At 48.3% G+C, this 400,522-nt stretch carries 351 protein-coding genes, 2 rRNA genes, 11 pseudogenes and 1 riboswitch (1 of these 365 running past the window's edge); of the genes and pseudogenes, 296 read left to right on the top strand and 68 right to left on the bottom strand.

Features of this window, described 5'->3' with window-relative positions:
• The 6 genes from GNP95_RS06385 to GNP95_RS06365 all read left to right on the top strand — a co-directional run.
• Positions 1-226 (top strand): 23S ribosomal RNA (locus GNP95_RS06385); the annotation flags it as partial.
• A 138-nt stretch (positions 227-364) separates the two neighbouring features.
• A 5S ribosomal RNA gene (rrf, locus tag GNP95_RS06380) occupies positions 365-481 on the top strand.
• 596 nt (positions 482-1,077) lie between these two features.
• Positions 1,078-1,212 (top strand): hypothetical protein, encoded by a 135-nt coding sequence (locus tag GNP95_RS26410; protein ID WP_269058936.1) that lies wholly within the window; start codon positions 1,078-1,080, stop codon positions 1,210-1,212.
• Positions 1,213-1,278: 66 nt separating this feature from the next.
• Entirely contained in the window at positions 1,279-3,000 is a 1,722-nt protein-coding gene (locus GNP95_RS06375; protein ID WP_155609951.1) for a cache domain-containing sensor histidine kinase, read from the top strand.
• A gap of 30 nt (positions 3,001-3,030) precedes the next feature.
• Positions 3,031-4,449, top strand: a complete 1,419-nt coding sequence (locus GNP95_RS06370; RefSeq protein ID WP_155609950.1) for an ABC transporter substrate-binding protein — start codon at positions 3,031-3,033, stop codon at positions 4,447-4,449.
• Positions 4,409-5,998 (top strand): response regulator transcription factor, encoded by a 1,590-nt coding sequence (locus tag GNP95_RS06365; protein ID WP_155609949.1) that lies wholly within the window; start codon positions 4,409-4,411, stop codon positions 5,996-5,998. The genes GNP95_RS06370 and GNP95_RS06365 overlap by 41 nt, the downstream gene beginning before the upstream one ends.
• A gap of 92 nt (positions 5,999-6,090) precedes the next feature.
• Here GNP95_RS06365 and GNP95_RS06360 read toward each other — a convergent pair whose 3' ends face one another.
• On the bottom strand, positions 6,091-6,345 hold the full coding sequence (locus GNP95_RS06360; protein WP_155609948.1) for a GlsB/YeaQ/YmgE family stress response membrane protein: 255 nt from the start codon (positions 6,343-6,345) through the stop codon (positions 6,091-6,093).
• Between the two features lie 453 nt (positions 6,346-6,798).
• Between GNP95_RS06360 and GNP95_RS06355 the strand changes: the two genes are divergently transcribed.
• Entirely contained in the window at positions 6,799-9,627 is a 2,829-nt protein-coding gene (locus GNP95_RS06355; RefSeq protein ID WP_330163276.1) for a carbohydrate binding domain-containing protein, read from the top strand.
• 114 nt (positions 9,628-9,741) lie between these two features.
• On the opposite strand, the gene GNP95_RS06350 is transcribed toward GNP95_RS06355, so the two are convergent.
• From GNP95_RS06350 to GNP95_RS06340, 3 genes are read right to left on the bottom strand one after another with little or no spacing between them, the layout of a single operon-like run.
• Entirely contained in the window at positions 9,742-11,751 is a 2,010-nt protein-coding gene (locus tag GNP95_RS06350; protein WP_155609947.1) for a CotH kinase family protein, read from the bottom strand.
• On the bottom strand, positions 11,748-12,449 hold the full coding sequence (locus GNP95_RS06345) for a DUF4956 domain-containing protein (protein WP_155609946.1): 702 nt from the start codon (positions 12,447-12,449) through the stop codon (positions 11,748-11,750). The genes GNP95_RS06350 and GNP95_RS06345 overlap by 4 nt, the downstream gene beginning before the upstream one ends.
• 5 nt (positions 12,450-12,454) lie before the next feature.
• Positions 12,455-13,168 carry a polyphosphate polymerase domain-containing protein gene (locus GNP95_RS06340; RefSeq protein WP_155609945.1) on the bottom strand — a complete coding sequence of 238 codons (714 nt, stop codon included), beginning with the start codon at positions 13,166-13,168 and terminating at the stop codon, positions 12,455-12,457.
• 205 nt (positions 13,169-13,373) lie between these two features.
• Between GNP95_RS06340 and GNP95_RS06335 the strand changes: the two genes are divergently transcribed.
• Positions 13,374-14,522, top strand: coding sequence for a hypothetical protein (locus GNP95_RS06335; RefSeq protein WP_155609944.1), 1,149 nt, complete (start codon positions 13,374-13,376; stop codon positions 14,520-14,522).
• Positions 14,523-14,578: 56 nt separating this feature from the next.
• Here GNP95_RS06335 and GNP95_RS06330 read toward each other — a convergent pair whose 3' ends face one another.
• Together GNP95_RS06330 and GNP95_RS06325 are read right to left on the bottom strand one after the other, a co-directional pair.
• On the bottom strand, positions 14,579-15,145 hold the full coding sequence (locus tag GNP95_RS06330; protein WP_155609943.1) for an HXXEE domain-containing protein: 567 nt from the start codon (positions 15,143-15,145) through the stop codon (positions 14,579-14,581).
• 124 nt (positions 15,146-15,269) lie between these two features.
• The gene (locus GNP95_RS06325; protein WP_155609942.1) at positions 15,270-15,716 is read right to left on the bottom strand and encodes an OsmC family protein; all 447 of its coding nucleotides are present in this window, start codon (positions 15,714-15,716) and stop codon (positions 15,270-15,272) included.
• Between the two features lie 158 nt (positions 15,717-15,874).
• Between GNP95_RS06325 and GNP95_RS06320 the strand changes: the two genes are divergently transcribed.
• From GNP95_RS06320 to GNP95_RS06270, 11 genes and pseudogenes are all read left to right on the top strand, one after another.
• Complete coding sequence (locus GNP95_RS06320; protein WP_155609941.1) at positions 15,875-16,621, top strand: YqcI/YcgG family protein; 747 nt, start codon at positions 15,875-15,877, stop codon at positions 16,619-16,621.
• Between the two features lie 85 nt (positions 16,622-16,706).
• Positions 16,707-17,333, top strand: coding sequence for a LysE family transporter (locus GNP95_RS06315; RefSeq protein WP_155609940.1), 627 nt, complete (start codon positions 16,707-16,709; stop codon positions 17,331-17,333).
• A gap of 146 nt (positions 17,334-17,479) precedes the next feature.
• Positions 17,480-17,725 carry a hypothetical protein gene (locus tag GNP95_RS06310; RefSeq protein WP_155609939.1) on the top strand — a complete coding sequence of 82 codons (246 nt, stop codon included), beginning with the start codon at positions 17,480-17,482 and terminating at the stop codon, positions 17,723-17,725.
• Between the two features lie 70 nt (positions 17,726-17,795).
• On the top strand, positions 17,796-17,951 hold the full coding sequence (locus GNP95_RS26715; protein WP_155610059.1) for an HAD-IA family hydrolase: 156 nt from the start codon (positions 17,796-17,798) through the stop codon (positions 17,949-17,951).
• 81 nt (positions 17,952-18,032) lie between these two features.
• Complete coding sequence (locus tag GNP95_RS06300; RefSeq protein ID WP_155609938.1) at positions 18,033-18,203, top strand: hypothetical protein; 171 nt, start codon at positions 18,033-18,035, stop codon at positions 18,201-18,203.
• Between the two features lie 669 nt (positions 18,204-18,872).
• Positions 18,873-20,714 (top strand): sensor histidine kinase, encoded by a 1,842-nt coding sequence (locus tag GNP95_RS06295; RefSeq protein WP_330163275.1) that lies wholly within the window; start codon positions 18,873-18,875, stop codon positions 20,712-20,714.
• Positions 20,715-20,857: 143 nt separating this feature from the next.
• A complete protein-coding gene (locus tag GNP95_RS06290) occupies positions 20,858-22,192 on the top strand; it encodes a response regulator (protein WP_155609937.1) in 1,335 nt (444 codons plus the stop codon).
• Positions 22,193-22,310: 118 nt separating this feature from the next.
• The gene (locus tag GNP95_RS06285; RefSeq protein WP_155610057.1) at positions 22,311-23,150 is read left to right on the top strand and encodes a carbohydrate ABC transporter permease; all 840 of its coding nucleotides are present in this window, start codon (positions 22,311-22,313) and stop codon (positions 23,148-23,150) included.
• A 1-nt stretch (position 23,151) separates the two neighbouring features.
• Complete coding sequence (locus tag GNP95_RS06280; protein ID WP_155609936.1) at positions 23,152-24,018, top strand: carbohydrate ABC transporter permease; 867 nt, start codon at positions 23,152-23,154, stop codon at positions 24,016-24,018.
• A gap of 117 nt (positions 24,019-24,135) precedes the next feature.
• Entirely contained in the window at positions 24,136-25,581 is a 1,446-nt protein-coding gene (locus GNP95_RS06275) for an ABC transporter substrate-binding protein (protein WP_155609935.1), read from the top strand.
• 128 nt (positions 25,582-25,709) lie between these two features.
• Positions 25,710-27,106, top strand: a pseudogene (locus GNP95_RS06270) (amino acid permease).
• A gap of 303 nt (positions 27,107-27,409) precedes the next feature.
• Here GNP95_RS06270 and GNP95_RS06265 read toward each other — a convergent pair.
• On the bottom strand, positions 27,410-28,147 hold the full coding sequence (locus tag GNP95_RS06265; protein WP_155609934.1) for a LuxR C-terminal-related transcriptional regulator: 738 nt from the start codon (positions 28,145-28,147) through the stop codon (positions 27,410-27,412).
• A gap of 187 nt (positions 28,148-28,334) precedes the next feature.
• Here GNP95_RS06265 and GNP95_RS06260 point away from each other — a divergent pair, with 187 nt between their 5' ends.
• Entirely contained in the window at positions 28,335-29,093 is a 759-nt protein-coding gene (locus GNP95_RS06260; protein ID WP_155609933.1) for an exodeoxyribonuclease III, read from the top strand.
• A gap of 175 nt (positions 29,094-29,268) precedes the next feature.
• Positions 29,269-30,024: a DUF1266 domain-containing protein gene (locus GNP95_RS06255; RefSeq protein WP_155609932.1), complete on the top strand. Its 756-nt coding sequence runs from the start codon at positions 29,269-29,271 to the stop codon at positions 30,022-30,024.
• 146 nt (positions 30,025-30,170) lie between these two features.
• Here the strand turns inward: GNP95_RS06255 and GNP95_RS06250 are convergent, their stop codons facing one another.
• The 5 genes from GNP95_RS06250 to GNP95_RS06230 all read right to left on the bottom strand — a co-directional run bounded on the left by GNP95_RS06250 (position 30,171) and on the right by GNP95_RS06230 (position 35,076).
• Positions 30,171-31,310: a toxic anion resistance protein gene (locus tag GNP95_RS06250; RefSeq protein WP_155609931.1), complete on the bottom strand. Its 1,140-nt coding sequence runs from the start codon at positions 31,308-31,310 to the stop codon at positions 30,171-30,173.
• 26 nt (positions 31,311-31,336) lie between these two features.
• Positions 31,337-33,025, bottom strand: a complete 1,689-nt coding sequence (locus GNP95_RS06245; RefSeq protein ID WP_155609930.1) for a vWA domain-containing protein — start codon at positions 33,023-33,025, stop codon at positions 31,337-31,339.
• Between the two features lie 15 nt (positions 33,026-33,040).
• Positions 33,041-33,802: a hypothetical protein gene (locus GNP95_RS06240; protein ID WP_230873679.1), complete on the bottom strand. Its 762-nt coding sequence runs from the start codon at positions 33,800-33,802 to the stop codon at positions 33,041-33,043.
• A gap of 455 nt (positions 33,803-34,257) precedes the next feature.
• The gene (locus tag GNP95_RS06235) at positions 34,258-34,407 is read right to left on the bottom strand and encodes a hypothetical protein (RefSeq protein ID WP_155609929.1); all 150 of its coding nucleotides are present in this window, start codon (positions 34,405-34,407) and stop codon (positions 34,258-34,260) included.
• A gap of 84 nt (positions 34,408-34,491) precedes the next feature.
• Positions 34,492-35,076 carry a DoxX family membrane protein gene (locus tag GNP95_RS06230; protein ID WP_155609928.1) on the bottom strand — a complete coding sequence of 195 codons (585 nt, stop codon included), beginning with the start codon at positions 35,074-35,076 and terminating at the stop codon, positions 34,492-34,494.
• A 346-nt stretch (positions 35,077-35,422) separates the two neighbouring features.
• Here GNP95_RS06230 and GNP95_RS06225 point away from each other — a divergent pair, with 346 nt between their 5' ends.
• The 7 genes from GNP95_RS06225 (at position 35,423) to GNP95_RS06190 (ending at position 48,492) form a co-directional block, all read left to right on the top strand.
• A complete protein-coding gene (locus tag GNP95_RS06225; RefSeq protein WP_196427087.1) occupies positions 35,423-37,138 on the top strand; it encodes an extracellular catalytic domain type 1 short-chain-length polyhydroxyalkanoate depolymerase in 1,716 nt (571 codons plus the stop codon).
• 49 nt (positions 37,139-37,187) lie between these two features.
• Positions 37,188-39,758, top strand: coding sequence for an endo-1,4-beta-xylanase (locus GNP95_RS26145; RefSeq protein ID WP_230873678.1), 2,571 nt, complete (start codon positions 37,188-37,190; stop codon positions 39,756-39,758).
• A 92-nt stretch (positions 39,759-39,850) separates the two neighbouring features.
• A complete protein-coding gene (locus tag GNP95_RS06215) occupies positions 39,851-41,953 on the top strand; it encodes a glycoside hydrolase family 44 protein (protein ID WP_155609926.1) in 2,103 nt (700 codons plus the stop codon).
• 67 nt (positions 41,954-42,020) lie between these two features.
• Positions 42,021-43,868, top strand: coding sequence for a lytic polysaccharide monooxygenase (locus GNP95_RS26135; RefSeq protein ID WP_230873677.1), 1,848 nt, complete (start codon positions 42,021-42,023; stop codon positions 43,866-43,868).
• 87 nt (positions 43,869-43,955) lie between these two features.
• Positions 43,956-45,710: a cellulase family glycosylhydrolase gene (locus tag GNP95_RS06200; RefSeq protein ID WP_155609925.1), complete on the top strand. Its 1,755-nt coding sequence runs from the start codon at positions 43,956-43,958 to the stop codon at positions 45,708-45,710.
• 829 nt (positions 45,711-46,539) lie between these two features.
• A complete protein-coding gene (locus GNP95_RS06195; RefSeq protein ID WP_155609924.1) occupies positions 46,540-47,223 on the top strand; it encodes a hypothetical protein in 684 nt (227 codons plus the stop codon).
• A 504-nt stretch (positions 47,224-47,727) separates the two neighbouring features.
• Positions 47,728-48,492, top strand: coding sequence for an SDR family oxidoreductase (locus GNP95_RS06190; RefSeq protein ID WP_155609923.1), 765 nt, complete (start codon positions 47,728-47,730; stop codon positions 48,490-48,492).
• 82 nt (positions 48,493-48,574) lie between these two features.
• Here the strand turns inward: GNP95_RS06190 and GNP95_RS06185 are convergent, their stop codons facing one another.
• The 7 genes from GNP95_RS06185 to GNP95_RS06160 form a co-directional block, all read right to left on the bottom strand.
• Positions 48,575-48,943, bottom strand: coding sequence for a VOC family protein (locus tag GNP95_RS06185; RefSeq protein ID WP_155609922.1), 369 nt, complete (start codon positions 48,941-48,943; stop codon positions 48,575-48,577).
• Positions 48,944-49,161: 218 nt separating this feature from the next.
• Positions 49,162-49,551, bottom strand: a complete 390-nt coding sequence (locus tag GNP95_RS06180; RefSeq protein WP_155609921.1) for a MarR family winged helix-turn-helix transcriptional regulator — start codon at positions 49,549-49,551, stop codon at positions 49,162-49,164.
• 294 nt (positions 49,552-49,845) lie between these two features.
• A complete protein-coding gene (locus tag GNP95_RS06175) occupies positions 49,846-50,703 on the bottom strand; it encodes an alpha/beta hydrolase (protein WP_155609920.1) in 858 nt (285 codons plus the stop codon).
• A 772-nt stretch (positions 50,704-51,475) separates the two neighbouring features.
• Complete coding sequence (locus GNP95_RS26710) at positions 51,476-51,775, bottom strand: hypothetical protein (RefSeq protein WP_413773722.1); 300 nt, start codon at positions 51,773-51,775, stop codon at positions 51,476-51,478.
• A gap of 60 nt (positions 51,776-51,835) precedes the next feature.
• Complete coding sequence (locus tag GNP95_RS06170) at positions 51,836-52,717, bottom strand: alpha/beta hydrolase (RefSeq protein WP_155609919.1); 882 nt, start codon at positions 52,715-52,717, stop codon at positions 51,836-51,838.
• Between the two features lie 507 nt (positions 52,718-53,224).
• Positions 53,225-54,076: a sulfurtransferase gene (locus GNP95_RS06165; RefSeq protein ID WP_155609918.1), complete on the bottom strand. Its 852-nt coding sequence runs from the start codon at positions 54,074-54,076 to the stop codon at positions 53,225-53,227.
• 24 nt (positions 54,077-54,100) lie between these two features.
• On the bottom strand, positions 54,101-54,313 hold the full coding sequence (locus GNP95_RS06160; protein WP_155609917.1) for a hypothetical protein: 213 nt from the start codon (positions 54,311-54,313) through the stop codon (positions 54,101-54,103).
• A gap of 186 nt (positions 54,314-54,499) precedes the next feature.
• Between GNP95_RS06160 and GNP95_RS06155 the strand changes: the two genes are divergently transcribed.
• On the top strand, positions 54,500-55,162 hold the full coding sequence (locus tag GNP95_RS06155; protein WP_196427086.1) for a hypothetical protein: 663 nt from the start codon (positions 54,500-54,502) through the stop codon (positions 55,160-55,162).
• A gap of 75 nt (positions 55,163-55,237) precedes the next feature.
• Here the strand turns inward: GNP95_RS06155 and GNP95_RS06150 are convergent, their stop codons facing one another.
• Complete coding sequence (locus GNP95_RS06150; protein ID WP_155609916.1) at positions 55,238-55,807, bottom strand: thymidine kinase; 570 nt, start codon at positions 55,805-55,807, stop codon at positions 55,238-55,240.
• 34 nt (positions 55,808-55,841) lie between these two features.
• Positions 55,842-56,840, bottom strand: a complete 999-nt coding sequence (locus GNP95_RS06145; protein ID WP_155609915.1) for a ketoacyl-ACP synthase III — start codon at positions 56,838-56,840, stop codon at positions 55,842-55,844.
• Between the two features lie 280 nt (positions 56,841-57,120).
• Here GNP95_RS06145 and GNP95_RS06140 point away from each other — a divergent pair, with 280 nt between their 5' ends.
• From GNP95_RS06140 to GNP95_RS05950, 40 genes are all read left to right on the top strand, one after another.
• Entirely contained in the window at positions 57,121-59,253 is a 2,133-nt protein-coding gene (locus GNP95_RS06140; protein ID WP_155609914.1) for a DNA topoisomerase III, read from the top strand.
• Positions 59,254-59,308: 55 nt separating this feature from the next.
• On the top strand, positions 59,309-59,440 hold the full coding sequence (locus GNP95_RS26405) for a hypothetical protein (protein WP_262362842.1): 132 nt from the start codon (positions 59,309-59,311) through the stop codon (positions 59,438-59,440).
• Positions 59,441-59,642: 202 nt separating this feature from the next.
• Entirely contained in the window at positions 59,643-59,906 is a 264-nt protein-coding gene (locus GNP95_RS06135) for a DUF1294 domain-containing protein (RefSeq protein WP_155609913.1), read from the top strand.
• Between the two features lie 82 nt (positions 59,907-59,988).
• A complete protein-coding gene (locus GNP95_RS06130; protein ID WP_155609912.1) occupies positions 59,989-60,423 on the top strand; it encodes a universal stress protein in 435 nt (144 codons plus the stop codon).
• An 887-nt stretch (positions 60,424-61,310) separates the two neighbouring features.
• A riboswitch (purine riboswitch) is annotated at positions 61,311-61,412 on the top strand.
• A 283-nt stretch (positions 61,413-61,695) separates the two neighbouring features.
• Positions 61,696-62,199 (top strand): 5-(carboxyamino)imidazole ribonucleotide mutase, encoded by a 504-nt coding sequence (gene purE / locus GNP95_RS06125; RefSeq protein ID WP_155609911.1) that lies wholly within the window; start codon positions 61,696-61,698, stop codon positions 62,197-62,199.
• Positions 62,199-63,452 carry a 5-(carboxyamino)imidazole ribonucleotide synthase gene (purK, locus tag GNP95_RS06120; protein WP_155609910.1) on the top strand — a complete coding sequence of 418 codons (1,254 nt, stop codon included), beginning with the start codon at positions 62,199-62,201 and terminating at the stop codon, positions 63,450-63,452. The genes purE and purK overlap by 1 nt, the downstream gene beginning before the upstream one ends.
• A complete protein-coding gene (gene purB / locus GNP95_RS06115; protein WP_155609909.1) occupies positions 63,449-64,747 on the top strand; it encodes an adenylosuccinate lyase in 1,299 nt (432 codons plus the stop codon). The genes purK and purB overlap by 4 nt, the downstream gene beginning before the upstream one ends.
• 26 nt (positions 64,748-64,773) lie before the next feature.
• Positions 64,774-65,673 (top strand): phosphoribosylaminoimidazolesuccinocarboxamide synthase, encoded by a 900-nt coding sequence (locus tag GNP95_RS06110; RefSeq protein WP_155609908.1) that lies wholly within the window; start codon positions 64,774-64,776, stop codon positions 65,671-65,673.
• 154 nt (positions 65,674-65,827) lie between these two features.
• Entirely contained in the window at positions 65,828-66,073 is a 246-nt protein-coding gene (purS, locus tag GNP95_RS06105) for a phosphoribosylformylglycinamidine synthase subunit PurS (RefSeq protein WP_055109705.1), read from the top strand.
• A 3-nt stretch (positions 66,074-66,076) separates the two neighbouring features.
• On the top strand, positions 66,077-66,766 hold the full coding sequence (gene purQ / locus GNP95_RS06100; protein ID WP_155609907.1) for a phosphoribosylformylglycinamidine synthase subunit PurQ: 690 nt from the start codon (positions 66,077-66,079) through the stop codon (positions 66,764-66,766).
• A complete protein-coding gene (purL, locus tag GNP95_RS06095; RefSeq protein WP_155609906.1) occupies positions 66,744-68,987 on the top strand; it encodes a phosphoribosylformylglycinamidine synthase subunit PurL in 2,244 nt (747 codons plus the stop codon). Before purQ ends, purL begins: the two co-directional genes overlap by 23 nt.
• Positions 68,972-70,450, top strand: coding sequence for an amidophosphoribosyltransferase (gene purF / locus GNP95_RS06090; RefSeq protein ID WP_155609905.1), 1,479 nt, complete (start codon positions 68,972-68,974; stop codon positions 70,448-70,450). Before purL ends, purF begins: the two co-directional genes overlap by 16 nt.
• Before the next feature lie 59 nt (positions 70,451-70,509).
• Positions 70,510-71,553 (top strand): phosphoribosylformylglycinamidine cyclo-ligase, encoded by a 1,044-nt coding sequence (gene purM / locus GNP95_RS06085; protein WP_330163274.1) that lies wholly within the window; start codon positions 70,510-70,512, stop codon positions 71,551-71,553.
• Complete coding sequence (purN, locus tag GNP95_RS06080; protein ID WP_155609904.1) at positions 71,553-72,185, top strand: phosphoribosylglycinamide formyltransferase; 633 nt, start codon at positions 71,553-71,555, stop codon at positions 72,183-72,185. The genes purM and purN overlap by 1 nt, the downstream gene beginning before the upstream one ends.
• Before the next feature lie 317 nt (positions 72,186-72,502).
• Positions 72,503-74,050: a bifunctional phosphoribosylaminoimidazolecarboxamide formyltransferase/IMP cyclohydrolase gene (purH, locus tag GNP95_RS06075; RefSeq protein WP_330163273.1), complete on the top strand. Its 1,548-nt coding sequence runs from the start codon at positions 72,503-72,505 to the stop codon at positions 74,048-74,050.
• Positions 74,051-74,364: 314 nt separating this feature from the next.
• Positions 74,365-75,630, top strand: a complete 1,266-nt coding sequence (gene purD / locus GNP95_RS06070; RefSeq protein ID WP_155609903.1) for a phosphoribosylamine--glycine ligase — start codon at positions 74,365-74,367, stop codon at positions 75,628-75,630.
• Positions 75,631-75,795: 165 nt separating this feature from the next.
• The gene (locus GNP95_RS06065) at positions 75,796-76,002 is read left to right on the top strand and encodes a hypothetical protein (RefSeq protein ID WP_155609902.1); all 207 of its coding nucleotides are present in this window, start codon (positions 75,796-75,798) and stop codon (positions 76,000-76,002) included.
• Between the two features lie 16 nt (positions 76,003-76,018).
• Positions 76,019-76,207, top strand: a complete 189-nt coding sequence (locus tag GNP95_RS06060; RefSeq protein WP_155609901.1) for a helix-turn-helix transcriptional regulator — start codon at positions 76,019-76,021, stop codon at positions 76,205-76,207.
• An 89-nt stretch (positions 76,208-76,296) separates the two neighbouring features.
• Positions 76,297-76,545: a hypothetical protein gene (locus GNP95_RS06055; protein WP_155609900.1), complete on the top strand. Its 249-nt coding sequence runs from the start codon at positions 76,297-76,299 to the stop codon at positions 76,543-76,545.
• 188 nt (positions 76,546-76,733) lie between these two features.
• The gene (locus GNP95_RS06050) at positions 76,734-77,690 is read left to right on the top strand and encodes a ring-cleaving dioxygenase (RefSeq protein WP_155609899.1); all 957 of its coding nucleotides are present in this window, start codon (positions 76,734-76,736) and stop codon (positions 77,688-77,690) included.
• Complete coding sequence (locus tag GNP95_RS06045; RefSeq protein WP_155609898.1) at positions 77,687-78,298, top strand: alpha/beta hydrolase; 612 nt, start codon at positions 77,687-77,689, stop codon at positions 78,296-78,298. Before GNP95_RS06050 ends, GNP95_RS06045 begins: the two co-directional genes overlap by 4 nt.
• Positions 78,299-78,382: 84 nt before the next feature.
• Positions 78,383-79,657, top strand: coding sequence for a threonine ammonia-lyase IlvA (gene ilvA, locus GNP95_RS06040; protein WP_155609897.1), 1,275 nt, complete (start codon positions 78,383-78,385; stop codon positions 79,655-79,657).
• 115 nt (positions 79,658-79,772) lie between these two features.
• The gene (locus tag GNP95_RS06035; protein WP_196427094.1) at positions 79,773-80,390 is read left to right on the top strand and encodes an NUDIX hydrolase; all 618 of its coding nucleotides are present in this window, start codon (positions 79,773-79,775) and stop codon (positions 80,388-80,390) included.
• A 767-nt stretch (positions 80,391-81,157) separates the two neighbouring features.
• Positions 81,158-81,313 carry a hypothetical protein gene (locus GNP95_RS06030; protein WP_155609895.1) on the top strand — a complete coding sequence of 52 codons (156 nt, stop codon included), beginning with the start codon at positions 81,158-81,160 and terminating at the stop codon, positions 81,311-81,313.
• 57 nt (positions 81,314-81,370) lie between these two features.
• A complete protein-coding gene (locus tag GNP95_RS06025; protein WP_155610052.1) occupies positions 81,371-82,258 on the top strand; it encodes a carbohydrate ABC transporter permease in 888 nt (295 codons plus the stop codon).
• An 86-nt stretch (positions 82,259-82,344) separates the two neighbouring features.
• Positions 82,345-83,241, top strand: a complete 897-nt coding sequence (locus GNP95_RS06020) for a carbohydrate ABC transporter permease (RefSeq protein ID WP_155609894.1) — start codon at positions 82,345-82,347, stop codon at positions 83,239-83,241.
• A 55-nt stretch (positions 83,242-83,296) separates the two neighbouring features.
• On the top strand, positions 83,297-84,550 hold the full coding sequence (locus tag GNP95_RS06015; RefSeq protein WP_196427085.1) for an ABC transporter substrate-binding protein: 1,254 nt from the start codon (positions 83,297-83,299) through the stop codon (positions 84,548-84,550).
• A 138-nt stretch (positions 84,551-84,688) separates the two neighbouring features.
• On the top strand, positions 84,689-85,072 hold the full coding sequence (locus GNP95_RS06010; protein WP_196427084.1) for a hypothetical protein: 384 nt from the start codon (positions 84,689-84,691) through the stop codon (positions 85,070-85,072).
• A gap of 152 nt (positions 85,073-85,224) precedes the next feature.
• Entirely contained in the window at positions 85,225-86,832 is a 1,608-nt protein-coding gene (locus GNP95_RS06005; protein WP_330163272.1) for a glycoside hydrolase family 43 protein, read from the top strand.
• Positions 86,833-86,940: 108 nt separating this feature from the next.
• A complete protein-coding gene (locus GNP95_RS06000) occupies positions 86,941-88,002 on the top strand; it encodes an NAD(P)-dependent alcohol dehydrogenase (RefSeq protein WP_155609891.1) in 1,062 nt (353 codons plus the stop codon).
• A gap of 55 nt (positions 88,003-88,057) precedes the next feature.
• Positions 88,058-89,839, top strand: a complete 1,782-nt coding sequence (locus tag GNP95_RS05995) for a cache domain-containing sensor histidine kinase (RefSeq protein WP_155609890.1) — start codon at positions 88,058-88,060, stop codon at positions 89,837-89,839.
• Complete coding sequence (locus tag GNP95_RS05990) at positions 89,811-90,644, top strand: response regulator transcription factor (protein WP_155609889.1); 834 nt, start codon at positions 89,811-89,813, stop codon at positions 90,642-90,644. The genes GNP95_RS05995 and GNP95_RS05990 overlap by 29 nt, the downstream gene beginning before the upstream one ends.
• 165 nt (positions 90,645-90,809) lie before the next feature.
• Entirely contained in the window at positions 90,810-91,331 is a 522-nt protein-coding gene (locus GNP95_RS05985; protein WP_155609888.1) for a MauE/DoxX family redox-associated membrane protein, read from the top strand.
• An 87-nt stretch (positions 91,332-91,418) separates the two neighbouring features.
• On the top strand, positions 91,419-91,964 hold the full coding sequence (locus GNP95_RS05980; RefSeq protein WP_196427083.1) for a hypothetical protein: 546 nt from the start codon (positions 91,419-91,421) through the stop codon (positions 91,962-91,964).
• A gap of 266 nt (positions 91,965-92,230) precedes the next feature.
• Positions 92,231-94,099, top strand: coding sequence for an ABC transporter ATP-binding protein (locus tag GNP95_RS05975; RefSeq protein ID WP_155609886.1), 1,869 nt, complete (start codon positions 92,231-92,233; stop codon positions 94,097-94,099).
• Positions 94,100-94,237: 138 nt separating this feature from the next.
• On the top strand, positions 94,238-95,188 hold the full coding sequence (locus GNP95_RS05970; RefSeq protein WP_155609885.1) for an ABC transporter ATP-binding protein: 951 nt from the start codon (positions 94,238-94,240) through the stop codon (positions 95,186-95,188).
• On the top strand, positions 95,181-95,939 hold the full coding sequence (locus GNP95_RS05965; protein ID WP_155609884.1) for an ABC transporter permease: 759 nt from the start codon (positions 95,181-95,183) through the stop codon (positions 95,937-95,939). Before GNP95_RS05970 ends, GNP95_RS05965 begins: the two co-directional genes overlap by 8 nt.
• A gap of 45 nt (positions 95,940-95,984) precedes the next feature.
• Entirely contained in the window at positions 95,985-96,377 is a 393-nt protein-coding gene (locus GNP95_RS05960) for a GntR family transcriptional regulator (protein ID WP_213594225.1), read from the top strand.
• 37 nt (positions 96,378-96,414) lie between these two features.
• Positions 96,415-97,131 (top strand): ABC transporter ATP-binding protein, encoded by a 717-nt coding sequence (locus GNP95_RS05955; RefSeq protein WP_155609883.1) that lies wholly within the window; start codon positions 96,415-96,417, stop codon positions 97,129-97,131.
• Positions 97,131-97,889, top strand: coding sequence for a hypothetical protein (locus GNP95_RS05950; protein WP_155609882.1), 759 nt, complete (start codon positions 97,131-97,133; stop codon positions 97,887-97,889). The genes GNP95_RS05955 and GNP95_RS05950 overlap by 1 nt, the downstream gene beginning before the upstream one ends.
• A gap of 16 nt (positions 97,890-97,905) precedes the next feature.
• Here the strand turns inward: GNP95_RS05950 and GNP95_RS05945 are convergent, their stop codons facing one another.
• Both GNP95_RS05945 and GNP95_RS05940 read right to left on the bottom strand, forming a co-directional pair.
• Complete coding sequence (locus GNP95_RS05945) at positions 97,906-98,613, bottom strand: hypothetical protein (protein ID WP_155609881.1); 708 nt, start codon at positions 98,611-98,613, stop codon at positions 97,906-97,908.
• A 171-nt stretch (positions 98,614-98,784) separates the two neighbouring features.
• Positions 98,785-99,498: a DUF1129 family protein gene (locus GNP95_RS05940; protein ID WP_155609880.1), complete on the bottom strand. Its 714-nt coding sequence runs from the start codon at positions 99,496-99,498 to the stop codon at positions 98,785-98,787.
• Positions 99,499-99,746: 248 nt separating this feature from the next.
• On the opposite strand from GNP95_RS05940, the gene GNP95_RS05935 reads away from it, so the two are divergent.
• From GNP95_RS05935 to GNP95_RS05900, 8 genes are all read left to right on the top strand, one after another.
• Positions 99,747-99,968 carry a hypothetical protein gene (locus GNP95_RS05935; RefSeq protein ID WP_155609879.1) on the top strand — a complete coding sequence of 74 codons (222 nt, stop codon included), beginning with the start codon at positions 99,747-99,749 and terminating at the stop codon, positions 99,966-99,968.
• Positions 99,969-100,081: 113 nt separating this feature from the next.
• A complete protein-coding gene (locus GNP95_RS05930) occupies positions 100,082-100,912 on the top strand; it encodes an alpha/beta hydrolase (RefSeq protein ID WP_155609878.1) in 831 nt (276 codons plus the stop codon).
• 208 nt (positions 100,913-101,120) lie between these two features.
• Positions 101,121-102,146: a DUF3048 domain-containing protein gene (locus GNP95_RS05925; protein WP_230873676.1), complete on the top strand. Its 1,026-nt coding sequence runs from the start codon at positions 101,121-101,123 to the stop codon at positions 102,144-102,146.
• A 192-nt stretch (positions 102,147-102,338) separates the two neighbouring features.
• Complete coding sequence (locus GNP95_RS05920; RefSeq protein WP_155609876.1) at positions 102,339-102,953, top strand: DUF47 domain-containing protein; 615 nt, start codon at positions 102,339-102,341, stop codon at positions 102,951-102,953.
• Positions 102,954-103,042: 89 nt separating this feature from the next.
• Complete coding sequence (locus tag GNP95_RS05915) at positions 103,043-104,032, top strand: inorganic phosphate transporter (RefSeq protein ID WP_155609875.1); 990 nt, start codon at positions 103,043-103,045, stop codon at positions 104,030-104,032.
• 121 nt (positions 104,033-104,153) lie between these two features.
• Positions 104,154-105,113 (top strand): magnesium/cobalt transporter CorA, encoded by a 960-nt coding sequence (gene corA / locus GNP95_RS05910; RefSeq protein WP_155609874.1) that lies wholly within the window; start codon positions 104,154-104,156, stop codon positions 105,111-105,113.
• A gap of 215 nt (positions 105,114-105,328) precedes the next feature.
• Positions 105,329-106,222 carry a UTP--glucose-1-phosphate uridylyltransferase GalU gene (galU, locus tag GNP95_RS05905; RefSeq protein ID WP_155609873.1) on the top strand — a complete coding sequence of 298 codons (894 nt, stop codon included), beginning with the start codon at positions 105,329-105,331 and terminating at the stop codon, positions 106,220-106,222.
• Positions 106,223-106,334: 112 nt separating this feature from the next.
• On the top strand, positions 106,335-107,585 hold the full coding sequence (locus GNP95_RS05900) for a glycosyltransferase family 8 protein (RefSeq protein WP_155609872.1): 1,251 nt from the start codon (positions 106,335-106,337) through the stop codon (positions 107,583-107,585).
• Between the two features lie 232 nt (positions 107,586-107,817).
• Here the strand turns inward: GNP95_RS05900 and GNP95_RS05895 are convergent, their stop codons facing one another.
• Positions 107,818-108,372, bottom strand: a complete 555-nt coding sequence (locus GNP95_RS05895) for a hypothetical protein (RefSeq protein ID WP_230873675.1) — start codon at positions 108,370-108,372, stop codon at positions 107,818-107,820.
• Between the two features lie 206 nt (positions 108,373-108,578).
• Here GNP95_RS05895 and GNP95_RS05890 point away from each other — a divergent pair, with 206 nt between their 5' ends.
• The 37 genes and pseudogenes from GNP95_RS05890 to GNP95_RS05710 all read left to right on the top strand — a co-directional run bounded on the left by GNP95_RS05890 (position 108,579) and on the right by GNP95_RS05710 (position 151,293).
• Positions 108,579-108,869, top strand: coding sequence for a YerC/YecD family TrpR-related protein (locus tag GNP95_RS05890; RefSeq protein WP_148456330.1), 291 nt, complete (start codon positions 108,579-108,581; stop codon positions 108,867-108,869).
• A 2-nt stretch (positions 108,870-108,871) separates the two neighbouring features.
• Positions 108,872-109,768 carry a sirohydrochlorin chelatase gene (locus GNP95_RS05885; protein WP_230873674.1) on the top strand — a complete coding sequence of 299 codons (897 nt, stop codon included), beginning with the start codon at positions 108,872-108,874 and terminating at the stop codon, positions 109,766-109,768.
• 21 nt (positions 109,769-109,789) lie between these two features.
• Positions 109,790-110,671 carry a diacylglycerol kinase gene (locus GNP95_RS05880; RefSeq protein ID WP_155609870.1) on the top strand — a complete coding sequence of 294 codons (882 nt, stop codon included), beginning with the start codon at positions 109,790-109,792 and terminating at the stop codon, positions 110,669-110,671.
• Positions 110,672-111,286: 615 nt separating this feature from the next.
• Positions 111,287-112,888, top strand: a complete 1,602-nt coding sequence (gene rlmD, locus GNP95_RS05875) for a 23S rRNA (uracil(1939)-C(5))-methyltransferase RlmD (protein ID WP_155609869.1) — start codon at positions 111,287-111,289, stop codon at positions 112,886-112,888.
• A gap of 268 nt (positions 112,889-113,156) precedes the next feature.
• Positions 113,157-113,984: a ParA family protein gene (locus GNP95_RS05870; RefSeq protein ID WP_007131635.1), complete on the top strand. Its 828-nt coding sequence runs from the start codon at positions 113,157-113,159 to the stop codon at positions 113,982-113,984.
• Positions 113,932-114,870 carry a ParB/RepB/Spo0J family partition protein gene (locus GNP95_RS05865; protein ID WP_007131636.1) on the top strand — a complete coding sequence of 313 codons (939 nt, stop codon included), beginning with the start codon at positions 113,932-113,934 and terminating at the stop codon, positions 114,868-114,870. Before GNP95_RS05870 ends, GNP95_RS05865 begins: the two co-directional genes overlap by 53 nt.
• A gap of 84 nt (positions 114,871-114,954) precedes the next feature.
• On the top strand, positions 114,955-115,125 hold the full coding sequence (locus GNP95_RS05860) for a hypothetical protein (RefSeq protein ID WP_155609868.1): 171 nt from the start codon (positions 114,955-114,957) through the stop codon (positions 115,123-115,125).
• Between the two features lie 30 nt (positions 115,126-115,155).
• Complete coding sequence (locus GNP95_RS05855) at positions 115,156-116,247, top strand: SAF domain-containing protein (RefSeq protein ID WP_155609867.1); 1,092 nt, start codon at positions 115,156-115,158, stop codon at positions 116,245-116,247.
• A 9-nt stretch (positions 116,248-116,256) separates the two neighbouring features.
• Complete coding sequence (locus GNP95_RS05850; protein WP_155609866.1) at positions 116,257-116,979, top strand: hypothetical protein; 723 nt, start codon at positions 116,257-116,259, stop codon at positions 116,977-116,979.
• 36 nt (positions 116,980-117,015) lie between these two features.
• Positions 117,016-117,864 (top strand): hypothetical protein, encoded by an 849-nt coding sequence (locus GNP95_RS05845; protein WP_244996819.1) that lies wholly within the window; start codon positions 117,016-117,018, stop codon positions 117,862-117,864.
• The gene (locus GNP95_RS05840) at positions 117,861-119,729 is read left to right on the top strand and encodes a P-loop NTPase family protein (protein ID WP_155609864.1); all 1,869 of its coding nucleotides are present in this window, start codon (positions 117,861-117,863) and stop codon (positions 119,727-119,729) included. The genes GNP95_RS05845 and GNP95_RS05840 overlap by 4 nt, the downstream gene beginning before the upstream one ends.
• Positions 119,719-121,782 carry a hypothetical protein gene (locus tag GNP95_RS05835; protein ID WP_007130993.1) on the top strand — a complete coding sequence of 688 codons (2,064 nt, stop codon included), beginning with the start codon at positions 119,719-119,721 and terminating at the stop codon, positions 121,780-121,782. The genes GNP95_RS05840 and GNP95_RS05835 overlap by 11 nt, the downstream gene beginning before the upstream one ends.
• A gap of 72 nt (positions 121,783-121,854) precedes the next feature.
• Positions 121,855-122,334 (top strand): hypothetical protein, encoded by a 480-nt coding sequence (locus GNP95_RS05830; protein WP_007130992.1) that lies wholly within the window; start codon positions 121,855-121,857, stop codon positions 122,332-122,334.
• A gap of 72 nt (positions 122,335-122,406) precedes the next feature.
• Entirely contained in the window at positions 122,407-122,796 is a 390-nt protein-coding gene (locus GNP95_RS05825; RefSeq protein WP_155609863.1) for a hypothetical protein, read from the top strand.
• Between the two features lie 10 nt (positions 122,797-122,806).
• On the top strand, positions 122,807-123,355 hold the full coding sequence (locus GNP95_RS05820; RefSeq protein WP_155609862.1) for a hypothetical protein: 549 nt from the start codon (positions 122,807-122,809) through the stop codon (positions 123,353-123,355).
• The gene (locus GNP95_RS05815; protein WP_155609861.1) at positions 123,342-124,319 is read left to right on the top strand and encodes a hypothetical protein; all 978 of its coding nucleotides are present in this window, start codon (positions 123,342-123,344) and stop codon (positions 124,317-124,319) included. Before GNP95_RS05820 ends, GNP95_RS05815 begins: the two co-directional genes overlap by 14 nt.
• A gap of 88 nt (positions 124,320-124,407) precedes the next feature.
• Positions 124,408-125,514 (top strand): copper amine oxidase N-terminal domain-containing protein, encoded by a 1,107-nt coding sequence (locus tag GNP95_RS05810; RefSeq protein WP_007130988.1) that lies wholly within the window; start codon positions 124,408-124,410, stop codon positions 125,512-125,514.
• Between the two features lie 3 nt (positions 125,515-125,517).
• Positions 125,518-129,030 (top strand): DUF5704 domain-containing protein, encoded by a 3,513-nt coding sequence (locus GNP95_RS05805; protein ID WP_007130987.1) that lies wholly within the window; start codon positions 125,518-125,520, stop codon positions 129,028-129,030.
• Between the two features lie 26 nt (positions 129,031-129,056).
• Entirely contained in the window at positions 129,057-129,530 is a 474-nt protein-coding gene (locus tag GNP95_RS05800; RefSeq protein ID WP_007130986.1) for a hypothetical protein, read from the top strand.
• A 20-nt stretch (positions 129,531-129,550) separates the two neighbouring features.
• Positions 129,551-130,030 carry a hypothetical protein gene (locus GNP95_RS05795; RefSeq protein WP_007130985.1) on the top strand — a complete coding sequence of 160 codons (480 nt, stop codon included), beginning with the start codon at positions 129,551-129,553 and terminating at the stop codon, positions 130,028-130,030.
• Positions 130,027-130,215: a hypothetical protein gene (locus GNP95_RS05790; RefSeq protein ID WP_007130984.1), complete on the top strand. Its 189-nt coding sequence runs from the start codon at positions 130,027-130,029 to the stop codon at positions 130,213-130,215. Before GNP95_RS05795 ends, GNP95_RS05790 begins: the two co-directional genes overlap by 4 nt.
• 89 nt (positions 130,216-130,304) lie before the next feature.
• Positions 130,305-137,588, top strand: a complete 7,284-nt coding sequence (locus GNP95_RS26830) for a DEAD/DEAH box helicase family protein (protein WP_155609860.1) — start codon at positions 130,305-130,307, stop codon at positions 137,586-137,588.
• 181 nt (positions 137,589-137,769) lie between these two features.
• Complete coding sequence (locus GNP95_RS05780) at positions 137,770-138,054, top strand: hypothetical protein (RefSeq protein WP_007130982.1); 285 nt, start codon at positions 137,770-137,772, stop codon at positions 138,052-138,054.
• 49 nt (positions 138,055-138,103) lie between these two features.
• Positions 138,104-139,054 (top strand): DUF3991 domain-containing protein, encoded by a 951-nt coding sequence (locus GNP95_RS05775; protein ID WP_007130981.1) that lies wholly within the window; start codon positions 138,104-138,106, stop codon positions 139,052-139,054.
• Positions 139,055-139,218: 164 nt separating this feature from the next.
• On the top strand, positions 139,219-139,509 hold the full coding sequence (locus GNP95_RS05770; protein ID WP_007130980.1) for a type II toxin-antitoxin system Phd/YefM family antitoxin: 291 nt from the start codon (positions 139,219-139,221) through the stop codon (positions 139,507-139,509).
• On the top strand, positions 139,487-139,804 hold the full coding sequence (locus tag GNP95_RS05765; protein ID WP_007130979.1) for a type II toxin-antitoxin system RelE/ParE family toxin: 318 nt from the start codon (positions 139,487-139,489) through the stop codon (positions 139,802-139,804). The genes GNP95_RS05770 and GNP95_RS05765 overlap by 23 nt, the downstream gene beginning before the upstream one ends.
• Positions 139,805-140,072: 268 nt before the next feature.
• Positions 140,073-140,429 (top strand): plasmid mobilization protein, encoded by a 357-nt coding sequence (locus GNP95_RS05760; RefSeq protein WP_155609859.1) that lies wholly within the window; start codon positions 140,073-140,075, stop codon positions 140,427-140,429.
• A 14-nt stretch (positions 140,430-140,443) separates the two neighbouring features.
• Positions 140,444-141,853 (top strand): relaxase/mobilization nuclease domain-containing protein, encoded by a 1,410-nt coding sequence (locus GNP95_RS05755; RefSeq protein ID WP_330163271.1) that lies wholly within the window; start codon positions 140,444-140,446, stop codon positions 141,851-141,853.
• Positions 141,762-142,637, top strand: a complete 876-nt coding sequence (locus GNP95_RS05750; protein WP_155609858.1) for a PcfB family protein — start codon at positions 141,762-141,764, stop codon at positions 142,635-142,637. The genes GNP95_RS05755 and GNP95_RS05750 overlap by 92 nt, the downstream gene beginning before the upstream one ends.
• Positions 142,634-143,539, top strand: coding sequence for a hypothetical protein (locus GNP95_RS05745; RefSeq protein WP_155609857.1), 906 nt, complete (start codon positions 142,634-142,636; stop codon positions 143,537-143,539). Before GNP95_RS05750 ends, GNP95_RS05745 begins: the two co-directional genes overlap by 4 nt.
• Before the next feature lie 21 nt (positions 143,540-143,560).
• Positions 143,561-143,752 (top strand): hypothetical protein, encoded by a 192-nt coding sequence (locus GNP95_RS05740; RefSeq protein ID WP_007130974.1) that lies wholly within the window; start codon positions 143,561-143,563, stop codon positions 143,750-143,752.
• On the top strand, positions 143,739-144,554 hold the full coding sequence (locus tag GNP95_RS05735; RefSeq protein ID WP_007130973.1) for a type IV secretory system conjugative DNA transfer family protein: 816 nt from the start codon (positions 143,739-143,741) through the stop codon (positions 144,552-144,554). The genes GNP95_RS05740 and GNP95_RS05735 overlap by 14 nt, the downstream gene beginning before the upstream one ends.
• A 98-nt stretch (positions 144,555-144,652) precedes the next feature.
• Positions 144,653-145,420: an ABC transporter ATP-binding protein gene (locus GNP95_RS05725; protein WP_007130972.1), complete on the top strand. Its 768-nt coding sequence runs from the start codon at positions 144,653-144,655 to the stop codon at positions 145,418-145,420.
• Positions 145,407-148,601 (top strand): FtsX-like permease family protein, encoded by a 3,195-nt coding sequence (locus GNP95_RS05720; RefSeq protein WP_155609855.1) that lies wholly within the window; start codon positions 145,407-145,409, stop codon positions 148,599-148,601. Before GNP95_RS05725 ends, GNP95_RS05720 begins: the two co-directional genes overlap by 14 nt.
• A 315-nt stretch (positions 148,602-148,916) precedes the next feature.
• A pseudogene (locus tag GNP95_RS26825) lies at positions 148,917-149,223 on the top strand (transposase); the annotation flags it as partial.
• Positions 149,224-149,740: 517 nt separating this feature from the next.
• The gene (locus GNP95_RS05715; RefSeq protein ID WP_095397594.1) at positions 149,741-150,679 is read left to right on the top strand and encodes a VanZ family protein; all 939 of its coding nucleotides are present in this window, start codon (positions 149,741-149,743) and stop codon (positions 150,677-150,679) included.
• A gap of 131 nt (positions 150,680-150,810) precedes the next feature.
• Positions 150,811-151,293, top strand: a complete 483-nt coding sequence (locus GNP95_RS05710) for a hypothetical protein (RefSeq protein WP_095397593.1) — start codon at positions 150,811-150,813, stop codon at positions 151,291-151,293.
• 132 nt (positions 151,294-151,425) lie between these two features.
• Here the strand turns inward: GNP95_RS05710 and GNP95_RS05705 are convergent, their stop codons facing one another.
• Complete coding sequence (locus GNP95_RS05705; protein ID WP_055109574.1) at positions 151,426-151,791, bottom strand: helix-turn-helix domain-containing protein; 366 nt, start codon at positions 151,789-151,791, stop codon at positions 151,426-151,428.
• Positions 151,792-151,868: 77 nt separating this feature from the next.
• Between GNP95_RS05705 and GNP95_RS05700 the strand changes: the two genes are divergently transcribed.
• The 11 genes from GNP95_RS05700 to GNP95_RS05655 all read left to right on the top strand — a co-directional run bounded on the left by GNP95_RS05700 (position 151,869) and on the right by GNP95_RS05655 (position 164,436).
• Positions 151,869-152,321 carry a site-specific integrase gene (locus tag GNP95_RS05700; protein ID WP_074048690.1) on the top strand — a complete coding sequence of 151 codons (453 nt, stop codon included), beginning with the start codon at positions 151,869-151,871 and terminating at the stop codon, positions 152,319-152,321.
• Between the two features lie 186 nt (positions 152,322-152,507).
• Entirely contained in the window at positions 152,508-153,557 is a 1,050-nt protein-coding gene (locus GNP95_RS05695) for an ABC transporter substrate-binding protein (RefSeq protein WP_230202649.1), read from the top strand.
• A 16-nt stretch (positions 153,558-153,573) separates the two neighbouring features.
• Complete coding sequence (locus GNP95_RS05690; protein WP_230873673.1) at positions 153,574-154,548, top strand: FecCD family ABC transporter permease; 975 nt, start codon at positions 153,574-153,576, stop codon at positions 154,546-154,548.
• Complete coding sequence (locus GNP95_RS05685; RefSeq protein ID WP_007130966.1) at positions 154,545-155,372, top strand: ABC transporter ATP-binding protein; 828 nt, start codon at positions 154,545-154,547, stop codon at positions 155,370-155,372. Before GNP95_RS05690 ends, GNP95_RS05685 begins: the two co-directional genes overlap by 4 nt.
• Positions 155,373-155,408: 36 nt before the next feature.
• A complete protein-coding gene (locus GNP95_RS05680) occupies positions 155,409-156,347 on the top strand; it encodes an ATP-binding protein (protein WP_095397591.1) in 939 nt (312 codons plus the stop codon).
• Positions 156,337-158,334 (top strand): VWA domain-containing protein, encoded by a 1,998-nt coding sequence (locus tag GNP95_RS05675; protein ID WP_196427081.1) that lies wholly within the window; start codon positions 156,337-156,339, stop codon positions 158,332-158,334. The genes GNP95_RS05680 and GNP95_RS05675 overlap by 11 nt, the downstream gene beginning before the upstream one ends.
• A gap of 12 nt (positions 158,335-158,346) precedes the next feature.
• Positions 158,347-162,072, top strand: coding sequence for a magnesium chelatase subunit H (gene bchH / locus GNP95_RS05670; protein ID WP_230873672.1), 3,726 nt, complete (start codon positions 158,347-158,349; stop codon positions 162,070-162,072).
• Between the two features lie 59 nt (positions 162,073-162,131).
• The gene (locus tag GNP95_RS05665; RefSeq protein WP_155609851.1) at positions 162,132-163,025 is read left to right on the top strand and encodes a class I SAM-dependent methyltransferase; all 894 of its coding nucleotides are present in this window, start codon (positions 162,132-162,134) and stop codon (positions 163,023-163,025) included.
• A gap of 2 nt (positions 163,026-163,027) precedes the next feature.
• Positions 163,028-163,210, top strand: a complete 183-nt coding sequence (locus GNP95_RS26125; RefSeq protein ID WP_230873671.1) for a hypothetical protein — start codon at positions 163,028-163,030, stop codon at positions 163,208-163,210.
• Positions 163,211-163,215: 5 nt separating this feature from the next.
• Positions 163,216-163,386, top strand: a complete 171-nt coding sequence (locus GNP95_RS26580) for a metal ABC transporter permease (RefSeq protein WP_330163270.1) — start codon at positions 163,216-163,218, stop codon at positions 163,384-163,386.
• 135 nt (positions 163,387-163,521) lie between these two features.
• Positions 163,522-164,436, top strand: coding sequence for an NAD(P)/FAD-dependent oxidoreductase (locus GNP95_RS05655; RefSeq protein WP_095397586.1), 915 nt, complete (start codon positions 163,522-163,524; stop codon positions 164,434-164,436).
• A 106-nt stretch (positions 164,437-164,542) separates the two neighbouring features.
• On the opposite strand, the gene GNP95_RS05650 is transcribed toward GNP95_RS05655, so the two are convergent.
• Positions 164,543-164,755, bottom strand: a complete 213-nt coding sequence (locus GNP95_RS05650) for a hypothetical protein (RefSeq protein WP_054819294.1) — start codon at positions 164,753-164,755, stop codon at positions 164,543-164,545.
• Between the two features lie 31 nt (positions 164,756-164,786).
• A complete protein-coding gene (locus tag GNP95_RS05645) occupies positions 164,787-165,497 on the bottom strand; it encodes a GAP family protein (RefSeq protein WP_330163269.1) in 711 nt (236 codons plus the stop codon).
• A 92-nt stretch (positions 165,498-165,589) separates the two neighbouring features.
• On the opposite strand from GNP95_RS05645, the gene GNP95_RS05640 reads away from it, so the two are divergent.
• From GNP95_RS05640 to GNP95_RS26695, 7 genes and pseudogenes are all read left to right on the top strand, one after another.
• A complete protein-coding gene (locus GNP95_RS05640; protein WP_095397584.1) occupies positions 165,590-166,183 on the top strand; it encodes a TetR/AcrR family transcriptional regulator in 594 nt (197 codons plus the stop codon).
• A 294-nt stretch (positions 166,184-166,477) separates the two neighbouring features.
• A pseudogene (locus tag GNP95_RS05635) lies at positions 166,478-166,688 on the top strand (GrpB family protein); the annotation flags it as partial.
• 832 nt (positions 166,689-167,520) lie between these two features.
• Complete coding sequence (locus tag GNP95_RS05630) at positions 167,521-168,117, top strand: TetR/AcrR family transcriptional regulator (RefSeq protein WP_196427080.1); 597 nt, start codon at positions 167,521-167,523, stop codon at positions 168,115-168,117.
• A gap of 111 nt (positions 168,118-168,228) precedes the next feature.
• Positions 168,229-170,414 (top strand): annotated as a pseudogene (locus GNP95_RS26575) (MMPL family transporter).
• Positions 170,415-170,657: 243 nt separating this feature from the next.
• Positions 170,658-172,013 (top strand): annotated as a pseudogene (locus GNP95_RS05620) (ISNCY family transposase).
• A 220-nt stretch (positions 172,014-172,233) separates the two neighbouring features.
• Positions 172,234-173,405 (top strand): annotated as a pseudogene (locus tag GNP95_RS26570) (IS1380 family transposase); the annotation flags it as partial.
• An 82-nt stretch (positions 173,406-173,487) separates the two neighbouring features.
• Positions 173,488-173,970, top strand: coding sequence for a VanZ family protein (locus GNP95_RS26695; protein ID WP_095397582.1), 483 nt, complete (start codon positions 173,488-173,490; stop codon positions 173,968-173,970).
• Between the two features lie 400 nt (positions 173,971-174,370).
• Here the strand turns inward: GNP95_RS26695 and GNP95_RS05605 are convergent, their stop codons facing one another.
• The 6 genes from GNP95_RS05605 to GNP95_RS05580 form a co-directional block, all read right to left on the bottom strand.
• The gene (locus GNP95_RS05605; RefSeq protein WP_155609849.1) at positions 174,371-174,580 is read right to left on the bottom strand and encodes a hypothetical protein; all 210 of its coding nucleotides are present in this window, start codon (positions 174,578-174,580) and stop codon (positions 174,371-174,373) included.
• Between the two features lie 23 nt (positions 174,581-174,603).
• Positions 174,604-175,221, bottom strand: a complete 618-nt coding sequence (locus GNP95_RS05600) for a DUF6431 domain-containing protein (protein WP_155609848.1) — start codon at positions 175,219-175,221, stop codon at positions 174,604-174,606.
• A gap of 1,227 nt (positions 175,222-176,448) precedes the next feature.
• Positions 176,449-176,667 (bottom strand): hypothetical protein, encoded by a 219-nt coding sequence (locus GNP95_RS05595; protein ID WP_007130946.1) that lies wholly within the window; start codon positions 176,665-176,667, stop codon positions 176,449-176,451.
• 7 nt (positions 176,668-176,674) lie between these two features.
• Positions 176,675-177,766: a GerAB/ArcD/ProY family transporter gene (locus GNP95_RS05590; RefSeq protein ID WP_155609847.1), complete on the bottom strand. Its 1,092-nt coding sequence runs from the start codon at positions 177,764-177,766 to the stop codon at positions 176,675-176,677.
• A complete protein-coding gene (locus tag GNP95_RS05585; protein WP_155609846.1) occupies positions 177,763-178,947 on the bottom strand; it encodes a Ger(x)C family spore germination protein in 1,185 nt (394 codons plus the stop codon). The genes GNP95_RS05590 and GNP95_RS05585 overlap by 4 nt, the downstream gene beginning before the upstream one ends.
• A 15-nt stretch (positions 178,948-178,962) precedes the next feature.
• Entirely contained in the window at positions 178,963-180,429 is a 1,467-nt protein-coding gene (locus tag GNP95_RS05580) for a spore germination protein (protein WP_155609845.1), read from the bottom strand.
• A 1,000-nt stretch (positions 180,430-181,429) separates the two neighbouring features.
• On the opposite strand from GNP95_RS05580, the gene GNP95_RS05575 reads away from it, so the two are divergent.
• The 13 genes and pseudogenes from GNP95_RS05575 (at position 181,430) to GNP95_RS05530 (ending at position 199,851) form a co-directional block, all read left to right on the top strand.
• Complete coding sequence (locus GNP95_RS05575) at positions 181,430-182,008, top strand: hypothetical protein (RefSeq protein WP_230873669.1); 579 nt, start codon at positions 181,430-181,432, stop codon at positions 182,006-182,008.
• A gap of 49 nt (positions 182,009-182,057) precedes the next feature.
• Positions 182,058-182,747 carry a response regulator transcription factor gene (locus tag GNP95_RS05570; protein ID WP_155609844.1) on the top strand — a complete coding sequence of 230 codons (690 nt, stop codon included), beginning with the start codon at positions 182,058-182,060 and terminating at the stop codon, positions 182,745-182,747.
• Positions 182,744-183,913 carry a sensor histidine kinase gene (locus tag GNP95_RS05565; protein WP_155609843.1) on the top strand — a complete coding sequence of 390 codons (1,170 nt, stop codon included), beginning with the start codon at positions 182,744-182,746 and terminating at the stop codon, positions 183,911-183,913. Before GNP95_RS05570 ends, GNP95_RS05565 begins: the two co-directional genes overlap by 4 nt.
• A 259-nt stretch (positions 183,914-184,172) precedes the next feature.
• On the top strand, positions 184,173-186,734 hold the full coding sequence (locus GNP95_RS05560; RefSeq protein ID WP_155609842.1) for a LuxR C-terminal-related transcriptional regulator: 2,562 nt from the start codon (positions 184,173-184,175) through the stop codon (positions 186,732-186,734).
• A gap of 174 nt (positions 186,735-186,908) precedes the next feature.
• Positions 186,909-190,478: an RCC1 domain-containing protein gene (locus GNP95_RS05555; protein WP_196427079.1), complete on the top strand. Its 3,570-nt coding sequence runs from the start codon at positions 186,909-186,911 to the stop codon at positions 190,476-190,478.
• Between the two features lie 210 nt (positions 190,479-190,688).
• Positions 190,689-193,976, top strand: a complete 3,288-nt coding sequence (locus tag GNP95_RS05550) for an S-layer homology domain-containing protein (RefSeq protein ID WP_155609840.1) — start codon at positions 190,689-190,691, stop codon at positions 193,974-193,976.
• Between the two features lie 579 nt (positions 193,977-194,555).
• Positions 194,556-194,735, top strand: a pseudogene (locus tag GNP95_RS26100) (group II intron reverse transcriptase/maturase); the annotation flags it as partial.
• A gap of 4 nt (positions 194,736-194,739) precedes the next feature.
• Positions 194,740-195,141, top strand: a complete 402-nt coding sequence (locus tag GNP95_RS05545; RefSeq protein WP_155609839.1) for a hypothetical protein — start codon at positions 194,740-194,742, stop codon at positions 195,139-195,141.
• A 154-nt stretch (positions 195,142-195,295) separates the two neighbouring features.
• Positions 195,296-195,535 (top strand): annotated as a pseudogene (locus GNP95_RS26095) (GTP cyclohydrolase); the annotation flags it as partial.
• 695 nt (positions 195,536-196,230) lie between these two features.
• A complete protein-coding gene (locus GNP95_RS25695; protein ID WP_196427078.1) occupies positions 196,231-196,368 on the top strand; it encodes a hypothetical protein in 138 nt (45 codons plus the stop codon).
• A gap of 134 nt (positions 196,369-196,502) precedes the next feature.
• Entirely contained in the window at positions 196,503-196,652 is a 150-nt protein-coding gene (locus tag GNP95_RS05540; protein WP_230873668.1) for an SHOCT domain-containing protein, read from the top strand.
• Positions 196,649-198,481, top strand: a complete 1,833-nt coding sequence (locus tag GNP95_RS05535; protein WP_230873667.1) for a recombinase family protein — start codon at positions 196,649-196,651, stop codon at positions 198,479-198,481. Before GNP95_RS05540 ends, GNP95_RS05535 begins: the two co-directional genes overlap by 4 nt.
• A gap of 848 nt (positions 198,482-199,329) precedes the next feature.
• A complete protein-coding gene (locus tag GNP95_RS05530) occupies positions 199,330-199,851 on the top strand; it encodes a DinB family protein (RefSeq protein WP_155609837.1) in 522 nt (173 codons plus the stop codon).
• 352 nt (positions 199,852-200,203) lie between these two features.
• Here GNP95_RS05530 and GNP95_RS05525 read toward each other — a convergent pair whose 3' ends face one another.
• Together GNP95_RS05525 and GNP95_RS05520 are read right to left on the bottom strand one after the other, a co-directional pair.
• Positions 200,204-200,998 (bottom strand): Cof-type HAD-IIB family hydrolase, encoded by a 795-nt coding sequence (locus GNP95_RS05525; protein ID WP_196427077.1) that lies wholly within the window; start codon positions 200,996-200,998, stop codon positions 200,204-200,206.
• A 318-nt stretch (positions 200,999-201,316) separates the two neighbouring features.
• Complete coding sequence (locus tag GNP95_RS05520; RefSeq protein WP_155609835.1) at positions 201,317-201,868, bottom strand: TetR/AcrR family transcriptional regulator; 552 nt, start codon at positions 201,866-201,868, stop codon at positions 201,317-201,319.
• A 195-nt stretch (positions 201,869-202,063) separates the two neighbouring features.
• On the opposite strand from GNP95_RS05520, the gene GNP95_RS05515 reads away from it, so the two are divergent.
• The gene (locus GNP95_RS05515; RefSeq protein ID WP_155609834.1) at positions 202,064-203,107 is read left to right on the top strand and encodes an LLM class flavin-dependent oxidoreductase; all 1,044 of its coding nucleotides are present in this window, start codon (positions 202,064-202,066) and stop codon (positions 203,105-203,107) included.
• 41 nt (positions 203,108-203,148) lie between these two features.
• Positions 203,149-203,496 carry a DoxX family protein gene (locus GNP95_RS05510; protein ID WP_330163268.1) on the top strand — a complete coding sequence of 116 codons (348 nt, stop codon included), beginning with the start codon at positions 203,149-203,151 and terminating at the stop codon, positions 203,494-203,496.
• Here GNP95_RS05510 and GNP95_RS05505 read toward each other — a convergent pair.
• Positions 203,461-204,378 carry a helix-turn-helix transcriptional regulator gene (locus GNP95_RS05505; protein ID WP_155609833.1) on the bottom strand — a complete coding sequence of 306 codons (918 nt, stop codon included), beginning with the start codon at positions 204,376-204,378 and terminating at the stop codon, positions 203,461-203,463. The genes GNP95_RS05510 and GNP95_RS05505 overlap by 36 nt on opposite strands.
• Positions 204,379-204,476: 98 nt before the next feature.
• Between GNP95_RS05505 and GNP95_RS05500 the strand changes: the two genes are divergently transcribed.
• Both GNP95_RS05500 and GNP95_RS05495 read left to right on the top strand, forming a co-directional pair.
• Positions 204,477-204,944 (top strand): VOC family protein, encoded by a 468-nt coding sequence (locus tag GNP95_RS05500; RefSeq protein ID WP_155609832.1) that lies wholly within the window; start codon positions 204,477-204,479, stop codon positions 204,942-204,944.
• A complete protein-coding gene (locus GNP95_RS05495; RefSeq protein ID WP_155609831.1) occupies positions 204,934-205,503 on the top strand; it encodes a YdeI/OmpD-associated family protein in 570 nt (189 codons plus the stop codon). Before GNP95_RS05500 ends, GNP95_RS05495 begins: the two co-directional genes overlap by 11 nt.
• 139 nt (positions 205,504-205,642) lie before the next feature.
• On the opposite strand, the gene GNP95_RS05490 is transcribed toward GNP95_RS05495, so the two are convergent.
• Positions 205,643-206,554 (bottom strand): LysR family transcriptional regulator, encoded by a 912-nt coding sequence (locus GNP95_RS05490; RefSeq protein WP_155609830.1) that lies wholly within the window; start codon positions 206,552-206,554, stop codon positions 205,643-205,645.
• 189 nt (positions 206,555-206,743) lie between these two features.
• Between GNP95_RS05490 and GNP95_RS05485 the strand changes: the two genes are divergently transcribed.
• From GNP95_RS05485 to GNP95_RS05475, 3 genes are all read left to right on the top strand, one after another.
• Positions 206,744-207,208, top strand: a complete 465-nt coding sequence (locus GNP95_RS05485) for a DinB family protein (protein WP_155609829.1) — start codon at positions 206,744-206,746, stop codon at positions 207,206-207,208.
• Between the two features lie 52 nt (positions 207,209-207,260).
• Positions 207,261-207,641 carry a nuclear transport factor 2 family protein gene (locus GNP95_RS05480; protein ID WP_155609828.1) on the top strand — a complete coding sequence of 127 codons (381 nt, stop codon included), beginning with the start codon at positions 207,261-207,263 and terminating at the stop codon, positions 207,639-207,641.
• A gap of 327 nt (positions 207,642-207,968) precedes the next feature.
• A complete protein-coding gene (locus GNP95_RS05475) occupies positions 207,969-208,766 on the top strand; it encodes a sensor domain-containing protein (protein WP_155609827.1) in 798 nt (265 codons plus the stop codon).
• Between the two features lie 198 nt (positions 208,767-208,964).
• On the opposite strand, the gene nhaC is transcribed toward GNP95_RS05475, so the two are convergent.
• Positions 208,965-210,341, bottom strand: coding sequence for a Na+/H+ antiporter NhaC (nhaC, locus tag GNP95_RS05470; RefSeq protein WP_155609826.1), 1,377 nt, complete (start codon positions 210,339-210,341; stop codon positions 208,965-208,967).
• A gap of 311 nt (positions 210,342-210,652) precedes the next feature.
• On the opposite strand from nhaC, the gene GNP95_RS05465 reads away from it, so the two are divergent.
• From GNP95_RS05465 to GNP95_RS05455, 3 genes are all read left to right on the top strand, one after another.
• Positions 210,653-211,654 carry a tRNA dihydrouridine synthase gene (locus tag GNP95_RS05465; protein WP_155609825.1) on the top strand — a complete coding sequence of 334 codons (1,002 nt, stop codon included), beginning with the start codon at positions 210,653-210,655 and terminating at the stop codon, positions 211,652-211,654.
• Between the two features lie 41 nt (positions 211,655-211,695).
• Positions 211,696-213,978: an ATP-binding cassette domain-containing protein gene (locus tag GNP95_RS05460; RefSeq protein ID WP_155609824.1), complete on the top strand. Its 2,283-nt coding sequence runs from the start codon at positions 211,696-211,698 to the stop codon at positions 213,976-213,978.
• 246 nt (positions 213,979-214,224) lie between these two features.
• Positions 214,225-214,680, top strand: coding sequence for a hypothetical protein (locus GNP95_RS05455; RefSeq protein ID WP_155609823.1), 456 nt, complete (start codon positions 214,225-214,227; stop codon positions 214,678-214,680).
• Positions 214,681-214,809: 129 nt separating this feature from the next.
• Here the strand turns inward: GNP95_RS05455 and GNP95_RS26565 are convergent, their stop codons facing one another.
• Positions 214,810-216,615, bottom strand: a complete 1,806-nt coding sequence (locus GNP95_RS26565; protein ID WP_155609822.1) for a flagellin N-terminal helical domain-containing protein — start codon at positions 216,613-216,615, stop codon at positions 214,810-214,812.
• 415 nt (positions 216,616-217,030) lie between these two features.
• Between GNP95_RS26565 and GNP95_RS05445 the strand changes: the two genes are divergently transcribed.
• Entirely contained in the window at positions 217,031-217,480 is a 450-nt protein-coding gene (locus GNP95_RS05445) for a hypothetical protein (RefSeq protein WP_155609821.1), read from the top strand.
• Between the two features lie 221 nt (positions 217,481-217,701).
• Positions 217,702-218,163 (top strand): hypothetical protein, encoded by a 462-nt coding sequence (locus GNP95_RS05440; RefSeq protein ID WP_155609820.1) that lies wholly within the window; start codon positions 217,702-217,704, stop codon positions 218,161-218,163.
• Between the two features lie 421 nt (positions 218,164-218,584).
• Here GNP95_RS05440 and GNP95_RS05435 read toward each other — a convergent pair whose 3' ends face one another.
• The gene (locus tag GNP95_RS05435; RefSeq protein WP_230873666.1) at positions 218,585-219,508 is read right to left on the bottom strand and encodes a GNAT family N-acetyltransferase; all 924 of its coding nucleotides are present in this window, start codon (positions 219,506-219,508) and stop codon (positions 218,585-218,587) included.
• A 449-nt stretch (positions 219,509-219,957) separates the two neighbouring features.
• Between GNP95_RS05435 and GNP95_RS05430 the strand changes: the two genes are divergently transcribed.
• From GNP95_RS05430 to GNP95_RS05415, 4 genes are all read left to right on the top strand, one after another.
• Entirely contained in the window at positions 219,958-220,593 is a 636-nt protein-coding gene (locus GNP95_RS05430) for a glycoside hydrolase family 11 protein (protein ID WP_155609819.1), read from the top strand.
• A gap of 203 nt (positions 220,594-220,796) precedes the next feature.
• Positions 220,797-221,657: a formylglycine-generating enzyme family protein gene (locus GNP95_RS05425; protein ID WP_155609818.1), complete on the top strand. Its 861-nt coding sequence runs from the start codon at positions 220,797-220,799 to the stop codon at positions 221,655-221,657.
• Positions 221,658-221,850: 193 nt separating this feature from the next.
• Positions 221,851-222,033, top strand: coding sequence for an aspartyl-phosphate phosphatase Spo0E family protein (locus GNP95_RS05420; protein WP_155609817.1), 183 nt, complete (start codon positions 221,851-221,853; stop codon positions 222,031-222,033).
• Positions 222,034-222,518: 485 nt separating this feature from the next.
• A complete protein-coding gene (locus GNP95_RS05415) occupies positions 222,519-223,709 on the top strand; it encodes a NupC/NupG family nucleoside CNT transporter (RefSeq protein ID WP_155609816.1) in 1,191 nt (396 codons plus the stop codon).
• Between the two features lie 1,132 nt (positions 223,710-224,841).
• On the opposite strand, the gene GNP95_RS05410 is transcribed toward GNP95_RS05415, so the two are convergent.
• Positions 224,842-225,363 (bottom strand): cupin domain-containing protein, encoded by a 522-nt coding sequence (locus tag GNP95_RS05410; RefSeq protein ID WP_155609815.1) that lies wholly within the window; start codon positions 225,361-225,363, stop codon positions 224,842-224,844.
• Between the two features lie 285 nt (positions 225,364-225,648).
• On the opposite strand from GNP95_RS05410, the gene GNP95_RS05405 reads away from it, so the two are divergent.
• A complete protein-coding gene (locus GNP95_RS05405) occupies positions 225,649-226,818 on the top strand; it encodes a DUF4317 domain-containing protein (protein ID WP_155609814.1) in 1,170 nt (389 codons plus the stop codon).
• A 117-nt stretch (positions 226,819-226,935) separates the two neighbouring features.
• On the opposite strand, the gene GNP95_RS05400 is transcribed toward GNP95_RS05405, so the two are convergent.
• Genes GNP95_RS05400 through GNP95_RS05390 form a run of 3 tightly spaced genes read right to left on the bottom strand, consistent with a single transcriptional unit; the run spans position 226,936 to position 230,164 of the window.
• Positions 226,936-227,925 carry a 2,3-diaminopropionate biosynthesis protein SbnB gene (locus tag GNP95_RS05400; RefSeq protein WP_155609813.1) on the bottom strand — a complete coding sequence of 330 codons (990 nt, stop codon included), beginning with the start codon at positions 227,923-227,925 and terminating at the stop codon, positions 226,936-226,938.
• A 32-nt stretch (positions 227,926-227,957) separates the two neighbouring features.
• The gene (gene sbnA / locus GNP95_RS05395) at positions 227,958-228,920 is read right to left on the bottom strand and encodes a 2,3-diaminopropionate biosynthesis protein SbnA (RefSeq protein ID WP_155609812.1); all 963 of its coding nucleotides are present in this window, start codon (positions 228,918-228,920) and stop codon (positions 227,958-227,960) included.
• Positions 228,921-228,937: 17 nt separating this feature from the next.
• Positions 228,938-230,164, bottom strand: a complete 1,227-nt coding sequence (locus tag GNP95_RS05390) for a phenylacetate--CoA ligase family protein (protein WP_155609811.1) — start codon at positions 230,162-230,164, stop codon at positions 228,938-228,940.
• A gap of 159 nt (positions 230,165-230,323) precedes the next feature.
• On the opposite strand from GNP95_RS05390, the gene GNP95_RS05385 reads away from it, so the two are divergent.
• On the top strand, positions 230,324-231,109 hold the full coding sequence (locus GNP95_RS05385; RefSeq protein WP_155609810.1) for a YheC/YheD family protein: 786 nt from the start codon (positions 230,324-230,326) through the stop codon (positions 231,107-231,109).
• Between the two features lie 130 nt (positions 231,110-231,239).
• On the opposite strand, the gene GNP95_RS05380 is transcribed toward GNP95_RS05385, so the two are convergent.
• Complete coding sequence (locus tag GNP95_RS05380) at positions 231,240-232,691, bottom strand: serine hydrolase (RefSeq protein ID WP_196427076.1); 1,452 nt, start codon at positions 232,689-232,691, stop codon at positions 231,240-231,242.
• Between the two features lie 124 nt (positions 232,692-232,815).
• Positions 232,816-234,180: a guanine deaminase gene (guaD, locus tag GNP95_RS05375; RefSeq protein WP_155609808.1), complete on the bottom strand. Its 1,365-nt coding sequence runs from the start codon at positions 234,178-234,180 to the stop codon at positions 232,816-232,818.
• A gap of 238 nt (positions 234,181-234,418) precedes the next feature.
• On the opposite strand from guaD, the gene GNP95_RS05370 reads away from it, so the two are divergent.
• A complete protein-coding gene (locus GNP95_RS05370; protein WP_155609807.1) occupies positions 234,419-235,588 on the top strand; it encodes an aminotransferase class I/II-fold pyridoxal phosphate-dependent enzyme in 1,170 nt (389 codons plus the stop codon).
• A gap of 220 nt (positions 235,589-235,808) precedes the next feature.
• On the opposite strand, the gene GNP95_RS05365 is transcribed toward GNP95_RS05370, so the two are convergent.
• Positions 235,809-237,512 (bottom strand): cache domain-containing sensor histidine kinase, encoded by a 1,704-nt coding sequence (locus GNP95_RS05365; RefSeq protein WP_155609806.1) that lies wholly within the window; start codon positions 237,510-237,512, stop codon positions 235,809-235,811.
• 155 nt (positions 237,513-237,667) lie between these two features.
• On the opposite strand from GNP95_RS05365, the gene GNP95_RS05360 reads away from it, so the two are divergent.
• The 9 genes from GNP95_RS05360 to GNP95_RS05320 all read left to right on the top strand — a co-directional run bounded on the left by GNP95_RS05360 (position 237,668) and on the right by GNP95_RS05320 (position 248,601).
• Complete coding sequence (locus GNP95_RS05360; RefSeq protein ID WP_155609805.1) at positions 237,668-239,092, top strand: response regulator; 1,425 nt, start codon at positions 237,668-237,670, stop codon at positions 239,090-239,092.
• Between the two features lie 208 nt (positions 239,093-239,300).
• Positions 239,301-240,569, top strand: a complete 1,269-nt coding sequence (locus GNP95_RS05355) for an extracellular solute-binding protein (RefSeq protein ID WP_330163267.1) — start codon at positions 239,301-239,303, stop codon at positions 240,567-240,569.
• Positions 240,570-240,774: 205 nt separating this feature from the next.
• Positions 240,775-241,959 (top strand): substrate-binding domain-containing protein, encoded by a 1,185-nt coding sequence (locus GNP95_RS05350; RefSeq protein ID WP_155610040.1) that lies wholly within the window; start codon positions 240,775-240,777, stop codon positions 241,957-241,959.
• A 94-nt stretch (positions 241,960-242,053) separates the two neighbouring features.
• Positions 242,054-243,532 (top strand): sugar ABC transporter ATP-binding protein, encoded by a 1,479-nt coding sequence (locus GNP95_RS05345; protein WP_230873665.1) that lies wholly within the window; start codon positions 242,054-242,056, stop codon positions 243,530-243,532.
• The gene (locus GNP95_RS05340; protein ID WP_155609802.1) at positions 243,513-244,496 is read left to right on the top strand and encodes an ABC transporter permease; all 984 of its coding nucleotides are present in this window, start codon (positions 243,513-243,515) and stop codon (positions 244,494-244,496) included. Before GNP95_RS05345 ends, GNP95_RS05340 begins: the two co-directional genes overlap by 20 nt.
• 18 nt (positions 244,497-244,514) lie before the next feature.
• On the top strand, positions 244,515-245,672 hold the full coding sequence (locus GNP95_RS05335) for a Gfo/Idh/MocA family protein (RefSeq protein WP_155609801.1): 1,158 nt from the start codon (positions 244,515-244,517) through the stop codon (positions 245,670-245,672).
• 12 nt (positions 245,673-245,684) lie between these two features.
• Complete coding sequence (locus tag GNP95_RS05330; protein ID WP_155609800.1) at positions 245,685-246,653, top strand: sugar phosphate isomerase/epimerase family protein; 969 nt, start codon at positions 245,685-245,687, stop codon at positions 246,651-246,653.
• A 26-nt stretch (positions 246,654-246,679) separates the two neighbouring features.
• The gene (locus GNP95_RS05325) at positions 246,680-247,729 is read left to right on the top strand and encodes a zinc-dependent alcohol dehydrogenase family protein (protein ID WP_230873664.1); all 1,050 of its coding nucleotides are present in this window, start codon (positions 246,680-246,682) and stop codon (positions 247,727-247,729) included.
• Between the two features lie 26 nt (positions 247,730-247,755).
• A complete protein-coding gene (locus GNP95_RS05320) occupies positions 247,756-248,601 on the top strand; it encodes a sugar phosphate isomerase/epimerase family protein (RefSeq protein ID WP_155609799.1) in 846 nt (281 codons plus the stop codon).
• 148 nt (positions 248,602-248,749) lie between these two features.
• Here GNP95_RS05320 and glf read toward each other — a convergent pair whose 3' ends face one another.
• Positions 248,750-249,853, bottom strand: coding sequence for a UDP-galactopyranose mutase (gene glf, locus GNP95_RS05315; protein WP_155609798.1), 1,104 nt, complete (start codon positions 249,851-249,853; stop codon positions 248,750-248,752).
• Between the two features lie 213 nt (positions 249,854-250,066).
• Here glf and GNP95_RS05310 point away from each other — a divergent pair, with 213 nt between their 5' ends.
• The 8 genes from GNP95_RS05310 to GNP95_RS05275 all read left to right on the top strand — a co-directional run bounded on the left by GNP95_RS05310 (position 250,067) and on the right by GNP95_RS05275 (position 263,578).
• Positions 250,067-250,948 (top strand): LysR family transcriptional regulator, encoded by an 882-nt coding sequence (locus tag GNP95_RS05310; protein WP_155609797.1) that lies wholly within the window; start codon positions 250,067-250,069, stop codon positions 250,946-250,948.
• A gap of 227 nt (positions 250,949-251,175) precedes the next feature.
• The gene (locus tag GNP95_RS05305; protein ID WP_230873715.1) at positions 251,176-254,001 is read left to right on the top strand and encodes a glycoside hydrolase family 3 N-terminal domain-containing protein; all 2,826 of its coding nucleotides are present in this window, start codon (positions 251,176-251,178) and stop codon (positions 253,999-254,001) included.
• A 73-nt stretch (positions 254,002-254,074) separates the two neighbouring features.
• On the top strand, positions 254,075-256,498 hold the full coding sequence (locus GNP95_RS05300) for a beta-glucosidase family protein (protein WP_155609795.1): 2,424 nt from the start codon (positions 254,075-254,077) through the stop codon (positions 256,496-256,498).
• A gap of 30 nt (positions 256,499-256,528) precedes the next feature.
• A complete protein-coding gene (locus GNP95_RS05295) occupies positions 256,529-257,134 on the top strand; it encodes a hypothetical protein (protein WP_155609794.1) in 606 nt (201 codons plus the stop codon).
• A 12-nt stretch (positions 257,135-257,146) separates the two neighbouring features.
• A complete protein-coding gene (locus tag GNP95_RS05290) occupies positions 257,147-258,163 on the top strand; it encodes a glycosyltransferase family 2 protein (RefSeq protein ID WP_155609793.1) in 1,017 nt (338 codons plus the stop codon).
• Between the two features lie 163 nt (positions 258,164-258,326).
• Complete coding sequence (locus tag GNP95_RS05285) at positions 258,327-260,762, top strand: beta-glucosidase family protein (RefSeq protein ID WP_155609792.1); 2,436 nt, start codon at positions 258,327-258,329, stop codon at positions 260,760-260,762.
• Between the two features lie 428 nt (positions 260,763-261,190).
• Positions 261,191-262,423 carry a GGDEF domain-containing protein gene (locus GNP95_RS05280; protein WP_196427074.1) on the top strand — a complete coding sequence of 411 codons (1,233 nt, stop codon included), beginning with the start codon at positions 261,191-261,193 and terminating at the stop codon, positions 262,421-262,423.
• Positions 262,424-262,849: 426 nt separating this feature from the next.
• Positions 262,850-263,578, top strand: a complete 729-nt coding sequence (locus GNP95_RS05275; protein WP_196427073.1) for an alpha/beta hydrolase — start codon at positions 262,850-262,852, stop codon at positions 263,576-263,578.
• 322 nt (positions 263,579-263,900) lie between these two features.
• On the opposite strand, the gene GNP95_RS05270 is transcribed toward GNP95_RS05275, so the two are convergent.
• Positions 263,901-264,713: a WYL domain-containing protein gene (locus tag GNP95_RS05270; RefSeq protein WP_155609790.1), complete on the bottom strand. Its 813-nt coding sequence runs from the start codon at positions 264,711-264,713 to the stop codon at positions 263,901-263,903.
• Positions 264,700-266,010: a helix-turn-helix transcriptional regulator gene (locus tag GNP95_RS05265; RefSeq protein ID WP_155609789.1), complete on the bottom strand. Its 1,311-nt coding sequence runs from the start codon at positions 266,008-266,010 to the stop codon at positions 264,700-264,702. Before GNP95_RS05265 ends, GNP95_RS05270 begins: the two co-directional genes overlap by 14 nt.
• 230 nt (positions 266,011-266,240) lie before the next feature.
• On the opposite strand from GNP95_RS05265, the gene GNP95_RS05260 reads away from it, so the two are divergent.
• Together GNP95_RS05260 and GNP95_RS05255 are read left to right on the top strand one after the other, a co-directional pair.
• A complete protein-coding gene (locus GNP95_RS05260; protein WP_155609788.1) occupies positions 266,241-267,023 on the top strand; it encodes a nucleotidyltransferase domain-containing protein in 783 nt (260 codons plus the stop codon).
• A 46-nt stretch (positions 267,024-267,069) separates the two neighbouring features.
• Positions 267,070-268,296 (top strand): RtcB family protein, encoded by a 1,227-nt coding sequence (locus tag GNP95_RS05255; protein ID WP_155609787.1) that lies wholly within the window; start codon positions 267,070-267,072, stop codon positions 268,294-268,296.
• A gap of 133 nt (positions 268,297-268,429) precedes the next feature.
• Here the strand turns inward: GNP95_RS05255 and GNP95_RS26690 are convergent.
• Positions 268,430-268,856, bottom strand: a pseudogene (locus GNP95_RS26690) (GNAT family N-acetyltransferase).
• Positions 268,857-269,019: 163 nt separating this feature from the next.
• On the opposite strand from GNP95_RS26690, the gene GNP95_RS05245 reads away from it, so the two are divergent.
• From GNP95_RS05245 to GNP95_RS05200, 10 genes are all read left to right on the top strand, one after another.
• Positions 269,020-271,203, top strand: coding sequence for a diguanylate cyclase domain-containing protein (locus GNP95_RS05245; protein ID WP_155609786.1), 2,184 nt, complete (start codon positions 269,020-269,022; stop codon positions 271,201-271,203).
• Positions 271,124-271,987 carry a putative bifunctional diguanylate cyclase/phosphodiesterase gene (locus tag GNP95_RS05240; RefSeq protein ID WP_230873663.1) on the top strand — a complete coding sequence of 288 codons (864 nt, stop codon included), beginning with the start codon at positions 271,124-271,126 and terminating at the stop codon, positions 271,985-271,987. The genes GNP95_RS05245 and GNP95_RS05240 overlap by 80 nt, the downstream gene beginning before the upstream one ends.
• A 2-nt stretch (positions 271,988-271,989) precedes the next feature.
• Positions 271,990-273,945 (top strand): GTP-binding protein, encoded by a 1,956-nt coding sequence (locus tag GNP95_RS05235; protein WP_155609784.1) that lies wholly within the window; start codon positions 271,990-271,992, stop codon positions 273,943-273,945.
• Positions 273,946-274,084: 139 nt separating this feature from the next.
• Positions 274,085-275,488 (top strand): MATE family efflux transporter, encoded by a 1,404-nt coding sequence (locus tag GNP95_RS05230; protein WP_155609783.1) that lies wholly within the window; start codon positions 274,085-274,087, stop codon positions 275,486-275,488.
• Between the two features lie 451 nt (positions 275,489-275,939).
• A complete protein-coding gene (locus GNP95_RS26080) occupies positions 275,940-276,833 on the top strand; it encodes a carbohydrate ABC transporter permease (RefSeq protein WP_155609782.1) in 894 nt (297 codons plus the stop codon).
• Positions 276,834-276,843: 10 nt separating this feature from the next.
• Complete coding sequence (locus GNP95_RS05220; RefSeq protein WP_155609781.1) at positions 276,844-277,704, top strand: carbohydrate ABC transporter permease; 861 nt, start codon at positions 276,844-276,846, stop codon at positions 277,702-277,704.
• Entirely contained in the window at positions 277,701-278,639 is a 939-nt protein-coding gene (locus tag GNP95_RS05215) for a carbohydrate kinase family protein (RefSeq protein ID WP_196427071.1), read from the top strand. Before GNP95_RS05220 ends, GNP95_RS05215 begins: the two co-directional genes overlap by 4 nt.
• A gap of 55 nt (positions 278,640-278,694) precedes the next feature.
• The gene (locus tag GNP95_RS05210; protein ID WP_155609779.1) at positions 278,695-279,480 is read left to right on the top strand and encodes an amidohydrolase family protein; all 786 of its coding nucleotides are present in this window, start codon (positions 278,695-278,697) and stop codon (positions 279,478-279,480) included.
• Positions 279,481-279,522: 42 nt separating this feature from the next.
• Positions 279,523-280,344: a BtpA/SgcQ family protein gene (locus tag GNP95_RS05205; protein WP_155609778.1), complete on the top strand. Its 822-nt coding sequence runs from the start codon at positions 279,523-279,525 to the stop codon at positions 280,342-280,344.
• An 89-nt stretch (positions 280,345-280,433) separates the two neighbouring features.
• Positions 280,434-281,816, top strand: a complete 1,383-nt coding sequence (locus GNP95_RS05200; RefSeq protein WP_155609777.1) for an ABC transporter substrate-binding protein — start codon at positions 280,434-280,436, stop codon at positions 281,814-281,816.
• An 843-nt stretch (positions 281,817-282,659) separates the two neighbouring features.
• Here GNP95_RS05200 and GNP95_RS05195 read toward each other — a convergent pair.
• Complete coding sequence (locus GNP95_RS05195; protein WP_155609776.1) at positions 282,660-283,436, bottom strand: DeoR/GlpR family DNA-binding transcription regulator; 777 nt, start codon at positions 283,434-283,436, stop codon at positions 282,660-282,662.
• 399 nt (positions 283,437-283,835) lie between these two features.
• On the opposite strand from GNP95_RS05195, the gene GNP95_RS05190 reads away from it, so the two are divergent.
• The 3 genes from GNP95_RS05190 to GNP95_RS05180 all read left to right on the top strand — a co-directional run bounded on the left by GNP95_RS05190 (position 283,836) and on the right by GNP95_RS05180 (position 288,078).
• The gene (locus tag GNP95_RS05190) at positions 283,836-285,179 is read left to right on the top strand and encodes an MATE family efflux transporter (RefSeq protein WP_155609775.1); all 1,344 of its coding nucleotides are present in this window, start codon (positions 283,836-283,838) and stop codon (positions 285,177-285,179) included.
• Positions 285,180-286,037: 858 nt separating this feature from the next.
• Positions 286,038-286,445: a DUF1259 domain-containing protein gene (locus tag GNP95_RS05185; RefSeq protein ID WP_155609774.1), complete on the top strand. Its 408-nt coding sequence runs from the start codon at positions 286,038-286,040 to the stop codon at positions 286,443-286,445.
• A 292-nt stretch (positions 286,446-286,737) separates the two neighbouring features.
• On the top strand, positions 286,738-288,078 hold the full coding sequence (locus GNP95_RS05180; protein ID WP_155609773.1) for a copper amine oxidase N-terminal domain-containing protein: 1,341 nt from the start codon (positions 286,738-286,740) through the stop codon (positions 288,076-288,078).
• Positions 288,079-288,152: 74 nt separating this feature from the next.
• On the opposite strand, the gene GNP95_RS05175 is transcribed toward GNP95_RS05180, so the two are convergent.
• Positions 288,153-290,174: a PTS fructose transporter subunit IIABC gene (locus GNP95_RS05175; protein WP_155609772.1), complete on the bottom strand. Its 2,022-nt coding sequence runs from the start codon at positions 290,172-290,174 to the stop codon at positions 288,153-288,155.
• Between the two features lie 104 nt (positions 290,175-290,278).
• Positions 290,279-292,219 carry a BglG family transcription antiterminator gene (locus GNP95_RS05170; protein WP_155609771.1) on the bottom strand — a complete coding sequence of 647 codons (1,941 nt, stop codon included), beginning with the start codon at positions 292,217-292,219 and terminating at the stop codon, positions 290,279-290,281.
• A gap of 219 nt (positions 292,220-292,438) precedes the next feature.
• On the opposite strand from GNP95_RS05170, the gene GNP95_RS05165 reads away from it, so the two are divergent.
• The 3 genes from GNP95_RS05165 (at position 292,439) to GNP95_RS05155 (ending at position 295,872) form a co-directional block, all read left to right on the top strand.
• Complete coding sequence (locus GNP95_RS05165; RefSeq protein WP_155609770.1) at positions 292,439-293,434, top strand: Gfo/Idh/MocA family protein; 996 nt, start codon at positions 292,439-292,441, stop codon at positions 293,432-293,434.
• A 280-nt stretch (positions 293,435-293,714) separates the two neighbouring features.
• Positions 293,715-295,586 (top strand): right-handed parallel beta-helix repeat-containing protein, encoded by a 1,872-nt coding sequence (locus tag GNP95_RS05160; protein WP_155609769.1) that lies wholly within the window; start codon positions 293,715-293,717, stop codon positions 295,584-295,586.
• A 25-nt stretch (positions 295,587-295,611) separates the two neighbouring features.
• Complete coding sequence (locus tag GNP95_RS05155; RefSeq protein ID WP_155609768.1) at positions 295,612-295,872, top strand: hypothetical protein; 261 nt, start codon at positions 295,612-295,614, stop codon at positions 295,870-295,872.
• 153 nt (positions 295,873-296,025) lie between these two features.
• On the opposite strand, the gene GNP95_RS26390 is transcribed toward GNP95_RS05155, so the two are convergent.
• Entirely contained in the window at positions 296,026-296,151 is a 126-nt protein-coding gene (locus tag GNP95_RS26390; RefSeq protein WP_269058931.1) for a hypothetical protein, read from the bottom strand.
• A 117-nt stretch (positions 296,152-296,268) separates the two neighbouring features.
• Complete coding sequence (locus GNP95_RS05150) at positions 296,269-296,703, bottom strand: prepilin peptidase (protein WP_155609767.1); 435 nt, start codon at positions 296,701-296,703, stop codon at positions 296,269-296,271.
• A gap of 266 nt (positions 296,704-296,969) precedes the next feature.
• On the opposite strand from GNP95_RS05150, the gene GNP95_RS05145 reads away from it, so the two are divergent.
• The 22 genes from GNP95_RS05145 (at position 296,970) to GNP95_RS05045 (ending at position 319,990) form a co-directional block, all read left to right on the top strand.
• Positions 296,970-298,346, top strand: a complete 1,377-nt coding sequence (locus GNP95_RS05145; RefSeq protein ID WP_196427068.1) for a hypothetical protein — start codon at positions 296,970-296,972, stop codon at positions 298,344-298,346.
• Positions 298,347-298,350: 4 nt separating this feature from the next.
• On the top strand, positions 298,351-299,223 hold the full coding sequence (locus GNP95_RS05140) for a CpaB family protein (protein WP_155609765.1): 873 nt from the start codon (positions 298,351-298,353) through the stop codon (positions 299,221-299,223).
• Positions 299,202-300,029 (top strand): ATPase, encoded by an 828-nt coding sequence (locus tag GNP95_RS05135; protein ID WP_155609764.1) that lies wholly within the window; start codon positions 299,202-299,204, stop codon positions 300,027-300,029. Before GNP95_RS05140 ends, GNP95_RS05135 begins: the two co-directional genes overlap by 22 nt.
• A gap of 17 nt (positions 300,030-300,046) precedes the next feature.
• Positions 300,047-301,516: a CpaF family protein gene (locus tag GNP95_RS05130; protein ID WP_155609763.1), complete on the top strand. Its 1,470-nt coding sequence runs from the start codon at positions 300,047-300,049 to the stop codon at positions 301,514-301,516.
• Positions 301,494-302,477 (top strand): hypothetical protein, encoded by a 984-nt coding sequence (locus GNP95_RS05125; protein ID WP_155609762.1) that lies wholly within the window; start codon positions 301,494-301,496, stop codon positions 302,475-302,477. Before GNP95_RS05130 ends, GNP95_RS05125 begins: the two co-directional genes overlap by 23 nt.
• Positions 302,474-303,355 carry a hypothetical protein gene (locus tag GNP95_RS05120; protein ID WP_155609761.1) on the top strand — a complete coding sequence of 294 codons (882 nt, stop codon included), beginning with the start codon at positions 302,474-302,476 and terminating at the stop codon, positions 303,353-303,355. The genes GNP95_RS05125 and GNP95_RS05120 overlap by 4 nt, the downstream gene beginning before the upstream one ends.
• 47 nt (positions 303,356-303,402) lie before the next feature.
• Positions 303,403-303,630 (top strand): hypothetical protein, encoded by a 228-nt coding sequence (locus tag GNP95_RS05115; protein WP_155609760.1) that lies wholly within the window; start codon positions 303,403-303,405, stop codon positions 303,628-303,630.
• Positions 303,631-303,664: 34 nt separating this feature from the next.
• Complete coding sequence (locus GNP95_RS05110) at positions 303,665-304,156, top strand: hypothetical protein (protein WP_155609759.1); 492 nt, start codon at positions 303,665-303,667, stop codon at positions 304,154-304,156.
• Between the two features lie 29 nt (positions 304,157-304,185).
• Entirely contained in the window at positions 304,186-304,668 is a 483-nt protein-coding gene (locus GNP95_RS05105; protein ID WP_196427067.1) for a hypothetical protein, read from the top strand.
• Positions 304,669-304,685: 17 nt separating this feature from the next.
• Positions 304,686-304,916, top strand: coding sequence for an EsaB/YukD family protein (locus tag GNP95_RS05100; RefSeq protein WP_155609757.1), 231 nt, complete (start codon positions 304,686-304,688; stop codon positions 304,914-304,916).
• A gap of 16 nt (positions 304,917-304,932) precedes the next feature.
• Positions 304,933-305,751: a DUF5050 domain-containing protein gene (locus tag GNP95_RS05095; RefSeq protein WP_155609756.1), complete on the top strand. Its 819-nt coding sequence runs from the start codon at positions 304,933-304,935 to the stop codon at positions 305,749-305,751.
• Positions 305,752-305,758: 7 nt separating this feature from the next.
• Positions 305,759-309,673, top strand: coding sequence for a type VII secretion protein EssC (gene essC, locus GNP95_RS05090; RefSeq protein WP_155609755.1), 3,915 nt, complete (start codon positions 305,759-305,761; stop codon positions 309,671-309,673).
• 38 nt (positions 309,674-309,711) lie between these two features.
• Positions 309,712-310,023, top strand: coding sequence for a WXG100 family type VII secretion target (locus GNP95_RS05085; RefSeq protein ID WP_155609754.1), 312 nt, complete (start codon positions 309,712-309,714; stop codon positions 310,021-310,023).
• Positions 310,024-310,060: 37 nt separating this feature from the next.
• Entirely contained in the window at positions 310,061-310,351 is a 291-nt protein-coding gene (locus GNP95_RS05080) for a WXG100 family type VII secretion target (protein WP_155609753.1), read from the top strand.
• 81 nt (positions 310,352-310,432) lie between these two features.
• Positions 310,433-310,753, top strand: coding sequence for a WXG100 family type VII secretion target (locus GNP95_RS05075; protein ID WP_155609752.1), 321 nt, complete (start codon positions 310,433-310,435; stop codon positions 310,751-310,753).
• Positions 310,754-310,768: 15 nt separating this feature from the next.
• Complete coding sequence (locus GNP95_RS05070) at positions 310,769-311,932, top strand: hypothetical protein (protein WP_155609751.1); 1,164 nt, start codon at positions 310,769-310,771, stop codon at positions 311,930-311,932.
• A gap of 96 nt (positions 311,933-312,028) precedes the next feature.
• A complete protein-coding gene (locus GNP95_RS05065; protein WP_155609750.1) occupies positions 312,029-312,697 on the top strand; it encodes a hypothetical protein in 669 nt (222 codons plus the stop codon).
• Positions 312,690-314,693: an Mbeg1-like protein gene (locus tag GNP95_RS05060; RefSeq protein WP_155609749.1), complete on the top strand. Its 2,004-nt coding sequence runs from the start codon at positions 312,690-312,692 to the stop codon at positions 314,691-314,693. Before GNP95_RS05065 ends, GNP95_RS05060 begins: the two co-directional genes overlap by 8 nt.
• A 297-nt stretch (positions 314,694-314,990) precedes the next feature.
• Entirely contained in the window at positions 314,991-315,818 is an 828-nt protein-coding gene (locus tag GNP95_RS05055) for a copper amine oxidase N-terminal domain-containing protein (protein ID WP_155609748.1), read from the top strand.
• A gap of 35 nt (positions 315,819-315,853) precedes the next feature.
• Positions 315,854-315,994 carry a hypothetical protein gene (locus GNP95_RS26070; RefSeq protein WP_230873662.1) on the top strand — a complete coding sequence of 47 codons (141 nt, stop codon included), beginning with the start codon at positions 315,854-315,856 and terminating at the stop codon, positions 315,992-315,994.
• A 406-nt stretch (positions 315,995-316,400) separates the two neighbouring features.
• Positions 316,401-318,863, top strand: a complete 2,463-nt coding sequence (locus tag GNP95_RS05050; protein WP_155609747.1) for a hypothetical protein — start codon at positions 316,401-316,403, stop codon at positions 318,861-318,863.
• Positions 318,864-319,039: 176 nt separating this feature from the next.
• Entirely contained in the window at positions 319,040-319,990 is a 951-nt protein-coding gene (locus tag GNP95_RS05045) for a serine/threonine protein kinase (RefSeq protein WP_330163266.1), read from the top strand.
• On the opposite strand, the gene GNP95_RS05040 is transcribed toward GNP95_RS05045, so the two are convergent.
• Positions 319,953-322,046 carry a vWA domain-containing protein gene (locus GNP95_RS05040; RefSeq protein ID WP_155609745.1) on the bottom strand — a complete coding sequence of 698 codons (2,094 nt, stop codon included), beginning with the start codon at positions 322,044-322,046 and terminating at the stop codon, positions 319,953-319,955. The genes GNP95_RS05045 and GNP95_RS05040 overlap by 38 nt on opposite strands.
• Positions 322,047-322,453: 407 nt before the next feature.
• Here GNP95_RS05040 and GNP95_RS05035 point away from each other — a divergent pair, with 407 nt between their 5' ends.
• From GNP95_RS05035 to GNP95_RS04920, 25 genes are all read left to right on the top strand, one after another.
• Entirely contained in the window at positions 322,454-324,622 is a 2,169-nt protein-coding gene (locus GNP95_RS05035) for a transcriptional regulator (protein WP_155609744.1), read from the top strand.
• 599 nt (positions 324,623-325,221) lie between these two features.
• Positions 325,222-325,653 (top strand): membrane-associated protease 1, encoded by a 432-nt coding sequence (locus GNP95_RS05030; protein ID WP_110934058.1) that lies wholly within the window; start codon positions 325,222-325,224, stop codon positions 325,651-325,653.
• 122 nt (positions 325,654-325,775) lie between these two features.
• A complete protein-coding gene (locus GNP95_RS26560) occupies positions 325,776-326,234 on the top strand; it encodes a DnaJ domain-containing protein (protein ID WP_330163289.1) in 459 nt (152 codons plus the stop codon).
• A 39-nt stretch (positions 326,235-326,273) separates the two neighbouring features.
• Complete coding sequence (locus GNP95_RS05020; RefSeq protein ID WP_155609742.1) at positions 326,274-326,813, top strand: FHA domain-containing protein; 540 nt, start codon at positions 326,274-326,276, stop codon at positions 326,811-326,813.
• A 43-nt stretch (positions 326,814-326,856) separates the two neighbouring features.
• Entirely contained in the window at positions 326,857-327,375 is a 519-nt protein-coding gene (locus tag GNP95_RS05015; protein ID WP_155609741.1) for an FHA domain-containing protein, read from the top strand.
• Between the two features lie 20 nt (positions 327,376-327,395).
• Entirely contained in the window at positions 327,396-328,280 is an 885-nt protein-coding gene (locus GNP95_RS05010; protein WP_155609740.1) for a PP2C family protein-serine/threonine phosphatase, read from the top strand.
• Between the two features lie 45 nt (positions 328,281-328,325).
• Positions 328,326-330,161, top strand: coding sequence for a PP2C family protein-serine/threonine phosphatase (locus GNP95_RS05005; RefSeq protein ID WP_155609739.1), 1,836 nt, complete (start codon positions 328,326-328,328; stop codon positions 330,159-330,161).
• Positions 330,158-331,444: a normocyte-binding protein gene (locus tag GNP95_RS05000; RefSeq protein ID WP_155609738.1), complete on the top strand. Its 1,287-nt coding sequence runs from the start codon at positions 330,158-330,160 to the stop codon at positions 331,442-331,444. Before GNP95_RS05005 ends, GNP95_RS05000 begins: the two co-directional genes overlap by 4 nt.
• Positions 331,435-332,133 (top strand): iron-dependent peroxidase, encoded by a 699-nt coding sequence (locus tag GNP95_RS04995; RefSeq protein WP_155610037.1) that lies wholly within the window; start codon positions 331,435-331,437, stop codon positions 332,131-332,133. Before GNP95_RS05000 ends, GNP95_RS04995 begins: the two co-directional genes overlap by 10 nt.
• Positions 332,134-332,345: 212 nt before the next feature.
• Positions 332,346-334,994, top strand: coding sequence for an acetate and sugar kinases/Hsc70/actin family protein (locus GNP95_RS04990; protein WP_155609737.1), 2,649 nt, complete (start codon positions 332,346-332,348; stop codon positions 334,992-334,994).
• A 104-nt stretch (positions 334,995-335,098) separates the two neighbouring features.
• A complete protein-coding gene (locus tag GNP95_RS04985; protein ID WP_155609736.1) occupies positions 335,099-335,575 on the top strand; it encodes an RDD family protein in 477 nt (158 codons plus the stop codon).
• Positions 335,568-336,080 (top strand): RDD family protein, encoded by a 513-nt coding sequence (locus GNP95_RS04980; protein ID WP_196427066.1) that lies wholly within the window; start codon positions 335,568-335,570, stop codon positions 336,078-336,080. Before GNP95_RS04985 ends, GNP95_RS04980 begins: the two co-directional genes overlap by 8 nt.
• A 74-nt stretch (positions 336,081-336,154) precedes the next feature.
• Complete coding sequence (locus GNP95_RS04975) at positions 336,155-336,640, top strand: RDD family protein (protein WP_155609734.1); 486 nt, start codon at positions 336,155-336,157, stop codon at positions 336,638-336,640.
• Positions 336,641-336,699: 59 nt separating this feature from the next.
• Complete coding sequence (locus GNP95_RS04970) at positions 336,700-337,215, top strand: RDD family protein (protein ID WP_155609733.1); 516 nt, start codon at positions 336,700-336,702, stop codon at positions 337,213-337,215.
• A 69-nt stretch (positions 337,216-337,284) separates the two neighbouring features.
• Entirely contained in the window at positions 337,285-338,061 is a 777-nt protein-coding gene (locus GNP95_RS04965) for a DNA and RNA helicase (RefSeq protein ID WP_155609732.1), read from the top strand.
• 58 nt (positions 338,062-338,119) lie between these two features.
• Entirely contained in the window at positions 338,120-339,667 is a 1,548-nt protein-coding gene (locus GNP95_RS04960) for a contractile injection system protein, VgrG/Pvc8 family (protein ID WP_196427065.1), read from the top strand.
• A gap of 21 nt (positions 339,668-339,688) precedes the next feature.
• Entirely contained in the window at positions 339,689-340,825 is a 1,137-nt protein-coding gene (locus GNP95_RS04955; RefSeq protein WP_155609730.1) for a pentapeptide repeat-containing protein, read from the top strand.
• A 5-nt stretch (positions 340,826-340,830) separates the two neighbouring features.
• Positions 340,831-341,349: a hypothetical protein gene (locus GNP95_RS04950; RefSeq protein WP_155609729.1), complete on the top strand. Its 519-nt coding sequence runs from the start codon at positions 340,831-340,833 to the stop codon at positions 341,347-341,349.
• Positions 341,350-341,356: 7 nt separating this feature from the next.
• On the top strand, positions 341,357-342,055 hold the full coding sequence (locus GNP95_RS04945) for a DUF4280 domain-containing protein (RefSeq protein WP_155609728.1): 699 nt from the start codon (positions 341,357-341,359) through the stop codon (positions 342,053-342,055).
• A gap of 25 nt (positions 342,056-342,080) precedes the next feature.
• The gene (locus GNP95_RS04940) at positions 342,081-345,227 is read left to right on the top strand and encodes a CdiA C-terminal domain-containing protein (protein ID WP_155609727.1); all 3,147 of its coding nucleotides are present in this window, start codon (positions 342,081-342,083) and stop codon (positions 345,225-345,227) included.
• A 1-nt stretch (position 345,228) separates the two neighbouring features.
• Complete coding sequence (locus tag GNP95_RS04935; RefSeq protein ID WP_155609726.1) at positions 345,229-346,125, top strand: hypothetical protein; 897 nt, start codon at positions 345,229-345,231, stop codon at positions 346,123-346,125.
• A gap of 368 nt (positions 346,126-346,493) precedes the next feature.
• Complete coding sequence (locus GNP95_RS04930) at positions 346,494-346,718, top strand: hypothetical protein (RefSeq protein WP_155609725.1); 225 nt, start codon at positions 346,494-346,496, stop codon at positions 346,716-346,718.
• Entirely contained in the window at positions 346,691-348,991 is a 2,301-nt protein-coding gene (locus GNP95_RS04925; RefSeq protein ID WP_155609724.1) for a hypothetical protein, read from the top strand. Before GNP95_RS04930 ends, GNP95_RS04925 begins: the two co-directional genes overlap by 28 nt.
• On the top strand, positions 348,991-349,140 hold the full coding sequence (locus GNP95_RS26685) for a hypothetical protein (protein ID WP_413773718.1): 150 nt from the start codon (positions 348,991-348,993) through the stop codon (positions 349,138-349,140). The genes GNP95_RS04925 and GNP95_RS26685 overlap by 1 nt, the downstream gene beginning before the upstream one ends.
• Positions 349,141-349,659: a hypothetical protein gene (locus tag GNP95_RS04920; protein WP_125084740.1), complete on the top strand. Its 519-nt coding sequence runs from the start codon at positions 349,141-349,143 to the stop codon at positions 349,657-349,659.
• Positions 349,660-350,186: 527 nt separating this feature from the next.
• Here GNP95_RS04920 and GNP95_RS04915 read toward each other — a convergent pair.
• A complete protein-coding gene (locus GNP95_RS04915; protein WP_155609723.1) occupies positions 350,187-350,393 on the bottom strand; it encodes a helix-turn-helix domain-containing protein in 207 nt (68 codons plus the stop codon).
• Positions 350,394-350,742: 349 nt separating this feature from the next.
• Here GNP95_RS04915 and GNP95_RS04910 point away from each other — a divergent pair, with 349 nt between their 5' ends.
• The 27 genes from GNP95_RS04910 (at position 350,743) to GNP95_RS04790 (ending at position 369,225) form a co-directional block, all read left to right on the top strand.
• Complete coding sequence (locus GNP95_RS04910) at positions 350,743-351,036, top strand: DUF6809 family protein (RefSeq protein WP_155609722.1); 294 nt, start codon at positions 350,743-350,745, stop codon at positions 351,034-351,036.
• A gap of 72 nt (positions 351,037-351,108) precedes the next feature.
• The gene (locus GNP95_RS04905) at positions 351,109-351,579 is read left to right on the top strand and encodes an RDD family protein (RefSeq protein ID WP_155609721.1); all 471 of its coding nucleotides are present in this window, start codon (positions 351,109-351,111) and stop codon (positions 351,577-351,579) included.
• A 69-nt stretch (positions 351,580-351,648) separates the two neighbouring features.
• The gene (locus tag GNP95_RS04900) at positions 351,649-352,425 is read left to right on the top strand and encodes a DNA and RNA helicase (RefSeq protein ID WP_155609720.1); all 777 of its coding nucleotides are present in this window, start codon (positions 351,649-351,651) and stop codon (positions 352,423-352,425) included.
• Positions 352,426-352,461: 36 nt separating this feature from the next.
• The gene (locus GNP95_RS04895; protein WP_155609719.1) at positions 352,462-353,061 is read left to right on the top strand and encodes a hypothetical protein; all 600 of its coding nucleotides are present in this window, start codon (positions 352,462-352,464) and stop codon (positions 353,059-353,061) included.
• Positions 353,058-354,470, top strand: coding sequence for a phage baseplate assembly protein V (locus GNP95_RS04890; RefSeq protein WP_155609718.1), 1,413 nt, complete (start codon positions 353,058-353,060; stop codon positions 354,468-354,470). The genes GNP95_RS04895 and GNP95_RS04890 overlap by 4 nt, the downstream gene beginning before the upstream one ends.
• Positions 354,467-355,096 carry a hypothetical protein gene (locus GNP95_RS04885; RefSeq protein WP_155609717.1) on the top strand — a complete coding sequence of 210 codons (630 nt, stop codon included), beginning with the start codon at positions 354,467-354,469 and terminating at the stop codon, positions 355,094-355,096. The genes GNP95_RS04890 and GNP95_RS04885 overlap by 4 nt, the downstream gene beginning before the upstream one ends.
• A gap of 16 nt (positions 355,097-355,112) precedes the next feature.
• Positions 355,113-355,637, top strand: coding sequence for an imm11 family protein (locus tag GNP95_RS04880; RefSeq protein WP_155609716.1), 525 nt, complete (start codon positions 355,113-355,115; stop codon positions 355,635-355,637).
• Positions 355,638-355,668: 31 nt separating this feature from the next.
• Positions 355,669-356,070 (top strand): DUF4280 domain-containing protein, encoded by a 402-nt coding sequence (locus tag GNP95_RS04875; protein ID WP_155609715.1) that lies wholly within the window; start codon positions 355,669-355,671, stop codon positions 356,068-356,070.
• 79 nt (positions 356,071-356,149) lie between these two features.
• On the top strand, positions 356,150-358,405 hold the full coding sequence (locus tag GNP95_RS04870) for a contractile injection system protein, VgrG/Pvc8 family (protein WP_155609714.1): 2,256 nt from the start codon (positions 356,150-356,152) through the stop codon (positions 358,403-358,405).
• A complete protein-coding gene (locus GNP95_RS04865; RefSeq protein ID WP_155609713.1) occupies positions 358,365-358,712 on the top strand; it encodes a hypothetical protein in 348 nt (115 codons plus the stop codon). The genes GNP95_RS04870 and GNP95_RS04865 overlap by 41 nt, the downstream gene beginning before the upstream one ends.
• 233 nt (positions 358,713-358,945) lie before the next feature.
• Complete coding sequence (locus GNP95_RS04860; protein WP_155609712.1) at positions 358,946-359,734, top strand: Imm49 family immunity protein; 789 nt, start codon at positions 358,946-358,948, stop codon at positions 359,732-359,734.
• A 12-nt stretch (positions 359,735-359,746) separates the two neighbouring features.
• Positions 359,747-360,259, top strand: coding sequence for a DUF6630 family protein (locus GNP95_RS04855; RefSeq protein ID WP_155609711.1), 513 nt, complete (start codon positions 359,747-359,749; stop codon positions 360,257-360,259).
• A 446-nt stretch (positions 360,260-360,705) separates the two neighbouring features.
• Positions 360,706-361,182, top strand: a complete 477-nt coding sequence (locus GNP95_RS04845; RefSeq protein ID WP_155609709.1) for a hypothetical protein — start codon at positions 360,706-360,708, stop codon at positions 361,180-361,182.
• A 242-nt stretch (positions 361,183-361,424) separates the two neighbouring features.
• Positions 361,425-361,934 (top strand): SUKH-3 domain-containing protein, encoded by a 510-nt coding sequence (locus GNP95_RS04840; RefSeq protein ID WP_155609708.1) that lies wholly within the window; start codon positions 361,425-361,427, stop codon positions 361,932-361,934.
• A gap of 339 nt (positions 361,935-362,273) precedes the next feature.
• Positions 362,274-362,408, top strand: coding sequence for a hypothetical protein (locus tag GNP95_RS26385; RefSeq protein ID WP_269058927.1), 135 nt, complete (start codon positions 362,274-362,276; stop codon positions 362,406-362,408).
• The gene (locus GNP95_RS25685; RefSeq protein ID WP_196427064.1) at positions 362,381-362,611 is read left to right on the top strand and encodes a hypothetical protein; all 231 of its coding nucleotides are present in this window, start codon (positions 362,381-362,383) and stop codon (positions 362,609-362,611) included. The genes GNP95_RS26385 and GNP95_RS25685 overlap by 28 nt, the downstream gene beginning before the upstream one ends.
• Before the next feature lie 403 nt (positions 362,612-363,014).
• Positions 363,015-363,383, top strand: coding sequence for a WG repeat-containing protein (locus tag GNP95_RS26555; RefSeq protein WP_330163288.1), 369 nt, complete (start codon positions 363,015-363,017; stop codon positions 363,381-363,383).
• A gap of 170 nt (positions 363,384-363,553) precedes the next feature.
• Positions 363,554-364,030 (top strand): hypothetical protein, encoded by a 477-nt coding sequence (locus GNP95_RS04830; RefSeq protein WP_155609706.1) that lies wholly within the window; start codon positions 363,554-363,556, stop codon positions 364,028-364,030.
• Positions 364,031-364,414: 384 nt separating this feature from the next.
• Positions 364,415-364,600: a hypothetical protein gene (locus GNP95_RS26060; RefSeq protein ID WP_230873660.1), complete on the top strand. Its 186-nt coding sequence runs from the start codon at positions 364,415-364,417 to the stop codon at positions 364,598-364,600.
• On the top strand, positions 364,597-364,881 hold the full coding sequence (locus tag GNP95_RS26055; RefSeq protein ID WP_230873659.1) for a hypothetical protein: 285 nt from the start codon (positions 364,597-364,599) through the stop codon (positions 364,879-364,881). Before GNP95_RS26060 ends, GNP95_RS26055 begins: the two co-directional genes overlap by 4 nt.
• A gap of 2 nt (positions 364,882-364,883) precedes the next feature.
• The gene (locus tag GNP95_RS04820; RefSeq protein ID WP_230873658.1) at positions 364,884-365,660 is read left to right on the top strand and encodes a DUF4261 domain-containing protein; all 777 of its coding nucleotides are present in this window, start codon (positions 364,884-364,886) and stop codon (positions 365,658-365,660) included.
• A gap of 445 nt (positions 365,661-366,105) precedes the next feature.
• On the top strand, positions 366,106-366,306 hold the full coding sequence (locus GNP95_RS04815) for a deaminase (protein WP_155609705.1): 201 nt from the start codon (positions 366,106-366,108) through the stop codon (positions 366,304-366,306).
• 21 nt (positions 366,307-366,327) lie between these two features.
• Positions 366,328-366,738, top strand: coding sequence for a KH domain-containing protein (locus GNP95_RS04810; protein WP_155609704.1), 411 nt, complete (start codon positions 366,328-366,330; stop codon positions 366,736-366,738).
• A 284-nt stretch (positions 366,739-367,022) separates the two neighbouring features.
• Positions 367,023-367,481 (top strand): SUKH-3 domain-containing protein, encoded by a 459-nt coding sequence (locus GNP95_RS04805; protein WP_155609703.1) that lies wholly within the window; start codon positions 367,023-367,025, stop codon positions 367,479-367,481.
• 147 nt (positions 367,482-367,628) lie between these two features.
• A complete protein-coding gene (locus GNP95_RS04800) occupies positions 367,629-367,892 on the top strand; it encodes a toxin-antitoxin system YwqK family antitoxin (RefSeq protein ID WP_230873657.1) in 264 nt (87 codons plus the stop codon).
• Between the two features lie 130 nt (positions 367,893-368,022).
• Positions 368,023-368,361: a hypothetical protein gene (locus tag GNP95_RS04795; protein ID WP_155609702.1), complete on the top strand. Its 339-nt coding sequence runs from the start codon at positions 368,023-368,025 to the stop codon at positions 368,359-368,361.
• 207 nt (positions 368,362-368,568) lie between these two features.
• Positions 368,569-369,225, top strand: a complete 657-nt coding sequence (locus GNP95_RS04790) for a YitT family protein (RefSeq protein ID WP_155609701.1) — start codon at positions 368,569-368,571, stop codon at positions 369,223-369,225.
• Between the two features lie 80 nt (positions 369,226-369,305).
• Here the strand turns inward: GNP95_RS04790 and GNP95_RS04785 are convergent, their stop codons facing one another.
• Positions 369,306-370,004, bottom strand: a complete 699-nt coding sequence (locus GNP95_RS04785; RefSeq protein ID WP_155609700.1) for a 2-phosphosulfolactate phosphatase — start codon at positions 370,002-370,004, stop codon at positions 369,306-369,308.
• A gap of 186 nt (positions 370,005-370,190) precedes the next feature.
• On the opposite strand from GNP95_RS04785, the gene GNP95_RS04780 reads away from it, so the two are divergent.
• The 6 genes from GNP95_RS04780 to GNP95_RS04755 all read left to right on the top strand — a co-directional run bounded on the left by GNP95_RS04780 (position 370,191) and on the right by GNP95_RS04755 (position 376,351).
• On the top strand, positions 370,191-371,486 hold the full coding sequence (locus GNP95_RS04780) for an MFS transporter (protein ID WP_155609699.1): 1,296 nt from the start codon (positions 370,191-370,193) through the stop codon (positions 371,484-371,486).
• A gap of 110 nt (positions 371,487-371,596) precedes the next feature.
• Positions 371,597-372,466 (top strand): phosphosulfolactate synthase, encoded by an 870-nt coding sequence (comA, locus tag GNP95_RS04775; RefSeq protein ID WP_230873656.1) that lies wholly within the window; start codon positions 371,597-371,599, stop codon positions 372,464-372,466.
• Positions 372,467-372,742: 276 nt separating this feature from the next.
• Positions 372,743-373,288, top strand: coding sequence for an RNA 2'-phosphotransferase (locus GNP95_RS04770; protein ID WP_155609698.1), 546 nt, complete (start codon positions 372,743-372,745; stop codon positions 373,286-373,288).
• A 36-nt stretch (positions 373,289-373,324) separates the two neighbouring features.
• Positions 373,325-374,068, top strand: a complete 744-nt coding sequence (locus GNP95_RS04765) for a spermidine synthase (RefSeq protein ID WP_155609697.1) — start codon at positions 373,325-373,327, stop codon at positions 374,066-374,068.
• A gap of 270 nt (positions 374,069-374,338) precedes the next feature.
• Complete coding sequence (locus GNP95_RS04760) at positions 374,339-375,652, top strand: tetratricopeptide repeat protein (protein WP_155609696.1); 1,314 nt, start codon at positions 374,339-374,341, stop codon at positions 375,650-375,652.
• Positions 375,653-375,673: 21 nt separating this feature from the next.
• A complete protein-coding gene (locus GNP95_RS04755) occupies positions 375,674-376,351 on the top strand; it encodes a DUF1266 domain-containing protein (protein WP_155609695.1) in 678 nt (225 codons plus the stop codon).
• Between the two features lie 61 nt (positions 376,352-376,412).
• Here GNP95_RS04755 and GNP95_RS04750 read toward each other — a convergent pair whose 3' ends face one another.
• Entirely contained in the window at positions 376,413-377,294 is an 882-nt protein-coding gene (locus GNP95_RS04750) for a LysR family transcriptional regulator (protein WP_155609694.1), read from the bottom strand.
• A 278-nt stretch (positions 377,295-377,572) separates the two neighbouring features.
• On the opposite strand from GNP95_RS04750, the gene GNP95_RS04745 reads away from it, so the two are divergent.
• From GNP95_RS04745 to GNP95_RS04725, 5 genes and pseudogenes are all read left to right on the top strand, one after another.
• The gene (locus GNP95_RS04745; RefSeq protein ID WP_155609693.1) at positions 377,573-378,115 is read left to right on the top strand and encodes an NADPH-dependent FMN reductase; all 543 of its coding nucleotides are present in this window, start codon (positions 377,573-377,575) and stop codon (positions 378,113-378,115) included.
• Between the two features lie 44 nt (positions 378,116-378,159).
• Positions 378,160-379,074 (top strand): NADP-dependent oxidoreductase, encoded by a 915-nt coding sequence (locus GNP95_RS04740; RefSeq protein ID WP_155609692.1) that lies wholly within the window; start codon positions 378,160-378,162, stop codon positions 379,072-379,074.
• Positions 379,075-379,231: 157 nt separating this feature from the next.
• Positions 379,232-380,656, top strand: coding sequence for a VanZ family protein (locus GNP95_RS04735; protein WP_155609691.1), 1,425 nt, complete (start codon positions 379,232-379,234; stop codon positions 380,654-380,656).
• A gap of 69 nt (positions 380,657-380,725) precedes the next feature.
• Positions 380,726-381,697, top strand: a complete 972-nt coding sequence (locus GNP95_RS04730) for a helix-turn-helix transcriptional regulator (RefSeq protein WP_155609690.1) — start codon at positions 380,726-380,728, stop codon at positions 381,695-381,697.
• A 106-nt stretch (positions 381,698-381,803) separates the two neighbouring features.
• Positions 381,804-382,043, top strand: a pseudogene (locus GNP95_RS04725) (DinB family protein); the annotation flags it as partial.
• Between the two features lie 169 nt (positions 382,044-382,212).
• Here GNP95_RS04725 and GNP95_RS04720 read toward each other — a convergent pair.
• Together GNP95_RS04720 and GNP95_RS04715 are read right to left on the bottom strand one after the other, a co-directional pair.
• Positions 382,213-382,704 carry a pyridoxamine 5'-phosphate oxidase family protein gene (locus tag GNP95_RS04720; protein WP_155609689.1) on the bottom strand — a complete coding sequence of 164 codons (492 nt, stop codon included), beginning with the start codon at positions 382,702-382,704 and terminating at the stop codon, positions 382,213-382,215.
• 116 nt (positions 382,705-382,820) lie between these two features.
• Positions 382,821-383,267, bottom strand: coding sequence for a DUF4352 domain-containing protein (locus GNP95_RS04715; RefSeq protein WP_155609688.1), 447 nt, complete (start codon positions 383,265-383,267; stop codon positions 382,821-382,823).
• Between the two features lie 189 nt (positions 383,268-383,456).
• On the opposite strand from GNP95_RS04715, the gene GNP95_RS04710 reads away from it, so the two are divergent.
• Entirely contained in the window at positions 383,457-384,746 is a 1,290-nt protein-coding gene (locus GNP95_RS04710; RefSeq protein ID WP_196427062.1) for a tetratricopeptide repeat protein, read from the top strand.
• A 65-nt stretch (positions 384,747-384,811) separates the two neighbouring features.
• On the opposite strand, the gene GNP95_RS04705 is transcribed toward GNP95_RS04710, so the two are convergent.
• From GNP95_RS04705 to GNP95_RS04685, 6 genes and pseudogenes are all read right to left on the bottom strand, one after another.
• Entirely contained in the window at positions 384,812-385,621 is an 810-nt protein-coding gene (locus GNP95_RS04705; protein ID WP_155609686.1) for an ABC transporter permease, read from the bottom strand.
• The gene (locus GNP95_RS26550; protein ID WP_330163265.1) at positions 385,618-386,007 is read right to left on the bottom strand and encodes an ATP-binding protein DrrA1-3 family domain-containing protein; all 390 of its coding nucleotides are present in this window, start codon (positions 386,005-386,007) and stop codon (positions 385,618-385,620) included. Before GNP95_RS26550 ends, GNP95_RS04705 begins: the two co-directional genes overlap by 4 nt.
• A 20-nt stretch (positions 386,008-386,027) precedes the next feature.
• On the bottom strand, positions 386,028-386,573 hold the full coding sequence (locus tag GNP95_RS26545; protein WP_330163264.1) for an ATP-binding cassette domain-containing protein: 546 nt from the start codon (positions 386,571-386,573) through the stop codon (positions 386,028-386,030).
• A 24-nt stretch (positions 386,574-386,597) separates the two neighbouring features.
• Positions 386,598-387,428, bottom strand: coding sequence for an NAD(P)H-binding protein (locus GNP95_RS04695; RefSeq protein ID WP_155609685.1), 831 nt, complete (start codon positions 387,426-387,428; stop codon positions 386,598-386,600).
• Positions 387,425-388,339: a helix-turn-helix transcriptional regulator gene (locus tag GNP95_RS04690; protein ID WP_155609684.1), complete on the bottom strand. Its 915-nt coding sequence runs from the start codon at positions 388,337-388,339 to the stop codon at positions 387,425-387,427. Before GNP95_RS04690 ends, GNP95_RS04695 begins: the two co-directional genes overlap by 4 nt.
• Positions 388,340-388,471: 132 nt before the next feature.
• A pseudogene (locus GNP95_RS04685) lies at positions 388,472-388,756 on the bottom strand (endonuclease V); the annotation flags it as partial.
• A gap of 136 nt (positions 388,757-388,892) precedes the next feature.
• On the opposite strand from GNP95_RS04685, the gene GNP95_RS04680 reads away from it, so the two are divergent.
• The 11 genes from GNP95_RS04680 to GNP95_RS04635 form a co-directional block, all read left to right on the top strand.
• Entirely contained in the window at positions 388,893-390,704 is a 1,812-nt protein-coding gene (locus GNP95_RS04680; protein ID WP_230873654.1) for a sensor histidine kinase, read from the top strand.
• Positions 390,679-391,737, top strand: coding sequence for a response regulator (locus GNP95_RS04675; protein ID WP_155609683.1), 1,059 nt, complete (start codon positions 390,679-390,681; stop codon positions 391,735-391,737). The genes GNP95_RS04680 and GNP95_RS04675 overlap by 26 nt, the downstream gene beginning before the upstream one ends.
• Positions 391,738-391,869: 132 nt before the next feature.
• Positions 391,870-393,177, top strand: coding sequence for an ABC transporter substrate-binding protein (locus GNP95_RS04670; protein ID WP_155609682.1), 1,308 nt, complete (start codon positions 391,870-391,872; stop codon positions 393,175-393,177).
• Positions 393,178-393,258: 81 nt separating this feature from the next.
• Positions 393,259-394,143 carry a carbohydrate ABC transporter permease gene (locus GNP95_RS04665; protein ID WP_155609681.1) on the top strand — a complete coding sequence of 295 codons (885 nt, stop codon included), beginning with the start codon at positions 393,259-393,261 and terminating at the stop codon, positions 394,141-394,143.
• Positions 394,140-394,967, top strand: coding sequence for a carbohydrate ABC transporter permease (locus GNP95_RS04660; RefSeq protein WP_155609680.1), 828 nt, complete (start codon positions 394,140-394,142; stop codon positions 394,965-394,967). Before GNP95_RS04665 ends, GNP95_RS04660 begins: the two co-directional genes overlap by 4 nt.
• A 70-nt stretch (positions 394,968-395,037) precedes the next feature.
• The gene (locus GNP95_RS04655; protein WP_155610033.1) at positions 395,038-397,041 is read left to right on the top strand and encodes a beta-galactosidase; all 2,004 of its coding nucleotides are present in this window, start codon (positions 395,038-395,040) and stop codon (positions 397,039-397,041) included.
• Positions 397,042-397,112: 71 nt separating this feature from the next.
• Positions 397,113-398,477: a glycoside hydrolase family 30 protein gene (locus tag GNP95_RS04650; RefSeq protein WP_155609679.1), complete on the top strand. Its 1,365-nt coding sequence runs from the start codon at positions 397,113-397,115 to the stop codon at positions 398,475-398,477.
• 185 nt (positions 398,478-398,662) lie between these two features.
• On the top strand, positions 398,663-398,815 hold the full coding sequence (locus GNP95_RS25680; RefSeq protein WP_196427061.1) for a hypothetical protein: 153 nt from the start codon (positions 398,663-398,665) through the stop codon (positions 398,813-398,815).
• Positions 398,784-399,227, top strand: a complete 444-nt coding sequence (locus tag GNP95_RS04645) for a phage tail terminator family protein (protein ID WP_155609678.1) — start codon at positions 398,784-398,786, stop codon at positions 399,225-399,227. The genes GNP95_RS25680 and GNP95_RS04645 overlap by 32 nt, the downstream gene beginning before the upstream one ends.
• The gene (locus GNP95_RS04640; protein ID WP_155609677.1) at positions 399,220-399,414 is read left to right on the top strand and encodes a hypothetical protein; all 195 of its coding nucleotides are present in this window, start codon (positions 399,220-399,222) and stop codon (positions 399,412-399,414) included. Before GNP95_RS04645 ends, GNP95_RS04640 begins: the two co-directional genes overlap by 8 nt.
• Positions 399,415-400,522 carry the 5' portion of a phage tail sheath family protein gene (locus GNP95_RS04635; RefSeq protein ID WP_155609676.1) on the top strand. It continues 218 nt past the right edge of the window, so the window shows 1,108 of its 1,326 coding nt (coding positions 1-1,108); its start codon is at positions 399,415-399,417; the stop codon falls past the right edge of the window.

Raw genomic sequence — 400,522 nt, 5'->3', positions numbered from 1 at the left:
CGGGATGGACGCACCGCTGGTGCACCAGTTGTTCCGCCAGGAGCATAGCTGGGTAGCTACGTGCGGATGGGATAAACGCTGAAAGCATCTAAGCGTGAAGCCCTCCTCAAGATGAGATTTCCCAATTTAGTAAGACCCCTTGAAGACGACGAGGTTGATAGGCCTGAGGTGGAAGTGCAGCAATGTATGGAGCTGACAGGTACTAATCGGTCGAGGGCTTATCCAAATTTTACCCCAAAAAGTGAAGCGGAGGCTTCGAAGAGTATACCGAATACTTTTCGGGGGCCCCGGTGAACCAAGTAAGGGCTAACACGCAAATGAAGTTTCGTATCCAGTTTTCAGGTGATCAAGTCATCTGAGCACGTTTGGTGGCAATGGCGGAGGGGTTCCACACGTACCCATCTCGAACACGACCGTTAAGCCCTCCAGCGCCGATGGTACTTGGACCGCAGGGTCCTGGGAGAGTAGGACGTCGCCAAGCAACGGAAGAAGCACTGCTGATCTTTGAATCGGCAGTGCTTCTTTGTTTTCTTTCAAGTGTTGTTTGCATGGCATCAAACGCACGTTCTTACGGACAAGAGATCCGCTATTTGTTGTTTTTATGAAAAGTCGGCATGCCAACGGACACAGAAGGCGCTATTCAGTGGAAGTGCTCGTCGGAACCATGGATTTTACATCAATAGGATCCCTTGTGTCCGTTCGGTCCAGAAAAAGCAGCATTTTTGCGAAATAGCGGAACTAAGGTCCGTAAAAGATCAGCAGAATTAGAGACAACAAAAAGACAACCTTTACTTAATGCCGTCTTTAGCTGAATAATGCTGTAACAAGGTGTATCGTATGCAGTATGTGTAACTTTATTCTATGCAAATCAGAAGAATATCAACCATAAATCGCAATATTGCTACCTCAAAATCGATTCCTGAATTCGATAGACTAACGATGTAAGCCTATACATTTAGAAAGGGGTCATACTTCTGTGTCGCCGTAGCGCTTTTTTTCAGCGTAATGTTCGCAACAACAAAGTGGTTAACGGATGTTAAACTGCATCGGGCTGAATAGCATGGCCTTCAACTCGGGATGGTGGGCGTAAGATTTCGATTTCAGAATAATGATGTCGTCGATTTTTATCACAAGCCGCTTACGCTTCAAGTCGTATTTTTGCTGTTAGATTGGATTATTACGGGACTTACTTCAGAGGCGATCAAAAGCTAGCAAGGAATATTGAATACGATGAAGAATAATACAGTTAGAAGATGTTGGAGGAGGCCACAAAAGCACATGAAGCTCCGTCGAAAAATCTTGCTGGCCATTATACTTCTCGTGTTCATTCCGGTTATACTGATGGGCGGTGTGTCGTACTACAGCTTCGCGAATGCTATGGAGAAGAAGTCCAGTCATTTCTATTGGATTTCTTTGCTGGAGAGCGACCGGAAGCTGAAATTTGCGCTGAATGAAATAACGACCATTTCGAATTCGGCAATAACTCAAGATGTGATTCAGCAAACGCTGAAGGTGCCGGGGGCAGGAGTAAGCTACGAGAACAAGCAAGAGATAAGCAAGCTATTCAATCATCCGATGATTACTTCGTTCGCATTGTATACCGAACACCAATTGCTCTATAGTTCTAATGAATCCATGGCATTTCAGGAGCTGGGTCAACAGGGCTGGTACGAGAAGATGAAATTGGCCGAAGGAAGACCGGTGTGGATTGGACCTGGGGAGAACGGTTCGGTCCCAACGGGGAAACCGGTACTCATCCAAGCCAGATTAATTAAAGATTATTATTCACTAGAGGACATTGGGGCACTCGTGATATATATCAAACCGGACATTCTGGATCAGGTGTTCTGGGAAGCAGCAACGTTGAAGCAAGGAGATATACTGCTGGTGAATACGCAGGGGAATATCGTATTTGATAAGTCTGGTGAGCATATCGGGGAACAGACTTCATTTCCTTTCCTTTCGGATGGCTATTCTAACAGCAAAGGTTATTATGTGGATAAGTATCTTGGAGAGAAATCGCTGATTACCTATCTGCCCTCTCATAATAAAGACTGGGTTTTGGTAGCGATTACACCGTTTAAGCTCATAGCCTCGGAGTCTATGTCGATCCGCAATATCGCCGTGATTCTCGTCCTGGTATCTTTGGTATCGGCGTTTTTGTTTGACCGTTTTTTTGTGCGCAGGCTGGTTAGCAGCATCATTAGCGTCGTTAACGGTATGAAGCGAGTGCAGCAAGGGATTTTCGTGCCGATTACGGCTGGACTTCCCGCGGATGACGAGCGTGATTTGCTGGTGGATGGCTTTAATCGGATGAGCACGCAGATTGACGAGCTGATTGAGCAGGTCGGGACGGAGCAGAACCGCAAGAAAGAAGCAGAGCTGCAGGCATTAGTTGCGCAGATCAACCCGCATTTCATTTACAACTCCCTGGAATCTATCAATTCCATGGCTGTACTGCAGGGGAACAAGAGCATCAGCAAAATGGTTGTTTCTCTCGGCAAGCTGCTGCGGATCAGCATCAGTGAGAATCAGGAGCTGATTCCACTGCAGATGGAAATGGAGCATGTCCGGCATTATATGGATATTCAAAAATTTCGCTTTGAAGATAAGTTTGCTTATGACATGCAACTATCGGATGAGTTGAAATACTATAAAACGCAAAAGCTAATCGTGCAGCCTATTGTCGAGAACGCGCTATACCATGCAATCGAGCCGATGGAGGGCAGCGGATTGATCACGATCCGGGCGGAGGAGCAGGGTAGTGATATTTTCATCTATGTTATGGATAACGGACTTGGATTTAATCCGGATACGCTGCAGAAGATGTGGAGCAAGGATTGGGGCAAGCTGAAAAAATACCGGGATAACGGTGTAGGCCTTAAAAATGTGCATGAACGCCTGCGCATCCGGTTTGGCGGGCATTACGGCATCATGATATGTTCTTCCTCGGGATTCGGATCTACGATTCGAATCCGGATACCTAAGATTGTTTCATAAAATAATGATAGGTAAACAGGGGGGATCATGATGAAATGGCTGTTAAATTGGGGCTGGATGCTGCTGTATGTTATCGTTCTCGCCGTATCGGTTCTCCTGATTACGGCGGGTAATCGCGATCCGATTGAGGAGAATCAGAGCGATAAGATTACGCTTACCTTTCGCCACTTCTGGACGAAGGAGCATGACCGGCCGATGCTGAGCATTTTTGAGGACGTAGTGGCGGACTATCAGAAGCACCACCCAAATGTTAAGGTGAATTTCGAAGGGATGGATCAGACTACGCATCGCGAACAGCAGTTGAAGAGCGAAATGGTCACGGGGACTCCTCCGGATATGTTCGTCTTGTTCGGTGGGGCTGAAATCGAACCGTACGTCCGGGCGAACCGGTTGATGGATTTGAGCCAGTTTGTACAGGATCGGGGACTTCAGGGACAGTTTCGCGATCTGCAGTTGTGGACCTTCGATGGCCGCGTTTACGGGCTGCCGATTGAAGGCAATGCGGAGCCTTTGTATTATAATAAGACGATTTTCGAGTTGCTTGATCTTGACGCTCCAAGCACACTGTCCGAATTGGACCATGTCATCCAGGTGCTGAGGGATAACGGCTATATTCCGTTTGCGCTAGGCAATGAAGACCGCTGGCCAGCGGCGATATTCGCCCATTACCTTATGGATCGCTACGCAGGGCCTGAACTGATTCAGGCGCTGTCGCAGGGCGAAGAGGGCTATGATTTTCGGAACGATAAATATTTGCAGGCCTATGACCATCTGGTCGATTGGGTCGAGGCAGGAGCTTTTTCTTCCTCGGCTAACGGCTATACCACCGAAGAGGCGATCGCCCAGTTTACAACAGGCCGGGCTGCCATGTATTTGAACGGGAACTGGGATATCAATCTGTTTCGCCGCAGCGGCGTGATGGACGACTCTGCATTAAGCTTTCAAGAAGAGGTTGGGGTTATCCCATTCCCAGGGATGCGGCTTGGAGCAATGAGATCGGTCGCAGGCGGGTATACAATCGGCATCGGGCTGTCTTCCAATTTGGACGATGCGAAGAAGGAAGCAGCGCTAGATTTGCTGGAGGGCTTCTATACAAAGGAAATACAGAGCCGTATCGTGTATGAGGGGCTGCGTCTGCCGTCGATCAAGCTGAGCTTTGATCCCGAGAAGACAGGTCCGGTTTTTGCACAGGTCATTACCTTGATGGAGCAGAGTACGCAAAGTTTCGTACCGTATGATAATATTTTGTCGCCAGAAGTCAAAAGGTCCTTCCTGAAGGGCGTAAAGGAAATGATTGGCAGCCAGTTGGACGCGAAGGAAGCATTGGAGGAATTGCAGCATAGCTCTACGTTTTATTGGAACCAGCGAAGAAGTTCTTTACCCTTTAAGAATTCAGGAGGTGCCACGAATGGGGTCGACGGAAGAGAAGTACAAGGTGATTCTGGTTGATGATGAGCCTATTATTCTGCGCAGTTTGAAGGCGGCCATACCTTGGGAAGAACTTCGCTTGGAAATTGCCGGGGAGGCAAGGAACGGGGAGCAGGCTCTTCAACTGGTGCGCGAGACAGCGCCGCATATGATTATTAGCGACATCCGCATGCCCGGGAAAGACGGAATCGCTCTGATGAAGGAGGTATTGGCCGAGAATCCGCAGAGATTGTTCATCTTCATCAGCGGTTACGGTGAATTTGAGTATGCAAGGGAGGCGCTGCGCGAAGGGGCTTTTGACTACTTGCTGAAGCCGATCGATCATGATGAATTGATTGAAATGATTATGCGGGCCAAGAAGCATCTTAACAAGCAGCAAGAAAACGACAAGCTCCTCCATTCGGTTCAGGTGTTATCTTTGCTTGCTAGGGAGAGGCTGTTTGCCGAGTTGATCGAAGGGAATCAAAGTCCGCTGCAGCATATGCGCTGGCTGGAGAACAGCGAGCTTGAACAGGGGTATTTCATGGCCGTCGTTCAGTTGGATCATTATGTGAAGCTTAATGAGCAGTGGAGCAGCGAAGAGAAATCCCTTTGGCTGTTCGCGATCCGCAACATCGTTAGCGAATGGTCGCTGAATCAGGGAGGACTCGCGGCATTTCCTTTTCATAGCGGTGAATGGGTTATCTTGTTCCCCAATAAGCTCAGTGAGCAAAAAACAAGCTTAGGCCATGATTTGATCCGCCAAATCAAAGTGAATACGAAGCTGTCCTGTTCTACGGGCTTCAGTCCAAGCCTGATTGGCATTAATCACTTGAACGAAGCCTATCAGATGGCGGCCAAGGCCTTGTACCAGCGCTTCTATTCCGGGGAAGAGGGAGTATACGTCTACTCGGTCAGCGACGAGACAGCCATTGCATCTGAAGTAAAGTATCCGAAGAAGCTTGAAGAATCGCTGCTGGAATGCGTCCGTAAGCTAGACCGCCAGGGGATGCAGCTGCTTTTTGATAAGATAAAAGGTGAATTCGAGGATCAGGCATTAACGAAGGGTCAGGCAGAGCGCATGATCGTTGAGCTGACAATCGTGATGTACCGGCAATTCGAAGCGATGAACCTGACGCTGGAGTGGTCGTTGGAAGGGTTACTGCAGGAGATTCACGCTGTACCAACGCTCAGCGAGATGATGGCTGTCTTGAAGAACTGCTTCGGCGAGTGGATTTTGCACGGCAAGGACAATGATTCGCGCGGGGATGTTCAGGCCGTTATTGCCAAGGCGACCTCGTATATAACTAACAATTATCATAAAGATTTAAGCATTGAAGAGGTCTGCGAAGTGGCCGAGCTGAGCATTAGTCATTTCTGCATGCTATTCAAGCAGGAGACCGGGTATACCTTCCTGGAATATTTGACGAAGTGCCGCATCGATAAGGCTAAGTTTATTTTGCAGAATACAAACGTCAAGGTATATCAGGTAGCCCCGCTGGTCGGCTATCAGGACCCCCGGTATTTTAGTCAGGTGTTCAAGAAAATAACGGGGAAAACTCCTTCTGAATATCGGGAAGAGGCCAGTTAAGATGAGTGCAGACTAGGACCTTTGAGACAAGGACGGCCGGAAAATCCGGTCGTCCTTGTAGGATTGAGCTATTTTTTTTTAGAACTGTTTCACTAGCGATTCCGCTGCATGGAGCCCATAATCAGACTGACGATGAAAACGAGGAGGATCGCTCCAATCAACGCCGGTACAAAGTAGAAATTGCCAATCACCGGCCCCCAGTTGCCAAGAATAAGGCTGCCGAGCCATGCCCCGATGAACCCGGCAATAATGTTGCCGATCACTCCCCCGGGGACATCCCTTCCCATAATCAATCCTGCGAGCCAGCCAATCACACCACCGATAATTAATGACCATAAGAAACCCATTCTTATCACCTCTATCTTTGGATTAGCTTGTCTGTCTACTATTAACCACCTCCGTCGATTTTAAACATGATGACACTCTTTTTAGCTTGAATTTGGAGTCGCCATATAATGATATTTTTGAAATATTAATTTTTTTGTTAAAAAGGGTTGTTAAACAGGCAGCTGATCTGGTAAAATCCAACACAACAACTACCAAAAACAAGCAAAACTAGCATTGATTTTAATGAAAGCACTTACAACGCGGGTTTTGTAATGGAGTTGATGTTAGGCAAAAGGAGGTAATGCATTTTGGCGTAAAATACAAACGTTTGCACCAATCAAGAAGTGATGGCTTTCGGAGCTGAAATGGGGAAGTTTTGTCTTTTGTGCAAACATTTGCACGAGAGGGTGAAAGAAATTGCTGCAGTCTGGTGCTGAAAGTTAAGTTGATGAGATTATTAAGGAGGAGAAATCGTGTATAAACCAGCTCGAAAATTTATTGCCTTATGGCTGAGCATTATTTTTGTGGCAACTTCGCTTTTTATGAATCCTTTAGCGGCGGTAAAGGCCGAGTATATCCCGGAGCTGCCGCAGCTCCAAGCTGCCAATGAGTCGCACGTGCCGCTGGAGGCTGCAAGCGCCGCCGCTCAGGCAGATGCTGCAGAGCTGCAGAGCGGGCTTTTTAGCTGGGATAATGCAAACGTTTACTTTGTACTGACGGATCGGTTCATGGACGGGGACTCGAGCAATAATAATTCCTATGGACGTCCGCAGCGGGACGCTACCGGGAAAAATATCGGTACGTTTCACGGAGGGGATTTGAAGGGCTTGACACAAAAGCTCCAGGAGGGCTATTTTACCGATTTAGGCACGAATGTGCTTTGGATTTCTGCACCTTATGAGCAAATGCACGGATGGGTCGGGGGAGGCAACGGCGGGGATTTTGCCCATTACGGCTACCATGGTTACTATGCGCTTGATTATACGATGATGGATCGCAATATGGGGACGGTCAGCGATATGCGGGAGTTTGTGGATTTGGCGCATTCGCAGGGCATTCGCGTCGTATTGGATGTCGTTCTGAATCATCCTGGTTATTCTACTCTGAAGGATATGGAGGAATACGGCTTCGGGGCAAGAAATGGCATCGGTGCCGGCTGGACGCCAGGCAGCGGCCAAACCTGGCACAGCTTTCATGATCAGATCGATTATAATAACGCTTCTGCTTGGGCGGGCTGGTGGGGCAGCTGGGTCCGGGCCGGCATCGCAGGGTATGAGAATTGCGGCGGCAGCGATTTAACCCAGTGCGTAGGGAACCTGCCTGATTTCCGAACAAATGTGAATAGCAGCGTAGGGCTTGCTCCTATTTTGAGGACGAAATGGGCCAAGGAAACAACCGGGCATGATGCTTGGATTGTGCCGTCGGCCTCAGGTTTGCGAAAGGACCTTGGTATAGCACCAGCCGATCATATCGTGAAAATGCTTGCCGCCTGGGTGGAGGAGTTTGGGATTGACGGCTTCCGGGCCGATACGGCCAAGCATGTGGAGCTCAGCCGCTGGCAGCAATTGAAGAACGAGAGCAGCGCAGCGCTGCAGAGATGGAGGCAGAACAACCCGAACAAGCCGGGAGCGGATTGGAAGGACAGCTTCTGGATGACTGGAGAGGTATGGGGGCATGGCGTCGGCAAAAGTGAATACTTTAGCTATGGCTTCGATTCAGTCATTAATTTCAGCTTCCAGGACAGCAATCTGAACGCCTTGGAGGGCACTTATGCCGAATATGCCTCCAAGATTAACAGCGACCCGAATTTCAATGTGCTGAGCTACATTTCATCGCATGATACCCGTTTATATGACCGCAGCCGGCTGATTCAGGCGGGCAGTGCTCTGCTGCTGCTGCCGGGCGGAGTCCAAACGTTCTACGGGGATGAGGCGGCCAGAGCGTTTGGCGATACCGGTTCGGACCCGCAGCAAGGTACCCGTTCCTCCATGAATTGGAGCAGCTTAAATCAGGACGTCCTGTCGCATTGGCAGAAGGTCGGGCAATTCCGAAACCGCCACATTGCGATCGGAGCTGGCAGCCATGCCAAAATCGCGGATGCTCCTTATACGTTCAAACGATCGTATTCGAAGAACGGCACTCAGGATCAAGTCGTTGTTGTGATGGGCGCTTCAGGAACGACGAAGGTAAATGTATCGTCGGCGTTCGCCGACGGCAGCACGGTACGGGATGCCTATACGGGGAATGAAGCCGTCGTATCCGGCGGGTTCGCTACATTTGCTGCACATGCAAGCGGTCTGATTCTGATTGAGCGGGCGGCGGAGTCGGATCTGCCTGCGGTGTCCGCGTCGCCTGCGGGAGGAAGCTTCAATACAGATAGCTTAACAGTTACGCTCCATGTCAAAAAAGCGGAGTCCGGAAAATACACGCTGGATGGCAGTAACCCTTCACAAGGCATTCCATATACAGATGGTACGGTAATTACGATCGGAAACGGTATGGAGTTCGGCGAATCGGTCACATTGCGGCTGTATGCTGTGAACGGGGACGGGTCTTCCCTACAGGAATACAGCTTCACGAAGAAAAATCCCGACGCCGGGTTGACGGTTTATTTCAAGAAGCCGGCGGATTGGGGCGCGCCTTCCCTGTACTACTATAACACGTCGCCTAAGGCAAACGAGCCGACATGGGCTACATCCCCGGCAATGACAAGGGTTTCGGGTGATTGGTATTCCTATAGAATCGCAGGCGTGGATAGCGCGACAGTCATTTTCAAAGATAATTCGGGCAAACAGAACCCGGGCCAGAACCAGCCGGGATTCATCCGTACTTCAGACGGCTGGTATGACGGTCAGCAGTGGCATGACACAAATCCGGATGGGACGGGTAATCCTGGAACAGGTGGGAACAAGGTCACGATCTACTATAAACATGGCTTCACAGCGCCGTATATCCATTATCGCCCTGAAGGAGGAACTTGGACGCCAGTTCCGGGCATAGCAATGGAAGCCTCCGAGGTAGCGGGCTATAGCAAATACACCGTAGATATCGGAACCGCCTCCCGTCTTGAGGCCTGTTTTACGGATGGCAAAGGCAATTGGGACAGCAACAATATGAATAACTATTTCTTTGCAGCGGGAACATGGACGTATAGCGGGAACGGACAAATTACAACGGGGGCTCCGGCAGCTGCAAGGTCTGCGGATGTAATGTATCTTGCGCCAGGGGCAGAGAGTTCTCAACCGGCAGAGGAGGAGTTCCCGCCGGAAGAAGCTCCGCAGGAAGGTGCGGAGGCTGCTTAAAATAGCAGGCAATTGCTAATAGAAAATCAAATAGAGGAACGCCCCGGGCATCTTATAATGCCGGGGCATTTTGTTGTATGGCGAGCTATGGAGTTGAGCGAAGTTACTAATATGCTATAGTCGTTTTCGCCGGAAATACAATACGAATGCACAGGCGGCGAGCAGAACCGTTAGCGATATTCCAGCCGTGATGGCCTCTGTCGTATTGTCCTGCTGCTGGCGGCTTTGCTGGCCAGCCCCCCAAAACTCACCGGGATTGCCGAAGCCTTGAGGGGGAGTAAGACCCATGCCGTCCTGGGCGCTCCTTCCGCCTTGGTCCCTCTCCAGGGGCGCTTGCCCATCCGGAGCAGCTCCCGGATTGCCGAAGGTCAGGTTTGAGCCTTGCTGTGCCTGTGTCCCCTGCTCTGATTGTTTTGGGTTAGCGTCTTGTGGAGCCGGTGCTTCCTGCTCTGACTGTACTGGGTTAGCGCCTTGGGCTGTCGGCCATTCCGCGGCTCTTTGCTCATTTGCGGCAGCGACTTGTTCTCCTGCGGAACCGGAAGCATCGACATGATTGCGGATGCCAGGAACTGCGCCAGCTCCGAGTCTGCCGCCTATGCCGCCTCCCATGCCGCCGCTGCCCGATCCGTCCCCAGAGGAAGGGATCGTTCCGGCCAGCTGCTGGGCAATATTGTCGACCTGCTTCGCATTGGTCGCCAATAACTCCGTCACGCCTTGCTCATATTCCTCATACGTGTAGAATGCCGTCGGGTCCTGCTCAACGAATTCGGAGATCATTTGCTTCAATTGTTCCACGCGAGCGGAGAAGCTGTCTTCCGACAGATAACCTTCGATCGCCTCTTTTATAATATCATGGTATTTCTCTTTATAAGCATCCACAGCAAGAAGCTTGGCGACGAGAGGCCGCTCGGCCAATGCCCCTTGAGTAGGTTCGTCGATGAGCAGCGCGGTGCTGGATTGTCCGGGCAGAGCATTTGCATTCTGATCCTGATCATTTGCAGGAGTCTGCAAAACTTCGACGTTTGGCAATTGTGGGGGAGCAGCAGCTTTATTCTCTGTATTGTCGTTAGCAATGCTGCCCGCATCGGCAGTTATATCGGCCGCCGCGTTCCCCGCTGCCCGGCTGCCCCGCTGGCCGCCGCGTCCCATGCCGCCTAATCCGCCGAAGGCCATGTTGTAGTCCCAAGGCAGGATGGAGAACACGCCGTCTTCCTCGTACAAATAGTAATTTTGCTTATTTCCGCCGATGTAGCTGTCGGTATTGTTCGTGACCACGTTCAAGGCGATATACTTCAAGGCCTCCTCGACAAAGATCACACTTTCGTAATCGGTGCCATGATTGAGCTCGTCCAGCATATCGGTCAGCACATTGCCATTATGGGATTTGGACTTCAATTCCAAACCGGTGTATAAATCGGGATCATCGCCCAGCCACATCAAATCGCTGCCGCTCCCTGTCATTACGCCTTTATACAAGGCCCCATAAGCATTATCGAAATGGCGCTCTAAGTATGCGGTTCCGATCTGCTCGACGGCCAGGTAGAAGCCCCATCGCTCGCCGTTAATATAAATGTTGACGAATGAATATTTCGGCGTCGGCAGCCCCATCGTTTCCGCCAGCTCGTAAGCGAGATATTCACGCATATAAGAGGCATCGCTGTAATTGTTGTTCAGATTGATTTTCTCCAGTCCGCCCAAGGTTTGATTGACGTATTCGTTAAAAGACAACTTGAAGCTGTACCTGTCCGAATCGCTCATTTGCACCACGCTTCGCAGAGATAAATTGCCTTTCGTACGGATGCCGATATTGTCGATCTGCTGTCCGTTGTAGTTCACGGAGGCTGGTTTGTATTCCTCGGCGCTGGCATTGTCCAGCATGTCCTGGAAATCATCCGGATCGATCGTAATTTTGACGTCGACGACCTTATCTTTGGGGAAAACAACCTCGTCGAGAAATTGGGCCGCAGCCGATCCGGAAGAAGGGTTATAAGCGCTGGTGGCAGCCGTGCCATTATTGCTGGTAGACAGGGAGGCCGGCGCATTGGCAGCGGAGCACGCAGCGAGCCCCAAGCACATCAATCCAAGGGACAGGCTCTTTAGAGCGCTCTTCAGCCTAAAGGTCATGATACATAATCCCCGTTGTAGCTGATGAGCACCGCATTTCTCACTCCGTCCAGCTCGGAGATCCGGTTGACGAACACGCCTTCGCTGTCGCGGAGGCGAACCTCCAGCGTCATCTCGATGTTGCCGGGAGATACGGTTTTTTGCTTCACATTATAGCGTTTGACAAGTCCGGAAATGGCCCGGTGAATCGCCTGCTCGCTTTCATCGCCGCTGCAGTTGATTACAAGCAGATAAGGCGTCTCCAATGTGGAGTTCTTAATGAACAGAAACAGTACCAGCCCGATAATGACGGAGCCGATGGCTGCTAGAGTGTAGAAGCCCGCTCCAGTGACGATGCCTGCGGCGGCAGCCCAGAACAGAAAGATCAGATCTGTAGGATCTTTGATTGGCGTTCTGAAGCGGACGATCGATAGGGCGCCGACCATACCGAGGGACAGGATCAGGTTGGAATTAATCGCGATGATGACCATCGCTGTTACCAAGGTCATGCCGATCAAGGAGACGTTGAAGCTTTTCGAGTACAGCACGCCGCTGAATACCCTTTTGTACAGAATAAAAATAAATAAGCCAATGATAAATGCGATGCCCAGTGTGATAAGAATTTTGGACAAGCTGATATCGGATGTAAAATTGTTTAGCACCGACTTCTTGATCATGTCGCTAAAGGTGGTAGATGATGCATTTGTCGCCGTTTCCATAGTGATTAGTAATCCTCCCATGAGTTTTCTTTAAGATATTTGCAGCAGATGACGTATTTCGATGCAGATTGGCGGCTAAGCCCTTCAAGCTGTAGAGCGGCCCGGATCGTCTCGGGGATGAACTCATCGTATTTGACCTCCAGAATGATGAGCTTATCGTCGATCGCGGATACCGACTGCAGTTGGTGATCGAAAATATCGACCGCATGCAGCCCGGTTCTTAACTCCTTGTCAAACGTAATCCGGACATTGCCGTTTGCAAATACGAACGGCTCGCGCACGTAATCCACGATAACCTTCGGCCTAAGCAGCCGGTGGTTCATCTGCTGGTAGAGCTCCATTAGAAGCGGCTTCTCCGGGACGTGAAGGACTTGGAATTCGCCGTTAAGAATGGAGCGATACATATCGCGGGTGATTGGCTCTTTCACCTTGGCGATGTAATCGTTCAGCTTTATTTTTTTCTCAAAATGGATCACGTCGTCCTGCATATTGTAGATGCGGATGCGGTATTTGCAGCGCTGGCGGATTCCTCCCAGCTTCTCGTGCAGAGCCGTGTTATCGATGTCGTCGAAATAGAGGCTGCGGATGTGGTACTCCCCGTTAGAGCCTGTATGCCGATCATGATCCATCAGGTTGACCAGACGCTGTCGCAAAAGAAAGTATTGCTGCCGGTTGATTAAAAATTTGAGTTCGTGCCGAAAGTTGAGTTTCGTATTCATGAATGCTTGTACACCTCTTTTCCTGGGGAATATGCTATTTCGTCCATAGCCGGTTCATACACTCGCTTGGTGAGCTTAAAATACATCCTAGCAGCCGTTCCTGATTTCTCACTTAATGTAAACTGAATGTCAACTGAAAGTTAAAATGTGTTTCGATATATTAAATTGGGGTAATGAATAATTTGGATATTATACATAGTCATTTATGATCAAACAGGGAAAGGAACGTAAGACGAAGATGGCATGGAATCAGACGAAGAAGAGAAGGACACACAAGCGGAAATGGAATGAAAATAAGGGTCTATGGCAGATATTGTTCATCGGCTCGATCGTCGCTGCTCTGGCCATGACCGTTGCCGGTTGCGGACAGGGAGGGGACGCCGGAAAGGCTGGGAATGTCCCGGCCGCTTCAGCGATGAATGAAGGCAATGCTTCCAGTGCTGCGCTCGAATCCAATGCAGCGGCACACGACGAAGAAGGCTCCAATGTGAATTTTGAAATCGAGACGGGCGGGAAATCCGAGGATGCTCCGGCTGACCAAGGCGATCCAAGCGTATGGATTAATGCAACAGCCAAGCTGGAAAACGAAAGAGTTGTGATTACAGGTACGACGAATCTGCTGCCGGGCGCAAAAATGAAAGCCGACCTCACCGCCGCCGGCTATAATATGTGGGGATACAACGATGAGGCGGAAGTAGGGCGCGATGGCACCTTCAAATTCGATATCAAGCAGCCAAATATCAAGGAAGGGACGCTGGACATTACGATCAGCTTCGTACCCGAGGAGCAGGCGGGTGAAATGGAGGCTTACGGCAAGGACGGCGGCAAGCTGACCGGTCCTTATATTCACCAGTATGAAGAGTCGGATCAGGTATATCAGAAGGCAGTAGCCTTTATTCACGTAAATGCAGATCCGGAGAAGGCAGGCCAGGAGTGGAGGACGGAAATTCCCGGAGAGAAGCCGGAGGATTACGGCAGCCCGGCCGTGTGGATTACCCCGGTGATTTCGTTTGACGGCAAACGCTATCTGATCAAGGGGACTAGCAATCTGCTTGAAGGGGTAAAGGTAGAGGCTGACGTGGACATTCCGGATCATTGGCATTTCGGGTACGGCGAAAGCGCCCGGGTTATGCCGGACGGGTCCTTCAGCCTGCAAATGAAGAAGCCGGATAAAGTGGATACATTCTATATCGTCTTGAAGGTCGTCCCGGATGAGGATATGCCGAAGGCGGCGAAAGAAGCTTATGGGGCTAACGGAGAGAAGTTCGATGGAGAGCTGGTCAAGGCGGAGCAGAGCGATCAAGGCTCCATATCGGTTATCCAGCTGAAAATGAAGATTAAAGAAGAACAATAACAATAGGGGAGCCTATGGTATAAATGCCAGGGCCCCCTTTTTTACCGGGTGGATGTTTAAAGTTTGGTCTGCGTGTTAGTGACATACCGCTTACGGCCCTGGAGCAGCAGGAGGAGCGCAGGCGGCAGGACGACGAGCAGAAGAATCAGTCCCCATAACAGATCACGCGGCCCTACGATGTGATCCGTAAGCAGTCGGTAGTAAGTGTAGAGCGAGTAAGGGAGTACAAGCACGATAGAAGTCAAGACACCTGGGGCGTACAGCCTGAAGTAAACGGATTGGAAGATATGGGTAAAGACATGCAGAAAGAATAAATGCAGGGCGGCGATAAAAGGCAGGTAGAAGGAGTAAAATACAGCGAGCACCGTAACGGTCACAATGACGATGAATATGGCCAGAACGTCTTTGGCAAAATTCAAGGTGTTCATTTGAAACGAAGCTTGGTACAGCTTGCGGGCAAACGGAGGCAGGGAGCTTTGAATGCGCGCTCCATGCTGCGTAACCCAGCGTTCTATCGTAAGAATTTCCTCAAAATCATGAAACATAAAAATGATAGGAAACAGCCATAACAGACTTAAAAAATGAATCTGTTCATTTAGCGAAGTCAACGATTCTATCAACATTATTCTCACCCTCCTAGAGATAAAATATCATATTAAGGGGGGGGGTTCCATTTATTATCTCTATCCTCTTAATAAAAAAAAAGATACAGCTTGCCCGCAGTGACAAGCCATACCTCTTTCAGTTCTAGTTCTCGATGACGATCCGATCGAGCTTCAGGTTAACCGGGTTGGCAATCGTATCGCCTACCGGACATTTACTCTCCAGAAAATGTACGAACTCCTCCACTTTTTCACGAGGGGAGCTGGTTTTAACATAGAACGTATACCTTATATCGGAGTACCCCGGACGAACGTCCGACCGATTGAAGAAGCCGTCCAAATCGATATCGCCTTCCACTTCCACGCGGAAATCCTCCAGCTCAACATTGAATTTCGGGGCGTATACCCGGGCGACAATTGCCTGGCATGCGCCGAGCGAGGCCAGCAGCGCCTCGACCGGATTCATTCCGGTATCCGTTCCTCCCAAGCTCTTGGGCTCATCGATGATCAGTTCGAATTGGCGGGAAGCCGTCTTGACTTGTACGCCGTTTTGCAGGTGTGCAGTTGCTTTGAAGGTTTGTACAGCAGCCATTGCTTCATCTCTCCTTTGTTTAAAACATACTTATCCGCTAGGTTTTATTGAATTATATGCCTGGATTACCCGAATGTCAATACAAAAGTAATGCGGACGGGACATTCACACATCTCAGACTCCTTCAATACTGTGTACTACAAAGGAGGATGGGGATTATGCTTTACGATCAGGCTCTTATGAACGGGCTGTCGCTTAAAGAAGACGGCTGGAAATACGATGCTTATCGGCAGTTTGCGTTGAAGCTGGCCGATAAGGAATATTTATTTCCTTGCATTCCGGCAACGATCGGCTTTAAACGGGGGCAGTTCAGGTACGGATTCGCCAGCGATCCCCGCACGGACGAGGCTGCGGCAGAGCTGGCCGGACTGCTGGGGAGCTTCGGTGAGGAATCGCGAAGCTTCGGGAAATACACATCGCTGATACTCTTTTTCGAGACGCCGCAGGAGCTGATACAGAGATGTAGCGTGGAGGAATACAGGGAAATCTTCTGGAGGCTACTGGTCAAAGCGAGGGAGCTGGACGACCGGGGCTGGCCAGAGCATATCCCTGGAGATCCCTATGATCCGCTCTGGGAATACTGCTTCGGCCAAGAGCAGTATTTTGTGTACTGCGCCACTCCGGCCCATCGCCTGCGGCAAAGCCGGCATTTTCCTTATTTTATCATGGCGATTACGCCCCGCTGGGTGCTCGTGGAATTTAACGCATCCAGCGAAGCTGCAGCCCAAATCAAGCATAAAATCAGGGAGCGGATTACAGGATACGATGCAGTTGGCATTCATCCCGATTTGAACAGCTATGGAAACGAAGATAATTTTGAGTGGAAGCAGTATTTTCTTGGGGATGATTCGGTTCCATCAGCTTCACGCTGCCCTTTTTCCGGTTTTCGCTCCAATAAAACCTGACCAGGTAGTCGTACAATCCTCCCTCCCTGAATAAAATGGTACAAGTTCAGGCGAAGATTTGCGCCATGGGAGGAGAGGATGAAGCATGAGCTTGTTTGTGAGTTATATTTTGCTGGGACTGTCGCTGGCCGCGCCGATCGGTCCCATCAATGCCGCACAAATGGACCGGGGGATTCGCGGCGGCTTTTGGAATTCCTGGGTGCTGGGACTTGGATCTTTGTGCGCCGATTTTATATTTATCGGCCTTGTTTATTTCGGTACGGTTCACTTCCTGCAGGTTCCTTTCGTTAAAACCTTTCTTTGGCTGTTCGGCAGCTTTGTGCTTCTGTACAGCGGCTGGGAGGGGCTGAGGGGAGCGAGAGAGATAGCGGAATATCGGAACGCCAGGCAGGAGTCCTTATATAAATCCTTTGGCGCGGGCTTCTTCCTGTCGATTTCCAACCCTTTGTCGATCATGTTCTGGCTGGGGATTTACGGCTCAATCTTGGCGAAGGCGGCTCAAACCTACGGCACGAAGGAGCTCGTCCTTTATACCTCTGCAGTCGTAATGGGCCTGGTAATTTGGGATTTGACCATGGCGGCCATGTCGAGCGGGTTTCGCCGGCTGCTGACTCCGCGCCTCTTAACGGGCATTTCCATGCTCTCCGGGCTGTCGCTCATCGTTTTTGGCTTTTACTTCGGCTGGCAGGCCTGTCTTGAGCTGTTCGGTTAACATCGTAAAAACGCACATAAGCTTCTTAGAGCTGGACATTTGGCGTATTCGGCTCTTTGGCTAATCTGGATATTCACGCCGATACAGGGCAAGGCCCGGCATCGGTCGCAGCGCGTACAGATTTAGTACAAAGGAGTCGGGAAAGCATGCCAAAGATCGCGGACAAATATTTGGCGGTAGATCCGTGGAAGGTCGTGGAGGAAGGTTTTGGTTTTGATGCGGGGCGGAACCGGGTGTCGGAATCGATTTTTTCACTAGGCAACGAATATATGGGGGTCAGGGGTATCCGGAAGAAGGGTACCGCGGGGATACACTACTGGGGAGTTACTTTAACGGGCTGTTCGAAGAAAGCAAAGTGGAACAAGGCCAAAGGACGGTTATGGTCAAGCTGACGGTAAATCTAGCGGGAAAAAGACGTAAGCCGCTCGGACGAGGAAATATGGAACGACGGGCAGCAAAGCGCTGGGGCTTAGGCCGTCCGAATGCGCTCTATTTGAGGATACCGGTGCAGGAGTGCAGGCGGGAAAGGCGGCTGGCTGTAAGGTGGTGGGGATCCGCAGCCCCGATATTTTGCAGCAAGCAGTTCGCGTAATTGCTGGACTATATGAACTAATTTAATCAAATCAAGCGAAACTAAATTTATTCGTTTTAGCGATCCTGCTTTTTGGGCAGGATTGTTTTTTGGCGTGAGCATGAAAAGTGGAAGAGGACAACGCTTGGATCTTTCGCAGCCAGGTAGGGCTGCGTAAAAAGCTGGCGCTCCCCGGGGGCCGGGGGGCTGCAGGATGCGTCCCGGCAGGTGCTGCAGGGTGCGCTCGGGGTGAAGTGCTGCCGGATGAGTCCATGGTGAGGGGGCAGGGTGCGCTCTAGCAGTGTAGTGCTGCCGGATGATACTCAACGTGTGCTTGCTCACAAATGGAGGGCCATTGTCTGTACAAGCTAAATGTATTTTATACATCTAGTTAAGCCCTTTTATCAAAAATCCATGCATTAAATGTAAAACATGCAGTTAGTTGGCCTGAATGGAGTTCATTCGTTGAAATCGCCTAAAACTAAATGTAGGTTTTGCAGTTAGTTCCCCCTAACAATGCAAAAACCAATGAACTAACTGTATGAAATACATTTAGTTACCTAATCATTTATAAGGTTAAAAAGCGCGCTGGTTATTTGCCGTGTATGAAATACATTTAGTTACCTAATCATGACCATCTAGCAGTTACGTTTATGGGAGGGAAAGACTTCACTTTTATTAGAGGGCGTGAGGTTGTGCAGGAATTGTTCCAGTCTAGGGCTAATTTGAAGGGAGGCAGGTGATCATTTTGCGCTTTAGCATCATTCAGGCCAATTGTATGGAGATACTCGGAGAAACTCTGCATTATTGCAGTATTTCCGCAACCAAACTTTGACCGACCGAACCGGCCGTGTGTTTTGACAGGACCGGGTAGCAGAATCGAAGAAATGCCCATGATGTGCATAGAAATGCGCATACTTGCCCGTTTTCACAATTGATATAGTTGAAATGCCGGGGGTGCATGGCAGGTGAAAATAAGACTAAAGAATCCGCTCTACAGAATGAATGTGAAGCGGCAGCTTATTTTGCTGTTTCTGGTCGCAATCATTCCGTTATTTGTCCTGAACGCTTATGGCAACTACCGGGCTGGGCAAATTTTGAAGCAGCATGTGACGAACGCCTACATCGAGCTCAATAAGCAAAATTTCAAACTGATCAGCCGTGATATCGAAGCGATCAACAAGGTGAGCTCGACCGTATTCCAGAATGCGCTGCTGCAGAAATTGAATCCGGTTTCAAGGGAGGAGACAGTGCTGGAACGGGTAAAAAACTACGAAAACCTGGAGAAAATTCTGGCCTCCTACTCTCAGGACAGTGACGAACGCGAACCGCTGTATTATTCGCTGTACGTTTACGATCCTGACAATACATACAGCTTCGCTCCCTTCTATCCGGGTCCTCGCAAATCAGGAGTATATTTTTTTGATGACGCGGAGAAGCCGGAATGGTTCGATGAGGCAATCGTGAAGAAGGGGCGCGGATATCTGCGGCTTGTGGAGCATTTGTCTCCGCCCACAAGGGGGCAGAGCAGCCAAAAAACACTGGCTTATATCCGGGCCATAAACAGTATTTACACAAATGGAACGATCGGCGTCCTGGTTGTGACGAACTTGGATGCCCGGATCGGCGAATCACTGCGGACGGTATCACTGCCGGAGGGAGAGCTCTTTTTTACCGATGGGGAGAACCGGATATTGGCGGCCAGCACACACGGGCACGAGGCCGTACTGAGCTTGCCTGCGAAGGCTGATTCCGGCGAGGCGATGATCGGGGTGACGGATGTCATTACCGACAAGTTTATTTATGTCATTAATTATAATTACGTTCTTCAGCAGAAGCTCGTATATAAGGTCCCTTTGCAGGCACTGCTCCAGCAGCAGAACGAGATCAAACAGGTAATTCAGCTGATTTCGATCGTTTATTTCGCGGTTGGACTGTTTATTTTGCTGTATTTCTGGCGTTCGCTAATGACGCCGCTGCAGCGGCTGGTGTATTTCGTAAGAAGATATGAACCGGGGAACGTCGTCCCGGAAACGCCGAGGCTGAAGAGGAACGACGAGATCAGCGTGCTGATTTATACGATATACGACATGGCGCGACGCCTAAACTCGCTAGTGCATTACAAATACGCGATGGACTTGAAGCAGAAGGAAAGCCAGCTACAGCTGCTGTATCAGCAGATCAATCCGCATTTGTTGTACAACACGCTAGAGAGCATTTATTGGAAAAGCACGCTAGAGGGCAATACGGCCTCCGCCGAAATGATCAAGGAGCTGTCCAAGCTGATGAAGATCAGCTTGAGCCGGGGCAGGGAGTTGATAACACTGGAGGAAGAGCTGGAGCATGCCTCGGCCTATATTAAGCTGCAGCAGCACCGGTACGAATATCAGTTTCACGTTGGCACCGATATTCCGGCGGAGCTGCTTCCGGCAGCCATCCCCAAAATTACGCTGCAGCCGCTAATCGAGAACGCAATCATCCACGGGGTGAGGCATATGGGAGAAGACGGCGAAATATGGATCAGCGCCTCCGGAGATGAGGAGCATCTGTTCATTCGCATTGAGGATAATGGCTATAAGTCTGTCGACTATGATAGGATCAATCGTCAGCTGCATGAAGGGAACCCTGACCCGTCGTTTGGTTACGGGATCGGCAATATTAATCAGCGCATCAAGCTGCACTTCGGAGCATCTTTCGGATTGAGCTATGCCGGACGCCCGGGAGGCGGCACCAGGGTAACGCTGCATCTTCCGAAGTCGTTCCAAGGCCGGGAGCAGCAGGAACCGGGCCAAGATGGCAAACAGAAGTAACAAGCAAACCGTAACAACGACATGACGTGCAATGTGACAAGCAGACGCCGCCAACAGACACCACCAACAGATGCAATAAGCAAACATAACAGAAATATGGCAGGCAAGCGTAACAAGGAAGATCACAGACAGGGGGAGTGCATATGTATAATATTTTGCTCGTTGACGATGAACCGTTGATTTGCAAAGGCTTGGCGGGACTGCTGCAGGAATCGGGGCTGGATTTGGGCTTGGTACATACCGCATACAGCGGCCAGGAGGCGCTTGATTGCATTCGTATGGAAGAGATTGATCTGCTCGTCACAGACATCCAAATGGGAGAAATGAACGGCATCGAGCTGATGCAGCAGGCCAAACTGATCAAGCCTTGGGTGCAGACGATCATTATATCAGCCCATGAAACGTTTCAGTATGCGCAGATGGCAATTAGGCTAGGGGCGAAGGATTATCTGATCAAGCCGCTGAACAGCGGACAATTTCTCGACGCGGTGCGGAACGCCCTGCTCAAAATGGATAAGCCGGTCCCGCTGATTCATAACTTTTTGACACCGGAGGCGGAGCATTTTCAAATGGAGGAGCTTGAGCCCGAGCAGTGCGAAGGACTGAAGCGATTGCTGGCTGCCCCTGTCCCTGCTGCGGCCGGCATCGCTTGGGATGAGGCCGTGGTGCAGCACGGCGAGCTGGAGCTCCGGGGGCCTTATTTTGCCGTGATGAAAATGAAGCTTGATTTGCCAGTCGAAGATCATGGCGCTTATACTGCCCGGGATCACCAACTGCTCGAGTATGCGGCTCTAAATGTGGCCAAGGAGCTGCTCTACCAGGAATGGAATGCGTTGTCCTGCTGCACCGCAGAACGGGAAATCTGTCTGGTGCTCCAATGGAACGAGCAGGAATACGCCGAACTGGACGTCAACAAAATCAATCTGCTTGAGATGATTGGCCGCAGCCTGCACCATCATGTTCACAAATATTTGGGCGTGGCCGCCATGATAGGTGTCAGTCAAATTCTGAAGGGAGCGGAGTTCCTGTCCTTACTGGGGCAGCAGGCCGATAAAGCGATACAGTGGGGCGAAGGACATGGGGATTATCATGTGTTCTATTACGGCGATTTTAATTGGCATAACTACGCGCAGGACCCCTCCGCCGAAGAACTGACGACGCAAAGCAACCGAATCGTTGAAAGCGCCAGACTCTACATTGAAGAGAACTACCATCAGAAAGGGCTGACCATCCATGAAGTCGCTAAGAAAAACCATGTCAGTCCCAATTATCTCAGCTATCTATTCAAAAAAAACACCGGCCACAATTTGTGGGAATACGTGATCAAGCTGCGCATGGAGGAGAGCAAATCCCTCCTTCTGAATACCGATCTGCGCCGCTACGAAATCGCGGAGCGCGTCGGCTACGAATCGCCGGAGCATTTCAGTAAAATCTTCAAAAAATACTTCGGTGTTAGCCCAAGCGAGTTGAAGAAGTAAGATCGGCTATAGTTCACATAGTTTTGCACATGTTCGGCGTTCCCTCATTTTTTTAAGATAAAAGAAAGGTTCCAAGCTAGACACTACAGAGGAATGAGGGAGTCGCGTGAAAAAATATATGTGGGGGTATTTGTTTCTCGTCCCGGCGATAGCGGTATTTATCGTTTTTTTGTGGGTGCCGATCGGGAAAGGCATCGTGTACAGCTTCTATAATATCGATTTTGTGAAAGGGAACACCTTTGTCGGCTTCGACAACTATGTCAAAATATTCAACAATCCCGATGTGCTCCTGTCGGTACGCAACACGCTTTATTTCATGTTATTAACTTTGGTAATTGGCTTCTGGGTGCCGATTGCGGCCTCGATTGCCATATCCGAGCTCCGGTTCTTCCAAGGGTTTGCACGGATCGCTGCTTATTTGCCATTCGTCGTGCCCGGTGTCGTGCTATATGGGATGTGGAGATGGATGTATGATCCGGTCGGTCCGATCAATGCGCTGCTAGGCTGGTTTGGTGCGGAGCCGATTTCGTTTATTTCCGACGGCAGCTGGTCCATGGTATCGCTGGTGGTCATGGAGACCTGGCAGCAGTTCGGGTCGGCGATGCTGATTTATTTGGCTGGGGTACTGAGCATTCCAAAGGACTGGTACGAAGCCGCGGAAATCGACGGGGCCGGCGTCTGGAGCCGGATAAAATGCATTACGCTGCCTTCAATGCGGAATTTGATCGTATTGATGCTAATTTTGCAGCTCATCGGCACCTCCCAGGCCTATCAATCGCAGCTGGCCATGCTGGACGGAGGACCGAACAAGGCTACGCTGACCTATGCGCTGCTTACAGTAAAATACGCCTTTACGCAGCTTGATTACGGGGCAGGAACCGCGCTTGGCGTACTGATGTTCCTAGTGCTGAGCGTGCTCGGCATCATGCAATATAAGCTGAACAGGGAGGATTATTAGGATGGAAGAGAGAGGTATTCTATCGGCAGCTGATTTGCGGAAGCCGCTCAATAGGGCCGTATACGGTCTGATGGTGCTGTGCATAGTGGTCATGGCGTTCACGATGCTGTATCCGATCGCTATGACGATGTTTAACGGGCTGAAGACGAATCAGGAGATCAATACGTTTCCTCCGCGCTTTTTTCCAACGGAATGGCACTGGGAAAATTTCACGAAGGGCTGGGGCTACATTAAACTGCCTGTGTTTTTGAAAAATACGCTGCTGATCTTTGGCGGCAACCTGGTGATGACCGTACTGGTGCTGGGGCTCGCGGCCTTTAGCATTTCGCGTATTCGCGTGCCCTACAGCCGGGCGGTTTATTTCTTCATCCTGATGACGCTGTTTATTCCGGCGGCCAGCTACATGATTCCGAATTTCGTGAACCTGAAAGAGCTCGGGCTATTGAATACATATTGGGCATTCTGGCTTCCGGCCGGGGCGAGCGCGTACTATTTTCTGCTCATTAAAAATTTCTTTGACGGCATTCACCCGGAAATCTTCGAAGCGGCGCGGATCGACGGCGCCTCGGAGCTGACCAGCTTTACACGGATTGCGCTGCCGCTGTCCATACCGATCTTCGCTACGTTGGCGATCTTTATTTTCTCCTCGGCCTGGAACGACTGGTTCTGGCCCTCGCTGGTCATGCATACAGAGGACAAATACACATTGGCCACCGCGATCTACAAATATGTGATTAACGCGAGATCGCTGGATAGCAGCGTTAAATTTAATATTTTGTTTATGGTCATGGTGCCGCCCATTTTCGTCTTCCTTGTCTTTCAGAAATTTATTATGCGCAGTGTCAGCCTGTCAGCGGTTAAGGGGTAGCATACGCGTTTCCGTAGCCCTGCACACGATCGCCATATGAATGCACATCGTGTTCTGGACCGGTCGTCTTCTATGATAAATATGCAACCAACAACAAATAGGAAAAGGGGAGTATCGATGCGCAAGTTCTTAGCAGTACTGATGTGCCTTCTGCTGTTTGGAACGCTTCTGGCGGCATGCAGCGGCGGCAATGCGAAGGTCAAGGAAGAGGGAGGGGCTGCCGGCAATGGGGGCGGCAGCAGTAATACCGGGCAGGCCGAAGAGCCTGCCGACGACATCACCTCGCGGAAAATTACGATTAGAATTCATTATCCGCTGCCGGACGAAACGACGCTCAGACAGCAGGAGGACGATAAAATCGCCCGGTTTCAGGCAAAATACCCGAACGTGACGATCATTAAAGACGACTGGGCTTATGACGTCAATGAAATCGGCGTGAAAATGGCTGCCAACGAGGCCCCGACATTCTACAACACTTGGGCTACCGAAGCGAACTTCCTCGTGGAGCGCGGCTGGGTCGCCGATATTACAGAGCTGTGGAACAACTGGGAATACAAGGATCAGATGAATGAGGTATTACAAAGCCAGTTTAACGTCGATGGCAAAATTTACGGCGTTACGCAGAACGGATATATTACTTCAACGGTTGTGAACAAGAAGCTGGTGGAGGATAAAGGCATTACGCTCCCTGCTCTGGACTGGACCTGGGACGATATGTACAACGTCGCCAAGGCGGCTGCCGATCCGAAGAAAGGCATTTCCGGCATTGCGCCGATGGGTAAAGGGAATGAGGCTGGCTGGAACTGGACAAATTTCCTGTTTGAAGCCGGCGGGGATATCGAGACGGTGGAGGATGGCAAGGTCAAGGCGGTGTTCAATTCTGAGGCCGGTGTGAAGGCGCTGGACTTCTACAAGAAGCTGAGATGGGAAGCAAACGCCATTCCGCAGGATTGGGCCCTGGGCTGGGGCGATGCGGTCAGCTCCTTCCAGCAGGGCCGTACGGCGATGGTCATTGCCGGGGCGTTCGACGTACTGCAGGCGGCATTAAACGAGGGCGGCATGAAGCCGGAGGATGTCGTGGCGTATCCAATGCCTGCCGCGGAGAAAGGCGGCAAGCATTACGGAATCCTGGGCGGCAATTATCTCGTCATTAATCCAAACGCGACGAAAGATGAACAGGAGATGGCTTTCCGTTACATCACATTCGACTACTTTACAGATGAAGCGCTGAAGTCCGTAGAGGATACGATCCAGGCCCGTAAAGCGGAGGGCAAGTATTTTGTTCCGACGCCGCTGGAGTATTTCAGCGACGACTCCGAGTATGCGGCCAAGGTGAAGGCGATTTACGAAAAATACGACAACGTGTACAAGTATGATCCAGAGCTGTTCAATCTGCTGGAAGGCAAACCCGAAGCGCAGTTTGGCACGCAGGACTATTATGCGACGATGTCCAATGTCGTGCAGGAATCCTTCTCGAAGAAAGGAACGGATTCCAAGAAGCAGCTTGATGCCGCCGCGAAGTTTGTGCAAGAGAACTATTTCGATCAAATCGAGCAAAAATAAGCATATGGCTGTTTAAGGCGGCTCTCTTATTGCGGAGCCGCTTTCTTGGCATACCCCCGCAGCGTCAGGCGGCGGCCTGAATATTTACGCTCCTTTGTCAGCACAATAAACGATAACTGTGTGCAAATATGTGGATAAGGGAGTCCGGTGCGTTGAACGAAACAAGCAAAGATACGAAGGATAAACTGCTGAAATGGTGGCAGTTATCTTTGATGGGAGTCGCTTGCACGATGGAACGGGCTATTTTCTCGGGACGGGCGTAGGGATCCAAATCGGCGGCCCGGCTATAATTCCGGCATTTATTCTGGCTGCGGCTGGAACATTTGTCGTATTTGACGTACTCGCCAAAATGTCCTCAAAAGATCCTCAGGAAGGCTCATTTTGCGTATATGCGCGCAATGCCTTTGGACGCTGGGCCGGCTTCAGCAGCGGCTGGGTGTATTTCTCTTCGGAGATTCTCATTATGGGAAGCCAAATGGCGGCCTTGTCCCTGTTCACCCGGCTGTGGTTCCCTGGAGTCCCGATGTGGGTATTCGCCTCGGTATATGCGGTGCTTGGTTTGTTTATTATCATTTTGGGGACAAAAGGCTTTGAACGGGCGGAGCATTTGTTTGCGGTGGTCAAGCTAGCAGCAATCATTGCTTTCCTTGGCTTGGCAGGCTCCGCGCTTATGGGCTGGCTCGGTGGAGGCAAGCATACGCCAAGCTGGCCAGTGCCTCTCTTTCCGACAGGAGCGATCGGCGGATGGTCCAGCCTTATTTATGCCTTTTACGCATTCGGCGGCATCGAGGTTATGGGGATGCTGGCAATCCGGTTAAAGAACCCGGAGGAAGCTCCAAAGGCAGGGCGCTGGATGATCGGAACATTAGCCATCCTGTACATCGCTTCGCTGGTGGCGGCTTTAAGCCTGGTGCCCTGGAAAACGATGGGGGCGAAGGAAAGTCCGTTTGTCATAGCGCTGAAAGGGTACGGCTTAAGTTTTGTGCCCCATTTTTTTAATGGGATTTTCATTATTGCCGGATTTTCCACGATGGTTGCATCACTGTTCGCCGTCATTACGATTCTGGTGACGCTGGCCAAAAACAAGGACGCTCCGCCACTGTTCGCCAAGGTAAGCCGCGGGAAGAAGAAAACCCCTTATTACGCAATCGGGGTTACCGCAGTTGCCCTGGGCGGCTCCATTTTGCTAGCCCTGCTTCTGCCAGAGAAGATGTACGAATACGTAACGACCGCTGCCGGGCTTATGCTGATGTACAATTGGATTTTCATTCTCTTCACGGCAGGCAGCCTGCTAGAGCTTGGCGGATGGGAGCAGATCAAGCGCTGGGGCAGCACGGGTATCATTCTGCTGGCGGTAAGCGGCACAATGTTTCATGACAAGAGCCGGCCGGGGCTGTGGATCAGTCTGGGGCTGGTTGCGTTAATCGGCGGGATCACGCTGCTGATGAGGCGAGTCTGGGACAGAATAAAGGCGAGACGCAGAGGCGGGGTGCGGAGAACCAGGCCCAAGGGCGAGCTGACCTAGTTCAATCCCCCACCCGCAGCCGGTTACGGGAATGCAAAAGAGGAGGCAGCGTCGATGGCTGTCTCCTCTTTTGGGTATGCGTCCGTGAAGATGCAGGCTGGACTGGCAGGATGAGCAGTGAACCCGATTTACCGATCATCTTACCGTTCCGGTGCATCATAATCCCATCGCGAAGGGATCTGGACTATGTTTTGTCGAGAATTAGGGTATTGCATTGTTCAGGTATCTGTTAAAAACTTTAACATAGTCTATGACATAGTTCACCTATAAGAAAGTATAGGTCTGAAGAATTGTAAAAATTGTCTATAAATAGGACATCCGACTGGCGATCGAAACTGCTTCCGTACTGGATTGAACACCAAGCTTCTCGAAGATGATTTTTTTATGATGATTCACAGTACATTCTTTGATGTTCAATTTGATGGCAATCGACTTCACCGTCTGTCCCTGGGAGATGAGTCTGAGCACATGGAGCTGGCGCTCGGTAAGCTGTACCGGGCGTTCTTCCGCGGGCGAAGGCTCGGGCAGGCTCTGCATGCTGCTCAGCATGTTGCCAGGGATCAGCTTGGCGATGGCGATCAGCTCGCTTTTCATATTCGCGTTAATGGTTGAGACGTCTAGGTAGCCTATCGTTTTCGAACCAAGGGTCAACGGTGTTGAGAAACAGTGCCAGGTCTTGAAAAAAGGACTTTCATGCTCTTCAGGTGGCAAATAGATCGGTCCTTGCTTGGCCATAGCTTCCGAAATAGCGTTAACCCCGCAGCTCTCCTCCGTAAAATACATGCCTACCCGGATTTCGGATTGGCGAACGACCTCCTCCAGCGTCTTGCAATAGTCCATGGCGATCAGCACACCTTCTGCGTCGGTTAATAAAAACAGATAGGTGCCTGATAGATGCTCTTTTATATGGGCGATGCAATCCTGAAATATAGATATCAGTGACTTGTTGCTCTGCAGAATTTGTTCAAAATGCGATTTCGATGTAAAGACGGCGGCTGATTTTGAGGACGGCTGCTGAGATGCAACTTTTTTTTCGGACATGATGTGTGACCCCCTTTACTGCCTATCATGCAAAAAAATATAGTTCTCTACCTATTTATCGGGTAAACATGCGTAAAATTTGAATAAACATTGTAAAATGTGAGTGTAACCTTCAAAATAAAAGAGAACTTATAATACATTATTATAATAGATTTGGCCATGAAATGGGCAAAGGGAGACGGAAGAAATGAAACTGGTGTCATGGAATGTCAACGGACTGAGAGCATGCGTCAACAAAGGGTTTTATGATTATTTCCGGGCAGCGGATGCCGATATATTTTGCGTGCAGGAAACGAAGCTTCAGGCGGGGCAAATTGATCTCGAACTGGGCGAGGAATATGAACAGTACTGGAACTACGCCGAGAAGAAGGGTTATTCGGGTACGGCCGTATTTACTAGAATCAAGCCGTTGTCCGTGCGATACGGAATCGAGGAGGATTCAGAGCCGGAAGGGCGGATCATTACGCTGGAGTTCGAGTCCTTCTATTTAGTGAATGTGTACACGCCGAATGCGAAGCGGGACTTATCCAGGCTGCCTTACAGGCTGGAGTGGGAGGAGCGGTTCCGACACTATTTGGTGGAGCTGGATCAGCATAAACCGGTAATTGCCACAGGAGATATGAACGTGGCGCACCGGGAGATTGATATCAAGAACGCCAAGTCAAATGTCGGAAATTCTGGCTTTACACTGGAGGAGCGGGAGAAAATGACGCAGCTGCTGGAGGCCGGGTTTATCGATACGTTCCGCTATTTTTATCCGGATCGGACGGATGTCTACAGCTGGTGGTCTTACATGCCGAAGGTCCGGGAGCGCAACATCGGCTGGAGAATCGATTATTTTCTGGCTTCGGCCAAGCTCGGCGAAAGCCTGGCGGGTGCGCAGATCGATTGCCATGTGATGGGGAGCGATCATTGCCCCGTGGTACTGGAGCTGACGGATATTTAAAAACTAACTTTGGGCATAGATTTACTGGCTGAGACAAGCTGCCGACAGAGGTCGGAGCTTTCTCGGCTTTTTTGTTATATTCCTAAAATTTATTTCTTAACATGCCGATATAGCTACAAGACAATTTCCACATATTTGAGTTGGAATTGGATTAAGGAGAGAGGAAAGTGACGTTTTGAAGATTTTATTGGTTGTTGTAGGCGTTATTGTAGCAATTGTAGTACTGGTTATCGTGGGTTTGCTTGTATCAAGCAAGCGGCTCGATAAGCAGAATAAGAAACTGCGGCTTGAAATGGAGCAGTCCCACCGTTTGCCTAACGAGAAGCAGCATTTATTGGCCTACGGAGCTAATCTTGCTCTGTACCGTTCTGAGTCGCCAAGAATTCTGCCGGTGAAGACCGGGTTGGACACATTGAGGCAGGGGCTTGCATCTGCCTGGGACATTAGCAATTCAGAGGAAGCAGTTGAAACCCTTGAGTGGCTTTTGACAGAAGGACATCGTGCCGATTACAATGAACTGCTGGCGGCGCTTCATGCCGGGCAGAGCTTTACCGCAGAGGAAGTGGGCAAATCACAGGATTGCTACGAGTCTGCCAAAAGAGAGTTGATTAAGAAGCTTTCTTTTACGGAATCTGATTTTGCCCGGGTGGAGACGATTGCTGCCTGGGACTATGACCGGGCTGTAAATATTGCAAGGTGGAGCTTCATCGTCGGATACATAACGGAAGAACAGGCCTGGGGGTATATCGGGAGAGCGGCCGATGCAGCAAGCCTTATCTTTGACTCCTGGAAAGACTATTTCATTTCATTCGCATTGGGCCGGGCTATTGCTTACGAAGGCGATATTTATGATATTCTCTGGAATGGCAAAGAGCTGCTGGGGGAAAAAGATTCGATTTGGCATGAGTTCAGCATTAAACGGGCCTCATAAAAGCTGGAGCCTTACATATATATTGATTCATTTACGGATATTTAGGCGGGTATACCTTCTTTGAGATTATGTTGACGGTGCAATTGATGCAAAATAGCGCATGCTTGTAGCATGCGCTATTTTATATCTGCGCCAATCACTTTATATTAAAAGCCTAATTTATGCCCCTTTTCCAAACGTTGAATTTGGACCTCGCTGTTCTCGGCAAGTTCTCTGAACTGATGAATGGTTTCCCGCATTTTAGGGAGCGCATCCTGCTTATAAGTGCTAATGGAATCCAAGGCGGACAGAACATCGGTAAACGCTTGTTTCAGCGTGTCCACCGAAATGCTCGTTTCAAGGGCTTGCTTTTGAATGGCCGCACCTTGATCTTTCAGCATTCTGGAGGTGCTGCTGATTAAGTTGTTCGTCGTTTGATTGAGGAGTTCAATCTTTTTCAGGACAATTTTTTGATTATAGAGTGCGCTTGCTACAGTAACTGATATTTTTAGAGCGGAAACCGTAACATTTCTGGCTCTGTCGACTCCTCTAATCAACTCTTTATTATTTCGCATGACGACTTCAATGGCCATGATTCCCTGCTGATTGACGACCAGCATTTGCTGCAAATCCATCACGCGCTGACGCAAAGGAAATAGCACTTCTTCGGTGATAAATCTGATTTTTTCTTCGGATTCCTGTCGAAGCTTTGCCGCACCAAGCTGGGATTCGATTTCTTCGTCCATCAGCATGCCTAATTGGATTTCCTTTTGCAGCTTTTTCGTGAGATCTCGGAGTGCCTGCTGTTCAAACTCTAATGTCGTATTGTCGTTCTTTAGCATGGACTTGCCTTTGTCGAGCGAGCTGATGATGCCGGAAATGACGGCGTCGGCTTTTTCGAATTTGGCAAAATAATGCCGCAGAGGATTGAAAAATTTGCCCAGGATGCCGGTCTTAGTGAAGTCGATCAAACTCGGGTCTAAATCTTTCAATTGGATATGCAGCTCCGTCAAGCCTTTGGCGACCTGGCCGCCGTCATCGCCCGTTTTTGATAAGTTTCCGACAGAGACATGCAGCAGGGCGTTTTTTTCGGAGGACACCCTCATGGTGCTCATGCCGAAGCTGTCAATCGACTGCAATATTGCTTTCCGTTTCTCCAGCGACTCGATATCTAGATCCAAAATCGCCGAGACATTGTTCAAGGCCAGCTCTTTGAGCTGCGACACTTCCTCGTTATCGGGCTTTACCTGCTCCTCAATGGCAGACTTTATCTCTTCCGGATTGATAACTTCCATCGAAAATGACATGTCATTCCTCCTCTTGATTAAGAAATCTACATCTGCACGTTAAGCAGGTTGCTGATCTTATACACCACATCATCGGTATCGGCATTGATGCTGGCCGCTTCATTAATGCTAGAAATGCTTTCGAGCGCCTTAATGTTGGCATTGTAGCCAATCGTGTAAATCGGGATTTTGTAGGTCTCGATCAAACCTCGGATATCTTTAAGGGAGTGCCCTTCATTGGTTTCTCCGTCGCTTAATACAAAAATCAGCGGTTTCACGTCGGGATTAGCCGCGAGCTCGTCTTGGAGCATCTTTACTGCGACCACAATGCCGTCAAATGTTGCTGTTCCTCCGCTAGCCTGAAGGCTGTTAATCGCACCGACAAACATAGACTGGTGGTTCGTATCGTATTTACCAATTGGCAGATTAATGGTTACGTCGTCGGAATAAGAAACGAAGCCGATGCTGTTATTGCGGCCCAGGTATTTCTGACCGGTTAACAGCGATTCCTTCAAGCGATTCAAAGGCTCGCCTGCCATACTGCCGGAGACATCAGCTACGAATACGGCGGCGATTGGCTTGTTGCCGTCCTTTTTTTCCTTCCATAGCTTTTGCGCTGCCGATAGAGTATTTCCATCGACCACATCCAGCTCTGCACGATAATCATCAAGGCCGTTAAATCCTTTTTTCTTAGCTAGGCTCTGGTATTTATCCTGCTGGGTAAACTCTGCAAACCTCTTGATGATCTCCATTTTCTCCTGAGGCAAGTCGCCCAGGGCATATAGCGGACTGTCATGCCGGACGCCAAAAGGCGTAAATACATAGCCGCCCTTCAGATCTTGGGAATTTGCGTAGATTTGATATTCTAGGACGAAGGCATCCAGCATGCCTGTGTTCGCAGCCTCGCGCATTTGCAGCGTAGTTGAAGCGGTAAAAGGAACGTTGGCCTGGAATTTCTCGAATCCTTGAACTGCTTTGTCACCGAGTAAATTGGAGCTGTCGAAGGTCTTGAGCGCCGTGACTAGAAAGTTGATGCCCGTGGAGCTGGCAAAAGGATCCGTGTACCCCATGGACAGCTCGTTATCGGCGATAGCCTCTGTAATCGTCTTGACGTTTAAAGCCCCGTATTTGTCTACGAGTTCATCATATTTAGCCTTACTGGATACAATGCCCGCCACGTTACCGGCAAGACGGTCGGATATCAGCTGGGTCTTAATGCCCTGCGCCTTGACCATTTCTCCCCAGAGCTCATTGGAAGGGGTAAAAGCGTCAGGGATATACTTGCCTGATCTTATGTAATCTGTAGCTGTACCTGAAGCGATGTTGCGGATCTTGACGGAAACCGCCTTGCCGTTCACGGTGACATTAGCGCTGTTGAAATCCTCAGCCACCTCATTCAGCCATCCATCGGCACCTGTACCGGACTTCTCTGTAGAGGAGAAAATCTCAACAAAGCTGTCTGTCGTGTTGTTCACGGATATCGGAAATTTAGAAATATCGGGAAGGGAGTCGCCGACGGATACGGGATCAAGATCGATTTGCCCCTTAATGGCTTCCGCGCTAGTAACTCTAATATCTTTATAGAGCTTTTCCAGGCGTTTATTTGCATCTTCCGAGGATATTTGCGTTTGGGACTTACCCAAATTAGATGTTAAGTTAATGCCAAAATAGATAAGAGCAAATACAACTACGGCAATGATCGTTAATGTTAAAAACGCTTTGCCTTTGCTGGCCATTCACATCTTCCTTTCTTACTTATAGTATTTGGTCTGATTGATTAGAGCATCTATTTCCTTCATGCAGGGCATCTCCTCAATTTCACGGTAATCCGTACTTCCAAGCAGAGATATTTCCAGCAGAAGCTTATCCAGCTTGAGCAAAATTTCTTCATTTGCTTCAAGGTACCCTGTCACATAATTTAAATATTCGTGGTAGAGCTTTGTTTTTTGTTGAACTATTTTCTCTGAAAACTGCCTGGCGGTTTGTTGACCGGTAAAAATAGGGAACTCGGAAGCGTTGAATACGCTAAGCTTGTTCAGAATGCCTTTGATATTGAGGTAGAACAGCTGCTCAACCTCATAAATTACCGAATTGAACCTTTTATAGCTAAGTTCAGCCGGATCAAATCTTTGACTAAGAACATCGGCGAAGGTGTCCCTTCTCTTCTCCATGCGATCCAGTTGATCCAAAGCGAGAAGAATATCCTTTTTAAGCGCTTTTTCATTTTTGTAATGGCTGAGAGCAATTATGTAGTCTTCGTGTGTTTGTATGTCTCTTACAGGCGTTACAACAGGAACTTTAATAACCCAGATATAGCTCCCGTAAAGCACGACAAGGATGCTAATGACTAACAGTGTAATGCCTAATGCTGTCTGGAAAGCGCTCGCTCCTCCGATCTCCACCCCTATTAATCCCGGGGACAGAATAACAATATTGAGGAATACGATTCCGACAATAAGCCCCGTGAGTTTAAAGATATTCGAACTATTCAAAATACACACCTCCTCTGCCAAAGCTAGGGGGATACGATGGATCGTTGTGATAATTTTAACAGAGTTTAATTGCAGGAGCTCCAAATATTTCTTAATCATTAAGATATTATAATGGTCCTGTTTCTGTTATTACGTTAATGCATTGGCAATTGTTTCAAAATGTATTTAGATCCTCAAAAGGGCGAACTGGAACTGCGCACGGTGCTGATCATTAAATATTGCCGCTTATTCATGGAGAAGAGGGGGGTTAGAGCCGTAGCAAGGGGAGTGTTCGGGCGGGTCATCAACTACTGTGGTTTCCGCTTAATGTCATCGGACGATTGTATATGAAAATTCATATATATTTTACTCTGAGCGAGCAAAATGGACAGATCTGCATGAAAAATCAAATAGAATTTATCATTTAGCGTTCAATTCCATAACTCTATACGAAAAATCAAACAGATTAATAGACATGCAGGCGGAATGATACGGATTTACGATGCCAGGCCAATCATGATGATGATGCTCTTCGTTAATTTACTTGGCGGAGCAATGAACACCGGCAATGGAACATATCGCTCTTCATTAATAACGGTGTCTCTAAAGGCATTTTTGAGCGATTCCATTCCATGCCGGTTGTCCATCCTCCATAATTAGGCGGTCATGTGATAGCGCCGTTCAATTTAACATGTTGTTAACGCTATTTCCTTGGCAGCCCCTGCAGTTATTTATGATGCATCGGCACGACTGCCTTTATTTCGCCCCCGGCTGCTCCATGGTGTTCCTAGCAGCGGGAGTGCCCAGCGGTCTAACCCGTACCAACCTGCGACCTTCCAGGCCAGCACAATCCACGTAGCAAGTATGAACAACAGCGGATTTGTACTCAAGGTGCCTGCAAACAGGAAGCTGGCATTCATGAAAGCGCCGAAGAAGGCGGCGATTCCCGTCAACAAACCAAGGATGAGGCCAAGCCCCACAAGCAGCTCGCCGAAAGCAACGAGGTAAGAGAACAGCGTGGCATTCGGCAGCACCATGCTTTCCAGAAATGACGCATACCATCCGGTTACGTCTTTTCCTTCCGCCGCTTTGCCGACGGCTCCTTTAACGAATCCCGTCAGTCCCGCGCCGGCATTGCTCCCAACCCACTGATCGCTGGTAACCTTATGCCAGCCCGCACTTAACCAGGCATAGCCTAGGTATAAGCGAATGATTAACCATATGGGCGCAGATCCCGTGTTGCTGAACAGGAAATTAGATACCGGATTCTCAGGAACAATGATGTTTTTACCTTTGAATTCTTCTTTGATCGCCATTTCATCATCTCCTTATTATTACAGTTTTTAATCATTCAAATTTAATCGTATCTTATTTGCAGTGAACGGAAAAGGAGAATAATGGATTCTTTGGCTCAACATAGAAGTAAATATGGATTTATTAAGTTTAAAACAGCATCGCTAGCCATTTTTCGGATTCCTGTATGCAGGATATGGATTGGAAAGCTTCAAGAGGAATCCAGAACATAATTTAGTCGTTGCCTAAAATTTGGTAAATGATGTAATATTATATGTAGGCGCTTACAAAAATAGAAAAGAAAGGAGACTTATAGTTTTGAGGGGAACGGAGGAGTATCATTCATTTAAGTTTTGAGGAGGTATGATAATGCTCCTAAATTCAAGAGTGGCTAGCCTGTTCGGCGTGTTGCTGCTGTTGATTAGCAGTTTGCTATGGCCCCCGGCAGCGCAGCAGGTCCATGCAGCTCCGGCGGGGGTAACGCCAGGGACGCTGTCGCAAGTCACGTCCTTCGGTAATAATCCGAGCGGCCTGAAAATGTACATCTACGTACCTCGCAACCTGGCCGCAAATCCCGCGTTGCTGGTGGCTGTTCATTACTGCTCGGGTTCAGCCTCGGCGTTCTACAATGGTTCGTACGACTACGTTGCGGCTGCCGAGCAATACGGTTACATCATCGTCTTCCCGGAGTCCACACACAGTGAGTACAGCAACTGCTTCGACGTGTGGAGCCCGCAAGCCCTCACCCGCGGCGGGGGCAGCGATCCGGTTGGCATCATGTCAATGGTATCGTGGACCCAGGCGAACTACAACATCGACAGCAGTCGTATCTATGCGATGGGCGTGTCCTCTGGAGCGATGATGACCAACGTCCTGCTCGCTGAGTATCCGGATGTCTTTGCAGCCGGTGCAGCGTTTATGGGCGTGCCGGCCACTTGTTTCGCGACCGGCAGCTCCACCAACTTCTGGAATAGTCAGTGCTCGAACGGTCAAATATCCAAGACCGCACAGCAGTGGGGTGACGCCGCCCGTGCCATGTATCCCGGCTACAAGGGCAGCTACCCGCGCATTCAGCTCTGGCACGGCAGTACCGACAGCGTGCTCAGCTACAACAATTTTGCTGAGGAAATCAAACAGTGGACCAACTTGCACGGCGTCTCTACCACTCCGGCCTTGACCGACAGCCCGAAGACGAACTGGACTCGTACTCGTTATGGCAGCACCACCGCCCAGCCACCGGTCGAAGCGATCAGCGTGCAGGGCGCCGGTCATGACATGTCCCTAGCCGGGATGCCCGCCTACGCAATCGCCTTCCTCGGCCTGAACAGCAGCGATGGAGGCAGCCCTGCGGTACCGCCGGCTCCGACAGGTCTGACAGCCACGGCAGGCAACGCCAGCGTATCCTTAAGCTGGGCGGCGTCGCCGGGTGCTGCCAGCTACACGGTAAAACGGGCGACGACTAGCGGCGGTCCATACACGATTGTCGCGACCGGCGTCACGGCGACGAGCTACACAAACACCGGACTGACGAACGGTACGACATACTATTATGTCGTCAGCGCTTCCAATAGCGCGGGGAACAGCTCGAACTCCGCCCAAGCGAGCGCAACACCGACTGGCGACGGCACGAGTAACGGAAATCTTGTCGTTCAATACAAAGCCGGCGACACGAATGCCACCGATAACCAGAGCAGGCCTCATTTTAATATTAAAAACAACGGTACGGCCCCCGTTAACCTGAGCGGCCTCAAGCTCCGCTATTACTTTACGAAGGACGGTACCGCGGACATGAACGCTTGGATCGACTGGGCGCAAATCGGCAGCAGCAATATCCAGATCGCTTTCGGCAGCCATAACGGCACGAACTCGGATACGTACGTAGAATTGAGCTTCTCTTCCGGCGCAGGCTCGCTTGCGGCGGGGGGGCAATCCGGCGAGATCCAGCTGAGAATGGCAAGGAGCGACTGGTCGAATCTGAATGAATCGAACGACTATTCTTACGATCCGACGAAAACGGCTTTCGCGGATTGGAATCAGGTTGTGCTGTACCAGAACGGAGTACCGGTATGGGGAACTCAACCATAAAGCAATATGCCGAGAATACGAATGCACGCAAGAGAGGAGATGATCTAGTATGAAAATGTTATCGCTCAGGTCAATGACGATACTCCTTGTCCTTTGCCTTATCGCTCCCCTGTATACCGCGGTTCCTGCAGCGGCCAATACCGTTCTCCTTCAGCATGGCTTTGAGGACGGGACAACACAGGGCTGGGCCCCGCGGGGAGAAGATGAAATGCTGTCGTCCGCGACCGGAACGGCTGCGCGAAGCGGGACCAGGGGGCTGCACGTCAGCGGCCGTACCGAATCGTGGAATGGAGCATCCTTGGATGTTACTTCCCATATGCAGGTCGGACAAACATATTTATTCGCCGGCTGGATCAAGCTGGCGTCCGGATCGGGCACGGTGTATATGTCGCTCGATACGACCAAAAACGGGACAAGATCGTACAGCCAGCTCTACTCCGCAACGGCAACGTCCGGCGGCTGGGTAGAATTCAAGGCGGAATACAAATACCGGGAACCGCTGGAGAACGTGTCCGTTTATTTTGAGGTCCCGAACAACCCGAACGTCGATTTTTATTTGGATGACTTCCGCTTGGAGCAGCTCCCGGATCGTGGACCGATTACGATAGAGCCGGATATTCCATCCTTGAAGGACGTGTTCGAAGAGGATTTCCTGTTCGGGGCAGCCTTTGAAAATTTCGAGTTGATCGAGGCAGCCGACCGTGAGTTGCTGTCAAAACACTTCAACAGTCTGACGCCGGGCAATGTGCTGAAATGGGACAGCACGCAGCCTCAGGAGGGCGAGTTTAACTTTGACCCTTCCGATGAGGCCGTACAATTCGCCCTGGACAACGGGCAGCAAGTTCGCGGCCATACTTTGGTCTGGCACAATCAAACGCCTGATTGGGTATTCCGCGACAGCAACGGCAATCTCGCCAGCAAGCAGCTGTTGTATCAGCGCATGGAAGCTCACATTAATGAGGTAGTCGGGCGATACAAAGGCAAAATTTATGCTTGGGACGTGGTGAATGAGGTAATCGACGCTTCCCAGCCTGACGGTTTGCGCCGCAGTCTATGGTATCAGATCGCAGGCGAAGAATTTATCGAGAAAGCGTTCGAATACGCCCACGCGGCGGATCCCAACGCCCTGCTGTACATCAACGACTACAATACGCACGAATCAGCCAAAAGCCAGGCGCTCTATAACCTGATCAGCCGATTGAAAGCGAAGGGCATCCCGGTCCATGGCGTCGGACACCAGACCCATCTCAAGATCAATTATCCGACGATGAGTGAGATCGATTCCTCGATAGCCAAGTTCGCGGCACTGAACATTAAGCAGGAAATAACTGAGCTGGATATCGATATTTACAGCGACGATTCCACGAAGTATGATACGTTGCCGGACAGCCTGGCCCAGACGCAAGCGACCCGATACAAGCAATTGTTCGACGTCTTGCTTAAACATAAGGACAAGATCGACAACGTGACCGTATGGGGCAAAGACGACGGAAACAGCTGGTTGCGGTCGTTCCCGGTCAATCGCAACAACTGGCCGTTGCTGTTCGATGAACGTCTTCAGTCCAAACCGGCATACTGGGCTATTGTGAACGGCAAACCGACACAGCAGCCTCCTGCCGCACCGACCGGCTTGACGGCGACAGCCGGCAACGCACAAGTATCCTTGGCCTGGAGCCCAGTCAGCGGTGCAGCCAGCTATACGGTGAAACGTGCGACGACTAGCGGCGGTCCGTACACGAACGTGGCGACCGGCCTGACGACGCCAAGCTATACGAACACCGGCCTGACGAACGGCACGACGTACTATTACGTCGTCAGCGCGTCGAACAGCGCAGGTCAAGGCCCGGACTCCGTGCAGGTGAGCGCGACACCGGCGGCCGGAACGCAGGTTCCGTCGGCACCGACCGGGCTTGCAGCGACAGCGGGCAATGCGCAGGTGTCCTTGACCTGGAACGCGGTCAGCGGCGCAACCAGCTATACGGTGAAGCGCGCGACGACGAGCGGGGGCCCGTACACGAACGTGGCGGCCGGCCTGACGACGGCAAGCTATACGAACACCGGCCTGACGAACGGCACGACGTACTATTACGTTGTCAGTGCATCGAACAGTGCAGGTCAGAGTCCGAACTCCGCGCAAGTGAGCGCAACGCCGACCGGCGGTTCAACCGCCTCGAACCTCGTACTTCAGTACAGAGCGGCCGATACAAATGCAACCGACAACCAGATCAAGCCGTCCTTCAACATCAAAAACAACGGCACTTCGGCTGTTGATCTGAGCACCCTCAAAATCCGCTACTACTTCACCAAGGACGGTTCTGCGGCGGTGAATGGCTGGATCGACTGGGCGCAGCTCGGCGGCAGCAACATTCAGATTTCGTTCGGCAATCATAATGGCGCGGATTCGGATACGTACGTGGAGCTGGGCTTCTCGTCCGGGGCAGGCTCGATTGCGGCAGGCGGCCAATCCGGCGAAATCCAGCTGCGCATGTCCAAGGCGGACTGGTCGAACTTCAACGAGGCGAACGACTACTCGTTCGACGGGACGAAGACGGCCTTTGCTGACTGGGATCGGGTCGTATTGTACCAGAATGGCCAAATAGTGTGGGGAACTGCTCCATAAACCGATACAGGGGAATGTGCCGGAACCGCTTTTTTGCAGGGCGGACTGGCGGTATCCCTTGCTAAAATGAATATTCCTGGGAGGGATCAATAATGAAGACAAGACAAAGAAAGCGGCTGTTCGTCAGTGCGGCGCTGGCAGTTTCCTTGACAATGACCGTACCGATGCCCGCTTCCGTAAATGCAGCTGCGAGCGACGTCACTTTCACGATTAATACCCAGTCGGAACGAGCACCGATCAGCCCAAATATTTACGGAACCAATCAGGATCTTAGCGGGACGGAGAACTGGTCATCCCGCAGGCTCGGAGGCAACCGGCTGACGGGTTACAACTGGGAGAACAACGCATCCAGTGCCGGAAGGGACTGGCTTCATTACAGCGATGATTTTCTCTGCGGCAACGGCGGTGTTCCAGACACCGACTGCGACAAGCCGGGAGCGGTTGTTACCGCTTTTCACGATAAATCTTTGGAGAATGGAGCTTACTCCATTGTAACGCTGCAAATGGCGGGTTATGTGTCCCGGGATAAGAACGGTCCGGTTGACGAGAGTGAGACGGCTCCGTCACCTCGTTGGGATAAGGTCGAGTTTGCCAAAAATGCGCCGTACTCCCTTCAGCCTGATCTGAACGACGGACAAGTATACATGGATGAAGAAGTCAACTTCCTGGTTAATCGGTATGGAAACGCTTCGACGCCAACGGGCATCAAAGCGTATTCGCTGGATAACGAGCCGGCGCTATGGTCCGAGACGCATCCAAGGATTCATCCGGAGCAGTTACAAGCGGCAGAACTCGTCACTAAGAGTATCGACTTGTCAAAGGCGGTGAAGAACGTCGATCCGCATGCCGAAATATTCGGTCCTGCCCTTTACGGTTTCGGAGCATTTTTATCGCTTCAGGACGCTCCGGATTGGCCGAGCCTGCAAGGCGACTACAGTTGGTTTATCGACTACTATCTGGATCAGATGAAGAATGCCCATACGCAGAATGGCAAAAGATTGCTTGATGTGCTGGATGTCCACTGGTACCCGGAAGCACAGGGCGGAGGCCAGAGAATCGTCTTTGGCGGAGCCGGCAATATCGATACGCAGAAGGCTCGCGTTCAAGCGCCAAGATCGCTATGGGATCCGACTTATCAGGAAGACAGCTGGATCGGCACATGGTTTTCGAACTACTTGCCATTAATTCCGAAGCTGCAATCTTCGATTCAGACATACTATCCGGGCACGAAGCTGGCGATCACAGAGTTCAGCTACGGCGGAGATAATCACATTTCGGGAGGCATTGCTACCGCGGATGCGCTCGGCATTTTTGGAAAATATGGCCTTTATGCTGCGAATTACTGGCAGACGGAGGACGATACCGATTATACAAGCGCTGCTTACAAGCTGTATCGCAACTACGACGGCAACAAATCGGGGTTCGGCTCGATCAAAGTGAACGCCGTTACATCCGATACGGAGAACAGTTCGGTATACGCTTCGGTTACAGACGAGGAAAATGACGAGCTTCACTTGATCGTGCTGAATAAAAATTTCGACGATCCGATCAACGCTACTTTCAAGCTGTCTGGTGATAAGACCTACACATCCGGGAGAGTATGGGGCTTCGATCAAACCGGGTCCGACATTACGGAACAAGCAGCTGTAACGAACATCAACAACAATCAATTCACGTACACGCTTCCTCCGTTGTCCGCTTACCACATTGTTCTGAAGGCGGATAGCGCGGAGCCGGTCAACTCCGATCTCGTCGTGCAGTATAAGGACGGTGACCGCAATGATGCAACCAATAACCAGATCAAGCCGCACTTCAATATTCTTAATAAAGGGACCAGCCCGGTAGATATGAGTTCTCTTACCCTGCGCTATTATTTTACCAAAGACAGCTCTGCGGCGATGAATGGCTGGATCGATTGGGCGAAGCTCGGAGGCAGCAACATTCAGATTTCGTTCGGCAATCATAATGGCGCGAATTCGGATACGTACGTGGAGCTTGGCTTCTCGTCCGGCGCAGGCTTGATTGCGGCAGGCGGCCAATCCGGCGAAATCCAGCTGCGCATGTCCAAGGCGGACTGGTCGAACTTCAACGAGGCGAACGACTACTCGTTCGATGGGGCGAAGACGGCTTTTGCTGATTGGGATCGGGTCGTATTGTACCAGAACGGAACGGTTGTATGGGGGAGTGAGCCATAAGAGACCGGAGCGCTCAATAGCGCTCCGGAATATCACTTAGATTTACAAATGAATGGAGGTTATTTATATGGCAGATCAATTATTCATGCATCATAAACCGTCAAAACTCAGATTGCTGATTATGGCTGCAGGTGCAGCGCTAATGTTCATCGTATGTTCGTTGCTATTTGTCGATCGCGCTTCTGCGCACGGTTGGATAGAGAACAGTCGTTCCGACTTGTGTTATGACGGGATCAATACAGGCTGCGGTGCAGTTATGTATGAGCCATGGAGTATTGAGGGGCGCGGCGATTTTCCGGAAATCGGCGTACCCGACGGCCAGATTGCTGGAGGAAGCAAATACCCGGAGCTTGATGTTCAGACCGAAAACCGCTGGAACAAAATCAATATGAAAGGCGGGCCTTTTACTTTCCATTGGGATATGGTAGCGAACCATAGTACCAACTATTGGGATTACTATATTACGAAAAAGGGCTGGGATCCGAATTCCCCGCTGAAGCGCTCGGATCTGGAGCTGTTCTGCAGATACGAGGATAATGGCGCGATACCGCCGATGGTCGTGGAGCATGACTGTTTCATTCCAAACGATCGGACCGGCTATTATGTCATAGTCGGGGTATGGGATATTTTTGATACTGTAAATGCTTTCTATCAAGTCATCGACGTGAATTTGACGACCGACCCTTCGCAACCGACTACGCCGGCTCCAGGACATCCTGGTGATCCGAATCGTTTTGGGGATATCCGCGATTGGAGCCCGATCCGTCCTTACAATCCAGGTGAGCAAGTCGTTTACAAAGGTTCTATTTGGCAAGCTAGATGGTGGACGCAAGGACAAGAACCCGGAGTGCACGAAGTCTGGCAGCAGATCGGTCCGGCTACGGGCAACCCGACAGCTCCTGCGGCACCGACTGGCCTGACGGCGACGGCGGGCAATGCGCAGATCAACTTGACCTGGGCGCCTTCCAGCGGCGCGACAAGCTACACGGTGAAGCGCGCGACAACAAGCGGCGGTCCGTACACGGACGTGGCGACTGGTCTGACGACCCCGAGCTACACGAACACAGGCTTGACGAATGGTACGACGTACTATTACGTCGTCAGCGCGTCGAACAGCGCGGGTCATAGCCCGAACTCGGCGCAAGTGAGCGCGACGCCGATGGCCGGCACGGAAGTTCCTGCGGCACCGGCGGCACCGGCTGGCTTGACGGCGACAGCCGGCAATGCTCAGGTATCCTTGAGCTGGAACGCGGTGAGCGGCGCGACGAGCTATACGGTGAAGCGGGCGACAACAAGCGGCGGCCCATACACGAACGTGGCGACAGGCCTGACGACCCCGAGCTACACGAATACCGGCTTAACGAACGACACGACGTATTATTACGTCGTCAGCGCGTCGAACAGCGCGGGTCATAGCCCGGACTCCGCGCCAGTGAGCGCGACGCCGGCGGGTGATCCGATCGCCTCGAACCTCGTGTTGCAGTATAAAGCAGGCGATACAAATGCAACCGACAACCAGATCAAGCCTCACTTCAACATCAAAAATAATGGCACTTCGGCTGTCGACCTAAGCACGCTTAAAATCCGCTACTACTTCACCAAAGAAGGTTCTGCGGCGATGAACGGCTCGATTGACTGGGCACAGCTCGGCGCGAGCAACCTTCAGATTTCGTTCGGCAACCATACCGGTACAGATTCGGATACGTACGTGGAGCTTGGCTTCTCGTCCGGCGCAGGCTCGATTGCGGCAGGCGGCCAATCCGGCGAAATCCAGCTGCGCATGTCCAAGGCGGACTGGTCGAACTTCAACGAGGAGAACGACTACTCGTTCGATGGGACGAAGACAGCGTTCGCGGACTGGAGCCGGGTCGTTCTGTATCAGAATGGTACGGCTGTATGGGGGAATGAGCCCTAAACTATGGATTGTTAAATAATTGTGCGAGAGATCTGTGTCTTGCGGATCTCTCGCATGACCAAAAAGTAGATATCAGGAGGTTATATCATGCGGATTCATACCATTCGGCCATCTGGCCGCTTGTTATTGACACTGGTCTTGGTGCTTGGTTTATTGCTGCCTGTGGGCTCTCCCAAAGGCTATGCCGCTCCGGCTGTTCCTTTCGGCCAATTAAAAGTTCAGGGCAATCAATTGGCAGGACAGTCCGGGCAAGCTGTTCAACTGGTTGGCATGAGCTCCCATGGATTGCAGTGGTATGGCGATTTCGTCAACAAATCGTCGTTGCAATGGATGAGAGATAACTGGGGCATCAACGTCTTCCGTGCTGCTATGTATACAGCCGAAGATGGTTACATTACGAATCCTTCCGTTAAGGACAAGGTGAAGGAAGCGGTTCAGGCATCCATCGACCTGGGCTTGTACGTTATTATTGATTGGCATATTTTGTATGATGGCAATCCGAATACGTACAAAACGCAAGCGAAAGCGTTCTTCCAAGAGATGGCCACATTGTACGGCAACACGCCAAATGTAATCTATGAAATCGCGAACGAGCCCAATGGGAATGTGTCCTGGGCAGAGGTCAAGTCGTATGCGGAAGAAGTAATTACGGCCATTCGCGCGATTGATCCGGATGGAGTGGTTATCGTCGGCAGTCCGACCTGGAGCCAGGATATTCATCTGGCGGCCGACAATCCGGTCTCACACAGCAATGTCATGTATGCGCTTCATTTCTATGCAGGCACGCATGGACAGTTTTTAAGAGACCGAATTACCTATGCGATGAACAAAGGAGCGGCAATCTTCGTTACCGAGTGGGGCACCAGTGACGCATCCGGGAACGGAGGGCCGTATTTGCCTCAGTCCAAAGAGTGGATTGACTTCTTGAATGCACGCAAGATCAGCTGGGTGAACTGGTCGCTGGCCGATAAGGCCGAGTCTTCCGCAGCCCTTCTTCCCGGCGCTTCGACGACGGGCGGCTGGACCGATGCCCAATTGTCCGAATCGGGCAAATGGGTTCGAGATCAAATCCGGCAAGCAACTGGAGGCGGCAGCGGCAATCCAGCTGCACCGGCCGCGCCGACCGGCCTCTCGGCAACAGCCGGCAACGCCCAGGTATCATTAACCTGGAACGCAGTTAGCGGGGCGACGAGCTATACTGTGAAGCGAGCAACGACCAGCGGCGGTCCGTACTCGAATGTGGCGACTGGTCTGACTGCGACGAACTACACGAACACCGGGCTGACGAATGGCACGACGTATTATTATGTCGTCAGCGCATCCAATAGCGCGGGGAACAGCGCGAACTCTGCGCAAGCGAGCGCAACGCCGGCTAGCGGCGGCGCCAGTACGGGGAACCTTGTTGTCCAATACAAAGTCGGTGACACGAGCGCCACGGATAACCAAATGAAGCCGTCCTTTAACATCAAGAACAATGGTACGACCTCCGTTAACCTGAGCGGACTCAAGCTTCGCTATTACTTCACGAAAGACGGTACCGCGGATATGAACGCATCGATCGACTGGGCGCAAATCGGCGCAAGCAATATTAGTGCGGCATTCGCGAGCCTCACCGGCAGTAATACGGACACTTACGTTGAGATAAGCTTTAGTGCAGCGGCAGGTTCGATCCCTGCAGGCGGACAAACGGGAGACATCCAGCTGCGGATGTACAAAGATGACTGGTCGAACTTCAACGAAGCAAACGACTATTCTTATGATGGGGCGAAAACCGCCTTTGCGGATTGGAATCGTGTAACGCTGCATCAAAACGGAACTTTGGTATGGGGCACGACGCCTTAAAAAGTCGATCAAAAACAGTACAGGGAGCCCACGAGGCTCCTTGTTGTCTTTCTGATAATATAAAGATGAATGATCGAGCAGCTTAGAGCAATCATTAAGATTTGCCCATCTTAATTTGACATTACTTGGGGTATTTGCGGCTCTATTGCTGATTCGATTGATTCGTCTTGCGATTGTATATGAATTTTCATATAGAATTTACGTTGAGCAGGCAAAATAGATAGATCTGTATGAAAAATCAAATAGAATTTATCATTTGGCGTTTATTTTGATAATTGTATACGAGAAATCATACAGATTGACGAAGCTCATTAGTATGTGGAAGCAAGGCATAAAAAAGTTAAAGAAGGCTGTTGCAACAGCCCGCCAACAGCCCGCCAACAGCCCGCCAAAAGGCAGTCAACAGCCTGGCCACAGGCAGTTAATCACAGTCACAAACCCGTATCAACGCGGCCTTTCGTCTCAGACCTAGAATTGAGTTCGTTGCAGTCATCCTCTTGATTTATTGGTGAACTAAGTCTTACGTAGTTCAAACTAAATAAAACATCAATATAAGGCGAAGTGAAGCAAGGTAGAACCCGGAAGGGAGATGGCCAGGATGATTATAGTTTGCAGATCGTTGAATGTTGTTCACAATCCGTCATAGCCTCTGAAGATGACCATAAATGCTGCTCGTTCCCCTTATCTTGTTGCACACCCCAAAAGTTTATGGCACACTATCATTATCATACAGCTCTTTAGCGGTAAAGAATGCCGGCTACCTTTCGATGTGAAAGGAGTCGGCTTTTTTATATTTGTTAGAAGAAAACGAGAAAAAGGGAGGCAGGAAATGAGTTTTCAAATGGAGCACGATAAATGGATAAGCGATCATCTTAGACGAAGAAGAGGGGAGCGTCTCGATGCTCTAAAACGCGGTCATGGCTACGGGAATCGGTTGTTCATAGAACAAATATGGTGGCCGCTTGCCGGACATTTTCACGGATTACATCCTGAGTATGAAGTCAAGGACTGGCGGGGGCGATCCTACTTTGTAGACTTTATGTGGGTGATAGGAGCCATACGTATTATATTTGAAGTCATGGATTTCGGCTCCCACGGTACAGACCGAACCAAGTATAGAAGAGATTTGAACCGCGGGCTTTTTCTTCAGGCACAAGATTGTTCGGTCTACTACATCTCTCTGGATGAGTTGAAAGAGAATCCTTCGTTCATTCTGTCCGCATTGCGGAACATTCTGTCTCCATATCTGGCGGCGGAGTTTGGTGTTAAAAGAAAGGTTAAAAAGCTATATTCCAAAATCGAACGAGATTTGATGCGGGCAGCCATTCGCCACAATCGCGTCATTCGCCCAACCGAGGCGGCAAGGGAGCTGGAACTGCATACGATGACGGTCATTAAATATTGCCGCTTATTAGTGGAGAAGGGAAAGTTTAGAGCCGTAGCAAGGGGCGTGTCTGGGCGGGTCATCTACTACGAATACGTCGGTTCCATCCAAAGTCCGGATTTGGTCTGAGCGATTGAAATGAAATGAATTGAATTGCTTCGGATCGGATGGATTGATTTGGTTTTTTGGTTTGTTTGGTTTGCTTGGGTTGCTTTGGTTTTCTTGGGTTGCTTTGCTTGGTTTGCTCGATCGGTTCGATCGGTTGGTTTGCCCGATTCGACTGATTCGAGAGGTATCGTGCGGTTGTATATGAAAATTCATATAGAATTTCACGTTGAGCAGGCAAAATGGACGGATATGTATGAAAAATCAAATAGAATTTATCATTTGGCGCTTACTTCGATAATTCTATACGAAAAATCATACAGAGTAACAGGTGTTCAGGTGGATAATGCGTGCTCAGAAAGACAATGCGTGTTAAGACGACAAAACGTGTGTCATATGAAGCTTGTCAGCAGCTATTGCCCGTCAACCCTCCTTTTTCACACGAGGATATGGGAATATAGGAGCAACATTTTGAAATCCCTCCTGTGCTATAACTGAAATTGAAATAAGAGGAGGAGCTGATAAAATATGAAAAAACTAAGTGGAAAGATCGCTCTCGTTACAGGTGCGAGTCGGGGGATTGGACGTGCCATCGCGCTGCGTTTGGGGCAGGAAGGCGCCTTGGTAGCCGTTCATTATGGCAAGAATCGGGGGGACGCAGAAGAAGTCGTTCGCGAGATTGAGCACAGTGGAGGGGAAGCATTTACCCTTGGTAGAGAACTTGGCCTATTAAATAGTGTGACGGCTCTTTATGAAGCAATGGATGAAGCGTTGTATAGCCGCACGGGGAACAATCATTTTGACATACTGGTAAATAACGCAGGGATCGGTCTGCCAGCATCCATTGAGGAGACGACGGAAGAAGCCTTTGATGAAATTATGCGGATCAATGTGAAAGTACCGTTTTTTCTAATACAACAAGCTCTTCAGCGTTTGCGGGACGAGGGGCGAATTATTAACCTGTCATCCGCTGTAACAAGAATTTCCCTGCCCGGAATTCCTGCTTATAGCATGAGCAAGGGAGCGATTAACACACTAACACTAGCGTTATCCAATCAATTAGGACCTCGCGGGATTACAATTAATGCTATACAACCTGGATTCGTTGCCACAGACATGAACTCTGCAATGCTGCAGGATCCGTCTGCTAATAAATTCGGTGCCGAGTATTCGATTTTCGGAAGATGGGGAGAACCGTTAGATATTGCAGATGTTGCAGCATTTCTAGCCTCCCAGGAAAGTCGGTGGATCACCGGCCAATGCATCGACACAAGTGGAGGATCACACTTATAACTACTCATGACTAAAGACGCTGCGCCAACAGTAGATAGCTCTGCTGAAAGGCAGCGTCTTTCTTTTTAATAAACCGTACCTGTTAGCTTCGGTAATAGGACAACACCCAACATACTCCGTTCCGGTCGGTCACGATGGAGAGCAATCCGTTAAACGGCGCTTCGTATGCTTCAGCAATTATCGTCCCGCCGGCAGCCAATCCGTCATAGATACGATGGAATTTCTCTTCTGTATCCATTTTTAGAAATACCCTTACGTAATCGCCTATCTGTTCCGGCTTTGACGCTTGCGTGTCGGCAAACTTTAGTCTAGCTCCTTCTACATGCAAATCCGCATTAAGCACCTCTTCTCCTTGCTTACGCAAAATCTCAATCTCACCGCCAAAAATGCTTTGATAATGCTTGATCTCGTCTTTGCAGTTATCCACTGCGATAAACGGTAATGCCAGCATGAATTACACCTCCTCAGGATTAATTGGTCGTATTTGGAGCGCGCGATTTCAATCGCATGAGCAACATCCAACTCGGTGTTCAAATACACGGATAGCCAATTGATGACCTATCTCCTTGTTATTGTACTGAAGCTCCACTCCTCCAAAACGATGAGGATGGATCGTTACCTCCGCCCAAGAAAGCAGCTCTTCGGTTAACCGCTCCCCTCTGTTAACGCTCATTCTGGCATCTCCCCCTGTTCGCTAAGATTGTAAAGCACAATCTTCAGCAGGCTTAACAACAAATCATATTTCTCGTCAGTAATGCCTTTACGGGTTTTGCTCTTGACACGTCCCAGTGCTTCCTGCACCTTCGGTACCACCTTACGCCCGGAATCTGTCAGATACAGCAGGTGGTAGCGATTGTCGGCAGGATCAACTTCTCTCCGCACATAACCCTCCACTTCCAGCTTAGCAATCGCCTTTGCAGTCGTCGTCTTGTCAATGAGCAGCTGTTCGCTAAGCGCTTTCTGCGTGACTGGCTGCCGGGACGCGATCGCCATGAGAAAAATATACTGTCCGGCCCCGATCCGGTATGGCTCCAGCTCTTTCGAGATCAACACCTGCATATGACGATAAATAGCGGAGATGTAATAACCATGCGATTCCGTGGTGTCCTTGTGATTCGAATGTGTCTCCCAATGCTCGCTCAGTGTAGCTCCTCCTTCTTCAATAGGGTGTTATTGCAACTAATAGGAATGTCTTCAATAGGATGTCATTGCAACTAATAGGTGTGTTCAATAGGATGCTATTGCAACTAATTACAGTGTATGCCCAATAGGATGTCATTGCAACTATTATTTTGCCAACTCGATCACAAATTTCACCACAACCACAACAGCCGGGTGAAAGTGTGATGGCCCCTAGTCGCGCTGCCGCGATAAAAAAGAAACCAGAGCATGGTCATACTCGGCGGAGTGCTTTCCGATCCATAAGAGATGCCCCCATGAATCTAGAAGGCATACTTCCGAATGGGGGATGAGCGCCTTTGCGTTTTCCGGGTGGCTTAGAGGCACCGAACTGTCGTTTAGACTGTGCATAATCAACGTTGGGGCTTGAATGGCTGCCAGTTCCTTAGAATAATCACATTGGGTTTGTTCCAGGTCAATAAAGAAACCCGAATAGGAGCGCTGACGGTTGTTCATTCTACGGAACGCATCAGCGTAGTGATGGTCAAGCCGTATTCGAACCTCGGAATATGGTAGTTGAGAGAAAGAAGCTGCCATCATTCTGAAGATTAGTTTCGGAAATAGGTTATTCATCGCCGCAAGGATTGCCCAGGTTCTTTTTTCCGTTTCCGGTTTGAAAAGACGGCTTGCCATTATGTACTCTTTATCCTCTGGTGCAAGCCACGGCTTCGTAACTGCACATTGTAGTGTGAAACTGGAAGCCCGTTCAGGGAACATAGAACAAAATACGATTCCGGTAGGCCCCCCTGCGGAAACCGCAATAACGTGAACTTTGTCCAGGGTTAGATGATCCAACAATGATTTATAAAGATGACAGGCTTGCCACAGATCGGAAATGGGGGAAGAATGGCCGTATCCCGCGCGGGAAGGGGTAATGATGGCATAGCCATCGTCAAGCAGCCTCTGATAGCCGAACTCCTCACGACAACTCGAATGGCCGCCATGGAACAGTAATACAGGGATACCTTTTCCGGCAACCGAATATTCTATCGTTGTTTCTCCAGATTTGAATATGCTAATTTCCCGATGCATAGGATCAGCTTCCTCTGAACATTGAATTTGTTGAAATAAAGATACATGGATTGGAATGAGAAATCAACAGAAAACAAGATTCGGAGAGTGATTGCTGCCCCGGCATACTTTTACCGGTAAAAGTACATGTGTGAAAAAATAAGCGAATATATCCTTATATACAGGTTCAGGAATAAATGAGCGCTGTATGCGTTGGTGCCGTATATTTGCGCGATCGTTCTGCGTAATATACGCGGTTGTCCAGCAAATTTACATACGGATTTCTGACAATAGACGACCCTGCCGAGATTTAATTTGACCCTTGGCTTTGTGAGATTATATATGAATTATCATATAGAATTGGCCGAGAAAGGGTAAAGTTAGGGAACCTATATGAAATATCATATATAATATGCCTTTTGCCGTTTATTTCGAAGATTTTATTCGAAAAAACATACAGATTAATTATAAAGACCAACCATACAGACCTGCCACTGAACGTAACCCTGCTTCTGTCTGATTACTATAGATTCTGGGCTCATGAAGTTACTTTCTCCGACTCCATGTAGCTTCGCCTTGTTTATGGAGCGTTACACGGAAGGGCTGGCCATTGAGCAGGCAGCGGTAGATCATTTTGTAGAAAACTGGAGGAAATGAAGCCAGTGGGGAGTGGCTTTCTGGCTGCGCCTGAGACGACTTTTCCCAAATTATCAAACCTGGAAACAAGCAATATTTGATCTTTATGACCAAACACAAATATGTCCAAAAGTTTGTACTATTGCATTGCATGAGATTAAGATAGGCGTTTAAGATATGCCTCGGATTTATACGGGATAACTCTAATAAAACGTTCGTCTTTATAATACGAGGCAAGCAGCTCTTGAATGCCTTTTGCCGTTACATTCTTTGTAATCATTCTGGGAAAGAGGGGAGTAGTGACTGCATCACATTGATAATAGTTGCCGATTATTGGAGTGAAAATTGGAGCCAAGTCTAGCCCGGAATACAGTTGCATTTCCGGAAGATGCTTGTGATTAAGGCTTAGTGCATATTGTCTTGGAACGTAAAGCTGCTCTCTATTTTGGCCGAGCAAAGCAATAACCCCAGGAATGCCGCAGCATTCCTAGGGTTATTTAATGAAGTGGTCATGACTCTACTTGAAGATACGCTGAGAGAATTGATAGAGCCCGCTGCTCCACACCTTACCTTCATGCCCGCCGACATCCAGATACCACATGTGGGGAATATTCATGGAGTCCAAGCTGTTATGAAAGTTTTGACTTACCCACAGCAGATTGTCCGACGAGCCGCAAGACAGCCATAACAGGTTTAGCTGACTGGCCGTCTGGGACGGGTTGGTAATGAGCTGCGACGCCGGCTTTGTATTAGGGGCGGATGAAAATGCGCCAATCCAGGAGAATTTGTCCAGATGCTTTAACCCGAAGTTCAGCGATTGTCCGCCGCCCATCGACAGACCAGCCAAAGCTCGATGCTGAGCATTGGCATATACCGGAAAATGAGTGTCAATGTAAGGGACGAGGTCGTTAATCAGATCAAACTCAAAGGTTTCGAAGGCAGCTACCTTGTCCGGTGCAAAAATATCGCCGATTGGACGATCATCCTGCATGGCGCGGCCGTTCGGGAAAACAACAATCATCGGCTCGAGCTTGTTATCGGCGTACAGGTTGTCCAAAATATTTCTAGGGTTCATCTGATTGAGCCATTCATATTGATCCCCGCCAATGCCGTGCAGCAAGTAAAGGACATTATAGGTTTTCGACGTTGTATAGCCCGGAGGAGTATAGACCATTGCATTCCGTGTTTTGCCTACTGTTGTAGAATAATAGGAAATTTGCTGCACATTTCCGCGAGGAATATTATGACGGTAAGCGTCGTATCCCTGGGGTGCCGGGATTACGGTTCCACCGGAAGATGCGGCGGCGGCACCGCTTGTATTTTGCGTTGGAGATTGGGCGTAGGACATCGATGGGACGAGCAGCGTAATGAGCATAACGAAAGTAAAAAGTTTTTTCATTTCACTTGTCCTCCTTGTTTTTAGATGTTCTGGCCTTGCACTATGGAGTGAGTTATAAATGCGTGGCGGCTCCCCCTTTCGAGACCTGCGGCAATGCTGCTGGAAGCAAGCCTCGCATGGTTATAATGTAAGCGCTTTAAATCAATCTTACCATAATTAGCAAATAATGTAAATATGAGTTCGAAGTCAACAAGTCGAGAGCTCGATTGGCTCCGGTGGGAAGGGGGCTCTCAGCTATATTTTTGAAGAGGGGCGTTGTTCTATCTCCCTCTCGCCGGAGGGCGGCGGATACAGCGCAAGGTGAGAGATACACCGCATCCGGTGTACCCCTTCCCTACCCTATCTTACGAGTGGCTAGTGTCAGGGGTTCGGCACACTAAGAAAGCGGTTATAGTGTCCGCATGTTGACTCCTTATAGACTTTGCGGGCATAGAAAAGTGCCGCTGGAAGCCCATTCGCTCCAAGCGGCAACCTTGCCGGGGTACACCTGTAACCTGGCGGAAGCTGTCACTCCCCGCCCGTGGCAACGGGGTTATCCGGATACGAAATCCAATCGCTCCAGCTCCCCGCATACAACCGAACATTGGAATACCCAAGCGAGTGAAGCGCTACGATGTTCGGGCAGGCGCTAACGCCGGAGCCGCAATAGACGATAACCTCGCGGCCGGCATTCAGCGCATCAATCACTTCAGATAAGCCGGCCTGGCGCTGTTCTACGGATGTCCATTTTCCTTCGGCATCCAGATTGTTCTTCCAGAAAGCGTTGAGCGCGCTAGGGATATGGCCTGCTTTGGCATCGATGGGCTCGGTCTGCCCAAGATACCGGGGGGCTTCGCGAGAATCGACCAATAGCACGTCAGGATTGCCGATCGCATTGCGGACGTCCTCCACATCGGCGATCAACTCATCACGCACCACAGGCTGGAAGGACGAAGGGATGACCACCCGCTGATCGGCGGTGACGGGGTAGCCGTCTTGCTGCCATGCCGAGAATCCCTCATCCATGACATACACCTGGTCATGGCCGAGCCAGCGCAGCAGCAGCCAAAGCCTGGAGGCGTTCATGCCTCCCTGGTCGTCATAAGCGACAACAACGCTGTCGTTGCTGATGCCTGCCCGGCCGAGGCGCTTAGCAAATGCCTCCGGTTCCGGCAGCGGATGCCGGCCGCCATGCTCGCCGAAGGGAGCGGAGAGGTCATTCTCCAAATCGAGGTAAATAGCCCCGGGGATATGGGACTCGGCGTAAGCCGTCTTGCCAGCCTCCGGTGCCCCGAGTTGAAACCGGCAATCGACGATGACCATATTAGGCTCGTACATGCGGGCAAGAAGCCACTTTTTGGACACGAGCGGATTTGACATAGTATTGCTCTCCCTTCAAACGAATTATTTTTTTAACTCAAAAAACTGGCAGCTTTCGCGGTTATGGTAAGCAAGATCGCTGACGCTGGATTGCGTAATAACAGTATCATCAGTAAGACGGATAATGACCGATCCCGATTCGATGAGATGGTTGTCGCGGAAGACGCGGATACGAAGGCCTTGCTCCATGGCCATTTGTAAATCATGCTCAGTGATGAGACGTCTAATCGTTGGCATACGGATTCCAACCTCCTTCAAGCAGTGTGATCTGCTCATTCGCTTCTACATATTTCTTCTGATTTCTATATTGTAGATACAACAGCCCAACCGTGACAAGCGGCTACTCCATATATTATAGAAAAGTTATCTGAGGGGCGAGGAACGGAGGCCATTCGAACCGTTATTTACAAAGGAGGAAGGAGTATGGGAAGGGCAAGATGGCGGGGAAGAAGCGGAGGCTGCGAGTGTGGGTGCGGGTGCGCCGGTTTCAGCAAATCTAAGGTGAATGCGGGTATATTGCAAAAGACAGCGGCCAGCATGCTGCCATTCTATAGAGCCGTCGCGACAAGCCAAAGGTTTGCGGCCATGTGGAGCAGGGCGGTCGTTACGGCAAACTTGAAATCGATGAAAAAACTGCTCGCCTTGGTAGCTCCACAAGCCGCCAGGCAGGGTCTTGGCACTAATGGAATCGGGTATTTCGTGGATTTTGTCTTTCCCAAGCTGGTGTACACGAACGGCACGACAATTCCTCCGGGGACCGTGCAATTCGTGTTTGAACCGAAGGTTCATCAAGCAATCGCGCGGGCAGTGCTGCCGTTGTACAGCAGACTTGCCTGTGACAGAGCCTTCGCTTGCAAGCTCGCTATTGCGATTCGGCGCGGCAATAAGCGGCTCGTGAATCTGCTTGTGCGCAGCAGGGTGCATACTCCAGCTTTGAAAGCGGTCCAAATCGAGGATGAGGGCATCGCATTATCCTTCAAATATCCATTCAGCAAATTTAAATACCGTAATTTGTTGTTTCGAGACAGTTTTTTTAAACGGAGAAGGCGAAGACGGAGACTGAGAAGGGAATTGGCCGAAGAATGATAACGGAGGTCTCAACGTAGAGCCTGATCATAAAAAAAAGCGCATGCTTCTGCATGCGCCTTATTTGTTAAAGGATTATAACGGAGGATTGCGGTGACATTTGCGGCACACCGGATAATACAATTCATTGCCGCCGATCTGGATCTGCTCTCCCGTATAGACGGGCTTCCCGTTCTCGACGCGCAGGTTCATCGTCGCTTTACGCTCGCAGAACCAGCAGATCGTCTTCATTTCTTCGATTTTATCCGCATAAATAAGCATGAGTCTGCTGCCCTCGAACAGCTGATTCTGAAAATCGTTCTTGAGGCCGAAGCCCATCACCGGGACATCCAGCTCATCGACGATACGGACAAGCTGCTCGATGTTGTCCTTGTTCAGAAATTGGCACTCGTCTACAAGCACGCAGTAGGGACGCGGTTCCTGGCGGCTGACCAGGCCGAAGATGTCGGTATCATCCCTGATTGGGATCGCTGGCCTGCGCAGGCCAATGCGTGAGGAAATATAGCCTGCCTCATCCCGGTCATCGAGCGCCGAAGTGAAGATCATCACCGGTTTGTTCTGTTCCTCGTAATTATGAGCCACCTTCAGAATCTCAATCGATTTGCCGCTGTTCATCGCCCCGTATTTAAAAAATAGCTGTGCCATTGCTGCGCCCCTTCTCTAGTTGTTCATCTAGCTATTATATAGCGGGCACGCCCCAGCGCACAATAAGTCCGGCATGCGTAAGGCCGCTGCCGAAGCCGTAAAGGAGCAGCCGGTCGCCGGTCTTTAGCTGGCCGGCATCGATGCCCGCCTGCAGGGCGAGCGGGATGGAGGCAGAAGAGGTGTTGCCCATAAGCTGCACGCTTTGCAGTGTTTTGCCCAGAGGGATATTTGCTTTCTCGCAGATCGATTCGATCATGCGCAAATTGGCGCTATGCGGGATGAACCAATCGATTTCTTCCCGGCTTAGGTCAGCTCGCTCCAGCAGTTCCTCAATGCCGGCGGTTACGGTGCGTACGGCCCATTTGAACACTTCTTGCCCGTTTTGGACTATCCTCCCGCGGCCTTCCAAAGGCTGGCCATTCATCGTCTCAGAAAGTCCGGAACGATATACGCTGATTCCTCCGTCTCCCTGCGTGCCCATAACGACAGCCTCAAAACCGCCAGGTTCCGTATCGTCGTGCTCAACGAGAACTGCCCCTGCGCCGTCTCCGAATAGAATGCACGTGCTGCGGTCGCTGTAATCGGTAATTTTGCTCATCGTCTCGCCTGCAACGACCAGCACCTTCCTGTGCAGTCCTGAGGTGATCAGCCCGTTGGCTAAATGCAGGGCATAAGAGAAGCCCGCGCACGTTGCATTCAAATCAATCGCGCCGGTGCTGGCCATTCCAAAGTGCTCCTGAACTCGGCACGCGACGCTGGGAAATGAGTAATCGGGCGTCGTCGTGGCGACGAGGATCAGGTCGACATCATCCAACGTTTTGTTGTAGGTATCGCGCAGCTTCTCTACGGCTCTGATACACAGGTGCGAGGTGAATTCATGGTCAGCGGTAATATGCCGTTTCTGAATTCCTGTTCGCTGGACGATCCACTCGTCGCTGGTCTCGACCATTTTTTCGAAATCTTCATTCGTTAAAATTTTCTCCGGAACATAGGTGCCAATGGCGGTAATCCGCGATTTGGATACAAGCGTCAAAGCAATCACTCCTTCATTTACGAAATAGGTTTGTAAAAAAAACAGGCTATTATACCTTTTATAAAAATAAGGAATTTGCAATGGTGTGGCCAGGTATTATTATCAGGTATTAGTACCTGGTTATAATATATATGACTTTAAGTTCGTTGTACAGTCTGTGTGTCAAATAATTCATATTCATCTATACGAAGGGGAGTGAATTCGGATCTAAACTTAATGAATAGTTACGTGCTTCTACGGATGTTATAATGAACTTTGAAAGGAGTGCATCAGTGAACTCATGAAAACATTAGTATTGGCGGAGAAGCCGTCCGTAGCGCGGGAAATCGCGCGTGTGATGGGCTGCCGCGATAAGCATAAGAGCTATTTGGAAGGGCCGAAATACGTTGTGACCTGGGCGCTGGGCCATTTGGTTGGACTCGCCGAGCCGGAGGACTATGACGCAAAGTACCGTACCTGGGCTTTGGAGGATCTGCCGATTTTGCCGGACAAAATGAAGCTGAAGGTGCTGCGGGAGAGCAGCCACCAGTTCAAAGCCGTACAGCAGTTAATGAGAAGACAGGATATCCAATCGCTCATCATTGCGACGGATGCTGCGCGTGAAGGAGAACTGCTCGCTAGATGGATTATGGACATGGCGAAATGGAACAAGCCGTTTCAGCGGCTGTGGATCTCTTCGCAGACGGATAAGGCAATCAAGGAGGGCTTTGCGTCGCTGAAGCCGGGGAACCAATACGACCGGCTCTATCAGTCGGCAAGATGCCGGGCGGAAGCGGACTGGATGATCGGTTTGAACGTAACCCGGGCGCTTACCACCAAATTCGGGTCACCGCTATCCGCGGGACGGGTGCAGACGCCGACACTGGGTATGATTATGCAACGGGAAAGGGAGATCCTCTCCTTCCGCTCGGAGGAATACAGCACGCTGCGCGCCGACTTGGGTTCGTTCGAGGCGGTATGGCGGGGGGCGAATAACGATTCGCGGATTTTTGATCCAGAGAAGGTGAAGCAGCTTCAAGGGAAGCTTGATGGCCGCAGCGGTAAAATTGTAAAACTGAAAAAGAGCGAAAAGAATGTCCCGCATCCGCTGGCCTATGATTTGACGGAGCTGCAGCGGGATGCGAACCGCCTGCTCGGCTTTTCCGCCAAGCAGACGTCCAATGTCCTGCAGCGGCTGTACGAGCAGCATAAGCTAGTGACATATCCGCGGACGGATTCGCGCTATCTGACGTCCGACATGAAGGATACGCTGAAGGAAAGATTAACCAGTGTGGCTGTTGGCCCGTATGCTCCACTGGCTAGAGCGCTGCTGCGCAAGCCGCTGCCTCTGAGCAAACGGATTATCGACGACAGCAAGGTCACCGATCATCACGCGATTATTCCGACGGAGCAGACGGTGCTGCTGAATACGCTAAGCACGGAGGAACGCAAATTGTATGATCTGATCGTCCGGCGGTTTATAAGCCTGTTCTATCCGGCAGCCCGTTTCGATCAGGTCGCCGTCACTTTGGAGGTGGCCGGGGAGACCCTGCATGCCAAAGGGACGACGATGAAGGACAGCGGCTGGCGGGCCGTCTATGATGGTCAGGCGGTTGACGAAGACGAGGAGGACGAGGATTCGCTGGAAGGCAGCGGCACGCTGCTTCCGGAGCTGAAGGAAGGCGAGAGTGTAACCGTTAAGCGCTGCCGGATTCAGGGCGGCCGTACACTGCCGCCGAAGCGTTACAGCGAAGCGGCTCTGCTCACGCAAATGGAGAAGCACGGTCTAGGTACGCCGGCGACACGTGCAGATATTATCGAGAAGCTGGTCAGCTCGGATACGATTGAGCGGCAGGGCAACCTGCTGCATCCGACTGGCAAAGGCAAGCAGCTGATCGAGCTGGCCCCGGGCGATCTGCGCTCACCGGACCTGACAGCGAAATGGGAGGCCGAGCTGGAGCGAATCGCTCGCGGACAGGGCAAGCCAGGTCCGTTCCTGGAGGGAATCCGGGAGATGGCTCAGGGGCTCGTGTCCGGTGTGAAGAACAGCGAGGCGACCTACAAGCCGCATAACGTCTCCAACAGCCATTGCCCGGATTGCGGAACCCGCCTTCTGGAGAAGAAGACGGGGCGCGGGCTGATGCTCGTCTGCCCAAGCGAGGATTGCGGCTACCGCCGTTCTGGCGAGAAGCGTCTGTCCAACCGCCGTTGTCCGCAGTGCCATAAAAAAATGGAAATGAAGGAAGGCAAAGCGGGGCGCTATGTTCAATGTCTGCCTTGCGGCATTACGGAAACGCTCGGCAATAATGATCCTAGGCGTATGAACAAGCGGGAGGAGAAACGGCTCGTAAGCCAGTACACGAAGAAGCAGGAATCCATCGGCTCCAACCTGGGAGAACTGCTCAAGGCGGCCATGGAGAACAAGAACAAGTAAGTGTCCGCATAAAACGGCGGCATGCTCGGAAACCTAAGAATGGGAGGTGATGAGCATGCCCCATCACAAATCAACGAAAATTAAGGATCAGCAGAATAAATCCAGCATAATGGAAGAAGCGATAGAGCCTAAGCTGAAGAAGCAGGCAAAGAGGCCGCCCAGCTTGAACGAGGTTCCCAAGATGTGAAGCGGATGTGGAGCTGGTTGTTTTCTTGCAAACATGCAGCAGTCTTTCCATCAAAACAGTTTCGCAGCTTTTCTATACGAGCAGTCACATAAGCTTAAGCAGGGCTCCCCTAGAGGGAGCCTTTTGTATTTATTCGGTTAGCGTTATAATAGAGGTAAGGGAAACAAGTTGCCAAAGTCGGACGAAGATGGGGGCGGTGAGCATGAGATCCGGGCTGCTGCTCTGGTTTCTTATCATTAATGTAGTTTCGTACCTAGTGATGGCCGACGATAAGCGCCGTGCCCGTCAGAGGCGCGATCGGATTCCTGAGCGGACATTGTTTCTCTTGGCAGCCATCGGGGGTTCGCTCGGTGTGCTGACGGCCATGAACGTGAAGCGGCACAAAACGAAGCATGCCAGCTTCCGGGTCGGCATTCCGCTGTTGCTGTTGCTGAATGCGGTGCTGCTGGGTTATTTTTTATTCTAAGGGTTATTTAATTTAAGTAGAGTTTATTGCACGATCTCGCTTCACTTGTAATTATTAACTAGACAAGGAGAGGTGCTGACTTATGTTATTTAACAAAATCGTTGCAGCTTATGATGGTTCAAAGGCGGCTACCAAGGCGCTGGATAAAGCGATTGAACTGGTGAAATTATCGCCGGAGGCTACCCTCGAAGTAGTGCATGTGTTTGACTTTCCGCGTTTCTATGTGGCGGAGGGATACGCCCCCGTACCAGCTTCCGTGAACCAGGATTTCTATGAACTGGCGGAGAAGACGGCGGAGGAAGCAAGGAACCGCCTGCAGGCCGCAGGCGTGAAAGGCAAGGTCGAACTGATTCAGGGAGCGCCCGCGGAAGTTATTCTTGATTATGCGAATAAGCACAATAACGATGTTATCATCATCGGCAGCCGCGGCCTCGGAGGAATCCGCGAATTCGTGCTCGGCAGCGTCAGTCATAACGTTGTTCAGCATGCCCGGGTGCCTGTGCTGGTTATTAAATAAGCATGTTATGGAAGAGTGTCCTTAGAGGTAGGGGCACTCTTTTTTGTGTAGCTGGCGTTTGGGGAAGGCAAACAAGGGTTATGCGGTTGTGGGGCTAGCGGACTGTGGGGCGGACGAACGGGATTGCAATGCAATATCGCGTTATGGTGGGGCACCGCGTGAAGCTCCCAGCGCACGGTGGCCGGCGTAAGGTGCGCGGGTATGAGGATTTTGCAAATAAGAGGCGCATGCTGGGGGTGGTGTGCTGTGTGCTGATCGCAGTCGAAAAAGATTCCGGCTTTAGAGCCAAGTGTACTTTGAAGTCTGTTAGTTGCTGGTTTCGCGTGCAGTGGACACTAACGTTTGACAGTGGCCCTGATGCTTGATACTTGGTGCTCGATGCTTGGTGCTCGATGCTTGGTGCTTGGTGCTCGGTGCTTGGTGCTCGGTGCTTGGTGCTTGGTGCTTGGTGCTTGGTGCTCAACTCAATGCTCAACTGCTCGGTGCTAACGGATATAAGAGGCGCTATTTGGCAAAAATGCAGAGATTTGTGAAGCTAACGGTTACAGGGGACGCTATATGCTAAAAAGTTCAATTATCGTGCAGGGTTTACGGTTATTAAGGCCCTCTGTATCCGTTAGCGTATTTAACTTCACTAAAAAGGGCAAATAGCGTTTCTCCCATCCGTTAGCGATGACAAATATACCAACGGGGCTTAAATACGGGAGTACGCGAATCCCGTCACGTAACTATCCAAGGGGAATAAGGGACAAGTCCATCCAGCAATTCGCATCCAACTTGATGGACAATGCCAAAAAACGAACATTCTCTTTAACGATATTATTAATGTTCGTGTTTGAGTTGACATGAGCTATCCGGGATTGTTACACTGATAGAGGACGGCGAAGAAGCCGTCAAATGATTGAACTCGTATAAATCCGGGGATATGGCCCGGAAGTCTCTACCTGAAAACCGTAAATTTTCGGACTACGAGCGAATACACCAGAAGGAAGCCGGTAGATGCAATAGGAGGCTCTTTCTAAGTTTGATTGCAGAATCGACTCTTAGAGGAACACAGTCGTACCAGAATCACATTCATTCTGCAATATCAGGCAAACCTGTAATAGGGTGTGTTCACTCGTGGTCCGGGAATCTGTAAATACTTGTTATTTCCAGAATGCTCCGGACTTTTTTAATGGGCTTAGCTGCTTAGCCGGAGCAAGAGGGAATATACGCATAGAAAATGACCAGTTAGAAGTAAGCAAATATTTGATTGAAGGAGTGGGACGAGGCATGTCAGCACAGGCACAGGTGGCAGTAATCATGGGCAGCACATCGGATTGGGAGACGATGTCCCATGCTTGCGCCGTTTTGGAGGAGCTTCAAATACCTTATGAGAAGCAGGTGGTATCCGCACATCGCACGCCGGACTTGATGTTCGAGTTCGCGGAGCAGGCGGCAGGCCGCGGATTGAAGGTCATTATCGCCGGTGCCGGAGGAGCAGCGCATTTGCCGGGGATGGTCGCGTCGAAGACGGTGCTTCCCGTAATTGGCGTGCCAGTGAAATCGGCCGCTTTGAACGGACTCGACTCCTTGCTCTCCATCGTACAAATGCCGGGCGGAATTCCGGTGGCAACGGTGGCTATCGGCAAAGCTGGCGCGATTAACGCCGGATTGCTGGCGGCGCAAATGATTGGGGCATTCGATTCGGAAGTGGCGTCCCGTGTACAGGAGCGCCGCGATCGGATCCGCGAAGAAGTGCTGGCCAGTTCGGCTGACCTGGGGGAGATCAAGTAATGAATCAGACCCCTCACACAGGAAATGGCGCTCAGCCTAAGGGCGAGATTCATGGATCTGAGCAGTCCAAGCGCTTGGAAAAAGTAATCCCGCCGGGCTCAACGATCGGCGTGCTTGGCGGCGGACAGCTGGGGCGGATGATGACGCTGGCCGGAACGAACCTCGGATACCGGTTCGTCACACTCGATCCGACACCGTTGTCGCCATGCGGACAAGTAGCCGAGCAGATCGTCGCCGGTTACGACGATCAGGGGGCGGCGAAGAAGCTGGCCGAGCGGTCGGACGTCATCACGTACGAATTCGAGAACGTAGACGCAGGTGTGGCAGCGCTGCTTGAGGAGCTGTCGCATGTGCCGCAGGGCAGCCGGCTGCTCTATACGACGCAGCATCGCCTGCGCGAGAAGCGGGCCGTTGAAGCGGCGGGAGCGGCGGTGGCTCCCTACGCGGAGATCGGCAGCGAGCAGGAGCTGCGCGAGGCCGTAGCGCGGCTGGGCATCCCTAGCGTGCTGAAGACGGCAACCGGCGGCTACGACGGCAAAGGCCAATGGGTGATCCGCTCGGAAGCGGAGATCGGCCCTGCTTATGCTGAGCTGAGCAAAGCGGGCACCGAGCTCGTGCTGGAGCAATTCATTCCCTTCGTGAAGGAATTATCAGTCATTGCAGCCCGCAGCCCGCGCGGCGAAATCCGAACATTCCCGGTAGCGGAGAATATTCACGTCGATAATATTCTGCATGCCTCCATCGTGCCGGCGAGAATCGATCAGGAAGTACAGCGCGAAGCGGAACGTCTCGCTTCACGGATTGCGGAGTCGATGGAAGCCGTCGGCCTCCTCGCCGTCGAGATGTTCCTGACCGGGGACGGACGGATCTACGTGAACGAGCTGGCGCCGCGCCCGCATAATTCGGGCCATTATACAATGGAGGCCTGCACGACGTCGCAATTCGAGCAGCATGTCCGGGCGGTCTGCAATTTGCCGCTTGGCGAGGCGAAGCTGCTCACGCCGGTCGTTATGGTGAATGTGCTTGGCGAGCATGTCGAAGCCGTAACGGAAGCCGCGGCGACGGGACGCTGGGGCGAAGTTGAAGCAGGCAGCACCGGATTGGCGAATGTTGTGCCAAAGGTGCATTTGTACGGCAAGGCCGGATCGGCCGCCAAACGCAAAATGGGACATGTCAACGTGCTGTGCAGCGATGTTCAGGACGCGGTTGATTTTATACAGCAAACTACAATTTGGAGGAATCAACTCATATGATCGAACGTTACAGCAGACCCGAAATGAGAGCGATCTGGACCGAGGAGAACAAGTTCAAAGCGTGGCTGGAAGTGGAAATCTGCGCGTGCGAGGCTTGGGCTGAACTCGGGGTTATTCCGAAAGAGGACGCAGCACTGCTGCGTCAGAATGCCTCCTTCGATATGGACCGCATTTACGAAATCGAGCAGGAGACCCGCCATGATGTGATCGCATTTACCCGCGCCGTATCGGAAAGCCTGGGAGCAGAGCGCAAATGGGTGCATTACGGTCTCACTTCGACGGACGTCGTCGATACCGCTCTAGGTTATCTGCTGAAACAAGCCAATGAGATTCTGGAACAGGATATTGTGAACTTCATCGAAATCCTCCGTGAAAAAGCTATTGCCTACAAGGAGACGCCGATGATGGGCCGTACCCATGGCGTACATGCGGAGCCGACGACGTTCGGCCTGAAGATGGCCCTGTGGCATGAGGAAATGAAACGGAACCTGGAGCGGTTCCGCAGGGCCGCGGACGGCGTTCAGTTCGGCAAAATCTCCGGCGCCGTTGGCACCTACGCGAACATCGATCCGTTCGTCGAGGAATACGTCTGCAAGAAGCTGGGCACGAAGCCGGCGCCGATTTCGACGCAGACGCTGCAGCGCGACCGCCATGCCGAATACATGGCGACGCTGGCGCTGATCGCGACCTCGCTCGATAAATTTGCGACCGAAATCCGTGCTCTGCAGAAGAGCGAGTTCCGGGAGGTCGAGGAAGCCTTCGCCAAAGGCCAAAAGGGCTCCTCAGCGATGCCGCACAAGCGCAACCCGATCGGCAGCGAGAACATTTCCGGCTTGTCCCGCGTCATCCGCGGCCATATGGTGTCCGCTTACGAGAACGTGACGCTGTGGCATGAGCGCGACATCTCGCATTCCTCGGTCGAGCGCGTCATTCTGCCGGATGCGACGATGCTGCTCAATTACATGCTGAACCGCTTCGGCAATATCGTGAAAAATCTGACGGTGTTCCCGGAGAACATGAAGCGCAACATGAGCCGCACGTTCGGCGTTCCGTTCTCCGGACGCGTCATGACGAAGCTGATCGACAAAGGCTTCAGCCGCGAGCAGGCTTACGATACGGTTCAGCCCCGGGCGATGCAGGCCTGGGAGACGCAGCGCCAGTTCCGCGAGCTGATTGAGGAGACGCCGGAAATTACGGCCGTCCTAAGCAAAGAAGATATTGAGGATGCTTTTGATCCGTCCTGGCATTTGAAGCATGTAGACACGATTTTCCGCAAACTCGGATTGTCTGAATAACTACGAAGCGGAAGGGGGCTGGAACAATGGCATCACAAGCAATTTCAACCGCAGTGGAGCTGGTGAATGCGCCGCTGCTGTATAAAGGCAAAGTCCGCGAGCTGTACGATTTGGGAGAGCACTTCCTGATCGTGGTGACGGATCGCATTTCCGCTTTCGATTACGTGCTCGAGCCGGCCGTGCCGGACAAGGGCAATGTGCTCAACCGCTTAAGCGCCCATTGGTTCTCGCTAACCGGCGGACTGATTGGCAATCACGTCATCCATACCGATATAGACGGTCTTGGCGATGCGGTGAAGCCGGAGCACAAGCACCTGCTGAAGGACCGGATTATGGTGGCCCGGAGGGCGGAGCGGATTCCTATTGAATGCGTTGTGCGCGGTTACGTAACGGGCAGCGGCTGGAGGCAGTATGAAGCAACCGGCGAGATCAACGGCACGAAGCTGCCGGAAGGTCTGCGGAAGAACGCCAAGCTGCCGGAGCCGATTTTTACGCCTGCTGCAAAGAACGACGTGGGCCATGACGAGGATATTTCCTTTGAACAGATGGCGGGGCTGGTCGGAGCGGATCTGGCAGAGCAGCTGCGCAGCCGGAGCCTCGAATTGTACGAGTTCGCGCGCCGGTATTGCGATGAGCGGGGAATCATCCTCGCGGACTGCAAGCTGGAATTCGGCACCGTGGACGGCGGGTTGATCCTGATCGACGAAATTTTCACCCCGGACGCCGCGCGCTTCTGGGCCAAGGAAAATTACGCGCTCGACACGGATATCGACAGCATGGATAAAGAGCCTGTACGAACTTATTTGGCTGGCTCCGGCTGGGACAAGAACAGCAAGCCGGCGCCATTGCCCCCTTCGGTCGTTGAAGAGACGGCCCGGCGTTACCTTGACATTTATGCCCGCCTGACGGGCGAGCGGTTATTTTGAAGTATTCTTAACGGGAGTAAAGCAGCAATGCTTTCACTATATATAGCAGCACTAGCAACACTAGCAATATTAGCAAAACCAGCAACACTAGTAATACCAGCAGCACCATAACTATGATCATTCATTATTATTTTTTAGGAGGAACACGAGGAATATGATTAAAGCGTCCGTTTATGTCACCATCAAGCAAAGCGTACTTGATCCGCAAGGGGTTGCCGTTCAAGGTGCACTGCATTCCATGGGATTTGCAGAGGTTGAAAGTGTCCGCATCGGTAAATATCTGGAGCTGCAGCTCGATACAAATGACCGCAACGAGGCGGAAGCCCGCGTCAAAGAAATGTGCGAAAAGCTGCTGGCCAACACGGTCGTTGAAGATTACCGCTTTGAATTGGAGGGCTAATCCATGAAATTCGCAGTACTCGTATTTCCCGGTTCCAACTGTGACATCGACTGCTACAAAGCCGTTGAAGACACATTAGGCGAGCCAGTCGATTATGTGTGGCATACCGCCACAGATCTTTCCGCTTATGATTGCATCCTAGTTCCGGGCGGATTCTCTTACGGCGACTATCTGCGCTGCGGAGCGATTGCGAGATTTGCTCCGGTGATGGCCGAGGTCGCGAAAGCCGCCGAACAAGGTAAATATATTCTTGGCATCTGCAACGGATTTCAGATTCTGACCGAGGCGGGGCTGCTGCCAGGCACGCTGCGCCGCAACACGACGCTGAAATTCCGCTGCCATGATACCGTTCTTCGCGTAGAGAACAACGACAATCCGTTCACGTCCCAATACCAGAAGGGCGAGGAGATTCATATTCCGATCGCTCATGGCGAGGGGAACTACTATTGTGATGAAGAGACGCACGCGCAATTGAAGGCGAACAATCAAATTATTTTCCGTTATGTAGATAATCCAAATGGTTCCGTAGACGACATTGCGGGAGTCTCCAATGAACGCGGCAACGTCGTCGGCATGATGCCGCACCCTGAGCGTGCGGTGGACAGCCTGCTGGGGTCTGAGGACGGAAAACGCATGTTTACATCGATATTAAAGGCTTGGAGGGATCGGCATGAGTCAGCAAGTGTCCGCTAAGGAACCAAATGCAGAGCAAATCGCTGAACAGCAAATTTACAAACAAATGGGTGTGTCCGACAGTGAGTACGAGCTGATCTGCGGATTTCTGGGGCGTAAACCGAACTACACCGAAATTGGCGTATTCAGCGTCATGTGGTCCGAGCACTGTGCCTATAAAAATTCCAAACCGCTGCTTCGCAGATTCCCGACCGACGGACCACGCGTCCTGATGGGGCCGGGCGAAGGCGCCGGCATCGTGGATATCGGCGACAACCAGGCGGTCGTCTTCAAAATCGAAAGCCATAACCACCCTTCCGCAGTAGAGCCTTACCAAGGCGCGGCGACAGGCGTAGGCGGCATTATTCGCGATATTTTCTCGATGGGCGCAAGACCGGTGGCGTTACTGAATTCCCTGCGCTTCGGCAAGCTGGAAAGCGATCGCGTGAAATACTTGTTCGAGCATGTCGTCTCCGGGATCGCGGGCTACGGCAACTGCATCGGCATTCCGACCGTTGGCGGCGAAGTGGTGTTCGATGAAGCATATGAAGGCAATCCGCTTGTTAACGCAATGTGCGTAGGTCTGATCGATCATGACAAAATCCAGCGCGGCGTAGCGAAAGGCGTAGGCAACCCGGTATTCTACGTGGGTCCTCCAACAGGCCGCGACGGCATCCACGGGGCAACCTTCGCATCCGAGGAGCTGACGGAAGAGTCTGAATCGAAACGGACAGCCGTCCAGGTCGGCGATCCATTCATGGAGAAGCTGGTTATGGAAGCCTGTCTCGAACTGATCGATTCCGGCATCGTGCTTGGTATTCAGGACATGGGCGCGGCAGGACTGACCTGCTCCAGTGCGGAGATGGCAAGTAAGGCTGGGAACGGCCTGGAGCTGTACCTGGATGAGGTTCCACAGCGCGAAGAAGGCATGACGGCTTATGAAATGATGCTCTCCGAATCTCAAGAGCGTATGCTGTTCGTCGTGGAGCCGAAGGATGAAGCTCAGGCGATGGAAATTTTCGAGCGTTGGGGCGTAATCTGCGCCAAAGTCGGTAAAGTGACCGACGACGGACGCCTCAGACTGATCCACAATGGAGAGGTCGTGGGCGATATGCCGGTGACGGCGCTTGTCGACGAATGCCCGATTTACAACAAGCCATCCGCTGTACCGGCTTACTATGAAGAAAATGCAAATGTAGATACGCAGCGCTATGCCGAAGTTACGGATTTGAACGGTGCGCTGGACAAAGTATTGTCCTCTCCTTCTGTAGCGAGCAAAGCGTGGGTATATAACCAATACGATTACATGGTTCGCACCAGCACGGCGGTTCAGCCGGGTTCTGACGCGGCGGTCGTCACGATTCGCGGCACGCGCAAGGGACTGGCCATGACGACCGACTGCAATGGACGGTTCGTGTACCTGGATCCGGAAGTGGGCGGACGCATCGCGGTCAGCGAAGCGGCGCGCAACGTCGTTTGCTCGGGAGCCGAGCCGCTGGCAATTACGGATAACCTGAACTTCGGAAGCCCGGAGAAGCCGGATATTTTCTGGCAGATGGAAAAAGCGGTTGACGGCATGGCCGAAGCCTGCCGCGTGCTGAATGCGCCGGTCATCGGCGGTAACGTCAGCTTGTACAACGAGAATGCCAAAGGCGCTATTTATCCGACGCCTGTCGTCGGTATGGTCGGTCTTGTGCACGATACAGATCACATTACAACTCAGGGCTTCAAGGCTGAGGGCGATGTCGTATTCCTGCTCGGCGATACTTTCGCTGAACTGGGCGGCAGCGAGTTCCAGGCAGTAGTTCATGGTGTGACAGAAGGACGTCCGCCGGCGCTGGATCTGAATGTAGAGAAAAAATTACTGGACGGCGTACTGGCCGCGATTCAGAAAGGCCTTGTGCAATCAGCTCACGACTTGTCCGAGGGCGGTCTGGCCGTAGCTCTGGCCGAATCTTGCATCAGCGGCGGCCTAGGCGCGAAAGTCGATTTTGCGACAGAGCTTCGTCCTGACTTTGCTCTATTCAGCGAATCGCAATCCCGCATCTTGTTATCGGCTGCGCCAGACAAGGCTGCTGAGCTTGAGCAATTGATCGCGTCCTACGGCGTTCCGGTTCAAAAGATCGGTCAAGTCACAGGCGACAAACTGGAGATTTCTGTGAATGCCCGCTCCGTGCTGGCTAGACCGGTAAGCGAGCTGAAGCAGGTCTGGGAGGATGTAATTCCATGTCTGATGCAATAATTCCGCAAGGGCTTTGGACAGGAGACTATTATAATCAGGGAACAGGCAAGAGCGATATTTTTGACACGTTAAAAGAGGAATGCGGCGTTTTCGGGGTGTTTGGTCACCCTGAAGCCGCCTCTTTGTCCTATTACGGTTTGCATGCGCTGCAGCACCGGGGGGAAGAGAGCGCGGGCATCTGTGTCACGAACGGCAATGAGTTCAATTACCATCGCGGCATGGGGCTGGTGAAGGAAGTGTTCGACCGGGACCTGCTCGCTTCGCTCCATGGCAGCCGTTCCATCGGGCATGTCCGCTATTCCACAAATGGCGACAGCAGCCTGATGAACGCGCAGCCGCTTATATTCAAGTACCGGGACGGAGATCTCGCGGTAGCCACGAACGGCAACATCGTCAATGCTCCGCAAATCCGTCATCAGCTAGAACAGAGCGGCTCCATATTCCAGACGACGAGTGATACCGAAGTGATCGCGCATCTGATCGCCCGCTCGCCGAAGGATTTCGTCGAGGCGGCAAGGGACGCGCTTGCGCAATTGGTCGGGGGGTTCGCGTTCATGCTGCTGACGAACGATAAAATGATTATCGCCAGCGACCCGCATGGGCTGCGCCCGCTCACGATGGGCCGACTTGGCGACGCCTATCTGTTCTCTTCGGAGACCTGCGCGTTCGAGGTGGTCGGAGCGGAGTCGATCCGTGATATTTTACCGGGTGAAATGCTGGTGCTGGATGCGGAAGGCGTGCGTGAGGACCGTTATGCACAGCCTCAGCGCAAGGCGTTGTGCGCTATGGAGTATATCTACTTCTCCCGTCCGGACAGCGATATGAACGGCTCTAATATGCATGCGGCCCGCAAACGGATGGGTCAGGTCATGGCACAGGAATCGTTCGTTGATGCCGACGTCGTAACCGGGGTGCCGGATTCCAGTATTTCCGCGGCCATTGGCTACGCCGAGCAGACGGGCATTCCTTACGAGCTTGGCTTGATCAAAAATAAATACACAGGCCGTACCTTCATCCAACCGAGCCAGGAGCTGCGTGAGCAGGGCGTAAAGATGAAGCTGAGCGCTGTGCGCCGCGTCGTCGAGGGCAAGCGCGTCGTCATGATCGACGATTCGATCGTCCGCGGGACAACATCGCGCCGGATCGTCAATCTGCTGCGCGAAGCCGGGGCGACGGAGGTGCATGTGCGAATTACCTCGCCGCCATTCAAAAATCCTTGCTTCTATGGCATTGATACGCCGAGCCGGGCCGAACTGATCGCTTCCTCGAAGTCTATTGAAGAGATCCGCAAGGAAATCAATGCAGATTCGCTGGAGTTTTTAAGCGCCGAGGGCTTGATCAGTGCGGTGGAAGGGGATAACGCGAAGGATTATAAGGGCGGCCTGTGCATGGCCTGCTTTGACAACGATTACCCGACGCGGACGGATTTTGCGGGAGAAGAGAAGTTCGGCTGCGGCTGTTAAGCTAATATGATTCAATTAATAGGATTAAATAAAATGATTGTTTAAGGAGAGTGTCCTTCGTGTCTGAAGCCTATAAAAATGCCGGTGTGGATATCGCAGCGGGCAATGAAGCGGTAGAACGGATGAAGAGTCACGTCAAGCGGACGTTCCGCCCTGAAGTGTTAACGGATTTGGGCGGCTTTGGAGCTTTGTTCGGCTTGAACAAAGATAAATATGAGGAGCCTGTCCTGGTATCGGGCACCGATGGCGTGGGAACGAAGCTGAAAATTGCCTTCGCAATGGATAAACACGATACGATCGGAATCGATGCGGTAGCGATGTGCGTCAATGACGTGGTCGTTCAAGGCGCGGAGCCGCTCTTCTTCCTGGACTATCTGGCCTGCGATAAAGTCATTCCTGCTAAAATCGAAGCGATCGTATCGGGCATCGCGGATGGCTGCAGCCAGTCCGGATGTGCTCTGATCGGCGGAGAAACGGCGGAAATGCCGGGCATGTACGCCGAAGGCGAGTATGACATCGCCGGGTTTACGGTAGGCGTAGTCGATAAGAGCAAGATTATCAACGGAAGCACGATTGCAGCAGGGGATACGGTGATCGGCCTGGCATCAAGCGGGGTGCACAGCAACGGCTTCTCGCTCGTTCGCAAGCTTCTATTGGAGCAATGCGGCTACAGTCTGCATGATACGCTGCCTGAGCTTGACGGAGCGCGGTTAGGCGATGTGCTGCTTACGCCGACCAAACTGTATGTGAAGCCGGTTCTGGCTTTGCTGGAGCAGGTACGGGTGAAAGGAATGGCGCATATTACGGGCGGCGGATTCATCGAGAATATTCCTCGCGTGCTGCCTGACAACGTCAATGCTGAGATCGATCATGGCTCATGGCCGATCCTGCCGATCTTCGAGCTGCTTCAGCAGAAGGGCGATGTCAGCAACCGTGATATGTTCACGACCTTTAACATGGGAATAGGATTGGTCATTGTTGTAGCTAACGAAGATGCCGAGAAGGCGGTTGAAGCGCTGCGTGCCGCCGGAGAAACGCCTTATGTGATCGGCCGGATTACGGAAGGCAGCCGGGAAGTGAAATTTACGGGAGCGGACGTATAATGACGGATACAACTGTAGGGAGCCCAAAGCCCTACCGGATCGCGGTCTTCGCTTCCGGGCAGGGCAGCAATTTCCAGACGCTGCTGGACTCCTCCCGCGTGGGCAATCTCGGCGCGGAAATCGTGCTGCTTGTGTGCAACAAGCCGGAGGCTCCCGTTGTCGAAAGGGCGCGCCGCGCCGGCGTGGAATGTTTCCTGTTCGAGAAGAAAGCTTATGCCCGCCGCGAGGATTATGAGGCGGAAATCGCGCAGGAGCTTAAGCGCAGAGGCGTTGACCTGATTGTGCTAGCTGGATATATGCTGCTGCTGACTCCGGTTCTGGTTGACGCTTATCAAGGGCGCATGATTAATATCCATCCGTCCTTGCTGCCGTCTTTTCCAGGGAAGGACGCGATCGGGCAGGCTTGGGAGTACGGCGTCAAAATCACCGGCGTGACGGTGCATCTGGTTGATGGCGGCATGGACACGGGGCCGGTCATTGCCCAGCAGGCTGTAGAAATCACACCGGAGGATACTGTTGAATCCCTAGAGGAAAAGATTCACGCGGCTGAAAGGGACTTGTATCCACAGGTGGTAAGCTGGTTTGCCGCAGGCAAAGTCCGGATCGATGGACGGCGCATCACGGTTGGTTGAAGCAAAGACCAGCCGATGATGACAGGTATAGGATTTTCGCTGCATCGTAACACGAGTTTGGCTGCGGATTCCGCGCATGTTTAGCGAAATTACGTTGTCGTACTAAGGGTACTGCCGCAAATTGCAGACGATTTTCTTAGCGTGTATGTCGATTGTCGGTTATCTTACTGAGGTGATCATATGGATTTCGATATTTCCCGAGAAATATCGGGTCATGAATGCGCGCGATCGAATAGAGGAGCATTATTGCCATTATAGCCAGTCCGGCCTCAAGCCGGGATGTTATTCTTGCCATAATATAGAGGAGGAAGCCAATCGTGAGTATCAAAAGAGCGCTGGTTAGCGTTTCGGATAAAACGGGTATCGTGGATTTTTGCCGCGGGCTGTCGCAATTAGGAGTAGAAATCATATCAACAGGGGGCACGTCAAGTCTGCTGTCGAAGGAAGGAATTCCTGTTATCGGTATTTCTGATGTAACGGGCTTCCCGGAAGTGCTTGACGGCCGCGTGAAGACGCTGCATCCTGCTGTGCACAGCGGGCTGCTGGCGGTACGGGACAGCGCTGAGCACCAAGCGCAAATGAAGGAGCTTGGCCTGGATTACATCGATCTGGTCGTCGTCAATCTGTATCCGTTCCAGGAGACAATTGCGAAGCCGGACGTTACCTATGAGGACGCGATTGAGAATATCGACATCGGCGGGCCGACCATGCTGCGTTCCGCTGCCAAAAACCATGCTTTCGTCTCCGTCGTCGTGGATTCCGGTGATTACAGCAAGGTATTGGATGAGATCGCGGCCGGGGGAGACACAACCCTGGATACGCGCAAACAGCTTGCGGCCAAAGTTTTCCGCCATACGGCGGCTTACGATGCCCTGATTTCCGATTATTTGTCGAACGTGAACGGGGATCCGCTTCCTGAACGCTTAACGGTTACTTACGAGAAAATTCAGGATCTGCGTTATGGCGAGAATCCGCATCAGAAGGCAGCGTTTTACCGCAAGCCGCTGGCTGCGGCGGATACGCTCACTTCGGCCGAGCAGCTGCATGGCAAAGAGCTATCTTATAATAACATCAATGATGCGAATGCGGCTCTGCAAATCGTGAAGGAATTCGAAGAGCCTGCGGTCGTGGTCGTTAAGCATATGAATCCTTGCGGGGTTGGCATTGGGGAGAGCATTTACGAGGCATTCCGCAAAGCGCATGAAGCTGACCCGGTATCGATCTTCGGCGGCATCGTCGCGGCGAACCGCATCATTGACGAAGCAACGGCACTGCTGCTGAAGGAGATTTTCCTGGAAATCATCCTCGCTCCCGGCTTTACGGATGAAGCCCTGGCCGTACTGACGCAGAAGAAAAACATTCGCCTGTTGAAGGTAAACGGCCTGGAGCTTGGAGCCAATCGCAAAAGCCAGCTTGTGGTCACTTCGATCGACGGCGGCATGATCGTTCAGGACAGCGATGTTCATTCCTTGCAGGAGTCCGATTTGAAGGTCGTTACCGACCGCGCTCCTTCCAAGGAAGAATTGAAGCAGCTCCTGTTCGCCTGGAAAGTAGTTAAGCATGTTAAATCTAATGCAATTGTGCTGGCGAAGGACGATATGACAATCGGCGTAGGCGCTGGCCAAATGAACCGCGTCGGCTCGGCGAAAATCGCCATCGAGCAGGCCGGCGACAAAGTGAAAGGCAGCGTGCTGTCTTCCGACGCGTTCTTCCCGATGGGCGATACGGTAGAAGCCGCGGCTAAAGCTGGTGTGACGGCGATCATCCAGCCGGGCGGCTCGGTCAAGGACGAGGAATCGATCCAAATGGCGAACAAGTATGGGGTCGCCATGGTGTTCACCGGCATCCGCCACTTCAAACACTAGAGAGGTAGTTTTAAAAGCCGGCTTTTGATCACGAAGTAATTTCAAAGGAGCGGATTCGGCGTCGAATCTTGAATTCAGCCGGGGCTTGCGGTGCTCACGTAGGTTTAGCCTACGCTCCGCTCCTCAGCCCCTGGCTTCATTCAAGCTTCTCGGTGCTGAAAACCCGGCTTTTAAAACCTTTATTGTAAGAGGTAGTTTTAAAAGCCGGCTTTTGATCACGAAGTAAACTTTATATAACTTTGCAGATGGACAGGGACGGTGGACCGCAGAGGCGGCCTGCCGTTTGCTGTTTGGATATGAGGAGGAGCAGCGGTATGGACATTTTAGTGATTGGCGGCGGCGGCCGGGAGCATGCAATTTGCTGGGCGTTGGCCAAAAGCCCGAAGGCAGGCAAAATTTATTGCGCCCCGGGCAACGCAGGGATCGGTCAAGTAGCGGAGATTGTTCCGATTGCGGTGAACGAATTTGATAAGCTAACAGCGTTCGCTCAGGAGAAAGAGGTAGGCCTGGTCGTGGTCGGGCCGGATGATCCGCTGGCGGATGGCATCGTGGATGCGTTCGAAGCGAAGAGCATTCCGGTATTCGGGCCGCGCAAAAATGCGGCGCATATCGAAGGCAGCAAGACGTTCATGAAGGATTTGTTGAAAAAATACAACATTCCGACAGCCGCCTACGAGAAGTTCAACGATTATGGGGAGGCCAAGGCGTACCTCGACCAGCAGAAGCTGCCGATCGTCATCAAGGCAGATGGACTTGCTGCGGGCAAAGGGGTAACGGTAGCCTTCACCCGCGAGGAAGCGGACGCGGCTTTGAAGGATATTATGGTTGGCAAAGTATTCGGCGATGCGGGCAGCCAGGTGGTGATCGAGGAGTTCCTCGAAGGGCAGGAAATGTCGATCCTTGCTTTTGTAGATGGAGAAGTTGTACGTCCGATGTCGGCAGCGCAGGATCATAAGCAGGTCTATGATAACGACAAGGGACCAAACACGGGCGGCATGGGTACTTACTCACCGCTGCCGCATATCGCGGATTCCATCATCGAGGAAGCGGTCGAGATGATTATTAAACCTACAGCCAAAGCGATGGTGGCGGAAGGCCGCCCATTCCGCGGCGTGCTGTTCGCCGGGTTGATGATCTCGCCGGATGGCAAGCCAAAGACGATCGAGTTCAATGCCCGGTTCGGAGATCCTGAGACTCAGGTCGTGCTGCCGCGGCTGAAGAGCGACCTGCTGGAAATTTTCCTGGCTGCTGTTAACGGCACGCTGGACAAGGTTGAAATCGAATGGAGCAATAAAGCGGCGGTATGCGTCGTTCTCGCTTCGGGAGGCTATCCTGCGTCCTATCCCAAGGGACTGCCGATTTCCGGGCTGGATGCTGCCGGGGACGCGCTTGTTTTCCATGCCGGGACGGCAAAGAATGAAGCCGGAGAGTGGGTTACCAACGGCGGACGTGTGCTTGGTGTCGTAGGGCTGGGGCAGGATATTGCGGAAGCCCGCGAGAAGGCCTACGCTGCTGCAGGGCGCATCACTTTCGAAGGCAAGCATCAGCGCTCGGACATTGCGGTTAAAGCGCTGCGATAATATTTGAGGTAAATAGAAAAGGGCTGTCCAATCTGTAGATTGGAATGGCCCTTTTTTTATCCCATACAAATGTTGATCAAACCGCCCGAAATGTAAAACATGTTTTACATTCCCTCTTTCTGATGTTACAATTATTAACAAATATATCAAAAGAGGGTGTTGGAGATGAAAAAGCAAGCGGATGAAATGCAATTGTCAATTGCCACGCGAGCAATGAAATGGCTTGGTATTTTTTATACAGTCAGTTTATTGTTCTGGACAGTAACAGACCTCTTTTTTAATAAACAACTAGGCATTCAGTTCATTATATTACTCGCAGGTCTAATTATCTTCTTCGTTTCGATGATGGTGATGAAGCAAAAAATGCAATGATGGAGAACGGGACGAGATGAAGAATAACATCTATTTAAAAAGAAAAGAACATGGCATGTCCCAGCTGGAACTGGCGGAGAGAGTAAGTGTAACACGGCAAACCATCAATGCGGTAGAGAATAACAAGTATGACCCTAGCTTGAAACTGGCTATGAACATCGCCAAAGTCCTTAAAGTATCTGTTGAGGAGCTGTTTTTTGAATAATATAATCCGGATAAGCAGCCCGATTCTGACGCATCTTAACGATAAGAGCAATTTACGATTTATTGTTGAATGGAGGCGTCGAATCGATTATGAGCAAGGAAAAGAAGGATATGCTCCCCATCTCGCGTGAGAGGGTGGAAGTGGAAGGGCTTTATACGGATGAATGGGGGCGTTCGGAATATTTATACCGTGGGCAGGAGTTCCCAGCGGATCTGATTATGGGTTCGACGGAATGGAAGCTTACAGAGCTGGCCGACCATCCTGCCGAACACGATATTGCGGATGACTTCGAGAATACAGGGCATTCTGGAAAACGCCGCAGCGGGCAAGTGGAGTGATCATACAGTAAGAACGGTATTTTAGAGCTAACAATGCCCGCCACAACTTCTGCCACAACGTCAGCTATAGCGCCAGATAAAATCTGGCGCTGTTTGTATTTTTTCGGCCTATATTTTGCGATAGAAGATGAATTGTTGACTCAGGTTACGTATAATAACGAGAAGAAGTTTTTTCGGGAGGACGAGCCATGCCAACCACGGCAGGAATACATCATATTACGGCGTTTGTGGGAGATGTTCAGGGAAACGTGGATTTCTACGCAGGCGTCCTCGGTTTGAGATTGGTCAAGAAGACGGTTAATTTTGATGCACCAGAGGTGTATCATTTATATTTCGGGAATGAGGCCGGCGATCCAGGAACGATCATCACCTTTTTTCCGCAAGAAGGCGCGGAGAACGGGATGATCGGGGGAGGACAGGTTGGGGTAACGGTATATGCCGTACCGCCAGGGAGTCTGCTGTTCTGGCGCAAACGTCTGAAAAAGTTCGGGATTCCGTTCATGGACAATTCCCGCTTTGGTGAGGATTATGTTCGCTTTACGGATAATTCCGGCTTGCTGATCGATCTGGTAGAGCGCGCAGAAGGGCTGGAGAGCACCTGGTCTTTCAGTGGGGTGCCGTTGAAGTACGCGATCAAGGGTTTTGGCGGGGCATTGCTGTTCAGCAGCAACAGCGAAAGCACGGCAAGGGTGCTGGAGCTGATTCTCGATATGAAGCGGATCGGCGAGGAAGAAGGGCTGATTCGGTATCAGGCCGCAGGCGACCTCGGCAATTGGATTGATTTGAATGCAGAGGACATTCCGAGATGCGGCGGCGGTGCCGGAACCGTTCACCATATCGCCTGGCGGGCGAAGGATGACGAGGAGCAGGAAGAGTGGCGGCGGATGATCGAGCAGTGCGGTCTCCGACCAACGCCGATCGTGAACCGCGAGTACTTCAAAGCGCTGTATTTCCGCGAACCGGGCGGCATTCTGTTCGAGATCGCCACCGATCCTCCAGGGTTTACGATTGACGAGCCGCTGGCGCATCTTGGTGAGAACCTGATGCTGCCGGATCGTTTTGAGCCGCATCGCAGCGCGATTCTTTCTCATTTGAGCAGTTTTCAGGTACGCTCTTTAGAATATGAAGAGGAGGCAGAGGAATGAGGCATTTATTTCACGAAGGCAAGAATAGGTCGGCGCCGGTGCTGGTACTCCTGCATGGCACGGGAGGAACGGAGAGCGATTTGCTGCCGCTTGCCGCCGCTCTGTCGCCAGATTCTTCGGTTCTCGGTATTCGCGGGAATGTGCTTGAGAACGGGATGCCCCGTTTTTTCCGCCGGTTAGCCGAAGGCGTGTTTGATGAGGAGGATTTGGCGCTGCGGACTCGCGAGCTGTATGATTTTCTCGATGAGTCGGCCGTGAAGTATGGGCTTGATCGGCGCAATTATGTTGCTGTAGGATATTCGAATGGGGCTAATATCGCGGCGAGTCTGCTGTTTCATTATAATGATGCCCTTAGCGGGGCTGTGCTGCATCACCCGATGGTTCCGCTGCGGAGCGTAGTGCTTCCGGATTTGAAGGACGTTCCCGTCTTCATTGGAGCGGGGCGAAATGACCGGATGTGTTCCCCGGCCGAGACAGAGGAGCTGAGCAGCCTGCTGGAAGGAGCGGGCGCCAAGCTGACGGTGCACTGGGAAAATGCGGGACACAGCTTGACCGGAACGGAAATTGACGCGGCGGCTGCCTGGTTCAGACAGGCATTTGCGCTATAAAATGATAAGGGAGCCATCAGGACTACATTATATTTTTATATAGAGAATTACTAATTTTGTTTATAAAGAAGCGGGGAGAAAAGAATGAATCAAACGGAACAAGAAACAGAACAACGTACGGTAGGCATGGAAGAGATCGTTCGGGCCCATCATGTGCTTAAGGAAGTTGTTGTGCGCACACCGCTGCAGCTGGATGCGACATTGTCGGCGAAATACGGCTGCCGGGTGTTTTTGAAGCGGGAGGATCTTCAGGTCGTCCGTTCTTTCAAAATTCGCGGAGCCTACAATAAAATTCGCAGTCTAAGTCCGGAGGAGCTGGAGAAGGGCATTGTTTGTTCAAGCGCAGGCAACCATGCGCAAGGTGTAGCCTTCTCCTGCAATGCACTGGGAATTCCAGGCGCTATCTATATGCCGAGCACGACGCCAAATCAGAAGGTGAAGCAGGTTAAACGGTTTGGCGGCTCGCATGTGGAAGTTATTTTAACTGGAGATACGTATGACGACGCTTATGAGGAAGCGATGAAGGCGTGCCGGGACCGCGGCATGACGTTCATTCATCCGTTCGACGATGCGAAGATTGTGGCGGGCAACGGAACGATCGGCATGGAGATTCTGGAGAACCTGGATACGCCGGCGGACTATGTGTTCGTAACGATTGGCGGCGGCGGATTGGCTTCGGGGGTCGGCTCGTATATCAAGGCGATGAGTCCGGAGACGAAATTAATCGGGGTTGAGCCGCTGGGGGCTGCCTCCATGAGCGAGTCATTCAAGCAGGAGCAAGTGGTGACGCTGGAGACGATCGATAAGTTCGTAGACGGTGCGGCCGTGAAGCGGGTTGGTGATTTGAACTATCACATTTGCGCCGAGCTGCTGGACGATATCGTGAAGGTGCCGGAAGGCAAAGCCTGCACAACGATTCTCGATTTATACAATGATAGTGCGATCGTAGTGGAGCCTGCCGGAGCGCTGTCGGTGTCCGCGCTGGATATGTATAAGGACGAAATCTGCGGTAAAACGGTTGTCTGTGTCATCAGCGGCGGCAATAATGATATCGACCGCATGCAGGAAATGAAGGAGCGCTCGCTTATTTATGAAGGATTGAAGCATTATTTCATGGTGAACTTCCCTCAGCGTGCCGGAGCGCTGCGTGAATTCCTGCAGGACGTGCTGGGGCCAAACGATGACATTACCCGGTTCGAATATACGAAGAAGCATAATAAGGAGAACGGGCCAGCATTAGTGGGCATCGAACTGAGCGACCCGGCGGATTATGCAGCCTTGATCGGCCGTATGAAAGCAAAGGGGATTGCCTATACGGAGCTGAACCGAGATCTGAATTTGTTCAATTTGTTGATTTGAGCTTGAGTTGGAGCTTGGCTTTGATTTTAGCTTCAATTGGAGTTGGAGCTTGAGCTGGTGAGTTTGGATCAGCGGAATAATCTGGTTGTAGAACGGAGGTCGGGTGCAGATGGGCATGGATCCAAAATGGCTGGAATGGGCGAAGCAAATTCAGGCGCTTGCTCAAACCGGGCTTGCCTATACGAAGGATGTCTACGATGCGGAACGTTATGAAGCACTCCGGGAACTCAGCATCGATATTATGAATAGTTATACTACGGTGGACCGGGAGATTATTGAGCTGTCGTTCGCTAATGAGCGGGGGTATGCTACGCCTAAGGTGGATATTCGCGGCGTTGTGTTCAAGGATAACAAAATACTGCTCGTACAGGAGAAGCTTGACGGTGATTGGGCATTGCCTGGAGGATGGGGAGATATCGGGCTGTCTCCTACCGAAGTGGCGGTGAAGGAAATCAAGGAGGAGTCCGGCTACGAAGCGGTACCGGTTCGATTGCTCGCTGTTCTGGATAAAAAATTCCATGGTCACCCTCCAGAGCCGTATCACGTCTATAAGTTTTTTATTCAATGCGAAATTATTGGCGGTGAAGCTGCAGAGGGGCTTGAAACGAGCGGCGTTGCCTTTTTTGAGGAAACTCAGCTTCCGAAGCTATCCCTCCAAAGAAACACAGAGGAGCAGATCAAGATGATGTTCCAATTTCTGAGAAACCCGGATAAACCAACAATTGTCGATTAGAATGAACTGCGGCACTCAGCAGCCTGTTGATCTAAAAAAGTTGCAAATTGAAGGCAGCCTACAGCGGCCAAAGTGAACTGTGACCGGATTTATGAAATAGGTTACAGTTCATTGAGCTGGATGGGCTGCTTTTTTGTGTTGTCAGCAAGTTACTAACGGACCGAGGAGCCGCTATTGTCGCAAAATTGAGTACAAACCCAGGCTAACGGACCTGAGAGGCCTTATTTAGCTAAAAAGGTTGCTTTAGCCGGTGATTTTTAGCGAATAGGGTCTTCTGTGTCCGTTATCCGTTAGGTACGGTAATGAGCAGTTTTGTCACAGATAGCGTCTATGGTGTCCATAAGGTCTCGCCTCAACATGATTCTCCATTACTACACATCCCCCCTACACTCGCCGTCGCCCCTATTTCGCACTAAACTTACTTACCCTGTACTTGTTCCTATTCATGCGGCTGCACTCAACGGAACGCTCCATAACAGCGCATCAATCTACAAGCTGAACGAGAGAAGAACCCAATCGATGTCCTATTTTAACTAATCGTCGTGCCATAACAAACGATGGAACTATTGCTACAATTGTTCTTGTAAGCGTATACAGAATGCGTGTGTATAGTGCTTTAACTCTGTAACCGCTGTTGTTCAGATGCCAAGCACCGTGCTCTGGAGGTTCCCAGGGTTCGAAAGGCTATTTAGCTCAATGCCGCGCTGGGAGTTCCCCAGGTTTGGCATGCAGCGCAACGCCACCGCTGGGCGGAGGGCTTTAAAGCAATGCATTGCAACACCGCCAGCTGGAGGGTCGTAGCGCGCGAAAATTTTGCAGCCAGCAGCCTCATGCATGGTGAAGCGTCGGGCGATGCGGTTCACGAGCGGAGCCGGGCAGTAGTTGTACACGACAGATGCGATGAATCCTTCGCAGTGATCTAGTGGGAACGGTTCTTGAAAGCAAGCAGGACAATTGCGATGAGAAAGGGGAGAGCTGTAATGAGAGAGACGGGCTTGAAGCGGCTGACGAGCGGAGCCTTTTTTATGGGGCCTGCGCTATTGATTTTTGCTGCGGTTATCATTATTCCTATCGGGATGAGCATGTATTACAGCTTGTTTCAATGGGATGCGATTTCGGCCATGATTTTTACCGGAATGGACAATTATACGCGGTTGTTCCAGGACCCGGTGCTATGGATTTCGTTAAAAAATTCGCTGTTCCTCACGTTGGGGGCATTGCTGATCCAACTGCCTGTCGGGCTGTTTCTGGCGATTCTGCTCGGCTACAAGCTGAGAGGCTCCAATTTTATGAAAACGATCTATTTTACGCCCGTGATGCTGTCGACCGCGGTGCTGGGCATCCTGTGGGCGCAGATCTATGATCCAAACTTCGGTCTGCTGAATAACCTGCTGATCAAGCTTGGCCTGCAGAGCTGGACCCATGCCTGGCTTGGGGAGACGGGGACGGCGCTGGCTTCGGTTATTGCGGTCGTCGCCTGGCAGTTTATCGGCTTCTATGTTGTCGTATATTTCGCGGCGCTGCAGAACATATCCGACGAAGTGCTTGAGGCCGCTCGGGTTGAAGGGGCCAGTGAGTGGAGAATCGTGTTCAACATTCAGATTCCGCTCATTTGGGGGACGATTACGTTCACGGTGCTGAACTGTGTCATCAACTCGCTGAAGTATTTTGACCTCATCTATATTATGACGGGCGGCGGACCTAACAACTCCAGCGAGGTCATTGCCAGCTACATGATGAAGAACGCCTTCAAGCTGATGGATTACGGGTATGGAAGCGCCATATCGACCTTCCTGCTGCTGTTCGGGTTGTTCCTGGCGCTGATCATTTTTAAGTTGCTAAACAAGGGCAGCGCTAAATTTCAATAAGAAGAACATAGGCGGAGGAAGCTAAAACGCTGGCTGAAGATGCTTATGAATGAATTTCATCATCCTAAAGAAAGGAGAGGGTCATCTTGCTTAGAGCACATGCGGGAGCACATCGTCAACAGCCGAAGAGTACGGGAGTGAGCAGCGAACGACGCTTTTTTGGCCAGAAAACCGCTGTGAAATTTCTGCTGTACGCTATCCTGCTGACTCACCTGGTGTTTACGGGATATCCGTTTGTTTGGATGGTCATCTCATCCTTTAAGAGCAACAAGGAGTATTTCGCGAATCCGTGGGGATTGCCGTCGGAGTGGCGGTTCGATAATTTCGCCAAAGCCTGGAGCGAAGGAATCGGCGGATATTTGTTCAACAGCTTGTACATTACGCTGTTCTCTGTGATCGGTCTGCTGATCGTGGCGACCTTGATCGGATTTTATTTTGCGGCCCGTCCTTTCAAAGGCTCCGGCCTGCTGCTGGGAATGTTCTTTTTAGGTATGCTCATACCGGTGCACAGCACGCTGATTCCGTTGTTTATGATCTCGAACCGGATCGGCACTTACGATACGTTTTGGGCGTTGTTTTTTCCATACATCGCATTTAACCTGCCGGTGGCGGTATTTCTGTCCTATGGATTTTTCCGGGAGGTACCAAGGGAGATCGAGGAGGCGGCAACCGTGGACGGCTGCGGCATATACCAGAGCTTTTTCCGCGTATACTTTCCGCTGGCCAAGCCGGTGCTGGCTACGGTGACGATCGTTTCTTTTTTCAACATTATGAATGATTTCGTCTTTCCGTTAGTGATGATTTCCAAGGAATCTTTGAAAACGCTGCCGATCGGACTGATGATGTTCAAAGGCAATTTCAGCGCAGACTATTCACTGATCAGCGCGGCATTAGTTATAACTACAGCCCCGATCCTTATGCTGTACATGTTCCTGCAAAAGTACGTTCACAAAGGGGTTGTGGCTGGCTCGGTCAAGGGCTAGGTGCAGGGACAGGCTGGGGTTTATAATAAACATGACAAATCGAGGGGGAACACCAATGAAGAAGGTATTCGCAGTAGTGATGCTTGCCGTGTTGCTTACCGTTACGGCATGCTCCAACCAAGGGGAGAGCAAGAAACAGGCAGGCGTGAAGGAATTGACGATGTGGAGCATGGAGACACGCAGCCGGGACACGATCGAGAAATCGATCAAGGAATTCAATGATACGCATCCGGATATCCATTTGACGGCAGAGTTTTTTGAGGACGAGGCTTTGAAAACGAAAATGAAGGTGGCGATTGCGGGCAATCAGCTGCCGGATATTATTACGTACTGGAGCGGGGAAACGTTCGATACGCTGGTGTCCACCAATATGCTGGGCGATATTACGGACAAGCTGGCCCAGGACGCGGAGTTAAAAGATAACGTGCTGCCGGGCGGACTGGATACGTTCACCTATGAAGATAAGACCTATGCCATTCCTGTCTTATTCAGCGGCGTATCGCTCTGGTATAATAAAGAGATCTTTGCTGAGAATGGCTTGACTCCGCCTGCAACCTATGATGAACTTTTAAGTGTGGTGGATCAGCTGAACGCGAAGGATATTACGCCGATTACGATCGCCGGAAAGGAACGCTGGCCGATGCTGCACTGGTTCTCTTATCTGGCTCAGCGGGTCGGTGGAACGGAGCCGTTCGAGAAGGCCAAGAACGGTGAGGCGGATTTCACGCAGGACAGCTTCGTACAGGCTGGAGAAATGCTGAGAGAGCTGGCGATTGATCGAAAGGGTTTTGTAAACGGATTCTTGGGATTGGATTATGCCGCGGCTGAGTCTTTGTTCGTTAACGAACGTGCGGCGATGTATTTGCAGGGAGAATGGGCCATGGAAGCTTTTCTGAACGATGAGTTTGCGGAGAAGGTAGGTTTCGTGCCGTTCCCTGCGGTGGATGGCGGCCAAGGCAGCATCAATGTGTATCAAGGCGGCTTCGGCGTAGGCATGGCGATCTCGTCCAAGGCGGATCAGGACGCGGCATATAGCGCGATTCGTTTTCTGTCCAGCCCAGAGCAGAGAAAGGAAATTTACGAAGGCGCTAACATCAGCCCGATGAAAAATCCTGGCCTCGACGATTCCAAGATGCATCCGCTTGCTTATGAATACGATAAGTCGATCAGCGACAATCTGGAAGGCTTCTTCGGATATTACGACCAGACGCTTGACGCGAGACGGGCAGACCAGTTCCTCGATCTGATGGGGGCAATCGTCGGCCAGAGCAGCAATGATGTGAAGGAAGAATTGGCGAAGATTAAGTAAGGCTGCGAATTATATAAGTTGAACTACAAAATGGGATGCGGGCAAGGGAGAGAAGTGATTCCGAAGTAACTGTAAGCTTGCTGGTGAAAGCTGCTTTTGCTTGTGATTGGCTTAAATCTGCTTTGGGTGAATAAGCTTATGGTCGGCTTAAAGCTGCTTAGAGAGCATGGGCTTGTGGTTGGCCAAAAGCTGCTTAGAGAGCATAAGCTTGTGGTCGCCTTAGTGACCGATTCCCGGATTTCTACCTCTTTAGACATGGACAATTATGAACCTAAATCATCCAAAGAAATCTGGGAACAACAGCGATCGCAGGAAGGATTTTACGGAACTTGCCCTACATCCATTTCAGTTCAGTCGTTCAACTTTCATTTTCATGGTTCAACTTATATAAATGGATTTATGGTAGTTAAGTTCTGCGGCAAGGAATGGAAAGTAGATTTAAATGTATTTCATGTCATTAGAAGAAGCAAGATGGCCATTATGGGCTGGATACTTGATTTTAGGTGCATGAAATCCATCTGATTTTTCGAAACATTCGGTTGGAGTGTAATTAGATACATGAATTCCATTTAGTGTGCGGCGCAGTTTTAATGAATGGCAATTTAGGGTGTGACTGCTTATATAAGTGAAACGGCAGTAATGCAGACAACTAGGACGAAGTGGAGGAAAATGCGGTGTCTCAAATTATCAATCCGATTTTGAGGGGATTTAACCCGGATCCATCGATCATTCGGGTGGGCGATGATTACTATATCGCGACTTCAACGTTTGAATGGTTCCCGGGGGTCCAGATCCATCATTCCCGAGATTTAAAAAACTGGCAGCTCATCGGCCATCCGCTGAGCCGGACGAGCCAGCTTGATATGATGGGGAATCCCGACTCCGGTGGAGTCTGGGCGCCTTGCCTAAGCTATCATGATGGAACATATTATTTAATATATACCGATGTTAAAAGCCATATGGGGCCGTTCAAGGATACGCATAACTACCTGGTTACAGCGAAGGATATCCGCGGTCCATGGTCGGAGCCGGTCTATCTGAACAGCAGCGGCTTCGACCCATCGATGTACCATGAAGAGGACGGCACAAAATGGGTGCTGAACATGGTCTGGGATCACCGCAAAGGGAAAAACCACTTCGGCGGCATCGTCATTCAGCAATATTCAGAAGAGGAGCAGCGGCTGGTTGGGCCGATCCACAATATTTTCCGGGGAACACCGCTGGGGTTGACGGAAGGTTCGCATATTTATAAGGCCAACGGCTATTATCATCTGATGACAGCGGAAGGCGGAACCCGGTACGGCCATGCCATCACGATGGCGCGTTCGGCTACGCTGCTCGGCACTTACGAGGCCGACCCGAACGGTCCGCTGCTGACCTCGGCGGATCGCCCGGAAGCGGCGCTGCAGCGGGCAGGTCACGGAAGCCTGGTGGAGACGCAGCATGGCGAGCTGTACGTCGTGCATCTGTGCGGACGTCCGCTGCGGCCATCGATGTGCTGCACGCTCGGCCGCGAGACGGCCATTCAGAAGGTGGAATGGTCGGAGGACGGCTGGCTGCGCCTGACGACGGGCGATCATGAGCCGCAGGTTCAGGTGGCGGGGCCGAGCCTGCCGGAGCATCCTTTTGCGCCAGAGCCGGAGACTGAGCATTTCGACGATGGAGAGATCAGCCGCCATTTCAGCACACTGCGCGAGCCGCTTGCCGAAGCATGGGCGTCGCTGAAGGAGCGTCCGGGTTATTTGCGGCTGCGAGGCCGGGAGTCGTTGTATTCGCATCACCGCCAAAGTCTGGTGGCGCGCCGGCAGCAGTCTTTTCTCGTGGAAGCGGAGACCGTCGTTGAATTTGCACCTGATACCTACCAGCAGATGGCCGGTCTGATCTATTACTACAATACAAAAAATTATTATTACTTACAGATCAGCCACGATGAACAATTGGGCAAATGCCTAGGCATCATGTTGAGCGACCGTGGCGTCTACGACGAACCTCTGGAGGCGCCGGTCTCCATCGAAGGCTGGGAGCGCTGCTATATGAAAGCAATCATTCGCTACGAGTCGCTGCGCTTCTATTATTCCCGCGACGGTGAAGAGTGGCTCGCAATTGGCGGAGAAATGGATGCAACCAAGCTCTCGGATGAGAATGCGGAGCTGGTCAAGGATGGCATTGCCCTCGATCAGGGCTTTACCGGAGCTTTTATCGGCATATGCGCCCAGGATTTGAGCGGCCGGCAGCTGCATGCCGATTTCGATTATTTCACATACCGCGAGCTGGATGAGTAGCTGTCAAACTGTGGTTGGTTAACTAAGGTAGACGAGAAATAGGTCCTAACAGGATTTAATATTGGAGAGCCGGATAGGCAGAATTTTTAGGCTAAGGGAGAGCAGACTATGTCGAACAATATACCGAATGTAATGGATGCTGCTGTACTGAACAAACCGATGGATATCGAAATCAAACAGGTGCCGGTTCCAAGCATTAAAGAGGATGAGGCCTTGGTGAAAGTGTACTGTATCGGGGTATGCGGCTCCGATGTCCATTATTACGAGCATGGGCGGATCGGCCGTTATGTCGTAGAGAAGCCGATCATTCTCGGCCATGAGCTGGCCGGGGAAGTGGTGCAGATCGGAGCAAAGGTCGCGAACGTCTCCGTCGGCGACCGGGTCGCCGTAGAGCCGGGAGTGGCTTGCGGGCGCTGCGAATACTGCAAATCAGGGCGCTATAATTTATGCCCGGACGTCGTCTTCATGGCTACTCCTCCGGTGGATGGAGCCTGGGCGGAATACGTTGCCGTGCGCAGCGACTTCCTATTCCGGCTGCCGGACGAGATGAGTTTCGAGCAGGGGGCTTTGTTGGAGCCGCTGTCCGTGGGCATGCACGCGATGATTCGCGGCAAGGTCAGTCCGGCGGATCGGATGCTTGTGACAGGGCTCGGCCCGATCGGACTCCTGGCGATCCAGGCTGCGAAAATTTACGGCGTCACGGAAATTTACGCGACGGACGTCGTTCCGTTCCGGCAGGAGCTCGCGCTGAAAATGGGCGTTACCGCGGTCATCGATCCTTCGAAGGAAAATTTGAAGGAGCGGCTCGCAGAGCTGACCGGCGGACAAGGTGTGACGGTCGTCGTGGAATCATCCGGTAACGCGCGGGCCATCGCGGATGCCTTCGGTGCCGTCAACCGCGGCGGGCGTGTTGTGCTGGTCGGCATGCCGGCAGCGTCGGAAATCCCGGTCGATATTAACACGATCATCGACGGTGAGATCGATGTATACGGATTGTTCCGTTACGCGAACACGTATCCGTCAGCTATCCAGGCACTAAGCAAATCCGAAATTGATATCGAACAGGTCATTACGCATAAATATGCGCTTAAGGATATTAAAGAAGCGGTCGAAGTCGCGCGCACCGAGAAGGAAACGAGCATCAAGGTTATGATTTATCCGAAGCTGTAAGCGGGCAGGCTGCCCGCTTCGCTATACCCCTTAGACCAGTCAGGAGGCAATAAATATGAGGCTGCTGAGCAAGATGGGTTTGGACAAGACGAGAGGCCAGATTTTCGTCGGATTCATCGTCATGATGATTATCGTGTTGTCGCTAACGGTCAGCAGCCTCTATTATTTGCTGTCGAAGGTGCAGAAGGAGAACGCCTCCCGCTATATTGACGAGATTGCGGAGCAGGCCAGCGGACGGTTGGAATCGCTGCTGAGCGAAATCAATGTCCTGACTCTGCAGCTTGCGATGGATGAGCGGGTTCAGGATCAGCTTGCCGATGAACTGCGGGGCGAAACCACAACCTATGACGAAAAAATGCAGCTGCGGAAGATTCTGATCGATAAAACGGCATATTCGGAGACGATCCGGGAAATCGAGCTGTTCTCTGAGGAGAACAGCCTTTACCCGATTGTCGAGCAGAATATTGCCGCCCGGGTCGGTGAACGATACGTACGGGAGGCGAATGAAGCTCACCAGGTTGGCGCGATGATCTGGATTGGCCGCGATCCCCAGAATCCGGAGGATCTGCTGGCGGTCCGGCGGGTCAAGGTAGAGAAGCTGGACTACCAGAACGGGGGATATTTGGTCATTCGCATCAAGCCCTCCCTCGTTGATTTCATCAGCAGGGATGTCGCAAAAGCGAGGGGAAGCATCATGCGGCTGCTCGATGCCGATGGCAACGAGATATCGCTGGCGGGAACTGAAGGCGCTGTGGCTTCATCCGATTCCCCGGAGGAGGATGCGATCAACAGGGCGGAGTATGTCACTGTGCAGCGGAAGATCAAAACGACCGACTGGCAGCTGGAGATTATGGTTCTGAAGACGGCTCTGACGGAGGAAATCCATTTTCTGCAGGATGTGCTCATCTGGGCCAGCGTTCTTAGCATCGTCGTATTCGCGGTCCTTTCCTATTACCTGTCTTTATTGATTACGTCGCCAATCAAAAGGCTGACGAGGGTGATGCAAAAGGGCAAAGGCGGGAACCCGCAGGAGAATCCGGAAACGTACTTCAATCGTGAGGTTAATCTGCTGAACGTGAAATATAATCAAATGGTTCGGGAGATCAACCATTTAATCAAGTCGGTTTATGAAAAAGAGCTGATCAAAAGCAAAAGCGAAATCAGAGCGCTGCATTCGCAAATTCACCCGCATTTCCTGTTCAATACGCTGGATTCGCTATACTGGGCCCATATCCGCAAAGGGGATGACGAGTTGGCCCAAATGGTCATCCGGCTTGCCGATATGTTCCGCTACAGTATTCAATCGAGCGGGGAGGACGGCTTCGTTACTGTAGCCGAGGAGCTGGAGCAGGTCAGGCGCTACGTCTATATAATGAAGATGCGCTGGCATGAACGGCTGCAGGTCCACATTCATGACGACCCGGCCGTGCATGGGCTGAAAATTCCGAAGCTGACGATTCAGCCGCTGATTGAGAATGCGATTGTTCATGGCATTGAACCGCTGGAAAGCGGAGGAATCATTGAGCTCACGGTAAGCGAGCGGGACGGGATTGTCTCGTTCCTCATCGCCGATAACGGTGTCGGCATGCGTGAAGCCGAGCTGGCGGACGTTCGGGAAAGGCTGCAGAACGATATGAATGTGGCGTTTATGTCCAGCGGCAAAGGCATTGGCATGTTCAATGTCAGCAAGCTGATCCAGTTCCATTACGGCCCCGATTACGGTATTCGCATCGAAAGCCGGCAAAATGGAGGCACCGTTGTTGAGGTGAGGATTCCTGCCGAGCAGGCTCAGGAGGAGGTGGATCGAGATGAGCATACCGGCGATCCTAGTCGTTGATGACGAATACAACACGAGAATGGGTGTGTCCTACACACTGCAGCAATGGGGAGACGGCAAGATCGACATCGCCGCAGCGGAGAACGGGCAGCAGGCGCTGAACATGCTCCGGGAGCGGGAATACGATCTGCTCATCACCGATATTCGCATGCCCCTTATGACCGGTATTGAACTGCTGGAGGCGCTGCGAAGGGAGAAAAACGAGATCGCAGCCGTACTGCTCACCGGGTTCGCGGAATTCGAATACGCCCAGCAGGGCCTGCGGCTGGGAGCGATCGATTACCTGCTGAAGCCGGTGCAGCAATCCGAGCTCATCAAGATGGCCGAGAAGGCGCTAAACAAGGCCCGCCTGGCGAAAGAGCGAAGGGCGCGCCTGCAGCAGCATTTCAGCGAGCTTGAGCTAAATGAAGCGGGTGCGGCAAATGGACGGCAAGGCCAGACGAGCCAGAGTCAAGACCCGCTTAGTCTGCATACGAGCAACGAGTATGTGATCAAAGCGGTTCAATACATCGATGAGCATATTTCCGACGTACTTACGATTAAGGAAGTGGCTCAGCAGGTCCATCTGAATCCAAGTTATTTCAGCGTGCTATTCAAGGAGGAAGCCGGTGTCACCTTCATCGATTATGTCACCCGGCTTCGCATGAAGAAGGCCAAGGAGCTGCTGGAAGGCTCCAGCCTGAGCCTGGACGCCATTTCGGAGCAGATCGGCCTGCAAACGACGAGCTATTTTATCCGCATGTTCAAAAGGTTTGAAAACATGACCCCGAAGCAATATCGCGATCAAGTGAAAATCAAATCCTAGGCTGCCTGATATGGGCAGTCTTTTTTAGATACATCCGAAGATTTTCAACAAAGAATCGGAAGAATAAAGCATATATGGAAAATATGTAATCATGCTATAATTTGGCTTAAAATATAGAATTTAGACATTTGAAACAACTAGATAGAGGAGGAGGTTAATGGGGATATGATTATTTATTTTCAAGTTTTTATTTCGTTGTTATTGTTTGTTTCTTCTATTACAAAAATTTTTAACTTAACCTCATTTCAGAAAACCATAGATCAGTTAGAGCCAATAAATATGGTCAAACAATTGGGAGCGATGACAGTTATCATTATTGAACTAATTATTGGCATAAGCATTCTGTTTAAAGAGTTATTGATATTTGCCCTGATATTATTAGTCATATTATTACTGTCATTTTTGTGGGCTGCAGTTAGAGCTATGAGTTTACATAAATTAATTGATTGCAATTGTTTCGGCGGGGTAACAAGTGAATCATTAGGTTGGGGAACGATATTAAAAGTTTGTGCTCTTGCCTTATGCGGGGCAGTACTGCTTTTATCTAGTACTACATTAAATATATGGAACTATCCATTGAAGGATATTTTAGGTTCATTGTATGTTTCGATTTCAATACTTACGTTGTACAGTTTAATAAATATTACTATAAAGTTGTTTGAAAGCGTTATCTTAAATAAGGGGTAAGGGGTGAATTTATTGGAGAACTTCCTTGTGATTGCAATATTTACGATGTGGACATGTATTATTTGTATTCTTTTTGCCATTGTCTTCTTGTATAAAAAAGTACAAAGCATAACGATGAGTGTGAATAATACTAACATGAACACGAACACAAACACAAACATGCATCCAGTTATTAATGATCTATTTCTGCCTTTAAGTGATTATGGATTAGAACAGGGGGAGTTATTTCCTGTACTTCAATTTACAGAGGTTTCCGGTAAAATGATTAATTTGACTGAACGAAATAGCAGGGGACTAATCATAGTTTATCTGTCAGTTAATTGCAAAATATGTGAGAGTGTTTACCAGGGTCTAAAATTGTTTTCTGAGCGCCACCCATACTATGATCTAACAATATTTATGGAATCGCCTACACCTGAAGAAGTTATTCAAAAAGCAAAAATTCTTCAAATCAAACATCCAATTTATCACTTGACTGAAGCAGATTTAACGATTACAAGAACACGGAAATTTCCCTTTGCTTACTATATTTCTCCTGAAGGTATTGTTATGTCTAAGGGGGTCATTAATGATGGATTGAGAGACCTGGATATACTTCTTAAAATCGGCGCACAGGTTCGTGAAGCATCCTAGAATTTATTAAAAATATAGAAAGGAGGTGATAGCTAATGACATATTGTAATACTGCTTCAACTTGTACTTCAAGTATCTGTAGTCCTTACGGTATTAAAATCAGAGAATACAATGAATACTGTCGTATTTATAATTCGAATAATCAAATTATCGATACGACATCCAGAACGTGGTATGTATGTGAATGCTAATTTTCTTTGTAACTAAGGATACACATTATGTGTATCCTTAGCCTTATAAATTTATGATTTGAAAGAGGCTAATTCATGATGCTAAACGATAAGGAGTTACAAAGTACGGGTACTGATAAAATCAGAAAATATAAGTTAACAGTGCAATACATAAAAAAAATGCTTCTCATTGTTTGGTCCATCGATCCATTCTTACTCTGTACAACCCTCTTGTTAAGGATCTCTCAGGCTCTTATTCCGGTATTGCAGACATGGTTAACTCTTCAGTTGGTAAACCAAATTACTTTGCTGCTAGAAAAAGGATCTCCTTATATATTAAATCCTCTTAGCACATTATGGTTACAGTTGTTAGTATTTATGGCTTCTGCCGGAATTAAAGCATGTGATCGATACGTTCTATCCAAATTAAGAATTAAAACCCAATATCATTTTGATCAACTAATAGCTGAAAAATCATCTAAAATACCGCTAATTCATATGGAGAGTTCAGATTACTACGATCATTTTTATCGAATTTCAGGGAATTCTGTTAGAGTGATTAATCTTATTGATAATGTATTTTCTATTTTACAGAATACGGTCATGTTATTTAGTATGTTAATTTTAATGGCTGCTGTTCATTGGGGGCTTGCATTAGGAGTATTGTTATTGATTATTCCTTCTCTAATTGTGAATATTACAATGGGGAATTTAAGATATCGGCAAATGTTAGAGCAGACTCCCGTCGAAAGAAAAACGGGATATTTACTAGATTTGTTGAGTTCTAGGTTAACAGCGAAGGAATTGCGAAGTTTTAATCTATCTAAATATTTTATAGACAGATGGAGTAAATTATTTTGGAAAAATGGATATGAAAAATTATATTTGGAAAAGAAAACATCGGTATCTGTTTTTGTTGTAGATGCATTTGGAATATTAGTAACAGGAACAGTAATGATTTTACTTATTTGGTTAGGAGCTATAGGGAAGTTAACTATGGGAGCATATGTAGCAATGACCCAGACACTAACCACTGTACAACGGGGATTGGAAGATATCGCCTTCAGAATGGGAGCCATTTACGAAGATTCTTTATTCTCCAACCCCTTGTTCACGTTTTTGGAACTACCAGAGGAGGATCATGCTGGGAGAGTGTTTTCTTTTCCAAATAAAATATTTAAGGGTATTCAAGTCAGGAACCTATCATTTAAGTATCCTAAACAGAATGTAAAGGCATTAGAAAATGTTAGCTTTCATATCAATCAAGGAGAGAAAATAGCAATTGTCGGTGAGAATGGCAGTGGCAAAACGACGTTAATAAAATGTTTGCTTGGATTATATCCAGCGACAGAGGGAGAAGTATTAATCGATGATATTGATATCCGGCAAATAAACTTAACTGAGCTTCGAAATCATATCACGGTTTTGTATCAAGATTTTGTTCAATACCAATTTAGTGCGGAGGAAAATATTGGGGTTGGGAGAGTCGATAAAATGATGGATAAGGAGATGATATTTCGAGCGGCTGAAAAAGGAGGGGCGCTTGGTTTCATTAAGGATTTAAAATTAGGTTTCGATACTCAATTAGGACCCTATTTTTCAGGAGGAGTGGAGTTATCTTTAGGGCAATGGCAAAAGATGGCGATAAGCCGGGCTTTTTTTCGTGACGCTCCAATTGTAATTTTGGATGAACCTACTGCTGCCCTAGATCCATTGGCTGAAGCTGCAATATTTGATCAGTTCATGACACTATCTAAAGGAAAAACAGCTATTTTTATTTCTCATCGTCTAGGCAGTTGCCGAAATGCTGATCGAATTATTGTTATGAAAGAAGGAAAAATTGTTGAATCTGGTAACCATAATGAGTTGATTCAATTGCAAGGAGAATATCACAGGATGTTTCAGGCTCAATCCAAGTGGTATGTTCAGGAGGAAAAGGCGGAGTTTAGCGGGGAATTTCGATAATAAACAGTTCTTGTCAGTCTAGCGCTGGAGAGATACGCTCCCCGGCGTATTTTTTTTGTGAAAAATTAAAAAGGGCTTTACAGTAATTATTCACTAGTGTACTATTCAACTATAACACTAGTACAAGGGAGTGGGATTATGAGCATACACGAACTAAAGACATATCCTACGGTGCTTTCGGTGAACCAGGTCAGCAAGAAAATCGGAGGCAAGCTGCTCGTGAACCGATTGTCCTTCGATATTCATAAAGGGGAAATCGTCGGGCTGCTGGGTCCTAACGGAGCGGGCAAGACGACGACGATTCGGATGATCGTCGGGTTAATTTCTATGAGCGAGGGCGATATTTTTGTCATGGATAAGAGCATTCGCCGGAATTTCACCGAAGCGATTGCCCATATCGGCGGGATCATAGAGAATCCGGAGTTCTACCGGCATATGAGCGGCTATGATAATTTGAAGCAGTATCAGCGGATGGCGGAGGGCATTACAGAGGAACGAATCATGGAAGTGGCGAAGCTCGTCGGGCTCGAGCAGGCGCTGCATAAGAGGGTAAAGGCATACTCGCTCGGCATGCGCCAGCGGCTTGGAATTGCGCAGGCGCTGCTGCACCGGCCTTCAATCCTTATCCTGGATGAGCCGACGAACGGCCTGGATCCGGCAGGCATTCGGGAAATGCGGGATTATTTGAAGCAAATCGCCCGGGATGAGGGGATCGCGATTCTGGTCTCCAGCCATTTGCTGTCGGAGATGGAGCTGATGTGCAGCCGGGTCATTGTCATCCAGCAAGGCGAGCTCGTGACGGTGCGAAGCCTCGAAGAGCATCAAAGTGAAACAGAGTACGCCAAACTGAAGCTGCGGGTTGATGATGCCGTGCGGGCTAAGGAAAGACTGCAGCGGATGGAGGAAGTTATTATCACAGGAATAGCGCCGGAGAGCAAGGAAATCGCGGTTACCGTTCGGGAATGTTATATACCTCGCATGGTACAGGCGCTGGGCGAGGAGCGGATCGGGCTGTACCGCATGGAAGAGAGCCGGGAATCGCTGGAAGACGAATTCCTTAAATGGACGGGAGGAAATTACATTGCGTAGCTTTGGTAAATTAGTGTGGAATGAATGGCTCAAAATGTTCAAGAAGCGCAGCTTCTTCGTGCCATATGCGATTATAGCAGCCTTCATTATTTTCTTGGCTTATATGACGCAATTTATGGGCGGGCTGCAAAGCGTCCTCACGGCTCCGCAGTTTGCGCAGGCGGTTATCTCGAAGAATGGTCTTGGACAATTCCTTGTGATGCTGAGCATCATCTGCACGGCGGGCGTCGTCTCCAAGGAGTTCAGCGGCGGAACGATCAAGCTGCTGTTGATCCGTTCGGTCAGCCGCAGCAAAATTCTGGCTTCCAAGTATGCGATCGTGCTGCTGTATTCATTATCGCTAACCCTGTTTGCACTAATCGTCGGCCTGGTCACGGGCAGCGTGATGTTTGGCTTCTCAGACATGGCCGGGTTCGGCAATCTGCTTAGCGCCACTCTGTACCATGCTGTATACATGGCCATTTATGTGACCGCCGCGTTTATGCTCGGGACGCTAACCCGGTCGAGCGGAGCGACGATTGGCATCGGCATGACGCTGCTGATGCTGGAAGGGCTCGTCGTTGCCCTGCTGTCCAAATATTCGTTCGTGAAATATCTGCTGTTCACGAATGCCGATTTGTCGGTATATGCAAATGGCCGGCCGCCATTTGAGGGGATGACTATGGCTTTTTCGCTCATCGTATTGGCTGTTTACATGTTCTTGTTTCTCGGGGCCAGCTTTGTTACGTTTAAGAAGCGTGATGTCGCCTAAGGGGCATTGCCCCATGGGATAGGGCGGAAAGGGGTACGACACATTGTGAGTATTGAATTTGATAATAACTTGCCGATTTATTTGCAGATCATGGACTATATCAAAAGAGAAATTGTGACGGGCAAGCTGAAGGCGGGAGACAAAATTCCGTCGGTCCGCGAGCTTGCTGTGGAGCTGCAAATCAATCCGAATACCGTGCAGCGGACGTTCCAGGAGCTGGAGCGGGAAGCGATTGTAGAGACTAGAAGAGGGTTAGGAAGATACGTGACAAGTGAGGAATCGAAAATTATGAGGATTAAAAAGGAAATGGCCGGAGATTTGCTGGAACGATTCATCCACGGGATGCAGGAGCTCGGATTCTCAAGCGAGGATATCGCTGCAATCGTTACTGAAGCGGTTCAAGGCGAGGCCAGCGAACTACAACGTTCAAACGATTGATATTGCTGAGCAGAGGCATGAGCAAAGAATCATCAGTATGAGAAGGGGAACGATTATCGTGGAAAATATACTGGAATTTCAAAGTGTATCCAAATCCTATGGTTCCAAAAAAGCATTGCACGAGGTGTCATTCACCGTCGGGGCCGGTAAAATCGTAGGCCTCTTGGGAACGAACGGCAGCGGCAAAAGCACGATCATGAAAGTTGCGGCCGGTCTGATCCAGCCGTCGCAGGGAACGGCTGCGGTTCTTGGGACTCCCGCCGGCCTGAAGACGAAATCGGACGTGTCCTTTATGCCGGATCAGCCGTTGACGGAATCCTGGATGAAGGTCCGTGATGCAGTAAGGTTTTACCAGGATTTCTATCATGATTTTGACGAAGAGAAGGCGCGCCGGATGCTCGACTTCATGAACCTGAATGAAAAGGAGCGAATCACCTCCTTGTCCAAAGGGATGAACGAGCGGCTGCATCTGACCTTGACTTTATCTAGAAATGCCAAGCTGTACTTGCTGGATGAGCCGATCGGCGGGGTGGATCCGGTAGCCCGGGATAAAATTCTCGATGCAATCGTCGAATTCTATAACGAGGACAGCAGTCTGCTGATCTCTACCCATCTCGTGCGGGATATTGAACGGATTTTTGATGAAGTGATTTTTATCCGCGAGGGTGAAGTCGTGATGCAGCAGGAGGTAGAAGAGCTGCGGATGAAGTATGGAAAAAGCGTAGATGACATGTTCAAAGAGGTGTATGCGTAATGTTGAAGCTGCTTAAGTACGATTGGAAGCGAAATGCGAATTTGTCGCTGGGGCTGCTCGCTGTGCTGGTTTTTCTGCAAATCGTCATCGGGGTCGTAGGCAATGTCAGGGGTTGGGAGCAATCGATCATATTTGTCCTCTCCTTTATGTTGTATACGATGACCGGGATCATTCTAATCATCATCGCCTCCAAGACGTTCGAGAATAATATAAAGGCTTATAGCCGCAGGCTGCTGCCGGTTCGTCCGGTCTGGACGGCCGTATCCAGCATCGTGCTGTGGTGGCTGTTTACTGCAGTGTTAGCGGGAATCGTCTTGCTCCACTATTATATTTATGTTAGTTTGGTCCATTCGACCCCGGTGTGGCCGGAGGAAATGATGGTAACCAGCCTGCTGGAATTGTTTAAATTCATCTTCGCCATCTTCTGGACGCTCACCTATTTGATGCTGATGATCCTCTTGTCGATGACGATCGGGGCCAGCGTCAGCCTGCGCGGCAAAGCCGGCACATGGGTGGGGATCATAGCATTTTTTGTAATTCAATATGTATTAAGCCTTGTAGAGAGCGCGCTGTTCGGCGGATTTGACGCGAAGCTGTTTAGCATAGGTGTTATACAATCCTCCAATGATTCCATTAACGCCCAGGTCATGTCGAGCGCGCCGATGCTGCAGATAGGGCAGCTGCTGTTTGATGGAGCTATGTTTGCCTTGATGCTGCTGCTGATCAACTATTTATTGAGCAAGAAGGTTGAAATATAGAAGAGCCCATTCGCATTTACTCGATGGGCTCCAGGCTGATCGATCTAACTCTGAGATCCGATCCGTATTCCAGGATGGCGTTTACGGCAAACGCTGCGGGGGAGACGCTTCCCGGGACAGTAGCGGTAATTACGCCGTCGGCAGCGCTGTATCCGATGAACGAGCCGAACGAAACCTCCTCATTCCAGAGTACTGCATCCGACTCGAGGTAGTTTTGTTCCACCTGATCGGTATCTGTCGTCACGCTGACCCTGACTTGGTTCTGCTCATGCTGGATAGCAGAGGTTACCTGGTCTTTAATGGCCTGAAGAGGGTCTTCAAGCGACAGCTCAGACAAGTCCTCCTTGCTCAGCACATGGATTTCCTGTTCGTTCATTCCTGTTCCGTAGCTCGTGGTCAGGATAATAATGATTTCATGCTGCTCGTCGCGATTAATGTCTGCGATATGAACGGCGGGATAATATGTCTTGTTCGTGACATTGGTCCAATCGAAATATTTGCTGACCTGGCCGGCCTGAACGGTAAGCCCTCTGAAAACATCCGAATCCGTATGCTTAGAAGCGGAAATAATCACGTCATTTGCTTTGACCAGATGGATCAGGCCCTCATCCGGCGCAGAGGCCGCATTATCGCCGGCGGCGTTCTCGCTGGCATGGCCGCAAGCGGAAAGCGTAAAGGCGATCAACATAAATAATATGCATTTATTTAAATATTGGATAAGCACACTGAGCAACTCCTTCAATTAAAAATCTCATTGTGTAGTATACATGATGCAGGAATTGCAAATGTATCTAAATGGTCATCGCTTTGTCAATGTTTTGGCATACACAGCTTAAAGGCCAAGCAGGATGTGCTGCTTGGCCCCTTTGTGTGTACTGTGCCCAGTAGAATGGTATTAAGACTTGCTCTTTCGGCCGAAAATCAGCTTATTGCCGATAATGCCAACCATGAAAATGATAAGGCTGTCCCAAGGTGAGACGGTGAAGGCGGGCAGCAGCCAGTTTAATCCAAGGCCGACTACGGCCACGGCTGCGACAATTCCGATATACACCCCGAATGTCTTCGGGTCGAATTTCGCTGGCTGGGGTTTGGTATGCTCCTGCCCCTGCTCTTGCTCTGCTTTGCGCTTCGTTCCCGGGCCGAGATACCGGGTAACCCCTTCGACAAGCGCGATCGAGAGAACGGCGATGACAAGCAGCGAAGCTGTGCTGATCCGGGTGTATTCCAGTTCTCCGCCAAACCATTTGCTGAAGAAGCCAGTGAGCATGTAAATAAAGAATACCCAAGTCAGAGCGACCCAGGGAATCATCGTATAATATTTGATTTTTTCCTTCAAGGTTCGCGGCTTTTTCATCATGACGTCATCCGCAAGCTGCTCGCAGTAAGCTCTCGGATCGTCGCCGAATAATTCGGCAGCGGAAATATTCTTTTCTTGATTTTTAATAATGCGCCGGGCTAGCTCTAGAAGAACTTCTTCACCCTTGGCCTCCGTCAGCGAACTGGAACCGGAGCGAAAATACATCACCATTTCTCCGAAATAAGCCTCATTAGCCGGGGACATCTGCCCTCTTAATTGATTCGTCTCTCTGATCATTTCGTGAATGTACATGAATCTCTCCTTCCAGGCGGATTGGCTAATTATGCAATCTCCCAATTCTGTGTGTGAATTACCGATTTTCTCCAGTAGTATACTGTATATTTCACGTCTCCCGCAAGGGTCCTCGGAAGTGTCGCCGGAGTGAGTCTGGAGAATCACCGAAGGAGCTGGAATAAAAATACGCCGTCCCTCCAACACTATAAAGCAGGAAGAAATGAGCGGCATTTCTTCCAAGATTACAAGAAGCGAGGTGCACAGCCATGGGAAAGTTCCACTCGGAGCTGACTCGGAAATATTTGCTGAATAGCCAATCGAGGGGCAGTCTTGAAGAAGTGACGGAGATTGATGCCGAGGAGAAATTCGCGGCTCAGGAGCAGCCGCTGCAGGACGAGGAGCCATGGCTTGCCGGGGACATACCGGGGGGCGGCTCCAGCGAAGGCCAGGAGTTGACCCAAAACTATTTTCGGCAGTATTATGATTAATTCAGGAAACGATTGACACTCAGCCTCCTGAGATGCTAAGATAAGTTTATAATTCATATTAAACTTATCGGATTAATTGATATATTGCATGGCATAAAGGGAGGCTTGAGTGGATGGAACGGCAAATCGTGATTAATCATGGAGAAGAGAAAATAACGGCCAGTATTCATTACCCAGGCGAGACGGGCAAGAGAGAGGGGCGCTGCAAGGACCGCGTGCCGCTGATCATCATCTGCCATGGATTCGTCGGCAGCCGGATTGGCGTGGATCGCTTGTTTGTGAAGGCGGCCCGCGAGCTGGCCGCCGAGGGCAATCTAGTTGTCCGGTTCGATTATATCGGCTGCGGAGAGAGCAGCGGAGAGTACGGACAGGAAGGCATTGACTCCATGATTGCCCAGACGCGCACGGTTCTGGATTACGGATTAAGCTGCGGGGACATTGATCCGACGCGGGTCATTCTTATCGGGCACAGCCTCGGAGGCGCGATCGCACTTCTTACCGCCGTGCGCGACCGCCGCGTCAAGAAGCTTATTCTGTGGTCTTCTGTCGGCTATCCTTTCAATGACATCGTTAAAATTACGGGCCGGAACGTCTACGATGAAGCGCAGGAGAAAGGTGTCGCCGATTATCTCGGTTACGGATTCAGCCCGGTGTTCTTTGACTCGCTTGGCACCTATCAGCCGTTCCAGGAGGCGATTAAGTTTAGCGGGGACGTGCTTGTTATTCACGGCACTTCAGATGATGCAATCCCCGTCGATTATGCGTTCCTGTTCCAGAAGGTATTCTGGATGCGTCCGGAAGGCCGCTGCGATAAGGAAATTATTTTTCAGGCTGATCACACCTATTCCTCCGGCGAGCATCGCAGTCAATTGCTGCTGAAGACGAAGGAGTGGCTGAATCAGCTGGAAGCTGTCCAGAGCGACTGGCAGCACTGGATGATATAGTAAGGCGTCTGATACAGGATAATTCATATCCGCAGGACTCTCAAGCACAGTGCCGTAAACAACGGCACTGTTTTTTCTTTGGCTGAAGTCTTTTCGACATATGGACAATCAGCGTATAATATGAGGAAAAACATGGTGCTCGGAGGATATGATTTTGAAATACTCAAATAGATCGAAACGATCGAAACATGCGCTGCTGCTCTTATTGTTGTCTAGCTTATTTATTATACCCGCTTGCGGGCAAGGGAAAGCTGCCGTCATAGGCGGGAACGAGGTAGAGGACATCCCTGTGCAAATGGAGGAGCCGGTTGTGGAGGAACCGCCGGTAGTCTTTAAGGCGCCGCTGACCGGCCTTCCGGTAGAGGACCCAATTACCCGGAGGCCGTTCGCAGTAATGATTAACAACGCCCCGGCCGCCAGGCCGCAATCCGGCTTGGGACAAGCGGATATCGTGTATGAAGTTCTGGCGGAGGGCGGGGTGACCCGGATGATCGCCATCTATCAAAGCGGTGACGAGACGATCCGGATTGGTCCGGTGCGCAGCATACGCCCTTATATGATCGATCTTGGTGAAAGCCATCACGCCGTCACTGTCCATGCGGGAGCCAGCAATGACGCGTTTGCCATACTTCAGCAGCAGCGCAAGGAGGATCTCGATGAGATTACGAATGCTGGTGCATATTTCTGGCGGGATAAATCGCGGAAGGCTCCTCATAACCTGTATACCAATTTGGAGCAGCTGCTGGAGGGAGCGGCCAAACGGGGTTATGCAACCGAGCAAGAGGAGGCTGTTCCGACCTATCCATTCCGCAATGAAGAGGACCCGGGAGAAGGATTGCCGGCCGGACAGGTCGAGGTTAAATTTCAACTTAATAATTATCGGGTAACTTATGAATATGATCCCGGTACGAAGTTGTACAAACGATTCATTAACGATGCGCCGCATAACGATCTCGATACAGGCACCCAGTTGACTGCGGCCAACGTTGTTATTATGGGAGCAGACCATAAAGTGCTGGACGATGTTGGCCGACTGGCTGTGAACCTGGAAACGGGCGGAGAAGCGGTTATTTTTCAGCGCGGGAACATGATTCGCGGCCAGTGGATACGGAAATCTGGCGATATTATCCGTTTTGTGAAGGATAATGCGGAAATTCCATTTTACCCTGGAGTTACATACATTAACGTTGTGCCAAATGAACCGGGATTTGACAGTCGTTTTACGGCTGAATGAGTCGAAGAATAGGAAAGTATTGCATTCTCATGCAATATAAGGGATAGGAACCGCTAACAAAGGGGTATTATAATGTGAAGACGTGAAATGTTTGTAACAAAAGTATTCACGTTGTCGCTAATTGTGTTAAGATATTCAGGGTTATGTCATCCGAGTGTATCAGAAACACATGCAGAGAAAAGGGGATAAGAGATGCGAGCGAAAAAGAAGGATATCTTTTTCCAGACGTTAGAAAATATGGCGGATACGATCGTGCATTCGGCGGATTATTTCGCCCAGCAGGTATCGGAGCTTAAGGATGTAGAGCAATTCGCAAAGCAAATGAAGGAATTTGAGTCGAAATGTGACGGTTTTACGCACACGATTATTGTCGAACTGAACAAAACGTTTATTACACCGATTGAACGCGATGACATCATGAACCTGACGACGACGCTCGACGATGTGATGGATGGATTGGAAGCAACGACTTCCCGCTTCTTCATGTATCATTTGAGCGAGCCGGACGAGCATATTGTTCAATTTGCGGAAATACTGCGTACCTCTGCTTATGAAATTCAAAAAGCAGTACATTTGCTATCCCAGAAGAAGCTGCTGGCGATTCGCGAGCATACGATTCGTCTGAACGATCTCGAGAACCAGGGGGACGAGCTGCTGCGTATATGCATTAAAGAGCTGTTCGCTAAAGTAACCGATCCGATCGTTCTGATTAAGAAAAAGGAAATCTACGAACGTCTCGAAACGACGACAGATGCGTGCGAGCACGTTGCCAATATGCTGGAATCCATTATCATGCGCAATTCATAAAATAACTTCGCTTTATCATTCAATTTTTCGGGAGGTTGGAATTGCGCGGATGATATACAAATACAACGATCTGTGCAATAAATGAGACTATGGATACGAGTTTAATCATCATACTGATTGTCATCTTTCTGGCGCTGGCCTTCGACTTCATCAACGGGTTCCATGATACCGCCAATGCGATCGCGACCTCGGTGTCTACGCGTGCGCTGAAGCCGCGTACGGCGATTATGCTGGCTGCCATCATGAACTTCGTGGGAGCCATGATGTTTACGGGCGTGGCAAAGACGATAGGCGGAAGCGTAGCCGATCCGGCCAAGCTGGATAACGGTCTGGAGATCCTTGTCGCAACATTGCTCGCCGCGATTATATGGAATTTGGTTACCTGGTGGTTCGGTATCCCTTCCTCATCTTCGCATGCTCTGATCGGTGCTCTTGCCGGGGCGGTATTCGTTGGCGCCGGCTCGGAGAACTTGAATTGGGGCGGGTTTACGACGATTATTCAAGGACTTATATTCTCTCCGCTGATTGCTTTTGCAATGGGGTATGTCGTAATGATGATTCTGAAATGGGTATTTGCGAAGCGCAGCCCGCATACGGTCAATAAAGGGTTCCGCTCGATGCAGGTCGTTACGGCGGCCATTCAAGCGTTCACGCACGGTACCAACGACGCTCAGAAGGCGATGGGGATTATTACCTTTGCCCTGGTTACAGCCAATTATCAGGATAATATGGATGTACCTTTATGGGTTAAGATCGCGGCAGCAACAGCGATGGCACTAGGCACATCGGTCGGCGGCTGGAAGATCATCAAGACGATGGGGACGAAAATATTCAAGATTGAGCCTGTTAACGGGTTCGCGGCCGATCTGTCGGCGGCATCGGTTATTTTCGGCGCCACGCTATTCCATTTGCCGGTGAGCACGACACATGCCATTACTTCCGCGATCCTTGGTGTAGGATCAGCCAAACGCTTCTCGGCGGTTAAATGGGGAGTTGCCGGACGAATCGTCATCGCCTGGGTGATTACGATTCCGATTGTAGCCGTCCTTGCCGGGCTAATATATATCATACTGTTCTAGATTGTAACGAAAAAGCCAATCACTTAGGGTTTATGCCGAGGGTTGGCTTTTTTTTATAGATTATGTTTGGCGACAAATGATAAATGATAATAAATACGGAAGCGGGCAAGGAGGGCGGAGCATGCTGCGAATCATGGGCGTTACGCGAGATCATAAAGTAAAGGCGGATCTATCGCTGGAAGATGTCCGTCTGGGACAATATGTTTGGTGCTGGGTGGACTTCAATGAACCGTCGGCAGAGGAATCGGAGCTGCTTGCTTCCTTCTTTGAATTCCATCCTCTGGCTATTGAAGATTGCCTGCACGTCCTGCAGCGGCCGAAGCTGGATTATTATGAGGATTATCAATTTCTCGTTCTGCACGCGATGAATCCGGACACCTTGAGCACGGTAGAGGTTGATTTGTTCATCGGCAGCAGCTACCTTGTGTCTTACCACAAGAAGCCGCTAAACGAGGTGGACCAAGCATGGGAGAACATGCTGAGCGGGACGCATAACCGCAAAATCTGGTCCCAGGGGCCTTATGCTGCCGCTTATATGATCATCGACAGCCTGGTGGATAATTATTTTCCGTGTGTATATTCCATTGAGGACGATCTGGATGAATTGGAAAAGCTGGGGGGCCGTGAGTCAGTGGAGGTTCTGCTGAATCAAGTGTTTACGCTGCGGAGCCGTCTGCTCAAGCTGCGGCGCACGATCGTACCGATGCGGGATTTGATGTACCGCGTTCTGAACTCTCAGCATATCCAGGGAGAGAAGGAGCCGAGAGTGCACTTCTCGGACATCTATGATCATCTGCTGAAGCTGTCGGAAATGATTGACAGCAACCGTGAGATGACGGCCGATTTGAGGGATTCCTATATTTCGCTCAATTCCAACCGGATGAACGGCATCATGAAGACGCTGACGGTTATTACGACAGTGTTCATGCCGCTTACGCTGATAGCGGGTATTTACGGGATGAACTTCGTGAACATGCGTGAGCTGGAGTGGCACTATGGCTATTATGGCGTGCTTACCCTAATGGGCGTACTCAGCATCTGGATGGTACTCAGTTTTATGCGGCGGGGCTGGTTCAAGTAATGGAGGAAGTTCTGAAGCATTTATGAACATCAATTATAGTTCAGTTCCAAAGACGGTCATTACCCAAATTAAGGCGGGAAATGACCGTCTTTTGTTGTAGCGCTGGACGGGCATTCAATTATTTTTTTCCGGATTAGATAGATGTCCACTATACAATTGCTTTTCTGGCATACGATGAGATCATATACAACTGCACTATAAAGGAGGAGGACCACTTGAAGATTCGTAAGGCGATCATACCAGCAGCAGGCTTCGGAACACGGCTTCTTCCAGTAACCAAAGCAATCCCCAAGGAAATGCTTCCGATTATTGATAAACCAACGATTCAATTCATTATCGAGGAAACGGCAGCGGCTGGAATCGAGGAGATTCTGATTGTCACCGGCAAAGGGAAGAAGGTTATCGAGGACCATTTTGATTCGGCACATGAGCTTGAATACATCCTGGAACAGAAGGGAAAGTTTGAAGAGCTTCGCAAGGTCAGAGAGTTTGCTGGTCTGGCAGACATTCATTATATCCGCCAATCCGAGCCGAAAGGGCTGGGCCATGCGATTCATCTGGGCAGAAAGTTTGTTGGTAGAGAGCCCTTTGCTGTTCTGCTGGGAGATACCTTCTTCCAGTCAGAGCCTCCGGCACTGAAGCAGTTGATCGAAGGCTTCGACAGATTCCAGACTTCCATTCTGGGAGTTCAAACGGTTCCCGAAGATAAAGTATCCAAATACGGGATTGTAGATGCCAAGCCATTAATTGATGCTTTCGCTTATGTTACTCAATTAATCGAGAAGCCCCAGGCAGGTGCGGCGCCTTCGCGTCTGGCTATGGTAGGCCGTTATATTCTTACGCCATCTATCTTTGATATTCTGGAGAATCAGCCGCCCGGCGTAGGAGGTGAAATTCAGCTCACCGACGCGTTGAACAGGCTCCTGACCAAGGAAGCAGTCTATACTTGCGAGATCAACGGCCGCTGGCATGATGTTGGAGACCCGCTTGGCTATCTTAAGGCTATTCTCGCTATTACTAGGCATCGTGGAGATCTGAAGGATGATCTGCAAGAGGAGATAAGCAGACTGCTGCAAGTCGACAATGATATCCCTAGTTCCGAACAATAGCTATCTACGCATAATCACTAAGCATGAAGGGGCCAAGAGGCCTGATAATAACGAGTAAGGCAATCGTGAACTGCGTTATTGTCTAAAAACCAGGGAGAGGTGTTAAATGTAAATGGTTGAATTGGCTTTAGCATTTACGGATAAGGATGGAAGTTATGCTGAACATGCCGCTGTCGTTCTTACATCAGTCTTCCTCCATACAGGTTCACAAGTTAACGTTCATATTCTTCATGATGAGTCGTTGACCGAAGAGAACAAGCTAAGAATTAAACAACTGGTTACACATTATAATCATACGGTCAATTTCTACTCTGTCGTCTTTCCTCCTGACTTGGCCGAAGTTGTTGAGGGCGCTCAATCAGTTAATACATGGACCCGGGGGAGCATGTACCGTCTGCTCTTGCCTTTTCTCCCCAATATCGGAAAAGTTATTTATCTGGACTGCGATGTGCTGGTAAATCTGGATATTCAAGAGTTATGGAATATCGATTTGAACGGTTACTATTTGGCGGCGGCCCGAGATCCAGGCGTCGCAGGACTCATCGACATACTTCCACCCTTAGGTTTAAATCCGGATAATTACTTCAATTCGGGTGTAATCGTATTTGGACTGGACAATATTCGCCACAATCCGGAATGGTATGACAAGATGAAGGATTTCCTCCGGCTGCATCCCAGCACAACCCTGCCGGACCAGGATGTACTCAATCACGTTTTCGGCAGCAACTATTTACAGCTTGGCGGGGAATTTAACACCTTTAGCTTCAGTAATCCGGATCAAGATTTCAATCATAAAATCGTACATTTTGCCGGCGAGGCGAAATGGTGGGATCCAGCGTCCCCAGGATACGCTCTGTACCAAGAATATCTTAATCTGACACCGTGGAGATTGCCTGAATCGCACTTTGTAGTGCCGCTTGAGAAAAAGGCGGGTACGTGGCCGTCCACCCCCCGGTTGGAACATGAAGAGCCAGCTCAGCCCGAGGATTCTGCGCAGCCGCCTCTGCAGCATGTCGAGAAGCAGCAGCCCGTGCATAAAGTGCATCCGCCACGGCGTCGGCGTATTTACGGTATGAAGAAAACGCGGATGAAGCGGCAATCAAGACTGAAGAAGTCTAGGAGATTAGCGAAACAGAAGCTATTGAAAAGACCTGTAAGGCAGGCCGGCTTCGGAACGCTCAAGCCCTCTCGGCCATATCAGGCAGCACCGGTGCAGCGGAATTACCGATTGAAACCTAAAAGGAGAACGCAGAATTTCTATCCAGGTAAAGTTGCGTCTCCGGGAAGGAGTCAGCGGGTCGAAGCACCACGGCGAAAAATGATTACAGAACCGATTGATAGACGGTACACGCCCGAACCTTAAGCGGGCAGAGAAGGACGATGGCGCATATGGAAAAGTACAGAAATTACCGCAGATTACCGGAAATAGCGAGAACAGCCGATTTGATAGGCACCCTTCGGTCTTTATTAGCTGAAGGCGAGAAAGAAAGAAGGGTGCCCCTATTTCATAGCTATGAATGGGATAAGAAAAAATAGCTGCCGAGACTTCTCGACAGCTCTGCGGCCCCGAATATAATCTAGTGCGGGTTGAAGAATTAGCGGCGGCGTTTCGCTTTTCCGTTGTGTATACGGGAGGAGGAGCGCTTATTGCCTTTCCTGCTGCTCTTCCTGCCGCTTCTATTGCTCCGCCGGCGGCGTCGCGGCCTGAATTCGTCCAACTTGTAGCCGGCCCCCTTGGGTCTGGCTCCTTTGCCGCCGGGGAGAAGACCCGTAATCAGCTTAGCCATTGGCGCAAACTGCTGGACGGTTTGCATGACCTTCTGCACTTTCCCCATCGTAGCAAGTATGCCGTCGATCCCGCCGAGCTTGTCGATCATGCCTTTGAGATCGCCGATGTTCGGGAGAGAGAAGCCCCCGGCGGACTTTGCGGCTCCGGCAGCGGCGGCCGGCAGTACTGCGCTCTCGCCCGCCGCTGCTGCTCCCGCCGCGGCTTGTGGTGGTGAATAAGGAACAAGCGCGGAAGCTTCCGCTGTATTCGTAAGCGACGGCTCATACGGAATAACCCCGGGATAATAATCTGTATAGGTAGAGGGCGTTACGCTTCGATGGGGAGGATAGTAATGAGGCATAATATCACTTTCCTTTTTCAATATTTAGGGTGGAGATAGGCGTTTGTATATTACACTGTATGTGTATCGAATAACGTGTGTATAGACGAATGTCCCGGGTGTGGTGGGCTTTTGTGTATTTTGGGCGTTATTTCTGTGATGCGTGAAATCGTTAACGCTTGAAAAGCAGGCCATAGCTCAGGTACAATGTAGGTGTGTTTATAGTAACCGTAGGGGATGATTAATCAGTGCAACTTAAGAAGTTGAATGATAAAACGATCGACCAATTATTCGAAGCGATTCTTACATTGAAGAATATCGAGGAATGCTACATCTTTTTCGATGATTTATGTACAGTTAACGAAATACAATCTTTGTCCCAGCGCCTGGAAGTGGCGCGCATGCTTGGCAAAGGAAATACTTATAATCAAATCGAGGCGGAGACCGGAGCCAGCACGGCGACGATTTCCCGCGTCAAGCGCTGCTTGAATTACGGCAACGACGGGTACAAGATGACGCTTGACCGTCTGGGGCGCTAAGGATGAAGGAAAGCCTGGATATGCTGCAGGGTGGAAGCGGAGCTTCAGGGCAGGACCATGGGCTGCGGCAAGGGCTGGTTAGCGAGGAGGCGGAATTTACACGAGAGCCGCTTTCGGCGGACGGCCCGCGGCGGCCTGGCGTGCTCGTGATCAGCCACGGTTCTCCAGACGGCCACTGGGTGAATCTGGTGGATGAGGCGGTCGCAGCAGTCAAAGCAGGATTACCGGGGGGGCTTCCAGTGGAAGCCTCTTTCCTTGAAATCGTAGATGGCCGCCTCATTCAGGACGGGATCGACCGGCTGGAGCTTGCTGGCGTCACCGATATGATTGTCATTCCGTTATTTATGTCCTCGGGCAGCACGCATGTGGATGAGATTGCGTATGCGCTTGGGGTTAAGGACACGGCGGATAAGGAGACGGATTTGGAGCATTTTCGCCTCTCTGCGCGCGTGTTCTTTGGCGAGCCTGTAGACGATCACCCGCTGGTTGCCCAAATGATCTGGGATAAGGTCAAGCCATTGTTCCGCGATCCGGAGCGGGAGGCGCTGCTGCTGGTCGGCCATGGCAGCAGGCATGACGGCTTCCGCCAGCGCTGGGAGCAAGGCATCTCCTCCCTGGCGGCACGGGTGAAAGACATCAGCGGCCTTGCCGTGACGGACTATGCGCTTCTAAATCCAGATAGCGTGCATAAGAAGGTCAGTTATTGGCAAGAACGGGGATATGAGGTGGCTATCGCCCCGTTATTCCTAAGCGCAGGTTATTTCACGAAGAAAGAAATCCCTTCCAGACTGGAAGGATTGACATATCGCTACTCGGGAGAAGCGCTGCTTCCCCATCCGCTTTTGCCTCACTGGATGTTGGATCAAATATTGCATATAATGAGGTCAATGAAATTATGATAAACGGGTGGCGTTCATATCATGAAAAGAGCTAGGTTGATTTATAATCCGTCCTCCGGACGAGAGGAAATGCGGCGCTTGCTTCCCGATGTGCTGGATCGCTTGGATCTTGCCGGCATTGAGACATCATGCCATGCTACGACAGGCGAGGGCGATGCTACGCGGGAAGCAGCGGAAGCGGTGCGGCGCGGCTACGATATCATTATTGCGGCCGGCGGCGACGGCACGTTAAATGAAGTGGTGAACGGCATGGCAGGGCTTGAGCATTTGCCGCCGCTCGGCATCTTTCCGATGGGAACGACGAACGACTTCGCCCGGGCTATGGGAATTCCCAAGCGCTGGGAGGATTATTGCGATTTAGTGATTGAGAACAAGACGCGGCCGATTGATATCGGCAAGGTGAATGGCCGCCACTTTATTAATATCGCCGGCGGCGGCTCGCTGACGGAGCTGACGTATGAGGTGCCCAGCAAGCTCAAGACGATGATCGGCCAGTTGGCTTATTATATGAAGGGGATCGAGAAGGTTGCCAGTCTGTCGCCGACGGAGCTAATCATTCGTGCTGATGGGCACGGGGTGCTGGAAGGCGAGTTCATGCTGTTCCTGATTGCGAACAGCAACTCTGTCGGCGGCTTTGAGAAGCTGGCGCCGGATGCGCGAATTGATGATGGCCTGCTGGACGTGATCGCGGTGCGCAAATGCAATCTGGCGGAATTCATCCGCCTGCTGACGATGGCGCTGCGCGGCGATCATTTCAGTGATCCTCGTGTCGTCTATTTCAAGACGACCCGGATGGAGGTCACTTCACCGGGCCTGGTTCAGTTGAACCTGGACGGCGAACTGGGCGGGGAGCTGCCCGGCGTGTTCGAGATTTTGCCGTCGCATTTGCGGATTTTTGCGTAAATACGAGGGTTAGCGGGTTAGGGGATTGGCTGGGCAAGAGGCCAGTGGCAGGTGGGGTTGCATGCTTGTCGGGGAGACCCCTTGGCTGGGTGAAGAGCGTTCGCGCCGGACTGGCTATATCGGACTGGGCGGATTGCAGGTAATAGGATAGTGAAGAGTCGATATTTGGACGGATATAGAGGGGCTGTTTTCCGAAGCATGCAGGATGCGGGGAACAGCCCCGGCTTCATGAAGGTGGCATGATGGAGTCCGGCAGGCTGATGTGTTAGTGGGCTAGGGTGGGCTGGAAGAGCGTAGAGTAGGCTGGGCAAGAAGGCAAGAAGGGCAAGAAGACCCGAAAACCTGATGAGAGAAGATTAAGATCAGGATAAGTGGCAGGACCGGGTGGCCTGGAGACCTAAGAGGCTCAGTAGGCCCGACAGACCGGACAAACCTGGCAAGCCCGGCAGAACTGGTAAGCCCGGGAAACCTGACAAACCTGACAAGCCCGGAAAAACTGACAGAACTGACAGAAGCGGAAGGCATTAAAGCCGGGAATCGTGGAGAAATGGAAACCCTGGCGGATTTTCTAAATATGAGGGAATAACCTTACAAGAAAGAAGTGAAATACCAGCAATGAAGAGGCAGCGAAGTAATGGGGCAGCGGGCAGGAAGGAAGCGGCGGGCCGTGCCTATGGATCAGCGGAACGCGAGACAGGTATGCGCAGCTCTAGTAAACGAAGCAAAAATGGAAGTCCCGGTAATTTGCGTGGCGCTAGGAAGCAGCAGGCTCCAGAAATCGCCGGACTGCCTGTCAGCAAAAACGATGAAGTTGTTATCGAAATCATCGGCATGAACCACGACGGCGAGGGCGTGGGCCGGGCAGATGGGTATACGCTGTTTGTGCCTGGGGCCCTTCCGGGCGAGAAGGCGCTCGTGAAGGTGCTGAAGACGAAGAAGCAGTACGGCTATGCCAAACTGCTTGAGCTGCGTGAAGCCAGCCCGGATCGCGTAGCCGCGCCGTGCGGCATTTACGACAAGTGCGGCGGCTGCCAGCTGCAGCACTGGAGCTACTCAGGCCAGCTGGCCTGGAAGCGCCAGCACGTGGTCGATGCGCTGGAGCGCATCGGCAAGCTGCGCGTGGCGGCGGAGGGCTCTGCGGCGAGCGAGGACGTTGAGACGCCGGGAGCAGCGCGTGGCGGCGAGGGTATTGTTGTGCTGCCGACGCTTGGCATGGCGGAGCCTTGGCGCTACCGCAACAAGGCCCAGGTGCCGATTGGTGTGACCGACGGCGGCTTGGTGGGCGGCTTCTATGCGCGTGGCAGCCACCGCATCGTCGACATGGAGACCTGCCTGATCCAGCATGAGCATAACGACGATGTCGTCACCCGCGTGAAGGCGATCGGGCGCGAGCTCGGCATCACGGCCTACGACGAAGAGACGGGACGAGGCCTCTTGCGCCATGTCGTCGTGAAGAAGGCTTTTCGCACTGGAGAAATGATGCTTGTCCTCGTCACCAACGGGCAGGTCATTCCGCACGTCGAAGCCTGGATCAACCTGATCCGGGAACAGCTCCCGCAGGTGGTCAGCATTTGCCAGAACATTAATACGAAGCAGACCAACGTCATCTTTGGCGACGAAACCCGCGTCCTCTGGGGACGAGACGTCATTTATGATTATATCGGTGACGTCCAGTTTGCGATCTCGGCGCGCTCTTTTTACCAAGTGAATCCGGTGCAAACAGAAGTGTTGTACAGCAAGACGGTGGAATATGCAGGGCTGACCGGAAGAGAGACCGTCATCGACGCCTACTGCGGCATCGGGACGATTTCCTTGTTCCTGGCGCAGCACGCTGAACGCGTATATGGGGTAGAAATCGTCAAGGAAGCGATCGAAGACGCCCGCAGCAATGCCGAGTTAAACGGGATGAAGCATGTGACGTTTGAGGTGGGAGCTTCGGAGGATGTTATTCCACGCTGGAAGGAGCAGGGCATTGAAGCAGATGTGATCGTGGTCGATCCACCGCGCAAAGGCTGCGATCCCCGCTTGCTGGAGACGATCCTGGAGATGAAGCCGGAGCGGGTGGTATATGTAAGCTGTAATCCTTCGACGCTGGCAAGGGATCTGCGGATTTTGGAGGACGGTGGCTACCGGACACTAGAGGTGCAGCCGGTGGATATGTTCCCGCACACAACACATGTGGAGTGCGTAATAGGAATATGTCGAGACGATACGTAGAAGTGCTGAATTATCAGTATTCTGCAAAGTATGCTTCGTTTACGACTAATGGAAAGGACTACAGGAATAAGGTGTTAAACGATAAAATCGAGGTTTCTATTGTTCTCGACTTGGAATGGATAGATTCACCTAGTGATTTTTAATTGAAAACAAGAATATCCAAGAGAGCGTCCTTATCGGGGCGTTCTCTTTTTATATAGATATTTCTTCAAAGAGCCGGTTGTCCCTCTCAGGCAGCCGGCATTTTTCATGAAAGGAGGAACAGCGAATGACGAAGGTGATTGCTCTTGCCAATCAGAAAGGCGGTGTCGGCAAAACGACTACGGCTGTTAATTTGGGTATTGGCTTGGCGACTGAAGGTAAAAAGGTTCTTCTAGTGGATGCGGATGCACAAGGCAATTTGACAGATGCGTTGGGTTACCGCGAACCGGATAATTTGTCAATTTCTTTGGCTACACTGCTCGTTAAAAATATGTTGGAAGAATCGTATCCGCCCCAAAAAGGCATTTTGCACCATCCCGAAGGGATTGACCTAATGCCCGGTAACATCGAATTGTCTGCTGTTGAAGTCTCGCTTGTCAATACAATGAGCAGGGAAACGATCTTGCGCTCCTATATAGACAAGGTGAAAAAGGACTATGATTATGTCCTTATTGACTGTATGCCCAGCTTGGGCATGTTGACCATCAATGCACTGGCGGCTGCTGATAGCGTCATCATTCCGGTTCAGGCGCATTATTTACCGGCGAAAGGAATGACGCAGCTTTTGCAAACCATTTCCCGTGTCCGACGCCAAATCAACCCGAAGTTGCTGGTAGATGGCGTGCTGCTGACGATGGTGGACAACCGGACCAACTTTGCCAAGGATATTTCCTTTGTTCTTCGGCGTGATTATGGAGACAAGCTGCGTGTGTTTCAAACGGAAATTCCGCTTTCCATCCGTGCGGCGGAAACGAGCGCCAAGGGGAAGAGCATTTATAAGCATGATCCGAACGGACAAGTAGCCGAAGCGTATGCGGCATTTACAAAGGAGGTGAAGGGTATTGGCAAAGAAAGACGACAGACGCGCCAGCATCAAGCTGACCACAGTCGATGATTTGTTTTCGACCGATGAGAGCCGCGCCGATGCACAGCGGGAAAAAGTGATGGACATCCCGTTGTCAGAGATCAGCGATTTCCCCGATCATCCATTCAAAGTAAAAGCGGATGAAGCGATGCTGGAAATGGCAGATAGTGTGAAGCAATACGGCGTATTGGTTCCTGGATTAGTACGTCCGAAGGCAGAGGGCGGTTATGAGATGGTCGCCGGACATCGGCGGAAAAAGGCGAGCGAGCTGGCGGGTATGGAAATGATGCCTTGCATCGTCCGCGAACTGGACGACGATCAAGCGACCATTATTATGGTGGACAGCAACCTGCAAAGGGAGCATATCGCGCCTAGCGAGAAGGCGTTTGCTTATAAGATGAAGCTGGAGGCGATGAAAAGACAGGCAGGCAGACCAAGTAAAGAAAATGTGTCCCAAGTTGGGACACAAAAACGTTCCGATGAACTGCTAGCAGATCAAGTTGGAGAAAGTCGCAATCAAATTCAGCGATATATTCGCTTGACTCATTTGATCCCTTCCATTCTTGAAATGGTAGATGAAAAACGGATCGCGTTTAATCCGGCTGTTGAGTTGTCTTACTTGGCCGAAAAAGAGCAGCAAGACCTTTATGAAACGATACAGTCCGAAGACTGTACGCCTTCTTTGTCACAGGCGCTGCGTATGAAGAAACTGAGTCAGGGCGGACGGCTCAATATGGATGTTATCTTCTCGATTTTGACGGAGGAAAAGCCCAATCAGAGGGAAAAAATGCACATTCAGCGGGAGCGCATTGATCGCTTTTTCCCTAAGAATTTCACTGAAAAACAAAAGGAGGACCTTATTGTCCAATTGCTTGAAAGCTGGTATCGCAAGCGGCAGCGCGAACATGGAAGATAATCTTAAGCAACATGAACAAAAAATAGCCATTCCTTACTCTCCATTGCCGGGGAGTTTTTTTGTGCCTACAAGGAGGTGACGGAGATGCTCTTTACGGAAGGTAAATGGCGGAAATACGAACGATTAATGAAAGAAAGGCCCGGTTTTGACCGCAGAGAACCGAAAGATGAATCGGAGCGTTCCAACACAGCTAAAGAGGAACGAAGAAAAAGAAGTCGAGCAAAGCATAAAAGCAATGAGAAGGAAGAAAGTTGAAATTCATTGGTATAGAAAGGAGTCGTGAGCATGTCTTGGACCTATCGTCATCGCAAGATGCTGGTGATCGCTGCCATTTTGATCGGCATTCTTTTGCTCGTGTCGGCTGCCATTTTTCACTTGATGAGACAAGCTGAACAACAGCAGGAACATCAGGAAGTGATCGCCCATTATGAGAGGCAAATAGAACAGTTAACAGCGACTAAAGAAGAATCGCTGCAAACGGTATGGACCGTGGCTCGAACCATTCCGGCCGGTGACCAGATCGAACCGGAAGACGTCACAGCAATGACCCTGCCGACCGCATTGGTTTCGCCCGAAATGATCGTTAAGGAAGAAGAGGCGGTCGGTAAACACGCCAAAGTTGAACTTCGCCCGGGAATGCCGCTTCTTGCTTCTGTGCTGTATGAGGGCAACCCGATTGCCAAGGATGTGCGGACACAAGAGTTTCAAATCATTCAGCTTCCGTCGCATCTGGGAAAAGCACAGTATATCGATGTGAGGATCAACTTCCCGACTGGCGAAGATTTCGTTGTGCTTGCCAAAAAGCAGGTGCTTGATCGCGAGGGAACCGTCATTTGGCTGGAGATGAATGAAACCGACCTGCTGCTCACATCAAGCGCGATCATCGATGCTTATCTGCAAGGCGCAAGATTATACGCGGTGCCCTATATCGAACCGGGACTGCAAGAGGCAGCGACGGCGACTTATCCGGCCAATCCGATGGTGTTGGATTTATTGGAGCAAAACCCGAACCTGGTTGAGCAGGTTTCTACTGAGCTGGCTCGTCAGCAACGCGAAAGGTTGGAAAGCAACCTGAATGAAATGAGCGAAGCGGACAAAATGCGGGTGATGTACGGCAATGTCACCGTGCAGCAACAACTCATGAATGAACGGGCCGCAACACAGCAAAGCAATGCCGCTCAGCAAATGCCGCAGCCCCCTAGTTTCCCGGAGCAGGATGACCAAGAGTCGGTGCAAGGAGAAGATGAACAGCCGCCTTCTTCCGTTCCGGTCGTGGTAGAAGAAGAATCGCCCGAAGCGACGTTGCCCGATCCACCGCCTGCGTCCGAGCCAGAGTCAGAAACGGACCCGGATTATTCAGAAATCTTTAATCAATAAGGAGGAACCATGAAAAAGATTGTATTTTTAGGAGCGCCGGATAAAAGCCATGTGCTGTTATTGCTTGGCAAACTCCTGGCCGCAATGGATTACAAGGTGCTGGTGGTGGACTCCACTCTCGCACAAACGACACAAGGATATTTGCCGCAGGAAGAATTACGCGCCCCGCTCTACGAGTTTGAAGGTGTGGACGTGGCCTGTGGTTTTATCTTGTATTCGCAGATGGAACGATACTTGTATCAGAAAGCAAGTGGCATGGATTATGATGTGATGCTGCTGGACACCGACCATACCGAAATGGTCAAAGGGCGGGAGTTGCCCCATTACGACAAGCGGATCTGGTGCAGCAATTTCAACCGATTGACCATGCAGCGAAATGTCGAATTGATGCAGCGGTTATGCTTGCATGAAGCGCAGAATCAACCGGTATCGTTTTACAAGATGATGCTATCCGTTGTTCATCTGACTGTCACCGAGACGTATCTCGATTCCGCTTTTGCTCAGCAGACCATTCGCTGGGAGGAAGCGGTTTTTCGTTTTCCGCTGGATGAGCGTGATGTATCCGCCGAGCTGGAAAACCAGCATCATGGCCGAATCGATGTGAAGGGACTATCGGGAACGTATCGTCGCACCATATCGGAGATGGCACAACAGTTGTTTGATTGGGACGACAAAACCGTTCGCAAGGCATGGAAGCGGCTTCGCCAAGAACGCGCCATCTTCCGTCGCTAATCAGGCTGATCAAAATGATTGAGAGGAGGGGACACGGTGACGGGACATACAATCGTGTTTTGGAGTCCGGTATCGGGAACCGGGACAACGAGCAATCTGGCAGCGACTGCCTCGGTCATGGGACTGGAATATTCGGCACACATGTTGCTGCTGGGTCATTGTGAAAGTCACGATATCGCCTTGAAGCAATGCTTTTATCAAACGCATGCCTCTCGGGAGATGGACATGGATGTCTCAGTCAATATGGGTGTAGATGCGTTGTTGCGACTGCTGCAAAACCGAAAATTGCAACCCAACATGATTCGGGATTACACGCTGCCTTTGTTAAAGGACAGGCTCGACTTGCTGCCGGGTTCAAGCAAGCCGGATGATCGTTTTATTGACATGGCCACGCCTTGGATGGAACCGCTGCTAAGCATGGCGAAACGGATGTATGATCTTGTGTTTGTGGATGGCGGCAGCGGAAATTCATCGGAATGGACCAACGGTTTACTGCGGCTGGCGGATGTGCTGGTGGTGTGCCTCCCGCAAAATCGGTTGGCTGTCCATCGTTTTTTTCGGATGGATGAACTTCAAGCGATGCTCGCAACTAAAAAGCATGTGCTTGTGTTCGGAAAATATGATCGGTACTCATCTTTGACCCATAAAAATTTGTTGCGTCCTTATGGACGGCGCTTACAAGCATGTTCGGTCAGTTACAATACACGGTGGTTGGATGATGGACAAAACGGGCAGGCGATTTCATACATGTATCGCAATCGGCAAGTGCCGAGGGAACATGAAAACTATCTGTTTATGCGGGACGTGCGAGCGTTGGCACAGGCGTTGACTGAACAAACGGGTTTGCACAATGCCTTTTTCGGCGGGAAGGAGACCCCGATATGATGGGCGTGTTACATGGTCTGTTGATCGGAGGCATTGTCTTGATTGGCGTATTGTTCCTGTATTTGCGCATGAGCCGAACCTTGCCGGAACGCCAGCAGGAAGCGCCGGTGTACACGTTGAAGGCGATGGAAGAATACGTCAAAGGAGCACTACATGACGTGATAAGCGCCAATCTGACGGATTACGGTCTATCAGAAGAAGAGTACCGGCGACGGAAAAACAAGCGGGCCGAGATGAAAAAAGCGCTGCGCGGATGCACGTCTGGCGATCTGCGTGACAAAATGTATGTTAAGCAATATATAACGGATTTGCTTGCACAGCACTATACGTTGGATCATGAACATCTGAACCGGTTGATCCCATTTGATCGCCCTGAATCGTTGTCGCATCAGGATCGGTTTGACATCTTGCTTCATGTATACAAAAAACGTCACGGCTATCATGCGCTTAGTGAACTCATACGCCGCTATGATCTGGATCGGCCCAAGCCGGATGTCCAAGAAGAACAGGAGCTGTCTTACCGTATCACGGCTGAAGAGATCGGCGAGATTTATGAACAAGAAGACGTCCGGCTATCGGAAGAGGATAAACTGCAAATCGTGGTGCAGCGCATTTACCAGCACTACAAAGGCTTTAGTGTCGTGGACGAGTTGCGCGATATGCGCATTGACGGCGTGTCCGGTGGAGTTTCCGGTTTGCCGCCTTCCGTATGGGAAGAAACATGGGATTGGGAAGGGGATGTTCAACTCGGCGAAGTGCCGCGGGCGCATGATAGTGTGTGGGTTTTTTATGAAGGGAAATCCATTCACCTCAGTTTCCTCTCCTTTGGATCGGAACTGGAACTGCGGCGTGTATGCCAAAACATCTACAAACATAATTTTCCCGGCCAGTTGTCCGAAACGACCGGATACAAGGTGAATGAAATGGCCGACGGTTCTCGAGTCGTGGTGCTGCGCCCCCGATTTGTCGAGTCGTGGGCTTTTTTTGTGCGCAAATTTGATGTGCAAAATGCCACTTTAGAACAGTTGATTCGCGATGAACATGCGGAACTGCCGATTGCTCTGATTCGCTATCTTGTGATGGGAGAGCGCATTACGGCGATAACTGGCGCGCAAGGCAGCGGGAAAACGACGCTGCTTATGGCCATGGTGCGTCATATATCCGCCCTGCTCCCGATTCGCGTTCAAGAGATGAGCTTTGAACTGCAACTGCGCAAAATTTATCCGAATCGTAATATTCTCAGCCTTCGGGAAACTGAAACGATCTCCGGTCAGGCTGGGCTGGATATACAGAAAAAAACGGACGGCTCGGTCAACATTTTGGGTGAGGTGGCGACCGACCCGGTAGCGGCCTGGATGATTCAAATGGCGCAAGTGGCTTCACTTTTTACGTTGTTTACCCACCACGCCAAAACGTTTCGCGATTTGGTGTTGTCCTTGCGCAATTCATTGCTCAAAACCGGCGTGTTTACCAATGAACAGGTGGCAGAACAGCAAGTGGTCAGCGTCATCAACTTCGATATTCATTTAAAACGGGATGCGGACGGTCGCCGCTATATCGAGCGCATCACGGAATGCGTACCGCTTGCACAGGAAGTGCCTTACCGGACAGACTTTCGCGAGAAGAAGACGCTGGATGAGAAGATGGATGCGTTTATGGAGACGGTGACGGATTACTTCCAACGCTCCACGGATCGAAAGCTGTATGAAGCGAGAAATGTCATTGAATATCGGGATGGCCGTTATGTTGCGGTTCATCCGTTGTCCGAACAAAGCCGCAAAGAGATTGCCGAGCGGCTTTCCGGTCCGGACCAGGCAGCTTTCGAGGCGTTTTTGTGTAATTGGGGGGATGGCGATGAATCTTGAGTGGCTTTCCCTGCTGCTTGGCGGAGCGACGCTGTTGTTTCTTGGGGCGGTCTTAGCGTTTCAATTTTTGTCCCGCTATGGGGAAGCCGGGGCAGCACGAAAGTATGAAGCCTTGCGCCAACCTGCCAAAACGAGCAACAAGCAGGCATTGCACAACGGCATGCAACAACTCTATACCCTCTGCTCTCGTGTACCGCTCTTGCGTACCTACTTACACTTCATTCGTCGTCGTTTGGTTATTCTCCACCTGGGCGATGAGTGGAAGCTGCGTCTGGAGACGATGCGGACGGCGCTTTGGCTCTGGGGCATGTTGCTTGCAGCGGCTGTGCCGATCACGCTTTGGGTGCGCGATGTATTTACACTTGTCATGCTGATGATTGGCGGTTGGGTTTGCCACGGCATGTTAACAGACGTATTCGTACAACGGTTGGAAATGCGATTGTTGCGTCAGCTACGCCAGTTTTTCGGGGATGTCCGTCATCATTATCACCGACACGGAATGGTAGAAGAAGCGATTTACGAAGCGACGGATGAAGCGCCGTATGAAATGACTTTGCACGGCCAGGAAATCGTTGAAGTGTTGACCGACAGCCACGCGGAAGAACGACTGGAACAATACTTGGAAGCGGCTCCGAACCGTTATTTGAAAGGTTTGGCCGGATTGTCGTATCTGGTGAAGGAATACGGAGACAAACAAACGGATAGCGGATCATTGTATTTGAAGGCATTGGGAAAATTGGCCGGTGAATTAAACTTTGAACTGTTGCGCCGGGAACGCCTTGGTTTTTTGCTGCATGGGCTGTCCGTTATTGCCCTGCTTCCGCTCTTGTTTACCCGTCCGATTGAAGCATGGGCCAGCTATTATTTTTCGGCGATGGACGCCTTTTACAGCAGTGTGATGGGTTGGAGCATAAAGCTCGGCTTGATGGGGGTCGTTTGGCTCTCCTATGTTCTGCTTCGTCATATTCAGAGCTTGGAGACCTCGCCGAAAATCACCAACCGAAAGAGATGGGAGAAATGGGCGCACGGCTGGGGCTGGATGTGTTGGCTCGTTCACCGATTGGGTCCTGCTCCTGGCTCAAGGGAAGCGGAACGGATGGTGAAGCTACTGAAAGAAACGGCTTCTCCTCTACGGTTGGAATGGTTTTATGTCCAGCGAATCGTGGCGGGAAGCATGGCTTTTCTTGCAGCAATGGGGCTATTCATAGCTTTGCATTTTACGGATCGGCATCAAGTGCTATATGCGCCGGTGTATGCCAATACGTTGTTTGGTCAAGCGACGCCTGAGGAGCAGGAAAGAGCGCTGGAAGCAGCCGCGCTGGATCGGAGAATCATCGAACAAGTAAAGGGGGTGAGGCCTACAGAGGAGTCGCTCTTGGAGCTGTTGCGAAAGGAGACCGGAGGAGAACGTTCGGATGAAGCGCTTCGCGCGGATGCACAGCGCATTATAGGCAAGTTGGAGAAACTCGACAGGCAATACGTCAAATGGTGGCAAGCGCTATTGACCGTTTTGGCGGGCTGGGTCGGCTACTGGGCGCCGGTCGGCATTCGCCTGTTCCAGCGCAAGATGCGGCAAATGGAAATGAAGCATGAAGTGGATCAATTGCAGGCGGTCATTGCGATGCTGGCCGATATGGATCGCATGTCGGTAGAGCATTTGCTAATTTGGATGGAGCAGTTCGCCCGCGTGTTCGAAGAGCCGCTGCAAACATGCCTGCTCCATTTTGATCAAGGCGCTGAACAGGCGCTGGCGCAGCTCAAGGAGGATGCGCCTTTTCAGCCATTCGTGCGCATGGTGGAAAAGCTGGAACTGGCGGCAAGCACGCTGCCGATTCGAAAAGCGTTCGATGATTTGGAGTCCGAGTACGTGTATGCACAGGAAGAACGCAAGCAGGAGTACGAACGATTGATTGAGCACAAGGCGGACTGGGGCAGAATGATCGGGTTCGCACCAATGATGGCGCTTATTTTCGGTTATCTGGTCATTCCGCTCATTGTTGTTAGCTTGAACCAAATGTCGGTGTACTACGAGCAATTGCAACGCATTCAATAATTCATCTTTAGTGGTGCTTTCCATGTTGGAAAGGACCGTTTTTTATTTCTACATTTAAAGGAGAGATCGACTATGTCCAATGCACAAAAGGCGCTGGTAATGGCGGCGGGCATTTTCCTCGCAATTGCGCTCATTACCCTCGCTGTCGTGTTGTTTATTTCCGCGCAAGATTCTACAAAAGCAGCTCAAAGCAATTTTAGCAATATCCAAACGGAATTATCGCAGACGGCATTTACGGTGTACGACAACACGACACTTTCGGGTAGTCAAGTCGTCAATGCTCTGCGCAAGTTTTCGGATCAGGAACAATTTGGCATCCAAATAATCACCGGGAAAAACCCGACCGGACAGTGGTATGGCAAAGTCATCAACATTGGCGTTCCGATGGACAGCATCACGTATGGATCGGTCGTTGGCGATGCGCCTGGACGTTTGGAGCATACCGTCGATGAAGCCAATGTGAACTATGTTAATCCGAGCGGAAAGTTTCAGGCGCAATTGGTGCTAGATCGCAGCAACGTCATTCGCGGGATCGTGTTCCGGCAACAATAAGGTGCGAAAATGAAATGAAGCCAAGGGGCGTCTGTCTAGCTGACGCCCCCTTTTGCTGAAAGGAGGAAGCCATTGGATTACGCAACGCGAACGATGTTGGAGATGAGTGCATCCTGTCTCCTGTTTTTAGTCGCCGTAGTTAGCGGGCTATGGCTGTTTCAAAACGGCGCGACGCTTGCCGATTCGGCCTATTTCTCAGGTATGACGCAGGACCGGACCATCCGGCAAACGTTGTCTCCCTTGTCCGGTGATGGCAGGATGTCGGGAACCGAAGTGTTTCAGGCCATCGCGCGGTTGGAAGAAGGAGATGCGGAAATCGTGGTGGATGGCGTCCGATACGCATCACCGGTGAATCGGGAGCAATGGTTTTCTGATAGAATCCAACTCCATGGCCGCTACAGCGTCTCGCACGAACGTGACACGGACGGGCGTCTGATGTGCCTGATAGTCGTCACACGTTAAGGAGAATGCCATGAACAGTTATATCAAAGTGTTTGCGATACTGCTTGCCGTACTGCTGCTTTACATCTACCCGATTTACACAGCGTTCCAGCAGCAGGATGATATTTCTGAGTTGGTCGTCCTGCGGGCGACAACGGCGTTTGTGGATGCGGTACGTGACAAAGGATATATTTCACCGACCATGTATACCGATTTCAGACAAGCTATTGAGGCGACGGGCCTTAATTTCGATGTGCAGATGGAACATGAGAGCAAGAAATATGTGCCGGTATATGACGATCCGGCCAGGCCGGAAACGTTCCAGGGCACGTATGAAGTGCATTATGATGCGTTTTACAACGCTCAAATCTTGCCGGTGCTGTTTCCCGATAGCTCTGCCCCCAGAGATGACCCGTCAAGAAGGTACAAACTGCGGGTGGGCGATACGTTCACGGTCACGGTCAAAAATGTGAGCCGTACGCCCGGCACGATCTTGTTTGATTTTCTGAACAGCACCGTCAGCCCGAACGATAAAATATTCATTCCTTATGGCGGGGTGGTACGCAATGAAGTGGATTGAATGGGCTGTCGTCGGCGTGCTGATCTTTTTCCCGTTTGCCACGATCAATCAGATTGACGTGGAACTGATGCGTCAAACGATGCTGCTCGAACTGCGTTATGACGCTGCCATGGATGCAGCGGTGGATGCGGCAGCACAAGCACTCATCATTAATGCTGATCAGCAGCATGAGTCACGCTACGAGTCGGTCAAGCAAGTAACGGTCAACAAGGAGGAAGCTCTCACGGCGTTTTACCGGACGCTGTACACCAATTTTGGCATATCCAGCGATCCGGTTTCGCAAGGGGTGTTGCAGCGTTACATTCCGGTAATTATCGTCATTGGATACGACGGGTTTTATGTCTATGCTGAGGATGAATGGACAGATCGTAACGGTCATACCGTCATGGCATCGGCTTGGGGAACCAAACAGCCGTATGCGTATACCGATTCAAGCGGCAACAGCTACTCCTTTACGTTGGACGAACAAGTGCTGGTGTATGTCGCGGCGACTCGTAGTTGGCATGAGGGTTTTCGCAGGGACATTCAAGCGGAGGCCAACATTCCGTTGTTAAGAGATGCTACGTTATTTAATGAAGTGCGTCGTAGCACCATCGTGGGCGCAATACAAGATGAGCTATCCTATCGGATCAACAAGCATAACGAGGTCGCCCTACGAAATGGTCTTTCCTATACGTTTACATTTCCGTCCATCCCGATGGAGGAATGGCACAACACGATTGCCGATGTAGGCGTTGTAGCTTTTATGCAGGGCATTCCGATCGGACACAAGGTATATAACAGCTACGCATTGGGCGGCAGCCGCGTGATGAAGCCAACGGAGATTGTGGGAGCGATGAAAGACAATATGAAAGTATATTATCGCAGAACCTGCCCGTTCTCCTATCCGATAGAAGAAACGTTCACAAGTGAAAAAGCGGCTGCGAAACAGGGCTATATGCCCCTTTCCTGTTCCTCTTTCTAAAAGTGGACAGACTGATTCATGCACATTATGCTAGTAGTAACAGGTGCAACCAGTTCAGTCAGGATTACTTGAATAAGAGGTGAAATGAGTGAAGAAATGGTTTATGGCCATGACGATTACCGTCCTGGTTAGCAGCTTGTTCGGAGTTGCGGCAAGTGCTGCCAGTCTTCCTCCTACGTTTGTAAGCGTGGTGTTGGACGGTAAAAAAATATGGTTTCCCGATGCCCAAGCTTATGTTGACGAGAACCAGCGAACATTAGTGCCAGTTCGCTTTGTTGCGGAATCGCTTGGTGCCAAGGTTGGCTGGGAAGCTCCGAGCCAATCGGTGCCGATTGAACGGGACGGCCAGCAGATTCGACTGCAAATCGGTTCAAATATTGCGCTTGTCAATGGACAAGAGGTCGCTTTAGATACGCAAGTGGTAACCAAGGACGGCCGGACGTTTGTGCCGCTGCGTTTTGTCAGCGAGGTGCTGGGCGCAGAGGTGGAATGGGACGGCAGTACGTCAACGGTGACAATTCACACGAAGGACATCTCTGAGAGCGACACGGATGAATGGGGCCGCTTGCTCCGCAAGACGGATCTTCCGAAAAATGCGGCGGACTATCCCTACATTTTGGCCGATGTTCCCAATGAGATGTACGAGATGGCGTACCCCCCCTCCCGTCCTTCAGAAAGCAAAGTGTCTTCCGAACTGTACGCGACCATCCCCGAATACAACAAGCAGAACGTGGACATCTGGATGGGACACTTAAAAACGTTTGGCGCTTTGTTGTTAAATGTAGATTACCGCACGATTGATGATACGTGGGCGCAGGCCATGTTTGCAACGAAGATGCAAAACTCCAATGCGGAATTGAGATACATTCGTGAATATGTGGATTGGGTGAAAGAAAATCAAATTCATATTATGGGCTACCTGGAACCGGAGCCGTCCATGATTTTTTATGACGGGTTTGGAGCGGATTATATTCGCGTCAAGTTTCGGGTTCAATTCCTCTCGTTTAAACATCATGAACGGTTGATTTATGATAACTGGTTTCCGCAGGAAGCAGATTTTGAAAAGAATGTGTGGTATGAAGGGTACGCCGACATCAAAATGGTCACCAACGTCGGCGGCCATTGGGGAAGCACGTTAAAGGTCTCGCCCACGGCCAGCTTGTTTTTCAACCACACGATTTCAAAGGTGGAATGATCGGTGAGCAACAGAAAACTTTATCAACGTGTACTGTGCATGCTGCTGGCATGCACTTTTTTTATGCCGTTTTTCGTCGTTCAACAAGCGGCGGCAGCTCCCCCGCAAGTGATTATCCGTGACGGCAAGATTCAATTCGAAATCACCAGCACGGCGGCGAGCACTTCGATTCGGTATCGGACGGTGGGCTGGGTGGTGACCCGGGAGCAAGTTTGCAGCACAACATCGCCCAAACAATGCGCTGACCCGCGCAGCAGGCCGCATGCCTTGTTTATGAATCAGGAAGTACGACAAATCGGGCAGCATCCCGATCCTCCTGTACCGGGGCAACCGTTGACATCATACTACGAAATCCCCGAAGAAATCGTGACGCAGCGCCTCTGGCAAGCAGGAATGGAAGGCATTCAGAACAATGACGATCTTTACTTTTATGCTGTGATGGTATCGGTCAATGCGGACGGCTCGGTGCGGAAAGGTCCGTTTTATACGTTGTCCGGGATCAAACAAGCGGAAGGCTGGAGATTTCCGGACGATCTGGATGATTACTTTGGCTTGCATATTCCATATCGTAGTGCGGAATTCCCGGTGGACGTTATCGCTAAAACAGTAGACGGACGGGTGATTGACCGACCGGATGTGACATTTGAAAAAGGAAAGTTCGAGATCGGGGAAACGATCAATCATGAATTTCCGGCGGTGATCGAAGACAATGGAAAAACGTATACCATCGCTCGCTCCTATATATCACCGAAGCAAGACCCGTCGCGAAAAACGTGGGTGCAGGAAAACCCGGAAACGAACGAAAAAGTGCGCATTCGCAGCTTTACGGTCGCGCTGGGCGGAACGAATCTAATCGCCGAATACCATGAGGAAAATACGGTGAAGGCGATTTATATGACAGAAGGCGGCCAAGTCCTGAAAGAGGTGGATAAAGGCGAATATGCGACCGGAGATGAAGTGAATCACACGTTTGAAGCCGCACTGACCAAAGACGGGCAGACGTATGAAATCATCCGGTCTTATATCACGAACAACAACAAGCCCGACGAGAAATTGTTTATTCAGGAAAAAGGAGATAGCAAGTTGCTGGATCGGTCCATCTTTGTCGGTTCCGGAGGCTCCAATTTTATCGGCATATACAAAGGGGGAAATGGCGGTACGGATGACGAAACAGAGCCTGGAGCTGTCAAGGAAAACGAAGTGATGAATCCCGATGCTTCGGCTGTGATCCAAGCGGATACTCGCGGTGCGGAACGCTTCGACGTGCTTCAAGGCATCCCGACATCGGAGAGTCTTTATGTTCAAGCGAATGCCAAAGCGTATCTGTACCGAAACAAATTTACGGAAATCAAAGGGACGAAGACGTACCCGATTACCGTTAGTCGAACATACACGCTGCGCTGGACGGAATACGTTTCCGGTCCCCCGGACAGCGAAGGCAATCCAACCAGAGTGCCTGTTTCACGCTCGGATACACAAACCGTAACGAAAAGCTATACCGTGGAGCGCAAGTACAGCTACTGGCTCATTGATCGTCTGGAGGTATATGGCTTGCAAAAAGCAGAGGTTTCCAACTACGCGTTACCCAGCGGACAAGTTACCTTGAAGCCGAACGGCTACGCGCAGCCAAGGGTCTCGGTTTCTCACGACGCCACCCATCAGGCTCATATTATCGATCCGGTCTATCAAAATGTGACGCTGCCTGGGCAAACGATTCAAGGAGGTTCCAGCCGTCCATCTGTGCCGAATGAGGATTGGACCAACGCAGCGGAACAGGCTGTCGGAAAAATCAAAGTGAAAAATGACTCACTGATCTTTAACGGGCAAACGATTATGGACAACCGGATCACGGAAGAAACCGCCCCGCCCCCGAGGGAGATACCGACTCCGCCCGAGATCGGACAAAATGTTCTGTATAGCAACGGTTTGTTGATCGATGCCAGCAAACCCAACAAGGCCGAACAGCCAAGCTCCGGCACGATCTTCTATGCGCTCATCGAAGGAATTGGAGGCGGCCAGAACCAAAGCTATCCCATTGATGGCATTAATCCGGTGACGGTGCATACGCCGGTCGTCAACCAGGCTTCCGTATCTGACGATCAGGCGCATAATCAAAAAACGCTGCCGACCGCAGGGAGAGCCGCGCTTATTCTGGATCGTCCATTTACGGTCATCATCCCAACCAATGGAGCGCATCGGGATATAAAGGGTTACGGCAATCGCGACTATGGCAAGTATATGCGCGACAAGCAAGTATGGTTTCCGTTTGACGTGTACAAAGCGGATCGGAAAACGCTGATCCCGAAAGAAACATGGACGTCGATCCCGGTCGGCCAGATTCAGACAACGTTTTATTTACCTGTTTGGGTGGACGAGGGCAATTATGATGTACTATTCCGAACCATTGCTGAAAACAGTCCTCCCTCCTTTACGTCACAAATGAACGCCAATTTAGACTTGACGCACCATGTGGCCACACAGGTTGTGCCGGTTGAAGTGATCGGCCGTGTCTATGATTTCCGCATCACAGACATTGCCGACTTTAATTGGGAGACCGTATTTCGCAGAGAACGAGGAAGTGCAACGCCGACTGGCAACGCTTATTGGGTGGGTACGAAGGGCATCGACGGCGCAGCACGGGGGAATCAGCCTCCTTACGTGTTGCCGATACGACCGGGGAGCCATCCGGATGCCGGCAAGAAAAACGTGGCTGTCAAAACCGGCTACCATATTAAATTTGAATTGAAGAGTATGGGCAATATGTTCGGTTCGGACGACGGGATCAAGATTACGCCAACCTTTTACTTTGTCGACAGCAAGGGCAAGAACCGGCAAGAGGTGGACTTGTACTATCATTCGGGGAATAAACGTTTTATTCGCATCGGCTCCAGTGCAGATGTGGAGCGGCGTCATGTGACGCTGGACACCCGCTTGCGCAATATGTCCCAGCAGGAACTGACGAACACGGCATCTTCCCTTTGGTCGCTGAACGGTGCGTCTGGCAACCAGCAAACGTTTATTCAGCAGTTTTTGAAAGATGCACAGCAGCCCGTTTACGTGGGCGGATATGATGTCATGTTGCTCCCGCCACGGCTTCGGACATTTATCGGCAGTATGGAAGTTCCTTCCGGCATTGACGTTTCGCGTGCCCATGCTTCGGTGCAGCGATGGGTTGGCGAATACAGTCTACCTGCCGCGCCGTATGTCGTCCCCAAAGGATTCAACTTGGCCGAGTACGGACGCACCAATCGGCTGGACGATAAGTCGCCTATCTTTTTGCGGGACGGGTACATCATTGTCAATTTCAATATCGAAACGATTCGCAATCAGAATGTGAATCAACCGCATTTGCAGTATATCCACGCGCCGCTCAGCAATCAATGGCGACGAGAAGGGTTTCAGCATCGCTTTGTCGACCCGTATGGAGCAACGTTTAGTTTGCAGGACGGCGATATGGTGTTCTATCATGCCGACCTGTCTTCTTATGATGACTTTGGAACAGGGGGTACCCATTAAATTCACCAGCCGGGAGGATAGATCAAATGGAAAGGTTACAAAGTGCCGCACCGGAGGAGGCGGCTTATTTTTATTCCTCGTCTGCTGAGGAGGGCATTGCGCGCGGATGCATCGGTCATCTGCGCGGCGATTTTGGACGGTCGGGCGAAGAGTTCTGGGTGACCTGGTTTCCCCGGAACTCACCTTTTGAAACGCCTACATTTCAAGAAGAATTGGGCAAGGCGTTTCAAGTGATCGGCGATCAGGGCGTGCTGAAAAGCCGTCGGCATATGCTTCGGTTCTGCAGCCAGCATCCGGAAGCACGGATCGGCGGCGCTTGGAGCACAGATGTGTACGGCTTCCGCATGGAGACGCAGGATCACCGCTACTATTTGCGATGCTTTCCTTTTGCCGGGGATTACAACTTTTACTTATACTGCTACGCCCGGCCGGAGCGCGTGACGGAGCAGCAGCGGCAAGCGTCAGCCGTGCAGAAGAAAAAAACGGAACAGCAACGTTAGTGGAAACGGAGGTTCGGGCGATGTTTGGCGAACTTCAACCGTTAGCATCGGAAGAGACACCTTACTTCTATTCAGCGATCGCGACTCAAAGCAAGGAACTCAGCTATATCGGTCATTTGCGAGGAGATTTCGGCACTGATGACGATCAGTTTTGGATGTCATGGTCGGATCATGCCGGGGAACGGAGGACGCTTGCCTTTCGCCAGGAACTGGCGGCACTTGTGCAACATTTGCAATGGCAAGGACTTTTGCTCAATTTGAATGAGATGCGAGCCTATTGCAGGCGGCACCCGGAAGCACGTATCCCCGGCGCATGGCATTCCGATGTTTGTGGTTTCTGTTTACAAACCACTCACTATCGCTATTATATTCGCTGCTTCCCCCATCTTGGCGATTACAGCTTCTATATCTACTGCTACCGCAAGAATCACTTGCTTGGCCGATCTGTTCAGCAAAACCAGAACGGCGCGGTAAACCTTGTGAAGGAGGACGTACAATGAATGATCTAGCACGCTACATGCTGATCGCGGGAGCAGCCGTCCCGCCAGCTGCAAAGCTGTTGTACGGCTATTGCTGGATAGGGCGGGCGACACAAGTCGGTCTACCTGTCCAGTACAAAAATGGCAATCGATGTAGGTTTTTCTCCTTCGACGGTATGTCGAAACTTGCACCGTTTGCAGAGTAAGGGCTTGATTCGGATCATGACCCGCTATTCGGAGGAGGGGATTCAACTGGCCAATCAGATTACGATCTTATGAAAGGAGAAAGGTACCGTTGACCGCGAAAATACAGCATATCGTTGATTTGTCCGTTCATACCGCCCGCACGGTTGTGGAACATCCCGACCGTTGGGCGGATTTTTTATCGACAGCGGCGTGGAACTACAAGTATCCGTTTCAAGATCAGTTATTAATCTATGCACAGCGGCCCGATGCTACAGCTTGCGCATCCATCGACGTCTGGAACAAGCGGCTCAACCGTTGGGTCAAACGCGGGGCGAAAGGTATTGCACTTATCGAAGACCGGGGCAACCATTTTGGGTTACGGCATGTGTTTGATATCTCGGACACGCAAAGCGGAGATCCTCGACCGGTCTCGCTTTGGCGCATGGAGCCGGGCGATATAGCGGTCGTTACGGAAACGTTGAACAATGCGTTTGGCGAGCAGGAACCGGATGCGGCATGGCCGAATGCGCTGCTGAGCGCAGCCCGGAACGCAGTGGATGACAACAGTTCGGATTATGTGGATTTGCTTGTTCGAGAGCTTGAGGGCAGTCTGCTTGAAGAACTGGAACGCCAACCTGTGGAAGTGCTGTTCCGTCAGATTGTGTATCATTCCGTTGCCTATATGGCACTAACCCGCTGTGGTATGAACGCCCCTCACTATATTGGACGGGAGGATCTTTCAGGCATCGGGAATTTCAATACACTGCCCGCTCTTTCGCAGCTTGGAGCAGCGATCAGCGACATCGCGGAGATGATGCTGCGGGAAATCGAATCGACGATACGGGTGCAGCGGCGTGTAGAACGTCAGACTTCACAGGCTAGAGACGTTCGCACCGTTGCAAGAGAAACGGCCTTGACACAAAATGAAGCTAAACGATTGCCAGAAAGGACGGATGAACATGGAAGTGACTTACACCCGTCAAGGGGGCTATCTGCTGCCCGACCTGACACTGACCGAGGATCATCAACTGATCGGCAAGTATGGGATGTTGCGCAAAAACTACCTGAAAACCGAGAAGAAAGGCACATACGCCAGCCTGCTGCTCTCGGGCGAACTGCACCAGCATCTGACGGAAATCGACCGGTCGGCGCGGACGCAGCTCGAACAGACGATGAACGAACTGCTCCGTCTGCACCCGGCCCCGGACAAAGCGAGCGATCCGCTGGGCTGGACGGGTTACATGAACAGCCTGAAGCAACAGGTGGAGGAGACCATTCTGACAGAACTGATTTACAACTAAAATGGTATGATCGAAAAACGGAAGATCGGAGTCTTCCGTTTTTTCATGACCATCATGCCATCAACGATCTACTGCGCACCGCTCCTTTACTGAAAAGCAAGTCGGAAATCGAGGCTTTCTTCGCCGCACATGAAAATGAAGGGGAGCGGGCGTTGTATGTGCGTAGCCTGTTTGCGCCGGGTCAGTCCGAGCTTACGCTGGACGAAGACCTTCTCATCGGGTATGAACCGTATCGCAATGTGCTCCATCTTTGGACGGGTCCGGCAACCGAACCAACCGCACAAAGTTTTTACGATTGGGAAGTGATCGCCGGCCATATCAACAGTATGATAGTACTTAACGAATTTGACCCGGCACGAAAGACGGAGCCATCGGTTCAGCAGCAAACCTTATTTATGGAACAGGCGGAGGCGGATACAGCCTCCGCTTTTGTCTGGCCGCAGGCGGTGATCGATGCGATTCTCCAACAAGGAAGCGGCTTTGCCAACAGTAAATATCGCATTGCTCTCCATTTTCAGCAATCGTTATCGGAGAAAGAAAACGCCGAATTTTTGAAACGGGAATATGGCACGGGCGGGCGCGCCCCTGTACTGATCGGCACGGATATTTATGAGCATCATGATAGCAAAGGCATCACGTTGACCCGACGTTCAATGACGGATCAAGAGCAAAAGCTGGTGTTGCCTTGGATGAAGGTACAGAAGCGGATCGGCGAGTTGCTGGCGGCGGGACGTTATCTGAATCGTTTGGAAACGGAACGACTTCCTGCATTTGCCGAGCAACTGGAGGGGCGCCGCGGGCAGATGGCCGAAGAAGCGTCTGCTCGCGAACGGTTGGAACAAGAACATCCGTCCTCCTCACAGCAGTCGGAGACGATGGAGCGGAAGCAGGCGCGTTATGCCTATGCGCCCGGCGATACGGTTTTTTTTGGCGCGGACGAATATGAGATTTTGCTGGTGGAAAACGGTAACGTGATGCTGCGGGATGTTCATTTTCCGCTTTTCACCAAGGAACTGGAACGCCGAGATTTTGAACGCATCCTGCGTGAAAATCCGCTTAATGATCATCTGCTAACTGATGAACAAGGAGTGGAAACCGAAGCGGAGGAACCTGCCGGAAAAGAAATAGAGCCGGAGCTTTCGGATGGAGATGAGCCGAAGTCTGCCTCGGCATCCCTTCAGTTAACCGAACAAGTATCGGATGAGGCGCATAATGAGGAAGCACCCTCTGCTCCTTCCGCTGTCGAGGATGTACGGTCTGTTGCACCGCAAACGACTGCGGTGAATTACCGTATCACCGATGACCAGTTAGGGCATGGCGGAGCCAAGGTTAAGTATGGTTTTAATGTAGCCGCGATTCGCTTGCTCAAACAATTGGAGCTAGAAGGCCGCCAGGCAACTGCGGATGAACAGGTCGTTCTCGCCCGCTATGTCGGATGGGGCGGAATCCCACAAGTATTTGACGAAGCGAACGCGCAATGGACGGCCGAATATGCCGAACTGCAATCGTTGCTGGAACCGGACGAATATGCGTCCGCTCGCGCATCAACGCTGAACGCTCACTATACGTCTCCAGTTGTCATTAAAGCAATCTATGGTTGCCTGGAAAGGATGGGCTTTCGCAACGGCAATATTTTAGAGCCGTCCTGCGGGATCGGCAATTTCTTCGGGTTAGTTCCGGAGTCGTTTCAAGACTCGCAGCTATTTGGTGTAGAGCTGGACAGCATCACAGGTCGCATCGCCAAGCAGCTTTACCCGCAGGCAACGATTGCGATCAGCGGGTATGAGGAAACCGCTTTGCCGGACAGTTTTTTTGATTTGGCCATAGGGAATGTTCCTTTCGGCGGGTATGGTGTGGCGGATAAACGCTACGACAAGCACAAGTTTCTCATTCACGATTACTTCTTTGCGAAAACATTGGACAAAGTGCGTCCGGGCGGCATTATTGCCTTTATTACGTCCAAAGGAACGATGGATAAACAGAACCCGGCTGTCCGCAAGTATATTGCGGAACGGGCAGAATTGCTGGGTGCGGTTCGTTTGCCGAACAACGCTTTTCAGTCCAACGCCGGAACGGAAGTGACGGCGGATATTTTGTTTCTGCAAAAGCGCGACCGAATGGTGACTGTCACCGAACAAAGTGTGGAATGGATTGGCTTGGCAGAGACAGCCGAAGGCGTGCCGATCAATGCGTACTTTGCTGCGCATCCTGACATGGTGCTTGGGACGATGGCGTTTGATGACCGGATGTATGGCAATAGACAGGAGACGACTTGCAACCCGTACCCGGATGCTAATTTAAGCGAACTGCTGGGAGAAGCACTGACCAATATCCATGCCGATTGGGTGGAGGTTGAGAGGGAAGTAATGCCGGATGAAGAAGACACGTCCCTCCCGGCCGATCCGACCGTGCGCAATTTCAGTTATACCCTTGTGGACGGCCAACTGTATTACCGCGAAAACAGCCGGATGCACCGAGTGGACACGTCGGCCACGGCCGCCGGGCGAATCAAAGGTATGATCCGATTGCGGGATACGGTGCGCGAACTGATCGAATACCAGACGGAAGATTATAGCGACGAAGAGATCCGGGAACAGCAGCGGAAATTGAATGCGCAGTATGATCGTTTTACCGCCCAATACGGTCTGATCAACAGCCGCGCCAACAGCCTGGCATTCGCCGACGATAGCGCCTATTTTTTACTTTGTTCATTGGAAGTGCTCGACGAGGAAGGGAAGCTGCTACGCAAAGCCGATATGTTCACGAAGCGTACGATTCGGCAGCGCACGACCGTTCGGCATGTGGAAACGGCAGAGGAAGCGCTGGGCGTCTCCATTGGAGAAAAAGCACGTGTCGATCTCCCCTATATGCAAGAATTGACCGACATGACAACGGAACAGCTTGTTCAGGAGTTGCGCGGCGTGATCTTCCCCAACCCGGAAAGACTGGATGAGAAAGGACAGCCGGTTTTTGAAACGGCGGATGCTTATTTGTCTGGCAACGTTCGTGACAAACTTCTGATTGCACGGCGTGCCGCCGAAATGGATGCAGAGCGGTACGGCGAAAATGTCAAAGCATTAGAAGCGGTGCAGCCGAAAGATTTGGATGCTTCCGAGATTGATGTGCGGTTAGGAGCGACGTGGCTTCCTCCGGAAGTGATCCGGGAGTTTATATTCGAACTGGTGGACACGCCATACATGTTCCGGCAGTCTATCGACGTCTTGTATTCCGAATATACAGCTGCCTGGAATGTCCGAGGGAAAAGCAATGACCGCAGCAACAACATTAAAGCCAACGTGACCTTCGGAACGAATCGTGTGAATGCGTATAAGATTTTGGAAGATACCTTAAATTTGCGAGATGTGCGCATTTTCGATACCGTGCTGGAGAATGGCGTGGAAAAGCGCGTTTTGAACAAGCAAGAGACCGCAATTGCCCAACAAAAGCAGGAGATGCTGAAAGAAGCGTTCCGCGATTGGATTTGGAAAGACCCGCAGAGGCGGGAACGATTAACGCGTTTGTATAATGATCGTTTCAATGCGATCCGCCCGCGCGAGTACGATGGCAGTCATATTCGGTTTACGGGAATGAATCCGGAAATCCGGCTGCGCCAACATCAAGTCAATGCGGTTGCCCGGGCGCTGTATGGAGGCAATTCCCTTTTTGCTCATTGTGTAGGCGCAGGCAAAACGTTTGCCATGACCGCTGCGGCCATGGAAAGCAAGCATCTTGGCTTATGCAGCAAAAGCATGTTCGTTGTTCCTAATCATTTGACGGAGCAGTGGGCAGCGGAGTTTTTGCAGCTATATCCATCGGCGAATATTCTGGTGGCGACCAAGAAGGACTTTGAAACGAAAAACCGCAAAACGTTTTGCGCGCGGATTGCCACCGGCGACTATGACGCGATCATCATCGGACATTCGCAGTTTGAGAAAATTCCCATATCGATGGAGCGCCAACGTCAACAACTGGAGGAACAAATTTACGAGATCACAAGCGGCATTCGCGAGCTGAAGGAGGCCAAGGGCGAACGGTACGCGATCAAGCAACTGGAGAAGACGAGGAAGACGCTGCAAGCCAAGCTGGCAAAGCTGAACGATACCAGCCGCAAGGATGATGTGGTCACCTTCGAGGAGCTGGGCGTAGATCGGCTATTCGTGGACGAGGCCGATTCGTACAAAAACCTGTTTCTTTACACGAAAATGCGCAATGTGGCCGGACTGTCGCAAACCGAAGCGCAGAAGTCGTCGGACATGTTTGCCAAATGCCGCTATCTGGACGAACTGACCGGAGGCCGGGGTATCATCTTTGCGACGGGTACGCCGATCTCCAATTCCATTACGGAAATGTATACGATGCAGCGCTACTTGCAATATGAGCGGCTGCGAAAGCAAGGATTGCAACATTTTGATTCCTGGGCTTCGACGTTTGGCGAGACGGTCACGGCGATTGAACTGGCACCGGAAGGAACGGGCTATCGGGCGAAAACCCGGTTTGCCCGTTTTTACAATTTGCCGGAACTGATGAATATGTTCAAGGAAGTGGCTGACATCCAGACGGCGGACATGCTCCAGCTTCCCGTACCGAAATCCCATTTCCACAATGTTGCCGTGCCGCCAAGCGACTTCCAGCGGGAAATGGTCGCGGATCTCGCCCACCGTGCTGAGCGGGTGCGAGCCAAGGAAGTAGAGCCGCACGAAGACAATATGCTCAAGATTACGAATGATGGGCGTAAGCTGGCACTGGATCAACGGCTGGCCAATCCGATGTTGCCCGATGACGAAGGCAGTAAAGTGAGCGTTTGTGCGGACAATGTGTTTCGGCTATGGAAGGAACACGAGGAAAAGCGGCTAGCCCAACTGGTGTTTTGCGATCTATCCATCCCAAAGCAAGACGGAACGTTCAATGTGTATGACGAACTGCGACGCAAGCTGACAGAGAAAGGGGTGCCTACCGAGGAGATTGCGTACATTCACGATGCCAACACCGAGGTGAAGAAAAAGGAACTGTTCGCCAAGGTGCGGACTGGCCAGATTCGTATACTGCTCGGATCGACATTTAAAATGGGGGCGGGCACCAATGTGCAAACGAAGCTGATTGCGCTTCATGATCTCGATTGCCCTTGGCGCCCGCGCGACCTGGAGCAGCGAAGCGGACGCATTATCCGGCAAGGCAATGAGAATAGCGAGGTACACATTTTTCGGTATGTGACGGAGAACACGTTCGACGCTTATTTGTATCAGACGCTGGAGAATAAACAGCGCTTTATCTCGCAAATCATGACCAGTAAATCGCCGGTACGTTCTGCCGAGGATATCGATGAAGCAGCCCTTTCTTATGCCGAAGTCAAGGCGCTGGCAACCGGTAATCCGTATATCAAAGAGAAGATGGACCTGGATATCCAGGTTTCCAAGCTTAAGCTGCTCAAGGCTAATCACTTGAGCCAACGCTACGCATTGGAGGATCGGTTGCTGAAAGTATTGCCGCAACAAGTCAAATCTACAGAAGATCGAATTGCCGGATATGAACAGGATGTCGCTCTATATCTGCGTTCCAAATCGGCTGTGCCGGAGGGAACGGATGAATCCAAGTTCCCAGGTATGGTCATTAAGGATTTTACCTACACGGAGAGAGCGGCAGCAGGCGCGGCCTTGCTGGAGGCGTGCAAGGGAATGACTTCATCCGAGCCGCAGGAGGCGGGCAGTTATCTCGGTTTTTCCCTATGGTTATCCTTTGACAGCTTCCATAAAGAATACAAGGCGACCCTGCGCGGCGCATTGGACCATACCATCTCGCTAGGGATGGATGCAGGCGGCAACATCACCCGGTTGAACAATATGTTGGCGGATTTGCCAGCCAAACTGGAACATAGCCGCCAGCAACTCTCCACGCTGCTCCAGCAGATGGAAACAGCGAAGGAACAAGTCGAAGCTCCTTTCGAGAAAGAACAGGAGCTGCTAACGAAATCGGCGCGACTCGCGGAACTGAATGCCCTGCTTAATATGGATAAGCGGGAGAATGAAGCCGTGGACAGCGTTCCGGACGAAGAACCGGAAGCGCCCGAACGGCGAGTGGTGGGCCGTGGGCGATAACGGCCTGACACCGTCGTTCCTCCCCCTGAAAGGGAACTTCATGCTGACCATTACGGAGAAGAACATGGTATCGGTGCGAGCATTTCACAGGTCGAAGATCGCTCACTTGTTAAAATTATCAATTTCATGACGAATGGGACTCCGGTTTTGGGGTCCTTTTCTCGTTTCCGGAGGAATGAACATGTTGTATGCCAGCCCAAGCGGCGGATGCTTTTGTCCGATTTTGCCGCCTTTTGGTTACGGAACCAGCTTGATCAAGGAGGGAGAAACCGTGCCATCGTTGGAGTTGATATCCAAAGAGAAAAACGGATTTGGCGACACGTATTATTACATCCGCGACTCAAACGGGGTGACCAGTCAAGTTCATGAAGGCGATTTAGACGCATTCATGAACAAGAAAGGCGTTACGAAGTTGAAGGAAGGCAGAGCTTATACGTACCCCAAAAAGAGGGGTAAGGCACGATGAACCATAACCCCATCGGACGCTGCCTGGATTTCCAAAAGGAGCTGCGGCAATGAGCTATGTAAACAAGGAACAGATCGAACGTGCCAAAAGACTGGACCTGCTCACATATTTGCAAATGTACGAGCCGGCAGAACTGGTCCGATGCTCCCGCAATGTCTACACCACCCGGACACACGACAGCTTGAAAATTTCCAACGGTAAATGGTACTGGTGGTCAAGGGGGATCGGCGGGCGCTCGGCGCTGGACTATTTGATCAAAGTGCGGGGCATGTCTTTTCCCGATGCGGTGCTGCAAATGGAAGGCGTTCATCCAGGCAGCGCACCTGCATTTTCGCAATCTTTGCAACAACGCTCATCTCCAGCGCGGTTTGAACTTCCTGAACCGAATCGTACATCGCATCGCGTCATGGCCTATCTCAGCAAACGTGGTATCCATCGCACGTTGATCGACTACTGTCTCGAAACGGGGCGTTTGTATGAAAGCCGCCGCTATCACAACGCGGTATTCGTCGGTTTCGACCAGCAAGGAACGCCGCGCTATGCGGCGATACGCGGTACGACAAGCACTCGTTATATGGGGGAAGCCGCTGGCAGCGACAAGCGGTATTCGTTTTCCATTCCGGCCTCGGGAAACTGTACGGAACTGCATCTGTTTGAGAGCGCTATTGATCTCTTATCCTACTGTACGCTGGAACATCTCGCTGGCCGGGATTGGCGGCAGGCGCATAAGCTGTCGCTGGCCGGAATATACAGGCCCAGGACAAATGGGGAGGACTCTACTCCCCCGTCTGCCCTAACGCATTACTTGCAGTGCTTTCCCCAGGTGAATCGACTTGTCCTGCACCTGGACAATGATGAGCCGGGGCGATTGGCGGCAGCCACGATACAGAGGCTCCTCTCCCCCGCCCTTCTCATATCCGATGAGCCGCCTAAGTTCGGAAAGGATGTAAACAACGATTTGATGGAATTCCGAAGAAGACGCGGTGAACCATCCCGATAGCGGTAGACGCTGAACGGTTGGCGTCTTTTCTTTCTGGGCTACGGAAAATTTTCACATCATGTGGATAAGATGTGAATATATGGGGATAAGTGCAGCCGCATTGATTGTATAGCATGTAATAGGTATAATAAAATCAATATACAGCTATGCAAGGAGTGACCAAGATGATTATCAAACCTTCCGCCAGTATCCGGCAAAACTATAATGAAATCGCCGATCTATGCAAAACATCCGGGGAACCGGTTTATCTGACCAAGAACGGTGAAGGCGATCTTGTCGTAATGGACATTGATACGTTTTCCCGTCGCGAGAAGATGTTAAAGCTGCGTGAAGAACTGCTCGCTGTGCAAGAAGATCGTTTGGCGGGCCGTGTTGGCGTGACGCCGGATGAACTGGACGCTTACCTGGAGGGCATTATTGACGAGGTGCAGCATGGAAAAGATGCCCCGTTATAAGATCATCGTCTCCGATCGCGCCCGCCAAATGCTGGCGACTCATGTGCGATTTCTTGCGGAGAAAAGTCCGGATGCCGCGCGAAAAACGAAAAACGAATTACTGCAAGCGATACGTTCCTTGGCGCGAATGCCGGAGCGCTATCCTTTTCTGGAAGCGGAATTTATCCCGTCAAACAAGTATCACAAGATGTTCGTGGAAAAATGGTATCTGGTGTTATATCAAATTCAGGATGAAATCGTGTATGTCGATTACATTGTAGACTGCCGTCAGGATTATCGCTGGTTGGTGAGATAACAAAAAAGTTCGAAGGAAGGCGCTGAGCGGATCGGCGTCTTTTTTGTGTTTTTTGGGTCCCTCTCTTTTTCCCGGCAGGTGCCTTGAAGGCAACGCGAGACGACTGTCTCGTGTTGTAGCAAGCACTGAATTTGGATATCCAAATTCGCTTGTTAGGGGCATAGCCCCTAAGACCCCGTTCGCACGATGCTATTGCCTCGATGCTCGAATTGTCCCGCGGCGATGAGATTTTCTGTCGGTAGCTCATTTTCGGAAAGGGGTGATGCTAATGAGGAAACGACCAATCTCTTTTCTGGTTCGCTTAAATGAAAGCGAGCATGCTCGCCTTATGAGAGAAGTGAAAAAAACGGGACTTTCTCGGGAAGCGTACATTCGGGCACTGATCAATGGGTATACTCCCAAACCGCTACCGCCCCTGGATTATTTCGCGATGATGCGTGAACTGAACGCTATTGGGAATAACCTGAATCAACTCACTGTGAAGGCCCATACGACTGGACATCTGGAACGGGCTGCATTTCAGGTGGAAGCCGACCGCTTGCGCCGCGCAGTCCAGCAGATTCAACAGGCTGTAACCGAACCGGAACGAAGGCCACCAGTGAATCCAAATGTGCATCCGCCGTAGGGGGGGAATTTCGCGTGGCAACGACCGCAATCTGGGGTGTGACCGACAGGCTAAAGCGGGTGCTGGATTACGCCGCAAATCCCGACAAGACAGCAGAACGTAGCGAAGGCGGAGGTTTGGAGCAGGTACTCGCATATACACAGGCGGATGCCAAGACGGAGAAGCAACTATATGTCAGCGGTGTCAACTGCGATCCGTCAACGGCTTATGAGCAGATGCAGCGGACGAAGCGGCAGTTTTTTAAGACGGACGGCATTTTGGCCTTTCACGCCTATCAAGCGTTTGCGCCGGGGGAGACAACGCCGCAAATCGCCCATACCATCGGTGTTAAACTGGCACAGAAGTTGTGGGGGGAGCGCTTTGAAGTCGTCGTATCGACCCATTTGGATAAACAGCATGTGCACAATCACTTTGTGTTAAACTCGGTTTCCTTTGTGGATGGGAAACGGTATTACGACAACAAAGCTTCCTATGCCCTGCTGAGACAGACATCCGACCGGCTTTGCCAGGAACATCACTTGTCGGTGATCGAGCATCCCGAATCGGGCAAAGCCAAGCATTATGGAGAATGGAAAGCGGAACGTGAGCGAAAGCCAACATGGAGAGGGCTAATTCGGCAGGACATCGATCAGGCTATCGCATCTTCCATGACGATGACACAGTTTTTTGCCCATTTACAAAAGCAAGGCTATGAGCTTAAAACGGCGGTCAAACATGTGGCGATACGGGCGCCTGGAAAGACACGCTTTGTCCGTTTGCGCAGTCTAGGCGATGGCTACACCGAGGAAGCGATCAAGCAGCGAATATTGCGAAACCAATTGCCTGAACGGGAGAAGCCACCCCATGTTCGCAGACGACGAGCAGTATGTAAGGGTTATGTTCGGGCTGGTCGCAAGTTGCGCGGTTTGCAAGCTTTATATATCCGCTACTTGTTTGAAATGGGTGTGCTTCCTAGAAAACGAAAGCCTGTCAAAAAGCCATCCTTTAGACTTCGGGAGGATTTGAGACACTTGTCGGTATTGATGGAGCAAACCAAGCTGCTATGCAAGTACCGCCTCACCCATCAAGAGGAGCTTCTCACTTTTCATGACGGGTTGGAGGAACAAATCCAATCTCTGCACCAGAAGCGCAAGTCGTTGTACAACCGAATTCGCCGCTGCAAGGATGCGGGCCTGCGAGAACAATACAAAACGCAAATTGCTGTTTGTTCTAAACGGCTTGCCTCGCTTCGAAAAGAGGTGAAGCTGGTTCAAGGCATTTTGGAGCGTTCAGGAGAACTACGAGAGACGTTAAACAGAAGTGGCGCACAGGATCGAAAGGAGGAAGTTTTCGATGAGTACCGAAACGGAAGCCGCCAATCAGGTCGTCAACATGAGCTTGAAAAGCATCGAAGTCATGGCCAAGATTTCCGGCGAAGGCGCTAAGCATTTGGCAGTATATTTGTTTGCGGCCTTGCAAGGGCAGAAACGAACAAAGGGCAGCATCCGGTTGGAGGGTTTGCTGCGCAGCGGGAAAGAATTAAAGGTATTTGCGGTCAAAAACGAAGACCTGGCAACCTTCTGTAAGGAAGCCAAGCGGTATGGCGTGTTGTACTGTGCTTTGCGCGACAAAAAGAACGTGGACGGGATGTGCGATGTGATGGTCCGGGCGGAGGATGCGTCCAAAATCAATCGGATCGTGGAGCGTTTCCACTTGGCCACTGTGGATACCGCCAAAATTAAGAGTGAAATTGAAAAATCCAGTGGAATGTCCGAAGCGCCTGCTGTGGAACAAGGACATGAACCAGGTCACGAGCAAGTTCAGGAACAAGAACTGCCGAAGGAAGTCGCAGAAGAAAGGAATACAGACGACTTGTTGGATGAGCTGATGGGAAAGTCCGAACTGCCGGAGCCGACTCCATCGGAGGACGACCATTCAACAGCGGAGAAGGAACCGGCGGAAACGTCCCATCCGTCCGAGAATACCTTCGAGCGCAACGAGGTTACCGCAAGGGATACTGATCCACCTTCTCGTCAAGAGCCGGAGCGAGTGTCCGTCCGTCAATTATTGCGGGAAATACGCGAAGAGAACCGCCAGCAAAGGATATGGGAGAAAGACAGACAGCCGCGGGAACAAGCGGAACCGTTGCCGTCTCGAAAGGAGCGGATAGCCGCCGATAAACAACAAGCCAACAAAGCAAAAGGACGAAAGCGAGGGAAAGCCAAATGAGCGAACTGGATGATTTATTCCGACAGGATGCTGCGGCTTCCTCTTCTTTCCGTACAACCGAACCATCCTTCGATAAAGAAGCATGGGTGCAAAAGAAACAGGAGCTGCGGCAATGGACATATGATACGATTGATGCCACCACCTTGTCGGTGATGCAGAACGGTGAGGCGTTCCAGCAATATTTGGATGTCCAGAGCCGCTTTGACCGCTATAGCGTGGCCAATGCGTTGCTGATTCTGGCGCAGCGGCCAAACGCGACTCGCATTGCCGATTTTGACACATGGAAGGAACAAGGGGTATTCATTCGTCGAAAGGAAACAGGGTTTTACATTCTGGAACCGGGCGAAACCTATCAAAAGCAGGATGGCAGCACCGGTATCAGCTACAATCCGAAAAAGATGTTTGATATTGCGCAAACGACCGCCGCGTTGAAACGGGAAGAACCGGCATTCCCGGATGATCGCGCCCGTATTAAAGCGTTAATTGACCTCGCCCCTGTTCCGATTGGCATTGGTGATGCGTTGCCATCGGAAAAGCACGCGTTCTATCAGCCAGAACCAAAAAACATTACCATTCGTCGCGGGCTTGAGGCCGGCGATATTTTTCGAGCGCTTGCCCAAGAACTGACACATGCTGAACTGGATCGTGGCGATGGACGGTACAACCGCTCAGATAACGAGTTTGTTGCCTACTCCGCTTCTTATATGTTGTGCAGGCAATTTGGTGTTGCAACCGACACCTTCCGCTTTGATCGAGCGCCGGAGAAGTGGAACGGGTTGGAACCGCAGCAAGTTCGTGCCGAGTTGACGCTCATGAAGGAAGCTTTTCAACAAACATCCCAGAGAATGAACCGGAACCTGTCACAACAGCGCCAGCCTAAACGATCCGATCCGGTTCGCTAAGTTTTGTCTGGAGGGAGTGCTATGAAAAAACAGGAACGAATCTTGTCTTTGAATCATTATGAGCACGGGATAGTCGTCCATGCGCTGAATGCGTTACGAAATGACTTAATCGGTGAGAAACGACCGACGGATGCCGTGGATGATTTATTGTTAAAAATGATTGATGCCCCACTTCTAAATAAAAAGCGCTGGAGGCATTATGAAACGCGATGAAGCCGCAAGGAGTAATTTGATACTCTTTGCGGCTTTTTTTATTCCCGTCATCTGGTTGGCCCTGTTGGTTGCTCCCGCATGGTCAGAAGGATTGCCGAGTATGTTGGTCCATCTCAGCACGGCGATGCGCCAGCCGCTTAACATAGAGTGGGTGGACGATACGCCCCGCTGCTTGTTGATTTTTGCGCTGATCTATGGGCTTTGCGCTGGGGTTTATTTGGCGACACCACGGAATTATCGTCGGCGGGAAGAGCACGGCAGCGCCCGCTGGGGCCGAGCGAAAACCGTCAATGCCAAGTATCGAGACAGACGGACGGAACAAAACAAAATTTTGACGCAGCGGGTCAAAATCGGTCTGGATGGCCGCAAGCATCGCCGGAACCTGAACGTGTTGGTTGTCGGCGGCTCCGGCGCGGGCAAAACACGGTTCTATGCTAAGCCGAATGTGATGCAAGCCTCGACCTCTTACGTCGTTCTGGACCCAAAGGGGGAAATATTGCGGGACACCGGTCATCTGCTTAAAGCCAAAGGCTATGACATCAAAGTGCTGGACCTGATTCACCCGCATCGTTCGCATGGCTATAACCCGTTTGTCTATTTGCAGGACGACAAGGATGTCTTGAAATTGGTCACGGATTCGTATCCCCACTTCCCGACGGTCTCGCCGATTAACCCCCGAATAGTCGGGTCGTCTTCTACGATCATTATCTTCATCTTCATTCCATACGCCTCCATATCCTTAATCCTATTATATCTTAATTCGGCTAACACTACTGCAACTAGTACCGTGACAAAAATGTAAGCTCGCCAGTAGAAAAACGTAAGTTCAGCGTAAGGATAACTAGTCACCGGCATGGTACGATGGAAATTGAAAAAGGGAAAGCAGGGAGGAAAGATACAGTGGAAACGGTTATTGAAATAAAAGCGTTAACGAAAAGTTATGGGAATAAAGGGAACGTCGTGCCGGTGCTTCACGGGATCGATATGTGCATAGGCGAAGGAGAATTTGTCGGCATTATGGGGCCATCGGGCTCCGGGAAGACAACACTGCTTCATATGGCCGCCACCATCGATGAACCGACCTCCGGCAGCATCGTGATCGACGGGGAAAACGTTCTTCAAATGAACGAGGCGCAGTTATCGGCTTTTCGGCGATCCAAGCTAGGATTCATTTTTCAAGACTATAATTTGCTGGATACGTTGACGGTCAAGGAAAACATTCTGCTCCCCCTCGCGTTGTCCGGTATATCGGTCGACGAATTGGAGAACAGAGTGTCTGCCATTGCGGAACGATTTAACATCAAGCATATTCTAGAAAAATACCCTTACCAAATCTCCGGAGGTCAGAAACAGCGAACTGCTGCCTGCCGTGCCATTGTGACGCGTCCGCGACTGATTCTGGCCGACGAACCGACGGGAGCGCTGGATTCTAAAGCTGCGGCCAGCCTGCTAGAGGCGCTAAATGAACTGAACGAACAAGAGCATGCGACCATTCTGATGGTGACTCATGATGCATTAGCGGCAAGCTACTGCAGTCGAGTTCTCTTTCTAAAAGACGGTGTCATTTTTGCCGAGATCGTCAAAGGAACGACACCGCGACAAGCATTCTTTAAAAAGATACTGGATGTGTTGACGGTGCTTGGAGGGCGTACGGATGACGTTATTTGAGTTGGCCAAGAAAAATATAAAAGGTAATCTTCGCAACTATTTCATATATTTATTTTCCATGTTCGCAAGCGTCGCCATATTTTATGTCTTTGCTTCACTACAATATAGTACGCAGGTAGTCGAGGCTGTCGAATCTTCAGATAGCATGCAATCTGTGTTCATGGTTGGATCAATCATCCTGGTATTGTTTGTATCCGTCTTTATGATGTACTCTGGCCAATTTTTTACCCACAAACGAAAAAAAGAAGTCGGGCTATATGCTTTATTAGGTTTTCCAAAAAAAACAATCGGCCGGATGCTGTTCTATGAAAATATGACAATTGGAGCCGGCGTCCTGGTTCTCGGCATTGTGGCCGGTACGCTATTGTCGAAGCTGTTTGCCATGATTTTAATGCGCTTATTGGGAGTAGCTGTCGATGTCGGAATCACGTTCTCCCTTCCTGCGGTGCTTACCACTGTGGTTATATTTCTTATACTAATTACAATAACTTCTATACAAGCTTATCGATTGGTCTATCGATTCAAGCTTATCGAATTGTTCCGCGCAGAGCAGGAAGGGGAGCAGGAACCGAGGGCGTCGATCGTTCCCGCTGCCGCCGCGGTCGCGTTGCTCATCGTCGGCTACGGATTTGGACTTCGGAATTTTGAAAATAATGAACAGATCTTTACGAACCTGGGCGTCATGACCGTCGGCATCATCGCAGGAACTTTTTTGCTTTTTTCATCGCTCGTTATTTACCTGCTGAAATACGCCAAGAGGCGGAAGTCCCATTATTACAAGGGCATGAACCTAATCATGATTTCCAACCTGGTGTACCGAATGAAAGGGAATGCACGTACGCTAAGCGTCATTTCCATCTTGTCCGCTATCGCATTATGCGCCTTCAGTTTCGGTTTCAGCACTTACTACGCTTACGAGCACACGGCACGTGTAACGGCACCTTTCAGTTACATGCATATAGCGCAGGATGACGAAGTCGATCAAAAGATCGAGGAGATCATACGTGGCGACAATGCACATCCCGTGAAAGCCAAGATGTCGATTCCGGTCATCCATCTGAGCGGCGAAGCGTCAAGTGACGAAATCTTGTCTGATCGTGAGCGCAAGGCAGCCGAGCATCCGGTGAAAGTGATATCGGCCAGCGAATATAATCGCGTAGCGGAGGCACTGAGTCTTGACCGGTTAACGCTGAACGAATCAGATCAAGTGATCGCGATTCGCCCCATGTATACCGATTACGAATGGGCGGATTATGCAGGAGAAACCATCACCCTGGATTTGCCTAATGGGAACGTTAATTTAGCATTTGCAGGCATGACGATTGAACGTGTTCTCAATTGGCATTATCCGGATATTATGGTCGTCGTTGCGGACGATACATTTCGCATGCTGGAAGCGCAAGTTCCTACCGAGCAATATGTTGGTTACATCGTTCAGGACCAGAAGAATACGAAGGCGACCGCTGATGCGCTTGCAGCTATACAGACATCAGAAATGAAGCTATCGACCTATTATTCCGTGTATCGCCTCGGCATCGAGAATGCAGCTTTCAATGTTTTCATTCTAGGGTTTTTGGGTGTGATGTTCCTTCTCGCAACGGGCAGTATCCTATACTTTAAACAGTTGACGGAGGCGACGAACGATCGTTCTCGCTATGAGATATTGAAAAAAATCGGCGTGAGCCACAAGGAAATCGCCGCTACGATCCTGAAACAGAACGCACTGATCTTCTTGTTGCCGCTGTTGGTCGGCCTCGGTCATTATTTGATTATCTTTAACTGGCTGCGGAAGCTCTTCGGAGGAATGGGCGGTATAAATCTCCTGCTTCCAATATTGGTTTGCGTTGGATTGTTTATGGTGATCTATATGACATATTACATGATCACAGTAAATTCTATCATAAAGTTTATCAACGGGGAGTCTGCTCGTAAGGTTAGGTTCGCCATGTTCGCCTCAGCAGCCGTAATGGTTGCGGCCGTTAGCCTGTTCATCTTGGCGGAACCGCCAGTACAATACGACGAACCGCATACCGGTGAACGGATTCACATCACGTTACCTGAGCCGACTGGCGAGATGCCAGTGGGCGTGACGGAGCTCCACTTGACAGATATCGACCGAGCCGATCCTTGGGTAAAGGATCGAAAGCGGGAGCTTATGATCAGCATCTGGTACCCGGCCACCCGGGAGGTTGGCCAGAAAGCCAAATATATACCGCCAAACGCAGCTGCATTTTACGACGAAACCGTCATGCCGACAATCGGAGTAGAGCCCGGCCGAATCGATCTATCCAACATCGGCGTTCATGCTTCGCTGAACGCACCCGCAGAGCACGGAGAGAAGGGCTGGCCTGTCATCATATATTCTCCGGGCGGATCTGTTCCGAGAAGTCTAGGTACGATTAACGTTCAGGAATTGGCCAGTAATGGCTATGTCGTTGTGACCATTGACCACACATATGAGACAACGGTCGTCGAGTTTCCCGAAGGGAGAATAGAGACCGAGCAATTGCCTGATTTCGGGGCGGATACGGTACTGAAAATGATGAGCGTCAGGGTTGATGATGTCCGGTTTGTACTGGATCGACTGGAGGCGCTCAAGGAAGGGAACAATCCGGATCATGCGAAACGTGAGCTGCCTGAAGGGTTGGACCGGGCGCTGGACCTATCTAGAATCGGTATTTTCGGACATTCTGCCGGGGGCGCAACGGCTGCCCAGGCCATGTATGAAGATGAGCGAATCGGCGCAGGTATCGATATGGACGGTTCTATGGGTTATTTGCCCGATCACCTGCTACCTGTTGCCCTGTATGGACTTGACCGCCCGTTTTTACTAATGAATGCAGGCTTTACCGATGAGGGAGAGGTGGATTCCCATCTCACGGCGGAGGATAGGGCATCGTTCTGGAACGAGTCAAGCGGGTGGAAACTAGATGTAGCGATACCGAACGGGGCGCATTATACGTTCACCGATCAACAATATCTGTTGCCGCAAATAAGCAATAAGCTGAGCCTTTCTCCTCAAGTCGTCCAGGGGAGTGTTGGAACCGTCGAGCCGGAACAGGCGCTCGCGGCACAACGCGATTATATTGGCGCGTTTTTCGACATGCATCTGAAAGGGTTGCCGCAGCCGCTGCTGGAGTCACCGGCATCGCCTTATGCGGATGTGGAGGTGTTGGAATAACGGTCACGACTGAACCATCTTGAGGAAAAGTTGTATAATCAAGCACTACGGGTTGACTACTCTAATTTTAAGGGGCTGTCTCAAAGTCATAAATGACTAGCGACAGATCCCTCTTTTATAATCTTGCAGTTGTCGGGAGGGGGAACGAGTTCTGGTCGCTCTTGAACGTCGTGTTCTTGGAAAAGGTTAGAAGAGTACAACACGACGTTCAAAGGGCGGACGTAAACTCCTTCACCCATACCCACTCCCTCGCCCTTTTGTAACCTGAATGAGCCGCCTGCAGTCATTAAGCCCATGCGCGCTTCACTTCTGCGCGAGAGCATACAAAAAAATGAAAGCGTGTATGAAGTACAAATGCGTTACTACCGATGTGCAGACTTGAAGGTTGCCCACTTAAGGAGCGTTGCAGCAAAGCGCAAGGGAATCGCGAGATTAAAGTGAGAAATGACTTATCTTGGCTAAAAGGCAAAAGCATGTGAAGAACTTCAGAGCGAGGAAGGTCGTGAACTTTCCGTCCGGCGCATGATCGAGGTGGAAAGTGTAATTCGGTGAAATGAAGAACAACCGGGGATTCCGGCGTTTCTTGCTTCAAAATTTGCCGGAAGTAAGCCAAGAGGTCGGATCAGACTTACCAAGAATACTAGAAGTTAATGGCCGCCCTGCTGGATGAAGCAAAAGCGAATAACACAATAAATCTGGAACATGATTTGCGAAGACCGACCGATCACATTCATGACTCGCCAAATACTTCAGAAACTAATCGCTGGGTGAAGATATTGCCTTGAATTCTACATGCCTTGCGATGCTTAGCTCTTGTGTGTAATGCGGACATCTATAAGTCGGATCACCGGTTCAAACCCTGCATCAAGTAAGCATGAGCGGCGTGTATCATGCAGGGGAGCGGAAGTTTCCATTGTTCCGACCGATTGTTCCAATGATTTTGTTGTGATAAACGTATGAGACATATCATGTTCTCCTCTGCGTGGAGTGGTTGGTCAGAGAGTCAAGGGTGTCTCTTTTTACATTTCATAGAACTGAATTTGGGCAAGTAAAGTTAATCAAGCTAAGGGGTGGGGGTTTCATGAAACAGGCAAGTAGGTTATAGTGACAAGTGGAAAAATAGAGTGGAGGAGTTAAGCATGGTCAAACAACGCAAAATTTTACTAACCGCAACTATTGTCTATACCATTATTGTACTTTATTTTATGTTCTTCGCTTTCGGCAGAGGAGAGGCTTCGGAGCAAATTTCCAGCTACACCTTTATTTTCATGCCCGAGAACTTTATTAGTTTGCCGTCTCCAGCTGATCTCCTGCATCCCAACCTAATGAGTATGGTGGCTTTCGGGAACACTATTGCGTTTATTCCTTTCGGTATATTGATTCCATGGCTATACCGGGTCAGCTTTGTCCGGTTCATCATCTTATTCTTCATCGCGATTCTTGTGCTGGAAACGATCCAGGCCCTTACATTCCTGGGCAGCTTCGATATCAACGACGCTCTTCAGAATTCGATTGGAGCAGCCCTCGGTTTTGGGGCGTACAAGCTTGGTTTCCGTTACCGGAGCCTCGGGCGCAATCTGGTGGCAACGGCTATATCGGGTATGGTTCTTTTTATAGCTTTATGGGGATTAGGGGCGGCGGTAGACAAAATAACAACTAAAGTAGAGGGTCCGTTTGTGGCGATCACTGAATGGACGGACAACTCGGGCAATTCATCCACCGGAGACAAACCGGACAGTATTCAAATCAACGGACAGAAGATACCGCTCCGCTATAACCTATATGGCGCTGAAGGCGGAGATTCCAGAACGTTCACGTACAAGTCTGAGGGACAGACGATTTTCTCCTTCGATTACGGATGCCCCGAACCAACGGATTATTCCGGTAGTATCAGTGTTACTCGGGATGACAGGGAGATCATGAGCAATTCTGGAGAACTTCAGCGTACTCATCCTGATCTGTTCCCTTCGCTATTCAAGATTCCGCTTGAGCCGGGGGATGAGCTGAAGATCACGATTAAGGGCGACATGAAAGCATGGGATGTCGGGTATACGCGGATGCAGTATTTCTGGAACTAAGTGCTTAAAGGGATTTCGCCGCCATTTTATCATGAATAACACCTAGCGTTTGGGTTTTCAAGCGCTTTTTTTACTTTTGAGATCGGGATTTTCAGAAACCTGGTTATAACCTAGGCTGGTTGGTTGTCCAATTGGGTATTTTAAAGGAGCTGAAGGTCTGGAGAACGATCGGCTCCTCCGCTTACCGAGTATATCGCTATGAAGGGAAGCTCAATCTCTTGGAAAATGCCGCCCTGCTCCTATGTTGGAAAGAGGGAGATGGCTTTGAATCTAAGCTGATGAAGGCCTTTCTGAGCACGGATATTTCACTGAGCAATGAAGAGATTCTATGCTATTACAGCAAACGTTGGGACATTGAAACGTATTTTCGAACTGCGAAAGTACAACCGGCCATGGATCGTTACCAGGTTCGATCTACTCAGGCGATTGATCGTTACTTGACCCTGCTCATGTTTTCTACGTTATATTACCAGTATGACAGCCAAGGAAGTTTAAACGATGGGTTACATCACTACCGTATCCAGAAAAAGCACGACATGATTGAATATATTTACAACCAAGCCAAAAGTGAGGCAACATTAGACCAAATTAAAACATGGCTAAGCGTTGCATAGGGATACTGTCAGCTCTTAAAACTTACAAATTATTGAAGCGATTATTGGCAGGTACAGTTAAAGAAAATACAAGAGCGAAATCCCGTGTAAAAAAGAAAACGCTCTTTTTGTGTTAATGGCGATAAAAAATGGCTATTCAGACCTCGCTGCGGCATCTATTGATTTGAAAATCTCCGTTGTTACCTTATGGATCATCTTTACATCTTCGCTCTTCTTCCCTAATAGAAATTGATAGTGGACCTCAAGGACAGTTCTGGTCTCAAATTCCTGAGAATCTGGATCGATTTCTCGAAAATCTAAAAGATTTCCTGGCTTTATGTTAAGAGCGTCCATGATTTTTTCCAATGAATCAATGGATAGATTTCTTTTTCCAAGTTCAACTTCGGTTAAATATGAGGTTTGTTGCCCTGTTATTTGGCTTAATTGAAGTAAGGTCAGATTTTTTTTATTACGTATGCTACGAATTTTTTCACCGATCAGTTTTTTTAAATCAGACATCGATTTACAACCTCCCTGCTTATCCTAAGGGTAAGTGTTTCAATCGAAAAAATACATAACATTATAAGTTAAATATATTGACTCAATTGGGACTGCGTATTAGTGAGTTGATCACTATTTATAGCGCCTCAATCAAGCAAGTAGGCGGCGATACGATGCTAATTTATTCAACTGGAAAGTTGAGTCCCGAACCAGTAGAGGTTTCAAAGCCAGCGAATCAACTAGTAGTATACGCATTGGATAAAATCAAAGAATATGCAGTGCCGTTACAAAAGGAATCAGGGCTTCCATATTTGTTCCTGTCAAGAAATAGAAGCAAAAAAGGCTACCCGGTTGGATTGGCTTCGCATTCAAATTGGAATAAGAATCATTTGCGACCATGGATTAAACAGCATAATATCCGAGATAAGAACAACGAATTAATTGATTTTACTAGCCATACATTCCGTCATGTATTTGCAAGCTACGCATTAAAGGGTGGGGCATCGATAGAGGTGGCGTTACAGCATATTTGCCATCCTCCCACCTAAACCTTGTGGAACCTTTGTAACCGTCAAGTCCTTTTGATTTTCAAAAAATTAATAGTAAACATTACGAAGTGGTTGACATATAAAAGTAGTCGCTGTTACAATATGCATGAGTTAATCGTAATGATTACGATTAACATCATTTTGAGTGAAGTGTTGTATGAATCAAAAGACAGGAGGTTCAAAGTGATGCATGCATACAAGCGGCAAAATTTACTTCGCCAATGGAGCGGAGGACTGCTAGCAGGAGTTATGTTCGTATCCGGTTGTGCAGCGCCGTCCAATCCTGCGAGCGACAATAATCGTGATGCATTGGAGTTATCGCCGTCAGCGGAGTCTAGACCTGTATCTGTTCATGATGCGGAGGAAAGGGAGTCGTTTCTCACGTTCGAAGACGACACTGGAAGGGAGATTCGGCTGCCTGAGCAACCACAGCGCATCATCGTCCTATCGCCGCAGCTATTGGATTTGCTTTATTCGGTTGACGGTCACGCCATTGCCCACGCCACATCACCGGGTGGAACGGTGCCGGATGAGGCGGAGCGAATCGAAGAAGTCGGGGGAATGACGACCGTCAATACGGAGAAGCTACTTGCTTTAAAGCCTGATCTCGTGATCGGCTCTGTGGTGTTTCACCGTGAGTTAACGGCGATTTTGGATGCGAGTAACGTGCCGTTCGCCCTGTTCAATCTGAGTACATATGCAGATTTGCAACAAAAAGCGGTGTTGTTCGGTCAGCTCTCTGGGACGGAAAACAAAGCTAGGGAAGCACTTGCCGATTTGGATCAGGAAATTCGTGAATGGACTGCCCGGGTACCGGCCAGTGATGCACCAACTTTCATCATGCTGAACGTGACCCCTAACAGCCTTTCTGTGCAGCGGCAAGATACCGTCGGAATCGAGGTCGCAACTATGCTGCATATGAACAATTTGGCGGAAACATGGGAAGCAGCAAGCGACAGTCCGTCGACTGCACCATTTAGTCTGGAAAAAATCGTCGAGCTAAATCCGGATTATGTTTTTATTCTGATCCACGGGGCGCGAGAAGATGGGGAGAAGAAAATTCAATCCGATCTGGCCAGCCAACCTGCATGGACATCGCTGCGTGCTGTGAAGGAAAACCGTATGGTCATCTTGCCGTCTGATCGGTTTCTCTCAAACCCGGGATTTCGATTAAGTGAATCAGTCGAATATTTGGCTAAGCTTGTTTATCCGGATACATATGAGAATGGTCATTAATGCTTTCCGTATTCCGATGTCCAAAGGCATTCTTGTCATTGTCGCTTTGACGGCTGCGGCAATCCTCGCTACTGGATTCAGCATCGGTACCGGAGCAGTCCGCATTTCGTTGTCAGAGATTTGGTTATATGTCTTTCACGGTTATGACGGTCCAATGAAGGAAATTGTGTGGAACATTCGGCTGCCTCGAACGTTAGTGGGCATGCTCGTTGGAGCTAATCTGGCACTGTCCGGTGCGCTCTTGCAAGGCGTGATGCGGAACTCGCTGGCAGATCCGCACATCATCGGCGTGTCATCTGGAGCAGGATTATTCGGCATCATCGTTCTCATTTTATTTCCTCATCTATGGTCGATGCTGACACCAATCGCTTTTCTTGGCGCTTCCGGAGCTGCTGCCATCATTTATTTGCTTGCCTGGAAGGACGGTGTACAGCCGGTGCGCCTAATACTTGCAGGCGTGGCCGTGTCCGCCTTTCTCGGCTCTGGCATCTCCGCATTGTTAATTTTCTTCAGCGATCGGGTGAACGGTGCCCTCGTGTTTATGGTTGGCGGCTTGTCCGCCAAAAGCTGGCCAGAGCTTGAAATCATTCTCCCTTATTCGCTCATTGGCATGAGCCTGGCGTTCATTGGCAGCTCGCATTTGAATATACTTGCCCTTGGCGATTCCAATGCACGCGGCCTCGGCTTGTCGGTGGAAGCAGCTCGCTTCTTCCTGACGGCGCTCGCTACCTTGCTTGCCGCAAGCGCGGTCAGCGTCGTCGGCCTGCTCGGCTTCGTCGGTCTGATCGTTCCGCATTCAGCCCGCTTGCTGATCGGCAGTGATTATCGGTTCTTACTTCCTGCATCCGTGCTGCTTGGAGCGGCCGTTGTGACATTTTGCGATACACTCGCCCGCTTGATGTTTGCTCCTTTGGAGCTGCCGGTCGGCATTATGATGGGAGCTTTGGGGGCGCCGTTCTTTCTATATTTGCTAAGGAGGGAAGCGAGATGACGTTGTTACGCTTGGAAGACGTGTCCGTGAGGCTTCACAACCGTACGGTGCTGGATTCGCTGAATTGGCAGGTGGAGGTCGGAAAAATTTACAGCATTATCGGTCCGAATGGCAGCGGCAAAAGCACCTTGCTCAAAACTTGCGCCGGTCAATTAAAGCCTGCGCAAGGAAAGGTGCTCTTGCAAGGCAGACTGCTCGACAGCTATCCCCGTCGGCAGTTGGCACGGCATATGGCAATGCTTCAGCAAAGTCAAGCATCTCTGCCGGACGTGTCCGTGCGTTCGCTGGTCAGTTACGGACGTTTTCCTCATCAGCCTGTATGGGGCGCAAAGCGCAAGGAAGACGAGAAGATTGTCGAATGGGCCATGGCTCAGACCGGAACGCTACCCTTCGCGGAGCGAAAGCTGTCTAACTTATCCGGCGGAGAACGGCAACGCGTATGGATTGCCATGACCTTGGCACAGCAATCGGGGCTCATCTTATTAGATGAACCGACGACCTATCTCGATGTCAATCACCAGTGGGAGGTTATGGAGCTAGTCCACGATCTGAATCGCAAATATAGCATTACGATCGTCATGGTCCTGCACGATCTCAACCATGCTGCAGCTTGCTCCGATGAATTGTTGGTGATGCGAGCTGGCGAAATGTATGCCAGCGGACCGCCGGAGCAAGTCATCACCGATCGCATGCTGCGCGATGTGTTCGGTGTGAGAGGGAGCGTAGGAAGGGATGATCGAAGCGGTCGCATGCATTGCCATATCGAAGGGCTGCTTGAGGCGGTTGATTTCTCAGCTCAACCCGCAATCGCAGCAGTCAAATAACGAATGTCTAAAACATTTACAAAGGAGAGGATCAACATGGAGGGGAAAGCAGACGTATATCCGTTCGCGGCAATCGTCGGACAGGACTTGATGCGCAAAGGGCTGCTGCTTAATCTTGTCAATCGGAAGCTCGGCGGCATCTTGATCCGCGGGGAGAAAGGCACAGCCAAATCGACGGCCGTACGCGCAATCGCGGACTTAATGCCGGAGCTGAGCGTCGTGAATTTGCCCGTACATGCTACGGAGGATCGCGTCGTCGGCACATTGGATATCGAGCATGCGATTCGAGAAGGAGAGAAAAAGTTCGAGCCGGGACTGTTAGCGAAGGCGCATGGACATATTTTGTACGTGGATGAAATCAATCTACTCGATGATGCGATCGTCGATGCGCTGCTCGACGCAGCAGCCATGGGGGTGAACACCGTTGAGCGAGAAGGCGTCTCCTACTCGCATCCGAGCCGCTTTATCTTGATCGGTACGATGAACCCGGAGGAAGGGGAGCTGCGGCCGCAGCTGCTGGATCGCTTCGCGCTTTCAGTAGAGGTGAATGGGGAACGAGATGTGGAGAGCCGAATGGAGGTCATTCGCCGGCGCCTAGCATTCGAAGCAGATCCAGACGAATTCCGAAGACGTTATGAGCCGCAACAACTAGAGCTTCGGGAACGGATAGAACGAGCGCGTCAGCTGCTCGAGCAGATCAAACCGTCCGAGGAGTTACTGAAATGGACCGCCGCAGTCGGCATTCGGCTGAAGGTAGACGGACATCGTGCGGATATCATGTTAATGAAAACCGCCATGGCGATGGCTGCATTCCAGGGAAGAACGCAGATCGTGGCAGACGATATGGTAGAAGCGGCGATGATGGTGATGCCGCATCGCATGCGCAAGCGGCCGTTCGAAGAGGGAGCATATGACCACGAGACGATACGCGAGCTGCTCGGCGACCTTCTGTCCGAGGTCACCCATGCAAGTTAAGCCTCACTTGTATCCGTTCTGTGCTGTAGTCGGTCAAGAACGTGCGCAAAAGGCGCTGCTGCTTCATGCGGTAAATCCGGGATTAAAGGGGGTGCTGCTGGCAGGCCCACCAGGAACGGCGAAGTCCACGCTCATCCATGGTGTTACAGAGCTTCTGCCGGAACTTAACGTCATTAACATTCCTTTGAACGTGGATGAGGAACGGCTTTGGGGCGACTGGGATATGGCAGCTGCTGTCCGCAGCGGCAAACGAACGTTTGTACCCGGCTTGCTTGCAGCTGCGGATGGGCACATCGTCACGGTAGACAATGCGCATATCATGCCCGAAAGGTTAATGAAAGCGGTCCTGACTGCTGGCGACAATGTGGCGGGCGAGCCCGCGCATGGGCATGTCCGCAAGAGCTCTGAGCGAAGAAGTGGCCTTGACAGTGCAGCATTCTGCTTGTTCGCAGCTATGAGTCCGGACGATAGGAAGCCGCTGCCGGCGATGTTTGATCGCTGCGGGCTATATGTGCGACTGGAAACCTCGGCGGACCTTGCGGAGCGAACGGAAATCGCAAGCCGCTTGCTCGCCTTCGAACAAGATCCTGAGTCGTTTCGCCTAGCTTATGAATCGGAAACGAAGGAATTGAGAGCACGTATCGCAGCGGCTAGGACTCGGCTGCCTGCTGTACATATTGATGGAGAGCTGCTACGTTTGGCTGCCGAAATCGCTGAGGAAGCTGGCTGTCTGGGACACCGCGCGGACATCCTGCTGATCGAAGCGGCCCGGACGATCGCAGCTTGGGAGGGTCTTAGAGAGACGACACAGGAGCATCTGCAGGAAGCAGCGGGCTTTGTGCTGCCGCACCGGATGCGTGCAGCATCTTACTCGGAAGAGTCGCGAGGGAAGTCGCCGGCAGACTTAGCGGATCAAGAGCCAACGAAGCATGATTCGAATGACGATCATCCATCACCAGGATCGCATCGCGATAAGGAAAGCCAAAGAGAAAACCAAGCGGAAGGAGAGAATAATGCGACAAACGGCGAGCAAGTTGACCGGTCACAATTCGCTTCGCCTGCACAACTTGGGGGCGACCACAACGGCGAAGCCGATAGTAGACAATCTCTTTCCTTAGAGGCGCGGGCTGTAGTGGAAGCCGTTGGACGGGAAATCGCTGTGCAGCCATTCGTCTTTACCCCGCCGCAGCCAATGAAGCAAGCGCAAACTGGGAAACGAAATCAAGCGTCAGTAGGAACGGTAAACGGTCGATATGTGCGGGCTGCGATGCCGCGCGGCCCTCTAAGAGACATTGCGTTTGATGCCACGCTTCGTATGGCGGCTCCCTTTCAGCGGATACGTAAGCAACAATCAAGTTCATATAACACGAACTTAAAGCTATGGATTGAGCCGAGTGATGTGCGTGTGAAGGTTAGGGAAAACAAGACAGGAACTGCTTTGCTATTCGTCGTCGATGCCAGCGGTTCGATGAATGCAAATAAGAGAATGAAGGCTGTCAAAGGTGCGGTATTGTCTTTACTTCGTGATGCGTACCGGCAGCGTGACCATGTGGGCTTGATTGCCTTTCGCGATCAACAAGCTGAATTGCTGCTCGGGTTGACACGCAGTGTAGAGCTCGCGGAACGCAAATTGAGGACGCTGCCAGCTGGCGGGAAAACGCCGCTAGGTATTGGACTGGAAAAGGGACTCATTGCGATTCGCCCTTTGTTAAATAGAAGAAGTGGACTCATCCCCGCGATGATCGTCATGACCGATGGAAAGGCGAACGTCAGCGCAGAAGCGGCAGGTGATCCATGGCAGGAAAGCCTGCAAGCTGCACAACGCATCGCAGCGGCTGGCATACGCACACTTGTGATCGATACAGAGGATGGTGTAGTACGATTCGGCTATGCCCGCAAGCTGGCGGAAGCGATGCAAGCGCGGTATTACCGGTTAGAACAATTGGAGGCTGGGAGTATCGAACGAGCTGTACGGACGTTGATCTAAAAATAATGATTTATGGATTACGGAAAGGAGGATGGCGCGTTGAAGCTATCCATACTCACAAACGGGGAAACGACGTTGTCGCATTTGTCTGAAGCATATCAATTGCTTGATCAAAATCAGAAAAATCAGCTGCATCTGACCATCATCGATTTAGGGAATCGGAAGATCGACGAGCTTGAGGACGTGGAAGCCACGCTTGTTGGAGCTGACCTTGTCATCTTCGATGCACATGGCGTCCGCCAGGACGTTGTCGAATGGTTGAGTAGCCTGCTAAGCAAAGGGACGGCTCATATCGTTCCGCTTGGCGGCAACTCCGCTGAGATCGCTTCGCTGCTCAAGCTAGGCAGTCTGACCTTTGCAAATTTGCCTAGACAAGAAGGGCATACACATGCGGCAACGTCCTTGCCGCTAGAAGGAATGGATGAGGGTAAGTCGGACTATGAACACTACGTTCGATTTACCGAATATTGGCGGGGCGGAGGCACAGCGAATATGCTCGGACTGCTTTGTCTGGCAGGCCGTGAATACGGCGGCTGCCATCTTTTGCCGGAGCCTAAGGAGCCGGTATATGTTCGGGAGTTAACGATTATGGAGCCGAGCAGTCGCACGGTTTACTCGTCTGCAGCCAGCTACCGGCAAAGCAATCGCTACGACGAAGGTCGGCCGAATGTCGCGATTTTATATCTTGGGAATAGCAATCCGCTCGATACTGCGGAATGTATTGCGCAGCTTAAGGAACAATTGGAGGCTTTCGTGAACGTCATGCCGATCGCGTTTCCTTCAGTGATGAACATTCCACTCGACCGTCTGCGCGAGTTGCTACTTGGCGAAGGTCACCAAGTCGACCTTATCGTGAACCTGCTGCCTTTCCGACTTGGGATTGGTCCCGGCGGAGGAAATCAGGACGGGGCTGTGCAGATGCTGGAACAGCTCGATGTGCCGATGCTGCATCCGCTATTGTTGAACAGTAGAACGGAACAAGAATGGAGACAGTCTGCGAGTGGACTTGAGCCTTCGTTGCTGCTCGTTCAGGTCATGCTGCCGGAGCTTGACGGGAGCATGGAGATGTTTCCGATAGCGGCACTGCAGGAAGACGGAGAAGACACCGAGCTAAACGTTCCGCTAAAGCGGCTTGCACTTATACCTGAACGGACGAAACGCTTGACAGATCGCATCCGCCGCTGGCTTGCTCTGCGGAGCAAGCCCAATGCAGAGAAGAAGCTGGCGCTCATTGGCTACAATTATCCGCCAGGCGAAGGAACGGTGTTCGGCGGTTCCTTCTTAGATACATTCGAATCGATAGCACGTTTATTGAGCTGGCTGAAGCAGCAAGGATATCATACCGAGGAACTGTCAGCGGCGGAGCTGCGTGCCAGATTTATAGAGGGCGGTCTAGTCAATTCCGCAAAATGGTCTGATCCTCAAGCTTCGAGTCAGTTGATCCGTTATGCGGATCCCCATTTCACACAGAAGCTATCCAGACGTTCTTGGGGAGAAGAAGCGATAAGCCGCTGGGGTCAGCCGCCTGGTGACATCATGACGGACAACGACTCTTTTCTCATACCCGGTTTAATGATCGGCCAAGTGTTTATCGGCCTGCAACCTTCACGCGGTATCCATGAGGATCCAGAGAAGTCGCTGCATGATCGTTCGTTACTACCTACGCATCAATATACTGCGTTTTATCAATGGATTCGTGAACAGTTTCAAGCGGATGCCATCGTCCATATCGGGACACACGGTACCTTAGAGTTTCAGCGGGGGAAAGAGGCCGCTCTGTCTGGGGACTGTGTACCGGACGATTTGCTCGTGGATTTGCCCAATTTGTACTACTATCACGTAGGGAATCCGTCAGAAGCGATGATCGCCAAGCGGCGCAGCCATGCCGTATTGATCGGCTATCAGGCGCCGCCCTTTACAGAAGCTGAGCTGTATGGCGAATGGCGTGAGCTGGAAGCCTTGCTGCACGAATATCGTGAAGCGAAGCAGCTCGCGCCGGAACGATGTGAGGCGATTCTACAAGAGCTGCAGGCGGTAGCGAAGTCGCTTGACTTCTCCGCGGAAACTGTAGAACTCATGGAGGAGGAGCTTTATCGCATGCAGCGTTCGCTCATCCCTAGTGGACTGCATGTGCTTGGCGACAGCTATTCTCCTGAAGTCGCTTTGAACCATATGCAATTCGTGCTTCGCCACGAGCGGGGAAATATTCGCTCAATTCGCGGACTGCTCGCTGAACGTCAAGGCGTTCGGGCGGATGCGCTAACTTCGGGCAAGCATGTGAGCTTGCTGCGCCAGCTCGATGAGGAAGCGAATGCGTTAGTGACCGCTTATGTGTCAAACAAGGCAATCCCGGACATGTATAAGAGTGAACATCCAGATTGGCTTAAGCAGTTGGAAGCTTCGCTCGAGTACGGTTACGAAGCTTACCTAAGATCATTGCAAAATGAGGAAGCAGAAGGGCTGATGCGGGCGTTGGAAGGCCGGTACGTTCCAGCTAAGCTCGCTGGTGACGTGCTGCGAACACCTGAAATATTGCCGACCGGACGCAATCTGTACCAATTCGATCCCCGCTTAGTGCCCAGCCGTACAGCTGCTGAACGGGGGGCGATTGTCGCCGAAAACTCCATACAGCAATATCGCGAGCAGCACGGGGACTACCCGCACACGACGGCGGTCATCCTCTGGGGGATTGAGACGTCGCGCACACAAGGGGAAACCATTGGGCAAATCCTGCATTATATGGGGGTTCGCATTGGCGGGGGAGTCGGAACGTTCCGTACAGAATATGAAGTGATCCCGCTTGCGGAATTAGGCCGACCGCGCTTGAACGTCATGGTGCATATTACTGGGGTTTTTCGCGATTTGTTTCCGAATTTGCTGGAAGAATTACATGACCTATTCCGCAAGGTTTCGGAGCTGGATGAACCTAATGAGCTCAATTGGTTCAAGGCTCATACACGAAGCATGGAGGAGGAGCTGCTGGCTGCTGGATATGAGGCAAGTCAAGCGCATGACTTAGCTTGCGCCCGCATCTTCGGCCCGGCAGAAGGAGAGTATGGCACGACGGTGACGCGGATGATCGAGACGAAGCTATGGAACGAGGAGTCTGAGCTCGGAGCGGCATACACGGACAGCCAGCAGCATGTATACAGCGCACTAGCGCGAGGACAGGCGGAGCCGGAATTGTACCGGTCACATATGCTGGAGGTGGATATTGTGTCGCAAATTCGCAGCAGTCATGAATGGGAAGTAACGGATTCTGACCACTATTATGAGTATTTTGGCGGCTTGGCAAAGTCTGTGGAAGTGATGAAAGGTCGTAAAGCAGACATTCATATTACGGATACGACAGGGGAGCAAATCAAGACAGAATCTGCCGAACATGCGATTGCACGCGGAGTAAGGACTCGCTTAACGAACCCGAAATGGATCAACGATCTCTTGAAGCATCCTTATCATGGCGCAAAGGAAATGGCCAGCCGATTCGAGTATGTACTGGGACTTGCAGCCACGACTGGAAAAGTAGAACCTTGGGTATTCGATCGTCTGCATGACGTCTATATGGCTGATGAAGCACTTAGCCGGAAGCTGCAGGACAACAACCGTTGGGCTTACCATGCGATGATCGAAACATTGCTGGAAAGCGAGCAGCGAGGGTACTGGACACCGGATGAACAAGTTCTGCATCAGCTGCGGCAGAAATACCTAGAGCTTGAAGGAGAGTTGGAAGGGGAATGAGAACAGCTTGAGGCATAAGCTGAAATCCATTTAAATTAAGAAATGAGGTGTTTACCTAGATGATCGAAATCTTACGCAACGAAGCTGCTTGGGAACAAGCTTGGAAGGACGACCAAACGACAGGTGTAAACTTGATGAAATCAGCAGGGATCGAGCCGAGATTCACTTTTGGCGCCATCGCGGCCCAAAACTACAATGAGCAATCGTTCAACGATGAAGGAAGAAGACGGTCAGCACGTATTATCGGCTGGTTGGAAAATCAAGGCGTAAATTTTAATGGCGCCTCTGTCCTCGACATCGGAGCGGCCTCTGGAATATTTTCTATTCCCTTTGCGCAAAGAGGAGCAGATGTGACCGCCGTTGAGCCGTCGCTTCCGTTCACAGAACTATTGGAGCACAACAATCAAAAATGGGCCGACGGTAAGGTAAAGATCGTGCGCGCAGCCTTTGAAGATATGGATACGAAGACATTAGGCTGGAACCAAGCTTTTGATTTTGTCTTTGTGTCAATGTGCCCAGCGATCACAGACTGGGAGATGGTGGAGAAAGTGATCAGCTGCGCTCGAAAATTTTGTTATATCAGCTTGGCAGCAGGTCCTAAAGAACACAGCCTCACCCTTGAAATATTACCGCTGTTAAACCATTCATACAACAAGCATCAAAACTCCGAGATGATGTATTTGCTACAGCTGCTTTATCTAAAAGGGTACGCCTTTCATTCACTCGTCACAAAAGAAATGAAAGCCAGGGTTGTGTCTCGTGCGGAAGCCATTCAAGAGGTTTTACATTGGCTTAACTTTTACAATTATCCAGTAGATGAGAATACGCAGGCCATCATTGAAGATTATCTGGATCAAACTTATCCTGGAAAAACGATCCCAATCAAACAAGGAGGGCGCTTCGGCAAAGTGCTCATTCAGTTAGAAGAGCAAAGCATGTTTAATTATTCATGAGGATGAATCAACCAAAGCGCCTACATCCGATGAGTTCCCGCATAAGGGACGCGTTGTACGAAACAATGGCGGTTCCGGAAGAGCGGGAATTTTTGATCCAGATGGGCATGATATTCAGGCGGATGAAGAAAGAGGCGTGTACTTTGATTGTGTTTGCCTTTGAAAAACAACACTTATCATATTAAATGGAATGGTCATTGCGCTTGTTGGCATGTTAAGTGGTTTAGTCGCTTCTTATGAATTGGGTACACCACCCGGCGCTTCAATCACATTAATTTTAATGTTGATTTTTTCAGTCATAACACTTGCAAAGTACATGTTAGATTACTTGAAATTGGATAGACTATTTAATAAAAGTTAAGTCTAGAATGAAATATGCAGAAAATGACAAATCGAGTTTACGCCGTAGATTTGCCATTTAGAAATAAGCCCATGCATCATACTGAGTAATCACTTCACCTATGGAAAGTTAAACTAAAGTGGAAGGGAGTTAATCATGAAGGAAGTTGATGTTGTTATTATTGGAGGAGGTCCTGCAGGTTTAAGTGCTGGACTTGTGCTAGGACGTGCTAGAAAGAAGACATTGATTATTGATGAGGGCCAACCGCGTAATGCAGTGACTAGAGAGGCTCATGGCTTTTTAACACGTGATGGCATTAGCCCACATGACTTTCGAAATATTGCTAAAGAACAGCTTCGCACTTATCCATCGGTTTCACATCTGGAAGATATCGTCAAGTTGATAGAAGGGGAAGATGGACAATTTTTGTTGGAAACTGTTTCGGGGGTGAAGATAGCCACTAGAAAACTGCTGTTTGCTATCGGAATGAAGGATCGTGATCTTGGTATACCAGGGTTGGCGGAGGTCTATGGTAAGAGTGCGTTTGTATGCCCGTATTGTGATGGCTGGGAACTAAGGGATCAGCAATTAGTTGTCATAAACAGAGGAGCGACATTAATGCATTTTGTCCCATTGCTTTCTGGGTGGTCGAAGCAGTTAGTAGTTTGTACAAATGGTCCCGATGAATTGAGTGAAGCAGAACGTGAAGAATTGCGCGCACATAATATCCCGGTATTTAATGCACCAATACATTCAATCCAATCAAATCAAGGCATGGTAAGCCATATCAAGCTTGAGGATGGGACGGAAATTTCGTGCACAGGGATTTTCTTCAAGCCGGAATTGGAACTTGGATCGGATTTGCCAGTTGCCCTTGGTTGCCGGATGTTGGATACTGGAATCATTGAAGTCGATGAGTTTGGAAAAACTAGTGTACCTGGTGTTTATGCAGCAGGGGATGCAACTACACACTTACACCAATCTATTGTTGCAGCTGCTTCAGGTGCTGTATCCGCAGCTGCAATAAACGGGGAATTAAATCAAGAAGAATGGCGGAAGAGCAACGTTTGATTGAATAACCATGAACACTTTACGAGCCTTCCTCACCCAAGTATCATGCTCATAGAATAAACTTCAAGGGTGAGGAATAACTATGAGGTCTTCAAGACATAATAGGTTAGTCAACTTTATCCTTTATTTTAAGAGAACCCACACCAATAATTGCTCCCAATATCACTAAAATTATACTGGCTATTATTTCATATCCTTGCAATGCATCGATGTAATTGACGAGAAACCAACTTGGTCCCCCGCCTGCCAATCGATTTATGATACCTCCAACTCCCTGAAGCAATAGAAGTAAACTTGCACCGCTTGCAATCTCTTTCATAACGCTACATCTCCTTTTTACATAACGAATATCAAGATAGAACTCCCCTGATGCCAATATTGAATAAAATCGCCCCAATAACTGCCACTCCGACTAATACAGAAGACAACGGAGCTTTTACTAATTTTGATCGCAGTTGTTCAAGCTGATTCATTATCCAGTTTTTACATAGTATAAACACGATCAATAGTAAGATTGAAGGAAGTACCATAATCGCGTTATAGCCAAGTAAAATGCCAATGGACAAACCCGTATGAAACGCTAAACCATCCATTAGTAATATCGAGTAAAAATACGGTAAAGCTGTGGTAAACTCAATCGCAAAGACAATAATACCGAGTATGATCATCCCTCTTATAGACACTTGCGTAGGTAACCATTCCAAAAATCGGGATTCCATCCCTTTTTTAGGATTATAAAAACTAATGAGTACAAAGGCGACTCCAAGTATCGTATAAAACCAACTTGAAATTTGATTGTTCGCCATGCTTTCTATAATACCAAGAATTGGCCCAACTCCGAGATAAACCAAGATACCCATTATAAAATAGCAAAATTGTGTCGAAAATAAAAAAACGATCAATCGCGATGCTGTTTTTTCTTTTTGTATGAGAAGGATATAAGCTGTAATCGCCAATACCCCGGGGCTTAAAATATCAATGACAGCACAGAGCACAATAATGAGGAGTGCTGTTGTGAAATCTATGTTGGCAGGAATTAATGATTCAATGATTTCAATCACCTAAACATCCTCCTTATTTATTCATTTATTTCGCGCACTGTGATAAAATAATAATAACACAGTGTGTTAAATAAAACAAGAGGTGATTTGAAGTGCCGAAAATTGTTGATCATGATCACAAAAGAAAGCTCATCGCTGAAACGGCTTGGAAAATTATTGAAACCGAAGGTATTGAAAAAGCATCTATCCGCAGAATCGCATCTGAGGCTGGAATGTCTGCCGGAGCATTGAGACATTATTTCTCAAACCAGGATGAGTTACTATTATTTATCATGGATTATTTTCTTGCTCGCGGGAAAGAACGGTCGAAGAATAAATCATGGTCACAAGACCCTTTCATTGCGGTACAGGAAACGTTGTTAGAATTGGTTCCTGTCGATCGGGATAAACAAGCTGAAGCTGGCGTATGGCTGGTTTTCGTCATTCGTTCACTTACAAGTGCAGTTTTGAACACGAAAAAAGATGAACTCATCGAAGGAGAATACATTTTAATGGAGGCACTGCTTGAAATCTTGATAAAGGCAGGCTATGTAAAAAAAGACATAGATATTGAAATCGAAAAATTAAGGCTTTCTGCAGTCATTGAAGGTTTATCCATACATGCTCTATTAAGACCGGATATATTCACCATTGAAAAAACGGAACAAATTATTACTCACCACTTAAAAGAACTTTGCAACCAATAAATATTAAGTTAACATTTGATTCGAAATAAACCTTGTTGAAGAAATCGACAATGAAAAGAAGCAGGTCCCACTATAAAAGCCGAAGGAGTCAAAAAGTTTTTTGTCTTTTTCTAAAAGTCTTCCAACGAGTATCGAGTTAAGCGAACCAATAGCTGCTGACGCCGTTTAAAGGGTCGAGGGCAAGGTATATGCTTTGGCTTACATATACGCTTGTGGTATATTAGAGAGTTCTGCGATTCCATATCTTATCTGAGCGGTGTGGAATATTTGACACCGTATCGTGACCATTCGACAATGGCATCTGCCAGTGAGGAAAGGCTTCAGAAACGTTTCGAGCAAGAGGCCGAACGAATTCGTTCAATACTTGGCAACAAGGTTCTGCAATTAGAGCATGTTGGATATACTTCGGTGCCGGGCCAAGCCAATCATCGATATGTTGCTGGTAGTAGAGAATTCAGCTGACGAAACGGCCTACGTTTCCGACTTTGAGGAAGAAGGGTACACCCGTCAAAAACAAATGTAGCCTACTTTTTCAAATGGCCGATGACGTGACGGAGTCCCTCTAACAGCACTTCGTTTGTTGATTTGAATCCCTTCTCTGTGGAAGAATGGATCCGAGAGAAGAGGTTGACGGGTTGCTTCTGCGGGGAGTCAAACCGACTATTTCCGTGACCGAATAACCCTTTTCAATCTTGTAATCTTTACTCGAGCTGTCTCTGACCTGCCCCAACGCTTCGAATGCTCGACCATACGGTTTGATCACATCGGAGTCGTCCTCCAGAATTAACGCGTCCTCATCAAGTGCATTCACCATTTATTTCGCATAGCGGGTGGTGAGCGACGGAGACGGTCGTTGCAGATTCTGACTTAATCGATCAATTGTATTCTTTACCTGAATGAATTCATTCAAGGCGACTGCGATATTTCTAAGAATCACACTTTTGGACTTCAACAGACAGTAAATGGTTTGGGTAATAAATTTGGATTCGACTTGACCAGATTCGGATACCAGGTCTTTTGCAAAATGTATCGTTTCCCGTTTTGTTACATACACATCTGTGGTGGAATGGAACATGTTAAAAACCCCTAATAATTTACATTTTTGTTTAGATTAATTTTGGCGGTACTTAAATTATACCAATCAAAGGGAGGTTTTTTGCTGTTTTCAGGTAATATTTCTCACTTTTCATCTCTGTTTTGGGGGATTTTCTTAAGATACACACCTCCGTAATTACATGCCATTCATTTTTGCGGAAACTCAATTAATTAAATTGGTTTACAAGTAGATTTATGCATGATAAAATATATATTATTCAAAAATGAACGGAGGTTCACGAATGCAATATTTAAAAGAGGAAATTAAAAAACGAATCTTAATAGCTGCATTGGATGAATTTAAAGAGAAGGGTTATTTAAGTGCATCCGTTAGAAATATAGCCAGTAACGCAGATACTGCATTAGGTACAGTGTATAAATATTTTAGGAATAAGGAGGATTTGTTTAATTCTGTAGTAGAATCGGTTTATAGCGATTTGTTTGCTACGATCAATAAAATTATTGTTGCTGATGTTAACCCTAATGAAAAATTGATTGAAATTAAAAATAGGATTTTGGACATTTTTAAAGGAAACAGTAAAGAAGTCTTAATTCTTTTCGGTAAGAGTAAGGGATCTAAATATGAGAACTTTAAAAACGAGGTCGTGGATGTTCTTCATAATATTATTCAAAAAGAAATATTCTCTCGTTTTGAAGATAAAAGCATTGTGAAAGAACCATTTATTTTCTATGTCCTATCAACAAACTTTGTAGAAGGATTATATACCATTTTAAAGACTCAAGAAGATGGGGAAAAAATTAGCATCCTCATTGACCAGTTGATGTTTTTCTCATTTCACGGTACTGAAAGCCGATTTAAAGAAATGTCTCACATTTAAATAATGTGGATATTTTTTTGAAACAAAAATGAACAATCGTTCATGGTGTTTATTTTATCAATTTGGTTGTTTTAGCACATATACAGACAGGAAATACAGGAGGAGATTACATTGGCAAAGTATCTTTATAAATTAGGAAATTGGTCAGCAACACATAAAAAAGCGGTACTTTTTGGCACTGTAGGAATTTTGATGATATTAGCAGTATTAGTACTGAGTTTAAAACCATCTTTTCATGGAGAACTAACTATTCCCAATACACCTGCGGAAAAAGCAGCCAATTTGATTAAAGGAGAATTTGCAGGTACTTCCGAACAATCAACTGTAAACATCGTATTTAAAGCACCAGATAATAGAACGTTGGAATCAGAGGATGTCCAAAGCAAAATTACGGAAGTACTTAATGAAATAAGTAAAGATTCGAAAGTAGCAAGTGTTCAATCACCGATAGAGCTGAACAACTTAAATGAAGATAAAACAATTGGTTACGCACAAGTTACGTTTGCGTTAGAAGCTGACAAAGTGTCAGAAAAATCGAAAGAATACATTTTGGATAGTATTGAAATAACAAGAGATGCAGGTATTCAGACAGAAATAATGGGAGGAGATATTACCTTCTCTAGCATACAGTTTGAAGGAATTTATGAAGTAATTGGAGTAGTGGTTGCATTTATTGTATTAGCAATTACTTTTGGTTCATTTATTGCAGCAGGCTTACCAATTCTTATAGCGGTATTAGGTTTAGGAATTAGCTTATTAGGTATTATGATTGGTGCCTACTTTATTGATTTGAATTCTATTTCTATAATTCTAGCAGCTATGTTGGGTTTAGCGGTAGGTATTGACTACTCACTATTTATTATTACACGATTCAGACAAGAATTGGCAAGGGACATGCCATCAACAATTCAATTTCAATAGCCATAGGAACATCTGGAAGTGCTGTAGTATTTGCAGGTTTGACTGTTATTATTGGACTATTGGGTTTATCTGTAGCTCAAATTCCATTCTTAACCCTTATGGGTGTTTCAGCCGCTATTAGTATACTGGCAGCCGTGCTTATTTCGATTATTACTTTACCAGCAATTTTAGGTATGATAGGCCACCGATTGTCGCCTGCAAAGGAAAGTAGATTTTGGCAAAAAATCAATGGTCAGAATAGAACAGACGAAGAAAAAGCTAATAGATGGGGGAGATTGGTTACTAAACATCCTATCATTATATCGCTAGTATCCATTGCATTCCTTGCAATTCTTACAATTCCTTTCTTCCATATGAATTTGGGGCTACCATCTGATGGAACAGCTAAATCAACGGAAATGACGGAAAGAAGAGCATATGATTTACTAACGGAAGGGTATGGAGAAGGCTTTAATGCACAATTAGTTGTTGCTGCAAAAGTTAGTAAAGTAACAGAGGAAACACCTCAAGTTATTGGAGAAATAGTGAAAGAAATTAGTGATTTAAAAGATATTAAATCTGTATCACCACTTATACCTGGACCTTCCGGAGAAATTTTTATGATTCAAATTACACCAGAATCCGGACCGGATGATATAGAAACAAAGGATTTGGTAAATCTTATTAGAGACAAATCTAAAGAAACAGAAAAAGAACATGATATTGCATTAATGGTAACAGGTAGCACGGCTATGAACATTGACATATCACAGCAATTGAATGATGCTTTACCATTATTTGCATCCTTAATAATTGGTCTTGCTTATATACTCTTAGTAATGGTCTTTAGATCACTATTAGTACCGTTGAAAGCAGTAGTTGGGTTCTTACTTTCATTAGGAGCAACATTAGGATTTATGGTATTTGTTGTTCAAGATGGGCATTTCATTAATTTCTTTGGATTTCCATCGGAATCTCCAATATTAGCCTTTTTACCTGTTATTACAATAGGGATATTGTTTGGACTAGCTATGGACTATGAAATATTCTTAGTTAGTAAAATGAGAGAGAGTTATATGCATACTGGAGATAGTCGTAAAGCTATTTTATATGGAATGAGAGACAGCGGTAGAGTAGTAACTGCTGCAGCTTTTATTATGATGGCAGTATTTTTCGGATTTATGATGAATCCTGATGCGATGATTAAATCAATTGGAATGGCACTAGCCTTTGGAGTATTCTTCGATGCGTTTATTGTCAGAATGACAATAGTACCTGCTGTAATGACTCTAATGGGAAAATCAGCTTGGTATATTCCGAAGTGGTTAGATAAAATTCTTCCTAATATAGATGTAGAAGGAGAGTCTATTACGCATAAAGAAAGAAATGAAGAATAAATCAAGAAAGTAGCATTCTGCAGCTTTCCAGAATGAAGACAAACTCCCGATGCGATGCATGTTGAATGTTGCTCACTGTTAATTAGTTACCCCTGAAAAAATCAGGGTTTTGATCAAAAATAAAAGGAATTCACTGCCTCAAAATGGAATTAGTTATTGTCCAGATAACCATCCAAAGGGGGGCCGAATTCCTATGCTTATGAATTCTTCATTGCCCCTCAAAATCCTTTTGAGGTGAGAAAAATGTTGAAACTTCGTGAAGAACAAATCACATTGTGGGATTCCATCATCTCTGAGAGCGTATGGTCGTTGCCTGAAGAACTGGCTAAAATAGATGCCTTGCTGGATGATGAACGTTTCATGCAGCCTTTTCTAGAGAAGCATCACACCCTAAGGGGCCGTCCGACCAAAGCGATTGAAACCTTCCTGCGTCTCATGTATCTGAAGCGTCGCTACAATTCCGGTTACGAATCCCTCGTGCAGGAAGTAGGCGACAGTCTGACGTGGCGGCGATTTTGCCGCATACCCATTGACGAAAAGATGCCTGATCCGACGACCTTGATCAAAGCGCGCCAGCGCTATGGCGAAGAATGGGTCGAACAACTCAATGAGCTTTTGCTTCAAAAACTGGATGAAGCGAAGGTGCTCAAACACCGGAAGCTGCGGACGGATACCACCGTAGTCGAATCGGATGTACATCATCCGACCTATGCGACCTTGCTGCAGGATGGCGTAAAGGTCATCACTCGCCTGGTAGGCAAGATCCGGAAAGTGGCGTCCGAAGCGACCCGGAACTTCGAGGATAAAAACAGTGAAGTGAAGCAACACATCCTTTCGATCGCCAAGTTGCTGCGCCGGCGCACGCAACAGTCATGGGACGAGCTCAATGCCATAACGGAGCAAGTCGCTGCGATGACGGAAGACGTATGTCAGAAATCAACAGCTGTTATGAATCTTACAAAGGATAAAGGTAAGGCGTCCGTCAAGGCGATGAAAGAGAAGTTAGGTGAAGCTATTACCTTGACCCAAAAGCTCGTCGATCAGGCCAAGCAAGTGGTATCCGGAAACCGCATTATTCCAGATCGGATCGTCAGCTTCTTTGATCCTGAAGCACGCCCGATCAAAAAAGGGAAGCTATCCAAGAGCGCGGAATTCGGATACAAAGCGCGAATCGATGAAACCGAAAATGGGTTTGTAACCGGCTATGAGTTATACAAAGGTAACCCCTCGGACGACGAAATGCTCGTTCCCGCCGTGGTACAACATAAAGAACGATTTGGCTCGGTGCCCCGTGCTGTGGCAACCGACCGCGGCTTCGGCAGCAAGAAAAATGAATCGACCCTTGCAGAACTGGGTGTAACACGAATCAGCACCCCATTCTGAGGGAAGAAGAGCAAGAAACGTGCGGAACTTGAGAAACAGTTATGGTATAAAGATTTGCAACGCTTCCGCGCTGCAGGTGAAGCCAAAATCAGTTTACTGAAACGCAGGTACGGTTTAAACCGCAGCCGGTACAGGGGCTTTGTTGGCTCAAAAACCTGGATCGGCTTGGGAATTTGGGTTCATAACCTCAGAAAAGCCGCTCAGATGATCAAATAAGGCAAAGAAATGGAATACAAAGGAAATATGTCCACCTGAAAATTTCAAGGAGAGTAGAGCGAACTCTAAATTCGAATTTTTCAGGGGTAACTAATTAGAAACGAAAAGTAATCCTGAATTTCGAACGTACAGCTCCGTGGAAACGTGAAAAGGGCTCCAAATCTTTGGTAGAATGGTGTTTGACTGAAACACATCACCCAAAGAGAGGAGCACCTTTTAGGTGAAGTCTACCACACCCGTCAGCAAGATCAAGACTGAATTTTCCTTGGAGAATGCCACCAGCTTCGGAGGCATCAAAATCTTTCTGGAATACCTTGAGAAAATAAAGCTCTCCGAAGCGTTACGTGACATCTCTTGCGGCAAAGGACGAAATTCTCTCTTTCCGATTTACCGCATTCTGCTTTATCTCATCGTGGGTTGGATGCTCGGCTGCGAGCGGCTCTTTCATTTTCGCAAACTATAGCGCGACTAGCTTCTGAAGCGATTTCTTGGCGGGCGATGCCCACACCATACCTTGCTGTACAAAGAACTGATTCGATTGAGAACATCTTGTCCTAACTTGCGGTTTGAACTGCGAACGCTCAATCAGACCGTCATTCGGCCCTGCCTGCCGTCTAAACTTGTCCTTGATCTGGATTCGACGGCGGAAACCGTATACGGCGATCAAGTCGGCGCAGAGAAAGGAAAGAACCCGCACAAGCCCGGCCGCAAAAGCTACCACCCGCTACTGACATTTGAGGGGCAGTCTCGCCTGTGCCTGAATGACTTCCTCCGATCTGGGAACACGCATGCCTCTACGGATGCTGCTTCATTCTTAGACAACACGTTCGAGCTCCTTGGCGGACGTTCGGTGAAATATGCCCGATTCGACAAGGGCTTCGGCGGCGAGGAGTTCTATAGCCTGTGGGAAGGCAAGAACATCGGCTACGTCGGCAAGCTGAAAAGGACGCAGCGCCTTGCGGCGCAGGTGCAGCCTGCCGGTACTGGAAACGATTTGTCGATGAAGACTGGATTATCGAAGGGATAACGCTCATTTACAAAGCGACATCCTGGAAAAAGCCCCGCCGCGTGGCGATCATTCGCAAAGCGCAGGTAATCGATGACGGACAGACCCGCTTGGTATTCGACACCGATCGGCAATACGAAGCGATCGTGACCAATCTGGACTGGGAGCCGATTGACCTGTGGCGGTTCTACAACCAGCGCTGCTGTATGGAATATTACATCAAGGAAGCCAAGAACGGGTTTTCGATTGACCGGATTGCGACCAGCGATTTTGAGGCGAACGAAGTTGATCTGCTCATCAAGCTGCTGGCGTACAACTTGTTCGAGCGGTTCAAGCGTGACTGTTGCGAGCCGGTTCATCAAGGTTACACGATTGCCCGTTTCCGGTTCGTTATTTAATAGGGAAACCTTCACACATACTGAAATTCCGCCTGTCATCATTCTTTAAAAACGTTGGGAAGGATATTAAATGACTACAAACAATGTTTCAAGGTTTTGGAAGTTAATATTTGTTGCCTATGTTTTTTTTCTTCTGTGGTTTGTTGTAGTAAAACCTATTGGTTTTATTGATAGAATACAATCCATACTTGAAAATAGGAGTATCGGGATCTGGAACTACAATGTAGATCCTTTTCGAAGTATCTCAAGTTATTTCCGTTTTAAAACGACTCCATTTGCCTTCATAAATATTTTGGGTAATATTGTTACGTTCTGTCCATTAGGATTCTTAATCCCTACTATTTTTACAAAGTACAGGAAACTTTCTAAGACTTTGTTGATTTGTTTAATCAGTATAATTGGGATCGAGAGTTTCCAATTTGTCACAATGTTAGGTTATTTTGATGTTGATGATATCATTTTGAATATGACAGGTTGTTTAATTGGATATTTTGTTTATAATGGGTTTAGAATATTAGCCAGGAAAATAGCTAAACCTGAATTTCGAAAGTAACAACTCTATGAATACGTGAAAAGGGCTCAAAATCTTAGATAATGGTGCTGGATGCTGAACACATCACATAGAGTGCGATTACTTGACTTTCATAGAAAAAGGGGTTAAATAACTCAACTGGATATAAGGACCTGCAATCAGGTATTAAACTTTTATAGCCGTCAGCAAGTCTGACCGCTAATCCGCGTAGATTTTTGCCCTGGAAACTTTGCTTCCACCGGGTTAGCATCTAGGTAAAAGAAACAGTACGCGAGCTAGAGAACTGATCTTAGTACGCATTATTTCATGAATAAAAATTGTAAATAGACTGTTGTACGGTCTTTTTTCGTTTATAGCGATTTGAATTCAGATTTAGAAGTCTGTTTTCCTATTACAAGCGTTTATTACACGCACATGGAGTTTACTCATTTGACTGTTGTAAAGAAAATAAGAAATGCTGATGATCTTGCAGCATAAGGTTATCGGCATTTCCCGACGGTGTTTCATACTCGTGGCTTACAATTTCGCGCATGAGTGCCATTTGCTCTCCGGGATCCAATTTGCGGCTAACCAGGGGCGCAATCAAGCCGTAACGGAAGTTAGCCTCTTGCTGCCTTGCTTGCTCATCCATGCAAAATCTCCTCTCCCTGTGGTCTATGAGAGTATCCCATAGACGCTAGAAACCAGGGAGGGCGCATATTTTGTGGGATCGGGAGGGCAACTTGCCGTCCAGGCGATTTTTAAAGCGATTTTGGAGGCGACTTTCGCTTGCCGTGCTCCTTGGCGGCGGATGCTGAAGGAATTTATAAGCGTGATGCGGCATGCAGGTAACCCTGCATTTAGAAAAGTCCAATAGCCCCGTCTAGATGCGCCAGCGGGGATGAATCGGGATAACAGTTTGTTCAGCCAATCCAGTGTGTCCATTGGCGTTGGATTCATCATGGTGGGGTAAAGGCGGAGCATATCTTCGTCTACTCCCCCGGCAATGAATTGCCCGGCAACCCAAAGTGCCGCATTTGCTGCGCGGTGCAAATGCCTTGCCCACCAGCGTTTCAACGTACGGAAGCTGTAACGTACGCTAGATGTTGTCGTGCTTTCTGCGATCTGCCGCCAAGAGAATCCCTTGCGCTTGCGCTTCAATGCCGCTTCTCGCACCCAAGTCGCATACCGGGCCCATGGAATCAGAAATTCCGGAAGAAGGGAAATCGTCTTATTACAAGCAGGACAGTACCAGCGGTAGATGGGGATCAGGATGACTTCGTGTTTCGTCACAACGCCTCGCCAATAACGACCGTGTTTATGGAGAAGCCGGCCGCAATCGTCACAGCAGATTTGGACGTCAGGAGATTGATTCTCGAAAGTGCGTAAATAAGCCTTGCAAGAAAGGCCGAAATAAAGTACTTTTGACATGATGAAGTGAATGCTCCCGGGGATCCTCTCCAAAGGTTCGGGAGCATTTTCCTATTTAATCGACAATAGCCTAATCCCCCGTCAATGTACAGAAGGGATTAGGCTATTGTCGGCTGTTTATTCGGTTTGGCTCCGCCAAACCGAATGGCGAATCCATGGTTTTTTTCCGCCAAATAATCAGGCGGCGAACAGCATATCATGATTTCAAACGTTTTTAATAATAGACAAACATGATATTGCTTTAGCAACTTTTCTGAAAGCTATGAAATAAAAAGAGGGAGGGAAGGGGGGCGAAATAACAAGAAAAAATGCCCGATGAAAAGAAGTTTTGAGCTGTGTTATTAAGGGAAGAAGAAAATTGAAAGGAGTATATCCGGGTTTGCTAAAGGACCTAAACCTAAGGTAAAGTATCCGGAATCACCAGTAAAATGAAAGAGCATAAGCTTACGCGTCCTTTTTGTCTCAAGAAGCATGCAAAATTGCAGTCTCTAGTTAGGTATCCTATCATGCCGCATATCTACTACGAGACCAGTTTGCCGCATAACCCTTGAACCAAGTAAAAAGGCCGTCGTTTCCGACGACCTCCCCCTGATATTTGATCATTGCTTGGTCTCCGATAAATTTAACCTATGATAATCTTCTGATGCCCAAGTTTACCACATATATTTATTTTTTATAAACATATTATACGAGGAGATACTGATATAAAAAAAACGGTAATTGGTATTCTAATAGTCTGTTTTGTTTATTTTTCAATGCACCAAGATTTTGAAAATAGTTTAATGCTTGGTTATTTAATTATGATTATAGTGACTTCACTTCTTGCTTTCCTCCGACAGAAGTATTATTTGATAGGGAAATCTATGAAATGGTTATTCCGCACGAGATCAACCCGTTCAAAATCAGTACCCTAGAATCTGGCTACAAGGTAGGTATGAAGAAACGGTTTATTATAAGCATTAATTTTGCCGCTAGTAATCATTCGTTTTCAGTCATCCTTCATATCTCCTGTTAAGGTTCTGTCACAAGGATTGGCGGATCATAGTGGTACTAAACTGGGAAGAACCCGCAAAACAATTCATTCTACGTTTATATCATCGTCGTTGAAATGGATTTTAACATTTCAATCATTCTTTCAATAAAAATCGTAATGATAAAAGGACGATGATTCACGATACAAATCCATAATCCGTATCCAATAACAGATACAGCCCCAAAAACTGCTGCATCCCGATAAAGTCTCTTTCGAAGCAATCCCAACATCGGTAAACCTATCAAAGGCGCCAGCAGGATGTGAAGCATCAACATGTTCAATTCATCCTCCTTTTCGCTTCTCGAACGTGCGTTTGACCCATGTTGTCACTAGCAACAAAAAGGGGATCAGTAGAACAAAGAAACTGTCATATACGAATGTATATTTTTCATCCCATTCCTCGTTTTGGATCGGGTTTTCATAGATGGACAAGGCGGTCGCCGACAACAAAATCGTCAAACCCAGAAAATGAGGCCACCGGGTTTTTGGACGAAATACTTGACGCAGCGTTTCGGAAGCTCCGTAAACGAGTACCAACAGCTTGATAAAAATCAGAATCAGTAAAATAACGGAGATAATGGAATGGATGTTGACGATCACCTCTCCGATGGAAATTTCCTGCACGGTCGTATACACTGGAAAGGTAAGTTGTGACGCCCTCTCCACTCCTAATAAACCGATAATCATAAACAAGGTCATGCTAAGAGAAAGGGAAGCGGTCATCAACCCAAGCAAAAAGGGGCGTGTTGCCCCCTGTTTGACCAGCGGAAACAATATCGTGAGCGCAATAGTTTCCATATAGGGAAAGCCCAAAAAGGAATGGTATTGTAAAATGGCACCCAGGCCGGAATGGAAAGCTGGCTGAAGTCTTCCCCAATCCCAGTTCACCATTGCCAGCAACAGAACAAACCAGAACGGGAAGAACAAAAATGGAGTGATGATTTGATTTAATCGTCCGATGGCTTCCGTCCCCTGAGCGACCGTGTAAAAGGCGACAAGCAAAAACATGACGTGAAAAACGGTTTTCGGCGTCTCCGGCATGATGGTTCCATTTAAAAAATCGCTTAAATTTCGAAGAGCCCATCCAGCCAAAATACAGAAATAAAGAAAATACAGGACGGAAACAAGCGTTCCCAGAGAACGTCCCCAAGCTTCCAGCGGGATTTGCACCAGACTTTTGCCCGGGTAATATCGGAAAAGAAAAATCCAGAACAGACCGACGAGTATGCCAAAACTTCCTGCCCACAAGGGCATGAGCCAGGCATCCTGTCCCGCCTGTACGACCAGCCGCCCGATCAGCACGAAAAGGGTGGTTCCGAGGATATAATTGATTGTCAGCAGATAAAACTGGAATCGGGAAATCATTGGCTTCATCTTGTCCCTCCATAAGGTTGACTCATGCTTCCCGTTCGGAGCAGCCGGGTATTTGCACGAATCTCAATTTGTGCATTTTTCGCCGCTTGGTCGATATCCGGATGATTTGGCGTTTGTTTGCGCAACAAGTCGTTGATGCTTAACAGATCCCAGCCACGCTCCCTTATCATTTGATAGAAAGCAAGCGACTCGTCTGCTATGATCTGATTCAGTCTGTTTTCAAGTCTCTCCACCTCGTTCCGAGACTTCGGGACGAACTCGATTGTATAGGCAGTGGAAAGTTCGAGGTCCAAGCGGATCCGAACGACAGGTTGGTCGGATTTCCAGAAGACCTCACGTTTTATGCGAACCAGTCTCAATTCCACGGATACCTGTTTTCCTTCCACCTGAAACTGTCGCACGTGGCGACCTCGATCGCCATTTAGCAAATGGTACCAGACCAGCTGCGTATCATTCAGTTTGCCCGCCATGCGATAATCACGGAAAACCGCCCCGCCTCGGATGATAAAGTTGTTTTGATTGGCGTCGATATCCGCCGACCTTTCCCCGCTGTTGGAAGAAGGTGCCTCTGTCATTCCGGTGATCAACGGTAATACGATCGTATCCAACTTTTCCATCCGTTCAATCACATCACTGACCTTGATCTGTTTTCCCACTAGGAGCGAATTCCGGATCAGCAGGTCGATCCTGGAATCGATCGTGTCAGACGGCACCCGCTCCAGGGGAGTTAATGTTCTCATGACCTGAGATAACGGTCCGTCGACGATCAGCATCGGGACCGACGAGCGGCCGTTGGGTTGCATTTCGATAAAGTTGACAATATCGCGCATGTCTTGTTTGGCGGCCCGCTGGGAAACGAGCAGCACCTTGCAGTGGGCCATAAATAACTTGCGCGGCAACATTTTGTAAATCGTAGATTTGATTTCTCCAAAAGACGATCCACTGATTTCGTAAGTGTATACAGGGGCTTGTTCGCCTCCCGACGTACCTTTGGCGGAAGTGCCGCTGAGCGGGTTGATGATCTGGTAATACACGGTTATTTTGTTGCTCTCCGGGTCGCTGTCCACCCCCACCATACTGACCAGCGCCAGTTCGTTCATCTCCGTCCTGTCCCAGCAAGCCGTAAGCAGGGCGGTAAACATCATCAGGATGAACAGACCCGCTGCATACCGGTTGGTCATGTTTGTTCCTCCAGATTACCTTTTTCTCTTCATATTCCGAATATATCCGGGCAGACCGTTCGGATCCAGCCAGGGCCGGGGCAGCCGCACCAACACATCTTTCCAATCGGTTCCTATGGACGGGGGGGCGGGAGTGATGTAAGGAACGCCAAATGACTTAAGCGACACCAGATGGACAACCAGAAACAGGGCACCGCATAAAATGCCAAAAAGGCCCATAAAGCCGGCCAACAGCACGAACGAAAAGCGAAGCAGGCGTTGTGACATGCCGAAGCTGTAAACCGGAACGACAAAATTGGTGATGCCGGTTATGGCAACGACAATGACAATCGCGGCGGAAATGAGACCGGCTTCCACCGCCGCCTGCCCCAGTACAATCGCCCCCACGATCGAAAGCGCCTGTCCGACCGCCCGCGGCATGCGCAGCCCCGCCTCCCGGATAATTTCAAACACGACTTCCATTAACAACACTTCGAAGATGGCGGGAAAGGGGACCCCTTCCCGCTGGGCGGACAAACTGATCAGGAGTTGGGTCGGGATCAGTTCCTGATGGAACGTCGTGGCCGCGACATACAAGGAAGGGACGAACACGGCCGTAAAAAAGGAAATCAACCGAATCCAGCGAATAAACGTGGCGATATCCGCCCGCTGATAATAATCTTCAGGAGAACTGAAAAACTCGAAAAACGTCATGGGGGCCAGCAGAACGCTGGGTGTCCCGTCCACCATCACGGCCACTTTACCATCCAGCAACTGGGCAGCTACCATATCAGGGCGCTCGGTGTTGGTAAGCGTCGGAAAAGGAGACCAAATCCGGTCCTGGATGAATTCCTCCACATAAGCGCTTTCCAGCACACTGTCCGTCCGGATGGCTGACAATCTGCCGCGCACTTCCCGGACCAGCGATTCCGGGGCGAGGTTCTCCATGTACACCATAAGCAAAGTCGTCCCGGTTTGATTGCCGATGTTCATTTTATCAAACCGGAGGAATGGGTTGGGGATTCTTTTGCGGACAAGCCCCACATTGGTCAGAATACTTTCCGTAAAGCCTTCGTGCGGCCCGCGAATGGTCGATTCCGACTTCGGTTCTTCAATGGAGCGTTGTTTGGATTCGGTCACATTGATGAGACAAACGCGCTCCCTTGCAAAATCGGTTAGTGCGCAATGGCCTGCAAGGAGAGCTTTTACGGCATGTTCCCGCAACTGTTCATATGGATCGGAAAAGGAAAATTCGCGCAAAAAACCGCTTTCGGCGGAACGAGGCGCTTCCCCTTCGGAAAACGTATTTTCCGTGAACGATTTCAAAATGTATTCGTCAATCGTTTTTTTATTGACCATCGATTCCAGATATACGCACTGCACGGTTTGTTCCCCTTGGACAAACAAGGATCGGCAGACCAAGTCCGGGGGTAACCCGAGGGCTGATTGAATGTCTCCGAAAAAATCATTCTTGATCGATTGATTTTGTTTTTTTCTTGCCATCGACGAACCTCCAGATTCTCACATCTCATCATTATCATTATTTCCTATTGGGTGGATTCTTATTCCATTGGCAGTTATGCTGTTGCAAATTATCGTGAGGTGAAATCAAGATTCAGGTTACGACATTACTAAGTTATTCGATAGGTGAGGATGTCTAGTACATGACCGCAACTGCTGCAGTCTTCTTGAACATACTTCCCGTACTTGCTGGCATGAAGGTAGAAGCAGGTTTTTATAGATCCGCTCGCAGCATTCGCCAAAGTTGGATGATCTAACGTAAATACGACTCTCTTATTCATGATTTATAGATTATCGATTAGAAAAAAAGAGGGTCGCCCGTTGACCTCATATTTGTGCACCGTCTGCAAAAACAGGCAGAACAATTCGGCTTTGCGGATCGCGTGACTATTCTGTTTGTAAACGAACTCCCCTAGTCCGTCGAGAACGAAAATGGGGTGGTGGTACGGGGCCGATTTGAAGACAGGAAGGTGTGCGCGTGGACAACCCAAGGCGGCTGTTTCCGTCGGTCTAACGCCCGCGCAGGCGCTCCGGCGTTAACTATCGGATTCATGGATATTACCGGCAAGGCGAATTTGATCGTATCCCTCAACATGGGCGCACACTCGCGCGAATTTTATTTGGGCCTTGCGATCATGTACTGACTCTTCTCTATCTGCTTCCCCGCCATCTACGGCGGTGGCTCTGTCAGATCGTCGTGGATTTAACGGATTGACTGCCGATTGTCATCGGAAAAGCTACCGATTTTAACTGGCAGGTTTGGGTGGACAGTATCATGTTCGATGGGGCTCGTGACTGCCTCGATAACCGTAAGCATCGTTCTCGCCCCAGAAGTTCCTCAGCTGACTTCCTCTTTTTCTGAAATACAGAATTACTTAACAAAAATTTAACAATCGATGGGATAGACTGTTTTTAAGTAGTCGGGGAAAAGACAAAATGAGGTGAAAAAAGTGAAAATGAAACGTTTTTTAATTCGGCTGTCTTGTTGCTGGCTGTGTTGCCCATGACCGCATTTGCCTTGACAAAGGATGCGCCTGCAGTAACGATTCAAACGAGTGATGTTGTTTCGAAGTCAGAGGATATTTCGGGCCAGTCTTCTGGAGCAGTTACAGTAATTCAACGGGCAACTCCTCAAGTGAATGACGCTAACCCAACTTCGAGCGATGTCACTGTGGACGGGCAGCCGGTACACAAAATTCAACTATCAGAGGAAAACATCATTGAATTGAATCTTGGGGATTCTGACGATGTTGGTGTACAGGCTACCTATCCGGTTAACTTCAACTTGCCGGGATCATCACTTGCCACAATAAGTGATGGGTCTGGAAACCCGTGGTATTTGACTCGGAACGAAGAGGTTACCATATCGTTGACATGGCTGCCTCGGGACGCTACACTTCGAGTTGGTTTAATCGACTCGGACAATACATTTTTTTATGTGAACTTTACAGGCGGTGCCGATAGTCGAACTTTTGTTGTGAATGTCGCTGACAACTATCGAGTGGGGATTTACAATACGGATACCCATCAAGTGACAGTCACTGGAAATATCACGATCTAAACATAAACCATTCCCCGACTACGACGTTTTATTGAGAGGTGAGCTAAAGATGCGGATGTTGGTGATCGGAGATGAACAAGATTTGGCGAGTGCGATCAAAAAAGGATTGGAAATGGAAGGATTTGCGGTAGACATTGCATTAGATGGAGAAGAAGGCTGTCACCTGGCGGAAATCCATGCCTACGATATCATCATCTTGGATTTAAACTTGCCAGATAGGGATGGGCTAGATGTGCTGCAACACATACGACATCTTTCCAAACAAATCAGAGTGCTGATTTTGACGGCGCTTTCGGATACGCCTTCTCGTGTGAAAGGATTGAATTTGGGTGCGGACGATTACCTTGGTAAACCATTTGATTTTGAAGAACTGAAAGCAAGAATACGCGCCTTATTGAGACGTGATCTTTTACGAGAAAGCCCGTTGCTCACCTATGGCCCTATCGAGTTGAATCCGATTACGAAGACAGCAACTTGCGCTGGGCAACAGTTGACACTCACTCGTAAGGAGTTTGCCATATTACAGTATTTTTTATCTCATCCTGATCAAGTTATCTCTTCTGAAGAATTGGTTGAACATGTGTGGGACCAGCATGCAGACCCTTTTTCTAGTTCCGTCAGGGTACATATTACGACTTTGCGTAGTAAGATAAGATCCATCATCCATGCAAACTTTTTGAATACAGTGCCAGGGTACGGCTATCAACTGAACAAACAAATTGAGGAGTTGCCAAAATGACGAAAAGCAGGCGGCTTACATTGGCAGGAACAATCGTGTTGTGGAACCTGGGTTTAATCATATTGACAGGTGTGTTTCTGATGGTTTCGCTCAATATTTTCGTGCAAATTATGCTTCCTGCCGTCCATGTGAAGCCTAACGATATACTGCTTCCACAAGACCAAGAAGTGATCGTACCCACCATTGAAGTGAATCAGGTAAACGAAGAGGGAATGCTCATATCGGATGTAAGCTTTTCATCTGAATTGATCGCATTTAAAGGACAAGTTCTCCTTTTTTCGCTGATCTGTCTGATCATCATGATTATATTAGGTGGGGTCGGGGCGTTTTATCTCTCCAAAAGAAGTCTGTGGCCAGTGCGTTTATTGAGTGAACGGCTTATGAAAATCAATGCCAACGATTTGTCTGTGCAGCTTCCTGTTAAGGAACTGCCAAATGATGAATTGAAAGAATTAACGGAATCGTTCAATACCATGCTGAAAAAAATAGAACATGCTTTTCAACAGCAAGAACGTTTTATGGCCAATGCCGCTCATGAATTTAGAACTCCCTTGACGATTTTGAAGACGAATCTGGAAGTCTTGAGGAGTGACCCATCCGCGACTATGGAAGATTATCAGCAGCTCTCGGACATTTTTGAAAAGACGTTAAAACGAATGAATCATATGATCAATGAACTGCTTGTACTGGCTAAAAATAATGACCCGGATAAGGATGTGATTGAAGTTGGTTCGCTGATCCGTAAAGTAGTGAGTGAATTAAACGATTTAGCTTCAAGACAGACAATTTCTATTGAAATCCACAACCATCCTGGTGTTGAGATATACGGGAACGATCTTTTAATCCAGAGAGCCATTAGCAATCTGGTCGAGAACGCTATTATGTACAACAAGCCACAAGGAAAAGTGATCATCACATGCACAAGTCAAGAAGGCGAGTGTTTCGTTTCAATTATGGACACCGGAGATGGTATAGATGAAAAACACATTCCATTTATCTTTGAACCGTTTTATAGAACTTCGGAAGGCAGAAGGAAGAATAAGGCAGGCACAGGTCTAGGTCTGTCCATAACATTATCCATTATTAAAAAGCATGGGGGAACGATTGAATATTGTCGTGAGCAAACGATGAAAGGTTTTATCGTCCGCCTTCCTGTGCTCGACTAGCGAGCAGGACGAACTTTGTTCTATTTCATGTTAATAGTAACCCCCAGCATTGTCGATCAAAGTGATTTCACCCTGATATGGTTCAACGGAGAAAAGTCGCGTCGACGAGACTACGTGATGTCATCGTGTTATTCCTCAAATGTAAAAGGAGCATCGACATGCTCCGATAAGGCCCTACCTAAATAAAAGTTTTTTGGTAAAATAATAGAAAAAATGTTCATATCTCATGACGATTGTCAAATAAGGGAGGGGTCAAACCATGATCATAGCCACGAAACTTCATATTCCCCAATCACGAAGCGAGCTGGTCGTGCGTTCACGCCTCATTCATCGTTTACATGAAGGTTTGGAGCGCACACTTACTTTGATCACAGCACCAGCCGGGTATGGCAAAACCACCTTGCTCGGTGAATGGGCGATGACGCTGGAAAAGCCTGTCGCCTGGGTCTCACTCGATCAAGGGGATAATGATCGCATGCGTTTTTGGGCACATACGATTGCGGCGCTAAAACAAGCTTATCCGTCTTTTAACGAACAGGCCGTGCTTCGTCATGCCGTGGAAGATCCATCGGGAGTTTCACTGATTGCCGCGCTCGTCAACGGGCTTCATCGTATCTCGCAAACAACGGTGCTCGTTTGGGATGACTTTCATCATATCGAAGAAGAATCAATCTTGAAGGGGGTCACTTATCTGCTGGAACGTTTGCCGCCACATGTCCATCTCTATCTCGCAAGCCGAAATTCTCCATCGCTTCCTCTTTCCAGAATCAGAGCGGGAAATGGGTTGAACCAGTTGGATACAAGCGATCTCCGCTTTGCTCCGGACGAAACGATTGAATTTTTTGCGAAGTGTTCCTATATGGAATTGTCCAGTGAAGACATAGCCGCCGTACAAAAAAAGACGGAGGGATGGGCAGCTGCGATGCGACTGGCGATCTTGTCGTTACATGAACATGCTGATCCCGCGTCGCTGGTCTGGAAGATGGCGGGAACGGAACGTGATATATCGGATTACTTCTTCGATGAAGTGTTTTCCCTTCAATCCGAAACGATGCAGCAATTTTTACTCTATACATCGATTTTGGATCGGATGACGGGCGAACTTTGTCAAGCGGTAACCGGTATAGCCGAAAGTCATGCGTATTTGCAACAATTAGACAAGGGAAGCTTGTTTCTTGTAGCTTTGGACGAGCGGCGGGAGTGGTACAGGTATCATCATCTATTCCGGCAATTTTTGACGGCGCAGTTGAAAATGCGCGAGCCGCGGCAATGGAAAACCTATCATATGACAGCAGGAAAATGGCTTGAAAAGAACGGTTATCCGCATGAAGCGGTGGATCATTACCTTAAGGCCGCCGGTTACGAACAAGCGCTTTCATTAATAGAGAAAATTGCACAGGAACTGATGGACACGGAATGGACAACGCTTTGCACGTGGTTGAGCGCGATTCCCGACACGCTGTTATTTGCCAGGCCGATGATGCTGTTGACAAAACTTGCCTCCCAATACATGTCCGGGCATGTCGAAGCGGCCACAGACGGGTATTGGAGAGCGCTTCGCAGGTTGGATGAAGACGCAGCCTCCCTTCCTCCTTCGGCAGCCGAAACATTACATGCCGGACTTGCTTTTCTGGCCGCATTTCGCACGTTTTTGGATCGTGATTTTGAATATGCGGTTCAATTTTCAAAGGAATATGTCGAGAAGCATCCGGAAGGCGATTTCTTCATTGGGTTCGGGAGCGACCGGGATGGTTATCATCCAGTGTTGGACATTTACGTGTCGGATGACAGCCTTCAACTGGCGGAACAGGTGTTAATTCCCTTGCTCTCGATTTGGTCCGGAACCCGAAATGTCTATTTTATCGCTCATATATATATCGACCTAGGAAAAATGCAGTACGAACGAAATCGCTTGGTCGAAGCGGAGAAGGTTATGCGCCAAGCCTATGATTTTGGAAGATTGCATGATAATCGAAGCCTAGCGACCATCGCAGCGCTATGGCTTGCCCGCATTGCCGCCGTACAAGGAGACGAGGAGACGTCAAATCAAATATTACAAGAGTTAGCCCAACAAACGTCCAAGATGGCGAATCCCCATTTGTCCGGAAAAATCGCCTCGTTTCGAGCCATGCTAGGCTGGATGCGAGGGGAACAGAAACCGGTGAAACAATGGCTGAGAAAGAGCGGCCTCCGATTCCATGATGAAATTCCGGTATCCATGATCAAGGAATATGATTTACTGGTCTCTATACTGGCAGAGCAGGGGAAATTCGAGGAAGCTGCAGCTTTAGCGGAGCGTCTCCTTTTCATGGCTAGAGAAACAGGACGGCAAAGCGATCGAATCCGTCTTCTTGTTCGTAAGGGTAGGCTTTTATCCCTACAAGGAAAGGTTGTAGAATGTATGGACGTGTTGGAAGAAGCGCTTGCATTGGCGTGGCCAGAAGGGTACATTCGAACCTTTGTTGACGAAGGGGCAGCTTTTGGCCAATTATTGGAGCAATATATCCGATTGCGCCAAAATCAGCATCGCCGCCCCAGTCAAAAGGTGCCTTTACCCTACGTGAAACGATTGCTAAGATTGTTCCAGCCAGCTGACAGGGAAGCCAGCATTCCCCATGAAAGAACGGCGGTTGCTTTAACAGCCAAAGAACAAAGTGTACTTCGATTGATGGAAACGGGGATGTCCAATAAAGATATAGCGCTCAAACTGAATGTTTCTCTAGCAACCGTAAAAACACATATTAATAACATCTACGGCAAATTACAGACCAAAAATCGATTGCAAGCGTTGGAACGTGCCAGAACACTGCAGTTGTTCTGATCCGTTCCTTTTTTTATCCAAATAAACTCCACCCCCTTCTTCAACCTTTGTGATTTTTGTGACAGTCAGGGTTGATCACAAAGGAAAAGGTAGTTTGTATAATAAATCGGATGAAGCTATGAAGAGATTAACCTGAAGGAGGATTTGTAAGAGATGGATCCACGGGGAAAAAGCATGAAACAATCATATAAAAGCAATATGGGGAACGGCTTGGTGAAGCTGTGCATCACTTTGCTGCTCATCCAGTCGTTTCTGATCACGGTACCCTATGACAACGTGTCTGCTCAAGGGAGCTTTCATCCAGCCTTGAGTGATCGTTGGGGAGGAATCCAGCAAATCGCAGGGGGGCGTTACCATTCCCTCGCTTTAACAGCGGACGGGGAAGTTCTGGCTTGGGGATTGAATCAAGGTGGCACAACAACGGTGCCTGTTGAAGCACAGTCCAGTATTGTCTCGATTTCTGCAGGACAAGACCACTCTCTCGCTCTCACATCCGGCGGCGAGGTCATCGCCTGGGGAAGGGGAAGATTCGGCGAAGCTAATGTACCGGCGGAAGCGAAAAGCGATATCGTAGCCATTGCAGCGGGAAATACTGCCTTCCATTCGTTAGCCCTCACGTCCTCAGGGAAAGTCATTGCCTGGGGCTCCAATTCTTATGGTCAATCGGATGTGCCGGAAGAAGCGGAAAGCGGCGTTGTCGCCATCGCGGCGGGATATTGGCATTCTTTAGCGTTAACGGCTGCCGGAGAAGTGATTGCATGGGGAGATGGTCGCGAAGGAAAACTCGATGTGCCTGACGAGGTGCAGGGCCAGGCAGTAGCCATTAGTGCAGGATCTGATCATTCTTTAGCGTTAACTGCTTCGGGCAAGGTGATTGCTTGGGGGAGTAACGATTACGGACAATCTTCTGTGCCGAAAGAGGCGGAAAGCGGCGTTATCGCCATTGCGGCAGGGGAAAAACACTCTCTAGCCCTGAAATCTGACGGCTCTGTCATTGCCTGGGGCATTTCAGACGGTTCGTGGGAAGACAACGAACAAACGGTTGTACCCGAAACTGCGAAAAGCGGTGTGATCGCGATTGCAGCGGGATACCGACATTCGCTTGCCTTGAAAGCGGATGGGATGATCATTGCCTGGGGGGATAATGATGACGGTCAGACTGACGTGCCGGAACATGTCCATGAACGTGTGAAAGCCAAACAATTGGCTGCCGGGAAAAACCATTCGCTTGCGTTAACCTCCGATGGCCAAGTACTCGGCTGGGGAAGCGATCTGTACAATCGCCTATCGATTCCTGCCGATTTGCAAGATGTGCGCGCCATTGAGGCGGGGGAGGATTTTTGCCTGGCATTAAAAGCCGATGGCACGATTGTGATCTGGGGAGACGGTTCTCATTATGCGGCGATTCCGCCTGAAGTGCAAGGACAGACAGTGGCAATCAGCGTAGGCAGCTATCACGCTTTGGCGTTGCAAGCCGATGGCACAGTCGTTGCCTGGGGTAGAATTGAAGGGGGGGAGAATGATAAGCGGCTCGATGTGCCTGATGATTTGGATCAGGTGATTGCCGTTAGTGCAGGATTGTTTCACTCCCTTGCTCTGAAGGCTGACGGTACAGTAGTGATTTGGGGAGCGAATCAATGGAACCAGCTGGATATGCCAAGTGGTCTGCATGATGTAAAAGCGATTAGCGCAGGACATTACCATTCCTTGGCGCTTAAAACGGATGGTACGGTGGTCGCTTGGGGAGATAATACGTATAAACAGTTAGAAGTGCCCGAAAACCTGCAGGATGTTGTGGCCATCAGTGCAGGTCGCCATCATTCCGTTGCTTTAAAGTCGGACGGCACGGTGGTTGCCTGGGGAAATAACACATTTAACCAACTCGAAGTTCCTTCTAATTTGCGTGAAGTTGTAGCGATTTCGGCAGGTACACCTCTCACGTTAGCCTTGCAAGCAGATGGAGCGATTGTCGGTTGGGGCGATAATGTCTCGGATCAACTCAACATTCCAACAAGCGATCTCGAAACGATTGAGCTAACCGATCAAAGCGGTCGGGAATTGGAACTCTTGTTTGATACTGTACAACAGGAATACACGGTATTAATTGACAATCATGTTACGTTGGTGAACGTGCTCGCGACACTGGAAAATGCGGAATTTGCAGCTGTGTATGTGAATGGTGAGCGACAATCCGATCCCGCTAAAGGAGTCAATATACCAGTAACCGATGAGCAAACGGTCGTTACCGTGGAAGTCGTCCCTTATTTGCAAGAAAGTAAAACGTATACGATCACGCTCTCACAAGAAGCGGAGCCAGAGCAAGTATCGAAGCCAGTCGCCAGTCCTGCGGGCGGTGCAGTCCCGGCTGGTACAACGGTGACGTTGAGCACGTATACGAACGATGCAACAATCTACTACACGATGGACGGCAGTACGCCAACGAGCAGCAGTGCCGAATATACCGCACCCATCGAAGTGACTGGGGGAATGACGCTCAAGGCGATTGCGGTGAAGGAAGGCATGCTGGACAGCGAAGTGCTGGAAGAGTATTACACGATTGCAACGATACCTGCACCGGCGAATTTAACAGCTTCGGCGGCTGATCGTTCCGTTACATTAAAGTGGGAGGCTGTCACGGGAACAGGTAGCGTGACTTACGCAGTTTACCAAGCGGAAGGCACATCAGCTCCTGTCGATCCGGCGAACTGGAAGCTCATTCAATCGAATGTGTCGGCGAATTCCTACATCGTCACGGGATTAACGAACGGAACAACGTATGCATTTGTAGTGAAGGCTATCACTGTGAAGGGGGCCAGCGATTTCTCTAATGTAGCGATAGCGACCCCAAGAGCACCAGGAGGTAACAGCGGTTCCGGTGGTGGCGGGGGCGGCCGTGTGTTGTCCAACAATGCGGATCTTGCGGATCTGCAAGTATGGGTGGAAGGGAAATTATTGAAACTAAGCCCTTCATTTGCTTCTGGAACAACAGAATATACGGCCCGTACAGAAGCCGAACGAATTGAGATTGTGGTCAAAGAAGCTCACTCCGCGGCGAAAGTGGTATGGAAGGACAAGGTAATTACGGACAGTATTCAAGTCGATTTGGAGGAAGGCGACAATACGATTGAACTAACGGTACAAGCGGAGAATGGCACGAAGAAAACCTATACGCTGACCATTTATCGTGAAATGCCAAAGCCAAATGAACCGGTTATTGCATTGACCGACATCGCTGGACACTGGGCGGAGGACTATATCATGCGTGCTGTAGAGAAAGGCTTTGTCAGCGGTTATCCAGATGGCACATTTAAACCGAATCATCCAGTCACACGCGCCGAGTTTACTGTGATGCTGGCAGGTGCATTGAAACTGGAAGGTGACGGCTCCGCGCTAATTTTCACGGATCATGACCGGATCGGCGGATGGGCGAAGCAAGCCGTTGCGCAGGCCGTACAAGCGGGCATCGTGGTTGGATACAACGATGGCAGCTTCCGGCCAAACACGCAGATCACCCGCGCGGAGATGGCGGTGATGATCGCCCGAGCGCTACAACTGGAGCTTAACGCGAATGCGTTACCCGGCTTTGCCGATGATGAAGCGATTCCGCAGTGGGCGAAAGGGGCGGTCGAAGCCATCCGCAAACTTGGCATTGTCGATGGCCGCGGCGGAAACCGTTTTGTGCCGAACGAAACGGCTACCCGTGCAGAAGCGACGGTGATGCTGCTAAGATTGTTGGATAGATGATAGAGCATCGTGCTGACAAGTATTTCCCTCCGACTAGGAAGCGATCAGTTTCGACGAATCCGGGGAACAACAGCAGAGCGTGAACAAGGCCATTGCTTGCGATGGAAAAGATTGATCTGGGAGCCTTGGAGAAGGCGAGAATTGGACTTTCAGACGGACAATGATGCTGAACTGGCGGGCTCCGCACGTTGGAAAGGAAGTGAAAGGAAAATGAGACCGTTTAAATCAGCCGTTCTGTTGGCGGCGTTCGTTCTTTGTTTCGGATGGATCTGGACACAACTCGTCGGGACTGACGGGAATGGGGTTCAGGCCGCCGATGGCGGTGCATTCGCGCCGTCAAGCAGTGATTTTGCCGGCGGCTCGGGCACGGAAGAAGACCCGTATATGATCGAAAGCGCTGAACAGCTGGACAAGGTGAGAGATTATCTGGATGCCCATTTCCGATTGGGAGTCAATATTGATCTTTCAACTTACAGTGCTGGAGAAGGATGGTTGCCAATAGCAACGGTATACTCTTCTCCATTTACCGGAACATTTGATGGCAATGGCTATCAAATTACAGGATTAAAGATCAACCGTTCAGACAAAGATTATCAATCATTGTTTGGAGTGACGTCAGAAACAGCTGTCATCCGGAATGTCCATCTCGCAGTTGTGGAGATCAAAGGGAGAGGCTACGTCGGCGGGTTAGTAGGGTATAGCAACGGGATGATTGAAAACAGTACGATAACGGGAACCCTTATTCAAGGAGAGTTCTGTGTCGGCGGGTTAGCAGGTCTGATTAGAAAAGACGTGATCGGGTCATCGGCCCATATCGATGTTGTCGGAAACCGTCAAGTCGGAGGATTGGTAGGTCAATTAGACGGTTCTAGAATAAAGATTACGATTCGCGATTCATTTGCAACAGGTAACGTTACGGGAAGTATAGTTAATGTAGGTGGTTTAGTTGGCATGATTGAATCGGGAAATTTGGGCAGTGTCAATGAACTCACGAATTCATATGCGACTGGAGAGGTCAATGGAGCCGAATTTGTAGGTGGATTAGTCGGTAGAGTTATAGATCTTCCATTTGGTGTGATCAGGATTAAGAACTCGTATACGACAGGGAATGTTAACGGTAATCGATTCGTGGGTGGATTGAGCGGGTATAATACTACACGGGGTTACGGTTCAGTGATAGAGGTTGAGCATTGTTACACGACAGGCAAGGTAACAGGTCATTCTGAGACTGGCGGGCTGGTCGGGGCGAATTATGCTTATGATGAAGAAGGAGATATCATTGATGTCACCGGCAGCTACTGGTTGACCGATAGCTATACTGATGGTGAACTCCCTGACAATGGAATCGGAATACCTGTGGCAGAGGCAGATCTTCGCGATCCGGAAACATTTAAGGATTGGGATCTCATAGAGGGCTGGTACCAATACGACGGACATCGGCCATTTCTCCAATGGCAAAACCCGCTCATCTCCTGGGATGCGTCCATTGCGAACGATCGATTGAACCTTGATGACAAGACCAACATTACCGTGAATACGGAGCATCAAAACGGGGATCGTTACAATGCGACGACAACCGCCACGTATACTGTTGATCCGGATGACCCCGTAATTGTGCATGTTGATCCTAACGGAGAGGTCAGCGCCGTCAAAGGTGGTAAAGCAACGATCACCGTATCTTTATTCGACAAGTCGGAGACTTTCGACATCGTCGTGGACAGCGGAAATCCGGAACCGCCCACAATAACCCTTCATCCCGACGGCTGGACCAATGCTGCCAAAGTGGAAATGTCGATCGACCACAGCGCCGCTAACCCAAGGCAGACAGATGTTCACACGATACGCGTGAAAATCGGCGACGAGGAGTGGGAGGACCATCCATTTAACGGTACACCGATTCGTTTCGAGGTGACGGAAGAAGGGCAAACGAAGATCCAGGCGCAAGCGATGGATGAAATCGGCAATAAGAGTACGATCGTTGAGCGGACCGTGAAGATCAGCAGAAGCGGTCTGAAGCTGGATGTGGATTTGTATTTTACCGATAATGACAGTCAAGCATATCCAAGCGGAATGTGGACGAACCAAAGTGTGACCGCAACGGTTTATGCTTCTCATGACCACGGGATCGCGCTGCGTCCCATTGTGTATTCGTTGGATGAAGGAGCGACCTGGGAGATTTATCATGATCCGCTCGACTTCACAACAGAGGGGCAGTACTCGCTTTGGTTCAGAGTGGAAGATGTATTAGGCAATAGGATGAGCGAGCATGTACTCATCCGTATCGATCACACGAATCCGGAGATCGAATTGAATCCCGATGGCGATGAAACCCTTTCGCGGACCATATCCAGTCAAGTCAACGTGAAGGACGACGGCAGCGGGATCGATGCCGCTTCCCTCCGTTATGTTTGGTCAACGAGTTCAGACCCGTTGGATGAACATGCATATTGGCAACCTTTCATTAACCAAAGCACGTTGAGTCATGCAGACAAAAACGGCGGTGACTGGTATTTGCACATTTACGCCAAAGATCAGATTGGTCAAGAGAGTTACCGAATATCCCGGCGCTTTCGTTTAGAAAGGGAACCGGTTTCTTCAGAACCGCCGAGTCCGCCTGTCTATATCCGCTCCGGCAATGCAACACTGAGGGAGCTCATCTTGTCAGAAGGCGCGCTGATACCGGAATTTTCGGGGGGCATTACGACGTACAAGGCTTTGATCCCGCATGATGCTGACAGTATCCAGCTCACGGTCCGTGCTGCATCTCATCAGGCTGGAATCAGCGTGAATGGTCGGCAAGTCCGGAGTGATCAGGGAAGCATTCGCATCCCCTTGCACACGGATACGGATATCATTGACATCGTGGTCACTGCAGAAGACGGAACGCGCAGAACGTATTCCATCACCGTGGAACGTATGCAAGAGGAGATGCCGGACCCGCCTTCCTTGGAGCCGTTATTTGCGGATATTGCGGGTCATTGGGCGGAGCCGTTCATTCAGGAAGCCTATGCAAAAGGCATCGTTGCCGGATACCCTGACGGTACGTTTAGACCGGATCATGCCGTCAGCCGCGCTGAATTTACCTTGATGCTCGTTCATGCCTTGCGGCTGGAAGGAGGAGCGGGAGGCGATGCGCCTGCTTTTGCGGACGGGGAGCAAATTGGCGAATGGGCAAAGCAAGCGATTGATTTGGCGGCAAGGGCAGGCATTGTTTCAGGATATGAAGATGGAACATTTCGACCTGGGCGCCCGGTCACTCGTGTGGAAATGGCGGTGATGATCGCAAGAGCAACAGGAGCGGAGTTGACCGACCATGCGCACACCCGCTTTGCAGACGATGCCAGTATTCCGGCATGGGCGAAAAGTTACGTGGAAGAGGTTCGTATCATGAGCATCATTCACGGTCGCGCTCGCAATCTCTTCGCGCCGAATGAGACGCTGACCCGCGCGGAAGCGGTCACCAGTATCCTGAGATTGTTGGAGCTGTTGTCACAATAAGGTTTGGTGCAGAAGCGCTTTTGCTTCTGCACCCTTTTTGGTACGCCCGGCATGGGTGCCGTGCTTTAGGGTGAAAGTTCCCGAACGGGGGCTGTCGAGCGCCTACCGTTAGCCAAAAGTAAGGGTGTCCATCGTGAGGTGGAATCTGAAGGAAGCTGGAGGCAAACACTCGACCTGAGATACAAGAATCCAATTTGAGGCTAGTACAGTCGGACGAGTCTGCGAAACAAGGCGAAGTCCTAAGGCGCCAAGGGCTGTATGGGTATATTGGACAGGTGCATGGATGAAAGTACGCATCCTTATCCGAGGAGGCCTGCACGGAACGCCATCTGAGGATGGTAACCAAGGCCGTAAGGTTTTGCTGAGCGTGCAGGAGTCAGCAAAGGTCATAGTGCGTGAGTAAGGTACGCCTGAAAAAGGGAAGGGCCAAATGTCAACTCAAGGATGGATCAGACGTTTTCGAGAACGACGCGTTGAAGCAGAATTCCTGACGGAACTCTTCCAAGGAAAGATGGGTGAAGCCCGGAGGGCCTTGAAGTGATGGTTAAGCGTCGTCCGGCAAACTCCGAGCCCCATGAGCACTGGCCGCTTATACGACAACAACTATTAGAAGGGGCCTATCAAACGGCACCAGTCCGAAGGGTCGAAATCCCGAAACCCGACGGCGTAGTCAGATTATTTGGCATTTCGTCTGTGGTAGATCGCTTTATCCAACAGGCTCTTCTCCAAGTCCTTACTCCTATCTTTGAAGCCCATTTTGTCAATGACAATTGAAACCGATCGGGAAGATATAAAGCGGCTTTTTGCTCCGGTTGCACCGGGAATTAAGCTGGGAATTCAAGCATTAAGAGAAGTACATGAGGTAGGGATAACTATACAAGCGTCAATTTCACCTGTACTGCCGTTCACTCCGGATTTCCCAAAGTTACTGGAAGGTATCGTAGATCGGATATGGATAGATACACTTAATATCGGGAATGGTTTGATGGGGAAACGCTCTGAACGACTCGGCAAGCCACAGTTGTTCAAAGCCTATGGACATTCGGAATGGTATCAAAAAGATATCCATCACAGAGTAGAAAAGTACTTTAAGAAAACATTCCCTCAAGAAATGATTCAAGTTTCCAAAGAAGAAGCTTTTCCGGTCTTTGAGAAAGGTACTTAGTTCAGATGAAACCATACCTAGATACTAATTCGCAGGCTATATAGTTTGCCCCTTAAGGATAACTCTCAACATAACTGTCGCAATATAAGCACAAGATAAGACAAGACTTTTCCAGAAAACCAACGAAATGGAGTCTATACATGTCAGTTAAACAACATCTGAGTTTAAGTGGTACTGCTGGCTTAATTACAATGAGGTAACAGAAGATTTTGATCGTATTATTGCGAAACTATCTTCCGCTAATTTAGCTGAACTTCAGCAATAGAGCGTGCTAGTCCATGGCGATTTCGAAAATGCAGAGCACGCCTTAATTCGATTTCATTCCATCTGCCATACTGGAGATGTTTTTGGCAATAGGAGGGCAGAGCAAGTGCAGCTTGTTCATTCATTGCATGCAGGGTCGAGCGGCGGACAATGACCAGCACCTATATATAATGAGTAATCTGAACAACCTGCAGCGCATTAAGCTCTTGAATTATTCTTCGGGATCCCCCAGTTCACTAGCTTCCACCTTCAACGGGATTTTCTTCACTTTGTTCAGTTTCCTTACATGTAAAGCTGGTTATTGACCGAGATTTAATCGCGACAGCATTAAGTGGCCATTGTTATTTTTTTTCGGCAATAGATACATCCCATCTATTCTGTAACCGAGATTAAACTCTCGGAGCATGCAGATGATGATCTCGAAATACTCACATTATTTTCCCTCACATTGATTCATCATTTTTTTGAGCTTTCTGACAAAGCTCAGAACCTCTCTTGTTGGGACCATTCTTCCATACCTCGCCATCATTATAGCTCACGCTACCGGAGATTTCTAATCTCTGTACCAAGAGCTTTCTATCCTCTCCTATTTATTTTTTCGCAGAAAGGTCCGATTTTGGCTTCAAAATGAAAAGGATGATAGAGGGGCATGTCCTCTACTGTTTTTCCGTACCTTGAAAATTAAATACCATCCATTCCAGTACGTTCCCCGCATGCCTAGGAAAGCCAATTTGCAGGTGCGCCATGACCATTCTGCTTGTTTTTTCGATCTGTGTTTGAAGTAGCAGGGTGAGAGCGATTTTATTTTTGTCCGTGCAATAATAAATGGTGGTTCCATTTAAGGCGATGACCCATGCGGGGGATAATGATACTTCCGTCCAGCCACAGCTCTGCTTTAGGCAGATCACGCAATGGGGGCGGCTTGCAGCGATCCTGGGAGAGGTATTCGGACTATACCTATGAGGCCGTTAACCACCGGCCGCTGGAATTGGATTTATGCGATACAACCAAAACAAGGAAGAACAGAGATGCGTATAAGGTGATCGTCCTTTGTCGCATCTCTGTTTTAGATGTAATGAACCAAACAGGGGGGGCTTATGATGAGTCGAAAATTAATCAGATATAGCATGCAAATTGCCATGTTGAAACAATTATTGGCTCTGTCACTGATTACGGAAAAAGAGTTTACTCTTATCAAAAACAAAACCATGAAGGAATACGATGTTGTTTCAGACCTGACTTCTTGATTCGCACAATTGTTGGTCTGCTTAACTCTTATTACACTGATCGTGATAATAAGACGAAAGGAGCCTTAACAATGGGGTATGCAGTTGAAGTAATCAAAGCCAATCGGAAGCTATCAGATCGTGTTGGAGGAAGGCCAGACCTTTTGCGCGTTGCTCCTTATGCCAGAGTGAGTACCGACACGGAAGAACAGTTAAGCAGCTATAAGTCGCAAGTTGCTCACTATACAGATATGGTTAGCCAACGAAACGATTGGATATTGGTGGACATTTACGCGGATGAAGCCATCACGGGAACCCAAGTGAAGAAACGTGATGATTTTCAACGGCTGATAAAGGATTGCATGGATGGCAAAATTGATATGGTTATTACCAAGTCCATTTCAAGGTTTGCCAGAAATACTGTGGACACTTTGAAATATGTTCGCATGTTGAAAGAAAGAAACGTTGCTGTATTTTTTGAGAAAGAGAATATCAACACGCTTACTATGGATGGGGAAATGTTACTAACCATTTTAAGTTCGGTTGCTCAACAAGAGGTTGAGAATATTTCTTCTATTGTAAAAATGGGCTTGAAAATGAAAATGCAACGTGGGGAACTGGTTGGATTTCAAAGCTGCCTTGGATATGACTATGATCCCGTTACCAAACAGATATCGGTAAACGAGGAAGAAGCTAAGATTGTATGCTACATCTTTGAGCGCTATATTTCTGGTGTTGGTGCTTATGTGATTGCAAAAGAACTGATGGAATTTGGATATAAGACGAAAAGAGGGAATCCCGAATGGAATGATACAACCGTTCTAGGCATTATTAAGAATGAGAAATATAAAGGTGATCTCCTTCAGGGAAAGACGTTTACTCTTGATCCCATTTCCAAGCGCAGACTCGAAAATCATGGTGAGGAAGATCAATACTACATCAAAAATCATCATGAGCCTATTGTCAGTGAGGAAGTCTTTAACAAGGCACAGGATATATTGCACCGTAGAGGAAAAAATCGCGGGAAGCTTAAACAAGGCAGTAAACGGGAAAAATACAGTAGGAAATTCGCTTTTAGCAGCAAGTTGGAATGTGCGTTCTGTGGTTCCAACTTCTCTCGGCGGAGTTGGAATAGTGGTACATCGCATGAAAAGACAATTTGGCAGTGTACCACTAACACGAAGAAGGGAAAAAGATTTTGTCCGCATAGCAAAGGAATAGAAGAAAAAATTATTGAAGGCGCATTTATTGAAACGTACAAATTAGTTTGCAGTAATCATAAGGATGCGTTAGATGAACTTTTTATCAGAATGGAATCCGTATTTAGCGAACAAAACAATCAGAAGCGATTGAACAAAATTATGAGTGAAATTCAGGCGCTTGAACATAAGCGCTGTAAACTGATCGACTTGCATCTGGAAGAAAAAATAGACCGCCTAACATATGAGCGTAAGTTTGAGGAACTGGAGTCCAAGTTGACCGAACTGCTCGACGAAAGAGAGCGATTGGAGGAAGCGGCGCAAGAAGAAATCAATATCGAGAAAAGAATTGAACATTTCCGAAAAGTGCTTCAAACGAATGCCATCCTGTCTACATTTGACCGGAATGTGTTTGAGAGTGTCGTTGATAAAGTTATAATTGGAGAGAGCCTTGATGATGGCAACTCTAATCCTTATAAGTTAACTTTTATTTATAAAACAGGCTTTACGAGCAGCGTTCAAGCCAAGATGGGCAGGCAAAATCGAAAAAAGCCCTCAGTAAATGAAAGGAGTGATTCATGTTCCTATTCCAAGCACAACACATGTGGAGAGTGTGGCCTTGTTGATGAGGAATGTGTAACCCCACAATAAACCCCTGCTATTCATAATAAACCTGTGCTAAAAATCAAATAAAGCCGTGATAAAATGGGGGAAGGGATGAATGGAGAACTGGAAAAAGCCAGATCCATCAAGCCTTTCCCCTGTTTTTCTATCATGACATTATTCAGATTATAATAAAGTTGTGACAGAAAAAGTTGAGTGAATAATTGGGGGAATGACTGTTTTATAGCACGAGTTTATTAATGAGGGCAACGGTGGAATGCGAGTTTGAGGGCTGTCTTTTAGCAGGTGTTTGTTTATTTTGAACAAGCGGGACCTAACTCGGGGATTTTTTAGAAAAAATAGAGCTTAATAAGTGAAAGCCTGTGGTCTAATTTTCCACAGGCTTTTTTTTGAGTTAGGCTCTGCTTGTAGGAGGAAAATGTATAATTGAATAGCAATTCTATGTTTTGGTCATATTGCTAGAATACACAGAGCGGTTAGAAAGGAACTAATTATTCCACTTATCAATGATGCATTTAATGATGAAAGTAATTTTGTCAGAGGGCATGCTCATTCAGCTTTAGATGATATAAATATGTTTTGCAGCTAATCACGCTTCAGAGACCATCTCTGAGGTTTTTTATGGACGGGGTGGGTGTCGATACTCACGCCCGAAGAGAGGCTACTTTGTTGTAATTTTCGGTAAGTAAAATTGATATTTTATGGAAGTTCAATTATTCTAACAAATGAGTACACTCAGATAAAGGTCAATCATGGGACGGCATGCGAAAATAAAGGAAGAGACTAACAAAACGTTGACCAGACCCAACTTATATTGAAGGGCCATGTGTCAGAATGATCTTGTATGAATTCAAGCGAAAGAGAGGTAGATGTATATGAACTTTGACATGAATGAAGCGATTCAAGTTTTAAAAAGTACCCCAGGTACGTTGACTAGTCTTTTAGCCGGATTGTCAGACAATTGGTTGCATACCAATGAAGGCGAGGAAACTTGGACTCCCATTCAGGTTATCGGACACCTCATTGAAGGTGAGAAATACAACTGGATACCAAGACTTGAATTGATCATTCGACAAGGGGCTGCTGTATCGTTTCCGCCATTTGACAGGTACGCCCATTTAACTAGAGAATCAGAATCGTCTTTGGATAATAAATTGTCGGAATTTCAGAAACTCAGAATGCAAAACTTAAACCGGTTACAAGCATTAGTCCATACGGAGGAGCAACTGGAGTTGAAGGGGAATCATCCTCAATTTGGCACAGTTAAAATAAGAGAATTACTATCAACCTGGGTTGTCCATGATCTTACGCATATGTCGCAAATTCTGCGGATCATGGCTAAAAGATACAATCAAGATGTCGGCCCATGGATCGAATTTTTGAGGATACTGAAATAACTCAGCATAGGAAAGAATTTTTATTAAGATAATAAATACTCATCTATTGATCTCTGATTTGAGGGAGTAGAAGCTATGGGAAAAAAACCAATTCGAATAGAATGGAATTACAAAGGAAAGCCCGACTTTTCGTCAGGGACAGGGACCTATCCAGCCGTGAAGATACTAGGCCTTGCTTCGGCTTTTGTCATTCCTATATTTCTGCTAATTCAGATTTGGCCGTTTATGGGCTGGAACAGTTGGCAAACTATTATTGCGTTCATCCTAGCATTTGACATTAGCGGCGGGTTAGTGTCCAATGCTCTAAATTCCTGCAAGAGATTTTATCACACGTCTCCTAGCAGCTTGTGATTCACAGCAGAAATTTCTCAAGAGCAGCAGCAACACCATCATGATCATTTGATTTGGTAATGTGTTTTGCACAGTTTTTCAGCTCAATTATCGCGTTCTCCATAGCAATCGGAAATGCGCACTTATGGAATAGTCCTAAATCGTTAAAGTCATCCCCGAATACCATTACATTTTCTGACTTCACCCCGATATCATCAAGCACCCATTGAACGGCTTCTTCTTTTGAGACTGATTTTTGCATGATTTGAACCAATACTCCTCCATCAGTTGCAATTACGTTCACATGATCACCGAATTGCTCGATAATATCCATCCATGTGCTGTAACCATGAACCAATATTTTGGTTGGGGATAGTGAACTAATAAAACCCTTATCAACAACCAGGGGTTTAGGATCATTTGAACGGATACCGAAATGACTTAGTTGCGAGTCAGGAATTGGTGTACACGTATAGCATGAGTCATTGACCTCGTAGTTAATTATCGATTGAGGTGCGTGTAACTCGATGAAATTGTTGAGCTGTTGGCTAATCTCCATACGGATACTAATGTGCCGCTGAATTTGCTTAGACTTGCATATTGTTAGAGCACCATTGTAATAAACCAAGTAGTCTATAAAAGGTAAATCCTTTACAAATTGATCAGCAGCTCTAGGCGGTCGCGCCGTGGCAACAATAATATGAATCCCAGAATCATAACATTTTTTAACAGTCTGATAATTTCTAGTTGATATGGATTTGTCACTTCCGAGCAATGTTCCGTCCAAGTCTAATACAATCGCCTGTATATCCGACATCCGCATCTCTCCTTATAAGTAATTCTCCCAATATTAACCTAATTTCAGAAGAGATGCTAGACTCTCTATTGAATTAATCTGCCAGTTAAAGGTGGTTGCTTCTCAAGCAGTACCTGCCTGAACAATATAAAGTAAAGGCGTCCCCTCGGGTGACCCGATGTGGTTTGAATTGAAAGGCACCAGCAACTGTCGTAAATAATGCATCACTTACGGTTCTAATAAAGGCTAAAGCCCTGACAATCACGGTCAGGGCTTTTAGTCTGTAGGGATTATCGTATACCGACCTAGCATTAAGCTATGGATGTTTCTTCATCCACATTAATCTAGTTTTATGTTATGCAATATTTGCTTTACGTAATCTTCTGGATTTGTCGTGCGATTTTGCATCCAATACATTGCAGCCCCATAAAGTGACCAGCTTAACATCACCGCAAAAGTCTCGATTTCTAATCGATTTTGGTTAGACCATTGTCTTTGCGCCCACTCAGAAAAAAAGGCTTGGAGTTCCTTTTTAAAGATCGTTTCTATTTGGGGTGTAAAAGCTTCATAACTTCGCTGACACTGGTTACCAACCGATGTGTGAAACTTAATAATCGAGATAAAAATCGACGTTATCGTCTCTTCGTTAATGACCTCATGCATACTTACTTCTTGAAGGACTTCTCTCATCACGCTTTCACTTAACACTTTTTCAAGCAAGTCATATTTGTCAATAAAATGATTATAAAATGTTGCGCGGTTAACCGTTGCGGCAGATGTAATATTCCCGATTGTGATGTCATTAAAATCTTTTTTCTTAGTTAACTCAATAAATGCGTCCATAATGAGCTTACGAGTGCGAAGAATACGGGGGTCGATTTGTTTTTCCATAACATTCCCACCTGCTTTTTAGACATTTTTACCATTATGTTGGTTAAGCGATAGATCTGGAATACTGTCGATTGCTTGTAGTTATTCAAGTTGTTATATTGATTTTACTACAAGTGTTGCATAAGCGAAAGTTGTTAGGTGGGAAAAATCATGAATCGGAAGCACATTATTTAAAATTAACTAGGAGGTAAGATAATGGCCGAATTTGAATTCGGAGTATATTCATTAGGAGAACGAATACCTGATGCAAGTGGAAATAGCCCTAACGCACAATCCAGAGTCGAAGCAATTATTCAAATGGCAAAAATGGCGGATGAAGCAGGCCTCGATATATTTGGTGTAGGCGAACATCATCGTCTGGATTTTGTAACATCTTCTTATGCCATGCTGCTCGCAGCAATTGCACGCGAAACTAAAAATATTAAACTAACCAGTACCCTATCCGTTATTAGCACAGCGGATCCAGTACGTGTCTACGAAGATTTCGCAACGCTTGATTTATTATCTAACGGACGAACTGAAATTATTGTAGGACGTGGGGCATTTTTAGAATCATTCTCTCTCTTTGGAGAAAGTCTAGATGACTATGATGAATTGTTTGATGAAAAGCTGCATCTGTTTATGAAATTGCAAGAACAGGAAGTGGTTAGCTGGCAAGGGAAATTTCGTTCTTCTCTTCAAAATGCACAAATAGCACCCCGACCCGTTCAGAAGAAACTTCCCCTTTGGATTGGGGTGGGAGGCACACCTGCAAGTGCCGTTCGTGCAGGAAGACTCGGAGTAAATATGGCACTTGCCTTGCTAAGCGGTCGTCCAGAATCCAGCAAGCCATTAGTAGACCTTTATTGGCAAGCTGCAAGAGAAGCAGGTCATGATTTAAGCAAGCTAAGGGTTTCAGTGACGGGGCATTCGTATATTGCGCAAACTGGAGAACAAGCGATTACCGAATTTGTTTCGCACTATAATCAATATTTCGGATACTTTTTAAAGAAGCGTGGTCAACACTTTCGTACGACGGAAGAGGAATTGATGCCTCAGAGAGCAGCAGGACAAATATTGGCAGTCGGTAGTGCAGAAGAATTAGCAGAGAAAATCCTGCATCAGCATGAGCTATTCGGTCATTCACGCTTCATGGGACAATTCGATCTGGGTGGTCAGCCATTATCTCGGGTAGAAAAAGCAATGGATCTACTAGCGAATAAAGTAGCACCAATGGTACGCAGGGCTTTATCTAAGTAACGTACAGTAACATGAAATAGAAGAAGGAAGTGAGACGTGTCGTGGAAATATTAACTTATATTTTTCAAGGAATCCTTGCAGTCATGTTTCTATTTGCAGGATTTGGAAAAGTTACGGGTAGCAAAATGCATGTGGAAGCATTTAATCATTTGAGATTGCCCCAATGGTTTCGATTTGTAACAGGGATTGTTGAATTAGCAGGGGCAGCACTTTTAATTGTTGGATATTGGGCCTCAACATTTGCAACGGCAGGTGCGCTTATATTCGCTATTACTGGTGTAGGCGGCATTCTTTCACATATTCGCGTTAAGGATTCTTTTAAAGATACAGTAATGATTATTTTCTTAACCATTCTATCGTTCGTTGTATTGATTCATCATTTTATCTAAATAATTTCGAAAGTCTTCAACATATGTTCTGGGCTCGATGATCCTTAAATTCGTACCGAAACTTGCTAAAAATTGAAATCCCGTCGTGTTTTGAGGGACATGAATAGTTGCTAGAAGAAATTCAGAACTATAGTTGTCAATACACTTCCGACCGTACCTTTCAATGAATTGATCTTTAATGCTAGGGGATATCAAGGCCTTAATCGCGACGAGTTGAGGCTGATAGCTTGATTCGCGTTTTTGTTCTGACCAATCACCTCTAGTGTGAAACGTTCTTTCATCCATCATAAAATGATCGATCCGGGATAACTTAAACGTTCGGTATCCCTGACGATGTAAACAGAATCCTTTCAAGTACCAGCTCATTTCGCTGAAATGAAGCTCATAGGGCTCCACCATTCTATTCGTCACGATACCATTCTTATCGATATAATCAAATGAAACGAGCCTTCTCTTCAAAATGGATTCTTGACATGTCTTTAAGGTTTCAAGAATTTCGGATCGACCTTCCCAATTATAAAATGACAGTTGAATGGAACGATTCAGTGGCAATGGGCTAACCATTGCTTCTATTTTTTTTATCGTCATTTCCACTTCTTCGCTAATGAGAATTTGTTCCAATCCGCCAAGTGCAGTCAAAATATTTTCCAAATCGGAGTTGTTTAATAGACGTTTATCAACCTTGTATTCTTCCATAATACCGTAGCCGCCATTCACTCCATGGACAGAATAAATCGGGATATTGGCTAGACTCAGCGTTTCCATATCGCGAAGAATCGTTCTTTTGGATACATGGAATAATTGGGTGAATTCTTTTGTTGAAACAACCTCTTTTTTAAGCAGTATCATGATGATCGATATCAGTCTCTCAACTTTGTCCATGGTAGACCTCTTTTTTAGTTAATTTTCGGAATGGTGACGCTAAGCTGTCACCTATTATTTATTATACTACAGGTATCTCAAGAAGGAGGTTTTGCTTGATGTCAGCTATTGCCTATTTGAACTTTGATGGTGTTGCAGAACAAGCGATTGCATTTTATTCGGAGGCATTACATGCAACTGAAGTGAAAAAAGTAAAGTTTAAGGATTTCCCGCAAGATCCGAACTATCCGCTGCCAGAAAATGAGCTGAATATGATCATGGAGTCTTCCATCGAATTCGCGGATGGGAAGATCATGATGTCGGATCTGCTGCCTTCCATGAAGAACGTAACCGGTGAACTGATGAAGGGAAACAATGTATGGATTAGTTTAGTCAACGAAAATAAACAAGAATTAGAAGAGTACTTTACGCATTTATCTGTTGGCGGTTATGTGATCATGCCGTTATCTCATACCCCTTGGTCTTCATGCTTTGGCATGTTGGTGGATAAGTTCGGAGTCTGCTGGAAATTTAATCGTGACGCGGATAAGTTCCTTGACCAAGTGATTTCCAACCATGGTAATTGAAAATCTGATTCTGGCAACATCGAGAGAAGAGCTTAGGATTTGGCTGCAGGAAAATGGAAAGACTGAAAAGTCTTGCTGGGTCTTGGTTCGAATGACGCAGACCTTTGATCGAATGTTCTATGTGGACGCGGTCGAGGAAGCGTTGTGCTTTGGATGGATCGATGGAGTTAAGAAGAAAATTTCCGAAACGGGGACGGCTCAGAGGCTGTCTCCTAGAAGTAAAAAAAGTTCATGGACTGAATTAAATAAGGAACGTGCTCGTCGCCTCGAAAAGCTCGGCTTAATGACAGACGAAGGAAGAAGGATTCTTCCCGATCTGGATCACCATTCTTTTAGAATTGATGAAGATATCATGCACAGGCTAACGGAGGAAAAGCAAGTATACGATCATTTCATGACATTTCCGGACCTATATAGAAGGGTTCGGATCGACACGATTCAAAGTGTTAGGAATCAGCCAGAGTTATTCAGGAGCAGACTAGACAAATTTATAACAAACACGAGAGACAACAAAATGTATGGTCAATGGAATGATAATGGACGTCTAATGGGTTATTAAGATGATTTGGGGCTAACAACGGTTTTATAAATCGGAGATGTATTGGCGGAAATAGCAAAGAGGGGTGGAGAACCCCTCTTTTTTGTTGAATTAATGTTGCTTCATGAATTTAACTATGACCGCAATAAGGCGGTGCATTTTAACCTAACGAGCGACCGGTATGATTCATAACGCTCTGAAGGAAAGACTGCAATTCTTGAATAAATAACTTCGCTGCCTGCCCCATGAATTTGTCCGTACGATATATGATACATATGTCTTGACTAGGTGTAGGATTAAGCAGCTTTACGGCAACGATATTCTCTGGGTTCATATAATCTAGCAGCATTCGGGGAAGAATAGAAGCTCCTATTCCTTGATTGACCAGAGACAGAAGCGTCGATAAGGTTGAAGTTACAATCGGCGTGTCAATTACAATTCCTCTCTCATGACAGTACGATTGAATGACCTTCGTCATCTGATGTTCAGCCCCGAACATGACCATCCTTAGCTGCTGCAGCTGATCGAACGGAATCGTCTTTGACTTCGCAAGAGGGTGATCCGATCGGATCGCCAAGGCAAATTCCTCGTGAAACAAGGGAATAATTGAAATGCGCTCATCAGGCTTAACTGGCACCGTAGTAACTCCGAGATCTCTTATGCCGTTAAGAACCTGTTCGTAGACATCCATGGTCTCCGTTACGCTTATCGATAGCTTAGGATAATTTTTATGGAAATCGATAAGTAAAGCGTCAAACAGCAAATCCCCGTCTCCCGGCAAAATGCCGATATCCAGCATACCGCCTTCCATCTTCTTTAGATCCGATATTGCTCTTTTCGCATAATCAACGTGTTCAAAGATGCTCTGACTATGCTCAAGCAGGATTTTTCCTGCATCGGTTAACGCAATCCGCTTTCCGATACGATCGAATAGTGGGAGCCCAAGCTCGCTCTCCAAAAACTTGATCTGCTGACTCAGATTCGACTGTGTGGTACAAAGATTTTCGGCCGCCCTGGAGAAGTGCATCTCCTTACAAATCGCAGCAAAGTATTCAAGCTGTCGCAGTTCCAACGCTCGATGCCCCTTTCGATTATCGATCTCACTCAATCATTATAACAACCAGCCACAATTCCAACAATTTCTAATTTATCATTACTCAAACCGATCAATTATATCGGAATCTCGTGATTGTTGCATGAAGTGTCTAAAGGTAAGATTTGGGTATGAAAAGAACAAATCAAATATGAGGAGGATTCAAGAATGACACAATCCATTATCAATACGGGGAAAGTGCTGCGTCAGATCGTCATCGGCCAGCTTCAGGACGTATCGGAGTCACAGATGGATATCCAGCCGGAGGGCTTCCACAATACGGTTCGCTGGAATGTCGGTCATATGGTTTATTGGTTGGATAAATTCGCTTCGCTTAGCTTCAGTTCGCAATCGGCCATTCCGGCTCAATACGAGATACTGTTCAACTCCGGAACAAAACCTTCGAATTGGACGTTAACACCTCCAACGAAGGACGAATTGATCGCAATGTTAACAGAGCAGCTTTCCCGTTTTTCAGAACTGACATCCGAAATGCTCGAACAGAGGCTGATATCGCCGTTTGAAATGGGGCCGTTCCAATTCGTTACAGCCGGCGAATTATTTAATTTCGCATTGATTCATGAAGCGCTTCACCTTGGAGTTATATCAAGCCAGCTCAAGCTCATCAAATGAAGACTCTGCACTCGGGTGCATAAAGCAGAAAAAAATTGGGAGGCCTGTTATCATGACAACTAACCACGAAGCGTTTGATGCTTTTCGGCGTGCTTTAGAAACTGGGCATACGGCTGATTTCCTTAAAAAGGTGACGGACGATTTTCATTTCTTCGTTCCGCTCCCGCTGGAAGGGTGGAATCAGAAGCAGCAAGGAGGCGAACGGTTCGAGGAGTTAATCAGGCTTGAGCGATCCTTATTTCAGATGCGCCTCACTCCGCTGATCGAGCTGGAGAATGAGAGCTACGGAATGGTCGTTTTTCGCGCAGAAGGATTGCTGAACGGCAGACCTCACCACAATGAGCTTTCCATCGTCTTCGAGTTCGAAGAGGATCGGATCCGTTCCTTCCGAGAGTATGTAGGAATGCCGTTGAAAAACTACGAGAACCCTTAAAAAATTTCCAAAATAAAGGAAGAGGTACAGTCGGTCCGAGCGATTTGACTGCACCTTTTCGAATTATTAAAAGACTGCTTCTGAAATTGTCCAGATTTGATAACATGAGATTTCATGATCATTGTAAGTCCGATTAAGGAAATGATTTCGATACTACTTGATGGCCAAGCCGAAGATTTAAAGCGCGGGCAGGCCTCTTACAATTAGATCCTAGGCTAAAGGCGGGGTTCAGACACTCCCTAAGACGGTTATGACAGCCGGATAAGGCGGTTATAATAGGATTCATAACTTAGAACGTGAACTTATGAATCAAAGGAAGTGTTTGATATGAAGGCAACCGAAGTGAATGCCAAAATGCCGACAGGTAAAGTAAATTGGGTGCTTTTTAATCCAAAAACCTATGCAACGATCCTCTATTTATTGCTCTCTCTCCCGTTAGGAATTATCTATTTAACAGTAGCGATAACGGGGCTCGCTCTTTCAATCGCTTTAACTCCAATATTTATCGGGATACCTTTGTTTTTTGGAGTAGTTAAGCTGTTGGATGGGATTGTGAAATTTGAACAAAGCATGATTAGACAAATTTTAGGTTTACCGGCTCCTCCTGCTTCGTATAACTATAGTCCACAGTCTAATGCCGGGCAGAACTGGTTTATGCGAATGGTGAGAGCTTTTGACGGTGGGCTATTTATTCGAAATCTGCTGCTCGTAATCATGAGATTTGTAACAGGCATTGTATTCTTTGTTATTATGGTAACTGTGATTTCACTAGGACTTGGATTTATTGCCCTTCCCGTCGTGCATATCATTTTGATGAATGAAATGCAGCTGGATATTTTGGAACATAGTTTGTTCAGTTATTTCCATATCGATTGGACCTATAATCAGCAATATATGTTTTACGTAGGCGTAGGAGTTGTACTTTTTTGGATCGCGCTTCGCGTCGTGAATGGGCTCATGCAAATTCAGCGCAGAATCATGTTTGTAGATGAGCCCTATCAGCAAGCACGGCCGACAATGCCATTGCAAGATCAAACACAAGTGTCAGTTCAGTCGCCATATGTTGAACCTCCGGTGGAGCAATCCACTCCGGAGTTCATGCAGCCAGCTTATAGAGAGCTTTAAATCAGGTATTGTGGAATGAATACCTGAACAGAAGGACAATTAAATCAGTAAAAAGAAGGAGGGGCTTGTGATTAAAGCACCCTCTTTCTTTTTACTCTGCTCCAGCAGGGGGCAGTTTTATTGGAAGTACTTGATCAAGGAACTTATCTGCGTCACGATTGAATTTCCAGCATCCTAGGCGGGAGAAAGGGATTGGTATCACTTACTTTCACCCAGCGAGTTCCGCTGTAATTGCGGAATCAAGGCAAAGCCGAAAGTGAATATCGGACTTAACCACAAGAATGCAGCGAATGGGGCATATTCAAGCACCGGAACTCCAAGGGTCGCAGCGAAAAAAGCTCCGCTGACGCCCCATGGAATCAGAGGGTTGACGAGTGTTCCGCAATCCTCCAAGGTTCGTGACAGGGTTTTGGCCGGAATTTGTCTACGGGTATACTCATCCTTAAACATTTGGCCCGGCAGCAGAATAGATAAATACTGCTCCCCTGTCATGCCGTTAACGGCGATCGATGATGCGCCGGTCATAAGAACAATGCTGCTGCGCCGTTTTAGCGGCTCAATCCATTTACGGAACAAGGCTTCGATGACTCCACAGTGCTGCAGCAATCCGCCTAATGATAAAGCAATCAGGATCAGGGACACCGACCACATCATCGATTGCAGGCCGCCTCGGTTCACGATCTCAGCTATAGTCTCATTCACGATGGCATTCTTGTAACCGCCCTGCATCACATTGAACCAGCTGCCTATTGAGGCTTGCTGTTGAACAAATGCCGTTATCAAAAGTCCAGTAACAATGCCTACTATTAATGTGGGAAGGATCGGTATACGCCTTGCGGAACATGCAATGACCGCAAGGGGTGACAGCAGCGTTAACCAGTGAAGATGAAACCCATTTTGCAATGATTCCTTGATGGACTGAATAGAGCTCAAATCCATAGACCCGGTTGTCGGGATCAGAAGAAATAATATCGTTGTGATAATTAACGCGGGCACCGTTGTATACATCATATTACGAATATGTGTAAATAATGAGATGCCGGCCACTGCAGGTGCAAAATTCGTCGTATCGGACAGCGGAGACATTTTATCCCCAAAACAGGCGCCTGAGACAATGGCCCCCGCTGCCAGGGGTAGTGAAATTCCCGTTGTCATGGCAATGCCCATCAAGGCCACACCGACCGTGCTGACTGTGGTGAACGAGCTGCCGGTGAACATCGATACAATGATGGTGACATATAACGCGCTCACTGCAAAATAATGCGGTTCAATATAATCCAGTCCATAATACAGTATGGTCGGCACGGTTCCACTCATCATCCAAACGGCAATTAATATTCCAATAAGCGAAAGAATCAAGATCGGCATAATAGCGGATTGTATGCCTTGAATGATAGAGGATTCAAGCTTCCTCCAAGAAACCCCGTATAAGTGTAAAATGGCGGCAGTGCCGATCGTTGCGCCCAGAAGCGGGATATGAGGCTCTGCCTTGAATATAAAGATCGAAATAAACAGAAATGCAAGAATGAAAACGATAAGAATCATACTTTGTAAAAAACTAAGCTGTCGTTCCATAATGCTGGAGCTCCTTATATATGAGGTTAGCGGTTGAAGACATGTGTCCCCATCCGTCCTTTACTTTTATGCTTTTAGGCTTTTTCGCATTGAAGCACGTAGGTACTATAAACGATAAGTTGAGATCGAGTCAATGTTAAAAAATACATTCCATAAGAAACAATCCGCCGGCATCCAGCAAATTTTTTTCATTTGTAATATCCCTAAGCACTTCTGGTTGATCATAAGTGATGAGGCATGTTATAAGTGTAAAAGATGTGGAGCAGTTGACTTAAGAATAATGAACGAGAGTTTGATGTCGTTTCTATATAATGAAAGGATTTGAGTTTGATTTGATGAACAATTTTTGGAGTGATCTGCCACGGCCCTTTTTTGTACTTGCTCCAATGGAAGATGTGACCGATGTTGTGTTTCGTCATGTGGTGAGCAAAGCAGGCAGACCTGATGTTTTTTTTACAGAGTTTACAAACACGGAGAGTTACTGTCACCCCGATGGGCACAAAAGTGTGCGTGGACGTTTGATGTTTACAGAAGATGAACAACCTATTGTCGCCCATATTTGGGGAGATAAGCCCGACTATTTCCGGCAAATGAGTATCGGGATGGCAGAGATGGGGTTTAAAGGAATAGATATCAATATGGGCTGCCCTGTTCCCAATGTGGCATCGAGAGGAAAGGGGAGCGGCCTTATTCTTCGCCCAGATGTTGCAGCAGAAATTATCCAAGCCGCCAAAGCGGGGGGACTGCCTGTAAGTGTAAAAACAAGACTTGGGTACGAGGAGATCGACGAGTGGCAGGGGTGGCTAACACATATATTAAAACAGGATATTGCGAACCTTTCTATTCACTTGCGAACAAGAAAGGAAATGAGCCAAGTGGATGCGCATTGGGAGCTGATTCCAGAAATTAAAGCATTACGTGATGAAGTGGCGCCAAATACCCTTCTCACCATTAACGGAGATATTCCTGACCGTGAAACAGGGCTAAAGCTTGCGGAGCAATACGGTGTAGATGGCGTTATGATTGGGCGGGGAATATTCAGCAATCCGTTCGCTTTTGAACAAGAACCCAGAGAGCATAGCCCGAAGGAATACCTGGACCTTCTAAAGCTGCATCTTGATCTTCATGATCAATATATCGAAGAGCTGCCACGTGCCATGTCAGGGCTTCAGCGCTTCTTCAAGGTATATGTCAAAGGCTTCCGCGGAGCTAGTGAATTAAGGCATCAAATGATGAGCACCAAGTCAACGGATGAAGTGCGTGCACTGCTCGATAGCTTTGAAAAGAATGTGGAAGTGAATCCTGATCAGTAGGACAATGGGTGAAATAATTACTGCATAGAAGGGATGGTAAAATGTCAGAAATAAAAGATGAGATTATTTTAAGAGGACTTAAAGAAAATAATCTGAAAAATATAGATTTAAACATACCCAAAGAAAAAGTCATCGTATTTACGGGTCTTTCAGGCTCAGGCAAGAGCTCTGTTGTATTTGATACCTTAGCAACGGAAAGCAGAAGACAAATGACCTTGAACTATCCCCTCTATGTCAGAAATCAAATGCCAAGATATGAAAGACCTCAAGCCGATCTGATGCAAAACTTAAGCCCGGTTGTCGTTGTGGAACAAAGGCCTATAGGGGGCAATTCCCGCTCAACCGTCGGAACCTTTATGGATATCCATCCATTGATTAGACTTTTGTTCTCCAGAATAGGAAAGCCGGCTATAGGTTCTGCTAGTGATTTTTCAAGTCAAAGCTCCTTTGGCAGATGTCCGCAATGTGGCGGATTCGGGGAGGTCATTGCACCCGACATAAATAAGATGATCGATTACGATAAGTCGCTTCGAGATTATGCCGTGAAATTTAAGCCATTATCACCGTCCGGCTGGCAAGGCAGATGGATGATGACCGGCGGATTATTCGATCCGGATAAACCCATTAAGGACTACTCCGAAGAAGAGCGTCGCCTGCTGCTGTATGGTCCCCCGGAAGGGGAGAAAGTCTTTGCGCCGTTCCACACGAAGAACGGTCCTCAACCCCATGAATGGGACGGGTTATTGCCCAGATTTACACGGCTCTATATTAATAGGGATATCACTAAGCTCAAAGAAGTGTCCCAAGATGACGTCTTGGCTGTATCCACGCATGCAATGTGCCCAACCTGTCATGGTTCAGGCCTGAACCCCAAGGTGCTGGAATGTAAAATAAACGGTTTAAATATAGCAGAATACGACCAATTAGAGCTGACAGAATTACTCGAGGAACTAAAGAACATCAGCGGCCCTATGGGGGAATCGATTGCGCTCCAAGCGATTCCATTGATCCAACAACTCGCGGACATGGGATTAGGTTATTTGAGCCTTTCCAGAAAAATGGGCACTCTGTCCGGCGGCGAAGCGCAAAGAGTAAAAATCGCTCGTCATTTAGGGAGCAGTCTGAACAATATCACATATATATTCGACGAACCCAGTGCAGGACTTCATCCAGAAGAAGTGGATATGTTAATACAGATGCTGCAAAGTATAAAAGAACAACATAATACGGTCATCGTCATTGAGCATGATCTATCCGTAATCAAAGCAGCGGATGAAATTATAGAGATGGGGCCGGGAGCAGGTGTACATGGAGGAGAAGTAGTCTATCAAGGAAAATTAGAAGGACTATACAATTCTCCTGCTGCAACCAACCTCAACTACAGCCTCAACATAAACAAAAACCCTAGAGATATCAAAGGTCATTTTATAATAAAAAATGCAAGTCAGAATAACTTAAAAAATATAAGCGTAAATATTCCTAAAAATGTCCTGGTCGCTATATGTGGAGTATCTGGATCAGGTAAAAGCTCCTTAATGCTGGAAGCGTTCGCGGAAAGTTATCCAGAAACGATCATGGTAGGGCAAGGCAGTATAGGAGTTTCTAGCCGTTCGACATTAGCTACCTATATGGGAATCATGGATGATATCCGCTCCATATTTTCGAAGGAAACAGGACAACCAGCCGGTTTATTCAGCTTTAATTCCTTAGGAGCATGTCCCGTCTGCGGGGGAAAAGGAGTGATCACGCCAGACGTTGCATTTGCAGATCCGGTGACCATCCCCTGTGAAGCATGTGCCGGTACCAGATATTCAGACGAGGCGCTGTCATACCGGTATCAAGATAAAAATATTGTAGAAATTTTAGGTTTAACGGTCGATGAGGCGATGACCTATTTTCAAATGTCCAAGATCATCAAAAGAGTGAGCACGCTAAAAGACGTAGGATTAGGGTATCTGACCCTAGGGCAGACGACAAGCTCGCTAAGCGGAGGAGAAATCCAACGTCTAAAACTCGCCAGCCACTTGCAAAAGGAAGGCCAAATCTACTTACTGGACGAGCCATCCTTAGGACTGCATACGAAAGATAATGGAAGACTGCTAGACGTATTTCAAACGCTTGTAAACAGAGGTAATTCCGTGATCATCATCGAACATAATCTAGACTTTATAGCGGCGAGCGACTGGGTCATCGAACTGGGTCCAGGAGGAGGAAAACAAGGCGGACATATTATATTCGAAGGCGTACCAGAAGAGATGCTGCATGCAGATACATGGACAGCGAAATGGTTAAAGTTGACCTGTGCGGATAACGTAGGCGAATAGCCATAACTTCAACTTCATGGGCAGAAGCTTACTGATGCCTGCAACTTCTTGAACTCTGTCTTCGTTCCTCCAAGCCATACGATCAGAACATCGATGCCCTCATGTTTCAAGTCATACGACAGATGCTCTCCAAACAAATCAAATTATTCTAATATATGGTAGTTTTGTCGCATCCATTTACAGTTAGCAAGCGATATAATAGAGTCGAATCTCGTAATCTGAATAAACTGTAAAGGATGGATGAACATGAAGTTTAAAAAGATGTTAACCGTTCTCTTTACAACCGTGCTATTACTTACATTTTCGTCGGCTGCAAATGCTGCTGTTGGGTTCGCTGATACTAAGGCACAAGCGTTTTCGGTTCAACCAAAGGCAGCTGGGAATGAATCCATGTCTATGTCACTTTCGAGTAGTAACGATGTCGATTGGTACAAATGGACAAACAACACCGGTACAGATAAGTTTATAAGTACTGCCCTTGTCGTGTTCGATAATAGCAGTCAAAGTAAGTACCAAATCGGACATGAACTTGTTTATAAAGATGGGCGCAGTACAGATATCTTTTATGCTTATGACGGAAGGGGTATTTCTCATATTTATGTCCCTGCTGGTGCGACGCTTTATGTAAGAGTTGAAGCAAAAGTTTTCATTGATCCATCGATAGTTTACTGGCTATTTGTTGTAAATCACGAGCTAGACTAATATAACATTTATATGAAAAGCACCTGCCAGGGTGCTTTTTTTCATGTCCTCGAAGTAAATCTGGAGGCTATCTTATTGAAGTGGTGTTTTTTCAAATAGAACCTACCCTCAGGTAGCTTCTCTATAATATCATTGTTTAAGTAATTGCAACACGGCCTGAGGATTCTGATTTGCTTGGGTCAATATGGCTTGGGCAGCTTGTGTTAACATATTGGATTTTGTCAGATTCAAAATTTCCTTGGCCATGTCTGCATCACGAATACGTGATTCGGCTGAGATTTGATTTTCAGCGGAATTATCCACGTTTTTTAATGTGTGCTCTATACGGTTTTGCAATGCACCATACGCCGCTCGATAGTGCAAAACTTTTTCGATTGCTCCATCTACTTTGGCTAATGCTTGCTCAGGTATTGATGGTGGCGATAATCCTATATTCTGAATACCCAACCACTGCGTACCTACATTGAACAGAGGGATAACAATAGTCTCGCCTTCGTTAGCTCCTGCTTGAATGATAAGCTTTGGTGGTAGATAGTCTATATCCGTTATGTCTGTATTCACTGTGGTTTCTATATGTTTAGTTTCAACAGTTTCGTGCGTTAGTTCAAACACATCATAATTTAATGAAAACGGGCCATATTTGAAACCTAAGGTTACACTTGATCCACTAGGCACTGTTAGCTGCCAATCAAAATTTATTTGGGGCTGCCCTGCTGCCGGATTATTTATTGAAAGCTCCGTTGGAGATAAACCAAGCGAGTCATCAAACTGAATACCAGCGTTAGCCTCTGTTCCCGTCATGTTAAATGAACTGCCTGATGGTGGATTTATTATGATATTGCCATTAGCCATTGGACTTCCACCGGCATCCGTGATAACTGAATTTGTTGGCGGATTAATACTATTACTTAGATTAATATTAGAATCGAATGAATCTCTATTATTGATTACATATTTAATTTCCATCGAGTTATCAGCTAATATAGTCCTGTATCTCATAATCGCTAAATTTGTACCATGAAACACCATATAATCGAAGGCAGGATCACTCCCTGGGTTACTACGAGATGTATATACAACTTCTCTCGAGCTTCCGTTAACTTCGATATTTTCGAACAATGTACCATATCCATCGTTAAAATTTTTTGGTCCGAAACTAGTTTTATTCATACCCACTGAATACACGTAGACAGGTTTAGAATATTCAGGGTCATCTACAGCTGTCAACGATTCATAAACAGTAATATTTGTGTCTGTCTTTGTTGTTGTAAGAGTGTCAACATTATATTCGTTAAATCCTTCTGTTCCATCTGGTGAGATAATGGGTGTAATACTGTTCGTATTTGTGAATGTATGCGTCGTTTCAGATGTATCGGAACTACTGATCATATGCCTTGCTTCTTCGGGTGTTCCTCGTGGTTTGTATACGATACTTGTGTTTATTGAAGTGACTGGTGGCGGGTCACTTACCAAAAAATCACTGTTACTGCTTGAACGATCAGCCAATACCCTATAATCATCTCTTGCTAATAAGTTAATCGTATTAAATTGAGTTTTATTTGAAAGGCTCTCGATTTCATCAGTAAGTTGATGTAACTCCAAGTCAATCTTACGCCGATCTTCATCGGTAAGGGTATCATTCAAGCCTTGAATGACCAGTTCCCTTTGTCTTTGTAAAATATCAGTTATCTCCTGCAAGCCGCCATCTGCGGTTTGAACAAGTGAAATTCCATCCTGAACATTTCTAGAGGCTTGGTTTAAACCTCTAATTTGTGCCCTCATTTTTTCGGAAATTGCCAATCCTGCAGCATCATCAGAAGCTTTATTGATGCGCAATCCCGAAGAAAGCTTCTCTAGACTACTCGAACTCGCTTTTACATTTTTTTGTAGAGTGTTATTGATCATAAAAGCCGGAAAATTATGGGATATCCTCATAGTTCATACCTCTATGCAAATGATAGGTCTATTTTACCATGTCAATGTAACTAGCGTCCATCAAGTTAACTTACAAGCTGAAATAACAGAGCAACAATAAATAATGCAAATTCGACATACAGTAGACGCTTGGAGCAACTTAACTGATTGTGTGGTTTGCATCGATAAAACGATTCTTCGACAACGGCAATCATGGATACACGCCGATAAACGTTTGTAGTTGTCCATATATAATCACGCTACAGCAGTACCTGCAAAATATGTAGCATAAGAGATGGTTGAAAGGCAAGATAAAATAGTAAGTAAGGGTAATAAATCTAATATATGGTAATTTGGGCGCATCCATTTACAGTTAGCAAGCGATATAATAGAGTCGAATCTCGTAATCTGAATAAACTGTAAAGGATGGATGAACATGAAGCTTAAAAAGATGTTAACCGTTCTCTTTACATCCGTGCTATTACTTACATTTTCGTCGCCCGTTGGTGCCGTAACAGGGATCGGTGATACGAAAGAAACAGCAATTACACTTTTCCCTGGTACAGCCTTTAATCTGTTTCTATCTGACAGTAATGATGAAGATTGGTTTAAGTGGACGAATACAACGGGAGATTATAAATTTATAGGTGGCTATTTCTCTCCGAGTAATAAGGCTGCAGAATATCGTTTAGGTATCCACATCGTTTATAGTCCAAGCAGAAGTTCGTTTATTTTGTATGCTAACAACTACGGGCCAGGAAACGCGCAATTCATAGATAATATTCTCATTCCGCCTGGAGCAACAGTGTATTTTAAAGTAGATTCAATTAATTATGCTATGATGCAATACGACTTTGAGTTTGAAGTGTATAATTACAACTTGTAATTCATAAGTTTAAGCACCCTCCGGGTGCTTTTTTTATGGCCACTAAGTTGATCAGGGAGTTATTTATATTGGATTGGAAGGAAGGACACGGATGTTGCGGTAATTGTGACAAAGTACCAAATAAAACTAATTATATAATTATATGGTATATTCGTCGCGTTCATTTTAAGTTAGCAAGCGATATAATAGAGTTGAATCGGCCGATTTAAAATTGTTGAAGGGTGGAAGAAAAATTGAAATTTAAAAAGATGTTTTCAGTCATCCTTGCTGTTGCCTTGATGCTCACCGTATCGCAAAGCGCTTTTGCTATTAAAGGTGAAAATGATACGAGAGAAACTGCGATGTGGGCTCACAGTGGTTTTGCATATAGTTCTTACACAAATCGTTATGATGATGAGGATTGGTTTAAAATTTATAACGACAGTGACTACTCAAGGCTTGTAATACTAACCCTAGAAAATGATATTTATATAAACTATGACATTGCGGCCTTCTATACCAGATCCAATGGAGTGGAAACTAGCATAGAAGCGATCGATCAAGGGCAAGGGAAAACAGATATGTGCGGTTTTTGGGTACAGCCAGGAACAACTGCATATATCAGAGTAAAGGGGCATAACGGAAGTTTCGGCTGGCCGGGATTAGAGACTACTTACAGGTTGTTTATTAATTATCAAAATTAAAAGATACATGAAATGAGAGGCACCCGAATGGGTGCTTTTTCATGCTTCGCAAATGCCTGTGTACCTAAATCTATTCGAATATTCAGATATAAATTCGCTCAAGAGGAGAAAATCTGGAAATATATATGAAAATTCATACTTGTTCGACTGTTTAGCGGTCATTAGACTTATTATGTTCGAAATATCAAGTATATTTTCACAAGAGCAACGAAAAAACTGCGTGAGTCAGTGGAATAATCTATATGGACTAACGGGGGGATTTATATTTTCAAAGTGAATTAATAGTTACGAGGAGGGGGGACAACCGATTGTCGACGGGGACTGTAATCCAGTTAGGAATGCTAGTCGGTCAGTTGACAACGATGGTGCGAGACCTCATCGCTGGGAGAAGAGGGGCAGAGAACCCCTCTTCTTTGGCTGCCTAATTTAGCTCTGTAAAGTACCTTACTTCTTCTTTATCCGCGCAGAAGCCAACCGATTCGTATAAAGCCAAGGCGGATTTATTCGTAGTTAATACCATAAGGCTAGCGGATTGCAGCTGATTAGCTTTGAGATATTTCAAAGCTTGTGTAAGCAAATACTTGGCAATGCCACGCTTTCTCCAGGGTTCGCGGACGAAAACATCCTCAATCACACCATGGTCTGCTCCTTGCCAGGCCATCAACCCGCCAACAATTGCGTCTTTTTGACGAATGACCATGGATGTCCATAGTTTGTTATTTTTGTTTTCAGATAGCCGATTAAGACCTATTGGAGTGTCAGGCCAAATTTCAGCATCTATATCAAGGTAATCTTTTTCTTCGTCAGATGTCTCCATCTTCCAGAATGAGAATTGAAACTCTTCTTGTAGCTTTAATTCAGGAATCGGTTCATTCAAATCTCGATTCATGCCATATAAACTATTCAGATGAAGGTATCCTTTTTGGATAAAAAATTGATTGTTTGCAATTTCTGCTGAATCATTACCAACACAGAGGATTGTTCCATACTCTTGAGGCAATGTTTCTTTTAATTGATTTGCTCTTATGTAAAGATACTGATAGACGTTGTCGAGCAGATCAATGTCATTTTCTCTTTCGGGAATGGTTTTCAGATTGATGTATATGGAGTGATTGTTTTCTGTTGAGCGACCGGGAGGTACGACGTTAATAATGCTAACTTGCCCCTTTGCAATCATCTTTCCATCTTCAAATGCACAATAAACATTACCCCAATTATCTTCGTCTCCGACCCACCAAAATATTGCGTTTTCATTTGCTATTACGGATTGATACAACTCGCCAAGCAAAGGCATGTCTCTATTTTCGAAATTACGAATGAGAATTTCTGTTGATGATTGGCTCAAAATAAATACCCCTCTCAGAGTAGGGAATTTCGCAGTTTAACGGGCTGGATATGCGAGTCCCCCTTCATAAAATTGCCCTTTGCCATCATTAGTTTACTCATAACAAGCGCCCCCTGGATTTTATTACCACCCACATTAACATATCTACAATCTGTATCAAACATAATTTTTAATTATAATGATTTTTTACTATATGCTGTTATGTATTTCTAGGCTGATGATAGTCTCTTTTTCATTCATCTTAAAATATGTAAAAAAAGTAAGGATAAACCTTTAATTTCATGGTAGTTATGTATACGCTTACATTCTATAATTTACTAAGTTGGGAGGTGATGGTAAGAAGTTTAGCAGAATTGGGGACACAGACAAGTGATGTTCGGCAAGGAGAAACAACGGACAAGTAGTGTGTAGGTAAGTAGTGACAAAAAATATTTTGGGAGGTAGGTATGATGTTTAAGTTCAAAAAGAAAATGTTGACGGCTATTCTTGCAGCATCTATGAGTTTTGGGATGTTTGCAGCAATCTCCAACGCTGCGACGGACTATTGGCAAAATTGGACCGATGGCGGTGGAACAGTAAATGCGGTCAATGGCTCTGGCGGAAATTACAGTGTCACTTGGTATAACACCGGGAATTTTGTTGTCGGCAAAGGCTGGAATACGGGATCGCCGAACAGGGTAATCAACTACAATGCCGGTGTTTGGGCCCCGTCCGGCAATGGCTATTTGACGCTGTATGGATGGACAAGAAACGCGCTCATCGAATACTACGTTGTAGATAGCTGGGGAACTTATCGGCCTACCGGAACGTATAAAGGCACCGTGACTAGCGATGGGGGCACATACGATGTATACACGACTATGCGATACAATGCGCCTTCCATTGACGGTACGCAAACCTTCCAGCAGTTCTGGAGTGTCAGACAGTCGAAGAGACCGACCGGAAGCAACGTCGCTATCACTTTTAGCAACCATGTTAACGCATGGAAGAGATACGGAATGAATCTGGGAAGCAACTGGTCTTACCAGGTGCTAGCAACGGAAGGATATCAAAGCAGCGGTAGCTCTAACGTAACGGTGTGGTAGTACCGGTGTAGTAACAAATTAAAAACTAGTAAGCGCCTAATTTCCAGAATATTGAGAATGTCTTCTTATCATTGAATATTGTTAAGGACCGCCGGACCCTCAACCGGCGGCCTTATATATTTCAACACAGGATACTTACCTACGTACTGCTGAAATATGACTTTTCTTAGAACTAACATACGTACTCTGAAGGAGATATATCCATGAGAAAACTATTAATATTTCTATTAATGGCCAATATATTTGTTGTCAGCGCATGTTCACAGGACAAATCTGCACAAAGCGGAACACCTGTAAAGAATGATAATCTTGTGTTCGTCCAGGGCGGAACGATCATGAATAAAAAATCCAATTACTACGGAAAAAATATAACTCTATCTAACTTTTATATCAGCAAATATGAGGTAACTCAGAAAGAATGGTTGGAGGTTATGGGAAGCAATCCCTCAGGATTCCAGGGCGATGATTTGCCGGTAGAGACCGTAAGCTGGTACGACGCTGTCGAGTACTGCAATCAGCGTAGTATCAAAGAAGGCTTAAAGCCATACTACAATATCAACAAGAATAAAAAAGATCGGAATAATGAGAGCGAGCACGATAATTTAAAATGGACAGTAACAATCAATGAAGGAGCCAATGGTTACCGATTGCCGACAGAAGCTGAGTGGGAATACGCAGCAAGCGGGGGCCAGGAAAGCAAGGGCTACACCTATAGCGGAAACAATGATGCAGATGAAGTAGCATGGTATTGGAAAAACGCCGGGGATGAATACTTAACCGGAGATTGGAACTGGCCTAAGATCGAGAGCAACCGTAATACCACAAAGTCCGTCGGTGCCAAGAAACCCAACGAGCTAGGGCTTTTTGATATGTCAGGTAATGTAAGGGAATGGTGCTGGGACTGGTACGGCGAAGAGTTAGATAGTAAAAGCGGCGCTTTTCGGGTTGTGAAAGGCGGCGGCTGGATCGGCGACGTCAGGAACAATGAGATATCTTTCCGGGGCAAATTTGAGGCCAATGGCATCGGCCCGGATCAGGGCTTCCGCGTAGTCCGCAGCGAGTAAGCGAGAAAACAATATATGTTGATATCCAATAGAACAATAAAGGCGCTCGGCAGCGAATCTGAGCGTCTTTAGATCGTTTTTTGCTCAAAGTCCTACAGAAGATACCCTTAAACTCCTTCATAATAGCAACTAAGAGTTAACACAAATTGTTCAACTATAATCATCGTCTTGATTTTAATAAGGAGATGAATGGATGAAAGAGTGGACTGAATTATTTGAAGTGGAAAAACAGAAGTTAAATCAGCTAGGGAACGAATCTTTAGCGGATGGAGTTCCGCTCCACGAAAACGACGCGCTGCAAGATCAGAGCAGAAGAGTGGATGAACTGATTGTTCAGTTGCAGAAACGGGCTGGATTTAAACGGCGTTCAAGATAAGCTCAAGTGTTTAGAGGGGCGCGACAAACCGAAGACCATGAAAGTACTTATATATAGTTAATTTAGGGACGCCTTTAGCTTGGCGTTCTTTTTATTTTTTTGAGTGAAGGAAATCAATGTATTATCCATTCTATATTTTGACATATTAACTGTCTAAGTAGGTATGGGGAAGGGTAATGGTTTTTATATCTGCGGTGGGGATTTTTTCGGGAAAACCCTCATAAGATTATTGAATGAATAATCAAATTCCAGCTGCTGGAGCGGGGGAGGAATGGATGAGTAGCTATAGGTCTAGACGATTTGACTGATCGAATATGGAAATAATGGACAAGCTAATAATACGGTAGAGAGCACGACCGCAGATTGTTGCTGCCGCCCCATGGCACTAGCATCTTTAATACGCTGTAAGCGTATTTGTACGGGCATCTTTCAATAAATTAGTAAGCATACGAAATGGCTCAGAAGCAGAGCAAGGAGGACTTGAGATGAAATATATAATTGCTATTGCCGGTCTGGTGGCCGTATTCGCAATGACCTATTTTGCGAGTAATGACCGGAGCCGTATCCGCTATCGGCCGCTAGTGCAAATGATTATTTTGCAGATTGTCCTGGCCTTTTTGTTATTGAACACGACGCTCGGCGAGACATTGATCCGGGGATTTACTTCTGTGTTCGAAGCGCTGCTGGCGTACGCGGCAGAAGGGGTTAATTTTGTGTTCGGCGGAATCATGAATGAGGGCACGACCTCACAGTTTTTTCTGATGGTTCTGATGCCGATTGTGGTAATTTCAGCGCTGATAGGCATTTTGCAATATCTGAAGATCTTACCGTTTATTATCAGATATATCGGACTTGCGCTTAGCAAGGTAAACGGCATGGGCAAGCTGGAATCGTATAATGCGGTTGCTTCAGCGATTTTGGGGCAATCTGAAGTATTTATTTCTGTGAAAAAACAGATTGGGTTGCTGCCAGAGCGTCGTCTGTATACGCTGTGCGCTTCCGCTATGTCGACGGTCTCCATGTCCATCGTCGGGGCTTACATGACGATGATCGAGCCAAGATATGTCGTCACAGCGCTTGTACTGAACCTGTTTGGCGGTTTTATTATCGCATCGATTCTGAATCCGTATAGAGTATCGAAGGAAGAGGACATTCTCGAGGTTCAGAAAGAGCGTAGACAATCGTTCTTCGAGATGTTGGGCGAATATATTATGGACGGGTTCAGGGTGGCGATTACGGTTGCCGCGATGCTGATCGGCTTTGTCGCCCTGATTGCCTTGATTAACGGCTTGTTCGGGAGTTTGTTCGGTATTACGTTCCAGCAAATTTTGGGTTATATTTTTTCGCCGTTCGCCTTCCTTATGGGCGTGCCCTGGAAGGAAGCCGTCGAAGCCGGCAACATTATGGCAACGAAAATGGTGGCCAATGAATTCGTGGCGATGCTTGATCTGTCGACCATGACAAAGGAAGGCGCATTATCTGCACGGACGATTGGTATCGTATCCGTCTTCTTGGTCTCGTTCGCGAACTTTTCGTCGATCGGCATCATTTCCGGGGCTGTGAAGGGGCTGCATGAAGAGCAGGGGAATACGGTTGCCCGCTTCGGTCTCCGCTTGCTGTATGGGGCAACGCTGGTCAGCGTGCTGTCGGCTACGGTCGCTGGTCTGTTCCTGTAAGGAACCGTATCTTTTAGGTGGAAATCGAACGACGAATCATGCTGCTTTATCGGCCTGATCGAAATTGCATTCCCGCTTCTTACTCCAGAGAAAAGACGATTCGTTCAACCAATTTCAAGATCATCTGGCTTCTCTGTCGCCATAGGTCGCTTGGGATTATCCCGCACGCTTTATTTTTTATTCCAAAAAAAGATGCCATTGTGCATCTTTTTTGGTGCAGGATAAAACCCAGCCTCTATTGTAAAGGGCTTGGGCTTCACTCCATTTACACAAAGGGAGGAATGCCTCTCCAACAACTGGAAAACATAATCCTGTTACCCGCAGAACTAGAGTGAGTGACGGTGGGATCGCAACTAGGGAAAACGTTCTCGATGATAATAAGTTTACGGAGATTATAAAATGAAAACAACTTGAGTAACTACCCTTCTAGAATTGGTGCAAACCACTTACTTCTGAAAATGAACCGCAAGTTTTGGAAATAGAAGCATCCATTCTTCCCCTTTACTCTATTTCAAACGGAGGAAATTCACAAAAAATAAACATAACTAATGGAGCAATTCTCCTTGTATTTACTTTAGTAGAAATACTTCGATTGAAATTGAAGTAAATGAAAGTACTCGAATATTCATATATAAACTCGCTTAAGAAGAGAAAATCTGTAAATATATATGAAAATTCATATTTATTGTATCATCTAGCGGTAAATCGCCTTATTATATTCGAAATATCGAATACAATTTAAGAATAGCCATGAGAACAAAGCAGAGTCAGCAAAATGATCTATTTGGACGTGGACGAGGGTAATTCGCGGATTAATTGCTCTTTGAAATTCTAGCGATTGTATATGCGGCTATTCTAACGTTTTGAGTATGTTGCGACGAATTCGGCATAAATAACGTAGATTACAACCGTTAGAACATCGAAGTGCTCATTTTCGACTGATTAACAGCTGTGACAACCGTTAGAAATGGAAATGCTTGTAGGCTTTCTGAACCGTCTTTTAGTAAGAAAATGAAAATACGACATATAAAAACACCCTCGCACTGAATTTGCAGGTAGGTCATCCCTGTTATTCAACGGAAGGTGCTTACAATGATTGCTCTGATTGCTCTGGCTGCTCTAAATTATACAACTATACTGGAACTAAATCGTAGGCTAATTTCATGATAATATCTTGATGCTGCGGGTATTTAGCCAAAAGTTCATCCTGTGTAAACAATTCAAAATCCTGAAATTCAAAACCAGGCGAAACCATGCATCCTACCAGAGAGAATGTATCTTCATCTTTGACCGATGAACCAAAGATCGAGTTTTTTGGAACGAGTACTTGAGGAACCTCTCCATTCTCCAAGTCTATTCCTAATTTATACTCCTTATATACCCCATCTTCATCAATAACATGTACGGTTAAAGGACTTCCCGCGTGATAATACCATAATTCATCGGATTTCAAACGATGGAAATGAGAAATGTCACCTGAGCCTAATAAAAAGTAGATGCTCGTATAAAGCTTTCTTTTCCCTTCAAATTCGACGGATAATTCTTGATCTGTAATTTGTTCTTCGGATTCAAATGTTCTTTTATAATACCCACCCTCTGGATGAGGAAGCAGCCCAAGTTTAGATATATAATATTGTGCATTATGTTTGTTCAACGATGTATACCTCCAATAATTCGAAATTCTAAGTCTAACTCAAGACATAATAATCATTGTAACAGTTAACACCCGCTTGTCACTCATTTTTTCATTGATTCTGACAGTGAAGCTCGTTTGGGATAGCAGGTGTATGTAAAATGTACTAAGATTAATCTAGCTTTACTACTTGCCAATCTATCACATCCAGATCTAACTTAAGAAAAGAAAATCCATTAGCGAAGGGTTTTTATATCGTTTATACTGATAAGATCAATTTACTTCTTAGGGAGTTGTCTAACAACCATGATAAAGAAAGAAATCATGCATATACGCAAACAATTTAAGCTGGATCACGATTTGCTGAACATTTACGACATTCTCAACGTGTATATTATGAAGGAAAGCAACGAAATCTATCATTGGGAGCGGCAGGCGTTTGCCTTACTGGACAGAGAGAAGCAAGAGCTGTATATGGGTAATTTCAAGAAACTGCTGACGGGTGAATTGGATCAAAAGTTGTTCGAGTTGAAGTTTCAGGAGGAAGAAGTGGAGGAGCCGACGCGGGTGCTGCTCCACCAGGCTTTGGTGACTGGTGATCCGGAGGAGTGGCAGGAGCTGCTGCTTCTGTTGGTGGACAAAATGCTAGTGGATGTCAAATATGAACGGGATACGGTGGTCACGTTCGTTCGCGGACAATACTATCAGCCGACCAAGGGCAGAAATGAAGAGACCGAGGAGAGCGAGAAAAATGAAGTGTTCGCGCATCCGTTCATTCTGTGCAGCGTGAATTCCACGGAGCAGCAGCGGAAAACTCTTTTGTTTGATTATGTAGAAAGAGAATTTAAATACAACGTCAATGTAGACCCGATCATCAAGCTCAGTTCGCCGGAGCAAGGGTTCTTCTATCCCAGTGTGACGGACAACTATTCCGATGTAAATCGCATTCTGTATTGTACGGGGAAAGCGAATGAACCGAACCCGCATTTCATCGAACAGGTCTTGAATGCCGAAAGATCCGTGACGGCCCGGGAAGAGAGAGCCATCTTTGAAGATATCGTGAAAGAAGTGGCGGGTGAACAACTGGACGCGACTACCCTTGCAAATGTGTATGAGGAAATTCATCGGGTGATTGAAACTAACGAGGAGGAGGAAGAGCCTCCGAAGCTGGATTATAAAGATGTGGAGCAAGTGCTAACGGTCAGTGGTGTAGAGAACGTGACGACTGAAAAAGTGGAACGGGCGTTTGAAACGATCGTCGATGATAGGAACTATGAACTGAAGGCGAGCAGCGTTATGCCAAAATTTACGTCAAAGTCTATTAAGATCGATACTAAGGTTGCCATGATTTCGGTTAGCCCGCAGGATTTAAAGTATGTGAAGCAGGTGAATTATAAAGGAAGACGATGTATCCTGATTGAGGTTGACGAAGATGCCGTCATCGAAGGATTTACGCTCAGTACAGAGACGATATAGAATCGTCCGTCTGGTCGCCAGGGCTCAATAAAAAACAATTTGTACAACACGTGAAAAGCCGCTTCCCCTCTGTAAGAGAGCGAAAGCGGCTTTAAGTTTTACTCTCATGATGGGGTTTTAGGCGATCCCCAAATCCAATCCGATCCCTAGCGACTGCGCTTTCTCCACCCAGTAGGCTGCGGTTGCTATATCGAACACGGCCATTCCCATCGGGCAAAATAAAATAGACTCACCTTCTGTCAACTTCCCCAAAGCGTCCCGGCAGACGACATCGGCCAGCGAACATGTATCGTCCTTCGCTAGACCCCGCTCCAGGTGCAGCAGCTCGATATCGGTGTTTTCACGGCATACCTCATCCCAATCATCGACGACGATGGCCTGTATTTGCTCCAGTGCCGATACTTTATAGTCGCGCAGGGACACATCAAGCAGCAGGCTGCCGGCAAGCGGCGGCTGGTCGATGTAACGGTGATCGCTAACGGTACACGTTATGATGACATTGCAGCTGCTGTACAGCTCCTGCCAGCTCTCAGCGAACCGTGTACGGCCGCGATAGTCTGCATCGGCTTCGTCTATAACATGCGTCCCCAGCTTGGCTCCTCTAATATCGTAGATAAGAACCTCGTCAATATATTCCCCGAACAGCTTGCCGCACATGTCATAATGATGCTGTCCAACCGGTCCAAAACCAATGATGCCAGCCCGTATCGGTCCTGCGGCAGGACGCGCTTGCAAATAATGGCGCAGCATGACCGCACTCACGGCAACCGTCCTGGCCACACTCGGCAGTGGCGAGTTCAGAATGGCATAAGGCACGCCTGTATCGACTTTATTAAGCAATAGCACGCTATGCGCTCTCGGCAGTCCGCTTAACGTATTGCCGGGAAAACTGGCGATCCATTTCAGCCCCGCCGCTTGTACCGTTCCCCCCACATAAGCGGGCATCGCGATAATCCGGTTAGCCGGATTGCCGTAGCGGAGATAAGGCTTGATGGGCTGCGCATAATCGCCTGAATTTAGAAGCCGCAGCGCCTCTACGATGCGGATCTCCAGCTCCTTCCAGCACAACCCGATAGTCTGCAGATGATTATTGTCCAAATAAAGCATGGACCTGCCCCTTTCTATTTTCTGAGATCATTTTACAGAGAACCAGCGTTCAGATGTTGCGCCACCCATTCATCGTTGTACACCGTATCCATATAACGCTCACCGCGATCATGGAGGATCACGACGCATACCGAATTATCCGGTATTTCATAGAATAGAGCTTCTTTAAGGGCATAAACGACGGCGCCTGAAGAAGGACCGGCGAGGATGGCTTCATGCTGTGCAAGCATGCGGCAGCCCGTTACCATATCGGCTTCTTTGACCTGAATGGTGTTGTCCGTAAATTTGCTTTGGTTAAATGGGGGAACGATGCCGGCGCCAAGGCCGGGGAAGAAGCGCTTGCCTTTCGTTCCGCCAAGAATGACGCTGCCAACGGCGTCGACAGCGACGATTGTAGTATCCAGCTGCTGCTCCTTGACAAAGGTGGCGCAGCCCAGCATCGTCCCGCAGGTGCTGACGCCGCCTATAACGTAGTCGACTTGGCCCAACTCGGCGATAATTTCCCGCATTGTCCCGTCTTTATGAGACAAATAGTTGTTTTCATTCTCATACTGGTTGGGCCAGAAACTGTTCGGGATACTATGGACGAGCTGTTTGACCCTGTTCAATCTGGCCGGAAGGAACTCGCCGGTTTCAGGGTCAGGCTGCTCCACAAGCTCGACATCGGCCCCATAAGCACGCATGATGCGGATATTTTGGGGCGCTGTTTTTGGATCGACAACACTAATGAAGCGCATACCCAGCCGGGAGCAGATGGCAGCCAGACTGATCGCCATATTACCCGAGCTGGATTCAACAATGACCGAGCCGGGACCGATTAAGCCTTGCTCCAATGCTGCCGAAATAATACGCACAGCGGGGCGATCCTTGGCACTTCCGTTCGGATTCAGCATTTCAAGTTTGGCGTGGACGGTAATGCCGCGATCGTTGGCGAAGAGGCGGGAGAGCCGAACAAGCGGGGTGTTACCGATACAAGAAAGCCAATCTTTGGCCATGAATGACATTACGCCTCCTAGTTATACAGTTTTTTGGACTTCACGGAGCCTTGCCCCTGGTGAAAAGGCTCACTTTCTTTCAGATGAATAATCTCAATATGATCGAGCATACGGCTGTCAATCATCTGTCCGATCGCTTCAATCGTATGCTCAATCGCATACCGGATGGAGCTCAGCAGCTCGTTATTTAGCGATTTGCTGCGAATGCGGACGGTTAGCCTGTTGTCGCCTACGCTGACGCGCAGCTCGGCATCCTTGACGAAGGTATGCACGACATTCTCGATGTCGTACAAACTGATTTTTTCGCCATGCTTGAGCTCGCTGCCGATTCGCTTCGAGATGCAAGTGAACGCCTGCCGCATCGTCCCGTCAATCTCTACGGTACGGAAATCTCGAACTACATCGTAGGTAACATAACGGATGACAGGAAACATGCTGCGTTCGCTGGAGGTTAGTACAAGCACTCCCTCGTTGTCTGCCAGCGGCTCAAAGCGAGGATCAAGCTGTTCGGCGCGAACCGTCTCTGCGTAGATCCCGTCAGCGAACAGGTAGACGCCATGCTGGTGGGAATAGGAGGCAATCGCGCCTATCTCGATGGAGCCAACCGTATCGAGAATATCCTGTGCACCTATGCCGAATCGCGCTGCCATATTGGCCTGCCAGAGGGGTGAAGCCAATTCTCCGACGAGAATGATTCTACGGATGCCAAGTGACGCGGGATCCCCGGCGGCTCGGGCTATGGCTTCCAGAATGGAAGGCATTGTGAATAGCAGATCGGGCTTGAATGCCTTAATTCGGGCGATGTGTTCTTCAATGGGCCTCGAGAAGGAAATCGACTCTGTCTGCAGGCCAAGCTCGTGAAAAATCGAATTGGCCGTGCTTGCCGCATGACCGGTGCCTACATCAGAAAAAGCTCTTTGTATCTGCAAAGGGCTGGATGCTAGCCACGTACGGTAGCAAGTCATTTTGGCAATCCGATAATGCTCTTCGTCTTCTGGTGAATAATAGATCGCTTTACGTATGCCGGCTGAGGTTCCAGATGTCCGATAGACGGTAAGGCCAGTCTCTGTGCGCGGCTCCTGCTTGTAATAGATCGTATTCAGAAGTTCCTCGGTAAGGAGCGGGAGTTCGGACAAAACTGCAGTATGAGGCTGGATGCCCAGATCTGCAAGCAGATCGCCATAGGCGGGATGAAACTGAATGATGCGAGCCAGATGCTGTTGAAGCGAAGGGGTAAGCGCCATATCGCTATTAAGCCTCCTAAACATAGTAGTGGACGCAGCTCTTCCAACTGCTAGTCAATTAAGCATATGGCAAATCCTTTCATCCCGTGCCGACAGCGGCCTACACCATTTTTTTTGTTTGGAACGTATGCTGGATTAAAAGAGCAATGGAGGGATAGCATGAGGTTTCGTAAGAAGGATAAATGGACCAAGGACGTGATTATGCGAAAGGAGAAAATGCTGCGGAAGCATATGCCGCCGACAAGAATCGCCACGAAGGAGCAGCTGCATGACATGCTTTTGAAGCACGGAATGGTCTACGTGAAGCCAGATGGCGGGACGCAGGGAAAGGGCGTCATGAGGGTGGAGCTGAGCAAAGTCGGAAAGCGGAGATATATATACCAGGTTGGCGAGCGCAGGCGGGAATTCGCAACCTATGACAGGGCCTATGAAGCGATAAGCAAGGAGATGAAGGGCAAGAGGCATGTCGTTCAGAAGGGGGTTTGGCTGCTTAAGCATAAAGGGCGTCCATTCGATATCAGGCTCATGATTCAACGGCGGCCTGGCGGCGGTTTTGAAACGACGGGTACTTTCTCCAGAGTGGCACATCCTCGCAAAATCGTGACGAATGGAAGCCAGGGAGGCACGATTTATGCAACAGATGACGTATTGCGCCAGTATGCCGGAACCGCTAAGCGTAAAGAATTATATCGCCGTATGGACGATCTTGCGCAACGAACCATGAAGCGGCTGCGGGGCTCATTCCCTAGCATTAAGGAGCTTGGCCTCGATTATGCCATCGACAGCAGCCTAAAGCCATGGATTCTTGAGGTGAACACGAAGCCGGATGCGGCCCCGTTTATGCTGCTGAAGGATCAGAGCATCGTCCGGCGGATCGTCCGATATGGCAAAGCGTATGGTAAAACTTATAAACTGGTCTGCAAAAAAGCAAAGCGTGGCATATAAATGCTAAAATTAAGGCGTCAGAACTAAAGGTAACGACAGCCGCTTAACCTAACCTCGCCGTAGGCGAGGTTTTAGGTGTTGTATGCCCCGGTATAAAACAAATTTATAAACAATCCGAGAGATGCTTCTCTCAGATGATATTGTTCTTTACCAAGTGGAACGAAATGTCACTCACACCGGGCGTGGGTTCTAATGGCATATTCAAACATTCACATTTTCCATTTTCATTCACGTTAAATTCGATCAGAAACTGGGCATCATTTCGTTCGTCGACTACTTTGAATATGTTCTGATTATAGTGATATAACGGCAACTCGGCATCTTTATAATTTAAGAATAATGAGCCTTCCCGCTCGTAAACCACGGCACTTCCGTAGGCCGGATGGTTAAACTCCCCTAAGTAACAGGATATGGGATATGAAGGTTCCGGATCATCAATTTCGGTGATGGAGTAATCGGAATTGCGCATGCTGGCCAGAGCTTGGTGGAGCTGCTCGTTCTTAACCTTGAACCTTGTATTCCAATCAATCGGTCCTAGGCCTAAAATTTGATCATACATATGATAAGCGATGCATTCCGGAAGCTGGGTTACTTCCTTGTTAGCTAAAATAACGATACCGAGATCGTCGTCTGGCATAAATGAGATATGAGTACTGTAACCGGCTGTATTCCCTCCATGACTGATCAGTTTACGGCCACGGTATATTTCAACGAACCACCCCAAACCGTAAAAAGTATACGGAATCTCCGGGAATTCCCCAGGGCCGACCACAATTTGAGGAAATATCATTTCGTTGAGCCGAGCTTCTGAAATAACAGAGCCTCCACGGGTTTGTCCCTGATTTAATAGTAGAGAAAGCCAGGAAGATAAATCAGCTACATTGGAAATAATAGACCCGGCAGGGCCTTGGGTATCTAGATTGGTGAGTGGGAGCTCGATGATTTCATTACCAACGGCAGTGTAGGGCATCGCGTAATTATCCACATGCTGTAAATCCTCGACGGAGAAGAGAGTAGAGGACATTTCAAGCGGTTCAAAGATCTTATTCTTTACCCATTCTTCCCAAGTCATTCCTGTGTGCTGTTCGATAAAAAAGCCTATTAATATATACATGATGTTGGAATACTGCCACACATAACGGACAGGGAGATTGGGATCGAGAAATCGGAGACTTTCGGCAATTTGTTCTCGCGTGAGGGTTGTATTGTGAAGAAGCATATCATGCCTCGGCAGTCCGGATCGATGACAGGCAATATCGCGTAAAGTTAAGTGATCTGTAGCATAAGGATCTTGCATTTGGAATGAAGGCCAGTACTGCTTAATGGGGGTGTCCCAATCCAGATTCTGTTCATTTAACAAAATGGAGAGAGCCATGGCTGTGAAAGGCTTTGTTGAAGAAGCAATGGGGAATAAGGTTTCTGTATTTACAGGAAGCCTCTCCTTTATGTTTCTTTCACCAAAACCTGAAGAAAACAGAACCTGATTTTTTTGCACCACGGATATGGCGATTCCTGGGATGTTCCATTCTTTTCGTAATTTTTCGATCCAAAAGCTTATCAATTTGAACACAGCGGAATTCATCTGCACCTCTCCCATCACAAAATACTCTTTATTATAAAAATATACATTCATTTATAATATGTCAAAATATGATATTTGAGGTTAATGCTGTGATACATACTCCGCATATCCCTGAGTTTTACGCCTAACGTGCATGCACCTTCTCACCCTGCACCCACACTTCGCGGATATGCTCAGGCCTAACCAGATACATTATTTTCTGAAACACGTCATCCAAATTTTCATTTTCATTAAAAATCGGCAGTTTGGCGGATGGCAGCTTGGTATCGATGACTTGTACGTCCCAGACATAATTTTCTTCAATGCGGCCGATCGGAAGGCTTAAGCTTTCACCGCCGCCAGCAGTGGCCAGGTAGAATGCCTCATGGATCGTAATGCGCGATCCGGGTACGCCGCGGTCACTGGCCGGGAGGGAAGTATTCACGCCATCCTCCAGCATTCTTGAAGAGATGACCGCTTGTCTGATGTTATCGTACAGGCTAGGCGAGAACCCTCCCGAAATATCCGAGCCGAGACCGATTTCCACGTTTTTGGAGTGAAGATGAGCGATCGGGATGACGCTATTGGCAAAATACGCATTCGAGATGGGACAATGGGCAATGGCCGTTCCGGTATCTGCAAATAAATCTGCGTCATGATCATCGAGGAAATTGCAATGCGCCATAACTGATTTATCACGCAATAGGCCGAAATCATGCATAGCAAAGGCATCGTTCTTCTGGAAGCGGTCCTGTACATAGCCGTGCGCCCAATCGCTTTCGCTGCAGTGTGATTGAACATACGCATCATATTTGGCGGCTAATTTTCCGAGGCCTTTCAAAGCTTCGTCCGTGCAGCTTGGAATAAACCGCGGCGTTACTACCGGGTAAACGCCTTGCTTCGTGGATTTGGCTAATTCCTGTACAGCTACAATGAATTCTTCCGTGTCTACGAGTGCCGTACGTGTATCCGCGTCGCGATAAAATTCCGGATTTTGCTCGGGATCATCCATGACGACTTTGCCGACGAGCCCGCGCTGGCCTTTACCGGCACAGATTTCAGCCAACAGCAAGCTGGCTTCTTTATGTACCGTCGCAAAATAAAGCGCCGTGGTTGTTCCGTTCGCGAGAAGGGTGCTTACCACATCGTCGTACACTTGCTTCGCAAAATCCAGATCTGAGAATTTAGACTCCAGCGGAAAGGTATACGTATTAAGCCAGTCATAGAGCGGGATGTCCAGCGCCGTTCCAGACTGGGCCCATTGCGGGGCATGCACATGCAAATCGATAAAACCAGGCAGGAAATACTGGCCGTCAGCCAGCCGATGAAAATTACGCTTTCCTTGGTAACGATTCAGCAGAGGCTGATAGCCGGAATCCTCAGGTGATACGATTTTTGCTATAACACCGTCTGCATGGATACAAAACAGATAATCCTTAAGGATGTGAATTTCTTTGGGGGATTTGCTGGAAAAAGCAGTGCCTTGAAATACTTGCATATAATTATCCATAAATACCGCCTTAATGTGCGTATTTTAAATGTATTTTGTATTATAATTCGTGGATAAGGAGAAGTCTATTATCAAAAAACGGATATTTTCGGCGCGCTCCCCATAGGTAGGGAACTTTTCCACAAATCATGGTTCTTATCTATTCTATTTATGATAACCTTTTATTAGTGGCAAGCATCCTGCAAGAGGATAAAGAGATCCGGGAAGATGAGTTGAAGTCAAAAAGGAGCAAATAAACATGCAGTTCGCAAAAAGAATGGATCGGTTTGGTGAAGGCATTTTCACTAAATTATCGGATATCAAACGCAGCAGATTGGACCGTGGCGAAACGGTGATTGACCTGAGCATCGGCACGCCGAATATTCCGCCGGGCAAGCATATTATCGAAGCCTTATGTACGGCCGCTGCCGATGAAAGAAACTATATCTACGCTCTCAGCGATCAAAGCGCTTTATTGGAGGCGGTTAGCGACTGGTATAAGGAGCGATATCAGGTAGCGCTGGATCCGAAAACGGAAGTTTGCTCGTTGTTAGGCTCGCAGGAAGGGCTGGCGCATATTTCATTGTCCATTGTCGATGAGGGAGACGTCGTGCTGGTGCCGGATCCCTGCTACCCAGTGTTTGCAGATGGCCCGCTGCTGGCCGGAGCGAAGCTTCACTATATGCCGCAGAAAAAAGAAAACGGCTATGTGATCAACTTAAAGGATATTCCGGAACAAGCAGCGCGCCAGGCCAAGCTGATGCTGGTGTCCTATCCGAACAACCCGACTACCGCCATGGCGCCGGATAGCTTCTACGTTGATCTGGTCGCCTTTGCCAAGAAATATGATATCATCGTTCTTCATGACAACGCTTATAGTGAACTAGTGTTTGATGGCAAAAGCTGCGGCAGCTTTCTCTCCTTCCCTGGTGCGAAAGAGGTTGGCGTTGAATTTAATTCCTTGTCCAAAACCTATGGGCTGGCTGGGGCAAGAATCGGCTTTTGCGTAGGAAATAAGGAGGTTGTCTCCCGCCTGAAGATACTAAAGTCGAACATGGACTATGGTATGTTTCTGCCAATTCAACAAGCAGCGATTGCCGCGATAACCGGGGATCAGAGCGGTGTGGAGACGACGCGCAAAGCTTATGAGCAGCGAAGAGATATTCTTTGCGATGGCTTGAATGCGCTCGGATGGAAGATAGATAAGCCAGAGGCAACGATGTTCGTCTGGGCGTCGATTCCTTCCCATTACGGGACATCCGAGGATTTTGTCATGGACATGGTCACTAAAGCTGGGGTCATAATCACGCCGGGCAGCGCCTTTGGGCCTTCAGGCGAAGGATATGTACGAATGGCGTTGGTTCAAGATGAAGAGAACCTGAAGCAGGCGGTCGATGCGGTTCGCCAAAGCGGGATTTTAAACGTTTAATACCCAGAGTGGGAGAGTAGCCGTACTCCTAGTTATAATACTGTTGGACGATGCCAGTATAAACTATTTTTTTGGTGTTAAATATAATGGGTTTGGCTTAAAAAGAAAACTGCACCTCTAACTGCTAATTGTATCTGACAGTGAGGTGCAGTTCTTAGGGTAGTTTCGGTTTATAAAACTAGCCCGTATGCATTCATAAAGTTGTTTAGTAGATCATTACTCAGTTTTCTTTTAGTGGAATATGAAATTCGACTTTTGTTCCCTTACCGCGGGCACTTTCAATCTGGAAATATGCATCTTCACCATATGCAAGAATAAATCTACGATATACGTTCAATATACCCGTGTGAATGTTAAAAAATGCATCAATGTGCTTCCCCTTGCTCTGTAGCAATCCCTGTACCGGTTCGAGCACATCCTTGCTCATACCTGTTCCTGTATCGGAAATCGTAATATGAAGTCCGTTATCAATGACTTTTACTGTTAAGGACAGTTTAAATTCGGCGCTACTCATATTGGGATTCCAGCCATATTTCAGGGAGTTTTCTACAAAGGGCTGAATAATTTGTTTCATAACAATTTGATTCATCGCTAGTGGGTCGATGTTAAAAGAAGTATTTACCTTCTGTCCATTTCGATAATAGTGAATCGTCAAAAAATGCTGAATATACGAAATTTCCTCTTGCAATGGAGCCCATCCGCCATCTTTTCTAATGCTATATCGCATCATTTTGGATACAGCCTGAATCATATCTTCAATGGCCTCACCATTATTTCTGGTAGCATAAGAGTCGATAGCCTCCAAAGTGTTATACAGAAAATGGGGGTTAATTTGGGCCTGCAGCTGAAGCAGCTCACGTTCCTTTTCTTTTAATTTGGAATGGTAGACTTCTTGTTCCATCTTATTGAGTTTTTCCAGCATTTGATTATAGCTATGAATCAAAAAGCCGATTTCATCGTGTCTTTCCTTCAATTTTATCGGAACGTATTGTCCCCTTCCCAGACTTTGCATCCCTTTTTTGAGAAAATATAGCGGACGTAAAATACCGTTTAATATTGAAAAACCAATGGATAATGCAATGGCCAAGCTGGCTGATCCAATTAAAATTGTCAGGTAGTAGCTTTTCGTTACGGCTTGCTTAATGGAGCTCAGTGGGGCTATCCATACCAGCATCCAGTCCTGGTTTGGTAGCTGCGTATATGTGGCTTCGTACTCAGCGTTATTTGACTCAAATACAAATTGTTGCTCGCCTTTGTTGTGCAGGTTTGTCCAAAGATCCTGGGCGAGATTGGTGTCCAGAGGATTATTAGTAACCATATTTTGGGTATGTGGATGATAAAGAATTAATTGTCCAGCTTGTTCATAGTCCGTGTAATTCAGTAAATTTAATATTTTATCCGCCTGAATTTCTAAAATAATCCATGATTCGATCGTTCCTGAATTAATATTGATGATGGGTCTGATAAACGAAAACACCGTATCGTTCGGATACAGCACGTAATCCAGCAGATGCGGCTCGCTTAATTGCGTCGTTTCGGTATTCAGAATGGAACGATAAACAGGATGTTCGTATAAATTGAACTGAGAATCGAGCTGCGTCTGATAGGAATCAAAATAAACTTTCCCCATTTTGTCGAGGTAGAGCACCCCTAACACTTCAGGATGAAATTTCAACGAATTCTGAATAATAGGTCTGAAATTCATAATATATTCCGCTTGTTCAGACAAGAGGTCAGGACGGACGGATAAAAACTTTTGAAAATCGTTATTTGTGTAAAGGCTATCAAAGGCTTCCTCCAGATTATCCAAATAGCTGGTTATTTCGTTGGAGGCATAATTTACATATTGCTTGGAAATGGAAGATGAATACTGCGTACTGGTTTGAAAAATAAAGTATTCGGAGCTTTGGCTAACGATAGCCATCGGAATAATAGTAATGAATATGAGTAATATAAATAGTTTGTATTTTATTGATAGACGGTTTAATATACGTTTTAAGGATTGACAAGACACGATGCTAATGCCTCCTTCAGATCTATGGAAACCTGCAGCTGTGTTATTGAAAGGAGTTGACTAGTATGAGAATTTGCGTTGTTGATGATGAAAAGGAAGTTCGGACCAGCATCATACAGAAGCTGTACGCATTATTTCCTGACATTGAGGTGTTTGACGTTGGATTTGGTCAACAAGCCGTTCAGGAGATTCAATTCATTCGCCCGGACGTTGTTCTGCTTGATATAAGAATGCCCATCATAAATGGCCTCGACATGCTGCAATGGATTAAAGAGAACTTTTCTCAAATTTATGTGATCATTATATCAGGGTACGATGATTTTGAATATGCGAAGAAGGCTCTTCACTTCGGTGCCCTGGATTACATGCTAAAGCCAGTCAATCGTAAAGAGCTTAAAGAGACTATTCATAAAATTGAACATCACCAAGTTGAACGATTTCTACAAGAAATTCAAGTGTGTTTTATGAAATCCATGGTTTCTGCGTTTTCATTTCAGGATGTTCAGATCATTCCAAAGCAGGTAAGCTTCTGGTTCGATGAACGTATCCCCAAAAAGCTGCAATTGAAAATGGATTCTCTATCTTTGAATAATGAAAGCGGCAAGGTCTCGTCAGCGCCAATTATATTCTCCTATAGTATCAACGATATCATCAAAGGGGATTGTATAATTAGTGATGAGCTGGATGGAACGCCTATTTTCAGGGAAAAGGAAGATTTTTTTGAACAATTGCAAATGCAGTACGAAAAAAGCATACAATTGAGATTTTTTGAAGTATCGGCACTGGATCAATTATCGCTTCATGATGACCGGGATAAGATGCACCAGCTAGCGTCTTTGCGAAACCGGATGCTTGATGAAGCTAGAAATAACAATATGGAGCAGGTTCAATGTTATTTGAACGAATGGTTTTCCGTGATAGAAAAAATCCCCTATCGAATGCTAATCAAAGAATCTGCCTATTTGCTTGCCATTCTTGATGAAGGATTTACGAAACCGAAATTGATCGTGGTGGATGATGATTTGCTTCATTATTGGATGAGCTGGGTTGCCAAGCATGTTACCTTTACACATTTACGTCACCACATGAAATCGCTAGTGATTCGCAGCCTTCAGGAATGGATAAGAATTGAAGTTGAGCAAGACATGGGGGAGCAGACCCAGTGGTTTGACAAAGCCTTTTATATTATAGAATCCTCCAAAGATCTTAACATAAATTTGGAAGCGGTTGCAGAAATGGTGGGCGTTCATCCCGTCACGCTAAGCAGAATGTTCAAGCAGAAAGTGGGTATTAATTTCATTCAATATTTGACCAACAGAAGGCTAGAGACTGCAAAAGAGTTAATTGTGGCAACGGATAAAAAAATTATGGATATCGCATTAGAGATCGGTTATTCGGATTACCCCTATTTTCGGAATTTATTCAAAAAAAGATATCACGATTCTCCTTCCGATTATCGCAAGAAACATGCTAAAAGCATTGAAGTTTGAGCATCCATTATTTTAAGCAAGACTTACAGAGGTGCATGACTATATGAACGCGTGGAAACGACTTGTCGTCTATCTTCTTCTCATGACCATATGTTCGAGCTGTTCGCCGCCGAAGCTTGATGTTGCTCCGGGCCAGGTAGACAAGAGCAAGACTGCTCCGACGATAAAGGTATTATATGCGACGTCAGAAGCAGGCTCGGAGGCCGTCGTGTCAGCAGCCAAGCAATATGAAGCGGAAACGGGTATTAACATTGAAATTAGTACCTTGTCATATAATAGCTTGCATGAGAAGGTTTTTTCCGAACTGGCCATGAATAGAGGCTACTATGACGTTATTGCAGTAGATACCCCGTGGATACCTAAAATTATTAACCATCTTGAGCCTCTCTCTTCGTATATGATGAATTCCCAAACAAGCGGAACGCTGCAGGTTCAGGACTTTGTATCCAAGTTATTTTTGGATACCTCTGTTTACAACTTGGTCGATTCTTCCCAAGCTCCGCCGCAGCTGGATGTCATTAGCATTGAGAAAATATTAGATAAAGGGTATGAAATTTTTAGCCTGCCTATACAGTCGAATGCTCTAACGATCAGCTACCGGAAGGATTTGTTTGAGGATGCAGCCAATCAGGCTTTGTTTAAAGCGCAATATGGAGAAGAGTTAAAGATACCTGAAACATTGGATGATTATTTGCGAGTGGCTCAATTTTTTACTAGAGATATAGATCAAGACGGGGAGATTGATTTATATGGCACCTCGTTAATGGCGAAAAAACATGAGTCTATATTTCTTGATTTTAAGACCTATTTAAGCGTACATCAGGTTGATCTATTCGATGATCAATTAAATCCTGTATTCCAGGACAACCCCAATGCTTCTCAAGCTCTGATTACTTACGGCAGCTGGATTAATGATTATAAAGTTACGCCTCCGGATGTATTCAATTATAGTTGGGACGAGGTCTCTATTGCTTTTGGTTATGGCATTGTCGCCATGGGAATGAATTATCATGCAATGAGATTGCAGGACGGAATTGAAGGGGGAGAAGTGGGTTACTTTATGTTTCCAGGTACTTATCAGGATGGGGAATTGATTCATCGGCCGCATTTTGGTTCGTGGGGACTTGCTGTTAATAAATACTCATCTCATAAAGAGGAAGCTTTTGATCTGGTGAATTATTTAACCTCTTCTGATGTTCAGAAAAGCTATTTGAAATACAAGCATCATGTCACACGCACTTCAGCATATCATGCAGCGGAATTGCTGGACAACGATTCATTAAAGGAATACTATCGGGTTCTTGAAAAATCTTTGCGCGTAGGAGTAGGCAGGCCAAGAATAACGAATTATGATCAAGTGTCAGAGGTCATGCAGAATGCGGTCTTAACTTATCTTAGAGGTAAAAAGGATGCTCAAATCGTACTCGATGAAGCGGCAGAAGAAATTGCAGCCTTATTAAAACAAGCGGGATATTAATCCTGCATGGTTGATGCTGGAAAGAAGTATTTTAAGCTTCGGGCTTAGAATACTTCTTTTTTGTTTTGCCCTGGTTTCCATTAAAAAAATCCCCCCCAGCGATTAAATTATTCAACTTTTGGCCGTTTTTTTATTCCATATACTTAAGTTATGCAAGATAAAACCCATATAACTCAAACTAAACGGGGGGGATCTACGAATGTTAATGAAAAAGAGAATCATAGCGCCAGCCCTAGTTGTCTTACTGCTATCGGCGATGCTGCTAACGGCTTGCGGTCAGAACGACACTACCACGGTTGCACCCAATACGACCGGAAATGAAAACGCCGCTAGCGCAGGGAAAGACATTGTAAGCGGACCGATCACGATTAATCCGAATATTCCAGATACAGAGGTTATGGATATCGGCCCAAATGGCGAAAAAGCCGTTTCTGCTAAAGACTTGATCTTAACCGAGGAAGAGATAGCAAAAATTAAAGAGGGCAAATATACCGCTGCGATTGTCATGCATTACTCAGGCACAGATTACATGAATGCTGCAGTTCAAGCCATGCAAGAGACCTTTGAACAAATGGGCATTAAAGTCGTAGCCGTGACGGATGCGCAGTTTAAGGCAGAAAAACAGGTGAATGACATTGAAACCGTCTTGGCTAAGAAACCGGATATTATGGTTTCAGTTCCAGTAGACTCCGTGTCTACGGCTCCTGCTTATAAGAAAGCAGTGGCGCAAGGTGTGAAGCTGGTGTTTATGGATGGCGGTGCCGATGGATTAGTTGCAGGGAAAGATTATATCAGTATCGTTTCGGGAGATAACTACGGGAACGGTGCGGTAGCTGCGGATATCATGGCGGAAAAATTAGGAGGAAAGGGGAAGGTTGGCCTTGTCTTTCACGATGTTAACTTCTTCGTAACGACCAACCGGTCGGATGCGTTCAAGGCAAGGATCAAAGAGAAATATCCCGAGATTGAAATTGTGACGCAAGGCGGTATTACCGATGCCAATAAAGGTGAAGAGGTAGCCTCGGCTATGCTTACAAGACACCCTGATCTAGATGGGATTTTCGCTCCATGGGACGTTCCTGCCGAGGGCGTGATGTCAGCCGCGAGAGTGGCAGGAAGAAACGACCTGATCGTCACAACGGTGGATCTGGGAACGAACGTGGCAATTTCAATTGCTAGCGATGGTATTGTGCAAGGTGTTGGAGCGCAGCTTCCTTATGACCAAGGCGTTGCCCAATCCATTCTCGCCGGATATGCAATTTTGGGGAAAGAAGCTCCGGCTTATGTTGCTTCACCAGCCGTTAAGGTAACTAAAGAAAATGTGCTGGATGCCTGGAAGCTGATCTACGGAGTAGATGCACCGGCAACCGTACAGGATGCCATGAAATAGATGACTGGATTAAAGAAAAGAAGAGGTTGTAGGTATTACAGCCTCTTCGAATTCAAGAAGAAGGTGAATCAACTTGACTCAACCCATGCTAGAAATGAAAAACATAGTTAAGGCATTTAACGGGATTACGGTACTTGATAACGTCAGTTTTTCAGTTGAAAAGGGTGAGGTCCATGCATTAATGGGCGGGAATGGCGCAGGAAAATCAACGCTCATGAAAATATTGACCGGAGTGTATACCGCAGACCAAGGGGAAATCGTGATCGAAGGCAAGCCGGTTGTGATTCGAAATGATGCTGATGCAAGAGCGAATAAAATCTCTATGATTTTTCAAGAATTTAGCTTAATTCCGACGTTAACAGTTGCGCAAAATATCTTTCTAACCAGAGAGTCCAAGACAAAAGCAGGGTTCATAGATGATAAGAGCTGCGAAATAAAAACACAAGAATTGTTAAATGAACTTGGAGTCAGCATGAAGCCGACCGATGTCGTACAGGATCTTGGCGTAGGTTATTGGCAAATGACAGAGATCGCCAAGGCGTTGTCACAGGATGCCAAAATTATTGTTATGGACGAGCCTACCTCGTCGCTTACGAAATCGGAAACAAAAATTCTCTTTGAATTTATCGATAGATTGAAAACCAAAGGTTACTCCATTATTTACATTTCCCATCGCATGGAGGAAATCTTTCAAATTTGCGATCGCATAACGATTTTACGAGATGGAAAGTATATCGCAACTGAAAAATGCTCTGAGACCGATATGAATCAAATTATTTCACACATTGTCGGAATGGAATTCAACAAGGCGTTCGAATGGAAAGAGCGTTATTACGATCGTGAGGCCCCGCCGGTCATCGAGGTAAAAAATTTAAATGCCGGCAGCAAGGTAAAAAATGTCTCATTTTCGATTCAACCGGGAGAGATCGTTGGAATCGCCGGATTGATGGGCAGCGGGAGAACAGAGCTTTTGAGGACTTTATTTGGCGTAGATCCGATCGCTAGCGGAGAAATTCAAATGTTCGGACACAAAGTTGAAATCGCTTCGCCAAGGGATGCTATGAATGAAGGGATTGCGCTGATTCCGGAGGATCGAAGATTGCAAGGCTTAATTCTGCAGCACAATGTGAAAGAGAATATGATGGTTCCTATTCTAGCTAAGCTGTCACGAGGCTTGGTTATAAATAACAAGCTGGCAAACGAAATTAGCGAGAAGTTCGTGAAAAAATTGAATATAAAAACGGATCACATTTTTAAACAGGTTAATTTGTTATCCGGCGGGAACCAGCAGAAGGTTGTACTGTCCAAATGGCTGGCTAACGAACCCAACGTATTGTTATTGGATGAGCCGACGATAGGGGTTGATATCGCGGCCAAAACAGAAATCATCGAAATCATTCGCGAATTAGCCGATGCCGGAAAAGCAGTGCTGGTTGTATCCTCTGAATTACAAGAGCTACTGGCTGTAAGCGACCGGATACTGATCATACACGATGGAACGATCACACGTGAAATGAACAGACAAGAAGTTACTTCTGAGGAGGAATTACAATATGCAATCCAAGGATATTAATACACCAAGCGTATCAATCTTATCTGCCCTGAAAAAGTTTGCTTGGCGTAATTATATCGTTTACATCGCTTTTATAGCCGTGTTTATTTACTTTTCTATTTCATTATTCGATGAAGGGTTTTTAACGACGAATAATCTCCTCAATATTATTCGCCAAACGGCTACGATTTCATTGATGGGCTTAGCGATGACTTTTGTAATTAGCACAGGTGAAATCGATTTGTCCGTCGGTGCCGTTACGGCGTTGTCTTCATTAGCTGGTGCATTGGCTTTGCAATCGGGATGGGGGATTATTGGCGCATTAGTAGCGGGAGTTGGCGTAGGCTGTATCGTCGGTTTCATTAACGGCTTGCTTGTAACAAGAGTGGCCATACCTTCTTTTCTGGCGACGTTAGGTTCGATGATGGCCGTACAGGGCTTATCCATGTGGGTAACGAAAACTGCGCCTGTACCGATTGTTAATCAAACCTTTAATTTCATTTTTGGCTCCGGAGATATCGGTCCTGTTCCGGTGTTATTGATTTGGACGCTTGTATTTACGGTGATCGCCCATTTCTTACTTCGAAAAACGACTTACGGTCGGCAAGTACTGGCAACAGGCGGTAATGAGAACGCTGCAAGACTATCGGGCGTCAATACGAAGAGGATTAAATTGCTGGCTTTTTTAGGTACTGGAGCTATGGCAGGCTTAGCAGGCTTACTATATGCAGGAAGAATGAACGCAGGCCGTTTCTCTTTTGGTGAAGGCGATGAACTATCCGTCATTGCGGCAGTTATTCTTGGCGGCACCAGTTTGTTTGGCGGTGTCGGCACCGTCATTGGAACCTTGGTTGGCGCAATTATGATCGGTACGATCAGTAACGGCCTGATTATTATGGGGCTGGATGTCAGTCAGCAAATGATGATTAAAGGTTTGATTATTATCCTGGCAGTAGCATTCGGTAAAAAGACAATCAAAAAATAGTACAGGGGAGGAGAGCTCATGGGGAACAAAATTAAGGCAGGGATAGTTGGCACAGGATTCATTGGGCCTGCTCATATCGAAGCAATACGAAGATTAGGGTTTGTTGAGGTTATTGCGCTAGCTGATTCTGACATGGAAAACGCTCGGAAAAAAGCAGACGAGCTGCATATACCTTTAGCCTATGGAAACTATCAGGACATGCTGAACAATGATGATATTCAAGTGATTCATAACTGCACGCCGAATCATTTGCATTTTGAAATCAATAAGGCAGCTATTGTCGCGGGCAAGCATATTTTGTCCGAGAAGCCGTTAGCTGTGAGCAGCGAGGAATCGGGAGAATTGTTGAAGTTGGCCAAGCAGCATCAAGTTGTCCATGGCGTAAATTTTAATTATCGACAATACCCCATGATGAAGCAGCTCAATCAGATGATTAAAGAGGATGAATTGGGCGATCTATATCTAGTTCATGGCAGCTATCTGCAGGATTGGATGCTCTATGATACGGACTTTAACTGGAGACTGCTGGGGAATCTTGGAGGTCAATCAAGGGCATTGGCAGATATCGGCTCTCATTGGTGCGACACCGTTCAATATGTTACGGGTAAAAAAATAGCTAAGGTTTTTGCAGATTTGTGGACCGTACACCCTGTTCGAAAAAGAGTGAAGGGTTCATCTTTAACCTTTGCTAAGCAGCAGCAGGCTGAGGAATACGATGAAATTCCTGTATCGACCGAGGATTACGCTTCGGTATTGATCAGATTTGAGGACGGCAGCAGAGGCGTATTTACAGTATCTCAGGTAAGTGCAGGGAGAAAAAATGCACTCAGCTTCGAAATCAACGGCAGCAAAAAATCGGTATATTGGCAGCAGGAAAATCCTGCGCAGATGTGGATCGGCTACCGGGATCAACCGAACGAAAGCTTGATTGCCGATCCTGCGTTGTTCCTGCAGGAGGCAAGAGGATCGATTCATCATCCGGGCGGCCATGGAGAAGGCTGGCCAGATGCGATGAAAAATGGAATGCTTCATTTTTATCGGTTTATTTATGAAGGTAAATCGCTGTCGTTGGATAAACCTGAGTTTGCGACTTTTGAGGATGGGCATCGCTCCATGTGTGTTACGGAAGCTATTTTAAAAAGCTATCAGACTCAACAATGGGTGGACGTCAATTAAGGAGAATTAACAATGAAAATAGGCGTATTTACAGTTCTATATCAGCACTTTCCGTTGGAAGAAATGCTGGATAAGGTTGCATCTATGGGAATTGAAGCTATCGAAATCGGAACGGGAAATTTTCCTGGAGATAGTCACTGTAACCCTGAAGCATTGCTGGAAAATAAGTCGACATTGCTTAGTTTTCAACGTGCCATTGAAAAACGGAGTTTAAAAATAAGTGCTCTAAGCTGTCATGGTAACCCTTTACATCCCAATAAAGCTGCTGCCCAAGCGGCACATCATGTTTGGCAGCAAACGGTTAAGCTTGCGGAACTGCTGAATGTTCCGGTTGTCAACACATTCTCTGGCTGTCCAGGAGACCATGAATTTGCCAAATTTCCGAATTGGGTAACATGCTCATGGCCGCCTGAGTACATGGAAGTTCTGAATTGGCAATGGAACGATAAGGTGATTCCTTATTGGAAGGACGCAGCGAGCTTTGCTCGTCAGCATCATGTAAAAATCGCATTGGAAATGCATCCGGGTTTTGTTGTTTACAATCCTGATACTTTACTGAAGCTTAGGGAGCATGCAGGCGAAGAAATTGGGGCGAATTTTGATCCAAGTCATCTGGTATGGCAAGGGATTGACCCGGTCGTTGCCATTAAGCAGTTGGGATCAAAAAAGGCGATCTTCCATGTTCATGCGAAGGATACCTGGCTTGACCAAGAAAATATCGCAAAAAATGGTGTTTTGGATACGAAGCATTACAGCGATATCGTAAATCGTTCATGGACCTTCCGCTCGGTTGGTTACGGAATGGATACGAAAATATGGAAGGACATGCTCAGCATGTTAAGAGCTGTAGGTTACGATGATGTTGTTTCAATAGAGCATGAAGATATGCTTGTTTCGATTGACGAGGGATTAGGCAAGGCTGTAGAAACGTTGAAGCAGAGCAGATTTAAGGAAGAGCTTGGACAAATGTGGTGGGCATAAACATTTAAAGAAAAGAGGAGATCCATATGACAACAAATCAATCAACCATGAAGGCAGCTGTATTCCCAGGGAATAAGGTCGTTGAAATCAAGCAATTTCCAATCCCGACACCTGGGCCGAGAGAAGTTTTGATTGAAATGAAAGCTTCTGCCATTTGTCGCAGCGATATGAGCTTATATTATGGACAACAAGGGGTTGTAGGATCCGGTGATCATACTGGACCGATTATTCCCGGGCATGAGCCTGCCGGGCAAATTGTTCAGATCGGTGATGGAGTTACGCGCTTTCAGGTTGGAGACCGCGTGGCGGCATATCTGGCGGTTGGCTGTGGCGAGTGCGCACATTGCAGGAACGGTTATCGCATGTTTTGTAAAGAGTGGAAATGCATCGGCTTTGATTTGCATGGTGGCGATGCTGACTATCTTGTTATCCCGGAAGATAACTGCATGAGAATACCGGATGAGATGGACTATGTTACGGCTGCTGTTTCTACGGATGCAGTTGGAACCTTGTATCATGCCCAAAAGAGATTAGGAATTAACGGTCGAGACACGGTTGTGATTTTTGGCTTGGGGCCTATGGGCGGAGCTGGCGTCATGGTTGCCAAGGGCTTGGGTGCACGGGTAATCGCTGTCGATTTGCTGGATCAGCGCCTGGAGGTTGCTAAAGAGCTGGGAGCGGATTATGTGATTAACAGCAATGATGATGTATTGGCGCGTATTCATGAAATTACAGGCAATAGAGGCGTGGATGCTGCGATCGATTGCTCTGGAAGCCCCATTGCCCAGAATGTAGCATTAGACAGCTTGAGACAGCATGGCCGTGCCGCTTTCGTTGGAGAAGGAAGGGAATTGACGATCAATCCAAGTGTTCAATTTATTCGGAAACAAATTACATTGATCGGCTCCTGGTATTTTCCGATTTATGAATATGACGAAATTGCCCAATTCATTATTGACAAGAAGCTTCCAGTCCATAAATTAGTGTCTCATACCTTCCCTCTGGATGAAGCGGCAACAGCCTTTAAAATGTTTGATGAAAGAAAAACAGAAAAAGCGGTATTTGTTTGGGAATAAATAAACCAGTCAAGGAGTGATCACGAATGAAGGGAATATCATTTAACACATGGGTGTACGGCAGCTTTCCGACTTGGGTCCCAGCTTATCCGCTAGAAGAAGTGATTCGAAGATTGTCCTCATTCGGATATGATGGAATCGAGATTGGATGTGCAAGCCCCCATGCATGGCCGGAAAGTGTAACAAAGGACAGAAGACAAGCTATATTAAAGCTGCTCAAGGAGCAAAATTTAAAGGTTTCCTCCATGTTGCCTGCTCCAGGCGGCGGTCCCGGGAACAATCCGTGCTCTCCCATTTTGGAAGAGCGTCAGTACGCGGTTAAGCATTATAAAGAAGTTCTACAGCTTGCTCATGATTGGGAATGTCCGACGGTAATGTATATTGCGGGCTGGGTCATCCATGGCACGAAGCAAACGGATGCGTGGCAGTATAGCTTGGAGAACTTAATTGATATCGCCGAATATGCCAAAGAGCTGGGGATTACCATGGTCGTTGAACCAACGCCTTCAGATAGCAACTTGATCGAAACGGCTGACGATGCTTTATTGTTATCCGAGCAGACAGGCTTAAGTAATGTGAAAGTCATGTTTGATACGTATCATGCTCTTTACCGCGGCGATGTCCCTAGCGATTACGTATACCGTATGGCTGAGAAACTGCATCACGTTCATATTTCGGATAATGACCGCTTGCCTCCTGGTCAAGGTTACGGGAATTTCGACAGCGTACTTCGGGCGCTCAAGGAAATTAACTATGATGGCTACCTGTCCATGGAAGTTGGTTTTCATTCAAGAAAATCAGATCCGGATTGGTATGCAAAGACGTCCATCGATTTCTTGAGAAAAAAAATGAAGGAAATCGGTTGGAAATAAAGTGACGATGTAATATTATTAACGCGTAAGAGTAGAGTTGCCTTTTGGAAGGGTGGCTCTACTCTTTTTTGACATACATAAAGCCCAGTATTTCTATATTCAATTGTACTGAACGCGGAACGGACACTATACATTCATTCCAACTCCATTACTCCCCAAACTCCCGGTTCACCTCCGTTAGAGCCGCGCCGATGACCTGGTGCATATCGTAGTACTTGTAAGTAGCGAGGCGCCCCCCGAAGATGATGCGTTGCTCGCTGTCGGCAAGCGCTTTGTATTTCTTGTAGATTTCATTGTTTTTATCGTCGTTGATCGGATAATAGGGCTCGTCGCCTGGCTTCCATTCTGTCGGGTACTCCTCCGTGATGACCGTTTTGTCCTGCGTACCGAAATCGAAATGCTTGTGCTCGATAATCCGCGTATATGGCGTCTCCGGGTCCGTGTAATTGACGACGGCATTGCCTTGGTAGTTAGCCGTATCGTGCAGCACCTTCGTTTCAAATTGCAGGCTGCGGTATTCGAGCACGCCGTATGCGTAATTGTAATATTGGTCGATCATGCCGGTATACACGATTTTTTGGGCTGAGTGGAGCCATTCTTCTTTACGGTCAAAGAAATCGACATTCAGCTTGACCTCGATGCCTTCCAGCATCTTCTCGATGATCGTCCCATAACCTCCGATCGGAATGCCCTGGTAACGGTCATTGAAATAGTTGTTGTCATAGGTAAAGCGGACGGGGAGCCGTTTGATGATGAAGGAAGGCAGGTCTTTGGCCGATCTTCCCCACTGCTTCTCGGTATAGCCTTTAATCAGTTTCTCGTAGATATCGGTTCCGACAAGCGAAATCGCTTGTTCCTCCAGGTTTCTTGGCTCGGTGATGCCGGCGGCCTGCCTTTGCTCCTCGATTTTGAGCTTGGCTTCGTCCGGGGTGACGACGCCCCACAGTTTATTGAAGGTGTACATGTTGAAGGGCAGATTATACAATTCGCCTTTATAATTGGCGATCGGTGAATTGGTGAACCGGTTGAATTCAGCGAATTGATTCACATAATCCCAAATGGCTTTGCTGTTTGTGTGGAAAATATGAGCCCCGTACTTGTGCACGTGGATGCCCTCGATTTCTTCGGTATACACGTTTCCGCCAATATGGTCTCTTTTGTCGATGACAAGGCATTTCTTGCCTCTCTTGTTCGCTTCATAGGCGAAGACGGCCCCGAACAGACCTGCGCCCACCACTAAATAATCATACATGTCCATACTCCCTTGATCGATCGTTATTTCACATCTTAGCATAAATCGCTGGCCGTGAACTACAGCTTGGCCGAACAAGGGAAGGGATTGCTATAAAGTAAAGTATGCTATACTATCAATGCAATTGGGTCTGGTAGAATGACCCTGATCTAGGCGTAAATTCAGCACAGCTACCTTTGGCTAAGGGGTGTCCGGAAATAGGGGGTTAGCCGATTGAACACAGAGGCATTGGAATATTTCATCAAGGTATATGAGAAAAACAGTGTTACAGCGGCGGCGAAAGACCTGTTTATTACCCCTCAGGGAGTAAGCAAGACCATCAGGCAGCTGGAGATGGAGCTGGAAGCTGAATTATTCTACAGAAGCTCTCGCGGCATGGAAGCAACCAAAGCGGGCGAGCTCCTATACGCCAGGGCTAAACATATTCATTATTTGATTGAGGATATCAAGAAGGAAATCAGCATTATCAGCGGAAAAAAAGGCAGCCTGAACGTAGTGATTACATATTCCATAACATCGATACTACCGGTGGATTTTTTATATGATTTCTCTAAACAATATCCTGATATTCAAATCAAGCTGAAAGAGTATCCCGATGAATATCCGTTAACCCAAATATTCCAGGAGGAAGTGGACGTCGGCTTGGTCATTGGGACGGAAGACATCGAGAATTGCGAATTTGAATTGATTGCCGAAGGCCAAGTTGTGGTCGTCGCCTCGAAGAGCCATCCATTAGCCAGCAAACAAGAAATTTCAGTCACCGAGCTGGATAACGAAACTTTGGTCATAAAGACGGCAGGCGAAGGGAAGGAAAACGGTTTTATCGAGAAATGCCTTGAACAGGGCTTCTCGCCCCATGTCATGCATGAATTCGGCAATATTATCTCCGCCCATCGATTATGCGAGAGAAATGGGGCCGTGGCCGTTTCTATTGATTTTGTGGAGGAGTCGCTCAAGAATGATAACTTAAAGCTGATTAGACTGAAGGAGAAGATTCCGCAGGATATTTATCTGGTTTCTAGAAAGAGAAGTATCCAGTCTAAAGCAGTGGCCTTATTTCAAAGATACGTCAAGGATCGATGCAAGTCGTTTTGATGGGAGAAGCCTTCCGTCAGGACGGCTTTTTTTAGTAGTCAACTAAAAGTTGCCGCCCCTTAACGTTTGGTTGATTCTATATTCATTCTGTTTACGTTAAGCTTACATTGCAGTCAACATGAACGCTCATCCATGATTTGCGGCTCATGAAAGCGTTTCAAACTAACTAGATAATGGGGGCAAGAAAGTTTATGTCTGGTAAATCGAAAAAAAGGTTCCGTGTGATTATGAGTTCTCTGCTGGTACTCGTATTGCTTATCGGCACAGGGGCTAACATTGCACTGGCCTACTACTCGGATGTCATTACGGCTTATTTTTCCAAAATCGATATCACGACGCCGGAAGCGCAACAAGCGCGGGCTAACTCAGAAGTGGTGTCGGAGCTGATCACGGATGAAGGGATCGTTCTCCTCCAGAATCATGACAGCATGCTGCCGATGACGGCGAACAAGAAAGTCAATGTTTTCGGATGGAGCTTTACGGCGCCTGTATACCTGGGCTCTGGTTCCGGTGCGGCAGACTCATCCACGGCTGTAACGCCAAAGGCGGGTCTGGAAGCAGCCGGATTTGAGATCAACGAGCAATTATATAACGATTACGTAGCAACAGGCCTGGAAAGACCCATATCGGGAATTGAGGGATATGACTGGACGATTCCAGAACCCGTAGCTTCCGAGTTCTATACCGAGGAAAGAATGAAGCAGGCCACCGAGTTCTCGGATACAGCGATCATCTTCCTTGCCCGTGCAGGGGGAGAGGGGACCGACCTTCCGGCGGTCTTGGACGGTCCGGATACCTATGATCCGAATGGAACGACGATGGGACCTAGCGGTGAACGTTTCGGGAATTCTGACGATCTGGATCCTAATAAGCATTACCTGGAGCTGTCCAATCGGGAGCTTGGCATGATCGACGCGGTTACAAAGCATTTTGACAAAATCATCGTCATCGTGAACGGCTCGAATACGTTTGAACTGGATTGGATCAAAAAATACGACCAAATCAAGAGCATTGTGACGGTCGCTGGACCGGGACAAAAAGGTTTTGCTTCACTTGGCAAAATTCTAGCGGGACAGCTCAATCCGTCAGGCAAGACGGTGGACTTGTTCGCGACAGATATGCTTGATGCGCCGGCAATGAAGAATTTTGGCGATTTGCGCTATGTCCTGGATAACGGTGATGGTACATATGCTTTGGCCGTAGATAAAAACAACGTTCCGCTGACTTACGTCAACTACACCGAGGGGATTTATGTAGGCTATCGCTACTACGAGACTGCAGCGGCTGAAGGGGCGATCAACTATGACGAGAAGGTCATGTTCCCGTTCGGACATGGTTTAAGCTACACGACCTTCGAACAAGAGGTTGTTCCGGACAGCTTGAAGTGGAATGATACGGACATTTCGGTTGACATCAAAGTGACGAATACAGGCTCCATGGAAGGAAAGGAAGTTGTACAGCTCTACTATTCCGCACCTTACACTGGAAAAATTGAAAAGTCTTCTGTCGAGCTAGCTGCTTTTGCGAAGACAGGTGTAATTCAGCCGGGCGATTCGGAGACGTTGACCCTGACTTTTAAAGTAGAAGATATGGCTTCCTATGATTATGCTAAAGTCTTCAGCCCAACTGGCTCTTATGTTCTTGAAGCAGGCGAATATAAGCTCATGCTTATGAAGAACTCGCATGACAAAATCGCTGATGTAGGTTCGAAGAACTTGACGGAAGTGGTGTTTGACCAGAACGGCCGTTCTTCGGATCAGCAAGTAGCGGTCAATCAATTTGATGATCTGGTCACCGGGGAGGGCAGCATTCCAGCATACCTGTCCCGGGCAAATGGTTTTGCGAATATGGATGTCCTGAACACCAATGAAGTCCTTCAAGCGAAGAACGCTGATGGCGCTGTAGAGGAAGTCAAAGGTACGGTTGTGAACGCTGCATTCGTCGACTATGTGAACAGCAAGCGCTACGACATTCCTGCGGACGAGCAGCAGAGCGCGCCGACGACGGGAGCAGATCATGGAAAGACGTTAAAGGATTACGTCGGTGTCGATTATGAGGATGCCAGCTGGAACGAGTTGCTGGATCAGTTGTCAGTCCATGACCTGGTTTCGATCGGGACGCTTGGCGGTTATCGTACCGTCGAAGTGGCATCTGTCGGCAAACCGGCAACCACAGACTATGATGGACCAGCGGGCATTAGCGCACTTTTGTCCAAGAATCCGATGTCGGGAATCGCCTTCCCTTCAGAGACGATGCTTGGACAAACCTGGAACCTGGAGCTTGTCGAGATGATGGGCGATGCCGTAGGCGCAGAAGCGAAAGCATACGGAGTAAGCGGCTGGTATGCACCAGGCGTTAACATCCATCGCACCGCATTCTCCGGCAGAAACTTCGAATATTATTCCGAGGACGCTCTTCTTTCCGGCAAGATGGCCGCCGCTGTGACTAAGGGCTACCAAAGCCATGGCGGATTCGTCTACATGAAGCACTTTGCGTTAAATGATCAGGAGAAAAATCGTACACTAGGCGTTCTAACCTGGAGCAACGAACAAGCGATCCGCGAAATCTACCTGAAGGCATTTGAATATGCGGTGAAGGAAGGAGGCGCGAAAGGGGCGATGTCCGCATTCAACAGCATTGGACATACCTGGGCAGGTGCGAGCCCGGCCCTGATGAAAGAAGTGCTTCGCAACGAATGGGGCTTCAAGGGGATCGTCAATACAGACTTCTTTATTGGTCCTTCTTATCCTTATATGACCGCTGAACTTGCCTTCCGTGCAGGTAACGATATCCTTCTTACCGGGGTTGCACCGTACGGCGTACCAGAAGTCAACGCCAAGAGCAATGATACATTATGGGCCATGAGAGACAACGCGCACAACGTGCTGTACACCGTAGCGAACAGCAACGGAATGGAGAACGGGATGAGCACGGATTTGGCGAACTGGGTGAAAATTACGATTGCAGTAGATATCCTTATCGTGATCGGTGTTGCTGCCGGCTTCTTCTTCTTATTCCGCAAACGCAAACCGGCTGCTGCGGCAGCAGCTTAAATTATAGAACAAATTGATAAAAACACTTTGGCGGTACTCTTCAGGGTACCGCCAAAAACAAAAGGAAGAGACCATGAAACATACTGAACTTATAAAGAAAATGACGCTGGAAGAAAAAGCATCTTTGATGTCGGGAAAAGACTTCTGGCAGACGCAAAATATTGATCGACTCGGCATTCCTAGCATATTCCTTGCAGATGGCCCGCACGGCATCCGCAAGCAGCAGGCCGCAGCCGATCATTTAGGGTTGAATGAGAGTATCCCTGCGACATGCTTCCCAACGGCGGCTGCAGTGGCAAACAGCTGGAACGTGGAGTTAGGAGAACGAATCGGAAATTACCTTGGCAAGGAAGCCGTTGCCCAGAAAGTCAACGTGCTGCTCGGCCCGGGGGTCAATATGAAGCGCAGCCCCCTGTGCGGAAGAAACTTTGAGTATTTTAGCGAAGATCCCTATCATGCCGGCAAAATGGCTGCAGGGTATATCCGGGGAATTCAATCGCAAGGCATATCGGCTTGCGTAAAGCATTTTGCCGCGAACAACCAGGAAGAAAGACGGATGTCGATCGATACGATCGTAGATGAGAGAACGCTAAGGGAAATTTATCTGACGGCTTTTGAGATTGCGGTTGCGGAAGGCAATACGAAGACCGTCATGTCTTCTTACAATAAGCTGAATGGCGAATATACGAATGAGAATTTGCACTTGATGCGGGAAATCCTCCGCGATGAATGGAATTTCGAAGGAGTTGTCGTCACCGATTGGGGCGGCAGCAACGACCGTGTGGCCGGATTGATCGCCGGCAATGAGCTTGAAATGCCAACAACGGCGGGAGAGACGAATGAAGACATTGTTCGGGCCGTACGCAGCGGTTTGCTGAAAGAGGAAGTATTGGACGAATGCGTCGACCGGCTGCTGGAGCTTATTTTTACGACAGAAGCAGTTTACGAGAAATCCCCGAGCAAAGGGTTCAATATGAAAGAGCATCACAGGGCAGCCCAGGAAGCGGCTGAGGAATCGATTGTGCTGCTGAAGAACGAAGGGGATATATTGCCGCTGCAGGCTGGCGTGAAAGTAGCAGTCATTGGGGATTTTGCGCAGCAAGCCAGATATCAGGGAGCAGGGTCATCGATCGTCAATCCGACGATACTGGATCATACCCTGAATTGCATCGAGGAATCGGGCATCGTTAGCATTGGATTTGAGCCTGGATTCGAGCGTTACGGAAGGAGAAACCAGCGGAAAATCGATAAGGCATGCGCCCTTGCCGAGAAGGCGGAAGTCGTTCTGCTGTACATGGGCTTGGATGAAGTAACGGAGGCGGAGGGGCTGGACAGGCAGGACATGAAAATCCCTCAGAACCAGATCGATCTGCTTCACGCCCTGCATAAAGTGAATTCGAATATTGTGGTCGTTCTCTCCTGCGGCTCTGCGGTAGAGATGCCATGGATTGATAAAGTGAAGGGACTGATCCACGGTTATTTAAGCGGTCAGGCAGGGGCAAAAGCCATTCTTCGTGTATTAACCGGCGAGGTGAATCCATCCGGTAAACTGGCGGAAACTTATCCTCTCCGTTATGAAGATACGCCGGCTTACCGTCATTTCCCGGGCAAGGAAGTAAGCGTGGAATACAGGGAAGGACTGTATATTGGCTATCGGTATTATGATACGGCGAATGTGGAGGTTCTTTTCCCGTTTGGCTATGGCCTCAGTTATACCACCTTTGAATACTCCGATATTCAGATTATCTCTGAAGGCGTGGCCTTCAAAATAACGAACACGGGAACCAGAGCCGGAGCAGAGGTGGCACAGCTTTACGTCGGCTGCAATTCAGCTGATATTTTCAGACCAAGGAAAGAACTAAAGGGATTCGCCAAAGTATCATTGCAAGCGGGCGAGTCAAGAACCGTGCTGATCCCTTTTGACGATAAAACATTCCGTTATTTCAATGTAAAGACGAATCGATGGGAAATCGAAGAAGCTCAGTATGAGATCATGATTGGCGCATCCAGCGCGGATATCCGGTTAAAGGGCATTCATGCTGTTGCAGGAACGAACGCTCCGCTGCCGTATGACAAGGAGAAGCTGCCATCGTATTACTCCGGACAGGCTGGCCATGTGAGCCAGGAGGAATTCGAGAGCCTGCTTGGGTACAAGGTTCCCGCAGCGTCCTGGGACCGTACGAAGCCGCTCGGCTACAACGATACGATTGCCCAATGCCAGTATGCCAGAAGCGCCTTTGCTAGATTCGCATTTCACATCATCTCGTTTGCCCATAGGTTTTTGTGGAAGATAGGCAAGCGGAGTACCGCCAATCTGATCATGATGTCTGTCTATCATATGCCGTTCAGGGGAATTGCGAGAATGACGGGCGGCATCGTGAATATGCCGATGCTGGACGGACTCCTGATGGTAGTCAACGGCCAGTTCTTCAAAGGCTTCCGGCATTTCTTCAGAGAGAGGGGCAAAATGCTGAAGGTCGCTAAACAGAACAATTAAGTCTTGCATCAGCGACAGAGGAGTGGGAAAATGAGTTCTAAAAAAAATATAGCCGGCCCGCTGGGGCTATGGGCCAGATACAAGGAGAAACACCCCAATATTGCGCAATTTCTTGTATTCTTTATACTAAGTAATGGAATCACCGTTTTGCAGCTTGTATTAATGCCTGTATTTAAGAGTCTGTTCGCCAAGACAGCGCTAGTAAACACCAGCTTCCAGGTGCTGCAGTTCGGGCATAACTTTGACGGTAGTGCCTATTATGTGTTCGATTATGCCGCAGGCTCCCTTACCACGGGCGGAGGAGGAGGCCTGGCCTACTTCCTCGCGGTGCAAATCACCCTGGCTATCGCCCAGATTATCAACTTCTTCGCTCAGCGGAGCATTACGTTCAAATCGAACAGCAACATCTGGCAGGCGGCATTCTGGTATGTCGTGGCTTATATTATCATTACGATTGGAGCGGCAGCGGCTCAGGGCTTCTACAAGGCGCCTATTTACAACTTGTTCATCAATACCTGGGAAATGGGCGCGGTAGGGGAAACGACGGCAGACGTCATTACGATGATTATTAACAGTGCGATTTCGTTTTGGGTATTCTTCCCGATTTTCAAAGTTATTTTCAAACAAAAATCATAGGGTAGTGTTAGCATGAAATTATTAACCGTAGCCATCCCTTGCTATAATTCGCAGGATTATATGAGATATTGCATTGAATCCCTTCTGCCAGGGGGGGAGGATGTCGAGCTGCTTATCGTCAATGATGGATCATCCGATCGCACAGCGATGATTGCCGATGAGTACGCCAGGCGTTATCCAACGATCGTTAAAGCGATCCACCAGGAGAACGGCGGACACGGAGAGGCGGTCAATGCCGGGCTCCGGAATGCAACGGGATTGTATTTCAAGGTCGTGGACAGCGATGATTGGGTAGATGTTAGGGCCTATCTAAAAATTTTGCAAACCTTGCAGAAGTTACAGAATGAAGACAAAATGGTAGATATGGCCATCAGTAATTTTGTTTATGAGAAGGAAGAAACCAGCTACAGAAAGATCATGAAGTATGGCGGAGTGCTCCCGGAAGGCAAAATTTTCACCTGGGAAGATGTAAAGCCTTTTCGCAAAGGCCAATATCTCCTGATGCATTCCATCATATACCGGACGCAAATGCTTAAGGATTGCGGTCTGGAGCTGCCTAAGCATACTTTCTATGTCGATAATTTATTCGTATATGTACCGCTCGTACATGTGAAGAAGATGATTTATATCAATGTCGATTTCTACAGATATTTCATTGGCCGGGAAGATCAGTCCGTGCAGGAGAGCATCATGATCAAGAGGATTGATCAGCAGCTCAATGTGAACAAATTGATGGTCAGGCAGGTAGACATGGACAGCATTCCCCATCCTAACCTCCGCCGCTATATGTTCGCTCATCTTGAGATTGTAACGGTAGTCTCGGCGATTCTGTTGATCCGTTCCGGGACAGCCGAGAACCTTATGAAGAAAAAAGAGCTGTGGAAGTTCATTAAGGATACGGATATCAAGCTGTATCAAGAGCTTAAGTACGGATTTATGGGCAGGCTGATCCATTTGCCGGGCCGAGCCGGCCGCCTGATTTCCGTAGGGGCATACAAAATATCGCAAAGACTAGTTGGGTTTAACTAACAGATAAAGCAGGAGCCTGAAGAGGCGTCCTGCTTTTTTAAGATATTAGTAATAGAGTCTTTCGCTATTTCCCGCACTTGGTGTGCTATAGAATGTGTATAGATAATATAGTAAAATATTTTACAGTACGTCATACCGTCCAATACACTGAAGAGGAATAGAGATGAAGTATAGAGAATTGATTGCGCAAATGACGTTGGAAGAGAAAGCTTCCTTAATGTCAGGCAAGGATTTCTGGCAAACGCAGGACATTAGCCGGCTGGGCATACCCAGCATATTTCTTGCCGATGGACCGCATGGCATCCGGAAGCAGGCAGCGGCGGCTGATAAGCTGGGCCTGAACGCCGGAGTTCCCGCAACCTGTTATCCGACGGCAGCGACGGTAGCTAACAGCTGGAATGTGGAGTTGGGGGAAAAGGTCGGAGAGTACTTGGGGGAAGAGGCGATCTCCCAGAAGGTCAACGTCCTGCTTGGCCCTGGCGTGAACATGAAGCGTAATCCCTTATGCGGAAGAAACTTCGAATACTTCAGCGAGGACCCTTATCTGGCCGGCAAGATGGCCGCCAGTTATATTAGAGGCATTCAGTCGCAGGGAATTTCCGCCTGCGTCAAGCATTTTGCCGTGAACAATCAAGAAGAGAGACGGATGTCCATCGACACGATCGTCGACGAAAGAACCCTGAGGGAAATTTATTTGACCGCCTTTGAAATTGCGGTAAAGGAAGGCCGGACGAAGTCAATCATGTCTTCCTACAATAAAATAAACGGTACATATGCAAATGAGAACATGCATGTAATGCAGGATATTTTGCGCGGCGAATGGGGCTACCAGGGCGTCGTCGTCACGGATTGGGGCGGCAGCAATGACCGGGTGTCAGGGCTTCTGGCCGGCAATGAACTGGAGATGCCGACGACGTCGGGGGAGACGGATCAAGAAATCATCGAAGCTGTTCGAAGCGGGAGAATTCCGGAAGAGGTTCTGGACGAATGCGCGGACCGGCTCCTTGACCTTATTTTTTCGACGGAGGCCGTATATCAGCGGCCCCGGCTGGAGTTCAATGTGGAGCAGCACCACCGGGTATCGCAGAAGGTCGCGGAGGAGTCCATCGTCCTGCTCAAGAACGAGGGGAACATCCTGCCGCTCAAATTCGGCAAGAAGGTAGCTGTTATCGGTGACTTTGCCAAGGATGCACGATATCAAGGGGCGGGGTCGTCGATCGTTAACCCCACGATTCTGGATCATACCTTGGATTGCTTCGAGGAGTCCGGTATCGTTAGCATCGGCTATGAGCCGGGCTTTGAGCGTTACGGCAAGAGGAATCCGCGCAAAATCGCCAAAGCCTGCGCTCTAGCAGAGAAAGCCGACGCCGTGCTGCTGTATCTCGGTCTGGATGAAGTGACGGAGGCCGATGGTCTAGACAGAAAGAGCATGCAAATTCCAGATAACCAGATCGACCTGCTTCACGCCTTGCATGAGGTGAATCCGAATATAATTGTGATTCTGTCCAGCGGCTCCGCGGTGGAAATGCCATGGATTGGCAAAGTGAAAGGGTTGCTGCATGGTTATTTGGGAGGCCAGGCAGGAGCGAGAGCTATCCTTCGGGTATTATCCGGCGATGTTAATCCTTCGGGCAAGCTGGCCGAGACGTATCCGCTTCGTTATGAGGATACTCCCTCTTTTCGCTATTTTCCGGGGAACGAATTGACGGTTGAATACCGGGAGAGCATGTATATCGGTTATCGTTACTACGATACGGCGGATGTGGATGTGCTGTTCCCCTTCGGATACGGCCTCAGTTATACTACCTTCGACTATTCGGATATTAAGGTCGGCAGGTCGGGGGTTACCTTCACATTAACCAACTCGGGTGAACGGGCCGGAATGGAGGTTGCGCAGCTGTACGTCGGTTGTAAGTCTAGCGATATATTTAGGCCGCGCAAAGAGCTGAAGGGCTTTGTTAAAGTATTTATCAATGCCGGCGAATCCAAGACGGTGACGATTCCTTTTGACGATAAGACATTTCGTTATTTCAATGTGAAGACCAATGCGTGGGAAGTCGAAGAAGCGGAATACACGATTATGGTTGGAGCATCCAGCGCAGATATCCGGTTGGCTGGTTATCTTCATGTGATGGGTACGGGGGCGCCCGCTCCTTATGACAAGGACAAGCTGCCGTCCTATTACTCTGGCCGGATCAGCGATGTCGGCGTTGCCGAATTTGAGCATCTGATCGGCCGGAAGGTGCCGGTGGCTACGTGGGACAGATCCAAGCCGCTGGGCTATAATGATACGATTGAACAATGCCAGTATGCGAAGGGCGCTGTTGCCAGACTGGCCTACCATTTGATTGTGTTCGCCTATTGGTTCCTGAGAAAAATCGGTAAACGAAGCACAGCGAATCTGATCATGATGTCCGTCTACCATACCCCGTTCAGGGGAATCGCCAGAATGACGGGCGGCGTGGTGAACATGGCTATGGTGGATGGCCTTCTGATGATCGTTAACGGCCGTTTCTTCAAGGGCTTGAGCCATTTTTTGAAGGAGCGAAGCCGTAAGGTGAAGGCGGAGAAGATGCGTTGGCAGAAGTTTGGGCAATAATACAGATCCTAGCAGCGGGCTATAGCCATAGCCCGTTGTTTTTTTATTACTAAGGCTATGTTAAACTAAGTCCGGTTTTTCGACCACAAGAAAACCGCCCCACTGTAAGGGCGGTTAATTGAGCTATCGTATCATATTCCTGCTAATTGCTTTATTTTGTCTAAAGTCTCTTCCCAGTTTTAATCCGAGTGCTCATATATCGTTATAACGTAATTCCCAAATCGCACGACTGAATAGTTATTGCAATGTGGACATACAAGCTTATCTTTATACATTTGCTCTTGAAAGCTGGAAGTATTCCCGGATCGCATTTGTCCTTGCCGGCAATTCATAGATAATAATGCTGCATAATTTCTAAGCTGGTGCTTTGCTTTAGCCGATAATAAATATGAAGCAAAAAGTAAAACATCATGAAGGGAATCATTTACTTGAAGACTACGGTTCGGAACGTCCTTAAGCTTGTTCTCCCATTTCTATTAATGGCCGCGGCCTATTATTTCTATGAGGAAACCAGTACGCTGGCACAGGCGCAGCTGGATATTATCGAGCTGTCCCCTTATGTGATCTTTGCCGTGGGCGCGGTGATCTCGTGGAAATTCAACCGGAGCAGGGAATTTTTTAACTTCATCGTACTTGCCCTTGCTTTGGCGTCCATCGAATATTTGCCCGGTATGGCGAAGCCATCTTTCCCGATCGCTGCGAACGAAATATATACGCTGATCTCCTTAATAATTCCGCTAAATATCGGACTGTTCTCTTTATTTAGGGAGCGGGGAATACTGAGCCTATGGGGAGTGCTCCGCATCGGAATGATCCTCTCCCAGGTGTTGATTGCGATATGGCTGCTGCGTCCCGAGCAAGGCGGGCTTCTTTCTTTTATCAAAAGAGACATGCTTCCTGTCAGCCTTACTTCCATTACAGCAGTAAGTCAGCTGTCCGTCAGCATCTTCCTGATGGCTCTAGTCCTGCTCATCACGAGGCAGGTCAAATACAAAACGTCTCAAGATATCGCGTTTATTGCCGTGTTGTGCGCTTTGTTTTATGTGCTGCACGAGAACCGAGACCCGATGATGTATGTGGTGTTTTTTGCTGTTTCCGGCATTGTTCTGGTGACTTCGATCATCCAGGATTCGTATTCGATGGCATTTACGGATGAGCTCACAGGTCTGCCTTCCCGGCGGGCTTTGAAGCAGGACATGATGAAGCTGGGCATGAACTACGTCATCGCCATGCTGGATATCGATCATTTCAAGAAGTTTAACGATACTTATGGACATGACACGGGGGACGAGGCGCTGAAGCTGGTGGCTTCGGTCATTAAGGATGTGACGGGTGGTGGGAAATCCTACCGTTACGGCGGCGAGGAGTTCACGATACTCTTTCCGGGGAAAAGCGTGCAGGATGCGCTGCCGCATCTGGAGCAGCTGAGGGAGCAAATTGCTAAACGGCCTTTCACGCTGCGCAATCGCAAAGGGAGGGGCAAGAGCAAGTCCCGGCGCAAAACTCGAAATAGCAGAGCCGGGAAACAAATTTACATCACAGTGAGCATTGGCTTAGCTCAAAAAAGCGAGAAGCACAAGAAGCCGGATGCCGTCATGAAGTCGGCGGACACGGCCTTGTACCGCGCCAAGAAAAAGGGCCGGAACTGTGTGAGCAAATAGCGGAGAGGCGAATGCCATCTGCTGCGATCACGGCTTGCCCCTTTAAGTATGGAGTCTCCCCGATAAAATACGGCTATTATCCATCCCTTAGTTTTACTAGTCATTTATGAAACTAATTGTATTTTATACATCTAGTTAGGCTGTTTTATCAAAAAACCATACACTAGATGTAAAACATGCAGTTAGTTTGTCTGGATGGAGCGAATTCGTGGAAATAGCTTAAAATTAAATGTAGGTTTTGCAGTTAGTTCCTTCTAACACGGCCAAAAGCGATGAACTAACTGCAGGAAATACATCTAGTTGTCTTATCAGTTGCCTGATCCTGGCCATCTAGCGTTAAATTTATTGGAAGGAAAGACACCAGTTCAATGAATGGGCTGAGCCGATTATGAGGAGTTTTCCATATTTTGAAGGAGGGGGTTAACCATGCCCATGCTACCTAAAGCGAAAAAACGGCTCAAGATCGCGGCAATCATCGTCTTCGCATCGTTGCTCCTTGCCGCAGGGGCCTTTTACATCTATTCACTCGATTACTATCGGGCGGATGAAGCGGCTGTTGAAGCTATGGTTAGCGAAGAGAACAGCATCGTTAGCAAGGATAAGATGTGGATCTTCTACCCAGAGCAGCAGGCCAGCGACACAGCCCTGATCTTCTACCCCGGAGGCAAGGTAGAGGCAGCCGCCTACGCCCCGCTGTTAAAACAGTTGTCTCAGCAAGGGATAACCTGCATACTACTGCAAATGCCCTTTAATCTAGCGGTATTTGACATGAATGCCGCGGATCGCGTTTTCGGGCAGCTTCCAGAAATGAAGCACTGGTATATCGGCGGGCATTCCTTGGGCGGGGCGATGGCGAGCAGTTACGCCGGCAAGAATGGCGGCAGATTGGAAGGGATGATACTGCTCGGCGCTTATCCCGTAGGCTCTACCGGGCTTCCGACGCTCGCTATATATGGCAGTGAGGATATGATCCTGAATACGGCCAAACTGGAAGACATTCCAACCCAGCATGTCATCGAGGGAGGAAACCATGCCTACTTCGGCAACTACGGGGAGCAGGACGGAGACGGTACAGCGTCGATCACGCGTGAGGAACAGCAGCGGCAGGCCGTGGAGAACATCATGGCTTTCATTTTGGATGAAGAGGAGCGCTAACCTGCTAACGTCTGAAAGTATAAGCAGTGCTGCGCAGAGTTGGGATTAACGCGGGAGATTCTAAACTAACTGTCGCTTGAATGAGATCGTGAAACATTGTCGATTGATGAAGTAGTTCATTGGAGGAGCGGTGGACAAGACGCAAAAGGAACAGCAACATTAGCTTACCCAGATATCATCAAAGAGTTATTGAATTTAATAAAGTAATCTATGAAGATGTTAGGGAATAACGAACCGGAGGAAGTTTGTGCCCCCCTTGGGAGCCACTTGTTACCTCGTCGGGAAATTATAACAAGTGGCGGACAACAGTGGCCCGAAGATGTTATTTATTTTCGCTTACAACACCATACCTCTCTAACGCCTTTGCCGACGACTCCAGCATGCGTTTTTTCAAGTAATCTCCTTCAACCACCATCACCCTCTTGCCGAGAAAACGAATTTTGGAGAGCAAATACTCCGCCTCGTCGCCGAGTACGCAAACTCTGACGTGGTAGGTGTCGGTCCCGGCATCATAATGAACGTCCTTCTCAAAGCAGGAGAAGGCGTAAAGGATGCGCGACAATTCGCTGTTATATTTGCGCACGATTTGAATGACGGCCTCGGATTTGCGCGATTCCAGCGTTTGGCGAATGTACTCCAGGATGCTGTCGGCCTTTGCAGATTCGATCGGCACGGGCGCTGCCGTCATGATTTTGCTCAGCCTCGTGCTCATAAACGCGCGTTGTCTTTGATGATACCAGAGCAGGTACCACTCTCTTTTGACCATGGAGTACTCGAGTTTATAGGGGAATCCGTAATGCTCCGTTCGCGTGCGTCCGTTCTTTAGCTCGTAGCTGATACGAATTCCGCTCCGCTGCGTAATATATTGGCGGAAAGGACGCAGGAGCGGGTGATACACTTGCTTTTCCAGGCTGCGGGCTTTGTGGGTGAGATGCTCGGAGATATCCATGCAGACGTCCTGCTCAAGCAGGGTAAGCAGCTTCTCCATTGTCACGGGAGTGAAGGCATCTGCCGCTGCAGGATGCTGGAGCATCGTCTTAAGCCAAGATCGTTCGTGCGAGGTAATCATAAATGTACCGGAGTCTTCGAGCCGGGAAATAATCTGGTAATTGAAAATTTTCTCAAACAGATGCATAGTACGCCTGAATCTCCTTCCACTCGTCAATCATTTGCTGCCGGAAATAGGCGGGTTCGAGAATTTCGCAGCTCGACCCGAAGCTGCGAAGCCATGGCTTGATCTCTGTCGTCCCGTTGACCGTAATTTCATAAATAAAAGAGTGCTCGTCTTCCTCCGTGATCTCACCCCACTGTCCCTGCAGCAGTACGCGTTCCTTCACGAAATTTGGTTCAAAGCTTCCCGGATTGAAGAAGCGGGCCCGCACCTTTACAGGACGGCCGGTGTCAATTAGCCAGCTATGCCGGAGTTTGTCCTCCAATTCAGTTCGTTTGGCCTCAAAGACATCCGGGCAGACGGCTGCCGTCTCTTCGATTTGCGTTATGCCTTCCATCCGGTATTTACGGATGCCGTCCCTGCTGCTTGACAGCATATACCACCGGCCGTATTGATGGTCGTAGACCACCTTGAGCGGAAGGGTCTGCACCAGGCTGCCTTTCGACTCCCGTTCGAACAGCGGGTTCGTGTTCCGGGAGGTATAGCTTTTCTCCGCTTTTGGCGAGAAATACAGGAACTGCACCTTGCGGCGGCTGCGTATGGCGCTGAGCAAGGTGAACAAATGGGCCTCGTCCAGAATTCGCGAGTAAAAATGATATTTATATAAGAACGGCTCGATCGCATATTTCCCGGCATAGTTTCGCTGCAGATGCTTTTTTAACCCATCGCGCAGCAGATAACCTTGAACCGAGGGTACCTGCGTGTTGGCCATCACATCGACGAAGTCGTATAAATCGCAGAGCTCCTCCTCCGACAGGGATTGAACCAGATCGTTATGGAGGCGGTAGCGGTAGGGGCGCGCTGCGTTCTCCTTGCGGATGACGCCAACCTCTTCCAGGTACTTTAAATCAGAACGGACCGTTTTCTCGTCAGGCAAGGGCAGCTTAGGATCGAGCCCGCTGCAGCAAACGTCCATCAGCTCCATCGTGGTTAAGGCTTGGTCGTTCAAAGCGGCCAGCAGCAGCGAAATCCTGTGCGATTCAGATTCTTTCAGGGATTTGGCTCGAAAGAGGAAGAGCAGCATCGGGTCGCTGGATTCGTAATAGTTGAAGCGGATCGCCTCTGCGAATTCCTTCCCCTGCTCCTGTGGCAGCTGCTCATATATCGAGTTGACGATTTCCTTCAGCCGCCGCAGCGTCTTATCGAAGGTATGTACGGAGATGCCTAGCCGCTCCGCGAATTGCTGCCTGCTGTAGGCCCCGCTGGTGAGCGCCAGCATGCGTAAAAACTGGATTTCTTTATCAAAGCTTTCTTTGGCCATCGCCGTTAATTCCCCTTTTTCCCAATGATGTGCAAATATTATTGTAACAGGAAGGGTGGAAAATCTACAGTTCATTAAGGCTTGTAATACTTCCGCCATGTTCATCCGCCCTGATTTCAGGCATGCTAGGAGTATGGAGTGTGGGGGGCGGGTCGCAGAGGTAAACGGCCTGCTTACAGAACGAATTTTGGGATCCGAATATAAGAATAGGTTTGGAAGGAGAGAAACAAATGTCTGAGCAGAGGCAGCAAATATTGGCGCAATTACGGCAAATCGAGCAAGAGGAGCAGGTTCGGATTATATATGCCTGTGAATCGGGGAGCCGGGCGTGGGGATTTCCTTCAAAGGACAGCGATTATGATGTAAGATTCATATATGTCAGACCGTTGGACTGGTATTTATCAATTTTTGAAAAAAGGGATGTCATCGAGCGCCCGATCAGCGATCTGCTCGACATTAACGGCTGGGATCTGAAAAAAGCTCTGAACTTGTTCCGTAAATCGAATCCGCCCTTGCTGGAATGGCTGCAATCGCCCATTGTATATATGGAGGATGGTTTGGCGGCAGAGCAAATCCGTGAGCTATCAGCGCTAACCTTCTCGCCTAAGGCCTGCATGTATCACTATTTGCATATGGCGGAGGGGAACTATCGCGAGTATTTGCAGGGAGAACAAGTGAAGATCAAGAAGTATTTTTATGTGCTTCGGCCGGTGCTGGCCTGTGAGTGGATTGAGAAATACGGTACGATGCCGCCGATCGAATTCACGGCGCTTACGGATGAGTTATTGCCGGCGAAAAGCGAGTTGAAGGCGGCCGTCGACAGTCTGCTGATTCGAAAAAAGGCTGGCGAAGAAATGGACTATGAGCCGCAAATCGGTCCGATCAACGCGTTTTTGGATGAGAAGATACAATATTACAAGGAAGTTGCCAAAGGCATGCCATCCTCCGCAGACGGGCAGAACACCCGGCTTGACGAGCTGTTCCGGAAATTGTTAAAGGAAACCTGGAAATAGGCAGCAGGAAGAAATCATGGAAGTATGGAATAGAGGAGAGAACATCATGGCATATCAGAACATCGATGGCGTCCGCGTCTGGGGCAAGCCGGACGAGGGAGCGGTAGCTCAGGCCAAAATGTGCGCGAAGACGGGGAATGTCGTGCAGTCCCTGCTGATGGCAGATCATCATAAAGGCTATAGCCAGCCGATTGGCGGTGTTGTCGTATATGAAGGACAAATCTCGCCGTCTGGCGTTGGATACGATATTGGCTGCGGAAACAAGGCAGTGCGCACGAATCTGTACGTACGGGATGTCCGGCAAGGACTAGGGAAGATCATGGACGAAATTGCGAGAAACATATCGTTTGGGATCGGCCGCGTTAACAATGACAGGGTGGATCACGAGTTATTCAACGATCCGGATTGGAATGTATTCCGGGCATTCGGCCAGCAGGAGCATGACAAGCTAAAAGCGTTAGCCCGCAACCAGCTCGGCACGGTAGGCAGCGGCAATCATTATGTCGACCTGTTCGAGGAGCCGGAAACGGGACGGTTGTGGATTGGAAACCATTTCGGGAGCCGGGGCTTCGGCCATAAAACGGCCAGCGGATTCCTGAATCTCGCGGCGGGCAGACAATTTACCGACAAGGCGCCGGGCGAATCGATGGATCAGCCGCCGCTATTGCTGGATTTAGATAGCGAGGTTGGCGACATGTACTACCGGGCGATGAAGCTTGCTGGACGTTATGCATATGCAGGCCGGGACTACGTGATTCGGGAGGTGCTGTCCATTCTCGGAGCCGAAGCGGACTTTGAAGTGCATAATCATCATAACTATGCTTGGAAAGAAACGCATAACGGGAGGGAAGTCGTTGTCGTCCGCAAAGGAGCAACGCCGTCGGCTCCAGGCCAGCTTGGCTTTATCGGCGGGAGCATGGGCGATATCTCCGTCATCGTCCGGGGGAAGGACACAGAAGAGAACAAGGATGCTTATTACAGCACGGTACATGGAGCAGGACGCATTATGAGCCGGACTCAAGCGGCGGGCAAAATGAACTGGAAGACACGCACCCGCAGCGGCGGACAGATCACCCCAAAGCAGATGATGGATGCCGTCCGCGAATTCGGGGTAGAGCTGCGCGGAGCGGATACGGACGAGAGTCCATTCGTCTACCGCAGGCTGCAGGAGGTTCTGGATGCGCACAGCGACACGCTTGAGGTACTGAACGTACTTAAGCCGATTGGCGTATGCATGGCGGGAGCGGACGAATTCGACCCCTACAAGGATTAGCGAATGGGGGCTGCGATGGTCTGCGATAATATGCAATGATTTGCGATGATCCGCGATACGATTACCATTGCTAAGAAAGGAGGGGCTTTGCCCCTCCTTTTGCGTGCTGCTTTATCAAATAGGCCAGACAGGCTTAAAACTCGACGCCGCGAATTTTGTAGAAAATCATCGTGCTGCTTAAAGTGCCATCCGTGGCAGAAGACTCATTCCGCAGCACCCCTTCCAGGGTATAGCCCAGACGTTTTGCCACATTCGCGCTTTGCGTGTTGCGTGCATCGCACCGGATCTCGATACGGTTGGCCTGTCTCTTTGAGAATAAGAAGCAGCATCAGGTCCGACCGTTCGATAAAGCTCAGGTGGGCGCGCCGGATGACCGTCTCCGAGTCCTCAGGGGTGGGCACCTCTTGAGCCCAAGGCATCCATGGACGCAGTTGTTCGATGCTCTCCACAACGGCTTCGTTTAACGCCGCCCCGTCTCCTGGTTTGGGAGCCCGGATCAACAACCGCTCACTTTCGAAACAATCAGGTATATCTAACAAAATTGGATTCGTTTTGTTCATGCCCGCCTGCCTCCACGAAAATATTTTTCCAGTAAACATAGCATAGGACGCGTCCTCGGGGCAAGATATATGATTATTCTTTCGACAGCATTGTCTAAATATATACTATAATTAGGCATAAGCACGTGAGAATACACATACTGAACGCTAGCAGGTGAGAACAATGGCACAGAAAATAATTGGTGTATTAACTCCTGTTCTGGACGGTTTCTATTTCGGGAAACTATTAACAAGTATTTCACGAAAAGCTAAGGAGCTTGGTGTGTGTGTATTAGTGATCGGTACGTCCGCCCGGTATTATTCGGAGTGCTGTGCTTCAGATTACGTGGATGGGTGGATCGTTATTATGGATGCTGTCGATGATGCCTATGTTCAGCATTTGCGAAATTTGGGCAAACCGGTCGTTGGAATCAATACGCTGGTTGATGTCGACTACAGGGTGACGATCAACAATAAAGAAATCATGAATTTTGCTGTTGAGCATTTGTTAAGCCATGGACATACGCGAATCGCTTATATAGGAGATACTCGTTTTTTCGATGCCAAGGAAAGATACAGCGGATTCATGGAAGCGCTTCAAAAGAATGGTCTTGATGAAGAGCTCGATTGCTTTTTTGACCTGATGCAAATGAATACTTACGATACTGCGGTGACCATGGCAGAACAGGGGCTTCCGTTTTCAGCCGTAATTGCAGTAAATGATATCATCGCCATTGAACTGATCAATCACTTTAAAACTCTGGGGATCAAGGTGCCTCAAGAGATTGCGGTTGTCGGGATCGACGATGTGCCTATGGCCCGCTCGATTAATCCTTCTCTAACGACCTTCCGGATACCGGTCGAAGAATTAGGGTACCAAGCAACGGAATTGCTGGTGCAAGCCATTACAGATCAAGCCCCGGAGATTCCGCCACAGCTTTCGGCAAAGCCTGTCTATCGAAATAGCTGCAGCTGCCATGCGGAAATAAATATATTGGCGATAGAGGATCCTGCGGATACCATTCAATACTTGAACAACATGATGTCCCGTAATTTTAATCTCGGTGTTCTTATGCAAAGTTATAAGAATAATGAGACTAAAGAGATGAAATGGCTTTTGCATACCCCTCTTCGAAGAGGAGTAGTAGGCTTAGACGATTCAAAACTCAAAGATACTTATCGCGTGTATCAATTTAACCTAGAAGAGAATAAGGGCAAGAGAACGATGGGGAATGTCCCGCCATCCCAATTTCCTCCTCGGGAGGTGTGGGAGGATCAGTCCTTCCTGGGGAAGGAGAATGTGATGGTATTGGTTCCGATTGCGCAGGAGGAACTGGTTCTGGGGAGTATGGCACTGGTCGGGCTGGGGGATGTACCTGTTCAACTCATGCCTTTCAATACTACGTTTCAACTGGCTAACTTTTTTGCCTCAGCATTGCTGCGCGAAGCGATTCATTCCGAACTCCAATCTTATTCCGAGCAGTTGGAGATCATTTCAAGTCTAACGCATGACGGAATTTGGACGCTCGATGTGGAACTTGGCGAAGTCACCAGTAAAGGGGGCATCTTCAATGTGCTTGGTTATGGTAAAGACGAGATTCCAATGACCTTGGACGCAGTGACAAAGATTATTCATCCCGATGATTTGCAGAAGGCAAGGGCTGAATTTGATCGACATCTGAGCAAGCAAATGCCTACCTTTGAGGTAGAGTTTCGCTGCCGCCATCACAAAGGCCATTTTATATGGATGCAAGTTAACGGGAATGCTCAATTCGACGGCTCGGGAAAAATCTACCGCGTAGTCGGCTCTGTCAAAGATATCACGGAGAGAAAAAGAACGGAAGAGCGCATTCGCCAACTGGCCTACTGCGACCCTTTAACGGGCCTGGCTAATCGGTTAGCCTTCGAGCAACGATATGCTATGCTCTTGGATGAAGCTAAGGCAAATAACAGCAGGCTCGCGGTTCTCCTTCTGGATTTGGATCGATTCAAGCTCATAAACGACAGCTACGGCCATCAAGCGGGGGATCGGGTGCTTAGGTATGTAGCACAGCAGATAGCTTCCCATATGAAACCAGATGACTTGATAGGGCGTCTCGGCGGGGATGAATTTGAAATCGTAGTACCTCATGTGCAGAATGCAGGAGAGGCCCTGGATATTGCGGAAACAATGCTGGAGCGGTTAAGGGAGCCTTTCTTTGACGGAGAGCGAGAGTATTATATTTCCGGCAGCATCGGGATCGCTCTATATCCTGACCATGGGGCAGACGCCGAAACGCTTAGCAGGCATGCTGATCTGGCTATGTATCAAGCCAAGGAGGCCGGCGGCAGCTGTCAGTTGTTTGTTCCAGGGAGCAAGAATACCTAGCAGCCATCGTCTGGAAATAGAGAATGACCTGCGAAAAGCGCTAAACCGTGGACAGCTTATCGTATATTATCAGCCGCAATATGAATTGAAAAAGGATAAGATTTTCGGAGTGGAGGCGCTGCTCCGTTGGAAATCTCCCCTATTCGGGCTTGTAAGTCCAGAGGTGTTCATTCCTATCGCCGAAAGCACCGGGCTAATTATTGCGATTGGAGAGTGGGTGCTGAGGGAAGCTTGCCAATTAAGCAGCTCTTACAAACGTCACGAGGGCGATTCACTTAGAGTATCCGTCAATATTTCAGCACGTCAGCTGAGTCATGCTGATTTCATAGATATGGTAAGGCAAGTGCTGGATGAGACAGGCTGCGACCCTCATGATCTTTGTCTGGAGATTACAGAGAGTATGATGTTGACGGATATAAATTACAGCATGAAAATAGTGAGGGAATTGATTGAATTGGGAGTGGTCGTATCTATAGATGATTTTGGTACAGGCTACTCCTCCTTATCATTGATGAAGAGCTTCCCGATCGGGGAGCTTAAGATTGATAAATCCTTTATCAAGGATATGACTGAAAGTGAAGAGAACAAAGCCATAGTCCATGCCATTATCAAAATTTCGCAAATATTATCTCTGAAGGTAGTTGCGGAAGGGGTAGAAACTCTCGAGCAGATGAACATTTTAAGAGAGCTTGGCGTTGACTATATACAAGGCTACTATATCAGCAGGACTGTGCCGGTGGAAGAATTGATATTATTCTTGAAGGGCTTCAATAGAGAGGATTAATGATGAACAAAACGATTGGAATATTAGCGCATGTCGACGCCGGGAAAACGACATTCTCGGAGCAGCTTCTATATTATACAAAGAGTATTAAGCAGCGGGGCCGCGTCGATCACCAGGACGCCTTTCTGGACAGTCATCAAATTGAACGGCAGCGAGGAATTACGGTATTTTCGGACCAAGGGATGTTCAGTTACCGGGGCTCGCGCTATTTCCTCATCGATACACCGGGCCATGCCGACTTCTCTCCCGAAATGGAGCGGGGGATCCAGGCGATGGACTATGCAGTAATTATTGTCAGCGCCGTTGAAGGAATCGAGGGGCAGACGGAGATTGTCTGGGAGCTTCTGCGCAAGCACCGCGTCCCTTGCTTCTTTTTTATCAATAAAATAGATCGGGTAGGGGCGGATGTTCAGCAGGTGGTGCGGGATATTAGGAGCACCTTCGCCGTGGAGGTTTGCAACATTACGGATGCTTTAGCTGAAGACGGCGCTATGAGCGAGGAGCTGGCAGAATTTTTGGCCGAGCGGGACGAATCTCTCCTGGAGCGGTATATGGATGGCGGTTATGACAGGGAGTTCTGGCTTGCCGCAATGCGTCGCCTGATGCGGGACAATGCCGTGTATCCTTATGCTTGCGGCTCGGCCCTGCAGGGGGTCGGGATCGAGAGCTTTCTGCAGAAGATGGACCTGTTGACGGTAACCGATTATTCCAGTGAGGAGGCGTTTGCCGGCCGTGTCTACCGGATTCGCCATGACGAGCAGGGGACGAGAATCACGTTCATTAAAGCGCTAAGCGGGACGTTAAAAGTCAGGGATACCCTTCATTACGGTAATGCGGATAGCCCTGTAAGCGAGAAGGTAACCCAGATTCGCGTGTACAATGGCCATGAGTTTAAAGCCGTGGAACGGGTCGGAGCAGGGGAGCTGTTTGCCGTTACCGGCCTATCCATGGCCGCAGTGGGCGACGGATTGGGAGAGCTAAAGGACAGACCCGTCTATGACATGGTGCCGACCTTAAAGTCGAAGGTGATCCTTGAACCAGCCGTGAATAAGAAGGAGGTTTTGCGGTATTTCAACATTTTGAATGCGGAGGATCCTTCCTTAAATGTACTTTGGGAGGAGAGTCTGCAGGAAATTCATATTCACGTCATGGGAAGAATTCAGCTTGAAGTGCTCGAGCAGCTGGTCAAAGAGCGGTTTAACATCAACGTATCCTTCGATAAGCCGGAAATTTTGTATAAGGAAACGATCGAGACGGAGACAGTTGGTTATGGTCATTTTGAACCGTTAAAGCATTATGCCGAGGTTCATCTGCGCATACAGCCGGGCGAGCTGAACAGTGGAATCCGCTTCGAGAATGTCTGCCATGCCGATGATTTGTCGGTCGGCAACCAGAACCTCGTGCGCCATCATTTGTATGAACGGGATCATCATGGCTTATTGACCGGCTCGCCGCTGACGGATGTGGTTGTAACATTGCTTACAGGAAGAGCCCATAATAAACACACATCTGGCGGCGATTTCAGGGAGGCGACCTGCCGCGCGTTAAGACAAGGGCTGGAGAAGGCGAAAAACGTGCTGCTGGAGCCGTATTACCAATTTAAAATCAAAGTAGAGCTGGAGCAGCTCGGCCGTGTTATCTCGGATATCCAACAGGCTCACGGCAATTATGATGCGCCGGATACAGAAGGAGACAAGGCTATTTTAACGGGAACCGTACCGGTTGCTACCTTCATGGATTACGGCAGCGAGCTGGCTTCCTTTACGCAAGGAAAGGGAACGCTAAGCCTCGCATTTGCGGGTTATGACCGATGCCATAATGAGGAGGAGGTCATTGCGAAGATCGGCTACAACAAGGATGCAGACCCGGAATATACTTCTTCGTCAATATTTTGCGCCAAAGGCCAGGGGTACACTGTGCCGTGGGATGAGGCGGAGAGCAAGATGCACTGTTTGTAGTGTTGTGTTCTCTTCAAACGTTTGGGAATTCCTGTTTTGCTGATGATCTTTCAATCCCTTCTCATAGAAGAGTGCTATAATAGTATGAAGCAGCGCTAATTTCCAATAGAGGAAGCTGCACAATCCAGCCAAAGAAGTGATGACACAGGTGAATCGTATAAGGCCGAGAATACAACATGGCGCTGTTTCCGTGTTGAATCGTTTTTTTACCGGAACATCGATGGACTATAAGCAAATCATCGCGATAATTATTCCTATTTTTGTTGATCAGGGCTTTATAGTTTTGATGAGCCTGCTGAATACGGCTATGATCAGCTCGTCTGGAGTAGCTGCCGTCAGTGCGGTTAGTATGGTGGACTCGCTCAACATCTTCTTGATCAATGTGTTCGTAGCTGTAGCTACTGGAGGTACGGTCATCGTCGCGCAGTATAAAGGCAGCGGGAACCAGCAAATGGTGTCCAAAGCGGCTACGCAGGCCCTGTCCGCCGTGGCGGTCATTTCTGTGCTGCTCAGTGTCCTGATTATTGCCTTTCATACGCCAACGCTGAATTTGCTGTTTGGCAAGGCGGATGCTGATGTCTTCCAGAACGCCAGATTGTATCTTATCGGCAGCTGTATATCCTATCCGTTCATCGCGATATTCCAGGCGGTTAACGGCGTGCTAAGAGGCGTGGCGGAGACGAAAGCCAGCTTGAGCCTGTCTTTGATCATGAATATCACTTTCCTTTGCTTAAACGTGCTATTGATTACGGTTCTGGATTTAGGCGTGATCGGCCTTATTATATCTTTGCTGCTTGCCCGGATTCTGGGCATGATCAGTTCGTTGGTTTACTTGTTAAAATATAATCAGACCCTGCGTGTACAGTTGAAAAATACGCTGAAGCTGGACTTCTCGATCCAGAAGAAGATCATGTTTATCGGTCTTCCATTTGCGGCGGAGCAGATGTTCTTCAATGGCGGCAAGCTGTTGACGCAGACTTTTATCGTACAGCTGGGGACCCTGGCGATGACGGCAAATGCTATTAGCGGGTCGATTTCGCTCGTCTTTCAAATCGGCGGCAGCGCGCTGAGCATCGCAATCGTTACCGTTGTCGGCCAATGCATCGGCCAGCGGAATATCGAGGATGCGCGCAAATTCATTAAATCGTTCCTGGGATTATCCACGGTACTGTTCGTATTAGCTTCGCTAATACTGCTGCCGTTATTCCCGCTCATAGTGCAGATGTTCTCACCGCCAGCGGAAATCATTCCAACGATTTTCGGGCTGATTCTGTTGATCGCTGTCGTGCAGCCGTTTTTATGGTCGCTAAGTTTCGTTCTGCCAGCCGCCTTGCGTGCCGCAGGAGATTCCAATTTTACCTCGGTCTCGTCCCTGCTATCCATGTGGCTGTTCCGCGTCATCCTAGGTTATATTCTTGGCATCACGCTCGGTTTCGGCATTATGGGCGTATGGGTGGCGATGGTAGCGGAATGGGGAATTCGCGGATTCGTCTTCGCTTGGCGATTCAAGGGAGAGAAGTGGTATGCGCACAAATTGATATAATGAAGCTCAACAATGCTTTAATGTAAGAAATTGATAGTAAATGTAATTATATGATTGGTAATGTTTGGTTGAAAAGGGCGTCAGGATTTTCTGATGCCCTTTTTGTTGTGGGAAAGTTAGAAAAAAGGAATCAAGGAATACGCATGAATTCAAAGTTTTTACTGTGATTTCCAGACATGGTATGTTCGATTATTTATTTTTATGTTCTAATAATAAAAAGTATATTGACATGATTCGAAATAGAAGTATAATCAAAACATACAAATGAATACGCTTTCCAAAGTTATATATGAAAAAATACACAGAAATTCGAATGATGTTTGAACGATATGTGAACTCTTGCTGAGAAATACACTGTTTTCGGGTGCTTTTTAAGGTGTGGTGTTAATTTTAAAGTTAACATATAGAACAAAAATGAACTTAAGTGACTAAAAGGAGGATATGAAAGCTTGTGAAAACCCCGAATCCGCTGCATCACTTTGTGGACAATGAGAAATTCATCAAGAGATTAATGTTGATGCCGGCAGTGCTCGTGCTTATCGGGATCATGATCCCATTCCTGATTGGCGTGGCGACCTCACTCACAGACAAGAAGCTTTATGCGGGAAACTCTAATTTTATTTTCCTGAGCAATTATATTAACAACTTTAAAGATCCTGTTTTCCTAACGAGCCTTGGCAACACGCTTGCCTACGTCATTATGGCGATACTCATGCAGCTCCCTTTAGCCATACTAGCTGCCCTGCTGCTAGATATCCCGTCCAGAATCAGAGGGTTCATGCGTTCGGTGCTGGTGTTTCCTCTATTGATCCCGCCGATTGTATCAAGCCTGATGTGGAAGACGATGATGCAGCCCAACTCCGGGGTTCTGAATTACCTGCTGTCGAAATTCGGCATAGGTCCGTTTCCCTGGCTGACTAGCGTGGACACCGCCTTGTTCTCGCTTGTTATGATCGATACCTGGGTATACCTGCCGTTTATAACAATCATCCTGTTGTCCGGCCTGCAGTCTCTTCCGCAGGACATTCTGGAAGCGGCCCAGGTCGACGGGGCCAGTCCGGTTCGCACATTCTTCGCCATCAAGCTCCGATGGCTGAAATCCAGCATTCTTCTCGTTTTGCTCTTCCGTGTTTGCGATTCCCTAAAAGCGTTTGAATTGATTTACTCCACGACCCGCGGCGGTCCGCTAAATGCCAGCCGGACGCTGAATATTATGGCCTATGAAGAGGCATTCCGCTGGTCCAGCATAGGCAAAGCCATGAGCATATTATTTACACTTTGGATTCTCGCTTACATCGCCAGTACGTTCTTGATGCGTGAATGGAATAAGAGCGGAATCGAATAGGAGGCGCGCTGTGAACAATACCCCCAATAAATTACTCAAGACGGCTTTGCGTTATGCTGCGTACTTGGCTTTGCTATTCGTCATCTTGTTCCCGCTCTACTGGATATTAACGATGTCTCTCAAGAACTTTAAGGACATTATAGCCTATCCGCCGAGATTTTTATTTACTCCGACCTTTGACAATTATAGGCAAATCCTGTTTAACGGCGGCAGCTTTAGCGATCTGCAGGGTATCCCAGAATTTCTTCGCTACGTGATCAACTCCAGCATTACAACGTTCAGCGCAGTCGCACTGGGCCTAGTGCTAGGCCTGCCGGCGGCGTACGTGCTGGGCCGGGAGAACTCGAAGGCGAATGACCGGATCGCCGGAAACTTCATGAGCTATCGCTTCGCGCCGGAGCTTGTAGTTATTTTACCCCTTTACTCGATTTACAAGAAAATTGGCTTCTACGATACATTTCCTGGAATGATTCTCGTGCATCAGCTTATAACGCTGCCGCTTATCATCTGGATCATGCGGGGCTTTTTCCGGGAGGTGCCAAAGGAAATGGAGGAGGCCGCTAGCATGGATGGCGCCAATCATTGGGTGATCTTCTTCCGCATCATGCTGCCGATTGTGAAATCCGGAATTGGAAGCGCTATGATTATCTCTTTTGTCTTCAGCTGGAACAACCTGCTATTTGGCCTGGTCATGTCCGGGGGCGCTACGATGCCGGTCACGATGGGGATTTTGCAAGCGATGACCTTCGACCAGATTAAATGGGGAGAAATGGCAGCCTCGGCGGTAATCTCCTCTATACCGGGCATCATCATCGCAATATTTGCACAACGATTCCTTGTAAAAGGACTGACGATGGGGGCGGTCAAATGAAGAAATTTCAATTATTGTCGGTTGGCAGCTGGGCTCCCTTCGATCATCTGTTCAAGATGAGCCATTACCCGCAGGAAGGCGAGACGATCACCATCGAGACAAGCGGCAGCGGAGTTAGCCAGGTGTATTTCGGCGATTGCAGCATTAATCTCGCGTATGTGGCTGCGGCTTTAGGGACATCGACCTCCCTGGCTACAATCGTAGGCCATGATTTCGACACTTTTGGTTATCGGGCTCATCTTGAGCAGGGTGGTGTCGATCTGAGCGGACTAACGGTTAAGCCGGACTTGCCTAGCGGACACAACTATTTGTACTTTGACGATCAGGGCAAAGGCTTCTGTTTCTCTTATCTGGGCGCTGCCGAGCATCAGGAGGAGGAACGGATTCCGGACGGCTTGGCTGCGAAGGCAGAGCATGTCGTAGTCAGCGAGAAGTTCTCTTCTTATACGCTGGACGCGCTGCGTGAGGCACGGGCGGCGGGTGCCCGCACCTATGTCAACGGCATGGTCGAGACCGCCGGGAATTTGCTGGACGACTTTCTCTCCCTCACGGATGTCATGTTCATCAACGAAAGCGAATATGGCAGGCTGATCGCCAAAATCGGCGGAAATGAACTTAGTCTTTTTGAAAAATACGGTCTGGAACTGATCTTTATGACGATGGGAATGCGCGGCTGCAAGGTGATCAGAGCGGACAAGACGGAAATCGTGCCAGTTGTGAGGAGAGAACATGTCGTAGACACGACAGGTGCGGGCGATTCTTTTGCCGGAGGAGCGATCGCGGCGCTGATCAAGGGCTGCAAGCCCCGGATTGCCGCCCAGGTTGGAGCAACGGTGTCGAGCTTCATCATTGAGGCTTGGGGCTGTCAGAGCAATGTACCCGACTGGGGGAGAATGAGGGTCCGTTACCGTGAATATTTCGGGGATGAATTATAGCGCTAACCACGCGGTTCATTCCGCTAAAAACCAATCACATAAAGGAGGGTGCTAAATGAAAGTAATCGACGCTCACATGCACTATGGTACTGATGCGAAAGTGGCAAGCTCCGTATGTACACCGTACATGATTACGGGGCAGCCAGATACAGTTATTCGGTATTTGGATGAGCAAAACGCTTCGCATGGCGTTCTTTTTCCGCACGATCGGATCATGTCTCCCCCTTGGGATGTGGACTATGACAAAGCGAATATGCAGGTCGGGGAGGCCGTCAAGAAATATCCGGATCGCCTGGTCGGCGTAGCCCGCATTAACCCGACGTTCGGCAAGGAGCACACCTGTGCGCTGATCGACAAGTATGTGAAGGAATGGAACTGCAAAGGCCTTAAGCTTGTTGCCGGGTATGATTTCTATCGGCCAAACGATATGAAGGTGATGGGGCCTTTGATGGAAAAGGCGGAGGAGTACGGATTGACGGTACTGTTCCACTCCGGCGATGCGCCGAGAGATCTCCCTTCGCTGCAGGCCATTGCCGCCAAAAATTATCCGAAGGTCAACGTTGTGCTCGCCCACGCCGGAATGCATCTGTATTTATGGGAGGCGATTATCGCGGCCCAGGATTACCCGAATATCTATGTGGACATGTCACAGGCCTTTCCATTTGACATTAAAATCTTCATCGAGCAAGTATCCAGCGAGAAATTAATGTACGGCTCGGATGCTCCTTACCAGTCCGCCGCTGTAGAACAGCTCAAGCTGCGAGAAATCGGTCTCACTGAGCAGCAGCTGGAGCAGGTGTTCCGTACAAATGCGATGCGCATCTGGGGAATCAAGGAATAACACACAATAAAAAGCCAAGACAGGCAGAATGGAGAACTGACAATGAACATACTTCAAGAACTCTTTCCCGTAAAAAAACCGATTATCGGCATGGTGCACTCGCTCCCGCTTCCAGGCTCTCCGGAGTTCAAAAAATACAATCTGCCGGATATTTACGATTATTGCGTAGAGGAGGCGATGCGACTCATTGAGGGGGGCGTCGACGGACTGATGATCGAGAACGCCGGCGATATTCCTTTCGTTAAGTCGGAATATATGGGTCCGGAGACGGCAGCCTGCATCGCCATTATCGGCGAGCGGATCCGCAAAGAGACGAATTTGCCAATGGGCGTAAATATCGTGGCTAATGCGGCGATTCAATCCATTGCGGCTACGAAGGCTTTTGGCGGACAGTTCGTTCGGGTCAACCAATGGGCGAACGCTTATATTGCCAACGAAGGCTTTGTTGAAGGGGCTTCGGGCGTAGCGCTGCGCTATAGATCGATGCTGGAAGCTGAGGATATTCACGTGTTTGCGGACGTTCACGTCAAGCATGGCAGCCATGCCATCGTGGCGGATCGGCCGATTGAAGAGCTTGCCCGCGATGCGGCATTCTTCGGCGCATCCTCCTTGATCGCTACCGGCTTCCGCACTGGCGACCCGACGAAGGTCGAAGAAGTGCTTGCCGTGAAGAAAGGCTCAGATTTGCCAGTACTTGTGGGTAGCGGCATAGACGCAGGCAACTGCCAAGAACTGCTGAAGGTGGCCGACGGTGCGATTCTCGGCGTATCCGTCAAGGATCCGAATTTAATGAGCGGCAAGACGAATGTCGCCAAGCTGAAGGAGTTTATGGATCGCGTTCGCGAGCTTCGTGAAACGCTGTAGGACAGATTTTGCGGCGGAACCAGAGGTGCTGGGTTTTACGAATATAAACTGCAGGCTGTGAACCAATTGTGGAAAGAGGTGTAGCAAAAATGAAAAAGCAGATTAGTCTTCTAGCTATTGCAATACTTATATTATTTTCCCTTGTAGGGTGCGGACAGAAAGCTCCGGGCAATCAGGTGTCCAGTGGGGGAAATGGAGGAGGAACAACACAGGGAGAAGAAATCAACTTGCTTCTTGTCTCCCATACTTTTGTAGATGCACTTAAACCGCTCATTCCTGAATTTGAGAAGGAAACGGGGATTAAGGTGAAGTATGAGGTGCTGGCAGAAGGCCCGGCTTTTGAAAAATTGCTGGCAGATCTCTCTTCCAATACTGGAATCTACGATGTCTTCATGACTTCGCCGATCAACAACTGGCAGTATATTTCCGGTGGGTGGGTCGAGCCGTTGGACGACTATATTGCCGATAAGTCCAAGACGCCAGATTCCTGGGATTTCAACGATTTTGTGCCGGGGATCGTCAATTCGGGCCGCTGGACGGGAGAACCCCTCAAAGGCGTAGGAGAAGGCAAGCTGTACGCGCTGCCGATCAACTATGAAAGCTATAATTTAGCTTACCGTCCAAGCATTTTGAAGAAATACAATCTGGAAGTACCGAAAACTTACGAGGATCTCGGCAAAATGGTGACGGAGCTTTCCAAGCTCAATATGACGGATGAGAATGGCCAGAAAATTTATCCGATCGTCACCCGGTTCGATAAGTATTGGGATCTGACGTACCTGACGCTGGGCACGATGCTGCAAACCTATGGCGTGCATCTGATCGACGACAACGGTGAGGTGGTTATTGATTCGCCTGAAAGTATTGAAGCTACGAAGCTGTTCGTCGATATGATCAAGCAAGGTTCTCCGGAAGGCGCCGGTTTGTTCACCTGGTATGAAGCGCTGCAGGGTTTCGCTTCCGGTCAATATTTGTTTTCGTTGAATGAGGCTGACGGTTTTGCCTCTACTTATGAGAACAAGGACCAATCGCAGGTTTCCGATGATGTGGGCTATGCTTTAACACCGGAAGGACCGGATGGATCGCGCAGCGCCTCGATCTGGGTATGGTCGCTGGGGATGAACTCGGCTTCCAAGCATAAGGATGCCGCATGGAAGTTCCTGCAATGGACGACCTCCCGCGAGGTTATGATCAAGACGCATCTTGCGGGCAACATGAATCCGGTACGCGCCTCGGCGTGGGAAGATCCTGAGGTGGCTGCCATGGTGCAGAGCTGGGGCGAGAAAGAGGGGCAATACCTGTCCATTGTGCAGGAGATGTCCAAAGTAGCCGGACTCCGTCTGCCGGCGCATCCAGAAATTACCCGATTCCTGGATATTTGGGCCGAAGCCGTGCAGAAGGCTTATTACGGACAGGAGACGGTGGAGAATGCCTTGAAAGATGCCGCCGACCAGATTCGAAGATCTCTTTAGCTTTAAAGGAATAGACAACAAGTAGAAGATAGCAGCTGGAGATTAAGATCTCTGGCTGCTATTTTTTTTGCTGATCAGTGGTTGGCGTCATGATACATTCAATATAATTCATGATTTTCTACATAAGATCTTGTCCAATAATCCTTGTTAGTGCAATAATACGGAATATTCCGGGTAAAGGAATCAATGCGGCACAGCGAAAAAAATTGATGCACTTTTGCATGAGTTCACTATTGAATTGTGGTTTTACAGCTGGAATGCTGCATTATCCTTATGGGCCTTCCTTGAACTGGACCCTTTCCTTCCAATTAAATTAAACTACGGATTTATGATTGTACCTGGATGGTTCAGGATCAGGTAACTAGGTGTAATTCATGCAGTTAGTTCTGCGGTTTTGGCCGTGTTAGAGGGAACTAACTGCAAAACCTGCATTTAGTTTTAGGCTTTTTCGACGAATTCGCTCCATTCAGGCAAACTAACGGCATGTTTTGCATTTAGCGCATGGTTATTTTATAAAACAGCTTAACTAGCTGTATAAAATACATTCCGCATTAACAGACAATGGCCCTCCATTCCATGCCTGGGGTTACTCACGCAAGGAGATGGCTTATAGGAACGCTGAACACGATAAAGGAGGAGTCTTGAGCAATTGGGGAGAAGGAGACAGAACAAAAAAGAGGAGCCGAAGAGGAAATGTAAAGACAATTCCCCGACGATCCCCTAATTCTCAAACTCTTCATAAGCCGTAATCTTGGCTGATGGACGACTCCTAGCCTCATCTAACCTCACCCCATTCCATTCCATTCAATCCCTCTTGGTAAGGTCAGCCTAACACTCTGCCCCTTAATCGTTAACCTTGGCAATGATCACGTTTACGTTGATGCTCTTGCAGTAGGTGACGAAGCCTGGATCAATGTTGGAATCGGTAATTACCGTGTCTACCTCGGACAAGTGACCGACCTCCAAAAACTCAGGGTCGCCGAGCTTGCTGCTGTCGATCAGGATGACGACCTTCTTGGAGCGCTGAATGGCCGCCTGCTTGATCCGAAGCCCGCTAATGCTGGATGTGGACAGAACCCCGTTCATGGAAATTCGCGGCAGCCCGATAAAAGCGGTATTGAAGTTCATACACTCGATCATCTGCTCCGCAAATGGCCCGGCGCATGAGCCGGTCTCCTTCTGCAGCTCGCCGCCAAGACAAATAACCTTCACCCGGGATCGGGACATCAGTTCGTTGGCGGTCGAGAGAGTATCGGTAACGACCAGTAAATTTTGCGTATTGGAGATCAGCTGCGCCAGACAGTAGACCGTGGTGCTGGAGTCAAAAAAGACGCGATCTCCCTCGTTAATTAATGCCAGTGCCTCCCTGGCGATAGCCTCTTTCTCCTCCCGATTCACCATGATTCGCATTTCATAGGAGCGTTCCGATAACACGTTGTCCGGGGGAAGCATGGCCCCGCCATGGGAACGAACGGCGATTTTTCGCTGTACTAGGTCATCCAGATCGCGGCGAATTGTCATTTCAGTGACATTGAACAGGCGGGAAAGCTTAGCGACCTCGACCATTCCATTGCTTTTCAGCATATCCTCAATTTCTCTTAATCGTTCTTCTCTCAGCATATTAACACGCTCACGTTTCTTCTATATATAATGGGATATATTGTTTTTAAACACTCTAAATATAACACATATTAGAAAAATAATAAACAAAAACAAACAGCGATTAACACATTTTTTTGTTTCTAGCACATGTGAGGCAAGGATTTGATACAATAGGAGCAGGGCTGTTCGTTTTTGGTGAATTGAACATCAGGATCATATTATGATGAATGAACATGGCCTTATATCAATAGACGATATTTACAACAAGTTGATACAAAGCGGCTGGGATGCTCCCGGCCGCTTTTCTATTCGGAAACTTGTGAATTCCGGTTAGGACAATCCCATTCGTTTCATGGTCTGAAGGGGTAATGCCCCGAAGATCTGCTATGATATGGGATAGGGGAGGGAGTTTACCATATGAAGCAGCATGATTTCACGAAAGGCAATATCGGGAAACAGCTTGTTGTCTTCTCGGCACCGCTGCTGCTCACGAATTTGCTGCAGGTGTCTTATCAATTTATCGACAGCTTATGGGTCGGCAATTTGCTGGGTACGAATGCGCTAGGTGCAGTGGCAATCTCCAGCACGGTGCTGTTTTCGATCCTATCCTTCATTATAGGCATCAATAACGCTGCGCTCACCATACTATCGCAAATCAAGGGCAGACAGGATGAAGAGCGTTTAAGAAGCTATGTGAATGCTTTTTCCGTCATTTTAGGTTTGATCGCGATGGCGCTTGGCATTGTTGGCTATGTGTTGGCCGAAGAAGTTCTGTTTCTGCTGGGCACGCCTGATGAAATGATTTCGCTGGCTGCAAGTTACTTGCGAATTAATTTTCTGGGCATTCTCTTCTTATTCGGCTATAACTTTATCGGTACCGTCTATCGGGCGCTTGGCAACAGCAAGACGCCGCTGCGGTTCGTTGCGATTGCGGTCGTCCTGAATGCTGTGCTCGATCCGCTGTTTATCGTCGTGTTTCATGGCGGGATCGAGGGGGCTGCCTATGCGACAGTTGCGGCTCAGGGAGCTGCTTTCTTCTATGGGCTTGTGCTCAGCATTCGCCGTAAATTCATCCCGTTCTCTATACCGAAATGGCCGAGGAAAGCGGAAATCTGGCTGATATTAAAACAAGGCGTCCCATCAGGCCTGCAAATGATGGTTATTTCTGCGGGCTCGGCAGCGATCATGAGCGTCGTCGCTTCATTCGGAAATAATACGGTGGCCGGGTTTGGCGCGGCCCAGCGTCTTGACAGCCTCATAATGCTTCCAGCCCAAGCGCTTGGTGTCGCTGTGACGAGCATGGCGGGGCAAAATATCGCGGCCAAACAGTGGCGGCGCGTGCGCCAAATCGCAAAGTACGCCACTTTGTTGAATTTGGCTATTATGCTGCTGATCTCGCTGATCATTTATATCTTGGCGGAACCGGGAATAGCGATGTTTATTTCCGAGAGAGAAGCTGTAGCGTTTGGGGTTTCCTACGTACAGATGATTGCTTTTTTCTATCCGTTTCTAGGCCTGAACTTCATATTTAATGGGGTGGTTCGCGCTTCAGGAACGATGATGCAGGTGCTTGTGCTGAACATCATCTCCTTCTGGATTTTAAGATATCCGCTGACCTACTGGTTTGCGGGGCTGCTGGGCGAAAAGGGGATCGCCGCTGGTATTGCCACAAGCTTCGTCATTAGCAGCGCATTCTCCTATGCGTATTATCGCTTCGGCCGCTGGCGGAAGAAGGAGCTGTTTGCAGAGTCCGATGGTTAAGTCTAGCAAGTTCTGCATATTCGATGTTTCTGAGCAAGTCTTCATAATGCACGCAGCAACTAAAACTAATAGAATTACATGCAAAAGTCCGTTGTGTCTATATCAACAGCTCGAATACATGTTGGAGAACGTGGAGTTACAGCCGCTGTCTGACATGTATTTGTCGTACGACGAGAAACCCGGCATTCAAGCGTTCGGTAATACAACCGATGATTGCCCCCCCCTGTTCCGGGGAACATCCTACCATCACATGAAATTATGAATATAAGCGGTATGGAATACTTAGCTTAGAGGCTAACATTAGTGTCCCGGACGCTTTGAAATGATCTTTACCCCCAAACCTAGAAACCGTTGCTTGACCAGCATGTTAGCCTCGAATGAGCGACCTGTTTGGAACAATGCTGCAATGCTGCGCTAACAGTTGTTATAGCGGTTAATCATCCCCCAAAACGGAGGTTTCTTTTCTAACGGCCGTATGCGCGCTTATTTGGACGAAACAGCCCCTCTGTCTACGAAAAAAGTGGAAATAGACCCGCTGGTAACCGTTACATTTGGGTGGGCCCCATTTTGCCCAAATAGCGTCGCTCACAACCGTTAGAATTTCCACCCACTTTTACGTACCCGCATCTACCATCGGGCCAAGCGCTAATTTTGGTTTTGACCTGAATTCCCCATCATCCCCGGGCTGGGGCTTAAGCTCATTATTTCAGGATCGGATCTTTCCTTTCTGCTAGGAGCGCGGCGACCATACAAAGAATGAAAAATATGCATTTCTCCTCTATCAAACGCTCCTGTCAAAATTAATTTGTTAAACATAGTTTATATTGTTCATTAAATTAATTATGGGAGGTTTGAAATATGGCTAGCAGAGAGTTATGTGAGCGGTTGGCTAGAATTATTGGCGGACAGGTAATAACGAGTAAACCGGTTTGCCTTGTTCAAACTTTACGGAAATTAAAACTTAAGATTCTTGGCAGACGCAGTAGATCTCCTTTGACATTGCCGTTTGCGTTATCAGTAGAATCTCGCGACTCCCGCGGACGCACTCTAAACTTAGGGGAAACAGTGATATTAGAAAGAGAAATCAATCCATTTGTCTCAGAATTACGTAAGCGAGGTATTAAAGTCACTGCAATTCATAACCACTGGCTTTTCCAGAATGTCCCATTTAAATATATACACTGGGAGTCCATTGATAATCCAGTTGCGTTTGCGGAAAAAAGCGCAGCTGCTGCTAGAGCAGTAGGAATACTTCCAAGAAGGTAAGAAGAGTTTGACTATAAGTCTACAAAAGAGTTGGAAGGCGGATGCATAGGTATCCGCCTTTGTATTTTTGATGTGTTTCTTGAGAGAACCTGTTCCTAGTTTTTGGTTTTCTCATAATATGACTTTAGTAATTGGCGGTTCAACGGCTATAGGGATTAATTCCCTGGACAAAAGTTTTGATTATGGGCTGTGCACAGTCTTAAAGTTCTGATTTTCGACAAAGTTAGAGGTTTTTCAGCTAAGCTGGCGAAACTCTCTTAACCGACAAGATCATTAGTAAAGGAGAAGGGTCATGAAAGTTATCAAACGTAAATATTACATACTTGTCGCTGTCCTGGCGATGCTTGGGGGATTGTTTGGCGCTACTGGCGGCAACGCGCAGGCCGCGAAGGCGGACGATGCGTTCATTCAAGAAATGGCGCAGCAGTATCAAGCAATCCGCGACGAATTCCGGGGCCAGTATGACTCGGATTTGAAACGGATTCGGGAAGATTACGAGCAATTTCTGCAGAAGTCCAGAGAGGATCAGGCAACACTGGAGAAGCTGCTGGACGAGGATCTGGCTTATTTGACGGAGCTGCTCAGAGAGGATTATAAACAGCTGCAGGCGGCTTACGGCAAACAATCGAGCTATCGGAGCAAATTGCAGGAATATGACCGGGCGATTAATCCGAATTATTCCTCCGGCCCGTTATGGAAGTACAGCAAGGAGAGCACTAAGAGCTATTCCTCGAGCATCCATTGGAAATTCAACAATGAGATTAACCCTAACTATTCCAGCAGTCTGATGTGGAAATACAGCAATAATGTTAATCCGTCCTATTCCTCAAGCATCATGTGGAAATATGCCAATACGATGAATCCGAACTATAGCAGCAGCCTGATGTGGAGGCTGGATAATGAGAGCAATCCGTCCTATTCCTCCAGTACGATGTGGAGGTATGCGCAGGGCGGCATTAGCCTGACTACGGCGAGAGAGCAAATGGCTACGATTTTTGCCAATGCAAGAAAGGATCTTCAGGCTGCCCGGGATGAAGCAGTGAACGATATGAACCGGCTGAAAGCCGAGACGGAATCGTCCATTATCGCGCTTCGTAATAACAGCGTAGAGAAATTGCAGCTTCAGCGGGCTGCGAGCTTGTCGCAAATTTCGTCCATCCGGGAGCGCAATTTCGGGAAAGGCATTACACCGGACAAGCTGCAAATCAGCTTCGATAAAATAAGAGTGATCATCGATGGCGAAATCATGGTGTTTGAACAGCCGCCGGTCATGAAAAACGGCAGTACGCTCGTGCCCATGAGAGCTATCTTCGAACGTCTGGGCGCTACCTTGAAGTGGGATGCCAAAACGCAGTCGGTAGCCGCAACCAAAGACGATACGAGCATTGAGCTGACATTGGGCAATAAGGCCGCAAAGAAGAATGGACAGGTCATCAACCTGGATGCGCCCGGGCAGCTTGTCGGTTCTCACACGATGGTGCCAATCCGCTTCATCGGCGAATCGCTGGGCGCCACGGTAAAATGGGACAGTGCGACGTTGACCGTATACATTACAACGACCCCTGAGGAATCTGGCGATATCCTCCCGTCAGAGACAGAGGAACCGGTAACGGGCAGTGTTACTACAAGTTAAATAGTAGAAATAAGGCGTTTGAAAAAAGCCCCTTAACAGATCGTTGATCTTGTTAAGGGGCTTGCTGCTTGAAATTACCTGATTTCATCCAGAAGCGCATAGGCTTCCTGTTTCGTTTGAACCTGTAATAGCTGATCCCGGAAGTTATCGTCCATCAGTTTGCGGGAGAGCATTTGCAGTATTTTGAGATGTTCATTGCCTCTGTTCTCGGCAGGGACCGCAATCATAAAGATTAATTTGGCTGCGGTACCGTCTACGCTGTTCCAATCGACGCCGTCCTGCTTGATTCCGAATACGACACGCGGCACCAGGACTGCGCTTGATTTGCCGTGCGGTACGGCGATGTTCATGCCGATACCGGTGGAGCTTTCCTGCTCACGGTTTAGTATCGCTTGTTTGAACTCGGAAGCCGAGCTGATCGCTCCATCCGCCTGCAGCATCCCGATCATCTCATCAATGACACCGTCACGGGACGTGGCCGTCAATTCGGTTTCGATAAGATCCAAACTAATAATATCCGTCAATTTACTAATAGGCTTATGTTGCTCTGCCGCCGAAGACTTGGCTGCAGGTTCTGCAGCAGGCGCAGCAACAGCTTCATTCGCTGGGGAAATTTCAGAATCAGCCTTAGCGTTGGTTTTACCGCTAGTAGCCCTGCCCTCTGCGATTGCTCCATTAGCTGCAGCAAATTGAGGCTGAACAACATCTTTCTTCAGCAGCTTAATCATCAATGCCGTCACGAATGAGCCGATAATGACAGCGATAAAGAACATAACTACGTTATCGACTGCGCCCAGTACGGCAACGATAGGGCCGCCGTGTGCTACCCGGTCGCCAACCTGGCCGAGCATGGCGATGACCGATCCGGTCATGGAGCCGATCATGATGCTGGGAATGACGCGCAACGGATCTTGGGAGGCGAAGGGAATCGCACCTTCCGTGATGCCGAACAATCCCATGGTGAACGATGCCTTGCCGGACTCCCGCTCCGCATCATGGAACTTCCGTTTGAACAGGAACGTCGCAAGTCCGAGCCCGATCGGCGGAATACAGATTGCAACGGCAATCGGTCCCATAATTTCATAGTTGCCTTCCCCGATCATCGCCGAGCCAAACAAGAAAGCAACCTTGTTCACTGGGCCGCCCATATCAAAGGAAATCATCGCTCCGAGAATTAAGGCCAACAGGATTGAACTGGTTCCCTGCATGCTGGCCAGCCAGGAGGTCAGGAATTCAAAAAATTTCGCAATTGGTCCGCCAAGAAGAAGAATAAAAGCGAGACCGACGATCAGCGAAGCCAATACCGGGATGATGATAATCGGCATGATAGGAGCAAGCGCTTTGGGCACCTTCCATTTCTTGATCCACAGCGCCACATAACCTGCCAGGAAGCCGGCGATAATTCCGCCGATAAATCCGGCGCCTGCCTCACTGCCGTAGAAGCTGCCGTTCGCGGCGATGAAGCCGCCGATCATCCCTGGAGCTAGGCCAGGCCGGTCAGCGATACTAAAGGCGATAAACCCGGCCAGGATCGGCACCATAAAGGTAAAAGCAGCCCCGCCCAGACTTTCGACGATTTTCCAGAAGGAGCCTTCCGGAATTTGCAGTCCGCCTGGCGTCGGTTCTCCGCCTATGGACAGGGCAATCGCAATCAGCAGCCCGCCTACGACGATAAACGGTACCATGTAGGATACACCGCTCATCAGATGGCGGTAAATTTGGTTTTGCTTGGCTGCCTGCTGCCTGCCGCTGCCGCCGGACGGCTCTTGCCCCGGACGGGCCTGATAGACAGGTACATCACCGCGAACGAGTTTTTCGATCAAAGCCTCCGGATTCCGAATCCCATCCTGGACCCCAGCGACCAATAGTTTTTTGCCGACAAAGCGGCTCTTGTCTACATGCTTGTCAGCGGCAATAATAATGCCATCCGCTTGGGCAATGTCCTCTTCCGAAAACTCATTCTCTACGCCGATAGAGCCTTGGGTTTCCACTTTCATGCCGACTCCTAGCTTGTCGGCCGCCTTCTGCAAATTTTCAGCAGCCATGTAAGTATGCGCAATGCCGTTAGGGCATGAGGTAATGGCTAAAAATTTCATTTGGAGAACCTCCCCTTTGTTTAAATCGTTTACATCTAGATATTAACCTAATAAAACAGGGGAAAAAGTTATTATTTTTACCGCAGCTTCCGGCAAAATACGTTTTATAGGAGTGAAAAGATCTCCTCGGGCTGTTCGGCCCGGATCAGCTTCTCCACCAGGGAGGGCTGCTCGCTAAGCAGCGAAAGTCGGTGGAACAGCTTCTTCGTATTCTCCTGCTCCTGACTCCGCAGCGCCAGCATGAATACGATAGAGACCTTGTCCTGTTCCCAATCCAGCGGTTCCTTTAAGGTAGCAATGGCAATTTGCGATTGCTTCACCAGCTTGGGATCGCCGTGCGGGATAGCAATTCCGCCGCCGATGGCCGTCGAGGAGGCTCTTTCCCTCAGGAGTGCTTGATGAGCATAGTCTTGCTCTACATAGCCTCTGGCATACAGGAGGTTGGCCATTTGCTCGATAATTTCGAAACGATGGGACACTTCGACCTGGGTGAGGATCAGAGATGGCTTCGTGTGCATTTGCAAAAAAGAAGCCGAGGCATCCGGCGAACGCTCCTCCAACTGTTCAAGAAAACTGGCGATTTTCTTTATGTCCGCAGCCTCCAGCAGAGGAGATACCTCGACATGAGGAACATCAATGCCGTCCAGCGGAATAGTCGTTACGATAAAATCCACCGGATGACGATCCAGGTATGCCTTCAGGTCCGCCCTTCGAACGGAGTCGAGTACTTGGATGGCGCTAAATTTGCGCTCCAGCTTCGAGCGCAGAATTTCCGAGATGCCTATCCCCATGTGGCATACGGTGACGATATTCCTGATGAGCTTCGTCTGTTTGTTTAACCGTTCGATGGCTGCCTGAAAATGCAGGGTAAGATAAGCGGCCTCATCTTCCGGAATCGCAAAATTGAACTTGCGGTTCAGCTCGTTGGCGGCATAAATTACCATGCTGAACATATAGGGATACATTTTCTTAATATCGTGCAGCAGGGGGTTCGTTACACTCAGCCCGTAGCTCAAGCGATGGATCGTTGAACTTAAGTGGATGCCAAGTCCTTCCTTGAGTGCGGTATCCTGTCCAAAATCAATAAATGTCAGGCTGGACATTTTCCGCAATAGCGATTCCAGAATTTCGGTCACTTCTGCGGTAATTTTCAGCGGTTGTTCGGGCAGATCGGCTGTCTCTATCCGGCTGTGCGAACGGATTTTTGCGCCTAATAAATGCGCCGTTAAATAAACGAGCTCATCCGCAGAGAAATGAACCGAGAAGGAGCGCTCCAACTGTTGAGTAAAGGCGAGCGTCCACTGGTACTCTCTTTTATTGCGAATAAAGGCCTGTTCCTGCTTGGAAAAGGAAATCGGCTGATTCAGCTTCGTACGTCTTATCATGAGGAGGGTATGGACGAGCAAATTATCAAAGGCTTCATCCGTAAAATGAAACGATTGATCCTCCTCCAGCCGCTTCAACTCCCTGGTTACGATATCCACTTCATAGGCTTCAAACTGCTTTTTGATGAAGTGGTTGGTCGTAGTCCCGATTAATTGGGTCACCTTAGAGAGGGCGGCCCGTTTGTCTTTTTCGGCACCCTCGATTGTAATTCCGACTTTCTGTTTGGAGACGACGGCAAGCTTTCTTTTGCCCAGCCACGGATGCAGCGAATCCAAATCCTTTTTAATGACGGTACGATTGACGTAATATTTATCTGCCAATTCCTGAAGCGTTGTAGGCTTGGTATTCATGAGAAGCTCGTAGGCGAGCGCGGCAATCCGGTTATCGTCCCGTTCATACCCGCTATCCTGAACAGAGCGGAATAATTGGTGGAACAGCCTGGTCCGCTCTTGTTCTTCAATGTCGAGCTTCACGCCGATCCCTGGCTTGCGCAGCAGTCTGGCACTACTGTGTTGAGCCAGGTAGACGTCAATGGCATCGAAATCATTTCGAATCGTTTTCTCCGAACAGCTTAAATTCATCGCCAAGTCACGCACTATAAAATACCGGCCAGCATCGCTTAACAGCATTCGCAATATTTCCTGTTGACGCGTATTCATCGTTCAATTCCACACCTTGCCTAAAAAATTCTAAGTCATTCTCATGCATAAATCGCTCCCATTATAGCCTAGCGCAGGCAGTTATCCAAACCCAATTCATTAGCACACATGCTGGCTGATCGAATAAAGATGGTGAATCCCCCCGGAAATTGGTAGTATGAGGGAATAGGAGCAAACCATTAAGGCTATTTCCAGCAAATAGCGACTGGGAGGAAGGATATGCAGGAGAACACGAGAAGGACAATCCGCTGGGGCATCATGGGTACGGGCTGGATTGCTGAGAAATTTGCCGCAGATTTAACGCATGTCAGCAACGGGGAAGGGATGGCGGTCGGCTCGCGAACTCTAAATAGCGCGAACCAGTTTGCCGCAAAATTCAATATCCCTCGGGCGTATGGAAGTTATGAGGAACTGGTGAGCGACCCGGAGATCGATGCGATCTATGTGGCGACTCCGCATCCTTTTCACCGCGATAATGTCATAACCGCTCTACGTGGCGGGAAGGCCGTCCTGTGCGAGAAGCCCTTTACGGTGAACAGCAGGGAGCTTGAGGAGATTATTGCATTCGCCAAGGAGAAACGTCTGTTCTTGATGGAAGCGATGTGGACGCGGTTTCTGCCGCCGATCGTTCAGGTCAGACAATGGCTGGAGGAAGGAAGGATCGGTGAGGTCAAGCTGCTCAAGGCAGAATTCGGCTTCCGCAGCGACTGGAATCCAAGCGGCAGATTGCTTAATCCGGAGCTTGGAGGCGGTGCATTGCTGGATGCAGGGATTTATCCGGTATCGTTTGCATCCATGATCTTTGGCCCGAATCCAGAGCAGGTATGGAGTACGGCCCATATCGGCGAGACGGGGGTCGACGAGCATTTCTCCATATTGCTGGATTATGGGCAAGGGCGCTCAGCTTCCCTTCACGGTGCGGTCAGGCTCGCTCTTACGAACGAAGCTTATATTTACGGGACGGAAGGTTCGATTCATATCCCTTCATTCCTGAACGCTGCGAAGGCTGTTCTTCACGTTAACGGGCAGGAACCGGTTGAGGTAAAGGATGACCGGACTGCTGTCGGGTATGCATTTGAAGCCGAGGAGGTAGGCAGATGCCTGCTGGCCGGAGAAACCGAAAGCAGCGCAATCACATTAGCGGAATCGCTCGGAATTATGCAGCTGCTTGATCAGTTAAGAGCCCAGTGGGGCTTGAAATATCCATTTGAATAGCCAGCCGGCATAATATCTATTTTTGCAGGTTAGAGCCTTGAATGACTATATGTCTTCAAGGTTTTTTTATGGATAACATATCTGATAACCTCCCCAAAAAGGCATATTGACTATAATATGTAAAAATGATTATTGATGTAACCGCTTTAAAAATTTAGCATAACAACTAGCCCGCAAACATTCTCATCTAGATATAATCCTTATTTCTTAGAGGAGGTGAGCCTGCTTACTGCTCCAGGAGTTTTAAGGAAAGACGCAATATATCCTTTATAATGGAGGTATGATCATGAATTCCCAATCATCCGTTAACCCGTTTAACATCCGCAATTATAAAATCATCGCCGTTGCCCTATGCCTGGCGCTTATTCTTCCATGGCTGCCAAGCGGACAGGCAAATGCGGCTGCGCTCTTTAGCGACAATTTTGAAAGCGGTAACAGTAATAATTGGACGTCGACGACCGGTACTTGGGCTGTAGTGAAGGACGGAAATTCTTATGTATACTCCCAGACGAGCACAAGCGAAGGGCGCACCTCGGCCGGAAACGCCGCATGGACAAACTATGCTGCACAGGCTGATGTCAAAGTGGAAGATTTCAATGGGACCAATCGCACCTATGTGGCAGGCCGTTATAAGGACGGCAACAACTATTATGCAGCATCACTCTATAACAGCGGAGGAGGCAAGCTGGAAATCCGCAAGAAAGTAGGCGGCTCCTCCTCGACGCTCGTGACCAAAAATTATCCGCTGTCAGCAGGCGTATGGTATAACGTCAAGCTGGAGCTGTCGGGTTCTACGATCAAAATGTATGTGAACAATACGCTGGAGCTGACAGCCACCGATTCCAGCCTGACCGCCGGAGCCGTCGGCTTCGTTACAGGCAAAACATTGGCTAAATTCGATAACGTCTCCGTAACGGAGCTTGAAGAGGGCACGACGCCAACGGATCCGCCGCCGAATCCTGATCCGGATCCAGGCATCCCGGCTCCTGCAGATGGGGATCTCTACGTAGCTGCTAACGGTTCTGCCAGCAACCCGGGAACGCTGGACAAGCCGACCACGCTTGCAGCGGCTATCACAAGAATAGCTCCAGGCAAAACAATCTATATGCGCGGAGGGACATACAGCTTCGATTCCACCATTACGATCGAACGCGGCAATAACGGCACCTCCAGCGCCCGCAAAAACCTGGTTGCTTATGCCAATGAGAAGCCGGTTCTAGATTTCTCGGCCCAGGCTTTTGCCTCCACGAACCGCGGCATTCAATTATATGGGCATTACTGGGTAATTAAAGGCCTTGAAATCAAAGGCGCAGGTGATAATGGGCTGTACATTGGCGGCAATTACAACCGGATCGATCAGGTCGAGGCGCATCATAACCGGGATACAGGCATTCAAATTGGGCGCTATGCCTCAAGCGCGCAGTTTGATGAATGGCCAAGCTATAATCTGGTCATCAATTCATACTCCCATGACAACTATGACCCGGATAACGGGGAGGATGCGGACGGTTTTGCCGCCAAGCTGACCGTTGGTCCGGGCAACGTATTTGACGGTTGTATCGCAGCCTACAACGTCGATGACGGCTGGGATCTGTACACCAAGTCCGATACCGGCCCGATTGGAGCGGTGACGATCCGCAACAGCATTGCCCATCATAATGGTCAGACCTCGGATGGCACCTCAACGACGGATAGTGACGGAAACGGCTTCAAGCTGGGCGGAGAGAAAATCGGGGTCAACCACATTGTCGAGAACAGCATCGCCTTCCAGAACAAGAAGCATGGCTTTACTTATAACAGCAATCCTGGATCGATCCAAATGAAGAACAATACATCCTGGGCGAACGGGCAGAGCAATTTCGCCTTCGATGTCGGCACGCATATTTTCACGAACAACTTATCCTTCCAAGGCGGTGCAAGCGATAAGACTAGCGGCACCGATGTGTCCAGCACGAACGTGTGGTGGAAGAACAAAAAAAGCGAAAACGCCAAAGGACTTCTCGCCAGCGCTGAGGACTTCGTCAGCCTGACCCCTACATTAACGCGCAATAGCGACGGTTCTCCGAATCTGGGTAACTTCCTGAAGCTTGCTTCAGGGAGCGATTTAATCGGCTCGGGTACGCCAAGCGGAACGAATATCGGGGCGCGTTAGGCTCGATTCCGGAGGCAATTAATGAATGGGGCTGTCCAGAAAGTCAGTAAAAAACCTGACCTTCTGGACAGCCCATGCTCTTCAGAGGGTGGTTTGGGGGCTAGTGGAATGGATGGGAATAATGGGAATAATGGGAATGATGGAATTGATGGAATTGATGAGGCTGATGCGATTGGTAGGAATAATGGGAATAATGGGACTTATGACGACTGGTGAGACTGATGGGGCGGGCGGGATTGATGAGATTGATGGGATGGCTGAACTCGTAGGGCTGGTCACCTGCTAACGGACAGGAGATCCGCTATTTGTTAAAGTAGGCGCTCTTTTGCTATGCTTGCGGACCCTGGTTCCGTTATTTGGCCAAATGGACTGTCAAAAACATGCTTTTGGGAGCAATAGCGGAACACAGGTCCGTTAGCTCTTCAGATTCCTCGTTATCTCACAAATAGCGTCCTCTGTGTCCGTTCAGGGTTGCGGATATCCAGTTGCCCCGCCAGCCAACCGCCAACACCCACACCCACACCCACACCCACACCCACACCCACACCCACACCCACACCCACATCCAACACCCAACTACCTCACAACAGCAAACACCAAAAACAGATGCGTAAAAAAAGACGGAGAAACGCGAGGTTTTCCGTCTGACTTTTACTTTAAGGACTTGTTGGACAGTCCTTTTCTATAGGTGCTGAATAACCAATCCTGCATAGATAGCTATGGCCGCTGCCGACAGGAATGGAGCAAATGGAATGGACGATGCTTGTCCGGGGCGCAAACAGCTGACTATCCCCGCATATATGAGTGCAAGAACACCGCCCGCTAGAAGCACATAAATATTGGCATGCCAGCCCACCCAGATCCCGATGGCCGATAGCAGTTTAATATCCCCTGCGCCTATGTAGAAATCCCATTTGGATTTGGCCAGGAACAGGAGGAGGGAAGGAAAGAGTAAACCTAGCAGGGCATCCGCCAGGTAGAAATACAGCCAGCTTTGAAGCAATCCTAATGCGAGAAGCAGGATGACAAGCTGATTAGGAATGATGCGCTTTTTTATATCGCTGATGCTGCAAATCAGCAGGAGCAGGATGAAGGCAGATGCCAACCATATATTCATAGAGAAACCCTCCGTAATGTTCGATAAAATACGCCAATATTTTCAATGATTTCCCGAAAAATGTCAAAAAATCTGTACCTACTACTTTATTCCTGTTTTCGAAAACTCGTAAAACTTAAGACCTCTAGAGGTAGGAAGTAAGTCTATATTAAGGATTATTTATACAAATAAGGTATTGTACGACCTATAGGTTACTTGTATAATGTTCAGCATTAGCGAGGTAAATATTACTAATTAATATGATTTTTGCTTTAGTAGGTGAACACATGAAGCTGCTTATTGTAAGTGGTGGGTTTCATAGAATCGTGACGCAGTATCTGCCTAAAAAGACAACAGTCATTCATCCCCATGCTCTTGAACTGCGAAATTTGTCGGATTACCTGAACGGCGGAAATCCTGTAGGCGACGGAATCCTCATAACGGATCAGGCCTTTACACAAAAGCCGGGCCTTGACCGGGAGCAGCTCAACGGGCTGCTGGAATGGATCGAGGTGAATAGCACCTCAAGGATTCCTGTGGTTCTCGTCACGCGAGATTTCATGAAGCCTTTTGAGCTGGGCATGCTGACGCAGCGATTTGATCACTTGAAGATCGTTGTCAGCGATACGGCGAGAATTCCGGCAGAAGTATTCCAGCGCTCCATAGAAGAAATGGGCCGGAATGACACTGCCCCCATACATAATGATTTTAAGACAGAAGCCAAGTTTATGCACGAACAGCCAGCGCGGCCGGGCCAAACCGAGAAGAAGCGCTCTTTCTTCGACCGCTTTCGCCCAAAGTCAGAGACAAACTCAGAGCGGACGGCCACTGACCGTTTAACGAGGGACATTGCCAACATTAGCCGCGGGATCAGCAGAGTCGTTGCGGTTACCGGCCATCGCGGCAACGGGTTAACCAGCACCGCCGTCAATTTGGCGCATGAAGCCAGCAAGCGGGGGCTGAGCAGCATCATTGTTGACATGGATGCGGAATACCGCAGCATGAATATGTATTTCAGCCGTTTTCATGATATGACGAATAAGGATGAGCAGATGAGCTCATCGCTGATTCGCACGCTCGCCAGGCCTCAGGATTACATGACGACAGCTTTTAATATCCAAGATCAGCTCTGGCTAACATCGCTTGGGTACTCTTTCAATGACCGCAAGCTGATGGAGCAATTCTATAACAGCGAGAAACTGGTAGGCTTGATTTCCGTGCTTCGAACCAAGTTCAATCTCGTATTGCTAGATATGCCGCTTGATTTGCTGCGGAGCTTTCAGGAGACGATGATCCATATCGACGTATTCGGCTTATGTATACCGAACAACTTGCATGCGGTCCTTAGTACGGCCCGAAATGTAGAGGTGGTGCTCGATCGGGAGAAGGCGTCTTATTTTAATGCCAAATCGAAGGTCATCGTGACGAAATACAACGACCGTTCCCGGTTCCAGGGATCCTTGTTTGCGCCTGACAGGGTTAGCGAAATACTCGCCTCGGGCATCAGCGATTCCTTTCAGTACGAAATGAAAACGGCCGGGGTTGTACCTTACAGCGACGCCTTTGATGCGCAGATCGAGACGGATATCCCTGTGACGAACACGGGAGCCGAGTTTGAGAAGGCTTTTGGACAAATGCTTCTAAGATTAATGGAGGGTGCGTAGGCTTATGGACTTAAGTACAGTAAAAAGCGTCTCCCCTAACAAGAAACTGTTCAAAAAGATATTGGCCCTACTATTCAGTATTGCTGTGATCGTCGTGTCTTTTATCGTATTGAACAATGCCAACGAGGCGGCCAAGGACACGGTAGAGGTGCTGAAGGTCAGTCAAAGCGGGGGGATACCGGCATATGTTCCTTTAACAGACAAACAAATCAAGAAATATGCCATCATCCGGAAGGAGTACACCGAGGACATGATTCTGGCTGAGGATCTGTCTTCTGTCACGGATAAATTTACGAAATACTATTTGCGGGACGGCAGTATTTTGTATAAGGATCAGCTCATGGAAGAGAAGCCTTTGCAAAATGAATGGCTGTACGAGCTCGGCGAGGAGCATGAGGTGCTTACATTGCCGTACAACTTCCTTGAGGCGGGCGGAGACATTCTCATGCCGGGCGATAAAGTGAGGATTCGCGTATCGTTCGAGCAGGAAGTGCCGGATAGCTCCGGCAATCCGAATGCATTTGTCTCCACGCGAACCCAAATGAAGACGGAGGTGCTGTTTGACAGCATCGAAGTTCGGGACATGCTCAATTCCAGCAGCCATTCGATTTATGAGGTGTACAAAGAAGTGCTCAAGCTGAGCGAAGACAAGCGGCAGGAGGTCATGAAGAGCAACGACTTCCTGAAGAGCATTCAGCCGAGATCGCTGCTCCTCGAAGGAACGAGGGAGCAAATCGATAAATTCGCCAAATATAACGGCTACGACGGGAAGAAATATTTGATTACGATACTGAGCCGCAAGAATAGCCAGGTTATTCTGGATCAGCTGCCTACTTTGCAAAGAGAGGTGGAGTCATGGATCAACACGACAAACTGAAGCTCGATGACGTGCTGAGCAAAATTTCGGCGAAGGAGTTAATGGGGACGGAGCTGCAGGACAGCAAGCTAATCTACAGCGTCGTCGGCTTTATCCCTGCGTGCGATATGGTGGACAACGCCCTGGTCATCAGCAATCTCGGCTATTTGCTGGCCCAGAAAGGCCTGAATACCTGCATCGTCGATTTGAAGGTGTTCAATCCGAACATTTACCACTACCTGGATGTGAAGCCCAGCAAGAGGGGGAACGGGCTGATAAGGGTGCTAAAAAGCGACAAGGTCGATTTCCGGGAGGAAATTCAGGCCACGAAATATGAACGCTTGTACGTGCTGTCCCCAAGCCCGCATGACTTGCTTGAAGAATATTTCGATTTCGAATTCGAGCATTTGGAGCGGGTCATCGATACGCTCAAAGGGATGTTCGACATCATCCTGCTCGATATTCCGAACAATCCCCCGCTCGAGTTCTGTCTGGGGGCGATGAAATCCTCGCATGTCGGCTTTTTTACAGCTACGGAACGTATCGAGGCTCCCAGCAACATGACCCGCATGCTTGATTTTGCCGCTTCCGTCGGCATCAGCACGGCGAAATTCACGAGCGTCATTCTCATGAACGTTCAGGATATCAACTATGACTACAAAGGGTTCAAGGAGTTCGGTTTCAATATCGTGGCGTCCCTGCCGATGATCAAAGCGGCCTATGCCTACTCGCTCGAGGGAAAGCTGTATGTCAGGGATAATCCTTTGGTGAACAAATATTTTCTGCGGGAAATGCGCAAATTGGCAGACATTTTAGGCAACCAGTAAGGGAGGGATCAGATCGAATGCTCACCCGTGCAAAAATCAGCGATATGCAGCAAAAAGTAGCGCACCAGATCAGCAAGCCTGAAGATATGGAGGAACTGAAAAATAAGTACACGACCATTCAGTTTGAGGAAGCGCTGGAGCTGTGCCAGAAATACATAACGAAAGTAGCAACCCACGCCTTTCGCCGGGAGAACGATCCTGCCCGCAAGCGCGAAATGACGAAAGCATATATCAATGAATTCGTGGATTCGCAGAAGCCGGTCGTCGAAGGATATTTTGAGCTGGTGGAATTGAAGCAGGCGCTGATCAATGAAATTACCCACTACGGACCGATCACGAAGGCGATGGAGGACCCAACGATTGATGAAATACGGATCAACGGCACCGATCAAATCTTCGTGGAGAGCGGCGGGAAGACGATTCCCTGGGATCAGCATTTTATCGACCGCGAGCATTTGGAGCGGATCATATCCAAGCTGCTCGGCGTTTCCAAGGTCCGGCTCACGCCGAAAATTCCGATGGTTAACGCCCGTACGATCGAAGGATACCGTGTAAATGCCACTCATGCCGACATCTCGCCTTATGACATGCCGGCGGTGGTGATCCGGAAATTTAGCAAGAAGAGTATTACCCCGGAAATGATGCTGCGAAATGAATCATTCTCCGTCAATATGTTCAAGCTGCTGTCCCTGCTGCCCAAAGCCGATCTTTCCTGGATTACGGTGGGGCCGACGGGCAGCGGGAAGACAACGCTGAACGAGATGATGGTCAAGGAGATCAATCCGCTATCCCGGATCATTACGATCGAGAATCCTTCGGAGATGCGGCTGCTGCAGCGGGAGGGCAATAGCGAGCACGGAAGAATCATCAACGACGTGCTGCAATACGAATCGGTGCCGGATGACGATGACGCGAGCCCGGCGACGATGGAGAATTTGCTGATTAATGCCATGAGGCAGTCGCCCCATTGGATTGGCCCGGGCGAGCTGAGAACGCCTGGGGAATTTGCGACCGCGCTGCGGGCGGCCCAGACCGGCCACTTCTTCTTCACGACACTGCATGCCGAGGGCGACCGGGAGGCGATTTACCGTTTCCTGACCGCCTATCTGATGGCCTCCAATGAGCCGGCGGAGCTGGCGCTTCGCAATATTTGCAGTGCCGTCAAGTTCATCGTATTCCAGGAGAAGCTGGCCGACGGGACAAGGAAGGTCACTTCGATTTCCGAGGTGCTGGGCTCCGAGGGACTGGAGCCGATCGTTAATCCCATTTACAAATTCGTATCGGAGGACGTTCTCGAGGAGGAAGGAACTCACCGGGTGCTCAAAATCATCGGCAAACACAAACGTGTCGGCATGCTGTCCGAGAAAGTGCAGCAGACGATGATCAAGGCCGGCATCAAGCGCAGCCGCTTCGAGTTTCTGACACAGCCGCCGGGGAAAGACGAAATAGAGGAGTACGGATTCGATGGATACCAATTCAATCATTAGTTTATCTTTAGGGATTGCCGCATTCATCGTGTTTAACGCCATATTCGAGGTCCGCTTCTTCGAAGGAACCGGACGGTTCTTTCTCGGCATGCTCGATACGCTGGCCGAGCATCTCGGCAGATACAATACGAAGCGCTATGTAGAGCGGGTCAAGAAGGAACGCATTGTTAAGCAGAAGGAAAATGTTTACGCCAAATACAACCGGCTTGTCGAGGGACTGATTCTCGACTTCAATCTGCCGCTGACGCTGGAGAGCTTCACTTCGCTATTATGCATCGCTTTTGCCATTGTGGTGCTGATCGTCGTCATCTTCATGAAGAACGTCACTCTGGCTGTAGTTGTGACCGTAGCTATATTCATCGGGCTGCTGACCTATTTCGTCATGCAGTCCAAAGCGATTAAGGCTGAGAAGCTGGAGAGCATCATGGATGCCGAGGATATCATTTGCCCTTTGGCGCGGGAAGGGGTGCTGGTCGCGATTAAAAAGGTAATGGAAAGCGACGAATACATCAAGCCGTCCATCCGCCCTTACTTTCAGCAGTTCATCGATAACTGCGAGAATAACGGATACTCGTTCAAGCAGGCCATTCTGCTGCTGAACCGTCAGCTCGGTCCCAAGTTCGACAACTTTGCCAAGAAGGCAATTGTCTTCGAATACAACGAACGGAAGGGCATGGCCGATATCTTTCTCGACATCGTGGATGAGAATGCGGTGCTGCGCGAAATTAATGCGCGGAAGGATCGGATTTTCCGGAAGATGAACCGGGATTTCTTGTTGAAGACCATCATTATCGTGCTGTTCTTTCTATACGCCCTGTCCGTAGATGATTTCAGAGAATTCATGCTGTACAGCACCTTCGGCAAAATGATCAACACGGTCATGATTAGCATCATATGTCTCAGCTTTGCCCGCACGCAGGCGCTCCAGGGCAATCTGGGGCCGGGGAGTGACAGAAAATGACGATGCTTGCCAAACTCAGCGCGCTGGCCGCCATACTCTACTTGGTGAAGGTGTTCATCTATCCTTTTTTCAAGCCGGTGCAGGGAAAGCAGAAGAAGCGCAACCGCAGATATTTGAAGGAACGCAAGAATGCCCAGTTTAATGATAAGTTCAAAGGCTTCAAGCGAAGATTTGCTGCCAAGTACGTCAGCAGGCTGCTTGGGAATGCAGAGCGCATCCGGTACCAGAAAATGATCGACCGGCTCGATCTGCCGATGAAACCCGAGGAGCTGCGGGCGGAGCAGATATTTTATGCCGCGGCAGGGGTCGTCGTTACGGCCATATTTATGAGCGCCAACCTGCTGCTAGGTTACGTCACGGCGATATTCATCATTCTCGGCTGGCTGTACCCCATCTCCGAAATGGAGCAGAAGATTGAGCGCAAGAACAAGAATATCGCTTTTGATTTTCCGGCCTTTTACAGCATGGTGTACTACCAGTATTCGAAGTCGGTCAATATTTACCTTGCGGACGTCATCCGGGATTACCTGCCAAACGCCAACAATGATATGGCGGAGGAGCTTGGCGTCATGCTCGACAACATCGAATACGGCGAGGAATATGCGCTCAAGCAGCTGAAGAAACGGGTGCCGATCCATTACATCATTAAATTTTGCGACTTGATGGAGACCCGGCTCAAAGGCTATGACAATATTTCGCAGATGGTATATCTCAAGAATGAAGTAGACAGCTACCGGATTCTAGCGTTAGAAGAAGATTTGGAGAAAAGGCAGCGAACGAATTCGCGGATTCAGCTTGTTCTTATCCTCGTTCTGGTCGTTTACATCGCCATCTATTATTTATTCACAATTTTGGATTCTATCAAAATGTTTCAATAAACCGGAAGATTTCAAACGAAGATAAAAAGCATGGGAGGGCATTGGTTATGGAATATCAAAATCGCAAGCGGAACAGCAAGCGGGAGGAGGAGAAGAAACTCTCCTTCTGGAAGGAGGAGCGCGGAGACATCGGCGTGAAGCAAATCGCTGTCACGGTTGGTGTGATCGTCATCATCGCCGTAGCTGTTACTTTAATCCGGAACACCTTCTTGGAGCAATGGATCAGAGAGGTATGGGAGATGTTCATGAAAGCGATCGAGGACATGATGGCTTAATGCAGGCGACTACATAAGGCATAGGTGAAATAAAATGCGCGCATTCGCAAAATCGATTCTTATCTCTATTCTCGTTTCGGTCGCCATTTTGTTGTTTACGAACTTTATTTATTTCTTTCCCTGGTACATGACGCTGGTGGTGGAAACTTTCCATTTGTCTCAGGTCGTGGCCAGCGATAATTACCTGAAGAACGAATACAAGGAAGATACGCTCAGGAAGCTGAGCGACCGTCCGGTGTACCGGGACAAGGCCGATCAAATCGTCATTTCCGCCGAAAAGGAAGGGGGAGGCGAGCATTCCGCCGAAGGTGGCGACGCCTCTTTATACGAAAACGCCTCGGATATTGAGAAGCCCTACAAGCAGCGCGGGCATCCTGTCACGGTAACGATCAAGGCGGTATACCCGCTAAGCATCAAGCTGTGGGGGGAAAAATATGAACGGGAGATTCCGGTTTCGTTCACCCTGACAACGACGGGACTCAAACATTATAAAGACTTGATCTACTATGAAGAGGACTACTGGTAAAAGAGACTATGAAAAATATAGCTATAGCCATGCTGCTTCTTTTACTGCTATCGGTATTACTGGAGCCGATGGTGGAGCTCATGTATTTGGGAAAAGAGAAGATCGTGCTGGGGACGGCCCTTGGCAATGCCGCGCGTTCAGCGAAGGATCGCAGTCTGATTTATGAGTTTCATAGAGATTTGGATGCTAGCGTCGACGAGGAGAAATTCGTGGAGTATTTTGCGGAGGCATTCGGCGATGCTTTGAAGCTGACCTGGACGAATCAAGGGCTGAGCATGCGTGAGCTCACCTTCGCATCCGCGAACGGCAAATACAATGATTTCACGGTAACCGTTGAGTTTAAGGAAGAAATGAATGAAGCGACAGGGCAGCTGGTAACGGAGGTCGAGCTGAAGGCGCAATCGGAGTACAAGTTCCAGACCAAATATTTGCAGCTGGCCGAAGATGCCGGACAGGATGTCGCTTATCAGCTTGAATCCGAGCGGATGCTCATATTGTCGGTCAAGAACTAAGGGAGGGGAAAAAGCCGATGGACTATGTCGTAGTAACGTTTCAAGCCGGCGAGAGCTTCGCGAAGGAATTGAAGGTGCCTGCCTTTGTAACTTCCGGGGAACTGCTGGCTATGCTGTCCGACGCGCTGGGCCTGTCCATCACTCCGGAGCATCGGCTGCAGGCCGAGCCGCTGGGGCGCATACTTGACCCCGCCCGGACGCTGGAGGAGGAAGGCGTGGCCTTCGGAGCACTGCTGACTCTTATTTAGAAGGAGGTGGACCCGCGTGAATGACAACATCAGCACCGGAGGCTTGATCTGCGAGGCTCAGGACAAGCTGCTGCTTGCCGATATTCGCCATTATTCCGGAACGCATATGCAGAGCCGGTTCTCCAGCGATAGTACCCTTTTGGAAGGCATGTTCTGGTTCATGAACCCTAGGGGAGACCTCGTTTACTACAGTGACCAAAGCCGGGGGAACCGATTGTATCGCCTGGATCTGTTATCAAGAAGCACTCAGCTGCTCATCGACCGCCCTTGCTGCGGCCTTGTCCTTAGCGGTGATTGGCTCTATTACAAGAGCGAGACCGATCATAAGCTGTATCGCTGTCTAACCGACGGGACGAAGGAATCCCGGGTGACGGATGAGCCGGTCGAATGCTTTGTCGTGGAAGGAGAGCAGGTGTATTACGGAACTCAGCAAGGGATCCGGTCATGTCACGTTAGCGGGAGCAGCCGCGAGCAGCTCTCGGAATCCGTACCAGCCCATTTGCTGAAAGTCGGCGACGACTTGCTATTCGCCGACACGAAGAACCAGTACTTGCTGACTGCTCTGCATCTGCAAACAGGGGAAGCACAGGTCTATGCGGATGTGTCGCCGAATAGCCTGAATAGCGACGGACGTTACATTTATTGCGCCAACCGCAGCAATGACAGCTCGGTATACCGCATCGATCCGGACACGGGCAGCAAAATCCGCATTTGCGGGGACAGCGCCGATCATATTCATATTCTGGGCGATACGATCTATTTCAGCCACCGGTTCGAATGGTACAAGATGTCGCTGACCGGCGGCCAAGCGGAGAAAGTCATTACGGAGTCGTGAGGTAAATATGATTAACGAAAAATATGAATTTAGCCGGCAGCCCCGTTTCTTGCCGGAAATGCCCAGCGGAGAAATCGACATTCCCAATCCGCCCCATGCGTACGAGAAGCCGGAAATATCCTGGTTCACGTTATTGGCTCCGCCGGTCGTGATGCTGGTCATTACATTACTGCTCGCCTTGACTTACCAATCGATGTTCATGATGCTGTCCATCGCGATGACTGTCATGACGCTGATCGTATCGCTTGCTACCGCTGCTTCGCAAATCAAGAAGTACCGAAAGAAGAAAAAAGAGCGCGAGCAGAAGTATTTGCAATTTATCGCGGATACCCGCAGCGAGCTGATGCTGGCCAGAGAACAGCAAATCAAAGCGATGAACGAGATGAACCCGGAGCCTGCGGCCTGTCTGCAGCGCATCCAGGACATCGATAACCGGCTGTGGGAGCGAACGCCATCTTCACCGGACTTCCTGTCGCTTCGACTTGGGGTAGGCAGCGTCCCTGCGGCGCTGCACATTAAATATACGAAGCAGGCGATCATCATGGAGAGCGACCCGCTCATCATGGAGCCGCAGAGGCTGGCCCTCGAATTCGAGCGGGTTCAGGATGTGCCGGTGTCGATCAATCTGATGGCTTCGGAAATTTGCGGCATCGCCGGAGAGGAAGAGAAGACATTCGCGATGGTCACACAGATGCTGCTGCAGCTCGTTACGCATCACGGATACGACGATGTGCGCATCGTCGTGCTGGCTGCGGAGGAAGGGCTGGAGAAATGGGGCTGGCTCCGGCAGCTGCCGCATCTGTGGACGGACGGATTCGATGCGAGGTTCCTCCTCTGCGGCAAGGCGATTGCGCATCAGGTGCTCGGCGGGCTGCACGAAGTACTGAAGGAACGGGAGCGTAAAGAGGTAGCCGGGAGCCCGCTTCCCCATTTCGTCTTCATCGTGGAGGATCCTACTCTACTGGAGGAGGAGCCGATCAATAAATACTTGTACAACAAATGCGCTTCGCTTGGGGTGTCATCGGTATATATCGCCAAGAATCAGGCTTATCTGCCGATGAACTGCAAGCAGGTCATCGTCCTGCAGGGCAAGAACGGCGAGCTGGCCGACCGGGAGTCCGGCGAGAAATCGACATTCATTCCGGATCAGGTTCCCATGCGGCAGCTGGAGGAGGCCGTGCGCCGGATGGCCCCGCTGCGGATCAAAAATTCGAGCGCGAGCTTTGCGCTGCCGACCTCGCTGACGCTGCTGGATATGATGCAGGCCAAGACGACCGGGGAAGTCGATCTGCTGTCCCGCTGGACGAGGAACAAGCCGTTCAAGGGCATGAGCGTGCCGATCGGGATCAAAGCCGGAGGCAGCCTGTTCCATCTTGATATGCACGAGACCGGCCACGGTCCGCATGGCTTGGTGGCCGGGACGACGGGCTCCGGGAAAAGTGAGCTCCTGCAGAGCATCATCATTTCCTTGGCGATCAACTATCATCCGCATGATGTCGTGTTTGTGCTGATTGACTATAAGGGCGGCGGCATGGCGGATATTTTCAAGGGCATGCCGCATCTGGTCGGGACGATTACGAACCTGGGAGGGAATCAGACGACACGCGCCCTCTTGTCCATTAAGAGCGAGCTGATGCGGAGACAGCGTGTGTTCTCGGAATTTGGGGTAAATAACATAGACAGATACCAGAAGCTCTATTACAGCCAGAACGAGAATGGCCGCATGCCGGCGATTCCTCACTTGATCATGATTGCCGACGAGTTCGCCGAGCTGAAGCAGGATCAGCCGGAGTTCATGAAAGAGCTGGTCAGTACCGCGCGGGTCGGCCGAAGCCTCGGCGTCCATCTGATTCTGGCGACGCAGAAGCCGGCTGGCGTCGTGGACGACCAAATTTGGAGTAACTCCAAATTCAAAATCTGCCTGAAGGTTCAGGACGAGGCCGACAGCAAGGACGTGATCAAACGGCCGGATGCGGCCATGATCAAGGAGCCGGGCCGGGCGTATATCCAGGTGGGCAACGACGAGATTTTTGAGCTGTTTCAATCGGCGTATTCCGGGGCCGATTACGACCCGGAAGGAGAAATGCTCAAGAGCGAGAACCGCGCGAAGCGCATTTACGAAATTTCGCTTCATGGGCGCGCCGAGCAAATCTATCCGCTGGAGGAAGAGAAGATTGCGCTGAAGGAAATGCCTTCCCAGTTGAAGTGCATGGTTGAGCACATCATCTCCTTCTCGGAACAGAGCGGAGTAGAGGCGCTTAAAGGTCCGTGGCTGCCGCCGCTTCCAGATGCGGTGTACCTGGACGATCTGTACGTTCCAGGAACGGGGCTGAATATGGAGCTGGGCTGGCCTGGGGAAGAAGCGATCCTCAGCGCACCGATCGGCCTGGTGGATGATCCGCGGGGCCAGCTGCAAGAGCCGCTCATGATCGACTTCGCGGCCGAGGGCAATCTCTTCGTGTACGGTTCTCCGGGCACGGGCAAGACGTATCTCCTGAGGTCGCTGTGCATGTCGCTGGCCTACAAGTATTCGCCGTCCGACGTTCATTTGTATGTCATGGATTTCGGAGGTTCCTCCTTCAAGCTGTTCGAGCGCCTGCCGCATTGCGGGGGAGTGATGACGCTGGAGCAGGAGTCAACGATCCAGCAATTTGTCTTATTCCTGTTCAGGGTAATGGATGAGCGCAAAAGGCTGTTCGAGGAAAGCCAGAGCGACGGCTTCAACGACTACAAGCTTAACGGCGGGAAGCTCCCGGCTATCGTGCTCGTCATCGACAACTATTTTGCGCTGTCGGAGACATACGAGGAGATTGACGAGAAAATGGTTACCTTGGCCCGTGAAGGCTCCAAGTTCGGCATTTACATGGTCGTGACGGCGACGAACAGCTCCCTTGTCCGCTACAAGCTGTCCGTGAACTTCAAAATGGCGGTGGCGCTGCAGCTCACGGATAAAGGGGAATACGCCAATATCGTCGGGCGGACGGAAGGCCTGGAGCCGGCCAAGGTGCCTGGGAGAGGCCTGGTCAACGGCAAGCCGCCGCTCGAATTCCAGACGGCGATTCCGGAGTTCAGTGAGCGGAGCATGGAAGAGCTTATTCAGGACTTCGAGTTCTTCGCCAAGGAGAACCTGGTTGAACCGGCAACGCCGATCCCGATTATGCCTGCCAAAATTGACATGAGAGAGATCAATCAGGGTGGAGAGCTGCTGGCCATCGGACTTGGCGACCATGACCTGATGCCGGTTTATGTGGATCTGACAGTTACTCCGGTGATTATGGTCGCCGGCGACGCGATGTCGGGCAAAAGCACGCAGCTTGTCTCATGGATCAGCATGCTGGACGAGAAGCTGGGTTCGGACCGGCTGGAGGTCTATGCGCTCGATTCCAGCTCGATGGGAATCTATGAATTGATGAAGCTGCCTTGCGTAACGGATTTGTCGCAGGTCGAGGATATGTACGACTTCATCGATGCGGTCAAGCAAGAGCTGGACGACCGGCGTGGCAAATTCCTGGCGGCAAGACAGGCGAACGGTGACCTGAACGCGCTTGTCCGTTCCTGGAAGCAGATGATTTTCGTCATCGATAACCTAAGCGAGTTAACCAACGGGGATCAATATTCGCTCAAGGAATTGATCGAGCGCATCGCCAAGCATGAACGCGGCATGAAGGTAGCCGTCATCGCGGCGGACCAGACCTCGGAGCTCGCCAACAACTGGGATAGCCTCGGCAAGGTGCTGCGGGAGGAGCAAACCGGCCTCTTGCTCGGCAGCCTCAAGGAGCAAAGCCTGTTCAATACGAGGTTCCCGTACGGGAGCCAGGAGAAGGACATGGAGCTTGGGGACGGCTATTTCATTGTGAAAAACAAATTTACGGGTCTGCGTACGGCTACATTCTCGCAGCAGCAGGAGAAGGTCATGATCTAGAGCATCCGGGCAAGCCGATTCGTTGAGGAGGGGTGTAAATGCCTTCATCAGGAGAAATCCGCAGAAAAGCAGCTGGAGTCCGTGTCATATCCGAAGATATCAGGCGCGAGTCATCGAAGTACCAAAGTGTTGTGGGCGATGTGAGCACCTGGTGGAAGGGAGAAGCGGGCACCAGCTTTAGAACCGGGTACCAGCAGATTCATCGCGACATCAGCGACCTGCTCCGCAAGCTGGAAAGCCTGGAATCCAAGCTCGGCAGCAATTTAGCCCATGCGGTCGATCGGGCGGAAGAGGAGCGGAGGAGGAAAGCGATGGAGGAGCGGCAGCGTTTAGCGGCGCTGAAGCCATAGCTGATCCGGATAATGACGCTTGAAAGGAGGTGAGATAATGTCAAACTTAACGTTTAGTCCTGGGCAGGCCCGCAGTGTGGCCAAGTCTATTCTGAACAAAGGCAGAAATGCAAAGGATCTGGTAGAGCAGCTGCACAGAGAAATTAATTCCGTTGAGGGCTGGTGGCAAGGGGATTCCGCCAAGGCTTTCGTGGACGAGTTCAGACAGTTGAAGCCTAACCTTGATAAGTTGGTTGAATGCGTGGAGAACATCAGCAAGAACCTCGATAAAATCGCTGATATCAAGGAGCAAAGCGAGAAAGATATCGCTAGCGCGCTTCGTAAATAAGGAAGATCGGCGTGGTACACAGTTGGCTGCTGTTATCACGCCATTTTCTAAATTCATTCTCATGGAACGGGAGGTGGGGAGATGAGCACACCAAGTGCCATAAGCGGCACAGCCAGAAATATTCGCAATGAGCTTGGCGAGGTAAAGCGGGAGGAAGCCAGGCTGCAAGCCGAGCTTGCCGGGGTGGCGTCCTGGTGGAAGGGCAGCGCGGGTAAAGCGCTGACGGACAGTTACCGGTCGCAAACGCGAAACGAGATTAGCCGATTGTATTCGGACATTGAGGCCTTGCAGACAGGCTTGGAGAGGCTGGCCGCCGAGGTACAGAGAGCCGACGAGCAGAGGCGTATCGAAGTCCAGCAGAAGGCGCTAAAGCTTGAGCAGCAGAGGAATGCTAAGAAATAAAGGGGTGTACCTGGCGTGTTGAGGGATAAGGATAAAATACTGATATGCGAGCTGGTGAGCGCAGGGGACATATCCCCGTTCATCCATCGCCCCTTGGAGCATTTCTCCGAATGGGGGAAAGAGCTGAGCGGATACCCTGATCTGGAGCTGTTGACTCGCGAGATAGAGTCCAGCCCCGCATTGCTGCGCTTGTCCTTGCAGCAGCATAGGCAGCTGGAATATATGAGCTTGTACATATTTGCAGACGTTGAGGGCAACAGCGTCATCGTGCCCTATGCGGATGAGCACCCGGAGCTGCAGTTGGACATTCATCACTTCCTGGATGATGTGACGGAGTGCGCTTCGCAATGGAGAGATAAGGGCAGCTGCGTCTTGACTGGAATGAGGGCGGGCGGCTATTGCGCGGCTTTTCTCGCGGAGCGGCTGGATCTGGAAGCCACCGTATTCGCGGTGCCTACGGGCGAGGAGCTTCCCGGAAGGGTGCGCAATCTCGTGGCCGAGCACGACCCGGTTGGGGAATGCCTGGATAAGGTTGTGTTCGTGAAGCAGCAGACGGAAGAAACGGATCTGGAAGAGGCTTACTTCAAGATTCTAGAATTTGATACGGAAGGCAATACCGTTCCGACGCTGCAAAGCGAATATTCTAAATTTGTAAGCTGGTTTTATGATACGGTCGGGACGATCCGGCCGGATGTATGGCATATTTTTTTCGGAGAAAGTACGGAAGAGGAGCCGGTCATGGATTATGGGCTGTACTCTTTATTTTTAAAAATGGACGGCTTGACAGAAGAGGGCGTAGGGCGCTCCATCGAGCAAGTCATTAGATATACGGAGAAACAGCTAGAGAAGAACCGAAGCACTCTGCAAAGCGAATTCAGCCATATCGAGGTTGAGCAAATCAAGAGCTTTATCCGCGAGTGCGGGGAGCAGCTGACAAACCAGGCTGTAGATATGGTGTATGACGTCTATCGGAGCGTTGAGACGATTCTGTCGGGCGCTGCTTTGTTTACGATGAATAAGAATACAATTGCGGTCATTCCTGTAATGGAGGGCTTTAACGCCCGAACCGGCGAGCTGCTGGACCGGGAGATCGTATTTATAACCGATACAATTGAGCAGGAATTTCAGAATTACATGGACAATATGCTGATGTTTCCCGAAATCTCGTTGGAATGGTAATCCACCTTTAAAGGAGAGGAAATTGTGAACCTGAGGACGACGAAATTCATCTTGAGCCTGTTAAGCATCATTATTTTATGGGGAGTGAGTGGATGTATGAGTAAGAAGCCGAACCCGGAAGCGATCAAGGAGCAAATGTTATCACATTTGGAGGAGAAGTATGGGGAAGAGTTCGTTCCGATCTCACTGAGCTTGAGTGACTGGGCATACAGCTATGACCGGTTGCAGGCTTATCCGAAACAAGGTTCCGAGCAGGATCATTTCGAGGTATGGGGCACGAAAATGGAAGATGGCTCATATCGCATCAGCGACGGGTACTTCGGTATACTCATCAGACCTCAATATGAGGCGGCGCTTTCCGGCATTGTCCGTGGAACTTACGATGAGTTCAAGCTATATGTGGAATTTGGCGAGGGGGTATTGCCGGATCGTTTAAATAAGAGTACGCCGGTGGAGCAGATTTATAGCCAGGACGAGAATTTCTCGTCGGACACGGTTATTTTCGTGAAGCAATCCTTGGTTCAGGATCAGAATATCGAGGCGGGCTTGCGCCAAATCGCAGGGAAAATGCGCGAGCAGCAAATGGTCGGATTCGTACGGCTGTATGTCGTGGTGGATGAGAAGTACGATTCTATTGGCTCAGGACCTCAGAATTTGAGCGCTTTGCAGGATGAGGGCTATTTCGTTGGGGATTATAAATCGGTCATGGTGACTCCGGATATGACGATCAGGCAGAACGGAGAGGAGGTCGTGGCGGATGGCTGAGCTGAAAGAGAATCAACTGCTGCTGCTGAACAACCTCATATACCTTCAAGGGGTGGCTGACAGCAACAATAAGAAGGTCGGAGATATCGTAGATTCCTTTCTATATGGCAACGGTCTGGACAAAAGCCGGAATCTGAGCAAAATCGGCACAGACGATGAATACCCCTGTAAAATGTCCAAGGAAGAATGGCTTGTCATTTTGCGGGCGATCGAGAAGGATCCGCAGCTGCGTTCCTTAACCGTCGCGGACGGCCGAACCGGCGTCATGTTCGACAAGAACGGAAAAACGATACGGGGCAGCGACGGCAAGCCGCTTGAGGCCGGGATGCGGGCAGCGACGTTCGTCGATACGCAAGGAGAGGCGACCGTCGTCTTTCGGGGAACGGGCGGCGATTATGAGTGGCACGATAACGGCCAGGGCGGATATTTGTCGGATACCCAGCAGCAGATCGCCGCTTTGGAATATATCGAGAGCTTGAAATACGAGAATATCACGGTTACCGGCCACTCGAAGGGCGGTAATAAGACGCAATACGTAGCGATTCTATCCGATAAGGTGGATCGGGCCCTTTCTTTCGACGGGCAGGGCTTCTCCAAGGAGTTCATTGAGAAATACAAAGACCGGATCGAAGCGAATAAACATAAAATTACTTCGATATCCGCGAAGGACGACTTCGTCAATTGCTTGCTGAATCCTATTGCGGGGACGATTAAGTACATTGATACGGAGAAGCAGGAGCAATTCATTTACAATCACCGGCCCAACATCGTTCTCGACGAGAACGGCCAGATGAGGGAATTGACCGAACAAGGGGATATTCCGAAATTTATTAATGAATTCACTATCTATATCAATGAGACGATGGAGGAGCCTTACCGCAGCTATGCGCTCGACGGCGTGCTGGCCTTCATGGAAAGCGGTGCCGAAGGCTTCGAAAAAGAAGGCGACTTCCAGAAGTGGGTCGGGGCGGCAATGGTGCTTAGCCATCTGGACGATTATGCGTTCAGTAAAATTGCCGAGGAGTATGGGGATGAGGTTGAGTTAGTCGTTACATTTATTGCAGCTTATTTGTTCCCATATGTATTCGCCGATGATTTCCTGAAATCTCTGGGCAAGAACATCATGAACGGGATTAATTACGTCATGGACAAGCTCAATCAGTTTGGCGATTGGATCGTGAAGCAACTGACGATTGCCGCTGCGAAACTCGTCAAAGCGGGGAAGATGGTTGGAGATGCTTTAACAAGGTTCGCGGAGCAGGTGAAAACGGAATGGGGGAAATTTAAGGAACGGGCTAAAGAACTAGCCAAGGATATCGCGATGGCGGGAGTTCGTGCGGCACAGGCGATAGAGCGATTCAAAGAGAAGGTTAAAAATGCCGTGACGAGCTTCTTCAAAAGCATTGCCGAAAGAACGAAAAAGATTATTGCCGCCATTAAACAGGCCTGGGACAAAACCGTAAACGATGTCTCGAACAGCGTGAATACGGCCATTAACGAGGCCAAAGCCGGGCTGTCCAAGAGATATGACGCGTTTAAATCCAATATCAAGTTACTGGCGCAGCTGCCGAAGCGGGCGGCGGGCATGCTTACGGCCAGGAAGGCTCCTTCCTCCGGCAAGAATAAGAACTATACGGCCAAAATCATTAAAGGATACGGCTCGCATACCTCTGTGAAGCTAGCCGTGGACTTCGGCCGTTTAAACCATTTGAAATTGAAATTTAAAAATTTCGAGGATTACCTGGGCTCCCGGGTACAGCAGATGCTGTCCCAGGCGGAGCGAATCTCCTCCAGCACCGGCCGGTCCTACAGCGAGTCTAACGTGCAGCGGCAGGTGCACCAGGTCCACCGCGCCTGCGACCAAGTAAGACAGCGCCACAGGAAGGTGGCTGCCGAGCTGCAGAGCAAGGCGAAGTTCCTGACGCATGCCGAGGAGCAGTATCGAAAGATTGAGCGGATGATCTCCAAGGATATTTCAATGGGCGTTTCTTTTTAAGAGAAATAGGGTTGAGAGGTCTACACCTATATTTCGTTCTTTAAATGGAATTTATGGCATTAAACAGGCTTCAAACAATGGTTTTAGGGGATTAGTTGGATTTTACGTACCTAAAATCAAGGATTCAGCCCATCGTTGGCATTTCCCTTCTTCTAACGACATGAAATCCATTTAAATCTATGATTACTTTCTTGCCGCAGAAACTAACTGCCGTCGATCCATTTATTATAAGTTGAACGATACAAATGGATGTGAGGAAGTACGTCGTATATACCAAAAACCAGGAGGGGTAAGAAGATGAAAAAGAGAATCGCAACAGCATTAGCCATGCTGCTGTTATTGATGGGACTAGTCCCGGTTTTGACCGCAGCTAAACCATTGCCACTGCGTGTGGAGGTAAATACGAACCGTATTTACTTCCCGGATGAGCAGCCTTATGTAGATAAGGCTCAGCGGGTACAGGTGCCGGTGCGCTTTGTTAGTGAAGCTTTGGGTGCAAAAGTAGGCTGGAACGCCGCCACCAAGACCGTTACGGTAGACCTGGATTCAAACCGCGTAGTCCTGGTGCTTGGCAGTAAGAAGTACACGGTAAATGGTGTGGAGAAACAAATGGATACGGCGGCAGAGCGAGTAGGCGGTAGAACCTTCGTTCCGCTTCGATTTATAAGCGAGGGACTCGGAGCCTCTGTAAAATGGGATTCCGCAGTAAGAACGGTTTATATTAATACGGCTGGATTTGATCCTAGCGAAGTTAAGCAAGGGTCGGATCAAGTCGTTGTGGAAGATATGTATGGTTTTAAAGTAAGGCAAAATACAGGATCTATGTTAGAAGCTTCAAAGGGCCCATATGATCGCTTTAATAACAATAAGAATAAGTCTCTCATGAATTTACTCATTATACTTACACTCGAGGGGGCAGACTACGAGGCGCAAGTACAAGAGGTTGAAGATATTCTTATACAAAAGATAGATGAGAAGACCGTGAAATCTATCATTAAATACGTTCAGACTAAGACTACAATTGAACCGGAATTAAAAATGAAAATATTTACGGATGACACATATGAGATTTTCGTTGGAGCCGATATTAATTCCGACATATCAATAACTGTTTTTTACAAGTAGCAGTCATTCATACATCCAAAGCCCAGACTGGCTCAATGATGGATATCAAAAAAAGTAGCGGTGAAGGTACGCAAGCCCTCCTGGCCAATGTCAAAACTAAAAAACATCTGAACCAGAGCTGGAACCGAAAGAGTTTTCTGATGATACGTTTAAAATTAGAGTGGCATCAAATATAAATTCAAATATTGCTGTAACTATATTTTATAAGTAGGTGCAACCATGAAAAAATCAATAAGGATAATATTAACTGTGATTATGTTATGCGGTATATATCCTTATCAAACTATTTTTTCTGAAGAAAAACCGATGAGCCACGTTCCCAAGACGGCTGATGAAGTCATTCAAAAGATAAACCGCGATATGCGTGAGTTATATGGCTTTAAGGAATCAGAGTACTACAAAGATCATATTATGAAGGACAGTAAGCGTCTAAATCTCAGAAAGGATTTAATCCGGGACAGGTTGAATAGAGCCTCTCAAGCTAACGAAGAATTAGAAGAAAAAGAAAAAATAAAATTATCCACTTATGAAATAGTCTATGGGGAGTCACATGGACGAACGATTAACCATAGAGGCAAGGAAATGAAAGTATATAGCGGATACTCTAGAGATGGGCACCCTGTTCCGGCAGAAGGCGTACCTTGGTATGCAGGTTGGAGCGGAACAAAAATACAAGATTTTAAATTAATTTTTGAACCATGGACGGATAAGGAAGTATATAAAAAATACGGAATCAAAAAAAATCATTTTGATGCATACAGAAGTGCAACGAACCCATTCCTGCCGGACGGAACTTTTGAAGAGGCTATCCTTACTGGTCTAAATTTGGAGTACGCAGGCGAGAAATATGAGAAGTTCATGTACAACAATCAAAACTCTGCCTTGGCGGATAAAGTAGTCTATGACGAAAATGCCAAACCCAAAAACGGCAGATGGATCGACTACGTTCACGTACTTCAGCCGCCGACAGAGATCTCCTGGGGGTTCGGGACGGTATATATCGATAGCAGTATCGGTATTACTTATCTGGATATCCCGATCGCCCCGTTTAATTTAATGAGGGACGACATCTCGGCACAGTTTGAGCAGCTGCCGGTTGAGGCGGTGCCTGGGGAAACAGTTCGGATTGGCGTGAAGGTGAATTCGACCTTTATTGATTCGGTGAACTCGAAATATGAATGGGCGGTTACACGCGTGAGCGACGGAAGAAAAATAACCGCTGCGGATGGGCTGAAATTCAGCGGGCATGGAACAAGGGAGTCGGGCACCGTCAAGCTTGACCGGAATCAAAGCCGGATTCTGTATGCCGATTTTACGATGCCGGATAGCGAGGTTCGCATCCAATTCAACATCAATAAGGATGGCAAATCACCGGAAGAGGCGGATTTAAGCAACAATGTCCTCGACTCCCATCCGAAGGCGGTCAAGGTTGTCGTCCCCGTCGGACTTGGACATGATGTGTTATCCAAAAGGGAACGGTTCCCGCTAAACCAGGGCAATCCCAATACGGCAACCCTTGTATTGCCTAGATCTGATGCATGGTGGACAAGCAACTCGACCGGTGCGCTCAACGTAACCAACGATACGCCTACTTTATTTAGAGCCCACCAGGTCTTGAACAATCCGCGCGTCAATGAGCCGAGTGAGACGGTGACTCGAAGCCCGATTTTCCTGACGACAATCAAAAGGGAGGACTTCGGCGATGACCCCCTGAACCGGAAATGGATGAAACCTGATCCTAGTCCAAACACTCCGATTCAGAGAATCGGCACGGTATCGCAAGCAGGCAGTATTCAAAGAAATTATAGTTATAATGAGATCACGTGCTGGCAAAACGAAAAAGGCAATAATGAATGCAGGACGGAAACGAAAAGCGGTACGGCTTCGGCCTCCTTCCAGGATGGCCTGGATAAGAAGGCCTATCAATTCTACGTTTATAATGGAAAGAAGGATATCGCTAAGCCGTCCTTTCAGAATAAAATCGACAGTAACACGCCAGAGTCGCTGAAGAAGGATCTATTCTGGGAGAACGAGAGCTATACCTATAACGTCATTCGCTGGATGTACCATTTGGATGAGGAAGGGAAGCCTTACCAGCCTGACGGCGTGAAGGTCGATGCCCCTGATTTTGGGGTAGCGGTGCCTGGCCAATATCCTCGGGTATTCACCCAGCAGGCGAGCGCCAATCTTGCATGGAAGCAGGAGAAGTCGATGGCTCAGGAATACGCAACTGCCCGGGACGCTGCCAAGGATCGCAAAAACAACAAGTCACTGTATGATAAAGCCGTGTTCCCAACCGACCGTGATTTGCAGAAATACGCTTACCCGATCAAGTCAGGATATTATTTCAATCCGGCGGGCAGCTATACCTTTACCGTTAAGACGGTGACGTTCAAGCAGTCAGAAGCAGACACGGCCGATCACCGCGATCTGGTTCATGCCCTGATTAATTCTTTCCGCTACGAGACAAACTTGATCTATATCAACGCCAAGAAAGAAGCAGTTAACATTAAAAATGAAGGGCTTGCCCGCCAAGGCGGCGGCTTCAAAGCTGTTCCAGGGATTTTGAAGGCCGAGGATCCGAAAGGTGTAAATGGTGCGGTATTGCTTGAAGTTAAGGACCGGAAGAGCGATCCCAAACGCTATACCAAGGTGGTCGAACCGATTTATTACTCCCAAGATCAGGATGAGAGCAAGACCCATGTATTCTGGAAAAAAGTGCTCGAGGGCTATAGCGAATCCTCCTCGGCTGGCAGCCATGCGGCCTATAAATACCGGGAGTTCGTGAAAAACGGCGAGCCTAAGATGTACAAAATTACGGAAACGACGGAGGTCACAATTCAAATTAACCCGGGCAATATTCCAGTGTATACGCATGCCAGCATGCCGAACGGCAAGTATTATGTAAGAGCATGGGTAGATAAAGCGGAGCTGTCCAAATTGCCTCATGCCTATAATAAACTCCCTGCTCTGCAAGGAGTTCATGTGCTTGATCAAATTGAAGTAACCGTTGCCGGTTCCATGTTTGATGATTTGAATAACTAACTTGTTCAGGTGCCCTTCATGGTATCCTGCTGTCTGATCTTACGATTTAAGAGAGAAGACAGCGGATGGTGAAGGGCATTCCTGCTTTAATCACAGTATGCCTATTATGCATGGTCAACTTGTTCATAAATTGGTAAGATGAGGATATACATAACGTTCGTTCACGGAGGTTGACAGTGAATAAAGGTTTATTGGGGAATGACGCAGGTGGTTTGCGCCGGAATGCGCGATTGCAAAGCGCGGAGTCCGGCAAGGAGCAGCGGACCTACCGGGTCCGCAGCACAATTTCAACGAGCGAGCTGGCCATAGTATATGCGGCCAGAAGCGAAGAACAGGAAATGAAGTGCGTAATTAAAGAGTTCTTCCCGAAGGCGCTTGTGCGCAGAGGGAAGGATGGCAGCTCCGTACGCCGTTTATCCGGCGTGCCGCACGACAAGTATGAAGCGCTGAGGAATGCATTTATCAATGAAGCAGTCCTTCTTAAGGCCTGCGAGCATCCCGGCGTGGTCCGCTGTATCGATCAATTTGAACAAAATGGCACCGTCTATATCGTCATGGAGTTCATTGAAGGAATGACGCTGGCGGAAATGGTCGGCGGACGTCCAGACATGATAGAGCCCGGCTTCCTGTACAGGACGATGCTTCCGTTGATCGAGACGCTGGAGCATCTTCATCAGCAGGGAGTCATTCATCGTGACTTGAAGCCGGGCAATATTATGATCGACCAGGAGGGTCGCGCGAAGCTGCTAGATTTCGGCTCGGCCGTACGCTTTGCGGAAAGCGGCGCCCACCCGATCCTGACCACGGCAGGTTATTCGCCGCTTGAGCTCTATTCCGAGCAGTCCAAGCAAGGTCCGGTTAGCGATATTTACAGCCTGGCGGCTTTATTGTATTACTGCTGCCGCGGCACAGCGCCGACCGATGTCCGCAAGCGGCTGTTTGACGACCGCCTGGAGCCGGTCAGCGCCGGGCTGAAGCGCGGCTGGCCGTTCCTGTCCCGGGCGATCCAACGCGGGCTCATCGTGTCCCCGGATAAGCGCTGTTCATCCCTTAAATGGTTCAAGGCAGCGATTACGATGGAATACGTGACTAGCCCGTCTGTTCGCCGGAAGAGCCGCTCCGGATAAAAATATTCGTCGCAGGCTTAATCGCCTTATAACGCAGCTCGATTTCGGTAATGCCGTCCTCGAATGTAATGTACAGCTTGTCATTATATTCGAGGGCTTCTTTTTTGTCCTTCGGCAGCGGTGTACGGTTGCGGACAAGGGAAGAGCGCGATGTGTTCTTCACGATCAGCTTGCCGTCTTTTCCCGGCGTAAAGACGATGTGCTCGGCTTCCGGGAGCGGCTCATGAACGTCGAGGCTTACGAACAGCTCGAGCAGCGTGACCTTCCGCCCCTCAAACGAGGTGAGCGGCCAAGACTTGACCGGCACTTCGCTTCCGCTGGCTGTTGCAAGGAAATATCCTTCCAGCTTGCCGGTAAAGCCCGGTTTCGGCCGAAGCCATAAGAATAAACCGACAGTGGCGGCAAGCAGCAGAATGCCTCCAGCGATAGACCATTTCAGTACCGTATATTTTGATTTGACGTGAACGTTCAGGACCGCGGTGGCCGAGCCGCCCTCCGAATCGGTAGCCGTCAGTGTAATCTGGGCCTGTCCGGTTTTTAACGGCGACAAAGCGAGCGTGCCGTTTTGAAGCTCGGGAGTTACTGTTTTGCCCGGGGCGCCACTGTGCAGTTGATACGTTAATTCATCCCCGTTCTCGTCGAGGAATAAGTCGCTTAATGCCAGCATGGCTTGCCCGTCTTCTTTGATGACCTCCACGTGTTCGCTGCCATGGACAGTAGGTGCAAGATTGACGATCTTCTGTTCATGGACGGCGCTATGCCTGTAGAAGCTTGGCCCGTCCATTTTTACCTGCCATTTGTATTGGCCTGAAGAAGGAAACACATACTCGGCATAGAAGCGCGTTCCTTCATTTTTCATATCCACCATTGTGTCTTTATTCGTCTGCAGGTCGGTAACGATCAGTTGACCCTGCAGGGAGTCGTAAAGTTCCTGTTCTGTTAGCGGCTCATTCGCCGCCGGGTGGACCAGCTTGGCCTCGATGCCAGTAGGCTGTCCCTTGATCGCGTTACTGCTGATGATCGCGGCATGGGCCTCCATTTCGTAGCTGCCGAGCAGATTGATTTTGACGAGATCCCCAGGCGTCCCTCTGAATTTGAGCTTGGCCGTTCCTTTCTTTGGCTGTGATACCTTGATTAGCGTATAGCTTCCGGATTTGAACATGCGAATGTTCTCCGAGCTGTAGAACAGCTGCGTCTCTTTGAGCGAATGCTCGGAGAGCAGTATGATATTGGCTTCCCGCATGCTGGAATTAGGAATATCGACCTGCACTTCCTGCAGTTGTCCCGTAGCGGTAACGCCAGCCACCGGAAGCAGTACTGACCTCATTTCCGCCGCAAAAATCCGATTGAAAATCTCCGGCAGATCGTCCGCGCTGCTGGTAATATACGATGCGCCTCCCGTTTCCTTCGAGATTCGTTCCAGCTCATCGGGATTGACCGTTCCGTCATGGTTCAGTCCGATGGTGTAGATCGGATAACCGTCCTTCTGCGCCTTGGCGATTGCCTTATCTACGTCCTTGGCCGAATCGGCGGCCGTCCGCTTGGAATATCCGGGGCCAAAGTCGGTTTCCCCGTCCGAGAGCAGAATGACGAACGGCTTGCGTCCGCTCCCCTCTCCTTCAGCTGCTTTTGAAGAAATTAAGTTCCCGCCCGTGTTCAAACCCAGTCCTAAATCGGTGTATCCGCTTCGGCGCAGTCCGGCAATTTTCTGCTTCAGCTCCGTTTTGTTCGCCGCAACGGAAATCGAAGTCAGCGGCTTGGAGGCCACAATCTGATGGTTGTATGCCACAAAGCCTACTCGCGTCCTGCTCGCTTCGCTCATATCCATGAACATATGAATGACCTCGCTGGCCGTTTTGTTTGGATCGGCATGATTCATGGAGTAGCTTGTGTCCAAAACAAAGACCGCGTCAAAAGCGTCAGATTGGTATTCTTGTAAGGAATTTGCAGAAACATTGGCCGAATTGTGAAAAATTGACGTAAAAAACGTAAAAACAAAAATCAGGATAAAAGTCCTACTCATCAAAAGTTTGGTTGATGATTGTTTTTGCCTCATTTACCGATACCCGCCTTATGTACTATATAGTGTTGAAATAGAGCGAAAGTAGTCGCTCAAATATGTATATTTAAACTTATATCGGAATCAGAGCTTGAATATTGTATATAATTCCAGAAAATAGGTCTTAGATTGGATATAATTCCCTTGAAAATATGGGTATAAGGTTCTTTAGTCCCTGAATACCTCAACAATTCAATATATTGACAATTCGTATTGGCGTGTCTGATAATACCCTCGAGACCCGGGTGGAGTGTATCGCCTCCCGGTCAAGCGACTCATGTATCCAGGTACGATAGTCGGATACTGTCGAAAAATCAGTAGTACAAGCGTCCGGCATGGGAATGAATCCGAGATTTCATCAGGCCGGCTGCGCTTTTGTAGAAACGGGAGGAGGAATTACGACAATGGATATTATCAATCAGACCAATCGAACGATGCTGTTCGAGGAGATCAATCCCGAGAAGCTGGACCTGATTACCATCGTGGGTGATGTCAAAGGCATTGACAGCCTAAGCGACGACAAAATCAAGGAGATCAACAGCCAGCTATTGGTGCGGAGCTTCGATGAGTTTCTGGACAAGTTCTCGCCGACGGTGTATTCATTCTTCAACGCGGCTAACCAAAAGGTTGTCTACATGCTGAAGAAGCCCGAAGGAATTGCCGAGGAAGCGATCTCTGAGATCCGGATTGATCAACACAACGATTTCCTGAAAATGCTGTTCACGCTGATCGACACGAAGCGAAGCCAAGGGATGACCAACGTGGATTTCAGATTCGAGCATCTGCTCGACATGATCTCTCCGAAGAAAGTGATGGACGACATTCGCCAGGTTCGGAAGGAAATCCATTACATGTATGGTCAATACGAGAAGCTGGATGACGAGGATCCGAAGAAGCTGGATATGGGGGACAAGCTGAACGCGATGTTCGAAGAGGCGAGCGCCAATTACAACAACGTGATGGCAATGCTTCCGCTCGCGATCGAGGATATCAAGACGCGGCTTCTGCTTGGCAGCTCGAACGAGGAACAGGATGCCGAAGCTGTACAAATCGGTATGCTGACGATCGGGGAGAGCGGCGAGCTGAAGATCATCGAGGCGCCGAAGGGCGAGAGCACGGAGCTCGTGCTGCTGGATGAGAGCAGCTCCAATGACCTGGCTCAAGTCTTCGAAGAAGACTATAACTCGATCACAGAGTCTCCGTCCGGTTATGTGAAGGATCTGGTGGTTCGCACATTCAGCCCGCTGCCGGCTGTAAGTACAGATATTGATCTGGAGACAGAGGTACAGAACTACAACACGTATCTGGAATTCTACAAAACGGCGAAAGATGATTTCGTCAAGACGGTTAAGCCGCTGGTCGAGAAAATCCTCGGCGTGAAAATGTTCTTTGACCAATATGCGGTTAAGAACAAGGGCATGGCTCCTTCTCTGCTTGTGACAAATACGAAGCTCGATATGATCGTGAAGAGCGCGAACATTCCTCGTCTGGAGACCTACCTGAACACGGTGAACTCCAAGAACGATTTCAGCGATACGATCTGGTTCGGCATTGTGCCTTCCGTAGAGCTGGAGACAGCCGGCAAGGTGAAGGTTAGCCGCGAACGCTTCAAGGGCAACGAGAAAATTGCCAAGCAGGACGGAAACACGATGGAATCATTGTCGATGCTCATGCAGGTGGTCAAAGACTTCAAGGTGCAAATCTTCTTCAGCTTCGAGTCGGGTGAAGAGACGACATTTAACAACATGGCTACCGCAGGAATCGACAAATACATCGACAAATGCACGCCGCTGATCCGCAAGGAATACAGCGAATATGCCATTCCATGCATTCCGAACTTTACGGTCATTCCGAAGGAAAAGTCCGGGGTTGTCATCGACAGCCGTATGGTGCAGACCGAAAACGGCGCCCAGCTCTCCAAGGAGAAAGAGGATATTCTCAAGCTGTGGATCGAGGGCGTATACGTAGGCGCGTCCTATGTAGCTGCGGGAATCGTGGCGGCATATCAATGTCCGGAATACTTGAAGGAATCCTTCAAGAACACGAGCAAAGAATTCCCTGGCGTGCGCTTTGACATCGAAGCGGGCGAGAACAGCCTGCGGGCCGTAACGACGATGGCCAAGGAGATTACCGGCTTCACGAATACGATCAAGGATTCGATCAACCGGAAGAACTTCGGCTTTATTTTCTCGTCGGAAAATGCACAGCTGCAAGGCAAAGACATTCGCCGGATTACGGTGTACAAGGCGAGAAGCCTGGCCGCGTCCGAGGACGGGTTCGACTCGATTTACAAAACCTTGGTTAGCACATACATAGAGCGGATTCTCCGCTTCCAGACCGCGGACTTCAAGCATGAGAACATTATTAAATTTTTCAGCAACAACCCGAGCAGCCAGAAGAGCATGTGGCTGGCCAAGCGCGGTTTCATAAATTCAATCATTCATGACGGCGATGACATGAACTATGTGATCGACGAGAAGAACAATCTGTGCCACATTGACCTGATCTATAACGGCAATGTGAAGAATTTGGAAGTTATGATCACCAAAGGCACCAGCCCAGTCAAAGTCTAAGGCAACTTTTGATCACGAAGCGGGGACTGGGAGTAGCTCGGCGTCGCATCTTGAATTCAGCCGGGCCTTCCGGTACTCATGTAGGATTTTCCTACACTCCGTTTCCTCAGTCCCTAGCTTCATCCAACCTTCTTGGTGCTGAAAAGTTGCCTAGAGGAAATTCGAAGAGGGCTTTTGATCACGAAGCGGGGACTGGGAGTAGCTCGGCGTCGCATCTTGAATTCAGCCGGGCCTTCGGGTACTCATGTAGGATTTTCCTACACTCCGTTCCTCAGTCCCTAGCTTCATCCAATCTTCTCGGTGCTGAAAAGCCGTTTTTTGAATCTGATTAAAGTTAACAACTTTTGATCACGAAGCGGTAACTGAGGGTAGCTCGGCGTCGAATCTTGAATTCAGCCGAAACTTCACGAAAACCGACTTTTGGATCAGGAAAAAGATGATGAAGACCTATTGAATTTGATAGGTGCCACTTTTATCAGGAAGTAATAACATAATTTGTATGTAGGAGACGATCCTTCATCGGCTCGTCTCGTTACATAAATTTCGGGCAGGCTGTATCGCCCGGACCAATATCATTTTATTTTGAGGAGGATTTACTTATGGGATTCAGATTGAAAGTAGAAGGAGCCGAAACGATCGAGCTCGGAATGGACAACATTCAAAAAGTTATTTATGACACGGATACACCGGACGATTCCAACGCTAGATCCACCGATGTAGGTTCCACTTTGAAAATCAGCGGTAAAATCATCACGGCTACCGATGGCGACAAAGCGGACGACACGCTGAAGCTGGCATTGTGGTCCCTGGTTCCCGCTGAGAAAGCAGACTGCTACCGCAAGCTGACGCTTGAGGTTATCGCAGCGGATCAAGTTGTTCGGGAGATTACTTTCCCTAACGCGTTCGTGGTGGATTACAAAGAAACATTCGGCGACACGGAAGGCGTAGGTACTTTCGAGCTGTACGTGAAGCAAAAGAAAGACAAAACGGAGCTGGCCAAACTGAACGGCGGCTACGACGCAAGCAACTAATTGCACTCATAGTACCAGGATAGCTAGCGATCTCAAGGGGCCAAGCCCCTTGAGATTTACTATACCTTGATGCAATTGCACGCTAGCACAAGCACAACCGAAAGCGGGGGAACGCGTTGAACGTGACCGACTATTATGCCCAGCTCGGAGTTTCCCGGCAGGCAGCGGCGGCAGAGATCAGGCAGGCATACCGTAAGCTGGCCAAGCAATATCATCCGGATGTCAATCCAGGCAACGCGGAGGCGGAAGCCAAGTTCAAGCTAATTGTCGAGGCTTACGAGACTTTGAGCGATGAACAGCTTCGCGCGGCATACGATGAGAAGCTGGCTAACCCGAACCAGGGTTCGGGGCAGAGAAGCGGCAGGCCGCAGCAAGGGCAGGGCAAGCCGAGGACGTCTGGCGCGGCGTCCGGGAAAGTGGAGGCGGAGGGCTTTGACCCGGCCGCGATGCGCAAGCAATTCGAGCAGTTTTTTGGGATGTCGACCAAGGGGCAGACGGATGCCCAGAGCAAGGAAGCCAGTGAGAAAAATCCGCTGGATACGACAGGAATCTTCAATCAATTTTTTGGCTATCGAAAATAACGCATTTAGCATACATACAACATTGACGGGGGGAGCGCTTTGAAGCCGGAGAACCACAAATGGATTACACTCATCGATCTGCTGCTGTACGTTATATTAGCCGGTACGGTGCTGTATGCCCTGCTCCGTCCTTTGCATTATACATGGCAAATGTCCATCGTCGCGGGAGCGGCCGTGATTGCCAGCGTAGTGATTTGGACCGGAGGCCGTCCCCATGCCAAGCCGTCCCTGGCGAGGGAAGCGGTCACAAAGATCGTGCTGCTCGATGATGACGGAGAGCGCGTAAAAGAATGGTACGTCAAGGGAGAGACCTCGGTTCTCATCGGAAAAAATACGCAGAGCGGCGAGGTTGACATAGATTTGTCGGACAGCGAGTATGCGTCGCTCGTCAGTTCCGAGCATGCCGTCTTGAATCGCGTCGGCGACCAGTGGTTCATTGAGGATGCGGAATCCCACAGCGGGACAGGCATTCGCAAAGCGGGACGCAGCGATGCGAAGCGGCTGATTGTCGAAGAGCCGGTGGAAATCGGCCCGGGCGATCTAATTTTTATCGCCAATACTAGGCTGTTGGTCAAATAACGGGGAAATACCACTTACTTACATATGGGGGAATGAATCGAAGATGAGCTTGACGAGATGCCTGAATGGACACATGTTCAGTACGCGGAAGCATGGCAACACTTGTCCATATTGCAACACGACGCTAGAGCAGCCTTCGCGGAACGAATCGCGCAGACCCCAGGTCGCGGAGGATATGGAAGAGAAGACGATGCCTTATCTGGGAGAGACAACAGGAATTCAGCCCGTAACCGGCTGGCTGGTCTGCGTCGAAGGCCCGCAAATGGGGCAGGATTACCGCATTCTGGCTGAGAAAAACTTTATCGGCCGTGCGGAGGAAATGCAAATCCGGATCATTGGGGACAACGCGGTATCCAGACGCAACCATGCCGTCATCGTCTATGACCCGAAGAAGCGCAATTTCTATCTGCTTCCCGGTGATGCTTCGGGACTGGCTTACCACAACAATGAAGCGGTATACACGCCGGTTGAGCTTAACGCCTATGATTTAATCCAGCTCGGCCGCAGCAAATTCGTGTTCGTGCCTTTATGCGGTCCACATTTCGAGTGGGATAACAGTTAATCAAAGAACGGATGGTCATGATGGAGGATTGGAGTTTTATCGAATCATACGGAATCGTTGCGGCTGCGCTGACCGTAGTCGCCGTGCTGCTTGTGCTGCGGCAGAAGCTGCGGACGAGCCCTGTGGCGGAGATTCCCGGCGAAGATACCGAACCCATGTATATTCCAGACATCATTGAAACGGTCAAAATCGGGAATGCCCAGACGATCGGCAAGCGGGACGAGCAGGACGACTACTTCTCAAGCTCGACGACGCGCATCGGAACGATGGCGGCGATCGCCGACGGCATAAGCGGATTGTCGTATGGGCGAATGGCCAGCACGCTGGCCGTCACGATGTTCGCAAGGGAGTATTTGAAGGTGGATGATCCGGCGGATATTCCCGAGTATTTTCACAAAGCGGCTCTGATCAGCAACCGGGCAATTATGGAGCAGCTGGGCGGAGCGACCGGGGGAACCACGCTCGTCGTCGGTATTGTGTCTGGAGGATTATTGCATTGGGGAGCGGTTGGGGACAGCATGCTCATTCTGTTCCGGGACGGCGAATTCATGCCGATCAACTCCAAGCACACGCTGGAATCGATTCTCGAAGCCAAGTATTTGGCCGGTGAAATCAGCAAAGAGGAAGCGAAGGAGAATCCGAACCGCAACCAGCTGATCAATTATTTGGGGTATGGCGGCTTCCAAAGCATGGAGGTCGGCGAACCGGTGCCACTGCAGGCGAATGACACAATCATTCTGTGCAGCGACGGGGTATATGATGCGCTTACCGAGGTGGAAATGGAGCAGATTCTGATGCAGGGCCTGCACCCGCAGGATGCCGCGGAGGAAATGATCAGCCTCATCGAGCGCAAGAAATACAAGCATCAGGACAACGCTACGGTCATTATTTTGCAAGTGATCTAATCACATCATTATTCTCGCAGCAGGACGGGGGAAACGGAGGGACACATGAGAAAGGAGAACAGCGATTTCAAGACCGCATTTGTCTCGGAAGCGGGTTCGTTTATCGACAACAGAGATTATTTTGCCTTCGTGGAGCTCGAGGACATGGCTTGCTACGTGATTGCGGATGGCCTCGATACGGATCGAGAGGTGCTTAGCGCGAAAATGGCGGTCAGCGTTATCCTGGAGAATTTTATGGCGAAGCCGTCTTTGTCGCGCAAGAAGATCCAGCAGGATCTGGAGGCGGCCCATGAGTGGCTGAAGTTCGAGAGCCGCAGAGTTCGGCTTAAGGCGAGCGTGCTCGTCGTCGTGACGAATTATACGAAGATGGTGTGGGCGAGCTGCGGCAATGCGCGGTTGTATCATTTTCGCGGCGGGCGGCTTAATTTGCGTTCGAAGGACCAGAGCCTGGCGCAGCTCCTTCTGGAGGACGGTAGAGTGTCCGAGGACAGGCTGTCCAGCCATGAGGAACGCGGAAACCTGCTGAATTACATGGGGCGGCCGGACCGGTTCGAGCCCTATATATCGGAGAAAACCCCGCTTTCCGACGGGGATGTGCTTCTGCTGTGCACGCCGGGAATTTGGGAAGAGGTCGAGCTGCCGGAAATGCTCGATGCACTAGCGGAATCGAGTGATCCCGACAGCTTGACAGATACGCTGGAGGACATCGTCCTCAGCAAGCAGCGGCAGACGGTGAACAATTACACCGCTGCCGCGATTTACGCGAATAAGACGTTTGCGGAGAAGCCAAAAAACCGCAAGAAATGGATCATGCGCATCGGAATAATGCTGCTTACCCTGGCGCTTGCCGGGGGCGGCATCTGGTATGCGAAGTACAGGCAGGCGGTCAAGCTGGCCGAGACGGTCGCCCTGATGACAGAATACGAGCAGGAAGGCGACGAATACGCATCCGCCGGAGATTATCCGAAGGCGCTGAAGGCTTACAGCGAAGCCAAGAACGCAGCCAGCAAGCTGAAGGACAAGCTGCATTTTCAGCTGCTGCGCAACAAGCAGCGCGTGGCCCAGGCGGTGACGGATGGCGACGAATACGTCAAGGACGGCAGCTTCGATATGGCGGTGGACAGCTATACGAAGGCGATTGGCGAGGCGGATAAGTACAAGCCGTTCAAGGTGGAAGACATCGAGGCGCGGATCGAGCGCAGCGAAGCGGTCGCGAAGCTGACGGAAGTGATGAAGGAAGGGGATATCCTCTTCCAGAACCAGGACTACAACAGCGCGCTGGAGCTGTATAGAAAGGCGTACCGGGCGGCGATTGAGGCTAATTATCCGGGCGGCCAGAAGCAGCTGGAGACGAAGATGGAAGAGGCCGAAGGCAAGATCAACCACATTCACCGGGAGACGAAGACGCTTCAGGCTGACAATTTAGAGAAGAAGGGCGACCGCGCACTAGCCGCGCTGGATTATAACGCCGCGATTGAGGCTTACACGCTGGCCCAGGAAATGTACCAGGAAATCGACAAGCTTGAGCGGGTGCTGGCGATGGAGCGGAAGATTGCCAAAGCCGATGAGAAGCGCAATCCGATCGTGCCGGCATCCGGGCAGAATACGGACTCGGGTGCAGGACTGTCCAGCAACCTGGGGGCGAACGGGGCGGCGGCATGGAATGGGGCTGCCGGAACAACTGCAGGCGGAGGCGGAGCTGCCAGCAATAACGGCAGCAGCAGCCAGGCACCCGCGGCAAATTCGCAGGGCCAGGCGCAGAGCCCGAATAGCCAGGGGACGGGTTCATCCTCTGGTTCGGAGCAGGCGGAAGCGGGCAGCAGCACGACAAATGGCATTCAGGATACATCGGCGGCGCCGGGCGGAGGTGGAGAATCATGAAGGACATTGTGATGGATCGGTTGAGCAAAATGGAGGATTTGCAGCAGCGCGGCATGCTGCGCAATTTGATGAGCAGCGTGTTCCTCGGCGTGGTCGAATATCAGGAGGAGCTCAATCGCCAGATCGAGCGGCGGGTATTCGAGGAGGTCGGCAACCAGGACAGCAAATACGATATTTATGCGGCGATGTGCCGCCGGGAGGAATGGGATCCGCTGCACGAGTATTTGTTCCCGATGATTCCGGAGGATACGGGGCCGCGCAGCATTGATTTGCAGAGCCTGGTAGCCCGGTTGAAAGAGGGGGAGGAGCTGCCGCTGTTCTCTTTTTTTCTGGAGTGCCCATATCCTGTCATCCAGGAGCTGCTCTACAGCGACCGGACGTTCCGGGGAGAGCTGGTGACGAGCGGAGGCCGCCATGCCATTCAAATCAGGCTGGAGCGGAATATGACATACATACGTGAAATTGAAAAGCTGTACCATGTGTTTCTGAGCAATGGCCTTCCTTGGCGAACCATCAATCACCCTTATGCCTACAAGTTCGTGAACGCCGTTCTGGTCGGGGGCGAGCTGCAGCTGGGGGAGGAAGAGGAAGTTCAGGAAATTACGGTACATCTGGAGGAATATGAAGAATACAAAAGAACGGATCTGGTGCCGCTCTGGAACATTCAGCGCCTGGAGCTGAAGACGGGGGGCTTCCCGGTTCCCGCGGCCGACCGCGTGAATTTCGAGCATGCGCTGCCGCTGCGGAGCAGCGGGCTGCAGCATGGCTATCTCGTCGATATCAACGATGACAGCATCCGGTACATCAAGCGTTCCCCGGAGGAGCTGACTGTCGTATCGACGCGCGACAAATCTGACGCCTGGCAGGTGCTGAAGGTGGTTGAACCGGTCGGCACGAGCATGAGCAAGCTGAGCTACGCCTTGATGTCGAACCGGCAGCGGGATGATTTCATCAGCAACTATGGCCGCAGACAGGGACAGGTTGTGCGCTCGAAGGGCGAGATCGTGCGGATCATTCATTCTTTTGCCGTGTCGGAATGGCTGGAGCTGGTGGATGTGGAGATTCGTCCGCCGTCCGCGCGCCCTGCGCTGACCTATGAGCTGAACCGGTTCATTACCGACGAAGTGCGGGTGGATAACGGAAAATGGCGGATGTGCCTGAAGTTCAACTACCGGGAAACCGGCAGGGAGCTGGGTTATTTGGCGGAGGATATGATGAGCTTCCTGGTGTCCGAGGTGCAGATGTCGTTCCCGGAATATCGCTGCGAAGGAGAATGGGCGTGAATTACATATGGGATTTGCTCGTTCAGGCGAAGGAAGCCGGCATTCAAAAACGGGATATTACTTTTCTTCCGGCCAAGGTGTACTCGCCTTACATGGAGCTTAGCCTGGAGGAACTGAATGCTGCAGCGGGCGACCATATCGAGGTCGAGGTCAATCCGTTCTACCGCTTCTACGACGTGTTCCGCGATCTGCTCGACATCAACCTGACCGAGGACGAGGAATTCCGCCACACGCTGTTTGATATTCTGATTCATTTCCTGGCGGAGCTGGACTTCATGCAGGGGATGAACAAGAGGGAATATCATATCCGCTTCGTGCTGCGGGACCTGGAGGCCGGGGCGTTCGGCGAGCGGGTGAAGGAGCGGATCGGCCTGTTCGAGCGGGATGAGCGGGAGTGGATCGCCTGCGCGATCCTCCGCATGTACGACACGGGCGAGACGCTGAACCTGCTGCGGAGCACGGTGAGCCGGATTTTCCGCCGCTCGACGATTTACGTCAACAGCGAGGAGAAGGACGAGATGCTGTTCTACATCGGCCAGAAGAAGACGGAGCTCGCCGGCCGGAAGCTGGAGCTGCTGATGGAGCTGTTCCTCCCGGTGCGCTACCGCACCGAGGTGTATTGGGATTGCCATGTGGGGATTATCGATGCCGAGGATACTATGATCCAGGACCGAATCGCCCTCTACTAAAAGGCAAATTTTGATCACGAAGTAGGACAAGGGGGATATACGACATCGAATCTTGAGTTCACTCACTCCTTCCGGTGCTCACGTAGGTTTTGCCTACGCTCCGCTTCCTCAGTCCTGACTTCACTCAACCTTCTCGGTGCTGAAAATTTGATTTTTTTGAATAGGTTTTTGAAGGATGCCCCTAACCATTTTGGAGGAGGAATTTATCAAGCATGAAGGGTTATAAACTGTACACGGATTCCACCAGCCAACAGCGGGTGCGCGGGAAGGTTCTCTATACGCATGATGAGCTGACCGAGATGACCACCTTCCAGCTGCGCAATATTTGCTACCGGGAACGGCTCGTGGAAGGGCTCAGCCATCGGCTTGACCGGGAGGAGATGATCCGCGTCATTCTGAAGTATTTGGGCGCGGACGAAGAGATGTTCATTGGCCCGTACTGCGAAGGCGGCTTCGAGCGCGTGAAAACGGTAATGCGCAAATATATGCAGGCCTCGCTGCAAGGGGACGGGGGCATCAGCGTTCCAGCCCGTATCGTCATTTACCCGGAAATCGCCATCGATAAGAGCGACGGATATAAAGTAAAAGCTCCCGCGATGTTCGCGGAGTCCAATGTACTGCTCGTCAACGACCGGATGGAGCTTTGCGGCATTCTTAATTTGCGCAAGGAGGAGGGCGAGGCGGGCAGCTTTTATTTGGCAGCGGACAGCAGCATGGAGTGGCAGCGGACGTCGAACCGCCAGTACAGCCTGCTGTTCCTGCGCAAGCGCGATTCGGAATACATATACAAGGCGTATTATCAGAGCCAGGCTCTGCCGCCGATTCAAATCCAATATTATAAAATTCCGCTGGCCGATCTGGACATCCGGGAGCTGCAGGCAACGGATGCCGTGCTGGCGATCGATTTCGGGACTTCCAATACGACGGCCGGCGCTTTTTTGTACAACGGATATGCGCAGTCACCAAGCAGTCTCGACGTATTGAACGGCCATATTCGTTCCAATGAGGTGAACTTCGTCAAGTTCCCTGATCCGACGTACCGGAAGCTGGAATGGAGCGAGGCACTGCCTACCGCGGTAAGCGTAGCGGATTGCTCGGACCCGGCCGCGGTGAAATACCAGTTCGGCCATGAGGCGCTGCTGAATATCCGCCGCAGCAGCTACAGCAGCCGCGCTTCGGTCTTTCAGGGACTAAAGCGTTGGGTGAACAACTACGACAAACCGATCGAGGTTATGGACAGTGAGGGAAACACGGCAACCGTGCTGCGTCAGGATATTATCCAGGCGTATCTGAAGCACGTCATCCAGATGGCGGAGCATCAATTCAAATGCAAGTTCAAAAATTTGCATTTCACCAGCCCCGTCAAAATGAAAGCGCCGTTTCTCCAGATGTTCTCCGCCATTTTGCCGGATTACCGGATTGAGAAGGAGGAGGCGCTGGACGAGGGGATGGCCGTGCTGTACAACACAATCGCTGATGGTCTGGAGCGGAATCTGTTCATCGAGGGCGAGGAATATAAAGCGCTTGTCATCGACTGCGGGGGCGGGACGACGGATCTGTCCTCCTGCCGGTTCCGGGTCGAGGACGGGCATATGTCCTATCGCATTGCGATGGATGCGACGTATGAGAACGGGGATACGCATTTCGGCGGCAACAATATCACCTATCGGATTATGCAGTTTATGAAAATCGTCTTCGCCGATTATTATACGGGCGGTCGGCGCCGGGTGACGGATATCGATGATTTGATCGACATTCCGGCGAACGATCTGTTCCGTGAGGTGGACGCTAACGGCGTGGAGGCGGTGTATGCCGAGCTGGAGCGCCGTTACCAGGAGGCGGAGGCGGTGATTCCGACGGCCTACGCCATGTATGAGAACCGCTCGCGGGATGAGTATTACCGGGTGCGCGGTAATTTCTATTTCCTGTGGGAAATTGCCGAGGAAATGAAGCAGCAGTTTTTCCGAAAAACTGGCATTCTGCGCAACCGCTTCGACGCGGAAGCGGACGGCAGCCGGGATAACGATTTGCAGATTACGACGATGGAGCGCTGGTTCCTGTCGGTATCGCGCAGCGGCGAGCTGAAGGACGAGTATGAAATTCCGGATGTCGTGTTCAACATTAAGGAAATTACCCAGTTGATTAAAGGCGATATTTACGAGGTGCTGCGCAAGTTCCTCGACGGCTTCTATCAGGACGGCGTGCTGGGCGAGTACTCGATCATCAAGCTGACGGGACAATCATGCCGGATCGAGGTGTTCCGCGAGGCGCTGAAGGAGTTCGTCCCTGGACGGAGTATCGAGTTCCGGCAAAAGCCGGCCGAGGGCCGGGTGCCCGAGCTGAAGCTCGCCTGCCTGCGCGGAGCGATCCGTTATTTGAACGCGCGGAAAGCTGGCGTCATCGAGACGAGCATTACGAACCATGCGGCTGTCATCCCGTACTCGGTGAGCGCATATACGCATGACCGCCGCGAGCTGGAGCTCATCTCCAGCCTGGAGCGGACGAACCGGGTGCTGGGCTTCATTTCGCGGCCGTACCATACGCAGGAGATCGAGTTCCTTCTGCGGGGAGCGGACGGCGGATTGCGTCACAGCTATGTGTACCATAACCGGACCAAGGACTATCAGTCCGTGAAATACGAGGATATCCAGGCGGTCTATGGGGACAAAATTCCGCAGGACGATACCGACTCCATCGTGAACGGGGAGACGAAGTATTTTGTCTTCGCGGACGACAACCACTGGGGCTTCTACGTCCTGCCGATTGCCCGCCAGAACGAGGGGCTGCTGCTTGGCCGCAAGGAGTTGTTTCCGTTCGAGAGCGACCGGTCGGAGCTGGACTTTTTTGACGGGACGAAGTAGGGGGCGGCAAGCGGTGTAGTAAAGCTTTTAGAGTGCTGAATAATAAGAAGATTGAAATCATGCAGTTAAGCTAACATTGGGTTGACAAGAGGGGAAGAGCGGAAATGTACGATGTTTTATTGCGAAGATACGCAGCACTCGCGATCGATCGGATTATTACCGGTGTGGCGGCTACATTGATCAGTTTCATTTGGATTTTGCCGGGAGAGCTGTTTGAATACAATTCTATCTATTTAGTATTAACGCATCTATTAATATCGATCACCTGTGATTGGATTTACTTCTGTCTGATGGAGTCATCCAAATACCAAGCTACCATCGGGAAGAGACTCCTTGGGGTGATGGTCGTGGACAAAGACTACGAACGAATTACATACGCAAGGGCCAATACCAGGTACTGGGGGAAACTGCTTTCCGGTTTGCTTCTTGGCTTAGGCTACCTGATGGCCTTCTCTCATGAGAAGCGGCAGGCGATGCATGACAGAATGGCGGGGACTTATGTGGTAAAGAAGAGCTTCCTGCTCTTTATGCTCAGCTGTCAAAAAGACGATGATGTCAAAACGGGCATTGCGCATGCATAAAGCAGGGGGGCGAGACATCGTGTATGCACGATTTTGGAAAAGGGCGGTAGCTGCCTTATTGGATCTATTGGTTGTCGCTTCGATTCATCAGGTGATTGGTATATTGACCACTTTTGCATGGTATTGGTGCCTGAGGGATCCCTATGACATCTATGAGTATTTAGATGAAATAATCGTGTTGTTTAACGTTAGTCGAATGGTTCTGATGGCGGTATTATTCTGGCACTACTTCGCGGTCATGGAATCTTCCAAGTTCCAGGCGACGTTTGGCAAGATGGCGATGGGACTCAGGGTAGTTGATCAGGAGGGCCAGAAAATTACCTTCCACCGGGCGACTGCACGATTTTGGAGTAAAAGCTTCTCAGCCATCACGGTACTGATTGGCTGGTTCATGGCGGGCTTCACCAAGAAAAAACAGGCGCTGCATGATATTGCTGCTGGCACTTGCCTGATGGAGGAAGAGATACCGCAAGCCAGACAAATGGAGGCCGCTGCCGCCGTGTAGAAGTATGGCGTTGAGTCTTTTTTTGGAGTGTGTGTTTTAGACGGGCAGGCGGTTTACTGGGAGGAAAGAGTCGAATGTATGACGTGTTATGGAGAAGGTATTTTGCTATGTTTGTTGACCGGATTTTTATGGGGCTGTCCTTATTGATAGTTACCTTTATTTTTATTCCTCCAGAAGAGTTGATGTATCGTTACAACGGGACATTGGTGATATTCAGTTTGCTCGCTCAGTGGCTGTATTTCACTATGATGGAATCTTCCAAATACCAGGCAACCTTGGGCAAGATCATGCTCGGTGTAGTCGTGGTGGATGATAGGGATGAGAGAATTTCCTGGGGGAAGGCCAATGCGAGGTTTTGGAGCAAACTGATTTCATCCATCCTTGGAATAGGTTATTTCATGGCGATTTTCACGGAATACAAGCAAGGTCTGCACGATAAAATCGCTGATACCTATGTCGTCAACAAGGAAATGCTTCTGTATCAGAAAAGCAATGCCAAGCCATTGGAATCCACCAGGAAGCTGGATTTGGCAAGCAAGGGCTTCAACTGGCCGGATTAAAAGCGGCGCTAGACTTAGAAATTATAGAAGAAATTTATGGGTTTGAAGGAGATTCGTTTATGTACGCTGGGTTTTGGAAGAGGTTATGTGCGAGTATATTAGATTACATTATTATCTACGTTCTTGCTTTTGCGCTAGCGTTTCTTGAATTAATATTTGACATGCTTGTTGGAGTCGGAAAGGGACTTATTTTGCTGGATAGCAGAGTATTTGAAATCGTTTATTCGACGATTCGTATAGCCGCTGCCTTCTCTGTACCTTGGCTGTATTATGCGATTTTAGAGTCTTCCAAACTGCAAGGAACTTTTGGGAAAAAGGCGCTTGGCATCATTGTCGTGGATCAAAATTATGAGCGTGTATCGTTTGGACGGGCGACCGCAAGATTTTGGAGTCGAATCCTTTCATTCCTGACGATCTATGTCGGTTATATCATGGCTGCCTTTACCCAGAGGAAGCAGGCTCTACACGATATTATTGCAAAAACCTATGTCGTTGATAAAAAAGTACTTGAGCTAAGCAAAGGGAATCCTGAACTGTACTTGAACGGCGTTCATATGGAGGGGCAGCAAGCTTGATAGGTCATCTGCTCAAGAACATAACCGGGTGAGTCGTACAAACGTCACAGCCGGAAGGAGGGGAAGGCAATGTTTAACCATATCGTACCGAAGTTTGAGAAGGGCCGGATTCTAAAGACAGCGATGCTGGAAAATCTGCGGGATTTCCCCCGCGACTTCGTGGACGTCTACTATCACGAATATACGGATGGCATCATTTCGGGTGCCCATGTTGAGGTCGGCGCAGATTCCCTGATCGTGCATCCCGGCATCGTCAAGCATCAAGGGCGGCTGTATTTGCTGACAGATGCTGTGAGCATCAAGTACCGTGCCACGGGGCGGGAGGCTGCATTAAAGGTTCGTTTCCATGCTGGTGACGAGGACGGCGACTGGCAGACGTTCCGCAGCGAGATCGTGATCGATGAGCAGCTTGAAGCGGATGCCACTGAGCTGGAGCTGTGCCGCTTCAAGCTGAAGGAAGGCGCCCGGCTGCGCCAGGACTATCAGGGCTTCCGGGACCTGGCGACCGAATTTAATACCGTGAATGTTCTGCATGTCCGCTACGCGGCTTACGGCAAAAGCACCTTGTCTCCGGTTATTCTGCGCTCCTTCGCAGAGGAAATGATGCGCAAGGGAAGCGGCGACCCGCAGGACTTCATGTTTACAATGATGTGCATGAACGAGGGAACCCTCGCTCGGGACGTCATTTTGCACTATATGACGAGTCGTCTCGGCATGAGCAGCAGGGAGTATACGAATGTGGAGATCCATAAGTACCTGGGCCGCATTCTGGATGGCGTCCGCGGCGGCGGTGGCGGCAGGCTGGGCATGGCCCCGGGCGGCAGCCAGCGGGTGATTGTGGATTAGGGATGGTAGTTTGCGTTTGCAGATAGAGGAAATGAAGTAAGCAAAGGAGATGAAGTATATGGCAGGCTTAATCGTTGCGTATGATACCTTGAAAATTGCCCCGTTTGAGATGAAGCTGCACGACGTGAAGCTGGTGAAAAAGTTAAATGATCATGCCAGACTAACCTTCAGCGGCATTATTCCTGAAGAGATGGAAGAGCAATATTTGAGAATGGCCAACGAGCAAACCCCCGTTGAACTGCTCTACTACGATGAAAATGGCGCAAAAAAGACGCTGTTTCACGGTATGCTGCTCAAGCTGCACATTAAGGTAGAGCGGGAGGTCTATTGGCTGGAGGCAGAGGCAGTGTCTCATACGTATGCTATGGATATTAAGCTGGAGAACCGTGCTTTTCAGGATAAATCGCAGCAGATTGAACAAGTGATGAAGCATATCGCGGAGCCCTATCCGAGAGCTTATATCGGAAATACGTATTCTGAGCGGCGTACGCTAGGCGGATTCACATTGCAATATCAGGAGACAGACTGGCAGTTCTTAAAGCGCTTGGCGTCTTGGTATAATGCTCCTCTTGTTCCTATCGCTTCGCGCGACAGTATTTGTTTCTATCTCGGTATCCCCGACCATAGCGACCGAGGACAAATTGAAGCGACCCATTATCGGGTGTACAAAGATCTGCTTGCTTTTAAGAATGCGGGAGACCCTAAAGAGTCTGGCCTTAGTGAGCAGGATTTCATCTGCTATGAGGTTGTATTGGATCAGGATCTGGAATTGGGAGATACGGTCACGTTCAAAAATCAGCAGCTCCACGTGTTTGAAGTACTTACGGAAATGTCTCGTGGAGTTCTTACTCATACTTATACATTTTGCTTGCCAAGAGCCGGATATCAGCGAAGAGTCTATAATACCAAAATTATCGGCGCCTCGATTCAAGGCAAGGTTGCCGTCGTGGTCCGCGACGAGGTGAAGGTGAAGCTGGAATACGATCAAGATTGGAACCAGCAGACCGCTTATCTGTTCCCTTATTCGACCATGTATGCCTCGGAGGATCAGACCGGGTGGTACGTCATGCCGGAGATGGGCGATGATGTGCGTATTTATTTTCCTAGTGCGAATGAGGCAGAGGGCATCGCGCTCAGCAGTGTACGGAAGAAGCTTCCTCAGGATTCCGGAACAGGAGGAGGCAGTCCGAAGAGCGGAAGTCAGAATGCTGGCGGCAGCCACACCACAACGACAGTGGTCAAGCAGGAAATGCTGCAGCCAATTATTCACTATGATGCGGATATAAAAGAAGATTTGATGAGTAACCCGGACAGGAAGTTCTTCCTGACTAAGACAGGCCAGAAAATCATGTTTGAGGAAGACAAGATTACGATCGTTGGGGCTCAAAACGGCGCGGCGATTACGTTAACCAACGATGGCACGATTCTTTTGAGTAGTAGCAATAAGATAAAGCTGCAGACTGGAAAGCAGATTGAGATGGTGTCCGAATCGATTCTGCTCCTTGGGAATCAAATCGATATGTCTACGAAGGAAGGTAAGGCCGGGATAACGATTGACCAAGGACAAGTTAAGTTAAAAGGCGTTGAAATTCTAATGGATGAATAATTTGTTTTGCGGGAGGTCGTGATGAATCGGATTGAAGCATGGGAGCAATTCACACAGGAAGCTTTGAAATTTAGAAACCAACAACTTAGAGTTTTGCATGACTTTTTTGGCCGGGAGAAGGATCGAATTGCAGCGGATTTAGTGCCTGTTATGGATGAATTTTTCCAGTATGCTGTTCAACTGCAAAACCTCGATCTGATGAAAAAATGCTGCGTTATAAAAATATCATTGCTGCGTACCCGACTTTTTGAGGGGCATGCGGAGTATATGCTGGAGGTTTTTGATCACGACACTTTAGGTAGTACTAAGATTTCACCTTATAGATATGAGGCAAGGTGGGTTCATGACTATATCAAGGCTTGGAGTCAAGCTTGTGAGAACAAACGGAAGGAATATATGGGAATTATTCCGCCACAATCATTGGATTACTGGAGAAGGGAACAAGTGGACCCATTTCACGTGTATATGGTTCATGCCGTGCGGCATGCTGTGAATCGTTTAATTACCCTCCCCTCCTACCAGGAGCTTGCTAAGGATTCGCAATTCGAAATCTGTGTAGGCGAGTACGGGGACATTGACTTAAGCGAATCCGTTTATTGCTGCAACAGCCGGCAAAAATCATCGACTGCCTGTAAACAGTGGTTAGATAAAAAGATGGAACATGAATATGTCTATGAACATATTGCGGATGTAGATATTTCTAATGGTAATTACGAGGGGATTCAGCTCAACTTCACGAGACTTGAGAGAGTTAGGCTTACAGGCAGTCATTTACAGAGCAGCTATTTATTAAGCAGCAAATTCGAATCGTGTGATTGCTCAGAAGTTGATTTTTACGGCAGCGTCATGTTCGATGCTTCCTTTCGAGAATGCAACCTGGAGCGAGCTTGTTTTGATGAAATTACCGGTGGCCGTGATGTTATGAACGAAAACTATGGGCTCATGTTTGGCATTCATGGCGTCCAATTCCAAGGCGCTAATTTGCGAGCAGCTAGTTTTCAAAATGCGGTTATCGCTGCTGATTTTAGAGGGGCTCTGCTGGAGGGAACTGATTTTACCGGAGCAGATCTAGCGGGAAGCACGATGTTAAGCCGCGATCAATCTCTAGTCTCACTATCTGAGAGCCAGTGGCAATCAATCGTTTGGGTAGAGGAGTGAGCAGATTGGAATATTTTATCCTAGAGCAGGATCGTAGGTTAGGCAGCTTGGAAGGGATGATCACTTTTTCAGAGCAAATGCAGCAAGGTTATGAGTTCGCCAAGGATGAGGAAGTTGTATTTGTCAATTCGTTAAAGGCATTGGAATATGGATGCATTTTAGAGAAGCCTGATTTACTTGTTTCCGATGAAGTATACCAAATTCTAAACCGATATGAGCGCGGTCTAGCTCATAAGAAGGTCATTGTGATAGACATGGCGCGGAATGGTCAGATACACTATTATTTTCCCAAATTTACGGAAGTACCTAGTAGTAACCAAGAATATGTCAAGAAAAATGCTGAGGATTCAGAGAAAATAGACCATTTTACGGTAGATGAAAAGCTTATTGAGGGCTTAAGCATGTTCAAGCTGAATTATTACCGCAAATCCTACTTGGTTGTACGACTTGATGTGGCGGAAGGAATGCTGCGGACAAGCTTGTATGGATTAAATGTAAGACGAATTCTTATTAATGGCAGGTGAATGAAAATTGGATAAAATCTACACGAGCTTTTTAAAACAAAGCACGATAAGTGAATTAATGAACGCCCCTTGGAGGGCGGAAAGCAAGAAGGAAACCTATGTAACTCGAGGAGCCTACATGTATTGTACGATGGGAACCCATGAAGAAGTGCTAAATCAGCTTGAACCAAACGGCGTGTATATTAACGAAAATAAGATGATGACCGTAAAAGATTGCGTAACGTCAAAATCAGAAGAAAAAACCTTTCGAGGATTTCCTATAGAGGAACTTAAGGGTGAAATGGATGGAAACTTTTATTCTTTTGGTTTTTGTCGAAGCCCGCAAAATCCTATGAAAATAGCCCATGTGGCTACAGGGGATTCAGGACCAAGTTATATATACAATTATGACCCTGATACTAAAGTACTGCCATACGGTGAAGAACATAAAATTTTCCCATGTGTTCCTAAATTAATTCCTCACTTAAAGGTAGGGCCAATAGGAGTTGACGAGGGAGTGAATAGATTCCCTAATCTTGTAGATATCATGTCGAGTTTAGCTAAACTTTCGGAAGGGGTAGAGTGGGACAATGGCAGTTCAAATGTCATGATCGATGGAGTACCTGCACTTACCACAAAATCATGCTTAACTTGCAAATATGGGGGAAAGATTCAGATCTTAACTAACGGAATGGAGCCAACGCCTCCCGAATTTCTAGAAAGATAATATCTTAAGAAAGGAGGCAGTTAACATGAAATTATGGCGTGATATAGATGGTTTTCAAATTGAATTGCCATATGATCTATCAACTGTCCGTAGTTTCCGGATTGTTCGCAAATTTAATGATCATGCCCGTTGTTATATTTCAACGACCATGTCGGAGGAGCAAGCCGACTTATGCTTAAGAAATGGTACATACCGAGATAGCTTACTTATTCGTAAATCTACCGAGCAGGGAATTGACTACCTGTTTGCAGGCGGAATCTCCAACATCGATATTCAAATGGAAGATGGTATTCCCCATGTGACGATAGAAGGGTTGTCGCGAACCTATGAAATGGATCGCCATTTGGAGAGTCGTTCTTTTCAGAACAAATACCTGACTTATACGGATTTGATTCGGCATATTGCCCATCTGTATCCCGGTGGGGACGCCCAGAATGAAGCGACGTCACCTGAAGCGACGATTGGTCAGCTCATTGTGCAGTATGAAGAGACGAATTGGCAGTTTTTAAAAAGGCTGGCATCGCGGATCGGTACGGTAATTCTTCCTGATGTAGTCATGGATGCGCCTCGGGTTTATTTTGGCGTACCTGATTTCTCTTGGGGGAAAGTTATCCGGTCCCATCATTATTCGATCATTAAAGATCGGGAGAACTTTCTTGACATTCAAGCAAATTCGGATGTGAGTTCAGCCTTGGGGGAATCCGATTTTGTCAGTTACCGGGTACATACGAACCAGTACTGCCAAGTAGGGGACAACGTTTCCTTTAAGGGACAGATGTGGGTGGTGACGGAGTCCGTGGTTACCTATGAGTCTGGTTTAATCTATTATGAATATGTACTCGTACAGCGCGCAGCACTTCGTCGTAAGGTAAGAACGAATCGTGCCATCCAGGGAGTTGCCCTTGAAGGACGCGTTATGAAACGCGGTAACAACATGGTTAAGGTACATTTAGACATTGACCATGACCATGACGAACGAGGAAATTGGTGGTTCCCGTACTCGCCGGAAGGCAACAACATCTTCCACTGTATGCCGGAGGAAGGGGCGCGCATCAAAGTTTATTTTCCAGAGGGAACGGAGAAAAAGGCGATTGCCATCAATTCGGTACGAGGGAAGAGCGAAGAGATGAAGTCGCGCACCGTCTTCCAGAAGCCGACCACGAAGGTGTTTCATATGCCCGGAGCGGCGAAAATGGAACTTGGTGAAGATGGTGTATTATTCGAAAAGAATACCGTCAGTTTAACTCTGGATGGGAACGATATTTCATTAAATGCTACGGAATCAATTCTCGTAGTAGCATCTAATGAAATCGAACTAGGTGGGCAAAATGTGCCGGAGCATATCAAGTTAGTGGCTGACAAGACGATCACCTTCTTCACGAACACGGATCAATACATGGAAATCCGGCCTGAGTATGTGGGGATTAAAGCGAAGAAAGTGAACTTCGAGAAGGTCGAGATGGACTTTTTGGATATGCTTACGGATGAAGAGATTATGGAGCTATATATCGATCAACTGTTAAAAGACGAAATATCAAAAGCTAAGCAGAAAAAGATTGAGGAAAATTATGCAAACTCTGGTCAGCTTTCAATATTAGAGCTTACGAAGGCAGAAGAGCTTGAAGTCAGAAATAACTTATCAGAGAAAATTAGGAACGAGCCAGGAGCGAAGGAAAAGGCCAGGACAGAAATAAGTAAACTAGAGCCGAAAGAAATCCAGACTCAATATAAAAATAAAATCGAACAATCAATACCGGAGCCAAAGAAAAAGTCGAAAAAGGAAAGAGCCCAAGAACAGCAAGAATATGCGGAGTTCTATCAAGATTACATAGATATTCGAAGTGGTAAGAAGGCGCCGCCTAAGCAGCCAAGTAATCCGTGGAAAGTTCTTAAGGAACAACTACCAATAAAGGAATTGAAGGCTCATATAGAGAATCAAGCTAATGATAATGAGATTTTACGGGGACTTGTGGATGCATCGAAAGCGTTATCTAACTCGGTAGATAGATGGCAGGAGCGCAGAGAAGAAGACCGGTTAAATCGCCTAATTCCACTAGTACCTGAGTATCTTAGCAAGATCCCGGATGAGGGGATATACTATTCCCGATTTACCTTTGAGGAGCTTATAATTAAGCCGCGTAAACTGGCAACAGAACTCAACTTAATGTTTGGAGTCGTAGCTGTCGTAGGTGCCTTTTTTACGGCAGGAGGTTCGCTGTATCTATTAGCTATAGCAAACGGAGTTTGGGGCGTAGCACAGATCGGTGTAAGTACCTTGCAACTGAAGGATTTAAATGATGGGATACTTTCAGATGCTAGCTTATTAGGTATTAATCAGGAAATGCTAGATGTAACTGGGGCAGTGCTTGGATTCGCAGATCTTGCGATATTCGCAAATAGTGCGTTGAAAGGCGCCAAAGCGACTTTTAATGCTAAGTACGTGAATGGCGTTAACGACATATCTCCACCAAAAACTAAAGTATGGAGTGAAGCTCGGAGGAAGTTGGATGATCAACTTAGAAGAGCAACTGAAGAAGGCAAATCTTTATTGAGTGAATATAGTAAATTAATTAATCGGAAAAACTACGACTGGGTGCCTGTGTTTGACACCGGTAATGGTACAGTTGTAGGATTTAAACAACTTGTCCGTATTGGTGACGAGCCCCTCTTCATGTTTAGTAAGAGTGGGGGTTCTGGTGGATTTAAATTAACTGAACCGTCACTACCAAAGGGCGGTAAGCTTACGGATGAAGAAATTGAGATGCTTACATCTAAGAACAAATCACCTGGACATGAAAAAGAGTTTGAGTCAGCAAGATTTTTAAAAGAAGAAGGTTACGATATAAAGATACTGCAAGAAGACCTTTTAAATGGAAATGGCCATGGAATTAAACCTGGTTCAAATCCAGACTTTATTATAGAAGGTAGTGTGTTTGATTGTTACGCTCCAGAAACGGATAAATTAAAAAATATTGTTAAGCAGATACAAACTAAAACGAAGTCTCAGGCCAATAGAGTAGTTTTGAATTTGGATAATTTTCCAGCAGATATCGCCGAATTAAAAGGTGAAATTTTAAGAAAGGCAAATCCGAATGGTGATTTAAAACATTTACAAGAACTGCTTGTTATAAAAGATGGTGAAATCATAAGATGGTTTTGGAAGGGAGATTGACGTGGAGTTATCTTATTATTTTTATAATCATTTTCAAACAAGGGAAGAAATAGATGAATTTTTACTACAACAAGTGAAAAATATTATTAAATCAGAAGAAAATTTAAGAATTATTAGACAAGAAGAAAGTGAGGAGGGAGAGGGGGATACATTAGATTTTATTTGTAATTATTTTGTCGCCAGAACAACTCTTAATTATGTACAAGAAACATCCGAAGAATATAGCATAAACGTAAACTTTTGCCTACAAATTACCCTATATCCCAATGGAGACTCAAAATTTATTCAGTTCATCGGTAAATTATTAAGTCATAGTACAGGAGATGCCATATTATTAGACGATTATTATACTAAATTAATGGAAAGAAGGGATAGTAAGCTCCTTGTCACCGATTATGTATTTAATAGCGACCTCAATGTTCTTGGAGTTCCTTATATGAAAGGGATTTATAAAATGTTTTTATTGCAAATTAATATTAATGATATACCTGGCCATATTATTCAAACTTTAAAACCTGAAATCATAAGTATAGCTAATGATTGCATTCATGAAGGAAAAGTTAATTTAGTGGAAGATCCTGAAATTCATTCTGAGTTCGGGATCAGCTGGAATGATTTCAAAGTAAATGTGCAAAAGGGAGCACCAAATAATAATGGTCAAGTAGTTAATCTATTTGGAAGTAATATTTATACTGATTTGCATGATCCTAAATTAAAATTATTGATAAAGTTCTTCAGGGAAATAATAGTGAGATTTCAGGGAGATTTCAAATTTAGCGTTACTAGACCTTACAGGATAGCCAATAATAAGGAGCTTTTAGCGAATCGGTTGGATGGCAATATAAATATAAATGAAGATGCGGAAGAACATACCTTGCTGTATGAAATTGGTTTTTAAATTTGACATTTGTCAATTGAAGTGCTGAAGGGGTTTATAAATTTGTATATGGTTGAGCAACCCAGTGCCGAACCAATCACATATAATCCGAGTTATGCCCGTATTAACATCTCATCATTTCGATTGTACGTACAAAAGCTTTATAATATAAACATCGTTATTCCGTTACATTAGACAGGTTGATTATGGTCAGGCCACCATGATTGACCTGTTTTTTATGGTCGCTTTTGAAATGATATCACAACTGTAGCACTCCAATATATAATATTTTCTGGTATCCGAGATGCAATTAGTCTGCAAAAAGATTCTGATTTGAATACTGGCTACATTATACGGGGAGGATAAAACCAAAATAAAATTGGCAGTTCATGAAGCGGCTGGCTTCGCGAGTTGGAACGGTAATTCTTCCAGATTTGGTCATGGATGCGCCCAGGATTTATTTTGGTGTTCCTGATTTTTCGTGGGGCAAGGATATGAAGGCTTATAGCTATACCCTGGTGCAGGATATGGGAAGTTATTTGAGTTATCAAGCGCAAGCAGCCGGCGATGCAACGCCCATCTGCTCATGGCCGATTGTATTCAATACCGTGTGAAATCCAAGTATTATTATCAAGTTGGGGATAACGTCGGCTTTAAGCGGCAGATTTGGGTTATCTATGAATCGATAATTACATATGAGCAAGGTAGTATTCAATATGAATACTTATTGGTGCAAAGAAAAGCTATCCGGCGAAAGTCTAAGGTGAATCAGGCGATTCAGGGCGTAGCCTTGGAAGGAAGAGTTGTCAGCCGGGCGAATAACATGGTAAAGGTTCACCTGGATATTGACGATCAGCATGATGAAGCCGGAAACTGGTGGTTTCCGTATTCTGCGGAAGGAAATAATATCTTTCATAGCTTGCCCGATGAGGGGGCGAAAATAAAGGTCTATTTTCCAAGCGGCATCGAGAAAAAGGCTATTGCAATCAACTCGTCACGTGGCGCAAGTGAAGAGATGATATCGCGGACGGTCTTTCAAAAGCCAACCACCAAAGTGTTTCACATCCCAGGGAACACCAAGATGGAGCTGGGTGAAGATGGCGTATTATTCGAGAAGGATACGGTGAAAATTAACCTGGAAGGCGGAAATATTCAGGTTGAAGCTAGTGAGGATTTACTGCTCACCGTGGCTAACCAACTGGAACTGCTCAGTCAAAAGGAGAAAGCAGAAGAGAAGGATAGGAATCAGAGAAAATCGGCAGCCATACTCCCAAGATCCATAAAGTTTACGGCAAAGAATATGATCGGAATGCAAATACTAGAGGATCAATTTATGGTCATCTCAAATGCCTTTGTGGCCATACGCAGCAAGAAAATTGACTTTAACAAAGTCGATATCCCGTTTGTGGATATGCTGACGGAAGATGAATTGAAGGAGTTGTATGTAGAGGAGTTATTTGAGCAGGATAAAGCTCTGGTTAAAGAAATATATCAAGAAAAGTGGGAAGAAAAAAAGAAGAAGGCATCTAACAAATTAGTCCGAGTTGAAGTGAACGGGGAAGAAATTAAGGCAGGGTTAAGAGCGAGAGTGAATGAAGACCCTCATGCCATCAAAAATGCGAAAGCTCGTTTAGGAGAAAAAGACCAGAATGAACTTCAGGTGAAGTACCTAACTCGGGGAAAGCAGCAGCAGGATCGTGGGACGAAACCAGAAGAGAAAAGTGAAGAAGAACTAGCAAAAATCAAAAATAATTATGTTACAAGGTATAGTCAGACCAATAAGCTCATGAGTGCCTCCTATCGTGCGCAGAATGCCGAAACCGATGAGGAACGCACAGAAGCCTTTAACCAGTACTTACAGGTTTTTGGCGAAATGCAACAATCCGGATTTTTTGCAAATGATGCAGAAGGACAGAATGAGCTAACGAAATACTTCAGCAAAAACGTGACTGAAATGTTATATTACTCTCGATTTAATTTTGAGCGAATTGTTATTGCGGGTCAATATGGCTCCGTGATCATGGGGGTTTTTGGTGCTGTAACGGGGCTCATTGCAGCTGTGGCTTCAATCCCATCCGCAGGAACATCCATTATTATCTGGTCTCTTATAGCTGGGGACGTATTATGGTCTGCAGGACAGATGTATGTAAGCTTGGAGAAATTGGACGATTTAGGGAAAGGGTATGGTTATACCGATCCCGAGGTGCTAGGATTAAATCAATCCGATCTTGATAAATTAGGCCTGTTTTTAGCTGCAGCCAATCTATCCCTTCTTGCCAAGCATGGCGTGACCAAATTGTTGGATTCAGCAACGGATGCGAGTCGGATTAAGTTGTTGAATGAGGTGGCAAAAAGAGAAGGATGGGATAATTTAGGTGAGGACTTTGCTGAGCGGGTGGGTAATAGTCAGAGGTATTCTGAAAAGATTCCTCAAGCTGGATCAGAATGGGACGAGTATTTCCGTTCAAAATATGGTGATAAGAATGTGAATTGGAAAACTAGTTCTGAGTACAAACTATTTGGTGAAAAATATATTCCTTATACACCTAAAATTAGACCAAATGCTATAATCACTAAGCCGTCACTGCCTAAAGGAGGAAAACCAGAAGGAAATTATGCACCTATTAAAGGTAAGGATGTCCGAGGATTAGAAAGGCAAAATGAAGCCGCTGATGTGCTAGCTGAAAATGGGTATCGCACTATAATGCTTGACGAAGTTCCCAATGGAAATGCATTTGATGGAAACGGCTATGGTATTGATCCCTCTAAAAGTCCAGACTTCATTATTGAAGGGCAGGTATTTGATTGCTACGCGCCTGATATCGATACGAAACTAGACAACGTTCTCAGAACTCTCAGAGAACTACAAAACAAGCGAGAAGAATAGTGTTAAATTTAAATGATTATCCTGTTGAAAACAGAGCTGAGCTTATTGATTTTATAAAAAGTCAAACACACAAGGATTTAAAACATTTAAATGAACTATTGATCATTGAAGGTCGTCAAGTAACTAGAACGTACTGGAGGTATGAGTAAATGGATTTTTGGCTATCTGTTGGTTCTGATTTTCCCAGAGAAGACTTGAGAAAGTTGCTTTACGATATGATATTCGAAGTATTATTTGTAGAATTAATAAATTATGAAGCGGAAGTAAGTGATTGGTCTGATGCTCAACAAGTGAGTATTAGTTGCACTTATTTTTCTCTAAGTATTAATTTAGATGAAGAGGATGAATACATAGAACGTTATCGGAAGGCGAATCTTGAAGCGTATGGTGTAGATACAAATGTCTTTATTAGTATTCAATTTAAAGCGCGTACTATTGATATCGGATGGGTAAAACTACTCGAAGTCATTGGAAAACTATTGCGGTTAAACAATCTAGATTTGGTTGTTGAGGATGACACCACGTATCCTCTATTGAAAAGAGTTAAGGGCCGTTTGTTAATTAATAGTAACTTAGATTATAGGACATGGTATTTGACTGAAGAAAATCTAGAACTATTGAATTATCCTTATGAAGAAGAAGATTTTTTTAAAGATAGAGGGGAATAGAAGGTTTGTATGTAGAATGACATCAGGGTTTGTAAGCTATCCTTTATTACAACCAACAACGCCACAATGCGAGCTAGCCGTCCGTGTTGTGGTTTGTTTTTTATCCGCCGCTATTTGCTAACAATATAAATATACAAGGGGCGGCTGTTAAAAAGACACCTGTTTTTATTACCTTCGTCTAGTCATGTTCTTTAAAATATCTCCAAACTATAAAATACGTTGCCACGATAGGGGACAGAATCGCGGATATATATTACCTTTATTTCTTGTCTTTAACTGACAAAGCGACAGCTATTCGGACAAAGAGCTCGCTGAAATAATAAACCTCTGCATTGAGAGCTTTACTTAAGAAAAATAATTAGAGTTCCCTTCAACCTCCTCCCCTGCTCGTTGGACGGTTCATGGCTTTGATAATGCACAGAAAGCTTTTTCAAGCGTTCTGGCGTTCTTGGAGTAGTGCATAAAGAATTATCGTGGGAACCATTTAGACGCTTATATCCGGGCGGCGTGATAATTAAAGCAGTAGTTTATTTTTCAAGGCGGATAATATCTCTAACATCGTGAATGCCAAGGCAATCAGCAATTTTTTCAATATGTTCACGATTTATTGAGGTTCTTTGGTTGTTACAGATTTCGCTAATTGCTGCAGGTCGGATACCTGTAAGTTCTGAAAGTTGCTTTTGTGTCATCCCACGTTCCTTTAAAATTTCACTCAACCGAATAGTCAGATGCATAAAACACTCCCCCTCTAACGATTAATCATAGAATAAATTGATGTATGACGCAATAACGCAATGTTGACATTACGAAATAACGGAATTATAATTAATATATTACTAAATAACGTTATTTCGTAATTATAAGAGGGGGAGTGATTTGTAATCGGATATGACTGAGTATGAACGAAAAACCAGATTGTCAGGCGGAGTATCGGGAAGTTGGATAGTCGTGAGTAAAAAAGAAGCGACGTCTATGGCAAAAGAACTCGCCACTGTCTCAACGCAATTGCCTAAGGGCAGACTGCACATTTAATCTATCATGTATTCTTTCAAGGTATTGAGTCCATACGAAAGGAAGAAAAAAATGAAAAGTATGCTGGAAGCCTTATTTTATGGTGATATCCGCCCGGAAGAGCAGGTCGTTCCAAGAAATCCTGAGTATCGTAGTATAAGCAGAAGACTATCCGAAGCTATGGAATTGTGGAAAGAGAAACTATCTTCCGAAGATTTCAACCAACTTGAAGCAATGCTCGATTTACGCAGTAAATCGGAGTCGATATATGCAACGAATACTTTCATAAATGGGTTTCAACTTGGAACATTAATCATGATGGAGATATATACGGCTAAGGAAGACATTTTACAGGATATAAAGTAATTACAATATTAAAAGTAACGGTGTATCAATAGCTTGTTCCTACTTTGTTTAGTAGGGAACAGGCTTTTTTCCATGAGGAATAATGTGGTGCCTGATGGAGGTGTTCCGCGAGGCCAGGGAGAACTTGGGCATAGTCGAAATGGAGCAGGATTTAACTTACTGGGCTTCGAGAGAGGGCGGCGCAGTATTTGTCGTTTTGCTGAAAAGGGCAGCGCCATATTGTTGCCTTGGTTGTATTATGCGATTTTGGAGTCTTCCAAACTGCAAGGAACTTTTGGGAAAAAGGCGCTTGGCATCATTGTCGTGGATCAAAATTATGAGCGTGTGACGTTTTTGCGGGCTAGCGGAAGATTTTGGAGCCGGATAATCTCGATGTTAACGATCTATGTCGGTTATATCATGGCTGCCTTTACCCAGAGGAAGCAGGCTCTTCACGATATTATTGCAAAAACCTATGTCGTTGATAAAAAAGTACTTGAGCTGAGCAAAGGGAATCCTGAACTGTACTTGAACGGCGTTCATATGCAGGGGCAGCAAGCTTGATAGGTCATCTGCTCAAGAACATAACCGGGTGAGTCGTACAAACGTCACAGCCGGAAGGAGGGGAAGGCAATGTTTAACCATATCGTACCGAAGTTTGAGAAGGGCCGGATTCTAAAGACAGCGATGCTGGAAAATCTGCGGGATTTCCCCCGCGACTTCGTGGACGTCTACTATCACGAATATACGGATGGCATCATTTCGGGTGCCCATGTTGAGGTCGGCGCAGATTCCCTGATCGTGCATCCCGGCATCGTCAAGCATCAAGGGCGGCTGTATTTGCTGACAGATGCTGTGAGCATCAAGTACCGTGCCACGGGGCGGGAGGCTGCATTAAAGGTTCGTTTCCATGCTGGTGACGAGGACGGCGACTGGCAGACGTTCCGCAGCGAGATCGTGATCGATGAGCAGCTTGAAGCGGATGCCACTGAGCTGGAGCTGTGCCGCTTCAAGCTGAAGGAAGGCGCCCGGCTGCGCCAGGACTATCAGGGCTTCCGGGATCTGGCGACCGAATTTAATACCGTGAATGTTCTGCATGTCCGCTACGCGGCTTACGGCAAAAGCACCTTGTCTCCGGTTATTCTGCGCTCCTTCGCAGAGGAAATGATGCGCAAGGGAAGCGGTGATCCGCAGGACTTCATGTTTACAATGATGTGCATGAACGAGGGAACCCTCGCTCGGGACGTCATTTTGCACTATATGACGAGTCGTCTCGGCATGAGCAGCAGGGAGTACACGAATGTGGAGATCCATAAGTACCTGGGCCGCATTCTGGATGGCGTCCGCGGCAGCGGCGGCGGCAGGCTGGGCATGGCCCCGGGCGGCAGCCAGCGGGTGATTGTGGATTAGGGTTGGATTTACCCCAAAAAAGGAGGAGGAAAAGTGATGTCGTTTATGGATGAGAAGATTACGCAGATCATTAATGAAGCAGAGCAATCGATGGTATCCCGTTCGATTACGGATGGGCCGGTGAAAATTGGGAACCGGTATTATGAATTTACCATGCAGTCTTTCTATGAGGACAAAATCTCTCTCTACCTTCCTGCTGACTTTGAAGAAATGCCTAAGGAGATTCGTTCCATTAAGTATCCCTATGAACAACGGCCTGAAATCATTAGAAGCGATGAGTCGGGCGCCATTAATTTCACTCTCAACCGAATAGATCATGAGTTAAAGGATGAAATGGTAGCGGAACTGTCTGCTGGCATGAAAACGATGATTCAAAAATCAAATCCCTCCCATGTTTTCTATGAAAGCGGGGTAGAGACTGTAAACGAGAAAACGTTTGGATACTTTGAGTTCAAAAATATGGTGATCGACGGTGCCTTGTTTAACATCATGTATTTTCTCGAATTTGAAGGCAAAGTCCTCATGGGAACCTTTTGCTGCCGGTATGAGGATTATCCGGATTGGAGAGATGTGGCGTATCAAGCCATTCGCAGCCTCACTGTCCAGGTTAAAGAAGAGGGAGGGGAACAAGCATGAGCGAGGTCATCTATACGTCCGCAAATATTATAGTTTCGAATTATAAGTTTGAGAGAATTACGGAACTCGTCATTGAAAAACAGGTGAACGAACATGCCAAGCTGAAACTTAGCGGCATTATTTCCGAAGACATGCAGGATAAGTATATTGAACAAGCCAATGCGAGCGATACCATTCGGGTTGCGGTCCAGGATGAGGATAAGGCACTCCCTCTGTTTCACGGTGTAATTACGAATATATCCGTACAAGCTGCGCGTGGTGTAAGAAGCATTGCCATTGAAGCCCATAGCTTATCCATCCTTATGGATATTCGTAAGGAAACTGGATCGATCCAAAACAAAGAGCTATCTTATAAAAGTTTGTTCCATCGAATTATTGCCAGCTACCCTGATTCCGATGTCATTGACGAAGCATCGCAAGGAAACAAGACGGGGGGATTGCTGGTCCAATATCAAGAAACCGACTGGGCGTTTATGAGGAGATTAGCCTCGCATTTTCACGCTCCTCTTATTCCTGTCAGCTCTCAAAACGGTATCAAACTGTATGTCGGATTGCCAGACGCTGATAACCCACAGAAATTAGATGAATACAACTACTCTGTCAATAAAGATTTAAGAGACTATAAGCTGAAGTCCGAGAATGGTGTCAAGGATATTTCAGAGCAAAATAGCATCAGTTACACGGTTACAAGCCACAAGGTGTTTGAGTTGGGCCAGGCGGTTACCTTCCAGAAGCGGACATTGTATGTCAGCCGCGTGGAGACGAAACTAGAGAACGGCATACTGAGCAGCTTGTATGACCTAAAGGATGCCAAAGGGCTGCGCTGCCGAACGGAATATCCTTATGCACTAGCGGGGACGTCGTTATTTGGAACGATTCTTGATGTGGCGAAAGATAAGGTCAGGGTGAAGCTGCATATTGATCAGGATCAGCCTGTGAATGAGGCCATGTGGTTTGCTTATTCCACGGTTTATTCATCCCCGGATGGGAGCGGCTGGTACTGCATGCCAGAAAAAGGGGATGAAGTGCGGCTTTATTTTCCCGATGAACAAGAGAAAAACGCTTTTGCCGCGAGCTCGGTAGATACCGACTCCTCTAATCCTGAGAAACGAAGCGACCCGTCAGTGAAGAGCATCAGTACCAAATATGGCAAAGAAATTGTGTTTAAACCCGGCGCGGTTGAAATTATTGGCGGGGGCCAGTTGCTGATGAAACTTACCGATGATGGGGGGATTGAAATTAACAGCGACAAGAAGATTTCCCTGTCGGCCATGGAAGATATCGAAATTAACGGCGGTGCCAAGATTCTTATCCAAGGGGAGTCAGGCATTGAATTCGTGCAAGGGAATGCTTCGCTTAAAGTGGAGGATGAGGTCACGCTTAGCGGGGGCCGGGTGAATATCGAATGAGTTCTGTCATGAGTCGTGAAGAGGCGTTGGGTCATTTATTGGCACATCATGTGTTTGATCGTTGGCAGGGCGACTTGGATATTATTTCTGATAGCTATATCCAGAATCAAGAGGCTACGATAGCGGAATTTGTGAGTTCTGTGGATGCAGCGTGTAAACAGGCGGCCGAGCTTCAAGAAGCAGGGATGAAGGGAGATATTCAATATATCTATCTCTCTTTACTGCGGACAAGCTTCATGGAGCATAAAGCTAGTTATCGCATCGATATTCATGATGAGCGCTGGTTTCTTGATCCCGTAGAGTGTTTTTCTCACTGGCAGGCCGATTTTATATTTGATCCTTTATTCAAGAGAATGCGGGAGTTGGAAGCTGTAAAAACAAGCTATGCCCGGAAAATCTCAACGATGGATATTGAACGAATCTTGCAAATTGAAGCGATAAGATATCATTTGTTTACTATCGAATTTATGAGAAGTATGATCCCTTCTATTTTAGAATGCGAGGGCTACAACCAGCTGGGCAAGAAACCGAATATTTGCATTCTGGCCGGAGAATACCGGGATCGCAGTGAGCTGCTCTATGGCCAGCCGGAAGCCGAACCGGAAGAAAACACTTCAGAGCAGTGAATGGAGGAGGGATGTCATGGATTACTTTGTGATGCAGCAGGATGAACGCTATTCCGACACGCCAGTCTTACAAAATATTCGGCAAAAAATCGATATTCGGCATATGAATCGCTTACGTTCTCATCAAATTGCAGATACGACGATTTTTCAGGTTAAGGCATCTACCGATACAGAGTACTTGGATCTATTAAGCAATCAGCTCTACCTGTTGTCAGAGAAGCTGAAGAAATTGATCGCTATGTACGAGCCGGATTGTATTTTTAAGCATATTCCTCTGATGGACCAACTCAATAGTAAGCAAAGTCTTTACTTCCTGCCTTTTTTTGAGGAAGTCGAAGCTCTAAGTCCAAGCAGTGAGTTTAATGCGGATCGAAGCGTCATTAAGAAGCTGGTGCTTCAAGGGGAGAAGGTGGCGAAGAAACGTATTTTCCGCGTGCAAGAAAGCGAGCAACCTCTAATCATTGTCCGCTTAGATGTAGCTGAGAGCATACTCCGCCGGGATATGATCGGGGTTAGCTTGAAGAAAGTTCTCGTGGAGTGATGGAACGAAAGCTGGGGAAGGGCGTGAACTGATGGATAAGTATGAGTACGTTGTGCGTGGCGCTAATATTTTTTGCGATTGTGGATCACATTTACGGAAATTGAATTTGCCGAATAGCCACGGGGCCTATGTCAATGGCAAACCGATGATGAACGAATCGGATTCGATTCCCGAAGTAAATATTTCGAATTTTGGAATCTGCAGCAGTCCGGAAAATCAGAGCGGTGAGACGGTTTACCTCATCTCGATGGATGGCCAGGAAATCCAGGGGAAGCCTTGTCTGTTAGCTCTGCTGGCCGGCAGCAAGTGGGAGAAAACTAAAGAACAGGCAAGGGTAGAAGGGAAATCGGCTCTGACGACCGAGTCAGAATTACATTGCTCCTTAGGCGGGGTGATTCGCTTTAACAGCAGTGGCCAGCATGAAGAGGAATAGAATGATATGCCAAATATGAAGAGCATAAGCGGAGGCGACCGGACAGCATGAAAAGTTATGCGATCGGAGGCTAGTGGATATGATAGGTTTTGAAAACATAAGCGTAACATCGCCATATCGAATCAAAGTAGTTCAAGACATTCAAATGGAATGGAAGCCAAATGAGCATGGGCGACTATTCATTCGCGGCCTTGTCGATGATCAGGATCAGGTTAACGCCGTACTCAAAGCGTCTACGGATGACCAGGTTCAGGTGTTTGACGGGGAAACCAAGATCTTTAGCGGACTCATCGCCAACGTACAGACCAAGCATCACAACGGGATTTATAGTATAGAGCTGGAAGCCATTTCCGGCACGAGCCGGCTGGATGCCCAGAAGAGGCGCCGATCCTTCCAGAATAAGAACATGACGTACGGTGAACTCGTCAAAAGCGTGTTGAAAGCTTACGCCGGGTACGATGTGATTCAACTTGTGGGTGAAAACGAACCTATTGGCGAGCCGATCATCCAGTATGACGAGACGGACTGGGAGTTCCTCAAACGGATGGCCAGTCACTTGCAGAGCGTGGTGTTCAGTGATATTTACGAAGCCAAACCACGGATGTACATCGGCGTGCCAAACAGGAACAGCATCCAGCTTCCCGATGATTTGCCGTATACGGCTAGTAAAGATTTACTAGCATATCAAGAGGCCAGGTCAGGAGCTGCCTCGGTGCATCATACCGATTTTTTTACATACGAGGTTCAAAGCGGCACACGTTATGCCATCGGCGACGAGGTTCTGTTCCGAGATAAACCGATGGTGATTAGTGAAATGAAAGCCGTCATGGATCAGGGCCAACTGATCTATAATTACCGCTTATCGAGAAGAGATGGCATACGTCAAAATCAGATACATAACCCAAAGTTAGTCGGCGTCTCGATGAACGGGAAGGTGCTAGATGTCCAAGGTCAGCAGGTCAAGCTGCATTTGGAGATCGACCAGGAGCAGTCGCCCGCATCGGCCTATTGGTTTCCCTTTGCCCCGCCTACGGGCAGTGCCATGTACTCGATGCCTCAGAAGGGAACGAATGCAAGCTTGTACTTCCCGGATGATGCAGGAAGCAAGGCCAAGGTCATCGGCTGTGTTCGGACGAACGGAGAGGATTGCAGCAAAACCGGGGACCCCAACAATCGCTACTTTGGCACAGAGCACGGCAGTGAGCTAGAAATTACGCCGACAGCGATTAATGTGGTGAGTGGTTCCAAAGAGCCGCTCATGATTAGCTTTGATGATGCCGCAGGTGTCATCCTGACAAGCCACCGGAAGCTGACGATGAATGCGGGCGAGGATATTTCTTTGTACACTCCGAAGCGTGTGGTATTCCGGACACCGAACATGATTTTGGCCAAGAAATTAAGCAAGCTGAGCGGATTTACAGTTGAGAGCGAGTATCACCTGCTCGGAAGCCAGGTCAAACTGGACGGTGCCGACCGGACTAGCTATCCGAAGTATAACGATGAGATTGAGACTTATACGCCGAAGGAAGAAGAGGAAAAGAAGTTTAGCTGGGGCAAGCTCTTTAAGAATGTAGTGGCGGGGCTAGCTGTGGTGGCAGCGGTTACTGCGGTAGCGGTGCTGTGTGTGGCCACTTTAGGAGCTGGAGCGGTTGTCATTGGAGCTGTGGCTGCTGGAGCTGCTATAGCAGGAACTGCTGCCGTAGCCAGTATGGCCGTTTCGGATATCATCAGAGGCGAAGTCAGTGATATGAAGGATTACATGCAGTCTGCCTTTAGAGAAACCGTAATAGGAGCCGTTTCGGGAGCTGTTTTCGGTCCGTTTGGAACTATGGCGACCATTGGTGGAAAAATGGCTTTTGGCGCAACAACGAATACATTTGAAAGTATTATGCGCCAGAGTATGGAGGGTAATGGATTTAGCTTCACTACATTACTCATGGACGCAGGAATTGGTGGCATAACCGGTGGATTATTTGATTCCAGAGTTCTAAAAGCTATCGGAAACGCTGGGAAAAAGGGATTCCAGAAAGCAAATGAGCTTGTCCAAAGTGCAGTTGGTGCTTCTACAGCATGGCTTAAACAAGGAGTTAAGAGCGTAGAAGAGGGTTTTAAAGAGAGCCTAAAGGATTTAGCGGCAGCAGGCAGTCAATTTGCTCAAATGTTTAGGATGAGGAACAATCAACCGTTACTGGCAGGTGACGTTTCACTTCCAAATGTCAGCTTCTTTGAGAAGTGGATGCCGGATAAAGTTCCTCAACGGACTGAAGTACAAATTAATTATGACAGGGGGGGTTATGAAGGAACTCGAGGAGGAGGCGGCGAAGAAAGCAGCTAAGGGTGCTGAGGAAGCTATTCCAGAAATACCAAAGAAAAAACCTTATCAAGAACTTAAAGATAGGGCTAGATTAGCTGTAACCAATGCAGAAAAAGGCCAAGTTGGAGAGGACCTTGCAGATTTAGTTATGCAAAGAACTGGTCGGATAAAAGTCCCATCAAAAGTAGGTAGTAATAATGGTTTTGACGGCTTGTATTTCAAATATTCTAAAGAAGGAGGGATTGTTGATATAATCATTAATGAATCCAAGTTTGGTAAAGCTAGACTAGGAAAAACATTAATGGGTAAGCAAATGAGTAATAAGTGAATAGAAGGTAATTTGAAAAAAATGTTGAAGTCAACTGATCCTGAAGTAAGAAAAGCTGCAAAAGTGGTGCAAAGATTTATTGAGGATGGCAATAGGGTTACTAAAACTCTAAACAGAGTAAACTCTAAGGGGATAAATAGATGGCAGAGGTTAGGGACCTTCCCGTGACTCATTCAAATTAACTGTTAGGTCACTACCTTGAAATAGAACATTTAATTTAATGGAGGAAGATTATGACTGCAAAAGAAGGATATATAAAATATTTTCCGGAAATATTTTTGGAGACAGTTGAAGATACTAATGAACGTATACAAAGATATAGAAGTAACGGATTACCAAAAAATGCAGGTTACTACTATGAATTACTTGCAGATGGATTCCAAGATATTGCGATCGGCGAGATTGTATTAAATGCAGACCCCATAAAGTCCAAACAAAACTTTTATTTAGCAGGCAAGATGCAAGAAATATTATATCGAAAATATGATAATCATCAGAATGATATATCCAGTGACTATGTTACAACTGATAAGTATACAAGATTGTTTATGGGATTAATTAGTGACAATGAAGAATTAGTACATTCTTTAGCAACTCTGTTTGGTGGAAGGACAAAAGAAGAAGAAGAGGATCATGAATTTCATAAATATGTTGGATATACTGTCAAATACCTAATTCTCGGAGAAGAAGACCAGGCAAAAAAATATGTAGATAAATTACAGCAATTAGGAAGTCAAAGATTTATGAAATTATATCTTGGTTACTTGCAAGTATTGAAAGGCATACTTGAAAATAATAAAACCGAGGTAAATGAAGGATTAAATTATATGATAGAGTGTCATAAAAGATTAAAAGATGATTATGGTGATACACCGCAGGAATTATTGAGCATTCCTGTACTTGGCTTAGCTAAATTAGCCATTCGACAAGGAATAGATGTAATTTTAGATAACGCTTTAGCACCGAAGGATTTATTAAAAAAACATCAGATAACATACCCTTTTATTGACTTTGTAGATTAGAAGGGAGAGAAAATGAATAAATTAGCTCTTTTAAACCTTAGTAAGAGGTTATCAAATAACTCTGATCATGTTGTTCAAAAAGTTAAAATGGCCATTGAATATCCCGATTTATTTACTGAGAAATATAGTGAAAGTCTTGCAGAAAGAAACATTGATTTTAATTTTTCAACTGAAGAGTTACCGTGGATAGCGCTAGTTGATGAATTAATTGAAAATGGATTTGCATATGAGATTGACTGGAAAGAATCCCCACAAGACATATGTTCAGTAGTTGATACATTACTTGAGAATAAAAATTACCGAATGTTAGATTGGACCTGGTTACAAGATATTGAAGATATGCCAACAGAATTATTCTTGGACGAGATTTCAAAGAGGCTACATAGGCTACTATTGACCTTAGGATATTTAGACATTGATAGTGACTCATATGTATTAATAATTGTGACATTAGACGAGATGGAAAGTATCAAAAGTTTAGCTTCAGAAGCGGGTTTTACAATATTAGATAATTTCAAGAATTAAATCAAATTAATTTCAAGCTCGTTTCTAAGTTGTTAGATTCGAGCTTCTTTTAATTTAAGATTGTCAAGCTAAGTGCGATAACTTCATTAGCAATTTCCGTTCACACTCATTTAGAGATTACAATAAATTTTTTAGCAGTATCTAAATCAGGATGCAGCATTTAAAAGTGTAATTCCTAGTAAAAAAGGATTGGCAATTAAATTAGAAGGAAATGCTTTTAAAGATGTAGGAACCCCGCATTTTAATGCTCATAAATCATTACTCATGGACGCGCAGGGAAAAAAGGATTCCAGAAAGCAAATGAGTTTGTCCAAAGTGCAGTTGGTGCTTCTACAGCATGGCTAAAAAAAGGAGTTAAGAGCGTAGAAGAAGGCTTTAAAGAGAGCCTAAAGGATTTAGCGGCAGTAGGCAGTCAATTTGCCCAAATGTTCAGGGGAAGAGAACTATTGACAGCAAATGGTGCACCGATTCCAAATGTTAATTTCTTTGAGAAATGGATGCCCGATAAAGTTCCTCAACGGACTGAAGTACAGATTAATTATGACAAGGTTATGAAGGAACTCGAGGAGGAGGCGGCGAAGAAAGCAGCTAAGGGTGCTGATCCTACGGGAATAGGGAGTAATGTTAGCAGATTACAACTAATAGAGGACTCTAAAAATTTTGCTAGGGAGGAGTTAGAAAAGCATGTTAAGTTCCTTAAGGATGGTGGAATCAAAAAACCTTTAGATGATAATGGATTTGGTGGCGGAAAATATAAACCGGACGTGATTAGCGCCGGAGTAGATATAACGACTGTTGGAGGTAAAAATCCTAAGATATCATTTGGTTATAATGGAGCTAGGGAAGGACAATTTAATCCTAGTGTAATGGAACTGCATCCTGATTTAAAAAAAGTTTGCGCAAGAAACAAGAAAGAAAGCTAGAAATGATCCAAATAACCCGTACAGAGACAATGAAAGTTTTGAATTGTGGCATGTTGAAAACTGTGCTGAAATTCAAGCGGTCAATCAACTTTTATGGTCAGGTTCAAAAATAGAAAATATTTTAATAAGTACGGTTAATGGTAAGGGGGCATATAAACCTCCTTGTAAAAACTGTCAAAGAACTTTTTTTGATTTTATTAATGATTTTCGCGAATAACATTTTAAAGGAGATTACTTAAATTATGAATAATTTATCTACTAAAACGATAGAAATATTGATACAAGCAGGATGGGAACCAAATCATAAAATTGACTTAAACAAGACAGTAAAGTTTTTAGAAGCAATGGGGTATCAAGTATTTGATTCTGTAATTGATGCATTAAGTCATTTTGGAGGGAAGGAATATAAATTCAATCATCCAGATGGTAGCTTAGAAACATTTCACTTTATTCCTGAAGAGGCGGTAGGGGATTACTATGAAAAAGAAGATTTTGTAGAATTTGAGGCGCGAGTGAAAGAGCCGCTTATTGTAGTCGGAGAGGCATACCGGGGTAATTTAATAATGTTTATTTCGAAATCAGGCAAGGTATTTGGAAAAAATGGATATTCTTTATATAAATTTGGAGATGATATTTATGAGGCACTAGATACTCTTTGTTTATTTAAAAAAACCGGAAGAAATCGATTAAATAGCGAAGCAATCCTGCTATATGAAGGAGTTAATAAACTAGTTAGTGAGGATTTTCAATAAGTTTGTGTAACTAACTGCGACTCTAGCAACAGTAAACCCCCAGAGGCTTATTCCAATTTGATCCAATAATAGGAATGGCCTCTGGGGGTTTAAGTATAGAAAGAATGGTACTAAGTTTGGGGTGAGACCAACATGCGGAGAGTATACAAAGGCACTGTACAACTCATTACAGGAAGCAGGGCTGTCAAAAATAGATGCCTTTAATGTTACTAAAGAAGAAATAAAACAACGGAGGGCTTATGGTTTAACAGCGGATATGCCAGTACCAAGGATACCAAGACCGATTAATAGTTTGAAAAAATATTTATTTAAATTGATTCCGTGAGGGAGGTAAAAAATTTGCTTATTGAGCAAGAAATTATTGATAGGATTGAAAATATAAACTGGTTTGTTAATTGTGGCACTCCTATTCATAACAGTAATATTGAAGTTGTCTATGAATCGAATTGGAAAAAGCAGCAAGGCATTCATTAGGTAGGTATTGGGATGAAATAACGAACGAAGCAAAAAATGATTTAACAGAATATTTATGTCTTAACATTCCGGACAAATATAAAAAATGGAATAAGTATACAAATGAAGGCAGGGAAATCATCGAACAGATCGTTGTGCCAAAAGTAAAAGAATATTTAATAAAGCATGAGGTAACACTTGATATTTTAAATACTGTTAAGTAGGATATTTTAATTGGAATAATGGAGTATACTTATCGTATAAAGAGAGAACCAAAATTTTATATGAATTTACTTCAAGTATATGAATCTGGTAATTTTCCATGTGGATGGAAAGGAAGTTGGCCTAATGGAAAATTGATTGTAAATTAAAAAAATTCGAGAATGAGGTCTGATTATGTCCAATTTTTATGAGTTGAGCGAAGAAGATAAACAAATAATTGAAGATACAAAAGAAGTAAAGTTGCAGAGTATCTCTTTCGAAAACAATTCCATTTATGATACCAAAACAAAAAGTTGCGAGTATTTGCCGCTCAAGCTCAGTTGTATCATCAAACGGCTTATTAAGTAACATAAATATTTCAGAAGTAATTAAGGAGCATCTTTAGATGGAGAAAATTATGGTTTTATAGATATGTCAGGTGAATTTGTAATTCCTCCGAAGTATTATCAAGTCAAGGAATTCAGTGAAGGTCTAGCTGGAACACGAAAGAAAAAAGGAGGAAAGTGGGGTTACGTGGATAGCTCAGGAAAAGAAGTAATTAAATATAAGTATCAAAGCGTTTGGGTTTTCGAAAATGGCGTAGCTCCCTTTGAAAATAAGGATAAGTACGGGTATATGAATAAGGAAGGAAATCACATATGGAATAATGTATTTTCAACTGCAAGTGAGTTTAAAAATGGTCTTGGACTTGTAACCTATAATGGGGAATGGGGTTATGTTGATGGCCAAGGAAATTGGGTATATAAACTCAAAAATTTTAATCTTTTGCATTGAGAGGAACTTATGTCTATGAAAACAAGGATAATTATACTCTACTTAGGAGGAGTTCAGTACTGTAAACAGTAGTATAAACACTAAAATACTAATTTTTTCGGAATGTCTAGTTCAGATATTCCGATTTTTATTGTGAATGATGAATTCGAAGGAGAAGCTTCTTAAAGTAAATGAATGAAAAATTAAGATCAGTAATAAAAAGAGTAAAGGTAAAATTGGCAGTTGAACCTGATAGTATCATTTTTGGTGAATTAAATGAAGGTAACCCTGAAATACAACTAGACTCTGATTATTATAAGCAATATATGGAGTTTTTAAAAGAAGTTAATGGTGGACGCTGTGGAGCAGTTGACTTATGGTCATTTGATGAACTATACATGCATCAATCTCGTGTTACTGATTATTTAGGTGGAACAGACAGATGGTTAGAAGTTGGACAAGTATTATATGAACCATTAGTAATTGAGAAGTCTTCTGGACAAGTGTATTATTTCTATCAAGGTTATTCTGATAGACTTGGACAAACATTAGGGGACTATGACTATTTTCTACTTAATTATGTTTTTGGAAGGAAATACGAGGAACTGGTGCCAGATGCTCATTTAGAAGAGTGGTATCAATTTATCAAGGGATTAGGCTTGGCATAGCTTGAATTTTGAATGAGTGTTAACCATAAATTAACACATTGTAATATATAGTAAGTGGTTAGGTTTGATTTCATATATTGCATAATCTACTAAAGGCTTGTTTCTATCGGATGTTTAGGTAGCAACAAGCCCTTTATTATTTTTTTGCATTGAGGCAGTCCTCTAACTATAATTGGGGGAATTGAGAATTGATGGTGAATAAGGGGGGCGTTTCGTAAAAGAGAATGAAAAAAAGGGTTTCTTTAATATCTATAGGGAATTGTATGCAGAATGAGCGTGAATGAAATATTGGGACAAATATCAATGTTTATAGTGATGTAAATTTTAAGAAGAAATTTCTGAAAAATACCAAAGGGATTGTGGTAGAAATAAAGGGGGGTCAATATGCCGTTTGAGCAACAAATTAATACTTTATATCAAATGCGGTTTTTAAATAATGAAGGTGATGACATTGATGTATTTACTAGCTTGCTTAACGAATTAGCGTACAACGGTGGAAATAATGTTATTCTGGATTTGTGCTCTATTTTCGAGGATGATATAGAAGAGTCCTCGCGGCTGATGACATGATTGAAACTATTTTTTACATTGCAAACCGAAATGGCTTAGAAGAAGGAATGTATGTTTTAGCGCAAGGTATAACAAGAATGTTGCCTCAAGCTAAAAGTTGGGCTAAAACTCTTCTTAAAACCTTGCTGAATAGCGAGGAATTTATAAGCCCGTTTACTGATGCTTTAGGGAAAGTTGATAATAACACAAAACAAACTATCATTAATATTTTAATTGAAATTAAAAAAGGATTTTCTAAGTATAACGAGAAAATAAATAAAATTCTAGATCAAATTAGTTAACCATGATTAGATATAAAAATGGTGGTGATAATATGGAAATTATTCCAAAGATTATATTAGCTATTCCTGGAGTATGGGAGGATAGGAATGCTTTCAAGGATGCAATGGCTAGAAGTGGTAATGGTTATATATATTTGGGGAATCATATTGGATACTTAGAAAAACCTGACCAATTCTACGAAGTAAATATAAGTGAACATAATCCTTATATCGCTGAGGCCATTGAAATTGGTGGGCATGGCTTATTCAGCAAAGAAGATGTAGAGCAGCTAAGAAAACATAGGAGTATCATATACCTTATTATAGAGGGGGGGACTTTAGAGAAAGTTATAAACGTTATGGAAGTTGCAAGTGCTATTCTTAATGCTGGTGGCATTGCGGTGAATGTTGAATCTTCGGGAAGGGCACGAACGAAGAAAGATTGGCTAGAAATTACTAAAAGTAAGGATATTACCAGGTTATTTTCAGCCTTTATCCAAATGTCTCAAGAAAATGAAGTTTATTATACGACTGGTATGCATTGTTTTGGATTGCGTGATGTGAAAACAGCTTCAGAAGGCATAACAGCAAGGGATGTTGCTACCCTTTTTAGAATATTCTGTTTATATAATCTTGATGAAAAGCCACAGATTAATGATGGGGAAACTTTTAGTCTAGATCCAAGCTCTCCAATTTATCTACTAAAACAAGAAGAATGTACTATGTTCGATGAAGAAGATCCTTATTTTAATCCATATGGAGTATGGAATATGATCCGTCATCATTCTATTGGAAGATAAACTACGCATATTTTATGGATCATTTCTGTAAAGAGCTAGATTTGTTCATAATTATATTAAAATGATTGTGCTGTTCTGAATATCCATTTTACGATTTTAGCAATGGGGATTGAACATTAAGAACACCAAATGAAATATATTATAAACTTAAAAAAAGCTCATTCCAACAGGGTCGGAATGAGCTTTTTTACATACACAAAATAAAACGAAAAAATAAACTAATGACAGAAAGTGATGTGAGGGGGATTGTATAAACTGTAACCAGACTGAGTTAAGGTCTCAGCGGACTCGGTATATCCTATAAAGAGACGCTTATTCTTCCATCCATATCAGCTAATTCATGAATGTGTATATTCAATGCTCTGTCCTAGGGTGCTGATATCAATTCTGTCCGTCGTTCCTCTTGCTCAAGTGTTTGCGGTGAGGCAGCCGGCACTGGTGGGAAATGGCAGAGTCATATGCCTTGATTGGGGCATATGAAAAAATGGGTGTACTCCCAAAACGAATGACAAGGTACGTTGACCGAAAAACTTGTAATATGTGCAGAGGTGAAATGCCAGCTTTATTGAAACATTTGGATATTGAAGAGCTTGAAGTCTTTAGTGGAGAAAGTACGGTACCAATAATACTAAAAGCTGTTGAGTAATTAGAAGGAGATTTAATAAAAATGACCTTAATAATATATAATGGCCCAATTGGGGATCCAATTAAGAATCCGAGTAATAAATTTCTAAAAAAAATTATCTTAGAAACTTCCGCGGAATATTGGTTACAGGGTAGCGGAGATTCCTGCCTAGAAGTAGAAGGATTGGATGAACGATTGATATTCTTCTATGATGAGCCCTATGGCTTTTTTATCATGCGACACCCTGACTATCTTGCACCGTATGATGAGAGTAAAGAACTTAAGGTTGTTGAACATTTGGTAGGTGGCGAACCAATGAAGGTTCCTAGTTGTTGTTATGTTTCAAGAATCGAAGCTTATAATATTCTACTTCAGTTTGTTGTAGAAAAGGAGATTCCAGGTGATGTTAGATGGGTTGATATCTATGATTTAGAATTTGATCATGGCTATTAAGCTTATTTTCATAGAGTACCTCATAAAAGAATTGAACTGATTGGATAAGGAAATTCTTTTGAAGTAACATAATGAAAAAGCTTTATACTAGGAAAATTTTAAATTAAAACTTTTAATACTTCTTGGTGCTAATTTAACGAAGACGTTATATAGTGATAGTTGGTGAATCAGCTATCACCTTTTAATATTATTTCTTAGGGAAAGGGAGGATGGTGAAGGGGATTTAGAGCTCACTATTCTAGTGGAAGGAAAATGTATGAAGATAGTTTTTGAATCTCCTAAGAATGATAATGGAAGATAAGGTGCTAAAATTACTTCAAAAAGCAGGCTGGTTGGAAGGGCGAGTAGTAGATGTTATCCAATATACAGAATTTCTAGATGACGATGGATATTTTGTCTTTGGCAGTGCGATTAATTTTCTAAAAGAATATGGTGGCTTGATAATCGAGTTTGAAAATCCTAAAAGATTAGGTAGTTATTTAAAATTGATTATAGATCCAATTGAAGCTTCAAGCTCAATTTTTCGGGAATTATCGAAAAGATATGAGCGATATTGTAATGAGCCATTTGTTATAGTAGGAGAAATACCCCTGATGGATATGACTTGGTACATTTCTTTATCTGGACTGTTTTACGGTGGAAATGATGACTATCTTATCTGCCTAGGGGATGATTTCTATCAGGCACTAAACAATATAATAACTGGTGCGGTGCTGGATGTTAATACTGTTGAAGATGAATAGGAGATAAACTTATGCTGGTTAGCACCAATAATTTGCTCTAACAATGCTATGAAGATATTTCGTCATACGTTAGAGCAGCGCATGGAATTAGCTGCTTTAATAGTTATAGCTCTAAAATACGATCCTAATATCGGAGGTACCTAAAGTTTGGAAGACAAAATACTGAACAAAGATTATGTTCTAGAAAATGGTAGTCGGTTCGATGATACATTCGGCTATGGAGGGGACGAATATGATTCTTTTATAGTGCAATATGATCAAGAGGGTAACGAACATTTATTTACCGGAATAATCTATGATTGTTATGAGAATGGTGATTTAGCAAGTTACTACGTAGTAAAAGACGGCATTAAACATGGGGATATGGTGCAATATTATCCGAATGGACAAGTCAAAGAAATTAAGTATTAAAAAATATGACGAGCAGGGAAATCTGGTAGAAGAAAGGTAAGAAGCCACCTGATAAATTCTTAAAATAAGCTTGGTGGTTGATTTCATTAATTGATAGTTATTTGCAGTACAGAAAAAAGAGGTGAGTACATTGAAAAAAGCAATAACAATGAGTTTAATTTTTGTTTCTATTATTCTGTCAGGATGTAATTCAAAAAAATTAAGCGATGCTGAATTTACTAACCTTACACCAGCCGAAATTAAAATGGGTAACTTTACTTATCTAATGACTGATGAAGTTTTAACTACAGACGAGGTTGAAGAACAAATAGGAAAGGTTACACAAATTCAAGAAATGGTTTCTTATTCAGAGGACCAGAACCCATATAAAAATCCGAGTGAAATTTTTAAGGTAAAGGATACAAGTGTCGAAAAGGCTATTGCAATTCAAGTTAATGACAAACTATATATTGCAAATATTGATAAATAGGTTTTTTCTCCACGTTTCTTGGCTTTCCTGTGAGTAATTTCCCTACCTTTCATAGACTCACGCCTGCATTACCCGTTTTCGCCTCATTTTCAATTGAAGACATCGTTCTTTTTAACGATTTCTCGGTCTCCCCTTTCAGTGACAAGCATACAATAAGAAAACAGGACTGGCTTGTCACTCCAATCCATGAAGGATGATTGATTCTATATGAACTTGCCGCTCATCCCCAATCGAAATAAGACACTCTTCTATCGCCGTGTTATTAAGAAATTTTCCCTGATCACCGTCGGCTCTGTCATGCAGGGTTTCGCTATGGCTATGTTTCTGTTTCCTCATGCCATTCCCTCCGGTGGAGGGGCAGGAATCGCTGTTCTTTTGAATCATGCGTTCGGTTTGCCCATGGGCTTCGGGTTATGGTTTGCTAATACTATTTTTCTTGTGTTCACGGTCAATTATTTGGGCAGGATCAGCGCGTTTGGAACCGTGTTTGTCATCACGGTAACGTCCGTATCCGTCAATTTCTTCGAGGTGTTCGTTGATCCTCCTTTTTCGAATGTATGGATCGATTTGTTGTTCGATTCGGTCATTCTCGGAACCGCCATCGCTATCTTAATCAAGCAGCGGGTATCCAACGGAGGAATCGGTTATGTAGCTTTGGCGATCTACAAATACAAAAGAATCAATCCCGGCACTTCGTTGTTCTGGATGAACGGATTTATATTTGCCCTCACTGCATATGTCATTGATTGGAAAATTATTATTCTTGCCGTTGTGTGCCAGTGGCTGTCTACCCGGATTATCAACTGGTTCCATCAGTTCCCCGGTTTGAAATCGGTTTTTTATCCTGCCTGGCGTAAAAAGTGATTCCCTCCGTATGGACTATTCGGAAGACAAGAAAACCAGCCTTCAAGTCGGCTGGTTTTTCAAGTTCATTCATGATTTAATTACTGCACCTGTACCTTCTCAATAAGCGGAAGATCGTCCTTATAATTCACTTTCATAACAAATTCAGCGGACAGCTCTCGGGTGCAAAGCGCAATGTCCTCCTGTAAGAAGTCCGGTTTCGCGGGGTCGTAAAATTTCTTGGCCGCTTCGGACTTTCGAATTCGCTCGATCGTTTCATCAGCCGATATACGGTTCGAATTCTGTAAGATCCCCGATACATATTGCGCGCATGCCAGGTCATCATCCCCGGATGGGTGTGAAGCAATTAAATGAATGGATATGGCGGTGTCTTCTCTCAATAATTTATTCCGTATAAACTCCGCTGTCGTCCTTGCATTAGTGAAACCCGTAACAAATATATGGTCTGCATTTAATGAGTTTAAGGTTGCTTTTACTCCGTTGGTTGTCTTCTGAATGAGGAATTTCCCCCTTAGATCTGCATTTTGCAAACGTACGGGCGAATTATCCAGATCAAACCCCGCAATCGGAAGACCCTGGATCTCTCCCGCTAAAATAAACTCCGGGAATTGCCTTTTTAAACGAAAAGCATCATCTAAAGTTCCCGCCAGAATGATTCCCTGTACCCCCTTAATAAAAGCATAATGCGCTACAGTAAAAGCTCGGATGACATCAATGATGACATTAATTCTTGAAGCTCCGAGTGTATGGTTGTGCCCCTGTATAATCTTTATAGTCATTTAACATCCCTTTCAGCCAGCATAATGCGAGGTTTTATAACAGTATATTGGCCTAATTGAAAGTGGTGCTTCTCCCCGGTACATAAGAAATTTTAAGTATATCCGTTTCTAAGCTCATAAGAAGAATACTTATTTTGCTATATGCAAATAATAACCGAACAATCCAGGTCAGGGGAGCTATCACAAATGGAAAAAACAAAATCGCGAAAGCTGAATATAAGCTTCCAGAGCGACATAGAACTTGCGGAACCTACGAAATCAAAGGACACGTCGACAAAATCAGATAACGGCTCAAAAGGACGCATCTGGGAGTTTATTGCTCTTGCCACGATCCCTATCGTGCTCGTCTTCGGCAATTCCATGCTGGTACCGGTTCTCCCCGTAATGCAAAGAGAGCTTGGAATCAGTAAATTCCAGAGCAGTTTAATCATATCTATTTTTTCTTTGGCTGCAGGAGTTTTCATTCCGGTGATCGGCTATCTGTCCGATCGTTTTGGCCGAAAGGTCATTATTGTGCCCGCCCTGATCATTTATGGGGGAGCCGGAATCTTGGCCGGGTTTGGTGCCATCTGGGACTCCTACGCGGTTATTATTGCCGCCAGAGCGATTCAGGGTCTTGCTGCGGCAGGAACGGCACCGATTGCTATGGCGCTCGTAGGCGATTTATACGATGGGGGGACGGAGAGAAAGGCACTTGGCTTGATCGAGGCATCCAACGGGACGGGAAAAGTTCTTAGTCCGATCATCGGTTCCCTGCTTGTTTTGATCGTCTGGTACGCCTCATTTTTCGCCTTTCCTGTATTTTGCGCTTTGTCCCTGTTAGCAGTGATCTTTCTGATCAAAGAACCGAAACAGAACGAAAAGAACGAATTATCGAAATACATTAAAAAAATTGGACAAATATTCAGGGAAAAAGGGAAATGGCTCATCACTGCATTCTTCGCAGGCTCGTTAGGACTTTTCATATTATTTGGAGTGCTTTTTTATTTGTCCAACATTCTTGAGGAGAAGCCTTATAATATTGATGGAGTCATGAAAGGTTTGGTACTGGCCATTCCCTTATTAGGTATGGTCATTACTTCATATACCACGGGAAGCCTGATTAAAAAAAATGGCAAATTAATGCGATGGCTTATGAATATCGGATTGGTTGCCATGACGCTTTCTCTTGCTGCCACCTTGTTCTTTTTAAAAAATATATATGTATTTATCGGGTTGCTAACGGTTAGCAGCATTGGAACCGGCCTGCTCCTCCCCTGCTTAAATACGATGATCACCGGTGCGATTCAGAAAAGTGAACGGGGGATGATTACGTCCCTATATAACAGCTTGCGATTTTTGGGAGTGGCGGCGGGCCCCCCATTATTCGGCTGGATGATGGATAAGTCCGATAGCCTGGTTTTTATAACGGTTTCCATACTATCGCTTGGAACCCTTTGTTTTGTATTTTTTCTAATCAAACCCCCTCCTCAAATTGACTAAATAGCTCTTATAAATTTCAAAGCTATGGGCACATGCCATGAAAAATCAGCATATGATGCCTATGTCATTGGAATGAAGCGACAAGTCAAAAAGAATTGAGGAGAATCCAGATGAAAAGTTCCTTACATGAAATTTGGCCAAAAGAATTAAGTGACCCGTGCGGAGGTCGTAAGCCATCTGTACTTGATAGTACGAACGAAACAAACCATGTCACTAGTCGAGGACATACGATGGTTATCGATAAGGGTCTTGGCAGAAACTCATTTATGGATCTGATGGAGACAGGTTCAAACTATATCGATTGTGTAAAATTTGGATTTGGAACGGCCCCGCTCTATAATACTGAACTGCTGCTCTATAAGATCAACTTGGCTAAACTGCATAGGGTCACGGTTATGCCGGGCGGCACGTTATTGGAGACGGCCGTACAGCAGGACGTAGTTCCGGATTTCTTCAACACGATATGCAATCTCGGTTTTAATGGTGTTGAAGTATCGGATGGTACGATTGAACTCTCCCGCAATAAACGTACGGAATTGATCCAAGAAGGCAAAAGGCATGGCTTGAAGGTCTTTACGGAATATGGGAAAAAAATGTCGGGATCGCTTATAGATGCAGCCGTGCTGGCCGATACGCTTGAGGAAGATCTGAAGGCAGGAGCAGAGCTGTTAACGATTGAAGCTCGTGAATCAGGCATGGGGGTCGGCGTTTTCGATGAACATGGTGATTGCCGGTTAAATCTTCTGGATGATGTGCTGAAGTTTGTAACGGATACGGATAAATTGATATGGGAAGCGCCTTTAAAGAGTCAGCAGGTGCTGTTTCTGAACAAATTCGGCCCTAACGCGAATTTAGGTAATATCTTTCCAGGCGATATTCTTTCTCTTGAAACGCTGCGGCGAGGACTCCGCCAGGATACCTTTACCTTTGGGATCAGAACGAAAAAAGAAAAGGAAAAGGAATATTTTTATGTGATTTAACCCTGGATGTTTTATAGCAACAAGAAAAGCTTATTCCATTTCAGAAACGAGAGGGAATAAGCTTTTAATTTTGGTTGAAATTTCCTTGATGATTAACTGAGATAGATAATACGGGTCAGGTCTTCCTTGTTTACTTGGAAAGTTGGGGGATCTTTACTATCATTATCCCAGGGATGATATTTTATGTTGTTGAGGTTTTAGTAACATCCTTGGGACCTCGCTCATTAGATGAACGGTTAGAGAACGGGAAAGAAAAAAGGAAAGGAGGGTATGGATATGAGACAAGGTAAACAAGATGTTGAGCTGGGTCGTTTCCTGAGCCTGATCCTGCGTCATAATCCCGGAGCGGTGGGGATCAAGCTTGATGCGAACGGCTGGGCGGATGTCAAGGAGCTGCTTGCAGGCCTCCACCGTGCAGGGCGTGTCGTTGATATGGATATCCTGGAGCGGATTGTGCGAGAGAATAACAAACAGCGTTATAGCTTTAATGAAGACCACAGCAAAATTCGCGCCAATCAAGGCCACTCCATTGCTGTAGATGTAGAGCTTAAAGTAGAGGCTCCACCAGAATATTTATATCATGGTACCGCAGCGCAATCCGTTGACAGTATTCGCATGCAGGGAATTACGAAGCAATCCCGTCAGCATGTACATCTCACCGCAGAGAGGGAGACAGCCACCCGCGTGGGCGGCCGTCATGGCAAGCCGGTTGTTCTGAAAGTTCGGGCAGGAGCTATGCATCGGGATGGATTTATTTTTTACCGGTCGGAAAATCAGGTATGGCTATGTGAACATGTACCGTGGGAATACATCGTTAAGTAATATCTGTCAATTCAACATGGAAGGGAATCAGTTCGCTTGAAATTGTTATATAAGACCTTCAGCCAAGGTCATGAGGTTGCCGTATATGAAGCTGTGGAACTGGATGGGGAAAAGGGGTCTTTTCGCGTGCTGCAGTTTTCAGATGAGGCGGTACAAGGGGCCATGGATATGGCTAATCCGGAGCGTGTTGTGCTGGAATACCCCCGGGCAATCTGTCATCTGATGGAATATAACCAACCCTCATTTGAACGCGTATTTCTGATTGGACATGGGATTGGCACACTCTCTAGACACTTTGCGGACAAAACGTTTGATGTAGCCGAGTTAGATCAAGCGGTCGTAGATATTAGCCGGGAGTGGTTTGGGTATTCCAAAGATGATGTGAGGGTAGGCGATGGTCGAGAACTGTTGGAGAACGAACCACCACATGTCTATGATTATGTAATCCTGGATGCATTTTCACCTAAGGGAACGCCTGGCCATCTTCTATCCAGCGAGTTCTTTCACATGGCAGCTAGCAAGCTGGAGCACCACGGTTCGCTAATCATGAACCTCATGGGCAGGGGCGAGCAGGATCAATGGATGAATGCGATACATAGCACGCTTAGCGAAGTGTTTCCTTATACGAAGTGTTTTGCCTTGCCCGTTGAAGGGGACAGGGATCTCCGCAATATGATTATGATGGGCAGCAAACGAAACATCCAGTATCAGACCCGGCATATGGCGGGATTTAGCGAGTTCGAGGCAGAGCAGGGTTATATTATTTATGACCGTAATTAGTGTCGATTATGTTGGGTGTAATGAAGTATCAACTGTAGATGATGCAACAAAATATTATTAACTTTAGAGCCTTGAAAGATGATTAAATCCTAGGCTCTTTTTTTGCGTTGAATTAACATTAATTGATTGTATGTCCGAAATATAAGGAGGGGAATCTGTTTATGAAATCGAACGCTCATAAAGCCTGAAAAGCGTAAAGCAAATATAAAGCTGCTAGGAAAGTTTTTACGACAACACATAATTATTAATAAAGGATGGCCGAGAGAAGTAATGACATATTGGACTGTACTAGGGATTGACCCTACGACGGACGAGTCCGTTATTAAGAAAGCTTACGCAAGTCAATTGCAGGTTCATCATCCGGAGGAGGATCCCGAGGGCTACCAGCGCCTGAGGGAAGCGTATGAATGGGCTAAAAAACAAGCCAATGCGCTGCAAGTTGAAGAAGACTATTGCGATTTAGACGACCCATATGATGAAATTGCTGTGACGCAGCATTCAACATGGCAAGCCGACGATCCCGGATCGTCCCAGTTGAAACTTCATCCGGCTCAGGTGTTTTTTGAACAAATGGAGGAACTGTATGACGATTTCCTGCGCCGGGTTGATCCCGAGCAATGGAAATGGTTGATGACGAATGATTATATGTGGGATATGGAGTACCAGGGGGAACGATTATATAGACTTCTGGAATTTCTAGAGGATCACCGGCATTTACCGTGGGCGGTATGGGAGGTCTTGAACCAATCCTTTCAATTGTTGGAGCAGAAGGAAGATTTATTTGACCTCTATGATGAGGACGAAATAGCTTTTATCATAGGGCAAATTCAAGGGACATCGGAATTAGGTTACGAATGTTTTGAAGGTAAGCAGCTTGATTTCGATATTGAGCACTATCTCACGCTCAGGCAGGATGCTCAAACCCTGCTTATGGAGGGGAACCCGGTGGCAGCCAGGGATGATTTGGCAGAGGCTCATGCTATGTTCCAGGATGATCCGGATTTGCAGCTCATGCGTGCTAAATGTTACATAACGATCGGACAAAAGCCGGAGGCCTTGTCATGTTTGCAGCGAGTTCTTGACCTCAAGCCGGATGAGCATGAGGCTCGTCTGCTAATGGCGCAAATCTTGTATGAGCAGCAGCAGTTTGACGAGGCGATACGGGAATGTGAGTTTTTACGGGAGCAAGGGAGATTGGATCAGGATGTATTAAGCGTACATGGAAACTCCGCAATTGAGTTGGGAGGTATTGAGCAAGTTTGGGAACAGACCAAACAAAATGAGCCGATCTGGCAAGAATTTTACCACTTTCGATATAACCTGTTATTGAGGCGCATGTGGAATAAGCATCTTTTTTCCCAGGAACATAATCCCTACTACGATGATTATAGAAGGCAAAGAAAAAAAGACATATTCTTTGTTTCCTGTATTCTCTTTCTTAGATTAAGTTGGCTTTATCTTTTTTTATTTGGACTTGTTTATTTTATCTTTCACCTGCCCCCGGTATTTCTGGGATTATTGCTTATCGTTTTGTGCGGAAGTGCTTGGAAGACCATAAGAACAATAAGGATGATTTTGTCATGACTAGGGAGGCGAACATTTATAATGGAAAATCGATATACATATAAGCAACGGAAAAGGTTAGAGTTGTATTTTCGCTGTCTTTCGGGTAGTTGTATTTTTGGCACGCTACAAAATTATTATGTGACCTATGAATTCGGACTTGTGGAAAGACTTGTTCGAAAAAGTGTACTCCGTGGTAGCCTTAAGCATTGTGATATCACGAATGCAGAAGATTTAAAACGAAAAATCAGTTGGCTGATGGCGGATGGAAGCTATTCGGAATACAAAAGCAAGCATATGCGCTTGCAAGCACTCAGCAAAACAGCCCGCCAACGTTATCTCGAAGTCTTAAAGGAGGAGAATAACGAGGAAAACTACGCCCAGTGGGATGTTGTGGCCAAATGTTTATATCAAATCCCATCTGGAGATGTGAGGGCATACGGTTTGGCTTGGGCAATCATGTTGACCCGCATTGGACTGGTGAAGCGCTATTTGTCGAAGGAAGAGGCTTGGAGCATCAAGTTGGAGACGGCAGCCATACTGCAGAAGACCTACAAGAGCTGGGAGGATTTCTATCTGGCGTATTTGTGCGGATATTATTTTTATGCGAATAAGCCGGGGATCAAACAGTATGTGGATGTTTCAGGGCTGTATACTCTATGGGCTAACGGTACCTTACTACATCGTAAAATCCATTGGAATCAGCCTCTGCAGCCGTAATTAGAAAACCCGCCGCTAATGCGGCGGGTTTTCTCTTAGTAAATCAACGTTATCGGTTGAATCAACCCGCCTTCACTGATTTATCAAAGTACCCAACGAGAAAATCACGGAACTTGCGCGCAGCGAGGGACAGATACCGTTTCTCGTGCCATGCAACTTGGAAATTGCGCTGGCAAACGGGGAACTCAATTTGCAGCAAGTTCAGCGGGGAGCCTGCTCCGCCGCAATTTCCTACAAGTGCAACGCCGAGCCCGGCGCGAACAAGACTTGCAATACCGGCAGGTTCATCTACTCGGCAGACGAAGTTAGGAGTGATCCCCGCTTCTTGAAACAATAGATCGTTCATTTTCTGAACAGGAAACCCTTCCTTGTACCCGATAAACGGGTCGTCCGCCAGCTCACTCAAGCGGATGCTCTTTCTCCCGGCAAAGCGGTGTCCTTGGGGGACAGCCAAATAAACATCTTCCTTCAAAACAGATGCCGTGCTAATGTCAGGACGATCGATTGGCAGCGGCGTAAAGCACATGTCAACCACGCCTGTCTCCACCAAATGCGCCATTTCCTCCATTGAAGCCTGTGTAATCCGAAAGTTGACTTCCGGATGAAGCGCTAGAAATTCGCCTAGCGCATCTGATAACCGGTCCAGCGTTGTTGTCGCGAGGTGAATGCTCCCTTGTTCAAGTCCAGCCAGTTCGGACACTTCTTTCTTTCCTTCTTCCAATAGGGCGAGGGCCTTCTCGACTTTGTCCAGAAAAGCTTTACCGAACGCATTCAGGCGAATCCGCCCTCCGTGCCGGTCGAACAGTGGAACCCCAACGTTCTCCTCCAGTCTTGAAATCGTCTTGCTCAGCGCAGGCTGCGCGATGCACAGCTCCTCCGCTGCCTTCGTCATGTGCTCCATTCGGGCCACCGTTCGAAAATACCTCAACTGCAGCAGCTCCATATGCATCTCCCTCCCATATACCCGAGTATATAACTTATATGTGTAAAGATATATTTTTGTTTATTTCTAAGTAATTGTAAAATAAAGCATGTAAGGCAAGCAATACGCTTTGCGTAAAAAAATACCGCAAAAGGCAGAGAGGAGGCTCACCGCTCAATATTTGGTTCTTGCGGTTTTGCATGCGGGTATTTTGTTGTTCTATTATATGCAGTTCGGAGAGCCAAGCCTGCCGTTCAGAGAGAAGATGCTTTGAAACGAGCAACCAGGGAGGAATTCATATGAAACCGCTAAACATCGGTATTATTCTGGGAAGCACACGCCAAGGACGCGTAAGTCCACAAGTAGGAAACTGGGTTAAAGAAATCGCTGACAGGCATGGAGATGCGAATTATGAAATCGTGGATATTGCGGACTTTCGATTGCCCTTTTTTGGAGAAGGGGCTGCTGAAGAACCTGGATTAATCGCATGGTCTGAAAAGCTATCCAGCTTGGACGGTTTCGTGTTCATTGTCCAGGAATACAATCACAGCATTACCGGAGTGTTAAAAAATGCACTGGATTCAGCACGAAGCGAATGGAACAATAAGGCGGCCGGCATCGTTAGCTATGGTTCAACGGGCGGAGCCCGCGCAGCGGAACATTTACGCGGAATTTTAGGAGAATTACTCGTAGCGGACGTTCGCACACATCCAACATTTTCGCTGTTTACGGATTTTGAGAGCTTCAAAACATTTAAACCTGCCGAACTGCACGTAGGTAAAATAAACGAAATGTTAGATCAGCTTATCGCATGGAGCCGCGCTTTAAAAACATTACGGTAATTGATGGCGCTCTAAAATATGGATAAGTAAGGGAGGGTTACACTATGAAAGCAGCAGCATTTCGTTCGGTCGGCGGACCCGAGGTGATGGAGGTTATGTCGTTTCCCGACCCGCAGGCCGGTCCAGGCCAAGTCAGGATCCGGGTAAAAACGGCCGGGGTACAGCATTATGATTGCGGCCTGCGGAGCGGCTGGGCACCGAAGGGCGTCGTCATTCAACTTCCGCAAATTCCGGGCAATGAGTTCGCGGGCATCATCGATCAAGTGGGTGAAGGTGTTACGGGCTTTCAAATAGGCAGCGAGGTGCTCGGCTTCGCACTAATGAATTGTTACGCGGAATACGTGGTTGTGGGCATAAATCAAATCGTAAGCAAGCCCCGGAGTATGACCTGGGAAGAGGCAGGGGGGCTGACCGGCAATGGCCAAGGGGCGTATATTGCCTTGAAAGCCATCGGTGTTGGGCCAGGCGATACTGTATTGATCAATGGCGCGGCTGGATCGCTGGGTGCTTTTGCTGTACAGCTGGCGAAGGAGTGGGGGGCCCAGACCGTCATTGGTACTGCCAGCGAGAGGAATCACGACTACCTTCGTTCGTTGGGCGCTGTCCCGCTGACATATGAGGAAGGACTGGCCGAGCGAGTACGCGCGATTGCGCCGGATGGCATCGACGCCGCATTCGATACTGCTGGAGGCGAGGGGCTTCGGGCTGCGGTGGACTTAGTGCGGGACAAGGAACGGATATGCACGTTTTACGCCTATGACCTGATCAAGGAGCTGGGCCTCCGCGTTGTCCGCGGCGAACGCTCCGCAGCCCGCCTTGCAGAACTGGTCGAATTACATTCAAAAGGCAAGCTGCACATCCATATCAGAGAGACCTTCCCGCTGGATCGGGTCGGCGATGCCCACCGGGCTATCGAAACAAGACGCGGCCGCGGGAAGATCGTCCTCACCCTCGACTAAAGTTTGAGGCATTATTAGTTTAGGAGCCTAACCAGATGATTAAATCGGAGGCTCTTTTTTTCGCTTACAAATTTAAGATATAGGTGAAATAAATGGTGTTGTATTTCGTTATAGAAATGTCAGCCTCATACCAAGTCCTAAAAAGGAGGGTTTATTCATGGATTTACAAGGAATCATTGACAGACTGTTGCCGATTCTGCCGACGGCGCTGATCATAGCTTTGGTATTCATCGGGGTATCGTATTTATCCTATGCCTTCTATCGAAAGAGGGGCGGGAGAAGAACGGTAACCGCCAGGCAGGTTATCACGGTCTTCCTGATTCTGGCGTGGTTTGTTGTGGTTATGGTATTAACGACATTCAGCAGAGGCGCTAATTATGAGGGATGGTTTAATTTCCAGCTTTTCAGCGGTTATGTGAACGCATGGAATCAATGGTCGTTACAGGAATGGCAGTTGATTATTTTTAACATGCTGATGTTCGCTCCGCTCGGTTTCCTGCTGCCGCTTCTAAGCAAAACAACGCGCCGCTTTGTTCCCGTTCTGCTTCTGTCGCTTCTTATCACGCTGGGCATTGAGTGTATTCAGATGTTGAGCCGCAGGGGGATTTTTGAACTGGACGATATTTTACACAATACACTTGGAAGTATGGCGGGATATTTCGTGATGAGCGCAATCCTAGACATCGCTGAACGACGAAAGATCGCGGTCAAATCTGTATGGAGGGCGCTCAGTATACCGCTATTATTCGTACTTCTTTTTTCCGGAGCTCTGCTTGTCTACCATATGAAAGAGCTTGGCAACCTGTCCATTCGTCCGGCGATTGCGCAAGACATGAGTCATGTTAAAGTAACGCTTAACGCCGATTTACCAACCGGGGCCGAACCGGTATCTCTGTATTCCAACAGCCGCATTCATCATCTTAAATATGGGGAAGAGATGGCAGCGTTGATGAAGCGTACTTTTGACCTGCAGCAGGTCGGCGGCGTTCGCATGGATGGATTTAACCGCATATGGATGCTTCTTGCCGATGACGGAAAGGAATATACGTTTAATTACGCTGTCAACGATGGCGGATGGTGGCTATCAACCGAAGGTGATGGAAGCGGCCCGATGGAGCAGGAGGAATTGGCCAAGCATGGAGAGTATTATGAAAGCTGGATGCTTTCGAGCGGCATATTACCCCCAAATGCAGTATTCAGCACACAAAATGAAGATACGCTTCGTTGGGATATTGAACGATCCATCGCAGACATCGCTCGAGGAAATAGCGATTATGCAAGTGGAATGGTAATGATTGTACCTTCCGGAGAACACCAAATTCCACATAGCTTATTTTACTCCATACAAGAGAACAAGTTTGTACGCAAAATTGAAATTATTAGTCCGGCTCAAGCCTATATGGAAGTTGCCAAGGGGAACTTTTATGTTTACAATGACTTGAAAAATGGCGACCAACTGAATGTTGATGAATATGAGTTAATCTATACCTATGATTCAAAAGGATATTACCAACCCGTTTACCGGTTCACAGGAACGGTGAATGAATCGTCTTGGTCCACGTTGATTCCGGCAGTGAAATGAATTATCAGTCACTCGATCTGATTTCTAATTAGTTCCCTTAATTTGAGGAAGGAAAAGAGGGTAATTTCGATGGCAAAATGGGATAACATGCTGTCCATGCTCTGGATGCTGCGCTCCGGTAGAAAGCTCACCGCTGCGCAGATCGCGGACAGTTTGGAGATTAGCGTACGGACCGTGTATCGATATATCGATGCATTATGTGCCAGCGGTGTACCGGTAATCGCAGAATCAGGCCATGATGGCGGGATTCGCATTCTGGACAGCTTTAAGGAGACGCCACTGTTCTTCAATTCCTTAGAGCTGAAGGCGCTTGTAGACGCATTTAAATTTGCGCAAGGCGCAGGCTATCCATATACGGAGGAGTTACAGAGCGCATTAAAGAAGGTGGAGAGCGGGCTGCATGAGGAGCAGCGCCATGATTTGTCCCGTCAGACAAGCGGCTTGGATGTGATTGCTCCAGCGCGTCCGCCTTCCGTCATTCGGTTGCTCAGGGATCTAGAGCAGGCGGCGAAGGAGGGAAGAACGGTCCGCATCGCCTATCGTAAAGCAAATGCTGAGCAGACATACGAACGTAAGGTTGATCCGTATGGGTTGGCTTACGATCGGAATGAATGGTACGCTGTCGCCTTCTGCCATCGTTCTCAGGGGGTTCGGACGTTCCGTGTAGATCGAATCGAGGGGCTGGAGGAGACCGAATTGCGATTTGATCAGCCTCTGCATTTCTCCGCGTCGACTTACCTCCGCGACCAGTCCGAGCGAAGTCGGGAGGCGGACGGACCGTTGACGGTCATTTGCATTGAGGGAGAGTCCGACGCATTGAATGCGGTTTGCGCCCACTGGCATTTGCGCCACTATTTGACCGAACGGAGCGATCGAGAGGCCCGGTTTCTGCTCGATGTCCCGACAATGAACAAGTACCTTCCGATGTATCTGATCACGTTTGGCACGGCCATTCGGATTCGGGAACCGCTTGAACTGAAGTGCATGATCCGGGAAATGGCGTATGGAATCGCCAAACATTACGATAACAATACCGATTGAGCCTGAACTTCACTGACACCGGTTGTCAGCAAACCCGGTATACGATAGAGATACGGCTGCGGCAGTGACAGTCTTATGATGACGAATCAAGGAGGGGTGAATGTATCTATGCGAACAGTTCCGCGATTTGCTCCGGCGTACGCCGAATCCGGACAAGGCGATGACGATTGAGCATCCAAAGTATGGCCGGCTCGATACGCATTTCTCCGATATTCTGCATCATGTGGTCAATCACGGGACGTATCACCGTGGCAATGTGATCGCGATGTTGAAGCAGCAAGGGTATGCTGGAGTTCCAACGGATTATTTATTTTATTTGATGGAGTGCCAGGAAAGTCGGCAGTAATCCTGGCAGGCGAGTGACTTCGCAACTAGCCGGATGTGGCCATCTCAAACGGCTTAGCCATAGTCAGATGGGCGGGGCAGTTTCATATTTTAGGCCATCAAAATGGTGGCCGATTTATGAAAACCTGCCGTTACAGACGGCCGGAGAACCCCGCCAATATAATATGGCCTTAACTCAAATTAACAATCTGATTCATATCCGTCCCCTCGGTATTCTTGCCTAACATTCTGCGGAACAAGAATTTGACCATTTTAAATTTATTGCCCGAATCCCAGTACTCCGCAGTTTCCGCATTTACCTTGATGAGAACCAGATTAGGATCATCAGAAGTGGCTTCAAGCAGTTCCTCGTACATCGGATTCCAGAGTTGTTGCAATTTCTCCTGATCATCCACTAATTCAGCTTTACCGCGGATAGAGACATAGGATTTTCCTACATAGGCTACGTTTACGTGTTGATTATGAAGCAGCTCGTGGAATTTGCCGCTATCCTTTTTTGTCAGGAACCAAAGAGTCCCGTCAAACTCGACATCCTGGGTTTTCATGGGCCGAGATACAAGTCCCTCTTCTGAGACTGTCGTTAGCATCGCGGTTTCGATCCCTTTGATTAATTCATGGACGGTTTTGATCGCTTCCTGATTGTCGGTAACAGAATTCGTCATGTTTTCACCCTTTCAAAAATCTATATTTTATGATCTGTTCTGTTACCTTTCCCTAATCCGAAAAAAAGTAGTACACGCTGGCTTACAAAGGGAATGACATAATGCAATTTATTGTCTCAGTACATTAACGTAACCGTCGAATACTCGGCATTTGCGCTTAAAGGATTGTTCGTAATGGCAATGGCCAGTGAACGTGTATTCCGGGGGAGCTCGAAATGAATTTGTCCGTGCGGATCCGGGGATAGCGGCGGGTTCAAGATTTGGCTTTTAGACAGATCAGGATAATAGCGGGTGCCTTCGGCATCCACTAAAGTGAAATACTCGGTCCGGAGTTCGATATTGTTGTCATGTGCTATTTTCGCACTAACGTTTACGGTTACAATTCGGTTCCTATTCCCTTTCCTGTGATCTACAAACGATTCGACAGTAATATCCATATCCCCTACGGTTACCGTTTCTTCAATGGGGATAGGCGCGTCAGCTCCCTCTGATGATGAAGAGTCGGTACTGCAACCGGCGACGACCATAATAAATAGTAAACATAGAATACTGAGTTTCTTCATGATTTCCTCCGACAATAGTACTAGGTCATACCTTACCATATATGGACGGGGAGGGAAATATATGAAATTATAATAAGAATGCAGTCGCCGAGATAGGAAAGGGTGGATGGAGCAATGAATTATTGGGCTATATTAGGGATCCGTCCAACAAAGGACGAGTCCGTCATTAAGAAGGCGTACGCTAAACAATTGCGGATTCATCATCCTGAAGAGGATCCCGAGGGTTACCAGTTTCTTCGCGAAGCCTATGAATGGGCCAAGAAACAGGTCAGAGTACTTCAATACGAGGAATCCTATTGCGAATACGAGGAATCCTATTGCGACATAGAAGAGAGTGGATGGAACGATACATATGGTACAAATGACACGGATGGAGAAGCTGTAGTAATACAGCATACATGGGAATCAGATTATTCTGCTCAGATGTTTTTTGAGCAGATGGAGGCGTTGTACGACGATTTTTCCCGCCGGATGAACCCTGAGCATTGGAATGCGTTGATGACGAATGATTATATGTGGAACATGGAATACCAGGGAGAACGGCTATGCAAACTTCTGAAGTTTTTGGAAGATCGCCGACATTTACCGCGAGCGGTGTGGGAGATCTTGAACCAATCCTTCCAACTGCTGGAGCGGAAGGAGTATTTATTTGAAATTTATGATCAGGACGAAATAGCCTTTATCCTCAGGCAAATTCAGGGAACTAAGGAGTTAGGGTATGCATGCTTTGAAGGCAGACAGCTTGATTTCGATATCGAACACTATCTCACGCTTAGGCAGGATGCTCAAACCCTGCTTATGGAAGAGAACCCGGTCGCAGCCAGGGATGATCTGGAGGAGGCCCATGCAATGTTCCGGGATGACCCGGATTTACAGCTTCTGCGGGCGAAATGTTACATCATGCTCGGCCAAAGGCCAGAGGCCATGTCATGTTTGCAGCAGGTTCTTGAGCTGAAACCAGAGGAGTACGAAGCTCGCTTGCTGATAGCGCAAATCTTGTATGAGGAGCAGCGGTTTCACGAGGCGGAAAAAGAGTGTAGGTATCTGCAGCAACACGGTTTTTTGAGTCAGGATGTGTCAAATATCTATGGAAGCTCCGTAAGCGATAAATTTATTGAAGTTGATAAAGGAGTTGCAGGAGGAATTTTATTTGTGCTCTTCACGCTTTTTCAAGCTTTCGTATTCTGGGATTTGAACTTCTGGTATGGATGGCATAATTATTTGAATATCATTGTTCCATTGATTTTAACGTGCGGTGTATATAAAAAAAGCAGAACTTGCGCGGTATTGATGTTGGTATACTTTGTATTATCCAATTTATATCTATTTTTATTTATCGAACTAGAAGATGGGCCTCTTTTTTTAATACTACTATCTTTAGTGCTTATTATATTGTTTATTGATGGCGTAAAAGGGACGTTTGCTTATCATAGGCATATGAATAGAAAAAAACTTAGTTCGCTCATTTATGGAAACTAAATAAGCGGACTAAGTTTGATCATCGCCGTTTCCCTTGAATCGTTTTTCGATAAAATGGGAATCTCCTACCGGACTTGCCTCTTTAAGTAAACGTATATTGTCAGCGGAACGAAGACCATGATCAGCAGCAGGCCGACGCCGATGCCCGCCGCGAGGTCGGCTGCGTCTGCAGTTCCGTGAAACAGTCCGCGCGTCAGAGCAACGGCTGCGCTGATCGGGTTCATATCGACCGCTACCTGCAGCCATCGGGGCATTGTCGATGTGTCGACGAGCACGTTGCTGGCGAATAGAAGGGGGTAAACAAGCATCATGCTTGTGCCCGATACTGTCTCGGGTTGCTTGGCTACATTACCTATGAGCGAAAACACCCAACTTACACTATAGGCAAAAAATAAAACATATATCCCCGCCAGCACAGCGCCACCGATACCCCCGCCCGGCCGGAAGCCAAGCGCAAATCCCATGGTCAGAACAGTGAGCACTGCTGCCAAGTAGCGCAAGCCATCGGCGATAACCGAACCGAAGAGGGCGGCGGGCTGCCAAAACGGCATTGTGCGGAACCGATGATAGACGCCTCTGGCGATATCCGTGCATAACGTCGTACCGCTATACACCGTCATCGGCACAACGGTCAGCACGAGGATGCCCGGCAGCAGATACTGAATATACCCGCTGACAGAGCCGGCAATCGCCCCGCTGAACAAGAAGGTGAAGATGAGCAGCATGACAATCGGCGACAAGACAGCCTCAACGGCCAGACCGAAGCCGTTGTTTCTCATATGATGCAGCGTTCTTCGTATAAATAGCGCAGTTGCGGCCAGGCCGCTCGGACTTCGCCGCGGCTTTCGCCCTTCATACGTCTGCGGAATACTCATGTTGCCACCTCATTTCCATTTCCGCGATTTGGGGTCAGCGCGAAGTACACATCGTCAAGGTTCGGCTCGCTCAAGGCGAAGTCGTCAATCATTATCCCTTGACTGATAAGGTTGCCGATGACCGCATGCGCCAGCGCGGCTTCCGGCACCGCTGCTTTCACAGTCAGTCCGTCTTCTTCCGAATGGGCTGTTAGCCCATGTTCGTTTGCGAGCAGATGACAAATGTCAGCTGAATCGGTCCCCTCCGCCAGTCGGATCGTCAGCGTCTTGCCGCCGATCGACGCTTTTAACTGCTCTGGCGTGCCGACGGCGATGACCTTGCCTTGAGCGATGAAACCGATGCGATCGGCCAATTGGTCGGCTTCTTCCAGGTACTGAGTCGTCAATAGCACAGTTGTCCCGTTCTTCACCAAATGGCGAACCGCTGCCCACAGCTCACGCCGGCTCTGGGATCAAGCCCGGTCGTTGGCTCATCGAGGAACATCACCTGGGGCGCCGAGAGAATGGCGGCTGCAAGGTCCAGCCGTCGGCGCATGCCCCCGGAATATGTTCCAACCGTTCGGCTGCCCGCATCCTCCAGATTGAACGATTTGAGCAATTTTTCTGTAAGCGCATAGGCATTCTTGCGAGAATAGCCCTGAAGCCCTGCGAACAGGGTCAGGTTTTGCCAGCCGGTAAGCAACTCGTCCAGCGCCGCATACTGACCCGTGACACTGATATGTCTGCGCACGACAGCGGCATCCTTCACCACGTCGTATCCACAGATGCTTGCCGTTCCCTCGTCCGGGCGCAGCAGTGTGGTCAGCATATGAATCGTCGTTGTCTTGCCGGCGCCGTTCGGACCGAGGAGCGCGAACAGCTCCCCTTGCCGAATCGCCAGGTCCACTCCACGTACTGCCTCATGCGTCTGGAACGATTTGCGCAAGCCATGCGCTTCTATGGCGTAGGCCATCTTTCACCCCTCCTCTGATCCCCCTTAGGATAGAAACATCCGCTTATGCTCGTCTGCCCACTCGGCAAACGTCCGGGCTGGCCGCCCAAGTACTTGCTCGACCGTCGGCAGCACGGTATAGCCAGCCTCTGGCGGACTTTTGGCGATCTGGACAAAAAAATCGACGTTCTCCTCGTCGTAGCCCTGATCCCGCCATTGCTGGCGTGCTTCATCCTCGGTCAGTTCGATGAAGGGGATGTCCTTGCCGGCCGCCGCAGCGATCGCGCGAACCGCTTCCCGGCGTGTCAGCGCTTCGGGTCCGGTCAGCGGATAGCTTTGGCCGTGATGCCCCCCGCCTAATAGTGCCTCGACAGCAACGGCGGCAATATCGCCCTCGTGTACCCGCGCGCTCAGCGCGTCCCCGTAGAACTCCCGCACGACGCCTTCCGTTCGGATGGTCTCCCCCCAATCCGCCAGCACGTTGGCCATAAATTCCGCCGGCTTAATCAGCGTCCATTGCATGCCGCTGGCTCGCAGCGTTTCCTCTACGATGCCTTCCTCATAGCCGACCAGTACGACAACCCGCTTCACGCCGGCAGCTTCCGCCAGCGCTATAACTTGCGGGTCCGTGTAGAGATGAGCATGGGGTTCGTCGCTGGAGATAATCAAGAACATGGCCTCGATCCCTTGCAGCGCTTCCTTCAGTGTCTCCGGCTTCATCAGATCTCCCGCCGCGATTTCTACGCCTTCCGGCAGCTTGGCTTTTGCCCGTTCGGGATGACGCGTTAGCGCTCTTACGGAACTTCCCCGCTGCACTAGCAGCTCCGTTACATGTTGTCCAACCGTTCCTGTTGCTCCTGTCACCAAAATCGTCATGTTCCATGTCCTCCTCGTTTTCTCGCATAATGCTGGCAGATGGCATCAATATGGGCGATGACGTCGTCCTGCAGTTCAGCCGGCGATACAATTTCGACGTTCGTTCCGTAGCTGGCAATGACCGATAACGCATACTCTTTCTTGTAAAAGGTCGTGTGCACATCGATCCAATCCCCCTGATACGTGCATTCACCCGGGAATTGCTCGAATACGCGGGTGCGAACCGCCAGGCCGAAGCGAAGATGGGCGCAAATCCCTTGAATTACGCTCTCTTCCGACTCGTCTGGAATTTGCCGTAGGACGAATATTTCCCCGCACACGCCCAGCGAGGCGATTCGCGACACACGAAAATACCGTTTCGACTGCCGCGATCGACAGTACCCTTCCAAGTACCAGACGCCTTTTTCCCATAAGAGATTCAGAGGCTCCACGCTGCGCTCGGTTGCCTTGCCGGATGTGCTTGTGTATGCCAGCCTGACGACGCGGGATTGCCGGACAGCTCGGTAAAGCTCCTGAACAATATCCCTCTCATAGTCCGACGTGCTGATGCTTAGGATGACGGCTTCGTGGCTTCCTTCGTTCGCCAGATTCGGATTCAGGCTGGCCAGCTTCCGCATTGCGGGTGCTACGGCACCTCCCATTGCTCTTTCCATCGCCTTCAAAAGCGTATAGATCACCGACAAATCATCGACCGAGAAGTGCTGCCTCGTCAGGAAAAATCCGTTCATCAACTCGAACCCGCCGTCCGCACCGGTAAACGAAGCGACCGGGATGCCAGCCTGATTGATCAGTTCGATATCACGGTAGATGGTCCGAATCGAAACCTCGAACTTGGCGGCGAGTTCCGCAGCGGTTATTCTTTTTTTGGCCATCAGTTCCAGCGCGATTCCCAGCAAACGATCCAGTCTCATGCGTATCCTCCCCCTCGGTCAGTAAAGTGTGGGTGATCTGTCTCTTATCCTAAACTAACAATCCTGACAACATAGTTGTCAGGATTAAAAACGAGGTTTTTATTTTCCAGCCCCGCTCAACACCTGGTTCACCAGCATCGGCGGCAGCCCCCTGAACGAGAATAGCCCCGGGATATATGGGAATTGCACGTGGTCTTCCACGACGACGGACTCTGCAACTTTCAAGGAATCCGCCTCCCAAATCACTACGGCAGCGATTAGCTTGTCGCTATGCTTGCTATAGGCCACATCAACTCCGGCGACATATTGGACGTCAGCCAGATGATCCTCAGCTATCACTTGCCTTGCCAGCTCCTGCTGCAATTGGACGGCTTCCTCTTCCGTCAGCTTCCACGAATGCTTTACTTTGGGTTCCATACCGGCCCTCCATCTACTCATCTATACACTGATTATAACCGAATCACGTACACCTGCCATTTCCTTACACTCACACAATTCATCTAGACACCTATCCCCAAAGTGATACAATAAAATCACTCAAGGAGGGGATGCCTTGCTATATCGTTGGTTCATTCTTCCATTCCGGCGGAGCATCCGGAACAAGCTGATCCTGATCATGATTCTGATATCCGTTGTTCCGCTCATCGTCGTGACGGTTCTGTCTACCGAGAATACGAGAAAATCGATGGAAAGCGAAGTGATCCAGTCCAACATCACGCGAATTACCTGGACAGGCGGATATTTGGAAGAGAAATTCATTCAGCTCAATAATCTCATTTATACGATTCTGATCAGCAATACGCTGGATGAATATATTAATAAAATGGACGGCTCGACCTTGTCCAATCAGTTCAACGCCCAGCGCAGCATCATTGATACAATGACCTCAGTCTATTATTCGGGAAATAATCATCTGCTGGGAATCCAGCTGTACTTGAAGGAGAAGAACAAGCTGTTCACGATCAACAGCATGCAGAAGCAGATTAGCACGCCCCCAGAGGTGCCGGCCATGTGGAGCGAAGTGACGTCCAGCGGCATGAACTTCATGATCACGAGCAATGAGAGCGATCCGTCGAAATTCAATCTCATCCGCAGCGTGAACCGGTTCGAGAACAAGGAACTGCTGGGCAGCATCCTGCTGGAGGTTAAATGGCAGATGATGGACAGCGCTCTGGAGCTGCTGCGGTCGGAGCCGAATTATTCCGTATTTATCGCCGACCGGGACGGCCAAATCATGTATATGCCAGACCCGGCGAATCAGAACGAAACCCCGGAACGTATAGCGAATGTGCTGAAGAAGCTGGGGAATACGGACAGCGGCCCGGGGTATATCCAGACAAAGGACAGCTATATTTTCTACAATACAGTGGAGCCCTGGAACCTGAAGCTGGTCAAGATTATCCCTGCCGAATATATTAATCAGAGCGCAAGGACGAATCTCAATTACGGGTTGATTGTGGGCATTATTTCAGCGGGAGTGTCGCTGCTGATCGCAGTCATCTTAGCCTGGAGCACCTCCAAGCCGATCGTCAGTCTGGCCAAGTCGATGCGCGGCATCAGCATCATTCAAGACCGGGAGCCGCCGGTCAGCAAGCGGATCGATGAGCTGGGATTCCTGGAATTTAAGCTATATAATATGTCCCACCGGCTTCGAGAGTACATCAAGACTGAATACAGCATGAATCTGGAAAAAAAGACCGCTCAATTGAAAGCGCTTCAATCACAAATCAACCCGCACTTCCTGCAAAATACACTGCAGCTGATCGGCGGACTCGCCTTCTCCAGCAAGCCTGAAGAGATCAACGAGCTGATCCGTTCGCTGAGCCATATGTTCCGGTACGTCGTCCGCGGGCCGAATGATTTGGCAACGATCCAGGCCGAGCTGGACCACCTGAATAACTATATGCATATCCAGATGCAGCGTTTCTCGCCACGGATCAGCTACGAAATAGAATGCGATCCCGAGACCCTGAACTGCCGGATTCCGAAGCTGACGCTGCAGCCCATCGTCGAGAACGCCTTCCAGCATGGACTTGACAAGAAACCGGGGGATTGGCGCCTCAAGTTGCAGGTGCAGCAAAATCAGCAGGGCGTCAACATTCTCGTTGAAGATAACGGGGTGGGGATGAACGCAGCGGCCCTAAAGGAACTGCAAACGAGCTTGCGCCGGGAGACCGATCAAATCTGGACAAGCGGAGACCGCATCGGCATGAACAACGTAGCTTCCCGCATCAAAATGCATTTCGGGCTGCAATACGGCGTATCCGTAGAGAGCGAGCCTGGGGTCGGCACAAGAGTGAGCATACAAATTCCGATGACGAAAGAGGGTGACAGCTCCTATGATCAGAACGTTAATCGTGGATGATGAGAAAATGCCGCGCGAGATGATCAAGCGGTACGGGGCATGGGATGAGTATGGCATGGAAATTGTCGGTGAGGCGGATGACGGCTTGGAGGCGCTGCGCCTGATCGAGGATCGCTCTCCGCAACTAGTAATTACGGATATGCGCATGCCGGGAGCGGACGGGATGGAGCTGCTGGGCATATTGAATGAGCGATATCCGGAGACGAAGGTGATCGTGGTGAGCGGTTATGACGACTTTACCTATTTGAAGCAGGCGATTCGCTGCAAAGCCAAGGATTACATTCTTAAGCCGATCGACCCGAAGGAGTTAAATGCCGCCCTGTTAAAATGCAAAAATGAGCTGGAATCCTCCCGCGTTATATACCGCGAGCAATTTACGCTGCAGATCGACTTTCTGCAGATTGCCAAAGGATATAAGCCGGCGCTCACGTCTTACTACAATCGGCTGGACGTCTCTGGCATCCGGGATACGTTCCAGGACCTGCTCCAGCAGCTCGGCAATGCGGAGGCGGAGCAGGCGAGAATGCAGGACCGGATTTATCAGGAATTCATCGTCCTGCTCCGGGAGCTGATGATCGCCAACTCGCAGACCGTAGAGGGCTTCCGGTTCGAGATCGACGAAGCCGCGCTGCAATCCTATGGGCGCCTGCTAAGCGATGTGACGAAGCTGTATTTGCTGGCGATGAGCCAGCTTGAGGAGCATCGGAAATACCGGCGGAAGCTCAATCTGCCGGAAATCAAGCATTATGTCGAGGCCAATTTCTGCGAGCCGATTACGCTCGAACAGATTGCGTCCGCGTTCTTCGTCAGCAAAGAATATTTAAGCCGCGCCTTCAAGAACGAGTTCCACCAAAATCTGTCCGATTACATCCTGCAGCTGCGGATGGAGAAGTCGAAGGCGCTGCTGCTGGAAGGCAAGCTGCCGATCAAGGCCATTGCTGAAAGCTGCGGCTATGAGGAGCTCGCTTATTTCTACCGCGTGTTCAAGAAGCATTATGGCGTCGCACCGGGTGAAATGAGAAAAGAGCGTTAGTTTCATATTGAGAAGGCAAGAACGAGGTTCAAAATTGTACAAAGAAAGAGGTTAATTTCGTCGAATTAATCTCTTTCTTTGTTATTTTACAATGTAAGCGTAACCAACATCAGACTTGGGGAGGTCAAAAGCATGAAGAACAAATGGAAACTGCTGCTTAGCGCAATATTGGTTGTAGGCCTGCTGGCAGGCTGCGGATCGGGAGGCGGCTCTTCATCTGGAAGCGCGAACAGCGGTGATTCCGGCAAGACAGATACGGGGGGCAAGGCGCAGACCGTCAATCTGAAGGTGTTCATCGCCCAGCCTCGCTTCAAAGAACAGTACGATAAGTACATTGCCGACTTCATTGCCAAACAGAAAGCAGAGAAAAATATCGATGTTAAGGTTCAACTCGAAATGCCGAATGCGGATAATGCGCCGCAAATTCTAAAGACGAGACTGGCTTCGAATGATGCGCCGGACGTATTCAGCCTTCATGCTGTTAACGAGGTGCCGACGTTCTATAAAGCGGGTTACCTCGAAGATTTGTCCAGCCAGCCATTCGTTGATAAATTGCTCGACAGCGTAAAGCCTTCCGTTACGTATGACGACAAGGTCGTTGCGGTACCACTGGAGACGTTATCCTGGGGTTACCTATACAATAAACAAATTTTCTCCGATCTGGGGCTGACGCCTCCAGCGACGTTAACTGAAATGAAAGCAGTAGTAGAGAAGCTGAAGGAGAACAACATCACGCCATTTGTGCTGTCCTACCAGGAAGCGTGGATTCCCCAGCTGTTCCTGCCGCTGGCCGTAGGAGCCCTTACGGAGACCGATAATTCTGATTTCGTCGACAGAATGTACAGTGATAACGGTTCTTTCTCCGAAATGAAGTCGATGTTCGAGATCATCGATCTGGTAAATGCGAACGGAACGGACAAGGCGCTGGAAGTCAGCGGCGACGACGGCGCGGCCGCCTTCGCTGCAGGGAAAGGCGCGATGTGGATTCAAGGCCCATGGTATGCCGAGACGATTCTGAAATCCAATCCAGACCTTGATTTCGGGGTTGCTCCGCTGCCAATCAACGATAATCCTGACGCAACCCTGATTAACCTGAGTACTTCTACTTCGCTCGCCGTATCGCCGACCAGCAAGAACAAGGAAGTGGCGCTGGATCTGGTCAACTATATTCTAGACGAGAACGATTCCAATGCGTTCTTCCAGAGCCTGAAATTCAACCCGCTGGCAACGGTTCATACGTTTGACAGCTATCCATGGGTGAATGATGCTACCGAATATGTGAAGGCCGGCAAATCGTATCAGGACCCGCGGATTCCTCAGGCGGTCAAGGACGAGGTCGGTAAAGGGCTGCAAAGCTATTTCGCGAAGCAAATGTCTCAGGAGGACGTGCTGAATGCACTGGATAAGGCTTGGAAGGATTTCAATAAAGTGAACAAGTAGGTTCCGGTAAAGAAGGGCGGCGTGGGTTTGTGGCGCTGCCTTTCTACTAACCAATACTCGAACATCTGAGGTGATGTAACCATGCTCTCTAAAGGTTATCGGAAGTACCTGTCTTTCTTTGCCTTTCTAGCGCCAGCATTTATAATCTATAGCATTTTCCTGCTCATTCCGACGCTTGGCGGCATGTTCTATAGCTTGACCGACTGGAACGGGCTAAACCGTGCCTATGATTTTGTAGGGCTTGCTAACTTTGTGGAAATTTTGCGCGATGATCCGGACTTCATGCATTCCCTGTGGTTTACGCTGAAATACGTGGTAATCATGGTCGTATTGCAGAACGTCTTCGCTTTGTTCCTTGCGGTGCTGATTGAATCAAAACGAAGATCGAAGGGATTTTTTAGAACGATATTTTTTATGCCCAATATGATCAGTCTGATCATCAGCGCGTTTATGTGGTCCTTTGTATTTACGCAAGTGCTGCCGCAAATCGCCGAGAAGACGATCCTGACTTTTCTCGATCAAGGATGGATCGGAGATCCGAATGTTTCGTTCTACTCCATTATTATCGTGTCACTCTGGAACGGCGTCGGGTACATGATGATTATTTACCTGGCGGGACTGCAGGGCGTGCCCCAGCATTTGCAGGAGGCGGCCATTATTGACGGTGCGAATGTGTTCCAGCGTTTTATGCGCGTTACCTTACCTATGATCACTCACGCCTTGACCATCTGTTTGTTCCTGACGTTGAACGGTGCGTTCAAAGTATTTGATGTCGTGTACGGCTTGACCGGGGGCGGCCCGGGGCGCAGCACGCAGGTGATCACCTTGAACATATACGAGGAGGCGTTCTCCAACAACTTCAGGTACGGGTACGCCAGCGCAAAGTCGATCATCCTGTTCCTGTTCATCCTCGTCTTTACCTTTATCCAAATTAGCGTCATGAAGAGAAAAGAGGTGGAATCATGAGAAAGCGAACAGCAGCCTCTTATTTCGTTACTTTACTGCTCGCCGTGCTGGCCGCGGTTTCCTTTTTCCCCATTTATCTGGCGGTCATTAACTCGTTTAAGACCCAGGGGGAAATGTTCAGCTCTGTCATGGCGCTGCCGACGAAGCTTCACTTTGAGAACTATGTGTATGCATTTCAGCAAATCAATCTGCTCAACAGCGTGAAGAACTCGGTGATCGTATCGATTATGGGAGTTGGCGGCATTATTTTTGCGGCTGGCTTGGCCGGATATAAACTGTCGCGTACACCAGGGAAGCTGAGCAACTTCATTTTTTTCCTGTTCATCGCTTCGATGCTCGTGCCGTTTCATTCCATCATGATTTCGCTGACCAGAGTGGCTAAGAGCTTGGCCGTACAAGGAACGACCTACGGATTGGGCCTGATCTACATCGGGCTTGGCGTGAATATGGCGGTGTTCCTGTATCACGGCTTCGTCAAGACGATTCCGAAGGAGCTGGAGGAGTCGGCTAGAATCGATGGCTGCGGTGATTTTCAGACTTATTTTCGCATCATCTTTCCTTTGCTGCTGCCGATTTCAGTCACGATCGGGATTCTGAACTTCCTCTGGATTTGGAATGACTTCCTGCTGCCGCTGCTAATGCTGACTGACGTTAACCGGTACACTTTGATTCTGTCCACGAACATGCTGTTTGGCGAGTACAACAAGGAGTGGTCGCTCATTCTCGCGGCGCTCGTATTAACGGCCATTCCGGTCGTCATTATTTATTCGATCTTCCAGCGCTTCATTATGGAAGGCATTACGGAGGGTGCGGTTAAGGGGTAGGCAGGCAGCCACGTTAAGAGGCGCGTGAGAAGAATGCTTCATCAAGAGAGGAGAGACGACTGTGCAAAAAATGCAAAAGCTTTATTATGGAGTCGCTTATTACGATGAGTATATGCCTTATGACCGGTTGGATCGGGATATCCAAATGATGAAGGACGCTGGCATTAATGTGGTGCGCATCGGGGAATCGACCTGGAGCACGCATGAGCCGCAGAGCGGTGTGTTTGATTTTACCTCGCTGGATCGCGTCCTGGAGGCGATGCATGCAGCGGGCATTCAGGTCATCGTCGGAACCCCGACCTATGCGGTTCCTACCTGGATGGTGAAGGAGCACCCGGACGTGCTGGCGGTGACGCCGCAAGGAGAAGGGCGCTATGGAGCAAGGCAAATCATGGATATAACGAATCCGAAATACCTGTTCTACGCTGAGAGAATCATCCGCAAAATGATGGAACGCGTGAAGGATCATCCGGCCGTCATCGGGTACCAGACCGACAATGAGACGAAGCATTATCATACGGCAGGACCCAACGTACAGGTGCAGTTCGTGAAATATATGAGAGAGAAATTCAAAACCGTGGAGAAGGTGAACGAGGAGTTCGGTCTCGCCTATTGGAGCAACCGGATCAACAGCTGGGAGGACTTCCCTTCGGTCGTCGCGACGATCAACGGCAGCCTGGGCGCCGAGTTTGCCCGCTTCCAGCGGAAGCTGGTGACCGACTTTCTGGCCTGGCAGGTGGCGATTGTAAACGAGTATAAACGTCCGGATCAATTTGTGACCCAAAACTTCGATTTCGAATGGCGGGGTTATTCTTACGGCGTTCAGCCGGACGTTGACCATTTCGAAGCTTCCAAAGCCTTTGACATTACGGGAGTCGATATTTACCATCCGTCGCAGGATGATCTGACAGGTATTGAAATTTCGTTCGGCGGCGATGTGGCCCGTTCTACGAAACATTCCAGCTATCTCGTATTGGAGACAGAAGCGCAGGCGTTTGCCCATTGGGTTCCGTACCCGGGTCAGCTGCGGCTGCAGGCGTTCAGCCATCTGGCCTCCGGGGCGAATATGGTGGCGTACTGGCATTGGCATTCGATCCATAATTCATTCGAGACGTATTGGAAAGGACTGCTCAGTCACGATTTTGAGCCGAACCCGGTCTATAACGAGGCGAAGACGATCGGGCGCGATTTTGCCAGACTATCCCCGAAGCTCGTGAATTTGCAGAAGAAAAATCAGGCCGCCATGCTCGTCAGCAACGAAGCGCTGACTGCGCTGGAGTGGTTCAAGCTGCCGGGCCAGGAGAAGAATTACAACGATGTGGTTCGCCTCATGTACGACCAGTTGTACAAGATGAACATCGGCTGCGATATGGTGCATCCATCCAGCGCCAATCTGAATGACTATAAGCTGCTGATCGTACCGGCATTGTATGCAGCATCTGATGAACTGCTCGAAAGGCTGAATGATTTCGTACGCCAAGGCGGACATATCGTCTATTCCTTCAAGAGCGGATTTACGAACGAACACATAAAGGTAAGAACGACGCATCAGCCAGGCATCATCAACGAAGCCTGCGGCATTTATTACAGCATGTTTGTCGAGCCGAACAATGTGTCGCTGAAAGGCGATCCCTTCGGCGTCGGCGAGGAGCATAATGCTGTGGAGACGTGGATGGAGCTGATTACGCCGACGACGGCGGAGGTGCTTGCCTATTATGACCACCCGCATTGGGGAGTCTATGCGGCGATTACCCGCAATACGTACGGCGACGGGGTTGCGACTTATATCGGCTGTCTGCCGAGTTCGGCGATTATGCGCCAGGTGCTGGAGCAAGCGGTGAAGGAGGCGGGGCTGTGGGGCAAGGATCAGGAGATCGCCTTCCCGCTGATTACGAAGTCCGGCTGGAACGAAGCGGGCAAGCTCGTCCATTACTATATGAACTATTCCGATGAAGAGCAGGTTATGACGTACCCGCATCCGAACGGCGAGGAATTGCTGGCGGGACGAAGCGTGGCAAGCGGGCAGCAGCTGACCCTGGAGCGCTGGGGCGTTCTGATTATAGAAGAGAAGTGACGGCAGCTCAGCAGCTCAGCAGTTTAGCAGCTCTTCAATGGACATCATTATAATCAGGAGGTTCAGTCCTTATGAATAAGACATGGATTTCTACGACGCAGGAGGAATATTGGCAGGAGCAGGCGCTCCCCCTTGCGGGAGCTAGTGCGCGCAACATTTCGCCAAATGCCGGGAACGAAGCGGGTTCAACTCACCTGCCGGCAAGCCTGCAGGTAACGGAGGAGCAGTACCAGACCGTAGATGGCTTTGGCGGATGCTTCAATGAGCTCGGTTATTTTGCGCTCCAGCAAATCTCCGATGAGGAGCGAAAGGAGGTGATGAAGAAACTGTTCGATCCTGACGGAGAATGCCGGTTCAGCATTTGCCGGCTGCCGATGGGAGCGAGCGACTATGCCGCCGAGTGGTACAGCCTGAACGAGACGGACGGCGATTACGCAATGGAGCATTTCTCGATCGAGCGGGACAAGCAGGTTCTCATTCCTTATATTAAAGAAGCACTGCGCTGGAACCCCAATCTGACGTTATTCGCTTCGCCTTGGAGCCCGCCGACCTGGATGAAGCATCCGAAAGCGTACAACTACGGAACGCTGCGGTGGGAGCCGGACGTTCTGCAAGCCTACGCCTTGTACTTCGTCAAATTCGTTCAAGCTTATGCCGAGGAAGGCATCACGATTCATCAAGTGTATGTACAGAACGAGCCTGTCGCCGATCAGAAGTTCCCTTCCTGCGTGTGGACCGGCGAGCAGCTGCGCGACTTCATTCGCGATTATCTCGGCCCGGCCTTCCGGGAGCACGGATTGACCACGGAAATTTGGCTGGGAACGATTAACGGCCCTGATCCGTACCGTCAGGAGAATACCGATTATGATGTCTATGCCAATGTGGTGCTGAGCGATCCGGAGGCCAGGCAGTACATCAGCGGTGTCGGCTATCAGTGGGCTGGTAAATATGCCCTGCAGCGCACGGTAGAGAGCTACCCCGAGCTCCGCTACATGCAGACGGAGAATGAATGCGGCGATGGTACAAACAGCTGGGAATATGCTCATTACGTGTTCAACCTGTACAAGCATTATTTCACCAATGGCGTGAACAGTTACATCTATTGGAATATGGTGCTGGAGCCGGGCGGCCGCAGCACTTGGGGCTGGGCGCAAAACGCGATGATCACGGCCGATCCTGATACGGAGCGGGTCGTTTTCAATCCGGAATATTACGTGATGCGCCATTACTCGCACTTTATCCAGCCTGGAGCCGTACGCCTTGGTATCCGAGGAACGTCGGCCGGGAACGCGCTTGCTTTCCAGAACCCGGACGGAGGCCGGATCGTGATCGTAGCGAACCCGTTCAAAGAGCCAAGAACGCTGTCGCTGCAGGTCGGGAGCGAATCCATCTCCTGCGAGCTGCCGGCATTATCGTTCCATACGTTCAAAATTTAATCGTGTTTGCAAAGAGAGTTGTGAACAACAGCTCTCTTTTTTGCTTGATGATTATTGAAGGGCATGCGGATTTGAAATTTCATGATTATACAAATCAAAGGCCGCAACCTGTCCGCTCCTTGACCGGAGTCTGTCCCACTTTGCCAAGATAACCGGGCTATTATGATAGTGTGGGAATGAGATTCATGGACACCACAAATGGGCAGACAACTTATGTCATGGCTGGCGATTCGCCGGCTTTTTTTGTTGTGGTGCAAATCCCAGATCCATTCCCGCTCAAGATCGATGATAAGAAAGGAGGGGGCTATGAACACAGTAAGTTCAAATCGCTTTCGTAAGGGAATCGCAGGCGCTCTGGCGAAAGCATTTCCTGGCACAACTATTTACGACGAAGAGATTGAGAATCAGCAGGGCCTGGAAACACCATATTTCATGGTTCAATTGCTAACAACATCCCAAGTACAAGAACTGGACCGGCGCTATCACCGCACTCATACCTTCGACATTGGCTTTTTCCCGGAAGGCCCGCAATACAACGAAGAGGCTCATGCAACCGCAGAAATACTCTATGATGCGCTAGCGACAGTAGAGATCGATGGCGAATTATACCGGGGACTGAATATGAAGCATGAAGTTAATGATCAGACATTGCATTTCTTTGTGGATTATAACTTCTGGGTGTGGAAGCCGAAGCCGGAAACACCGAAAATGCAAACACTCGAGCAGGAGGGATTCTTAAATCATGGCTAAAAAAGAAGAAGATACAAAGCAAAAGACGAACGCAGCTCGCTTTACGAAGGAACAATTTGTGCAATCTGAGCAGTGGCAAGGTGTTGATCGAGATATCCTTAGCATCGTGCTGGAGGATAACAAGACTTATACCATTGCACAAGCGACACAGTTAGTAGAACAATTTATGACCAGAGGAGTGAAATAAATGGGCGGCACATGGACTACACAAAACAAAGTATTGCCTGATGTTTACATTAATTTCAAAACTGAAGCGCAGGCACTTGGTAAATTAGGAGAACGAGGTATATTGGCGGTTCCCGCTCATCTGCCTTGGGGTAAAGAAGGAGTCACCACACTTGAAGCAAGCACATTTATACAGAATTCGTTAGCTGCTATCGGTTTTCATGCAGTCGACCCACGGATCAGGCATATTGCCGCGGCACTTTCCCATGTTAATAAAGTATTGATTTATCGCTTAGGAGCTAACGGGGCAGTGAAGGCAAGCGTTGTGTCAGGCAGCTTGACCGCGACGGCTAAATACGGCGGCTCGCGAGGAAATGATCTGAAAATCTCGATCCAGTCCAACATAGATATGCTGGGCTTTTTTAATGTCATTACCTATTTTGATCAGGAGGAAGTGGATATTCAGACTGTTGAAAAAGCAGAGGAACTGGTATCCAATGACTTTGTGGACTTTAGCGGTACAGGCGAGTTGACAGACGCTGCTGTGACCTCCTTGGAGGGCGGGGCGGATGGTTCTGGCGGAGCTGGAGAATATACCGCAGCCCTTGCAGCCTTTGAGGCGGAGGAATTTGACGTATTGGCCGTGCCTACAGAAGATAGTGTCATTAAATCCCTAGCAACGGCTTATACCAAGCGTCTCCGGGAGAACGAGGGGAAGAAGATTCAGACTGTACTGTGCAACTATCCTGAAGCGGATCATGAAGGTGTAATCAGCCTGAAAAACGGTGTCGTGACCGCTGACGGCTTAACGGTAGAACCGACCTATCTGGTATGGGAGATTGCAGCTATGGAAGCAGGGGCAAACGTAAACCAATCGTTGACTTATGGGGTTATTCCTAATGCTGTCGATGTATCACCGAAATATACGAAGACAGAGCTTGTTCAGGCGATTAGTAACGGTGAAATAGTACTTACTGCCGATAACGGACAGGTAAGAATTGTGCAGGATATCAATACACTCAAGACATTTACGATGGACCGGGGTAAGCCATTTAGCAAAAATCGGATTATTCGCACCTTGGACGCCATCGCTAATGATATATCCAGGGTGTTCAAACAGCATTTCCTTG

The organism is Paenibacillus woosongensis, from assembly GCF_009725165.1.
Taxonomy (GTDB): Bacteria; Bacillota; Bacilli; order Paenibacillales; family Paenibacillaceae; genus Fontibacillus; species Fontibacillus woosongensis.
Note: the sequence above shows the minus strand (reverse complement) of the source record. Positions and strands in the feature narration are given on the sequence as shown.

What these genes read in the sequence shown, in the direction of transcription:
- GNP95_RS05345 (WP_230873665.1), top strand. Translation starts at nt 242,054, where the DNA reads ATGAAAAACATAGTTAAGGCATTTAACGGGATTACGGTACTTGATAAC.
- GNP95_RS05430 (WP_155609819.1), top strand. Translation starts at nt 219,958, where the DNA reads ATGTTTAAGTTCAAAAAGAAAATGTTGACGGCTATTCTTGCAGCATCT.
- GNP95_RS05350 (WP_155610040.1), top strand. Translation starts at nt 240,775, where the DNA reads ATGAAAAAGAGAATCATAGCGCCAGCCCTAGTTGTCTTACTGCTATCG.
- GNP95_RS05165 (WP_155609770.1), top strand. Translation starts at nt 292,439, where the DNA reads ATGCAGGAGAACACGAGAAGGACAATCCGCTGGGGCATCATGGGTACG.
- GNP95_RS05255 (WP_155609787.1), top strand. Translation starts at nt 267,070, where the DNA reads ATGGCATATCAGAACATCGATGGCGTCCGCGTCTGGGGCAAGCCGGAC.
- GNP95_RS04695 (WP_155609685.1), bottom strand. Translation starts at nt 387,428, where the DNA reads ATGACGATTTTGGTGACAGGAGCAACAGGAACGGTTGGACAACATGTA.
- GNP95_RS05720 (WP_155609855.1), top strand. Translation starts at nt 145,407, where the DNA reads ATGACGTTATTTGAGTTGGCCAAGAAAAATATAAAAGGTAATCTTCGC.
- GNP95_RS05085 (WP_155609754.1), top strand. Translation starts at nt 309,712, where the DNA reads ATGCCTTCATCAGGAGAAATCCGCAGAAAAGCAGCTGGAGTCCGTGTC.
- GNP95_RS05500 (WP_155609832.1), top strand. Translation starts at nt 204,477, where the DNA reads ATGTCAGCTATTGCCTATTTGAACTTTGATGGTGTTGCAGAACAAGCG.
- essC (WP_155609755.1), top strand. Translation starts at nt 305,759, where the DNA reads ATGATTAACGAAAAATATGAATTTAGCCGGCAGCCCCGTTTCTTGCCG.
- GNP95_RS06280 (WP_155609936.1), top strand. Translation starts at nt 23,152, where the DNA reads ATGGAAGAGAGAGGTATTCTATCGGCAGCTGATTTGCGGAAGCCGCTC.
- GNP95_RS04690 (WP_155609684.1), bottom strand. Translation starts at nt 388,339, where the DNA reads ATGAGACTGGATCGTTTGCTGGGAATCGCGCTGGAACTGATGGCCAAA.
- GNP95_RS04670 (WP_155609682.1), top strand. Translation starts at nt 391,870, where the DNA reads ATGAAGAACAAATGGAAACTGCTGCTTAGCGCAATATTGGTTGTAGGC.
- GNP95_RS05135 (WP_155609764.1), top strand. Translation starts at nt 299,202, where the DNA reads ATGGATCAACACGACAAACTGAAGCTCGATGACGTGCTGAGCAAAATT.
- GNP95_RS05015 (WP_155609741.1), top strand. Translation starts at nt 326,857, where the DNA reads ATGAGCTTGACGAGATGCCTGAATGGACACATGTTCAGTACGCGGAAG.
- GNP95_RS05930 (WP_155609878.1), top strand. Translation starts at nt 100,082, where the DNA reads ATGGAACGGCAAATCGTGATTAATCATGGAGAAGAGAAAATAACGGCC.
- GNP95_RS05735 (WP_007130973.1), top strand. Translation starts at nt 143,739, where the DNA reads ATGAAACGCGATGAAGCCGCAAGGAGTAATTTGATACTCTTTGCGGCT.
- GNP95_RS04660 (WP_155609680.1), top strand. Translation starts at nt 394,140, where the DNA reads ATGAGAAAGCGAACAGCAGCCTCTTATTTCGTTACTTTACTGCTCGCC.
- purN (WP_155609904.1), top strand. Translation starts at nt 71,553, where the DNA reads ATGACGGATACAACTGTAGGGAGCCCAAAGCCCTACCGGATCGCGGTC.
- GNP95_RS05105 (WP_196427067.1), top strand. Translation starts at nt 304,186, where the DNA reads ATGCTGCTTCTTTTACTGCTATCGGTATTACTGGAGCCGATGGTGGAG.
- GNP95_RS26135 (WP_230873677.1), top strand. Translation starts at nt 42,021, where the DNA reads ATGGCAGATCAATTATTCATGCATCATAAACCGTCAAAACTCAGATTG.
- GNP95_RS06185 (WP_155609922.1), bottom strand. Translation starts at nt 48,943, where the DNA reads ATGCTGGCATTACCGTTTATCGCAGTGGATAACTGCAAAGACGAGATC.
- GNP95_RS06245 (WP_155609930.1), bottom strand. Translation starts at nt 33,025, where the DNA reads ATGGCCAGCAAAGGCAAAGCGTTTTTAACATTAACGATCATTGCCGTA.
- GNP95_RS06025 (WP_155610052.1), top strand. Translation starts at nt 81,371, where the DNA reads ATGAGAGAGACGGGCTTGAAGCGGCTGACGAGCGGAGCCTTTTTTATG.
- GNP95_RS05705 (WP_055109574.1), bottom strand. Translation starts at nt 151,791, where the DNA reads ATGTCTGATTTAAAAAAACTGATCGGTGAAAAAATTCGTAGCATACGT.
- GNP95_RS05300 (WP_155609795.1), top strand. Translation starts at nt 254,075, where the DNA reads ATGAAACATACTGAACTTATAAAGAAAATGACGCTGGAAGAAAAAGCA.
- GNP95_RS04840 (WP_155609708.1), top strand. Translation starts at nt 361,425, where the DNA reads ATGAATAATTTATCTACTAAAACGATAGAAATATTGATACAAGCAGGA.
- GNP95_RS26145 (WP_230873678.1), top strand. Translation starts at nt 37,188, where the DNA reads ATGAAAATGTTATCGCTCAGGTCAATGACGATACTCCTTGTCCTTTGC.
- GNP95_RS05545 (WP_155609839.1), top strand. Translation starts at nt 194,740, where the DNA reads ATGACAATTGAAACCGATCGGGAAGATATAAAGCGGCTTTTTGCTCCG.
- GNP95_RS04855 (WP_155609711.1), top strand. Translation starts at nt 359,747, where the DNA reads ATGAATAAATTAGCTCTTTTAAACCTTAGTAAGAGGTTATCAAATAAC.
- GNP95_RS04910 (WP_155609722.1), top strand. Translation starts at nt 350,743, where the DNA reads ATGAAAAGTATGCTGGAAGCCTTATTTTATGGTGATATCCGCCCGGAA.
- GNP95_RS04990 (WP_155609737.1), top strand. Translation starts at nt 332,346, where the DNA reads ATGAAGGGTTATAAACTGTACACGGATTCCACCAGCCAACAGCGGGTG.
- GNP95_RS05605 (WP_155609849.1), bottom strand. Translation starts at nt 174,580, where the DNA reads ATGGATGAGCAAGCAAGGCAGCAAGAGGCTAACTTCCGTTACGGCTTG.
- GNP95_RS05195 (WP_155609776.1), bottom strand. Translation starts at nt 283,436, where the DNA reads ATGCTGAGAGAAGAACGATTAAGAGAAATTGAGGATATGCTGAAAAGC.
- GNP95_RS06250 (WP_155609931.1), bottom strand. Translation starts at nt 31,310, where the DNA reads ATGTCATTTTCGATGGAAGTTATCAATCCGGAAGAGATAAAGTCTGCC.
- GNP95_RS06110 (WP_155609908.1), top strand. Translation starts at nt 64,774, where the DNA reads ATGGCATCACAAGCAATTTCAACCGCAGTGGAGCTGGTGAATGCGCCG.
- GNP95_RS04655 (WP_155610033.1), top strand. Translation starts at nt 395,038, where the DNA reads ATGCAAAAGCTTTATTATGGAGTCGCTTATTACGATGAGTATATGCCT.
- GNP95_RS06180 (WP_155609921.1), bottom strand. Translation starts at nt 49,551, where the DNA reads ATGCAGGTGTTGATCTCGAAAGAGCTGGAGCCATACCGGATCGGGGCC.
- GNP95_RS05455 (WP_155609823.1), top strand. Translation starts at nt 214,225, where the DNA reads ATGAAGTTTAAAAAGATGTTAACCGTTCTCTTTACAACCGTGCTATTA.
- GNP95_RS05305 (WP_230873715.1), top strand. Translation starts at nt 251,176, where the DNA reads ATGAGTTCTCTGCTGGTACTCGTATTGCTTATCGGCACAGGGGCTAAC.
- GNP95_RS05855 (WP_155609867.1), top strand. Translation starts at nt 115,156, where the DNA reads ATGTCTTGGACCTATCGTCATCGCAAGATGCTGGTGATCGCTGCCATT.
- GNP95_RS04870 (WP_155609714.1), top strand. Translation starts at nt 356,150, where the DNA reads ATGATAGGTTTTGAAAACATAAGCGTAACATCGCCATATCGAATCAAA.
- GNP95_RS05240 (WP_230873663.1), top strand. Translation starts at nt 271,124, where the DNA reads ATGCTGATCTGGCTATGTATCAAGCCAAGGAGGCCGGCGGCAGCTGTC.
- GNP95_RS05830 (WP_007130992.1), top strand. Translation starts at nt 121,855, where the DNA reads ATGTCCAATGCACAAAAGGCGCTGGTAATGGCGGCGGGCATTTTCCTC.
- GNP95_RS04865 (WP_155609713.1), top strand. Translation starts at nt 358,365, where the DNA reads ATGAAGGAACTCGAGGAGGAGGCGGCGAAGAAAGCAGCTAAGGGTGCT.
- GNP95_RS05775 (WP_007130981.1), top strand. Translation starts at nt 138,104, where the DNA reads ATGAGCTATGTAAACAAGGAACAGATCGAACGTGCCAAAAGACTGGAC.
- GNP95_RS05995 (WP_155609890.1), top strand. Translation starts at nt 88,058, where the DNA reads ATGAGGCTGCTGAGCAAGATGGGTTTGGACAAGACGAGAGGCCAGATT.
- GNP95_RS05590 (WP_155609847.1), bottom strand. Translation starts at nt 177,766, where the DNA reads ATGAAGCCAATGATTTCCCGATTCCAGTTTTATCTGCTGACAATCAAT.
- GNP95_RS05920 (WP_155609876.1), top strand. Translation starts at nt 102,339, where the DNA reads ATGCGAGCGAAAAAGAAGGATATCTTTTTCCAGACGTTAGAAAATATG.
- GNP95_RS05990 (WP_155609889.1), top strand. Translation starts at nt 89,811, where the DNA reads ATGAGCATACCGGCGATCCTAGTCGTTGATGACGAATACAACACGAGA.
- GNP95_RS05170 (WP_155609771.1), bottom strand. Translation starts at nt 292,219, where the DNA reads ATGAATACGCGTCAACAGGAAATATTGCGAATGCTGTTAAGCGATGCT.
- GNP95_RS26390 (WP_269058931.1), bottom strand. Translation starts at nt 296,151, where the DNA reads ATGTGGGTGTGGGTGTGGGTGTGGGTGTGGGTGTGGGTGTGGGTGTGG.
- GNP95_RS06275 (WP_155609935.1), top strand. Translation starts at nt 24,136, where the DNA reads ATGCGCAAGTTCTTAGCAGTACTGATGTGCCTTCTGCTGTTTGGAACG.
- GNP95_RS06065 (WP_155609902.1), top strand. Translation starts at nt 75,796, where the DNA reads ATGAAAAAGCAAGCGGATGAAATGCAATTGTCAATTGCCACGCGAGCA.
- GNP95_RS05970 (WP_155609885.1), top strand. Translation starts at nt 94,238, where the DNA reads ATGAGCATACACGAACTAAAGACATATCCTACGGTGCTTTCGGTGAAC.
- GNP95_RS06315 (WP_155609940.1), top strand. Translation starts at nt 16,707, where the DNA reads ATGAGCTTGTTTGTGAGTTATATTTTGCTGGGACTGTCGCTGGCCGCG.
- GNP95_RS04890 (WP_155609718.1), top strand. Translation starts at nt 353,058, where the DNA reads ATGAGCGAGGTCATCTATACGTCCGCAAATATTATAGTTTCGAATTAT.
- GNP95_RS05325 (WP_230873664.1), top strand. Translation starts at nt 246,680, where the DNA reads ATGACAACAAATCAATCAACCATGAAGGCAGCTGTATTCCCAGGGAAT.
- GNP95_RS04640 (WP_155609677.1), top strand. Translation starts at nt 399,220, where the DNA reads ATGGCTAAAAAAGAAGAAGATACAAAGCAAAAGACGAACGCAGCTCGC.
- GNP95_RS05675 (WP_196427081.1), top strand. Translation starts at nt 156,337, where the DNA reads ATGCAAGTTAAGCCTCACTTGTATCCGTTCTGTGCTGTAGTCGGTCAA.
- GNP95_RS05595 (WP_007130946.1), bottom strand. Translation starts at nt 176,667, where the DNA reads ATGTTGATGCTTCACATCCTGCTGGCGCCTTTGATAGGTTTACCGATG.
- GNP95_RS05230 (WP_155609783.1), top strand. Translation starts at nt 274,085, where the DNA reads ATGACACAGGTGAATCGTATAAGGCCGAGAATACAACATGGCGCTGTT.
- GNP95_RS05330 (WP_155609800.1), top strand. Translation starts at nt 245,685, where the DNA reads ATGAAAATAGGCGTATTTACAGTTCTATATCAGCACTTTCCGTTGGAA.
- GNP95_RS05175 (WP_155609772.1), bottom strand. Translation starts at nt 290,174, where the DNA reads ATGAAATTTTTAGCCATTACCTCATGCCCTAACGGCATTGCGCATACT.
- GNP95_RS05690 (WP_230873673.1), top strand. Translation starts at nt 153,574, where the DNA reads ATGTCCAAAGGCATTCTTGTCATTGTCGCTTTGACGGCTGCGGCAATC.
- GNP95_RS05140 (WP_155609765.1), top strand. Translation starts at nt 298,351, where the DNA reads ATGGACTTAAGTACAGTAAAAAGCGTCTCCCCTAACAAGAAACTGTTC.
- GNP95_RS04645 (WP_155609678.1), top strand. Translation starts at nt 398,784, where the DNA reads ATGAACACAGTAAGTTCAAATCGCTTTCGTAAGGGAATCGCAGGCGCT.
- GNP95_RS04720 (WP_155609689.1), bottom strand. Translation starts at nt 382,704, where the DNA reads ATGACGAATTCTGTTACCGACAATCAGGAAGCGATCAAAACCGTCCAT.
- GNP95_RS06215 (WP_155609926.1), top strand. Translation starts at nt 39,851, where the DNA reads ATGAAGACAAGACAAAGAAAGCGGCTGTTCGTCAGTGCGGCGCTGGCA.
- GNP95_RS04940 (WP_155609727.1), top strand. Translation starts at nt 342,081, where the DNA reads ATGAAATTATGGCGTGATATAGATGGTTTTCAAATTGAATTGCCATAT.
- GNP95_RS04745 (WP_155609693.1), top strand. Translation starts at nt 377,573, where the DNA reads ATGAAACCGCTAAACATCGGTATTATTCTGGGAAGCACACGCCAAGGA.
- GNP95_RS04815 (WP_155609705.1), top strand. Translation starts at nt 366,106, where the DNA reads ATGGCAGAGTCATATGCCTTGATTGGGGCATATGAAAAAATGGGTGTA.
- GNP95_RS05130 (WP_155609763.1), top strand. Translation starts at nt 300,047, where the DNA reads ATGCTCACCCGTGCAAAAATCAGCGATATGCAGCAAAAAGTAGCGCAC.
- GNP95_RS04715 (WP_155609688.1), bottom strand. Translation starts at nt 383,267, where the DNA reads ATGAAGAAACTCAGTATTCTATGTTTACTATTTATTATGGTCGTCGCC.
- GNP95_RS05320 (WP_155609799.1), top strand. Translation starts at nt 247,756, where the DNA reads ATGAAGGGAATATCATTTAACACATGGGTGTACGGCAGCTTTCCGACT.
- GNP95_RS05265 (WP_155609789.1), bottom strand. Translation starts at nt 266,010, where the DNA reads ATGGCCAAAGAAAGCTTTGATAAAGAAATCCAGTTTTTACGCATGCTG.
- GNP95_RS05475 (WP_155609827.1), top strand. Translation starts at nt 207,969, where the DNA reads ATGAAGGCAACCGAAGTGAATGCCAAAATGCCGACAGGTAAAGTAAAT.
- GNP95_RS04930 (WP_155609725.1), top strand. Translation starts at nt 346,494, where the DNA reads ATGAAGCGGCTGGCTTCGCGAGTTGGAACGGTAATTCTTCCAGATTTG.
- GNP95_RS06325 (WP_155609942.1), bottom strand. Translation starts at nt 15,716, where the DNA reads ATGGCTGCTGTACAAACCTTCAAAGCAACTGCACACCTGCAAAACGGC.
- GNP95_RS06360 (WP_155609948.1), bottom strand. Translation starts at nt 6,345, where the DNA reads ATGGGTTTCTTATGGTCATTAATTATCGGTGGTGTGATTGGCTGGCTC.
- GNP95_RS05120 (WP_155609761.1), top strand. Translation starts at nt 302,474, where the DNA reads ATGACGATGCTTGCCAAACTCAGCGCGCTGGCCGCCATACTCTACTTG.
- purE (WP_155609911.1), top strand. Translation starts at nt 61,696, where the DNA reads ATGTCAGCACAGGCACAGGTGGCAGTAATCATGGGCAGCACATCGGAT.
- GNP95_RS05950 (WP_155609882.1), top strand. Translation starts at nt 97,131, where the DNA reads ATGTTGAAGCTGCTTAAGTACGATTGGAAGCGAAATGCGAATTTGTCG.
- GNP95_RS05515 (WP_155609834.1), top strand. Translation starts at nt 202,064, where the DNA reads ATGGCCGAATTTGAATTCGGAGTATATTCATTAGGAGAACGAATACCT.
- GNP95_RS06225 (WP_196427087.1), top strand. Translation starts at nt 35,423, where the DNA reads ATGCTCCTAAATTCAAGAGTGGCTAGCCTGTTCGGCGTGTTGCTGCTG.
- GNP95_RS05580 (WP_155609845.1), bottom strand. Translation starts at nt 180,429, where the DNA reads ATGGCAAGAAAAAAACAAAATCAATCGATCAAGAATGATTTTTTCGGA.
- GNP95_RS05100 (WP_155609757.1), top strand. Translation starts at nt 304,686, where the DNA reads ATGGACTATGTCGTAGTAACGTTTCAAGCCGGCGAGAGCTTCGCGAAG.
- GNP95_RS04735 (WP_155609691.1), top strand. Translation starts at nt 379,232, where the DNA reads ATGGATTTACAAGGAATCATTGACAGACTGTTGCCGATTCTGCCGACG.
- GNP95_RS04920 (WP_125084740.1), top strand. Translation starts at nt 349,141, where the DNA reads ATGGATTTTTGGCTATCTGTTGGTTCTGATTTTCCCAGAGAAGACTTG.
- GNP95_RS05030 (WP_110934058.1), top strand. Translation starts at nt 325,222, where the DNA reads ATGGGATTCAGATTGAAAGTAGAAGGAGCCGAAACGATCGAGCTCGGA.
- GNP95_RS05935 (WP_155609879.1), top strand. Translation starts at nt 99,747, where the DNA reads ATGGGAAAGTTCCACTCGGAGCTGACTCGGAAATATTTGCTGAATAGC.
- GNP95_RS05115 (WP_155609760.1), top strand. Translation starts at nt 303,403, where the DNA reads ATGGAATATCAAAATCGCAAGCGGAACAGCAAGCGGGAGGAGGAGAAG.
- GNP95_RS26545 (WP_330163264.1), bottom strand. Translation starts at nt 386,573, where the DNA reads ATGGCCTACGCCATAGAAGCGCATGGCTTGCGCAAATCGTTCCAGACG.
- GNP95_RS26125 (WP_230873671.1), top strand. Translation starts at nt 163,028, where the DNA reads ATGAATCAACCAAAGCGCCTACATCCGATGAGTTCCCGCATAAGGGAC.
- purS (WP_055109705.1), top strand. Translation starts at nt 65,828, where the DNA reads ATGATTAAAGCGTCCGTTTATGTCACCATCAAGCAAAGCGTACTTGAT.
- GNP95_RS04905 (WP_155609721.1), top strand. Translation starts at nt 351,109, where the DNA reads ATGAGGAATAATGTGGTGCCTGATGGAGGTGTTCCGCGAGGCCAGGGA.
- GNP95_RS26070 (WP_230873662.1), top strand. Translation starts at nt 315,854, where the DNA reads ATGATGGATATCAAAAAAAGTAGCGGTGAAGGTACGCAAGCCCTCCTG.
- GNP95_RS05870 (WP_007131635.1), top strand. Translation starts at nt 113,157, where the DNA reads ATGACGAAGGTGATTGCTCTTGCCAATCAGAAAGGCGGTGTCGGCAAA.
- GNP95_RS05200 (WP_155609777.1), top strand. Translation starts at nt 280,434, where the DNA reads ATGAAAAAGCAGATTAGTCTTCTAGCTATTGCAATACTTATATTATTT.
- GNP95_RS05290 (WP_155609793.1), top strand. Translation starts at nt 257,147, where the DNA reads ATGAAATTATTAACCGTAGCCATCCCTTGCTATAATTCGCAGGATTAT.
- GNP95_RS05380 (WP_196427076.1), bottom strand. Translation starts at nt 232,691, where the DNA reads ATGAATTCCGCTGTGTTCAAATTGATAAGCTTTTGGATCGAAAAATTA.
- GNP95_RS06030 (WP_155609895.1), top strand. Translation starts at nt 81,158, where the DNA reads ATGCATTGCAACACCGCCAGCTGGAGGGTCGTAGCGCGCGAAAATTTT.
- GNP95_RS04780 (WP_155609699.1), top strand. Translation starts at nt 370,191, where the DNA reads ATGGAAAAAACAAAATCGCGAAAGCTGAATATAAGCTTCCAGAGCGAC.
- GNP95_RS06330 (WP_155609943.1), bottom strand. Translation starts at nt 15,145, where the DNA reads ATGTTGATAGAATCGTTGACTTCGCTAAATGAACAGATTCATTTTTTA.
- GNP95_RS05820 (WP_155609862.1), top strand. Translation starts at nt 122,807, where the DNA reads ATGAACAGTTATATCAAAGTGTTTGCGATACTGCTTGCCGTACTGCTG.
- GNP95_RS05570 (WP_155609844.1), top strand. Translation starts at nt 182,058, where the DNA reads ATGCGGATGTTGGTGATCGGAGATGAACAAGATTTGGCGAGTGCGATC.
- GNP95_RS06290 (WP_155609937.1), top strand. Translation starts at nt 20,858, where the DNA reads ATGTATAATATTTTGCTCGTTGACGATGAACCGTTGATTTGCAAAGGC.
- GNP95_RS04675 (WP_155609683.1), top strand. Translation starts at nt 390,679, where the DNA reads ATGATCAGAACGTTAATCGTGGATGATGAGAAAATGCCGCGCGAGATG.
- GNP95_RS26405 (WP_262362842.1), top strand. Translation starts at nt 59,309, where the DNA reads ATGCCCCATCACAAATCAACGAAAATTAAGGATCAGCAGAATAAATCC.
- GNP95_RS05420 (WP_155609817.1), top strand. Translation starts at nt 221,851, where the DNA reads ATGAAAGAGTGGACTGAATTATTTGAAGTGGAAAAACAGAAGTTAAAT.
- GNP95_RS06365 (WP_155609949.1), top strand. Translation starts at nt 4,409, where the DNA reads ATGGGGTCGACGGAAGAGAAGTACAAGGTGATTCTGGTTGATGATGAG.
- GNP95_RS04830 (WP_155609706.1), top strand. Translation starts at nt 363,554, where the DNA reads ATGAATGAAAAATTAAGATCAGTAATAAAAAGAGTAAAGGTAAAATTG.
- GNP95_RS06320 (WP_155609941.1), top strand. Translation starts at nt 15,875, where the DNA reads ATGCTTTACGATCAGGCTCTTATGAACGGGCTGTCGCTTAAAGAAGAC.
- GNP95_RS05335 (WP_155609801.1), top strand. Translation starts at nt 244,515, where the DNA reads ATGGGGAACAAAATTAAGGCAGGGATAGTTGGCACAGGATTCATTGGG.
- GNP95_RS06150 (WP_155609916.1), bottom strand. Translation starts at nt 55,807, where the DNA reads ATGGCACAGCTATTTTTTAAATACGGGGCGATGAACAGCGGCAAATCG.
- GNP95_RS05505 (WP_155609833.1), bottom strand. Translation starts at nt 204,378, where the DNA reads ATGGACAAAGTTGAGAGACTGATATCGATCATCATGATACTGCTTAAA.
- guaD (WP_155609808.1), bottom strand. Translation starts at nt 234,180, where the DNA reads ATGGATAATTATATGCAAGTATTTCAAGGCACTGCTTTTTCCAGCAAA.
- GNP95_RS05210 (WP_155609779.1), top strand. Translation starts at nt 278,695, where the DNA reads ATGAAAGTAATCGACGCTCACATGCACTATGGTACTGATGCGAAAGTG.
- GNP95_RS05770 (WP_007130980.1), top strand. Translation starts at nt 139,219, where the DNA reads ATGATTATCAAACCTTCCGCCAGTATCCGGCAAAACTATAATGAAATC.
- GNP95_RS05665 (WP_155609851.1), top strand. Translation starts at nt 162,132, where the DNA reads ATGATCGAAATCTTACGCAACGAAGCTGCTTGGGAACAAGCTTGGAAG.
- GNP95_RS04860 (WP_155609712.1), top strand. Translation starts at nt 358,946, where the DNA reads ATGACTGCAAAAGAAGGATATATAAAATATTTTCCGGAAATATTTTTG.
- GNP95_RS04880 (WP_155609716.1), top strand. Translation starts at nt 355,113, where the DNA reads ATGGATTACTTTGTGATGCAGCAGGATGAACGCTATTCCGACACGCCA.
- GNP95_RS05370 (WP_155609807.1), top strand. Translation starts at nt 234,419, where the DNA reads ATGCAGTTCGCAAAAAGAATGGATCGGTTTGGTGAAGGCATTTTCACT.
- GNP95_RS06045 (WP_155609898.1), top strand. Translation starts at nt 77,687, where the DNA reads ATGAGGCATTTATTTCACGAAGGCAAGAATAGGTCGGCGCCGGTGCTG.
- purK (WP_155609910.1), top strand. Translation starts at nt 62,199, where the DNA reads ATGAATCAGACCCCTCACACAGGAAATGGCGCTCAGCCTAAGGGCGAG.
- GNP95_RS05900 (WP_155609872.1), top strand. Translation starts at nt 106,335, where the DNA reads ATGGTTGAATTGGCTTTAGCATTTACGGATAAGGATGGAAGTTATGCT.
- glf (WP_155609798.1), bottom strand. Translation starts at nt 249,853, where the DNA reads ATGTATGATTATTTAGTGGTGGGCGCAGGTCTGTTCGGGGCCGTCTTC.
- GNP95_RS05110 (WP_155609759.1), top strand. Translation starts at nt 303,665, where the DNA reads ATGCGCGCATTCGCAAAATCGATTCTTATCTCTATTCTCGTTTCGGTC.
- GNP95_RS05075 (WP_155609752.1), top strand. Translation starts at nt 310,433, where the DNA reads ATGAGCACACCAAGTGCCATAAGCGGCACAGCCAGAAATATTCGCAAT.
- GNP95_RS06195 (WP_155609924.1), top strand. Translation starts at nt 46,540, where the DNA reads ATGAGTTTTCAAATGGAGCACGATAAATGGATAAGCGATCATCTTAGA.
- GNP95_RS05160 (WP_155609769.1), top strand. Translation starts at nt 293,715, where the DNA reads ATGATCATGAATTCCCAATCATCCGTTAACCCGTTTAACATCCGCAAT.
- purL (WP_155609906.1), top strand. Translation starts at nt 66,744, where the DNA reads ATGAGTCAGCAAGTGTCCGCTAAGGAACCAAATGCAGAGCAAATCGCT.
- GNP95_RS04960 (WP_196427065.1), top strand. Translation starts at nt 338,120, where the DNA reads ATGGCAGGCTTAATCGTTGCGTATGATACCTTGAAAATTGCCCCGTTT.
- GNP95_RS06340 (WP_155609945.1), bottom strand. Translation starts at nt 13,168, where the DNA reads ATGAATACGAAACTCAACTTTCGGCACGAACTCAAATTTTTAATCAAC.
- GNP95_RS05765 (WP_007130979.1), top strand. Translation starts at nt 139,487, where the DNA reads ATGGAAAAGATGCCCCGTTATAAGATCATCGTCTCCGATCGCGCCCGC.
- GNP95_RS06345 (WP_155609946.1), bottom strand. Translation starts at nt 12,449, where the DNA reads ATGGAAACGGCGACAAATGCATCATCTACCACCTTTAGCGACATGATC.
- GNP95_RS04915 (WP_155609723.1), bottom strand. Translation starts at nt 350,393, where the DNA reads ATGCATCTGACTATTCGGTTGAGTGAAATTTTAAAGGAACGTGGGATG.
- GNP95_RS06170 (WP_155609919.1), bottom strand. Translation starts at nt 52,717, where the DNA reads ATGAAAAAACTTTTTACTTTCGTTATGCTCATTACGCTGCTCGTCCCA.
- GNP95_RS04925 (WP_155609724.1), top strand. Translation starts at nt 346,691, where the DNA reads ATGGCCGATTGTATTCAATACCGTGTGAAATCCAAGTATTATTATCAA.
- GNP95_RS05005 (WP_155609739.1), top strand. Translation starts at nt 328,326, where the DNA reads ATGAGAAAGGAGAACAGCGATTTCAAGACCGCATTTGTCTCGGAAGCG.
- GNP95_RS05540 (WP_230873668.1), top strand. Translation starts at nt 196,503, where the DNA reads ATGATGAGTCGAAAATTAATCAGATATAGCATGCAAATTGCCATGTTG.
- GNP95_RS05190 (WP_155609775.1), top strand. Translation starts at nt 283,836, where the DNA reads ATGAAGCAGCATGATTTCACGAAAGGCAATATCGGGAAACAGCTTGTT.
- GNP95_RS06190 (WP_155609923.1), top strand. Translation starts at nt 47,728, where the DNA reads ATGAAAAAACTAAGTGGAAAGATCGCTCTCGTTACAGGTGCGAGTCGG.
- GNP95_RS05080 (WP_155609753.1), top strand. Translation starts at nt 310,061, where the DNA reads ATGTCAAACTTAACGTTTAGTCCTGGGCAGGCCCGCAGTGTGGCCAAG.
- GNP95_RS04975 (WP_155609734.1), top strand. Translation starts at nt 336,155, where the DNA reads ATGTATGACGTGTTATGGAGAAGGTATTTTGCTATGTTTGTTGACCGG.
- GNP95_RS05065 (WP_155609750.1), top strand. Translation starts at nt 312,029, where the DNA reads ATGAGTAAGAAGCCGAACCCGGAAGCGATCAAGGAGCAAATGTTATCA.
- GNP95_RS06230 (WP_155609928.1), bottom strand. Translation starts at nt 35,076, where the DNA reads ATGGCGATCAAAGAAGAATTCAAAGGTAAAAACATCATTGTTCCTGAG.
- GNP95_RS04810 (WP_155609704.1), top strand. Translation starts at nt 366,328, where the DNA reads ATGACCTTAATAATATATAATGGCCCAATTGGGGATCCAATTAAGAAT.
- GNP95_RS06335 (WP_155609944.1), top strand. Translation starts at nt 13,374, where the DNA reads ATGATCAAACAGGGAAAGGAACGTAAGACGAAGATGGCATGGAATCAG.
- GNP95_RS06050 (WP_155609899.1), top strand. Translation starts at nt 76,734, where the DNA reads ATGCCAACCACGGCAGGAATACATCATATTACGGCGTTTGTGGGAGAT.
- GNP95_RS06285 (WP_155610057.1), top strand. Translation starts at nt 22,311, where the DNA reads ATGTGGGGGTATTTGTTTCTCGTCCCGGCGATAGCGGTATTTATCGTT.
- GNP95_RS04665 (WP_155609681.1), top strand. Translation starts at nt 393,259, where the DNA reads ATGCTCTCTAAAGGTTATCGGAAGTACCTGTCTTTCTTTGCCTTTCTA.
- GNP95_RS05840 (WP_155609864.1), top strand. Translation starts at nt 117,861, where the DNA reads ATGATGGGCGTGTTACATGGTCTGTTGATCGGAGGCATTGTCTTGATT.
- GNP95_RS05790 (WP_007130984.1), top strand. Translation starts at nt 130,027, where the DNA reads ATGAATGATCTAGCACGCTACATGCTGATCGCGGGAGCAGCCGTCCCG.
- GNP95_RS05815 (WP_155609861.1), top strand. Translation starts at nt 123,342, where the DNA reads ATGAAGTGGATTGAATGGGCTGTCGTCGGCGTGCTGATCTTTTTCCCG.
- GNP95_RS04740 (WP_155609692.1), top strand. Translation starts at nt 378,160, where the DNA reads ATGAAAGCAGCAGCATTTCGTTCGGTCGGCGGACCCGAGGTGATGGAG.
- rlmD (WP_155609869.1), top strand. Translation starts at nt 111,287, where the DNA reads ATGAAGAGGCAGCGAAGTAATGGGGCAGCGGGCAGGAAGGAAGCGGCG.
- GNP95_RS04790 (WP_155609701.1), top strand. Translation starts at nt 368,569, where the DNA reads ATGAACTTGCCGCTCATCCCCAATCGAAATAAGACACTCTTCTATCGC.
- GNP95_RS05000 (WP_155609738.1), top strand. Translation starts at nt 330,158, where the DNA reads ATGAAGGACATTGTGATGGATCGGTTGAGCAAAATGGAGGATTTGCAG.
- corA (WP_155609874.1), top strand. Translation starts at nt 104,154, where the DNA reads ATGCTGCGAATCATGGGCGTTACGCGAGATCATAAAGTAAAGGCGGAT.
- GNP95_RS05750 (WP_155609858.1), top strand. Translation starts at nt 141,762, where the DNA reads ATGAGTACCGAAACGGAAGCCGCCAATCAGGTCGTCAACATGAGCTTG.
- purD (WP_155609903.1), top strand. Translation starts at nt 74,365, where the DNA reads ATGGACATTTTAGTGATTGGCGGCGGCGGCCGGGAGCATGCAATTTGC.
- GNP95_RS05270 (WP_155609790.1), bottom strand. Translation starts at nt 264,713, where the DNA reads ATGCATCTGTTTGAGAAAATTTTCAATTACCAGATTATTTCCCGGCTC.
- GNP95_RS05585 (WP_155609846.1), bottom strand. Translation starts at nt 178,947, where the DNA reads ATGACCAACCGGTATGCAGCGGGTCTGTTCATCCTGATGATGTTTACC.
- GNP95_RS05155 (WP_155609768.1), top strand. Translation starts at nt 295,612, where the DNA reads ATGGGGCTGTCCAGAAAGTCAGTAAAAAACCTGACCTTCTGGACAGCC.
- GNP95_RS05560 (WP_155609842.1), top strand. Translation starts at nt 184,173, where the DNA reads ATGATCATAGCCACGAAACTTCATATTCCCCAATCACGAAGCGAGCTG.
- GNP95_RS05650 (WP_054819294.1), bottom strand. Translation starts at nt 164,755, where the DNA reads ATGAAAGAGATTGCAAGCGGTGCAAGTTTACTTCTATTGCTTCAGGGA.
- GNP95_RS26580 (WP_330163270.1), top strand. Translation starts at nt 163,216, where the DNA reads ATGGTCATTGCGCTTGTTGGCATGTTAAGTGGTTTAGTCGCTTCTTAT.
- GNP95_RS05285 (WP_155609792.1), top strand. Translation starts at nt 258,327, where the DNA reads ATGAAGTATAGAGAATTGATTGCGCAAATGACGTTGGAAGAGAAAGCT.
- GNP95_RS05680 (WP_095397591.1), top strand. Translation starts at nt 155,409, where the DNA reads ATGGAGGGGAAAGCAGACGTATATCCGTTCGCGGCAATCGTCGGACAG.
- GNP95_RS05630 (WP_196427080.1), top strand. Translation starts at nt 167,521, where the DNA reads ATGCAATATTTAAAAGAGGAAATTAAAAAACGAATCTTAATAGCTGCA.
- GNP95_RS05800 (WP_007130986.1), top strand. Translation starts at nt 129,057, where the DNA reads ATGGAAAGGTTACAAAGTGCCGCACCGGAGGAGGCGGCTTATTTTTAT.
- GNP95_RS04705 (WP_155609686.1), bottom strand. Translation starts at nt 385,621, where the DNA reads ATGAGTATTCCGCAGACGTATGAAGGGCGAAAGCCGCGGCGAAGTCCG.
- GNP95_RS06135 (WP_155609913.1), top strand. Translation starts at nt 59,643, where the DNA reads ATGAGATCCGGGCTGCTGCTCTGGTTTCTTATCATTAATGTAGTTTCG.
- GNP95_RS06060 (WP_155609901.1), top strand. Translation starts at nt 76,019, where the DNA reads ATGAAGAATAACATCTATTTAAAAAGAAAAGAACATGGCATGTCCCAG.
- GNP95_RS05180 (WP_155609773.1), top strand. Translation starts at nt 286,738, where the DNA reads ATGAAAGTTATCAAACGTAAATATTACATACTTGTCGCTGTCCTGGCG.
- sbnA (WP_155609812.1), bottom strand. Translation starts at nt 228,920, where the DNA reads ATGGCCAAAGATTGGCTTTCTTGTATCGGTAACACCCCGCTTGTTCGG.
- GNP95_RS05460 (WP_155609824.1), top strand. Translation starts at nt 211,696, where the DNA reads ATGTCAGAAATAAAAGATGAGATTATTTTAAGAGGACTTAAAGAAAAT.
- GNP95_RS05795 (WP_007130985.1), top strand. Translation starts at nt 129,551, where the DNA reads ATGTTTGGCGAACTTCAACCGTTAGCATCGGAAGAGACACCTTACTTC.
- purQ (WP_155609907.1), top strand. Translation starts at nt 66,077, where the DNA reads ATGAAATTCGCAGTACTCGTATTTCCCGGTTCCAACTGTGACATCGAC.
- GNP95_RS05010 (WP_155609740.1), top strand. Translation starts at nt 327,396, where the DNA reads ATGGAGGATTGGAGTTTTATCGAATCATACGGAATCGTTGCGGCTGCG.
- GNP95_RS05125 (WP_155609762.1), top strand. Translation starts at nt 301,494, where the DNA reads ATGGATACCAATTCAATCATTAGTTTATCTTTAGGGATTGCCGCATTC.
- GNP95_RS04650 (WP_155609679.1), top strand. Translation starts at nt 397,113, where the DNA reads ATGAATAAGACATGGATTTCTACGACGCAGGAGGAATATTGGCAGGAG.
- GNP95_RS05485 (WP_155609829.1), top strand. Translation starts at nt 206,744, where the DNA reads ATGACACAATCCATTATCAATACGGGGAAAGTGCTGCGTCAGATCGTC.
- purF (WP_155609905.1), top strand. Translation starts at nt 68,972, where the DNA reads ATGTCTGATGCAATAATTCCGCAAGGGCTTTGGACAGGAGACTATTAT.
- GNP95_RS04970 (WP_155609733.1), top strand. Translation starts at nt 336,700, where the DNA reads ATGTACGCTGGGTTTTGGAAGAGGTTATGTGCGAGTATATTAGATTAC.
- GNP95_RS05985 (WP_155609888.1), top strand. Translation starts at nt 90,810, where the DNA reads ATGATTATTTATTTTCAAGTTTTTATTTCGTTGTTATTGTTTGTTTCT.
- GNP95_RS05385 (WP_155609810.1), top strand. Translation starts at nt 230,324, where the DNA reads ATGAGGTTTCGTAAGAAGGATAAATGGACCAAGGACGTGATTATGCGA.
- GNP95_RS06010 (WP_196427084.1), top strand. Translation starts at nt 84,689, where the DNA reads ATGGTCGGCTTAAAGCTGCTTAGAGAGCATGGGCTTGTGGTTGGCCAA.
- GNP95_RS26695 (WP_095397582.1), top strand. Translation starts at nt 173,488, where the DNA reads ATGACTACAAACAATGTTTCAAGGTTTTGGAAGTTAATATTTGTTGCC.
- GNP95_RS05040 (WP_155609745.1), bottom strand. Translation starts at nt 322,046, where the DNA reads ATGAGGCAAAAACAATCATCAACCAAACTTTTGATGAGTAGGACTTTT.
- GNP95_RS05715 (WP_095397594.1), top strand. Translation starts at nt 149,741, where the DNA reads ATGGTCAAACAACGCAAAATTTTACTAACCGCAACTATTGTCTATACC.
- GNP95_RS05150 (WP_155609767.1), bottom strand. Translation starts at nt 296,703, where the DNA reads ATGAATATATGGTTGGCATCTGCCTTCATCCTGCTCCTGCTGATTTGC.
- GNP95_RS05145 (WP_196427068.1), top strand. Translation starts at nt 296,970, where the DNA reads ATGAAGCTGCTTATTGTAAGTGGTGGGTTTCATAGAATCGTGACGCAG.
- GNP95_RS06140 (WP_155609914.1), top strand. Translation starts at nt 57,121, where the DNA reads ATGAAAACATTAGTATTGGCGGAGAAGCCGTCCGTAGCGCGGGAAATC.
- GNP95_RS05685 (WP_007130966.1), top strand. Translation starts at nt 154,545, where the DNA reads ATGACGTTGTTACGCTTGGAAGACGTGTCCGTGAGGCTTCACAACCGT.
- GNP95_RS05940 (WP_155609880.1), bottom strand. Translation starts at nt 99,498, where the DNA reads ATGTACATTCACGAAATGATCAGAGAGACGAATCAATTAAGAGGGCAG.
- GNP95_RS05465 (WP_155609825.1), top strand. Translation starts at nt 210,653, where the DNA reads ATGAAAGGATTTGAGTTTGATTTGATGAACAATTTTTGGAGTGATCTG.
- GNP95_RS04885 (WP_155609717.1), top strand. Translation starts at nt 354,467, where the DNA reads ATGAGTTCTGTCATGAGTCGTGAAGAGGCGTTGGGTCATTTATTGGCA.
- GNP95_RS05480 (WP_155609828.1), top strand. Translation starts at nt 207,261, where the DNA reads ATGACAACTAACCACGAAGCGTTTGATGCTTTTCGGCGTGCTTTAGAA.
- GNP95_RS05185 (WP_155609774.1), top strand. Translation starts at nt 286,038, where the DNA reads ATGGCTAGCAGAGAGTTATGTGAGCGGTTGGCTAGAATTATTGGCGGA.
- purB (WP_155609909.1), top strand. Translation starts at nt 63,449, where the DNA reads ATGATCGAACGTTACAGCAGACCCGAAATGAGAGCGATCTGGACCGAG.
- GNP95_RS05760 (WP_155609859.1), top strand. Translation starts at nt 140,073, where the DNA reads ATGAGGAAACGACCAATCTCTTTTCTGGTTCGCTTAAATGAAAGCGAG.
- GNP95_RS06370 (WP_155609950.1), top strand. Translation starts at nt 3,031, where the DNA reads ATGAAATGGCTGTTAAATTGGGGCTGGATGCTGCTGTATGTTATCGTT.
- GNP95_RS06160 (WP_155609917.1), bottom strand. Translation starts at nt 54,313, where the DNA reads ATGCCAACGATTAGACGTCTCATCACTGAGCATGATTTACAAATGGCC.
- ilvA (WP_155609897.1), top strand. Translation starts at nt 78,383, where the DNA reads ATGAATCAAACGGAACAAGAAACAGAACAACGTACGGTAGGCATGGAA.
- GNP95_RS06200 (WP_155609925.1), top strand. Translation starts at nt 43,956, where the DNA reads ATGCGGATTCATACCATTCGGCCATCTGGCCGCTTGTTATTGACACTG.
- GNP95_RS05565 (WP_155609843.1), top strand. Translation starts at nt 182,744, where the DNA reads ATGACGAAAAGCAGGCGGCTTACATTGGCAGGAACAATCGTGTTGTGG.
- GNP95_RS06175 (WP_155609920.1), bottom strand. Translation starts at nt 50,703, where the DNA reads ATGCATCGGGAAATTAGCATATTCAAATCTGGAGAAACAACGATAGAA.
- GNP95_RS05205 (WP_155609778.1), top strand. Translation starts at nt 279,523, where the DNA reads ATGAACATACTTCAAGAACTCTTTCCCGTAAAAAAACCGATTATCGGC.
- GNP95_RS05955 (WP_155609883.1), top strand. Translation starts at nt 96,415, where the DNA reads ATGAGAAGGGGAACGATTATCGTGGAAAATATACTGGAATTTCAAAGT.
- GNP95_RS04875 (WP_155609715.1), top strand. Translation starts at nt 355,669, where the DNA reads ATGGATAAGTATGAGTACGTTGTGCGTGGCGCTAATATTTTTTGCGAT.
- GNP95_RS05295 (WP_155609794.1), top strand. Translation starts at nt 256,529, where the DNA reads ATGAGTTCTAAAAAAAATATAGCCGGCCCGCTGGGGCTATGGGCCAGA.
- GNP95_RS06235 (WP_155609929.1), bottom strand. Translation starts at nt 34,407, where the DNA reads ATGGACAACCGGCATGGAATGGAATCGCTCAAAAATGCCTTTAGAGAC.
- GNP95_RS05340 (WP_155609802.1), top strand. Translation starts at nt 243,513, where the DNA reads ATGCAATCCAAGGATATTAATACACCAAGCGTATCAATCTTATCTGCC.
- bchH (WP_230873672.1), top strand. Translation starts at nt 158,347, where the DNA reads ATGGATTACGGAAAGGAGGATGGCGCGTTGAAGCTATCCATACTCACA.
- GNP95_RS04785 (WP_155609700.1), bottom strand. Translation starts at nt 370,004, where the DNA reads ATGACTATAAAGATTATACAGGGGCACAACCATACACTCGGAGCTTCA.
- GNP95_RS26060 (WP_230873660.1), top strand. Translation starts at nt 364,415, where the DNA reads ATGCCGTTTGAGCAACAAATTAATACTTTATATCAAATGCGGTTTTTA.
- GNP95_RS05055 (WP_155609748.1), top strand. Translation starts at nt 314,991, where the DNA reads ATGAAAAAGAGAATCGCAACAGCATTAGCCATGCTGCTGTTATTGATG.
- GNP95_RS05050 (WP_155609747.1), top strand. Translation starts at nt 316,401, where the DNA reads ATGAAAGTATATAGCGGATACTCTAGAGATGGGCACCCTGTTCCGGCA.
- GNP95_RS04895 (WP_155609719.1), top strand. Translation starts at nt 352,462, where the DNA reads ATGTCGTTTATGGATGAGAAGATTACGCAGATCATTAATGAAGCAGAG.
- GNP95_RS05405 (WP_155609814.1), top strand. Translation starts at nt 225,649, where the DNA reads ATGATAAAGAAAGAAATCATGCATATACGCAAACAATTTAAGCTGGAT.
- GNP95_RS05275 (WP_196427073.1), top strand. Translation starts at nt 262,850, where the DNA reads ATGCCCATGCTACCTAAAGCGAAAAAACGGCTCAAGATCGCGGCAATC.
- GNP95_RS05530 (WP_155609837.1), top strand. Translation starts at nt 199,330, where the DNA reads ATGAACTTTGACATGAATGAAGCGATTCAAGTTTTAAAAAGTACCCCA.
- GNP95_RS06155 (WP_196427086.1), top strand. Translation starts at nt 54,500, where the DNA reads ATGGGAAGGGCAAGATGGCGGGGAAGAAGCGGAGGCTGCGAGTGTGGG.
- GNP95_RS05885 (WP_230873674.1), top strand. Translation starts at nt 108,872, where the DNA reads ATGAAGGAAAGCCTGGATATGCTGCAGGGTGGAAGCGGAGCTTCAGGG.
- GNP95_RS04730 (WP_155609690.1), top strand. Translation starts at nt 380,726, where the DNA reads ATGGCAAAATGGGATAACATGCTGTCCATGCTCTGGATGCTGCGCTCC.
- GNP95_RS04965 (WP_155609732.1), top strand. Translation starts at nt 337,285, where the DNA reads ATGTTTAACCATATCGTACCGAAGTTTGAGAAGGGCCGGATTCTAAAG.
- GNP95_RS05780 (WP_007130982.1), top strand. Translation starts at nt 137,770, where the DNA reads ATGTTGTATGCCAGCCCAAGCGGCGGATGCTTTTGTCCGATTTTGCCG.
- GNP95_RS05740 (WP_007130974.1), top strand. Translation starts at nt 143,561, where the DNA reads ATGAAAAAACAGGAACGAATCTTGTCTTTGAATCATTATGAGCACGGG.
- nhaC (WP_155609826.1), bottom strand. Translation starts at nt 210,341, where the DNA reads ATGGAACGACAGCTTAGTTTTTTACAAAGTATGATTCTTATCGTTTTC.
- GNP95_RS05550 (WP_155609840.1), top strand. Translation starts at nt 190,689, where the DNA reads ATGAGACCGTTTAAATCAGCCGTTCTGTTGGCGGCGTTCGTTCTTTGT.
- GNP95_RS05260 (WP_155609788.1), top strand. Translation starts at nt 266,241, where the DNA reads ATGTCTGAGCAGAGGCAGCAAATATTGGCGCAATTACGGCAAATCGAG.
- GNP95_RS05060 (WP_155609749.1), top strand. Translation starts at nt 312,690, where the DNA reads ATGGCTGAGCTGAAAGAGAATCAACTGCTGCTGCTGAACAACCTCATA.
- GNP95_RS05880 (WP_155609870.1), top strand. Translation starts at nt 109,790, where the DNA reads ATGAAAAGAGCTAGGTTGATTTATAATCCGTCCTCCGGACGAGAGGAA.
- GNP95_RS26055 (WP_230873659.1), top strand. Translation starts at nt 364,597, where the DNA reads ATGATTGAAACTATTTTTTACATTGCAAACCGAAATGGCTTAGAAGAA.
- GNP95_RS06015 (WP_196427085.1), top strand. Translation starts at nt 83,297, where the DNA reads ATGAAGAAGGTATTCGCAGTAGTGATGCTTGCCGTGTTGCTTACCGTT.
- GNP95_RS04805 (WP_155609703.1), top strand. Translation starts at nt 367,023, where the DNA reads ATGATAATGGAAGATAAGGTGCTAAAATTACTTCAAAAAGCAGGCTGG.
- GNP95_RS04770 (WP_155609698.1), top strand. Translation starts at nt 372,743, where the DNA reads ATGAGACAAGGTAAACAAGATGTTGAGCTGGGTCGTTTCCTGAGCCTG.
- GNP95_RS05860 (WP_155609868.1), top strand. Translation starts at nt 114,955, where the DNA reads ATGCTCTTTACGGAAGGTAAATGGCGGAAATACGAACGATTAATGAAA.
- GNP95_RS04750 (WP_155609694.1), bottom strand. Translation starts at nt 377,294, where the DNA reads ATGGAGCTGCTGCAGTTGAGGTATTTTCGAACGGTGGCCCGAATGGAG.
- GNP95_RS04980 (WP_196427066.1), top strand. Translation starts at nt 335,568, where the DNA reads ATGCATAAAGCAGGGGGGCGAGACATCGTGTATGCACGATTTTGGAAA.
- GNP95_RS06350 (WP_155609947.1), bottom strand. Translation starts at nt 11,751, where the DNA reads ATGACCTTTAGGCTGAAGAGCGCTCTAAAGAGCCTGTCCCTTGGATTG.
- GNP95_RS05745 (WP_155609857.1), top strand. Translation starts at nt 142,634, where the DNA reads ATGAGCGAACTGGATGATTTATTCCGACAGGATGCTGCGGCTTCCTCT.
- GNP95_RS06130 (WP_155609912.1), top strand. Translation starts at nt 59,989, where the DNA reads ATGTTATTTAACAAAATCGTTGCAGCTTATGATGGTTCAAAGGCGGCT.
- GNP95_RS05360 (WP_155609805.1), top strand. Translation starts at nt 237,668, where the DNA reads ATGAGAATTTGCGTTGTTGATGATGAAAAGGAAGTTCGGACCAGCATC.
- comA (WP_230873656.1), top strand. Translation starts at nt 371,597, where the DNA reads ATGAAAAGTTCCTTACATGAAATTTGGCCAAAAGAATTAAGTGACCCG.
- GNP95_RS04755 (WP_155609695.1), top strand. Translation starts at nt 375,674, where the DNA reads ATGGAAAATCGATATACATATAAGCAACGGAAAAGGTTAGAGTTGTAT.
- GNP95_RS05835 (WP_007130993.1), top strand. Translation starts at nt 119,719, where the DNA reads ATGAATCTTGAGTGGCTTTCCCTGCTGCTTGGCGGAGCGACGCTGTTG.
- GNP95_RS06260 (WP_155609933.1), top strand. Translation starts at nt 28,335, where the DNA reads ATGAAACTGGTGTCATGGAATGTCAACGGACTGAGAGCATGCGTCAAC.
- GNP95_RS25680 (WP_196427061.1), top strand. Translation starts at nt 398,663, where the DNA reads ATGGACACCACAAATGGGCAGACAACTTATGTCATGGCTGGCGATTCG.
- GNP95_RS06265 (WP_155609934.1), bottom strand. Translation starts at nt 28,147, where the DNA reads ATGTCCGAAAAAAAAGTTGCATCTCAGCAGCCGTCCTCAAAATCAGCC.
- GNP95_RS26565 (WP_155609822.1), bottom strand. Translation starts at nt 216,615, where the DNA reads ATGAGGATATCCCATAATTTTCCGGCTTTTATGATCAATAACACTCTA.
- GNP95_RS25695 (WP_196427078.1), top strand. Translation starts at nt 196,231, where the DNA reads ATGGTGGTTCCATTTAAGGCGATGACCCATGCGGGGGATAATGATACT.
- GNP95_RS05245 (WP_155609786.1), top strand. Translation starts at nt 269,020, where the DNA reads ATGGCACAGAAAATAATTGGTGTATTAACTCCTGTTCTGGACGGTTTC.
- GNP95_RS05520 (WP_155609835.1), bottom strand. Translation starts at nt 201,868, where the DNA reads ATGGAAAAACAAATCGACCCCCGTATTCTTCGCACTCGTAAGCTCATT.
- GNP95_RS05915 (WP_155609875.1), top strand. Translation starts at nt 103,043, where the DNA reads ATGGATACGAGTTTAATCATCATACTGATTGTCATCTTTCTGGCGCTG.
- GNP95_RS06055 (WP_155609900.1), top strand. Translation starts at nt 76,297, where the DNA reads ATGAGCAAGGAAAAGAAGGATATGCTCCCCATCTCGCGTGAGAGGGTG.
- GNP95_RS06375 (WP_155609951.1), top strand. Translation starts at nt 1,279, where the DNA reads ATGAAGCTCCGTCGAAAAATCTTGCTGGCCATTATACTTCTCGTGTTC.
- GNP95_RS04955 (WP_155609730.1), top strand. Translation starts at nt 339,689, where the DNA reads ATGAATCGGATTGAAGCATGGGAGCAATTCACACAGGAAGCTTTGAAA.
- GNP95_RS05445 (WP_155609821.1), top strand. Translation starts at nt 217,031, where the DNA reads ATGAAGCTTAAAAAGATGTTAACCGTTCTCTTTACATCCGTGCTATTA.
- GNP95_RS05695 (WP_230202649.1), top strand. Translation starts at nt 152,508, where the DNA reads ATGCATGCATACAAGCGGCAAAATTTACTTCGCCAATGGAGCGGAGGA.
- GNP95_RS04995 (WP_155610037.1), top strand. Translation starts at nt 331,435, where the DNA reads ATGGGCGTGAATTACATATGGGATTTGCTCGTTCAGGCGAAGGAAGCC.
- GNP95_RS05365 (WP_155609806.1), bottom strand. Translation starts at nt 237,512, where the DNA reads ATGGCTATCGTTAGCCAAAGCTCCGAATACTTTATTTTTCAAACCAGT.
- GNP95_RS05390 (WP_155609811.1), bottom strand. Translation starts at nt 230,164, where the DNA reads ATGGCGCTTACCCCTTCGCTTCAACAGCATCTGGCTCGCATCATTCAG.
- GNP95_RS06035 (WP_196427094.1), top strand. Translation starts at nt 79,773, where the DNA reads ATGGATCCAAAATGGCTGGAATGGGCGAAGCAAATTCAGGCGCTTGCT.
- GNP95_RS05215 (WP_196427071.1), top strand. Translation starts at nt 277,701, where the DNA reads ATGAAGAAATTTCAATTATTGTCGGTTGGCAGCTGGGCTCCCTTCGAT.
- GNP95_RS05655 (WP_095397586.1), top strand. Translation starts at nt 163,522, where the DNA reads ATGAAGGAAGTTGATGTTGTTATTATTGGAGGAGGTCCTGCAGGTTTA.
- GNP95_RS05525 (WP_196427077.1), bottom strand. Translation starts at nt 200,998, where the DNA reads ATGTCGGATATACAGGCGATTGTATTAGACTTGGACGGAACATTGCTC.
- GNP95_RS06165 (WP_155609918.1), bottom strand. Translation starts at nt 54,076, where the DNA reads ATGTCAAATCCGCTCGTGTCCAAAAAGTGGCTTCTTGCCCGCATGTAC.
- GNP95_RS05235 (WP_155609784.1), top strand. Translation starts at nt 271,990, where the DNA reads ATGAACAAAACGATTGGAATATTAGCGCATGTCGACGCCGGGAAAACG.
- GNP95_RS05555 (WP_196427079.1), top strand. Translation starts at nt 186,909, where the DNA reads ATGAAACAATCATATAAAAGCAATATGGGGAACGGCTTGGTGAAGCTG.
- GNP95_RS05850 (WP_155609866.1), top strand. Translation starts at nt 116,257, where the DNA reads ATGAAAAAGATTGTATTTTTAGGAGCGCCGGATAAAAGCCATGTGCTG.
- GNP95_RS06000 (WP_155609891.1), top strand. Translation starts at nt 86,941, where the DNA reads ATGTCGAACAATATACCGAATGTAATGGATGCTGCTGTACTGAACAAA.
- GNP95_RS04900 (WP_155609720.1), top strand. Translation starts at nt 351,649, where the DNA reads ATGTTTAACCATATCGTACCGAAGTTTGAGAAGGGCCGGATTCTAAAG.
- GNP95_RS26410 (WP_269058936.1), top strand. Translation starts at nt 1,078, where the DNA reads ATGGTGGGCGTAAGATTTCGATTTCAGAATAATGATGTCGTCGATTTT.
- GNP95_RS05495 (WP_155609831.1), top strand. Translation starts at nt 204,934, where the DNA reads ATGGTAATTGAAAATCTGATTCTGGCAACATCGAGAGAAGAGCTTAGG.
- GNP95_RS05425 (WP_155609818.1), top strand. Translation starts at nt 220,797, where the DNA reads ATGAGAAAACTATTAATATTTCTATTAATGGCCAATATATTTGTTGTC.
- GNP95_RS05400 (WP_155609813.1), bottom strand. Translation starts at nt 227,925, where the DNA reads ATGCTTTATTTGGACAATAATCATCTGCAGACTATCGGGTTGTGCTGG.
- GNP95_RS04760 (WP_155609696.1), top strand. Translation starts at nt 374,339, where the DNA reads ATGACATATTGGACTGTACTAGGGATTGACCCTACGACGGACGAGTCC.
- GNP95_RS05035 (WP_155609744.1), top strand. Translation starts at nt 322,454, where the DNA reads ATGGATATTATCAATCAGACCAATCGAACGATGCTGTTCGAGGAGATC.
- GNP95_RS06310 (WP_155609939.1), top strand. Translation starts at nt 17,480, where the DNA reads ATGCCAAAGATCGCGGACAAATATTTGGCGGTAGATCCGTGGAAGGTC.
- GNP95_RS04820 (WP_230873658.1), top strand. Translation starts at nt 364,884, where the DNA reads ATGATTAGATATAAAAATGGTGGTGATAATATGGAAATTATTCCAAAG.
- GNP95_RS05415 (WP_155609816.1), top strand. Translation starts at nt 222,519, where the DNA reads ATGAAATATATAATTGCTATTGCCGGTCTGGTGGCCGTATTCGCAATG.
- GNP95_RS05975 (WP_155609886.1), top strand. Translation starts at nt 92,231, where the DNA reads ATGATGCTAAACGATAAGGAGTTACAAAGTACGGGTACTGATAAAATC.
- GNP95_RS04985 (WP_155609736.1), top strand. Translation starts at nt 335,099, where the DNA reads ATGTACGATGTTTTATTGCGAAGATACGCAGCACTCGCGATCGATCGG.